Origin of the sequence: Salinigranum rubrum, from assembly GCF_002906575.1 — an archaeon.
GTDB lineage: Archaea > Halobacteriota > Halobacteria > Halobacteriales > Haloferacaceae > Salinigranum > Salinigranum rubrum.
The window spans coordinates 2,834,778-3,288,539 of sequence record NZ_CP026309.1 but is presented as its reverse complement, the minus strand read 5'-3'; the positions used below and the strand labels follow the sequence as shown (position 1 = coordinate 3,288,539).

Below are 453,762 nucleotides of genomic sequence, written 5' to 3'. Positions count from 1 at the left end.
CCCGTTCTCACACCCCCATCCCGAACGGACAGACCGTCGTGCTTTTGCCCGCCGGCCGGCAAGCGCCCACGAAGCGAATGGCTCGGTATCACATCGAGACGTACGGCTGTACGTCCAATCGAGGCGAGAGCCGACAGATCGAGTCGGCGCTCCGCGACGCGGGCCACTACCGCGTCGATGGGCCAGAAGAGGCCGACGTCGCCATCATGAACACCTGCACCGTGGTGGAGAAGACGGAACGGAACATGCTCCGCCGGGCCAAAGAACTCGAAACGGAGACCGCCGACCTCATCGTCACCGGCTGTATGGCGCTCGCCCAGGGCGACCTCTTCCGCGAGGAGAGCGTCGACGCCCAGATTCTCCACTGGGACGAGGTTCCCTCGGCCGTGACGAACGGCGAGTGTCCCACGCCCGGGCCGGGCGTCGAACCCGTCCTCGACGGCGTCGTCGGCATCCTCCCCATCGCCCGCGGTTGCATGAGCGACTGCTCGTACTGCATCACGAAGCACGCGACGGGCAAGATAGACTCCCCCTCGGTCGAGGAGAACGTCGAGAAGGCGCGCGCGCTCGTCCACGCCGGCGCGAAGGAACTCCGAATCACGGGCCAAGACACCGGCGTCTACGGCTGGGATCAGGGGGAACGAACGCTCCACGAACTCCTCGACCGCATCTGTGACATCGACGGCGACTTCCGCGTCAGGGTCGGGATGGCCAACCCGAAGGGCGTCCACGGCATCCGCGAGGACCTCGCCCGGGTGTTCGCCGAGAACGAGAAGCTCTACAACTTCCTCCACGCGCCGGTGCAGTCCGGTTCGAACTCCGTCCTGGGGCACATGCGCCGCCAGCACCAAGTGTCGGAGTACGTCGAGGTGTGCGAGACGTTCGACGCTCACCTCGACTACTGGACGCTCTCGACGGACTTCATCGTCGGCTACCCCACGGAGGAGGACGTCGACCACCAGCAGTCGATGGCGCTCCTCCGCGAGACCCGCCCCGAGAAGATCAACGTCACCCGCTTCTCGAAGCGCCCGGGCACCGACGCGGCGAAGCTGAAGGGGCTCGGCGGCACCGTCAAGAAGGAACGCTCGAAGGAGATGTCCGAGCTGAAGATGGCGGTCGTCGCCGAGGCGTACGAGGCGATGGTCGGTACCACCCACGAGGTGCTCGTCGTCGAGGAGGGAACCGGCGACTCGGTGAAGTGCCGCGACGAGGCCTACCGGCAGATCATCGTCCAGAACGCTTCCGACTATGGATTAGAACCCGGTGACTTCTGCGAGGTCGAGGTGACGGGCCACCAGACCGTGTACGCGTTCGCGAAGCCGGTCTGAGCGTCACGCGCCTCGGGCGTTCCGTCACCGTCTCGCGTGAGACCGTTGTCCTCTTGCCTTCGACGCGCGACCGGCCGGTGTGGTCCCTCCAACACGCGCCGAACGACTACGGAGCGTCGCCCCCGCGCTCGCCGTTTTGCTCGTCTTCAGCCTCGTGCTCGCGGCGTCCGGCGTCTGGCCCCCGTTCGTTGCCGTCGAGTCAGGGAGCATGGAGCCGCACCTCGAACGCGGCGACCTCGTGTACGTGACGGCGACGGAGCGGTTCGCGCCCCCCTCAGGCGCGCCTGTTGCCACCCACGCTGCCGCAGCGGAGTACCGACGGCTCGGTGCGCGCGGCGACGTCCTCGTCTTCGACTCGCCGTCGCACGAGGGGCTGGTCATCCACCGTGCGCACCTCCGCGTCGACCGCGGCGAGAACTGGTACGACGAGGCCGATTCCGAGTACCTCCCCGCGTCGGTCGACAGTTGCCGTGAACTCGCACACTGCCCGGCACCACACGACGGCTACGTGACCAAAGGCGACGCGAACGACTACTACGACCAGGCCGGCGGGATGGCCGTCGTTCGAGAGGCCTGGATTACTGGCAAGGGACAGGCCGCCGTCCCGTGGATCGGACACCTCCGGCTACTGCTCGCAGGGCGCTGACCTGCCGTCCTCACCGAACTGCGGCGAGGTACTCTCGGGTCAGCAGCACGGCTCGTCGCTCTCGAAGTACCTCTCAACCGGTCGAGTCACCTCCCGACGGTCGGTGGGGTCGTCACCGCCACGGTCAGTCGACTCGACCTGATACGCCGCGCTGAGCACCGCGTTGGCGACGAGACTCGCTGGGGCGCGTTCGGTGGTCCGTCCGTCGTACCGCCAGACCCGACAGGGAACCGACTCGTCGCTCGCACAGCCGCAGTCGGAGGTCTCGAACTCCGCCTGGACGTCCCGACCGTCGACCCTGACCGTCGGTGACACTTCGAGTCCGACCCTCTCGGCCGTTGCCGCCGAGTCGACGTGGACGCGGTCGAGAACGACGCCCGCGCCGGCGAGCGCGAGCGCGGGTCGAACGGCCGAAAGCGCGCTCTCGACGGCCGCCTCCGTTCCGCGGCACCGTTCGCAGGTTTCTCGGTCGAGGTACAGGAACTCCACTCTGACGTCGCGTGGTCGTGTCGTCATCGACTCCACTTCGTCGTCTCCCACGATTACCCCACACGCCGGCTCGCTTCGACGCGGCGAGGTTGCACCGGTGGGACCGTCCACACTCTGTTAAGTACCACGGCGACGAACTCACCGCCGTGACGCTCGACACCGACCAACAGGCCGCGTGGCACGACCTCGCGGACGTCCTCGGCGCGAAGTACGCGCCGCACGTGCTGTTCGCGCTCGACGCCGACGACCGACGGTTTTCGAACCTCCGTCGGGAACTGGACGTGACGTCGTCGACCCTCTCGCGTCGCCTCGATGCCCTGTCGTGCCGCGGTCTCGTCTCGCGCCGTGTCGCGGCGACGTCGCCGCCGACGACGTGGTACACGCTCACCGACGCTGGCCGCGACGTCGTCGCGGCGCTGTCGACCATCGACGACCGGGCACGGGTCGTCCCCTGCGGCGACGGGACCTGCGCGCACCTGTCGTCACCTGCCTCGTTGGACTGCTGCGACTGACCCTTCCGCGACCCCCTGCCGAACGCAGTCGAAAGCGTTACTGGCCGCGAGGGTCGCGTTCGGGCCTCGTCGACTGGGTTTGGGTCGTGCTCGCCGTTCCCACGGCATCCGTCCCCTCGTCGCGTCGGTCGTCGGGGAACTCCCGCGCGAAGAGGTCCGTCGTCTCGTCCTCTTTCCACTCGCCGAGTTCCTTCGGGTCGACGTGGACGAAGACGTCGTCGACCTGCGGGAGCGCCCGAATGGACTCGATGACCTCCGTCTCGATGTCGTGTGCGTCGAGGAGCGTCATGTCCCCCTCGACCTCGATGTGGAGGCTGACGTCGATTTCGGGGCCGACGTAGTGAGCGACGACGTCGTGAGCGCCTCTCACGTCGGGGTGGGCGAACGCCCGGCGGAGGATTTCGATGCGGAGGGACTCGGGTGGGGCGGCCCCCACGAGGTAGTTGACGTTGTCGCGGACGATCTCGTACCCCGTGTAGAGGATACCGAGCGAGACGACGCCCGCGGCGATCGGGTCGAGGATGGGCACGCCCATCGAGGCACCGACGACGCCGACGAGCGCCGCGCTCGCGGTGAGGATGTCGTTGCGGTTGTCGAGCGCCGTCGCCTCCAGCGCGGGGGAGTGGTACCGCTCGCCCATCCGGAGACAGTAGTGGTAGAGACCGTACTTCACGGCGGCGCTCGTCCCGAGGACGACGAGTCCGAGGGTGCCGGCGGCGCCGCCGTAGTCGCCCGACAGCACCGACGACGTGGCTTGCCAGATGACGGCGAAGCCCGCGGCGAAGACCCCGAGCGCGATGACGAGCGAGACGAACGGTTCGATGCGCTCGTGGCCGTGTGGGTGCTCGAAGTCGGGAGGCTGCGTCGTGAGGTAGAGCCCCGCGAGGATGACGACGCTGTAGACCACGTCCGCGAGGCTGTTGACCGCCTCAGAGCCGACCGCGAGGCTCCCCGTGAGGTACCAGGCGCCGCCCTTGGCGGCCACGAGCGCGACGTTCACCGCGAGGATGACCGCCCCGACCCGCCGTACCGCGTCAGACCGGTCCATCGGTCGTGATTGGACCGAGAGGGTCAAAGACGCTTCGTTCGGCGCTTCGACTCAGTCGAGACGGAGCCGAACCGCCCCGGTGTCGGCGACGGTCGCCCCCGACTGTGCGACGAACGCCTCGTGGACGCGCTCGTACGTGTCGTCGATGGCCTCGACGATGACCGACGTCTCGGATACAACGGGCATGAAGTTCGTGTCGCCGTTCCACCGCGGTACCACGTGGGTGTGGAGGTGGTCCTCGATAGAGCCTCCGGCGGGGCCGCCGAGGTTCAGTCCCGCGTTGAACGCGTCGGGGCCGAGCGCTGCCTCCAGTGCGTCGAACGTCCGCGCCTTCAGTCGGGCGTGGTCCAGCAGTTCGGCGTCCGAGAGCGCGCCGTACTCGCCGGTGTGGCGGTACGGGATGACCATGACGTGCCCCGGGTTGTACGGGTAGTTGTTGAGGAGGACGAACGCGTGTTCGGAGCGAGCGACGACCTTCGCGTCCCTGTCATCGCCGCGGTCGGGGAGCGCACAGAACGGGCACTCGTCTCCGCTCTCCTCGCGTTCGACCCACTCGATGCGCCACGGCGCGAAGATCTGATCCATACGCTCGGGAGCGGGGGAGGTCGTTTAGTCCTGTCCGTCCTCAGCGGGGGTCGCTCGACCCTATCACGCCGGTCGCAGAGGAACATGATTCACGACATGACGAGGAAGTAACTTAATGTCGGATGAATCCCTAGGGTGGTTCGATGGCTACGCGACCATCAGACACAGACGGCATGACCGAACCCTGCAGGGAGTGTGAGCGTGAGACACTCCATCGGGTGCAGGTCGAGCTTCGAACGGAGAGTTCGAAGCCGGAGAACGCGGAGTACTCGCGCGAGCCGTATCGCGTGTCCACCTGCTTCGAGTGTGGGACCACCTCCGCACAGCGGATGAACGACGCCTAACTGGGGCAGGCGTTTTACTTCTTTCGGACGCGTCACCGACCGTCAGTGTCGGGCTACTCGGTCGTGATCTCGCAGCCGTCCTCGGTGACGATGACCGTGTGTTCCGCCTGGCTCACCATGCAGCCGTCCTCCTCCTTGAGCACGGGATAGCCGTGGAGGACGCCCTGTCGCGACAGCCGCGAGATGGCCATCTCCGCACGCGGGACGTCTACCCACCGCGCGGCGAAGGGGAGCGTCCGGTAGTTCTCGGTGACGTGTTCGAGCACTTCGCGCGCCTGGCGGTTGCGGACGGAGCGCTCGCGTTCGAGGCTGTATATCTCCTCCTTCGAGCCCTCGCTCACCTTCCCGCGGCCGTCGGTAGCGAACGGTTCGACGGCGACGACGTCGCCGACTTCGAGTTCGACCCCCCGCTCCGTCCCTCGGTTGGGGATGTTGGGGCCGGTGTGAGCGTCGTACTGGGCGACGCCGTGACCCGAGAGGTTCAGGACGGGCGTGAAGCCGTAGCCCCGGATGACGTCCTCGATGGCCTGCCCCACGACGCCCGTCTCCACGCCGGGTCCGATCTCGTCGAGGGCGGCGTCGAGCGCCTGTTCTGCGGCCTCCGTCAACTCGTCCTCGCCCGCGAGGTCCACTGTGACCGCGGCGTCGGCGATGTAGCCGTCGACGTGGACGCCGATGTCGAGACAGACGAGGTCCTCGCCGAACTCGGTGTCGTCGTCGCGTCCGGGCGTCGAGTGCGACGCCTCCTCGTTGACCGAGATGTTCACCGGGAACGCACAGCCGTCGGCGAGGTCTGCGACGCGCGACTCGGCGTGTTCGGCCACTTCGAGATGGGTCGTCCCCGGTTCGACCAGTTCGCGCGTCTCGTCCATCACCGTCTTCAGCACCCGGCCTGCCTCGCGGTACTTTTCGACCGTTTCGTCGTCGAGGGGTCCGATACTCATGGCCTCCGGTTTGGGGGAGGGAAGGAAAGAGGTTGCGGGGTGCCCGGCGACGTCAGCGCGTCTCGACGCCTGCGGGAGCGGCCCGGTCACGGCTCGCGGCCGACGTGAACGAGGCCCGACTACGGTTCGCCGACGGCCGTGAACTACGGTTCGCCGTCGACGTCCGTGACCTCGACGCGCGTGCCGCCGTCGGCGGAGTCGGTGACCGCGATGGTCCACCCGTGGTCGTCGACGACCTGCTTGACGATACTCAGCCCGAACCCGGTCCCGTTCGGCACCGTCGAGTAGCCGGCATCGAACACCGCTTCGCGGGTGTCTGCCGGGATTCCCGGCCCGTTGTCAGCCACGTAGAACCCCGTCCCCGTGTCACCGACCGTCACGGTGATGTCGTCGCCGCCGTGTTCCACGCTGTTGCGGAAGAGGTTCTCGAACAGTTGCTGGAGCCGACTCTCGTCCCCTCGGACCGTCCGCTCGGTCTCCGTGACCAGCGTGGCGTCGGCCGTCGCGACGTGTCGCCAACTGCTCCGCGCGAGGGACGCGAGGTCGACCGTCTCCGCCTCACGTTCCCGGTCACCCTCGCGCGCGAGCGTCAGGAGGTCGTCGATCAACGCCCCCATCCGATCGAGCGCCTGAGCCGCCTGCGGGAGGTGGTCGCTCTCGCACTCGTCCATCGCCAGGGCCAGCCGTCCCTCGGCCACGTTCAGCGGACTGCGGAGGTCGTGCGAGACGATGCTCGTGAACTCCTTCAGGCGGTCGTTCTGGCGCGTCAGTTCCCGTTCGCGGGCCTGGACCTGCCCCGTCCGTTTGACCTGTTCGAGCGCCGCGGCGACGTTGCCGACCAGGATTCCCCCAGAACGACGTCCCGCTGGTCGAACGCCTCTGGTGTCGGCGCCCCCGCGAGCAGGAGTCCGTGTTCACCGATCGGGAGCAGCAGTTCGCTCCGGATGGACGTCTCGGGGTTGTACACGTCCGGGTCGTCGAGGACGTCGTCGATCGCGAGCGGTTCGCCCTCCTCGTAGACCCGCCACGCGATACTGCCGCCGTCGGTGAACGTCGGCACCTCGTCGATGAGGTCGTGGATGGTGTCGGAGACGGCGACGGGGACGAGCCCCGACCCCTCGTCGTGTAGATGGATCGAGTTCGCGTCGAACCCCAGGATCCGCTGGGTCGCCTCGACGCCGACCTCGGCCACCTCCTCGCGCGTCTCGGCGGCCATGAGTTCCTGCGTCGCCTCGTGCAGCGCCTCGAGTCGACGTTCGTGTTCCGTGCGCTCGGTGACGTCGTGGTAGACCCAGAGGTGTCCGGCGCCGTCGGAGAGGTCGATCGGCTGGTGGCTCCGGGCGAACGTCCGCCCGTCGCGGCGCACCAGTTCCTCGTCGCGGACCGGTTCGCGTTCGGCTATCAGTTCGTCGATTCGCCGGGTGAACCCCTCGGGGTCGACGAACTGGTCGCTGACCGCTCGTGCCAGTCGCCCGCAGTCCGCCCCGACGACGTCCTCGGAACTCCCGGGCATCTCGAACAGGTCGAACAGTTGCTGATTGACCGCCAACACCTGCCGGGAAGCGTCCTCGGCGAGGACGCCGACGGGGAGCGTGTCGAACAGCGTCGAGAGCAGGGTGTTCGCCTGTTCGAGTTCGCGCTCGTGTCGCCGCTGTTCGGTGACGTCCCGAGAGATGCCGATCGCCTGCCGAGGAGACCCGCCCGACTCCTGTCGGACGTAGACGGTGGCTCTCATCCAGCGAACGCCCCCGTTCTCGGGGTTCGTGCGGTAGACGATCTCGTCACGGTGGCGCTCGCCGTCGATCAGTCGTTCGTGGAACCGCCGAAACGCCTCCCTGTCCTCTGGGTGCACCGCGTGCTCGAGGTGGTCCTCCCACGTCGGCGTCTCGTCGGGTGAGACGCCGAAGGACCGCTCGTAGGTCCCGTGACGGACCACGGCGCCGGTGTCGAAGTCGATCTCGAAGACGACCGAGTCGGTGTGTTCGAGGGCGAGTCGCATCCGCTCGTACGTCCGTTCGAGGTCGCGGGAGCGCTCCTCGTGTTCGGTGACGTCGACGGTCAGTCCGAGCACCGCATCCTTGTCGGTCTCCGCGAGGTCGTACGGGAGGATGCGCGGTTCGAGGCGACGGACTTCCCCCGTCGAGTCGGGAATCTCGATGATCGGTACGTGCTTCGTGATCCCCGACTCGAGTACGTCTTCGAGGTCGGCCGTGAACTGGGCGACGTCGTCGTCGTCGAACACGTCCGTCACGTTCGATCCTTCGAGTTCCGAGACCGATGTGCCGTGAAAGTCCGCGAGGGCCTCGTTCGCGAGCAGGTAGGAACCGTCCTCGTCGACCACGTACAGGAACTGTGGGATGGCGTCGACGATCTCGCGCAGTCGGCGTTCACTCCGCTCGACCAGTCGCTGTGAGCGGTAGTGGGCGACGGCGTTCTCGATCCGGTTGGCGAGCACGGTGTACTGGTCGGTGCCCCGCTCTTTCTGGAGGTAGTCGGTGACCCCTGCCGAGATCGCGTCGCTGGCGACCTCCTCCGACCCCTTCCCCGTGAACAGGATGAACGGCAGGTCGGGGTCGACCGCCCGAATCGATTCGAGGAGAGCGATCCCGTCGCGTCCGGGCATGTCGTAGTCCGACACGACGCAGTCGAACTCGTCGGCGACGAACATCTCCAGCCCCTCGTTCGCGTCCGTGGCGGTTTCGACGACGAATCCGTCGTTGTCACGTTCGAGGTGCGTGGCGACCACGTCGGCGAAGTCCGGCGTGTCATCGATGTGGAGGACACGGACGACGTCCGTAGATGACTCGTCGGTCATGGTCTGTCAGGGTCGAGCCTGCGCATAACCGTTCGGGAGCGAATATCTCGGATGAAAAACACGGCCCGTCTCCGTTCCACACGCCGTTCTCTATAGGCGGGCCCGGGACCGCTCGACGAGGGAGACGGCGCTCGCAGTCTCTCTCTCGCCCTCACCGTGTGATCTCCTCCCGTGACACCGTTTAACTATATAGATAACTTAGCAATCCTTTAGATGCTTTCCGCCTAGGTGTCTCACAGGAACCTCCCCCCTATGACTACCCCTCAGTTCAACCACAGCGTCGAGGCGCAGCACCACCGAATCGACGCGGACGAGTGGGACGACATCTACGTCGTGGGCGACGTCCACGGCTGTCTCCGCGAACTGAAGACGCTCGTCGACCGCATCGGTCCCTCCGACGACGACCTGTTCGTCTTCGTCGGTGACCTCGTCCGCAAGGGGCCCGACAGCAAGGGAGTCGTCGACTTCGTTCGGGCGCACGACAACATGGTCACCATCCGCGGCAACAACGAGGAGAAACTCCTCCGCGGGACGAAGGAACTCCCCGAACTCACTACCGAAGACCTCGCGTGGATCCGCTCGCTTCCCGTCGCCATCTCCTTCGAGGACGCCCTCGTCGTCCACGGCGGCGTCGACCCGCGCAAGTCCTTGGAGGCGCACGACGTCGACGACCTCCTGGAGATGCGGTCGCTCTCCAGCGGATACGAGCGCCCCTTCTGGTGGGAGAAACACGACGGGCCGCAGACGGTGTTCTTCGGCCACACGCCCATCGCGGACCCCGTCATCCGCGAGCACGCGGTCGGCCTCGACACGGGCTGTGTCTACGGCGGGTCGCTGACGGCGTACAGTTGGTACGACGAGACCGTCCTCGAACTGGAGACCGACCGGACGGTCCAGCACCGCCCCGCGTCGAAGTTCGTCACGCCGCGGATGCCCGTCCTCCAGTGAACTCAAGTCGCGCGACGGCGTAGATCCGACGATGTCACAGGAAGAGGTCTCGGACGACGCCGCGGCGCAGTCGACCGACGGGGACGCTTCGGCGTCCGCCTCCAGGTCCGCTTCCGACGCCACCGTCGACAGCGATTCGGACGCCACCGTCGACGTCTTCCCCGACACGACGTTCGAGGTCGGTGACGCGGTCGACCTCGACGACCCTTCCCTGTATCTCAACCGCGAACTCTCCGAACTCGCCTTCCAGCGCCGCGTCCTCTACGAGGCGGTCGACGGGCGCAACCCCCTCCTGGAACGCGCGAAGTTCCTCGCCATCGTCACCCGCAACATGGACGAGTTCTTCATGAAGCGGGTCGGCGGCCTGAAACAGCAGATGGACGCCGGCGTCACGGAACTGACGCCCGACGGTCGGACGCCCGAGGAGCAGTGGGAGGCGATCTTAGAGGAGTCGCGCGCGCTCCTCACGCGACAGGCGGCCTGTTACGACGGAGTCCGGTCCGCCCTTGCCGACGAGGGCGTCCGCATCGTCGACTGGGCCGACCTCTCTCCCCAGGAACGGGCCGACCTCAGCGACTACTTCGAACAGAACGTCCTCCCCACGCTGACGCCGCTGACGTTCGACCCCGCCCATCCGTTCCCGTTCATCTCGAACCTCTCGCTCTCGCTCGCGGTGCTCACGAGCGACGGCTCCGACGTGAAGTTCTCGCGGGTGAAGCTTCCCCGTAACCGCCCGCGGCTCGTCGACGTCGGCGGCGTCGCCCGCGATGCCGACGCCGACACCGACGAGCGCCGGTACGTCCGGCTCGAACACGTCATCGAGGCGAATCTCGACCGCCTCTTCCCCAACGTGGACGTGCTCGACACCTCGCTCTTCCGGGTGACGCGCAACGCCGAAGTGCGGCGGAACGAGGAGATCGCCGAGGGACTCGTCGGGGTGATCGAGGACGTGCTCCGCCAGCGGCGGTTCGCCACCGTCGTCCGGCTGGAGATATCCTCCGACACCCCCGACCGGGTGCGGGATCTCCTCGTCGACCAACTCGGCGTCTCCGAGCGCGAGGTGGTCACGCTCGACGGCCTGCTCGACTACACCGCCCTCTTCTCGCTCGCGGGCCTCGACCGCCCCGACCTGAAGCTCGATCCGTGGTCGCCGCAGGCGCACCCCCGGTTCGCCGGCGTCGACCCCGACGCCCCCCAGGAGCTGTTCACGGAGATCAGAGAGAAGGACGTGCTCGTCCACCACCCGTACCACTCCTTTTCGACCACCGTCCAGTCGTTCCTCGACGCCGCCGCCTCGGACCCCGACGTCCTCGCCATCAAGGCGGCCATCTACCGGACCGCCTCCGATTCGAAGGTCATCGAGAGCCTCATCGAGGCGGCGAAGAACGGCAAGCAGGTCGCGGTGATGGTCGAACTCAAGGCCCGATTCGACGAGGAGAACAACCTCCGGTGGGTCAAACGCCTGGAGGAAGAGGGCATTCACGTCGCCTACGGCACCATCGGCCTCAAGACGCACTCGAAGACGGCGCTCGTCGTGCGCGAAGAGACCGACGGCGTACAGCTGTACTCGCACGTCGCCACCGGCAACTACCACTCCGAGACGGCCAAGACGTACACCGATCTGGGACTCCTGACGTCGGACCGCGACGTCGGCCAGGACCTCGTGAAGCTGTTCAACTTCTTCACCGGCCACTCGCTGCACGAATCCTACCGGAAGCTCCTGGTCGCCCCCGAGAACATGCGCCGGGAGTTCACCCGACTCGTCCGCCGCGAGGCCGACCACGCCCGCCAGGGGAGGGAGGCGAAGATCGTCGCGAAGATGAACTCCCTGGAGGATCCCGAGATGGTGAAGGAACTGTACCGCGCGTCGACGGCCGGCGTCGACATCGACCTCCTGGTGCGGGGGATCTGTCGGCTCCGCCCCGGCATCGAGGGCGTGAGCGAGACGGTCGACGTCTCCTCCGTCGTCGGTCGGTTCCTCGAACACTCGCGGATATTCTACTTCGAGAACGACGGCAGCCCCGAGTACTACATCGGGAGCGCGGACTGGATGACGCGCAACCTCGACCGTCGCGTCGAGGCCGTCACCCCCGTCGAGGATCCCGACCTCCGCGAGGAGTTGCAGTTCGTCCTCGACGCGGCCCGCGGGGACAACCGCAAGCGCTGGGTGATGGACGCCGACGGGAGGTACGAGCAGGTCCGCCCCGAGGACGGTGAACCGGTCCGCAGCAGCCACCAGCAGTTGATGGAGCGCGCCCGGGCGGCGACCCCCGACGACGAGCCGACGGGCGTGTTTCAGTCGAACGCCGACGCCGGCCGCGAGTCGCGCGTCGACTTCTCCGACGTGTTCACCGACGACCGCTGAATCGACGACTGTCGAGCGAGCGCTGGGGTGGGAGGTGTATCGGTGGCCCAGGTGTGAACGAACGAAGTGAGCGAACGGCGCGCGAGGGGCCGCGAGCCCCTCCGTGCGCGGAGACCCGGCTGGGGAGGTGTGAGGCCGTGGTCTCACCGCTCTGGCGACTTCGCGGTCATCCCGTTCTCCCTGTCTGTCCCACCGACGACTGAAGCACCAGCCGGTGATACGTCGTCAGCGGTCCACTTCGCCCATGATCGTGTTGAGGCTCCCTCGCTCCGCTTCGCGTCGCTCGTCAGCGGTCCACTTCGCCCATGATCGTGTCGAGGCTGCCGAGCGACGCGATCATATCGGCCACGTACTCGCCCGCCGCCATCTCGGGGAGCGCCTGGAGGTTCGAAAAGGAGGGGCCGCGAATCTTGAAGCGCGCGGGCTTGTCCGTTCCATCGGCCCGCATATAGATGCCGAGTTCGCCCTTCGCACCCTCGACCGCGCGGTAGATTTCGGTGTCGTCCTCGGGGCGCAGCGTCCGGGGAACGTTCGCTTGGATCTCTCGGTCCGACTCGGGCCAGTCCTCCAGGAGGTCGACGCACTGTTCGATGATCCTCGCCGACTCTTCGACCTCGCGGAGTCGGACCAGGAGGCGCGAGTAGTTGTCGCAGCCGTCCTCGGTGACGACGTTCCAGTCGAGTTCGTCGTAGTAGCCGTACGGGTCGTCACGGCGGAGGTCGTAGTCGATGCCCGACCCGCGCGCAACGGGGCCGGTCACGCCGTAGGACTTGGCGACGTCCGGGGGTAACACGCCGACGTCGACCGTCCGAAGCTGGATGATCTCGTTCGCCGTCAGGAGGTCGTGGTACTCTCCCAGTGCCTCGGCGAGGTGGTCGACGAGGTCTCGAACCTCCTCGAAGAACGCTCCACGGGGTTCGGGGAGGTCCCAGACCACCCCGCCCAGGCGAAAGTAGTTGAACATCAGCCGCTGGCCCGTCAGGTCTTCGAGGATCGACTGGACCTTCTCGCGGTCGCGAATCGCGTACATGAACGTGGCCGTGAACTCGCCGACGACGTCCAGCGCGTACGTCCCCACGGCGAGCAGGTGCGCGAGGATCCGAGAGAGTTCCGCACTCATCGTTCGCACGAGTTTCGCGTACTCGGGGACTTCGATGTCGGCCATGTCCTCGGCCACGCGCGCGTACGCCCACTCGTTCAACAGGCCGGCCCCGCTCCAGTCCCAGCGGTCGGGATACGGCATGATCTGGTAGCGGTAGGTTCCCTGCTGGCACATCTGCTCCTCACAGCGGTGGATGTAACCGAGGTCCGGGTCGAGGTCGACCACCTGCTCGCCGCTGAGGGTCGCCTCGACGTGGAGGACGCCGTGGGTCGCGGGGTGGTGCGGTCCGACGTTGATGAGCATCGTCTCGTCGTTCTCGCCCTTCGAATCGGCCTCGATGGGATTGCGGTTCTCGGTGTACGGTACGATCTGTGGGCGGTCCTGGTCGTAGTCGAGCGAGAGGGGGTGACCCTGCCACGTCTCGGGGAGCAGGATTCTTCGTAAATCGGGGTGGCCCTCGTACTCGATGCCCACCAGGTCGTACGCTTCCCGTTCGTGCCAGTCCGCCGTCCGAAACACCGGTTCGGCCGTCTGGCTCGTCGAGAGGTCCTTCGGGGTGGGGACCACGATACTCACCTCGCGGGTCCGGTCGTCGTACGAGGTGAGGTGGTAGATGGACTCGTAGCGGTCCTCGTACTCCTGGGCCGTGACGCACGAGAGGTGGTCGAAACCGGCCTCGGATTCGAGCGTCGAGAGCACGTCCTGGACGGCGTCGGGGCGAATCTCGAACCCCGGCGCGTTGAGGTGGTCGTCGCGCTTGAGGACGAACTCGCCGATGAGCGATTCGAGGGCTTCGTGACTCGTGTCGGCTGTCCGGCGGTCGAGAGCGGGGGATGCGTCGGCCATAATCGGTGCCTCAGCGAGGGCGTTCACCGGTTCGCCCGCCTCGACCGTGGGGGTTCTGCCGCACGAGTGAGGCCGTTTATTACCCGCCCGCCGCACGTCCGAACGATGAAATCCCTCCGGCTTCGCCTCACACTGGACGAGCCGACCCTCCACCCGATGCACGCCTTCGTCTGCCGGCACGAGGCGTTCACCCGGAGCCACCTGATCCACTGGAACACCGGCGGGGACGGGACCGTCTCGATGATATTCAACGTGGAGGGCGAACGACCCGAGGTGTACGCCGACGCGCTCGAATCGGTCGAGTCGGTCGTCGACTCCGAGGTGTCCGTTCGGGGAGGGGAGTCGTTCTACGTCTACGTCCGCGACGACCTGCGCGAGGCCGACCGTCGGCTACTGGCGACGTACCGGAGCGAGAGCCTCGTGGTCGTCCCGCCCGTGACCTACCGGGGCGACCGGTCGATGGCGTTCACGCTCGTCGGGACCGTCGAGGCGGTCCAGTCGGCCGTCTCCGACACGCCGGACGACGTCGCCGTCGACGTGCTCTCTGTCCGTCCCTACGACGCCGGAGCCGTCGACCCGCTGCTCCGACTCACGGCGCGACAGCGCGAGGCGGTCGACGCCGCTGTCGACATCGGCTACTACGGGGCCCGTCGGGAGGGGTCGGTCTCGGACGTCGCCGAGGCCCTCGGCTGTTCGCCGGCGACGGCGGCCGAACACCTCCGGAAGGCGGAGGCCGAAATCATGTCGCGGGCGGTCGAGCGTCGGCTGTGAGTGTGCGGCGGCCGGTGTTCACCGGCGCGCCGTACTCGTCTGCATCGCCTCGCTGTTGTACGCGCTCCCGACCCCGTCGCCCGAGAGCACGATGAGGCCCGCCCGCGATTCGGTCTCCTCGACGAACCGTGCCAGCGCCGCGTCGGCCGCTGACTGTGGGTCGTCCCCGGCGTCGAGGCGGTCGACGGCACGGCGCGCGAGCGTCGTCCGCGCGATGTCCTCGCCCGCCCCCGTCGCCGAGGCGCCGCCGGCGGGTGAGCAGTAGAACCCCGACCCGACCTGGGGGACGTCGCCGACGCGACCCGTGAGCGCGAACCACCGCCCACCGGTGGAGGTCGCCGCCGCGAACCGCTCGCCGTCGCCCGCGACGGCTCCGACGGTGTCGTGGTCTTTCTCCCCCTCGATGCTTGGGTCCGCCCCGCCCGCGTCGTCGCCGAAGTGCTCGCGGACCCACTCGACCTGCGCGTCCGCCCCGTCGGGAGGCTCGGCGGCCGCGAACCGCTCGCGGGTCGCGTCGGTCGTGAGGTCGACGCCGGTGTCGACGCCGACGTGCGCGGCGAACGCCTCTCCGCCCTCGCCGGCGAGGAGGACGTGCGGCGTTTCCTCGCAGACGGCGCGGGCGACCGAGACGGGGTGTTCGACGCCGGTGAGGGAGGCGACGGCGCCGACTTCTCTCTCGGCGGTCATCACGCCGGCGTCGACCCTCACGTGACCGTCGACCTGGACGGCGCTCCCGCGGCCGGCGTTGAACCGTTCGTCGTGTTCGAGGACGCGAACGGCGGCTTCGACCGCGGCGAGCGGCGTCTCCTCCCCGGCACCGGCGGCTGCGGCCTCGTCGAGGACGGCTCGGCGCTCCGTCGGCGCGACCGGCGCGTTGCCGGCCCCCCCGTGGACGATTACGTGCATGACGCTCCCTGTCGCGGTGACGACGTAAAGACTGGCTCTCTCGTCGACGCGTCTCGCCGACGGCGACCGGGTGGATACTGATCGTTCGGTGTCATCTCGCGGACGGAGAACGGCAGGCATTTTAGTGTGCTACGGAAATCCGTGACTGTTCATGAGCTACGACAAGGTCGAGGTCCCCGAAGCGGGCGAGCCCATCACGCTCGCCGACGAGGAGACCGGAGAACTCGACGTACCGGCGAACCCCATCATCCCGATCATCCACGGCGACGGCATCGGGACGGACGTCGGTCCGGCGGCACAGCAGGTGCTCGACGCCGCTGCCGAGGCGACCGGACGCTCCATCGCGTGGATGCGCGTCTACGCCGGCGCCTCCGCCCGCGAGAAGTACGACGAGAACCTCCCTGACGACACGGTTTCCGCGATTCGTGACCACCGTGTCGCCATCAAGGGCCCGCTCACGACGCCGGTCGGGGCCGGCTTCCGCTCGCTGAACGTCGCACTCCGTCAGAAACTGGACCTCTACGCCAACGTCCGACCCACCTACCACATCGACGGCGTCCCTTCGCCCGTGAAGAACCCGGGCCAGATGGACATGGTCACCTTCCGGGAGAACACCGAGGACGTCTACGCCGGCATCGAGTGGGAGGCCGGAACCGACGAGTCCGAGCAGGTCCGCGACTTCGTCGAGGAGGAGATGGGCTTCGACTCGACCATCCACGACGGGCCGGTCGGCATCGGCGTCAAGCCCATCTCGGAGTTCGGCTCCAAGCGCCTCATCCGCGAGGCCATCGACTACGCCATCGAGAACGACCGCGAGAAGGTCACCCTCGTCCACAAGGGGAACATCATGAAGTTCACCGAGGGCGCCTTCCGCGACTGGGGCTACGAGGTCGCAGAGGAGGAGTACGGCGACGACGTCATCACCGAGGACGAACTCTGGGAGGAGTACGACGGCGAGGCCCCCGAGGGGGCGCTCGTGGTCAACGACCGTATCGCCGACAACATGCTCCAGCAACTGCTCACCCGCACCGGTGATTACGAGGTCATCGCGACGATGAACCTCAACGGCGACTACATGTCCGACGCCGCCGGCGCACAGATCGGCGGCCTCGGCATCGCCCCCGGTGCCAACTTCGGCCAGGGTCGCTGTCTCGCCGAACCGGTCCACGGGAGCGCACCGAAGTACGCCGGCGAGGACAAGGTCAACCCGACCGCGATGATCCTTTCGGGCCGCATCATGCTCGAGTACCTCGGCTGGAAGGACGCCGCCGACCTCGTCAAAGAGGCCGTCGAGGAGACCATCTCCTCCGGCACCGTCACGTACGACCTCCACCGCCAGATCGAGGGCGGCACCAAGGTCGCCACCAGCGAGTTCGCCGACGCCGTCTGCGAGACGATCGAGGAACTCGCGTAAGCCCGCTCGACCCTCCCGACCCTCCACTCGCCTTTGTTATCGCGTCTCGTCGGTGGACAGCGGCGTATCCGCTACTCCTCTCGGGCCGTGTCGAGTCCGAGCGCGGCGTTCACGCCGCAGAAACACGTCGTCGCGTTGAATCCCGCTCCGACCGCGCCCAGCGCGGCGACGACGCCGAGCGAGCGGTTCCCCGACCGGAGCGCGCTGACCGCGACGACCGTGAGTGCGACCGCCAGCAGTGCGCGGACGAGTCGGTCGACGCCGCCGACGTTGCGTTCGAACATATCGGGAGGTTGGTGCGCGTGGACATAACGCCGACGGCCGTTCGAGGACGTGCTCGGTTCAGCGAGCGTGCGTATCCGATACTCGTGCGCGTGGCCCCCGGCGGGGTCGCCCGCAGACACCGCAGTCGGCTGGGGAGGTCTTCGTGAGCAGCGCGGGACGTGAAGCGTCCCGCTGGCCATGCGGGCGACTACGTGTCGCTCGCAGACGAGTGAACCGAGTGAACGAACGGCTCGAAGCGGCTCTGTCGCTTCGGTGGTGTGGCCTCACCGCGCCCGTGTCCCGCGCGGTAGTCGCGTTCTCGCTCGGTCTCCGACCCCGGACTCGACTCCGGTTATGGTTCTCCGACCGAGTACGCACCGCTCGGTCACGAACACCTCGACTGCTCCCCACCCGACCCATCCCCGGACGTTTTACGCGCTCGACGCGCTATCGCACGGTATGTACGGCGTCGTCCTCGCCGCGGGAGAGGGAACTCGCCTCCGTCCGCGCACGGCCGAGCGACCGAAGGGGCTCGTCGAGGTCGCCGGCCAGCCGCTCCTGACGCACTGTTTCGAGACGCTCCGGGCGCTCGGCGTCGACGAACTCGTCGTGGTGGTCGGCTATCAGGGCGAACAGATCGTCTCGTACTACGGCGACCGCTTCGGGGACCTCCCGCTCACCTACGCCCACCAGACCGAACGGAGGGGACTCGCCGACGCGCTGCTGACGGCCGAATCGCGGGCGGACCTCGACGCCGACTTCCTCGTGCTCAACGGCGACAACGTCTGCCGGGCGAACCTGGGAGACGTGCTCGACAGACACCGTAACTCGGCCGCCGATGCGACCCTGCTCGTCGACGAGGTGTCGCGGGCCGACGCCGCGGCCACGGGCGTCGTCTCGTTCGACGACGAGGGGAACGTCGCCGGTCTCGTCGAGAAGCCCGACGACCCGCCGTCGACGACGGTCCCGCGGGGCTTCTACGCCTTCTCGCCGCGGATATTCGAGGCGTGTCGCGCCATCGACCCCTCCCCGACCGGCGAGTACGAACTCACGGCCGCGGTCGACTGGCTTCTCGACGACGGCGGCCGGGTCGAGACCGTCGGTCTGGAGGGATGGTGCGTCAACGTGAACACCGAAGCGGACCGGACGCGGGCCGAAAAGCGACTGCAGCGTGGATGAGCGTGCCGCCGCCGCGGCGTCCGGTCGTCGATTCCGGGCGAGCCACCCCTACGCTTCCAGCACCTCGACGAGGTTCCCCTCCGGGTCCCTGAGAAAGAGAATATTCGTGCCGCTTTCGGTTCGCTGCGGGGCACTCTGCGTCTCGACGTCGTCGGGGAGCGACTCGTAGAACGCGTCGAGGTCTCCCGTCGAGAGTCCGACGTGGACCGCACCGGGCTGGTTCACTGCCGGCTCCCCCACCGGGTCGCCCTCGGGGTCGTACGAGACGAGTTCGATACGGGCGCCGTCGGCGTCGAGGTGTGCGAACTCGGCGCTGGCGCCGTCGACGCCGACACCCGTCGAGAACGCCTCGCCACCGACCGAGAAGCGGTCGAGGAGTTCGAGTCCGAGGACGTCCCGGTAGAAGTCGACTGCGCGTTCGAGGTCTTCGACGGTGATGCCGACGTGGTGGGCCGCGAGCTCCGACATGGTCCATGGCCGGTGGGCCGTCGGATACCGGTTTCGGTCCCGTTCGTCGACGCGGCCCGTCCGTCGGGAATCATGTGCTTTTTTGACACGTGCCGACAGCTACCTGGTATGGAAACAGACCGCACGGCGGGGGTGTTGCTCGGCCTCGCCTGCGGCGACGCGCTCGGCCGGCCGGTCGAGTTCGAGACGCCCGCGCGCATCCTCGCGCAGTACGGCGAGGTACGGGAGATGCTCGCGAACGGCACGTGGGGGAAGCCCGCGGGGACCGTCACGGACGACACGGACATGGCGGTGTGTCTCGCCCGGAGCCTGGTTTCCTGCGGCGGATTCGACCCCGACGACGTCGCCGAGCGGTTCGTCGCGTGGTACGACGCGGAACCGTTCGACGTCGGTAACATGACGGCGCGGGCGCTCTCGCGCATCCGCGACGGCGACTCGTGGGAGACGGCCGGACAGCGGGTGTGGGAGGAGTCCCCGGAAGGCTCGAACGCCGGGAACGGCAGCGTCATGCGCGCTCCGCCGCTCGCCGTCGCCTTCGCCGACGACGAGTCCCAGCTGGCAGACGCGAGCGAGACGAGTTCGCGAATCACCCACGCGGACCCGCGCTGCACCGCCGGCTGTGCGGTGTTGAACCTCACGCTCGCCGGGTTGCTCCTCGACCGCGAGGACCCGCTGGCGGGCGCACTGGACCGTGTCGGGCCGCCCTCGGCGCTCGATGACGCGCTCCGGCCCGTCGTCGCCGGCGACCTCGACCCCTCGACGCTCCGGTCGACGGGCTACGTCGTCGACACGCTCCAGACCGCGCTGTGGCACGGCCTGCACGCCGACTCGCCCGAGGCGGCGCTCGTCGAGGTTGTCAACATGGGCGGCGACGCCGACACCGTCGGTGCCGTCGCGGGCGCCGTCGTCGGCGCGCGGTTCGGCGCGGACGCCCTGCCCGAGCGGTGGCTCGCGGAACTCGACGACCGTGAGGAGCTTCGAGACATGGCGACCCGGCTCAGCACGCTCTGAAGGGGTCGTGAGGGGCGGGGACGAATCGACGAACTGTTCAGAGCCGCGCGCGGTCGCTCGGGTGGCCCCAGAGTCGGGCGCGCACCCAGAGGAGGAGCGAGAACACGACCGCTCCGGCGGTGTCCGCGACGAGGTCGATACCGGTGTCTTCGAGGTAGAACCCGCGCGCCCAGTTGACCCAGAAGTCGGTGAACAGTCGCTCGTACACCTCGAACCACGTGCCGATGGCAAGGACCAAGAGGGGAAGGACGACGAAGACGGCGAACGCGCCGCGGGCGAGTTGCGGCCGGTAGACGTACAGGACGGCGGCGACGCCGAGCCCCGAGAGCGCGTGGACCATCACGTCCCACCACCAGATCTTCGAGTAGAGGAACAGGCCCATGCTGGCGAAGTGGAGGCCGGTGACCGCGACGCCGAAGCCGCCCACGGCGTACACCTCCGTGGGGCGGAGCGCTCGGCGCTGGCTGAACGCTTCCACCCACCGGGCGGAGCGGGCGAGCGCGTCGGAACGTGAGAGCATACTCGTTCGAGGACGAGCGAACGAAAAAACGTTCCCCCCCGGTTATCAGCCCTGACGTTCGGTGACGAGTCACGACCGCCGGACGCGGCTGTACACCCGGAGAACGACGCCGAACACGACGGCACCGAGCGTGTCGACGACGAGGTCGACGGCGGTGTCTTCGAGGTAAAAGGCGTTGGACCAGCCGTACCAGAAATCCTTGAAGACCCGCTCGTACACCTCGAACCACGTGCCGATACAGAGGACGCAGACGGGGAGGACGACGAAGAGGCCGACCCGCGAGCGAAAACCCTCCGTCCAGGCGAGGTACAACAGCGCGGCGACGCCGAACCCCGACGTGAAGTGCGTGAGGAGATCCCACCACCAGAGTTCGGTGTAGATGCCGTACGCGAGGCCGGCGAAGTGGAGGGCGCTGACGACGCCGCCCCAGACGAGCGCGGCCGCCCACGCCCCGCGTCGGTGCCGCCGGTAGCGGACGTTCAGGTCGCTGACGCTCGGCGTGGCCTCCGTCAGTGCCATCGGTCGACCTCCCCGACAGACGGTGCTCGGCGGTCCGACGTGGTGGAGGGTCTGTCCGTGCCGACCCGCGTCGGCGGTCCGTACATACGCTTCCTCGTTCACCCGTACGTAAATACGTGTCCAGGCGCTCCGAAGCGGTCCCTAGCACTGACGGCACCGACTCGTCTACGCGAGGACGCGCCGCAAACGACGTTCGTGCACTCCCGGACCGTCCCTCCCGACCGACGGTTTATCGGCCGGACCGTCGACTGCTCCTGCGTAACGAGAGTCGAAGCCGGGGGTGCCGAGAGCGCTCACCGACCGATAGCGGGCAGTGTCACGACTCGTCCGCGCCGTCCCAGTCGGGGTTCACCCGGGGCGGGGCGAAGATGTCGACGCCCTCGACGGGTTCGTCGCCGCGGTTCTCGGCGCCGTGTGGTTCGTCGCCGGGGATGGCGTACGAGTCGCCCGCCGAGACGGTGACTTCCTCCCCGTCGACGAGGAAGGTGAGTTCGCCGGCCGTGACGTAGCCGGTCTGTTCGTGCGGGTGACTGTGCTCGGGGACGCGAGCGCCGGGGTCGATGCGGAAGTGCTGGACGCTCATCTCCGTCCCGGCGGCCAGTTGCGAGAGGTGAACACCGTCGACCGCTTCGGCGGGCTCTACTCCCGAGAGTGGAACGCGCTCCATGCCATGGTCCCGACGGCGAGCGATATAAGAGTGCGGGCCGCCCAGCCGCGAGTATGTACGCGGTCGTCGGCTGTACCGACTGTGCGGCGCTGTGGCTCCTCTCGGACCCCGCCTCGTCGAAGACGGCGCGGTGTCCACGCTGTGGTCGTCGCCATCAGACGCGGAAGCTGAAGCGCCTCTTCGAGTCCGACGACCGCGACACCGCGCGGCAGGCGCGGGCCGAGTTACTGGCGAAGAAACAGGGGGCGTCGGAGGCGTTTTCGGACCTCGAAACCGTCGCGGAGATGGAGGCCGAGACGGAGACGCCGGTCATCGACGACCGGGAGTACCTGGAGGAGTCGGGCCTCGACGCCGACGAGGTGGCCGCGGCCGGCCGCGAGGAGACGCGGTCGCGCACCCGCGACGAGGTGGTCAGGGACGCGATTCGGGAGGGCGACCGGCCCACCGAAGGGGAAATCGTCGCGTACGCCGACGAGCACGGCGTGCCCGCGGCGGCCGCCCGCGACCTCCTGGCGAAACTCACGCGTCGGGGCGACGTGTCGGAGAGTCGGGGACGATACCGACTGCTCTGACCCGCTCCCCGGCCTCAGATGACGCCCAGCAACCGAAGGACGGTGAGGGCGGAGACGAGCGCCCCCAGGGCGAGTTTCACCACCCGGAGCGTCAGGACCGCCTTCCGGTAGTCGTCGGTGTCGGTCCCGTCGCTCGTGGCGGCCGCGTCGGACACGCCGCGCGAACTGTCGGTTGTCATGGTGGCTACGCCCGCCGGTGCTCGCCGACGGACGCGTGACGAACAACGGGTGTGAGGTGAAAAAGCGCGAGCCAGACGCGCGGCGGAAGTGAAAGTGGGTGTGAGGCGTGGACGTAGCGGTTCGGTCGGCGTTTTTCTCGGAGGGGTTGGTTCGGTTTCGGCTCTCGGGACGGTGAGTACACCCAGCGGTGGGTGGGAGCTGGCTCGTCGTCGGCAGTGGCGGTGACAGCGGGGAGACCGCGGCGTCGCTAAGGCGGTGAAACCGCAGCCTCGGCCGCCGGAGCGACGCAGTCGCTTCGAGCCGTTCGTTCGGCTCCCTCACGAAGACCTCGCGCGAGTCGTTCACGTCGCTCACTCCCGCGCGCCGACTGCCCGTCCGATGTTCACGGCGACGCCCGGTCCACCGAACGGACGGCCCGTGAAATCAGCACACCACGAGAGTGCGGGAGGCCGGACCGACAAGCGTTAGACGCCCGAGGGAGACGTGCGCGTATGACCGACTCGGACACGGACCCGACCCCCGAGGCGCTCGCGGAGCGCGTCCGCGCGGGCGAAGTCCGGTTTCACGCGCTGGAAGAACACGCCGACCCCGACACGGCCACGGCGGCCCGACGCCTGCTCGTCGAGGAGCAGTCGGGTGCGTCGCTCGAAACGGTCGGCGAGTACGCGTTCGACGCCGCCGCCGCCGACCCGAACATCGAGAACATGATCGGTGCGGTCCAGATTCCCGCGGGCGTCGTCGGTCCCGTCACCGTCGACGGCGGCGCCGCCTCCGGCAACTACTACCTCCCGATGGCCACGACGGAGGGGGCGCTCCTCGCGTCGGTCAACCGCGGCTGTTCGGTCATCGACCGCGCGGGCGGCGCGACGGCGAGAGTGACCACCTCCGGGATGACCCGCGCGCCAGTGTTCCGCGTCGACTCGGTCGTCGAGGGCGAGGCGCTCGCGTCGTGGGTCCGGGACAACGGGTCGACGTTGAAAGATGCCGCCGAGGAGACGACGAGCCACGGGGAGTTAGAAGCGGTGAAGCCGTACGTCGTGGGCGACAACGTCTTCTTGCGCTTCAGATACGACACGAAGGACGCGATGGGGATGAACATGGCCACCATCGCCACGCAGGCGGCCTGCGACGTCGTCGAGGCGGAGACGACCGCCTCGCTCGTGGCGCTGTCGGGCAACCTCTGCACGGACAAGAAGCCCGCCGCCATCAACGCAGTCGAGGGGCGCGGGCGGTCGGTGACGGCCGACGTCCTGATTCCGCGAGACGTCGTCGAGGAGCGCCTCCACACCACGCCCGCGGCCATCGCGGAGGTCAACACCCGGAAGAACCTGGTCGGGAGCGCGAAGGCCGGTTCCCTGGGGTTCAACGCCCACGTCGCCAACGTCGTCGCCGCGATGTTCCTCGCGACGGGGCAGGACGCCGCACAGGTCGTCGAGGGGGCCAACGCCATCACCACCGCCGACGTGCGAGAGGAGGGCCTCTACGCCTCGGTGTCGCTCGCCTCCCTCGAAGTCGGAACCGTCGGCGGCGGGACGAAGCTCCCGACGCAGGCCGAAGGACTGGACGTCCTTGGAGTGCGCGGCGGCGGCGACCCAGCGGGGAACAACGCCGACGCGCTCGCGGAGTGCATCGCCGTCGGCGCGCTCGCGGGCGAACTCTCCCTCTTATCGGCGCTGGCGTCGCGTCATCTCTCCAGTGCGCACGAGTCGCTGGGACGGTGAGAGGTGGGAAACACGAGTGAGAGAGACGCGTCCGTACTCGGGTTGAAATCGAGTCTGCGGCGTCGGTGAGACCACAACGATGGCCGCGCGGTGTACGGGCGCGGTGAGACCGCAGCCACGTCCTCCCCAGCCGACTCGCTCCCAGTGGTCGCTCGCCCCTCGCACGTATCGCGCGGCCACAGGGGCCGCGCCGTCACGCGCCACCGCTCGCGTCACTCTGTGGCGGTCGGCGCGGGAGTGAGCGAGCGGAGCGAGTGAACGGCTCGAAGCAACCCCGTTGCTCCGGTGTCTGCACGAGTGAAAACGAGCACAGGCTCGGAGCGACGCAGTCGCTCCGGCGGCCGAGGCTGCGGTCCACCGCGCCCGTGCACCGCCTCTCGTCGCCGTCGCAATCGAACAGCCGTTCTCCCAGTCGAGCACTCACACAATCTCTCTCCCAGTCGAAACTCGGAAGCAAATCGACCGACTCCCGAACGTTCTTGCTCCTCCCCCACACGTGAGGGTGTATGACCGCGGCCGCCGACCTCATCCTCACCGACGCGGAGGTACACTCCCTCTCCGACCCCGACGAGACGTACGAGGCGCTCGCCGTGCGCGACGGCCGAATCGTCCGCCTCACGAACGCCTACGACGTCGACTTTCTCGCGGGCACCGACACCCGGGTGGTCGAACTCGACGGTCGCGTCGTCCTCCCGGGCTTCGTCGACGCCCACACCCACCTCCCGATGGTCGGCCGCCGACTCGTTCACGCGGACCTCTCGGTCGATTCTCGCACCGCTGCCCTCGACCACCTCCGCGAGCGCGCGGCCGAGGTAGAGGTCGAGGGTGAGGGTGAGCGCGGGAACGAGTGGGTCCAGGGCTTCGGCTACGACGAGTCGCGCTGGGACGACGACCGCTACCTCACCCGCACGGACCTCGACGGGGTCTCCGACTCTCGCCCCGTCGTCGCCTTCCGCGAGGACATGCACGTCGCGTCGCTCAACTCGGTCGCCCTCGACCGCCTCGGCCTCGCTGCGGGCGACCACGGGGGCGACGTTCAGGGTGAGGAAGAGGCGACGGGCGTCCTCGTCGAGACGGCGGTCGACGACGTCTGGGACGCCGTCTCGCCCACCCGAGACGAGACGCGCGCACTCATAGAGGCGGCCCAGCGCCACGCGAACGAACGCGGCGTCACCGGCGTCCACGACATGGTCCGGAACTCCCACGCACCCGAGGTGTACCGCGACCTCCAGGAGACGGACGACCTCTCACTCCGCGTTCGACTCAACTACTGGTCCGACCACCTCGACGCTCTGATCGACGTCGGTCTCCGGACGAACCACGGGTCGGGACTCGTCACCGTGGGTGCCATCAAGACCTACACGGACGGGAGCTTCGGCGGGCGGACGGCGAAGCTTTCGAGTCCGTACGCCGACGCCGACACGACGGGCCAGTGGGTCGTCCCGCCCGCGGAACTGAACGCCCTCGTGACCAGGGCCGACGACGCGGGCTTTCAGGTGACGGCCCACGCCATCGGCGACGAGGCGGTCGAGGCCGTCCTCGACGCGTTCGAGCGAGTTTCCGACGCGGATGCCGACAGCCGTCACCGCATCGAACACGTCGAACTCGCCGACGACGCGGCCATCGAACGGATGCGCGAGCTAGGCGTCGTCGCCTCGGTCCAACCGAACTTCCTGAAGTGGGCCGACGAGGGCGGCCTGTACGAGCGACGGCTCGGCCCTCGACGAACCGAGACGAACCGCTACCGCGCGATGGTCGACGCCGGTGTCCCGCTGGCGTTCGGGAGCGACTGCATGCCGCTCGACCCCTTGCTCGGAATCGCCTGCGCCGTCGACGCGCCCCACGAGAGCCAGCGCCTCTCGACCACCGAGGCGCTCCGCGCGTACACCGCCGGAGGTGCGTACGCCGGCTTCGACGAGGACCGACTCGGGACGCTCGCGCTCGGCACCCGGGCGGATCTGGTCGTCCTCGACGAGTCGCCGTGGGAGGCGGACGAGACTGCCGACGTCGACCCCGTGATGACCGTCGTGGACGGGGACGTCGTCTACGAGTCGGAGTCACTGGCGTAGCGTCCACGACGCGGACCCACCCCTCAGCCCCCGGTCAACACCCTCGCGACGAGACTGAGCACCGGAATCTGTGACGCGATTCCGAGTCTGAGCACCATCGAGGCGTTGTACGGCCACGTCCGGGCGGCCTTCACGCTCGCCTGCTGCCGTTCGAGGATGTCCATCCCGGTCGCCAGCCGCTCCGTCGACTCCGACTCGGCCTTCCACAGCTCGTAGAACTCCTCGTACTCGCGTCGGATCGCGCGTAGCTCCCTGCGCCGCGCGGCGGCGAGGCCGGTGTGTACCAGGAGGAGGGTCGCGACGAACGCGACGACGCCGACGACGGTGAACCCGAGGAGCAAGAGGAGTTCGGCCGTCGCCCCGCTTGGTCCGCCTCCGAGGAGAATCGTCAGGAAGCTCGCCCAGAGCCGGTCTCCCCCCGAGACTGCCCCGTACAGCGTCTCGAACACGTACGCGAAGAGCACCGTGACCGCGGGGAACCACTCCACGATGACGAGCAGGCCGAAGTCGATGACGGCCTCGAACCGGTCGGCCGCCGCGTCGACGTCGGTGACCGGCAGCGCGACCACGTCCCGGAGGAGGAGAAGGTGGCCGAAGAAGAGGTAGACGGCGAACGCGCCGAGGAGATTGACGACGACGAGGTTCCAGTGTCTGATGTGGTCGAACGCCCCGCCCTGGAACAGGACGAGCATGATGAACAGGTGATACAGCGCGAAGAGCGCGACCGGCCCGTCCAGCCGGTAGACGCGACGGAGGCCCCGGTCGACGACCTCCCGATACCTGTCTTCCGGAACGTCGAACAGCCGTTCACCCTCTCCGGTCCTCGCGTTGAGCGCCTGCCACAGCCTCGGGTACCGCGCCGACCAGTTGCAGAGCAACACCACCTCGAAGAACGCGCCGAGCGCGTACAGGTAGAAGTCGGTCTCTCGGAGATAGCCGGACTGTCCGGCGAGCACTGCGCCCACGAATCCACTGACGTACAGTCCGGCGGCGACCGCTCCCGCCGTGAGCAGCGTCCCCCGCGTGCTCTGTGGGAGCGCGCGCGTCAGCCAGTACGCGTTCGGCTCACGACCCGCCTCGTCCCCCCGTTCGACAGACTGTCGAATCGTCTCCATCGCCTCTCACCGTGTGTCATACGGATCACACGACGATAAAGCTCGGTCACGATGCGGGGTGGACGCTCACGACTCGGTCGCGCGTCGCTGACGACGCGCACTGGCGAACCCGAACGCTATTAGCGGCTCCGTGGGTGAGTACGCGCAAATGAACGAGGACTTCTTCGACCGCCTCCGCGACCGCATCGACCGGGTCGACAGCGTCGTCTCCGTCGGCCTCGACCCCGACCCCACCCGCATCCCCGAGCACCTCGACGAGTACGACCTGCCCCGCTGGGCGTTCAACCGCCGGATCATCGACGCGACGCACGAACACGCGGCCTGCTACAAGCCGAACGCCGCCTTCTACGAGGACGGCGACGGCTGGCGTGCGCTCCGCGAGACCATCGCGTACGCTCACGGGAAGGACGTCCCCGTCCTCCTGGACGCGAAGCGGGCCGACATCGGTAACACGTCCCGACAGTACGCGAAGCTTCTCGACCACGCCGACGCCATCACGCTCAATCCGTATCTGGGCAGAGACTCGCTCGAACCGTTTCTCTCCCGCGCCGACAAGGGCGTGTTCGTCCTCTGTCGGACCTCCAACCCCGGCGGAAGCGACGTACAGGACCTCGAACTCGCCTCGGGCGACCGCGTCTACGAGCGCGTCGCAGCGCTCGCGGACCTGTGGAACCGAAACGGGAACGTCGGTCTCGTCGTCGGGGCGACGACGCCCGAGGAACTCGAATCCGTCCGCGAACAGGTGCCGGACCTCCCCTTCCTCGTGCCCGGCGTCGGCGCGCAGGGCGGTGACGCCGAGGCCGCCGTCACCCACGGCCTCGCGGACGGCGTCGGCCTCGTGAACTCCTCTCGCGGTATCATCTTCGCCGGCGAAGACCGGGGAGCGGCGTTCGCCAAGGCGGCCGGTGAAGCGGCGAAGCGGCTGAAGAAGCGACTCAATCGGTACCGCTGAGTCTCTCTAGTACGTGGCGTCTCCGCCGCTCGCTGGCCCGCTCTCAGTCGACGAGTCCCACCGTGTGGACGTGCGCCCTGAGGGCGCGCTCCGTCTCGAACTCCTTTCCGCACGCCTCACACCGGTACGGTTCCTGCGCTGTTCCGTACATACCCGTGTCAACGGTCGGCACACGGACTCATGAGCGTTCCGCCCAGTCGCCCGTTGGCCACACAGCCGCCGGGTGCGAGACGCTTACAACCCCGCACACCCAACGACAGGTGTGGACCGAGACCGACTCGTCTTGGGGCTCGCAGCCGTCTTCGCCGGTCTGACCGTCCTTCTAGTGGTGCTGTCGTTCACTCAGCAGTTGTTCCTGCTCGTTATCGCGGTTCCGTTCGCCGCGACCACCTACTTCATGTGGTATCACGCTAGCGGCCGCCTCCAGGAACGGACCCGGACCCGACGCGTCCGTGCGGGTAGTCGGTTCCGCGGCCCCCGAGGTGGGCAGACCGGACCGGGTGGGTTCGGCGCCGGTGCCCAGCGGCAGGGTCAGTCCCGGTTCGGCGGACAGCGCGCGTCCTCCGGACCGTCACAGCGCGAGGCGTACCGGACGCTCGGACTGGACCCCGGCGCCGACGACGAGGCCGTCCGGAGCGCGTACCGCGAACGGGTGAAGGAGGTCCACCCGGACCGCCCGTCGGGGGACGAAGACGAGTTCAAACGCGTCAACCGGGCGTACGAGCGGTTGACCGACGAACCGACGTAGCGACGCCGACCCGAACCCATCGTTCGTGAGCGCTCCTGTGACACGAGGACCCGCACCACGGAAAGCCTTAACGTGGGGGGTTTCCTACGCGCGTGCATGAGCGCTGACCGGGCCGTTCTCGACGAGGCCCTCGAGCGCGGAGAAGAAGAGGGCGGCTACATCGAGTTCAAGGAACGGCTCTCTCGGAGCGTCCACCTCGCGGAGGGGCGCATGGAGAGTCTCGCGGCGCAACTGCGCCACCGCGTCCTCTCGGGCGACGGCACGGCGACCTACGTCATCGGCGTCACCGACGACGGCGGCATCGCCGCCATCTCGCGGGAGGAGTTCTCGGAGTCGATGGACGTCCTGTCGCTCCTGGCAGAGGAAGCCGGCGCACACATCCACGACGTCGAGACGTGGGGGTCGGTGACGACGGTCTCGTCGGCGTCGCCACCCTGCGGGAGGGGGCGATGCTCGAAGGCGACGACGACCACATCGTCGTCGGCACCGCGGGTCACGTCGACCACGGTAAGTCGACGCTCGTGGGGTCGCTCGTCACCGGGCGGGCCGACGACGGCGAGGGCGCGACCCGCTCGTTCCTCGACGTCCAGCCACACGAGGTCGAGCGCGGGCTCTCCGCTGATCTCTCCTACGGCGTGTACGGGTTCGACGCCGACGGGCCGGTCCACATGGACAACCCCCACCGGAAGGCGGACCGAGCGCGGGTCGTCCAGGAGGCCGACAGGCTCGTCTCGTTCGTCGACACGGTCGGCCACGAACCGTGGCTCCGAACGACGATTCGGGACTGGTCGGTCAGCGACTCGACTACGGTCTCATCGTCGTCGCCGCGGACGACGGCCCGACGCGGACGACGCGAGAGCACCTCGGCATCCTCCTGGCGATGGAACTGCCCACCGTCGTCGCGCTCACCAAGGTGGACATGGTCGACGCCGACCGGGTCAGCGAGGTCGAACGCGAGGTCGAACGGCTGCTCCGCGACGTCGGGAAGACGCCACTCCGGATCGAGCGCCACGGCGTCGAGACAGCCGTCGACGAGGTCAGCGACGCCGTCGTTCCTATCCTCAAGACCAGCGCCGTGACGGAGCAGGGACTCGACGAACTCAACTACCTGTTCGAGCACCTGCCGAAGACGGCCCACGAGGACGGCGAGTTCCGGATGTACATCGACCGCTCGTACTCAGTCACGGGCGTCGGGGCCGTCGCCTCCGGCACGGTGAACGCCGGGACCGTCGAGGCCGGCGACGAACTCCTCGTCGGCCCGATGGCGGACGGTGCCTTCCGCGAGGTCGAAGTCCGCTCCATCGAGATGCACTACCACCGCGTGGACCGCGCGAAGGCCGGCCGCATCGTCGGCATCGCGCTCAAGGGCGTCCGCGAGACCGACCTCGAACGCGGGATGGTGCTGCTCCCGGCCGACGCCGACCCCACGCCTGTCAGGCGGTTCGAAGCGGAGGTGATGGTGCTCAATCACCCCACCCGGATCGGCTCCGGCTACGAACCCGTCATCCACCTCGAAACCGTCAGCGAGGCGGCGGTGTTCCGCCCCGAGGGCGGCCAGTTGCTCCCCGGCGACAGCGGAACGACCGAAGTCGAGTTCAAGTTCCGCCCGTATCTGGTCGAGGAGGGCCAGCGGTTCGTCTTCCGCGAGGGACGGAGCAAGGGCGTCGGGACCGTCACGAACGTCTACGAGGAGTAAGTGGGCTGACGGACGGCACGCCGCATGCCCGTGAGACGGTGTGCCGCCACGTCGCGCGTCGCCCCACGGTCCGAGCTAGACCACGAGGCCGTTGGCTGCGGTATCGGATTTAAACCCTCTCGCTACTTCCACGGATGTTCCGTGAGTTCGTCCAGCGAGTCGAGCCGAAGGTGCGGCGTCACGTCGACCGACTCCTCGTACGCCGGGACCCAGACGCTCCGGAGGCCCGCCGCGTGGGCACCAGCCACGTCCGAGGCGAGTGAGTTACCGACGTGAGCGGCCCGGTCGGCGCTCGAATCGAGCGCCGCCAGCGCCCGACGGAACGGCTCCGGTTTCGGCTTCGGTTCCGTGTCGTAGCCGGCGAAGACGACCGTCTCGAAGGTCTCGTCGAGGCCCGCGCCCACGAGTTTCGGCCGCTGGACGTCCGGCGGGCCGTTCGTCACGATTCCCAGCCGATACTCGTCGGCGAAGGCGTCCAGCACGTCGCGGGCACCCGGCAGGAGCCTGACGTCGCCGTGGTCGCGACGGGCGTTGAACGCGCGGGCGACGTCGCGGCCGAGCGACGGGTCACGCCCGCTGTCGTCGGCGATGGCCGCGAAACACGCCTCCCGGAGCGCCTCCATGGAGTCGGTCGTCGGCAGGAACTCCTCGTACCGCGAGAAGTACGCCTCGGCGGAGAAGAACGGGTCGACACCGACGGCACCAAAGGACTCGTCGAGCAGTTCGGCCGTGCTCCGGTTGTAGGTGACGAGGGTGTCGTCGAGGTCGAACAGCACCGTGTCGACGGGCGTGGCGGTCATCGGTCGTCGTACGCGCGGCCCGGAGAAAAGTCGTGTGTCGCGTGCAGCGTCGCCGCTCACGCGCAGGCGTCTCAGGGTGGCTCGTCCGACCCGTCGCTGTCGACTCCCCGTCCCGCGACGTATCCGTCGTCGCGGTGTTCGGCGAGGTCAAGGAGGACGAGCCAGCCGAGGAGGTAGCCGACGCGCTCGCGCCACGTCTCGCGCCACCCCGACGGGTCCTTGTAGTGTTCCCACTCGGGGACGCGCTCTTCGAAGCGCTCGAAGACGGCGTCGGCGCCGCTCGGCTCGGCTCCGAGCGCATCGAGCACCTCCTGTGCGCCGTACACTCGGTCGAGGAGGCTACGCTGGAGGTGCTCCCGCGTGGGGTCTCGGGAGAGGCGGACAAACCCCGCGTCGCGCTCCTCGGCGAGTTCGAGCGCGCGGAGGAACGTGAGCCACGTCCGCGCCACGTCGCGGCTCGGGAACCCGAGCCGACGCACGAGCCGCGCACAGCAGTCGTCTTCGGTTCCCGGCACGAGCGGGACGGCCCGCTGTGCTTCGGCGACCCGCTCCACGGAGTCGGGCGGTTCCGGGACGAGTTTGAACCGGGTCATCTCTCGACCTGCTCACTGGAACCCGAACGACTCCGCGAGCAACTCCTCGTCCGTCTCCCCCAGCACCCGCGTCGGGCCGTCGACCACGTCGACCGTGACCTGCGCGGGCGCGAACACCGAGTCGGAAACCTCGTAGAAGTCCCAGTCGGCCTCCTCGAACACCGTCTCGAACGGCGTGCCGTACTCCTCGGCGGCCGTCGACGGGAGGGCGTCGAAGACGTCGCTGTCCTCGCGGACCTGCACGTACACCTGGCCGCCGTAGGCCAGGGCGTCGTTCGTCCGACCCATGGCGACGCCCTCGTCGTAGCTGACGGGCGCGACGGGCGCAGAGCCCGAGGCAGTGAGGACGTCCTTCGGGTCGTAGCCGAGTTCGAAGAGGCGGAAGACGGCGAGTTCGGCCGCCCGGGCGGCCATCGTCACGCTGCCGACGGTGGAACCGGTCGCGAACGTCGGCAGGAACACGCCCGACGGTTCGACGCCCGTGAGTTCCGAGACGTGCTCCGCGACGGCGTCGTCCGGCAGGTCGATGCTCTCGACCGTGAGGACGGTCAGGTCGAACTCGTCGTAGTAGCCGACGGCCTGGAACTCGCTCTCCTGACCGACCAGCGCGCGGGCCGGGCCGGCACCGAGGCCGTCGAACCCCGGCTCTTCCCCCTGACCCTCGAACGCGAGTTCCCAGCCGGCTTTCTGCGAACACAGCAGCGCGAGCGCCGGGTGATCGGTCGTGAGTTCGACGTGTGGAATCGGTGCCCCAGCGACCTCGTCCATCCGCGTCTGGACGGTCGCGAGTCCGGCCGTCTGCACCTCCGCGAGGAGGAGACCCGCCTCCAGGCCGGCCTCGGCGTCGACGCCGCAGTCGATGACTGTCGCCCCCGAATCGAGTTCGTAGACGACGACCCCGAGTTCGTCGGCGAAGTCCAACACCTCGTCGACGAGTTCGATGGCCATCCGGTTGAGACTCTCCATACGCCGTCTTCTGCGGCCTCGGATAAAGGGTGACGGGTTCTTACCGTTCCCGTCGGGCTTCCCGCCCGAGTTCCTCTTCGACGCGGTCGACCTTCGTTCCCGCCGTCTGTGTCCGCGTGCGCTTGTCGTCGATCTTCAAGAACGTGCTCACCCGGTCGCCGTCGACGGCTTTGTGCGCCGCGGCGACGGCTTCGAGGAGGGTATCGACGTCGTCGGCTTCGATCACCGTGCCCATCGGGTTCGTCTCGTAGGAGACGTCGAAGTCGTCGAGGGCGGCGACGGCCTTCGCCACCTCGGAGGCCATGCTTCCTTCGATCACCGGTGCCACGCTCAACATCGCGATGACGGTCATGGTTCGAAGAGGACGGGAGGGCAGGTAACTGTCGGTGGTCGGTGTGGTGGCCGGTACGTGACGTTCTCCTTCCGTGACACTCCTCATCACTGCCACGATTATCTCCCCCGCGCTCGTACCTCCCGCCATGTCTGTTCTCTCCCGGGTCGCCAACGCGGACCCGCGGTTCGAGCGAGCGTTCGTCCTGCTCCGCGCCATCGTCCACGAGATTCGCACCGAGCGACTCACGTTCATGGCGGCCAGCATCGCCTACCACGCGTTCGTCTCGTTGCTCCCGCTTCTCCTCTTGGTCCTCGCAGTCGTCGCTCGACTCGGCGACCAGAGCTTAGAGGAGGCGTTCCAGCAGTTCGTCGCCTCGGTCATCACGCCGGGCGCCGCACCAATCTTCGTGGGCGAACTCTCCGACGCCGGCGGCTCGGCGGGCGTGTCGCTCCTCGGCGGCGCCGTCCTCATCTGGGGTACTCTCCGCATCTTCCGCGGCCTCGATACCGCCTTCTCGGACATCTACGAGTCCGAGGCGGCCAACACCTTCGCCGACCAGGTGTCCGACGGGATACTCGTCCTCGTCGTCTTCGCGCTCACCATCCTCGCGGCCATCTTCGTCGAGTCGCAGCTCACGTTCGGGAACTCGGGGCTCGGATGGCTCCTCCACCGCCTCGTCCTCGTCGCCCTCATCGCCGTCGCGCTCTTCCCGATGTACTACGTCTTCCCCGACTCGGACGTCGGCGTCGCCGAGGTGCTTCCCGGCGTGCTGTTCGCCGCCGTCGGCCTGGCGTCGTTCGAGACGCTGTTTCAGCTGTACGCCTCCGTCAGCTCGAAGGCACAGGACCCGAGCATCGTCGCCGGCATCCTCGTGCTCCTCACGTGGCTGTACTTCTCGGGACTGGTCATCCTCCTCGGTGCGGCCATCAACGCGGTGCTGTCGAACCGCTCGCGCGACGTCAACGTCCGTCCGCTCCTCGGCGGCGTCGACTACGACAACTCGTCGGGGCCCTCCCGAGACGAGGTGACCCGGGCGCTCGAGGCGCTCGAACACGCGCTCGAAGCGGCCTCCGAGTCCGACGCCGAAATCACGGTGGCCGCCGGCGACCGGCAGGTGACGCTTCCACGCCCGGACTCCGTCGTCGCGGAGACCGACGTCGGGCTGTTCGGCGGCCCGGTCACGCTCGAACTCTCCTGGTCGCCGAGAGAGTCAGAGTAACCGGCGGGTACGGTCCGCACTTAATACCGGTGCGTGCGTCCCCTTCGCATGGCTACCCGAACACCGAGTCCGATGACCCCGGGGGTCGCCCGCCACGAGGAGTCCACGGAGACACGGACCCAGCGCCTCGTCGACATCGCGAGCGAGGAGCCCAGCGCGGTCACCGAGTCGCGCGCGGTCCGGCCGCCCGTCGCCGTCCGGAACAAACGCCTCGCCGAGGGGTTCGGCGAGGCGCTTCTCGTCTGGCGCTGTCTCGACTGTGGCGCGCTCGGCTCACTCGACGCGTTCCCCGCCCGATGTGGCTGTGGCGCTCGCCGCGAGGACCTCGCGTACGTCGTCGAGGATTGAACACGGACGCGCGCCTCTCGCCCCCACGTCCCGTGACGTACCGGTCCCGCAGATAGTTTCAAATACGGCTCCGTCGTATCTCGGTTATGGCGATCTCTCGCCGCTGTTCTGGGTGTAACGCGCTGTTGCAGACGAAGCGCGACCTGACGAAACTCGACGGCGTGACGAAACCCTCCTGGCGCTGCCGCCGGTGTCAGACGACCGTCCCGGGTATCGTCGCCGAACGACTGAAACACCAGAAGCAACACGAACTCTGACCTCGCCCATCGGCGGGTCGTCCGTCGGCCCCAAGACCGATGACTCGGGACCGCGAGGCTCCGGGCATGGTCCCGCGTCGACGCCTCCTCCTGAGTCTCGCGACGCTGTTCACCGCTGGCTGCACGGGGCAGCAGTCGACGGCGTCAGACCCGACTGCTGCTCCGAGGACCACGTTGGCCTCGACGGACACCCCCTCGTCCGCGCTCGACTGCGCGACGACGACGACTGTCGACCCTCCGCGGGCGGTCGACACCGGGGACGTGTCGCCGCCGTCGTACCCGCCGTTCCCCGATTCGCTCGACGCGACGTCGGCGGGTTCGTTCGTCTCCGGCTACGAGACGGCGTACGTGCTCAACAGCCTCGTGATCGACAGCCCCGACGCGACCTACGTCGACGTCGCCGTCAGCGACTCGCCGCCGGTGACCGAGACCGAGCGCGGCTACGTCGTCGACCTCGACTACTCGTACGCCGTGGAGGCCGAAACGGCGGCCGACTACCCCCCGCGACACGTCGCGTACCTCGTCCGCGAGGGCGTCGTCGCCCGCGCCGAACTCGACCCGAACGACCCGGCCGACCCGTTCCCGCTCGCCGCGGCGACGGTGTTTCGCTGTGAGTCGTGAGTCCGTCACGAGTAATCGTGTTCGTGGAGGGTCGTTCGTGGTAATTTTAATTCGTTCTGTAGTAAATCTTTAATCCGTGGAGCGCCTTCACTCACCTGTGAACCGCAGACTAACGCTCACCAGAGAGTACCGAGGCTTCGACGCCGACACCCAGTTCGACCGCATCGCGACGTACGGCAGTTGGCACCCGGCGAGCGCGAAGCTCGAAACCATCGACAGCGCACGCCGCATCGAAGTGACCGCCGAGGAACTCGCGCGGTTCTTCGCGGCGTAACCGCACCGACACGAGAGACTCGTTTTTCGACCCCTACTCACCGCTGTCGAACCGACAGCGACACCCACTGCCGTCGAGCACGGCGCGAGTCGGGGCCCGTCGACCTCACCGCGAGGCCTGAGGGTTGTGGCTCCGCCGGTACATCGCGACCATCTTCCACATGGTCTCCTCGAAGTCGCCGTCTTCGGCTGCCGTCTCCAACTGCGTGTAGAGTTCGTCCGAGATGGTGAGTTCGGGCATCGCACGTGTGCTAACACGGCGCGAAACAAGTATCTTGAGTTACACGTTATCGAGTGAACGTCTCGACGGTGTGTTCGGAGGTACGCAAGCCGCCCGCTTACCCGACACCGTCCCGACCGATAGGTCGATGAGACGACTCGACGAGCGGTACGACCGGCGGACGTTCCTTCGGAGCATCGGCGTGGTCCTGGTGGGGGCTGGCCTCGCAGGGTGTGCTAGTCCGGGGGACGGAGAAGGCGAAGAGGGCGGAGACGAAGAGGGTGGTGAAGGCGGAGAGAGTGGTGAAGGCGGAGAAGGAGGAGAAGACGGCGAAGGGGAGGACGGAGGCGACGAAGAGAGCGAGCGCCGACGCCGACCGGTCACAGAGTAACTCGGGAGCGGTAGCTGACTGGGCGTGTCGGGTGGAGGCGCACCGATTGCCACACTCGCCGGTCGGCGTCCGTCCTCACGAGTCGCCGCTCGCGTACTTGACCAGCACCTTCCCGACCGCGCCGACGAGCATGAGGAACGAACCGACGATGAACGTGTAGACCAGGCTCAGGCGTCTCCACTCGTACCGTCGAAGAACTCCGAAACGAACCCCTGTCGCGCTCCGTACCGAAGATACTGGTTGAAGACGACCGCGGTCGTACCTACGCTCATGGTGAACTTCGGGCCATTACAACGGATTCCGAGTTGGGCCGTCCTGATGGTTCTGCTGGCAGCGACGTTCTACGTGGTACGGGTCGAGCCGTTTCCCGCAGCGTACGTGCTGGTGGGCTACTCCATCCCCCTGCAGAGTCTCGTGGCGTTCGTCGTCGTGCTGCTCACCGTCGCGGCTGTCTACAACGAGACCTACCCGTTTCTCTTACAGTACTTCGAACGAGAGTAGATTTCGCCGGTTCGCGTGTGCGGTTTCGGTCCTCGGTTTCTCGTTGACTGTGTTGGCTGGGGTTGTGAGCCGGAGCCAGACGGTCGCCCTCGCTTCACTCGGGTGCTGCGACTGGCAGGGTTCGAATCCACCGTCTGGCTGGGATGTTGAACCGAGTAGAGACGGACCGTTCGCCGGACCCGTCGGTCTGACCGCTGCTTACGAGTCACCGCTCGCGTACTTGACCAGCGCCTTCCCGACCGCGCCGACGAGCATGAGGAACGAGCCGACGATGAACGTGTAGATATCCAGCACCTCGATGGTCTCGTACAGGAACAGGACGCTCCCGACGAAGAAGAGGACGTTGCCGACGATACCCAGACTCAGGTGTATCCACTCGTACTCGTCGAAGAACTCTCTCAGGATCGTTTTGTGCATCGCTCGTGATGCCCCGTACCTATCTGTCGAACGTCAGGATTGAACTGCGTTACGAAAACGGCCGGAGACACCGTCGGTCTCAGGAGGCGATCACGCACTGAATTCTGGAGTCGCGGCGCGACGCGCCGAGCGGTCACTCGCCGTTTTGCGCTCGGGAGAAGTGCGCTGGCTCGGGTCGTCTCGTCCAAACGGAACCCGGCGGTACGGTCGGGATTCTGACTCTCGCAAACGCCAGCGGTCACGTCCATGGCTGTGGATTCCCCCGTCTTCGCGTCGAAACAGCTGTTGAACTTCACCGGTGTCCCGGTAGAGAGTGGCTACCGCCGCAGATGTACCTCTGAAGAGAGCACCGACTACGGAGCGTATCAGTGCGAAAGAACGGAGTCGTCAACAGTCACCGTGAGGCGACAGCTGAAACGCTTAGTTGCGGACGAGGTTCGTCGCGCGGGGGCCTTTGGGGGCCTGTTCGATGCTAAATTCGACCTCGGTACCTTCCGTCAGGTCCTCGCCGCCGACATCCTCCATGTGGAAGAACACGTCGTCGTCAGCGTCGTCCGTCGAGATGAAACCGTATCCGCCAGTGTCGTTGAAGAAATCAACCTTACCGTTTGCCATTACAGACAAATGTAGACTGGGTTTATGAATAAGACTTGCGAGTGTCGCGGTACCATGACCCTGCCTCGGTGATGGGGACGTACTCAGATCTGTCTGCCCGCACAGACGGACACTCGTGGTGCGAGAGCGCGACGAGAGTGGGAAGTACACCGAACAGGTGACGCTCGACAGCGTGCTGGCCGTCTTCGAGGAAGCTGAGATTCCGGTTCTCACCGCTCCCGAGGTCACAGATCATCTTCGCGTGCGTGAGCGTGGAGGCCATCCGATAGGGTTCAAATCCAGGTGCTCACACACCCTCGCACGGAGGCGAGTGGTACGCACAGCGGCCGCTCGCCGTTTTGTGCTCGGGAGAAGTGCGCTGGCTGGGATTGTGAACCGAAGCCAGACGTGCTCGCTCACTCCGGAAGACTCGCTCTGCTCGTCTTCCGTGCTCCCACTCGCTCCGCTCGCGGGAACTCCGTTCGCTGCGCGCGACTGGCAGGGTTCAAATCCACCGTTTCGCATTCACTCGACTCGGGAGTCGCGGCGCGACGAGACGCGCCGCTTGGGAGTCAAGTTCGAGAGAAGTGCGCTGGCTGGGATTGTGAACCGAGTAGAGACGGACCGCTCGCTTCGCTCACGGTTGCGACTCTCCGGGTTCAAATCCATCGTCGCGCCTGCACCAGAATCCAGAGAGTGCGAGCGACATGGAAGTCGCTCGCGGACGGATTCTGTAGAAGTGCGCTGGCTGGGATTGTGAACCACGGTCGCTCCGCTCACATGGTTCGCTTCGCTCTCTGATTCAAATCCAGGTGCTCACACACCCTCGCACGGAGGCGAGCGGCACGCACGGCGGCCGCTCGCCGTTTTGTGCTCGGGAGAAGTGCGCTGGCTGGGATTTGAACCCAGGTTGTGACCATGGCAAGGTCACGTGATACCACTACACTACCAGCGCATCACGCGTCTGCGCAGTTTCAGCTAAAGCCACGGTGGTATAAAAATCCGTCCTTTCCCACCGTCAGTGTGAGACGACTGCAGGCACACTGGTGCGCCGTGGGTGGGTTCGAGCCCGCGGACCAAACGTTGATGATAGTTCGAACCGATAACACGTGCGGAGATACACAATGAGCACCACAGAGGACGTCTTGGACCACCACCTGGACGCGTTCACCACCCAGGACCTCGAAGAGGTCATGGTCGATTACGACGACGACTCGGTCGTCATCACGAACATGGGCACGTTCCGCGGTCTCGACGAGATCGAGGACCTGTTCAGCGGTCTCTTCGACGAGTACTCGCAGGAGGGGTCGCGGGTCGACCTCGAACAGAAGGAGATCGAAGGCGACACCGCCTACATCGTCTGGAACGGCGAAACGCCGGACAACGACTACGAGTTCTGTACGGACACGTTCCGCATCGAGGACGGTATCATCACCCTCCAGACGTTCGCGGGGAAGGTCGAGCCGAAGTAGTCTCATCGCGCGCTCGCGCGAGAGGCGCTGACGTTTCGCTCCGCTTCCTTCTGCCACGGGATACTCTGTGGTCGTACCGAGTGACTCTCACACACGAATTCGTGCGTCTGTGAGACTGTCAGCCCCTCACACCCACACACGCGATTCGCTACCCTTTTCAACGAGGCTCAGGTACGTTGGATACAGTCTAGACGCGACGATGGACGGCTCGGCATGACACTCAGCGTACTCGTGCCGTCTTCCCTCGTCCGGGAAGCCGAAGACCAACGCGAGGCGACTCGCAAACTCGGCTACGTCGCCCGTGCGGCGACGGTGTTCCGGGCGGACCGACTCGTCGTCTTCCCCGACCGGGAAGGCGAACGCGAGTGGGGAGGCGGGTTCGTCGAAACCGTGCTGCGGTACGCCGCCACACCACCCCACCTCCGAAAGGAGGTGTGGGACAGGCGGGACGAACTGGCGTACGTCGGTGTCCTGCCGCCCCTCCGAATCGCGTCTACGACCGGCTCCGATTCGAACGAATCGGGGTCGTTAACACAGGGAATCGTGACTGAGGTCGGACCTGAAGGCCGCGTTCGGGTCACTTGCGGACTGCAACACCCGATCTCCCTCCTCACTCCCCCTCACATGAGGGTCGAGGAGGGAGAGCGCGTCACCATCAGGATCTCTTCGAGAGAGCCGGTCCGTGCGCGGATCGTCGACGCCCCGCAGCCGGGGTACGACGTCTCCCGGATGGACCTCGCGGAAGCGCTTGGCCGCCCCGACGCCGGGATTCGCGTGGCGACATCCCGATTCGGGCGACCGCTGTCCGCCCACGACGTGGCGGACCTCTCCCGACAGGTCGCCGGAGGCGCGACAGTCGCCTTCGGCGCGCCGGGTCGGGGCCTTCCGGACATCCTCGGCATCGAGACCGAGGCCGTCGCCGCCGCCGGAGGCGGCGAAGTCGAACCCGACGATCCGGGGTTCGACCTCTGGCTGAATACGATTCCGAATCAGGGCAGCGAGGTCGTGCGGACGGAGGAAGCGATGTTCGCCTCCCTCGCGCCCCTGACACTCCCAAGCCAGACGGAGTAAACACACATGCCACAACCAAGCAGACCACGCAAAGGCTCGATGGGCTACAGCCCGCGAAAGCGCGCGACGTCGGAAGTCCCGCGGTTCCGCTCGTGGCCCGACGACGATGGCTCCCCTGCGCTGCAGGGCTTCGCCGGCTACAAGGCCGGGATGACCCACGTCGTCATGGTCAACGACCACGCGAACTCCGCCCGCGAGGGGATGGAGGAGTCCGTGCCGGTGACCGTCGTCGAGACGCCGCCGATGCGCGCCGTCGCCCTCAGAGCCTACGAACAGACGCCGTACGGTATGAAGCCGACCACCGAGGTGTGGGCGAGCGAGTTCCACGAGGACCTCTCGCGCACGATCTCGCTGCCGGCCGAAGACACGTTCGAAGACGACGCCGACGACCTTCGCGCCCTCCTCGACGAGGGCAGCGTGGACGACCTCCGGGTCATCACCCACACGGTCCCCGGCGCGCTCGCGAACGTCCCGAAGAAGAAGCCCGACGTGATGGAGACGCGCATCGGCGGCGGCTCCCTCTCGGAGCGCGCCGACTTCGCGCTCGACCTCCTCGAAGAGGGCGGCGAGCACGCCATGAACGACGTGTTCCGCCCCGGGCAGTACCTCGACGCGTCGGGGATCACGAAGGGGAAGGGCACCCAGGGCCCCGTCAAGCGCTGGGGCGTCCAGAAGCGCAAGGGCAAGCACGCCCGACAGGGGTGGCGGCGCCGCATCGGTAACCTCGGCCCGTGGAATCCGTCGCGCGTGCGCTCGACCGTCCCCCAGCAGGGACAGACGGGCTACCACCAGCGCACGGAGCTCAACAAGCGCCTCATCGACGTCGGCGACGGCTCCGAGGCCAGCGTCGACGGCGGGTTCGTCAACTACGGCGAGGTCGACGGCCCGTACGCCCTCGTCAAGGGCTCGCTGCCGGGGCCGAACAAGCGGCTCCTGCGGTTCCGCCCGGCCATCCGACCGAACGACCAGCCGCGCCTCGACCCCGAGGTGCGCTACGTCTCCACAGCCTCGAACCAAGGATAATGAAAGCAACAGTACGCGACCTGAACGGCGACGACGCGGGCGAGGTCGACCTCCCCGACGTGTTCGACACGCCCTACCGCCCGGACCTCATCCAGCGGGCGGTCGTCGCCGCGCAGGCCAACCGGAAGCAGGCGTACGGCGCCGACCCCTACGCCGGGATGCGAACCCCGGCGGAGTCCTTCGGGAGCGGCCGCGGCATGGCTCACGTCCCCCGCGAGAACGGGCAGGGCCGTCGCGTCCCCCAGACCGTGGGTGGCCGCAAGGCCCACCCGCCGAAGGCCGAGAAGGACCAGGGGAAGCGAATCAACGACAAGGAGCGGCAACTCGCCGTCCGATCGGCTATCGCGGCCACCGCGGACGTCGACCTCGTACGCGAGCGCGGACACCAGTTCGATTCCGAACTGGCGCTCCCGCTCGTCGTCTCGGACGACTTCGAGGACCTCGTGAAGACGAAAGAGGTCGTCGCGTTCCTCGAATCGATCGGCACCCACGCCGACATCGAGCGCGCGGACGAGCGGAAGGTCCGTGCCGGTCGCGGGAAGACCCGCGGTCGCAAGTACCGCCGGGCGAAATCGATCCTCTTCGTCACGAGCGAGGAGCCGTCGAAGGCGGCTCGCAACCTCGCCGGTGCCGACGTCGCCACCGCGGCGAACGTCTCGGCGGAGGACCTCGCACCGGGCACCCACGCCGGTCGACTGACCGTGTGGACCGAGAGCGCCCTCGCGGAGGTGGCCGACCGATGAGTGGAATCATCCACCACCCGCTCGTCACCGAGAAGGCGATGAACGAGATGGACTTCGACAACAAGCTCCAGTTCATCGTCCACCTCGACGCCACCAAGGCGGAGGTCCGCGATGAGATCGAGCGCCGCTACGAGGTCACCATCGACAAGGTGAACACGCAGGTGACGCCCAAGGGGAAGAAGAAGGCGACCGTCCGACTCAACGAGGAGGACGACGCACAGGAGATCGCCTCCAGAATCGGGGTGTTCTAGATGGGACGACGAATTCAGGGACAGAAACGCGGGCACGGCTCCTCGACGTACCGAGCGCCGTCGCACCGCTACAAGGCCGAACTGTCGCACAAGAAAAGCGAGGACAGAGACACCGTCTCGGGCACGGTCGTCGACATCGAGCACGACCCCGCCCGCAGCGCGCCCATCGCCGCCATCGAGTTCGAGGACGGCGACCAGCGCCTCGTCCTCGCGCCGGAGGGCATCACCGTCGGCGACACCATCCAGGTGGGCGTCTCCGCCGAGATCAAACCGGGTAACACGCTCCCGCTCGCGGAGATTCCCGAGGGGGTTCCGGTCTGTAACGTCGAGTCCCAGCCGGGCGACGGCGGCAAGTTCGCCCGCGCCTCCGGGACGTCGGCACAGCTCCTGAGCCACGACCGCCGTGTGGCGGTCGTGAAGCTCCCATCGGGCGAGGTCAAGCGCCTCAGCCCCGAGTGCCGCGCCACCATCGGCGTCGTCGCCGGTGGCGGTCGGACGGAGAAGCCGTTCGTCAAGGCCGGCAACAAGTACCACAAGATGCGCTCGCGCGGCTCGAAGTACCCGCGCGTCCGCGGTGTCGCGATGAACGCCGTCGACCACCCGTTCGGTGGCGGCGGTCGACAGCACCCCGGAAAGCCGAAGTCCGTCTCGCGAAACGCGCCGCCGGGCCGCAAGGTGGGCGACATCGCCTCGAAACGAACCGGACGCGGCGGCAAGGCAGGGAACAAGTAGATCATGAGTTCGGAATACCGTACCGGCCGCGAAGGTGAGTTCACCTACCGCGGTCACACGCTCGACGAGTTGCAGGACATGGAGCTCGACGAGGTCGCGGAACTGCTCCCCGCTCGCCAGCGGCGAACTATCACCCGAGGGCTGACCGCCCAGCACGAGAAGCTGCTCGAGACGGTCCGCGACGCGGACCCCGAGGGGACGGCTGACAACCCGATTCGGACGCACCTGCGCGACATGGTCGTCCTGCCGTCGTTCGTCGAGAAGACGTTCGCCGTCTACAACGGACAGGAGTTCGAGCGCGTCCGGGTACAGCCCGAGATGATCGGCCACTACCTGGGCGAGTTCCAGCTCACCCGAACCTCGGTCGAGCACGGCCAGGCCGGCATCGGTGCGACCCGGTCGTCGAAGTTCGTGCCACTCAAGTAAACCATGGGAATCAACTACAGCGTCGAGGCCGACCCGGAGACCACCGCCAGGGGGATGCTCCGCGACCGGCCCATCAGCCTCAAGCACAGCAAGGCCATCTCCCGTGCCATCAAGGGCAAGACGGTTGCCCAGGCCGAGGAGTACCTCGATGCCGTCATCGCCGAGGAGCGCTCCGTCCCGTTCAAGCAGCACAACTCCGGCGTCGGACACCGCTCCGACATCGACGGGTGGGACGCGGGCAGGTACCCCGAGAAGGCCTCGAAGGACTTCCTGAAGCTCATCGAGAACGTCCGCAACAACGCGGACGAGCAGGGCTTCGAGGGGTCGGAGATGACCATCAAGCACGTCGCCGCGCACAAGACGGGCGAGCGTCCCGGCCGGAAGCCGCGCGCGTTCGGCCGCGCCGACCCGTGGAACACGACGCTCTGCGACGTCGAACTCATCATCGAGCAGGAGGAGGCCGAATAATGGCTGACGAACACCAGTTCATCGAGAACGGACTCCAGCGCTCGCAGATCGACGAGTTCTTCGCGGACGAACTCGGTCGCGCCGGCTACGGCGGGATGGAGGTCGCGAAGACGCCGATGGGCACCCAGATCGTCCTCAAGGCCGAAAAGCCCGGGATGGTCATCGGTAAAGGCGGGAAGAACATCCGCAAGGTGACGCGCGAACTCGAAGAGCGCTTCGACCTGGACGACCCCCAGATCGACGTTCAGGAGGTCGACGAGCCCGACCTGAACGCGCGCATCGTCGCCGACCGCCTCGCGAACGCCCTCGAACGCGGCTGGTACTTCCGGAAGGCCGGCCACACGACCATCGACCGCATCATGGAGGCCGGCGCGCTCGGCGCCGAAATCGTCCTCTCGGGCAAGGTCACGGGCGCTCGCTCGCGCGTCGAGAAGTTCAACCGCGGCTACATCAAGCACAACGGTGAGCCCGCGGAGGAAATCGTCGACGAGGGCCAGGGCGTCGCCGTCATGAAGCTCGGCACCATCGGCGTCACGGTGAAGATCATCCCGCCGGGTGCGGAACTGCCCGACGACTTCCACATCGAGGAAGACGTCGAAGTCGAGGCCGTCGAACAGGTCGCAGCGACCGGCGGCGAGAGCGTCGAGGAACTCCTCGAAGAGGACCCCGAGGAGGTCCCCGACTTCTCCGACGAGGACGTCGAGGTCCCCACCGACGAGCCCGACGAGGTGCTCGACGAGGAGGACATCGAGGTCGTCGACGAGGAGGAGATCGACATCGACGAGGAAGTCGTCGAGGAGGACGTCGACGCGGAGACCGGTCCCGCCGAGACCGCTCCCGATCCCGAATCCGACGAGGCCGCCGCCGAGGCGGCTGCCGAGGAGGCGCTCGACGAGGAGGTCGAGGCGGAAGCCGCCGACCTCGTCGCCGAGATGGAAGCGGCCGACGACGACGAGGACGAAGATGCGGACGCGGACGACGAGGAGGAGGAGGACGCGTAGATGGCGATCCTCTACACCGCCGAGATCCGCGACATGACGCCCGCCGAGCGACAGGCAGAACTCGAGGAGCTCGAAACCGAGCTGCTCAACGCGAAGGCCGTCCAGGCGGCGGGTGGCGCGCCGGACAACCCCGGTCGCGTGAGCGAACTGAAGAAGACCATCGCCCGGATCAAGACGATCCAGACGGAAGAGGGCGACCTCGACGACGAAGACGAATAACGGACTCGAACCGATGCCACTCACACCCGAGACCCTCACACGACACGAACTCAACGGCCTCTACACGGAGGTCGTCGACGCCGCGAACCCCGACCTGGTCGGGATAGCGGGCCGTGTCGTCGTCGAGACGATGCACACGCTGCATATCGACTGCGGCGCGGCCGAGCCGCGCCGAGCGCGAGACGGCGATGCCGTCGAGCACAACGGCTCTCGGGTGCGGCAGGTCCCCAAACAGGGGACGACGTTCGAGTTCCGCCTCTCGACCGACGAGCCGAACACGAACGAGGGCCGACGCGACGCCCCTACCGTCGCCGCTGGCGCTCGACACACACGCACAGATGAAGCCGCCGAGGCTGCGAAGGCCTCGGGGACCGCGTCCGAACCGGTTTCGGGACCCGACCAACCCGCTATCGACGCCGACTCCAACGGCGAGTCGGTCGAGGCGGCACGGGTCGAAGCTGGCGAGGGCGTGGCCTACGTTACGGTGGATGGCACACAGCTGCTCTCACGACCCGCGCTCCGCACGGAGAACGCAGGTGAATCAACATGGCGTTAGGACTCAACGTACCACAGCCGGAGGAGACCTGCTCCGACCAGAACTGTCCGTTCCACGGATCGCTTTCCGTGCGCGGACAGACGCTGGAGGGCACCGTCGCCTCCACAGACATGGACAAGACCGTCGTCGTCGAGCGCGAGTACGACGTTCGCGTCCCCAAATACGACCGGTACATGAAGCGTCGGAGTCGGATTCCGGCCCATGCACCGCCGTGTCTGGGACTCGAAGCAGGCGACACGGTCCGTATCGCAGAGACACGACCGCTCTCGAAGACGAAATCGCACGTGGTCATCGAACGCGTCGGAGGTGACGACTGATGGAGGCGCTGAAGGCCGACGTCACTCGTGGCCTCAACCGCGGCGCGCTCGTCACGTGTGCGGACAACACCGGAGCCCGTGAGCTGAAGGTAATCAGCGTCCACGGCTACTCCGGCACGAAGAACCGCCAGCCCTCGGCGGGCATCGGTGACAAGGTGACCGTCTCGGTCACCAAAGGCACCCCCGAGATGCGCCGCCAGGTCCTCGAGGCCGTCATCGTCCGACAGCGAAAGACGATCCGACGACCCGACGGAACGCGCGTGAAGTTCGAAGACAACGCGGCCGTCATCATCGACGAGATGGAAGAACCGCGCGGGACCGAGATCAAGGGTCCCATCGCGCGCGAGGTTGCCGAGCGCTTCGGGAGCATCGCATCGACAGCGACGATGATCGTCTGAGGAGATAGAATGACGAAACAACCACGCAAACAGCGAACTCGGACGCGCGACGCGCCGCTCCACGAGCGGCACAAGCAGGTCCGTGCCACGCTTTCGGACGACCTCCGCGAGGAGTACGGTCGACGCAGCGCCCGCGTCAACGCGGGCGACACCGTCGAGGTACTCCGCGGCGACTACGCCGGCGAGTCCGGCGAAGTCATCAAGGTCGACCTCAAATCCGGCGCTGTCCACGTCGAGGACGTGACCGTCGAGAAGGCCGACGGCGAGGAAGTGCCGCGGCCGCTCGACGCGTCGAACGTCCGCATCACGGAACTCGAGTTCCACGACGACGACGACCGCCGCGAGGCACGGCTCCGCGCCGACGAGGAGGACGATAACGAATGACGCGACACCAGAAGCGACTCTCGGTCCCGAACACGTGGCCGATCGAACGCAAGGAATCGACCTGGACGGTCAAGGCCGACGCCGGTCCGCACGGTGAGGCGGGGGTTCCCCTGCTCATCCTGCTGCGGGACGTGCTCGGCTACGTCGACTCGAAGAAGGAAGCGCGCTACGCGCTCAACCAGGACAGCGTCCTGGTCAACGGCGTGGCGGTGTCGGACGAGTCCCGTCCCATCGGGATGTTCGACATCCTCACGTTCACCCAGCGCGAGGAGTACTACCGGGTGTTCCCCGACGAGGGCGGACGCCTGGCGCTGACGCCCATCTCGGCCGACGCGGCGGACAGCCGCCTCGGCAAGGTGGTCCGCAAACAGCAGGTCAAAGGCGGTGCCTTCCAGCTCACCCTCCACGACGGGACCAACGTCCGCGTCGAAGACGGGAGCGACTACTCGACGAACGACTCGATCGTCGTCGACAACGAGACGAAGGAGATCGTCGCCCACTTCGGCTACGAGGAGGGCGCGCTCGTCACGGCCGTCGACGGCCAGCACGCCGGCGAGATCGGCGAGGTCGCAGAGATCACGGTCACGCCCGGCAGCGGGAACAACACCGTCCGCGTCGTCCGCGACGACGACACCGAGTTCGAGACGGTCGAAGGCTACGTCGTCGTCATCGACGAGAACTTCACCGGCGGCGCCGGGGACGAGGGAGGTGACGCCTGATGTCGTCGGATTCCGAGTCGGGATTCCACGAGATGCGACAGCCCTCCGTCGAGAAGGTCGTCGTCCACATGGGCGTCGGCACCGGCGGCCGGGAACTCGCGAACGCCGAGGAGATCCTCGGCGAGGTCGCGGGTCAGGAGCCGGTTCGGACGCAGTCGAAGCGCGCGAGCCAGGACTTCGGCGTCCGTCGGGGCGAACCCGTCGGCGCGAAGGTCACGCTCAGAGGCGCGGCCGCCGAGGAGTTCCTCGAGACGGCGCTGCCGCTGACCGACCTCTCGTCCACGCAGTTCGACGAGTACGGGAACTTCAGCTTCGGCGTCGCCGAGCACACCGAGTTCCCGAGCCAGGAGTACGACCCGAACATCGGGATCTACGGGCTGGACGTGACGGTCAACCTCGTCCGCCCCGGCTACCGCGTGCGCAAGCGCGACAAGGCAGCCAGTTCCATCCCGTCGCGCCACAAGCTCACGCCCGAGGACGCCATCGCGTTCGTCGAGCGGGAGTTCGGCGTCGACGTGGAGGTGACCGAAGAATGAGCGAAAGCGAGACAGAGACGGGCGAGCACGCCTCCCGACGCACCGGCATCGAGCGCGAGTGCCGTCGGTGCGAACGGAAGCAGGGTCTGGTCGGGAAGTACGACATCTTCCTCTGCCGGCAGTGCTTCCGCGAGGTCGCCCGCAACATCGGATTCAAGAAGTATCGATAACCATGGCGGACAACGATCCACTCAGCAACGCGCTCTCCGGCGTGAACAACGCCGAGAGCGTCGGCCATCTGAGCCACACGGTACAGCCCGCCTCGAACGTCATCGGCTCCGTCCTCGAGGTCTTCTACGACCGCGGGTACATCGACGGCTTCGAGTTCGTCGACGACGGCAAGGCCGGTAACTTCGAGGTCGAACTGAAAGGCGCGATCAACAAGTGTGGCGCCGTGAAGCCCCGGTACGAGACCGGAGCCGACGAGTACGAGAAGTGGGAGAAGCGGTATCTCCCTGCCCGCGACTACGGGACGCTCATCGTCTCGACGAGCCACGGCGTCATGAGCCACTACGAGGCCCGCGAGGAGGGCCTCGGTGGCCAGGTGATCGCGTACGTCTACTGACAATGACACGAATAGAACTCGACATCCCCGACGACGTCTCCGCCGAGATGGACCACCTCACGCTCACCGTCGAGGGACCGGAAGGGAGCGTCTCGCGACGCCTCTGGTACCCCGACATCAGCGTCGAGGTCGAAGACGGCGCGGTCGTCATCGAATCGTCGGAGGAAGACGCGAAGACCACCGCGACCGCGGGCACGTTCGAGAGCCACGTGCGGAACATGTTCCACGGCGTCACCGCGGGGTGGGAGTACAAGATGGAAGTCTTCTACGCCCACTTCCCGATGCAGGTCTCCGTCGACGGTGACCACGTGGTCATCGAGAACTTCCTCGGCGAGAAGGCACCGCGCCGCGCGAAGATCCGCGGCGACACCGACGTACAGATCGACGGCGAGGAGGTCATCCTCACCGGTCCGAACAAGGAGGACGTCGGCCAGACGGCGGCCGACATCGAACAGCTCACCCGTGTGAAGGACAAGGACACGCGCGTGTTCCAAGACGGCGTCTACATCACGGAGAAGCCACAGAAGGCAGGAGGTGCCTAGATGTCCGCTGACGACACGGAAGAACCACAGGAACTCGAAGACATCAGCGGCGTCGGCCCGTCGAAGGCCGAGGCGCTCCGCGAGGCCGGCTACGAGTCGGTCGAGGACGTGAAGGCCGCGAGCCAGTCCGAACTCTCGGACGTCGACGGCATCGGCAACGCGCTCGCCGCGCGTATCAAGGCCGACGTCGGCGGTCTCGAAGTCTCCGAAGAGACCGACGCGGAAGTCGAAGACGAGACCGAAGAGGAGGTCGAAGCGGCCGAGGACGAGGACGTCCCGACGAAGACGGTCGCCCGCGGGCACGCCGACAAGACGCCCGAACTGGACGAGGAGACCGAGCAGGCCTTGGTCCAGAAACACCGCGAGGGCAAGCCGCAGTTCAAGCGGCAGGACCACCACATGAAGAAGCGGACGCCCGAGTCCTGGCGGCGTCCCCGCGGCAACCTCTCGAAGCAGCGTCGCGGCATCAAGGGCAAGGGCGACACGGTTCAGGCGGGCTTCCGCTCGCCGAAGGCCGCCCGTGGCCTGCACCCCTCCGGTTTCGAGGAGGTCCGCGTCCACAACACCGACGACCTGGAGGGTGTCGACGGCGACACCCAGGCCGTCCGCATCGCCTCCTCGGTGGGCGCCCGCAAGCGCGAGCGCATCGAAGACGAGTGCGAGGACCGCGAGATTCGCGTCCTCAACCCGACCTACATCGAGGTCGAAGCGGAGGGAGACGAATGACGGATCTGAAAGCCCAGCGACGCATGGCCGCCGACGTCCTCGACGTCGGCAAGGACCGCATCTGGATGGACCCCGAGGAGCAGGCCGACATCGCGGACGCCATCACGCGCGAGGACGTCCGTGACCTGGTCGACCAGGGAACCATCCGCGTCAAGGACGCGAAGGGCAACTCGAAGGGTCGCGCACGCGAGCGGAAAGCCAAGCGCGACTACGGCCACCGCAAGGGGGCCGGTTCCCGGAAAGGGAAGGCGGGTGCCCGTCAGAACAAGAAGAAGGCATGGATCAGCCGGATCCGCGCACAGCGGAAGCGACTCCGCGACCTGCGCGACGACGGCCCGCTGTCGGCAAGCGAGTACCGCACGCTGTACAACAAGGCGAGCGGTGGCGAGTTCGACAGCGTCGACCGGCTCGAAACGTACATCGAGACACACTACGGACACGAGGTGAAATAATGGCGACAGGACCACGGTACAGAGTGCCGATGCGGCGTCGCCGCGAGTCCCGGACCGACTACCATCAGAGGTTGCGCCTGCTGAAATCAGGCAAGCCACGGCTTGTCGCTCGCGTGAGCAACAAGCACGTCAGGGCGCAGCTGGTCACCCCGGGACCGCAGGGCGACGAGACACACGTGAGCGCTTCGAGCGAGGACCTCGCCGACTACGGCTGGGAGGCCCCCACGGGGAACCTCCCGAGCGCCTACCTCACGGGCTACCTCGTGGGCCTCCGGGCCCGCGATGCCGGCCTCGACGAGGCGGTGCTCGACATCGGCCTGAACACGGCGACCCCTGGCAACAAGGTGTTCGCGGTACAGGAAGGTGCAATCGACGCCGGGCTCGACATCCCGCACAACGAGAGCGTGCTGGCGGACTGGTCGCGTAACCGCGGCGAGCACATCGCCGAGTACGCCGAGGGGCTCGACGAGCCGCTCTACAGCGGGGCGTTCGACGCCACGGAACTGCCCGGGCACTTCGACGAGGTGCTCGAGCGACTTCAGGAGGACGCATGAGTAGAAGCAACAACGGATGGGAGCCGCGCACGCGGCTCGGCCGTATGGTACAGGACGGCGACGTCACATCGATGGACCAGGCTCTCGAGTCGGGCCTCCCGCTCAAGGAGCCCGAGATCGTCGACCAGCTCCTGCCCGGACTGGACGACGACGTGCTCGACATCAACATGGTCCAGCGCATGACCGACTCCGGCCGCCGGGTGAAGTTCCGGTGCGTCGTCGCCGTCGGGAACAGAGACGGCTACCTCGGCTACGCCGAGGGCCGTGACGACCAGGTCGGTGGCGCGATTCAGAAGGCCATCGAGGTGGCGAAGCTGAACATCATCAAGGTCGACCGCGGCTCGGGGTCGTGGGAGGACCGCGCCGGCGGCACCCACTCGCTGACCCGGAAGGCCGAAGGAAAGGCCGGCTCGGTGACCGTCGAGATCATCCCCGCCCCGCGCGGGCTGGGGCTCGCGGCGTCGGAGACGACCCGGAGCATACTCGAACTCGCCGGCGTGCAGGACGCGTGGACGAAGTCCCACGGCAACACTCGGACCACGGTGAACCTCGCGAAGGCGACGTACAACGCGCTGCGCAACGCGTCGCAGTCGCGCACGCCGCGCCGCGCTCGCCAGGTGCAGATCGAAGCCGACGGGGAGGTGTCCGAATGATGCAGGCCGTCGTCCAGGTTCGCGGCGAGGTCGACATGAGTTCGGGCGTCCGCGACACGATGAAGATGCTCAACCTCCACGGGGTCAACCACTGCACGTTCGTCCCCGAGAAGGACACCTACCGCGGGATGATCACGAAGGTGAACGACTGGGTGGCACACGGTGAGCCCTCGGTCGAAGTAGTCGAGACGCTCCTCCACAAGCGCGTCGAGCCCATCGAAGGCGACGACGACGTCGACGAGGCGTGGCTCGCGGACAACACCGACTACGACGACTTCGCCTCCCTCGCCGAGGCGCTCGTCGACGAGGAGACGACCCTGCGCGAGCAGGGCCTCTCGCCCGTCCTCCGCCTGCACCCCCCGCGCGGGGGCCACAAAGGCCTGAAGCACGCCGCCCCCGAGGGTGGACAGCTCGGCAAGCACTCGACGCAGCAGATCGACGACCTCCTGGAGGCGATGCGATGACGTCGAAGAAACGACGCCAGCGCGGCTCCCGGACGCACGGCGGCGGCACCCACAAGAACCGGCGCGGCGCCGGCCACCGTGGTGGTCGCGGTCGTGCGGGTCGAGCCAAACACGAGTTCCACAACTACGAACCGCTCGGCAAACACGGCTTCACGCGGCCCGAGGAGACGAAGGACACCGTCGTCGAGGTGCGCGTCCAGAAGCTCGACGAGGACGCGGCGCTCCTCGCTGCGGAGGGCGCCGCCGAAGCCGACGGCGACGCGTACCACCTCGACGCACGCGACATCGCCGAGGACGGTCACGATGTCGACGTCGTGAAGGTGCTCGGTGGCGGGCAGGTCCGCAACGAACTGCACGTCGTCGCCGACGCCTTCACGAGCGGGGCACGCGAGCTCATCGAGGAGGCCGGCGGGAGCGTCGAACTCACCGAGCGCGCACAGGAGGCAGCGGCCGACGCCGAAGACGAGACCGCGGACGAAACCGAAAACGCTTCGGACGACGAGGCGAACGGAGAGTAACCCATGGGATGGAAGGAGGCCGCCGAACCGGTGCTGACACGAATGCCCTCGGTCACCCGCCCGGAGGGGCACGTGCCCTTCCGCCGCAAGCTCGGGTGGACCGCGGGCATCCTCGTCCTGTATTTCTTCCTGACGAACGTCACCCTGTTCGGGCTCGCGACGGGCTCGGAGGACTTCTTCGGGCAGTTCCGCTCGATCCTGGCGGGGTCGCAGGGGTCGATCCTCCAGCTGGGGATCGGGCCCATCGTCACGGCGAGCATCGTGCTGCAACTGCTCGGCGGGGCCGACCTGCTCGGCCTCGACACGTCGGACCCGCGTGATCAGATCCTCTACCAGGGGCTGCAGAAGCTGCTGGTGGTCGTGATGATCTGTCTGACCGGCCTCCCGATGGTGTTCGCGGGGAACTTCCTCCCCGCCGACCCCGCAGTCGCGCAGTCGCTCGGCGTCGGTTCCAACGGCGTGAAGACGCTCATCTTCGCGCAGATCGCCGTCGGCGGCATCCTCATCCTGTTCATGGACGAGGTCGTCTCGAAGTGGGGTGTCGGCTCCGGTGTCGGGCTGTTCATCATCGCCGGCGTCAGCCAGCAGCTCGTCGCCGGCCTGTTCAGCTGGGAGGCGCTCGGCCGCACGTCGGGCTTCTTCCCCACCTGGTTCGGCATCATCACCGGCTCCGCCGAACTGCCGTCGCTTTTGACCGCCGAGGGCCTGCAGGCGCTGTTCCTCGGACAGGGACAGATCCTCGCGCTCATCACGACGCTGCTCATCTTCGGTATCGTCGTGTACGCCGAGTCCGTCCGCGTCGAAATCCCGCTCTCGCACGCCCGCGTGAAGGGTGCCCGCGGTCGGTTCCCGGTGAAGCTCATCTACGCGAGCGTCCTGCCGATGATCCTCGTTCGCGCGCTGCAGGCGAACATCCAGTTCCTCGGCCGGATCCTCAACACACAGCTCGGGAGCCTGCCGGCGTGGCTCGGGCAGTACAACTCCAACGGACAGGTCACCGGCGGCCTGTTCTACTTCCTCGCGCCCATCCAGAGCCGCGCGGACTGGATGTGGTTCCTCGGGCTCACGTCCAACGAACCCTGGGAGATCATGCTTCGGATCCTGGTGGACCTGACGTTCATGATCATCGGCGGCGCGATATTCGCCATCTTCTGGGTCGAGACGACGGGGATGGGCCCCGAGTCGACGGCCCGGCAGATCCAGAACTCCGGGATGCAGATCCCCGGCTTCCGCCGCAACCCACAGGTCATCGAGAAGGTCATGGAGCGGTACATCCCGCAGGTGACGGTCATCGGCGGGGCCCTGGTGGGTCTCCTGGCCGTGATGGCCAACATGCTCGGCACCATCGGACAGGTTTCGGGCACCGGCTTGCTGCTCACGGTCTCCATCACGTACAAGTTGTACGAGGAGATCGCGGAGGAGCAGTTGATGGAGATGCACCCGATGATGCGCCAGATGTTCGGCGGCGGTAACTGAATATCTGGACGCCTTTTTATATTTATCCGCCGCTGAGACGCATCACTCTCCCGGTGGCCTCACCAGGAGGTGGTCGGCGTGACGGACGTCGACGACTTCTTCGAGCAACTTGATTCGGCCACGGCCGTCACCACCAATAGTGACGATTCCGTCGAATCCACCGTTGAGCAGCCCGACGCGGATGCTGATAGACAGGACTCGGGTACAGACGGGCTCAACGTAGAGGCGAGTCCGAGGACGGTTACCGTATCGTCAGCGTCTCGCTACGCTGCACGGTGTCGGTTCTGTCGTCGTCGGTTCGAGACGACAAGGGACGCGCTGGCTCACGAGGGTATGTGTGAGTCCGAGCCAGTCGCCCACTGTTTGTACTGCAAGCACCCTCACGTCCGTCGTGCGGATCCGACACAGCACTTCAACGGATGCGAGGAGTACGAGGCCGCACAGAGGGCCGCAGGCGAGTGTGACGAGGACCCCGATCTCGAGGAGGAACCGATCACGAGGCAGTTCATTATTCCACAGCCTCACGAGTTCCACGCGTACCTGAAGTGGGATTGCTCACACCTCGCTAACCCGCTCCGGTCGTACTTCGGCCTCCGATCACTCCAGGGGGAACACGACTTCGAGGAGCACGGCCGTCTCCGTGCAGCCACAGAGATCGACGGGAAAGAGTGGGCCGTCGAGTTTGGGTTCAAAGGATCCGGGATCGCTCCTCGCGATGACCCTGGCTTCCGCCTTGACGAGGTCCGTGAGTACCTCGTCTATGTGTACCCGAAGTCGTACTCGTCGTGGTCGGATGCTGCGAGTGAGGGACGCAAACGGGCGTACTTTCGGATTTCCCCGAGGTGGCCCGACATCGAGACTGTCGAGGGATCGCGATCGATGTCGAACCCATGCAACATCGAGGGCTACGATGTCGAGATGGAGGGATCCAACTGGGAGTTCGAGCAGTATCCGCACGTGCTACAGGCGGCTCTCGCGTCTCTCGCTGAACGGCAGGGATTCCGCTTCAATAGTCCGACACCAATCCATCCCGAGGACTTCGCTCCTGGCGACACCCACCCGTCGTCAAATATCGTCGACGCCGAGCTGTACGTCCGCGTCGCGAAGGGAACGACTGGACGTGTAATCGCCTTCGACGGAGTCCTGCATCGGGTTTCGTTGCTCCTCTCCGGCGACCGCGAGGGGTACGCAAAGACGGTTCGTGACGACCGTGAATGCCCCGGCTATTACCACACGGCGACGATCGATTCGATGCGAGCGCACGAACTCATCGGCGGTCACAGCCTCGCGAAGGAGTTCAAACACTACCACGTGCGAAATCCGGATGCCGTAGCGGGTACGGCACTCGAGAACCCCAAGATCGGCGTCTCGTTCCAGAACTCAATTCACGACGACACGCTCTACTGGGACGACCGCGACCAGCTGGTCCGAGAGCTCGACGAGGCACTGCTGAACGTCCTGGAGTGGTCGGACATTCCCACGCGACCAGACTCCCAGTACTTCGTCGCTGACGACTATTTCGAGGTGACCGGATCAGGACGATGGCGGAAGATTCTCCGATACCGACTGCCACGCATCGAGCAGAAACAGGATGACCTTTTGTTCTGTGCCGCGAGTCGGATGAACTCGACGGACGCAGCACTCGTCGACTCCCTCCTTACTGACGGAGGGGCAACCTCTCCGAAGAAGCTCGCGCGAACCATCGGCGTTCACCTCGACACCGTATACGCCTCGATAAAGCGGCTCTCACCGCTGGTCGAGCACACGTATGGCGACGTGCAACTCGCCTCGAAATACATCGCACAGGAAGTAACCGGGTACATCGACTCGGTTAAAGAGAGTATCAACAAGGGCCTCGAAGGAGCGCTCGATGCCCTGTTCCGAGCTGAGACCCACGGCAAGCGGGAGGACCCGTGGACGCGCTGGCTCGACCAGTACGGGGGGAACGTCCGTCGGGTCGAGGGTGCAGACCCCGACCGACTGGAGGTGGGATTCACCCCGTCGACTCTCGACGAAGCCAAGCGCCTCCTTCGATCGGGGGCACAGCGGTGGGCAGAGGTTACCGGCGAACCGCTACGCCGGTTCGGATTCGAGTTTGCACCGGTCGTGAAACTCGTCGACGGGACGAGATACGCCCCCGAGCGCTTCGCTGACGCGCTCGGAAAGCCCGGATAGCGGGACGACTGGTGAGAGGCATCACTGTTCTGTGCCGTAATTAGCGGCTAAAGTTGCTTGTTTCGACCCTGAACTTTGTCGTAGTGATGACGGTTATCTCTGATTTCGAGGAGTCGCGACCACTACCCCTGTCCCAATTCCGGCAGGGGGCGCCCAATTCTCCGTTAGGGGTGTCCGTAAAGACGGACAGGAGGAAACTACGAGCCGCTCCTTCGGAGCGACACCAGATATACACCATACCGCCAGTCGGCGCGCTCACCCGCGCGCCTTAACAGTTGGACTGGATACGATTCTGCAGTTCGAGAAGGATCATGAACCACCTTGCAACTGACCAATCAGGTCCACGATGAGCGGCCAGTTTCACGTCGTTTTCGTGTCCGCGAGCCTTGTCAGCCGACCGAAACCGTACATGGTGATGGCGTACCGAGAAAATACGAGCGAGCTGGGGCCTGGAGGAGTGACGAAGGGGACCGAACTAAGGATGCTGAACGTACTGAGGCCGTTTCAATCCCGGTGTGGGTTCATTGGTTCCTGCGACCGAAGCACGGGGTTGACCGGTGGGTCCGGGAGGGACGTTTCAATCCCGGTGTGGGTTCATTGGTTCCTGCGACGGACCATGAAACGCGACTCCTGCCGCGTGTGGAAGTTTCAATCCCGGTGTGGGTTCATTGGTTCCTGCGACGCGTGTCGGAGTGCCTCGAGGACCCCGAACGCGTCGAGTTTCAATCCCGGTGTGGGTTCATTGGTTCCTGCGACACGGCGGGGAGCTCGTCGGAGCCGCCCATCTTCTGGAGTTTCAATCCCGGTGTGGGTTCATTGGTTCCTGCGACGCCGCGGCACCTCCCCTGCGACGATGGTGGTGATGAGTTTCAATCCCGGTGTGGGTTCATTGGTTCCTGCGACGCCGCGGCACCTCCCCTGCGACGATGGTGGTGATGAGTTTCAATCCCGGTGTGGGTTCATTGGTTCCTGCGACAATACGCTCGTCAACTGTCACGGGTGGGTCCGTTCTGTTTCAATCCCGGTGTGGGTTCATTGGTTCCTGCGACGCCTAACCGGAGGGTCCGGCAGAAGTGCGTCTATCTGTTTCAATCCCGGTGTGGGTTCATTGGTTCCTGCGACGACGCGGTCCTCTATCCCCGTCGTCGGAGCGAGTTTCAATCCCGGTGTGGGTTCATTGGTTCCTGCGACCCGACAATCGTCACCGCTCCGAGTGCAGGGGGTGTTTCAATCCCGGTGTGGGTTCATTGGTTCCTGCGACATCTTATGTCGAGTTGTGACAGCACCTCCGTTTGGTTTCAATCCCGGTGTGGGTTCATTGGTTCCTGCGACAGTTGCGCCTTGACCGCGAGGATGGCGCGGACATGGTTTCAATCCCGGTGTGGGTTCATTGGTTCCTGCGACACACCCACCGAACAGTGGGAACGGAAACTCGACAGGTTTCAATCCCGGTGTGGGTTCATTGGTTCCTGCGACAGGCTCGATGTCGACGTACGCTATATCGATACGTTTCAATCCCGGTGTGGGTTCATTGGTTCCTGCGACGCGTCTTCAGGACCGGACTCCACGGGCCCGTTTCGGGGTTTCAATCCCGGTGTGGGTTCATTGGTTCCTGCGACCCGGCTCGGACTCGAGGACCGGAGAGTCATACATGTTTCAATCCCGGTGTGGGTTCATTGGTTCCTGCGACACGTCGCTCCGTCCGGATCGAGATAGGCGAGTCGATCGGTTTCAATCCCGGTGTGGGTTCATTGGTTCCTGCGACGAGACGGTGGACCTGCGGAGCATGTTCGGGTCGGGTTTCAATCCCGGTGTGGGTTCATTGGTTCCTGCGACACACCTCAGCGGCCACAGACAGGATTTCTGACGAGTTTCAATCCCGGTGTGGGTTCATTGGTTCCTGCGACGTTCACGCAAGCACAGTCCGACATCGTCCAGTGCGGTTTCAATCCCGGTGTGGGTTCATTGGTTCCTGCGACACCGCCGACTTCCAGAGTCGGACCAACGAGACCGACGGTTTCAATCCCGGTGTGGGTTCATTGGTTCCTGCGACGGAGGCGGTGGAGGTACTGCCGGCGTCAGAAGAGTTTCAATCCCGGTGTGGGTTCATTGGTTCCTGCGACACGACTTCTCCTCGAGGCTCTTCCTGGACGTGAACAAGTTTCAATCCCGGTGTGGGTTCATTGGTTCCTGCGACAACAGGTCGTCGGCACGGCACTGAGCGCCGAGTGTTTCAATCCCGGTGTGGGTTCATTGGTTCCTGCGACGACTGGTACCTCAACCACCTCGTCGACGACATCCTGAGTTTCAATCCCGGTGTGGGTTCATTGGTTCCTGCGACCTGCCGCCGCCGACTCACCTCAAGTGTCGTGAAGTGTTTCAATCCCGGTGTGGGTTCATTGGTTCCTGCGACATTGTCTCGGCGTCGGTGGCGCTGTATGACCCAGAATGTTTCAATCCCGGTGTGGGTTCATTGGTTCCTGCGACACGGGCTGGTGTGGTTGCGGGCCGGTGATGGTATGTTTCAATCCCGGTGTGGGTTCATTGGTTCCTGCGACACCGGGGCGAGAAGGTCTGCCGACGCACTGACTTGTTTCAATCCCGGTGTGGGTTCATTGGTTCCTGCGACGCGGCACCCTCTCACAACTCCGAGCTATGGACCGGTTTCAATCCCGGTGTGGGTTCATTGGTTCCTGCGACCCTCTATCTGGGGTTCGAGGAGATGGATGAAGTTGTTTCAATCCCGGTGTGGGTTCATTGGTTCCTGCGACCAACCGCGTTTACCTTGATCGGCGTCGGGCTGATGTTTCAATCCCGGTGTGGGTTCATTGGTTCCTGCGACGCGTCGGCGATCGGCGCGGGCCCGTCCGACCACGGGTTTCAATCCCGGTGTGGGTTCATTGGTTCCTGCGACAGGAGCAGGTCATCGACGCCGTCGACGGCCTCTGGTTTCAATCCCGGTGTGGGTTCATTGGTTCCTGCGACTCGATGCCCTGACCCTCCAGCCAGAGTTCGAACGCGTTTCAATCCCGGTGTGGGTTCATTGGTTCCTGCGACCGTGTACGTTCTTTCAGGCATTTTACCGCTCACCGTTTCAATCCCGGTGTGGGTTCATTGGTTCCTGCGACACCACCCATGGTCACGAGGCCGCAGTCCCAGCAGGTTTCAATCCCGGTGTGGGTTCATTGGTTCCTGCGACGTCCTCGTGGCGCTCATCGGCATCGTTGCAGCGTTGTTTCAATCCCGGTGTGGGTTCATTGGTTCCTGCGACCCGTCGGTTAGTGCCGCCTGGACGGTCCCGGTGTTGTTTCAATCCCGGTGTGGGTTCATTGGTTCCTGCGACACAGCATACCCTCCGAGTTGGTTCGGCGTTGTGAAGTTTCAATCCCGGTGTGGGTTCATTGGTTCCTGCGACATTGCACTGCTTTTCGCCGCACTCGCTGTCACAGCGTTTCAATCCCGGTGTGGGTTCATTGGTTCCTGCGACAAGCACCTCCCGCAGCCACGCGCCGATAACGGACTGTTTCAATCCCGGTGTGGGTTCATTGGTTCCTGCGACGCTCGCGTCCGCGCTGTGGTTCACAGACATCGACAGTTTCAATCCCGGTGTGGGTTCATTGGTTCCTGCGACCTGCTCGACGCGCTGCTCGGAGAGTGACCATGTCGTTTCAATCCCGGTGTGGGTTCATTGGTTCCTGCGACCATTGAGTCGCGAGGAGGACGAGGAGCGCGAGATGTTTCAATCCCGGTGTGGGTTCATTGGTTCCTGCGACTGGACTTTGGGACGACTGCTGGCGGCAGCGAAATGTTTCAATCCCGGTGTGGGTTCATTGGTTCCTGCGACTGTACGCGCTGTCGCAGTTGGCTTCACGGGTGAAGTTTCAATCCCGGTGTGGGTTCATTGGTTCCTGCGACACCCCCGCCCTTTGCTTCCCTCTCTTTCGAGACGTGTTTCAATCCCGGTGTGGGTTCATTGGTTCCTGCGACCGACACGGTCGCTGTTGGAACACGGCAGGACTTCCTGTTTCAATCCCGGTGTGGGTTCATTGGTTCCTGCGACAGCACCCTGAAAACGCCCGAGAGTCCGTCTCGTCTGATTTCACCGGCTCGATTTTTGCCGGATTCGGGTGAAGGGGGGCTGTACACATCCTATTTAAACACCTGAATGCTATTATATAATGTTATTGGCGCCATCATCAGTCTCGGCTTCTTCTGGAATGGTGTGTATACTCCCCTCTGCCGCTGACAGTTTGTAGCATCTGATCCTCGTATCTCCCTCCGCTTGTGCGACGACTTGGTCGAGTCGGGCGAATAGTTCCGCTTGTTCTGTCTCGCTCAATAGACACTCAAACACGCTATACTGCTTCCAGCCGCCGAATGCACGGATGGCGCTCCGGACTTTTCGTCGAGCTGAATCCTCGTCCGAGTCATACACGATGACGAAGTGGTTCTGACTCATTTATATGGGAGATATGGGTGATAGTCGTCAAGTTCACCGACCAGTCGCTTTCGGAGGAGCGTTGCCTGAAGCCGAATCACTTGCCGTCGGCTGACACTATACTCAAACGCTGGATGGGTTTGGGCTTCGGACATGAACTGATCATACTTTTCGAGAAATTTTTCGAACCCGTCTTCTGATAAGCGATTGTTGGTATTGAACGAGTCGTGTGTCAGTATCCGTTGGTTTACCAGTCGAGAGACAAGCCGATCACCGAAGGGGTGGCGGAACTCCTCGATAAGGTCAAGAGCAAGTGACGGCCTCCCATGACGATCGGCGTGGAAGACACCGAGATGCGGGTCGAGATTTCTGGTGTGAAGCGCCGCTTCGACCTCGTTCGTGAGGAACACATAGGTGAGTGAGAGGAGTGAATTGAGATGGTCTTCTGGCGGCCTCGTCGACCGCCCCTCCATTTGCCACCCATCAATAAAGACGTCAGAGAGTGCATCGAAGTATGCTCTTGCAGCCATCCCTTCAGCGCCACGAAGGCTGTCTTGTGTTTGGGGACCTTCGGTCATCGCGAGGGCATCGTATATCGTTTGTGGCGCTGCAACTGATTTCGAGCGGAGAAATCCAATTGCGTTCTCTATCTTTGCCTGAATCAGCTCGCAGGCCAAATTGAGGGCGTCATCATCACCGAAGGCATACTGTGCCCGTCGGACGGCAGCGACAGTGTTGCGATGAGGCAGAAACCGGCCTCGGAACGTACCTGTCTTCGAAAAGTAATTAAGCGTGATTCGGTGGTCATGTGCAACGCTCGTGAATCCCGTCGTGAACGCAACTCCACCAAACACATTGATCGTCCTGACGTGTTCAACGGGGAATGAATCGAGTAACCCATCCTCTCCGTCAACATCTCTGACAGTGATGCGGTTGTCTGTCGTGCCGACCAACGTCCCTTGTCGTTTGATGTAGAGGGTGTCTGCCTCATGTAGCGGTTCTGGCTCCTTCATTGTTCCCACCCACTTCCGGCGACTTTCTCGGGTTCGAGTTCCCGTGTCTCCGCTGGCAGGCAGTAGTGTCTGACCGAGCAGCTCTCACACTTGTCTGGATGCTGTGTGTACGGTGGTAGTTTCCCAACCTCCATCGAGCGTATCTTCTCCACAATTCGTTCGACTCCATCTCGCATCTCGTCGGAAATCGTGATTGCATGACGGGTGTCGGTAGACCGCGTATACACGTAGCCGACGTTGACCGGCTCACCAACCCGTTCTTCCAACAGCATACAGTAGCCCGCTAGTTGGAGCCGGTCGCTCAGATAGACGCCCCCCGACTCAGCCCTCTTTCGCTCAATCGGGGTCATCGCGCCGTCACGACCGTCTTCGATTGCATCCACTTTCCCGTGAAGTCCGAGTTCGTCCGACCGGAGATAGAGTTCTCTCACCTGTCCACCTCGTCGGGTATGGCGTTGGTGTTGGTGTCTCCCTTCCGTGAGTTCGACAGAGTGGCGTGTTACATCGTAGAACCGAAGGTAGTAATACCGTCGTGGACAGTAGACGAACGAATTTATCGCGCTGACGTGGACGAGTTCATCGCGCTGCCCGGCAGTCGTCATCTACCAATCCAACACCTCGTCCAGGTTGTCTGCCGCGTCCTTCTCGGCTTGATCCTGAACACGACAGTGGAGATGTAGCGCGTCATGGCCGAACGCAACTGCGGCATCCCCGCCCGAATATCTCAGTGGATATATGAATCCAAACGGGCCGAGTGAGTAGAGGTTCTGAATTTTCGATGCGTTGCCTTCGAGGGCATAGCAGAGTACCTCGCGTTCACTGAGTGCGTCTTTGAGGTGACTCAACCCTTCGACGTGCCCGTCGACTTCAACCTCCAGCCCTGTCACGCGCTTCGGTTCGCGTGAGTTCCGCGGGTGGTCACTCAGCAGGGTGTACAGCTGTCCAGTCGCTTTGTACGCCACGTGCCGGCCAGCATATTCGGCTGCTTCACCGTCATTGTCAGCCGACCCTCGATAGATGCAGTATCCAGCACTGTATTCTTTTAGCCGACGCACATCGGCGTGTTCGCTCTCGGGAACTCGATTCAGAAACTCTTCTCGAGGGACAAACGAGACGCTGCCATGTCGAAGCAGGTAGGGGATATTGTACGCTTGCATACTCTGCTCCTGTTGGTCGAAGACAAGCGTTTGAATGCTCTCCCCGCGGTAGGTCTTCAGGCCGTCAAGCACCCCTCGGTTCGCGGCGTTGTGAAGACGCTGTACGTCGTCTTTCGTGAGCGTCTCCCCGGGGAAGAAGTGACGCGAGAGCCGCTGGTACCCATCGCGCCGAAGCTCCTTTTTTCGGTCTTCCATCGCATTGTCCTCGCGACTCCTGATGTGGTCGTACGCCTCAACAGCCGAGTAGCGACGGTCGAACGACTCGGGTGCGCGACCGGCATCCACATAGATTTCCTTCAATTCATCCTCGAACCGTCCACGTGGTAGCCACATATCGCCAGACGCCTTATCGAGATCCGTCAGCTTTGAGAACGTGTATTTAGGCACGTAGCCGCGTGCAACCGACTCGTCCTCCCGGTTCCGCAGGCGGCCGAGTCGCTGGAAAAAGCTCGACGCGTCGTGACCGGAGAACATGATCTGCTCAGTGTCGAAATTAACACCCACCTCTACTGCTGAGTTACTCACTAGCGTCGGAGCCTTCAGTTTCTCTTCGAGGTTCTTCCGATGAAAGCCATCGATTCGAGCGACGCCCGTAACACCAGCGTTGCGCAGCGCTCGGTAGACACGGTCGACTTCGTGGATGCCGTCCAGCATGATGACACACTCCCCGTCTCGAACCTGCGAGACGAACGAGTCGTCATCGAGCATCTCCGTCGCCGTCTGGAACGTTTGTGAGGGAAAAACCGTGAGTTCGACCGGGGGCAAGATATCCCGGTATCCTTCGGGGAGGCCATCAGGCTCAAAATCGACTTGTGAGGGTTCCCCATCGAGCACGTCCGGGACCGAGGGGTCATCGGCCCACGCAAACTCATCAGCCCGATAATACGGCGCCGATAGACTGTTCTCGAATTTGGCTTCGAGTTCGGCATCCGGTGTCGCGCTGAGGAAGACAAGCTGGTTCAGCCCACAGACTGATTCGTCGAGGTCATACATTTCGTCGAGCAGGAACAGCATCGTGTTCTGCTCCTTCCGGTTCGCGCGGTGGAACTCGTCCACGACAGCGACCTCGAACCGACGAACGTTCTCGACACGGCTGTTGTAGAGCCCTCGACGCATGAGGACAAACGTATCGGGGTTCGTCAGCAGAATTGTCGTGTTGTATGATGTGCGCCCGAGCTGTTGTCCCAGCAACTGCGACAACCGTTCACCATTACTCTTGGCTTCGGGGAACTGCTCGGCGTACTTCCCGTTCGGACCGATCGTCTCACTCGTGACATTGAGCAATGCGACGTCGTCGCCACCGTCAATGTCTTCGAGCAGCCTATCGATACCTCGTCGCTGATCCTCGATCAGTGCGTTCGTGGGATACACAGCGATGGTATCTAACCCCTTCTCGACGACCGGTGCGACCCACGATTCAGTCTTGCCACTCCCAGTTGGGGCTGCGTTCACGAAGGCGCCGGAGATGCCGCTCGTCAGCGCGTCGTACATCCCCCACTGGTGGCGATGCGGGTCGAGGTTCTGTGCCGGGTAGTCGCCGGGGTACATCCGCAACCCGAGACCGGCCAGCCGGAACGTGAGTGGCTCGAAGTCAGACATCGCTTCGTTTCTGCAAGAGGAACTTCGCATCGGCTGGGTAGCAGATGCGCGCTTCGTAATCTGAGCTCTCACTGAACGGAGAGTCGATGGCGTAGTGGTCGGTATCGAACTCTCCCTCGTAGACGAGAGGGGTGGGCTGCAGTTGCTTCATGATGACTCCACCGGTTGGTCGTGCCTCATGATCGTAGATGCTGAGTGGGTGACCGAGCGAGAACGTCCCTGACCGCCGCTCAGCACCGACGGTTCGGTATGCAACCCGTGCTTTCCCACGCTTCTTCCCAAGGCGGATATAGCGTGGGAGAACGTCCAGTGCCTCCTCGGCTGACCGCCCGTATGGGAAGACGTAGAAGCGAAATAGATTACCCGGTGCGAGCGCCCGCTCACGCTCGAACGAAGGCACGTTCAGGTTTGCCTTCTCGTTTCGCTCATCCTGGGCTGAGTAGTTCGGCGTCGCGTACTTGTCGCCTCGCGCGTTCCGAACAGTGGTGATGAACGACGCACGAACAGAGCCGCGCTTGTCTTCCTTGGCCGGAATCGCCGGTGTGACGTAGAGGTCGTTCACCACCTCAGCGGTGTCTTCGATATACGTCGGCTGGTGGCTGGCATCCACGTAGCGACCACTGGCCAGCCCAAGGGCGTAGTGTAAGGCCGTATTCAATACGCACGGCTCGGTGTCGGCCATTCGTCCAACCTCACGGGAGGCGAACCCGACCTTCCCGTGTGTCAGCATCGTCGCTTCGATGACCTGCATGAGCGGATGCCTCAGTCGAGTGCAGCGTCGATGAACGCCGCCGAGCGGTCACGCTGTGCCTCAAGGACACCCCGAAGTTCTTCATCCGCGGTCAGTTCGAGCAAATCGTCCACGATCGACTCATCGACCGCTGACTGGGAAATACCTGACTCACACGCTGCGTCGTAGGTTGCGCGGGTCGCCTCCTTGGCGACGGCGACATCGAGCGCAGCCGCCTGCACAACATCGGCCATCGTGCGGTCGTCTTCACTTGCGAAGGCATTGATGACACCTGCAGTCAGTTCGCGGTTCGATGGGCCTTCCTCAGAGCCGGTGTACACACCGAGGACGTGATTTTTCACCCGACCGAGACGCGTGGTCGCTGCCCCGTACCGCTTGTTCCGTTTCGTGATGGCGAGGACGAACGCGACCTCCGCAGGCGTCGCGTCTCGGAGCGTGATAGCACACGGGAAGAGAGTGCCCGGTTCGAAGAAGTCCGGCTCGCGGATAGTGGCCTTCGAACCCTTGGCGTAGCCCTCACCAGGTGCGTTCTGAAATTTCTCGTCGATACAGGCACTCGCGTCACGCACGCTGAACGCCGTATCGTACATGACTCGTGAGGTCACGCCGATGTCCACCTCATCGTCCCCGCTGGCTGCACTCCCGTAGAGTGCCGACTCGACCGAGCGGGGGTTCATCTCGTTGACCTCCATCGAATCGTCCTTCTCGTAGTCCAGTAGTTCACGCTGGATTGCCTTGCCCATACGCCGGTCGCTGCCGGTCTGTTTCCGCATGAACATCAACCCCGGCGAGTATTCGATGCTCCCCTCCTCTCCGACAACCGAGAGGGAGGCGATGTCAGCGTCCTGCCCGTTGGTGGTGAAGATGGCGTGGCTCTCTAATTCCCGCAGCACGAGTATTGTCGTGTAGTTTGTGCCTGGGGTGTTCGTCATCCCATCCATCGGGACGGTGCTGTTCTCGAGTGCCGTGGTAATGGAATCGTCTAACATTAGATGTCCTCCTTATTGTCTGCAGTCGCAGCCGTCTCTGTCTCGGCGTCATCGCCGTGTTGTTCTTGATACTGCTCGTTGCTCAGCCGTAGTGTCGCCCCGAAGAAGCCGTCTGCGAGGTTGTTCTCCAGTCGCTTGAGTTGCGACGGGCGCCCGTTCGCGATACCGAACAGAATTTCATCCACGAAGAACCCCGAATAGTCTTCAATCCGTTCTTGGAGCGAGGTGCCGGCCTCAGAGTCTTCGTGGCTGACTGGGTAGATCCCGTTGCCGGCCTGCCGGTCGAGCATCTTCTGTATTCGGCCCGAAACGAGCATCGTGTAATCCTCTCGGCTGAGCTGTCCGCCTGTTTTCGTGACCGCTTTCACACTCTCGCGGAAGACGCGTTCAACCCGGTGGGGCTTGTTGCCCCGAGTGTTCGGCCGGATTGCATCGAACGCGAGTTCTGCGAGTCGGGTGATGCGGCTGTGAGGTGTCTCACTCATGCTGTCATTGAATCGTGCGATGCCGCGCCCTTCGTCGAGCGCGACTGCATATCTCATCAGGGCAGGAATGTAGAGCCCCTCATCTGAGGATTGGATCGCCCGCTTGAGCAGGTGCGCCCCGGGGAGTAACTCGTTGCGGCTCACTCGGAGATACTTCGCAAACAGGGAGTCGTTCCGCGAACTCCCCTGCAGCGCGTGCCCGAGTTGAATCAGAGCTGCTGCTCGACGGAGTGTCGTCGGCAGTTCACTCAACGAGACAGACTCGCCGTAGAACTGGGTGACTTGGGTGAACCCGCCGCCTAGCTTGGCGAACTCGGGGAATTCACGAGCCCGCATCTCAGGCACCGGCGATTGGCTCATGTAGACGCGCATTCCCGTGTACGCGCTGATAGACAGCGCGAGGAATGCACCGAAGAACTGGAATTCAGTGTCGTTGTCGGGGACTTTGAAATATCCAATCGTCTGTGAGCCGAACTGGAGATTGTGGTCGAAATCCCGTCCGAGCGACTCGAACATCGTCCGGCCGCCGTTGCCCTCCGGCTGGGTCACTTCGTCCATGATGGCGCCGAAACCTTCCGGTGTCTGCATATCGTAGACCGCTTCAGCAAGGCGCCCCAATCGGACGCGGTTCTCGCCCGTGAATCGGTTTACTAACCGATCAGTGAGTTGCCACGAGAACGGTGTGAAGAAGTAGTCTGGGACGAGGTGGAAAAATAATCGTCCATCCTGACGGCGCTCAGCCGCCGTCTCACGGAGCGAGAATTCGATGCGACACGCGGCACAGAGGATCAGTTTGTCCTCCTTGTTTCGGCCGATCTGCTTGCGATTGGTGAAGCCAGCCTGGAGCGTCGAGAGTGACTTTTTCGACTTCATCGGAGTGAGATTCCCACCTGCTCTGACCCCGCGACTACACAGCGTGCAGGTTTTCGCTCGTGACTTCTTCACGTATTCATCGAACGTGTCTGTCGTAGCGCTCTCGTCGCTGAGCGCGCCTTTGCCGACCCGCAGGTTTTCTTCGATGAACGCTCGCACCTCGCCAGCGAGCGCCCCTGCGTGCGCCTGCTGGACGACCGTAGCCCAACCGACGTTCTGGTCGTCCGTCTCGACAAGGCCTTCGAGTCTTTCTTCGAGCGTCTCCATGATTTCGTCGGAGGACTCACGAAGCGCCTCACCCTCTCCGAACTGATCAAGGAGCCGCTGAGCGAGAGCGTACGAATAGTCCCATTTCCCTCCACTCACGAGGTTGCTGTGTACGCCTTCGGGGAGTTCTTCAAGCGAGTCCGCGAGTGCCTCATCGAAGCCGAACGCTTCGACAGTCGGTCGAATCAATTCAAAGCCACCTGCATCTGGCCGGAGTGGGCTCACGAAGTCGGATTTGATTGCGTTGACGAAGCGGGCTGCACCCTGTTGCTGCTTCGTCATCGAGAACTCAGTGTCCAGTCCCTCCTCCAACAACTCCATCGACGTACGGGCAGCGTCAGTCGGCTCATCGTCGGCGGCGCCATCTGTCATGCCTTTGCGAACCGTTGCCCGGAGCAATCGCGCTGACCCCGCGTAAAAGAAGTCAGGATCGTTGAGGCTGTACCGCGCCCCACTTCCGATGTTCGACTGGAGTTGGTCGATAGAGCGGTATGCAGGATGACTGTCGCTGATGTTCGCGCCAACCTTCCGCATTAGTGCGTCCGCCAACTCAGCGTCGTTGGCCGGCTCCGGGGCATCCCGTGGTGCGAGATAGACGCACCCATCCTGATAGATGGTCAGGCAGGTGTAGTCGAAGTTCTCGTTGAGATACTCCGAAACAGTCGCATTTAGCAGGTTCGTGAAGACACCGGTAACGTGATCAATCTGGTGGTTGACCAGTTTCACCGGCTCACCAGGGAACGCCTCATGGAACGTTGACTGCATCCGCTGATTCGTTGCTTCCTGTGGTGTCGTACAGGAGGCCATCCCGTCTGCGAGCCGAATGAGTGGTCGATAGTCTTCCCACCGAAGCGTTACCTCCGTCGAGCGGGCTGCATCGCTGTCGTGGTGGTCTACTGCACACGAGTGGAAGTCGCGAACGTTGAGATTAGGGGCGAACTCATCGAGTCCGAAGTCGGCGACAAACGCATCCATCTCCTGTTCGGTGATATTGAACCGAGTCGCTGGGTTCTCGTCCTCAGCACGGAGTTTGTGAAAGTCGTGAGCAACAGCGAGCGCGATGAGTTCACGAAGTTCATCTGGAGAGATTGGCTGTATTCGGCTCTCCTCTGCAACCGTCGCGAGGCGGTGGAGGAAAAAGACCAGATTCCGCGTGTGATTGAGCATCGACTGATCCACTTTTCCGTACTCAACGCTCTTGTTCTGGCTGAACAGCCACCCTGACTCGATGAGTTTGGGGTCGATCTCAGTCGCATACTCCTCGAAAACCTCTCTGTGAGGGTCGAACTCGGGGACTCCTCGTCTCGGCCTAAGTTCTGAAGCGGGTCTGCGTAGAGTTCAGCGGCGATCTGCCCTGTCTCGTTGCCCTCGGCTGGAGGTGACTCCAGAGCCTCGTCACCGCCGACATCAAACTCACCGAGGTGACGTTGCTCACCGTCTTCCTGCGGCATCAGTCCTGTACCTCCACAGAGACCGAGCCACACCCACGCGCGACGGCGTTGCCAATGCCGCTATATTCGGCATAGAGCATGAGTGCCGTCAGGGCAGTCTGCTGTGCATCGGATGCCTTATGGAACCACGCTTCCCAGTCACACGTAAACCCGTGAATGAACAAGAGCTGGCCGTCCTCACTGCGTCCCTTCATTACCTTGTGTTTGCGGTACGTCCGGGGGTTCGGCTGCGCGATGACGTTCTGTCGGATATCATCCCGCGTGATGTCTAACTGATACTGCTCCGGTGCCGTCTTGTTCCACTTGTTTCGCAGCGACTCGAAGACTGGAATCCGGTGGGGGACGCGGGTCTGGATATCCGTGCCGTCTTCGATGCACGTCGGCGTCTCGAACGCGACGCGGATGCGCGGCGACACATACGACGTCGCCTCTTCGAGGAGTGACTCGTGAGTGGCCTGTGTGGACTCGAACTGCTTCACCTCCAACACTCCATCGGTCAGTTCGATGGGGCGCTGGTCGTACATGAGCGCGTCAACCAGTGACCGAAACACCGACTGCTCCTCATCAGAGGTGACGCCAATGCTCATTCGGTAGGTCCGGTCTCCACGGACGAGTTGATGGTGATCCCGTTCGGAACTCCCGAATCCGCCGAGGAGCCCGCTATTCCGGAAGGTGCTGAGCGGTGAGTCGTGAACGGCCGCGCTCACCTCCGAGGATACGCCGTCTAATATGTCTAATAGAGCAGCATACGTCGGATATCCCGTCGAATACGGGACCGGGAAACTCGAACACGGCGAGAGTGCCATGTCGATTCGTTGCATACAGTTTCGTGACAACTTCTCTTACATAAGGTTTTGTGTGATGGAGAAGAGTCTGCAATTCAGTGCAATTCAAGATTAGGATTTCACTACGGTAGCGCGATAGAACTATACTGGCGCGTTTTCTTTGGCGTGTATGCGGCAGTATATCGCCAGTTTTGGGTTTGACACCCGTCGAATAACCCGGTCAGTGATTAAATCGGGAATTGACAGTGGCGACCAGATCGTTCTCTTGCAACCAGCTGCGAACTTCGACGACGACGGTGGGTTCGTGAATGAGAGAGCAGCCACCTCGACAGCGGAACTCGTTGAGTTCTTCGAGCGGATCGATGACGACATCCGAATCGTCAGCGCCCCAGTCATCTGCCCCCCGTTCGATGTTGCAATCCGAGAGGTTAGCGCTCTCGTGACTGACCCTGCGCGTGCAGCACAACGCGGGATTCCACAAAACGATGCCGAAGCCACGGCCCCATCTCTCGGAACGAAGGCTGTTGAGACAATTGTGTGCCCCGGCGGCGGAGTCCGAGAGCTGCTTTTCGTGTTGAGTGTGATCGCGGCCGCCCACCCATCTCATATCGAGGAGGTCGTGATGGTTGGTGATCTACACACGAAACCAGCCTCGATTGCTCTCCCGACGGTCAACCCGCACATCCCGAATCGAGCAGAAAAGACGTTCGAGGCGTTTATCAAGGCGACGCAAACTTTGAGCGACGACCGAATCACGGATGGAGATAGCGCTGTCAACACCACGCTTTCTGTCGCAGAATTAACCGAGTTGACAGGCCAATCGAAAAGCACGGTCGGCCGGCATCTTGATTCGTTAGAGGAAGCGGGTGTCGTCAAGTCGTCGCGCGAGGGCAAAGAGCGAGTGGGGCGGTTGACGCTCGGTGCAGAACTCTATCTCAGAGATATTAAACTGCAGAATAGTATGTGACATACAAAAATTCGAATATATTAGACATGTATGTCACTTGTGGTGCTTCGTATGCATTCTTTAATCTGTTCGAAACAATTAGAAATGAACTCTGTGCAAGCCGTCGACCGGTCACATATTCCGACAAGACCGCTAATTACAGCATACTTCCAGTATCGAGTCGACGATTTCGAAGATCGGATCGATTGCTTCGAAGAGCGCGATACACTGCCCGATGAAGACATGCGTGTCGCTATCGCGAAGGCACGAAGTGAACTCAAGCAACTGAAGAAGGAACGGGATGCGGAATTGGCGAGGCTGAAGGAGGAGGAACAGGTGATTCTCGATGAGCACAGCTCTGTTAATATGGCCGTAATAATTGATGCGCTCGAGAACTAAATATAGTCCGCACCTTTTGTCTGGAATCGCCCAATCTAACGGTCTGATATAGATTCAGTCATCTCTCACCCATCGCCTCACCAATTCGCGCTTCTGTCGGTTCAGCGAGATACGGCTCAATCGCGGAGTAGTCGGACCAGCCACCGATGCTCATCATCGTTCGAACGTCGACCTGACGCTCAACGAGGTGGTACGTCGCCCAGGAGCGTCTGAGGTCGTGTGAGGAAACAGAACGCCACCGTGGTTCGTCCAGATTGTCAGCAATCGTTTTAGCCGCCTCTTTCACCCATCGACGAACCGACGGCGTACTCACGTTGACCCACGACTCCGATGGATCGAGTTGCCGCTCACGGCTGTATTTGTGGACATCGTCAGCGACGTTATCGGGCATCCAGGCATCCCGCGTTTTGCGGTCGCCTCCTTTTGTGTTCTTCCCGCGGACCTCAAACAGCCACACACTGCCGTCTTCGGAGTAGCGAAGGTGGTGGTCACCGGGGTAACCCACTTCGGACGCTCGAAGACCACATTGTCCCATGAGTTGGACTGCGATCTCTCGCTCCCAACCGTCTTTCCCAGCGGACCGTTCGAGAGTCGTCAGCTCGTCTGGGGAGAGCCAGCACTTCGTGACGTCTCCCGAGTCGTCGACGCGAACCATAATCGGATATCACAGAATATACGTCTAGTTCTTTCGGCCGACAAGTCCAGATATCGGCTTCAGGTGGGGAGATCGGGCCATTCGTAATCGGGTTGTGGGACAAGTCGATTACTGGTCTGAGAACGAGTGTTGTCGCTCGCACCAGTCGATCATGGAATCACGCATTTCGTCGGGTACGTCTCCGAAAATTTTCCCGAGCCTCCATCCGAGGTTATTCCATGTTAGTACATCAAGCGTCTCGTCTCCATCATACTCCTTGCCCTCCACCGCTCGAGTCCATCCCTGTTTGAAATTCGCTCGACGACCAGACGTGAGTTCCTGACGGATGTCGTCCGTGTAGTCCAACAACTCCGATGACATGTAGGAGAATTACTACAGAAGATATCTTAAATTGGGGGGAGTTGGCTGATATGGACCAGACATAGAATCACTCGATCCGTAGAATCACACTGAACAACATAGACTGGCTTTACTAGAAGCTCTCTGAGAATGGGCAAGTTCTAGGGAAACTTGCTGAGAGCTAGGAAAATTCTAGGGGCGGTCTAGCCCCCGGCGGGTATAATGCGCTCTCGTGAAAAAGAACCACTCGAATCAAATCATGTGTGGTGAGAATGATACTCCCGACGAATTTGAGAGAATCAACAAAAAGTGGGGTGGGGAATTTAATCCGTTCGGGTCAACCAAACCTACGCTTTATAGTGTCCCACCGAATGCACTCAATCGAGCGGACCGAAGCGTTGCGTTCGCGGCTGCTAAACGGTTGCCAGAGTTACCTCCCCTCAAGCCACTCGAATATCGCTTCGCGGTGGTCTGTCAGTACGTAGCGTACGGCGAGGTGGAGTCGAAACGCCTTGAGGGGAAGCCGTTTCGAACCGAATCTGAACATCGACTAGATCGGGCGTTCACTGATGTTGCAGCGGCGTACGACCGATGTGAGTCAACGATCAGAGCTGCCTGCACAGAGGCGTACGAACAAGGTAGTGGCCCTCTTAGAGACGAAGCATACGACCCCGAGAACCCAACAGCGTCGTTCAGAGAGGACTGCTGGAAAATACTGGAATGCGTGAGAGCGCAGGCTGATACTTAAATGAATCGACGCTATTTCCTCCGCGTAGTCGGGTCCGGAGCTGTTGGATCCGCCTTATCGACGACAAGTACTGTGAGAAGACACGATTCTGTGCGCCAACGCACGGGACAACTTCCAAACAGAGAGGTGACCACGGAGGTCGTAACTCCCTACGGCGATTACTCTCTCGGCAACCCCCGGTTAGCGAGTCTTCATGGATTATCCACCGCTTCGGGTGGCGGACCGTGGCTGACGAAGGACCAGATGTACTGCGACAATTCCGCGACGCGGTCTCATACGAGTTCTTCATAGACGGTGAACCAATTGAGGACGCAACGACCCACTGGAACGGCATTAGAAGGTACGGAGACACTGGACACTGGCATCTCAGATGGGAGTACGCAACACCACCGCAGTCCATCGGTCTACATGAGTTCCGTGTCAGGAAGACATTTGACCAACCTCTATGCTATCCAGATTCAACAGGAGAGGACAAACTTTGGCAAGGCGTGGTGGAAGAGGAGAGTACGTATGATGTCATTACAAATGACCGCTCAAGTACACTAGTTCCATCACTCACGCATGAATTTGGAGCGGATCCACTAGATTTCATTCAATAGCGTACATGGAACTACCAATAATTCGTTTGTAGATGAGAATCAAGTAGAAATTCAAACCGGCTGTACAACAACTCGATTATCTCGACTCGTTGTTCCTCGGTAAGAGCCGGTACTAATCTTATCATAATGAATATCGCGGCAACAAGAATATGTCCTTCAACATCACATAAATATGCGACGTGTATCTATATTCGCCGGATAAGATAGATCAGGAACGTGCCCACCACCAAGCGGTCATTCAAGGTTCTGAAGATATCGACGTGAAGCGCATCGGGAACCTCGGCGAGCTGGCGTTTGAGCAGTTCTGTCGCGAATACCTCCCAGTCGAGATGTGGGAGTGGAAGAACGAGGAGGCAATCCGTCGTTGTAACCCTGAGAGTTTCTCTGGATACGACTTTGAGGTGTTCGGTTACGAGATAGACGTGAAGACATCGCGGGACGTCTCTGCGTTCCGACCAGCGAATATTCTAAAAAATGATCCAGATGACGATATTATAGTCATGGTCTGGCATCGAGACAAGGAAGACGCGCTTATTTTGCTGGGTTGGGAGCGAACCGAGACGCTGAAATCAAAAGTCAAGACACAAGAGGAATACTCTGGCGAAGAACCCGAGAAGCTCGCACATCTGTCTGCCAGACCGATGAACGAGCTCCACGACCTCGGGCCGAATACCGCCCATCTGAATCAGAAGCCGGAGAATCCGTTCGCACCCGGCGACAGGGTTGTTAAAACTGATGACAACAACACATCAGTTGCAGTCGTTGTAGAGGTTCTGCCGCCGGAGAAGAACAAGACAGCATTTGGACAGACGATGGATGGGGAAGCTGTCAACGTCGCCTTTCCCGAGATGCTTGACGACGGTCCAAGCGACTGGCGGAAGATCTCTCCAGCGAAGCTCGCCTCCTACTGCGACGACCAAGATATCAAACTCTACACGTACAAGCACACTAATCTTGAACAGGCAAAAGAACCCTTTGCCCTCGGCGACTACGTGATTAAGCCCGACTACGACGACCCAGACCTGGCAGTGGTAGTCAATATCGACAAAGACGAGGATCGTGATATCGCGGTCGCCTTCCTCCATCATCTCGAAGAAACCGTTAGCGACGATTTCTACCGGGTACCGAACGAATTACAGGCCTATTGTGATGACCACGACATCAGTGCGTACTCGTATGAATCTTCGGCGCTAGAACTCAAACCCCAATACTGAGCTAGGCCCGTACAATTTGTGTAAACGATTTTACTCATCCACCAGCTGTAATAATCCAGGCTCGTTGATACGAATCGCCAATCTCTCCCGCTCCTCGAGTTCGAACGGATCACGCGGGAACAACATCTGCGAGAGCTCACCGGCGCTCACACTATCATCCAACAGATTGAGAGTCGGCGTCGGTTCCCCATCGCGATGGCGAATGACATGCGAATGGTCCGCCCACGATAGCTCGATAGCGGTCTCCTCCGTACTCACGTTGAAGTCAAGCGTCGCCTGGCGGGACGCGTAGTAATCGATTTCCGGCCGGCCTCCCTGGAGTTCGAACTCGAACTCGTATCGGAGGGTTCTGTCTTGGTGTGCTCCAATTAGGGGCAGACATAGCAGCTCCCCGTCGTCCAATACCGGACAAATAACCCCTCTATAATCCGTCCCCGACTCGGACACGCTCACCTTAAGATGCTGGTCGGTGTCGCGAACGGCGGGTTTCAGCAGCTCTGAACGGTCGATAACCAGCCACGCGAGAAGCTTGTGCCGGGAGAGAGACCGAAGGTCGAGGTGTGTCGAAAGCAGGTCCTCCCGAACCGGAACTTCGGTCACGAACGGCTGTTCCTTGATGCCTACCGAGTTGCGCTGCGTTAGCATCGTAACTACAGTTCCATCCACGTCCAGCGACACGGCACCACGGAACCAGAGCCGCCGGTGTGGTTCTTGCGGTGCCAGCGTCTCGTCAAGCATAATTGTCTCCCCAAAGCGGTCGTAGCCCCGGACGCCCCAGTGAACCTCAACCCCCTCGTCCTGTGGCAACTCGGTCTCTTCTGCCTCGAAACTGACCGCCGTCTGGTCGTCGATTATCGTGGACTCCCCAACCGGCTTCGCAGTCAGCTGCAAGGATGCGAAGGTCTGCACGGCCTCAGCGGTTCTTGCGTCGGGCTGTGGAAGTGACACCTGGCGGTCGTCGAGCCGATAGTACCGATCAAGTGGCGGCGCGATTGTGATCTCGACCACGTCGCCTCCGTGACGCTCATCGAAATAGTAGCGGAGCATCCCCGTTTCAGGGGTCGCGTGCCCGAGGTACTCTATGGGGCCGCCGGTCGGCCGCCGCAACAGTAGCTGGTCGTGACGTGGCGTGATCGCACCATCGACGGTCACCTCGAGGAACGTTACCCCCCGACGCCGTCAGCTGTGACCGCCCCGGTCGAGACGCCCTGCACGAAGGTCTCGTCGAGATGGGGTTGCGACTGGGGCTCGTGTAGCACCGTGAGCGTCCGCGACTCCGTGTACTCGGCACGGAGCCAGATCTCTGACGCCCCCGTCGTGTCAATATCGAACTCATCAACCGGCACAGCCGAGCCATCACACACCACCACGTCGCCGGGATACTCCGACAGGGACAGCTCGCCGCTGCGGAGCCGCTCAAGTCCCGGACCGGTCAGCCGACGCTCCGGCGGTCGGAACGAGGTCTCGATATCCAGTTCGATGAAGTCGATGACGGCATTCGACTGCGGAGTGAGCGTGGGAATTTCCGCACGACGCCCCTCCTCGACGGGCTTGAGCGTGACTGTTTCCGGCGAGCGTGACCCATCCAAGAGATTGCGGTAGTACACGGTGGCCGTAACTGCACCGAGCGTCGGCAGCGATGCCGACCACGCGAGTTCGAGGGCATCCTCGCGGAGTTCCAGCCAATCTCTGACCAGATCCTCCAGCCAGACCTCCTTGAACGAGACGCTCTCAGAGCTCGAAGAGACAGCCTCGTCGAGTTCACCCTCTCGGGGACGTTCATAACAGTACGGCAGCTGTGACCCGAGGAAGTCGTGAAGCTGTTCGTTCTGCGTGTGGTCCCGCAATAGGAGCCCAATCTCGAAATTGCCGGAGTTGTGCTGCCACGCGTTCTTCGTCAGGTTCGCCGTCGTCAACAGCGAGATACGCTGTTCCTGTTCCTCGCGGTCGACGAACCGGAGCCCCACTATCTTTTGATGAGCGAAGCCCGACCGCAACTCGCGCCCGCCACGCAACTGGTCCCCCTGGTCGCCCGGCGCTCGGACCTGATACGCGAAGTCATCGAACCGCTGCTCGAAGTCGGCGACATGGCCCGAACTCAGCCCAGTGTCCTGATTGCTGATCTTGCTGAGCCGGCAGGTCCGAACTGTGAGGTCGATATCTTCGGGTCTGACATCGGGAGCGAGCGTTTCGGCGAAGAGTTCCACCCCTCGGGCGTTCACGAAGGGGGCGTAGTAAGTAATTGACACCGTGCCCGCGGCGTCGGCGAGCTCGTTTCGGAGCGCTCGCTTCAGCGTGTTCGAGCGGTGCGAATGCACAAGCACGTACGGATACTTGGTATTCTGCAGGAGGGAGTCGGCCCAGCCGGTGTCGTCGCCGGTGACCGTGGATCCGATGAGTTCGATTGCCTGGCGGACCTGCCAGCTCGGCGTGAGTCCGTCGCCCACGTCGCCGTCGAGCAGTTCCTCCGGCGTGGGATCGTACTCAAGTGTGTCGCTGAACCGTGCCGCCCACTCGACGTTTTCGTAGATGCCCGAGTAGGTGAAGTTGAATGACCCGAGCCAGCAGGTGATCCGGTCCTCGCCCCACATGAGATATAGTTTCGCGTGGGACGGTATCGTCCGCGTCTTCACGGTTGCGTCGACACCACCCGCGTTCTCATACACCTCCTCGGTCGTGTCGTCGGGACCGCAGACGACGACGGTATCGCTGGCGTCGAACCACGACAACAGCTCAAGGCTGATACCGTAGGTGAAGATGAGATAGCGGTCGTACTCACTGCTCTGGAGATCCTGCTCGAACTCCGGGCCGGCGTTTCCAAGGACGTCGTCTGCCCCCGTCATCGGATTGAGGTGGCGAGCGTTTCAGCCCACGAGATCAGCGGCCCGATGCCGTAGAAGCTCGCGGCGTTTGTGTTCTGCGGGCGGGTGCTGCTGAGGTACTGTCCTTCCGATTTCTCCGTGACGGTCCCCTGCGAGGCCAGCAGTTCGAGGAAGAGGGCCGCCGGGTCGAGGCCTTCGTCGAGGCCCGCTGTGAGCGTCTCGACGAACGTGACGGTCGTTCCGGCGTCGGTCTCACGGAGCTCCGTCAGGAGCGTCGAGAGATGGGGTTGGCACTCGTCCGTATACCGGAAGAACGAGCGATACCGGTCGGCGGTCGATGAATTCGAGTCGAAGTAGTCTCGCACGTCGCCCACATCGATCGGAGAGTCGATTTCGTCGAGGAGATCCCGAGCAATGGTCTCGCCATCGGCCATGAAGAAGTTCAACACCCAGTAGAACGCCGTGGCATTCAGCCCCTCCACAACGCGGTCATCGAATGCCGAGAGCGAATATTCCGTCTGGACCGTGGTAACGATTTCCTCCGGGTCTTCGGTGACGGTGTCATAGAGGTGCCGCATCTGCTGAGTGATTTCGTCTCTACGGTGAGCCGTCGGGTCGAGATAGAGCATGAACATGAGCGACCGGAGGAAATGCTCGCCATGGTCAATTCGTCCGACAGCCTCAAGCAGCGCCGTCGCCTCACCGGCGGTGAACTCCAGTCGCGTATTCCCGAGCGTTGAGCGCTGCTCCGGCGTCGCCGTGTCGTAGACGCGCCGGGCGAAACTGAACGTCGTCGAAATCACGAGCGTGTCCTTGCCGCTCCGTAGGGAGGAGTGACTTTTCACTACCCGGCCGACTGCCGTCGCAAACCCGCTGGCGAGTGCCTGCTCCTGATACTCTGGCTCCGTCTCGTCGAGCGCTGAGCCGACCGTATCCTCCAGTTCGGCCACGAGATCCACACCGAGTTCATCGCATCGTGTCCGGAACCAAGGCGCGAACGAGGCCTCGACGAACGTCTCGTAGTCCGGCACCGGCTGCTGTTCGGCGAGCCGGTGCAGATTCCTTGCCAACTGCGCGTAAATTCCTCCCGGCTGGTCGGGGTCCTTCCGGAAGAGCCAGTCCCGGGTGGCCCGCTGCCCGGCGTTGACCGTCATCTTACCGGCGGTTCCCATGTTCGAGTACACGCAGTAGTAGAGGAGACTCTCCGTATAGTCCGGTTCCTCGCCCGTCGCCCACAACAAGATCGCGTCTTGGTCCGTAAGAGGGTAGCCATACTCGGCTAGGGCGAACGTGTGCTTGACCCAGAACAGCGAGTGCATGATCATCCCCATCCCCGGGAAGACCACCTCGCGGAGCTCCTTCGGCCGGAAAAGGTTTGTCCGGCTCTGAGTCTCCTGCGTTCCTGAAATGAAGATTCGCTCGTCAGGTGTCGCCATGATGGGTACGTTTCGGCACACCCAGATATACTCCTCGCCCGTTCAAGTAGTCACATCGTGGGGAATTCTAGCAGCCCGGAGACGGGTACAGAAGCGGACAGTTTCAATACAGTAGCTGGGGGTGAGTCGCTGCTATTGTGCCCTCCTTCAGTGAAACTCGTTTGCTTCCGGCCAGTCGATCCGGTCCTATGCTCTTCAGCGTCGACGGGGACTCGGGGGATCTCGAAGATCTCCCCGAGCGAGACCTCTCCGAACGGGGCGTTCTGAAGCGCGAAGACCACCAGGAGTGGGTTATCGACGAGCCGCGTATCCTCGGTGAGTAACTGCTCGTCATCACATCGGAGTACGCGAACTTCGAGGACACCCATGATCGACTCGACATTCTCGCACTTGACCGGACCCGAAAGGTCGTGGTGGTTAAGTTGAAACGTGATCGGGCGGATCGCACCACCGACCTGCAGGCTATCAAGTATGCGAGGTATTGCCCGACTCTCACGGCCGAGGACTTGCAGAATGAATATCGGGAATTCTGGAACGACCGAGACGATGCGGATCTCTCATTTGAAGACGTCGGCGTACATCAGCACCGCAGGTCAATTATCGACCTCAAAGTGGATGAACTCACAATTCATTTGCGTCGATATCTCCCTCGAGATACTCTCTTCCCTGTTCTGTGATTGAATAAACACCATTTCCTAGATTCTGGACTAAGTCATACTCTTCTAGTTTTTTACAACGCATATTGATATGTTGGCGGCTGAAACGTACACGTCCATCTTCATGGATTTTAGAGGGGCTCCGCGGCCCTTCCTCGTGAAGAAATTCCAGAATACGGTCATCAGCGATAGACATCCAGTTCGCGGAGAGCCGCATGTACCAGAATTATTTATGTGTCGTATATTTTCATCGAATAGTCAAATGAAAATTATTTGAGTTAGATATTTAGTCTTTGAGTCAATTGTAATTGACTATCGTCCAAACTGTAGCACCAGCGGCTGCGGCCGCCAACTAACAGGAGGACATCAGGCCCGTTATGAACCAAAGAAGTGGACGGCTGGCCCTCGATATCGAGACAGTCAGCCCCAGTATTCCCAATGGACGACGCCCGGACTTCACCGACTCACGAGACTTTGAGGTGTTCGCGGTTTCAATAGGTTATGAACACGCCTCTACCGGAGATATCGAAAGCACCGTCCTATTCCGCAAGGGGTGGGGATCAAATACAGAACTTGAGGTTGTTGGAGCAGCTCTTGACCGATGTATTTCGCGAGAGCCGGAAACCATTCTGAGCTACAACGGTGACGCATTCGACTTCCACCACCTCGTGGGTCGCGCACGGCTTGCAGCGAAGAATCTCGGCGCGCAACAATCTCTGCAGGTAGAACTCACGATATTTTTAGATACAATCGAGAGCGACGATCTCATCCATGACGCGTGGTCCGCGTATGGGCAGTACACCAGTCTGGAAGAGGCATGCAACCGAGCTGGTTTTGAGGTCGCTGAAACCCGATGGACAGAATACAACCACGGAATAAACATAGACGAGCTCCGTGCTCCACGTGATCGAGGTACTCCGGAACTACTCAGCTCTGATGTAGCGCTATTGGGCGAGATCTATCTGGACCAATACGACGCTGACGAGACGGACACGCGGCAGTTCCACGAGCTAGAAGAGATGTTGAGGCAGTACGCGTTGTCTGACGTCGAACCACTGTTCACGCTTGCTGATCGGCGTCCATTCGACAACCCCTGCCGCTAATAGAACGACGATTGCAACGATGGAACTGGGTGACTCACAAAGATGGCTGACTGAACTTCGGAATAGACACGCTGCTCTGTTGAAACAGCGTCGAGAGGTTCGCTTTCGGCCCAGCTGTGGGTGTAATAATCAAAAGAGGCAAGATAATGATCACGGGTCAGCTCGTCACCGGAGGGATGGTGGTGAGACAGGCTATGACTTCGGAGGTGAGCGTGACTGGATAGAGAACGAGCTTGTAGGGGTATACACGGAGTATGTTGGTCGAGCCTGCGATCCGGATGAGACGTACCAAGCACAAATCAAGAAGCTCCTGTTAGTGTTTGAGTACAGCATTCCCTCTCGTATTCTCGCAGAGGTCGTCGGATGCAGTGCAGGCCATGCAAGGCGGTTCGAGTGGGATGCTGAGCAACAAATAGTCCGCGAAAAACAGTGGTCAAGAAAACAGCGAGAGCACCAAGCCCCGCCCGCGTTAGCAAAGCGAGTGCGTGAGCGAGATGACGACCGTTGCGTTCGCTGTGAATCAACGGAACAGACCGTTGTACATCACATTGACCCAGCGAGACAAGACGGACCTGCGGTAATGGAGAACCTCGCTGTCCTCTGTAATCGCTGTCACGTCATCGCTCACGGTGGTGCTGTTAACACTGGCGAGGTCATTCACGGCTCAACGAGGCAATTCTGGGCTTGGGCAGAACCCGATGCTCGGTGGAGCGCTCTTAATAACGAACAAACAACGTTTGATGTATTCCGATGATACACATTTTACAATACGACTGCAGTCATCTATTGGGGAATATAATCTGGTAAAAATTTGTATGATAAGTGACAGTGTTGTGTTGATTGAAAAAATGTTGATTAATTGTAGTATGTGGGTCCCCAATTCATCGATGCCGGCCCTCACTCAATTCTATCGGAGTACTCACCAATCGAAACAGGAGACCATGATCCTTCCAGCCTTTTTAGATCATCTGGGCTTAATTCACCCTTCCGAACAAGAACACCGATCTCTGCGGGTGTTAGTTCGTCATGACTTCCTCTATCCATCTTCTTTTTTATTTTCTCCACGTCGGGATTTCGCTTAATATCGATCGAGACCTGAACGTCAGTAACCTCTCCTGTCAAGTCGTCGCCGGATCCAGAGTTTGCACCTAAATAAATCCCCTTCTCGATAAGATCCTCTACCCGGTCGCTTTCACGACCTATACCTAAATAAAAGAACGCGATTGCAGACTCGATACTTATGTCGACTAACTCCGTTCCCATCTCGGTGAACAGTTGGTTACGGTCATCATCATTCAGTAGTAGCCACAAAAAAATGAAATCCTCTAAGCCATTTTTTATTCGATTTCTTATATCTTGACGACGATTGGCTTCTGATTGTTCGTGTTTGTACTCTTTCAATCCACACAGATACTCGCGGTCGGTTTGTGACAGAATACCACGAGGCCGCTCTTTCGGGGACAACGGAAGCCCCGACGAGATCTGAGTCGGGATCGGCCCCTCCTGGCTTCGGTCTTCGTTATTATCGCCTCTATCATCTCCCGATAGTGAGTCTTCACCGTTGAACATAGTTAATCGATTACTGCCTAAAAATACAATTCACCTCGTCCGAAATAGTTTTACCGGTACGGTACACGTGTGTAATGAGGTCAACGAACAAATGAGCGCGAACGAGACCCGTATTCCCTGCTCGTGCCAGACGCGCGATCTCGTTAAGGCACAGAAGCGAGCTGGAGAATCGTATGATACCCTGCTGCGGAAGATGGTAGAGCAGTACGAGCCTGATACGAGATGACATACGGCTGAGTATGCGAATTCAGAGACAGTCGACGTCTGCGACCTGGTTCTTGGTCGGAGTGGGTTGCAGACGCCGAAAGCAGCGGTACGGAGCGGTCGACCCTCGTAGGTCACAGAGAGCCCAAACTCCGCAATCAGATGTGACTCTTCCACGGTCAAAGGAGTTCCGGGTGATTCGTCGGAATTTGCCTACGGCGTCGATCGAACCAGTGGTTCGGCCGCATGCAACCCCCGACGTAAAAAATGACCCAAAATACGAACTTCGATGACAGTGGATCGGTTGACCCTGCGGATGTTGTTGAAGACAATTACGAGACGTTTAAACGGCTAGCGGAGTCGGACCTCCCAGTTGCCGAAGACGCTGAACGAGCACTAGAACTCGTTGATGAGGGAGGATGGTGATGTTGCTACACACTCAGTGTGACCTCACGGAGGACTGGATACTCCTCGAACAGTTCTCGAAGCTGGAGTACAGCAGTAGCGAGTTCATCATCCGCACCTACAGCCGATTCGAATATTCGATTGTCCTGCTCTTGGAGAGCCTCGATTGCTTTTTCGGTAGTGGACGTGCCACATCTGGGGCAGAACCGGGCCTCGGGTGCCAGCGTCTCCCTACAGTTTCCACAGGACTGGGGCACAGAAGGTCCGGTTTCAGCCTCAGTCTCGTCAAGAAATCCCGCCTTGAGGCCGATTTGCTCGTTACGCCGCCTGTCGTTGGTGTTGTCATACTTCTCCAGCATTCGATCGTCCGCCCAGCCAGCGATGTGTCGGATCTCTTGCGGCGAGTATCCCTCTTGAGACAGTCGAGTGATAGCCATGTGTCGAAAGTTGTGAGGGTTGACAGGCTTCTCAATATCCACACGGCCGGCTGCCCGCGAGAGAGCTCCTCGGAGGCTATCACTGCTCACGGCACAGTCCTGCGGATTTCCGACGTCATAACCTCTAAGAACCGGCCACAGTGGGGCAATGGGCCTCGGATCGGGATGATACTGGTTGATCCAAGCCCTAATATCCGCCCGGCTCCGGAGAATTGGGTATTGCTTGTCCGGGGCCCCTTTATGACCCTCACCATTCGGGTTCGGGGTGAAGTACGGACGTTTCGTGTCGAGGTCGTGAATATCCTTAACGCGAAGCTGAGTGGCGAGCGTGATGCGCGCACCGGAGTCAGCGAGAAATTCGATAATGGTGGCATCTCTAGGGTTCCGAGTTCCTTCCTTCAGCAGATTGATGTCCTCCTCACTGAGGAGTTGTTCCTCATCGATACGATTGATCGACTGACTCTTGGTTTCAATCTCCTCCCAAAAGGGGAAATCAGACTGGTTCGGCTGTTCGGTGAGCCAGCGAAAAAAGACTCGGAAGATGTCTTTGTATCCATTAAATGCGGTTCCATCGGGCGAAAGTCCCCTCCCCCCCTGACGTTTGCTAGTGAGAAGAAAATCCATCAAATCCTGAACGTCGGCATAGTTCATCTCAACGAGCGGACTCTCCGACCACGTCGAAGCGCATCGCAGCCGGCTAAGGTCTGCGATCAATGTGTTTTTCTCAAGTGCTTCGTTGCCCTTGCGTTGGACCCGCACGAACCTGGCAATGGTTTTGCGGTCAGTGTCGTTGATATCGGCTTCCTCAAGCAATTCCCACTGCCGTTCGAGCTTTCGAGCGGTGTTGTTGGTGTCGTCTACGTTCATCTTATATTGCCTAATTCACTCCAGGTATTAGTTGGTTACGGCCTAATAGGCGCCAGATGTTCGGCGGCGGCAACTGACGAACGGCTGGCTCCACTTTTATTTACGCTGACCGGCCAGCGGCAGCGCTCGAATCCCGCCCTCCCGTGTGAGAGAGCGACATCTCCCGGGTCGTTTTCCCCACCGAGCCCGAAAAAGAAATTAGAACTAAATACTCATTAGACTGTACTCGATACACGACGCGTGTCTGTGTACTCTCCTCGGCGCACTGTCGAGCGATTGCGACGAGATCCGAGAATTTTCGGATTAGAAGCCCTAAGACCACGACAAGAGAACGCGCTACCACGTGATTGATACGATCGGTCACGATCGATGGACCAGCTGTGATTTCTGATCAGAATGGAAAATTGCCCACGATATCGATAGAAGTACGCGTTTAAACCCTGGTTTATTTCGGATAACGAAACCAAACCGAGCAGAATCACTCGACACTGACAGACACGATCGTCTCGAAGATAATCGAGCAATTAATTTTAACAATTTTCCGAGGTCGACAGCCTTCGGTCCGATCACCCTCCACTCGCCCCGCTGGGGACGGTCGTCCAGTCGAGTAATCCCTGTCGACCCGCTCGAAAGCGGAAGGGGGTTCCGCAATACTCCGTCTTTATACCTCGGTTGCATCTACCTGTAGGGAGTGTTCGATGTCGGTGACGGAGCGACGTCCGTCTCGAAGCAGACGGCGGTGGTCGTCGGACTCATCAGCGGGTCGCAGTTCGTCAACCACGCGTTCCTCGTGCTCCTCCCACCGATTCTCCCGATCCTCTCGACGGACCTGAACGTCTCCATCTCGATGCTGGGGCTGGCGATGGGGGTACAGGCGCTGGTCAACACCGCCTTCCAACTCCCGTTCGGCTACCTGGCCGACAACTACGACCGGAGCATCGCCCTCGGGCTCTCGTCGGTGCTCGGTGCGGTCGGTGCGTTCATCGTCGCGCTCGCGCCCGGATTCCCGGAACTGGTCGTCGGACAGGTCGTTCTCGGCATCGGCGTCGCCGGCCACCACGCGGCACACTACCCGCTCCTCACGGACGCTACCACGTCGGACACCCGCGGTCGCGCGTTCGCCGTGTACAACTTCGGCGGAAGCCTCGGCTTCGCGACGCCGCCGGTGGTCTTCACCGTCGCCATCGCGGTCGTGGGACTCACCTGGCGTCACGCCATCGGCCTGCTGGCCGCCGTCGGACTCGTGTACGCGGTGGTCGTCACCGCCGTCGTCGCCTGGCGTGTCGACGACGACGTCTCGGCACCGAACGTCGACACCTCGCGGTCGTCGGCCGACGAATCGCTCACACACCGCGTCCGCGCCGAACTGGGGACGCTCCTCGGCGACCGCGGTATCCTCGCGGTCGCGCTTCTCACCCTGCTGGCCTCGACTGCCAACTGGGGGTTGACCTCCTACACCGTCGTGTTCCTGACCGACGGGTACGACCTGTCGCTGAGCGCCGCGAACCTGGTCCTGACCGGTCTCTTCGTCGTGGGCGCGGGCTCCATCCTCGTCGGCGGGTATCTCACCGACCACTTCGGCGGCGGTCGCGTCCTCGTCGTCAGCTACGTCGGCCTCACGGCGTTACTCGTCCTCATCGCCGCGCAGGTCGTCCCCGCCCTCGTCGTGATCGGCTTGTTCCTCGTGCTGGGTGGCGTCAGGAGTATCGCGATTCCCGCCCGGGACGAACTGACCGAGCGACTGGCCACCGGCGACACCATCGCGAAGAGTTTCGCCATCGTCACCATCGGAATCATGCTCGGGAACGCCATCGCGCCGCCGGTTTTCGGCTATCTCATCCAGTGGTTCGGCGTGCAGGCGACGTTCGGGGCAATCGCCGCGGTGGCGCTGGGAGCGACCGCGGTCACGGTTCTGGCCGTCACCAGGTTCGCCCCCGAGCGGCGGTCCGCAGCGAGTGAGGGGTGAGACACCGCCGCGGGTCGGTTCGCTGTCGACAGCGCCGCGCCACTTCTGAGTGGTAACAGTCTACTGTGACGTTTACAAACAACTATGACACGTGAGGACAACTATCATGCGCCATGATTGCCAGCCGTTGGAGTCGCATCTTCGGTCTCTGCGTCGTCGCCCTCGGAACCGCGCTGTTCTGGACGGGAGTGGGCGTGTCGTCGCTTCACCTCCGATTGCCGGTCGCGCATCTCGTGGAGGTCTCTCGGGTCGCGGCGGAGACGACCCAGCCGCTCGGCGGAGCGGTCGCGGGCCACTCGCTCTCTCATCGAGGTCCGACGACTCCGACCACGGTCGGTGCGGGGTGTGTGGTCGCGGGCTACACCAGACACGTCGCGGACGCCATCGAGACCGTCCGGACGGAGCGGTGTCGGACGCTGTGCGAACACGGCGCGTTCAAACGGTTCGCCGGTCGGGTCGCCGACCTCGAGACCCACCGATCGCAGCTGTCGACGGGGCTCTCGACGAACACGGGGATGTTGGCCCGGTCGCCGACGTGCGACTCGCAACTGGAGACGGTGCGACGTGCGTACCGCGAGACGGTGATGGCGGTCCCGCACTACGACGACGACTACGGCGACGACTTCGAAGAGAGCCTCAGAGTCGAGTTCGGCGAGGAGGTCGCGTGCGGCTTCGAGGCGACGGACACGCTCACGCCGCAGTTCAAGCGGTTGTTCGTTCGGGGTGCGCTGCTGGCGGCCGACATGCGCCGGTCGTACGTCAGGACGCTCGAGCGAGAACTCGACGCCCTCGACTCCGCGCGGGAGGCGTTCGAGGCCGCCGCGACGGCGCTGGCCGACCACGACGGGGAGTACCACCGGCACCCGTTCGGGCCCCTCGTGGCGAGATACGAGTTCCTCGACGCCCACGCGCGGACGTGTGAGCGGGTCCTGTACGACCGTCAGCGGCAGCGGACGAACGGCTGGTCGGGGTACGACCTCGACGAACTCCACGAATACCTGTATCTGGACGCGGCGACGAACTATCCGATCCTCGCCGACGGCACGAGCCTCCTCGCAGCCCTCGACGAGGAGAGACGAGCGGTCCACCGAGCACTCGTTCGGCGCTTCTGAACGTTCCGTCCAGGCCCCAACGTCTCCCGTCCGAGCGACCTCTCGCCCACCGTTCACGCGAGTTCGTCGCGGACCATCCGGGCGATGCGGTCGAACCCCGCTTCGAGTTCGTCCATCCCGCTCGCGAAGCTCACGCGGACGAACCCCTCGCCCCCCGCCCCGAAGCCCTCGCCGGGGACGGTCACGACGCCGTGCGACTTCAGGAGTCGGCTGGCCACCTCGAAGCTCGTCCCGTCCAGCGCTCGCACGTCGAGGAAGGCGTAGAAGCCTCCCTCGGGCGTGGGACACGAGAGCGCGGGGATCTCCTCGACGCGCTGGAGGACGTAGTCGCGGCGCTCTCTGAACGCGCGGGCCATCGCCTCCGCGTCGTCCTGTGGGCCGGTGAGTGCGGCCACCGCCCCGTGCTGTGAGAGGCTCGATGGACACGAGGACGTCCCCGGATGCAGTTTGATCGCCGCCGCCGCAAGGTGTACGGGGGCGACGAGCCAGCCGAGCCGCCAGCCGGTCATCGCGTACTGCTTGGAGCAGGCGTTGATGACGACGACGTTGTCGGCAGCGCGGTCGGCGGCGAGGCTCCGACCGTCGCCGGCGTAGTCGAGACTGGCGTACACCTCGTCCAGCACCACGACGGCGTCGTGTTCGGCCGCCGCGTCGACGATTCCGTCCACGACCTCCGGGTCGGAGACCCGACTCGTCGGGTTCGACGGCGAGTTCAGGACGACACACGCCGTCTCGTCTCCTATCGCGTCGATCACGCGGTCGGCGTCGAGGTCGAACCCCTCCGCCGCCGAGAGGGGGACCTCCACCGGCGTCGCGCCCACGAGTTGGACCTGTAGGCGGTACTGCGGCCACGCCGGAGTGGGAATAACGACCTCGTCACCAACGTCTGCGGTCGTCAAAAGTGTGAGGAAGAGCGCCTCGGTCGCTCCCGCGGCCGCGACGACCTCGCTCGGGTCGGTGACGAGACCGTGGTCCCGTTCCATCTTTTCGGCGATAGCCTCCCGAAGCTGTGGGACGCCCGCGTTGGGGGTGTAGTGCGTCGCGCCCGCTCTGGCCGCTCGCGCTGCCGCGTCGATGACGTGTGCCGGCGTGTCGAAGTCGGGTTCGCCGATCTCCAGCCTGACGAGGTCGCCCGACTGCTGCTCGGCGAGGTCGTACATCGTTCGGATCATCGTCTCGTCCGCCTCGGCCACGCGCCTGGCGAGCGGTATCGGTTGCTCTGTCATCGTTCGTCTCACTCGGTCATGACCGTCACGACGGGAGCGGTGGCGCCCAGGAGGACCTCCTGCGTCGTGCTCCCGAACAGCGCCTTGCCGACGGGCGACCGACGGCGACCGCCGATCACGACGAAACTCGCGTTGAGCGCGTCCGCCTCGGCGAGTATCTGCTCCGTCGGGTCGCCGACGCGACCCCGCGTCTCGACGCGCTCCTCGTCGACGACGCCGAGGCGCCTCTCGACGACCCGCCAGGCGTACCTGGCCGCGCTGTGTTCTTCCTGCTCGAACGACATGTCAGAGAAGTCGGGGACGCTCTCGATGGCTTCCTTGTGGGCTTCGAACTCCTCGTCGGGAACGACGTGCAAGACGACGAGCGGTTCGCCGTACGCGGTCGCCATGCTGTACGCGACCGAGACGACTTCGTCCGAGTGTTCCTCCTCACCGATGGCTGCGAGTATCGACATACGCTCACCTCCGTTCCGGAGTGTAAATACGTTTCCCACGTGCTGACCGTCGGCGAGCGCGACCGTCTCTTCGGTCGAGCGCGCGACGGTGTCCACAGTCGAACACGCGACGGCGTTTCGGTCGGGAAGAGGGAAACGTCGCGCCCGCAGGAACGGCTATTACGCTCGCGCGGGACGTGAGGTCATGGCACGGAACGCAGCCATCCCAGCACCGGGTTTCGGCACGTACCGGATAACGGACCACGACGAGTGCGTCTCGGCCGTCAGTACGGCGCTCGACGTGGGGTACAGACACGTCGACACCGCGGAGGCCTACGGCAACGAGGTGGCCGTCGGCGACGCGCTCGCGGCGTCGTCGGTCCCCCCGGACGAACGTTTCCTCGCGACGAAGGTGCTCCACCCGAAGTTCACCGAGGACTACTCCCAGGCGGCCATCGAATCGAGCATCCGGGACTGTCTCGACCGCCTCGGCGTCGACCGGGTCGACCTGCTCTACGGCGTGCACTGGCCCGGCGGCGCGTACGACCCCGAGTCGACGTTCGCCGCGTGTGCGACGCTCTTCGACGAAGGGGCCTTCGACCGTCTCGGCGTCTGTAATCTCACTGTCGACCTGCTCGACGAGGCCCGCGCGCACTCGCCCGTTCCCATCTCGGCGCTCCAGGTCGAGTTGCACCCGCTGCTCCCACAGGCGGACCTGCGGGCGTACTGTGCGGCTCACGACATCACGGTCGTCGCCTACGCCCCGCTCGGCAACGGACGCGTCTTCGAGGTGCCCGAACTCCAGGAAATCGCGGAGAAACACGGGGTGAGCGAGGCGACCGTCAGTCTCGCGTGGGCGCGCGAACAGGGGGTCGTCCCGATTCCGAAAGCCTCCACTCGCCCTCACATCGAGGAGAACTGGCGGGCCTGGGACTTCGAACTCCCGCCCGAGGACTGCGAGGCAATCGACGCCATCGACCGCGAGGAACGACAGTACTCCCCGACTACGCGCCCGACTGGTGACCGGCGAGGAGAGCGAGTGCGGGCGCGGCGACGCTCACTGGTCGGGCATGAAGTCGTGGGCCGTGTCGCCCGTGAACTCCTTCGCGACGAAGTCGTTGACGAGCGTCCCGACGCCTTCTATCTCCAGTTCGATGGTGTCGCCGTCGCTGATCGGTCCGATACCGGAGGGGGTTCCCGTCGCGATGACGTCGCCCGGTTCGAGCGTCATGAGCTTCGTGATCTCCTCGATGATCTCGGGGACGGAGAAGATCATGTCGTCGATGGTCGACGACTGCTTCACCTCCCCGTTCTGCCGGAGTTCGATGGCCGCGTCGTCGGCGAGCGCGTCCGGCGGTGCCAGCACCGGACCCATCGGGGCCGAGTTGTCGAAGGACTTGCCCCGCACCCAGTTCTGCTCGACGCGCTGGTCGTCCCGGTTCGACAGGTCGTTCACGCAGGTGTAGCCGGCGATGACGTCGTCGACCTCCGCTCGGGAGACGTTCCGACACTGCTCGCCGATGACGACGCCGAGTTCCCCCTCGTAGTCGATCCGCTCTTTGTCCTTCGGGAGCGCGATCGTATCGCCGTGGGCGGCGAGGGCGTTCGGCGTCTTCAAGAACAACAGCGGGCGGTCGGGCAGTTCCGAGTCCGTCTCCTCGGCGTGTGCCTGGTAGTTCAACCCCACGCAGACGACCTTCGAGGGGTCGGTGGGCGGGAGGACGGTGACGTCGTCGAGGTCGAATCGCTCCGTGGCGAACGCGACGCCGCCGTCGACCCATTCGCCGATCCGTGTGCTACCCGACGGGTCTCTGAATCTGACTCGTGCCATGGCGTGTGTGACTCGAACGCAGTCACGATAAAGCATGTGGTACCGGCGTCGGATCGCGCCGTGGAGACGGCTCTGACCGCGGGGGAACGGGTCGTGAGCCACCCTGTCGCGTTCACAGCCACGACCGTCTCAGAGGGGGTGTCGAACGCGCTTGCGCGAGGCCGGCGGCACGTGCGTTCGGTCGAGAGGGCCTTCAGCCCAGGCAGGGGAAGTCGTCGGTGCCCGGGGTGTCGCCCTGCGCCCACGCTTCGAGTTCGGCGTCGGGCGGGTAGTGGAGGTTGCCGTCGCTGTCCCAGCCCCAGCCGGCGTCTTCGAGCACCTGTCGCGCGCGTTCGGGGTTAGCCGTCTCGTCCGCGATCTGCGTGAGGACGTCGGCGTTGTGCCACGGGTGGTCGTTCGAGTTGAACGTCGAGTGCAGCACGATGTCGGACTCGCCGAACGCGTACGTCTCGTTGAGGTTCCGCCGGTCGATGAGGTTCGAGAGCGCGAGGCGGAACTCGCGGAACATCGCCGGGGCGAACGACATCTGCGGCATGACGCCGAACGGCAGGTGCGCCTTGCCGTTGATGATCTGCACGCTGTCGCCCATGCTGTCCCGGAGTTGCTGGGACGCCTCGGGATGCAGCGCGACCGCGAGGTTCAGTTCACCGCTCTCCATCGCTCTGACGACGGCGTCGACCGACTCGTATATCTGCGCGAACACGTCCGCGGTGGGGCTGTAGCGCGGGTGGCCGTCGTGGGGCTCCAGCGCGATGTTCTGCTGGTTGTTGTAGGCGGTGATCTGGTACGGTCCCGCACCGATCATCGGGTCGTCGAAGTCCGTCGGGTTCTCCTCGATGCCGGCGTTGACGTAGGCTTCTTGCGGAAGCACGCCGAATACCGCGAGGCTCGACGTCACGAGCGTCGGCGACGACGACTCCGTGACGAACGCGACCGTGCTGTCGTCGACGACCTCGACGGTGAGGTCCTCCGGGAGGTCCGTCCACGCGTACGTGCCCTCGTGGAACCTGTCTCTGAGGAACTCGTAGGTCCACTTGACGTCCTCCGGCGTCACCGGCTCGCCGTTGTGGAACGTCGCGTCCGCGAGGGTGAACTCCGTCCGGGTGCCCTCGGCGTTGGTCTCCCAGCTCTCCGCGAGGTTCGGCTGTAGCTCGTAGTTCGAGTCGTACATGACCAGCGGGGAGTGGGTCATGTTCGTGTACAGCACCAGCGCGTCGCTGTCCGCGACGGTCGGGTAGAAGCTGCTCGTCAACAGCTCCGACGGCAGGCTCGCGACGACCGCGTCGGTGCCGCTCTTGGTCTGTACGCCCGATTCGAGGAACGCCGCCCACTGGATGTCGGTGAGCCCGGCGGCTCCGAATTCGATCTCGGAGATCTGATCCGTGTTGGCGGCCGCGATGGTCGGCCGCTCGATCGTCGTGATGAACGCGATGTCCTCGGAGTACACCGACATCGCCTGGTCGACGACCCCCTGTCGCTCCTCTCGGTCCCCGATGTTGCGTTGCTGGTCGGCGAGGCCCGTGAACTCGCAGTTGGCGTAGTTCGACGGGTTGTACCGGCCGTTCGCACCGGCGCCGTACGCGCTGTAGTTGGTCAGCAGGTCGTTCGGGTCCAGTCGCGCGGGGTCGGGGCCGTGGCTGTTGACGGCGAAGTGGAACTGTCGCGTGTCGTTCGCCACCTCGTCGATTCCCTGGCCGGTCGTCATCGCCATCGTCTCGATGCCGACGCCGATTTCGCCGATGTTCGCTTGGACCTGCGAGATGGTCTCCTCGAAGAGCACCGTCGGCGGACCCTGGTCGGACCAGTACTGGAACGTCAGCGTCGGGACGCGTTCGCCCAGATTCCCGTTGCCACCACCGCCGCCGCCGCTGCCGCCACCGTCGCCTCCGCCGTCGCTGCCGCCACCGCCGCCTCCGCCGTCGCTGCCGCCACCACCGCCTCCGCCGCCGTCGCCGCCGCCGCCGCTCCCGCACCCTGCCAGTCCTGCCGCCGATGCAACGCCGATGGCCTGTAACAGACGCCGTCGATTGACTAACGTCTCCGGCCCATTCGTGCCACTTGATGGCATGAAGGAATCTTCACACAAGATAGCATAATCGTTTCGGTCGTTCATGTAGGATTATCGCCTGCACCGGTTTTGGGACACACCACCGCAGTTCGTGGCGGAACGTACAGAATCCGTCAGACCGCTCCTGCTGGTCCGGACGGATGACCGATTTTTCGGCGGAGTACTGCGGTTCGCCCCACCAGACAGGGACTGGCACTCGTCGTCCCGTGGGCCCGACGGACCACGCGTCGAACTGAACAGTCGAGCGTGGGGACGAGAAAAGACGAAGCGGTGGCGAACAGACCCTCAGTCCGTGTCGCCGTCGACGGAGACGCGCGGGTCGATGACGCCGTAGAGGAGGTCGATGACGAAGTTGCCGAGGATGACCCAGACCGCCGCGATGAGGAAGACGAACTGGATGACGGGGAAGTCCCTGGCGAGGACGGAGTCGACCAGCAGGCGGCCGATGCCCGGCCAGTTGAACACGACCTCGACCAAAACGAGGCCGCTGATGGCGTTCGCGAGCGAGATGGGGTAGAGCGTGACGACCGGGAGGCAGGCGTGTCGGTAGAGCTTCCGCAGGAGCGCCACCCGCGGTAACCCCTTCAGTCGGTGGTAGTGGAGGAAGTCCTGTCCGCTGATCTCGACGACGCTGTTGCGCATGATCAGCGCCGGGTACTGCATGAAGTAGAGCGTGATGGTCGCGAACGGGAGCGCGTAGTGCATCCAGAACTCCCGCAGGAAGAACATCTCCCAGAACGGCTGCTCCTGCATCATGATCGACGTTCGGACCGTCAGCATCCCGGAGGTGGGGAAGACGCCGAGCGCCTCGGAGAAGCCCGCGATGAGCAGGATGCCGAGGAAGAACTCCGGCACGGAGTGGAAGACGGAGACGGAGATGATGCTCGTCTTCTCGAAGAGCCCGCCGCGGTACCGGCCGATGAGCGCACCGACGACGGAGCCGATGACGTACGTCGCGGTGATGGCCGGGGCGACGAGGATGAACGAGTTGATGATGCGGGGACGGACGAGTTCCCAGACGTCGGTTCCGTGACGGAACGAGACGCCGGCGTCGGCGGTCAGCAGGTTGGTGACGTACGAGATGTACTGCTGGTGGAACGGCTGGTTGAGTCCCCACTTCGTCTGGAGGCGCTCGACCTGTTCCGCGCTCATCCCCTGCTGTATCAACAGCGCGGTGTAGTCGCCGGGCATCGCCCGGAAGAAAGCGAACAGCGCGGTTGCGACGAGGAAGATCAACACGGCGGTGACGAGCGTCCGCTTGACGAAGTACTGCAGGCGGCTCATCGGCGGTCACCTCCGCGGGGCGTCGCCTCGCAGCGGTCGTTGCTCGTCGGACCGGACGCGGTGTCTCCCGCTCTCGGTCTCGTGGCTGTCGGGGCCGTCGGTCGCCTCGTGCGTGTCGTCATCGTGCTTCCTCCACGGGCTGGTCCGTCATCGCCGGCTGGTGGTCCTGGACACGCCCGTCGGTCGCGTCGTGGTCGTAGTAGAGGTGACACGCGACGGTGCGCGTCTCCTCGCCCTCGACGGTGACGTCGAGCGGCTTCTGGTCGCAGATGTCCATCCGCTTCGGACACCGGTTCTTGAACCGACAGCCGGTCGGCATGTTGATCGGGTCGCCCGGTTCGCCGTGGATGTCCGGGCGTTCGCGGACGTAGTGGGGGTCGGGAATCGGGATGGACCTGATGAGCGCGTCGGTGTAGGGGTGTTTCGGATCGGTGAGCAGTTCCTTCGTCGGCGCCTCCTCGACGACGCGGCCGAGGTACATCACGTTGATCCGGTCGCAGATGTACGAGACGGTCGAGAGGTCGTGTGAGATGTACAGCATCGACACCCCGAACTCGTCGGTGAGGCGGTTCAGGAGGTTCAGGATCTCCGCCTGCGTCGAGACGTCCAGCATCGACGCCGGCTCGTCCGCTAAGATGACGTCCGGCTCCGTGATGAGCGCGCGGGCGATGGAGACCCGTTGTTTCTCCCCGCCGGAGAGCTGACTGGGGAACCGGGTCAGATACTTCTCGGCGGGCGTCAGTCCGACCGACTCCAGCATCTCGACGATGCGCTCTTTGTCGTAGTCGAGCCCGTGAATCTGAAGCGGCTCAGCCAGCGTCCGTCGAACGCTGAACTTCGGGTCGAGCGAGTTGAACGGGTCCTGAAAGACGAGCTGGACCTGCCGTCGGAAGTCCTTCCAGTCCGACTTGGAGAACTCCGAGACGGGTTCGCCGTGGAAGTACAGTTCGCCGCCGGACGGCTCGTACAGCCCCATCAGCGTCCGGAGCAGGGTCGTCTTCCCACAGCCGCTCTCGCCGATGACGCCCTGTACCTGGTTCCGCCGCAGTTCCATGTTCACGCCGTCGACCGCCCGGACGGAGCCGGGACTGCTGCCGGTCAGGCGGTGTCTCACCGCGTCGAAGATGCCGTTCGACGTGCTGAAGTGCTTCTCTAGCGAGCGGAGCTCTAACACGGGGTCGTCGGTGTTACTCATGGGTTTCCTCCAGGATGTTCGTCGCCTGCGTCGACGCCGTGAGGTGCTCCTCCGCGAGCGACTCCATCTCGTCCGCGCGGATACACCAGGCGCGGTGTGCGGGGTTGCCGTCGACCGTCTCGGGGCCGGGCGCGCCCTCGTAGCACTCCTGTGTCGCCCACGGACACCGGTCGGCGAACGTGCAGTAGTCGGGCCGCTCGGTCAGCTGTGGGGGGTAGCCGTCGATGACGGCCAGTTCGCGGTCCGGATACCGGATGTCCGGGAAGGCGTTCTGCAGGAGGATGGAGTAGGGGTGACGGGGGCGGTCGAACACGTCGATGACGCTCCCCGACTCGGCCATCTGCCCGCCGTGCATGACCGCCATCGTGTCGCAGTTCTCGAAGACGATGGAGATGTCGTGGGTGATCATCAGCATGCTCACGTCCCAGTCGTCTTTGAGCGCGTTGATGTAGTCGAGGATCTGGTCCTGCATGATGACGTCGAGCGCCGTCGTCGGCTCGTCGGCGATGATGAGGCTCGGCCGCAAGAACAGCGAGAACGCGATGATCGTCCGCTGTTGCATCCCGCCGGAGAACTGGTGGGGGTAGTCGTGGATGCGCGACTCGGGGATGCCGACCACCCCGAACAGCTCACGGAGGCGGTCGACCGCCTCGCGCTTCGAGAGGTCGGTGTGGTACTTGGCCATCTCGATGGCCTGGTCGCTCAGTTTCATCACCGGGTCGAGGCTGTTCATCGACGACTGGGGAATAACGGCGATTTCCTTCCACCGGATGTGCTTGTTGAACTGCTTCTCGCTGTAGTCTTGGATCTCCGTCCCCTTGAACCGGATCGCGCCGGACGTGACCTCGCCGTTCTCGTCGAGTCCGCCGACGACCGAGTCGGCGATGGTGCTCTTCCCACAGCCGCTCTCGCCGACGAGTCCGAAGTACTCGTGCTCGCCGATGGTGAACGAGGCCTCGTTGACCGCGTGGACGGCACCGCCGCCTCTCGTCCGGTACTTGATGCTGACGTCGTCGAATTCGAGTATCGGTTCGGACATTACACGACCACCTCGTCGTCGCCCGTCGCCTGCTCGTAGCCCCGGCCGAGGAGGTACAGCGAGAGGACGGTCACCGAGATCATGATTCCCGGCGGGAACGACCACCACCACGCCTCGACGACCCGCCCCGACTGGTGGGCGTTCCGGAGCATGATGCCCCAGGTCGGGATGAACGGGTCGGTGACGCCGATGAAGGAGAGGCCGGCCTGTTCGAGGATGGCGAGTCCGACGCCCATCGCGAAGAACAGCGCGGCCATGTTGGCGATGTTCGGGAGGATGTGCTTGCGGATGATCCACGGTGTGCTCGCGCCCGACGCCTTGGCCGCCATGATGTACTCGCGCTGTTTGATCTGGAGCACCTGCGACCGGATGACGCGCGCGATGAAACGCCACAGGACGAGCCCGATGATCGCGATGGTCGTGTAGAAGCCCGCCCCGAAGAAGGTGATGAGGACGATCGCGAACGGGATGAACGGGATGCCGTACATCAGGTCGACGAAGCGCATCAGCAGTCCCTCGGTTCGCCCCCCCACGTAGCCGGCGACCATCCCGATGAGTAGCCCGATAGAGAGCATGAGCGTCCCCGCGAGCATTCCGGTGATGACTGTCGCACGAGCGCCGAACAGCAGTCGGGAGGCGACGTCCTCGCCCCGGTCGTTCGTCCCCAGCGGGTATTCGAGCGACGGGGAGACGTACCGCAGTAACTCTCCCTCCTCCGTTCGCTGCTGAGCGTTGTACTCGTACGGCGCGATCGACGGCCCGACGAGGCCCAAGAGCAGGACGAACACGAGACAGAGGAAGGCGAGTCTGGTCATCCGCTCGCGAAGCAACTTCTTGAGCGTACTGGAGAAGACGACCGCGAAGTCGCTCTCACCGACCCCGCTGATCTTGTTCGCGATGCTCATGTGACCCATCCCGTCTGGGGGGTGAATCGATCCATGACGCCCGTCGCGAGGGTAAAGTGAATCATCGTTTGTAATGTTCCGGCGTGTTAGTTGGTTTCAATCCACCCGATTAGATAAGATTTTCGGCGCGCTAACGGGTGCTCGCCCGGTAATCGTGCTACGGGACCGCTGCGGCCCCGTTCACGAGAGGCGTTCGAGTTCCGTCCGGAGCACGCTCCCCTTCTGGTCACCGTAGAGGCGCGCGTCGATGGTTCCGTCGCGCATGAACAACAGCGCCGGCCCCGCAGTGACGCTGTACTCCTCGTCGAGAAACGCCCGGTCACGGGGGCCGTAAACGGCGAACAGTGACACGCCCCGGGGCGTCTCGAACGTCGATTCGAGGCGGGCGCTGAGCGACTCGCACGGCGGACAGTCGTCGAGCCAGACGTACACCAGCGCGGGTGAGTAGACCCGCGTGAGCGCGGGGAGACAGTCGGCGGCGACGGGAATCGCCTGTGCGGGGGCGCCGTGTCCCGGGACCGGATCGGGTCGGAAGAGCCGCAAGACGGGGAGCAGCGCGAGCCACGCGTCTTCGGCCGTCGTGTCGAGCCGATCCGAGAGCGCACAGAGCTCCGCGACCGATCGGGGGTCGACCGCCCCCAACTCGACGAACGCTTCGACGAGCGTCTCGCCGTCGATGCGCTCGCGCACCGCGCGTGTGCGGTCGTCCGAACAGTCGGTGAAGGCCTCCTCGTAGTCGTCGACCGCAGAGGCGAACGCGTCCGTCAGCGACACGTCCTCGCCCTCGGCGGTCAGCACGCCAGCCTCGAAGAGGAGTTCGGTGTCCGTCGCGCGTGTCATTGCCGTGAGAGAGCGCGGGGATGAATATAGTCCTGTTGCTCGGGACGACCCGCTCGGCGACAGCCGGTCGAGGGTCGGCCTCTCGGACGAAGCGCGGCCGTCGTACACGAACGGTGCCACGGTGAGCGTCTCCGGTACACACCGAACGTACGGCGAGCGTCGAATCGGCGCACCGGTGGTAGAAGCGAACCGTGCCCGGGCGTCGTCGCCGACACCGAGCGTCCGCAGTCGGGCTTACGCCTCGACGTAGTGTGTGAGCCGGCCGACGCCTTCGACCTCGATGTCGACGGTGTCGCCGTCGCTCAGCGGGCCGACGCCCACGGTGGTTCCCATGGCGACGATGTCGCCGGGTTCGAGCGTGAGGAAGCGACTCACCTCGCTGATCGCCTTCGAGACGGGGAAGACGAGTTCGTCGTTGTTCGAGTCCTGTCTCTGCTCGCCGTTCACCCAGAGCTGGACACGCGGTTCTTCGGGCACCTCGTCGGGCGTCGCCAGGACCGGGCCGATGGGTGCGGACCCGTCGAACGCCTTCCCCCGCACCCAGTTCCGTTCGAGGTCCTGGTCGTCACGGTTCGAGATGTCGTTGAGACAGGTGTAGCCGGCGACGACGTCGAGGTAGTCGTCCTCGGAGACGTTGCGGCACTGCTCGCCGATCACGACGCCGAACTCCCCTTCGTAGTCCATTCGTCCCTGACCGAGGACGATGTCACCCTTCTCTCTGCCGGCGAGTTCCTCCTCCGTGGCCGCCGGGGTCGGCAGCGTGACCGTATCGCCGTGGCCCGCGACGGCGTTCGGTCCCTTGAGGAAGAAGCCCGGTCGCGGCGGGAGGTCCTCGGGGATACTCCGGCCGGCCTCCTTGATGTGCTCGATGTAGTTCGCCGCGACACAGACGATTTTCGTCGGCTCGACCGGCGGGAGGATGTCGACCTCCGCCGGGTCGTACTCGGTTCCGCCGAACTGGATGCCGTCGTCGTCCCACTCCCCTTCGCGCGTCGCTCCCGCCTGATCTCTGAATCGTACCTTTCGCATTGTTGCCTCGACAGCCTGATTGACGATTCGGGTTAAATAGATTGTGCCTCCTCCGATGCGAGGACGCACGGGCCGTTCACTCCCGGTCTCGCGACCGGACGGGGACGACGTCCGCGATGATGGCACCGACCAACTGCTGGAGGATGTAGTAGGTGACGATGGCGGCGACCGTCATCGGCGAGCGATACGAGAGCGAGACGAACAGCGCGATACCGAGGTTCTTGAGCGTGCTCGTGAAGAACAGCGGGAGGACGGTACGCCGCCGCAGGCGCATCCCGTACCCGGCGAGCAGCGAGAGGGCGAGTCCGCCGCCCAAGAGGAGCAGCGTCACGAACAACACGGGAACGAGGTCGTCGAGGCGGACCGAGCCGAGGTCGAGACTCGCCACGCTCGAGTAGATGAGGAGCAGAATGGCGACGGCGGCACCGCGGCTCGCCGTCCGTTCCGAGACCATCCGGCGTGGGACGACGAGCGTCAGCAAGACGCCGCCACCGACGATGACGGCGAGGTCGACGAGCAGCGGCCAGACGGGCGTCGCGAGGTGTGCGCTCACGAGGTGCTGGAAGACGAGCGGCATGGCGAGCGGGGCGACGAGCAGCGAAGCGACCGAGATGACGATCGAAAGCTGGTCGTCACCGCCGGACAGCCGCGTCCAGATGATCGCGCTCCCCGCGGTCGTCGGAGCGGCGAGGATGATCGCCACGCCGATCAGGGCACCCTCAGAGAGGAACTGGGAGGCGAGTCGCATCCCCCCGAGCGGCAACAGCGCGTACGAGATGAGAAGCGACAGGGTGAGAAGTCCCCCGTAGGCGACCGGGTCGATCTCGTCGAACCGGAGGTCGCGCAGGGAACTGAAGACAAGTAACACGACGAGCGGTGTCACGAGCGGTTCGGTGTAGAGGGCAAAGCCCGGGAGCAGTATCCCTACACACACCGCACAGAGAACCACCAGTAGGTTCTTGAAGTGCGTGAGACGCCCCACGACCGTATCTGCTCTCATTCGGGTGCTCGCGGCATCACGTATCGCGTCCTCTCCACGCGGTCGGTTCACCGTCCTGTCGACGACGGCTGGATGGCCGGAACGGGTTCCGACTCCACGTGACTTCAACGAGAAATGTGAACGTACATATGGTTTTCGGTGGGAGGAGAACGTCGGAGGGGCGAACTCGCTGTCCGACCGGGGGTGTCGGCGAGCACGAGACGCGTCCCGCCGACCGGGCCGTCCCCCGCCCGCTCGTCCCGATTGTCGTGACGGGAGGCCGCCCCCGACCCGTCGCCGCCTCGACGGACCGGGACGTCGTTCAGCATTACTGGACGGCGCGCGGCACAGACGAGGGTGAGGATGCATATCATGGGGCGTCGTATATACGGATACGGTACCCTCGGCGTCGTCCGGGGGCATGTGTCCATTAATGCTGAACTTTATATACCGTCGCGTCGGAGAGGAGCCAATGAAAACCATCGACAAGACGGTGCGAGTCCTCGACGCGCTGACGGAGACGAACGGGGCGCGGGTCGCGGAGTTGGCGGATCGGCTGGAGATGCCGAACAGTACGGTTCACGCCCACCTGGCCGCGCTCAAGCGACACGGGTTCGTCCGATCCAGCGGCGACCACTACGCCCTCGGACTGAAGTTCCTCTTCTACGGCGGGGCCGTCCTGTACGGGAACTCCGAGTACAGTCTCCTCGATTCGAAGGTCACGATGCTGGCCGAGGAGACGGGAGAGCGGGCCCAGTTCATCACCGAGCAGAACGGCAGAGGGTTCTACCTGTACGCGGAGACCGAGAGCGACACGGCCGTCCAGACGGACGTCCGGATGGGGAAAATCGTCGACCTCCACCCGACCGCCGCGGGGAAGGCCATCCTGGCGCACCTGCCCCGAGAGCGCGTCGACGAGATCATCGACCAGTACGGGCTCGACGCGTACACCGAACACACGATCACGGACCGGGACGAACTGCTCGCGGAACTCGATCGGATCCGCGAGCGGGGATACTCGGTCAACGACGAGGAGCGGATCCCGAAACAGATGGCGATCGGTGTGCCCGTCCTCGACAAACTGGGGGAGGTCGTCGGCGCGTTCAGCGTCTCGGGCCCCGCCCACCGCATCCGGAACGAGGAACACCGAGCGCGGATAATCAGCCTCCTCCTGGGGACGGCGAACGAAGTCGAACTAAACCTCGTCTATCAGTGACCTGGATTAACGTTCTCCACCATCGTAATATTACATCCATACTTCTGTAATGAATCCGCGAACCGACGGGTTTGTGATAAGCGGCGGTTCGGTGTAATTATGTTCTCGTTCTTACAGGTCGTCCAGCATCGCTGAACTTTATATAGTCGCGCGGCGAGTCCGGAGCGGTACTCTCGTTCGTCATCGCTTTGCGGCCAGTCCACCAGCGGATGTCGAGCGTACTCGACGACTCCAGCGAGCGATGCGAAGGTCGATACGGTTCGAGTATATGAATAGAAATAATTGTACTCTATGTCGACTCGAAAAGGGACGGGTCTCCGACACGGTCGGTTCTCGCTCTCCCCGGTGGTACTCTCCCCCAGTTCTCGGGCCGACCACCGCTCAGTCGGGTGGTTGATGCTACTCAGTAGCGAGTAAACGTTGTGAGCCGCCGACGCGTCGGCGTCCGCAGACGATTCGCGTCGAACCCCGTCTCTTCGACGGATCGTCCGCCGATTCGACGTCGGAGACCCGACGACGGGAGGCGAGACCGACTCGGCTCAGCAGTCTCCCTCCGAGAGTACAATATTCAATGTGGGTTCGACATCGTTTCAAGTGGATATCAGGACGGTGACGGGGAACGGAGAGAGTGACCGTCGGACGCCCGAGACGGAGCGAGACTATTTATTCACGGCTCCGTACGCTCTCACGGATGGAGTTTCCCGACCACGACGTCGTCGCCTCACTCCTCGATGCACAGCCGCTCCCGGGGTTCGTCCGCGTCCGTCACACCCCCGCGACGTCGGCGCTCTCGGAGCCGACCACCCGAGTGAGGGAGGAACTCGCCCGACTCGACTTCGACTCGCTCTCACCCGGTGCCAGCGTCGCTGTCGGCGTCGGCAGTCGGGGCATCCACCGCATCGACGAGTACGTCACGGCCGTCGTCGCCGAACTCGACAGACGCGGCTTCGAACCGGTCGTCGTCCCGGCGATGGGGAGTCACGGCGGCGCCACGGCGGAGGGACAGCGCGAGACGCTGGCGTCGCTCGGCGTCACCGAGTCGCGTGTCGGCGCCCCTGTCGACGCCCGAATGGACGTCGAGCGAGTCGCCGAGGTCACCGTCGGCGACACCGCCTTCTCGGTGTTCCTCTCCTCGGCCGCGCTGGCGGCCGACGCGCTCCTCGTCGTCAACCGGGTGAAGCCCCACACGAACTTCTCGGGACGGGTCGAGAGCGGCCTGTGTAAGATGCTCGTCGCGGGCCTCGGCAAGCGGCGCGGCGCGAGTTCGTTTCACGCCACGGCGCTCTCGGAGGGGTACGTCCCGGCGCTGGAGGCCGCGTTCGGGGCCATCGCCGACGCGGCACCGCTGGTGGGAGGCATCGCTCTCGTCGAGAACGCCGACGAGGAGACGTCCCACGTCGAGGCCGTTCCCGGGTCCGAGATTCTCGACCGCGAACCGGCGCTCCTCGAACGCGCCTACGAGGAGATGGCGACGCTTCCCGTCGAGGACATCGACCTGCTCGTCGTCGACGAACTCGGCAAGGACGTCTCCGGCGCGGGGATGGACACGAACGTCATCGGCCGCTACCGCGTCCTGAACGCGCCCGACCCCGACTCCCCCCGGATCAAACTCATCTACGCCCGCGGACTCACCGACCGCACAGAGGGAAACGGCAACGGCATCGGCCTCGCCGACCTCACCCGGCGGGCGGCGGTCGACCAGCTCGACCTGAAGAAGACGTACGCGAACGCGCTGACGAGCGGGTCGCTCGCGAAGTCCAAGCTCCCCGTCGTCGCCCCGGACGACGAACTCGCGCTCCGGACCGCGCTGTCGGCGCTGGGGAGTCCCGACCCCGATTCAGTGAGAGTCGTCTGGATACGCAACACGCAGGAACTGGGCGAACTGTACGTCTCCAGCGGTGTCGTCAGCGACCTCCCCGACACGACGACTGTCGAGGGCGAGGTGACTCTCGCCTTCGACGACGGCACGGCGCGGTTCGAGCCGTCCTGACCGCCGCCTTCTGTTCCGGGTCGCTGCCGAGAAGGCGACGCGGCCCTGTCCCGCTCTCTTTCCGCTACGGCTAGTTTTTCCACCTCGACGGCGGTAGAGCGTGGCATGGACCTGGAAATTGAGGGCAACGCGGCGCTCGTGACGGCGTCGTCGAGTGGCCTCGGGAAAGCCTCCGCGAAGGCGCTCGCCCGCGAGGGTGTGAACGTCGTGGTCAACGGACGCGACGACGAACGCCTCTCGGCGGCCGCAGCGGAGATTCGAGACGTCGCGAGCGGCGAAGTCGTCGCCCAGTCGGGTGACATCACCGACCCCGAGGACGTCTCGGCGCTGGTCGAGACCACCGTCGAGGCGTTCGGCGGGCTGGACCACCTCGTGACGAGCGCGGGCGGGCCGCCGCCGGGGTCGTTCCTCGACACCGACGACGAGGACTGGTACGACGCCTACGAACTCCTGGTGATGAGCGTCGTGCGACTGGCCCGCGAGGCCGCGCCGCACCTGCGCGAGGACGGCGGGACCATCGTCACCATCACCTCCCGGAGCGTCAAGGAGGCGCTCGACGACCTCGTGCTCTCGAACTCCGTCCGCATGAGCGTCATCGGCTTAGAGAAGACGCTCTCGAAGGAGTTCGCGCCCGAGGTGCGAGCGAACGCGGTGCTGCCGGGCGCCCACGAGACGGCTCGCATCCGCGAACTCGTGGAAGCACGCGTCGAGCGCGGCGAGGCCGACTCCTACGAAGAGGGCGTCGCGGCGTGGGCGAACAACCCCCTCGAACGGGTGGGCGACCCGATGGAACTCGGCGACACCGTCGCCTTTCTCTCCTCGCCCCGGTCGGGCTTCATCACCGGTGCCGCCGTCCCCATCGACGGCGGGAGTTCGGGGTCGAACCTATGACGCCCGTCGAGTTCGACGCCGCCGAGTCGTACGAACCCGACGAAGGGTGGAAACGGGTCTCGCTCGCCGGGAGCGACCGGTTCTCGTTCGAGTGGTTCGAGAAGCCGCCGGGACACGCCTCGCCGATGCACGACCACGAGAACGAACAGGTGTGTGTCTGCCTCCGGGGGGAACTCACGGTCGAGACCGAATCCGAGTCGGTGACGCTCGGGGAGTACGACTCGGTCCACCTCGACGCCTGGGAGTCCCACCGGGTCGTGAACACGGGCGACGAACCCGCCGTCGGCCTCGACGTGTTCGCCCCCGGCCGGTCGTTCGACTTCTGGACCGACCGAGATTAGCTCTACTTCCGCTCCCGCCCGACGAGGAGGGCGTTGACGACGAGGACGACCCCGACCCCGACGCCGATCCGTACCCAGTCGGCGCTCGTCGGGGGACGACGCCGAACAGTCCCGACAGCGGCGTGTAGAGGACGAGCGCGTGGAGACAGAGCGACGCGGCGACGGCCGCCAGCAGCCAGGGGTTCGACAGGGGTGACTGGCCGAACCGCCGGCGGATCACCTGCACCAGCCCCATCTCCGAGAGGACGAAGAAGGTGAACAGCGCCGTCTGCGCACGGGCGAGCGATCCGAACGTCGAGAGCGACTCGAAGAAGAGGGCGACGCCCACGGCCGCGAGCGTCAGCCCGATGACGAGTATCGAGACGGCGACGCCGCGGTCGATGACGCCGTCGTCGTCCGCCCGGGGGTCGCGTTCGAGCACGTCGTCGGCGGTAGGGTCGACGCCGAGCGCCAGCGCCGGCGGCCCGTCGGTGACGAGGTTGATCCACAGCAACATGACGGGCGTGAGGATGAGCGCCTCCGACTGGGCGGCGAACAGTCGGGGGAAGAGCACGCTCCCCACCAGGACGCCGACGAAGACGGTGAACACCTCGCCCGCGTTCGCCGAGAGGAGGAAGGTGACGAACGAGCGGATGTTGTCGAAGATGCCCCGACCCTCGGCGACGGCGTCGCGGATGGTGGCGAAGTTGTCGTCGCGCAGCACCATGTCCGAGGCGTCCCGCGTGACGTCCGTTCCCCGCCGGCCCATGGCGACGCCGACGTCGGCCGTTCGAACCCCCGGAGCGTCGTTGACGCCGTCGCCCGTCATCGCCACCGTGCGACCGTTCGCCTGTAGCGCGCGGAGGACGCGGACCTTCTGCTCGGGCGTCGCGCGGGCGAACACCTCCACCTCCTCGACCCGCTCGCGCAACTGCTCGTCCGACAGTTCGGCTATCTCGCTGCCCGTCATCGCGCCCGTCGGGTCGAAGCCGACCTGCTCCCCCACCGCTTTCGCCGTCTCGACGTTGTCGCCGGTCACCATGACGACGCGGATGCCCGCCGACCGGCAGTCCGCGACGGCGGCCGGCACTTCCGAGCGGGGCGGGTCGATCATCCCCTGGAGGCCGAGGAAGGTGAGCCCCGTCTCCAACTCGTCGGCGTCCGCGTCGGGGTCGACGCCCGGTCGAGAGGCGAACCCGAGCACGCGCAGGGCGTCCCCGGCGAAGGCGTCGACCGAGTCGAGGAACGCCTCCCGACGCTCGTCGGTCAACTCCCTGACCTCGCCGTCGACGAGAATCGTCTCACAGCGGTCGAGAACGACCTCCGGCGCGCCCTTCGTGTAGGCCGTGTGCCCGTCTCCCTCCCGGACGACGACCGTCATCCGCTGGCGCTCCGAGGCGAACGGCACCTCCGCGACGCGCTCTCCGTCCCCGTCGACGCCCGCCTTCCGCGCCGACACGAGCAGTGCGACCTCGGTGGGGTCGCCGATGTACTCGCTCTCCCCGTCTCGTTCTCCCCCCTCACCGGCGCGCTCGGCGTCGTTACAGACCGCACCACAGCGGAGGACGGCTTCGAGGTCCGCAGCGGGTGCGGGGTCACCGTCAGTGGTCGACGCCGCTTCGCCGTCGCGCCGGAACTCGCCCTCGGGGTCGAGCCCCGACCCGGTCACCTCGTACGTCCCGCTCCCCGTCGCCACCCGGGTGACCGTCATCTGGTTCTCGGTCAGCGTCCCGGTCTTGTCGGTGAGGATGACGTCGACGGAGCCGAGGCTCTCGACGACCGGCAGCCGTCGAACGAGAGCGTTGCGGTCGACCATCCGGCGCGCTCCGAGCGCGAGCGTCAGCGTCACCACCGCGGGCAGTCCCTCGGGGACGGCCGCCACCGCCAGCGTGATGGCCGTCAGGAGGACGGCGACGACGTTCGCTTCCGTGAGGAGCAGTTGGACGACGACGACGAGCGCGATGAGCGCGCCGACGCCGAGGCCGATGCGGCGGCCGAGCGCGTCGACTTCACGCTGGAACGGCGTCTCGTTGTCGGGAGCGGCCTGCAGTTGCGTCGCGATGTCGCCGACCTGCGTCTCCATCCCCGTCCCGACGACGACGGCGACGCCGCGGCCGGCGACCACCGAGGTGTTCATGTAGACCATGTTCGCGCGCTCGGCCAGCGGGGCGTCGGCGTCGAGCGTCTCGGTGGTCTTCGAGACGCTCGCGCTCTCGCCCGTCAGCGCCGCCTCGCTCGCCGCGAGCGCCTGCGCCTCCACGAGTCGGGCGTCCGCGGGGACGGCGTCGCCGGCTTCGAGGACGACGACGTCGCCCGGCACGACGGTCGTCGCGTCGACGACTCTCCGCTTCCCGTCGCGAACGACGGTCGCGTCCGGGGTCGACATCGCACGCAGCCGTTCCAGTGACTTCTCGGCGCGGTAGTCCTGGACGAAGCCGAACACGCCGTTGCCGAGGAGGATAAGCAGGATGAGCCCCGCGTCGACGTAGCTCGGCTCCTCGCCCGGGAGCAGCCCCGTCGCGAGCGAGAGCCCCGCGGCGAGAATGAGGAGGTAGATGAGCGCGTCTTGGAACTGCGAGACGAACAGCGCGAGCGGCGACACCGACGAGTCGTCGTGCAGTTCGTTCGGGCCGTACTCGTCGAGTCGGCGCGCCGCCTCTTCGGCCGTGAGTCCCGACTCGCCCGTCCCGAGCGCGTCGAAGACGGCGTCGACCGACTGCGCGTGCCACCGCCGGTCTCGTTCGCTCTCGTCGGCGGCCCCGGGGTGGCTCTGCGCCTCGCTCATCCGTGTCGTGAGCGGCGGGGTTCGGCGGGCCGCGGCGGTTCGGGCGGGGCGTGCGATGTCGTGGGGGACATGGTGGCTGTCGGTACGTCTCGGGCGGGCGGTTTAGCTACTGCGCCGATCCGAGGAGGGGGTCCCCTGCATGTCGTGACTCGGGTCGACGCGGTCGTGGTCGGTCTCGTCGACGCCGGAGTCGTCGTCGTGGAAGTTCTCGAGCAGACCGTCGCCGAGCGCGACGACGACGAGCGCCCCGAGCAGGTCGAACACGAGGTCGAGGGCGGTGTCGACCCGGCCGTACGAGACGAGGACGGGGTCGAACCCGACCCGGCGGGAGAGCCCGTGGGTGACGTACTCGACGACCTCCCAGAGGGCGCCCCCGCCGACGACGCCGGCGACCACGTGCGGGCGGGGGTCGTACCCCGCGCGTCGCGCGACGGCGTGGGAGACGCCGCCGAGGAGCGTCGCCGTGTGGACGTGCGTCAGGTGGTCCCACCACCAGACGTCGTCGTAGGGGCCGAGCATGCCGACGGCGTGGGTGAGCATCGCCGTCTCCGTGTAGACGCGCTGCCACGGGTGGAACCGAACGGGATAGCGTCGCTCGATGGCGTTGGGGAGGTAGCTGCCGGCGAGCGCGAGCACGGCGTTGACGACCGCGCCGGGGTCGCGACGACGGACGCCGACGACGAGGACCGCGACGATGCCGGCGCGGATGACTCGTTCCGTCGCTCGCGCGGCCGCGCTCGGGAGGGACACGGTGGTTCACCGTCCGGTGTGAATCCGACGGACAAAAGCGTTCTGTCGGCTCACGCTCAGGAGGCGACAGGTACCTATACCAACGTGGGGACGGAAGGCACGACCGTGACGGACACTGACCGCACGGCGATCGTCGGCGGGACGTTCACACCGATCCACAACGGCCACCGTGCGCTCTTACACGCGGCGTTCCAGACGGCCAGCCACGACGGCCCCGGCGACGGACACGTCGTCGTCGGCCTCACGTCCTCGGACCTCGCCGCCCGGACGCGGAGCGACCCCGACCAGGGGAGCCTCCTCGGATCCGACGAGGAGCGGTGGGCGGCGCTCGACGAGGAACTCGCCCGCCTGAGCCGCGCGTACTCCGCCTCGTACGAGATCACGGAACTGACCGACACGCGGGGGCCGGCCGCGACCGACGAGGGGGTCGACGCGCTCATCGCCTCGCCCGAGTCGAAGGCGCAGCGACGCGCTCACGAGATCAACCGACAGCGTATCGAAGAAGGGCTGCGACCCCTCGAAATCCACACCGCGCCGTTCGTCGTCGCCGAGGACGGCACGCGGATCAGCAGCACCCGGATTCGAAACGGCGAAATCGACGTCCACGGTCGCGTCGTCGACGGGAGCGAGTGACCGAGCGGTCGTCGTCAGTCGTCTGCCGTGGCCGCCCCGGTGTCGACCATCTCGGTCTCGCGCTCGGGTGAGGTCACGTCGCTCACCGCTGTCGGCCCGCGGGTCAGCAGGGCGTGGTAGTTGCCGATGGCCTCGTCCCGCGCGAAGTGTGCGTCGAACGCGCGCCGGGCGTTTTCAGCCTGGCGGCGGTAGAACGCGGGGTCGGCGCGCCAGCGGTCGACGGCGACGACGAGCGCCTCGACGTCGCCCTGGGCGACCTGCTGGCCGGCGTCGAACCCCTCGACGATGCGCGCCTCGTCCGAATCCGGCTGGGCGATGCAGAGGACGGGCCGCCCCGTCGCCATCGCGGTGTAGAGCTTGCTCGACACGCACAGCCCCTCGAACCCCTCTCGGACCGTGACGACCATCGCGTCGCCCGCGGTGAGGCTGTAGGGGAGGTCATCCCACTCCTGGTACGGGAGGAACGTCACCCGGTCGGGACCGAGGCCGAGTTCGGCCGCGAGAGTGCGGACGTGTCGCTTGTTGTCGCCCTCGCCGACGACGAGGAAGTGGACGCCGGGGTCGTCGACGCGGGCGGCCGCCTCGACCAGCGTGTCGAGGTCGTGGAAGGTACCGATGTTGCCCGAGTAAACGAGGGTGAACCGGTCGACGAGGCCGTGTTCGGCGCTGAACCAGTTCTCCTCCTTCGCGCGAGGGACGACGAACGACCCGTCCTGCCAGTTGTGGACGATGGCGACCTTCTCGGCGTCGAACCCCGTGCCGGCGACGCGGGTGATGCGTTCGCGCATCACCGGGCCGAGCGCGACGACGGCCCGCGCGGCCCGGAACACCCGGCGGTGCAGCGACGACCAGACGCGGACGACGACACCGTCGCTCAGGTAGCCGAGTTCGACCATGTTGTCCGGGTAGAGGTCGTAGACGATGTACGTGTAGTCCCAGCCGCGGAGCCGCGCGACGAGCCACAGCGCCGGCGGGAGGAACGGCGGGTTCGAGACGAACAGGAGTTCGCGGTCGCGTCCCCTCGGCGGGGAGGAGAACAACAGCGTCAGCGCGGCGACGAGCGTGAAGAGGGTCCAGTTGAACAGTCGGCGCGGCAGCGACGACTGTCGGAGCTGTGGGGCGCGGATGCGGCGGACGGGAACCCCCTCGTGCACCGTGCGTCGAGGCTGACGTTCGTTCTCGCCGCTGTGGTAGTTCGGCTGGCTCGTCAGGACGGAGATGTCGAGGCCGCGCTGGCGGAGACCGACGGCGAGGTCGGTCATCAACACGCCGGTCGAGGCGGTGTCGGGCGCGAAGTACTCGGTGACGAGGACGTACTCGCGGTCGTCGCGCGTGCCGGCGGGTTCAGAAGCGGATGCGGTGTGAGTCATCGTTGGTGTGAGAAACGTAGGACGTGCCTGCGACTGGCTCGAACCTCAGCGCGAGGTCAGGAGCGTCTCGAGGTCGCGGCGGACGTCCTCCTTCTTCCGGTGGGTGACGTACCAGTCGAGGGTCCGCTCGATGCCCGCTTCGAGGGAGTACTCGGGCGTCCAGCCGAGCAGTTCCTCGGCGCGGGTCGTGTCCGCGGCGCGGTGTTTGACGCCGACGGGCTTGTCGGTCATGTAGTCTATCTCGTCGGGACGCCAGCCGAGTTTGTCGAAGATGACCTCGCACACTTCGTTGATGGAGATGTAGTCGGGGACGCCCGCGTTGACGGCGGAGCCGTCGGTGATGTGTTCGCTCGCGAGCATCAGCGCGCGGGTGATGTCGTTCACGTAGGTGAAGTTGCGCGTCTGCTCGCCGTCGCCCCAGATCTGGAAGGGCTCTTGCTCGGCGTACGCCTTCGCCATGAGCGCGATGACGGCGTGCGATTCGTTCTCTCGCGGGCCGTACGCGGTGAAGATGCGAACCGAGGAGGCGTCGACGCCGTACTGCTCGTGGAACGCCCTGAGCGAGAGTTCGCCCATGAGCTTCGCCCAGCCGTACGTCTCGTCGGCGAACGCGCCGCCGCGCACGTCGAAGGAGATCATGTCCTCTCGGAGGGGGGTCCGTTCCTGCTGGATGTCGGTCGGGTAGGCACAGGCGCTGGAGGCGAACGTGATCTTCGGCACGTCGTTCTTCGCGGCGGCCTCGAACACGGTGTTGTCGAGCGCCATGTTGGTCGCGCAGTTCGCGGGGTACTTCGAGATGTAGCCGCGGCCGCCGTGGTCGGCGGCGAGGTGGAACACCCGATCCATTCCCTCCGTGGCCTTGCGGGCGAAGAAGGGGTCCTTGAGGTCGCCCTCAACCACTTCGATGTCGTCCCAGACCGCCGTGAGGTTCTCGTTTCGCCCCGAGGAGAAGTCGTCGGCGACGCGGACGTCCGCGCCGGCGGCGACGAGGTCCTCGACGAGGTGCGAGCCGATGAACGACGCGCCGCCGGTGACGAGCACCCGCTCCCCGACGAAGCTCATCGGTCCCCTCCGTCGGCCAGCACGGGCCGTTTGGCGCCGAGTTCGTCGGCCGCCCAGTCGTACACGCGTTTCAACCCGTCGTCGAGAGAGACGGTCGGTTCCCAGTTCAGTTCCTTCTTCATAGTAGTCATATCTGCGCAGTAGCGGTTGGTTCCGGTCGGCCCGGAGAGGTCGTGTTCGATTTGTAGCTCTTTCCCGGAGATAGCGATGACGCGGGCGGCGAGGTCGGCGATGCTGACGACCTCGTGGGCGTTTCCGATGTTGACGACGCCGCCGTCGCCTTTCACCTCGGCCGCGCGGACGAGTCCGTCGACGAGGTCGGTCACGTAGATGAAGCCCCGTTCCTGGGTGCCGTCGCCGAAAATCTCGATGCTGCCGCCGTCGGGAGCCTCGATGACCTTCCGACAGAGCGACGGGATGACGTGGCTGGAGTCGGGGTCTAAGCTCTCGCGCGGGCCGTACGCGTTGAAGATACGGGCCGAGACGGTCTGCATCCCGTAGTCGTCGTGGTACGCCTTGCAGGCGACTTCGCCGAGGACCTTCGCCCAGCCGTACGTGGAGAAGGGGTGTGCGGGGTAGCCCTGGTCCTCGCTGAACTCGTTGAGGTCGTCGGTCCGCTGCCGGTAGATACAGGCGCTCGACGCGAAGACGAGACGGTCGATACCGCGGATGCGGCAGGCTTCGAGGACGTGCTGGTTCATCAGCACGCTCGGCGTCAATCCGCCGACGTTCTCACGCTCGATGTAGTGGACGCCGCCGACGCTAGCCGCGAGATGGAAGACGACCTCTACCCCCTCGGTCGCGCGGAGACAGCCCTCCATCGTCGTGAGGTCGACGGGGCGGAGTTCGACCTGGTCGACCACGGCGGCCAGCTTGTCGGCGCCTCCACGCGAGAGGTTGTCCGCGACGACGACGTCGGCACCGAGTGCGACGAGTCGTTCGACGAGGAACGAACCGATGAAGCCTGCTCCGCCGGTGACGAGGACCGGGGTCTGGTTCCAGGTTGTGTGCATGTTATGTTCGGTCAGAACCGAGGCGAGGAACGTGGATAGTTATAATACAGCTATCATGATTATCGCGAAGCTATACGCGTGGTTGTATTACCAGTATAAATCGACGGTCTCAGCGCCTGTCAGGTCGCTTTTGCCGGTCCACGGCGTAGCCTTCCGCCCGCGGTTTCGGGCGTTTCGACGGATAGATCGATCACAAATGGTCTCCTAACGTTCACATCTGATTGCCGAAAACCGACGAGCGGCAGACGAACAGGCTCGCAGTTCGGACTGGCCCCTGTTTCGGACTGGCGCCGCTCCGCTCGTCGACACGGTCGGTCAGTCGTCGTTTTCCGGTGTTGTACGCGTCGCGCGAATCACGCGAGTCGGCGTTTCGGTTTCAGTACCCGTGGCTCGGTCTCTGTACGTACGGTTCGGCCTCGGTATGCACGGCGAGCGGTCGCTCGTCGGTGTCGAGACGGCGACGTCGCGGGGTTATGTGCTGACAAACTAACGCTGGGGACCGCGTTAGATCCGTGTAATGGTACCGCAACGGCTCCGATTCGTCCGCCTGGTCACGCTGTGGATGGTCCTCGGTGCCGCCGTCCTCTCGGTTCTCGACTCGCTCTCCTTCGAGCGGCTGTACGTCGTCTCGTTTTTGGGGTATCTCGTCTTGAGCGAACTGACAGCGCCCGTCAACCGAACGGCGAACTGGCGCCGCCGCCTCCTGCCGATCACACTGGTCGGAGTCGTCGGCTTCGGTTACGTCGTCGTGACGGCGGTCATGGCCGCGTGGGCCGGGACGCTCTGATGTCCCTCGGCCGACTGCAGCGAAGCGAGTGGTCGCTGCTCGTCTTCACGCTCGTCGTCGTCGTCGCGCTCGTGGCTGCGACGGCGACTTCGACGGCCTCGTTCAGCCCGTACAACGGCCAGTGGCACGGTGGCTCCGAACTCCAGGCGCTCGCGACGGACGCCGAGGTCGAAAGCGACATCACGCTCGACGTCGCGGCGTACGGGACGACCCCTGCGCCGGGAACCGTCGCGGTCGTCCTCTCGCCGACCCGTCCGTACGCTCCCGAGGAAGCCGCTCAGGTCGAGCGGTTCGTCCGTCGGGGCGGGACGCTCGTCGTCGCCGAGGACTTCGGGCCCCACTCCAACACCCTTCTGACCGACATCGGGGCGACGAGTCGACTCGACGGGCGCCTGCTGGTCGACGAGGAGGCGTACTACAACTCCCCGACGATGCCCGTCGCGCGCCCCGACACGACGTCGAGTCTCCTCACCGGCGTCGACACGTTCACGCTGAACCACGGCACGTACGTCGTCCCCAACGATGCGCAGACCCTCGTCGAGTCCTCGGAGTTCGCCACCGTCGTCGACGCCGACGGGAGCGTCGTTCCCACGTCGTTCGGCCCCTACCCGTTCGTGACGGCAGAGCGAATCGGTGCGGGCACCGTCCTCGTCGTCGCCGATTCGAGCGCGCTCATCAACGTCATGCTCGACCGGCCGGGCAACGCCGCGTTCGTCCGAAACGTCTTCTCCAGACACGACCGCGTGTTGCTCGACTACTCACACGGCGGGCCCGTCCCGCCCGTCGGCCGAGCGGTCGAGGCCGTCCAGACGGTTCCGACACTCCAGGTCGCCGTCGGCGTGGCCTGCGTCCTCGTGGTCGGCCTCCTGACCACGCTCGTCGGGCGGTCGTCGGTTCGACGCCGGTTCCGACGCCGCGCTGCTCGTACACTCGCGGCGGTGACGTCACGCAACCGCACCCCTGGGTCGTTGGGTGCGCGCTTCCGGAAGAGACGGGAGACGACCCCGTCACAGGTCGACGAGGCGGCCCTCGTCGAACAGCTCCACGACCACCGACCGGAGTGGGACGACGACCGGGTCGAGCGAGTCGCACGGGCCATTCGAGAACTCGCCCGGGAGTCGTCGGTCGACGCGACAGAGCAGTAGCTTCGGGTCCGGGTCGTTGCCTCGTTCTCGTCCTCGGTCTCGTGTCCCACCGGAGACCGAGTCGCCCGTCGCGATAGCGACGCCCTCTCCCGCGCCGTCACGCGTTGGACGTTGATAGACGTGTGTCGATGATCTATGCGTGTTAGAAATGAAGCCACCGGACCGGTCGTCGACGCCAGCAGCGCCAGAACGGCGAGATTCGTCGAGGACGCGCTCCGCTATGCTATCGCTGTCCGTCGCCGTCGGCCTCGACGGCCGGTCCATCGCTCGCCTCGGTCTCGTCGTCGCCTCGCTCGCTGTCGATGTCGGTGCCGGCTCTCGCGTCGCCGTCCGCCCCGGGACCGACGTGTTCGTCCCCGCCGGCCTCGGTCTCGTTCTCGTTCGTCCCCTCGGCCGTCTCGGTGTCGTCCCACGAGCAGACGACGAGCGCGACGTCGTCGTCCCGGTGGTGGACCTCGGCGCGGATCGGACGGCCGAGTCCGTGGGCGAGACCCGTCGCCACGAAGGAGGCGACGGGGTGGTCGAACCGGTCGACGGGACCGAGCGCGCTGTCGCGAACCCGAACCGTAATCCGGTGGTTCGTCGGGTCGTACTCCGGTGTCGCCTCCGAAACCAGCTCGAACTCTTCGAGGAGGGCGACCGAGAGCTGTGTCGCCAACTCGTCGGGCGTCTCTGCCAGTGGGTCGCGGAGCGACTCGGCGAACGTCGCGAAGAGCGCAGAGCCGACGGGGTGAACCGCGACGCCTCGCCGGCGTCCGTCGTCGGTGACGACGAACACGGACTCCAGATCGTCGGGGAGTTCGTACTCCGCCTGTTGGGGCACGAACAGTCGGACGTTGCTGAGCCCTTCGCGTTCGCTCCCGCTGGCGGTGGGGACGTAGACCCCGACGTCCTGCAGACCGAGTTCACTGACCACCTCTGCGAGCGTCTCGGCGTGCGCGAGATACACCCGTTCGATGGTGCTGACGCTGATGAGACTGCTCCCCGTCAGATAGTACGTCAAGACGGCGCTGAACAGGCCGATTCCGGCCAGCGAGAACAGGAGCGTCCGCGACTCCGGGAGGGCGTACCCCGCGACCGCCGACAGCGCGCCCAGCGCGAGGAATCCGAGCGCACCCCGTCGGTGACGGCGCTCGGTCGTCCGGACACGTTCTTTCCGGAGCCGCGCGTTCTCGAACTCGAGGAGTTGGACCCGCGCTGCGAGACCCGTCTGCTCGCTCTCGTCCGAGACGCTCGGTTCGAGCGGGTCGTCGGGTCTCGACGCGGGGTCGCCTGACATGCCAGTACGCCCATCAGGGATGACACCAGTTGTATCTTCCTCCGCGTATTCGGATCGGACCCGCCTCCCGTTCCAGGGCTCGACGACGGACGAAGACGGCGACTGCGACGTCGCGGGCGGGTGCGTCCGACCGTTCGACCGCGTGCCGGTCGCCTCGGTTCGGTTCGCGTCACTGTCCGCAGCGTCGAGGGACTCGCTCATGCGGCCGACTCTCCCTCGACGTCGCTTCCTACCGGGTCGTCGACGATGGGTGAGACGACGATTCGACCCCACGCGTACAGAGTGGTCGCGGCGACGAGAAACGCGACGCCGACGACCACGACGACGAGCGTCTCGTCGGCGACCGGTGCCGAGCCGACGCCGACGCCGAGGGCGACGCTGCCGAGGAGAACGCCGACGACACCCGTTCGAAGGAGACGGCGGTATCCTCTGGCGGCCCCGTCGCGGTAGTCCCCGCCGACGAGGACCAGTATCAGCGCTGCCTCGACTGCGACCAGTTCCGGGGTGAGGCGGTCGAGTCCGATTCGCGCCGGCAGGACGGCGGCGAGCATGAACTGGCCCGCCGCGAAGCCGTAGACGCCGGAGAAGGTGTACCACAGGAGCGCAACGGCGAGTGCGACGACGACGCCGGCGGGGCCGCCGAGGAGTCCGAACCCGACGCCGACGCCGACGACACCGAGGAGTTCGAGCGCCGTCGGCCTCGTGTCTCGCCCGGCCCCGCGGACGAGTCGGCCGACGCTGTCACGCACGGCGCTGGTCGCGACGGGGTCGGTCGTCTCGCTCTCGCGGTCCGCGAGAGGGCGTTCGTTCTCGTTCATTCTCCGTCCTCCACCGCCGCCGCAGTCGTGGGAGTCGCGGCGAACCCGCCGCTCCCCCCGGCTGTCTGACGGGTGTGCCCGTTCGTTCGCTGTCGACGGCGTCCACCGGACTTCGAGAGCACCATCGCGAGTTCCTCGCCCGGGCCGACCTCGTAGACACTGACTCGCGGCAACGCCGCGATGCTTCGCCGGAACCGCTCGAACTCGACGAACCGGTCGTACGCGACCTTCGGATTCGAGAGGGTGTCCGGGTCGAACAACACGGACGGTGTGAGGAACACGACGGCCTCACCGTCGCCCCGTGTCGCCGCGCGGAGAGACTCGGGGAGCGTCTCTCGGTGGGTGTCGTCGGTGAACAGATACGTGATTGCCGGACCGGACTGCTGACCGCGGAACGACATGACCGCTTCGTAGAGGGGGTCGTCGGACACCAACCCGAGCCGTGAAGGGCGCTCGTTTCGCGCGAAGAACGGCCGCAGTCGCGTGGCGAAGGGTGAGCCGTCACCGTCGAGTGCCCGAGCGGTGCGCGACGCGGCAACGGGTGAGCGTCGCGTCCGAACACGACCGACGCCGTGACGGCCTGACGTGCCTCTGTGGCCCCGGTCGACGGGGTCGGCCTGGAGTTCGCGGATCCGTTTTCTGACGGCGTCGGACCGTAACCGTGCGGGAATCCGGTGGACGACGCCGGTCTCATCACAGACGAACACTCCGACCGGGAGGTGTTGGGCCCGCGCGGACTCTTGGAGCGAGAGCGCGAGGTGGCGGACGTGGTCGAGCTTCGTCCGCCCGACCGGCCCCTCGCTCATCGACTGCCGCGTGTCGATGACGAGACCCGCAGAGCGCCCCCGTTCCATGTTGAACTCTCTCACGTGGAGTTCGTTGCGACGGGCCGTCGCCTTCCAGTCGACGTAGCGTATCGAGTCTCCCAGGACGTGCGGTCTGACTCCCTCCGGCTCGATTCCGCTCCGGATGTTGAGCTTCGACTTCCGCTCTGCGTCTTCGACGAGTTCCCGGCCGGTCCTTCCGAGGGCGACGCGACCGACGTGTGGAGGGTCGACGCTCACGTCGAACGCGTCCCCGACGGCGAGGCGGGCGACGAACAGTCCTGCTCGGTCCCGGAGCGTCACTGTCGGAGCGTCGAGCCGGTAGTGACCGGCGACGTCCCACACGAGCGTGGTCTCCCCCGTCGCCTCACGGACGCCAGCGTCCATCGTGGCAGTCGGCCCCGTCGTCGTCTGCCGCGAGGCCATCGGCGTCTCGATTTCGACGGCCAGGTCCGCATCGACCGGCTCCGGAAGGCTCACCGACACCGCCAGCGGAACGAGTGCGTCGACGGTTGGGCGGCCCCGTGCCAGTCGCTGCCGGACTGTCGCCGACGCCTGAACGCGACGGGTGAGCCGAACGAACCGATACAGTCGGACGAGAAGCCATCCGAAGACCGCCGCCGCCCCGCCGAACAGCAGTGGCCGCCCGAGGACCGCCCCCGCCGCGAGGAGCAGTGCCCCCGTCGAGACACTCCCCAGAACCGGTGCGTGGCGGAGAGAAGACTGGTGTTCACACGAGTTCTGTACGTGGAGCGAGTAAAGTTATAGGTCGACTAGCTGATGTGTCTCTCCCGGCAGGATTAGTACAAAAACACCGACATGAACGTCACCCCCAAACGGTCGAGCGCTCGGGCTGCCGACCGGGTCAGTCTCCCCACTGGTGGCTCCTCGCGTGTGAGTCGAGGCGATACCGTGCGGGATACCGATAACACGAACCTAACCGACGGACACCGGACCGAACCCACGTCGTACGGGTGAGAGTCGACGACGGCGGCCGGGGCCGTGAACTACTCTCGCGGGCGCTCGCGACGGACCGGCCCGGTCGTCGCCCGGCGCTCACGGTATGCCCGCGGTAACTTTGCCCGTTGCTGTGCTCCTTCGTGTAATGACCACGACTGCACCCCGGACACCACCGCCGCCCCACGGGCCGCGTCGGTGGACGGCGGTGCTTCTCGTCGTTCTCCTCTGTGCGGTGTCTCTCGTCCCGCTCACTGCGGTGGCCTCGGGGGGAACTGCCGACGCTGAACCGGCGCTCTCTGCGCGCTCTGTCCCCGACGTGACGGTTCCCCCGGTACGGCAGATTGCGGCCCAGTCGAACGGCTCGACGACGAACGAGTCGGGGGCGACGCCGGTCCGCCACCGCGACCCGCGGGGACTCTCCGAGCAAGGAGACCTCTCCGAGTTGGAGCAGGCACTCGCGGACCTGCTCGTGTCGGACCTGAACGAGAGCTCCGTCGCCATCGACCGCGGCGAGTACGACCGCGCCCGGTCGATCATCGGCGACCGCTACGATGCCGTGCTCGAGCGGTACGTTCGGGTCACCCGCGAGACTCCCGAGCAACGCGACGACACCGAGCAGTTCAGGTCGACCCGCGACGAGCAGTCGGCGTTCGTCGACACCGTCCGCACGTACCGCGAGAGACGGACCGAGTACGACCGGGCGAAACAGGACGGCGACGAGGGACGAGCGCGTGAACTCGCGCGCGAACTGAACACGCTCGCAGCGGAGGCCGAGCAGCGGAGCGAGCGACTCTCACGCGAGTACGACGCGCTGGGCGCCGGCTCCGGACGGGACTTCTCGGTGGCGAAGCAGTCGGTTTCGGACGTCCAGCAGAACATCTCCGCCGAGCAGGCGGTCATCCGCGAGACGGAGTTCGTCGAGACGTCGATCAGCGTCACCGACGTCGGCGGAGGAGGTTCGTTCGTCGACCCCGTCGTCGTCTCCGGGACCGTGGTCGACGAGAACGGGACGCTGCTCGCGAACCGGACCGTTCGGATCGCGATCAACGGGACCAACGCCGAGACCGAGACGGACGGTAACGCCACCTTCTCCGTCCTGTACCGACCGGTCACGGACGGACTCGGCGAACAGAACCTGACCGTCGAGTACGCCCCACGAGTCGACTCGATCTATCTCGGCTCGCAGACGACCGCCTCGGCGGTCATCAGGCAGAACACGCCGACGCTCGCGATCGACGACGCGACCACGAGGGCGAGGTTCGGTGACCGTGTCGTCGTCTCGGGCACCGTCGCCGTCAACCGCCACCCCGCGGCCGGCGTCCCCCTCAACGTCAGCGTCGACGACGTCGTGGTGGGGCAGGTCACGTCGGACGACCTCGGCGCGTTCCGGTTCGAGGGGACGCTTCCCGCCGCTGTCGACAGCGGCGCCCAGCAGCTCTCGGTCGCGTACCCCTTCGAGAACCGAGCGCTCGCCCCGAACCGAACGACCACCCCGATCACCGTCGGGCCCACTCGGACCTCGATGACCGTCGACGGGAGGCAGGCCGCACTGGAGTCGCTCGCTATCTCCGGGCGACTCCTCACCGCCGACGGCCGCCCGGTCCCCGGGCAGCCGGTGTACGTGTTCATCGCGGGGAGGAGGAGGCCGTCGCCGTCGTCGAGACGTCTCGGAGCGGCACGTTCGACACCGACGTCTGGCTCCCGTCGTCCGCTGCCGGTCGCTCAGCCGCTCTCGTGGGCGTCCTGTTCGAGGGGAACGGCACCAACCTCGAACCGTCTCGCGCGGTCGTCCGTATCTCGCTCGTCGAAACCGGTCCGGGAGGCGGCGGTGGTGGAACTGGAGACGGGAGCGGCTCCGGCGACGGCGGTGGGTCCGGGGAGGGTGGTGGAGACGGTGCTGCCGGTGGCGGCGGTGGTGGTGGCGGCGGTAGCGGCGGTGGTGGGGGTGTCGGCGGCGCCATCAGGGGTGCGTCCGACTCCGTCAGTCGTACCGTCCTCGGAATCGCTGGACCCTTCGCCGCCGTCGAGTTCTACGGTGTCAGCGTGCGCGGCCTCATGTCGGCCCCCTGGTTCGGCGCGGCGCTCGTCCTCGTCGGCCTCCTCGTTCCCGTCGGCTTCGCCGTCGCCGTGCTTCGGTGGCGTCGGCGCGCTGCGCCGGAGGCCCGTCGCGGCACCGACCCGGCCGCTCCCTCGACGCCGTCTCCCGTTGCGGCTATCGGCACGGACGAACTCCCGGGACTCCTCTTCGACATCGCCCGGGGCCGTCTCGACGCGGATGACCCCCGTCTCGCCGTCGAGTACGCGTATCTCGGCGCCCGGGTCGGCGTGTCGGCGCGACACGCGATTCCCAACCAGGGGACCCACCGTCGGTTCGCCGCCGCCTGCGCGGCGAGGCTCGACGACGCTGACGGCGAGCGGTTCGGTACACTCACCGAGCGGTACGAACAGGCGGTGTTCGGGGCCCGCGAACTCTCGGTCGACCAGGCGTCCGCCGCGCTCACCGAGGCACGGAATCTCGTCGAACCCCTCGGAGGCGAGCCAGCGACGCTGTCTCACCCGAACGGGCGCGTCTCCACGGACCGCTATTCGGAGCTGATTCGACACGACGTGAGTCGTCTCGACGACTGAGACCCTTCTGCCGGTCCCGCCACGACTGAGCGCTACACCGGCGCTGGCTTCGGACCACCCGGCCAGGTCGGCTCTCGACGGCGTTCGTTCGGTCGGGAACTCTCCCGTGAGTGTAGGACATCTATAACAATGCGCGCGCTTGTCGACCAGCGATACAGTGAACAGCATGCCTCAACCGAACGTCGTCTGGATTACTGTCGATAGTATCCGTGCGGACCACACGAGCGTCTGCGGCTACGGCCGGGAGACGACGCCGAACCTCGAGACTATCGCAGCCGACGGTGTCTCCTTCTCTCACTGTCACAGCCAGGGTATCTGGTCGTGTGAGTCCGCGGCGTCGATTCTGACCGGTACCTTGCCGTCGTTCCACGGCGTCGGCGGTCCGAACGAGGTCCTCCCCGACAGTATCCGAACCGTTCCGGAGTTGCTCTCCGACGTCGGCTATCGGACGGTCGGTCTCTCCGCGAACCCGTGGTTCTCCCCTGCTCGGAAACTCGACAGGGGGTTCGACGAGTTCGTCTACCTCAACAAGTCGAACGTCCTCGCCGCTGGTGTCCCGACTGTCCTGCGCTTCCTCGCCGGTATCGGTTCGCACTCCGCCGGGCTGACACGCCGGATACCCGCCCATCGGTCGGAGTACCTCGTCTACGAACTCGCGAAACAGAAGCTCACGGGCTTCGAGAACGCGGAGGACCCGTTCTTTCTGTACGTCCACACCCAGGGCGCACACACGCCGTATTTCCCGCCGAAACCGTATCTGGACCGATTCACCGACGGTCTCGAAATGAGCCCGAAAGCGGCCCGCGAGTTCGTCTACGACGCACACCAGAACCTCTACCGCGAAATCGCCGCAGGTCTCGACTACACACCCGACCAGTGGCGCGCGTTCGGCGCGATGTACGACGCCCTCATCGCCTACCTCGACGACCAGCTTTGGAGTCTCTTCTCACATCTGCAGTCGCTCGACCTCGGCGAGACGATCTTCGTCGTCACTGCCGACCACGGCGATCTCCTCGGGGAGGTCGGCCTTCTCTCTCACAAGGTCGCACTCCACGACGGGCTCACGAACGTTCCGCTCGTCATCCACGGCTGGGACGACATCTCTCAGCAGGCCGAGAACCTCGTCCAGCACATCGACGTCATCCGGACGCTCGTCGCGGCTGCCGGCGGCGACACCACCGGACTTCACGGTGTCGACCTCCGGACCGAGACCCGTGACGTCGTCTTCTCCCAGCGGAGTGATGCGTACTACTGGAAGACGATGAACGAGGTGCTCGAGTACAACCCGGAGTTCGACGCGTCGGCGTACCACGCGGGGACGGCGACGAGCGTGCGGAGCCGCGAGTTCAAACTCGTCGCGGGCGACGACACGGAGTGCCTGTATCGCCTCCCGGACGAAGAACTCGACCGGAGTGCCGACTACCCGTCTGAACGCGACGAACTCCGTGGCCGGATCGCCGACGAACTCCGTCGCGTCGGCGACACCCAGTACACTGGCGAGCGGGCCGCCATCACCCGCGACGTCCAAGAGCACCTCGACAACCTCGGCTACCTCTGAACGGGGCGTACTCGCGTCCCGTCGTCACCATCTCTCCACCCGTCTCACGCCTCACGACGACTGATCTCTGGGAACTCTCCCGCGCTACTCGGTGACTAACCAAGTGTAACCGCCGCGTCCTCTCGGTCAGTTAATGACCATCTCCTGTCTCACTGGAAACCCGCGGGACACACGATGACGACGGTGAGCGTCGTCGTCCCGACGTACAACTGCGCGGACGTGCTCCCCCGAACCATCGAGAGCGTTCTCGCACAGACGCTCTCCGACCTCGAACTCATCGTCGTCGACGACGCCTCGACGGACGAGACGGAGTCCGTCGTCTCCGGGTACGACGATCCCCGTATCCGGTACGTCAGACACCCGACTAACCGTGGCGGGAGCGCGGCGCGGAACACGGGAATCGCGAACGCCCGTGGGACCTATGTCGCGTTTCTCGACGCGGACGACGAGTGGTATCCACGCAAACTCGAACGACAGGTGGACTGTCTGACGTCCCGTGGCGACGAGTGGGTCGCAGCGTACTGCGGGTTCGACCGGATTCGAAACGGGCGGCTCAGCGGCCTTCGAGGGCTCATCGCGACCCGCGTCGGTGGACGGGAGAACACTCGGAAGGAGGGTGGCGCCGAACTCGTCGCCGACTCGCTGTTACTCAGGGGCTTTTCGACCGGCGGGATGTCGACGCTTGTCGTCGAAAGAGTTGTCGTCGACGCGATGGACGGGTTCGACGAGTCGTTCCAGCGGCGACAGGACTGGGAGTTCCGTACCCGGCTGCTCAAGCGGGGGAAACTCGCGTACGTCGACGAGATACTCGTTCGGAAGCACGGCTCGGGAAAGCCCTCGGCGGAGACCGTCGAGCGGGCGTCGTTACACTTCCTCGACACGTTCGCCGCCGACGTCGCGACCCTCGAACAGCGCGGCCACGTCGTCGTCGGTCGTCACCTGTTCGAGGTCGCGGTCAGACACTACGCCGACGGGAACTTCCGCCGCGGGACGTCCTACCTCCGTCGGTCACACGTTACTTCCGTCCGCCAGTGTCTCAGTCTCGGGTTCGGCCTCACACTCGGCGTCCGCACGACCCTCCGGCGACTCGCCCGGCGTACGCTACGTGGTGCGTCGTCTATCCGTCCCGATCCCCGATAGTCGTCTCCATCGTGTGACGCGCACCGTCACCGCTCGGTACTCCTGTGGCTCTGTGACGGACGTGCGTAAAAAACGAGGGATCCGCGAAACGAGACAATCGCGAGTTGGCCGTCTTACTCGTGGATCTCCGGGTTGTTGATGGGGAGGTTGACGATCTCGGTCTCCGCCGACACCGAGATGGTCGAGAGGTCCGACTCTTCGAGCACGGAGAACCGCTGGTAGTTCTGCTTCTCTGGGTTCCCCTCGTAGTAGCCGCCGGTGATGGTGATGTTGCGGTTGGGGTTCCCGTTCGAGTCGGTGTTCTTGCAGTGGAGGATCTCGCCGGAGGCGCTGATCTTCCCCGTGTCGTTCTCGATGCGGATGTCGCTGGCACCGGTGCCGAAGAGGTAGACGACACCGTAGTCGTTCGGCTCCATCACGATGTCGTTGTCGTGGATGTACCAGCCCGTGGGGGCCTCGTTCGAGCGGAGCGCACCCGAGTCTACGCCACGAATGACGTTGTGGTGGACCTCGATGTCGTGCGCGTCCTCGGAGATGTAGACCCCTCGCTCGCCGCTCTTGCGCATCTCGTTGTGGTGGATGTTGACGTAGGTGGCGTTGTTCCCGCCGACGAACATGTCCTCGGCGTTCAGGAGGGTCGTGTCCTCGATTTCGATGTTGGTCGAGTATTTGACGTTGAGGATGCTCTGTGTACCGGGTTTCCCGTCGTCGACGTTGTTCGGTTGATCGTAGTCGTACGTTCCGCCCGTGATGAGGACGCCATCGCAGTTCCAGAACCCAAACATGCGGTTCTGCGGTGTGCCCTTGTCGTCGAGGTACACCTCGCCCTTGCTCTCCCAGGTGATGTCGGTGAGGCCGTTGGTCTGTTTGAGCGTGTTGATCTCGTAGGTCCCGGATTCGATGAGAACGTGATCACCGCTTCGGAGCCCGTTCATCACCGAGTCGAAGACCGAGTCGGCGTCGCCGGAGGCGAACTCCGAGCCGTCCCGGGCCGCAGAGGCCGTTCCGCTGCTGATCGAGACGACGACGTTCGCGGTGCTGTCGGTCGAACTGCCGTCGTCCGACGACGAGCCGCTGTCGTTGCTGGTCGTCCCGTCGGGGTACGGGAGTTCGCTCCAGTTCTCACCGTCACCGACGAACCGGCGGCCGGTGTCGGTGGCGAAGAACAGGGTGCCGGTGTGGGGGACGTACGTGTCCAGATTCGATTCGACGTCGACGACGGGAACGTCTCGTTCCAGTCGGTCGAAGTTGTCGTTCAGCGGGAGGTGCCAGTCGAGCGTTCCTTCAGTCGGCGTGTTGTAGCCGTGGTTTGGGGTCATGGTCGTAGTTCCTGGTTGGTGGTGGCTTCGGCTCGGCTCACTGTTCCGGCGCGGAACTGCCGCGTCGCCGTGAGTCGTGCCGGACTCTGTCCAGTTTGGATGGACAGCTCGGGCTGTCGACATACTGATGTGTCGTGCCCACCGCAGCGAGGCCGAACGAAGCCGTTCGAACCGGCAGTCGCTCGGGTCGGTGAGAGCCGACAGCCGTAGACCAGGAGTCTGAGACCTGTCTGCGACTTCTCTCGACTCGTTCGCTGCGTTCGCGTGCCATCGCATTCGACTAAACGGTGATATTTTACATAAACTTATTGTTCGGAAATTAGCCAATAATTGTTGATTTTATATGTTTCTATAATCAATGTGGTGGAATTTACACCGGCCGAGGCACCGAACGCAGACTCCCCGTCTCTCGAAACTCGCTTCGGTCCGCCGGTTCGCTACGGGCGGTTCACCACTGCCGTCTCGTGATGCAGGACGACTTCTCCGTTGTCGTAGACGCGGTCGGCGTCCGGCGCGAGTTCGACCTCCGAATCGGCCCACGCGTGATACTCCACGCCGACGAGCGTGAGCCGGTCGAGTTCGTCGGCGATGTCCTCGTCGGGCTGTTCGATGACGGACGAGTAGAACGGCGCTGTCGCTCTCGTCCAGTCGCCGTACGCGTACTGAACTGGTCCTGCGTGGTGGGAGAGGACGAACGTCCGTGCCGACGTCTCGTAGCCGTCGAACTGCAGGTAGGGGAGGTCGTCGATCGGTTGGTGGGTGCGGATCGGCTCGGTCTCGCCGACGATGAACGCGGGGAACTTCATCAACGTCGACGTGACCGCGATCAGGACGACGGCGACGACGATGACGCGAACCACCGTTCTGGCGGTCGGTCCGCTGAGGAGCCGGTCGGTCCGGTCGAGCAAGCGGTGAACTGCCTCGAACCGGCGTGGTGTCGTGGTCGTGGTGACGTCCTCCTCGCACCGACGTTCGTGGAACGCGTAACAGAGCCCTCCCGCGTAGGTGAGTGCGTACGGGAGGGCGAAGAACGTCAGCACCCGGCTCGGGTTGACGAACGTCGCCACGAAGCTCGTCGCGAGCACGCCGAATCCGAGTACACCGCTGGCGAGTATCACGAGCGTGCCGAACCGCTCGCGTCGACGTACCCACCCGAAGACGAACAGCCCGAACGAGAGGACGAACAGCCCGCGGAGGGTCCACTGGGCGAGGAACATGTTGTAGCCGTACGTGAGACCGATCAGCCCCTGCGTGCTGGTGCCGTAGCTGGCGGCCGGGGCGGTTCCGGTGAACCGTGCGACGATGCTCAACGCCTCGGCCCCGACGACGACCGTCGTGGCACGGAGCGAGCCGCCGACGTACGTCATGTATCCGAACAGCGCCGCCACGGAGACGAGGAGGTAGTTGAGGAGGTTTCGTCGCGGTTGCTGGAGGGCGAACGCCACGACGACGACGGTGAGCATGGCCAGGTAAAACGCGTACGTCGTCAGGTGGCTCGTCGCCAGTGCGGCGATCAAGAGCGTGTACACCACCATGTTCTCCTTCGCGAGGTGGGTGGTGAACCACTCTCTGATCAGGAGCGAAATCACCACGAGGAGGAACAACAGCGCGACGTTCAGCGTTCGGAACTCGACGCCGAAGCGGAACACGCCCCAGTTGGTCCCGAACACGAACGCCGCGAACAGTGCGGCTCGGGCGTCGAGGAACCGACGAGCGATGCCGTGGTAGAACACCAGCACGGACACGACGAACGCCGCCACGGGGAACAACCGGGCCGCTGCCGGTACCGACGTCCCTGTCAGGTCGGCCAGTGCGGTCGTCACCACGTACAGCGCGACGAAGTTTATCGAACTCTCCGGGCGGAAGTCGAGCCGCCCGTCCACGACCGTCTCGAGGGTCGCGGCGATGTGCACCTGAACGTCGGCGTACCCCACCGGATACGTCGAGCTGAACGCGAGGATTCCCCCGAGTCCGAGGAACAGCACCGCCAGATAGAGTCCGTCGAGGCTCGTGGGGGGCAGGTCCGCCGGAGGAGGCGGCTCAACGGATACGCGACGAGCGTCGGGACGAGATACAGTACGGGGACGGAGACGACTCCGGCGATGCGGAGCGAGAACGCGGCGACCCCCAGGAAGCTGACGAGGAGGAGCGCCCGCTGGAGGTCGGTGACCCCTCCGTAGGTGACCGCCAACGCGGACTCGTGGCCGTGTTGATGTTCGAGCCGGTGTCTCCGTGTGTGTTCGTCGCCCCTCGCCTGCGACCCGGGGGTCTCGGTCACGACCGCACCTCACGTCGGACGGTCCGCTCGCTCGAATCGACTCGGTTCTCCGCTGCCGGGTCGTCACCCTCGTAGAGCTCGATGCTCCGTTCGGCGATCCGTTCCCACGAGAGCCGCTCGCGGGCGTACTCGATCGCTCGCGCGGCGTGCGTCGCCCGGAGCGTCTCGTCGTCGAGATATCGTCGCAGTTCGGTGGCCAATTCCGCGACGTCGCCGCGTGCGAAGACGAGCCCGTTGTCGTACGCCGTCAGGAACGTCGTCGCCTCGCTGTCGCAGACGACGATCGGGAGCCCGGTTCCGATGGCCTCGATGATGGCGATGCCGAGCTTTCCCGGCCAGACGCCCACGTCCGCCGCGTTGTAGTACGCTGACAGCTCCTCGTGGGGCACCGATCCGTGGAACCGAACCTGTTCGCCGACGCCGAGTCGCTCCGCTAGCGCCCGGAGGGACGCGAGATACGCCTCGTCGCCACCACCTAGCACGAGCAGGACGGGAGCACCGGTGTCGCTGTCGGGTGTCTGTGCTACCTGAGCGAACGCCCCCAGGAGCGTCTCGACGTCCTTCGTCGGTTCGACGTTGCCGGCGAAGACGAGGAGCGGACGGTCGGGGTCGATACCGAGTTCCGCGCGAACGGCAGCCCCTGCCGCCGGGTCGGATGTGAAGCGTGTGGTGTCGACGCCGAGAGAGAGGTGCGAAATCCGCTCTTCGGGGACTCCGAGCCCCTCCCGGAGGAACGTCTCGCTCTGGGGGTTCACCGGGAGGAACCCGTCGGCCCGGCGGACGAGTAGCGGGAGGACGGTCCGCTTGAACGCCTCGAACGCGATTCGCTTCACCGGCGTGTCGAGGTGGAAGTTGTCGTTGTCGATGTGGACGTCGACGTAGAGCTTCACCGGGACCCTCGCGGCGTACGCCAGCGTCTGGAGCGTCCGCGGCGAGACGAGGTTGTGGAGGTGGACGACGTCGGGGTCGAGTTCGTCGAGCGCCGGCCAGAGGCCGGCGAGCAGGACGTCGCCGATGGGTGAGAGCTCCAGTCGCGTCCCGAGTCGGCGCACGGGAACCCCGTCGTGGGTCGTCGTCCCGACCGGGAACCGGTCACTGCCGACGTGGTCACGGAACTTCGCCGGGAAGCGGTCGCTCGTCAACACGGTCACGTCGTGGCCGAGCGCTCGCTGCTTGGCGGGGAGATAGTTCTCCTGGTACCCCAGTCCGGGGACGAACGGATGCAAGACGTGAACGATCTTCATGAGTGGGCTAGAGGGTCGAACGCCGCCGGTCGGTTCGCTCGTGGTGTTCGGTACGGGACGCTCAGAGGATCTCGCTCATGAAGTCGATCTGTGCCTGCTTCTCCTCCATCAGGTCCTCCAGGTCGGGTTCGATGAGCCCCTGGGTGATGTCGCCCATGCCGACCCGCTCGAACAGCAGTGCCCGCGGGGTGGAGTGAGAGAGGTGCGCCGGGTGGCCGTACGCGAGCGTCGCCACGCAGGCGTGGACGCGGTCGGAGTACGTCGCGGCGCTCCCCGCGTACACGTCGAGGTACTCCGTCGGAACGTCCGAGATGAGGACGTTGTCGCGGTTGTAGTACTCGTTGTGCATCTCGCGGTACTGCGTGAACGGGAAGTCGAACCAGAACGAGTGGTGCGTCCGGATCACCGTCTCGTCTGGGTGGATTCCGAGTTCGGCCAGGTCGGGTTCGGGGCGCTTGTCGAAGTTGACGACGACGTACTCGTCGAGGTCGAACGGCATGGGGTCGTGGCTGTGATTCGAGAAGAACCCGCAGTCGATGCCGTTGTAGCTGTGGTCGGCGACGTCGTCGAACGCCTCGTACGTCCGCTCGTCGCGCGAGACGAACGCGTAGGGTTCGAGGCGTTCGAGCCACTCGCGGGTCTTCTCGATTTCTGCTTCGTTGTACGTGTCGTCGGTCATCCCGACCCCGTACAGGAGGAGCTCCGCACCACGGTCTTTCGCCTCGAGCAGGACGTCGCCGTGGAGCTGCATCCAGTGGTCCGAGAGGCAGGTACCCGACTGGACGATGTAGTCCGCGTCGGCCGAACCGACCTGATTGAACGCGTTGTCGATGTGTCCGAGGCTTCCGAACACCACGCCGCGGAGCCCGCGGTTCATCTGCGTCGAGATCCAGCGACCGAAGCTGCTCGTCAGGTGGACGTCGGCCTCGGGCGCGGCCTGACCGAGCGAGTACATCGAGCCGTAGTCGATGAAGGCGTTGCCGATGTTCGAGATCCATCCGCCACCGTGCTGTACGATCGTGATGCTGTCTTCCATCGTCGTTGCCACTACCAACTGCGGTTTCGGATAAAGTTCGTCACAGAATACCGGGCGTTAGTGGTCTCATACCGCGGTCATCGCCAGACGCGCTCGGAGAGAGACCCCGCGAGACGACGCACCTCAGGCGCTGCGCTTCGAGCGTACACACGAACGGAGAGGCCAACGACGCCACCCCTCGGGAGACGACTATCGCACCAGTGAGAGAACGGCTTCGACGCTAGGTGGGGACGCTACGCCGCGATGAACGCCGAGGAGACGCTACGAGTCGAGGAGACAGTCGCGGTAGAGCGCGTCGAGTCGAGCGACGACGGCGTCCCAGGTGAATCGGTCGTCGACGAGGCGTCGTCCCGCCTCGCCGTACGCGGTTCGCATCGGCTCGTCGTCGAGGAGTCGCCCGACCGCGTCGGCGAACGCCGCCTCGTCGTACGCCGTCACGAGGCCGACCTGCTCGTGGAGCCAGTCGAGTTCCTCCTCGACGAACGTCGTCACGACGGGGAGGCCGGCCGCCCCGGCTTCGAGAAACGTCATCGGGAAGCCGGTGAACCGTGGCGTGACGAACACGTCGGCGGTCGCCAGCGCGGCGAGTTTCTCCTCCCAGGGGACGTATCCCGCGAAGACGACCGCCTCGTCGAGTCCGGCGCCCGCGACGGCCCGTCGCAGACTAGCCTCCGCGCCGTCGTCCGGCCCGACGATGACGAGCGTCGTGTCGGGGCGCGTCGCCCGCACGCGCTCGAACGCCTCGACGAGCAGGTCCAGCCCCTTGCTGTCGTGCAGTCGGCCGACGTAGAGGACCACCCGATGGTCGAGCGGGATTCCGTGTCGCTCGCGGAAGCCCGTGTCCGTCGCCGGCGGGACCGAGTACTCGGAGAGGTCGAGCCCGTTCGGGACGATTTCGATCCGGTCGGGCTCGACCCCGTACGACTCGTAGTGTTGCGCCTCGGTCCGGTTCAGCGCGATCACCTTCTCCGCACCCGCGAGGATGCGCCGCCCGAACAGTCGGTCGAACAGCCGCTTCGACCTGAGCTTGCTGTACTTCGGGACGAGCGTCCCGTGGGCCTCGATGACGTACGGCACGTCGTGCTTGCGGGCGTAGTGACAGACAGCGACGGCGAGGGCCGTTCGCAGCGTGTGGACGTGGATGACGTCGTAGTTCTCGACGTCCCTCCGCGCACGGAACGGCAGCGTGTACGGCAACGAGGCGTTGTGACTGGCCAGCCTCGTCGAGAGGTTCCTGAAGTAGTGAATCGTCATCCCTTCGTCCTCGACCGGGCGGTCGGTGGGAACGTCGAGCCGTCTCTGGCAGCCGTCTGTCGTGTACGTCGTGACGTCGTGGTGGACGGCGAGTCGCTTCGCTACCTCGTAGCACACGCGGGCGATTCCGCCCGCCTCCCAGGACGGTTTGAAGAACGTGCTCACCTGGAGCAGATTCAGCGGTCGTGGCGTCGCGTCGTCGGCCGTCTCGGAGACGGGTTGTTCCTGTGTCGGGTGTGTGATCTGTGTCATTGCTTGGAACGGCCACGCTCTCCGGCGACCCTGCACAGCCCGGCGAGACGGATACGGCCCGTTCCCGCCACCGGCGGTCGTCCGGGCCGCGGACGGCCGATACGTGAACTCGTCTACCCGTCTCGGGCGGCGCTAATAGGTACACGTCGACTAACCGCCCGGGGCAGACGGCTCGAAGCGCCGAAACCGACCGCAGGCGGCGTGGTTCGTCGCTCACTCGTCCGGTCGGCCACGGCGACGTTCACGGTTCGGTGACTCACCGAGACGACGGCCCGAACCGGTGTTATGCGGTATGGACTTTTGGTGTCTGAAGGCGAGATGACTGGCGAATGAACGCGATGTCGCTCCTCGCTCCGCTTCACCGTCGGGGGTACGTGGTTCCGGTCGACCTGGCGGCGACGGCTGGGCTGGTCGTCCTCGCCTGGTCGACGGCGTTCCTCCCGGTCGTCCGTGAGACGCCGCTTCGGGTCCCGTTCGGCGCCCTCCTCGTGTTGTTCCTGCCCGGCTACGCCCTCCTCGCCGCGCTCTTCCCCCGGGCCAAGAGTCCGCTCGCGACGTCCGAGACGCCGAAACCGGACCGGCTCGACGGCGTGGACCGGGTACTCCTCGCCATCGCACTGAGCATCGCGCTCACCGCCCTCGCCGGTCTGTCCCTCTCCGTCACGCCGTGGGGGTTCACCGTGGTGCCGACGGCGCTCACGCTCGGCGTTCTCACGCTGGTGTGTTGCCTCGTCGGAGGGGTCCGACGCGCTCGCCTCCCGCCGGCCGACCGCTTCTCTCCCTCGCTGTCGAGCGTCTCAGACGTCACCCAGGCCGCGTTCGTGAACGCCCCGCGACGAACTCGGTTCCTGAACGTCCTCCTCGTCTGTGGTGTCGTCGTCGCCGCGGGGAGCATCGCGTACGCCGCCGCCGCTCCGAACCCGACCGAGCCGTTCAGCGAGTTCTACCTCCTCTCGGAGACGGGCAGTACGGAGCCGACGACGCAGGGGTACGCCCTCGTCCCCGGTAGCAGTGCGACGTTCCGCGTCGGCGTCGTCAACCACGAAGGGGCGCCCGTCGACTACACCGTCGTCGCCGTCGCCCAGCAGGTGACTGTCGTCGACGGACGCGAGCGTGTGGTCGCCCAGACGGAACTCGAACGGCTCACCCTCCGGGCCGCGCCGGGCGAAACCCGTGAGATCAGTCACACGATACCGGCGGAGACGAATCTCGGTGCGAACCAGCGCGTCGCGTACCTCCTCTACAAGCGCGTCCCGCCCGCCTTCCCGACGGCGGACACCGCGTACCGGCACCTGTTCGTGACCGTCGATTCCTGAGCGCTTCGCCGAGCCCTCGGCCCTGTCGTCGCGTCGCTCGGACTCGACTGCTGGAACCGTTGTGGGGGTTCAGGTAGGTAGACGATAACTATGCGATTTCTCCGCCTCACAGGGGCAATGACGCATGCGGAGACACTGTACGAGGCGCTCTGTGCGGAGATGAGCAAGGTCCTCATCGGCAACGAACCGGTCGTCGAGGGGCTGACTGTCGCGCTCCTCACCCGTGGACACGTCCTCGTCGAGGGGATTCCCGGGGTGGCGAAAACCACCATCGCCAACCTCTTCGCAATCGCGATGGGGCTCGAATACCATCGCATTCAGATGACACCGGACATGCTCCCCGCGGACGTCACCGGGTCGGAGGTGTACGACCAGCGGACGAGCGAGTTCACCATCCGACCGGGACCGGTCTTTGCGAACATCGTCCTCGCGGACGAGATCAACCGGGCGACGCCGAAGACACAGTCGGCGCTCCTGGAGGCGATGCAGGAGCGGCAGGTCACCATCGGCGGCGAGACCAGACGCCTCCCGGACCCGTTCATGCTCATCGCGACGCAGAACCCGATCGAGATGGAGGGGACGTTCCGACTGCCGAAGGCACAGAACGACCGGTTCCAGCAGAAGCTCATCGTCGAGGTGCTCAAAGGCCAGGACGAACTGGACCTCATCAACCGGTTCGACGACACGCCACAGCTGGGGCCCGAGGCCGTCTCGGCCGTGGTGACGATGGCCGACGTCCGTCGGGCCCAGCGGGAGGTCGAAGCCATCCACGTCAGCGACCGCCTCAAGGAGTACATCCTCGCGCTCGTCGACGCGACGCGCGAACACCCCGACATCGAGTACGGCACCTCCTCCCGTACGACGCTCGCGTTCCTCAGCACCAGCAAGGCGTACGCCGCCATCGACGGGCGCGATTACGTCGTCCCCGACGACGTGATTCGACTGGCGCCCTCCATCCTCCGACACCGCCTCACGCTCTCGTCGGAGGCAGAACTCGACGGCGTCACGCCGGAGGAGATCATCGACGAGATCGTCAGCACTGTCCCCGTCCCCGGCGACGCCGAAGACGTCCCTCACGACTCGTTGACGAGTCCCTCCGAGTCGTAGCACCGTAATCGCGGCGTCGCTGTCCTCGCTCGCAACGGTTCCCCTTCTGTCGTGTGCTCCTGCCGCTCTCGCCGTCCGGCGTCGTCCCGCATCGGTTCGGGCGAGTCCCGCGCTGTCGTTCGGACGGACGACGGAATCGAGACCGTCCCGATTCGACCGCCGTGACGCCCGCCTAACCGTTGGTGACGTGTCTCTAATCTCTGAGTGTCAGGATCGCTTGCATTTGTGGTCCATCTCTAACTTCCGGCCCCCTCCCGCGTACCAAACCTATAACAAAGCGCCACCGAGGGTTTCTGGTCTTCAGACGTGTCACCAGATGTCACCGAGTCGGCCGCGTCCATCTCGACGGCCGAACCATCCACTCTCTCCGGTTCCTCTCCGAATCGAACCCCTCCGAACCGAACCGCCTCGACCAGTCGACCCCGCTACGGGGGCGCGTCCGACGACACCCCGGACGACGTCGGCGTCGTCGTCGCGATGCCGGCGTACAACGAGGAGGGAACGGTCGGGGCAGTCGTCGACGCGGTCCGACCGCACGCCGACCTCGTCCTCGTCGTCGACGACGGCAGCGACGACGACACCGCAGCAGAGGCGGCGCGTACCGGCGCGCTCGTCATCCGACACCCGACGAACCGCGGCTACGGCGGCGCCCTGAAGACCATCTTCGTCGAGGCCGCCGCCCGCGAAGCGAACCACCTCGTCGTCATCGACGCCGACGGACAGCACACCGTCTCGGACATCCCCCGCCTCGTCGCCACGCAGGTCGAGACGGGTGCGAACGTCGTCATCGGGAGTCGGTTCGTCGAGGGGGCGGCGACCGACGCGCCGCTGTATCGCCGGTTCGGACTCTGGGTGATCAACACGCTGACGAACCTCAGCCTCGGCACGTACCGTTCGAGCCAGCGCCTCTCCGACGCACAGAGCGGCTTCCGCGCGTACGACGCTCTGGTCACCAGGTCGCTCGCCGCGGACGAGACCATCGGCGACTGCATGGCGGCGAGCCTGGACATCCTCTATCACGTCCACCGGAACGGCTACACGACCGCCGAGGTCGGGACGACCATCACCTACGACGTCGATCACGCCAGCAGCCAGAACCCCATCACGCAGGGGTTCGATCTGCTGTCGGCGATCGCCACGACGACGGTCCGCGACCGGCCGCTTCTGGCGCTCGGCTTCCCCGGCGTCGCCGTGGCACTCCTCGGACTGTTCGTCTCTTTCTTCCTCTTGGCACCGGCCGCGTCGCTCGGACTCGTCGCCGCCCTCTCGCTCGTCACGCTGAGCGGGGTCGGGCTGTGTGGACTCGGGTTTCACCGCCACCGCTCGACTCGGCCGAGTCGGGCTGGTGGGTCGGTGTCGCCATCCGGTTCGGGGTCTCCACACACCCTCCCCGAGGACTGAGAGTGGGACCCAGACAGCCACACGACGACGTAGTCCGGCCGCGTTTCACCGGGGCTGCCGGTGGCGACCCGACCGAGTCGACACATACTTTCGTTCCCTCTTCGTCGCTGCCGGATGACGTGAAGGTCCTCTTCGCTCCGTACTACGCGTCCAATCCGTACCAGGAAGCCCTCCGAGAGTCCCTCGATGAGCGTGGAGCGACCGTCGAACCCACCGTCGGTGGACTCTTTTTCACGCTCTTTCGGTCGTACCTCCGGAACTCGGACGTGGACGTCCTCCACGTCCACTGGCTCCACGCGTACTTCCACGCCCCGTGGCGTCCGCTGTTCTACGTGCGCGCGACCATGCTCTTCGTCGAACTCTTCGTCCTGCGACTGCTCGGCGTCCGCGTCGTCTGGACGCTCCACAACCTCACCTCGCACGACTTCCCCTATCCCGAGACCGAGAAGCGGCTCAAGCGACTGTTCGTCACGCACTTCTGCGACGCGGTGATCGCCCACTGCAACGCCGCTATCGACCAGGCGATCGAGGAGTACGGTCTCGACCCCACGGAGCGAGCGAAGATGCACGTCGTTCCGCACGGACACTATCTCGACCGGTACGACACCGAGGGCGCTCGGGCCGACGCGCGCGCGGAACTCGACCTCCCCCTCGATGCGACCGTGCTGCTGTACTTCGGCATCATCCGCCCGTACAAGAACGTCCCGACGCTGATCGAGACGTTCTCCCGGGTGGCCGGCGACGACGACTACCTCCTCGTCGCGGGGAACCCCCACACGGACGACGTGCGCGGGGCGGTCTCTCGTGCTGCCCGCGGGGACGAGCGCGTCCGCACGCGCCTCGAGTACATCCCCGCGGAGGACGTGCCGACGTACATGCTGGCCGCCGACGCCGTCGTCCTGCCCTTCCGCGACACGCTCACCTCCGGGAGCGCGGTCCTCGCGATGAGCTTCGGGAGGGCGTTCGTCTCGCCACGCATCGGCTGTCTACCCGAACTGTTCGGCGACGACAGCGAGGAGTGTGGCGCGGTCCTGTACGACCCCGACGACCCGAACGGCCTGGGGACGGCGCTTCGCTCGCTCGACTCGCTCGACCTCGAAGCGATGGGGGCGTGGAACCGCGAGCGCGCCGCCGAGTTCGACTGGGCGGACATCGCTGACCGCACCACAGCCGTCTACCGCGACGTCGTCCGCGACCGTCGCGGGGAGTCGGCGTAATCGACCGTCTCTCCCCGAACTCGAACGATGAGCCACCCCTCCCGCTCGCTCGATACGCCTCCTGCTCACTGTCGACGGGGACGTTCACGAAAACGAGCGGCCAAACGGATTTGTCAGCGACGCCGACGCACCCGGTACATCACGCCCCCCGCTAGCAGGAGCGCGAGGAGGAGTACGACTCCCGTCTCGGGGAACCGCGTCGTCGTCACTCCGACCCCGTCGGTCGTGGAGAGCGACTCCGCGTCTTCGGTCGCAACGTCGGTCACCGTCCCGGTCGTCACGGACTGTCCCTCCTGGCTCGCCTCGCCCTCGACGGTGACCGCGACAGCGTCGCTCATCCCGACGTACGGACCCGGTCGCCCGACGAGGCGCGCGTAGACGGCGTGTTCACCCGGCGGGAGGGACGTTCGGTCGACCGTCGCCTCGTAGAGCCCGAGCCGAACCTCGGTCGCGCTCACGACCACCTCGTCGGTGCCGTCCGTTGCGACGACCTCGACGTCGCGGTAGGGGATGTCGCCACCGGGGATGATGCCGATGCGGAACCGGAGTTCGTCGGCGGTCGACGCGGACTCGATAGCGGAGAACGTCACGTCGTGCCGCGAGACGACCGCCCGTTCGGCGGCCCGAATCTGGCCCTCGGCTCGAACGGCGATGTAGTACGTTCCCGACGACAGGGCGTCGGTCGGAATCGAGACGGTTCCGTCCGCGCTGGGCGTGAGGGCCGTCCGCCGGTCCCCGTTCGCGTCGAACAGTTCGACGCGGACCGCCTCGTCCGCGGGGGCGACGACGGTGACGTTGAGGGGTTCGTACCCGTCGTGGGGGGACGTCGCGGAGACGTCGACACTGGTCTCGCCGAGTCGGACGGTCTCGACCGGCGTGTGGACGCTGTTCTCGGTGACGACGGCGTACGCCCCAGTAGTCTGCAGTTCCAGCGGAACACCTCCGACGGCTGTCCCCGAGAGAACGACGAGGAGGGCCGCGAGGACCGACACGGCGTGGACGCTCATACACCTGTTAACGGTGTCCTGAGCGCTTAGTTACGACCCTCGTTACCGGCGGCTCGACGCGAGACGACTACCACCGTTCGGGCGGCCGACAGCCGACCGCTCGAACGGTCGACGGAGGTTCGTCAGCGCCCGATTCGGACACCACCGCCACGGTTCGTCGACAGGGAGACGGTCGGTTAACGGGCGCCAAACCGGCAGCCCTGTTCGATTAGCCAACGTATGTTAACGACCCTCGCACGCGTGAGAGCTTCGATGAAGGTTCTCACCGTCATGTTCGGCGGGGTCGATTTGCACTACCTCGAACGGTTCGACTGTCGACATCTCAAACAAGCGCAGTACGGCGGTGTCGAGGTCGACAATCTCTGGCAGACGCGCGACGTCTCCACGCAGATCACCTCGCAGCTCATTACCGGCCACGACTGGCGCACGAGCGGTGTCACCGGGCGAAAACACTACACTGACCCGGAAATCGAGTGGCTCGAAAAGCGCGTCATCCGACCGCGGACCTACCAGAAGCCGTTCTTCCACGGGCTCGAAGCCCGGACGCGTCCCCTGAGAGAGGGGTTCTACCAGACGCTCCGTCCCAGGCTGGAGAAACGCAACTACCTCCGCGACGACCTGCTGGTTCCGACGCTGTTCGAGAAGATTCCCGACAGCGAGGCGCTGTACGTCCCCGCGTACAACCCCGAGCCCTCGTGGGCACTGGGGCGAAACATCCTCGACCCACGACGGCTACCGGAGTTCGGTGAGGCCGGCGCCGTCGACCTCGCGGAGAAGAACTTCGCGTGGCGCAGCCGTCGGTTCCGCGAGGCGCTCGCGGGCGACCCGCGGCAGTTCTTCATGACGCAGTTCCAGATCCTCGACTCCTACCAGCACCTCTATCTCGTCTACGCCGACGAGCCGAACCTGGAGAAGGTCGAAGAGATCTACCGCCGAATCGACGCGTTCGCGGGCGAGATTTGCGAACTCGCCGAGGGGAAGTACGACCTCGTCGTGTTCTGCTCGGAGAACGGCGCGGCCAACAGTTTACGAGGGAGAACCCACTACAACCGGCCGTTCTACTCGCTCTCCCGACCGATGGACCTCGACGGCCGGACGAACATGCGGGACTTCCACGACCACCTGCTCTCGTGGGTGCAGATGGAGCCGAACCCCGTCACGCTCACCGGGGACCCGACCGCTCCGCGCGAACACGCCGTCGCACCGCTGAAGTAGACCGAACGGACGCTCCCGCGTCATCGATGTGGTTCGCGAGACGGAGATCGAATCGACAGCCCCGTCTCACCGCTACATCTGGTAGCCGAGTTGTTTGAGCCGGTCCTCGACGTCCGAGTCGTACTCGACGCGGAGTTTGGGACGGTCAGCGTTCGTCGTTTCGAGGTCGTCCGCGAGCCGCGAGAGGGCCTCCGGCGCCACCCCTCCCGGGAGCGGGTGCCGTTCGGTCCGGTCGGAGTCGACTCTGAACGCCGTCCCCTCCTCGGTCCAGTCCCACGTCGTCGGGTTCTCCTCGTCGAGGTCGATGTACACCCACTCCTTTCTCGCGTCGCAGACCCGCCAGTACTTCCACGCACCGTTCCGCGTCACGATGCTGTGGCCGAGGTCGTCGAGCGCGTCCGACACCACGACGGCGTCCTCGTCACCTTCGTCGGTGACGTGGGAGGTCCGACCGCTCTCGGCGGGGAACTGCCCACGGGGAACGCCCGCGACGTCGGAGACGAGTTCGTGGAGCCAGCCGAGCGAGAACGGCCCGTCGAGGCGCCTCCCGATACCCATCGGCGCCCGGACCAGCAGGGGCACGTGGAGGAGTTCGTCGTACATGTAGTGGGCCGGGTGGCCGTAGAACCCGCGGTCACCGAGCGCCTCGCCGTGGTCGCCCGTCACCACGAGGACGGTGTTCTCCCACACGCCCCGCTCTTTCAGGTGGGCGACCAGCGCGGCGATCTGGCCGTCGATGTACCGGACGACGCTGTCGTACATCGCGTTGTATCCCGGGCTGTACACGTTACAGAGCCGTTCGACGTCACAGCGGAACGCCTCGAAGCGAGCGGTCGAGACCAGCCCTCCCTCGTTGACCTGCGCGGGGTGGATCGGCGCGTGGAGGTCCATCAGGTGCGTCCAGCCGAACACGGGTGTGCCCGACTCGAAGGCGTCGTCCAGCTGTTGGGTGAAGGCGTCGATCACCGACGCGGCCGGCGGGCTCGGCCAGTTCTGGAGTTGGTTGAACCGGTAGGCGACGAAGGGCAGGGCGTACGGGTTCCGGAGGAGCGACGCGGACCCCTGCTCCCAGCGGAGGCGGCGGCGGAGTTCCTGGAAGACGTCGCCCATGGTCGGCCCGCGCGACCCGCTGTCCGTCTCTCCTTCGCGCTCGCGGTCGTCGCCGACCGACGACTCGTCACCGCCCTCGTCGTCTCGGTCGCCCACCTCGACGTTGTCGAACTCGTCGAACCCGGCGTCGAAATTCAGACTCGGCAGGAGATGTGCATTGGTGACCGTCGCGACGGTCCGGTAGCCGTTCGTCCGAAAGTGGCTCGCGAGGGTTTCGCTACCGGGCGGTATCCCCTGAACCTCGGACCGGGGATGTCGGCTGTTGACCGATCCGTCGTACGAGTGGTGCCCGGCGAGGATACCGGGGAACGACCCCGCGGTGACACTCCCCGTCGCGAACGCGCGGTCGAACACGAACGACTCGCCCGCCAGTTCGTCGAGCGCCGGCGTCGTCGGTCTCGAATATCCGTTGAACCCACATCTGTCGTACCGCCAGCAGTCGATAGTGAGGAGAACAACGTGTGGAGCTGAGTTCATCTCTGGGCCTCAAAACCCCACTGAGCGGTTTATTTATGAACCCTCTTCCACCCGCACCGAGCGTCTCTGCGAGAGATAATGCCGTCCTTCCGCGGCCTTAGACGAGCCAGAGAGCCGTTCGGTGGGTCTGAATCGGGCGTCGCGACTCAGTCGTGGGTGGCCGACACCGCGCTGTGCGCACGTCACGTGAACGAGCGTCTCGAACACGTAGTTCACGAGAACGCCGGTCCCGACGCCCTCGATCCCAGCCGGAAGGCTCGTGTCGTGCACCAGTCGACTTGGTCCGTCTCCCGAGCATCTCAGAGATACCCCAGATCGCGGAGTCGGGCCTCGGCGAACGAGTCGACCGTCTCTCGTCCCTCGGAAGCGCCGTCCCGGGCCCGTTCCTTCGCCGTCGTGATGTCTCCGGGGAAGAACGCCGAAGCCCACTCGGGTGGCCGGACGTCCTCCTCGGTCAGTTCCTGCCAGGACGGCCGCTCGCAGTCGAGTCGGTACGCGAGCGCGTTCCCCTGTGAATCCCAGACGTACTTCCGGTCCCCCTCGTAGACTGCCCGGAGCATACGGTCGAAGTACGCCTCCTCGTCGGCGGTGAGGTCGACCGTGCCGGGCGAGAGGCCGACCACCTCGGCGGCGATGCGGTCCCGAGAGATGTCCGGGAGTTCTCCGCGCGCGAGGCCGACGAGCAACTCCCGCAACTGGAGGTGTGAGACAGTCTCGGTGACGACGCGCTCGTCATCGGTCGGCGCGTCGACGACGACGCAGGGGACGTGCAACAGCCCCTCCGAGAGGCTCGACGTGTGCTCGAACAGGTAGCCGTCGGCCGCCCCTCCCAGGTTTTCACCGTGGTCCGCAGTGACGACGAACGTCGTGTTGCCGTCCGTCTCCGCACGGACTTGGTCGATGAAGTCGACGACGAGCCGGTCGAGGTACTCGACGGAGGCACCGTACAGTTGCTCGAACCGGTCGAGGAACTCGCGGTTCTCTTCGACCCGTCCCTCGCGGTTGATATCCCACTTGACGCGGTAGAAGTCGTCGGCGGAGGTCCACCCGCGGGGAACGGCGTGAAGCGAGTCGTCGATGCCCCGGAACGGGTGGTGCGGCTGGTGGGCGTCCATGAAGTTGACGAACTGGACGAAGGGGCCCTCGGTCTCGCGAATCTGTCCGAGCGCCTCACGGGAGACCGCGGCGCCTCCTTTGTCCTGGAAGGAGACCGGGAGGCGCTTCAGGATCTGGTTGACCCGGTGTGCCGCCACGTTCGCGGTGTACTTGCCGAGTTGGTTCCGGTCGCGAGCCGCACGAACGTAGTTGAGCCCGCGCCTGACGCCCGTTCCTTCCACGTCGAGCGGTTCCCACGCGTCCTGGAAGACGACGTCGGGTGTGACAGGCGTGAACCGGTCGAACAGCGTGTCGAAGCCGTATCGGGGGCCGACGAAGAGGTTCGCGCTCACCCCGAGCGCAGCGTACCCCTCGCGCGTCAGGTCGCCGATGACGGTGTCCTCGCGTGCGAGCGTCGAGAAGTCCCTGTTGTGGGTGTGGACGCCGTGCTCGTGCGGGAGCGTCCCGGTCAGCATCGATGCGTGGCTGGGTGTACTCCACGCGGATGCGGTCCGACACTGCTCGTAGGAGACGTTCGCCGCCGCCGAGAGCCGTGGGGCGAACCGGTCGAAGTAGTCCTTCCTGACCGTGTCGAGACAGATCAGGACGACGTTCCGTTTCATGTGTGCTGGATGATGTGTGTGGAGGGCATAGACATACTCCGGCTAACGCCGCCTCGCCGGGTGTTATGTATCTGCTATCTGTCCGGTTCGAACGTCGTTCACGCGAGGTTCCGCCGGATGAGCGAGAGCATCGAGCCGACGTCGTAGTCTGTCGTCGACTCCACGACCAGGACCGCCCCGGCGTACGCGGCCATTCCGACGACGACGAGGACGACGAACTCGACGGCGGGTGCCAGCGTGACGCTCTCGCGAACCGCGTAGACGACGCCGCCCATCGCGAGGCTCGTCGCCGTCGGGTACGCCAGCGTCCGCGCGAACTGTCTGACCGTCCCGTCGATGAGCTTCAGCCCCCAGTAGTTGGCCAGCGGCTCGGAGGTGAGGAGCGAGGCGACGATGACCGCACCTGCGGTTCCGACGACGCCGTACGCGTCCGTCGCAGGGTAGATCAAGAGCGCGACCACGAGGAGCTTCCAGACCTTCACCTTCGTCTCGAGGTCCGGACGCCCGAGCGCACGGAACAGCGGGCCGACGTTCGCGCCGACCGAGAGCAGCAGCCCCCACAGCGTGAGTACCTGCAGCACCGGCACCATGGGCAACCACTCCTCGCCGAGGAAACCGGTGACGAACAGCGGTGCGGTCACCAGGATTCCGACGCTCATCGGGAAGGTGAGGAAGCTCGTGAACTGCAGGACGCGGAAGTACGCCGCCCGAACCGCGGACCGGTCGTCCTGTAGCTTCGAGTACGTCGGGAACATCGTCGAGGAGATTACTTTCGTGATTTCGGTCGCGGGGGCGTTCGCCAGGCGGTACGCGAGCTGGTAGAGCCCGAGCGCCGTCGCACCGAGGAACCAACCGACGAAGACGTCGTCACCCTGGCCGAGCAGGAACGCCGTGATGGACGCGCCCATGATCCACTTGCCGTAGCCGAACAGCTCGCGCCCCTTACTCAGGTCCGCACGGACCGACGGCCGGTAGTCGTGGATGAGATACGACACGAGCGTCCGGGTCACGTCGCCCGCGAGCTTCCCGAGGACGAGTGCCCAGACGCTCCCCGTCGTAATCGCCAGCACGAGCGCGACGCTCACGTCGACGACCGTTCCCGACAGCTGGTAGCCGAACTGGCGGTGGAACTCCAGGTTCTTCTGGAAGTACATCACGGCCGGATTCCGCAGTCCCAAGAGGAGCGGCGAGAACCCGATCGCGCGTATCAGGTCGACGCTCCGTGGCTCGCCGAAGAACACGGCCGCGTGCGGGGCAATCGTCCACGCGACGACGGCCAGCACGACCCCACGGACGACCTGCATCACCCACGCGGTGTCGAGATACGCGTCGACGTTCGCCTCCCGACGCTGGATGAGTGCCGCGTCCATCCCGAGGTTCGAGAACACTTCGAGCACGGCGAGGGTGAGCAGCGCGATGCCGAGGAGTCCGAGCGCCGTCGGACCGAGCAGCCCGGCGATGACGACGAGGGTGACGATCTGGAGACCGCGGTTCCCGGCGGTGATCGCCGACGCCCACAGCCCGCTCTTGACAGCTCGTTCCGTGAGATCACCGTCCGGAACCATCCGGGCGACGAGTCCTCGCACTCCTCTTCGTGACACTTGTCTGGCTCCTCTTTGCCGGTGAGAGGGTATGAGTATAGACCGACCAACCACGCGGGTCCGACACTAATCCGCGTTCCGGCCCCGAACCGCAGCCGTCCCCGCCCCGGTTTCACTCCTCCGGACGACAGGTCCCACCGAGACGTCGCCGTGTCGTTCGTCGTGGTCCTCGACCGGTCGATGTCGTCTCTCTCGTGACCGTCTCGGGGACGGTGACGCCTCTCTCGCTGTGCGCGTCGGGAATTCACGCCTCGATGAGAGGTCGCCGATCGTATCAGAAACACGGATGTTATGGTGTGTCCGTCTCGATAACGCGATCCTAACCGGCCGTTTCACCGGACTGCACCCCTCTGCCGCCGCCGTCCCTGTCGGTGGGGATTTCCCCTGTCTGCGGCGGCATGTATCTGATTCCGTGATAATTAATCCGCGGTACGTTATTCCCATCACGCCGCCCCGTGCAGATTGCAGTGTCTAACTTATTCACCAGAGTGTGTATGACTGGTAAAATCCGTCTCTCTCGCTTCCATCATGCTCCTACATCCCCGTCACACCACCCACGCTCGATCGTTCGTCACCGTGCTGTTCGTGTTCTTCGTCGTGACTGGGTCGCTCGTCTCTTTCGTTCACGTCGCATCCGAACCGGTCGCCGCACACGACGGCGCCCACGACACCCCGCTCGGCACTGGTAGCCTGGGGTCGACAGACCCGTCGGATTTCACGACCGAAACCGTCGTCGACGGCCTCGTCCAGCCCATCTCGCTCACGTTCCTCCCCGACGGTCGGATGCTCGTCCTCGAGAAGGGCGGTCGGATCGTCATCACCGACCCCAGCGATACGTCGCTCGACTCGCAGACGTACATGACGCTCACGAACATCGACACCACCGGCGAGCGCGGACTCATCAGCATCGTCGTCGACCCGCAGTTCCTGCAGAACGGGTACTTCTACCTCTACTACCAGCCCGCCACCCCTGCACAGTCTCGCGTCGCCCGTTTCCAGCACGTCGAGAACAGCGGCGGGCTCTCCTCGCGGGGCGACCGCTCCTCCGAGACGGTTATCTGGGAGAACCCCGACACCTACGTCGGCGAGTATCACTTCGGCGGTGGGCTCGAGTTCGGTCCGGACGGGCTGTTGTACCTCACCACCGGCGAGGAGTTCGACCCCGCCCTCTCTCAGGACCTCTCGAACGCCGGCGGGAAGATACACCGGTTCTCCCCGAACGGGACCGTTCCCGCGGACAACCCGTTCCTCGACAACGCGAGTGCCATCGACAGTGTCTGGGCGTACGGGCTCCGAAACCCCTATCGCGCGAAGTGGGACCTCTCGACGCACCGGTTCTTCGTCGGTGACGTCGGCGGCAACGTCGTCGACTCCCGTGAAGAGGTCAACCTCGGCGAGGCGGGAGCCAACTACGCGTGGCCGATCTGTGAGGGCGACTGCGCCGGCTCCGAGTACACCGACCCCCTGTACAGCTACCCTCACCGCGACGTCGGCGGGTCGATCATCAGCGGCCCGGTCTACCGTGGGAACCAGTATCCGTCCGCGTACACGGGCGCGTACTTCTTCGCGGACTACGCGTACAACGAGCTCCGCTACCTGACGTTCGACGACACGGGTGCCGTGACCGGCGACTACCTCTTCCGGACCTTCGCGGGTCGGCCCGTCGACCTCGTCGAGGGACCCGACGGCGCGCTGTACTCCCCGCTTATCGCCTACGGGAACGTCAAGCGCGTCGAGTACAAGTTCGCGACCGACTCTCCCTACATCACCGGCGCGGGCGCGGACGTCACCCAGGGCGACGCGCCGCTGACGGTGGAGTTCACCGGCTTCGCGGAGGACCCGAACGACGAGGCGCTGACGTACACGTGGGAGTTCGGAGACGGAACGACGGCGACCGGATCGACGGTGACGCACACGTACTCCTCGACGGGAGTGTACCAGGCGCGACTGCGGGTGACGGACGCGTCGGGGAACGAGGACATCTCGGACCCCATCGAGATCACCGTCGGGTCGGGGCCCGTCGTCCAAATCGGCTCGCCGACCGACGGCTCGACGTTCGTCGCCGGCGACACCATCACCTTCTCCGGAAGTGCGACGACCGCCGCCGGCGACCCCGTCCCGCCGGAGGACCTCTCCTGGACGGTGCTGTTCACGCACAACGACCACACCCACCCGGTACTGGGACCCGTTTCGGGGAGTAGCGGCTCGTTCGACATCGCACGGACGGGACACGACTACCACGGCGACACAGGCTACCGCATCTCGTTGACGGCGACCGACACGTCGACGGGCGTGAGCAGCACGCAGAGCGTCGACATCGACCCGGAGAAGGTGGATCTGACCATCGACACGTCGCCGGACGGTATCGACGTCTCCATCGACGGCATCCCCGACACGACCCCGTACGTGTACGACACGCTCATCGGGTTCGACCACACGCTCACCGCACCCGCCGCCCAGTGCGTCGCCGGGACGACCTACGAGTTCGACTCGTGGTCCGACGGCGGCGCGCGGAGCCACGTGGTCCGCGTTCCGACGACGGACACGACCTACACCGCGACGTACGTCGCCAGCGGCCCGTGCACCTCCTCGGGCGTTCCGACCGACGGACTGGTCGCCCAGTACGAGTCGACGCAGGGACTCTCGACCTCCGGCGGCACGGTGACCGGCTGGTCGGACGTCTCCGGCAACGGGAACGACCTCACCGCCGTCGGTGACCCCCAGGTCGCCTCGGACGCCCCCAACGGCGAGCAGGTCGTCGCGTTCGACGGCACCGGCGACGCGCTCGTCCGGACCGGTCTGACCGGGTTCCCGTCCGGCGACGCCGACCGCACGGTGGTCGCGCTCGTCCGCTATGACTCGCCCGGATACGGCGGCGTCGGCTACGGGTCGCCCGCGCTGAACCAGTTGTTCGGCCTCTCGGTCAACCCCGACGGCGAGATGATGGTTCAGGGATGGGGCCGCCGCAACGACTTCCACACCACGACAGTGGGCACGGGTGCGGGCTGGCTGACCCAGGCCGCGGTCCACTCGAACGGGGCGCTCACCCACTACAAGGACGGGACCGTCATCGACAGCGCGTCCCACGCGTTCGCGACGACGACTGATCGAATCGTGATGGGTGCGGAAATCGACGAGGACCCCTACGTCGACATGGACGTCGCCGCCGTGTTCGTTTACGACCGCGCGCTCAGCGACACCGAACGCCAGCAGGTCGAGGAGTACCTCCAGCAGCAGTACGTGACGACACCGACGACGAGTGACACCGCCCCGGTCGCGGCCGACGACAGCGCGAGCGTCGCGCAGGGCGGGAGCGTCACGGTCGACGTTCTCGCGAACGACGCGGACGCGGACGGCGACATCGACCCGTCTTCGGTCCGCATCACGGAGTACCCCGTGTCGGGGGACGTCAGCGTCGACTCCGCGACCGGAGCGGTCACGTACGACCACGACGGCTCGTCGTCGACGAGCGACTCGTTCCGGTACACGGTCGCGGACTCGACGGCCAACGTCTCGAACGAGGCCGTCGTCTCCGTCTCGATATCGGGCTCACCACCGCCGAGCGACCTCCCGGTGACGAGCGGACTGGCGCTCCACCTCGACTCGACGACCGGTGTGGCCACCAGTGGCGGAGCGGTGACGACGTGGGCGGACCAGTCGGGCAACGGGAACGACCTGACGGCGAGCGGCGGGCCGACCCTCGCCACGAGTCCGACCGGCGCACAGGTCGTCCGGTTCGACGGCGTCGACGACGTTGCCTCTCGAACTGGTGGACTGGCAGCCGTGCCGACGGGTGATGGGGACCGCACGATGTTCGTGGTCGCGGAGTACCGCGAGGTCGGCTACGGCGGTGTCGCGTACGGGCTTCCGAAAAGAAACCAGGTGTTCGGGCTCGCAGTCGACCCGAACGGCGACCTGATGGTGCAGGGCTGGGGCGGGCCGAACGACTACGTCTCGACCACGGCAGGTACCGGAACTGGGTGGTTCACGCAGTCGGTCGTTCACTCGAACGGGGCGTTCACCCACTACAAGGACGGAACGGCCATCGACAGTGCGACGCACACGTTCGCGACGGATAACGACAGGCTCGTGGTCGGCGCGGAGATGACGCCCGCGCCGTACCTCGACATGGACGTCGCTGCCGTGATCATCTACGACCGCGCGCTCAGCGACACCGAACGCCAGCAGGTCGAAGACTACCTCCAGCAGCAGTACGTCGGTACCGGCACGTCGACGGCCTCCGTCTCGATCACCGACCCGACGGAGGGAGCGACCGTCACCGGTTCGGACCTGTCGGTGTCGTGGGACGCGACCGCCGCACAGAGCGGCGACCACGTCCACCTCTCGCTCGACGGAGGTCCGGTCGTCGACGACCGTCCGCTCTCGGGGACGTACACGTTCACGGGCGTCGCGGCGGGAAGCCACACGGTGACGGCGACTGTCGCCGATTCGGGCCACGCCGCGTACACGAACCCGGGAGCGACCGACTCGGTGACGGTCACGCTCGAAGCCGCGACCACTAACAGTCCGCCGGTGGCGACCGACGACAGCGCAAGCGTCTCTCAGGGCGGGAGCACCACTGTGGACGTTCTCGCCAACGACGACGACCCCGACGGGAGCCTCGACCCGACGACGGTGCAGGTGACGTCGTACCCGGCATCCGGAACGCTCGTCGTGGACGCGGCCACGGGTGCCATCGAGTACACCCACGACGGGTCGGCGACGACGAGCGACTCGTTCGCCTACACCGTCGACGACGACGCGGGTGCGACCTCGAACGAGGCGACGGTGTCGGTGTCGGTCTCCAGTTCGCCGCCGCCGAGCGACCTCCCAGTCACCAGTGGATTAGCGCTCCACCTCGATTCGACGACGGGCGTCACGACTTCTGGAGGTTCTGTGACGACGTGGGCGGACCAGTCGGGCAACGGCAACGACCTGACGGCGAGCGGCGGTCCATCCCTCGCCACGAGTCCGACCGGCGCACAGGTCGTCCGGTTCGACGGCGTCGACGACGTGGCATCGCGGACCGGTGGTCTGGCAGCCGTGCCGACAGGTGACGCCGACCGCACGATGTTCGTCGTCGCGGAGTACCGCGAGGTCGGCTACGGTGGTGTCGCGTACGGCTCTCCCTCGACGAACGACGCCTTCGGCCTCTCGGTGGGCCCGGACGGGAACCTGATGGTGCAGGGCTGGGGCGGGTCGAACGACTACATCTCTACGACCGCGGGCACGGGTGCCGGCTGGCTCACCCAGTCGGTCGTCCACTCGAACGGGGCGTTCACCCACTACAGGGACGGGACGTCCATCGACTCGGCCACACACAGCTTCACCACGACGGCGAATCGGATCGTCGTGGGCGCGGAGATGACGCCCGCGCCGTACCTCGACATGGACGTCGCCGCCGTAGTCATCTACGACCGCGCGCTCACCGACACCGAGCGCCAGCAGGTCGAAGACTACCTCCAGCAGACGTACGTCGGCAGTGGAGGCTCGACGTCGACGGCCTCCGTCTCGATCACCGACCCGACGGAGGGAGCGACCGTCACCGGTTCGGACCTGTCGGTGTCGTGGGACGCGACCGCCGCACAGAGCGGCGACCACGTCCACCTCTCGCTCGACGGCGGGGCGGTCGTCGACGACCGCCCGCTCTCGGGGACGTACACCTTCACCGGCGTCGCGGCGGGAAGCCACACGGTGACGGCGACGGTCGCCGATTCGGGCCACGCCGCGTACACGAATTCGGAGGCGACCGACTCGGTGACGGTGACGCTCGAAGCGGCGTCGACCGACACGGCCCCGGTGGCGACCGACGACAGTGCGTCGGTCGCGCAGGGCGGGAGTGTCACGGTCGACGTCCTCGCGAACGACGCCGACGCGGACGGCGACATCGACCCGACCACGGTACAGGTGACGTCGTACCCCGCGTCCGGAACGCTCGTCGTGGACGCCGCCACGGGTGCTATCGAGTACACCCACGACGGGTCGGTGACGACGAGCGACTCGTTCGCCTACACGGTCGCGGATTCGACCGGGAACGTCTCGAACGAGGCCGTCGTCTCCGTCTCGATATCGACCAGTTCGAGCGACCTCCCGGTGACGAGCGGACTGGCGCTGCATCTCGACTCGACGACGGGCGTCACGACTTCTGGAGGTTCTGTGACGACGTGGGCGGACCAGTCGGGCAACGGGAACGACCTGACGGCCAGCGGTGGACCGACGCTGGCGACGAGTCCGACCGGCGCACAGGTCGTCCGGTTCGACGGCGTCGACGACGTGGCGTCTCGAACCGGTGGGCTCACCGGCGTCCCCACCGGTAATGCGGACCGTACCGTGTTCGTGGTCGCGGAGTACCGCGAGGTCGGCTACGGCGGTGTCGCATACGGCCTCCCGAAGGAGAACCAGGTGTTCGGGCTGTCGGTCGACCCGAACGGCGACCTGATGGTGCAGGGCTGGGGCGGGCCGAACGACTACGTCTCGACGACCGCGGGCACCGGAACTGGGTGGTTCACCCAGTCGGCCGTCCACTCGAACGGGGCGTTCACCCACTATAAGGACGGAACGGCCATCGACTCGGCGACGCACACGTTCGCGACGGATAACGACAGGCTCGTCGTGGGTGCGGAGATGACGCCCGCGCCGTATCTCGACATGGACGTCGCCGCCGTAGTCATCTACGACCGCGCGCTCACCGACACCGAGCGCCAGCAGGTCGAAGCGTACCTCCAGCAAACGTACGTCGGCTGACGCTGCGGGTCACTCGCGGTCGGCTATGGGAACCTCGTTTTCGTTTCTTCCGCGCCAATCGCACCGATCCGACGTCTCGCGCCGAATACGGGCGGAATCTGAGGATCCAGAAGAAACTGTTTCTAGGTTTACTCCTGTTCCACGCTGCTTAAGTCTTCCACGACGATTGACTAATCGAACGCTCGTTCAACTCAACACACCTATATGAAATCGAATACAACCGCCCTTCTCGGTCTCGTTCTCGCGGTCATCGTCGCCTCCGCGGGAGCACCGCTGGTCAGCGCACAGGAACAGGTGATCGGCCGTCCGAACGTGGACGTGTACGTACCGAACAACCAGGTCACGCCGGGAGAGGAGACGACCCTCCAGGTCTACCTCTCGAACGACGGCCAACTCGTTCAGGACGGCGCCACGGAGTACGTCAACCGCGTCACCACCGCACGCGGGACGGTCGTCGAACTCAACGCACAGGACAGCCCGGTGGAGTTCGACACGGGTGCGATTCCCGTCGGGAGCGTCCCGACCGGAACCGCCGGCCCCCTCGACGTGTCGCTGACGGTCCCCGAGGGGACGCCGCCGGGGACCTACGAGGTCCCGGTCGAGGTCCGCTACAGCTACACGCGCATCGTCACGTACGGCGACGGGGAACCCGAGTTCTCCGAGTCGACGTTCCGCGGTACCCAGACGATCACGATCCGCGTCGTCGACGCCCCGCGCTTCGAAATCGTCGACACGCAGTCGACGACACAGATCGGTGACCGCGGCGAAGTGACAGTGACGCTGGAGAACGTCGGCAGCGAACCCGCACGCGACGCGCGCGTCTCGGTCGCCTCGTCGAGCGACGAACTCTCCTTCGGGACCGACTCGAACAGCGCCGACTCGTTCGTCGGGGCGTGGCGTCCCGGCGAGACGAAGCAGGTGACGTACGCGCTCAACGCGGCCGACGACGCCATCCAGCGCGAGTACTCGCTGACGACGACCGTCGACTACACCGACGTCGACGGCATCCGTCAAAACTCCTCGGAACTCGTGACGGGGGTCACCCCGAACGCCGAGCAGTCCTTCTCGGTGTCTGAACTCGACTCGACGCTCCGCGTCGGCCAGGAGGGCACCGTCTCGGGGACCATCACGAACGAGGGCCCCTCGACGGTGAACGAACCGGTGCTCGTCGTCTCCGGCGGGTCGCGGAACCTCGACTTCACCGAGACGGAGTACGCGCTTTCGGACCTCGAAGCCGGCGACAGCGAGTCGTTCTCGTTCGAGGCGGACGTGAGCGAGGCGGCGACGGCCGGGCGTCAGCAGTTCAGTTTCGAGGTCAGATACGAGAACGGCGTCGGTGACGAGCGGACCAGCGACACGCTCCGCCGGGCCGTCGACGTGGCCGAACAGCGGGACCGCTTCACCGTCGAACCGGTCCAGGCGTCGCTCGAACGGGGCGGCTCGGGGACGGTCACGCTCCGCGTCACCAACAACGGGGACGAGCCACTGACCGACGTCAGCGTGAAGACGTACTTCAGCGACCCGCTTTCGAGCAGTGACGACGAGGCGTTCGTCCCCACGCTCGACCCCGGCGAGTCCGCCGAAGTCCAGGTGGCCGCCAGCGCCGGCGGCGACGCGCTCACGAAGCAGTACCCGGTGTCGGCCGACCTCCAGTACACGACGCCCGACGGTGACACGCAGCTCTCACAGACCCACACGGTCGCCGTCGACGTCGTCACGCCCGAGCGCGGTGGCGGCGGTCTCCCGCTGTCCCTCCTCGGCATCGTCGGCATCGTCGCCGTGGCCGCCGTGGGCATCGTCGTCTGGCGTCGCCGGGGGTAAGCGCTCTCGATGAGGCACCAACAGATCATCGACCGCGTCGACGACTGGATCGTCAACCGCCCGAAGGCGGTCATCCTGACGTTCCTCGTCGTCACGCTCGTCATGTCGTCGGGGCTCGCGATGACGGCGACCGAGTCGGGAACCGACCAGTTCACGGAGGACATCCCGGCGCAGGAAGCCGCCGACGAGATCAACGAGCAGTTCGAGACGGAGAGTTTCACCGCCGAAACCGCGTCGACACAGCTCATCCAGTCGAACAGCAACGTCCTCTCGAAGTCGTCGATGTTGCGGATGCTGGAGGCCCAGCACCGCTTGGAGGAGACGCCCGACCAGCGCGTCGTCGCCACCGCGAGCGTCGCGCGCGTCGTCGCACAGGACATCGACCCCGAGGCGACCACGCTCGACGAACAGATCGACGCGCTCGAACGCACGCCGGCGTCGACGGTCCGCGAACACACGCGGTCGGTCCTCCGCGAGCGGCCCGGCCTGGTCGGCCTGCTCAGCGAGGACTACAACCGCGAGTCGGTGACCGCCTCGGCGACCATCGCCACCGTGACGCACTCGCTGCCGGGTGCCAGCGACAGTAGCGGGGGCGGCGGAGGCGGTGACAGCCCCGCGACGGACATCCAGCTACAGGCCGAGGACATCGTCGGGACGGTCGGCGGCGACATCCGCGTCTTCGGGAGCGGCCTCATCTCCGCGGAGTTCGGTAACGTCATCGGCGACTCGCTGCTCATCGTCGTTCCGGCGGCCGTGACGCTCATCTTCGTCTTCCTCGTCTACGCGTACCGCGACCCGCTGGACCTCCTCGTGGGAGTCGTCTCGCTCGCGATGGCCATCCTCTGGACGTTCGGGTTCATGGGCCTCGCGGGTATCGCGTTCACCCAGATGCTCATCGCCGTGCCGCCGCTCCTTCTGGCGGTCGGCATCGACTTCGGCATCCACGCGGTCAACCGCTACCGCGAGGAGCGCGTCCAGGGCATCGGCATCGTCCCATCGATGCGGACCGCAACCGACCAGCTCCTCGTGGCTTTCTTCATCGTCACCGGCACCACCGTCATCGGCTTCAGCGCGAACCTGACGAGCGCGCTCCCGCCGATTCAGGACTTCGGGCTCGTCGCCGGCATCGGCATCATCTTCACGTTCCTCATCTTCGGCATCTTCCTCCCCGCGGCGAAGGTGTACGCCGACCAGTGGCGCGCTCGCACCCGGTTCCCCCAGTTCGGCAGCCAGCCGCTCGGCAGCGAGGATTCGGTCCTCGGGCGAATCCTTCCCGTCGGCGTCTCCATCAGCCGGGTCGCCCCGCGGCTGTTCCTCCTCGTCCTCGTCGTGAGCACGAGCGGCCTCGCGTACTACGGAACCGGCGTCGACTCGCGGTTCACCCAGGAGTCGTTCCTCCCGCCCGAGGACAACCCCGACTGGCTCGAATCCCTCCCCGAACCGTTCGCGCCGAGCGAGTACGACACACCGGAGACGATCAACTACCTCGAAGACACGTTCGAGAGCGGCGAGGACGACCAGGTGACGGTGTACGTCGAGGGACCGTTGCGCCAGGACGACGCCCTCGAACAGCTCTATCGGATGGGTGACGACCCGCCGGAGAGCTTCGTCAGCCGCGACGGGAGAGCGGATTCGACGAGCATCGTCACGGTCATCCGCGAGCAAGCGGCGCGCGACGAGGAGTTCGCCGCCCTCGTCCGTCGGAACGACGCGAACCGCAACGGCATCCCCGACGACAACCTCGAGACGGTGTACGACGCGCTCCTCTCGTCGCCCGCCCGCGACCGGGCGCTCAACTACATCACCGAGGACTACCGGAGTGCGCGGGTCCAGTACGCGGTGCAGGCCGACGCCGAACAGGCGGACGTCACGCGCGACGCCCGCGAGGTCGCCTCCGGGATCCGGTTCGAGGCGACGGCGACGGGCACCATCATCGTGTTCAAGGCCGTCTCGGACGTCATCACCGAGTCGGCGCTCACGAGCCTCGCTATCGCGCTTGCTGCGACGCTGGTGTTCCTCGTCGGGATCTACTGGCTCATCGAGGGGCGACCGCTGCTCGGCGTCGCCAACACCGTCCCCATCGCCGTCACTGTCGCGGCTATCGCCGCTTCGATGCGCTACGGGGACATCCCGCTCAACGCCCTCACGGGGACGATTCTCTCGATCGCCATCGGTCTCGGCATCGACTACTCCGCCCACGTCGTCCACCGCTTCTCCGAGGAGTTCGACGACGACGGCGACGTCTACGAGGCGCTCGAAGCGACCGTCCGTGGCACCGGCGGCGCGCTCACCGGCAGCATGCTGACGACCGTGACTGGAATCGGCGTGCTCGTCCTGGCAATCACGCCCATCCTGGGGCAGTTCGGTCTCCTCACGGGACTGAGCATCCTCTACTCGTTCCTGGCCTCCATCATCGTCCTCCCCTCGACGCTCGTCGTGTGGGCGCGACTCACCGGCCGCGGCGGAACCCCCTCCGACGCATCGTCCCCCGCTGACGCGACTCCCTCCACCGACGGAACTCCCTCCAACGCATGACCCGACCCTCGACACCTCCCACGGCTTCGGCGCTGTTCGGACCGTCCCCGACTCGATCCCTCCGACGTACCCCGCTGTCGCATCCGGTCCTCCCCTCTGGTCCCGCTGACGCTCGCGCCCTCCCTCCACTCGCCACATCACACACGGTTCGGTTCATGCACCCTGAACGCGAACGAACGCTATCCCGTGTGCCTCCGTTCCCGGCCCTCACGTCCCTCCAACCGGACTCTCTCGAACTATGACCCACTTGAGCCACACTGAGACACGACGCAGGAACCCGCTCCACAGGAGGACCGACACCGATGGTTTCGACTGAAGAGCGCATCATGGAGGCGACGTATCGCGTTCTCGTCGACGACAGCTATTCGGAGCTGTCTATCCGACGCATCGCCGACGAGTTCGACGGGAGCCAGTCACTCATCTACTACCACTACGACGACAAAGAGGACCTCCTCGCGGGCTTTCTCACCTACCTGCTCGACGGGTTCGAGCAGGAACTCGAGACGGCCGACACCGACGACCCTCTCGAACGACTGCTCGCGCTCGTCGACCTGGTCGTCCCCCAGCGCGAGACTCCCGACCTCCTCTCCTTCCACCAGGCGCTCGGGGAGATACGGATGCAGACGCCGTACCACGACCGCTACCAGGACCAGTTCGCGGCGTTCGACGCCAGGCTCCGGTCCGAACTCGAGACGACCATCCAGCGCGGCCTCGACGACGGAATCTTCGTCGATGTCGACGCTTCGGACGCCGCCGAACGGCTGCAACTGCTGCTGTCCGGTGTTCTCTGTCACTACGTCCCGATGTGCGACTGGGACGGCATCGAACGCGGTCAGACAATCATCGAGGCCGAGATCGAGTCGTGGCGCCCCGACTGAATCGAGCCGCGCGCCCCGTGCCGTCGTCTCGACCGGCGTGACGGGCTCGGTCTCCGTCGCGTCTCTCGCACCGGAGTCGGCGTCGTGGGTCGTGCTGTAACGCGGCACGAGCCGACACGCCCGCGTTTTTTACCCCCGCCGACGCTCTCTGAGTCGATGGGTACGCTCGCACTCGACATCGAGACGGCCAGCCCCTTCGAGTCTCCCGACCCGAGCGACTTCGACGACACGCGCTACTTCGAACTCGTGGCGGTCGCGCTCGGCTATCGCCCCGCCCCGAACGCCGACCCCGAACTCGCCGTCTTCCTCCGCCGCGGCGGCTGGGCGGTCGAACACACGGCCGACCTGCTCGTGCGAGCGATGGAGTGGTGCGACGACCGGGAGTCCGACCGTCTGCTGACGTACAACGGCGAGGGGTTCGACCTCGTCCACCTCCGGAACTGGGTCGACGAGGCCGCGGAGACCGGACACTCCGACCTCGGTGAGCGGTTCGACCGACTCACCGCTCGGCATCTGGATCTCAAACGCCCCGCGACGGAACGGTACCGCGACCGCCTCCCCGGGCGCGCGTCGTTCCACAAGCTCGAACGGGTCTGCCGGTGGGAAGGGATCGACGTCGAGGAGACGCGTTACGCCGACTACGACCTCAACCCCGACTTCCTGCGGGGTGTGGGCGTCCCCGAACGCGACGCGGCCGTCGAGGGGAAACACGTCGGGCAGGGACTCGGTGCGGCGTACGTCGAGGGCGTCGCCGCCGGCCTCGACGACCGCCTCACCTACCGCGAACTCGACCGACTCCTCCGCGACTACGCTCGCTCGGACGTGGCGGCGCTGTTCGAGTTGGCCGACGCGCTGGCTGTCTGAACCGATGGCTGGGGACGAATCAGGGTCCATGGTGGAGGTGAGAACACGGACGAGACGAGTGCAGTGAGAACACGGCCGTGACCGTCACGCGCCACCGCACCGCCCCGTCTCGTGCCGTGGGGGTCGGCGCGTGAGAGTGAGCGACTAAGGAACGAACGAACGCGCGAGGGTCGACTCGCGCCTCTGTGCGCGAGCCACCGGCGGACGAGTCCGCCGAGCCATCCACTTGCTCCCTCTGGTCGCTCGTGGTGCCACCGGCTGGGGAGGTCTTCGTGAACGAGTGAAACGAGTGCAGGCTCGGAGCAACGGAGTTGCTCCGGTGGGTGAGGCTGCGGTCTCACCGCGCCCGTGCGTCGTGAGGTCTCCCCGCCCGCACCAGTCGATTCGGAGATACCCCGCGACACGCTCTCCAGTCGGTACTGCACCTGTACTCGGTGCTCCCAACACTCCTCTCGTGAGGGTAGCCGTTCACACGAAAGTGCGAGAACTCAGGGACGTCAGGAGACGCGCTTCTTCAGGTCCGAGAGAACCCCGCCGGACTTCCTCTCGTTCTCCCGGCGTTCCGGTGTGCGTAGCCAGTGGTCAGTCCGGGGTTCGCTTTCGCTACTCGCTCTCGGGCGTCGAGAGCACGGCTTCGAGCGCGTCGAGCGCCTCTTCGGCGTCCGCGCCGTCGGCGACGAGTCGGACCTCCTCGCCCGACTTCACGCCCAGACCGGTGACGACGAGCATGCTCCCCGCGGGCGCGAGGTCGCCGTCGGGCGTTCCGATCTGGATCTCAGAGTCGTACTCGTTGACGGTCTCGACGAACTTCGAGGCGGGGCGGGCGTGCAGACCCGCCTCCGGGACGACGGTGACGACCCGTTCGAGGCTCATCCGGAGACCGCCTCCTTGAGGGTGTCGCGGACGGCCCCGACGGTTTCGGCCTCACGGAGCGACTCGCGGACCTCTTCGTGCATGAGTGCGCGCGAGAGCGAACTGAGGATTTCGAGGTGCTCCTCGCCGCCTTCTTCGGGGACGATGAGCATGAACAGCAGGTGCGCGGGCTTGTCGTCCATCGCGTCGAAGTCGATTCCCTCCTCGGACCGGGCGAACACCACCGACGGTCGGGTCACCGCCGACGTTTTCGCGTGGGGGATGCCGATGCCGAAGCCCACGCCGGTCGTCGCCTCCTCCTCGCGCTGGAGCAGGTCCGAGAGCGCCTGCTCGCGGTCGTCGACGCGGCCCGCTTCGACCGCCACGTCGAGCAGGAACTCGATGCACTCTTCTTTCGACGCGGGTGGCTGTTCGAGCGTTACCAGTTCGGGCGGTGTCAGTCGGTCGATGTCGGTGGGGTCGATTGTCATGGTGCGGTGTGGTGGGGTGGGTGTGGGCTGTTCGAGCGCTCGGTGCTGTACTCGTTGGTGAGACGACAAACGGTCGGTCCTCGACAGGGGCGCTTGCGGTACTCAGTCACCCGCCTGTGCGCTGGGACTGGTGGTGCCGGCCTCTTCCTCGAAGTCGCCCTTCAGCAGGGTGGCGATGGCGGCGGTGACGAGCGAACCGAGGACGATGCAGCCGAGGAACATCAGCGGTTGGTTCGAGAGGGGGATGACGAAGATGCCGCCGTGGGGGGCGCGCATGCCGACGCCCAGCGCCATCGAGAGCGCGCCGCCGACTGCCGACCCGGCGACGATCGAGGGAATCACGCGCAGGGGGTCGGCGGCGGCGTACGGAATCGCGCCCTCGGTGATGAACGAGAAGCCGAGGATGATGCCGTTTTTGGCGTTCTGGTACATCTCCTCGGCGTACTTGTGCGGGGCGATGAAGTTCGACAGCGCGAGGCCGATTGGGGGGATCATCCCCGCGATCATTACCGCGGCCATGGGCTCGTAGATGCCCTCGCTGACTAACCCGACCGAGAAGACGTACGCGACTTTGTTGACGGGCCCGCCCATGTCGAAGGCCATCATGGCGCCCAAAATCGCACCGACGAAGAGCGCCTGGCTGCCGCGCATGCCCTCTAAGAAGGCGGTGAGCGCCTGGTTGGCGAGCGCGACGGGCGCGCCGATGACGAACAGGACGATGGGCGCTAAGACGGCGACGGTGGCGACGGGAATCAACAGGACGGGCATCATGGGCTGGATGGCGCTGGGGACGTCGCGGTTTTTGAACCAGCGGGCGACGTAGCCGGCGACGAGGCCAACGACGAGAGCGCCGAGGTAGCCCGCGGTGGCGCCGTCGGCGTTGAATCCTAACACCTTGCCAGCCTCGGTGACGATGGTGCCCTGTTGGATGATCCAGGTGAGGACGAACCCGGGTGCGAGGCCGGGTCGGTCCGCAATGGCATAGGCGATGTACGCACCGAGAACGGGAACCATGAGGGTGAGGCCGGCGACGCCGATCTGGGCGAGGTACCAGCCGACGCTGCCGGTGTTGTTGAACACTTCGACGGTGTCGCCGGCGGCGAAGCCGAGTGCGAGGAAGATCCCGCCGATAGTGACGAACGGGATCATGAACGAGACGCCGGTCATGAGGTCCTCCTTGACGGAGGTGACGTGCGAACGCAGCGCGCTCTCCGCTTTGTCAGTGGTGCTCATTGCGTGTCTGTCACCATCGTTCACCAGTGAGTGACTAAATACTATCGAATATGATTGTTTCTATTCAAAAACATAGAAATAAAAAAGAAGTGTGCAGACTTTTCCATCTGTCGGGCTGAATACCACGTCGAGGCGGGTGACAGTCCGTGCACAGTCGGAGAACGGGGATGGGATATCGAGACGAGAAGCGAGTCGTTCGAGGAGGGAACGAGCGACCGTCAGTGTGCCTGCACGCCGTAGTCGTCGGTCCCGACGAGGTCCGCGACGGCGTCCGCGGCGGTGCCGGCGGTGCCGACGACGCACGTGGCGACGTCGACGCCGAGTTCGAGCGCGTCCTCGTCGTCGTAGCCGCGGACCCACCCGGCGAGGACGCCGGAGAGGAGCGCGTCGCCCGCACCGACCGTGTCGACGACGTCCACGTCCGCCGCGGGGACGTGCGTGGTTTCGGTCTCGGAGACGAGGAGCGCGCCGTCGGGACCCAGCGAGGCGACGACGCGGTCGTAGCCCCGCTCGCGGAGCGCTTCCGCCGCGGCGACGCACTCGTCGACCGTGTCGACGGGGAGGCCGGTGGCCTCGTGGAGTTCCTCGCGGTTGGGCTTGCACGCGGCGTAGGTGGCGTCGAGGCGCGAGAGCGCGGCGCCGTCCACGTCGACGACGGTCTCCCATCCGCCCGCGTCGGCGATGGCGTCGACCGCCCCGACGTCGAGCCCCGGGGGGAGGCTCCCGCCGACGACGACCGTCCCGGGGTCGTGCGCCTCGATTCGCTCGACGATGCGCGCGACGGCGTCGGCGTCGACCGTCGGGCCGCAGTGGTTGATCTTGTACTCGGCGTCGGGCGTCGACAGCGTCACGTTCAGCCGAGTGTTGCCGGGAACGGAGACGAAGTCGTGGGCGATGTCGCTCTCGTCGAGGCGGGTGCGGATGAACGACCCGGTGAAACCGCCGAGGAGACCTGTCGCCACCGACGGGACGTCGAGCGCGTTCAGGTAGCCGGCGACGTTGATGCCCTTGCCGCCGGCGTCGAATCGGGCGTCGTCGGTCCGGGCCACCGTCCCGTCGGCCAGCGGTCCGGTCCGGACGGTGTAGTCGATGGCCGGGTTGAACGTCACCGTGACCACGGGCGGGGTATCGGTGTCGCGTGCCATCGTCATCGCCTCCTCGCGTGGCTGCTCTCGTGCGCGTGGCGCGAGGGGTATGCGAGAACGGACGCACCCTGCTGTGTGGGTTGGTACGGTGAAGCTGGTGGGCTCATCTCGCGCAAACGTTCACCCTATACTGCAAAAGTAGTTTTGAATGTGATTGTTTTTGATTACACGGCCGGAACGTATCGGTCCACCGTTCAGCGGAACGACAACAGACGGACAGGACCCTTCCGATCTCGGTCGGTGTCGTCGACGGACGCGAGCCATCGGAGAACTGTCCGTCTCCCGGCGGTGTCCGTACGGGTCACTCCCCGTCCCAGCCGTTGATGATCGGTTCGCGGAAGTCGGTACCGAACGCGCGGCCCGAAACGGCGACGACGGGCGGCGTCTGGACGCGCTTGAACGTGTTCCGCTTCATCCGGCGGTAGGTGTCGTAGACGACTTCGGCGAACCCCCCGGCGTCGAGTTTGTCGTACACAGTGTGTCCCTCGTCGTCGGGACGGTACCGGTCTTCGTCCAACTCCCGACGCTCGAACCGCGCGACGATTTCGGCGGGACTCATCCGCCCCTCCAGTAAATCGCTGACGACGGGTGCGACGACGTCGTAGTCGAACGGGTCGACCTGGTCCGCGCTGAGTTCGGCGCTCGGGGGGATCTCGAACACCTCCCTGGGGACGACCTCCCGACCCGCCCGCTCGTTGACGTACGCGGCCACGTCGTAGACGTCGCGCTTCGAGAGGTCTCCGAGGATGGAGAGCCCACCGCAGGCGTCGCCGTACAGCGTCACGTAGCCGAGCGCCATCTCCGTCTCGTTGCCGTTCGTCACGAGCAGTCCCCCGAATCGTTCGAGGCGAGCATCATCAGGAGGCCCCGAACGCGCGCGTAGAGGTTCTCCTTCGCGACGTCTCGACTGACAGAACCGACGTGGGACTCGTAGGTGTCGAGCAGTTCTTCGAACGACGACTGCACCGGGACGACGCGGTAGTCGACGCCGAGGTTCTCGGCGAGTCGAGCGGCGATTCCCTTCGTCGTCTCCGTGTTGACGGCGGAGGGCAGGTTGTAGGCGACGACGTGCTCTGGACCGAGAGCCTCGACGCAGATGGCGAGGCCGAGCGACGAGTCGATGCCGCCCGATACCGACTCGATGACCGTCTCGAACCCCGTTCGTTCCGCGTAGCCGCGGAGGCCGAACGCGAGCGCCTCGAACAGTTCCTGCTCGCGGCGCTCGGGAGCGACCTCGTCCCCCGGCGCGACGAGCGGGCCGTCCTCCCGGGAGACGCCTCCCGCGACGTGGTGGCCGACGCCGTCGTCGCCGAGTTCGACCGTGACGAGGTCGGTGTCGAACTGCGCGCCGCGGGCGAGGAGCGCGCCCGTCGCGTCGATAGCGAGCGAGTCGCCGTCGAAGACGATGACGTTCCGGCCGACGTCGGCGACGCTGGCGGTGTTGACGTACAGGAGGGGGACGCCGGTCGCGGCGACGTGCTCGCGGATGACCGCCGCGCGGTCGGCGCGTTTTCCGACCTCGAACGGCGAGGCGTTGAGGTTCACCACCACGTCCGCCCCGCCGTCGACTAACTCCCGGACGGGCCGGCGGTCGTACGCGTCGTCCCACATGTCCTCGCAGACCGAGACGCCCAGCGCGACCTCCTCTCCGTCGACGTCGACCGGAACCGGCGAGACTTCCTCGCCCGGTTCGAAGTACCGCTCGTCGTCGAAGTACCGGTAGTTCGGCAGGAGGACTTTTCGAGCGACGCCGACGACCTCGCCGTGCTGGCAGACGGCGGCGGCGTTGTATCTGGCCTCGCCCTCGCGGTCGACGAAGCCGACGACGGCGGCCGTCTCACCGGTGTGGGCGGCGACCCGTTCGAGGCCCTCGCGGTTGCGGTCGACGAACGTGTCGTCCTCGACGAGGTCGAGGATGCAGTAGCCGGTGACGGCCATCTCGGGGAAGACGACGACGTCCGCACCCTCTTGGGTCGCGCGGTCGTACGTCTCTCTGAGCTGTTCGACGTTGCGGTCGATGTCGGCGGTGGTCGGGCCGAGTTGGGCGAGTGAGAGCGTGAGCGTCATGCGGAAACGGTCGTGGACGGGAGTGCCCCGACGGTCGTTGTGGTTTCTCGGGAGTCGAGCGGCTTATACTGTCGGTCGTCCCACTCGGTGAACGCTGCCGCTTCGGCCACGATACTCGATGCCAGCACGGGCGTGCGAACAGATACCACGCGCGTATCGTGTGATTCTCTCTTCTGATGGCGACATTCTTGAAAAAAGACGTATCTGTACCCCGAGTCACTGCCGTATTCTCACCCACGATAACTGGTGGCACATGTTTATATATCGAAAGGCCGCAGATGAATTTGTGCCCGGCACGGGGGCACCCACCACCGAAAACCACCACCACATGCAACCTCCCGCCCCCGTCCGGGACACCCACAAACCCACCACCCCACCATGAGCGCCATCGAACCGTCGAACCAGAGCCAGCACACCCACCTCGAGGAACTCCCGCAGTTCGACCTCGAATACCTCTTCGACGACGACGACTGCCCGACAGAGGTAACCATCTTCGCGGACGACCCGGAGAGCCTCTCGACGCGATGGATCACCATCGACCGTGATTTCGCGGTGCCGCTCGAAGAGGTCCGCTGACCTCGACGGTTCCGGCGCGACGGTCCTTCGTTCGGACGACGACTGCGACCGTCACTCGGCCACGCCGTGTCGGACCACGGCCACCGGCTTTTTATACGACCCCACGACGCGCGAGCGACCGCGCTCGATTTTCCGCCTCGGTCGCGGCAAGGATTTAGCCGTCCCCTGACATAGGACGAGGTATGTCCGATGTCGTCGACGGCCTCGAAGGTGACTTGCGAAGCAACGGGATCAGCGTCGAGGAACTGAGCGTCGAAGAGGGGGTCGATCTCACGTATCTCACGGCGTTCCCCGGAAGCCGTATCAACCACCAGGAGATGGGCCGAGCGTGCAACACGTTCCTCGACCGCGCGGAGGCGGGCGAGTGGTCGCCCCGTCGGGTCGACGCGACGGTCCTCCGTTCGGAGGACGACGTCCTCGGGACGTGGCACATCGAACCCGAGTGGATCACGGCGTACACCGAGTACCGGTTCAGCGACGAGGACTTCTCCGAGCGCGTTCTCGACACATTGAACCACCGGCGAGAGGAGGTCCAGTCGTGAACTCCCGCGCCCGACTCGTCGACCGTCCCTCGAAGTTCGACTACTCGCGCGTCACCGTCACGTTCGACAGCGGCGGCGACGCCTGTACGGGGTGGCTGTACCGACCCGACCGTCCGACGGACGCACCCGTCGTCGTGATGGCCGGCGGCCTCGCGCTCCCCCGCGAGGTGCTCCGACCGCTGGCCGAGCGGTTCGCCGAGGCCGGCTACGCGACGTTCTGCTTCGACTACCGCGGCGTCGGCGACAGCGAGGGCGAACCGCGCGGACTGCTCTCGCCGTCGCGCGCCGTCGCCGACTGGGAGGAAGCGGTCGCGCGCGTCCGCGAACTCGACGGCGTCGACGCTCGCTCGCTCGTCCTCTGGGGGCACTCGCTCGGCGGCGCCCACGCGCTCTCCGTCGCGGCCGACGACCCCCGAATCCGTGCCGTCGTCGCCGTCGCGCCCGTCCTCTCGGGGAAGTCGCTGGTCCGCGCGCGGCCGCTCCCGGACGTGGTGAAGTCGCTCGCCGCGGGCGTCCGCGACACCGTCCAGAGCAAGCTTCCCCGCTTGGGACCGTACACGGTCCCCCTCGCCGGCGACGACACCGACGGGGCGCTCGTGCCGGACACCTCGTTCAGGGGGGCGTACCGACGGCTCACCTCGATTCCGGACGTCCCCGCCCGGTCGTTCCTGGTGCTCTCCGGATACCAGGTCTCGCTCGACGACGTCGCCTGTCCCACCCTGCTGGTCGCCGGCAGCTACGACGACCTCGCGCCCGCGGACGGCCTCGCCGACGAGGCCGCGGACCACCCCGACGCGACGGTGCTCCGGGTGCCGGCGACGCACCTCGACCTCCTCGACGACGAGGGAACGCTCGACCACACGCTCGTCTTCCTCGACGGCCTCTTCGGCTGACGCGCCGCCCGGTCGTCGAGGTCACATTCGACATTGAGAACCGGGCGCGAACGCTTATACGCTCGGCCAGCTGTACCAGATGCGTGACTCTCACTGTACCGAGAACGATAGCGGTTCTTCTCGCGGCGCTCATGGTGGCGAGCCTCGCCACTCCGGTCGCGGCGCAGGAGCAACCGTGGGACGACGAACTCTACGAGCGAATGGTCGAGATGCGCGAGCCGTACAACGAACAGGCGGCGTCGCTCGACCTCGGCGTCGCGGACGGGATGATCGCGAACGAGCGAATCACGTTCGAGGTGACGAGAGGAGGCGAGACGGCGCACTTCTGGCTCGAAACCGACGGCGAGAAGCGGATCACCGACATGGGCCGCGGCGAACACGAGAACCCGACGCTCGTCGCGAAGACCGACGCCGCGACCATCCGAAGCGTCGCGACGTCCGAGACGCCCTCGGCCGCGATGGCCTCAGCCGTCGAATCGGGCGACATCACGTTCACCGGCCAGAGCGCGGGGAAGTGGACCGCGACCACCGTGTTCAACATCGCGCTCAGCGTCAAGAGCTTCCTCGGGCTCTGACTTCCGCTCCCGATTCGACTCGCGGCCTGGCCGTCGCCCACCTTCTTTCTTTCGACGTACACACATTCGATTATTTTAAACTCGAACGTCCAATTCTAGTTCGATATGTGGCTCAGATGTCGATAGATTCTTGTGTTCTTTCGTTGTATCGTGATTCACGACGGTCGGCCGTCGGCGCGTACCGGCCGACCCGACGAGGCGCGTACCGGAACAGGGACAACCGTGTCAGCATACGATTCGAGACCGATACGGCGGAGCATCGAGGTGGAGTACTGGGTCATCGACGACGAGGGACGGCTCGTCGAACCGGGCGACCTCGTCGAAGTCGCCGCGGGGACCGAGCGGGAGTTCGTCGAGCCACTCTTGGAGATCAAGACCACACCCTGTGAGACGACGGCGGAGCTCGAGGCGGAGCTGTTCGACCGCCTTAGGCGGGTCCTGCAGCGGGCCGACGAACTCGACAAGGGGCTCGTTCCCCTGGCGACGCCGCTGACTCACGAGGAGATCGACGAGCGACCGAGCGAGCGAACCCGCATCCAGAACGAGGTCGTCGGCGAGAACTTCGAGTACGTGCGTCACTGCGCGGGGACACACGTCCACGTCGAGCAACAGCCCGGGCGCGCCGTCGACCAGTTCAACACGTTCGTCGCGCTCGATCCCGCGCTGGCGCTGGTCAACTCCTCGCCGTACTTCCGCGGCGAGCGACTGTGTGCCGGCGCGCGCTCGAAGCTCTACCGCCGAATGGGCTACGACGACGTCCCCCACCAGGGGTGGCTGTGGCGCTACCTCGACGACGCCGACGAGTGGGACCGTCGTCTCGAACGACGCTACGACGAGTTCGTCGCCCGGGCGGTCGAGGCGGGCGTCGACCGACGGACCGTCGAGTCCAGCTTCGACCCCGAGAGCGCGGTCTGGACGCCCGTCCAGTTCCGCGAGGCGTTCGGGACGGTCGAGTGGCGCTCGCCCGACACCGCGCTCCCGAGCCAGGTCGTCCGGCTGGCCGACACGCTCGCGTCGACCGTCGACCACCTCCGCACGACCGAGACCGAGGTCCGCATCGAGGGCGACACCGGACGCATCGACGAGGAGGGCGTCGTCCTCCCGACGTTCGATTCGGTCCTCGACTACGTCGAGGCCGCCATCGACGAGGGGCTCGACTCCGACCCCCTCCGTGCGTACCTCGACCGGATGGGGTTCGACGTCGACGCGTTCGAGCCGCTGTCGGGCGAGTTCGACGACCGCGGTCGGCTCTCCACTGCGGAGGCGCGTAACATCCGGCTACGGTACGCGGACCGCCTCGCACACGACGTCCAGCGGTCGCGGGTGGTCCGCGGCGACTGACTTTCCTCGCCCGCGGACCCACAACTCTCATACCCCCGACGCACGTCCCTCCGTCGATGACAGCCTCCCGCACGGTCGAACTCGAGGGTCACATCATCGACTCGGGGATGATGCAGCAGGCCTTCGGCATCGTCATGGACATGGGCGGCAACTTCGACGTCGAGGAGTTCGAGGTCGGGACCCACAAGGAGGCGGAGTCGTACTGCCGGATGGCGGTGTTCGCCGACTCCGACTCGGACCTCCAGGAGATACTCCACGAACTCCACCAGATCGGGGCGAACCTCACCGACCCCGTCGACGCCCACCTCGAAGCCGCACCCGCCGACCGCGTCGTTCCGACCGGCTTCTACTCGACGACGAACCATCCGACGCAGGTCCGCTACCGGGGTGAGTGGCTCGACGTCGAAAACATCGAGATGGACTGTGCCATCGTCATCGAGTCCGGCGACGGAGAGCACGAGGCGCAGGGCGCCTCGGACGGATCGAGCGGGGACGACGAGTCCCCGCGAGGCGACCCCCGCGCGTACACGAAGGTGCTCAACGCCATCCGCGAGGGCGACCTGGTCGTCACCGACGAGGCCGGCATCAGGGTCGACCCGCCCGAGCGTCCCCGCGACTCCTCGGGTCCGTTCGGCTTCATGCAGGGTGGGGTCTCCTCGGAGCGACCCTCGGAGTCGCTCATCCGACAGGTCGCCGACGCGATGAAGCGGACGAAAGAGGAGGGCGGGAAGATACTCGTCGTCACCGGGCCGGCGCTCATCCACGCCGGCGCGGGCGACGAACTCGCCCGTCTGGTGAGAGAGGGGTACATCGACATGCTCTCGGCGGGGAACGGCTTCGCCGTCCACGACATCGAGCGCGGCCTCTACGGGACGTCGCTCGGGATGGATATGGAGACGCTCGAACACCCCCGGAAAGGGCACAAGCACCACATCTACACCATCAGCGAGGTCATCCGCGCGGGCGGTATCGCCGAGGCGGTCGACGACGGCCTGATCGAGGAGGGCGTGATGTACGAGTGCGTCCGGAACGACGTCCCGTACGTGCTGGCTGGCTCGATTCGCGACGACGGCCCCCTGCCGGACACCATCACCGACTCCGTCGAGGCGCAGAACGCCATCCGCGAGCAGGCCCACGAGGCCGACATGGTGCTCATGCTCTCGACGCTTCTGCACTCGGTCGCGGTCGGCAACTGCCTCTCGTCGACGACTCGCGTCGTCTGCGTCGACATCAACCCCGCGACGGTGACGCAGCTACTGGACAGGGGGAGTTCGCAGGCCATCGGGATGGTGACCGACATCGGGACGTTCATCCCGACGCTGGCGGGGACGATTCTCGGCGAGGCCGACGAGGAGTCGGAGACGGTCGAGGACGCCGAGGAAGTCGACGCGGACGACGACTGAAACCGGGTCTCGGATAGGCTCGTCGTTCGGGATGAGCGAGTCGGTGGAATCGCACCGAGGAGTACGGGGATGGCTGCAGCGGTGGGTGGATGCGGATTCGTCGACAGGGACAGTGGTATCGACAGCGCGTCGGGCGGCACACGGACGCGGTGAGACTCCGACCTACTCGACCTGTTCGAGCGGAACCACGGCCATCGGCACCGGCGAGTTCAACAGAATCTGCTGCGCCGTCGACCCGAAGACGACCTTCGAGGTGGGGTTGCGCTTGCGGATGCCGATGACGAGTTCGTCGGCGTCGAACTCCGCCGCCGCTTCGAGGAGGTCCGCTTCGGGCTTGTTGTTCCGGACGTACTGGTGTGTCTCGACGGTACACTGCGCGCCGAGGCGGGACGAGACGGCGTTGAGGGCGTCCTCGCCGTCGCGGACGTCCTCGGCGGAGGTGTCGTCACCCCCCTTGAGGGAGTTGACGGCGACGACGGTGTCGCCCTCCCCCACGCGGGTCTGCAGGTAGTCACAGAGCGTCGCGGCGGTGTGGACCGATTGCGTTCCGACGACGTAGGTCGTCATACTGTCCCGCGCGTGGTAGACGCACAAAAAACTGCCCGCTGGTTCCTCAGGGCCGGTCGCGGCGTCCGTCGAGCGACTCCCGGACTCCGACGGCGGGAGTCCGACCGGTTGCTTCCGAGGCCGAACGCGACAGCCGCGAGCGGTCTCCACGGCAGAAAACATATACCGCGCTCCTATCATCTCCTGTCCATGCCCCGCGACAGAACACTGGCGGCGGGGGCGGTCGGTCTCGTCGCCGTAGCCCTCCTCGTCGCTGCGGCGGTCCCCGGCGTCCTCGCCGACCCCACGGACGACGGGCCGACCCGCCCCGGTCCTGTTCGGATCGCAGAGACGAGCATCGCACCCGGGACGGTCTCGGGTCAGACGACCGTCCTCCACGTCCAGACCCGACTCGACCACCGCGGTAACCCGACGCCGAACGTCAGCGTGCGCTTCCGCGCGACCGACGCCGAGTCGGGCTTCGTTGCGGCGACGGAGACGGTCGACGTCGGCACCCTCGACGAGGACGGCGAGACGCTCGTCCAGACGAACCTCACCGTCGAACGCGAGGGCGGCTACCGCATCGAGGCGACGGTGTTCCGCGACGGCGAACGCGTCGGGTCCGGCGGCAAGACCGTGTCGGGGCTCGAAGCGCTCACGCCCGAGTACGCCCGGACGAGCGTCGGTTTCACCGACTCGGCGGCGCTTCCGGCCGTGTCCTTCTCGGTCGCCTCTGTGAGTCAAAACCGGACGACGCTCGACCTCGCGGCGACGCTGACCAACCGCGGTGACAGCGGGTCCGAGAACCTCCGCGTGACGGTCGTGCTCCGGCAGGCCGACTCGAACATCGTCGCCGCGCGCTCGGAAGCGCAGGTGGGGACCATCCGCCCCGGTCGGACCGAGACGGTCGAGACGCAGGTCACGGTCCCGAGCGAGTACAACTACTACATCGACGCCGTGCTCTGGAAGGACGGCGTCGTCGTCGACACCGCCCGCTCGGCGGCGAACCTCGACCCGACCGAGCGAATCAGCGTCAACGAGACCGAACGCGAGGTGGAACTCCGCGTCGAGGACTTCTCGGGCAGCGACGACGAACGACCCCGCGCCGAAGGGACCGAGGCTCAGACCGTCTCGACCAGCGCGCCCGGATTCGGCGTCGGCGCCGCCGTCGCCGCCCTGCTGTCGCTCGCTCTCGTCGCCCGGAGGTGGGGCCGATGACGGACGCTGGGTCGTCCGAGAACGGAGGCGACACGAAGACCGCCGCTCGCGTCCGGCGGGGCCTCGACTACGCGCTCTTGGGTGGACTGGCCCTCCTCGGCCTCATCGCCGCCATCCAGTTCTACCTCGCCGCGGACCAGACCATCAACGTCTGGGTGACGCGGGAGTTCCGCCCGCCGTTCAAGATGGTGTTCAACCTCGTCGTCCTCCTCGTCGTCGGCATCGGCCTCTCGCGGCAGGTACGGCGTCTCAGTGGTGCGGACGGTCGCAGTGACGGTGAGGACGCCGAGAGCGGGGAATCGACGACCGACGCGACGACGGACGGTGGGGCCGCTTCGACCGACCCCGGTGGGCGACTCGGGTCGGCGAGCGAGGCTGGTGACGGTGACAGTGACGGCCGGCCGGGTCGAGACGCGTTCGACGGCGACTCCGACTCCGACCGGCGCTGACCGCCTCGCTTCCGTCGCTTCGTTTCTGTCTGTTTCGACTGTCGTCGGCGACGGCGCGTGTGTGGACGTACTGGTGAGCGACCGACGGGAGCGAACGGCGTGGTAGGCCTTCACGAGGGGGACTGAGCGACGGCCCGGGGCGACGGAGTCGACTCCCTCGTCCCCGTGCGCGCTCGCGCTCGAACCGCTACTTTCCGCTCTCCATCGTGTTCACCGGCGTCGCGTTCTTCATCGTCGGGGCGAGCCGAAGCCTCCTCACGGTGCGTCGATGGTACGTAACGGAGGCGGGATGTTCGTCGTCGGGATGGCCGCCGCGACGGTGGCGTTCGTCGTCGGGACGCTCCTGAAGGGACTGTGTGAGCGGAGCGGTCAGGCCATCGGGCGCTGTTGAACTCCTCGAAAGACGACAGCGTGCCGAATACAGAGAGTGTATGCAGCACGCGCTTCCTGTTCGGTTCAGGCCTTTGGGTGTGAAACAACCGTTCAGTAGATATGTGGGCGTGTATTCACGTTCCCGGGTCACACCGAAATTGAAGTCTGTGGGGTCCAAAATTGAGGGATTCAGTATTCACTCGGAACTAATACAACCTTACCTCGGACCCGCCCTGAATCCAACAACTCCAGTGCATCAGCGGCCTTTTCTAATGGGAACCGACACGCAACCTGTCCGTCTATTCTCTCCTCACCGAGGAGCGTTAGGACCTGTGTAAGATCTTCACTGAACCGACTTGGCCAACGTTGGACGTAATAGAACGTCGCTCGTTGTTTCCCACCCTTCAGTAGCTCGCTGGCGTTCCACAGTATCAACCGAGCGAGAATCGGAACGAACGGACGTAACCGGTGTCCGTCATCGTCAAGCGCGGACGCCACTCCGTACGAGACGAGTCTGCCGCCCGGACCGAGCATCCGCCACGAGTCGACTAACCCTGGTCCACCGACGTGGTCGAATACGGCATCCACACCATCTGGAGCGATTTCACGGACCCGGACCGGCAGATTGTCGATACGATAGTCGATTGGAACCGCACCAAGCTCCCGCACGAGATCATGCTTCGACGCCGACGCAGTCCCGATCACGTTCACGTCTGCTTCCCGAGCGAGTTGAGTGAGCACCGTTCCTACCCCACCTGAAGCGCCGTGAACAACAACTGTATCTCCTGCGTGGATTTGTGCGATGCGGTGAAGCATCTGGTATGCAGTCACACCGTTCGTAACAAGCGAGACCACTTCCACAGGGTCCAATCCGTCGGGAACCGGAACGAGTTTCTCAGCGGGTAATACGACGTGCGTAGCCCAACTGCCAGTTTCGGTGAGCGCGGCGACTTGCTGGCCGACCGAGAGGTGTGAGATGCCCGATCCGATCGTAACGACCTCACCGACGAGATCGTACCCGGGAACGAACGGGAACGCGGGCTGGTTGAAGTAGCGCCCACGCAGCATCTGGACTTCGGCAAACGAGACTCCGGCTGCTTTGACTCGAACTATCACTTCATCTGCTGCTGGAGAGGGTAGCCGTCGGCGGCGCAGACGGAGACCGTCCGCTGCGCCCTTCTGTGACATCACGACCTCAGTTACCTCGATGGATCCCATCGTTTGCGTGGGCCTAGAGGCAGGCTTCGAGAGGCCGAGAGAACGCTTGATTGACGTGAGACGAGTCAGGCTGAGCGATTCTGCAAGCATCAGTATCCCCGTAGGATAGCCTCGGACCTCGACCGTTGTCCTAGCATGTTAACGAGTATATGTACTTGTGAAGCGAATCGTCGAACCGGATTGCTCCTATGGTCAACGCTCGATTAGAAATCACGCCACCGGAAACCGAATGGTACGTTCAACTGTCGACAGAGCTCCCGGATGACACGTTTACTCTGCTAACGATTTACGACGAAGGGTCGCATTTTTTCGGTATCTTCGAGGTGGAAACCGCCGATCTCTCTGCGCTCTTGACCACACTGAACGAGATCAAGGCCATCATAGAGTTCGAAGTCCTGCACACCGACGATGGATTCGCTGTGGTCGAATACAGAGTAACCGAATCGGTGGTCTATTCTACGACGGTTCGCTCGGGAACGCTCCCGCCTGCTTCGGTTACAGTCCAAAACGGAGTGATGCTCGTCGAAATCAAAATTCCACACGGCCGTCTCTCGGGAGTAATTGCGGCGATCAGAGCCATTGGCGGCTCGTGTGAACTACTGTCGCTTTCGCGAACGGGTAGGATTGAGGGCTTGCTGACTACCGCCCAACAGCGGTTCGTGACCACGGCACTGAGGCACGGCTACTACGATACGCCCCGACGATGCACGCTGACCGAGTTGGCTTCCGTACTCGAGGTGACCCCCGCGGCGGCGAGTACGATGGCTCACCGCACCGAAGAGCGGATCATCAAGGAGTTCGTACAAGGAACCGAGAGTATCCGTTTTAGGTCGTGAGTTCGACCGTTCAGTTATAAAGCTGCTAGCGTGTCAACGAGGTCAGCAACGGATCTGGTGCGCGTCCAGTGGGTGTATGGGCCGAAACACGACTCCCAGAAACGGAACGGGGAAACACCGCAGCGAATACGCCGCTCCTCAGGTTCGACGCTCGGATTCGCCAGAACCCCTGATGAAGCGTCGGTCAGTGCTTCAAGCAATCGGAGGCGGACACGGACTCATCGTTGCGGCCGGACTTGCAGGCTGTACCGGTCGCGTCGCTTCGACCGAGCAATCGACGAACACTACGGGAACGTCCATCGAGATGACAATCGATGACGTGTTCGAACCGGCGGCAGTGACGATATCCACTGGCGACCGAGTCGTTTGGCGAAACGTCGGCATTGCTGGCCAAGACGTACTGACGTCTACCCACACAGTGACGGCTGACGAAACCCGACTTCCGGAGGGGGCCACGTACTTCGCTAGCGGCGACTTCACGAGCGAACAGGCTGCTCGTGAGGGATATGTGGCCGAAGAACGAGGCGGTATAGAGGGCGGTCAAGAGTACTCACACACCTTCGACGTCCCCGGAAGATACGAATACTACTGTATTCCCCACGAATCGACGATGAGGGGGAGTATCACTGTGGAGTAGCGCTCCACTCTAAGAGAGTCGTCTGGTGGCTTCTCGCTGGCAGCCGACTCGAACTCATTTTTCCTCCTGCACCGAGTGAGTTGTTTCCATCACTGTGGGTGTTGAGACCGTGACCGACTCGCGCTCTGTATTCAGCACAACCGCGGCAACCTATCGTCGTCTGAGGATTCCAACAAGACCGAGCAACGTGACTTAGGCCAGCGCGACCCACGCGAGGAAGACGACGAGTCCGCCCAGCACCGTACTGGCGACAGCGTGGAGGCGAAGTCGGTCCAAGAGCGCGTGTGCGTCGCCGTCGACGGCGAGGGCGTCGTGAATCTCGCTGCCCAGTTCACAGCGCGGGAGGAAGTCCATGGCGACGTGGAGGAAGATGCCGGTGGCGAAGCCGAAGACGATGCCGCGCACGGCGGGCGCCGCCGGCAACTGGAGCGAGGCAGCCGTGATGGCCGTCAGCCCCACGCCGACGGCGGGGAGGAGGATACCGGTGGCGTCCTTCCCGTTCCGGACGAGTCGGGACGCCGCCGCGTACCCCGCGGGGCCCTTGTGCGAGACGATGGCCAGACCGAGCAGGAGGCCGAGGTCGGGCATGTTCCCGTAGACGACGCCGATGATGACGCCCGCCGCGAGGGCGTGTGCGGCCAGTTCCGCGACGGTGCGGTCGAGCGGCATGTCGAGGTGAGCGAGACGGTGGCCGATGGAGTGAGAAGCGAAGCCCACGAGCACGCCGAGCGCGACGCCGAACCCGCCGAACTGCGCGTGGTGGCCGATAGCGGTGGGGAGTAAGAACACCGCCGCGGAGGTGATCATCGCGCCCGAGGCGAGGCCGTATCCCCACACCAGCACGGTCGGGTTCTCGTCGTGAGTCCGCGCTCCCACGACGGCCGCGGTCCCCATCGCCGCGAACGCGACCCAGGAGATGCCGAGGAGCTTCCACAGCCCCGCGGAGACGGCGTACGCCGAGAGGGCGACGAAGAGCGCAACGGCACCGAGTTCGAGCCGCGAGACGTGCGGCACCAATATTAACCTCCCTCCCTCGGTTGTTAATTCCATAGTTAACAATCACATCCCCATCGTTAATAAGGACACTGGTCGGCGGCCGTTCGACTGGGCGTCTCGGCCCCTGAACCACGTCGAGCCTACCGCGTCGCCTTCTTCCACGCCCGCAGGTCGACGACCTGCCCGTCGAGGTCCTCGGTCGGGCAGTCGGTCGCCGCCCAGAGGAACATCGGCGCGACGTCCTCGGGGTCTCGACCCTGCCCGCCCGTCACCTCGGTCGCGACGAGACCGGGGTCGACGACGCCGACCGTCTGGTCGATGTCGGTCGCGAATCCTCGCACGAGCGCCTCCGTTCCCGCCTTGGAGATGGCGTACGCGCCCATTCCCGGCTTCGCCTCCCGGGCGATAGAGCCGGAGGGAACGAGGATCCGCGCCCCGTCCGAGAGGTGTGGGACGGCCTCCTTGACTGTCGTAAACACGCCGCGGACGTTCGTCCGGAGCGTGTCGTCGAACCGGGAGTACGGCTCCGCTGCGAGGTTCATCTCCCCCGGAGTGCCGTGGTTGACGCCCGCGTTGGCGACGACGATGTCGATTCCCTCGCCGAGTCGCGCCGCGGTTTCCATCAGTCGTTCGACGTCGTACTCGTCGCGGACGTCGGCCCGGACGGCTTCGACCGTCTCGAAGCGCGCCGCCATCGTCTCGATGGGGTCGACCTCGCGTGCGCATGCGACCACCGTCGCGCCTTCGCTGGCGAAGGCACGGACGCAGGCCGCGCCGATGCCCTGACTCCCGCCGGTAACGACGACTGTCGTCTCGTCCATGACGGGGCGTAGGACGGACGTGACTTGAGGGTTCCTCCTCCACCGATTCCGGTTTCGGTCAGTCGATTTATGCCCCCGACGCCCCTAGCCGGGGTATGCATTCGGTCCCGGACCTGTCGGTGCTCGACGGCGCCTCGGTGGTCGTCGTCGGGGGTGGCTTCGGCGGGCTCTCTACTGCCTGTTATCTCGCGGACGCCGGCGCCGAGGTGACGCTCCTCGAGAAGAACGAGCAACTCGGCGGCCGCGCCTCCCGACTGGAACGCGACGGGTTTCGGTTCGACATGGGCCCCTCCTGGTATCTCATGCCCGACGTGTTCGAGCGCTTTTTCTCTCACTTCGACCGGACGCCGAGCGACTACTACGGGCTCACCCGACTCGACCCCCACTACCGCATCTTCTTCAAAGACGGTGACCGCGTCGACATGGTTCCCGACATAGAGGAGAACAAGGAGACGTTCGAGGCGTACGAACCCGGCGCCGGCGAGAAGTTCGACGAGTACCTCCGCAAGTCGGAGCGCAACTACGAAATCGGGATGGAACACTTCGTCTACGAGGACCGCTCTCGTGTCAGAGACTTCCTCGACCTCGACGTGGCGAAGAACGCGTGGGGCCTTTCCCTGATAGGGTCGATGCAGGACCACGTCGAGCGGTACTTCTCGCACCCGAAGCTCCAGCAGATCATGCAGTACACGCTGGTGTTCCTGGGTGGCTCTCCGAAGAACACGCCGGCGCTGTACAACCTCATGAGCCACGTCGACTTCAACCTCGGCGTCTACTACCCCGACGGGGGGTTGGGAGGCGTCGTCGACGGCATCGTCGCGATGGCCGAGGAACTCGGCGTCGACTTCCACACCGGAACGCCGGTGGAGGAGATTCGCGGACGGACGGGGGCGTTCGTCGTTCGAACCCCAGACGAGGAGTTCCTCGCGGACTACGTCGTGAGCGACGCCGACTACGCCCACACCGAGCAGGAACTCCTCCCCTCCGAGAAGCGGCAGTACTCGGAGCGGTACTGGGAGTCTCGGACCTACGCCCCCTCCGCGTTCTTGCTCTACCTCGGCGTCGAGGGCGACGTCGACCCGCTCGCACACCACACGCTCGTCCTCCCGACCGACTGGGACCGCCACTTCGAACAGATATTCGACGACCCCGCGTGGCCCGACGACCCGGCGTACTACCTCTGTGTCCCCTCCGAGACCGACGACGCCGTCGCGCCCGAGGGCCACTCGAACCTCTTCGTGCTGGTCCCGGTCGCCGCCGGACTGGAGGACACTCCTAGCCTTAGACGGGCGTACCGCGACCTCGTCCTCGACGACATCGCCTCCCACACCGGGGTGGACCTCAGAGACAGAATCGTCGTCGAGGAGTCGTTCTGCGTGTCGGACTTCGCCGCCCGGTACAACGCGACGAAGGGGACCGCGCTCGGCCTCGCGCACACGCTCAGACAGACCGCCATCTTCCGTCCGCCGAACGCCTCACAGGCGATGGACGGCCTCTTCTTCACGGGGTCGTTCACCCAACCGGGCATCGGCGTCCCGATGTGCCTCATCAGCGGACAGTTGACGGCGGAACGAATGGCTAACACGGTCGGTGAGTGACGGGATGGACACGACCACCGAGGACGGCCGCGCGAACCACACGGTGAACGGGGGCGGCCACGAGAACGAACCCGGCGAGGTTCGGAGTGGACGCCTCCGGTACCTCCTGACGCTCTCGCGGCCGCGCTTCTGGCTCTACCTCGCGGGACCGGTCATCGTCGGCGTCGCCGCCGCCGCCCGCACCCCGGGAGAGTTATTCGACCCGCTCGCCGTCGCGTTCTTCGCGTACTTCCTCCTCCCGGCGAACCTCTTCCTCTACGGGGTCAACGACGTCTTCGACGCCGACGTCGACGCGGAGAACCCCAAGAAGGAGGGGAAGGAAGCGCGCTGGCAGGGGGGGAGCGTGGTCGTCTCCACCGTCCTCGTCTCGGGCCTTCTGGGACTGCTCCTCGCGGCGGCGACGCCCGCCGTCGCCTGGCCCTACCTCGCCGGCTTCTTCTTCCTCGCCGTCGAGTACAGCGCGCCGCCCCTGCGCTTCAAGACGACGCCGTTTCTCGACTCGCTGTCGAACGGGCTGTACATCCTCCCCGGCGCGGCCGCGTTCGCCGCGCTCACGGGGACGCATCCGCCGCTTGCGGCGCTCGTCGGCGCGTGGCTCTGGACCATGGGGATGCACACCTTCTCGGCTATCCCCGACATCAAACCCGACCGCGAGGCGGGCATCAGAACGACGGCGACCGTCCTCGGCGAGGAGCGGACCTACGCGTACTGCGGGGCGGCGTGGCTCGCCGCCGCCGTCACGTTCGCCCTCGTCGACACCCGCATCTCGCTCCTGCTCCTCGCGTATCCGGTCGTCGTCTTCGCGCTCTACTGGTCGGACGTGCCGACCGACCGCGCGTACTGGTGGTACCCCGCGCTGAACACGCTCGTCGGAATGGCCCTCACCCTCGGCCTGCTCTGGAGGCTCGTCTATGGATAGGCGCGCGGTCGAATCCCGGTTAGAACGGCTCGTCAGGGAGAACCGTTTCACCATCTCCGTGTTCTTCCCGCTCAACGGGGCGGTCCTCCTCGTCGCCAGCGCCGAGGGGCTCCTCCCCGCTTTCGTCTCTTTCAACCCGCTTCTCATCCTGCTCGGGACGCTCGTCATGCGGTCGCCGCTCGTCGTCGGCGTCCTCCCGCTCGTCGACCGGAAGGCGGCGCTCGCGCTGTCCGCGCTCGTCGCGTACTCCTACGGCATCGAGTTTCTCGGCGTCCACACGGGTGTTCCGTACGGCGAGTTCTACTACGGCGTCGACCTCGGTCCGACCGCGTTCGGCGTCCCGCTGGGCCTCCCCGTGTTCTTCATCCCGCTGGTGATGAACGCGTACCTCCTCGTCTCGCTCCTCCTGGGCGAGCGGGCGGCGTCCCGGCCGCTCCGACTCGGCAGCGTCGTCGCCGCCGTGCTGGCGATGGACCTCGTCCTCGACCCCGGCGCCGTGGCGCTCGGGTTCTGGGTCTATCCCGACGGCGGCGTCTACTACGGCGTCCCGCTGTCGAACTACGCGGGGTGGGTCCTCTCGGCAACCGTCGTGGTCGTCGCGCTCGACATCGCGTTCTCCCGGACGGCGCTCCTCGACCGCCTCACGAACACGGCGTTCATGCTCGACGATCTGGTGAGTTTCGTCCTCCTCTGGGGGGCCATCAACGCCTGGTTCGGCAACTGGGTCGCCGTCGTCGTCGCCGCCGCCTTCGGCGTCGGTCTCGTCAAAACCGATCGCTTCGACTCCCGACTCCTCCGGGTTCCCCGGCCGCGACTCGACCGGTTCTGGTGACGACCGTCGTTCGAGTCCGGTGAGAAGCGTTGTTTCGTCGAGAGCGCCACGTATTTGATGTGTCGAATAAAACGAACGGTTGAATGACTGACGGAGAGGGGGGCTAGAGTCATGTGCAGCGTATCGGTCGGTTCTCGACGCGGTTTCGGACCTCGTCGTTCTCGTCGACTCGTCCGGGGAGGTCACCTACGTCAACGCGGCCGCGGAACGGGTCCTCGGCGTCGACGCCGAGCGACTGCTCGGCGAGTCGCTCGCGGGTCGCGTTCACGACGCCGACGCCGACGCGGTCGAGTCGCTGTTGTCGACGGCGGAAGGGGACGACGACCGTCTCAGAACCGAGGCACGAGTCCGCACCGCCGACGGCGGGTGGCGCTGGCTGGAGTTCGCCCGCGCCGCTCGCCCGCCGGCGTCGCTCGACGGAGTGGTCGTCACCGCCCGGGACGTCACGGAACTCAAACGGGTGACCGAGCGGTTCAGACACCTCGTCGAGACGGCGTCGGACCTGCTCGTGGTGCTCGACGGGAACGGCGTCCTCCGGTACGCGACGCCTGCGGCGGGGCGCGTCCTCGGCTACGACCACGGCGAACTCGTCGATGAGAACGTCCTCGAGTACGTCCACCCGGACGACCACGAGACCGTCGTCGAGGAACTCCACCGCGGACTCGCCGAACCCGGCTACACCGCCACGGTCGAACACCGGTTTCGGTCGAAGTCGGGCGAGTGGCGGTGGCTGGAGTCACGCGGGCGAAGCCTGCCCGACGACCTCGCGCTGGAAGGTAACATCGTCGTCGTCACGCGCGACGTCACCGAGCGACGCCGGCGTGAGGGACAGATCGCCGCCCAGAACGAGCGGCTAGAGCGGTTCGCCGCGATGGTCTCACACGACATTCAGACCCCGCTCAGCGTCGCCAGCGGGAGCCTCGAACTCTACCGGCAGACGGGCGACGAGACGGCGCTAGAGCGCGTCGACCGGGCGCTCCTGCGGATGTCGGAGCTGACGTCTGATCTGCTCACGCTCGCCCGTGAGGGGGGACGCGTGGACGACCCGGTTCCCGTCGACCTGTTCGCGGTGGCCACCGCCGCACTGGAGACGAGCCCGTTTCCGGCCGACCGCGTCACCGTGGACCCGGACCTCCCGACGGTCCTCGGAAGCGAGGCCCGGGTCCGGTCGCTGTTCGAGAACCTCTTCCGCAACGTCGCCGACCACGCCGGTCCCGACGCACGGGTGTGGGTCGAACCGTTCTCCGACGACGGCGGCAGCGAGGACGACGGCGACGGTGAGGACGGGGGCGACGATGCGGGCGAGGGGTTCGTCGTCGAGGACAACGGTCCCGGTATCGCCACCGCGGACGCCGACTCCGTCTTCGAACTGGGAAACACGTCGGGTAGCGACGGGACGGGTATCGGACTCCACGTCGTCGACACCATCGCGTCGGCGCACGGCTGGGAGGTTTCGGTCACGGCTGGACGACACGGCGGTGCCCGATTCGAGTTCCGCGGTGTCGACGTCGTGCCTGGAGAGAACGGAGCGGAGGTGAGTGAGCGCGGGCGGCAGAGGTGACTCCGTGATGCGAGCCCCGCTCAGATGAGGTTTCGGACCCACGCCGCGAACCGGTGGCCGCGTCCGCTCCCGGGGCGTCTGTCCGGGTCGTGGGTGGCGTGAGCGCCCGGATAGGGGACGACGCTGACCCGACGGAACACCGTCTCGGGGTCGCGGCTCCGAGCCCACGCGAGGCGCGTCCGCGCGAGGAGCCAGAGCTTGCGCGGCGTCGACAGCGAGGGAGTCGCCGAGAGCACGTCGTAGTCCACCCGACGGATGGCGCGGTGGTGGTCCGCGTACAGCACCGCCGCCAGCAGCACGGCGAACTGGCAGTCCTCGGGGAGGTACTTGATGCCGGTGACGCCCTCCCGGTAGAGTTCCTCGGTCCGGGCGAGTTCGTCCTCCATGACGGCGCGGAACCGTTCGGAGAACTCGAAGTTCTTCACCTCTTCTTCCGAGACGCCGCGACGACGGAGCGTCTCCTGCGGGAGGTAGACCCGGTCGCGCTCGACGACGTCCTCGCGGACGTCGCGGAGGAAGTTCGACATCTGGAACGCCTCGCCGAGCGCCGTCGCGTGCGGGAGCGCGCGGTCACCTTCGGGCGCGTCCATGACGGCGGTCATCATCCGCCCGACGGCGGCGGCGGAGCCGTTCATGTACGCTTCGAGTTCCTCGTACGTCTCGTACCGGCTCTTGTCGATGTCCGCGAGCATCGCGTCGACGAACACCTCGACGTCCTCGTCGGCGATGCCGTTTCGCTCTCGAACCTCACAGAACGCGGCGAGCACTGGGTCGGTCGGCTCCCGTTCCCCGAGCGCCTCCGCTCGGAGTCGTTCGAGTTCCGCTCGTTGTTGGTCGGGTGGTGCGGGGTCGGCCGTGTCGACGACTTCGTCCGCGACGCGGAAGAACGCGTACAGCACGTAGGTGGGGTGTCTGACCCGTTCGGGGAGCAGTCGCGTCGCGAGGTGAAACGTCTTCCCTGTCCGCTGTTGGATTCGTTTGCTCTGTTCGACCTGTCGTGTGTTTACCATGGTGTGCGAGCAGACGGGGTAGTTAGTCGGTGACTCCGCGGGCGGCAGGGCATCGTAATACATCCCGCCTAGGGACTCTCCTAATATAACGCTTGAGGCCGTTCGCTCTCGGGAGTGTCACGCGATTTCGGCGCCGTTCGGGAGGTTCCGAGCCTCACCAGAAAGTGTCGCTGCAGTCGTAGACGACTCCGTGTTCGGGACAGACGTACTTGCAGTGGCGGTGGTCCATCGAGGCACCGCAGAGCGGACAGGGGCGGCCTCTGATCGGTGCGTCCATACGCGAAGAGGCGACCCCACCGCCCAAGACGCTTTCCCCTCTCCGCCGCTCGCGTCCCCCGAAGTTGGTACCGATTTGGAAGAGAGTGTGAGGTGAGTTCGGCCAACGAATATCCCCGTGTGCTCCCACCAACGGGTATGGAGATCAACTCGACGCCTTCGAAGCTCGGGAGTCGGGCGCTCGAAGCCGCCGTCGCGCTCGCGGTGGGGATCGGTGCCGTCGCCGGTTCGTACGCCTCGGTCGGGGCGCGCCCGTCGTTCCTCGCCGCGCCGGTCGCCGCGTGGGTGACGGCACTGACGCCCGACGCCGTCGTCACGTGGGCCATCCTGACGCTCGGGAGCCTCGGTCAGTCGCTCGGGTTCGTCCTCGCGCTCGCCCTCAGCGTCGTCGGCGTCGCCGCCGTCGCCGCCGGGAGTCGGGCGCTCGCCCGCTCGACCGGTGCCGACCCGCTGGTGACGCACGCGCTCGCCGCGCTGGCGGTGGGTGCGGTGACCCTCGCGCTCACCGGCGGCCCGCTCTCGGCGGTCGGCGCGGCGCTCGGTGCCGGCGTCGTCTCGCTGTCGACCCACCACGTCGGGACGGCCCCGGCCGACACGGCCCCCGACCGCCGCGGTTTCCTCCGGGCCGTCGCGGCGGCCGCCGCGGTCACGGGCGCCAGCGCTTTCCTCGGCACCCGGCCGTCGCTCGCCGACTCGTCGGGGGGGACCGCTGCCGGCGCGTCCGGCACCGACACGACCGGTGAGGGTGACGCGGGAGGGGCCGACGCCGTCGTCGACGGCCTCTTGGCGGCGGCGGCCGCCCGAACGCTGGACCTTCCTGACCTCGACCCGCTGGTCTCGCGGGACTTCTACCGGGTCGACATCAACAGCGTCGACCCCGACCTCTCGGCCGACGGGTGGTCGCTCCGTCTCACCGGCGCCGTCGACGAAGAACGGGAGTTCAGCTACGACCGGATCACGAGCCTCCCCGCCCAGCACCGCTTCGTCACGCTGCAGTGTGTCGGCGACGGACTCAACGGCAAGAAGATCGACACCGCGTTGTGGACGGGCGTGCCCATCGCCGAACTCCTCCCGGACCTGCCCGACGAGTGCTGCGTGATGCTCCGGGCCGCCGACGACTACTACGAGGAGTTCCCGATGTCGGCGCTGCGAAACGGCTTCATCGCCTACCGGATGAACGGTCAGCCGCTCCCGCGGGCGCACGGCCATCCGGTCCGGGCGCTCATCCCCGGGCACTGGGGGAGATCAACGTGAAGTGGCTCACCGAAATCGAGGTCTTAGAGGAAGAGATGGACGGCTACTGGGAGAAGCGCGGCTGGCACGGCACCGGTCCCGTCAACACCGTGGCGAAGCTCCACTCGGTGTCGCGAGACGGCGACCGCGTGCGGGTCGGCGGCCACGCCTACGCGGGAACCCGCGGCATCGAGCGCGTGGAGGTGTCGACCGACGGCGGCGACTCGTGGACCGAGGCGACCCTCTCGGAGCCGCTCCCGGGTGCGGTCGACGCACAGACCGGCGAGTCCCTCCGGGAGGAAGCCGAGGACGCCTGGCGCATGTGGGAGTACACCTACGACGCGACCGAACCGCACGAGGTTGTCGTCCTCGCCGTCGACGGGACCGGCACGCTTCAGGAGGAGACGGAGCAGCGGGCGTTCCCGCGCGGCCCGACGGGCTGGGTCTCCCAGCGGGTCGACCCTGGGAGATTATAAGTCGACTGTGAGAAAACCCACCAGCCTCAGATGGAGAAGGCGCTCTGGTATCTACTCACGGCGACGCGGGGCGGTGAGAACCGCGTCCGCCTCATCCGAGCGCTGTCGGAGCGCCCACGCAACGCGAACAAACTCGCGGAGGAGCTCGACGTGAGCTACAAGACCGTCCGCCACCACCTCGACATGCTCGAAGACCACGCAATCGTCGAGAGCGGCGGCAACGAGTACGGCAAGCTCTACTTCCTCACGGACCGGTTCGAACAGAACCGCGAGACGTTCGAGCGCATCACCGAACACATGGAGTAACTAATGGCGATGGAAACCACGATACAGGCGGCGAGCGTTCTCGCGGCAGTGAACATCATCTTCCTCACCGCCCTGTCGGTGGTGTGGCTCCGCAACTACCGGACGTTCCGGACGCCGCTCGTGCTCGGGCTGGTCGCGTTCAGCGGCGTGATGCTCGTCGAGAACGCCCTGGCGCTGTACTTCTTCTTCACGATGCAGAGCTTCTACTCGGGCGACCCCCACGTCCAGGAGGCCGTGCTGGTGCTCAGGGGCCTCCAACTGGTCGCGCTCGGCTTCCTGACGTACGTCACGATGCGGTGAACCGGGCGCTCTCGGAAGACGTTCTTTCCCCGCTTTTGGGCGGGCGCGGAGTACAGTGGATGTCCGTCTCGGCGGTCGACCGTGCGTCGGTCATCGTGTCGCGCGGTTATCGCGTTCGCAGACGCCTCGACGCAACCGGGTAACCCATCCACCGTACCCCGCACGCGGCTCCACTCACGTCTTTCGAGACTTCACCGAGACCACGACTCAGTAGTTCGAGAGGCATCCGAAACGACGGAGACACCCTCTTGTCCTTCCTCTCCCTCTCACCGACCGTGTTCCGTCGCCTCCGCAAGAACGGCTCCGTCTTCTTGGTCCCGCTCGCGTGGACGTTCGTCACCGCCGCCCACCTCGACCTCGTCGCGCGCGAGACGGTCCTCGTCGCCCACGTGGTGATGACGACGGTGTTCGTCCTCTTCACCGCCGCCTCGTGGTCGGAGATGCGCTCGGGCGTCCTCTACGCGTGGAAGCTCGTCCTCGTGACCGGCACCGGCTTCACGCTCGTCGGACTGGCCGCGCTCGTCGCCGCTCCGGCGTACACCGAACCCGTCGCCGCGATGCTGTCGGCGTGGATGCTCGTCCCCGCCGCGGCGTACGTCTACACCGCCCGGAACGTCGCCCCGGACGAGGGGCCTCCGGTGTACCGTCTGGCGGCCGCACTCAGCGTGCTCGGCTGGGTCGTCTACTTTCTGGGTCCGCTCCTGTCGGGCAGCGGACTCCCCTTCATCGCCGGCCTCACGCTCGTCAACGTCGGCCAGACGGTCGGCATCGCGTACGCCGGCTACCGGTACTAACGCCCCCGTGCCGCGTCACCACTCCTCAGTCTGGCTTTATTATCTGAACCGTCGACGTGACAGCTGACTATGCAGTTCGCCCTCCCTCCGCTGACCGACCTCGCCGCGTTCGGCTTCCTCACGCTCGTCGTCCTCGCCGTCACCGGCTTCGTCGGCGCACTCTTGTACCTCGACCACCGCCAGACGATGGCGCTCATCGCGTCCGGGCAGTACGCCGACGCGAAACGCGACGGCCGCGCCTGGGTGCTGGCCGCCGGACTCGTCCTCGTCGCCATCGGCGTCGGCCAGGCGGCGGAGTCGGTCGCCGCCGGCATGCCTCCCGAGGGTCTGACCCTCGCGCTCGTCGGAGTCGCCGCGCTCGTCTACTACGTGGTGCGACGCCGCGAGCGTCCCTCGGACGTCATCGACGCCTGAGGGTCGCGGATCGGCGGATCGACCCGACCGGTGTGTGTACGCGTGCGCCTCCCGACGCTTCGACCGGTCTCGTTCCTCGTTTTCTCGGTGTCCTCTCATCCTCCTCACTCGGTCGACGTGGTTTCCCCGGCAATCTCCTGTGCGTCCCGTGCTTTCGTCGCGGCCATCTCGGCGAGTTGTGTCGTGAGGGGCCGTAGAGAGGCCGCGTCGTCGCCGAATTCGTCGAGGAGGCTCCGGAGCGCCGTCTCGACGCTCTCGAGTTCGTCGGCGGCGTCGCTGGCCGTCTCCGCCGCGCTGTCGGAGTTGTTGGCCTCCTGTTGCCGCGCCGTCTGCAGGCGGTCGACGGCCCGACTCAGCGTCTCCGCTCGCGAGCGGATCCGTCCCATCACCGCGATTTCGGCGGCGAACTGCGCCACCTTCGCCTCGTAGGTCGCGGTGTCGATCCGGTCGATGACGCTGACGCTCGCCGCGTCGGTCTCGGTGCGCAGTCGCTCGAGAATCGGCACGGCGACAGCCCGCTCGTTCGCCATCCGCTGGAGGTTGTCACGGGCCGCACTCCCGTCCTCGCGGCTTAGCTCGGCCCGGGCACGGTCCAGCGCGAAGTACGCGTTGTTGAGCGCGATCTGGATCCGCGTCGCCAGGTCGAGGAAACGGATGGTGACGGCGAGCCGTTCGACGGTCCGCTCCTGTTCTCGGGTCACCGCCCGTTCGCGGGCGACCTCCAGTTCGCCCTCGGCCTCGTCGAGCGCGTCGTCGATCCGCCGGCTCGGAAAGTCCGTCGAGGACGCGTCCGCCCCCAGGAGACTGTCGCTGTCGGCCCCGCCGTACGTCGCGACGACGGCGTTGAGCGTCTTCTCCACCTCCGCAATCGCGGCGTTCCCCTCCCGCTCCGGCCCGCCCGGCGTCGCCGTCTCCGTCGCGGTCGGGGTTTCGGTCTCGGTCGGGGTCGACGTCTCCGTCGCGGTCGGAGTTTCGGTCCCGGTCGCGGTCGATGTCGCGGTTGCGGTCGGCGTCTCGGACCCATCGCCCGAACTACACCCGGCCACGAGGCCGGTGGCCGGCGCGGTCAGGAGAGCGAGGACCTGTCTTCGCTGCATACCATACGTTCATCGCCGGAGGAATATCAGTGTATCTGGCACTCGTCGGTCAGCGCTCGGTGAACTCGAACCGGACGCCGCCGTCCTCGCTGTCCGTCACCGTCAGCTCCCAGCCGTGAGCCTCGGAGATACTCGCGACGATCGGGAGTCCGAGACCGGTTCCGCCGGTGCTGGAGTACCCCCGCTCGAACACCGCCTCGTGGTCCGCTGCCGGGATACCGACGCCGTCGTCCTCGACGTAAAACCCCGTCGGGCTGTCGACGACGCCGACGGGTCAGGTGGCTGTTCCGCCCCGGCCGGACAGTCACGTCGGTGGGCTGAAATTTGGAAGAGAGTGGGGGTGAAGTCGACCCAAATCTTGAAAAATCGATATGTCTCTCTCCCGCTCCTCTCCGGTCGCACACCATGCCAACAGACTCTCGACTCCCGACGTCGCGCAGAGCGTTCCTCGCGGCCACCGGCGCCGCGGTCGGCGGCCTCGCCCTCGGCGGCACGGCGCTCGCACAGCAGCAGGAGGGCGGTCAGGCCCAGGGTAACCCGTGGCGCTACCGCGTCACCGTCGCCAACCTCACCCCGTACCAGCCCTTTACGCCGCCCGCCGTCGCGCTCCACCGCCCGACCGTCGAGGTGTTCTCCGTCGGTGATCCCGCGAACGTCGCGGTCCAGGAAATCGCCGAGAACGGCAACCTCGGGCCGCTCTCGGACCTCATCGCGTCGACCGACGACATCCGCGGCGCGGCCGTCGGCGACGCCCCGCTCGTCCCAGCGAGCGACCCCGGCGACACCGGCTTCTCACACTACGCCGAACTCCACCTCGAGGCGGACCCCAGCGCCCGGTACCTGTCGTTCATCTCGATGCTCGTCGCGACGAACGACGGGTTCGTCGGCCTCGACACCGTGCCGCTCCCCATTCAGCGGAACTCCTCGGTCACGTACTACCCGCAGGGGTACGACGCCGGCACGGAGATGAACACCGAGATGTTCGCCGACCTGGTCCCGCCCGCGCAGGCGCTCACCGGCGAGAACAGGGGCGTCGACGGCACCGGGATGAGCGACCCGGACCTCGCCGAAGACGGCGTCATCACGCCCCACCCCGGTATCTCCGGCGTCGGCGACGTTCCCGAGGCGTTCGACTGGCCCGAACCCGCCGCGTCGCTGGTGGTCGAACGGATCGCCTGACGTCGCGACGAACGCCATAAAAAACGCGAAACCGGACGCCAGACGCGCAACGCGCGTCCTCTTACCGGTTCAGTTCAGCACTCCGACCAGCCACAGGACTCACAGGTCTTGCAGCCCTCGGAGAAGTACAGCGTCATGTTGCCACACTCGGGACACTCGGGGCTCTCGCCCGCGTCGAGGAGGTCCTGGGTGGCGTCCTGCGTCGCATCGGCACCCGCTAGGTCCTCACCCGGCGGTGCGACCGCTGCACCCCCGTCCGTCTCGCCCGGGGTGGCGCGCGCGTTCGTGTCCTCACGCTCACCCTCGCCCTCGCGGGAGCGCGCCTCCGCTTCGAGTTCGGAGAGGTTCTTCTGCTGGGGATACTGCTTGTCGATCTCGCCGTCGAGGTAGCGGCGCATCGCGGTGCCGATGGCGTCCGGGATGGAGTTGATCTGCTCGCCCTTGTCCCAGGCCACCTTCGGCGACCGAATCCCCTGGAGTTCGCTCGCGATCTCCTCGGGATCGACGCCCGAGCGGAGCGCCGTGGAGATGGTCTTCGCGAGCGCCTCCGTGAACGAGGCGGTGAACCCGCCCGAGTTGCCGATGTTGGCGAACAGTTCGAAGGGGTTGCCGAGTTCGTCCTCGTTGATGTTGACGTAGAGCTTCCCGTAGCCGGTGTCGATGCGCTGGGTCACTCCGTACAAGACATCGGGGCGCGGCCGCTTCTTGCCGAGTTCCTGTTTGCCGCCGAGCAGCGACGCGACGTCGGCTTCGAGTTGAGCGCGGACCTCCTCGCTGTCGAGGAAGCCCTCGATGCCGCCGAAGACCTCCTCGATCTGACCGACGATGGCCTCCGCGGCCTCCTCGTCGTCGGCGAACTCGGCGTTTTTGGCCCTCGTGGTGAGGACCTGCTTCGAGCGCGTCCCGTCGCGGTAGACGGTGACGCCCTTCCCGCCGTTGTCGTAGATGTACCGGTACACCTCGTCCATGTCCTCTCTGGAGGCCGAGTTCGGGAAGTTGCAGGTCTTCGAGATGGCCGAGTCGACCCCTTCCTGGCAAGCGCACTGCACCGCGGCGTGTGCCTTCCCGCTCAGGTCGGCGGTGACGACGAACAGTTCGCCGATGGCGTCGGGCACCGTCGTGAGGCTCTCGACGCCGTCGAACGCGTTGTTCTGCATCTGATCGACGGCCTCGGACTTGACCGTCTCCACGTCGATGTCGTTCGCCTCTAAGACTCGAAGGAAGTAGTCGTCGAACTCGACGAGCATCTCGTCGCCCTGGACGTCGTCGGAGACGTTCTTGAAGTACGCGACGGAGAAGATGGGCTCACACCCGCCGGAGGTGTTGCCGATCATCGACGTCGTCCCCGTGGGCGCGATGGTCGTCGTGTTGTGGTTGCGGATGGGGAAGCCGTCGGCCCACTCCTCTGCGGAGAGACCGGTGTGGTGCTCGAACCACTCGCGGTACTCGGTCGGGGAAGCGTACTTCGAGTCGGCCCAGTCGTCGAAGCTCCCTCGACTCTCGGCGAGTTCGTGCGAGGCCCACTTCGACTCGTGGTTGATGTGGGTCATGAGTTGGCGGGCGACCTCGTTGCCCTCGTCGGAGCCGTACCGGACCCCGAGCTGGAGGTACAGCTGCGCCAGCCCCATCACGCCGAGACCGATCTTCCGCATCTCGCGGACCTTCTTCTCGATCTTGTCGACCGGGAAGTCCGACATCGTCACCACGTTCTCGAGGAAGCGCGTGCCGAGTTCGATGCGGTGGTCGAACTCCTCGGTGTCGATGGCCTCGTCGAGGAAGGCGTCGACGGCCTCCGAGAGCGAGTCGTACTCGTCGGCGTGCTCCTCGGACCAGACGCGCCAGTCGGGGGCGTCGAGGTCCGCGATGGTCGAGAGGTTGATGTGGCCGAGGTTGCAGGCCTCGTACTCTTCGAGCGGCTGCTCGCCGCAGGGGTTCGTCGCGAGGATGCGGTGGTCGGGGTGTTTCTCGACGTCGAACGAGTGCTCTTTGTTCACCCGTTCGAGGTAGATGACGCCCGGTTCGCCGTTCTCGTACGCGCCGTCGACGATGTGGTCCCAGAGCTTCGCGGCCGGAATCGAGAGCACCTCGCCGACCTCGACGTGCTCGCCGAGGTCGAACATGTCGTACAGCTCTTTGGTCTGCGGCGTGGCGACGTGCGGTTCCTCCGTGCGGGGGTTGGTGAAGACGAACTCCTCGTCGTTGTACAGCGCCTCCATGAAGTCGTCGGTCACCCCCACCGAAATGTTGAAGTTCGAGAGGTGACCCTCGACCGCATTACGAAGGTGTTTGGGGACGCGCCCCTCCTCGTCGATGAGTTCGCGCGCCTCCTCCAGGGCGTCGGCGAAGGAGTTGTGAGTGAAGTCGTCGGGGTCGTTCAGTCGCAGAGAGTGAGCCAGCGAAACGTCCTTGTTCTTCGCGTGGATGAACTGGATGACGTCGGGGTGTGAGACGCGCATGACGCCCATCTGTGCACCGCGGCGGGCGCCGCCCTGCGCGATGGTCTCGCACATCTGGTCGTACGTCCGCATGAACGTGATCGGACCGGACGCGATTCCGCCGGTGGAACCGACCGCGTCCCCGTAGGGGCGGAGTCGCCAGAAGGCGTAGCCCATGCCGCCGCCGGACTGGAACACTTCTGCGGCCTCCTTCGCGGTCTGGTGGATGTCGGTGATGTCGTCGTCGGGCGAGTCGACGAAACACGCCGAGAGCTGCTGCAGTTCGTCGCCGGCGTTCATCAGCGTCGGCGAGTTCGGCATGAACGACAGCGACTCCATCAGCTCCTGGAACTCCTCGCGGTAGCCCACGACCGCCTCTCTGATCTCGTCGGGGAGTTCGGGCACGATGGTGTCGTACGCGAACTTGTTGACGTTGTACACCGAGAGCGTCGTGGTGACGTCGTCGTCTGCGGTGACACCCGTTCCGAAGACCTCCGCGGCGAGTTCGTCCCGGCGCGGGTGTCCGGGCTTCAACTGGGCGGGGGTGACTTCGATGGTCTCGCCGCGCTCCTCGGACTCGTAGACGGCCTCGGCGAGCGCGATGTTCTTCGCGACGCGCGCGAACAGTTCCTCTTGACTCTCCTTTACCTTCCCGTCGGCGTCCTTGCGGAGATAGCGCGCGGGGAGGATGTTGTTGTACGCGTTCGCCGTCAGGCGCTCTTCGAGCGTGTCGCCGTCGGTCCGCTTGATGGGTCGGACGAGGTCGTCCGCCGCGATGTCTGCGTTGCTCATCTCACTGTGCCTCCTGCCCGAGTACCCCGTCTCGGGCCGTTCCGTGTAGCTCTGATCCGCTCATTCGTGACGATGTTCTTGTGGGTGACTGCGTATGTTAACTCTTGGGACTCCGGCCTGTGAGTCCCAATATATCGATTCGATTATGGTTCTGCCGCGGCCGAATCACGCACGGACAGTCGCAACCACTTGCTAGAAGGGAACGCGAGTGTCTTAACGGATACTAATCCGGAGTGAAAGTGAAACTTTGACGGCGAGAATCGAGAGATAGAGCGGTGATGTCCAGTAGAACGAAAGGGGGGTTCAGTCGCCACCGTTGCGCGGAGTTTCGGGGCCGATTCGTCGTCGGTTTTCGGCGCGCGCGCACAGCCGACCACCGCATCCGAACGGGAACACTCCGGAATCAAACATATTTCTTGCAAGGGCACGGTCCAGTTAGGCCAGTTCGAGGAACGAGCAGGTCTTAGAGTTTCTGTGGAACAACGCTCACAGACCTGCTCAGCGAGTGTCTCGCGGCGGATTTCAAAGAGTCTCGGGAGCGTGAGCGGACGGCGACACCCGTCAGGACGTTCGCTGTCCGTCTCCACGCGATGGTTGTTCAATCAGAGGTACAGGAGTGATACGTAGACGTGTTGGCGCTGAACGGTCTCATTAGGCGATCTAGACGTAAATACATAGAAATACTATCATTATTCCAGATCCTCCGTCGGCGTCGCCGACGCGGGTCGCGGTCGACGAGACCGCTGTCCGAATCAACGGCGAGGAATCTTGATTATATAATACAAAATATCGGTTCAAAGTTACTGCCTAGTATCGGCCCTCTCCGAACGGCGAGGCACCGATCCAGCAACTGAATCTCTCCGGCAGTCTCCGAGAAACATGACCTCTCAGACACCGAGTTTCATGTCGATAGCTACGGCTATACCTGACTGCAGTCTTTCGATTAGACTTGAGCGACCATCCGGACTACGTCGGCCAAGCCTCATCGACAAGTGACTTCACACGCTCAAAATGAGAGTGGACCGCTTCCATCACTCCTGGATCAGTAGTCGGGCTCCCCGTCGCTCAGTTTATTGCACAATTTGTGTACTACTATGACTTCCAACGACCGCATCAAGCGCTAGATAATCGAACACCAGTTGAGATTGCTAAATTGGTAGTAACATCTAACATATATAAATATAGAATGTAAGAAGATAGATTGATATTTTGACGTCGAGCAGAATCGCACAGCGATTCACGATTGGATACGAGAGGCCGATTTACAGCCCAACAGTGACGGTGATCCGAATCGGACCGCGGTTGACGAAGCGGTGATTCGCGTCGATGGTCGGCGTCATTGGCTGTGCGCTGCGGTCGATCCTGAGACGAATCTCGGTCACGTTCGGCTGTTTCAGACACGTACGACGCAATTAGCCGTGCTGTTTTTCGCGAACTCCGCGATACACAACGAATGCCGAACCTGAAGTCTATCACAGGTACTGCTCACCATCTCACAAACGTGCTTGACGAATTCTGCCTCCGATTTCGAGTGTGCTGCCACGGAAATCGGAGACGTCATCAAATATATTCGATCTGGTAATAATGCAAAAATAGTTTTTATCGAACATATTTTCAACGCGACAGTGCTGACTATCAATTCATCACTGAAAGGCTTCGCAATCCGGTGGGACGGATGAGGACCCGGTGAAGTCGACGAGGTCAGACCGAGCTGGTCCTTACACTTGTATTGATGTAATATACGGGGCGCCGAAGTGATTACAATAGTAACGATGTAATTGACTCCGAGTGTCTCTTATTACTTCTCAGTTTCTATTAATTTATTTGAATGGCACGCAAAAGATTCTATTCTGGTTGATTGTTCATGTTGTTTTGAATCAGGTGGTACGGTGTCTCACGGCCGAGTCACTTGTTCGGATACTTCTTATCCGGTGTTAATTTTAGCGTATTGAATTATAAATTTACCTCATTTGGGAAATAATAACCACTCTCGGTGCGGAGAGGCGGTAACACGTCGCGTGCGGGTCCGTTCCCCCAAATCTTTATTCCACGCCCCGCTCGAACTTGTGGCGATGCCTGACTACAGCGACGACTTCGACGGAGACACCGTCGTAGTCACAGGTGCCAGCTCTGGAATCGGGCGAGAAATCGCACTCCGGTTCGGCGAGGCGGGGGCGACCGTCCTGAACGCGGACATCGAGTCCCAGCCCAAAGTCGGAGACACGCCGACACACGAGGCCATCCAGGACCAGGGCGGGACGGCTGAATTCGTGCAGACGGACGTCTCGAACGCCGACGAGATTCGTGCGGCGGTCGAACGCGCGCGAGAGTACGGCGGCGTCGACGTGATGGTGAACAACGCCGGGTTGTTCATCGGTGGAAGCCTCCTCGAAGTCAGCGAGGACGAGTTCGAGAGGATCCACGAGGTCAACGCGAAGGGCGTGTTCTTCGGCTGCCAAGCAGCGGCGGAAGACATGATCGACCGAGGGGTCGAGGGAGCGATCGTCAACACGGCTTCGATCAGTTCGTTCGTCGCCCAGCGTGACCAGATCCAGTACGACTCCACGAAAGCCGCCGTCAAGATGATCACGCGGGGTGCAGCGCTCGAACTGGCCGACCACGACATCAGAGTGAACGCAGTCGGACCCGGTCAGATCGCCACGGAGTTCATCGACGGGTGGTCGGAGGAGGCGCCGGAAGCAGCCGCGAAGGACGAACTCATCAAACCGGTCCCCGCGGGGCGCGCGGGCACGCCGGAGGACGTTGCGGGTGCGGCCCTCTACCTCGCCAGCGACGATGCCGACTACGTGACCGGCGAGATACTGATGGTCGACGGCGGCTGGCGGGTGATCTGAGCCGCACGACCGCGAGGAGAATAATTAAATAGGTGGCTCCGTTCAGCACAATCGAAGTCGATGACAGAACCTCAGCTCCTAGATACCCCATCGGGGAACGCAGTCGTTGTAGCGCTCGATCACGGCCTCAGCCTCGGGTCTCCCGAGGGATTCGAGACTCCTGAGGACACGCTCGACGAGGTACTGCGCGGCGAGCCCGACGCGGTACTCGTCGGCCCGCATTTCGCTCGCCACTACCAAGAACGGCTTTCGGAGGCCGACGTCGACGTCGTCCTCACCGCGGACGTCGTGACGTGGTCGACCAGTCCCGGCCGGGACCACGGCCAGGACCTCTGGACGCCGGCGTTCGACGCCGAATTCCTCCAGGAACTCGACCCCGTCGGCGTCAAGACGGTCTTGGTGTTCGGCCGTGACAACAACGAAACCTTCCGTCGCAACGTCGAGTACATCGGGGAACTCGCCGAGGACCTGCGCGACACCGGAATCCCACTGGTGGTCGAGCCCGTCATGTGGGGCGAGCGCATTCCGGACCAGTTGGAGACGGACCCCGACTTCGTGGCCGATGCGATGCGCATGGGATGGGAGTTCGGGGCGGACATCCTCAAGGCACCGTACACCGGCAGCGTCGAGTCGTTCGAGCCACTCGTCGAGAACGCGCCGGTTCCGGTGATGATTCTCGGGGGGCCCGCGACGGGCACCACGCGCGGGATGCTCGAATCCGTCGAGGGGGCGATGGACTCCGGCGCCCGCGGGCTGATGATCGGTCGAACCATCTGGAAGTCCGAGGACCCGTCCCGGACGGTCGAAGCGCTCATGAAAATCGTCCACGAGGGCGCCTCCGTCGAAGAGGTGTGGGACGAACCGGAGCAGGCGGCTATCGTCGACGGGCAGGAAAGCTAAATACCGGTCGGAGCAACATCCATCCATGCCAATCGCATGGATTCGGCGAACGGACGGGCCCGGGGGTGTGGTCCCGTGAGCACCCCCGAACAGCGGCGTCGGTCCATCACGGAGTTGGTCACGAAGCAGGGGGCCTCTCGGTCGAGGAGTTGGCCACCCGCCTCGAAGTCTCGCCGTCGACAATCAGACGCGACCTCAGCGACCTCGCCGACCGGAACCTCATCGAGCGGACCCACGGCGGTGCCGCCCCCGTGACGAACGTCGGGGTCGAACGGGCGTTCGACCGACGCCTCGTCCAGAACCTGGACCGGAAACAGGCCATCGCCGAGCGAGCCGTCCAGGAGATTCACGAGGGGCAGGTCGTCTACTTCGACGCCGGCACGACCACGATGCAGGTCGCAAAGGAGGTCCCGGACGACAGCTCGACCATCATCGTCACGAACGCCCCCCTCTTACTGCCGGAGCTCTCGAAGGCGGACGGCACGGTCAAACTGACGGGTGGGGAGTACCGAAACGAGACCAAAGCACTGGTCGGTCCGACGACCGAAGACTACATCCGAAACTCGTCGTTCGACCTCGCGTTCATCGGTGTGAACGGTATCGAGCCCGACGGCGCGTTGTCCGCACCCAACGAGTCCGAGGCGAAGATCAAACAGCTCGCCGTCGAACACGCGACGCGAACCATCGTCGTCACCATCACCGAGAAGTTCGGCGAACAGAGCTTCCGTCGGTTCGGAACGGTCGACGACATCGACCTCCTCATCACCGACGGCCGCGTGCCCGACGACTACCGTGACCTGTTCGAGGAGACGGAGCTCGTCGAAAACGTGTTCCGGTGAGCGCAATACTTATTTTTCCGTGGCCTGTCGGACCTGACATGCTCGATTCGAAGGAGGTCATAGAGCTGTCCAACCCGATCGACGACGACATCCCCGTGTGGCCGAGTTTCCCACCGGTCGACGTCGAACGGACGTCGCTGGCCGCACGTGACGGCTTCACGATGGAACGCCTGGAGATGCGGAGTCACACGGCGACTCACATCGACGCCCCGGCGCACTTCATCCCCGAGGGAAAAACGCTGGACGACTTCTCCATCGGGGCGTTCATGGGCGAGGGTGTCGTCATCGACCTGACGCCGAAAGAGCCCGAGGAGCCGATCACCCGGGCCGACATCGAGGCGTACGAGTCGGAGATCCAGCCCGGTGACGTCGTCATGCTCCACACCGGCTGGGACGAGTACTACGGTCAGACACCGGAGTACCTCTTCGAGTTCCCCTATCTGACCGGCGAAGCCGCGGAGTACGTCGTCTCGCTCGACCCGAAGGCGGTGGGGACGGAGGGAGCGAGCGTCGGCGGCTGGTACGACGAGGTGCCAGCGCACGGCCCGTCGACCGACGTCCATCCGGCCGACTCGCATCTCCCACTGCTGGAGAACGACGTGATTCCCATCGAGGAGTTGCGGAACCTCGATCAGGTGCTCGACGGGGCGGACAGTCGGCGCGCGGACTTCTTCTTCCCACCACTCAACGTCCAGGGGACGGGCGGGTGTTCGGTTCGCGCCTTCGCGCTGGTGTAGTCTCGGCCTCTCGGTTACGAGGCTGTGTGTGACTGAGACGAGGGGACTGAACCGAGGGGGGAACCGTACTTATCGGGCGAGTTCGACGGCCGTCGCCACCGCGTCGATCATGCTCTGTTCGGAGGCGACCCCCTCTCCGGCGATGTCGAACGCCGTGCCGTGGTCGACGCTCGTCCGAATAATCGGGAGTCCGATGGTGACGTTGACGCCGCTCACCGCGTCGTCGCTCCCGGTGAAGCCGAGCATCTTGATGGGGATGTGACCCTGGTCGTGATACATCGAGACGACGCAGTCGAACTCCCCCGCCGCGGCTCGAACGTAGACCGTGTCCGGCGAGTGGGGGCCGGTCACGTCGACACCCCTCTCGGCGACTTGCGCTACCGCCGGTTCGATGATGTCGGCCTCCTCGTCGCCGAGGAGTCCACCGTCGCTCGCGTGTGGATTCAGCCCCGCGACGGCGATGGATGGCTCGTCGATGTCGAGGTCGCGCAACGCTTCGTCAGTGACGGTGATCGTCGACGCGACGTCGTCGACGGTGAGTCGCGAGCAGGCCTCTCGTAGCGGGACGTGCGTACTGACGTGTGTCACCGTCAGGTCGTCCTCGATCAGCATCATCGAGTAGTCGTCGGTATCGGTGTAGTCCGCGAGCATCCCCGTGTGACCCGCGTACTCGCTGCCGGCCATCCGGGTCGCCTGCTTGTTGATGGGTGCGGTGGTTATCGCGTCGATCTCTCCGGCCTGTGCGAGTTCGATCGCCCGCTGGACGTATTCGAGGCTCGCCGCGCCGTTCGCTTCGGAGAGTTCGCCGTACCGATGGGTGGACACGTTGTCGAGGTCGACGACCGGAAGCCCCTCGGGGTCGGCGTCCGCCTCGGTCGGTGAGTCGACAGGGCGAACCGTCAACCCCGGGGCGAACCGGTCTGCTGCATCTGCCAGCACGGACGCGTCGCCGACGACGACGACGGCCGCGGACTCGACCAGCGTCGGATACGATTTGACGATGACTTCGCTCCCGATTCCAGCCGGATCACCCATGGTAACGCCGACAGTAGGCAGTCTATCGCTCATCGGGAAGACCGAGACGAGCGAGGGACTTAATTATTGCTTGCTCGGCTCCGAACCCGCCCGCTTTCGTGACGGCCGTCACCCCGTCCGCGACGCCCCCCTCGACCGTCGAGAGCGGTATCCCCGGTGCGACCGCTTCGCCGGCCATACGGAGCGCCGTCGCGTCGAGTTCGTCGAGGACCGCCCGAGCCGTCGACCCACCGGCGAGAACGAGGTTCGATACCCGACCACTTCGGACTACCTCGGCGGCTCCGGCGGCGAGCGCGTTCGTCACGCGACGCCGAACCGTCGGTCCGTCGACGCCCGCCCGCTCGCCGGCAGTCATCGCCCGGTCGACGTCGCTGCGTGCGTCGGCACCGTGGAGGTGCACGCCCCCGCGTCTGTCGACGACCCCACTTCCCCGGGACGACAGGTCGCCCCCTGCAGCGGTCGGGTCGGTGACGGCCGTTTCGAGGCAGAGGTGTTGCCGCAGTTCCTCCGACACCGCTCCGACCTGTTCGAGCGTCTCCGGTGCGACGCTCCCCGACACGCCCACCACCGTCCGGCTCTCGTCGGCGGTGAACCTCGTTCCGGAGGACGTGCCGGGGACGGCGATGTGACGTGCGAGGCCGCCGCTCCCGACGGACAGACAGCGCCCGGAGAAGTCGTCCGCTGCCGCGGCGAGTGTCGTGAGGTGGCGATCCGTCACGGCGTCGCAGGTGACGACGACCGGACCGTCCGTCGAGCACGACGACTCGAAGGACTCGCGGACAGCAGCCTCGCCGCGCGCGACGGTCTGGACGCCGATTCGCTCGACGGGGTGGTCGCTCGCTGCGAAGAGCGCGGGGAGCGAGTCGTGCGTCGGCGGTCGTTCCTCGTCCGCTCCGGGCGGCGATTCGGTCACCAACTGCCCGTCGACGAGGTGGTGCCCACACGCGGTCACTCGGCCGTTGTCCGGAAACGCCGGCGCGACGACGACCGCGGGACGTCGTAACGAAACGTTCGCATACTCCCCGCCTCGACCCGTGAGGGACAAAACATAAACGGCTCATCCGCATTGGGTCGCGTATCCATGGAGTTCGAGTTTCCCGGTCGGGACCGGCTGGAATCGACCAACGACGCCGAACTGTCCGACCTGCCCCGCGCGTACCGTGTCAGTCGCGTCCGCGACCACCCCACCGTCTCGGACGTCACGGCGGCCACGACCGCTGCGGTAGACGACATCCCGCAACTCGACGAACTCGAACCGGGGAGCACAGTCGGCATCACGGCGGGGAGCAGAGGAATCGAGGACCTCCCGGCGGTCCTCGAAGACATCGTCTCGGAACTCCAGTCGCGCGGGCTCGAACCGTTCGTCTTCCCCGCGATGGGCAGCCACGGGGGAGCGACCCCCGAGGGACAACGAGAGACGCTCGCGACGCTCGGAATCACGCCGGACCGACTCGGCTGTGAGATCAGGTCGTCGCTCGCCGTCGAGCAGGTGGGCAGCGACTCGGTCGGTCGCCCCGTGTACGCGGCCGAAGACGCGCTCGCTGCCGACGCCGTCCTGCTCGTCAACCGGATCAAACTCCACACGGACTTCGAGGGCGACGTCGAGAGCGGTCTCTGCAAGATGGCCGTCGTCGGACTGGGCAAACAACGCGGCGCCGATAACATGCACAACGCCGCACTCGACCGGGGGTTCGCCGACGTCATCCCGGAGTGGGCCGGCATCCTCGTCGAGGAGACGCCCATCGTCGGCGGCGTGGGTATCATCGAGAACGCCGAGGAGCGGGCGGCCGACGTCCAGGGTGTCCCCGCCGCGGACCTCCTCGACGTGGAGCCGGAGCTGCTGGAGCGTTCCAGGGAGTTGTTCCCCGAACTCCCGGTCGACGACCTTGACCTGCTCGTCGTCGACGAGATGGGTAAGGAGATCAGCGGGACCGGACTCGACACCAACGTCATCGGCCGCGTCCGGTTTCACGGACAGGTCGAACTCGACGCGCCGTCGCTGACTCGGGTCTACGTCCGGTCGCTGACGCCGGCGTCCCACGGGAACGCCCTCGGCATGGGCCTCGCCGACCTCGTCCACCGGGACCTCGCCGCTGTCGTCGACTTCGAGGACACGTACGTCAACATCGTGACGAGCGGCGAACCGAGCCGGGCGAAGCTCCCGTTCGTCGTCCCGAGCGACGCGACGGCGTTCGTCCTCTCGGCGTCGATGACGGGTGTCGCGGACGCGGGTGAACTCCGAATCGCCCGCATCGAGAACACGCTGACACCCGAAGAGCTGTGGGTGTCGGAACCGGTCGCCGAGGAACTCGCCGACCGGGACGACATCCGCGTCCACGAGGACCAACCGTGGGTGTTCGACGAGGACGGCGAACTCGCGATGCCCCTCGAGTGACGCGTCGCGCTCTATCGGAGCCGCGAAGCGAGTCGAATCGACCAGATCCCAGGCGCACCGGAATCCTACACGATCGTTATTTATTTACGTCGATAGCAGAGACGGTGTCACATCGACCCACACAGTATCCACCGCCCATGACCACCGAACCTTCCAATCCCCGAATCGAGGTAGAACACGTCAAGAAGCGCTTTGGCACCGTGGAAGCCCTCTCGGACGTCTCGCTCACGCTCGAAGACAACGAAGTCCTCGGGCTCGTCGGCGACAACGGTGCCGGTAAGTCGACGTTCATCAAGACGCTCGTCGGTATCCACCAGCCCGACGAAGGGGAGATTCGGTTCAACGGTGAGCCGGTCACCATCGACGGCCCGAAACACGCCCGGACGCTCGGAATCGGGACCGTGTACCAGGACCTCGCGCTCGTCGACGAACTCTCCGTCGCGGAGAACCTGTTCCTCGGCCGGATGCCGGTCAAGAAACTGGGAGGGGTCGTCTCGGTCGTCGACAAGGAGTACATGAAGCAAGAGGCCGAGCGCATCCTGAGCGAGCACCTCAACATCCACGTCGACCCCGACACGCCGGTCGAATACCTCTCGGGCGGGGAGCGACAGGCCGTCGCCATCGGACGTGCCCTCGTCACCGACCCCGACATCGTCCTCCTCGACGAACCGACGTCCGCGCTCTCGAAGGCGGCCGTCGAACACGTCGAAGAACTCGTCAAGCAGTTGCGCGCCAGCGGTCACTCGGTCATCCTGATCGATCACAACCTCGAAGAGGTGCTGTCGATGACCGACCGCGTCGCCGTGCTGTTTCAGGGACGGGTCGTCGACGTTGTCGACGCCGAGAGCGTCACGCGCGACGATGTCGTCAGCATGATGGTCTCCGGGCGGTCCGCACACGAGGACGGAGACGACGAACCGCTCGGTCGCCAGTCAGACGCCACCTCGTCGAGTTCGTCCACGGCCTGAGGCCCACCCGAGGGGTCACGTCTGTCGAGAGACGGGGCGAACCGCGTGTTCTGACCGGTGTCACGCTCGCCGCCGGCCCCTCGTTCCCCGGCATCACATCTCGACTCACCTCACCGGACGATTCACTCTGACGGCTATCGGGAACTCACCGGTCGGACGGGGAACTCGATTCAGTCCTCCGCCGTGTGGAAAATTTTAAGTACGAGCAGCAGGCAGGTGTGCCTGGAACGTAATCAAAGACCATGACGAGTCGACGCAACCTCCTCAAAGGGATCGGAGCAGCGGGTATCGCCGGCCTCGCCGGCTGTACGGGTGGACAGAGCGGCAACCAGTCGAGTGGTGGCGGCAGCAGTGGTGGTGGCGGCGGTAGCAGCGGCGGCGACGGCGGGTCGAGCGAGGGGACCACGGTCGGCGACAGTGGTAGCTCGGACAGCGGGACACAGCGGTTCGCCGTCTCGATGAAGTCGATGGGGCAGGCCGGTCTGTTCGTGCAGGGACAGGCCGCGAAGTGGTACACCAGAGACCGCGACGACGTCGAAATCGTCATCTTGGACGCCGAGTTCGACGCCTCGAAACAGACACAGGACGCGATCAACGCGATCAATCAGGGTCTCGACGGCATCCTGCTGAACCCCTTCGACGCCAAGGCGTCGAGACAGATCGTCGAGAAGGCGACCGAGGAGGACATTCCGGTGATGAACTTCGACACGGCGACGCTGTCGGAGGACGTCGTCATGGGCGCCCTCTTCGGTCAGTACGCCGGTGGGCAGGTCGCCGGCGAGCGATTCACCCAGATGATCGAGGAACAGGGCATCGAGGACCCGAAGGTCATCACCAGCGTCTTCAACTTCGAATCGACGACGAGTCAGGCGCGCCTGTACGGCTTCACCGAGAACATCCCGGACAGCGTCGAGGTCGTCAACCGCATCGAGAGCGACGGGACGCCCGAGGACTCCGCCCCACAGACCCAGAGCGCACTCCAGGCCAACCCTGACGTCGACGCGATATACTCCAACAACGTCGGCAGCGGCATGGGCGCCCTGACCGCGCTCCAGCAGATGGACATGTACCACAAGAAGGACAGCGAGGACCACGTCATGGCCTTCGGAATCGACGGTGGTCCCGAACTCAACCAGCGGATCGGGAGCGGCTACTACGACTTCGCGGTCGACCAGCCCCTCCACATGTACGCACCGCTGACGCTCGAACTGATGTGGGACTACCTCGAGAACGGGGAGAGCGCGCTCCCGCAGGTCGGCGACACGGTCACGCCCGGCGAGAACCTCTCGATCGAGAACAAGACGGTCGAGGGAATCGAACCGTGGTCCGAGCAGTTCTGGGGCCCCGCCGAGATGACCGAGTACGAGGCCGAAGACACCGCCTGGTGGCCGTGGCTGAAGTGTCAACACGCAATGATTACCCAGGAGAACGCCGACGCCTCCTACCTCTACGGTAACGTCTACCGTGAGATCGAGGGGTCGAACTGAACCACCGCACGCCACGGGACGATGAGCACACTATCCAACGTGAGTTCGACGATTTCCGACCTGCAGGGTGACCGAACGCGGATGATGTTGTTCGCGCTGGACAACCTCATCTGGCCCATCCTGTTAGTGGCGTTTGTCTTCTTCTCTCTTCTCCTCCCCGAGATCTTCACCCAGTACCGAAACATCGAGTTCCTGCTGTACACGAGTGCCGGACTCGGAGCGATCACGCTCGCGGAGGCCATCTGTCTCATCAGTGGGAACTTCGACCTCTCGGTCGGGTCGATTGCGGGGTTCTCGTCGATGTTCACCGCGCTGTTCCTCACGAGTTGGTTCAGTGGGGTACCGGGAATCGTCGGAATACTGGTCGTCCTCCTGGTCGGGGGATCGATCGGGTTCCTGAACGGCTTCTTCATCGCCAAGTTCGACGTGAACCCGTTCCTCCAGACGCTGTCGGCCCTCATCGTCTTCGAGGGGGGATACTGGTCCTGTCGACACGGTCGGTCTACGAACTGCCGGAGAGCTACCTGTGGCTCGGCGGTGGAGAGGTCTCGCTCGGAGGGCTCCTCCCGCAGTCGGTCCCCATCGCCGTCGTCTTCATGCTCGGCCTCTTCGTCGCGGTGTGGTTCGTCCTGATGAAGACCCGGTTCGGTCGAGCGGTGTACGCGGTCGGTGGCGACGAGGAGTCGGCCGCCGAGGCCGGCATCGATACGGATCGCGTGGTCATCGCCGTCTTCGTGATTTCGGGGATGCTGGCGGCCACGGGCGGCCTGCTCCTGACGGGGTTCAACGGCGGGGCGACGCCGACGCTCGGAACCTCCCAACTGTTCCCCGCCTTCACCGCTGCTGTGATCGGCGGGGTGAGCCTGTTCGGCGGGCGGGGGAACGTCTTCAACGCGCTCGGTGGGGTCCTTCTTCTCAGTACGATCGCCGCCGGACTCGTCATGCTGAACATCGACCCGCAGATCGTTCAGACGATCAACGGACTCGTCCTGTTCGGGGCCATCCTCCTGTACACCTTCGTCCAGCGGTTCCGAGGCCGACTTCTCTCGGACCTCTGAACCGTCGGCGGTTCTCTCGTCGAGACCGGTGCAGTGCTGGAGCGATCAGCGGGGGTCTGGACGGACGCGGTTCGTCACGTTCTCCGTCGTCTCGAAACGGACGGTCCGTCGGGTCGGTATCAGGCGCTGGATTTCACTGAGATCGGACCCGCCGAGACGCGTGGGGACCGCGTGCTTGCGGACCATCTCGCCATCTCGCGGGTGGCAGACACCGGCTTCGCGCGCACGGCGTCGCCGGTGTGGTTGATCGACGAGGAGGCGGTCTCGAACGTCGGACCCGAGTACCTCCATCGACGCTCGCCGACGCTCTCGTACGCACGCGGAGCACGGTCGCTGTCGCTCTCGTGGTTGGCTCGGGAACTGACGGAGAGAACGAGAGGCCGGTACCGTTACTGGTCGCCCGGGACGACGACTTTCTTCAGTCCTTCGTTGTTCTCCATCCGTTCGAACGCGGTCGGGATGTCCCCGAGGCCGATCTCCTCCGTCACGACCGACTCGGCGTCGATACGGCCCCGCCGGAGCAGCGACACCGCCCGCTCGAACGACTCCTGCGTGAGGGCGAACGTTCCCCTGATGTCGAGGTCGTTGTAGAAGAGCTCGAAGGGGGTGATCTCCATCGTCTCTCCCTGTGCCGGGACACCCACGATGAGGGTGTTCCCCCCTTGGCGGTCACGTCGTACGCCTGTTGGATCGTCGGGATCAGTCCGACGACTTCGACGCCGACGTCGACCTCGCCGACCTCCTCCCGGATGGTTTCGACGGGGTCCCCCTCGGCGGGGTCGACGACCACGTCGGCACCCATCTCGGCGGCGAGTTCCCGACGCTCGCGGTTGAGTTCCGACACCACGATGGGACTCGCGCCGCGGTTCCGGAGCGTCTGCAACATCAAGAGACCGATCGGCCCGGCCCCGATCAGCGCGACGCTGTCGCCCTGCTCGACGCCACTCCGGTCGGCAGCGTGGACACAGCAGCCGAGCGGTTCGGCGAGCGCCGCGTGACGGAACGGCAAGTCGCCGACCGTCTCGATGCTGGCCGCGGGCACCCGGACGTACTCGGCGAACGAGCCGTCGAGGATGCGGTCACCAGCGCCGCCGATGGACGTCGCGTCCTCACAGAGGTTGGTCTCGCCGCGCTTGCAGTACGAACAGGCGCCACACGGCACCGTGGGGTTCACCGCAACGCGGTCGCCGGATTCCACTCCGGTGACGTCGGCACCGACTTCGGCGACGGTTCCGGCGCTCTCGTGCCCGAGCACGACCGGGAAGTCGACGGCGAACGAGCCGTGGTACATGTGGAGGTCGGTCGAGCAGACGCCGCACGCGCCGACCCGCACCACGACCTCGTCCGGTCCCGGCTCTGGTTGTTCTCGCTCCTCTACTCGCATCTCACCGACGTCCGTTAGTGACGCTACCTGCATTGTTGCCTCCGCGGACGGGTACGTGCCGGTTCCTCGGTCCGACTGTCGAGTTCGTGTGTTCGTGTCATCGCTCTAGGTCCGTCGTGAGGCTCGGGGACTCTCGACGTCGGCGGACGTGTACGTCGTTCCGCCCACCGTCGAGGCCGAGTCGCTCATACGGTGTCGCTCCACGTAGACACAGTCTGACATCGTATATAAATATTGGTGTCACTCACTGACCGGTGACCGCCAGTGCCTATCGACTGTCCAGTCGCCAGCTGTCGATGGGGACCTGTCCGCCGTCGACGCGGAGTTCGTGACCGTTGACGTAGTCGCTCGCCGGGGCGGCCAGGAACGCGACCACGTCGGCGACCTCCTCGGGCTCGGCGAACCGCCCCAGCGGGTTGTTGTCGAGGATCTGTTCGGTCACCGCGTCGCTGAACCCCTCGGTCAGCCTCGTGTTGGCCCACCCGGGGGCGACCGCGTTGACGCGGATTCCCTCTCGTCCGAGTTCGAGTGCGAGGCTCTTCGTCAGTCCCAGGAGGCTGTACTTCGCGACGTCGTACGCGGGCGACATCCCGACGCCGTTCTTCGTGTGGATCGAGGTGAAGTTGATGACCTTTCCGTACCCCTGCTCGACCATCCCGTCGACCACTTCGCGGGTGCAGTTCAGCGCCCCGTACAGGTGGACGTCCAGGTTCAGCTCGAAGGTGCCGTCATACTCCTCGTCGAGGAACGGCCCCGCGTCGCCCACGCCCGCGTTGTTGACGAGCACGTCGACCGAACCGAGTTCGTCCGTCGCCGTTTCGACCATCGCGGCCACTTCGGCCTCGTCACTGACGTCTGCGGGCACGCCAATCGCGTCGACGCCGAGGTCACGAATATCCGCAGCGGTCTCTTCGGCCACCGCCTCGTCGATGTCGTTGATGACGACGTCCGCACCGTTTCGCGCCAGTTCCTCGGCGGACGCCCGTCCCATTCCCCGTCCCGATCCGCTGACCAGTGCAGTCTTCCCTGTCAGGTCGCAGTCCATTGCACTCGTCAGTTTCCCCGTGGGACAATTAAACACACGGGCTCGGTCCCGACCGACTACCGAGGTCGTCCCGTGTCTTGGAAAGTATTATATATCATTATTCTCAATTTGTGCATGCGAGAGATACACTATGACCAGCGGTCAGAATAGACGGCAGTTTTTGAAAACGGCAGGAGCAACGAGTGTAGGTATTCTGGGCAGCCTCGCGGGATGCACGCGTGGTGGTGGTGGGGGCGCAGAAGGCACCTCGACCAGTAGCGGCAGTAGTGGCAGCGGTGGCAGTGGTGGCGGCTCGTCCTCCAGTAGTGGCGGCGGGTCCTCGTCGGACGACCTCGCCATCCCGCTCAGCGAATACGACAGCGCGGACATCGACTGGCAACAGTTCGAGGGCGACCAGATCAACATCGGTGCGGTACAGCACCCGTGGGTGTCGGCGATCAAGCCCGCGATTCCCGTCTTCGAGGAACTCACCGGCATCGACGTTCAGTGGAACATCCTCCCGGAGAACCAGTTCCGGACCAAGCGCCAGACCGACGCTAGCACCGGTGCCGGGCAGTTCGACGTGTTCTTCATGGACCAGGTCGTCAACCAGTTCCGCGAGGAGGGCTGGCTTCAGCCGCTCGACACGTACTTCAACGACGAGAGCCTCTACGACGAGAGCTTCTACAAGCCCAACGACCTCTTCGAGTCGTCACGGTGGCAGGCACACGGTGGCGGGTACAGCGACAACTGGACCGGCCTCCCCATCACCGTCGAGGTTCAGACCCAGTTCTACCGACAGGACCTCTACGACAAGCACGAACTGGAGGTCGCCGAGACGTGGGAGCAGCACCGCCAGAACGCGAAGGTCATCCACGAGGAGGAGTCCGACATCGTCGGTACGGCCGGCCGAGGCCAGAAAGGCTACGGGATGAACATCTACATCCTGAACACGTTACTCCGCCAGAAAGGGACCCAGCTCTGGACCGAGTTCCCGAACGACTCGGGGCTCGACACCGAGGGCGTCATCGAGGCAGCAGAGTACTACACGAGCCTGCTGCAGGACTACGGGCCGGACGGCGCGTCGACCCAGACCTGGTCAGACGTCCAAGCGGCGATGGCGGAAGGGCAGACTGGCCACATCGTCGCCGACGCCAACATGTTCTGGGGCGGCCTGACCGACGACGAGTCCAGCGTCGCCGATACCGTCCAAATCGCGAAGGTTCCCAAGCCGGAAGGCGGCGAACTGAACCCGAACGCGTTCAACTGGCAGATTTCGACGTCCACGAACGCGGAGAACTCCGAGCAGGGCTTCCTGTTCATGCTGTGGGCGACGTCCCCACCGACCGACCTCTGGATAAACACGGAGAGCAGCGGCGTGTTCTCCGTTCGCCAGTCCACCTGGGAGAACGACGACTACATCTCGAAGGTCGGCGAGGACTACGCCCAGGTCTCGCTCGAATCGCTCAAGGCCTCGGCGCCTGACCCGTTCGACCGCAAGTACCCCCAGTGGGGTCAGCGCTACTCCGAGGAACTGCAGCGGGCCATCGCCGGCCAGAAGCCCGCCGAGAAGGCGATGAAAGACGCAGCGAAGGCCGCCGAAGACATCTACAGCTGAGGAACAAACTACATAACGCACCGGGGAACGTTTTTTACGCACATTCATGAGCACACCAACACAGACGGAAACGACCAACACCCGAGGCCTCGGCAGACTCCGGGACCTGTGGAACGACTACCTCCCGTACTGGATGATAGCACCGATGGTGCTGGTGATGGTGTCGATCACCTTCTTCCCGGGTGCTTACGACCTGTATCTCAGCCTGATCGAAGAGCCCACGATAAACGTCTTCGCGGCCGAGTTCGTCGGACTGGAGCACTACGAGACGGCGTTCACTCGTGGTGGCGCGGTCCACTCGTTCGTCATCACGGTCACCGTGGTCGTCAGTGCGCTGTTGCTCGAGAGCGTCCTCGGGTTTCTCCTGGCAGCACTCGTCGCTGGCGTCGACTCCGGTCGGATGAAGTCGTTCTACCGGATTCTGTTCATCCTCCCGATGGCAGTCGCGCCCGTCTCGCTCGCCACCATCGGTCGACTGATGTTGAACACCGAGGTCGGGATTATCCCGTACGTCATCAACACCCTGACGCCCTTCGCCGCGCCCGCGTTCCTCTCGGACCTTCCACTGTTGACGGTGATCCTCCTCGACACGTGGAACTGGACGCCGTTCATGTTCATCATCTTCTACGCCGGCCTCTCGTCGGTGCCTGACACGCTCGTCGAGGCCTCCCGGGTCGACGGCGCACCCCTGTGGCGGCGCTACGTCCACGTCATCATCCCCTACATGAAGCCCGTCGTGTTCGTCGCCACCCTCATCCGCATGATCGACCTCTTCCGCACCTTCGGCGTGGTGTACGGCCTCACGAGCGGCGGCCCGGGGACGGCCACCCAACTCGTGAGCATCAACATCTACGAGCAGATGTTCATCAACAACTCCCCGGGGGTCGCCGCCGCCATCGCGGTCGTCTACCTCGTCTTCGTCATCGCCATCGCCAACATCGTCATCGCCACAGTCGGCTTCGAGGGGGTGTGGGACTGATGGCGACGTCGGATATCGAGCCGGGGTCGTCCCAGCGCCTCGACAAGGACACGCGTGAGACGCTCGTCCGAGTCGTCCGACACGCCCTGCTCCTGACGTGGGCGTTCGTCGTCTTCTTCCCGCTGTACTGGCTGGCGTCGATGTCGCTGAAACCCCCGGGGGAGGCGAATCAGCTCCCGCCGGACTGGATCTTCCTGCCGACGGTGTACAACTACCTGCAACTGATCCAAGACGGTGAGTTCGTCGCGGCGTTCGCCAACAGCCTCCTCATGGTGGGGACGTCGGTGGTGCTCGTGCTCCTGATCGGCGTGCCGGCCGCGTACGTGCTCTCGCGGTGGGATATCCCGATGGAACGGGACATTCTCGTGTGGATCCTCTCCTCACGGATGCTCCCGCCCATCGCCGTCGTCCTGCCGTTTTTCATCATCTTCCGCGCGTTCAACCTGTTCGACACGCGCATCGGGATGGTCATCATGTACATCAGCATCAACCTCTCGCTGGTGGTGTGGGTGATGAAGGCGTTCTTCGACGGCATTCCCGAGACGCTGGAGGAGGCCGCACGCGTCGACGGTGCGACCCAGTTCCAGGGCTTCCTGAAGGTCGTCCTTCCCGCCGCGAAACCCGGCATCTTCTCGGTCGCGATCATCAGTTTCATCTTCGCGTGGATCGAGCTCCTCTTTGGACTCGTGCTGACGAGCTTCGAGGCCGTGCCGGTGACGCTGTTCGTCTACTCCTTTATCGGCTCGCGCTCGATAGAGTGGTCGATGCTCGCGGCCGCCTCGACCGCGATGATCCTCCCCGTGGCGATCTTCCTCATCGCGGTGAACAAGTACCTCGCGGCCGGTCTCAGCTTCGGTGTGGTGATCAAAGAATGAGAACGAGTACCCAATACGCACACGTCAACGACACGCACTGCTCGCAGAACACGCCCGCGCGGCGGGGACCAGACAGACACGCTATGGAGGGAACGTAATGGCTGGTATCACGTTAGACGACGTCACGAAACGATTCGGGGAGGGCGGCGACGCGGTCACCGCCGTCGACGACGTCTCCCTCGACATTCAAGACGGCGAGTTCGTCGTCTTCGTCGGCCCCTCGGGGTCGGGGAAGTCGACGCTCATGCGCATCGTCGCGGGGCTCGAAACCCAGTCCGAGGGCGACGTGTACATCGGCGACGCGCTCGTCAACCAACTCGGCCCGCGCGCGCGGGACATCGCGATGGTGTTCCAGAACTACGCGCTGTACCCGAACATGACCGTCGAGGAGAACATGTCGTTCGGGCTGAAGATGTCGACGGACCTCTCGAAGAGCGAAATCAACGAGCAGGTGACCGAGGCGGCCGAGATGATGGGCATCGGGAACCTGCTGGACAACACGCCCGGCGAACTCTCGGGCGGACAACAACAGCGCGTCGCGCTCGGGCGGGCCATCGTCCGCGACCCGAACGTGTTCCTGATGGACGAACCGCTGTCGAACCTCGATGCCAAACTGCGGACGACGATGCGGACGGAGATCAACCGCCTGCAGAACGACCTGGGCGTGACGACGCTGTACGTGACGCACGACCAGACCGAAGCGATGACGATGGGCGACCGCCTGGTGGTGTTGAACTACGGCGAACTCCAGCAGGTGGGGACACCCTTGGAGTGCTTCTACCGGCCGTCGAACCGGTTCGTGGCGGGGTTCATCGGGTCGCCGTCGATGAACTTCTTCGAGGGGCAACTCGAAGCGGGGACACTGGTCTGCGACGGGTTCGACTACGAGCTTTCCGAGCGGATGCGGTCGAACGTGGGCGACCGAACGGAGGTGACGCTGGGAGCGCGGCCCGAGGACATCGCCCTCGAGGACGACCCGGTGGACACGAACGGGTTCGAGGTGAAAGTGGACGTGGTCGAGCCGATGGGGAGCATCTCGTACGTGTACATCGAACCGGTCGACCAGAGCCACGACCGGACGTACGTGGTGGAGGTCGACGGGCAGCGTCCCATCACCGAGGGCGAGCGGCTGTACGCGCAGTTCCCGCCCGAGGACGTCCACCTGTTCGATACGGGCTCTGGCGAGACCATCCACCAGCGGAAGCTGAACGAGGAGGCGAAAGTCACACTGAGCAAGCAAGCGTAGCTCATCGGCGGTCTCCCGTGCGCGTCGGTCGTTCTCTTTTCGCCGGTCGGTGTCGCCCCCTGCCGCGCTCGACACGGCTCTCACACCGATACGAGGAGGAAGTCCACGGCTTCAGCCGTGGGAGGAATCAGCCACTGGATTCGTGAGTCTGCAGGCGGAGTCACGGATGGTCTCGCGTGGCTCGACGACGACACTGTTCGATGGAGTCGAAGATATCCGCGTCGAGATGTGGATTCGGTGTTCTACTCGAACTGCGCGCCGTAGGTCGTGACGGCCGAGACGATGTCGTCGTACGACGGTGTCTCTCCCGTCCGGACGAACTCCCGCGCGAGTGCGTTGCCGAGGACGACTGCGGCGTCCTCGGGCAGTCCCTCGACGAGACCGAGGGAAAGCCCCGCGTTGAAGTGATCACCGGCGCTGGTGGTCAACTCCGGGGACTCCACCGGAGCGACGCGTACGCTCGTCGTTCCGTCGTCGCTTACGACCACGGACTCGGTCACGCTGTGCCCGACGAACCGATCGACGCCCAGCGAGTCGAACGCGACGCGGGCGTCCGCTCCGAGTTCGTCGCCCGCGTGGCCTCCGAGTTCAGTCGCGAGTTCCTTGGTCTCGTAGCGGTTCGCCGAGACGGTCACGTCGACGACGTCGGCGAGTCGGCGCGTCGCCGCGACGATGGAGTCCAGCATCTCGCGGTCGATTTCGCGGATGTTCGCGGGGTCGAGCAGGACGTGCTCTGGTGGGTCTGTTAGCTGCGGGAAGACCGACTCTCGAAGTCGGTCCAAGATCGACGCGAGTTCGGGGATCATCGCCCAGTAGCCGATCCCGAGCAGTTTCGACCCATCGAGTTCGTCGACCAGCGTGTCGACACCGACGCGTGACTGGAGGGTCTCCCAGTCCAGCGTTGCCGCACCGCCGCTTTCCATCAACATCAGCTTCCCGTCGTCGAACTCGATGGCGTCGGTGATTCCCGGGTCCCCCAGCGAGTGGATGGTGCACTCCCCGAACTCCCGTTCGAAGAGGTCGAGAACCGGGTCGCCGCACATCCCGACGAGCGTCGGCTCGAACCCGAGCGTCTGGTACACACGAGACAGGTGGCTGACGTGTCCGCCGGTTCGCTGGCCGCGGCACTCCCACGAGATGGACAGAGAACTGTCGGCGGCCGCCGACGTCACGATCTCCTCGCCGAACTCGCCCAGTGTTCCGATACGCTCGTTGTCCGACGCGCCGGCGTTCGTCCCAGCCTCACGGACGTTGTCGACGTACCCGTCGAAGCCGAACAGCACGCTTCCCCCGCTCGGTTCGGCCGGGAGGTGCTTCCGGCACGAATCCACCGCATCGCGTGTCTGTGAGTCCGGATAGCTGTCTGTCGGTGCCATCTGTCTCTCACCCATAGACCCTCTCTGTCTGTCGCTGGGACACCCCAGTGACGGCGTCGCCGACACGACGCCTAACTGCTGGTGCCGAACGATACGTACGGATGGGGCGGAGGGTAGCGGTCTCCATCGGACACCACGGTGCACGTCGCCGGGTGCCGAACCCATCTGAGTCGATAACCGTGGGTATCCGGAACTGTGCTGGCTGACCCATGTCCAACAGTATATCAGGGTCGTATAAATAATTGGGTCACAACGTCGCGTCATATCTCGTCGAGACCGGAGGGTGAATCGGGTACGGTCGCTGCCGCTCCGTGTCGCCGCGGCACCGAGGCGGTTCAGCGAACGTCGCCGCTAGCGTTTCTCGGAGTTCGTGGGGTGAGCGGGGCCACCACGCAGTTCGTTACGCTCGACGTTCTATCTATTCAGGATTATTATAATTCTTTACAAATATATCTATGTATTTCTATAGACGATGTCATCGAGTGGTCCGGATGACCGGGTTCACAGCGCGGCCTCCAACCGGTGGCCGGCCCGAACCCGAACCACTCGAACTCGACGGTTCGCGTGACCGTCGAGCGCGCGTGGCTGCCCGCTTCGGTCGGTCCTAAACGATGTTCCGCGTATCTGAGTCTTCCGGGAGGACATGGGCTTTCAGAGAGCATCCTCGAAGCAGTATACACGGCAGCCCGACACGACCGGTTGCTCCCGGGGCCACACCCTTCCGACGGTGTTCGGTGGCGTCAGACCCCGCCTCGATCTGAGCGTTACGGACGCCTAAATCGAACAGAACTCGTCGTAAAATACACCTCTCACAAAAATAACTGTGTTCGTATATTTCGACGCCCGTTCCGAACGCCGTCGAAACGTGGGTCGGTTCGTCGACAGTTGGTCCCGTTCGCGTCCCTCCACCCGACAGCCTCCGACCACACGGAACGACGCGCACTCTGTCGGTCCGGCGGAGACGGTGCCAGGGGTGATGAGAGGGCTGCGGTACTGTTTTATTTCGATGGTTCGCCGAACACGTATGTCCGATTCGGTAGCACGGCGACCCCGGTGGCTTCGCCAGTACGCCCGAAACGTCCTCTCGTACTACTACCCTACGTGTATCGACACGCGCTTCGGCGGCTACATCGCCCAGCTAGACGAGCGGGACGGTCACGTCTACGACGCCCGGACGAAACACCTGGTCGCGACCGCTCGCGCGGTCCACAACTTCAGCGTCGGCTGTCTCCTCGATGGACCGGTGTGGTGTCGTGCCGCGGCCGAACACGGCCTTAGCTTCCTCCAGTCGGGCCACTGGGACGAGGAACGCGAGGGCTACGACTGGCTGTTGGAGGGTCGGAACACGGCGGACGCGACGCGACACTGCTACGGACACGCGTTCGTGCTGCTCGCCGGCGCCCGCGCGCACCAGGCGGGCATCGACCGGGGGAAAGAGACGCTCGAACGAGCGTTCGACGTCATCGACGAGCGCTTCTGGGAGCCCGAGCACGGGCTCTGTGCGGACGAAGCGTCAGCCGACTGGACCGACGTCTCCGAGTACCGCGGCCTGAACGCGAACATGCACACCTGTGAGGCACTGCTGGCAGCCTTCGAAGCCACCGACGAGAGGCGGTACCTCGACCGCGCGGCGACCATCGCCGAGACGGTGACCCGCGATCTCGCACAGGACGGCGACGGACGGCTCTGGGAGCATTACACCGCCGACTGGGACGCGGATTTCGAGTACAACCGTGACGACCCGACGCACCAGTTCCGACCGTGGGGCTACCAGCCGGGCCATCACGCCGAGTGGGCGAAACTCCTGTTGCTCCTCCACCGACACGCCCCGGAGTCGTGGCACGTCACCCGGGCGAAAGACCTGTTCGACACGGCCGTCGATATCGGCTGGGACGACACCTCCGGCGGCTTCTTCTACACGGTCGACCGCGAGGGCGAACCGGTCGTCGCCGACAAGTACGGCTGGGAGGTCACAGAGGCAATCGGTGCTGCCGCCCTCCTCTCACGACACGAGAGTGAGTACCTGGAGTGGTACGACCGCCTCTGGGAGTACGCCCACGAGTACTTCATCGATCCCCGCCACGGCAACTGGTACGAACGGTTGACGCGCGACCACCAGCGCGACGGTCCCAACCACGGGGTAGGAGTCGAACCGGGCTATCACCCTCTCAACAACGCCTGGGTCGCACTGCAGACGTTCGAAGCGGACCGATAGGGCGCTCGGATTGCCGACGGCTCCCCGAACGCCGAGTCCACGGATATTTCAACACGAATCCGATAAGGGTACCAGTGCCAGACGACCACGGAGGCTTCGAACACGTCCGCGAGAACGTCGACGGCCACCCGATGGTGAATCTCCTCGGGTACGCGAGCACGTACTGGGTCCGCCTCTCGCTCGGCGTGCTCGCGGCGTTTCTCACCCGCTTCGCCCGCCTCGTGCCGCCCATCGTCGTCGCGGCCGCCATCGACCGCGCCATCCGACAGTCGGGCGAGACGGGCCTCCTCACGGACGTGGGCCTCCTCCCCGCGACACAGGTCACTGGGCAGGCCGCCCGCCTCGCCCTGCTGGAGCGCCTCGTCGCCATCGCGGTCCTCGCGTATCTCCTCCGCTCGGTCGCTCGATTCGCCTCCCGGTACCTCCTCCAGTCGACGGCGCAGAAGGTTCAGCGCGACCTCCGCAACGACACGTACGACCACATCCAGCACCTCTCGATGGACTTCTTCGTCGACCACCAGACCGGGGGGATGATGTCCATCCTCAACAGCGACATCAACCGCCTCGAACAGTTCCTCAACACCGAGTTCAGACAGCTCATCCGCGTGATCGCCACCGTCGGCGGCATCGCGGTCATCCTCTGGACGTACTCCCCGAAACTCGCGCTCGTCGCCCTCGCCCCCGTACCGCTCATCGGCGTCGCCAGTGGGCAGTTCCTGACGTGGATCGAACCGCGCTACAAGTCCATCCGCGAGACCGTCGCCCGACTCAACACGCGACTGGAGAACAACCTCGGCGGGGCGGCCGTCATCAAGACGTTCGACCGCTACGACTTCGAGCGGGACCGCGTCGCCGCCCAGAGCGAGGCCTACCACGACGAGAAGGTCCGTGCGCTCCGCATCCGCCGTGGCTTCTTCGCCACCCTTCGGCTCCTCACGGGCGTCGTGTTCGTCGTCGTCCTCTACATCGGCGGGACGGACATCATCACGGGCACGCCGGGGACGAACGGGGCGCTCACCCTCGGCGGCTTCGCGCTCTTCTTCCTCCTCCTGAGACGCCTCTACTCGCCGATGCGTCGCGTCGGCAAGTCGGCCAACAAGTACCAGCTCGCGAAGTCCAGCGCCGAGCGCGTCTTCGGCCTCCTGGGTCGAGAGCCGACCATCACGAGTCCGGACCCGGCACACCGTCCCGACCACGTCGACGGCCACGTCGAGTTCGACTCGGTGACGTTCTCGTACGGCGACCGCGACCCCGTGCTCCACGACGTCTCGCTCGACGTGCCCGCGGGGACGACCGTGGGGCTTGCGGGCGCCACTGGTGCAGGGAAGTCGACCCTCGTGAAACTCGTCGCCCGCTTTCACGATGTCGACGCGGGCGCCGTCCGGGTCGACGGCGTCGACGTCCGCGAGTACGAACTCCAAGAACTCCGCGACGAGATAGCCATCGTCGAACAGAACCCCTACCTCTTCTCGGGGACGGTCGCCGAGAACATCGCCTACGGCGACGAGGCGACGCTCAAAGCGGAGTGGACGGACGACGGCGATAGCGACGACGACGGCACCCAGACGGCCCGCGACCGCGTGGTCGAGGCTGCGACCGCCGCGGCGGCAGACGAGTTCATCCGCGACCTGCCCGAGGGCTACGACACGCAGGTGGGCGAACGCGGCGTGAAGCTCTCGGGCGGCCAGCGCCAGCGACTCGCCATCGCCCGTGCGCTGGTGAACGACCCCGCGATCATCATCTTCGACGAGGCGACCTCCGACGTCGACACCGAGACGGAGGACCTCATCCAGGAGAGCCTCGAGCGACTGGTCGAGGACCGCACGGCGTTCGTCATCGCCCATCGGCTCTCGACGATCCAGCACGCCGACGAAATCGTGGTCCTCGACGACGGGCGCATCGTCGAACGGGGTGAGCACGCGGAGCTAGTGGCTCAGGACGGCACGTACGCCGACCTCTGGAACGGCCAGGCCGACGCCGAGCCGCGACCGGCCGACGACTGACGTGGATGGCCTTCTCCCTCCCGACCCGCCGCGCTATCCACTCTCCGACTGAACACGCCGTGCCCGAGGAACGAGGGTCACCCTAGTCTCGACGGAGCGCCGCGAGAACTGCGAGGGTGAACGCGACGAGGGTCACGCCGACGCCGAGGCCGGGGAACTGTGTCGACGTCGTCGAGGCGGCGGTGGGCGTGGCAGAGTCGGCCGATTCGACGACGGTGATCGTCGCGGTCTGATCGTCGACGCGTGCCGTGTACGTCCCGGGCTGAACGACGTCGTAGACGAACTCGACTACCGTCTCACCGCCGGCCGGAACGGTAACCTCCCGGGAGTTGACCACCTCACCGGACAGTTCGAGTTCGACCGTGTCCGTGTCGGCGTTCGACTGGGGGTTCGCCACGGTTACCCGGATGGTCACTTGTTCGTCCGTGGAGATTCGAGACGGCCGAGCCGTAACGTCGGTCACCTGTGTGTCGTTGCCGGTGACCGAGGTGTTCGTCACCGTCGCCACGACGGTACTGGAGTTCTGGACCGGCGTCGGTGTCGACGCCGCGGTCGGAGTGGGTGCCGACGTGGGTGTCTCGGTCCCGTCCTCGTCGAAGAGGTCGAACACCCCTCCACCGCCTCCGCCACCACTACTCCCGCCGCTCCCACCGTCACCATCCGAGGGGTTCGCGTCCGGGGACGCGGTCGGCGTGGGTGATGCCGTCTGCGTCGCAGCCGTGCCGGCCGTCGGCGTCTCGGTCGGCGTTTCTCCCGGAGTCGATGTCGACGTGGACGTCTCGGTCGGTACCTCGGTCGATGCCTCGGCCGAAGACGGCGTCTCTGTCGGTGTTTCAGTCGATGCTTCGGTCGAGGACGGAGTCTCCGTCGGTATCACGGTTGGCGTCTCCGTCGGCGTCTCGGCCGAAGACGGTGTCTCGGTCGGTGTCTCGGCTGGCGTTTGCGTCGGTGTCCCCGTCGACGTTTCGGTCGGTGTCTCAGTTGGCGTTGGCGTCTGTGTCTCCGTCGACGTTTCGGCCGGCGTCGGCGTCTCGGTTGGTGCCGGCGTTGGCGTCGGTGTCTCCGTCGACGTTTCGGCCGGCATCGGCGTCTCGGTCTGTGTCGGCGGTGGCGTCGCTGTCGGGGTCTGTTCGACGGTATCGACCTGAGCGAAGGTACTCGTCGACCCGGCCGACGCGACGCTCGGAAGGCTGACCGCCGAGAGCACGACGAGAGTGACGACGAATCCAACGGCGATGAGGGTTCGACTACGAGTCATGGGGGAAGAGCGCTCACTGCTGCGGTGGAGCGGTTGTTTCGTCACCCCCCGTTTCTCTCCACCTATTAAATCACTCTCGTTATCGTCGCAATTCATTACCTCTGAATCGAACGTAGCTTTCGCATGAACGTTGCCGAGGTGTCCAGAAGTCCATATTCCACCTCATCTGATACCCTGTCTTCGAGAACGTGAGGTGACCATCGAACGCACCCCTCGACGGTCACCGATCGAAGAGACAGACGAGCAAAACGCGAGCCTCGATTCGAGACGGCCGAAGACCAGAACGAACGTACTACAGTGTCGGTGTGCGACTACTCTCACATGGGCCGTACATCGATTCCGGATATCCTCGAGAAGTACGAACACGGCGACCCCCTCACGATGTTGACCGCGTACGACGCCCCCATCGCCCGCCAGGTCGACAGAGGCGGCGTCGACATGATTCTCGTCGGGGACAGCGCCGGCGACAACCACCTGGGATACGACGATACGCTCCCGGTCACGCTCGACGAGGCGGTGTCGAACACGGCGGCCGTCGACCGGGCGGTCGAGGACGCGATGGTCGTCGCCGATCTGCCGTTTCTGTCGTACGGGGCGTCGCTCGAAACGTCCGTCGAGAACGCCGGTCGATTCATGAAAGAGGCGGGCGCGGACGCGGTGAAACTGGAGACGGCACCGCAGGGAGAGACGACCATCGAAATCGTCTCTCGCCTCACTGAACTCGGGGTGCCCGTCGTGGGGCACATCGGACTGACCCCCCAGCGGATGAGGCAGATCGGCGGCGGGTACGTCCAGGGACGGGGAGACGGGAGTTCAGCCACCGTCGAGGCGCTGGTAGCGACCGCAGAACAGCTAGAACATGCCGGTGCGTTCTCGATCATTCTCGAAGCGGTCACCGAAGAGACGGGCAGGCAGGTCACCGAAGCGGTCGACGTTCCGACGATCGGAATCGGGGCGGGGCGATACGTCGACGGACAGGTGCTCGTCGTCACCGACGTCCTCGGGTTGAGCGAGGAGTCGTACCGACTCTCGAAACAGTACGCCGACCTGAACGCGGTCGTGCAGGACGCGGTGGAGTCCTACGTCGACGACGTTCGAGGTGGGACGTTCCCGGCGTCGGAGAACGTCTTCGACCCGATCGACGACGAAGAGTAGCTACCCCGCGAGCCACGACTCAGTCGTGGGTCGACGACAGAGCCGACGACCGTCGTCGCTCGAACGGAGCCACCGATAGCCAGAGACGCTTTGCCGCTCGCGTCCCTGAACTCGACAATGGAGCGAACTCCCTTCGACGACCACCTGGCCCGTCTCTCCGGACGGGAACGGGCGACGTTCGTCGGCGCGCTCCTGACCGCGCGCGGGTGGGACGTCGAGGTCGACCCGCCAGTGGTTCGCGCGGCCCGGGGAGACGAGCGTCGAGTCGTCGCCATCGCACGCGAAGGGCTCCTCCCCCTCCCTGGTCGTGGCCTCCCACGTGACTCGGTCGACGCGGTGGTCGGCGTCGACGCCGAGCGGACCCGACGACTGGCCGAAAAACGCGATGCGCGTGCCTGGGACGCCAACACCGTGTATGAAATGATCCGGTACGGGCTCGACCCGGTGACGACTGACCGTCTGTTCCACGAACACCTCGGCGTCGGGAGTGAGACCGTCGGCCGGCCGCAGTCGGCCAGGACATCCGAGACCGACACACGAGACCCGAAGACCGGGTCGCCCGCCGACGCCGGACCGCTCGACACGACTCGGCCTGCGACAGCCAGCACGGTCGCCGCAGCGGTCCACGCCTACCAGTGGGTGGTCCCCGCCGTTCTCCTCCTCGGCGTGGTTCTCGTCGGCGGTGGACTCGTCGCCCAGGCGTGGGCCGACGCGCCCCCAGCCGACTCGAACGCCACAGCGACGGTCGACGCCGCCGAGGACACCACCGCGCTGCCAGCCACGTCGGCGGCGACTCCGGAACCTCGGACGGTCCTCCCCGGGCTGACCGCGGCAGGAATCGACGACACGGCGGTCCTCGCCCGGGGCCACGCGGCGGCTCTCGAGAACCGCTCGTTCACCATGCACGTCACCTACACCGAGCGAATCGGCAACGAGACGGTCGGGACGGCCCGGGAGGTCGTCCGCGTCGAGAACGAGACGGTGTATCGCTCGCGCGGCACCCAGTCGGGGACCTTCGAGTCCGACCTGGTTCCCGTCATCGACCGGGACCTCTACGCCGACGGGGAGGGCAGATACCTCCAGCAGGGCGACGGTGCCCTCCGGGTCGGCGACGCCGACGACCCCGGGACGGGCCAGGTCGTCGAACGGTCCCAGGCGCTCGTCACCTGGTATCTCTCGGGGGACCGCTCCACGCTGGTCGACCGGGTCCAGCGAAGCAACCGGGTCTCCTACCGGATCACCGTCGTGGGAACCACCGACCGCCGGTTCGAGGACTACCGGGCCACCGGACTCGTCTCCGACGAGGGACTGGTGGTCCGGGTCGACGCGACGTACCGACTCCCGGACAGCGACCGGGTCGCGACGGTGTCGCTGCGACACGAACGCGTCGGCGAGACCACCGTCGAGCGGCCGGACTGGATGCCGCCGCGGAACGAGACAGCGAGTTGACTCGTCTCCCGTCACTCCACCGACCAGCCGACGAACCCGTCGCCGTCGACCGGGACCGACAGGGCGTCGAGGATGCGCGCGGTCATGAGGTAGTGTCCGGCCAGCATCGTCAGGCCGACCGTCGTGTCGATGTCGGTGACGTCGACGACGGCCTCGAACAGCGGGTCGGTCACCGTCCCCGTCGCCACCGCGCTCGCGTACCGAACGACGCCCTGTTCGCGCTCGGTGAGTTCACAGTCGGCCCCGCGGGCGAGCGCCCCCAGTTCCTCGTCCGTGACGCCCGCCTCCCGCCCCAACTCGACGTGCTGGTGCCACTCGTACTCCGACCGGAGCGTCCGCGCGACCGCCAGAATCGCCAGTTCGCGCTCGCGCGTCGACAGCGTGCCGGCGTTCCACAGCGCCGTCCCGAACCGCATGTACGCCTGCATCGCCCGGGGGACGTGCGCCATCGACCGGAAGAGGTTGAGGTCGCCGAGCGCCTCGTTGTCGAAGAGGTACCGGTACTCCTCGGGGAGGTCGGACTGTGTCAACAGCGGGACGCGCGCATCGTCGCTCGACATGCACGGTCTGGGTCGTGCCGCGACAAAAACTCTCGTGAGGGGAGTCGGTTCCGCGTGGCTTCGTGACCCGAGTCTCCGTTCGAGAAGAGCAAACGTTCAGTCAGCCGTTGGAACTCGCGCACTCGCGACTGCCTCGCAGAGGGCCATCGACCGCAAGCGACTCCCGACGCGCTGAGAGACGCCAGGGCACCTGACCGTCGCAGTTGGGTCCTAGTCTCATCCGAGCGGTGCCAGCAGACTCGTCACGACGAGTCCGGCACCCACGAGACCGGCGACGAGTCCGGTGGCCGTCGCCAGTCGGTCGCCCCACGACACCGCCCGTTCGAGCGAGACGACCACGGTGACACCGGCCATCCACAGCAGGTTCATCGAGCCGACGACGACCACGAGACCCATCAACGCCCAGCAGCACCCGAGACAGAAGCCGCTGAACCGGCCGCTCAACCGTATCGCCCCACGAACCCCGGGGCGATAGTGGTCGGCGAGGAAACCCAGTGGCGACCGACAGTAATCGAGACAGTGGCGCTTGTACGAGGAGAGCTGATACGCCGACAGTACCAGCAACGACCCGCCCAGCAGGACCGAGCCGTTTTCGTTGGCGAGGGCGGCGAGCGGAACGACACGGTTCACCGCGAGCGGCACGATTCCCGTGAGCGCCCAGACGACGGTGTACGTGCCCACGAACGCACCGAGCCGCGTCACCCGTTCGCGCTTCGTCGCTCGCTTGAGCGTCCCGTCGTACAGCCGAAACAGGGGGACTGTCGCGGGGTACATCATCGCGACCATCATCACCCCCCACATGAGCAGATACAGTCCCATCCCCGACAGCCCGTTCGCCAGCGCCATCGCCTCGGGGGCGCCCGGGTCGACCATTCGCATGTCGGCACCCGCTCCTGTCCCTGGCATCGGGAGCCACCGCTCGACGAGCGCGACCCACGCGAGCAGCGCGACCAGGTACGTCGCGAGCGCGACGAGCGGGATTCGCCTGCGTTCGATGCGACCTCGTAACCCGTCTAGTGCGTGCATCGAGAACGGTCCTCCCGAGGGCTATCCCTCGTACTCGAACTCGCCGAAGTAGGAGTTGTTTCCGGACACGTCCCAGGAGAACTCGTCGTTGAACGACACGGTCGCCGTCGTAGATTTGCCGGTGGATGCGGTCATCGATGGCGGGGTGAGCGGATGGGGTGAAACCTCTCCGGGTACCTCCTCGAACCCCTCGATGGCGTCCGCCTCGATCGCCACGACGTCGCCCGCCGCGACCGAGAGGTGGCCGTTCTGTTTCGAGTAGCTGATGGGCACGACCACCGTGTCTTTCACCTCGTCGACGAGTTCGGCGACGGCACCCATGACGCCGCCCGCTCGACCCATGAAGATGTCTCCGAGCGCCGCCGCCTGTGCGTCGGTCGCTTGTTCGTCGACGAGAACGACCAGGTCCCAATCACCCTCGAAGAGGATACCCTGGTCGTAGACGAGGGCGCCCGCCGTCAGACCACTCAGGTCGACTCCCTCGTACTCGCCCTCATCGATGTGCCAGAAGAGGGCTGCGGTACACTCGTCGTCGTCGGGGGCCTCGTTCCACAGACACTGACACGGCGCCGAGCAGTTGCAGGCCTCGACGAACTCTCCCTTGATGCTCCATCGCTCTTGGTTTTCTACTGACATGGTCGTTCATCCACAACGGGAACCGGTTCGGGCGGTACTATCATGTAGGTATCTAGTGATATTCACCCACCCCGCTCCCACTGTGCAGACGATGCACCCAACCCATCACGTGCAAGCGCCCCGGTCGTCGACTTCGTCTGCCAGAAGAGTCGTCACCGACGACAGTCCTGTATAGCGGTGCGAGAGTCGGCCCCTCCCGAGGCGGCGCCGTCCGACGAAACGGCACCTACGGTCCACAGACTCGTTCCGCCTCGTCGCGCCAGGCTTCGAACGTCTCGACCGCCCATCTGTGGACGCTCTCGTCGTCGCTGCGGACCAGTCCTCGGGGATTCGCCGAGTCGTCGACGAGACCGATCCCCACGCCGTCGTCGATGATCTGCAAGACGAGCGGAACGCCTTCCGTGACGAAGAAGACCACGTCGCCCGAATCACACAGGTCACCGTACACGGCTGCCAGGGCAGCGTCGTCCACGAGCGTCTCGTGGACATCGGGCGTCACCACCCCCTCCACTTCCAATCCCTCGTGAACGACACCTTCTCGCACGATTTCGAGATACGGCACGGTGACCTGCGTCGTGAGAAAGCGGAGTCGTGTCCCGGTACGCAACTGCCGGCCTGCGCTCCTGATCGGTGCCAGCGGGTCGCTCTCGGATGGGAACACGATTTCGGCGTCGTTCAGACACCGGATGGCCTCGAAGTCCACGTCGTCGGTCGGGAACCACCGCATCGCCTCGCGCAGTTTTCCCTCCGTTTCCATTCGCTCGAGCAGGGTCGTCATCCCCTCGATGACGAACGCGCCCAGCGGCGTGGCCTCGAACCAGTGTCCCTCCCTCCTGATCCAGTTTCGCGTCTCGAACTCGCCGAGCATGCGGCCGACCGTGGACGACGACGCTCCGGTCAGCGACTTAAGATCGGACCGACTGTGCGGACCGTCGGCCAGCGCTTCGAGTGCCCTCACCCGGTGCTCCGAGCGAGCGAGAAATTCGACGTCTTCGAGCGACGAGTTCATGATGTATCGCGCTTTTCATGTTATGTGTTCTCAGTACACAAGTGAGTTTCTGCGTCGGTTTCGGTTCGGAAGTCCTGTGCTCAGTGGTACCAACCGAGCGCGAATACGGGTTTTCGACGTGTGTGCTGGGTCCAGGACGCGTACGCTGCGGGTTCGACTCCTTCGAGCGCGCGCCGCCGCCGGAACTCATCGATACGGGAACTCGTCAGTCACCCACCAGTCGTTCTGAGAGACGCCGTTTCCGTGCACGTTCGGCGAGCAACACGAACACTCGACGTCGTCGACCACGTCCAACACGAGTGCCCCTCGCAACAGGCGGGACAGGAGACCTTTCTCCGTCGCCCCGATGATCACCGTGGAACTGTCCGTGGCGGCCTGTTCGATTGCCTCCTCGACGTCGCCCGTTTCGACACGCAGGGTCGCGTTCGCGAGGCCGGTCATCGTTGGGGCGACGGAGCGGGGACTGGTGTCCCGAATCGTCGGCGGATCGCTGACGCTGTCCGTCCTCGACGACCTCGAGACGACCGTGTTACTGGCTGAGCGCCCACATATCCGTTCGATTCGACAGCGGCTCTTCGGTTGAGTCCCCGAGTCGGGGGGCCGTCGTGACACTCCCCCCGCGTTCGGTCGAACGCCCCGAACCCACCCGCCGAGGCAAGGGCTCATATCGGGTGATCGTGCGATACACGTTTGTCCACTGACAGCTCGACGCGTACCGAACCGTTCTTGTTCGTTTGCGATATACGTCGACACATCCCATGGGATGGACCAGTACGCACGACAGCACATCGTCACCCGGGTGGACGTAGCCGGATGCCACCCGGGACCGTTGAGGGCGGCGCGCTCGTCCCGAGCGAACTGCTCGGAGCGGCGATTCAGCGTCGGGAAGACCCTCACCTCATCACCGGCGATGCGGAGTACACGGACGACCTCTCGTACCCGGGCGAAGTCCACCTCGCCCTGCTCGGGAGCCAGTACGGACACGCGACGGTCGACTCCGTCGACGTGAGCGAGGCGGCGGCGATGGAGGGCGTGCTCGATACCGTCACGTGGGCGGACGTCGAGTCCTCGGACGCCCCCGGCTACATGCGGACGGAGAACCCGACCGGCGGGTCCGCGGAGTCCGATAGCGAGACGGACGCCGCCGTCCCCCCACATCCGCTGCTGGCCGACGGGAAGGTCACGTATCAGGGCCAACCCGTCGCGGCCGTCGTCGCGGAGGACCGCTACACCGCCCGTGACGCGGTCGACGCCATCGACGTCGACTACGGCCGTCTCGACGCCCTCGTCGACCCGAAGGCGGCGATGACCGACGACGCCCCGACAATCCACGACGGTGCGCCACGGAACCTCGCGTTCACCTGGGACACCGGCGACCAGGCGGCGGCGGAGGCGGCGCTCGATGCCGCGGACACCGTCGTCGAACTCGACTTAGAAATAAACCGAGTGAGTCCGACGGCGATGGAGCCACGGGCCGCAGTGGCGCAGTACCGCGCCTCTGACGGCGAACTCTTCGTCGAGATGTCCACGCAGAACCCCCATCAGGTCCAGGCGGACCTCTCGGAGACGCTGGGGCTTCCGGACCACCGCATCCGGGTACGACCGCCGGACGTCGGCGGTGGCTTCGGCGCGAAACTGTTCCCCTACACCGGTCACCTGCTGGCGGCATGGTGTGCGATGCGGCTCGAACGACCCGTGAAGTGGGTCGCCACCCGAACCGAGGACTTCCTGTCGATGATCCACGCCCGCCACCACATCGTCCACGCCACGGCGGGTGTAGACGACGACGGCACTCTCCGGGGCTTCCACGTCGAAACCACGGCCCCCGTGGGAGCGTACCTGGTCCCCGGCGGGTCCGGCGTGCCGACCAACCTCGGGGTGATGGCCAACGGCCAGTACGTCGTTCCGGGGGCGTACGTCCACACGACCGGGGTGTTCACCAACACCGCGCCGTTGTCGGCGTACCGTGGCGCGGGCCGTCCGGAGGCCACCTACTTCACCGAGCGTCTGATGGACACGGTGGCGCACGAACTCGACATGGACCCCGCGGAGTTCCGTCGCCGGAACTTCGTTCCACCGGATGCGTTCCCCTACGAGACGGGGCTCGGGCGGACGTACGACTCGGGGGACTACGAGAAGACGCTCGACCGGGCACTCGACGCGGTGGACTACGACGCGTTCCGCGAGCGCCAGTCACGGGCCCGCGAGGAGGGTCGGTATCTGGGCCTCGGCCTCTCGTGTTACGTCGAAGCCTGCGGCGCCGCCCCCGGGCGGACCGAGACTGGTATCGTCCACGTCAAGCCGTCGGGCCGGGTCGTCGTCAGGGTCGGCACGGCCGAAATCGGGACCGGCCACCGCACCGCGTACACACAGATCGTCGCCGGAGCACTCGGTGTCCCGTTCGAAGACGTCGAGATTCACGAGGGCGACACCGCGGCAGTCTCCGAGGGACACGGGACCTCGGGGAGTCGAGCGATGCCCGTCGGCGGGAGTGCGCTCGCAGAGAGCGCGGAGAAGGTGCTCGAAAAAGCTCGACGGATCGCCGGCCACCGGCTCGAAGTCGCCGAGGCGGACCTCGAATTCGAAGACGGGACGTTCTCGGTCAGGGGCGCTCCGAACCGCTCGATATCTCTCGCGGAGGTCGCCGAAATCGCCTACGGTGGCACGGCGGAGCTTCCCCAGGGGATGGAGCCGGGACTGGACGCGACGACCTACTTCGACCCGCCCAACTACACGTTCCCGTTCGGCACCCACGTCGCCGTCGTGGCGGTCGACCCCGACGCGGGCGAAGTCGAACTCGAACGGTACGTCGCCATCGACGACGTCGGCACCCAGATCAACCCGAAACTCGTCGAGGGTCAGATCCACGGCGGCGTCGCACAGGGGCTCGGACAGGCGCTCCAGGAGGAAGCCGTCTACGACGACCAGGGGAACCTCGTGACGGGGTCGCTCCAGTCGTACGCGATGCCGAAGGCCGGACAGCTCATCGACATCGAGTGGGACTCCACGGTCACGCCCTGTCCGCACAACCCGCTGGGCGTCAAGGGCGTCGGTGAGGCCGGAGCGATTGCGGCCCCGCCCGCGGTGGTGAACGCCGTCGTCGACGCACTGCAACCGTTCGGCGTCGACACCGTCGACATGCCGCTGACGTCCGAGCGCATCTGGCGAGCAGTCACGGACGCGGAGGAGTGACCACGCCCCACTGCTGACGCGGTGACTCGAGAGAGACTCCGCCCACGGGAAGGTAGTACCCCGCCGCGTACTGTCCGATTTATGACGTTTCGACGCGTCTCTCAGAACGAACTCGGCGGTCGCCTGACTGCCCGCGCCGTCGGGTTCACCCCCACCATGACACTTCTCGTCGTCCACCCCATCGGAGCCACGGCGCCGCCGAGTCTCGGCCCCCTCTCGTCGTCCCCGGTCGCCGACGAACGGATACTCGTCCTGTCGGTCATGTCCGAGCGCGCGTTCAGGAAGCGACAGGCAGTGTACGCCTCGCTTCCCGACCTCGGGATGGAGTACTCGCGGTCACAGGGCGAGGAGTCCGCCGAGCGACACGCACAGGCGTACACCGACGAGGTCCTGCGTTCTCTCGGTCCAGACGTGACGGTCCTGGGCCGCGTCGGCGACGAACTCCGGACTGTCGCTGCGGTCGCCAGGGCGTACGAGGCCGACCGAATCGTCTTCACGACGCCGGAGTCACGACTCCGCCGGTGGTACCGACGGTGGCGTCTGGGCCGTCTCGACTTCGATGGCCGCGTCTCTCACCCACCACCGCGGGACGCGCCGGGACTCGCTACCACCCCTCGCTGACTCGTCCGGCCCACGACGAACCGCCGAGACACCTCGCCTCGAACGGCGTCCCGGCCCTTCGCACACATACCGATACCTCCTCCCTCCGCTCTTCCACCGCGGAGGTCGTACCGCGAACGGTACTCCCTCTCGCCCCCGGTACTGTTTGATATATGTCATTTACGCGCCTACGGAAGAGTGTGTCAAACGCTTCAGCACCCGAGACCGCAGCGCCCGGAGTGAAGGCCATCGGCGGGAGCGACGAGTGCGCCCACCCCCGAGACTCCCTGGAGTTGGCCTCGACGAACGGCCTGACGTACTACTACCAGTGCACGCAGTGCGACGGTATCGTCGTCGTGTGGCGACGGTAACACCTCGTGTGGGGCCGGTACCCCCGTTGCACACGCCCCCGCACGGCGTCTCTCGTCCGGATGCGAACACCCGCCCGCCGTCGAGTGTGTGAATCCTGTCCGTCGACCCCTCGCTCGTGAGAGGGGGAGGTACCATCTGCGGTACTACCTCCGAGACAGGGTAGTACTCATTTCATAGTGGGGCGTACTCCATAGACAGTCTGTGCGCCGCACGGTCGGGCCCGCCGACATCCCCCTGTCGACGCGGCGCGGAGTGCGCGTGATCGCACGCGCTCGACACCAGACCCGACGGAGAGAGGTCGACGCACCGCTCGAACCGCCTCGTTCGGTCACGACGTCGGTCTCTCTCGAGAGTAGACACGGGCCCGGATGGAGAACCCACCCACGAATGTGTGAATACGAAGAACTCGACTGGAAGCGCGAGTGGCACGGGCTGTGGTCGATCCTGAGCTGCAAGTGGACGTTCCACGTCCTCCGCTTGCTCCTCATCGACGACTACGGCTTCAACGAGATCAAGCGCGAACTCGACGGCATCACGGCGACGATGCTCTCGCGGCGACTCACGCAACTCGAAGACGAGGGCGTGATCCAGCGGGAGGTCCTCGACACGAAGCCGCCGTCGACGCGGTACTCGCTCACCGAGACCGGCGAGGAGTTGGCGCAGATCCTCAAACAGATCGAACAGCTCCGGCCCTTCTCCAATGGCGACTGAACACCCCGCTCTCAACGCACGCGTATGAACCACGACCACAGCACACCGCTACGTGCGCCCGACGACTGCGAGACGGGTGTCATCGTCTTCTCCGGGGCGACGGGAACCGGAGACCGAAGACGAGACGAGACGATACGGCAGCTTCGCTCCGCGGGCGTACGGAACGGATGGCACTTCGTCGCGGTCACGCCCGATGCCCACGAGGCGGGCGTCGACGGCGGACAGGTGTCGTCCCACCGAGCGGGGGACACACGGCCCCTCGCGTCCCGCCCGCCCGACGGCCACCGCTTCGACGCGCTCCGTGACGACCACGTCCGACGAGAACTCGAGTCGCGCAGGATTCGACGGCTCGTCCTCTGTGGCGGGCACACGAACCACGAGGTGGCATCGACGGCGCGCACCGCGCTCGACCAGGGGTACGAGGTGGTCGTCGTGGCCGAGACGACCCGTCCGGGGACGACACGGACGCGCGACGGGACCTGCTCGCCCCCGCAGGACGTCCAGGCCATCACGCTGGCGACGCTCGAACGACTGGGAGCGACGGTCACCTCAGCAGCGGCCCTCCTCTCGGGCTCGAACGAATCGGTGGTCCCACAGCACGTCGCCGCCCTCTACACGGACTCCGTCGGCGAGGCCGACTTCGTCCACTGCGACCCGCTTCCGTCGCCGTGTCTGTGTCGACGCGCCGCCCTCGTCGTCGTCAACGTCCGCGAGGAGTACCCCGCCCCGGAGTTCGGCGACCGGAGCCACAACAACGCCGAGGAGTTGATCGAACGGCTCGTCGCCGCCTGGCGTGCGGCGGACCGGACGGTCGTCCACACCCGACACCCCTCGGCACTGCTCGACCGCGACGGCTCGATCCGTCAGGGGTCGGCCGTCGTCCCCCGGCGAGGCGAGTTCGTCGTCGAGGCGGCCACCCAGAACGCGTTCTTCGACACCGACCTCGGCGACCGACTCGACGCCGCTGGCGTCACCCAACTCGTCGTCGTGGGACTGCCCGCACAGGGGGCTGTCGCCGCGACGGCCCGAGCGGCCCTCGAACGCGAGTACGACGTCGTCCTCGTCGAGGACGCGATTGCGGGGTTCGACACCACCGACGCCGAGGGGAACACCGTCGCCGGAACGGAAGCACACTGGGTGGAGTGCACCAGTCTCGCCGCGATGGGGGCCTCGTTGACCGAACTGAGAGAGGTCGAGCGGCTGGTACGACGACCGAACCCACCGCGCTGAGCGCCCCTGCACCCCGTTCGTGTAACGAAGCCAGGACCGGACACGAAATCCCGCGTGACTGCTCGGCCGCCGGCGGTCGTCGGGTCGTGTGACCGACGCCACGTATGACTGACGCCGTTCGTGACGTGCTTCGAATGGTTCATCTCCCTCACGACACTTCTCCTCACCAATGAGCGCGCCCCCGCTCGACGTGCCCTCCTCGTCGCCGTCCTCCTCGTCGGCCTCTTCGGACTCTGCCTCTGGTACGGCACCTACGGCATCGCCCCCGACCTCGGCGCGTATCCGACCGAACAGGCCGTCGGTCCCTTCCCCGAGGAGTACGTCGGCGACCCGGTCGTCCTCGCGGGCACCGTCGTCGGCACCGACCCCGTCGAGATACGCATCGACGGCGGGGGCGGTCATCACCGCACGATCACCGTCACCGACTTCTCCGCACCGGTCCAGCGCGGCGACCAACTCCGCGTCTTCGGGACGCTCGTCGACAGGGACACCGTCAGGACGACGAACGGCTTCACCGTCCCCCCGGAGAACTACCTCTACACGTACACCGTCTCGTTCGTCGCCGGGCTCTGGGTACTGGTACGCCTCGTCGGACAGTGGCGACTCGACCCGACGGGTCTCGTCCGCCGCCGCGCTCCCCGCGGACTCGACGACGTCAGGAGGCGACTCACGGGAGACGACGATGCCTGACCTGCTCGCCCACGCGCTCATCGCCTACAGCCTCGCCACGCTCCTGTCGTGGCGCTACGAGTGGCTCTCATCCCCGTACGTCACCGTCGTGATGGCCGGCGCGTTCGTCCCCGACCTGGCGAAGGTCGCCATCGTCGTCCCGCGGTCGACGGTGGAGTCGCTCCTCGGCGTTCCGTTCTCGTGGTTCGCGCTCCACACCCTCGGGGGAGCGCCGCCTCGGTCGCCATCGGCGTCGTCCTCGCCGGACGCACGGAACGACCGCGCGTCGCTGCGCTTCTCGGTCTCGGTGCGGCGTCGCACCTCCTCGCCGACGCCCTCCTGCGCAACCCGTCGGGACGCTCGTACCCCCTCCTGTGGCCGCTGTCGTACTACCACCCGCCGACGCCCGGACTGTACCTCAGCACCGACCCCGAGCCGATGCTGGTCGCCGCTGTCGTGGCGGCGACGGTGTTCGGCCTCACCCGTCTGCGGACTCGACGGGCCGAATAGCTCCTTCAGCGGCGGTCACCGACCCGGCCGACGTCGACCACCACGGTACGGAGACGGTAGCTGACCGCACGACTCGCTCTCGGCCCGGGAACGTTCGATCCGTCCACTACACCGGTATGTCGGGGGCGAATAGGCGGAAGAACCGTGTCACGGTGGACGCGCCGTACTTTCCCACGGATGATAATTTGAGGTGAGACGATATATACGAACGTCGAGTGCTGTCGGACATATGATTTCACATACGTACCAATATGACATACAACTGATAACGGGGCGCCTCCCGGAGGTAACACCGTGAGACCCGCCTCCCGTCCGTGGGTTGCGGTCCTCCTCGTGTGCATCGTCGTGTTCGCCAGCACCGTCGGCATCACGAGCGTGGCGGGCGCCCCGAGCGACACGGAGTCGCCCACCGCGAGCGCGGCAGTCGCGGACGCGACGCTCTTTCTCGGCAGCTTCGCCGAGTTCGACGCGGGCGACTCCACGGACAACGTCGGCGTCGACAGCTACTCGTGGGAGTTCGGCGACGGCACGACCGGGTCGGGCGCGGCGCCGAAGCACACGTACACCGAACCGGGCGAGTACACCGCGACGGTGACCGTCAGCGACGCCGCCGGAAACGCGGACACCGCGAGCGTCACCGTGACCGTTCTGGAGTCTCACCCCGGCTACCACGGCGGACCGGCGAACCTCGGGAACTACCCGAACCAGCAGGGGCCGACCACGAAACCCGAGGAGGTGTGGAACCTCTCCGGCGGCACTCCGTTGGTCATGCAGCCGACCATCGTGAACGGGACGCTCTACGTCGCGTTCCACAACGGCGGGAAGTTCTACGCGCTCGACCCCGAGACCGGTGCCGAGACGTGGAACGTCACCCCGGGCGGCCTCGACGGGTCGACGTGGACCGCACCCGCGTACGCGAACGGCGTGCTCTTCATCGGTTCGAACGCCCACAAACTCCACGCCATCGACGCCGAGACGGGCGCCGAGTTGTGGAACTACTCGACGCAAACGAACGTCCGCTCCGCGCCGGCCGTCGTCGACGGCATGGTCTACTTCGGGAGCAACGACGGCAACATGACGGCGCTCAACGCCACCACGGGCGAGTTCGTGTGGCGCTACACCGAGTACCAGCCGGTCCTCGTCGAGTCGAACCCGGCCGTCGTCGACGGCGTCGTCTACTTCGGGAGCGACGCGGACAACGTGACCGCGCTCGACGCGTCCACGGGAGCGAAGCTGTGGAACTTCTCGACCGTCGACGAGGTCCAGTCCGACCCGACGGTCGCAGCGGGCACCGTCTACATCGGGTCCGACAGCACGGCAGGCGAGACGTCCGGCGAGGGCCAGGTGTACGCGCTGAACGCCACCGACGGCACCAAGCGGTGGAACCACTCGATGGCCGGCGACGTCGACGGCGGCATGGTCTACGCCGACGGGGTGGTCTACGCCGGGAGCCGCGGCGGCGACCTGGTGGCGCTCAACGCCACCGACGGCACCCGGAAGTGGAACGTCACCGGGTTGAGCTTCCGCGGCGCGCCGGTCCTCGCGGGCGACGTCCTCTACATCTCCGACTTCGGCAACGACAGCGTCCACGCGTTCGACGCCCAGACCGGCGCGGAACTGTGGGCGTACGACTCACCGGTAAACACGCTGTACCCGACGCCGCTTGCGTGGAACGGCTACCTCTACTACGGGTCGGGATCGCAGTTCCACGCGCTCACGAACCCGCTCGTCACCGGGTTCTCCGTCTCGAACGAGGGACAGGACCTCACCATCTCGGTCGACACCGCGGAACAACTGAGCACGCTCTCGGTCTCGCTCTCGGGTGCGGAGTCGGGTTCGCTCACGCTCGGTGACTTCACCGAGACGGCCGACGACGGCACGTACACGTACGAGACGACCTACGCGGGAAGCACGGACGGGACGTACACGGTGACGCTCGACAGCGCCACCGGAACGAACGGAGGCTCGGGCGGCGGCGCAGTCGCCAGTCTCACCGTCGACACGACGCCGCCGGCGCTCTCGTCGTTCGCCGTGACGAACCCCTCAGGCCGCGACGTCGGCGTCTCGTTCGACTCGGACGAGCAACTGGGAGGGCTGTCGGTCTCGCTCTCGGGTGCGGAGTCGGCGACGCTCACCCTCGGTGACTTCACGGAGACCGACAACGGCGGCAGCTACACCTACGACGCGACCTACGCGGGAAGCGTCGACGGCGACTACACGGTGACGCTGTCGAGCGCGACGGACGCGGCCGGCAACGACGGCGCGACCGAGCAGTCCGACACGGTGACTGCCGACGCCGGCCCGCCCCTTCTCTCGAACTACACCGTCACCAACCCGACCGGCGGCTTCGTCAACGTCAGCTTCGACGCGAACGAGTCGCTGTCGCTCGTCAACGTCTCGATTTCGGGTGCCGAGACGGGACTCCTGACCGAGAGCGACTTCACCGAGACGGTCGACGGGTCGCGGTACAACTACTCGGCGCTCTACACCGCGAGCACGAGCGGGTCGTACACGGCGACGCTCGACCGCGCGGAGGACGGCGTCGGCAACGACGGCGCGTCGAGCCAGTCCGGCAGCGTCACCGTCGACGCGAGTTCGCCGACCATCACCGGGTTCGGCGTGTCGAACCCCGACGGACAGGACGTCAACGTCTCGTTCGTCTCCGACGAGCGACTCGACTCCATCTCCGTGCTCATCAGCGGCGCGGAGACCGGGTCGCTCGCGACCGGCGCGTTCACCGAAACCGACAACGGCGACGGCACCTACACGTACAACGCGACGTACGCGGGGAAGAGCGACGGACAGTACGTCGCGGAACTCGACTGGGCGACGGACGCGTCGGGGAACGACGGGGCGGACGGCCAGCAGGCGAGCATCGGCATCGGACAGGCCGTGACCGCCTCGTCGCTCGAATACGTCTCGGGGAGCCAGCCCGCGATGGGGAACCTCGCTCTCGACGCCACGTTCAGCGGCGGCCTGCTGCAGGTACAGGTGAAGAACGACACGGCCAGCGTGTTCGACTTCTCCACCGAGGAGGACTACGAACTCGCCGGTCACGGCGCCGACGACACGACCGTCCTCCGCATCAACCTCACCGTCTCGGGGTTCGTCCCGCGGGCGCTCATCGGCAGCGGTCACGACGTGACGTGGACCCGGACGAACAACGGCGACGGAACCTGGAACGTCTCCATCGAGGGGTCGCCCGCCGCGGTCGACTCCTTCTTCGAGTCGGACGGCTCGACGCCGTCGACGTGGGACGGCACCGTCCGGGCGAACGAGTCCCAGGACGCGGCCATGACGTTCGCCGTCGACGACCTCGCCGTGATGAGCCCCACGAACCGCGAGCGACTCAACGGCTCCGTGATGACGACCGACGCCCAGGAGTTCGGTGCGCCCGTCTACAACACGTCGGGCTCGGCCGACCAGGTCGAGCTGCTCGTGAGTGCGCCGCACTTCGCCGGCGACGGCTCGGTCAACCAGGGCTTCTTCGAGGCGTACCTGCCCCCGGCGCTCGTCTCCGACTGGGGCGTGAGCGCGAGCGAACTGACCGGCAACTTCGACGGTGCCGACCGCGAGACGTCGGTGGTCGCGACTGCCGACGGCGGCGTGCGACTCGACTTCGCGCTCCACTACTCACAGGGGAACGCGGCCGTTCGGGTCGACTCCACCCCGCCCACGGTGTCCGGCGTCAGCGTCACCGCACCCGCCGATGACGAACTCTCGGTGACGGTGACGACCGACAGCAGGCTCTCGACCGTTCAGGCCAGCGTCACCGGTCCAGAGACGGTCACACTCACCACCTCCGACTTCACCGAGGCCGGCAGCGGCCCCTACACGTACACGGCGAACTACACCGCGGGCGCGAGTGGCACGTACACGGCCACGCTCGACGCCGCGGCCGACGCCGCCGGCAACGACGGCGCGAACGGCGAGTCCGGCAGCGTCGACCTGACCGTCGCGACGGAACCGTCGGGTGCCGGCGGGAGCGGTGACAGCACCAGCGGCGGCGACGGCGACGGCGGTCCGGGCGGCGGGTCGCTCGACAGTTTCGCTCCCGCCTCCACGTCTCCCGACGGTAGCGACGGACCCGTCGTCTCGGTCGACGTCGACACCGAGCGACCGACCATGGACGTCACGGGTGGTGAGACGGGTACCACGGCTGACGACGAGTCCACCGACCGCGAGCGCAGACGCATCATCGTAACCGACGCACGGGCGAACGAACCGATCGTCATCGAACTCCACCCGGAACCGGCCGAGCGAACGACGAGCGTGGCGGACGAACGGTCGACGGACGAGGAGACGACGCTACCGCAGATGACGAACGTCCGTGTGAACGGCCTCGACCTGACGCTCACCCGCGACCGTGACGCGTCGCTGACGGTCGAGTCGCGCGACGTCGCCGCGACGACGCGCTCGGCCGATGGCGGCACCGCCGCCAGCACGACCGACGGGTTCGACGAGACCGACCGGCGATTCGCGGTCGAGACCGGGTCACGACCCGTCGGCTACATCGAGGTCGGCCACGACGTGCCCGACTCGGAGATATCGGGTGTGACGCACCGCTTCCGCGTCCGAAAGTCGTATCTCGAACGGAGCGGCGTCACCGCCGAGTCCGTGGCGCTGTACCGCGACGAGACCGTCCGCTGGCGGGCGCTCGACACGAGGGTCGTCGGCGAGACGGACTCTCACTACCACTTCGCGGCCGAGTCTCCGGGTCTCTCGCTGTTCGCCATCGGCGTCCGGACGGCGACGTTCGAAGTCGAGGACGCGACACTCGTCGGCGAGCGAGTCCGCGAACCGAGCGACGAACTGCTCGTCGAGACGACGGTCCGGAACGTCGGCGGTGAGGCCGGCACGTACACCGCGACGCTGACTTTCGACGGACGGCCGCTCGAATCCGTCGAGGTCGACCTCGCTCCGGGCGAACGGCGGACGCTCGAACTCGACGCGCGGCTTCCCGCCGACGCCGACGGCGGTGTCGTCGCGCTCGGGCCGCGGGAGGTCGCACAGGTGAGCGTCGCTCCGGCCGACGGGTCCGACGAACGCACCGCCGTCCCTGCCCGTTCGGCCGACGACGCGGGCGACACCGACCCGAGCACGCTCCCCGCTCCGGTCTCGCTGCTCATCGCCGTGCTCGGACTCGTCGCCGCGCTCCTCGGCGTGGCCTGGTGGCGACGCCAGCGGGTCGAGTAGGGGTCACTCGTCCGGCACTCTCTGCCTCGAAATATCACTCGAACAACATTTTTACCTCTCGTTCCACTCGACCGACCGACGCGCCGACGCTCGGCTTCGAGACGCGTCCGGAGCCATCCTCGGAGCGCATCACCACCGCCGTGCGGCGTAGTGGCGCTGAGCGCTCCGAGACGTCTTCGAGACCCACCCGCCGGGACGCCGGGAGCAACCGGCGGGCGGCGGGTGCAGTTCCGGCGGACGTAACAAAATATTCACATATCACCATCGCGTGAGTTTATATTCTCTCGAAAGCTACACAGTGAGCGATGGAGGACGGCTCGATTCACGTGCTAGTTGTCGACGACGACCCGGCACTCGCAAACCTCGTCGCCGAGTACGTTCCGCACGAGGACGACCGCCTCGTCGTGGAGACGGCGACGAGCGCACGTGAGGGGCTCGACCGGTTGGCGGCGGCCGACATCGACTGTATCGTCAGCGACTACGACATGCCGAGGATCGACGGCCTGGAACTTCTCGAGGCCGTTCGCGAGTCGTGTCCGGACCTCCCGTTCATCCTGTTCACGGGGAAGGGGAGCGAGGGTGTCGCCAGCGAGGCGATTTACGCGGGGGTCACCGACTACCTTCAGAAGGGAACCGGCACCGACCAGTACGCGCTGCTCGCGAATCGGATCACCAACGCGGTCGAGCACGCTCGCGCCGAACAGGCTCGCGACCGCCACCTCGCGGTGATCGAGAGCGCACACGAGGGGGTCAGTATTCTCGACAGCGACGGTCGGTTCGTCTACGTCAACGCGACGTACGCCGATCTCTACGGCTACGACTCCGACGAGATGCTCGGCGAGCACTGGGAACTGGTCTCGCCCGACGACGAGGCCGAAGCGGTGCACGAGGAGATCACCGCGGCGCTCGAACGCGAGCGGCACTGGCACGGCACGACGACCGGTCTCCGCGCCGACGGCAGTACGTTCGTCGAGGACCACTCCCTCGTGGCGACCGACCACGGCGAACTCATCTGTATCGTCAGCGACGTCAGCGACCACGTGGCCCGGGCGAGCGAACTCCACCGGCTTCGCGAGCGGTTCGAGCGGTTCGCCGACGCGGTCCCGAACGGGCTCTTCCTCGTCGGGACGGGCGACGAGGACACGGGCTTCGTCAACGACGGACTCGAAGCGATATTCGGCGTCTCGCTCGCCGACGCGACCCCGGACCTGGGGGCGCTGACACGCCACGTCCACCCGGACGACCGCGAGGAACTCCGACGGGCGCTGCGTCGCCACCGCGACGGCTCGACCGACCAGACGCTGGAGCGCACGTTCCGTCTCCAGCACCCCGACCGCGGGCTCCGCTGGATACACCTCAGAGCCTATCCGGTCAGGAACAGAGCCGGCGAAGTCGTCGAACTCGCGGGGGTGGCGACCGACGTCACCGAGCGTCACACGTACGCGGCCGACACGGAACTGCGGACCGCCGCGATGGAAGCGGCGATGGACGGCATCGCCATCCTCGACGCCGACGGCGAGTACGTCTACATGAACGAGTCACACGCCGACGTGTTCGGCTACCGACCCGAAGAACTCATCGGCAGAAGCTGGCGGCGACTGTACGACGCCGACGAGACGGCCCGGTTCGACGAGCAGGTGTTTCCGGAACTCGAACGGACCGGAGAGTGGCGCGGCGAGACGGTCGGGCGGACGCGAACCGGCGAGTCGGTCCCCGTCGAGGTCACCCTCTCGCTCCTCGACGACGGGACGCTCATCTGCACGAACCGTGACGTCACCGAGCAGAAGCGGCGCGAATCGGAACTGGACGCGACCAGGGAGCGGTACGAGTCGCTCTTCGAGAACAACCCGCTCACCGTCTGGGAGGAGGACTTCACCGAGACCAAGGCGGCGCTGGACGAACTCCGTGAGGAGGTCGACGACGTCGAACAGTACCTGCTCGACCATCCGACGGAGCTCCGCCGACTGTTGGAGACGATAGAGGTCGTCGACGTGAACTGGAACGCCATCGAGTACTACGGCGCGGAGTCGAAAGCGGACCTCGTCGACAACCTCGACCGGCTCTTCACCGACGAGGCCTACGAGGTGGCGGCCGCGGAGTTGGCCGCGGTCGCAAACGGTGACACGCGGTTCAGGGCCGACACCGTCTACCGGTCGTTCGACGGCGAGCGACACGACGAGATGCTCGACCTCTACATCCCTCGGTCCGCGGCCGGCGACTACTCCCGGGTCTTTCTCACCGGAACGGACATCACCGACCGAAAGGAGAAAGAGCGGGAACTCCGTCGGGAGCGCGACCGACTCGAGGAGTTCGCGAGCGTCGTCTCACACGACCTCCGCAACCCACTGAGCGTCGCCTCCGGGAACCTGGCGCTCGTCCGCGAGGAGTGTGAGAGCGACCGACTCGCGCCCATTGGACGCGCGCTCGACCGGATGGGCCAGCTCATCACGGACCTGCTGACGCTGGCGCGGGAGGGCGAGGCCGTCGGCGAGGTGCATCCGGTCTCGCTCGGTCACCTCGTCCCCGACTGCTGGCGGAACGTCGAGACGGGTGACGCCAGGCTCGCGGTCGACGACGCACCGACGGTCCTGGCCGACCGAAGCCGGATGTCGACGCTGCTCGAGAACCTCCTCCGCAACAGCGTGGAGCACGGTGGCCCGGACGTCCGAGTTACCGTCGGTGGGCTGGCCGACGGGGCGGGATTCTACGTCGCCGACGACGGCCCCGGCATCGAACCGGACGAGCGTGCCCGCGTCTTCGAGAGCGGCTACTCCACGAACAGCGACGGGACGGGAATCGGGCTGACCATCGTCCAACAGATCGTCGAGGCGCACGGCTGGGAGATCTCGGTCGCGGAGAGCGCAGACGGCGGTGCTCGGTTCGAGATCCGAGGCGTCGAAACCGAGGCCGCTCCCGCAGACGGCAGAGCGGAGGGACACACCGGGTGAGTGGGTCGCGACAGAGTGCGACGTCTCCTTCGTCAGGTGCGAGCGAAGCGGGCAGCAGGGGTGAGCCGAAGAGACGAACGCCGGTTCACTCGACGTGTCTCAGGGCCCGATCCTCCCACTCACGCCGTTCGACGAGTGCCTGCCGCCCCGCATCCGATAACACGTAGTAGTTCGTCCGCCGGTCGAGATTCCCCCTCTCGACGAAGCCCTCCTCCACCAGCGTGTCGAGGTTGGGGTAGAGGCGGCCGTGGTTCGTTTCGATTCCGAGTTCCTCTTCGAGCCGCTCCTTGATCGCTTGGCCGGATGGCTGGTCGAGATCGGCGATAACGAACATGAGGTCGCGTTGAAAACCCGTCAGCTGAAAGAGGGACATGTGCGTACTCGGAGTAAGACGTTCAGAGGGGTTAACTAATCGCGTATTAGAGACAGTTAGGATGGACAAAACATCTCTTCGAGCCGTCACCTCCGGACGCGACCGGGTCGATCACCCGGCGTTCTCAGCCGCGTGTGAGAACAGCGAGTCGAACACCTTCCGTTCGGCTTTCCGCAGGTGCTGGTGGAACGTCGGCGGGGAGACGCTCATCGTCTCGGCCATCTCCTTGCCGGAGACGTGCCGAGGCCACTCGAAGAAGCCGGCGTAGTACGCCATCTCGAGCGTCGTTCGCTGTCGGTCGGTGAGCGCCTCGGCCAGTTCTCTCCGCATACGTGCGGACGATTCGTCCGTCCGCGTGACCTGGGTTCGTTTGAGCAGGCTGACCGCCGGATACTCCGCTCGGACGAGGTCGATGATTCGCTTCGCGTCCGCGGTCGGCGACAGGTGGACTGTCATCTCGTAGTCGCCGTCCTCGATGCGCGCGGATTCGACGGAGCCGCCGGCAGCCGCGACCGCCGACAGCACCGGCGGTTCGGAGAGTCTCAGTTCGAACGGGATACGGTCTGCCCCCTCGTCCTCGTCACGGAACGTCACGGCTATCCAGTGGGGAATCGTGTCGACGATGCTCCGGACACCCTCGACGGCGTCGGGCGTCGCGTGACCGTAGACGACGTACTCGCTCTCGGAGAGCGGCACTGTCTGGTCGAACGTGATCGTCCCGGTGACCGCGTCGCCGATGTCCAGCGCCTCGAATATCTCCGGGATACGGAACTGGAGCTGGACGAGTTCGTCGCTCATCAGCGCGTGCTTACGCTCCATGGCGGCGATGGCGTGGCCCACCACCCGACCGAGTTGCCTGAGGACCGACCGCTCCTCCCCCTCGAACGCGTACGGCCGCTCGGCGTAGACGTTGAGGACCCCGTACAGCGTCCCGTCGTGACTGATCGGGACTGCGGCCGACGACCGGTAGCCGTACCGCTCGGCGTGGTCACGCCACTGCTCGTACTCGGGGTCGGTCGCCACGTCCTGGACGGTCTGTATCTCGCCGGTCTGAAACGCCCGTGCGGTCGGACCTGTCCCCCCCGGCCCGTCGGGGTCGATAGACAGGTCGATCTCCGCCAGGTAGTTCTCGACGCCGGCCTCCGTCCGCATGCACACGTCCTCCGAGGCGACGTCGACCTCGCCGACCCACGCGAAGCAGTACGACTCCGTCCCCGCGAGTCGTTCGCAGACCGTCTCTTCGATCTCCGCGCGGGTGGACTGCTCGATGACCGCGACGGTGATGTCGTTGACGACCCGGTTGACGTCGTTGAGCGCCCTGAGCTGTTCGCGCTGGCGGACCAGCCTCGTCTCGTGCGCGTGACGGTCGATCGCGGAGGCGAGGACGTTCGCGACCGACTGGACGAAGTCGACGTCCGTGCGGGCGAAGGACCGCTCGACGCTGTCGTGGGTGCTGAGAACCCCCCACGGGTCGTCCCACGGGCCGATGACGACGCTGATGCCGCTTCGCACCCCGTGCTCGGTCAACAGGCCCGATCCGTCGAATCGGGTCTCCGTCTCGAGGTTTTCGACGACGACGGGGTCGCGCGACTGGAGCGTGTACGAAGCCTGCGACTCGCCTCCGACCGCCGAGACGGTCGCCGCGCCGACGACACCGCTCTGCCAGCCGACGCCCTGTCGCACCGACAACGCTTCGGCGTCAACGTCGAGTTCCAGTACCGCACAGGAGTCGTTCTCGAGCGTGCTCGACACGAGAGCCGTGGCTTCGCGCATGAGCGCGTCGAGGTCTCGGTCCTCGAGGGCCTTCTGACCGAGGCCCGTGACGACTTCCTGCTGTCGGACGCGCGTTTCGAGTTCCCGCTCCTGTTCGAGACGGGCCGAGACGTCGCGAACCACCCCGCACCGACCGTACTCGCCGTTCAGCTCGAACGGCGCGAGCCGGCTCTCACACGGGACCGAGCCCCCGTCCTTCCGGTGGATGTCGAGTTCGATCGTCGCGACGCTTCGCCTCTCGTCGAGTATCTCGTCGACCATGGCCTCCGCACGGCCTGTGACGTCGCCGTCGTGAATCGCCGTCGCGTGCCGACCCAGGAGTTCGTCGCGGTCGTAGCCGGTGAGTTCGCAGAACCCGTCGTTGACCATGACGAACTCGGCGTCGCTGTCGACGGCGTAGATTCCGTCGTCGACCGTCTCGACGACGGTCTCGTACAGTTCCAACTCCTGTTCGCGCTGTTTGCGGTCGGTGACGTCCCGGAAGTACACCGACAGCCCGCTCTCGGAGGGGTACGCCGACACCTCGAACCACGTGTTCAGCGGTTCGAAGTACTCCTCGAAACTGGTCGTCTCCTGGGTCTCCATCGCCTCCTCGTACTCCTCTTGGAAGGTGGTTCCGCGCGCTTCCGGGAACACGTCCCACACGCTCCGACCGACGAGTTCGGCGCTCGACCGGCTCAGCAGGTCCGCTGCGCGGCCGTTGACGTGGGTGAACTGCCAGCTCCCGTCGAGCGCGAAGAACGCGTCGTCGATCCGGTCGAACACGACGCGGAGTTCGCTCTCGATGTCGTCGCGCTGTCGTTCGAGCCGCTCCGCCTGTTCCTTCAGCCGTGTCACGTCCGCGATCGTCACGACGACCCTGCCGGGTTCGTCCCCGAACGGGGTCGCGTTGACCGACAGCCATCTCGTCCGGTCGTCGTTCCCGTCGACCCGTACGCGACGGTCGATGACCGACTCTCCGGTCGCCAGCGCTCGGGCGGCCGGTCGGTCGTCGAACGGGATCACGTCGCCGTCCGCACCCAGGAGCGGCTGTTGGCCCAGCCGGTACGGCTCGGGGTCGCTCGCTTCTCTCCCGAGCAGTTCCGTGAATCGGTCGTTTATCCGGACCGCTTCGCCCCGCTCGTCGAAGACGCCGATTCCGACGGGAGCCGTGTCGAGAATCTGCTGTAGCAGGTCCCGCTCTCGCCGGTACTGTCGTTCGCGCTCCCGCCGATCGGTCATGTCACGAGTCACCTTCACGAACCCCTTGACGTCGCCGCTGTCGTCGTACACGGCGGAGATGGTCACGCTGGCCCAAAAGCGCGAGCCGTCCTCGCGGACGCGCCACCCCTCCGACTCGAACGAGCCGTGGTCGGCGGCCGCGCGGAGGTTTCGGTCGGGGATGTCGGCCGCGCGGTCGTCTCGGGTGTAGAACGTCGAGAAGTGTTCCCCGACGATTTCGGTGGCCTGGTACCCCTTGATCCGCTCGGCACCGTGGTTCCAGCTCTCGACGTGTCCGTTCTCGTCGAGTCTGAAGATGGCGTACTCCTCGACGGCGTCGACCAGTCGCTCGAACTGGTCGTCCCGCTCGGCGGTCGATTCCGACTCCCGCCCGTCCGCGATGCCGTAGTAGAGTTCCACGTGGCCGCCGGCGAGGGGGCCGTCTTCGATGGGTTCGCTCCGGTGTTCGAGCCACCGGCCCTCCCGGTTCGGTCCGTGCCGTAGCTGAAACGCGAGTCGAGTGGAGCCCGCGTCGCCGTCGTCGAGCATCTCACGCGTGACGCGCTCACCGTCTCGGACGGCCGGGGCGATGACCTCGGTGACGAGCGCGCGCCTGTCGTGGCCGACCAACCGGTCGCGGGGGTCCCGAAGTGCTGTCCGGCCGCCTCGTTCGCCCACACCACCTCCGAGTGCCCGTCGAAGAGGAGGACGCCGACGTCGCCCTCGTGACCGGCGCCGACACGGGGCCGCCACCACACGCGGGCGCTCGCGCCGACCCGCTTCGTCTCCAACTCTCCCTGGCCGACGAGCCTGTCGAGTCGCTCGTACGTGCTCCGTCTCCCGAGACCGAGTCGGTCGGCGACGTCCGTCGTCGCGAGCGGTTCGTCGACGCCGAAGAACACCTCCAGCGTCTCTCGTAAACTCTCCGTCAGCGCGTGTGAGGCCATTGCTACCTCGTGGCCGTTCCGCTACAAAAAGACTCCGCCGACGGAGTCTCCCGCGCGTCAGCGACACGCGCCGTCTCCGTGGAGTCCGGCGAGAAGTGACTCACGCCCCGATTCGCTTCGCTCCCACGACGAGCGCGCTCGATGGCTAATTCTTTTGGGATAAGGAGTATGTGTGTATCTCTAATACGTTCAATCGCCCTCCGAACGAGGGAGAGGACGCGCCGGACTGGGGGAGTGACGAGAGTCCCGCTGCTCTCGACCGTCCCGGCGCAGTTCCTGTGAACACGGACCCGTGCCGGACGCAGGCACGACACCCGTGTGTCCCACGACGCCTCCGACGACCCCCGTTTCAACCGATTCGTCGAGCCACCCGTCCCCTCCTCACACTCGTCACGTCCCCGCAGCCTCGCGGCCGACGCGGGACTCCCCGAACCTAATCGTATTGGCGGTACGCACTTGCCGCGAACTCCCGTTTATCGAGACGGCTATGACCGTCCGGTCGCGCACCGACGAGCAAACTGGGCCTTTCGGCACCAGCGCGTACTCAGCAGAGACGATCAGGGCGCTCTCGGACGCGCGCAGGCGACGAATCGTCGCCACTCTCTTGGAACGAACCGATCCGGTGCCGGTCGACGACCTCGCGTCCGCCGTCGTCGAAGCCGACGGAGCGGGTTCGCCCTCGACCGGCCGCGACGCGATCGTCACGCTCCATCACGTGGACCTCCCCGTCCTCAGCGCCGCCGAACTGGTCACCGTCGACGAGGACGACGACCTCGTCGAACTCGGACCCCATCCGGACCTCCGACGAGGGCTTCTCTCCGCGCTCCTCCTCCGGGAGACGGGGGCGGAGCTGTGGTCGGTGCTCGAGATGCTCCAGGACCCCGTCCGTTCGTCCGTCGTGGAAGCGGTCGACGCTCACGGGTCGGCGGTGGCAGTCGACGAACTCGTCCGGGAACTCTCCGAGTTCGTCACCGCCGATGCCGCGACGCCACAGGACCTCGAAGAGTTCGGACTGACGCTCCGTCACGTTCACCTCCCGAAACTGGACGCCGCCGGGCTGGTCCGATACGACGACGACGCCGATACCGTCTCCTGCGAGCCGAGGCAACGGATCTAACGTCGACGGTCACCCCTCTCGAAGCGGTTCGGGGCGGCGCGCGGAGGTATGCTCGGTTCGTGGAGGACGACGGTACGCACGACTCCTCGACACCGGCTTCGAGGGCGGGCGGCTACCTCCCGCCCGACTCGACGTCGTCCCCGAGCGAGCCCTCGTACTTGTCCCGTTCCTCGTCAGGGAGGTACGCTCGCTCCCAGTCGACGACTTCGGGGAAGCCGGAAAAGTCGTGGAGGCTGCCGACGGGCTGGCGGTTGAACTTGTCGTCGATGCGTCGCATCCCCGCGACGGGGTCGTCGGCGAAGGCGCTGAGGTCCTCGTGGACGCTCGCGATGGTCGACAGCGTCGCCGTGATGGGGAACAACACGACGTCGAAGCCCCACCCGTCGAGCGCGTCGAGTTCGACGTACGGCGAGGAGCCGAGGTCGCCCACGAAGTTGTACACGAGCGGGCCGTCGACCTCGCGGCCGATGCGCTCTAGCTCGCTCTCGTCGGTCGGCCCCTCGACGAACGCCACGTCCGCGCCGGCATCGAGGAAGTCGTTCGCCCGGCCGATCGCTTCGTCGAGCGATCCGTCGCCCGTCCCGCGGGCGTCGGTCCGGGCGATGAGGACGAAATCCTCCCCGCGCTCGTCGCGGACGTCGGCCGCGGCCCTGATCTTCCCGACCGCCTCCTCTCGCGGAATGACCTGTCGCCCCGTGGTGTGCCCGCACCGCTTCGGGAACGTCTGGTCCTCGATGTGGATGCCGGCGACGCCCGCCTTGATGTACTCTCGAACCGTTCGAACGACGTTCGTCGCGTTGCCGTAGCCGTTGTCCGCGTCGGCGAGGAGCGGCACGTCGATGCGTTCCTGGATGTTCGCGGCGTTGTCGATCATCTCCGGCATCGTGATGAAGCCCGCGTCGGGGTAGCCGACCTTCGAGAGCGACGTGCCGTAGCCGGTCATGTAGATGGTGTCGAAGCCGACGAAGTCGGCGACCGCCGCCGTCAGCGGGTCGTGGACGCCCGGACAGACGAGCAGGTCGTCACGCGCGAGGAGCGTGCGGAACCGCGCACCGGCGTCGGTCACGCCGACACCCCCCGGGAGAGCCCTCACGCATCGTCCATCCCGTCGAGGTGGTCGAGGACCGCGTCGGTCGTCACGACGTCGCCGTACTTCGCGTCGATGTCGAAGAGGTTCGCGTGGTGTGGCCCCTCCGCTCGGTCGCCGACCGCGTCCGCGGGCACGATGGTCCGGTAGCCGTGCTGGAGGCTGTCCACCGCAGTCGCGCGGATACAGCCGCTCGTCGTGACGCCCGCGAGGACGAGCGTGTCCACGCGGTGTGTCGTCAGTTCAGTTTGCAGGTCGGTCCCGAAGAAGGCGCTCGCGTACTTCTTCAGGACGACTCGTTCGTCGCCCTTCGGCGCGAGTCGGTCGTCGACCTCGACCGCGTCGGTGCCGAGTCGGAGTTCCCTGAGCGCGGGCACCTTCTCGATGAACTGCCCGGCGTCGCCGTACGACTCCTCGTAGGCGACGGTCGTAAAGTACCGCGGCAGGTCGTGGTCGCGGAACGCCGCGAGCAGTCGGGCCGCCTGGTCGATAACCCCCGAGACGTCCGAGCCGAGGTCGGTCTCGGGGTCGGTGAAGGCATTGATGAGGTCGATGACGACGAGCGCGGGCTGGTCGCCGAGCCCGACGCTCGCGCCGAACGCCTCGTCGTCGTACTCCGCGTCGAATCCGTCTGGCCAATCCATGGTGTGTGGTGTGAGAGAGGGAGGGTGGGGTGGTGGTCGTGTGGGTCCGGTTCAGCGCTGCCGGTTCTCGAACGTCTCGCGCTCCTCGCGGATCCGCTCTCGAAGGGTCTCCTCGTCGGGGAGGGGACCGTAGTCGAACTGCTCCGGTTCGTCGCGCTCCTCGCGGAGCTCCGCGCGGCGCTCGTCGGTCGCGGCTCCGTCGACCGCGCCGTCGTCGGTGAGGACGACGCCGTACGCCGAGTGTGCCGCCGATTCGGAGACGAGCCCGCGTTCGACCTCGCTGGCGACGACGTCGGGGTCGCGGTCGAGCGGGTCGCCGAGTCCGCCCCCGCCGGCCGTGCTGAAGACGAGTTTGTCGCCCGCCCCGACGGGGACGTTCTCCACCTTCGAGGGGAGTTCCTCCTCGGTCCCGTCGGCGCGGATCAGCAGTTTCTCGCTCGTCTGCGCGTAGGTCCCGCCGTCGACGCCCCACGGGTACGTGTGCGCGCGGTCGTCCTGGAACGTGATCGCGCCCTCCTCCTCGAACGTGTACACCTTGGTGATGCCGTGGCCGCCGCGGAACTCGCCGGGGCCGCCGGTGTCCGCGCGGGTGCTGTACTCGTCGATAGAGAGGGGGTAGTACGCCTCCTGGTACTCCGCGGGGACGGTCCGGAAGAGCGGCCACCACGAGTGGCCGTCGAGGCCGTCGCCGCCGGGTCGGGCCGGAATCCCCCCGTAGAGGATTTCGAGCATCTGGAAGTCGTTGCCGTCCGAGTCGGTCCCCGCGTACACCAGGTTCGGCGACGTGCCGTAGCTGCCGGCGACCGAGAAGCCGTCGATGAGCTTCGAGAACGTCGCCTGAAGCACGTCGAACTGGCGGGCCATCAGCGGCAACCGGTTGCCGAGCGCGGCGGGAACTCCGGTTGCAGGACCGACCCCTCCGGGAGCGTCACCTCGAAGAGGTCGTAGTAACCGTCGTTGAACGTGAGGAGGGGGTCGAACGCCATGATGAGGAACACCCCGGTGAACATCTTGAACATCTTCTCGTTCAAGAGGAAGTTCACCGTGCCCGGGACCTGTTCGTCGGTGCCGGTCCAGTCGAGGTAGACCGTGTCGCCCTCCCGGTAGATTTCGAGGTGGAGTTTGATGGGGCCGTTGCCCAGGCCGTCGTCGTCGGCGTAGTCCTCGAACGTGTAGCGCTCGCCCTCGGGGACGAACTCGTGGATGAGGTCGATCATCCCGTCGCGGGTGCGGTCGAGGATGGCGTCACACGCCTCCAGGTACGTCTCCTTCCCGAACCTATCGCAGAGCTCTTGGACCCGCGTCTCGGCGGCTTTCGTCCCCGCGGCCAGCGCCTTGATGTCGGCTTCGGCGTGTTCGGGCAGGCGCGTGTTGTGCGCGAACGACTCCAGCAGTTCGGTGTCTATCTCCCCGCGTTTGTACAGTTTGACCGGCGGGAGGCGCATCCCCTCCTCGAAGATGGTTCGGGCCTGGACGGGCATGCTCCCGGGCGTCTTCCCGCCGACGTCCATCAGGTTGCCCCACTGGCTGGAGAAACCCACCAGGTCGTCGTCGTAGAAGATGGGTCGCAACAGCAGCATGTCCGGCGTGTGCGACACCGCGCCGGCGCACATGTACGGGTCGTTCGTGGCGACGACGTCGCCGTCTTCGAGGTCGGCGCGGTCGAACGACGCGTTGTCGAGGATGGTGTCGATGGCCGACCCGAACTGTCCCATGACCATCCGTCCCTCGGCGTCGGCGATGAGCGGGAACTGGTCGGACTGCTCGCGGATGACCGGGCTGATGGCCGTCGTCTCGACCACCCGGTCCATCTCGTAGCGGGTGTTCGAGAGGGTGCTCTCGATGATGTCGAGGGTGGTCTGGTCGATGTCGTGCTCGCCGACGAACTCCGGAGTGTCGCTCATTGTCCCTCACCTCTGGTGATTTCGATGTTGCCGTAGCGGTCGATTCGCGCGGCGTGACCGGGCTGGACGACGACCGTCGAGTCGTCCTCCGTGACGATGGCGGGACCGGCAATCTCGTTGCCGGCGCGGAGGGCGTCGCGGTCGTACACGGGCGTCTCGTGGTACGAGTCGTCGAAGTACACCTCGCTGGTGTCGACTTCGGCGGCACCGGGATCAGAACCCCCCGGTTCGTGTTCCTCGATGGTGACGCCCTGGAGCGTCCCCTTCCCGATGACGCGGAGGTTCGCGATTTCGAGGGGTGCGTCGAGCGAGAAGCCGAACTGTCGGTCGTGGCGCGCCTCGAAGTCGTCCTTGATCTCCGCGATTCCGGCCTCCCCACGGAGGTTCTCGACGGAGACCGGAATCGACATCTGGATGTCCTGCCGGAAGTACCGGCAGTCGGCGACGTACTCGAACGAGTGGTCGGCCTCGTCGACGCCTTCGGAGACGAGCCACTCCGTCGCCTCGTCCCGGAGCGCCCGAAACTCCTCGTAGACCGCCGCGCCGTCGACGTCCGCCTCGGTTTCGAGATACGTCTCGGCGAACTCGTTCTGGATGTCGGAGGTGAGAAAGCCGAACGCCGACATGACGCCCGGTCCGGGCGGGACGATGAGGGGATACGCGCCCATCACGTCGGCGAGCGCGTTCGCGTGCATCGGGCCGGCACCGCCGAACGCGACGAGGCCGAACTCGCGGGGTCGTAGCCGCGCTCGACCGAGACCACGCGCAGCGCCCCGTGCATGTTCTCGTTGACGATGTCGAGGATGGCCTGTGCGGCCTCTTCGACGCTCGTCCCCCGGTCGTCGGCGACGGTCTGGACGGCGTCGCGGGCGGCCTCGCGGTCGAGTTCCATCCGACCGCCGAGTTGAACCGACGAGGGAATCCGGCCGAGGACGACGTTCGCGTCCGTGACGGTCGGTTCCTCGCCGCCCTGTCCGTAACACGCCGGGCCGGGGTCGGCGCCGGCGCTCTCGGGGCCGACCTGGAGCGAGCCGTTCAACTGGACGCGGGCGATGGAGCCCCCGCCGGCGCCGACCGTGTTGACGTCGATGGAGCGGGAGGTGAACTCCCGGTAGCCGACCTTCGTCTTCCGGGTCGTCCCCGGCGACCCCTCCTCGACGAGCGAGACGTCGGTCGACGTGCCGCCCATGTCGAGGGTGAGAACGTCGGGGACGCCCTTCTTCGAGGCGATGGTGGCCGCGCCGACGACCCCGCCGCTCGGACCGGACAGTGCGAGTTCGACCGGGCGCTCCTTCGCGGCCGAAGAACTCATGAGGCCGCCGTCGGAGCGGACGACGTTCATCGTCGCCGTCGACCCGGCGTCGGCGAGGGAGTCGTCGAGGTCGTCGAGGTACGCGATGACGGTCGGCCGCGCGTAGTCGTTGATGACGGTCGTCAGCGTCCGTTCGTACTCGCCGTACTCGGGGACGATTTCCGACGAGATAGACACCGGCAGCGCGGGGGCCTCGTCGGCGACGATTTCGCGGACGCGCTCCTCGTGGGTCGGGTTGAGATACGAGTTCAACAGCGCGACGGTGAGCGATTCGACGCCGGCGTCCGCGAGGTCGCGGACGGCCGCCCGCACCGCCTCCTCGTCGAGCGGTTCCTGCTCCTCGCCCGACGGGGACGCGATGCGTCCGCCGACTCCCCGTGTGTCCACGAGGTCCGCGAGCGGGTTCGGCTTCTCCATTCCCATCCACCCGTACAGCGGCCCGGGCGTCCACGCGCGGGCCAGGTGGAGGATGTCCTCGTGGCCGGCCGTCGTGAGAAGGCCGACGCGCGACCCCGTCTCCTCCAAGAGCATGTTCGTCACGACGGTCGTACCGTGAAAGAGGAGGTCGAGTTCCGAGACGGACGTGTCCGCCTTCGCCGTCGCCTCCTCGATCCCGTGTAACACCCCCTCGGAGGGGTTCGCGGGCGTCGAGAGGACCTTGTCGATCGTGAGTTCGTGCGTCGACTCGTCGAAGACGATGACGTCGGTGAACGTCCCGCCGACGTCGACGCCGAGATTGTATGTCATCTGGTATCGTTCGACGTAGATTTGCGGGGATTGATGAGTAAGGATTTCCCCAACAGCTGTTGGCTCATTATATACGCTGGACGGCGAACGGGGCGGTGCGGGCGTGACTGGCCGTACGGTTTTTTCGTCGTGGGCCGTGTCGACGTGCGTAGCCAGCATGTTTCTCGCGACCGTTCACTTCACCCAACAGCGGGAGTGTATCCTCCGTCAGCTGACCGCGGACATCGACACCCCGGTCCCCATCGAAATCGAGGAGATACAGGACGGCTTCGTGACGTTCGTGCTCCGGGCCGGCCCCCACGCAGACCGGTTCGAGGCGGAACTCGACGCCGCCGACCACGTCAGACACGTCCAGCGGCTCGACAGCGACAACCTGCTCGTGACCAAACCGTCGTGCGGGGCGTACTCCGCCATCTACCGGAACCACGGCACGCTTCGGAGGGAAAACACCGTCTCCGGTCGCCAGCGCGAGTACAACGTCCTGGTCTTCCGTCGGGAGGACCTCAGAGCCATCATCGACGACTTAGAGGAGTTCGGGACCGTCACGCTCGGCAAGCTCAAGCGGTTCAGGGCCGACAGCGATTCACCTCTGACCGACCGACAGCGTGAGGTCGCGACCGAAGCGCTCGCGCGCGGCTACTACGACTGGCCGCGGAAGATCACGAACGAGCGACTCGCCGAGGAACTGGGAATCAGCCGCGCGACGCTGCACGAACACCTGCGGAAGGCCGAGCGCACGCTCCTGTCGGCGGCGCTCACCGATAGCGCCGGGCGGTCGACGAGCGACCAGTTCGCGCCGACCGAGCCCTGAGACGCCCTCGGACGCCCTCGGACGCTCTTCGGGCATCCCCCTCGTCAGCGTTCGTTCGCCGGTTTCCACGACCTGTCACGGTCACCGACGTACACCGACACCGGCCGAATCAGTTTGTTGTCCGCTCGCTGTTCGAGACAGTGCGCCGTCCAGCCGCCGACCCGCGACACGGCGAAGGTGGCCGTGAACAACTCCCGCGGGATGCCGACCCCGTGCAGGAGCGCGGCCGTGTAGAACTCGACGTTCGTTTCGAGCGCGCGGTCGGGCTTGTGCTCGGACAGCAGCGCCACGGCGACTTCCTCGAACGCCTCGACTGTCTCGAAGAACGCGCGCTCGTCGGAGTCGGCGTAGAACCGCTCGGCGGCACGCGAGAGCACCGCGGCACGCGGGTCGCGCGTCCGATACACCCGATGGCCGAAGCCCATCAGCCGCTCGCCGGACGCGAGCGTCTCCCGGACGTACCCCTCCGCGTCGCCAGTCTCGTGCACCGCCAGGAGCATCTCCAGGACCGGTCCCGGCGCCCCGCCGTGCAGCGGGCCCTTCAGCGACCCCACCGCGCCCGTCACCGCCGAGACGAGGTCCGACTCCGTCGAGACGACCGACCGGGCGACGAACGTCGACGCGTTCAGCCCGTGGTCGACGACCGTGTTGAGGTAGGTTTCGAGCCCTCGCACGGCCGCCGGGTCGGGTTCGTCGCCGGTCAGCATCCAGAGGTAGTTCGCCGCGTGACCGAGGTCCGCGCGCGGACGAACCGGCTCCCTCCCGGAGCGGCACCGCCAGTACGTCGCGACGATGGTCGGGAGGACGCTCACCAGTCGCGTCGCGACCTCTGTCGGATCGGTCGCGTCGAGGCCGAGGTCCGCCGCGGCCACGCCCATCCGGAGGGCGTCCATCGCGTCCCTGTCCTCGCGCGCCGCCCGCCGAAGCACCTGCTCGACCTCCTCGGGTATTTCGCGATACCCGGCGAGTTCCGCGCGGAACGATTCGAGTTCCGGTTCGGTCGGAAGCCGGTCGTCGAACAGCAGGAAGACGCTCTCCTCGTAGGAGGCGTTTCCGGCGAGTTCCTCGACGGGGAACCCCCCGATGACGAGTTCGCCGGCCGCGCCGTCGATGCCACTGAGTCGCGTCTCCGCGACGGCGATACCGTCCAATCCCCGGTGAAGCTCCTTGTCTGCCATTTCGTCTGAAGCAGCACACGGCCGGACCGAGGATAGGGCTTTGGAGAAGGCGGTTTCCCCCCGTCGACGCTACTCGCTCGTCAGCACGGGTCCATCTCTCCCCCGGAGACGAGCGCCACCCCTTCCCATCCCGCCGTGAAACGGCTCAGTGACGGGACTCTCGGCCGCGCTCGGGGCCCCCTCGACTACGCGCTCGTGTCATCACGCGAGGGGAAATCCGCTTCTCCACAGCGCTATCCTCGCCGTTCCCCGGACACGTCTGCGAGCAGTCCTTCGTCGTCGAGCAGCATCTCGACGACCGTTCGTCCGGGCTCGGTCAGCACGTAGCCCGACTCCGTCTTCGCGACGAAGACGCCGCGGAGTTTGCGGAGGTGGTAGTTGAACCGCCCCTTGTCGTCGATCGAACTCCGCGCTCGAAGCGTCGAGTACGAGAGCGGTTCGCCGGACTCGTACAGGACCACGAGCAGTTCCAGCCGAGCGGGTTCCGAGAGCGCTCCGAGAACGGAGGAGAGTCCCGCCAGCGCGTCCGGCGACGGCGCGTTCGAGTCGCCCGCGACGTACCGGTCCGACCGTGGCACCCACGACCGCTCTTCGGGGCCGCTGTATCGGGTTCGAGGGCGAAGCAGCGTCTCGCTCTCGAACTGTTCGCGGTAATGTGCCATCCAGCCGGCGGCGCGGCCGACCGCGAAGGTCGCGGTGAATAGCTCCGGGGGAATATCGAGGCCCGAGAGCAGAACCGCCGCGTAGTAGTCGACGGTCACGTGCATCTGCTGTTCCGGATAGTGGTCGGCCAGGTACTCCTCGGCGGCGTCGTCGAGTCGCCGCGCGTCCCGCAGGAACGCCATCGACTCCCGCCCCTCGAAGACGCGCTCTGCGACCCGGTCGAGGAGGTCCGCTCGCGGGTCCCGCGTATCGTAGACGCTGTGGCCGAAGCCGGCTACCGATCCCTCGGCCTCGAATCGCTCCTCGACGGACGCCGAGCGGTCGCTCTCCTCGTCGATTGCCGCGAGCGTCTCGAAGACCCGTTCGAGCGCCCCACCGTGTCGCGGGCCCTTGAGCGTCCCCACGGCTCCGGTGGCCGCCGAGAACGGGTCCGAGCCGGTCGACCCGACGATGCGGGCGGCGAACGACGAGGGGTTGAGCCCGTGTTCGATGATCGCCGTCAGATACGTCTCCAGCCCCTCGACGGTCGATTCGTCCGGCTCTTCCCCGGAGAGCATGTAGAGGAAGTTCGCCGTGTGCGTGAGGTCTTCTCGCGGCCGGACGGGCGTTTCCCCCTGTCGCTGCCGCCAGTAGGCCGCGACGATTGTCGGGCAAGTCGCGACGACGCGCCGGGTCGCCAGCGGGAGGTCCTCGCCGTCCGAATCGAGGCTCCCGGCGGCGAGACCCATCCGCAGCACGTCCATCGCCGACGCCCCCGCCTCCGCACCCGCTCGAATCAGCCGGTGAACCTCCCTGGTGAGGCCGCGCGCGGCCGCGAGTTCGTCCGTGAACTCGGTCAGTTCCTCGTCGGTCGGGAGGCGCCCGTAGAACAGCAGCCACGCCGCCTCCTCGTAGGAGGCGTTCTCGGCGAGGTCCTCGACCGGGTACCCCTGAATCCGCAGTTCGCCGGTCTCGCTGTCGATGTCGCTGAGGCCGGTTTCGGCGACCGCGGTCGAGGAGAGGTCGGGGTCGAAGACGGAGGGAGTCACGGCTCGTGTGATGTCGTTGCCGCGTCACCAAAGCGTTGCGGGCGTCTCGTGGACGTCCCGCGGGGCGCCGGTCCGATGGTCGGTCAGTCGTCCACGGGTGCGGGGTCAACGTCGTCCGGTTCGAGGCGGTCTATCGTGCTCTCACGCACGTCGCCACGCCGCCAGGTGCCGCGGCGGAACCACAGCCACGCGACGACCGCCCCGACCACGTTCGAGACGAAAAAGGCGAGCCAGATTCCGCGCGGGTCGGGCCGGCCGAGGAACCACAGGCTGGTTGGCAGCACGCCCTGTGAGGCGACGTAGGCGATAGGCAGTCGAATCCCCGCCAGCGTCAGGACCGAGATGGCGGCGGCGACCAGCGTCTCGCCCGCGCCGCGGAACCCGCCCGTGAACGCCCGCATGACCCCGATGAAGCCGAAGGACAGCGAGACGTACCGGAGGAACTGCGTGCCGACCGCCAGCACCGCCGGGTCGTCGGTGAACGCGCTCACGATGGGTCCGGGGACGAGGAAGACCCCGACTCCGACGAGCGCGAGCACGACGAACAGCCCCTTCGCGGCGGCGTAGTTCGCCGCCTCCGCGCGGTCGTACTTGCCGGCGCCGATGTTCTGGCCGGCCATCGTCTCGACGCCGCGTGCCACCGCGATGGCGGGGAGGAAGACGACCGAGAACACGCGGGTGCCGATGCCGAACCCGGCGACGACCGGCGTCGAGAACAGGCCGACCACGACGAGGAGCGCGTTGATCGACAGCGCGCGCCCCGTCCCCTCGACGGACGCCGGCACGCCGATGGCGAGAATCCGTCGGAGGTACTCGACGTCGGGCACCATGTCCGAGATGCGGATCCGGATGCCGCGCGTCCCCGACAGCATGATGTAGACGCCGACGAGCATCGCGAGGCTCCGAGAGAACACCGTCGCGATGGCCGCGCCCTGAATGCCGAGTTCGGGGAACGCGACGGTCCCCACGAGCGGGGCGTTCGCCACCAGCGTCCACCCGTTGATGAGAAACGGGTCCAGCACCACGTTCAGCACGACGGTCCCGAACATGACGAGCATCGGCGTGACGGTATCGCCGGCGCCGCGCATCAGCGAGACGAACACGAAGAAGCCGAACATGAACGGGAGCCCGAGCGCCACGACCTGCATGTACGCCGTCGCGCCGGGGAGGACGCTCGGCGAGGCTCCCAGAGCGGCGAGGAACGGCCTGACGAACGGGTAGCCGACGAGTCCCAGGAGGAGCGACCCGAGGAACGCGAACGTGACCGTCTGGGAGGCGGCGTACTCGGCTTTCCGTGTCTCGTCCGCCCCGGTGTGCTGGGCGACGAGGACGCTACCGGCCACGGAGAGCCCCATCCCGAGCGAGATGAGCAGGAACACCATCGGAAACGCGAAGGAGATGGCCGCGAGCGCCTCCGTCGAGTACTGGCCGAGCCAGAAGGTGTCCGCCAGGTTGTAGGCGGTCTGCATCAGGTTCGTGACGACGATGGGGAGCGAGAGATACAGGAGCGGCTTGACGATGCCGCCGTCGGTGAGGTCGAGTTCTTCCTGTCCTTTGAACAGGCTCACGCCGTCACCTCCGAGTTCGGCGTCCACCCCAGTTGCAGTTCGAGGTACCGTTCGACGGTCGCGCGCGTCTCCGCGCCGTCCTCTCCGAGAGCCACCCGCCGGACGTGCGCCCCGTTGATGGCCGTGGTGACCAGACGGGCGACCGCTTCGGGGTCGGCCTCCTCGAAGTGGCCCGCGTCGATGCCGTCACGAACCGCCGTTGCGACCACCCGCCGCATCACGTCGTCGAGGTCGCAGAACCGCTCTCGGAACCCGTCGTGGTAGGGCGCCTGGGCTTTCAGTTCCATCAACGCGACCGGGAAGTCGTCGTCGCTCGCCGACGGCGTGAAGACGGCGTCGACGAACGTCGTCAGTCGTTCGCGCGGGTCCTCCGCTTCGCAGGCCAACCGGGCCTGAAACCGCTCGATGAGGTCGTCGAGAAACGCGTTCAGCAACTCTGATTTCGTGTCGAAGTGGTAGTGAATCGCGGCCGTCGTCAGCGACGACTCCTTCGCTATCCGCTGCATCGTGAGGTCCGCGTACCCGCACTCACAGAGGGCACGGCCCGTCGCGGCGATGATCTCGTCGGTCGTCTCCGTGTTCATCAGTTGTCTGACTTACTAACTGGTTAGTTAAGAACCTTCTGACTGACTGGTCAGTCAGCCGGGAGAGGCCGATCCGCCGCACTTCGGGCGCGTCGGGACGTCGAGGGTGTGCTCCGCCCGGCCCAGGGCTTTCCCCGACGGCGTGCGGTCTCTGTCTCTCGGTTTCGGGCGACTTCGACGACGCTCTCTCCGCTCCCTCTCCGAGCCTCGCCGGAGTGCCTCCCGACCGAAGTCGCCAGCAGTTATTTCGCTCCGCCGATACGTGGGGACGTCATGGAACCCTCTCTCGGGACGTACTTCGACGACTTCACCCGCCGCGACTGGCAGACGCGAGACCCCGACAGCGTCTCCGAACCGGTCCGACTCGCCCTGGTCGGCCTCGGCTGGTTCACGCGCGAGTGGGCACTGCCCGGCATCCAGCGGTCGGAGTTCACCGAGGCGACGGTCGTGACCGACGTCGACACCGACGCCGTCGACGCCTTCACGAGCGAACACGACCTCACCGGCGTCTCACCGGAGGAGTTCAAAGCGGGCACTGTCGCCGACGAGTACGACGCGGTGTACGTCGCGACGCCGAACGCGACCCACCTGGAGTACGTCGAGGCCGCGGCCGACCAGGGGAAGGCGGTCCTCTGTGAGAAGCCGATGGCGGCGTCGCTCGACCGCGCCGAACGGCTGGTCGCGGTCTGTGCGGAACACGACGTCCCGCTCATGGTCGGCTACCGGATGCAGACGGACCCCGCGGTCCGTCGCGTGAAGGACCTGCTCGAGGAGGGGTTCGTCGGCGACGTCGTCCACGTTCACGCCGCCATGTCGCAGGTGATGCTCGGCGAGTTGAGCGAGTCGACCGACCAGTGGCGGCTCGATTCGGAACTCAGCGGCGGGTGTGCGCTCATGGACCTCGGCGTCTACCCGCTCAACACGACGCGGTTCGTCCTCGGCGCCGACCCCGAGCGGGTGAGCGGACACACCCGCTCGGTCCACGAGGCGTTCAGCGAGGTGGACGAGCACGCCTCCTTCGACCTGGGGTTCCCCGACGGCGTGCAGGCGCACTGCACCGTGAGTCAGAACGCACAGCACGCCAGCCGGCTGGAACTCACGGGGACGGACGGCCAGTTGATCCTCGACCCGGCCTTCTACGAGCGGGAGGCCCGGGAAGTCACGGTCGTCCGCGGGGAGATGGAAGCCGATATCGAGTTCGACCCGGTCCACCAACTCGAAGAGGAGTTCGCGTACTTCGGTCACCACCTCCTGACGGGGACGCCCTTTTCCCCCGACGGCGAGCACGCGCTCGTCGACATGCGCGTGCTCGACGCGGTCTACGAGTCCGCCGACACGGGGATGCCGGTCACCCTCTCGGAGTGACCGTCACTGGTGGATGCCGTACGTGTCGCCCGACCAGTCGCGCGCAGGCGTGTCGTACACCGGGTAGTCCCGGTCGCGCCCGTCGAGACGCTCGCGGTCCGCCGCGTCCAGTTCCCAGTCGACGTCCAGGTTCTGCCGGACGTGCTCCGGCGAGGAGGACTTCGGCAGGACGACGATGTCGTGGTCGAGCGCCCACCGGAGGACGACCTGCGCCGGGGACTTCTCGTACTCGTCCGCGAGTTCCTGTACGACCTCGTCCTCGAAGATTTCGGTCCGCGCCAGCGGTGCGGCCGCCTCGATGACCGTCTCGGACTCGCGACAGTAGTCGACGAGGTTCGGTCGCTGCAGCCACGGGTGGTACTCGATCTGGTTCACCGCGATGGGGACGTCGCTGACGTGGTGGGCGCAGCTGAGTTGGTAGGCGCTGAAGTTCGACACGCCCACGTTGCGGACGAGCCCGCGGTCGTGTAGCGTCGCCATCGCGTCCAGCGACTCCCGGAGCGAGATGGCGGGATTGGGCCAGTGGATGAGGTACAGGTCGAGGTAATCCGTCCCGAGCCGAGAGAGCGACGCCTCGCACGACTCGACGAGCGAGTCGTAGTTGAGGTTCTTCGCGAGCACCTTCGAGGTGAGAAAGAGGTCGTCGCGGTCGTACTCGCCGAGCACCTCGCCGATTTCGGACTCGTTCCGGTAGCCCTCCGCCGTGTCGATGTGGGTGTAGCCGGCGTCGAGCGCGGCGCGGACGCTCTCTTTGACCGTGTCGCCGTCGAGTTTCCAGGTTCCGAGACCCAGTTCGGGGACGTCGTCGCCGCTCGGGAGCGTGTGTGTGCCTACTGTCATGTGGGTGTTCGTTACCAGCGACCCCGGGTTGAAGCTGTGGGTAGGAGCAGTCTCCGTTGTCCGTGTGCGTCACTCGGTTCTGGGCCGAGGCGTCGCGGTCGACGCAGGTCGGCGCTCCGAGTCCATCGCATCGCATCGCGTTCGCGGTCGAACGTGTCGCCGCGGGAGAGCGGGCGAGCGTTCCCGACACGGTCGAACCGTAACCGACGAAAGAACGCAGCGAACGACGGGAACCGGGGGACTGACGCGCGTTAGTCGGCGTCGGCGCCCTGCGGTAGTTCGTCGACCCTCTCCGGGTGCTCCGTCTCGACGTGGCGGTACACCTGGTGCACCTCCATCTCGGGAGCGGTCTTGACGTCCTCCTTCGAGACGTCCGGTTCGAAGTCACAGAACGGACATTCGCGAGGTGGGTCGTCAGTCATGGCTGGGCCTCGGCTAGGGGTTTGAGACGGAAAAACGCCGCCCTCCTCCCTCGCCGCGGCGTGCGGTTACGGCACTGAGGTGGCCTCTCGACGGAGCCGACACCTCTGTGGCTGTGCGTGATATTTTCACCGGTTTTAGCTCCTCTGTCGACAGCTTTCGGTGAAAACCGTCGCGGAAAGTGCTCGGGGCGGTACCGGAGTGGACGGCCAGCGAGCCGGTCTCTCGCGGCCGTCGTGAACCGGCCCGTTGTGGGTCCTCAGCCGGTCTCTCGCGGCCGTCGTGAACCGGCCCGTTGTGGGTCCTCAGCCGGTCACTCGACCCAGATGGTCTTCTTGTTCACGAACTCGGTGATACCGACCTCCGAGAGTTCCCGGCCGTAGCCGGAGTCGCCGATGCCGCCGAAGGGGACCCGCGGGTCGGACTTCGTCAGCTGGTTGACGTAGGTACAGCCGGCTTCGATCCGGTGAGCGACCCGTTCGCCGCGCTCGCGGTCCTCGGTCCAGACGCTCGCGCCGAGACCGAACTCGGTGTCGTTGGCCGTCTCGATGGCCGCCTCCTCGTCCTCGGCGCGGAACACCGCGGCGACCGGCCCGAACAGTTCCTCGTCGTCGGCCGGGCAGCCCTCGGGGATATCGGTCAGTACCGTCGGCGGGTAGAACGCGCCCTCCCGGTTCAGCGGCTCCCCGCCCGTGACGAGCGTCGCGCCCGCCTCGACGCTCGCGGTCACCTGCCCGTGGAGCTCTTCCATCAGTTCTTCTCGGGCCTGTGGCCCCATGTCCGTCTCCTCGTCGGTCGGGTCGCCGACGACGAACGACTCCATCTCGTCGACGAACCGGTCGAGAAAGTCGTCGTACACGTCGTCGTGGACGATGAACCGCTTGGCCGCGATGCAGGACTGCCCGCCGTTCTGGTTTCGCGCCTGCGCGCCCACCTCGACGGCCGCGTCGAGGTCCGCGTCGTCGAGGACGACGAAGGGGTCCGACCCGCCGAGTTCGAGGACGGTCTTCTTCAGTTCCTCTCCTGCCGTCGAGGCGACGGCGCGGCCGGCGGGCCCGCTCCCGGTGAGCGTCGCCGCCTTCACGCGGTCGTCCCGGAGGATGTCGTCGATCAGGTCCGACGGCGCGAGCAGCGACTGGAAGACGCCGTCGGGGTAGCCGGCCTCGCGGAACACCTCCTCGATGGCCTCCGCACAGCCCGGGACGTTCGAGGCGTGCTTGAGGACCCCGACGTTGCCGGCGGTGAGATACGGCGCCGCGAACCGGAACACCTGCCAGAAGGGAAAGTTCCACGGCATCACCGCCAGCACCGTCCCCAGGGGCTCGTAGCTGGTCTTGACGGTCGTCCCCGGCGGGCTGGGATGGTGGTCGTCACCCAGATACGCCGAGGCGTGTTCGGCGTAGTGGTCACAGACCCACGCGCACTTCTGTACCTCCGAGCGCGCCTGCGAGATGGGCTTGCCCATCTCCTCGGTCATCAGGCGGGCGTACCGCTCCTCGTTCTCGCGCAGGACGTCCGCGGCGTCGGCGAGGAGCGTCTCGCGCTCGCGTAGCGGCCGGTGTCGCCACGACTCGTACGCGGTCTCAGCGCGGTCGAGGGCGTCTCGAACGTCGGATTCCGTCGCGTCTTCGTACGACTCGATTCGTCGACCAGTAGCGGGGTTGATTGCGTCCATGGTGTCGCTGTCTTCGGGGTGTATCGTCTCCGGCGGTCGGTCACGTTCGCTCGCGTCCCGGAGCTGAATTCGGCCTCCGGCGGCGCACTCGCACGCGACCGAACCCAGTACGAGCGTCGAGTGGGTAACTGATAACCCTTACCTCGGGGGTCGGGATGGTTCGCGGTTATACGCCGGTCCGAATCGACTTACACTACTCGGTTGCATGGGAAAGTACGGCCCGTCGGACCGTTTGCCTGTGGAAAGCGAATTTCATTACTTATTGATAGTCGACCGACACACCAGGTCCGTCCGCGACGACCGACCGGAACAGTCCGCCCGCCCGACGCCACGCTTCACATCCGAGCGGGCGTGACGACGTTCGGAGGCCCGCGGTGTAACGGGTCTCAGGCTCCTCGAAACCTCGGCGATGTAGGCGATGGCGGCGAGGCCGAGTCACGGACGAGTGGTAGCGGAAGTGGCGTCCGGAGACGGCGCGGGCGACGTGGGCCTCACCTCAAGGGTTTTGTGGACCCGATGCCGCTCTCTACCGGATGAGCGCGTACGAACTGCAACGAGGATACGTTCCCGGGGTGATCGGTCGGCTGACCGACCTCCACGCGCGGTACTACGGCGACCTCTGGGAACTCGGCCCGCAGTTCGAGGCGGACATTGCCGACGGCATCGCCGAGTTCGTCGCCCGGTACGACCCAGCGCGCGACGGACTGTGGACGGTCGTCGACGGCGACGACCGCGTGCTGGGCGGCATCGTCGTCGACGGCCGGGCCGTCGGCGCGGAGGGCGCGCAGGTGCGGTACTTCATCCTCGCCCCGTCGCTTCACGGTCGCGGACTCGGCCGTGACCTCCTCGACGCCGCGATGGCCTTCTGTCGACGACAGGGGTACGACCGGGTGTTCCTCTGGACGGTCGACGAACTCGAAGCCGCCGTCCACCTGTATCGCGAGTTCGGGTTCGCGGCGACCGACGAACGGGACCCTCACACCGACTGGGAGACGACGGTCCCCTACCGACTGTACGAGCGGCACCTCTGAGTTCGAGTCCGACGTTCGTCGCTCGACACGCCGTGCTTCAGGCGCGACGTTCGTCGCTCACCGCTCGGCGACCGGAGTCAGTTCGACGTCGGCGAAGTCGTCGTCGCAGTCGACGTCGTGTTCGTCCCGTCTCCCCCGCCAGTCGCGGCCTCCGTCTGCTGTCCCTGCTGGGACTGCTGTGCTTGCTGTCTCGCCTGCTCGAACGTCGCCGCGGAGAGGAGGGCGTTCACGGCGTCGAACGACAGGGTGTCGAGAATCGTCGCCGCGGGTCCCTCGACGAGGAAGACGCCGAACTGCTCGACGCTGTCGACGATACTGAGCGACTCCGTCGACTCCGCACGTTCTCTGAACGACGTCACGGCGTCCGAGAGGAGTTCCTGCTGTGCCGTCTGGTACTGCTGTTGGGCCTCGGACCGGGAGATGTTCCCCGAACGGAGTTCCGAGGAAATCTCCTGCTGGCGCTGCTGGAGCGCCTGCTGGTCGGCCCGGAGCGCGACGGTCGCTTGCCGACTCGCTCCCGACGAGGGGGCGTCCCCGGTTTCAGACTCCGTCGTCTGTGCCTGCGGCGCGGCGTCGTCCTGGAGGGCGCTACAGCCTGCGAGCGAGAACGCGGTGCCGGTCCCGGCGAGTTCGAGGAACCGACGGCGGCCTGTGTCGAAGTCCATCCCCTAGACCCTGCGGACGACGGCGGAAAACGACACCGAAACACCGAGCACCGCTCAGTCGGTACCGTGACAGCGCGCTGTGACACCGGCGACCAGGCGAAGCAGTTTTGTTACATTGTTGTGACGTCTTCGGTGCGTATGCCCGACAGAGGTCCCCTCCACCCGAGCGAACAGTTCCGGCGACACCAGGGGGTGTCGCCGTGACGCTCTACGCCCTCGACGACATCGAGGACGCCATCGACGCGACGAGAGCGTTCCTCTGGCCGTTCCAGCGGGGTCGGTGGCTCCGACTCGCCGTCGTCGTCTTCTTCGCCGGCGGTGCCGGCGGCTTCAATCCGTTCCAGTTCACGGGGAGCGGCACCCCCAGCACGTCCGACGGCCCGACGTCTCCGCCGTCGACCGCTCCCGACCTCCCCTCGCTGGGCGGCCCCGAGATAGCCATCATCGCGACTATCGCCGTCGTCCTCCTCTTGCTCTTCCTGGGCTTTCTCTTCGTGGGGTCGGTCATGGAGTTCGTCTTCGTCCGGTCGCTCCGCGAAGAGGAGGTCACTCTCAGGGGGTACTGGCGCGACCACTGGCGACAGGGCGCTCGCCTGTTCGGCTTCCGACTCGTCCTCACGCTCCTCACCCTCGGTCTCGTCGTCGGCGTCCTCGCCGCCGTCTTCGCTCCGCTCGTCCTGGGCGGGAACGTCGCCGCGCTCGGCCTGCTCGTCGTCGCCATCCCCGTTCTGATCCTCGTCGCGCTCGTCGGCGGTCTCCTGAACGGCTTCACCACGATGTTCGTCGTCCCGGTGATGCTCCTCGAAGAGCGCGGCGTCATCGCCTCGTGGCGGCGCTTCTGGTCCACGCTGAGAGGGCAGTGGAAGCAGTATCTGGCGTACCTGTTCATGTCCATCGTGTTGAACCTCGCGGGCGGCATCCTCACCGGCTTAGTGTTGCTGGTCGCCGCCCTGGTCGTCGGCATTCCCCTCGCCCTCCTCGGCCTCGGCGGCGGCGCACTCCTGTCGGTGTCTCACCTCGCGGGGTGGACCGTCATCGGCGTCGCCGTCGCCGCGTTCGTCGTCGCGATGTTCGTCCTCGCGCTGCTCGTCGCCGTGCCCGTCCAGACGTTCCTCCGCTACTACGCCCTCCTCGTCCTCGGCGACACGAACGAGACGTTCGACGCGATTCCCGAGCGGCGGCGCGCGCTCCGAGAACCGGAGCCAGAGGGCTGACTCCACGACCAGCTTTTCCGGTCGCTCGCGGCGCTCGCTCCCGCAAAACCTGAACCCAAACGACCCTACTCGCCCTGCGCGTCGACCACCGCAACCCCGGCGAGGTTGACGATGTCCTTCACCTCGTCGCCGCGCTGCATGACGTGGACGGGTTTGTCCATCCCGACGAGCATCGGGCCGATGGCCTCCGCGCCGCCGAGGCGCTGGAGCAGTTTGTAGCCGATGTTCCCCGCCTCCAGGTTCGGAAAGACGAGGACGTTGGCGGGGCCGTCGAGTTCGGCGAACTCGTAGGTGCCGGTGAGCATCTCCTCGACGAGTGCGGTGTCGGCCTGCATCTCGCCGTCCACCGGGAACCCCACCGACGGGTCGTCGTGGAGCATCCGCACCGCCTCGCGCGGCTTGCGGACGCCCTGGTTGTCGACGCTGCCGAAATCCGAGTACGACAGGAGGGCCGCGCGGGGTTCGACGTTGAAGCTCCGGGCCAACTCGGCGGTGTGTCTCGTCACCTCGGCGAGCACCTCCTCGTTCGGGTCGAGGTTCACCGTCGCGTCCGCGCAGAAGACGACCCGGTTCTTGAACGTCAGCGCGTAGACACCGGCGGCGTAGTCGGCGTCCTCGGCGGTCCCGATGACCTGCAGCGGGGGCCGAAGCGCCGACGGGTAGTGGTTGGTGCGCCCGGTGAGCATCGCGTCGGCGTCGTCCAGCGCGACCATCACGCTCGCGAAGTAGTTCGAGTCCCCGTGGACGAGTTCGCTCGCTTCGGTCCGGGTGAGCCCCTTGCGCTGGCGGAGTTCGTACAGGTGGTCGGCGTAGCGCTCCCACTCGCTCTCCTCGGGGTCGGTGACCGTCGGCTCGAACTCCAGTCCGAGTTCGGCGACCGTCCGACGGATGACCTCCTCGCGCCCGACGAGCACCGGTTCGGCGATGCCCTCCTCGACCATCCGGTTCGCCGCCCGGATCATCTTCTCGTCCTCGCCCTCGGCGAGCGCGACGCGCTTCGGGTCGGACTTCGCCTTGTTGAGGACGACCCGCATCATCTCCCGTGACGTGCCGAGTCGGGCTTCGAGTTCCTCCCGGTACGCGTCGAGGTCGAGTTCTCTCCTGGCCGCGCCGCTGTCCATCGCCGCCCGCGCGACGGCGGGCGTCACCTCGTAGAGGACCCGCTGGTCCAGCGGCTTCGGGATGAGGTAGTCGGGACCGAACCGCAGGGGCTGGTCGCCGTACGCCTTCACGACGGCGTCGGGGACGTCCTGCCGCGCGAGTTCGGCCAGCGCCTCCGCGGCGGCGCGTTTCATCTCCTCGTTTATCTCGGTCGCCCGGGCGTCGAGCGCGCCGCGGAAGATAAAGGGGAAGCCCAGCACGTTGTTCACCTGGTTCGGGTCGTCCGAGCGACCGGTGGCCACGACGACGGTGTCGTCGCGCGCGTCTTTGGCGTCCTCGTACGCGATTTCGGGCTCCGGGTTGGCCATCGCGAAGACGACGGGGTCGTCGGCCATCGAGCGGACCATCTCCTGGGAGACGATACCGCCCACCGAGAGGCCGACGAACACGTCCGCGCCCTCGATGGCGTCGGCGAGGTCACCGTCGTCGACGCCGCGGGCGAACGGCTCGGCGTACTCGCTCAGTTCCCCGGCGTCGGCGCGGGACGCCGAGAGAATCCCGTCGACGTCGCACATCGTGATGTTCTCGCGGGGGATACCGAGCGAGACGTAGAACCGTGCGGTCGCCGTCGCGGCGGCGCCCGCCCCCGCGAACGTGACCGTGAGTTCCGAGAGGTCCTTGCCGACGATGTCGACGGCGTTCAGCAGGGCGGCCCCGGAGATGATGGCCGTGCCGTGCTGGTCGTCGTGGAACACCGGAATCGAGAGTTCGTCGCGGAGCGCCGATTCGACCTCGAAACAGTCCGGGGCCGCGATGTCTTCGAGATTGATGCCGCCGAACGTCGGTTCCATCGCCGCGACGGTGCGGACGAACGCCTCCGGGTCGTCGATGTCGAGTTCGACGTCGAACACGTCGATGTCGGCGAAGCGTTTGAACAGTACGCCCTTCCCCTCCATCACCGGTTTCGACGCCTGCGCGCCGATGTCGCCCAGCCCCAGCACGGCCGAACCGTTCGAGACGACGCCGACGAGGTTCCCCTTCGCGGTGTAGTCGTACGCGAGCGCCTCGGACTCGGCGATGTCACGACACGGCGCGGCCACGCCGGGCGAGTACGCCAGCGAGAGGTCGCGCTGGGTGTTCGTCGGCTTGGTCGTCGCTATCTCCACCTTGCCCGGCGGGTCGCGACGGTGATACTCCCGTGCGTCGTCTTCGAGCGTCATCGGTCGGGGCCTCGTCGTGCGGGCAGGTAGCCCCTTCGTTCCCCGCAGAACGGACCAACACTGATTGGGCGTCGCCCTCTCCGTTGAGGAGCGCGTCGCCATGTACCATCGCATCCTCCTCCCCACCGACGGTAGCGAGGCATCGCTCGCCGCGCTCGACCACGCGCTCGACCTCACAGGGCGGTTCGATGCCGCCCTCGACGTCCTGTACGTGGTCGACACCGGCGCGCTCCCGCTCGACGCACACAGCCGAGCGCTCTTCGACGCTGCCGACCAGGCGGCGAGAGGCACCGTCGCCGACATGGTCGACCGGGCGGAACGACGCGGGGTCGAACGCGTGACCGGCGAGGTCCGCGAAGGGTCACCGTCCGAAGTCGTCCTCGACTACGCCGCCGACCACGACGTGGACCTCGTCGTCATGGGGACACACGCCCGGACGGGCGTCGAGCGCTACCTCCTCGGGAGCGTGACCGAACGGGTCCTCAGAGCCTCGCCGGTACCCGTTCTCACCGTTCGGGGACCGAGCGAGTCGGACTGACGCGCCGGTACCACACCGACGCGGCGACCACCGCTCCGACGAACCCCGCGACGACGTCGCCGGTTTCACCCATCCGGCCGGGGACGTACGTCTGGAGCCGTGCCGTGAGGAGGCTGTGCGCCGTCGAGACGCACACCGCGAGCACCGCGCTTTCGCCGCGAGAGCGTCGACTTCCGTCGAACGCGTCGGCGAGGACCACCACGTAGCCCGCGTGCCCGAGCAGGTGGAGGAGTTTGTCCGGTCCCACCCACTCCCAGCCGGGATGACGTTCGAGCGGCGAGGGGACGAGCGACGCGACGAGGAGGACGAGGGTGACCCCGACGGCACGCAACCGGTCGTCGTCGGGGCGGCGACGGGTCATACGCTCGCTACCCGCTCTGGGCTCTTTGCTGTCGTGGTCGGGTCAGCCAGCCCGAGCGCGCACCCTTTTGAGCCGCGCCCCCGTCGACTCTCGTATGACCGACGTCGACATGGCGTACACCCGGCTCGGACGAACCGGTCTCGAAGTCTCGCGGCTCTGTCTCGGCTGTATGAACTTCGGCTCCGCCCGGGAGTGGATGCTCGACGACCGTGACCGGTCGATCGACCTCGTCCGTGAAGCGCTCGATTCGGGCGTGAATTTCCTCGATACGGCCAACGCCTACTCCCGCGGGGAGTCGGAAGAGATAGTGGGCGAGGCCATCGAGAGCTACGACCGCGAGGAACTCGTCCTCGCGACGAAGGTGTACTTCCCGATGGGGGAGGGACCGAACAAGTCCGGGCTCTCACGGAAACACATCCTCGACCAGGTGGAGAACTCCCTCGACCGCCTCGGGACCGACTACATCGACCTCTACCAGATCCACCGGTGGGACCCGGACGTCGAAATCGAGGAGACGCTCTCCGCGCTCGACTCTCTCGTCGAGTCCGGGAAGGTCCGCTACCTCGGCGCGTCGACCATGTCGGCGTACCAGTTCACGAGGGCGCTGTACACCGCGGACGTCGAGGGGTACGAGCGCTTCGCCTGCATGCAACCCGAGTACAACGCGGTCGACCGACACGAGGAGGCGAACCTCCTGCCGGTGTGTGCGGGCGAGGGCGTCGGCGTCATTCCGTGGTCGCCGCTCGCCGGTGGGTTCCTCGCGGGGAAGTACGACCGCGACGCCGAGGTCCCGGAAGGAAGCCGAGCCGAGACCGACGACTACACCGAGAACCGCTTCACCGACGAGAACTGGGACGTCCTCGACGCCGTCCGCGAGGTAGCCGCGGAGGTCGACGCCACGCCCGCGCAGGTGTCGCTCGCGTGGCTCCTCCACAAGGAAGTCGTCGACGCTCCCATCGTCGGACCCCGCACCGAACGGCACCTCCGGGAAAACCTCCAGGCCGTGGAATTGGACCTCACCGACGAGCAACTCGACCGAATCGAGGCCCCGAAGACGCCGCGGTGGCCCGCGCCGGGGAAGGACTGAACGAGGCTCGCCTCCCGGGGCGAGTCGAGAGGAGAAGTGAGTCGGCAGGGTGATGCCGAGCGAGGACGGCGCGTGGTGCCGAACGATGCATGGTCGTCGTCGAAACGGAGCCGTTTCGCGCGCACCCGGTGACCGTCCTCGTCCGAGACGTCGAGGACGGGAGTGGTAAACGTTCGCCCTCGGCTATCAGGTCTGGTGATGGGCGCGAGCGACGGACTCGGTCGGTCTCGCCCGTCCGTCGCCGCTGCGTGAACCTACTCCGCCTCTTCCTCGCGCGCCTCTTTCAGCCGCTTTTCGGCCTCGTCGCGGTCCTCGGGGTAGCCGATGTCCATCCGCCACCCCTCCAGTTTGATGGCGTCGATGGTCCGGCCCGACCGAATCAGCAGGTCGATGGCCTCGCTGATCTCGTACTCGCCGCGGTTCGACGGCTGGACGAGGTGACAGGCGTGGAAGATGGCGGGCGTGAACGTGTAGAAGCCGGTCATCACCAGGTTCGACGGCGGGTCCTCGGGCTTCTCGATGACCTCGACTATCTCGCCGTACTTGTTGGTGTCACAGACGCCGTATCGGGACGCTTCCTCCCACGGCACCTCCTCGACGAGGAACGCCGCGTCGGCGCGGTCTTCCTGCTGGCGCCGGACGACGTCCTTGAGGTTCGCGCTGAAGACGTTGTCGCCGAGGATGAGCATGAAGTCGTCGTCGATGTACTCCTCGACGGTCAACAGCGCGTGGGCCAACCCCTTCTGCTCGCGCTGGTGGGCGTACGTGATCGGGATCCCCTCGTACTCGTCACCGTAGTACTGGATGATCTTCTCTTTCATGTAGCCGACCACGATGACGAACTCCTCCGCACCGAGGTCGATGAGCTTGTTCAGACAGTGGGTGAGGATCGGCTCCCCGTCGACTTCGACCATCCCCTTCGGCTTGTCGTCGGTGAGTGGTCGCAGACGAGTCCCCTTTCCCGCAGCGAGTACGACGGCTTTCATCGGCTATCGTATCCCGCCCACACCCTATCAATCTCATGATTGATTGACGACACCGCGCGGGCGGCCTCCCACTCACCTCACGACGGGTCCGGAGTGCTCAAGAGCGCTCTATTCGTGTTCCCGCGCACGCGTGGAGCGCACCGCAGAGAACCCGCTCGTCTCGACTGCGGACCCGACGACAGGATGTCAGTACCTCTCCAGTCGAACCGGACTACACACGCTCAATACTCGCCGAACGGGCCACCTCCCGACGGTGCGTGGACAAGGGTTTTGCGTGGCCACCCGAAGACGACGGTGACGATGCCGACCGACGAGGGGCCCGACCACGTCGACCCGCCCATCCGTGACGACCTGTTCGCCAGCGAGGACGCGGACCTCGCGAGCGCCCTCTCCGACGTCGACGACGTCGACCTCGCCGCGGAACTGGTGAGCCTGGCGGACGGTCTCACGCTCGACGACGCGCTGGACCGGGTCGGGGAGGAACCGGACCGGGTTCGTGCCGACATCGTCCGGGCTCGGACGGGCGTCCAGTAACCCCGAACCCGTTCGGGGGCGGACTGACCACCGGCCGGGCACAACGTTCGAGTGAGGCTCGTGCGTTCGAACGACGCACGCCCCGCGCGTCCGAGCGACGGACGGGGGTGTTGACGACATGGCTCCCGAAACCATCTCCCGATGGGCACGACGGTACGCGCTCGTCAGCGTCTCGTTCCTCCTCCTCTGGCAACTCGCCTCCGTGCTCGGCGTCCCTCGCCGTACCGAGGTGACGCTGGCCGTCTACGGCTTCGTCTTCCCGATGGTGTTCGGCAAGGCGTACTCGCTGGTGCCGACGTACTTCGACCGCACGCTGGCGTTCCCGCGCGCGCCAGCGGTCGGACTCCCGTTCGTCGTCGTCGGCGCGGGCGGTCTCGCCGCGGGGACGCTTTCGGGAACCCCCTCGTGGCTCGCATCGACCGGCGCGCTCGCGTGGGCGGTCGGTGTCGCGGTCTTCCTCGGGACGCTCGGCTGGACCGTCCGGCACGACCCGACCGGTCGCGCCACCGCGACCGGCGAGCACAACGCCGACCGTCGCCCGGTCGACCGCGTGGCGAACGCCTTCGTCCCCGTCGCGTTCGCGTACCTCCTCGTCGGGACGTCCGCGACGCTCGGACTCCACACCGGCTTGCCACCCCTCCTCGACGGCTACCCGCCGCGCGTGACACATCTCCTGGCCGCGGGTGCGGCGGGCCTGCTCGTGTTCGCCCTCGGTTTTCGCCTCCTGCCGCGCTTCTTCGGCGCGCCCCTCCCGCGCTCGCTCGCCGTCGCGACGCTTCTCCCCGGTGCGCTCGCGCCGGGACTCCTCGCCACGCGACTCCTCGATGCCGGTCGCTGGTTCCGAGCCGGTGCCCTCCTCGAAGCCGGTGCAGTCTGTGGGTTCGCGCTCGCCGTCGCGCTGCTCGCTCGCCGCTCGTCCCGCCGGCGCGTCGGACTCTCGACCGTCCTCGTCGCCGCGGGGTTCGGCGTTCTCGGCGTCGCGTTCGGGCTGTGGTTCGCCTTCGAGGCGCCCTCGGCCGCGCTCGTCCGCGCACACCTCCGGGTGAACCTCCTCGGCTTTCTGGGACTGACCGTCGTCGGCCTCGCGTACCAGTTCTATCCGCCCGCCGTGGGCGACCTGCCCGGCTCCTCCGACTCCACTGCCCGCGTCTCGGTGCTCGCGCTCTCGGGCGGCCTCCTCGCGCAGGTCGGTGGACTCACGCTCCGGGTGCCGACCGCGACGACGCTCGGTGAGTGGCTGGCGCTCTGTGGCGCGCTCTGTTACGCGTACCTGCTCGCCGCGGCGTTCCTCGCGCGGTAGGGCACGGTGGCCGGACCCGCGTCGTGGTACCCCGTCCTCCCGAACAGCTATGTCGGTCCGGCGAGGACCCCCAGATATGTCTTCGCCCTCCAGCGAGTCGCCAAGCCGGGAGCGTGGCCCCGACGAACGGTTCTGTCGAGACTGTGGCGCGGTCATCGCTGAGGCCGCCGAAATCTGCCCACACTGCGGTGTGCGCCAGCGCGACCCCCGAAGTCGTCGGTCGAATCGGCGCTCGACGACCTCTTCGAGGGCGGCAATCCGTTCGTCGCGGCGCTCCTCTCGGCGCTGTTCCCGGGCCTCGGCCAACTGTACAACCGCGAACTCGAACGCGGCCTCGCGTTCATCGTCGGGAGCATGCTCGCGCTGCTGTCGGCGCTCGCGCTCGTCGGCTTCGTCCTCTACCCGGCCGTCTGGGTCTACTCCATCTACGACGCGTACACGCGCGCCGAACGAGTCGTCTCCGACGACGATTCGGAGATGGAGTCGGAATCGGCGTAGCTCCCCGTCGCGACGACTGCGTCCCCCGCCTCGTCGACAGGGCGTTGGGCTGACGTTCGGGTCCGTACTGTGTCTCCCAGCGGCCGATCCGACGGCCGACTCACGGATGACAACCGGTTTAGTTCCCCTCGCTAACAGCCTGTCGTGAGTGCCCTCCACCGATTCGCGGCCCTCGTCGCCGGCGTTCTCGCCCGCCTCGGCGTCATCGAGGAGTCGCGGCTCCGCGAGACGACCGACCTCGCGTGGCCGCGCATCCTCACGGGCTTCGCCATCATGTCGAAACGGACGGTCGACCTGGCGGTCGTCGGCCTCGCCCTCGGTCCGACCGCCGTCGCGGGACTCACGGTCGCGAACGCCTACTGGACCGCCGGCAAGTTCGCCTTCATCGGGCTGGCCGGCGGCACCATCGCGCTCGTCTCACAGAACTACGGCGGCGGCGACTCCCCCCGGGCCGCCCGGGCCGTCGAGGCCAGCCTCCTCGTCGCCGGTGCCGCCTCGGTGCCGCTCGTCGCGCTCTACGTGTTCGGCGCGCGCCCGCTCGTCGAACTGCTCGGGAACGACGCGCGGACGCTCACCTACGGCGCGACGTACCTCGCGATCATCGCGCCCGGCCTCCTGTTCGAGGCGGTCAACCTCGTCGCGTCGCGGACGTACGCTGGCGTCGGCGACACCCTGACGCCGATGGTGCTGCGGGCGACGGGCGCCGTGCTCAACATCGTCCTCAGCGCGGGGCTCGTCCTCGGCCTCGGCTACGGCGTCGCGGGGGCCGCCATCGGAACGACGCTCTCGACCGTCGTCGTCGCCGTCGCCTTCTCGTGGGGGATGACCGGCCGCACGTACTGGCGGCGTGGCGAGTCGGGCGGTGCCAGCCCGATTCCGGTGCGGTTCGACGCGCTCCCCGACCGCGATCTCCTCGCACAGCTCGTCTCCATCTCGACACCGCTCGTCGCGCGCCGCATCGCGCAGGCCGCCGTCGTCTTCCCACTCTTGGCGCTCGCGGCCGCATTCGGCCCGCTCGTCGTCGCCGCCATCGGCGTCTCCCGACAGGTCCGCGCGCTCTTGGACAGCTTCGGGTGGGGCTTCTCCATCGCGAGTTCGACCCTCGTCGGCCAGTCGCTCGGTCGCGGCGACGAGGCCACCGCGGCGGCGTACGGCTGGGAGATCACGAAGCTCTCCGCGCTCGTCTACGTCTCGGTCGCCCTCTGCGTGCTCGTCTTCGCCGAACCCATCGCCCGGGTGTTCGTCGACGGCGAGGGGTTGGCGACGACAGCGCGGTTCGTCCGCGTCGCCGCCGTGAGCGTCGTCGCGCTCGGCATCGACGGCTCCGTCACCGGCACGCTGCGGGGTGCCGGCGACACGCGCGTCCCGTTCGTCGCGACGCTCGTCGGACTCTATCTCGTCGCGCTTCCCCTCGCGTGGCTCGGCACTGTGACCGCGTGGGGCGTGTTCGGCCTCATGGCCGCGCTCGTCGCCGAGACGCTCGTTCCGATGGTCGTGAACTACGGCCGGTTCCACGCGGGCACGTGGAAGGCGGTGAGCCGCGAGTACCGGCCCGACCGGGGCGAATCGATCGGACAGGACTGAGTCGCTTTCTGACGGCTTATCCGTCTCCGCCGCCAATCCGTCGCCGTGTCCCTGTGGGGTGTCCACGTCGGCGTCGCGGGTATCGTGACGGTACTGGTCCTGTTCGCCCTCGCACCCGGCCACAGGTATCGTGGGGTCGTCGTCGCGGCGAGCAGCCTCTGGGCGGTCCTCCCCGACTTCCACCACGCGCTCGTGTGGTTCCCGGCGCTCCAGACGGACTGGCGGGCGCTCCACGACTCCGCGCTCGCGAACCTGTTCTGGCTGCACCGCGTCATCGACCGCGCGGACCCCGGCGACAGGGTCGTCTACTCGCTGGCCATGTGGGGGCTGTTCCTCGCCGTCGTCGCCAGCACCGAACTCGCGATTCGTCGCCGCCGCTGACGAGGCGTGTTCGGAGGGGGAGAGGCCCGAAAAGAAATCGGGGCAGTGCCGTGAGAAACGGATGCCCGACCGCCGTTTCGTCGGTCGCCGCGGCGGTCGGCTGCTCACTCGCCGGCCGACGTCAATCGAGGAATTCGACCATGCGGTTCTCCCACGCGCGTCGCTCGCGCAGTAGCTCTAGCCCTTCCTCTGTGATCTCGTAGTAGTTCGTCCGTCTGTCGAGTTGCCCCTTCGAGACGAGCGAACGGTTTACGAGTGTGTCGAGGTTCGGATAGAGTCGGCCGTGGTTGACCTCGCCGACGTCCTCCTCGAAGAGCTCTTTGACGGCTTGGCCGGACGGTCGGTCGAGTGAGGCGATGACGTACAGCAGGTCGCGTTGGAATCCAGTAAGCTCGAACATCCGCTGGCTTACCTAACAGGGGGACCCTCTTTGTTAACTTCCGAACTACGAAGATAATTGATATTTAGTACCGGAAATCGTGGGCGTGTTTTGCTCCGTATCCGAGCCGTGGTCGGGTGTGGTCGAGTCCACTACAGAACGACTGTGTGGCGCAACAGCCGCCGCTCGCCGTCCCGCGTTCCCACCTCCGAAAAGGTCAGTTAACCTTGATTGTGTGTCGAAAATGTATATATAACCCGGACGAACCGGGCTAATACATCCGTAACAAAGTGGACCGGACGTGTGGACACGGGTATCGCATCCACGAGAGACCGATGATGTCGGACACACGCTATCTCGATATCGAGGCGCTGTGTAACGGGAGTGTGCGTGACGAGGTGTTCACGCTCCTGAGCAACAGCCGGCGCCGCTCCGTTCTCTACGTCCTGTATCGGTCCGACGGCGACTTCGACTTCTCCGACCTCGTCTCGGAAGTCGCCTCCTGCGAGACGGGGCGCCCGCCCGACGAACTCGACGACGAGGTGACCCAGAGCATGTACATCTCGCTGTACCAGACACACCTCCCGAAGCTCACCGAGTTCGGCCTCGTCGAGTACGACGACGACGAGCGAATCATCTCGCTGACGTCGCGTGCGCGCGAGGCTGTCGTCTCCTCGGAACAGCTCCGGTCCCCGAGGTGGAACCGGTACTACGCAGTCCTCCTCGTCGGAGGGGTCCTCGCGGGAGGGTCGGCCTGGCTGTTGAACGGTGCCGCCACGTGGCGGCTGGTCTCGATATTCGTCCTCACCGGCCTCTTCGGCGTCGTGTTCGCTCACACCCAGTCGGTGAGGAGCTTCGAGGACGACGGTTCGTACCTCTCGCTCGACGACCTCACCTGACTCCTCGCTTCGTGCGTAGTTTCCGTCGCTCGCCGGCCACGAAACCACGTGACGGCTGTCGATCTCTCGAACCGGTCACAGAAAACACCTTTCGAAGAAAGTATGTAAAAACATAATATATTTAATTTTGAACTTATTTTACACGCAAGTTAAAACACGAGCGTACTTATTTTCATCCCAGACAAATAAAGAGGAATTATTTGATAGTGTCTCTCTTTCCGGTAGACGGAGAGGAGTAATGATGTGCCGCATCTGGATCAGTTGCCCGCAACGAGTCCTCAACCAATGAGTGAGACAAATCAATCCGCGTTGTCGTCCGTGGAGGACACAACGAACGACGAAGGCGATACGACAGACACCTCCACCGGAGAGCCCATCTCGAAAGACACCCAGTTCGGGATGTTGAAGAACCGACGTCGCCGCGATATCCTGTGTTACCTGCGCGAGAACGACGACGAGTCGACCCTGAGCGATCTCGCCGAGTTCATCGCGGCGAAGGAGAACGGTGTCGAACGCCGACTGCTCTCGTCGGACGAGCGAAAACGCGTCTACATCGGCCTCTATCAGTGCCACCTCCCGAAGATGGACGACGCGCGAGTGATAGACTTCGATAAACGAAGCGGTGGGGTGACGCTCCGACCGGAAGCCGATCAGTTGTTCGCCTACATCGACGGAGTCGACGCTTCCGCCGGGGGAGGCGAAGACGACGGGGCCACGGAGAGCGACTCCGCGTCCCCGCCGGAGCTGACAGTCGACCGGAAGCTCAGACTCGGCCTCTGCTGGTCGCTCTGTCTGCTCGCGCTCCTGTCGACCGCCGGGTTCTCGCTGCTGCCACCGGTCGGCCTCCTCGGGGGCTCATCGCCGCGACGTTCGCGACCGTCGAGACCGTCGACGCGCTGCCGTCGCTGTGGCACCACGGGCTGTCGCGCATCCACGGCTGAGGCCGTCACGCGCTCGGCCGCCCATCGGAGTCACGCGGTAGCAATCTCGATTGTTCGTGTGGAATTCCATCACCCATCGGAGCCTTTTTTATCGCACGACGAGTGGCTGTGAACCGTATGTCCTCCAAGAATGGAGAGGTGCGGGAAACCGCAGACATGGAGGAGTCAAGCGAGGTCTTCGATACGCTTGGAGACGAACTCTCCCGGCGTATCCTCGTGGAGGCGGTCTCGGAGACGGTCACCGCGAGTTCGCTCGCCAAGCAGTTCGACGTCGCGCCGGCGACCGTCTACCGCCGGCTCAACGGACTCTGTGACCTCGGGTTCATCAGCGAGGTCACCGACATCCGGCAGGTCTCGTCGTCCGAGGCCGGCTACCGAACCGACGTTCGGACGCTCGTTCTCGCGCTCTCGTCCGACGGGTTCGACGTGGTGCAGGCGGAGTCCGGGCTCCGGGCCGCGATCTCGCTCGTCCTCGAACGGATCGACGTGACCGAGGCGACGTTCAAATTCGACGACGGGACCGCGACGGTGACGATGTCGATGGACGACGCGGCCCTCCACGAACTCCACGACAGCTATCACGCCGTCGCCCAGGGAGACGGGGACGGAAACGGGAACGGGGACGTCGAAAGCGACACCGACCAGTAACGATTGGTGGGTCCGTTGGCTCCGACTCGGCGGTTAACTGACGGACAACAATGTGGGGGCCCACAGTAGAGCAATCCGTGAAGTCCGACACCGCCCGGCCGACCGCGACGCGCGGCGAACAGCCGCCCGGTGGACCGTCCGTTCGTCGAGGTGACGGACCGTGACGAGCGCCGGACAGCGTAGCGGTGCGCGGGCGGTTGAGCACGCCGAAGACGAACGTTCGGTCCACTTTCTTCCCGATTACACCGATGCCAACCCCTACCAGGCCCGACTGGCGGAGGCACTGACCGACCAGGGGCTACACGTCAAGACCAGCGGGGGCGGCGGCGGCCCCCTCCCGGTACTCGCAGCCGTCCTCGGGGACGACGTCCCCGACGTCGTCCACGTCCACTTCCTCCACCAGTTCGTCGTCTCGCCGGGGACCGACTGACGCGGACGCTTTCTGTCCTGCTGGGCATCAGGACACTGTTCCAGTTCCTCGTCCTGCGGGCGCTGGGCGTGTCGCTCGTCTGGACCGCCCACGACATCGTCGAACACGAACGCCGAGCGCCACGCGTCGAGCGGGCGTTCAAACACGTCTTCCTTCGATTCCTCTTCTCACGCATCATCGTCCACTGCTCGCGCGCGAGAGACGTTATTCGGGAGGCGTACCGCCTGCCTCGGGCCACGCTCGAGAAGACGGTCGTCGTCCCACACGGCAACTTCCTCGGTGACTACCCCGACGAGGTCACGCGGGCCGACGCCCGCGAGCGACTCGACCTCCCCGCGGACGCGTTCGTCTTCGGCTTCTTCGGGACGATCCGCGCGTACAAGGACGTGCCACGGCTCGTCGAAACGTTCGGCCGCGTGGCCGACGACGACCACCGACTCCTCGTCGCCGGGAACCCGCGAACGCGAGCACTCGAACGGGCGGTCGAAGACGCCGCCGCCGCCGACGACCGCATCCGAACCGTCTTCGAGTACGTCCCCGACGACGAGGTGCAACTGTACCTCCGAGCCGCCGACGTGGTCGTCCTCCCGTTCCGAACCGAGGAGCGGAGCATGCTCACGTCCGGGAGTGCGGTTCTCGCGATGGGGTTCGGTCGGCCCGTCATCGCCCCCGACGTCGGGTGCGTCGGGGCCGTCGTCGACGAGGGTGAGGGGTTCACCTACCCGCCCGACGCCGACGCGGGGCTCGATCTTGCCATGCGACGGGCGGCCAACGCCGACGATATCGTCGCCCGTGGTCGACAGAGCCGTGCCGTCGTCGGTCGTCGTACCTGGGACCGAGCGGCCACGCTGACGGCCGACGTCTACGCCGAGCGGGTCTGACGCCGCCGTTTGCCCTTCCCTTCGGGGCCGTCTTCGATGTGGGTTTAGCTGGCGATTACCCAAGTGGGAGGACTGCCAGGCTGTGCTATGGACCGGGCGAGTGCCGACGGACTGGTGAGCGTCGTCGTTCCGACGTACGGTCGACGCCCGGATTTCCTTCGTGCCGCGGTCGAGAGCGTCGCCGCACAGACGTACGACCCGGTCGAACTGATCGTCGTCGACGACTCGCCCGAGGCGAGCGCGACGGCCGTCTGTGAGCCGTTCGCCTCCGAGATGGCGACGCTGCGCGTCATCGACGACCGGGACCACGACGGCGCCGGCGCGGCGCGGAACACCGGTATCCGCGCGGCCGACGGGTCGCTCGTCGCGTTCCTCGACGACGACGACGAGTGGCACGACACGAAGCTCAGTCGTCAGTGCACCAGGCTCGAAGCCGCGCCGGAGGCGTCGCTGGTCGTCACCGGACAGCAGTACGTCCGAAACGGAACGCCCACCGGTAGTCGGCTTCCCGACGTCTCGGGGGACGTAACGGAGGCGCTGCTCACCGGGTCGCGCCTCTGTCCGTTCTCCTCGGCGATGGTGCGCGCGGAGGCCGTCGACGCCGCCGGCCCCATCGACGAGCGGTTCCCCGTCTGGGAGGACCTCGAATGGTACGTTCGGCTGTCGCGCGCCGGAGCGGTGGCGACGGTCGACCGGCCGCTCGTCAGGCGTCGCATGGGCGACCACGAACAACTGACGGACACGTTCGACTCCCTCCGTGACGTCGCGTACCCCCTGTTCGTCCGGAAGCACCGACCGCTGGCGGCGTCGCTCGGCGAGCGGGTCGAGCGCGAGTTCGTCGCCTCGCTCGCACGCGAGGTTGCGACCGCCGGGCTGGGAGCCGAGCGATTCGACGACGCGGTGGCGTTCGCGCGGCGTTCAATCCGGGCGAATCCTCGGGCTCCCGCGGGCTATCTGCTCTACGGCGTCGCCCGGAGCGGGCCGTTCGGCCTGCGCCTCGCGCGGGCGCTCCGTCGGCGGTTCGCGTCGTTGAACGTCGCCTGAGTGAAGCGACACCAACCGCCGGTCGACACGGAGTGAACGTCGCCCGGTGACCGCCGCCCCGCACGACCGTCACGACGCGGAACCGCCTCACCGCTCACGTCGAGCGTAGCCCGTCGAGATGCCCGTTAGCCGGACTATTACGTTTAGTTTCTCCGTGGTGTATCCGGTATGCTCAGTTCGGTCGCCGACGCCAAGCGGACGATCAAACCGTACCTCCGCGACGCGAACCGGCGCTACTTCACGTGGTTCGACACACACGACACCTATCAAGAGGGCATCGACGTTTTCGACCGTGACTGGGACAACCTCGTCATCCTCGACGGCTGCCGGTACGACCTGTTCGAAGAGCACAACACCGTCTCGGGCGACCTCGAGAAGGTCACGTCGAAGGGGTCGACGACGACGGAGTTCATCCGCGGGAACTTCCACTCCCGGCGTATCCACGACACCGTCTACGTCACGGCGAACGGCCAACTCGCCAACCACCGCGACGAGTTCGACGTCGAGTTCCACCGGACGTGGGACATCTGGACCGAAGACGAGGCGTGGGACGACGAGAACCACACGGTCCTCCCGGAGACGACGACGGCGTACGCCACCGCGGCCGCCGAGCAACACCCGAACAAGCGGCTCGTCGTCCACTACATCCAGCCGCACTACCCGTTCATCGACTCGCCGATCAGCATCGACGACGCGTTCGACCCGGACACGCCGGACTTCTGGAACCGGATCTTCCGCGACGAACTGTCGATTCCCCGCGAGACGCTGTGGGAAGCCTACCGTGACAACCTCCTTCGGGCGTTGCCGCACGTCCAGGAACTCGTCGACGAACTCGACGGACGGACGGTCGTGACGTCCGACCACGGCAACCTGCTCGGCGAACGCGTGTATCCGATCCCCATCACCGAGTGGGGGCACCCGTACTCGACGTGGGTGCCGAATCTCGTCGAGGTCCCGTGGCTCGTCGTCGAGGGCGACTCGCGCAAGCGAGTGACCGCGGAGCGTCCCGAGACGAGCACGGACGAGTCACCCGACGACGACGCCGTCAGCGAGCACCTGCGACAACTCGGCTACGTCGAGTGAGGCGCTCGACCGTCCCCGCCGACGGCCGAGGCGGCTGACGGCGTCTCTCCTGTGAGCGCTCGCATCCCGCGAGTCGTCACTCCTCGTTGTACCACACGTCGACGTGGTGGGTCGGGGTGAACGACTTGCCGACGACGTCGGGCCGGCCGTTCCCGGTCATGTCGACGACCTTCGCCTCGTGGCTCGGCGTCCCTCGCGCGATGACGTGCTGTTCGAGCGTCCCGTCGCCCGTGTTGGCGTAGAGCAGGTGCATCGGGTCGTCGTTCTCGCCGAGCCCCATCTCACTGACGTAGACGTCGGGGCGTCCGTTCCCCGTGATATCGGCGATCTGGAGGCTGTGCGGACAGAAGAGCTCCTCGTGGAGGAACGTCGGCTCCCAGTCGGTCGTGTCGAACACCGCGAGCCGTCCGGGGTGGGTCCCGTGGGCCGGGGAGTCGCCCTCCGCGAAGACGACCTCGCGGCGACCGTCGCCGTCGAGGTCGGCCGTGGCGACGCGGACATCGTCCCATCCTTCGGCGAGGGACTCGCGCTCCCAGGTGCCGTCGTCCCGTCGGCTGAACAGGTTCGTCCCGGCGATGAGCTCCGTCCGGCCGTCGCCGTCGATGTCGACGACCTCGGCTCCCTCCACCGAGAGGTCGTCCGCGAGGACGTGACAGCACGCGTCCGGCCACGGCTCCTGCGTCGGGTCGTCGGGGACGTCGTAGTAGAACACCGTCTCGGCCGCCTGCGAGAGGCCGACGACCTCCGGTTCGCCGTCGTCGTCGATGTCCGCGATTCGGACGTCGTGGTACATCTCGAAGCGGTCGGTGAGGAGCCGTTCGTGCCACCGGTCGCGCGGGTCGTCGGGCTGTTGGTACCAGTAGACCTCGGGGTGGTGAATCGTCCGCCCGGCGACCAGTTCGTCCCGTCCGTCGCCGGTGATGTCACCGACGGCGGCACCGACCTCGAACCGGCCGGTGTCGGTGATGGCGTGGCGCTCCCACCCGGGGTTCTCGTACCAGAAGACGTTCGCCGCGCGGATGCCGGTCTTCTCGCGGAGCAGTCGTCGCGGGTTCGGATACGACGTTCTGCTCCCGAGGAGCCAGAGGTTGCTCTCGACCCCCTTCCCGCCGACGATGACGTCCGGCCGTCCGTTGCCGGTCAGATCCGTCGTCTCACAGAAGGTGAGTCGTTGTGTCGGCGGTGATGCGTCGATTCGCTCGTGTCGAAACCGCATATCCGGTGATGGACGCCTTCGGGGGTTTGTAATAGGTCGCTTAAACGGGTCAGTTCAACACGGTGTCGACCATCGTCCGCAGTTGCCGTTCGATCCCCCAGTCGAACTGGAACTCGAGGGCCGAGACGACGACGGTGTACACGACGACGCCGACGAGGATGAGGACGCCGAACTCCAGTGCGAGGGGGTCCAGCGTCAGCATCCGGTCGGTGTAGACGACGGCTCCGGCCATGATTGCGGCCGCGACGAACGGGTAGATCAGTTCACGCAGGACCCGAGTCCACGTGGTGTCGAGACACTTCAAGAGCAGATAGGTGTCCAGTTGGAACATGGGGAAGGCGAACAGGCCGACGACGAGCGCCGCCGTCCCCTCGATGCCGAACCGCATCGTCACCGGGACGATGAGTATCGCCATCAGGACGACGCGGGTCGCCCCGAGTTTCGTCCCGTAGTCGGGCCGCCCCACGGCTCTGAACACGGAGCCGTACGACGACGTGACGGAGAGGAGGAGGCCGTAACCGGCGAGTATCTGCATCGTCGTGATCATCGGGACCCACTTCGTCCCGAGGAACGCGCGGACGAACACGGGCGTGACGGCCGCGATGCCGAACGCCATCGGGAACGAGACGAGCGTCGTGAGCCGCAACGACTGGAAGAAGCCCCGTCTGAGCGCCTCGATGTCGTCTTGGACCTGTGAGAACGCGGGGAACGTGACGTCACGGATGACTTCGGACACCTCCGTTCCGGGCGCGTTCGATAGCTGGTACGCGAGACGGTAAAAGCCGAGCGCCGTCGAACTGAGCAACACGGCGACGATGATGTCGTCGCCCTCGCTGTAGAGGAAGTACACGAGCGAGGAGCCCGTGATCCACTTGCCGTAGCCGATCATCTCCTTCGCGCGGCCGCGGTTGAACCGGGGCCACGGTCGGTAGTCGTGGGCGGCGTACGAGACGATTAAACGGGCGACGTCGGCAGCCAGGAAGCCGAACACCAGCGCCCAGACGTTCTGGAAGACGAGCGCCCAGCCAAGTCCGACGGCGAAACGTGCGAGCGACCCGCTGACGTTGTAGAGGAACTGGAAGTTGAAGTCCAGGTTCTTCTTGAAGTAGACGACGGCGGGGTTGTGGAGACTGATGAGCAGCGGGGAGACCCCCACGACTCGAACGACGTCGGTGGCACGCGGTTCGTTGAGAAAGCCCGCGATGAACGGCGCTGCGACGTAGAGGAAGACCACGATGAGGAGGCCCCGAATCGTCTTCAGCGTCAGGGCGGTGTCGAGGTACCTGTCGACGTTCTCCTCGTGCTGGTGGATGAGCGACTCGTCCAGTCCGAGTTTCGAGACGCGACGCAGCGAACTGAGTCCGAGGAGGGCGATTCCCATCAACCCGAAGTCGGCGGGCGTCAAGAGCGACGCCAGGATGACCGTCAGGAGGAGCTGGAGGAGCCTGTCGGAGACGTTCATCGACATGACCCACATCCCGCTCTTGATCGCCTGCTCTGCGACTCCGCCGGACGGGGAGGCGTCCGCGAACAGCTGTTTCAGACGGTCCAACACGGCTTGTCACCTCGGGACTCGCGCTCGGTTGGTGGTTCCACGGGGGGTGGACTGGTCCCGCGGACGGAGTCGACACCGGCCGCGGGTGACGTCCTCGACACGTCCGGATGGTACGGCGAACCCATTGCTCACGGATGCTGGCTAAACGCCCATTGTTATACCCGGATTAGAGCCGTGGTCGACGCGACGCGTGGTCGCCGGTTCGTCCGACTGTCAGTTCCCCGTCGTCCCGAAGACGTTCCCGTCCCTGATCCCGGTGATGCGGACGGTCGACGAGCCGGTTCCCTCCAGCAACTCCCGTGTCACCGCACAGGTGTCCCCCGACTCGACCGGACCGAGTTGGTGGACGCTCCCCGACTCCGATTCCGACCCCTTCGGGGTGAGTTGCGGTGGGTTCCGTATCTGGAGCGAACAGCCGCCCTCGGGCAGCGATTCGATGACGAACGGGTACCCGCCGGTGACGTAGTTTCCCTTGTCCACGGCGACGTTCTCACACCCGCTGAGGGAGACACCGTTCCGAGCCCCCGCGGGCTGTTTCACCTGGCAGGCGACGAGTTCCGAGCCGTCAGCCCCGTTGAGTTCGATCGCCGAGCCCTTGCTCGCCGTCCCGGTGACGGTGACGTTTTCGAGCCGGGTCCAGTGGGGCTTGGGAGGGACGTCGCGGCGCGGCCGCCACGCGATCGGACCGGACCCCGGCCGCGCACGTCTGACCGCCGGCGTCCGCTCGAGATCGATCTCGATCAGCGTGTCACGGACGCGCAGGCTCCGCGCCGCCGGGTTCTGTTCGATGGCCGACTGGACGACCGACCCCTGTGGGATGTGTTTGAGCCTGATCGCGCAGTTTCGGATCTCCGCGCCCGGTTTCTGGCGAGGGACGCCCTCGGTCGCGTTCGCGCCGTCGATCATGATCGCCCGCGGGTTGAACCCCTGCTCCGTGTCGGTCAGCGCGGGACCGTTGTAGCGGCGGAAGTCGATGGTGACCGTACACCCCTGGGCGTAGCTCCCCTTCCCGCTGAGACGGATGCTGCTGACGTTGTTGTTCTCGAAGTGCGAGTCGAGGACCTGGACCTTGCCGAGGTTCCGGCTGGTGTACATGCCGTTGTTGCCGAACTCGCTGAACTCGCACTGTTCGACCCGGAGCGTGCCCTCGTGTTCGAGGCCGGCCCAGACGCCGATCCGACCGTTTCCCGGCGTCCCGTTCGGGCTGTCGTAGCGGTCGGGATGCCCGCCGTGTGGGACTCTCACGTTCACGAGACGTCCCGTCCCCCGCGGCTGGGTGACGCCGAGATTGAACGCCTGCCCCGTGAGTCCCCCGCGGCCGACGTACTCCACGTCCTCGATGTGGAACTTCGTCGGACACCGGACCTGCATTCCGCCCCGGCAGTCGCCACGCATGTCGACGTCGATACCGCGGAACAGGAAGGCGTCGACGTCGTTCACGCGGAGGAACTTCCCGGTGAAGCCCTCCGGAAGCCGAAAAACGGCATCACCGTCGCCGACGAACCCGACCCGTCTGTTCGACACGTCGATGGGTCCGTCCAGCGCGTACGTCCCACCCGGAACGACGATTCGCGTACCCCGTTCGAGCGCGTCGCTTAATACGCTGTTAATCGGTTCCGACCCGTCGGTGCTCGCGCCGAGGTCGTCGACGAGGTTCACGGTCCGGTCGAACGGGATGTCAGCCGGTCCACCGCTGGTCGCCGCCGACGGGGCGGCGGTCGGAGTCGGCGCGGGTGACGAGTCGCTAGGTGGTTCCGACTCTGTAAAGAGACCGCAGCCTGCGAGGCTCGCGATGCCGCCGACACTGAGCGCCTGGAGGAGGCGTCGGCGGGAAAGCGGGGAGTCGCCGGGGGCTGTCATTACGACCACTAGCTTCGTGGTCAGGCTTCGTTATTCCGTCGTTTCCGCAGGCGATTTACGTCTCGCCGGAGACGGGCCGCTCCTCCTGATGTCTCGTGTTATCCGTCGAGGTCCTCGAACGTGAGCGATCCCGACCCCGTCACGTTCATCGTGACGATGTCACCGGAGAAGGCGTACGCGTCGACGTCGTCGCCGTCGACCGACCCGCTGATGTAGCCACCGCTGGTCAGGTCGGCCGTCTCGACCGTCGCGCTCCGGTACCGCTTCTCCGCGTTGCCGCTCACCTCGAACTCGTACGAGGAGGTGCCGCCGGCGCTCTCGATGACGAGGCGGTTCGGAAGCGAGGGGTCGGTGCCGGCGTCGAGCGCGTCGGGGTCGACCTGCTCCCCGTCGAGGTAGACGCCCGCGTCTCCCTCCACCCTGAAGTCGGTGATCGAGCCGTTGAAGAGGTACGCGTCGGGGTCCTCGCCGACGGAACCCTCGGCGCTCGACCCGGAGACGTTCTCCTCGGCGCCCGACGCGGAGAGGTCCGCGAACAGTTCGCCGTCGACCGTGAACTCGTACGTCGCCGGCCAGTCGGGGACGCCGACGATTTCGAGACGGTGGTCCGGGCCGACCTCGGCGAGCGAGACGTCGGACCCGTCCACGGCGAGGGAGCCGGGGCCGCCGAGGTCAGCGAAGACGACCGTCCCGTCGAACCGGAAGCTGTCGCCGCCGCCGAGGCCGACGGTGCCGGTGATGGTCGTCGAGCCGTCGGCGTGCACCGTCAGCTCCTCGTTGTCGTTGGCGCGGTAGGTGCCGTCGAGCACGGGTTCGGCGGCGCCGCTCACGCGAACGGTGTAACTGAACACGTCGGCACCGGTGTCGGCGCGGACGAGCAGTTCGTGGTCGTACGCCGGTTCGTCCGAGCCACCCGAGCCCCCGCCGGTCGAGCCGTCGGTGTTCTCGTCTTCTTCCTTCCCGTCGAGGGTCGAGAGGTCGAGTTCGGTGTCGTCGACGAAGACGGCACCGGGCCCGCTGAGTTCCGCGGAGCTGACGTCGCCGAAGAACCGGAAGGTGTCGCCGCCGCCGAGGCCGACGGTACCGGTGATGGTCGTCGAGCCGTCGTCGTTCGTGACCAGTTCCTCGTTGCCGTTGGCGCGGTAGGTGCCGTCGAGCACGGGTTCGGCGGAGCCGCTCACGTTGACGGTGTAGCTGAACACGTCGGCGCCGGCGTCGGCGCGGACGAGCAGTTCGTGTTCGGTGTTCGCGTCCGAGCCACCCGAGTCGCCGCCGGTCGAGCCGTCGGTGTTCTCGTCCTTTCCGTCGAGGGTCGAGAGGTCGAGTTCGGTGTCGTCGACGAAGACGGCACCGGGCCCGCTGAGCTCCGCGGAGACGACCGTCCCGTCGAACCGGAAGGTGTCGCCGCCGCCGAGGCCGACAGTGCCGGTGATGGTCGTCGAGCCGTCGTCGTTCGTGACCAGTTCCTCGTTGCCGTTGGCGCGGTAGGTGCCGTCGAGTACGGGTTCGGCGGCGCCGCTCACGCGAACGGTGTAGCTGAACACGTCGGCGCCGGCGTCGGCGCGGACGAGCAGTTCGTGTTCCGTACCGGTCTCCGATCCGTCTCCGGGCGAACCAGTGCCGTCCGAGGGCGACCCGCTGGAGCCGCGGCCGACGTCCGGAATCGGACACGCGTCGCTCGACGTGAGGTTCTGCGTCGAGACGTCCGACGACCGGCTGACGACGGCCTCGCCGCTGACGCGGATGTTGCTGTCTTCGACGCGCGCGTTGGCCGTGTCGTTCATGACGATTCCGTTGCGGTTCGACCCGGTCTGGTGGATACAGCAGTTCGTGATGACCGTGTCGTCGCCCGACTCGACACGGACCGCCGCCCCGTTGTCGGTCGAGCCGTTGATCGTGACGTTCTCGAGCCGGACCCAGTGTGGCTTCGGCGGGGTGTCCTGGTCGTCGCGGAAGTTCCAGCCGGGCTTGACGCGGTACACCGCGGGTGCCTGCCCCGCGTCCATCTGGATGTACGTGTCGCGGATCGTCGCGCTCTGTGAGGCCGCGTTCATGCAGATCGCGCCCCGGATGTTCCGGTCGTACAGCGTGTTCAGCACCCGGATGTCACACCGCTCGATGAGCGCGCCACGCTCCTCCGCCGGCCGAGAGGGGTCCGTCGGCTCCGTCTTCGGCGGATACGAGCCGATGGTCTCCCCGTTCTTCGCCTGGTCGATGCGGATCGCGCGGGTGTTGAACGCCTTGTCGGTCGCGATCCACTTCCCGTCGTACCGCGCGTGGTCGATGACGAACGTCGAGTCCTTCACCCAGCTCCCCGCCCCGAGATACGGACCGAGGAGACGTTGTTGTTCTCGAAGTAGCAGCCTTCCACCTGGATGTTTCCGGGGGTTCGGCCGGTGTAGAGGCCGTTGTTCCCGAACTCGCGGAAGTCGCAGTCGAGCACGCGGAGCGTGCCCTTGTTCGCCCAGCCGGACCAGATACCGATCCGACCGTCACCGCCGTCGTACAGGTCCATGTAACCGCCGTTTTTCACCCGTGCGTTCCGGAGCACACCGACGCCGCGCTCGTCGTGGAGGCCGAGGTTGAACGCCTGTCCCGACCGACCGCCCCGACCGAGGTACTCGACGTTCTCGACGTGGAACTTCGTCCGACAGTAGACTTTCAGCCCCGTGTTCCGGTTGTTCCTGACGTCGACGTCGATTCCCTCGAAGAGGAACTCGTCCGACTGCCAGAGGTCGATGAACTTCCCGCGGAAGCCCGTCGGCACGAGCGTCACGTCGCCGTCTCCGACGATACCGAACCGCTCCGCGCTCGTGGTAAACGTGCTCGTCAGCTTGTAGGTGCCCTCCGGCAGCACGACGAGCGTCCCGGTCTGCACCGCCTTCCGAAGCGCGCTGTCGATCGAGACGCCTCCGGTCGGGTCAGCACCGAAGTCCGCTACCAGGTCGACCGTCCGGTCGAAACTGATACCGTGCCGTTCGATCGCGGCCCCGGCGACCGCCGCCGAGCCGAGTGTCAGTGAGACCGCTGCCGCACCTGCTTTGAGGTACGTCCGTCGGCCGATCAGTCCGTCATCGTGGAGCCGCCGCTCCGCAGAGCGGTTGCCCGCTGGGTCGCGTGCCATTGCACCTTTCTTGACCCGGATGTCGGATTTAAGGGTGACCCCCAAAACATTTCGTCTGATAACCTGGGTATGAAAACAGAGAAAGTTGGCGACACAGGTATGTTTAGTTCAGGGATATAAATAAACAATTAACGAGATCTCAGCAGAACGCTGACGGTGTAAAACACCGTCATTTCCCGGAACCGGCCTCCGAAGCACGTGTGAAACACACCGCCGCGCTGGTTTCTCCCGATCGGAGTCCACAGTCCACGAGTTCGGGGACGGCCGATGTGTTCGGGCCTACCGGAATCTCAGAATTGGTTTCCGAGGCGCTCCCGAGAGTCGAGGTGCTCACTCCATGTAGCCGAGTCCACGGAGCCGCCCTTCGACCTCGGAGAAGTCCTCGTGGTCGCGAGCGCGTTCGCCCGCGTCGCCACCCTCCCGGTCGTAGGTCGTCTGCTCGACGGCTCTCTCCGCCGGGTCCGACCCCGCCTCGAACAGTTCCGAGAGGACCCGCCCGTCAGCACCGGCGGGTACCGCCTCGCCCATCAGGTGCAACACGGTCGGGGCGACGTCGGCGACTGTGGCGTCCTCGGGGCGGCTTCCAGGCTCGATTCCGGGTCCTTTCGCAAGGAACACCCCGTCCGGACGGTGGTCGGCGACCTTCACCGTCGGTTCTTTGAACGTCTCCTCTGCGAGGTCCGGCGTGACGCGGTACCGTTCGCGCCCGTCGATCACGACGTCGGGCGCGAACTCGTCGCCCGAGTAGAGGTCGACGCCGTCGTGGACGTCGAGCACGGGTCGACCCGTCGTGGGGTCTTCGAGTCCGCGGAGCGCCTCGACGAGTCGGGTCTTCACCGCGGGGACGTCCGCCGGGTCGACGGTTCCCGACGCGAACCGCTCGGTGTCGTTGACGTACACGCTTCCCAGCCCGTGGAGGAACGCCTGGGTCCCGGTCGGGTCCATGTCGTAGAGCGAGTGATCACCCGGAACCCTCGTCGCCGCCGCCTGGAGGACCGACTGCGGGAGGACGTCGACCAACAGGTCCTCGGTCACTCCGATCCGTTCGAGCGCGTCCGTCACCCGATCCTTCGAGACGCCAGCACGGGAGAACAGCCCGCGGACGCCCGCGTCTCCCTCCTCGGCGAAAAAGCCCCGTTCGAGGAGATACCGATTGACGTTGACGTGGTAGTCGATCTCGCCGAACCCGTGGTCGGAGACGACGAACAGTGCGTAATCGTTCGCCTCGCAGTAGTCTATCGCGTCGCCGACGATACCGTCGAAGTACTGGTACTGCTCCTTGAGGACGGCCTCGTCCCAGACGAGGTGCTGGAGTCGGTCCGGGCCGGTGAAGACGAAGAACACCAGTTCCGGGTCGTCCCGCTCCAGCATGAGGTCGAGGAGGTCGCGCCGCGACTCGACGAGCGACCGGAGTGCCGACACGAACTCCTCCTCGCGGCCGTGGTACTCCTTCCAGTCGAGGCCGACCTGGTACTCCGGCAGTCGCCGCTCGATGGCCGTCGCAAGGGCTGACGGGCGGGCGAAGCGTTGCCCGCTAGCCGACTCGGGCGTCATCATCCCCGTGACCATCTGTCCGTCGATCTCGGAGGCCGGGTAGGTCATCGGGACGTTTCCGACCGCCGCCGGCGTGACGATATCCCACAGGGGCGGTTGCCGTCGGTCGTCGCTGGTGTAGGGCTGCTGGCCGTACTCCTCGTCGAGCCGCATGAACTCGTAGATGCCGTGTGTGTCCGGCCGGGCGCCCGTCGCGATGGAGGGCCACGCGATGGGTGTGTTCGCCGGCACCGTGCTCTCGAGCGGGCCGGCGGCCCCGTCGGTGAACAGCCGCTCGACGTTCGGGAGCAGCCCCGCGTCTACCCACCGGGTGAGCGGCTCCCACGGAACGCCGTCGAGGCCGAGAACGAACGCGCCCTCGGCTGTGGTTCCGGTCATATCAGGTACTCGTCTCACAGCAGGTGGACGAACGGCTTTGTTACCGACGTGTTACTCCCCGAGTCGGGTCCGGGAGGCTCCCGAGTGGCTCGTTCTGCGCGCTAATTCCCGTATAACAAACCCTCGGTCACGACTACTCCCGTCCGTGCAGGGCAGCGATTCGAGGTCGACGCTCGTGGACGGCGACTCGGCCCCGGCGGACGCGGGTGCGTCACCGGTCGGCGAGGCGTCCGACGAGCGTTCGCACTCGCCCGAGCCGACGGAGAAAGCGGTCCTCGTCGTGGGTCCGAGCGGCGTCGGTGGTATCGCACAGTACATCGACGACCAGGTAACCCGGCTCCCCGACGACTACCGAACCCGGACACACACGACGGTTCCCGAACGGCGGTCGACCGGAGCGCTCCTCTACGTGGAGACGCTGCTCTGGACGCTCCTGTCGGCGCTCCGGTTCACCCTTCGCCGTCGACCGGACGTCGTTCACGTCCACACCTCCTACCGCTTCGCCTTCTACCGTGGGAGTTTCTACGTCCTCTTCGGGACGTACGTCTGGCGACGGCCCGTCTTCGTCCACGTCCACGGGTCGAGTTTCGACGAGTTCGTCGCCGACGCGTCACCGCTCGTCGGACGGGTTCAGTCGGCGGTGTTCGACGCGGCGACCGAGGTCATCGTCCTCTCGACCTACTGGAAGCGCGTCGTGTCCAGACGCGCCGACCCGACGAAGATCCGCGTGGTTCCGAACGCGGTCGACCCGGCCGAGTACGACCCCAGTACCCCTCGACGCCGCGGGTGGTGTTCGTCTCGAACCTCATCGAACGGAAGGGCGTCCGCGAACTCGTCACCGCGCTCGGTTCCGTCCTCGCCGACGACCGGGGTTCGCTCCGGGTCGACATCGCCGGCGACGGGCCGCTCTCCGACCTGGTCGAGTCGCTGGCTGAGGAACATCAGCGCGTGACCTACCACGGATACGTCTCCGAGGAGCGAAAGCGGGCGCTTCTCGAACGCGGCTCCGTCTACGTTCTCCCGTCGTACGCCGAGGGCCTCCCGATTGCGCTCTTGGAGGGGATGGCCGGCGGCAACGCGGCGGTGGCGACGACCGTCGGTTCGATCCCCGAGGTCGTCGACGACCGGTCGGGCCGGTTGGTCGAACCCGGTGACGACGACGCGCTCGCGGCGGCCCTCGAATCGCTCGTCGCCTCGCCGACGACGGTACAGGAGATGGCCCGTCGAAACCGCTCGCTCATCGAGACGCGCTACTCTTGGGAACGGGTCGTCACGCAACTCGTCGAGGCGTACGAATCCGCCTGAAGCGGCCAGACGCCGCACGTCACGTTCGCTGCGGCCGTCTCTCTCCCGACCCATACGAGATGTGACATCTGAGCACGCGGCGTCTGCCCTCCGTGACGCACACGCCAGTGGCGGGACTGGCTTCCAGCCCCGGGCGTGGGACGTCGCCGACTCTCACGACGCGTGAGCGACGCCCGAGTCCGGTTCGATACGATAAAATACAGTTAACTTGTCGTTTTATAGAACATTAACTAAGGACGGTGCGCCGCCCGTGTGAGACAAGAGTGATTTGTAGATGACTGATGCGATGGAACTGGCAGTCGTCGGTGCCGGCCACATCGGGACGGTTCACCTTCAGTCCGCCCACGCGATGGACGGTGTCACAGTCACCGGGGTCGCGGACCCGAAAGACGCGAACCGAGACCGGGCCGAGCGACTGACCGGCTGTCGCACTTACGAGGAGTACGAGCGCCTCTTCGCGGTCGAAAACGTCGATATCGCCGTGATAGCCGTCCCCCCGTTCCTCCACCTCGACGCCGCGACGGCCGCGGTCGAGGCCGGGTGCCACCTGTTCGTCGAGAAGCCGCTCGGGAGAACGACCGCCGAGGCGGAGGCCATCGTCGAGCGCGCCGACCGCGCGGGCGTCTCCCTCGGCGTCGACCACACGGTTCGGTATCACCCCGAGATACGGGAGCTGAAGACGAAGTACGACGCCGGGGAACTCGGACACGTCCCGCTGGCGACCATCAGGCGTATCAACGACGGACCGTTCGACTCGCCGCCTGCCGGCGACGCCGAGATCGCCTCGGGGTGGCACGTCAACCCGACCGCGACCGGCGGCGGCGCGCTGATGGACCTCGGCGTCCACCTCTTCGACACCCTTCGGTGGTTCTTCGGCGACCTGACCGTCGAACACGCGGAACTCGACCGCCAACTGGACCTGCCGTACGAGGACACCGCGACGGTCGTCGCCACGAACGGCGACGGAACGACGGCGGTGCTGAACTGCGGCTTCTTCCAGTGGGAGCGACCGCCCGACGTGAACATGGACTTCCGACTCGACGGCATCACCGACACGCTTCACAGCGATTCGTTCGTCCCCGACCGCTTCATGACGTACGCCGCCCGCACTGCCGCGGAGAACGTCGTCAAGCGCTCTGTCGGTGCCGACCCCGAGTACTTCGGCCCGTCGTACTACTACCGCGCGCACCACGACGCGCTGACGGCGTTCTGTCAGGCTGTGAGACGCGGCGAGGACCCCCCGGTCGACGGGACGGACGGCCTCCGGGCGGTCGAACTCGTCCGGAGCGCGTACGAGATGGCCGACGACGCCGACTGGTTCGACGACGTGGACGACGCGACTCGACCCCTCAGGAGTGGTCCCCGGTGACGGACGTCCGCGGCCGGGTCCTCCCAGAACTGGACCGCGAGACGATTCGTCCCACCGTTTCGACGCTCTTCGACCGACAACTCGACACCGGGTGGTCCCCCGACGGAGTGCTCGTCGTCCCCGACGTCCACTACCCGTTCCACCCGAGCACTGGACTCGTGACGAACCCCGACGTCGTCGACGCTGTCGTCGCCGAACTCCGCGACCGGACCGACGCCCCGGTCGCGCTCGGCGTCACGAGTACGGACGACACCGGTCGGCAGACCGCGGAGTGGATCGGATACTCCAGCGTCGTCGAGCGACACGACGTCGACGTGGTCGACCTCCACGACGAGAGCGCGACCACACAGGTCGCTCCCGCGGCGCACGAACCGGTCAGAGTCGACCTCCCGGCGCCCCTCGCCGACCGGGCCGTCGTCAACGTGCCGACGGTCCGCTCCGACCCGGAGCTGTCGCTCGTCGCCGCGAGCGCGAACCTCGCGCTCGCGGGGAACGAGACGAACCCCCGCTCGGGGATGCGGGCCGTCCCTGCCGCTGTCGACCCGGTGGTTACGCTGGTCGACGGGACGTACACGCACGTCGGCGGCACGCGCGCGTCGCAGTTCCTGCTCGCGGGCGACCACCGCGCGGTCGACCTGGTGCTCCGCGAGGCGGTCGACAGCGTGGAGGACCTCCCGTACCTCGATTCGGAGGGAGTCGACACCGCCGACCGACTGACGCTCGGAGGGATCGCTCTCGACGAAATCACCGAGTCGCTCGGTGGCGCACCGAGCCGTCGCGATGGCGACTCGGAGCCGGGGGACGTGATGCAGGCGGGCTACCGACTGTACGCTCGACTCAGCGGCGACCTCCTCCCGCCGCAGATGTTGGAGGACGACGCGTGAGCGAGACGGCGTTCGTGACCGGCGCGACCGGGTTCCTCGGGACGCATCTGTGCCGTCGACTGGTCGCGGACGGCTGGCGGGTCGGTGGGCTCCGCCGCGAGTCGTCCGACGTCGCGCCGCTGGCCGGTCTCGACGTCGACTGGCATACCGGCGACGTCCGCGACCGGTCGACGCTCCGCGAGGCGTTCGGGTCGTACGACACCGTGTTTCACCTCGCCGGCGTCGGCCTCCAGAGCGCCGCCCCCGAGACCGTCCGCTCGGTGAACGTCGAGGGGACCGAGGCCACCCTGAAAGCCGCCCGGGACGCCGGCGTCGACCGCGTGGTGTTCACGAGCACCGCCGGCACGAGGGGTCGACCCGGTTCCGAACTGGCGACCGAGTCCGACGTCTCGACCCCGGTCGGGGCGTACCAGCAGTCGAAGGCCGAGGCCGAAGCGCGCGTCGCCTCGTACGTCGAGGACGGTGGCGACGCGGTCGTCGTCCACCCCACGTCGGTGTTCGGCCCCGGGGACTGGACGTTCACGGCGAAACTCGTCGCGCTCGCCCGCGACCCCAAGCTCTTCGTCTGCCTTCCCGGGGGCGTCAGCGTGGTCGACGTCAGGGACGTCGTCGGAGGCATCATCGCGGCCCGACGGAGGGGACGCGCCGGTGAGCATTACATCCTCGGCGGGGAGAACCTCACGTTCGAGGAGGCGGTCGGCGTCGTCGCGAACGTCGCCGACGGCCACGAACCGGCCGTTCGCATCCCGCCTCAGGTCGTCCGCGCCGCCGGTCCGGTCGTCGAGCGGATCAACGACGCGCTCGGCACCCGGATGTTCCCGGTCAACGCCGACATGGCACGGCTCGCGACCCAACACATGTTCTACAGCTCCGAGAAGGCCCGGCGCGAACTCGACTACTCGTTCGCGCCGCTCTCGGAACACGCCGCGCGCGCGGTGCGGTGGCACGAGTCCCAGTAATCGCCTTTCCGTCTCGGCCCCGTCTCCGTTCCACCGCCGTCTGACGACGCTGCTCGCGCTCGCCCGTAGACGCGCGAGTGCCAGCGAATACGGCACGGGCTCTCTCCGGACCTCCGCACCCAGTCACGACCCGATAACGGGCTCGCTCTCGGTCGGCTCGGAGTCGGGGAGGTCGACGTAGTAGACGGTGAACCCGCCGTTCGACTGGATGCGGTGGACGCGGGGCTGGTGGTGGAGCGACTCGAAACTCGCCTCGCTGTACCGCAACTCCCGGTACGATATCACCGCACGTTCGCGGGTCATGGTGGAGACGGGGAAGTAGTGATCACGACGGACCACCTGTTCGTCGGCCGTCTGGTAGTGTTGAACCAAATCGTCCATCTCCTCGGACTCGACCGTCCCCGTGGGAATCGGGAACGGTCGGACCACCCCCGGATACCAGCTCGTCCCGGGTTTCGACTGATCCGCCTGCTTGTACCTGATCGTCGCTGTCCGGGTCGAGCCGTACCACACCTCACCGCTCAGGCCCCCGTCCGGACCGTCCGGCACCTGTTTCTCGAACGAAGTCGTCCACCCCTCCATCTGCTGTTGGTCCCCGTGCATGGTGTACTTGTAGATGAACGGCGAGCCGAACAGGGTGACGACGGACAGGCCGAGCACGAGCACCGCGGCGACGACTGCTACCGGACGGACGTATCTGCCGATGCCGTTCTCCTGGGCGACGGAGATGAGCGAGTAGAGCGCGAGCGCGCCGAACAGCGTGATGAGCACCATTCCGAAGCCGATGTGTCTGAAGAAGTACGCCGAGACCGCGCCGAGGAACTGCAGGACGAAGAACGGGATCAGGGTGATTCCGCCGACAGTGAGCGTCGTAATCGCGAGTTCCGTGGTCGGGAGCTCCGTCTCGGAACCACTGCGGTACCGCAGGAGGTATCGGAGAACGAGCAGGCTCGCCAGCCCGATGAACATCGCCTCGACGGAGAACATCTTCAGGAATATCTCGGCGGGACTGACTCCGATGTCGCCCAGCGAAGCCGTCTGATTGGCGACGACCTCTCCGGTCTGTGCCTCGCCCTGTTGCGTGTTGACGATAGCTTCGACGGTGTTGTTCGCGGCGACGAACAGCCGCCAGTGGTTGAGGTTCCACGCGAGGAATCCGGCGTTCAGGAGGATCACCTCGCTGTAGACCGTTCGAGCCTCGGTCAGCGGGTGGTTCCAGTCCCGGAGACGGGCCCAGAACTGTAGTCCGGCCATCACCGTGAAGAGGATGAGTGCGTTCAGCGCCGCCTGCGGGTGGAGAGAAATGAGACAGAGTCCGGTGAGAACCAGTGTGAGACTCGTCATCGAGAGGAACCGGCCGACTCCCGTCTGGGGCTCGGTCTTCATGTGCGCGAAGACCGCGTAGAGCACGACCGGGAAGTAGAGGGTCGCCATCGTGAACGGATGAAACGAGAGGTACGTACTGACCAGGTTGACCGGCATGAGCAAGAACGCCGCGAACGCCGCCAGCGCGACGGCACGCCGGTCGTTCACCAGCTTCCTGATGAGCAACGGGATGCCGAGGAAGTAGATGACGACGAACAGCAGTTCGGTCCGCATCATCGAATGCGGGACCCCTGCCGCGCCGAGTTTACTCGCGAAGACGGCGACGAGGTGACTCGCCGGGTAGACGAGCGCGTCCGGGGAGAACTCACCGGCGGCGATAGACCGCGTGTACCCGAGATGGACGAGCGCGTCGGCGAGGCCGTAGAACTCGTAGCCGCGGAGCAACGGGAGCGCCGGAATCGTGAAAGCGGTCACCCCTGCCAGGAGCAGTGCGTAACTCCAGAGCGTGCTCTCGGTGGGGACGTACAGCAACAGCGTGAACGACAGCGCCATCACGCCGAACCAGAGAATCCAGAAGACGAGCGGCGTCGAACCGTATATCGACACCTCGAATCCGTTCGCCGGTGCCGCCCGCAGCGTGAGAACGAGTCCGAGGAGCGACACGAAGCCGAGCGTCAGCGCGAGTTTGACCCGTCGCTCTGCACCGGCCGTGAGCGTGGTCGTCTCGTCCACTCGCTCGGACCGCATCCCCGGGAGGTCGATAGAGTGCCTAGTCGGCCACACAACTGTCTCTCACCACTCGCTCGTGGCCCATTATTATTCGCGGATTAACGGGTTCTTACCCCATCGAGCGACCGAAATACGACCACACGGGAACGACAGCCGAGACGACCTCGCGGTGTCGACCGAGCGGTGCTCCACCGCCGTCGTCCACGGTCGCCACACGCGTTCGTGTCTCGTCGTCGATGTCCGGAGCGACGCGCCGTCCCGTCGTGTGCTCCGCTCGTCTCGTCCGTCGTCGTCGCTGTGGTACTGACGAAGCCGTGGGGGACGCTCGGTCCGGTCCACTTCAGCGGAAGACGAGACGTCCACCGCTCGCCCTGCACGTGACCGAATATCGAACCTCGAATGCGGTTTGTTCCTCGCTCCTTCGAGCGCTCTCGCCGCTACGCCGACACGTCGACCCAGAGGGTCAGATGTCGGTAGGCGTTCTCGACGGTCGGGTTCTCCGGCGGCGAGCCTCTGTACACGAGATACGTCAGCCGGAGGTTCGAACCCACCATGTTCGGTTCGATGCTGTGTCGGATGCGGACGGTCTCACCCGCTTCGACCGTTCGGTTCAGACGCGTCACCTCGCTCTTCACGTTCACCGTCTCTTGGTCCTCGTCGAACTGTTGAAGTTCGACGACGACGCTGTAGTCGGCCGTGACCTCCTCTCGGTTTTCGAGTTCGAGGACGTACTGGGCTGACTCGCCCTGAGCGAACTGTGTCTTGTAGCCGCCGGCCTGGAGTTCGCCGTTGTCCGCCTCGGTCAACAGTCGAGCCCCGGTGTACGTCGTTCCGTCGACCGGAGCAGCGATAGCGTATCCGACGCTTCCCACGCCGAGGATGACCGCCACAGCCAACCCGACGTTCAACACCGTTTCGGTCGACGACGACCCGGCGAGCCGGCCGGGGTTCAGTTTCCCCACCGGGAGTGTGTACCGCGTACTCGGCGGGGCACGCCACCGTCTGAGGGCACCGGCCGCGAACAGGAGAACGACGACGGCGTTGACGGCTCCGAGGAGCGGCCGAACCTCGTACGGCAGTTCGAGCGCGGACATCACGAGTCCCGCGAGCGCAACCAGCGCGACGCTCAGCGCGAGCGAGAGGACCACGCGTCCACTCCCGGAGAGTCGCGCGCCGACGGACGAGCGGTCGCTCTCGGTGCCCGGTGTCCGGTCGGTCGGGACCTGCTCGCGCGTGGCGTACAGCAGTGTCGTGAGCGCGTATCCCGGTGCGACGAACACTAAAAGCATCGCCGCGACGATGCGCGCCGGTCCCCCGTCGGTGAAGAGCACGACGGCGTCGAGCACCCCGAGGGTGAGGAGCGAGACGACGACGTCTCCAGCGAGGGACGTGTCCGACTCGCTCTCTCTGGACGTCCCGGTCATCCATCCCCGCCCAACACGGCCTGTGGTCCGTTGACGACAGTCTCGCGTCTCCGAGCGCTCATGCGTTGTTCGACCAGTTGAGAACCGTTCCGCTTCATTATAGACCGGATAACAGTGTCGACCACCTCAGGAGTCGAGATAGCCGAGCGATTCGAGCCGTGATCTGACCTCCGACTCGTCGACCGTCTCCCCGTCGTCGGTGGGCTCGACGCGAGCGAGCACCTCACGGAGGACGAACGCGACGTACTCGTCTCGCGTCTCGAACTCCGAGTGCGGGAGTCGCCCGTCGACCTGTTCGAGGAGGTGTCGGGGAATTCGAACGACGTCCGTCTCGGACGGTGCTGTCGCGTCCGTTCGTGTCACGTCCGCGTCGTTCCGTCCGGAGCGGTTTCGTTATGCCCCGTGTAAGCCCGGGCGTGACCCGCGACGGGGCGGCAACGCGCTGCACGCCCCGCTCGCGCTGTGGGGTCCGCCCGATGCACGTGGGGCGTCCGAACACTCCGACTCCGTCGCACGGATTCGAGGCGGTTCCTCACGAGGCGACAGCAGCGGATGACGTCGGCACAGTCGAACGACGACGTCGGTCTAACTGCCGACTAACCAAATCCCGTAGTCCCCTCGGTTCGAGACGAATGGACGACCGACGAAACATCGTCCTCGTGACCGCCGACAGCCTGCGGGCAGACCACTGCGGGCACCTCGACGGCGAGAACCTGACACCGAACCTCGACCGTCTCGCAGCCGACGGTGTCGCCTTCGAGACCGCGATGGCGAACGCCGGGGCGACCCGCGCGTCGATGTCCTCGTTTCTCACGGGGCGGTACCCCCACGCACGCCCCACCGCGTCCTCGGTACGGGACCTCGTCGGTCAGCACTTCGCCGCCGAGGACACCCTTCCCGAACGGCTGTCCCGCCGAGGGTACGAGACGGCGGTGTTCACCGCGAACCCGTGGACGTCGCGGTACTTCCTCGACGAGGACCTCTTCGACCACTTCGTCGACTTCATCGACGGGGACGGCGACACCCCCAGTGAGACGTCGGGGGACGTCGGAACGACGGTCGAGCGCGGCGGCACGCTGAATCGGATGGTGAACTGGTGGCAGGGCCAGGACATGTTCATGACCTGGGAGGCGATGAGCGACCGCATCGAGACGTGGCTCGCGGACGCGTCGGAGCCGTACTTCTGCTGGGTGTTCGTCGTCGACCCGCACATGCCGTACCTCCCCCCGCGGCCCACCGCACGCAGTCGCAACTGCTTGTCTACGCCGCGAACGCCTGGCTGTACGCCGACCGTCCCGGCCCCTTCGACTCGTTCTTCAGCGACGTGCTCGCCGAAGCGTATCGCAGCACCGTTCGCTACACCGACGAGTTCGTCGGTCACCTCTCGGACCGACTCACCGAGGACACCGTGTTCGGGTTCCACGCCGACCACGGGGAGGTGTTCGGCGAGGGCGGCATGTACGGTCACGGGAACGCCCACGAGAAGACGCTCCGCGTCCCGCTGGTCCTCGCAAACGCCGGGCGCGACAGGGTCTCCGAGCCCTTCTCGCTCTGTTCGCTGCCGGACCTGCTGGTCGACGCGGCGACTTCGGCGGAGTTCGACCCGCGCGACCACACCGAACCGTACGTCACGGCGCGACTCGCCGGCCCCGAGCGGGTCGTTCGCGGCCCCGACTGGAAGTACGTTCGCCGGGCCGACGGCGAGCAGACGTACCGCGTTCGGGGGGAACGCAGGTCGAGGCGGACCTCGCCGACCTGCGGGCGACCTGCTCGGCGCTCGCCGACGCGTGGGACCGCTCGACCGAACACCGTCGAGAGGTCATGGCGGCCGCGGCCGACCTCGTCGAGAGCGAGCGGTTGTAGCGGTTCGCGGCGACTCGTTCGGGCGTTCGCTGTTCCCGCCTCCGCCGACGGACCGCGTCCGTCTCTCAGGACCGACCCGCGTCCGTCTCTCAGGACCGACCCGCGTCCGTCTCTCAGGACCGACCCGCGTCGACTCGAATCGAGTGTCCGGTACTCCTCGCTCACCCACGCGGTGCGGTCTGGCTCCGAACCCCGTCGGACCGCTCCGAGACCGCCTCACCCGCGACGACGTGCCGTAGATACGCCCCGAGCCCGTAGCACATCCACGCCTGGTTCCACCGCATGTACGGCGTCGTGTCGTCCCAGAACCGACCGCGACGGCGGTAGAAGTAGCCCTCGTCGTCGAGCATGTTCTCGAGCGTCCACGAGAGGACGCGGCGGCCGAGCCGCGTGCTCTTCGGGTCGCCGTCCAGCGCGAGCGTTCGAATCGCCTGGGCCGCGCCGTGGATGTCCCGCGGGAGCGCGGTGTCGTGTTCGAAGCGGGGCGCACCGTCGGCGTCGAAGAGGTTGTCCCGGAAAAAATCCAGCCCGCGCTGATACGCTCGCTCCGCGGGGTCGCTGTCGCGGACGGTCAGATACTCCGAGAGCGATTCGAGGACGAACCCGGTGTGGAAGTTGTCGTGCGAGAGCGGCGAGTCGTCGCCCGGGACCGAGTAGTACCACGCGCCCTTCTCGTCTTGGACGTCGACGACGAGGTCGACGAGTTCGTCCGCCCGCGTGACGAACGCGTCGTCGCCCGTCTCCGCCCCGACGGCGGCGAGGAGTCCCGCGGCGAGCGCGTTGGCGTTCACCACCACGTAGTCGTCGTACGGCGTGTACGCGTACGCCGTGTGTCCGTCGACGGGGACCTCGTTGATCTCCGACGTGATGAACGAGCAGACGTCGCGTGCGGTCGCCAGCGACTCCTCGTCGCCGGTGAGTCGGTAATGCTTGAGGAACGACTCCCCGACGAACACCGTGACGACGATGGAGGGCTTGTACGCGGGTAAGAAGAACTTCTCGGCGTTCTGCCAGTCGAAGTTGTACCCCCAGCAGGGAGCGTCGAACGCCGACGACTGATTGCGCTCGAGCCACTCCAGCAGACGCTCGGCGTTCTCGCGGTCGGATTCGTCGCCGTCGACGGCGTACCGGTCGAGATACGCCGCGGCGAACAGTGCGACGCCCTTCGGGTTGCGCTGCTTCGGAACGCCGAGAAGCGGGCGGAGGTTGACCGGGAACTTGTTGACCCCGTGCATGCAGACGAGTCTGAGGAACCAGTTCCGCGCGACCGGGGAGAACAGCGGGCTGTTGAGTCCGTCGTACGGATCCCAGCCGGCGTAGTCGCGTTCTCTGGCCCACGAAAGCGCGTCGTCGAGGGTCCGCCGGACCTGCCCGTCCTGGAGAGCGATGTCGCTCGGTGGCACGTTCGTGTCGACCGGCCCGAGCGTTTTCGTTAACGCCCGTATAAGCCGCTCGTCGAGACCGTCTCGGCCTCCGATTCGAATCAACCGTAGCCGAGCGCTCGCAGCCGGGAGTCGGCGTCGGAGGAGACGGTCCCGTCTGTGGCTGTAGTCCTCCCCGTCGTGACCTTCTTTCGCCCGTTCCCGTCGACGACAAGCCACGGGACGCGGACCAGAGCGTCCGCGTACACGCCCCCGGGGTGGCCGTACAGTCGCACCGGGAGCGGGCACGGACTCGGTCGCTCGCCGAGGAGGTTCCCGTGGTCCGACGTCACGACCGTCCGACCGACGAGGTCGTCGAGCAGTCTCTCGACGTGTGGGAGCGTGACCGCCAGGTTGTCCCAGTACGCCTCGCGCACCGCGTCGAGGGTCACCTCCCCCTTCTTGAGTCGGTCCCACACGTGGTCGTGGTCCGCGATGGCGGTCTCGTCGTTCGCCATTCGGCGCGAGAGCTGCATCCCCGCCTGCGCCCCGATCCGGTTCTCGCTCGCCGCCTCGATGAACGGGTAGTGGGGCTGGACGAAGTGAACGACGAGTCGCTTGTTCGGGTAGCGCTCCTGGGTGCCCCTGGCCGCGTCGACGACGGCCTCCGGTCGAACCGTGTCGAGGTCCTCGTCCCAGGCCGTCTCCCAGACCGAGACGGTCGCGTGGAACGGGTCGTCGAGCCTGATGTCGACCTGCGGGTTGGCAGTCACGTACACGATGTCCCCGAACGTCTCCCCCGCGAAGTTCCGGCGGAGGAACTCCGCGGTGTTCGAGCCCCGCGACCGCCGTTCCTCCAGCCGCCCGGACACGGTGTTGAGCTCCGAGAACATGTCGTACCGACACGCGTCGAGGATGAGGAGGTTATCCCAGTCCTCGGCCGCGATATCGACCCCCTCGCCGTCGTCGTACACGTACCGAAAGTACGGGCGAACGAGGAGCTGTCTGAGGACGAACGGTACGGTCACCCGTCGCCACCACGTCGGGTCGTTCCACTCTCGCCTTATGACGTTGAGTATGACATTGAGGTCCGGCATACTCCCCCCGGCTAGAGGGAGTATACTCAACCCAATTAATTATTTGCCACTGAAATTTCCGCGGACGTCGAAAGATGCTCGGCGAGGGCGTACGCCATCCAGGCCTGACACCAGCGCATCAGCGTGAACCGCTTCGTGTAGAACCGACGTCGCTGGTAGTAGAACCGTCCGTCGCCCGCGTACAGCGCGCCGAGGACCCAGTCGATGATCTCCCGGGCGAACTCGCGGTCGCCCGCCTTCGTAAACACGAGTATCCCCTGGGTCGCCGCGTGGATGTCCTTCGGATAGCTGCTCTCCTCGTCCCAGTTCGGTGCCCCGTTGGGGTCGAACAGTCGCTCGCGGTAGAACGCGAGCGCGTCGTCGAGCGTCTCCTCGTACCGGTCCGAGCCGGTGACCTCCCGGTAGTGGAGGAACGACTCGACGATGAACCCGTTGTGGTGGTTGTCCATCGAGAGATGCGACGCCGACGGCGGGTCTCGATACGTCCACCCGCCGATGGCGTGTTGCTTCGTCGTCAGGTGGTCGAACAGCGCCGTCGCCTGCTCGTGGAGCCGTTCCTCGCCCGTCCGGTCGTAGAGGTCGAGGAGCATCCGCGCCCCGATTGCGCCCCCGTTGAGCGTGTAGAACTCGCCGCTGTACTGGGGCTGGTACTTGATTCGGGCCCCCGTCTCCAGTTCGGTGTAGTCGAGGTCCTCTTCGAGGAAGGCCGCCGCGGTCCGAGCGGCGTCGACGTACCGGTCCGCGCCGAGTCTGAGAAGCGCCTTCACGGCGTACGACGTCGGGATGACGTTCGGCGTGTTCGCGGGACGGCGCTCGTCGAGGAGTTGCATCTCGTGTGTGTGTCCCCCGCAGAAGCCGGCGTAGTCGTCGTTGCTGTGTTCGAGCAACCAGTCCGCCAGGGCCGTCGCCTCCTCCCGGTAGCGCGGGTTCCCCGTCAGGTCGTGTGCGGTCGCGTTCGCCATCGCGAACAGCGCGCTCCCTTTGAAGTTCTGCCGCTGCTCGACGAGAAACAGCGGCCGGACGTTGACGGGCGCCCGCTTGATGCTCTCTTGGACGGCGATGTTCACCCACTTGTTGTCCACCGGGGCCCAGCGGAGGAGCCGACTGCTCATCCCGTCGAAGTAGTCGTACCCCGTGTAGTCGCGCTCCCGCGCGTACGCGAGCGTCGATTCGAGCAGTCCGAGCAGGAACTCGTCGGTCGGGCCATCGCTCGACGTCCCGTGTCCTCGTGTCCGCGGTGGTCGGTCTCGGTTCGTCATCGTGTGTCGTCGTGGTCGGTCGGCGGACGGTTCGCCTCCGGGTCCCCCCCGCTCTCGGCTCGCCCCCTCCGCGGTCGACGGGTCGTGGTCACGGCCCCTCGTCCGGGATGAGTCCCTCGACGACGCCGACGACTTCGTCTCTGACGTCCATCGCCGACCCGAGTCCGGGTTCGACCGCGTCGCCGTCGAGACCGGTCACGTAGTCGAAAATCTCGTCGGGGTCGCGCGAGTGGAAGACGCGACCCGCCTCGACCAGTTCCTGATCGACCGAGAGCATCGTGTGGGGGAAGAACGAGACGGCGGGTTTCCGCATGGCCGCCGCCTCCCGGGCCATCGTTCCGGAACCGGTCATGACACACCGGGCGTGCCACGCGAGTTGGAGCCCGTCGAGCGGTTCGTCGGGCACGTACACCTCCGCCGAGTCGTACGGGTTCGCGAACGACGCGTCGTTCGCCCGGTTGCGCGGGAGGTAGACGACGCCGATGTCGTGTTTCCGGGCGCGTTCGAGCAGCGCCGGCACGAGCGACTGCTCGATGTCGACGTAGGCGGCCGTCATCGCCTCCGGTCGAACGACGAGATACTCGTCGGCGTCGAACGGGAGTTGGTCGACGAACGTCGGGTCGGGCGTGAACTCCGCGACGTACACGTCCTCCATGTACCCGTCGTACGTGTGTATCGTCTCCGGAGTCGCGCCCCAGTCGGTCAGTTCGCTCGTCTCGAACGCGGCGGGAACGACGTGGTGGTCCGAGCGCGCCCGCAGCCAGTTGAACACGTCCTCGGTGACCGGCGTGTCCCGGTGGGTCGTGATGTCGTTGTCGGTGAAGTGGATCGAGCGAATACCGTGCAGTTTCGAGGCGACCGTACACATCCCGTTCCGCGCCGAGAGCGAGACGGCGCAGTCGGGTGCCTGCGTCGCCAGTTTGACCGTCCGCAGCGGCAGCCCCAGCGGACGCAACGCCGCCGTATCGAAGTCCTTGCCGACGACCGTGTAGTCCAGCCCGACCTCTTCGGTCAGCGACACCGTCTCGGTCTTGTCACGGACCGTGGTGGTGACCGGATGCCCGTCGAGTCCGTCGACGATGCTCGCGAAGAAGAACGGGTGCGAGGGGCTCGCCAGATCGACCCACACGCCCGGTGAGGCACCTGTCATTCGTATTCGTGCCTCCGCCTCGGTCCCGGGTCGACCCCGGACCGCGGACTCGTTCCGCTCGGGCGTCCGTCGTCGGCCCACGCTCGTCCGCCGTCGGTCGCGGGCGCATCCGCGTGCGGTGCCACCGTGGACCTGCTCGGCAGCGGTCTCCCCGGTGGCTGCGCACGTAACAGGCGTTCCATCGTGTCGGATACTTTCGGTGTGGCGGTTTCGTTATACGGAAGTTATCGACCGGTGCCGGTCGGACGCGTCCACATCGTCGGTCGGCCGCGACTGACGCGCCGCTGTCGAGCGGACGCGGCGCGCGGTGGGGCGGGAGAACGGCGAGTCGAGCGGCGGCCGACCCCGACTAGCGGCGTGACAGCGGCGTGACTCAGTACGGTCGGGTTCGGACCCCCGCTGCGACGAGCGACCGGCGGGTGAGCGGGTCGGCGAGGGAGAACGAACGGAGAGTGGAGCGAGGGGCGTCCCCTCGGTGCGGAGAGCAGAGGAGAACACACGCGGCCGCGACCGTCCGCGGCTGACGTCGTGGGGCGCGTCAGACTCGGTAGACCTCGAAGCCGGCCCGTCTGAACCGCTCCCGGTCGAGGACGCCCTTGGTGTCGACGACGACCGGGGTGGCGAGCGAGTCGAGGTCCGAGGGGGTCAGTTCGACGTACTCGTCGTGGTCGGTCACGATGACCGCCGCGTCCGCGCCGGCCACCGCCTCCTCGAACGGTTCGAGCCGGAGGTGTTCGTCGTCCACGTGCGCGTCGGTCAGCGTGACGTCGACGCCGTTCGACGTCAGATGGTCGGCGAGCGCGAGGCCGGGACTCTCGCGGATATCCCCGACGTTGCCCTTGTACGCGACGCCGAGGACGGCGACGGACCGCCCGTCGACGTCGCCGAGCGCGTCTTCGAGCAGGTCGGTGACGTGCGTCCGCATCGAGTCGTTCACCTCACGCGCTAAGAGGACGAGACTGTCCGTGTCGACCTCGGAGCTGTCGGCGAGGAAGTACGGGTCGATGGGCAGGCAGTGGCCGCCCACTCCCGGACCGGGCTGGAGGACGTCGACCCGCGGGTGGGTGTTGGCGAGTTCGATCGTCTCCCGGGAGTCGATGCCGACCTCGTAACACCGCCGGGCGACCTCGTTCGCGAACGCGATGTTCACGTCCCGGAACGTGTTCTGCATCAGTTTGACGAACTCCGCCGTCGTCGCGTCCGTCGTGTGTATCTCCCCCTCGACGAACGACTCGTACAGCCGCACCGCCGACGTGGGTTCGCCGCCGTTCGCGCTGCCGATGACGCGGTCGTTCGTCTTCAGTTCCTGCACGATGTTCCCCGGGAGGACGGTCTCCGGGCAGTGCGCGAGCGAAAACCCTTCGCCGACGGTCAGCCCGCTCTCCTCCAGAACCGGCCTGAGGACGTCGACCGTCGTCCCCGGGGGACGGTCGATTCGAGGATGACCGTGTCGCCCCGTCGGAGCTCTTCGGCCACGTTCCGGCCCGCGGCGCGGACGTACTCCAGGTCGGCGGACCGCTCGTCGGTCAACGGCGTGGGAACGCAGATGATGTGGTAGTCCGCGGGGACCGCCTCGGCGCTCACCGTCAGGTCACCGGACGCGAGCGACCGCTCGACGAACGCCCGGAGCTCCGGCTCCTCGAAGTCGACCTGTCCCTGGTCCAGTCGTTCGACGACCTCCGAAGAGGCGTCGTATCCGATCACGTCGAAGTCGTAGTTCGACAACATCGCTGCCGTCGGGAGGCCGATGTAGCCGAGGCCGTGGACGCACACGCTACTCATTGGTTCTGGCTCACGGCTACAGGGACTTATCTAGCACGTAAATAACCCGCTGAAGACGACGCATACGGGAACATTAACTAAGAGCGTTACCCATCATTGAAGCGGTGATGGGAGCTACGTCCTCCACAGCGTCGTCGCTGGTGACAGTCGTAATCGGCACGAGACCGGAGCTGATCAAGATGGCACCGGTCATCAAGGCGATTCGCGAGACGGACTCGATGGAACTGCGGTTCGTCCACACCGGCCAGCACTACGACACCGAGTTGAGCGGGAGCTTCATCCGGACGCTGGGCCTGCCGGAGCCCGACGTCCGGCTCGGCGTCGGAAGCGGGAGCCAGGCCGAACAGACCGGTGAGGCCCTCGTCGCGCTCGAAGCCGACGTCGAAGCGACGTCGCCGGACGTCGTGCTCGCCCAGGGGGACACGAACGCGGTCCTCTCCGCCGCGCTCGCCGTGTCCAAGCTCGACGCCGACTTCGGCCACGTCGAGGCGGGCATCCGGAGCTTCGACGACGAGATGCCCGAGGAAGTGAACCGGGTCGTCGCCGACCGGGTCGCCGACTTCCTGTTCGCACCGACGATGGAAGCCGCACAGAACCTCACCGAGGAGGGAATCACCGAGAACGTCCACGTGACGGGGAACACCGTCGTCGACGCGTGCCGCGAACACAGCAAGGTCGCCCACGAGCAGTCGGACGTCCTCGACCGCCTCGACCTCACCCCCGGCGAGTACGTCGCCGCGACGGTCCACCGCGCTCGTAACACCGACGACGACGACCGACTCCGGACGGTTCTCACCGCACTCGACGACGTGTCGTTCCCGGTCGTCCTGCCGGCGCACCCGCGGACCCAGGCCGCAGTCGACCGTATCGGGTTCGACGCTTCCGGGTCGCTCGCACTGATCGACCCGCTCGACTACCTCGACTTCCTCGAACTCCTCTCGAGCGCCCGCGTCGTCGTGACGGACTCGGGCGGGGTTCAAGAGGAGGCGTCGATTCTGGAGGTCCCGTGTCTCACGGTCCGACCGAACACGGAGCGCCCCGAAACCGTCGACGCCGGGGTGAACGAACTCGTCACGCCCGAAACCGTCGGTGACCGGCTCCGGGCCGTCTACCGCGACGAACGCGACGAGATGGTCGGCGCGACCGACCTGTTCGGCGACGGACGAGCGGGCGAGCGCATCGTCGAACTCCTTCGCACCGCCGGGGAGGACGACCGGGACGCGGCCCGTCGCTCGGTCGAACAGCCGCCGAACTGAGCGTCCGCCGAACCGAGCGACTCGCGGACGGGTTTTCTCGGACTCTACGTCCTGACTCGTGCGACAGCGGCGGCGTTGCGAACCGGTCACTGCCGTCGACGGCCCGATTCATATCGGATAAGTTGAACTTATTCCGTGACAGTTCCGGGTCCTCCCGCTCCCCGACGGCCTGGCTCCCTCCGCGACGCGAGCGAGCGTTCGTCGGCCGGAGCCGACCGTTCTCGGCGGCTTCGTCGCTGTCGTCACACGTGAAACCACACCATAGTGAGCCGGCGCGCGCGTTAATCACTTTCATAACGAAGCCTGCGTGGTTCGTGTATTCTCTCGCCGCCATGGACGGCGGCGAACACAAACACAGATGCTATCAGCCCTGTACACCTCCGCTTTCCCTCGACTGTCAGCGAGACAGTCCGCGGGTGATCGGTTCGATATGATCACCGACCCCGGTCGCGTTCGTAGCGGGGCGGCGCCGTCGGTTCCCGGACCTGACACGGAAGCCGCCGCCGTGCGTCGAAGTACTTCACCCCGAACCGGACGTGGGCCGAGACAATGACTTACCGCGACCACACGGTCGGCGTGGTCATCCCCGCGTACAACGAGGAAGAGTTCATCGGCGAGGTCGTCGAAAGCATCCCGACGTACGTCGATCGTATCTACCCGGTCGACGACTGCTCGACCGACGACACCTGGGACGAGATAACAGCCGTCGCCGAGCGGGAGAACGAGCGCCGAACGCCGACCGTCCACTCTGGGGAGGTGGTCGTCCCGGTCCAGCACGACCGGAACCGGGGTGCCGGCGCCGCGACGCTGACGGGGTACCGACGTGCGCTCGACGACGACGTCGACCTCGTCGCACGGATGGACGGCGACGGTCAGATGGACCCCGCGATGCTCTCACACCTGCTCGACCCGTTGGTCGACGGGGAGGTGTCCTACGCGAAGGGCGACCGACTCGCCGGACTCGACTACGTCTCGCAGATGTCTTGGTGGCGGCTGTTCGGCAACGTGCTTCTCACCGCGCTCACCCGTGTTTCGAGCGGCTACTGGCGGCTCAGAGACCCCCAGAACGGATACACGGCCATCACTCACGAAGCGCTGGACTCGCTCTCGTTCGACGACCTGTTCGACCACTACGGGTTCTGTAACGACGTGCTCATCCATCTGAACGCCGACGGGTACGACGTCGCCGACGTCGCCCACCCCGCCGTCTACGGGGACGAGGAGAGCACCATCCAGTACTCGTCGTTCATCCCACGGCTCTCGGGCCTCCTCTTCTCACGGTGGCGGTGGCGACTCCGACACCAGACGAATCGCACCGTCGGTGCCATCGCGCTCGGCTCGTTCCTCGGCAGTCTCCTTGCGGTCTCCGTCGGTGTCGGCTATCTGCTCCAGTGCGTGACGAACGGGACGTCTGACAGTCTCGAAACCGACGGTGGGACGCGTACCCGACAGGAGAGCCCCGGAGTGTCTCAGTCCGTCCGCCTCCTTCTGGTCGGGTGCCTGTCGCTGATCGTTGGCGTGCTCGCCGATTCCAGTGCCGACCACGGCTGCGTAGTTCGGAAGGGGCCGACGGACGCCGACGAGTCCGACCCCAGTCCGACCGGCGCGTTCTGACCCCGAACCGACGAACGACCGGGCTTCGAGACGCTCGTCTCTCCATCCGTCGGTCGACGAGTCGCCGGGCCGCCAGCGTCACTCGTCCAGATACACCGCACGCGTCCGCGCCGCGATTGCGTCCCACCGGAGCGCCTCGGCGTAGCTGCGGTTCCGCGCACCCATCGAGCCGAGATCGGCGTCCAGTGCCGTCCGGAGCGCCTCACCCAGTTCGGACGTTCTCTCGTAGACCACACCGCCAGCGACGCGCCTGACGCCGGTCGCGCCGCCGTCGGTGAGCACCCGATCGGTCGTCCGGGCTTCGAACGCGTCGCGATGAGGTTCGAGCGGCGGCCGTTCGGCGGCGAGCAGTTCGCCGACACAGCCGAGTCGCGGCGCGACGACCGCGCGTTCGAACCCCATCGCGAGGAGGACGCTCCCCGAGGTGAGCAGGCTCTGCTCTTCGGTCTCGAACGGGAGCGTCACCACGTCGGCCGCGCGCATGTACGTCTGGACCTCGTCGTCGGGAACGAACTCGAGCGTGAGATCGACCCGGTCGTCGTCGGCTGCGGCGTCGCGGACCTGCCTCGCGATATCGTCGGTCCGCGGGTTCCCCGCGACGACGAGCCGAGCGTCCTCGTGGTCGAGTTCGGCGAACGTCTCGATGAGTTCGGGGACGTTCTTGTACGCTCGGATCCACCCGAAGAAGAGAAGTACCGTGGCGTCGGCCGGCAGGTCGAGCGCCTCGCGGGCGGCCGAACGCGTCGTCTCGTCCGGATAGTCGTCGAGGAAGGAGCCGTGAGGGACCGTCCACATCTTCCGCTTCGTCCCTGCGGGGAGCGAAAACGTCTCGACGAGCACGTCCTTCGCCCGGTCGCAGTGGACGACGACGGCGTCACAGAGCAGGCGGACGAAGAGGTGTTTGAGCGCGCGCTCCGTCCCGAGCGCCCGGCCCTTGTGGTTCCGAAGGTCGTGGGCCGTCCAGACGAGGCGCTCGGTGAGAACCGACGCCACCGCGAGGTCGACGAGGAGTCGGACGCCTAAGAGGACCGACAGGAGTTCGGCGAGACCGAGCGATTCGGCTCGTTCGTTCTCGACGACCATGTACGGCGCGAGGAAGTGGATGTGGAGGACGGACGGGCGGCCGGCAGCGAGGACGGCCCGGGTGACCGGCGCGACGAGGCCGCGGCCGTCGACCGTCCGGATGTCGACGCCCTCGCCTTCCAGTGCCGTTGCTAACGCCGCTTGATACGGGTTCGACTCGCGGTAGTCCGGCATCGCCAGCACCGTCGGCTCCTCCGACGACGTGGCTTCGCCTGCGAACATAGTCGTACGACGGCGGAGCCCTCGGTTAGTTAACGTGGTTGTAACGAGCGTCGACGTCGGAACGCCCGTCCGTCTCGGCGTTCACTCCGTCCGAACGATTCGGGGTCGCTCCACGGACCACTCCGGCGGAGGGACGCACCGACGGCGACCGACAGTCCCCCTAACCGGTGGTTAGCAATTACCCTGCGAGCACAACGACCGCAGAGATGACAGACCGAATCGCGCTCGTGGGGACCGGTGCGGACCCCGATGACCCCGACAGCGACGGCTTCGCGATGGCGTACCGTCACGCGGCGGGGTATCAGCGTATCGATGGCTGCGAACTCGTCGCGTGTGCCGACATCGTCAGGGAGAACGCCGAGGCGTTCGCCGACGCCCACGACATCTCCGCGAAAGGCGTGTACGAGGACTACGAGACCATGCTGTCCGAAGTCGAACCGGATGTCGTGAGCGTCACCGTCCCGCCGGCCATTCACGCCGACATCGTCGTCGGCTGTGCGGAGACGGAAATCCCCGACGCCATCCACTGCGAGAAGCCGATGGCGACGTCGTGGGCGGACTGCCGGCGGATGGCCGACGCCTGTGACGACGCCGGGATTCGGCTCACGATCAACCACCAGCGACGGACCGGCCCCATCTTCCGCGAGGCGAAGTCGCTCCTCGACGAGGGCGCCATCGGCGACCTTCGACGCATCGAGTGGTCGACGAAGAACCTCTTCGACGCCGGGACACACCTCTTCGACCTCTCGATGTTCTACACCGACGAGACGGCCGTCGAGTGGGTCCTCGCCGGTCTCGACTACCGCGAGGAGAACCGCTGGTTCGGGACGCACAACGAGAACCAGGCCATCGCCCAGTGGAAGTACGAGAACGGCGTCTACGGGCTGGCTGCCACGGGTCGAGGGAGCGACCTGATCGACCCGTACCTCGCGCTGTCGGGCACGGACGGTCGCATCGAACTGGGGGCGAGCGACGGCGCGCCGCTCCGCTATCGGTCGTCCGACACGTCGGGCTGGAAGGCGGTCGACACCGACGAGAACGTCTGGGGCGACCCACTGCCCTCGAAGTTCCGCGCGGGGCTCGACCTCGCCGCACAGCGCGTCCCGGGGGTGCCGGACGACCTCTTCGGCGTCGACTACCCCTCACACATCGACCGGGCCATCGCGGAGGTGATCCGCGCGCACCGGACGGAGAGCGACTCGGTGCTGGACGCGTCGGTCGCGCTCAAGGGCACCGAACTCATCTTCGCCGCGTACGAGTCGGTTCGGCGTCGCGGCCGCGTCGACCTCCCGCTCACGGTCGACGACAACCCGCTGGAGTCCATGGTCGAAGAGGGACTCGTCGCCGTCGGCGCGGAGTAGCGACGCGCACTTTCCGTTCGTCGACGCCCGCACGCAGAATCACCTCGAACCGCTTCTCCCTGTTCGCGCTCGCCCCGTTCGCCGACCGGACGCCGCCTCAGACGACCGATTCGAGCCCTTCGTCCAGCCCGATTGTCGGCTCGTACCCCAGTCGCTCCCGCGCCTTCGAGATGTCGGCCAGGCTCTCGTCGATGTCGCCGGGGCGGGGGTCGACGTGTTCGATGGACGTGTCGCCGCCCGTCAGGTCCCGTATCTTCCGCGCGAGCGCCGAGATGGTGATTTCGGTCCCGCAACCGACGTTGTACGCCTCGCCGACGGCGTCGGTGGTCGCCGCCCGGAGGTTCGCCTGCACGACGTCGTCGACGTGGACGAAATCGCGCGTCTGCTCGCCGTCCCCCTCGACGGTGATGGGGCCTCCCGCCCGCCCCTGCCGCAGGAACACCGAGACGACGTCGCCGTACTCGCCGGCCTCCGCGCGCGGTCCGTAGACGTTGAAGTACCGGAGCACCACGGTGTCGAGGTCGTACAGGTCGTGGTAGAGGCGGGTGTAGTGGTCGAGCGTCAGCTTCTGAATCCCGTAGGGGGAGGTCGGTTCCAGCGGGGCCGTCTCGGTGATCGGGACGCCGTCCGGATTGCCGTAGATGGCGGCGCTCGACGCGCAGACGACGCGTGCGGACTCCTCGCGTGCCCGCTCCAAGATCCGAACGGTCGCCGTGACGTTCACGTCGTTCGAGGTGAACGGGTCGTCGACCGTCTTCGGGACGCTCACGACCGCGGCCTCGTGGAAGACGACGTCGACGCCCTCCATCGCCCGGTCGAGCACCGCCGGGTCGCGGACGTCGCCCTCGACGACCGTCGCCTCGTCGGGCACCTGGTCGCGGAAGCCGCCCGAGAAGTCGTCGAGGACGCGCACGTCGTTGTCCGCGACGAGCGCGTCGGCGAGGTGGCTCCCGATGAAGCCCGCCCCGCCCGTGATGAGTATGCGGTCCCCCCGCGGGCCGAGGTCGTCCTGCATACGCGTACTGTGTCCCGCAGCGGGGTTTATGGGTTGTCATTACGACACTGCGCGCCGACCCGCACCGCGCACCGACGGCGCCTGCAGCCGCGACCGCGCCCGTGGGCTTTTGACTCCGTACCCCCTCGCTTCTCGCATGCGCGTCGTCTCGCTGCTCCCCTCTGCGACCGAGATATGCTGTGCGCTGGGCGTCGACCCCGTCGGCGTCACCCACGAGTGCGACTATCCGCCTCGCGTCCGCGAGGCTCCGACGGTCGTTCGCTCGCGCATCGACACGGACGGGTCGAGCCACGCCATCGACGACGAGGTCCAGGCCTCCCTCTCCGAGGGCGGCGTCTACGACCTCGACGCCGACCGACTCCGGGACCTCGCCCCCGACGTAGTCGTCACGCAGGGGCTGTGTGACGTCTGCGCCGTCGACGAGAGCGTCGTCCGGGGGACGCTCGCGGACCTCGCTCTCGACGCCGACCTCGTCGCGACGCACCCCCACTCGCTCGCCGACGTCTTCGACGACATCGAGAGGCTCGGCGGCGTCCTCGGTCGGGCGGACGCGGCGTCGGACCTCCTCGCTGACCTCCGCGAACGGGTCGACGCCGTCCGTGCGCGCGTCCCCTCCGACGACGACCGGCCGACCGCGACGGTGCTCGACTGGCTCGACCCCGTGATGGTGAGCGGCCACTGGGTGCCCGAACTCGTCGAATGCGCCGGCGGGCGGTTCGAACTCGGGACCGCGGGCGCGGAGTCGGGTCCCGTCGAGTGGGAACGCGTTCGGGAGACGGACCCCGAAGTGCTCGTCGTCGCGCCGTGTGGGTTCGGCGTCGACCGCACGCGGGAGACGCTCTCTGACCTCACGGCGCGTCCGGGGTGGGACGACCTGCGGGCCGTCCGCGAGGGGAGGGTGTACGTCGTCGACGGGAATCACTACGTCAACCGCCCCGGTCCGCGCCTCGTCGACACGCTCGAAGCGTTCGCCTGGACCCTCCACCCCGACCGGTTCGACCGCCCGCCCGCGGGGATGGTCGAACGCCTCTCACCGGCGCGTGAGTCGGTGTAACGCCCGTACAGGCCCCATGCGGAGCTACGCGGTCCGCCACGGCGCATCAGAAGAGTTTCATCGGACCGGATGCGAACCCTTGCGCGATGAGACTCTCCCGTGGCGTCGCCCTCGCCCTCGTCGGCCTCGTCGTCCTCTCCTCGACGCTCGCCGTCAGTGCCGCGACGGCACCCACACGCAGCGTGACCGCGGCCGAATCGGGCGTGACCGGCACCTCCACACAGCAGTCGTCGGCCGACGCGGCGACGGCCGCACCCAGCGGCGGCCCGCACGTCCTCGTCGGCTCGCAGGGCGGCGGAACGAACTGGCAGAAGCAAGGCAGCGTCTACCGTCTCAACGACCAGGAGGTGGTCTGGAAGATCAACGACCGCGACAGCTACTTCGACGCGACCATGATGGAGAACGGCAACGTCGTCGCGGGCTTCATGCACAACGGCTACCGGACGGGCTGTGAGCCGTACGAGCCGCCCTGCACGAAGACGGGCTACCGCGTTCTGGACCCCTCCGCGGGCTCGACGCCGGAGGTCGTCTCCGAGTACATGTTCCCCATCCGCGGCCCGACCCACAGCGAGATGCACGACGTCGAGCCGATGGGTGACGGACGGTTCGTCTTCGCCGACATGGAGTACGAACGCATCGCCATCGTCTCCGATGGCACCATCGAGTGGCAGTGGAACGCCTCCGACTCGGGATTCTACGACGCCCCTCCCGACGTGACCCGACGCGACTGGCTCCACATCAACGACGTCGACTACATCGGCGACGAGCGCTTCCTCGTCTCGGTCCGCAACGCGAACCAGTTGCTCGTCATCGAGCGCGGCGAGGGCGTCGTCGAGGTGATCAACGAGGACCCCGGCGGGAGTGACAGTTCCTGTACCAAAGGCGGGCAACTCGCCGACTTCGACGACGACGGCGACGTCCGCTGCGGGGACCCCAGCGTGATGAACCACCAGCACAACCCGCAGTGGCTCGGCGACGGACGCGTGTTAGTCGCCGACAGCGAGAACGACCGCATCGTCGAACTCCACCGGTCGGAGTCGGGCGAGTGGGAGGAGGCGTGGACGCTCGAAGAGGCCGGCGGGCTCGTCCTCCAGTGGCCGCGTGACGCCGACCGCCTCCCCAACGGGAACACGCTCGTCACCGACTCGCTGAACCGCCGCGTGTTCGAGGTGACGCCCGCGGGCGATGTCGTGTGGAGCTACGCCACGCCCCTCATCCCGTACGAGGCCGACCCGATTCCAGAGGGTGAAGTCGCCGGTGGCTTCGCGGCCGAAGCGCCGGCAGACGAGACGCCGCAGAGCGAGAACGGCACGGACACGACTACCGCCACGGCGAGCGATACCACCCCCACCTCGCCGGCACCGTCGACACAGCCGCCCGCATCGAGCAGCGGACTCAGCGCCGCGGACATCCCCGGCCTCTCGCTGTTGCTCGTGGGCATCAAGGCCGTCGTCCCCCGTCTCCCCATCTGGTTCGGCGAGTTCCAACTGCTCGTCACCATCCTCTCGCTCGGCCTCGTGGGTGTCGGCGTCGTCGACCACCGACGCGACTGAAGGAGCAAACCGCTCGAAGCGGGTATCGGACCGGTCAGGGGTCGAGCGCTTCTCGGTCGGTCACGGTGTCGATTCGAGGCTCAGTTGTCCATCCGCGCGGCCTCCCGCGCCTTCTCGGACGCGAGGGAACGGAGCGACTTGAGCGCCGGTTTGAGGCTGGTGTCGTCGCCCAGGCCGTTGAGCATCGAAGTGAGCGTGTTCGAGACGTCGGCGAGGACGACTCGCGCCTCGTTGGCCTTGCTCTCGGCGTCCTGGACGTTCCGGTCGTCCTTCTCGAACTCGATTTTGGCGAGTCTGAACCACTTGATGCCCTCGGCGAACTCGTCGAGGGTGTCGTCCAGGTCCTCGTAAACGCCGATGTCCGCCTCGAACTGTGCGAGCTTGTTCTGGTACTCCGACTCGGAGATGCTGTCGATGACCGAGGCGTCCTCGACGGACGATTCCGCCCGGAGCGTCTGGAGCCGGTTCGTCGCCTGCCGTCTCCTCGTCTGCATCTGCTCGGCGGCCGTCCGCCCGGTGCTCGGGTCGTTGTCCTCGAACGCGGCGCGCGCGCTCTCCAGTTCGGTGTACGCCTCGACGACCTTCATCTGGGTGTCTCGCGCGTCGCCGAGGAAGTGCCAGCAGCCCTGAAGCCGGTTCGCGGTGCGGGTCTGTTCGGCCGTCGCGGCCGCGTTCCCGGCTTCGACGTACGCTCCCTGTGCGTCGGCGAGTTCGGCCCGGAGTTCGTACGAGCGGTCGAGGAAGTCGGGACTCGCGGCGGTCACGGCCGTGAGTTCCGACCCGTACTCGACGGTGAACGTCTCGACGACGTCCGTCAGCTGCGTCTTCGCCTGTTCGATCCGTCGTGCGGCCCGCCGCTCCGCTCCCGTCGGCTCGGACGTTTCGGTTTCGGTCGGTGACGGCTGTTCCGTCTCCGTCGGTGCTTCCGTGGACGTCGGCGCCTCCGTCGACGCGGGCGTTCCCGTCTCGGTGGCTTGCGGTGTGCTCGCGGCCGTCCGCGTGCGCGTCGGTGCCGCCGTCGGTGTCTCGCTCGACGGGTCGGGCGAGGCGACCGAGTTACAGCCCGCGACCGCACCGAGAAGGACGACGAACGTTCGCCGGTTCATTGGGGAGCGCTTGTCGAGTGATACAAAAAGTAAATTGCGACTTTCCGGCCCACGAGGGGGCCCCTCGCGCCGTTATCTGTCGGTTATATCACTGCACGCGACCGTCGGTGGCGAGTGACCGTCGTCGGTGAGAGCGGCGCTCGCTGGCGGGCTCACCGTCGCGCGGCCCGGCGCACACGGTCCTCGCGTCGGGCGTGTTAACACGAGGTTATGGCCGAAGGCGGCGTGGACACCACCGACGAGCGACCCAGGGGAGTCGTCGTCGCTTCTGACTTCCGACCGACGACCGAAACCACTGTATGGGCTCGTGTGAGTGGTGCGCACGACGAGTGTCGACAGGCGGGGGCTGCGGACGCACATCGACGCCGAACGCGACCGGATGATCGACTTCCTCCGGACGCTGGTCAGCACGCCATCGGTGACCGGAGAGGAGGCCGCGGTGCAAGAACACGTCGTCGAGAAGTTCGGTTCGCTGGGGCTCGCCCCCGACGTGTGGGAGCCAGACCCCGACGCGCTCCGTGACCATCCGGGCTACTTCGAGACGACGTCGTACACGCGGGTGGGGTACGAGGGCCGCCCGAACGTCGCCGCCGTCCGTGCGGGCGCCGGTGAGGGACGGTCGCTCGGCTTCAGCGGTCACGTCGACGTCGTCCCGGTCGACGACGACGAGTGGACGTACGACCCGTGGGGTGGGGAGGTCGACGACGGACGGCTGTACGGCCGGGGGAGCGCCGACATGAAGGGCGGAATCGCGGCGTTCGTCCACGCCGTCGAGATGCTCGACGAACTCGGCGTCGAACTCGCGGGCGACCTGATCCTCCAGACCACCATCGAGGAGGAGGACGGCGGTGTCGGGGGCGTCCTCTCGGCGCTCGAACGCGGCTACCAGCCCGACGCGGCCGTCGTCTCCGAGCCGTGGGAGGTTCCCAACGTCGGTATCGCCTCCGCGGGCGCGATGTAATTTCGGATCACCGTCCTCGCGCTCACCGCCGTCGACTGGTGTGGGGCCGTGGACTGAGACGGCGTCTCGCGCCCTCCCGTTCAGTCCCGGCGGACGGCGACGGCCACCGCGCAGCCGATGGCGACGACGCCGGCGAGCGTCGCGAACACGAACGCGAGGCGGTAGCCCGCGAGGCTGTAAATGCGGCTTCCGGCGACCGTCTCTCCGGTCCAGTAGGCGTCGAGCGTCACGCCCATCGCGGCGGGGACGACCGCCGCACCCGCGTAGCCGAGGCTGTTGAGCGTCCCCGTGGCGACGCCGCTGGCCGATGCGGGGTGGCGCTCCTTGATGAGCGTGTACGAGAGCGCCGTCGCGCCGGTGACGAGATTCGCGACGAAGAAGACGCCCGCGACGACGACGAGCGGCGGCTTCGCGACGACGGCGATGACCGCGTACCCCAGCGCGAACGCGACCGTTCCGGCGAGAACGAACCCGAGTCGGTTCTCCACTCGGTCAGAGAGCCAGCCGAACAGCGGCGACCCGACGACGAGGCCGAGCGTCCCGACCAGGACGACCGTCGACGCCCGCTGGACGCTGAGGTCGTAGACGTGGACGAGATAGGGGACCCCCCACAGCCCGAGGATGGTGAGGTTGGTGCCGAGCACGAGAAACAGCAGTGTCCCGAGGAGCCACGCGTCGAGGCTCGACAGCACCCGGCGCGTGTTCGCGAGGACGTTCTCCCCTGCTGCCGTCTCGCCCCCGTCCGCGACGCCTGCCGGCGCGTCGACTCCGGCCCGAGCCGGGGTGTCGCGGACGACGAGGTAGATACCCGCGCCGAGGGCGAGTCCCACCACGCCCGCGAGGAGCGTCGCGGCCCGCCACCCCAGCACGGAGACGAGGACCGCGAGCGGCGTGGTCGCCGCGAGGCCGCCGATCCCGGAGACGGCGATGCTGATTCCGACGACCGTGGCGAACTCGTTCGCCCGGAACCAGTTCGCCCCGAAGCGGAAGATGGCGAGGTAGACGACGCTCCCGCCCAGGCCGACGAGCGTCCGCGTGAGAAAGCCCGTGACGAGCGACCCGCTGAGCGCGAAGCCGCAAACGCCGACGCTCATCACGACGATACCGGTCGAACCGACGCGTCGCGGCCCGTACCGGTCGACGAGAAGCCCCGCCGGGAGCTGTAGCGACGCGTAGACGTAGAAGAACGACGAGTGCAGCACGGAGAGTTCGGTCGCGGTCAGTCCGAACGCGCGGGTCAGGTCCTCCGCGAGGACGCCCGTCGTGACGCGGTTGAAGCTCATGAGGAAGAAGCCCGCGGCGAGGGCACCCCACATGACCCACCGGCGCGTCCGTGCCGCACGCCACTTGATGTCCATACGCCCGTCACTCGGGAGGGGGGCAAAACGGATGCGGGTCCGGACGGGACTGCCGGGAGTTACCCCACCCAGTGGCTTTCGGGGTACGACTGCGCCCCGCCGTGTGAGTTCCGCGCGACGATGGTCGCCGTCGCCGAGACGCGACCCCCGTCGCGCTCCGCGTCGACGTCCGTTCCCGCTCCCGCTCCCTCGCCCGCCTCGGGGTACTCGGTGGACGCCTCGTAGTACAGGACCGTGAGGTCGAGACAGGCGTTGAGCAGTTCGTTCGCGCGGAACCGGTATCTGTCACCGCTCGGTCCGACCGTCGCCTCGGGCGAGCGGAGGTGGTGCTGGTAGAACAGCACCCCGCCGGGCGTCAGCGCCTCCTTGATGTCGTTCAGGCGGTCCAGCGTCCGGAAGAAACTGATGGTCACGACGTCGTACGTCGACTCGGGGTAGTCGTACTCCTTCGCGTCGCCCTGCGTGAGCGAGAGGCGGTCGTCGACGCCTCGCTCGGCGGCCCGTTCGCGCGTGATTTCGAGCCCCTCGCGGGACTGGTCGATTCCGTCTACCTCGTAGCCTCGCTCGGCGAGGAAGACGGCGTTCCTCCCTGTCCCGGTCGCGATGTCGAGCGCCCGTCCCGCGGGGAAGCGGTCGAGCACCGCCCGGAGCACCGGCGACGGCTCGGGGTCGCGCGGGTACTCTCCCTCGCGGAACCGTTCGTCCCAGGTGGTCATACCGTGTCGAAGCGGAGGAGCGGTTTCAATGCTCCTCTGCTCCGTTTCGTTCCGCGGTTGCCGCGTCGCGCGGCCGACCTGCTCAGTCGCCGTCGCCGTCCAGCAGGTCGGCGACCTCCCCGCTGAACCGCTCGACCGCGTCCCACTCGGTGTACTCGTGGTCCCGCGAGGTGTCCGTTTCCCCGCCGTACTTCCGGGCGATTCGCTTCATCAGGAACCGCGTGAGGAGGCCGTACTCGCTGTACTTCAGCGCGCCCGCGAAGACGGCCGTCGCGTCGGGCGTCCACCCGGTGTCTGCGAGGAACGCCTCGAGCAGGCCACGGGCGGTTGCGTCCGCCTCCGGCGTCCCCGTCGCGGCGGTCATCGAAACCGAAAAGAACGCCGACGGAACCTCGTTCAGCGTCGTGAGGTGGTCGCGGACGAACCGGGCGACGTATCGCTGGTGTCTCCTGTAGTGGACGGACGCCCCGACGACGCAGCCGTCGTACTCGTCCAGCGAAAAGTCCGGCGGGAGGTGCTTCGCGTGCACGAGGACCGGGTCGTGGCCCCTGTCGGTCAGCGCCGCCGCGACCCGCTCGGCGACGGTTGCCGTCTGTCCCTCCGTCGTTCCGTACACGAGTGCGACCCGTGCCATTAGCGGACGCCCTCGCTCCGCCTCCACGTGTTCGACGTCATCACTCCCGGAGACGCGTCCCGCGGAGATAATCTCCGTGGAACGGTCGTGCCGTCCCGCCCGCTGTAAGCGGTGCCGTCCCCGGGGCGTCGTCCCCGAAGGCTACCGCAGCCACGAGAAGAACCCGCCGTCGTCGCGCTCCAACTCGGCGTCGATGTCCTCCTGGGTGAAGTCGAAGAAGCGGTTCTCGGGCAGTTCGACGTCGACCACGTCGAGATGCGTCGGCTCGCCCGCGTTGTCGAACGCCTTCCAGTTGCCCCACCCGTAGGGCGCACCGACGATGAGGTGGACCTCGCCCTGGCCGAACGTGTCGAGGTCGGCGTCGCTGGGTCGTAAGACGCCGTTCGGGTGCGAGTGGACCGACCCCACGGACTTGAGGTCGTTCGGCTTCATGTTGGTCTTCACCGTCGCGCTCACCGGGCTCGACTCCGTCCCCGGCACCACGAGGATGTCGGTGATGACCTGCCCGCTCCGGTCGAGCCCGAGGGTTCGGGCGTCCTCCGCGCGGAGGAAACCCATGTACTCGTTCGGGTGGGTGTCCTCGCACGCCTCCAGGATGAACTCCATCGTCTCCCGGGCGATGCCCAGGAGTTCGCTCGACCGGAACAGGCGCATACCTCCCCCTGTGGGCTCCCCGGACTAATACTATCGGCTCCTCTCCTCGCTCCAAGCTTTAACACTACCCCCGCCTAAGACCGGCTACTCATGGACGCCCGTACGGTCCCCGAGCGGGTCCGACTGTCGCGGCCCGAACTGGCTGTGCTCGTCTCCGGCGTCGCCAGTATGGGGCTGGAAATCCTCGCCGGGCGGATGATCGCCCCGCAGTTCGGCAGCAGCATCTACACCTGGGGCGGCATCATCGGGGTGTTCCTCGCGGCGCTCAGCTACGGCTACCACCGCGGCGGCAAGCGCGCGAAGGAGGACGCCTCGAACGACCGGATGGCGCGCCTGTTTCTCCTCACCGCGGTGTACGTCGCGGTGCTCGTCTTCGCGGGCGACATCCTCCTGCGGATGACCTCCGGGTTCCCGCTGCCGAGCCGCTTCGCGTCCCTGCCCGCCATCACGCTCCTGTTCGGCCCGCCGACGTACTTCCTCGGGTTCATCAGCCCCTACGCCGCTCAGCTCTCGGAGAAGGAGGGCCTCGGCGAGGCGTCGGGACACGTCTACGCGCTCGGGACCGTCGGGAGCATCGTCGGCGCCTTTGCCACCACCTACCTCCTCATCCCCTCGTTCAGCATCGAGCACATCGGTCTCGTCTTCGGCCTGCTCTCGGTGGGAACGGCGCTCGTCCTCTTCCGGCCGCGCCTCGACCGTGACCGTGCGTTCTCGCTTCTCGCAGTGACCGCGATGCTCGTCGCCGCCGTCGGGAGCGGTGCCGTCGGCGTCGCCGTCGAGGGCCGTGTCGTCTACCAGACCCAGACTCCCTACCAGCAACTCGAAGTCATCGACGTCGACGACCGACGGACGCTCTACCTCGACGGCCAACCGCACAGCGCGATGGACCTCGACGACCCTACTCGGCACGTGTTCGACTACACCTCCTACTTCCACCTCCCCTTCCTGTTCGCCGACAGCGCGGACGACATCGACCGCGTCCTCTTCATCGGCGGCGGCGGGTTCACGGGGCCGAAACGCTTCGCCGAGGAGTACGACGTCACCGTCGACGTCGTCGAAATCGACCCCGTCGTCATCGACGTGGCGAAGGAGTACTTCGCGGTCTCCGAATCCGAACGGCTTCGGATCCACAACACGGGCGGGCGACAGTTCCTCCGGGAGACCGACCGCACCTACGACCTCATCGTCCTCGACGCCTACCGGAAGGACAAGGTCCCCTTCGAACTCACGACGGTCGAGTTCATGCGCCTCGCGCGCGACCGCCTGAGCGACGACGGGATGCTCTTCGCCAACGTCATCTCCGCGCCGAGCGGGCCGGCCTCGCAGTTCTACCGGGCGCAGTACAAGACGATGGCGCAGGTGTACCCCCACGTGTACAGTTTTCCGACCGACGCGGGCGTCGGCATCCAGAACATCGAACTCGTCGCCGCCAAGTCGGAGACGGTCGTCACGGCGTCGCAACTCCGTGCGCGCAACGCGGAGCGCGACATCGGCATCGACCTCTCGGGTGAACTCCGCACCTACCGGCGGTCCGAAGAGACCGCCGACGTGCCCGTCCTCCGTGACGACAGGGCGCCCGTCGACGACCTTCTCGACCCGATGGTCGGCCAGCGCTACGTCGTCGACGACGCGGAGGAGGCCGAGGAGAACGCGACTGCCGCGCCGAGTTCGTCGGTGGCGGTCGCCGCACGCGCGACGACCGCCGGCTGACGTTTCGCGTCTCGTCGCCCGGTGTCCTCCCGTCTGACCGGAACCACGAGGCACAAATCCACGCGGACACAGAGTGGGGTATGGCGAGCGTGACAACGAGAGCCCGGGTCGCAATCGGCCGCCTCCGCGCCGACGGACGGCTGTCCATCCTCGCCGCGGTTGCGCTCGGCTGGCTGTTCGTCGTCGGCGGACGCTTTCTCCTCCCCGCAGTGTTGCCGCAGGTGAAGACGACGTTCGCCGTCGGTAACGCGGGCGCGGGCCTCGCCGTCTCCGTCGTCTGGGGCGGGTACGCGCTCATGCAAGCACCCGGGGGCGTTCTCATCGACCGGGTCGGCGAGCGTCTGTTGCTCGCGGGGAGCCTCGCGATAACCGGTATCGCCGTGCTCGTCGTCGCCGCCGCGCCAACCTACCCCGTGTTCCTCGTCGGCTGTGGCCTGTTCGGCCTCACGACCGGGCTGTACGGTCCCGCGCGGGGCACGACCATCTCCCGGTCCTTTCCGAAAAACGACGGCGCGGCTATCGGCGCGACCCTCGCCGCGGGCAGCGTCGGCTCTGCGGTCCTCCCGTTCCTCGCCGGGTCGCTCGTCGGCAGCGTCGGGTGGCGACTGCTCCTCGGGGTGCTCGTCGTCCCGTTCGTCGCCGTCGCTGTGTTCGCGTGGCGCGCGGTGCCCGTTCGGGAGGTGTTCGAGGAGTCGACGGCGACCGGCTCCCAACTCCTCGCGAACGTCGTCGCCGCGGTCAGGACGCCCGCCGTGGCTCGCGCCGTCGCCGCGGTGACGCTGCTGCTCTTCGCCTTCCAGGGCCTGACCGCGTTCCTCCCGACCTACCTCGTCGAGGTGAAGGGGTTCGACCAGGCGACGGCGACCGGGCTGTTCGCGCTGTTGTTCCTCGCCGGCGCGGGGTCACAGCTCCTCGCGGGCACCGTCGCGGACAGAATCGGCGAGCGGTGGGTCCTCACCGTGACGGCCGCGGTGGCGGTCGTCTCCGCCGCCGCGGTTCCGTTCATCGATGGCGTCCTCGTCGCCGTGGTGGTCGTGAGCGCCGTCGGCACGCGGCTGGCGATGGCGCCGGTCTCGAACGCGTACGTCATCGACATCCTCCCGCCCGGCGTCCAGGGGAGCGCGTGGGGCGTCCTCCGCACCGCGTTCTTCCTCGTGAGCGCCGGCGGGTCGACGTTCGTCGGGGCGTTCGCCGACCGCGGCCTCTTCGACGAGGCGTTCTTCGTCCTCGCGGGGCTGGCCGGCGTCGCCGCGCTGTTGTACGTCCGACTGCCGTCGCGGGCGGCCGCGAAACGGACCCGAGGCGACGTCACTCGCTGAGTTCGGCCCCGACGGGCGAGCATCGGCCGTCGAAAGACCTGACCGTCCGGCGACCGTAGCCGTGGACGATGAGTCGTCCTCACCGAGCCGACGGGTTCGTCGCGTTCTTCCGGCGCTACGTGCAGACGTGGGTCCACGCGCTCGCGACGGCCGCGCTCACGCTGTTCGGAACGCTGACGTTCGTCCACCGACTGTTCGCCGTCGTCGCCATCGCGGCCTACGTCCTCCCGCCGGTCGCGCTGTATCTCACGCGCTCTGGCGACCTGCCGGAACAGTCCGCGGCCGACCGCCCGTCGGACCGCGAGGGCGAAACACCGACTTCGGCCACCTCCACCACAGCCGCAGGCTCCGGCAGCACGCCTTCCGGTCGGTCGAGGGCCGACGAGGACCGAACCCGAACCGGTGACCGGGGACGGTCCACGGGGGGTGATGGACGGGCGCAGGCACAGTCGCGGTCGGACTCGGGTTCGTCCGATGCGACCGGGTCAGATTCGTCCGACGCGACCGGGTCAGGTTCGTCCGACGCGACCGAGCCTCACTGGACGACTGCGGCGACGCCGGTCGACGACCCCCTCCACGACGTCGTCGTCGGGGCGGGGTCGTACGCGGTCGGCGACGGCGGGACGGTGCTCGCCGACGAAGGCGACGGCTGGCGCGTCGCGCTCGCAGACGGTCCCGGTGCGGCGTCGAACGCGCTCCGCGGCGTCGACGCCGTCGCCGACGGCGGCGTCTGGTTCGCGGGCGACGGCGGTGCCGTCGGTCGACTGGACCCCACGACCGGCCGGCACGTCGACCACTCCGCGCCCGCCGGCGACACGACGAACCTGACGGGGCTGGCCGTCGCCGGCACCGACGGCGCCGAGACGGTCCTGCTGGCCGACGGCTCCGGACGCGTCCGGCGCGGTCGATGGCGGGACGGGGAGACGGCGTGGACGGAGCCGGTGACGCCGGGAAGCGGGTCGAGCCTCGTCGGCGTCGTCCTCGTCGACGAGTCGGTCGGCTACGTCTGCGACACGAACGACGCCGTGTTCAAAACGACCGACGGTGGCGAGCGGTTCGCCCGGGTCGGCCCCGTCGGTGCGTCGGGCACGCTCACCGACGTGGCAGCGACGACGTCGACCGACCCGGTCGTCGCCGCGGACGACGGCGTGCTCCACCGCTTCGACGGAACGCGGTGGACGCCGACGCGACTCGACGACGACGCCGTCCACGCGGTCGCTCTCGACGCGCGCGACGGCGACGAGCGCGACGGCGCCGGCGGCGGAGGCGATGTCGACGGGGTGGCGTGTGGGGCCGGCGGACGAATCTACGAACGGTCGGCGGGGACCTCCGACTGGACGCCTCTCGCGACGCCAGCGACGTCGCCGCTCTCGGGGGTCGCGCTCGACGGAGTGGACGCCGTCGCCGTCGGCGCCGACGGGACGGTCGTCGAGCGCGTCACGGACTCCGGCTGACGTCCCACCGGCCGCGTACTCCTCCCGTGATGACGACCGACCGACAGATACAATTTCCGTGCTTTCGTACGGAGCGTATTCCCTCCGACTCGACCGACACACTCCCGGAAGGCGAAGCGATACTCGACACACAGCTCCGCGAGGGGCTGAGCGAACTGTACCGCCCGGCGGACGGACTGTTCCTCTCGGCGCTGTCCGCCGGGCTCGACATCGGGTTCGGCCCGCTGTTGATGGCCGTCCTGCTCACGACGGTCGGCATCTCCAACGCCGACGAGGTGTCGACCCGACTCCTCGTCTCGCTCGCGTACGGCGTCGGTTTCATCCTCGTCGTGCTCGGCCGCTCCGAACTGTTCACCGAACACACCACGCTGGCGGTCCTCCCCGTGATCGACGGGCGCGCGTCGGTCGCGCGACTCGGACGGCTCTGGGCGCTCGTCTACGTCGGCAACGTCGTCGGTGCGGTCGTCTTCACGCTGGTGGCGGTGCCGGTGACTACGGGGCTCGGCGTCACCGAGCCGGCCGCGTTCGTCGAACTCGCGACGACGTTCACCGAACACGACTGGTCGGTGCTTCTCGGCGGAGCCGTCCTCGCCGGGTGGCTGATGGGCCTGCTCTCGTGGCTCGTGGCGGCCGTCGACAGTTCGATGGCCCGGCTGGCTGTCGTCTGGCTCATCGCCACTGCCATCGGCCTCGCGCACCTGCCACACAGCATCGCCGGAACCGTCGAGGTGTTCGCGGGGACCGTCGCGGGGTCGGTGACGCTCGTCGACTTCGGGCGTTTCCTCGCCTTCACCACGCTCGGCAACGCCGTCGGTGGGACGGTGTTCGTCGCCCTCCTCAAGTACGGACACGTCGTCCGCGGTGGTCCGTCGACCGAAGACGTGAAAGAGTGACTCCTCACCGAGAGGATTAGGTCCTCGCGCCGCTCACGTTCGGATGTGTCCAGCGACCTCCGGTGTCGGCTCTGCGGGGCCGAACTGCGGACCGGACTCGTCGCCAGCGGCCGTCGAGCCTGCTGTCTCAACGACACGCCCATCGTCGGTGCCTGTCCGAACCACGGCCCGCTGGGACCACACCACGCGAGCGACGCCGATTCCACGCGAGCCGAACGCCCGAACGACGGCGACCCGTCCGACGACTGAGTTACCGGCACGCGTCGCCTCGGAACCGTCGCGCTCTCGTCGTCACCGTCCACTCCGCGACGTCGGCTTCCCGCACGTTTCAAAATCTGATAACCCTAACCGCAGATTCATATCCGCCCAGCCGAACGGCCGAACGTCTCGCGATTCACTCGCCCGCTCACAGTTCCCATGTCAGAACAACGCGCCACAGCCAGCAACGATCGGTCCTCCCGACAGGCAGTCTACGAGGCGTTCGCCGACCGGAGCCGGTCCGTCGAGGAGGCGGTCGAACGTGCACTCACCGTGGGGACCGACCGACTCGGCGTCGGTCTCGGGTTTCTCACAGAGATCACGGAGGAGCGACAGGTCATCAGAACCGTCCAGGCCAGCGGAACGGACGGGACGATCGAAGCCGGCGATTCGTGCCCGCTCGACCGAGCGTACTGCCGACGGACGATCCAGCAGGACGGGGCGCTCTGCGTACAGGACGCCACCTCCTCCACGGCGGTTTCTCCGGCCGCATACGACGCGTTCGGCCTGGACACGTACGTCGGTGTGAAAGTGACCGTCAACGAGGAAGTGTACGGAACCGTCTGCTTCGCCGATACGGAGCCGCGCGCGGAGCCGTTCCCCGAGTCCGACCAGTTGTTCGTCGAAGTCCTCGCCCAGTTGATCGGTCAGGCGCTCGAACGACGTCGGCACGAGCAGTCCCTCCGCGAGCAGAACGAGCGACTTCGCGCCGAAAAGCGGCGCATCCAGCGCATCGCTGACACGACGTACGACCTGCTGTTCGAGATCGACCCCGACACCCGTCTGACCTACGTCTCGACGGCCGTCGGGACGGTGCTGGGATACACCCCGGAGGAGGCGATGGGCAACTCGTTCGCGGAGTACATCGCCCCGTCGTCCCTCCCGGCGGCCACCGCCGCGTTCGAGCGCGTGTTCGACGGCGAACCGGTTCGAGACCTCGAACTGACGGCGGTGACGGCTGACGGTGACGAGGCCGTCATCGAGATCAACGGCAAGCCGATCGTCGAAGACGAGGACGTCGCCGCGGTGCAGGGCGTCGCGCGCGACATCACGGCCCGACGCGAGCGCGAGGCGGAACTCCGACTGAAGACGAGAGCGGTCGACGACGCCACCGTCGGCGTCACTATCGCCGACGCGACGCGACCGAACAACCCGCTCGTCTACGTGAACGAAGCGTTCGAAGAGCTGACGGGCTACTCGACCGATGAGATGCTCGGCCGGAACTGTCGGCTCCTGCAGGGCCCGGCGACCGACGAGGCGACCGTCGCGACGCTCCGCGAGGCTATCGACGCCGGTGACTCGGTCTCTGTCGACCTCGTCAACTACCGGAAGGGGGGCGCGCCGTTCTGGAACAACGTGCGCGTGGTGCCGGTCGAAGACAGCGCCGGCGACGCCTCGCACTTCGTCGGCTTCCAGGAGGACGCCACCGACCGGGTCCGGACCAACAGCCTCATCGAACTGCTCAACCGCGTGCTCCGGCACAACCTCAGGAACGAACTGAACGTGCTCCAGGGCTACGGCCAACTCCTGAGTGACCCGGCGCAACTCGACGGAGCCGACGTCGACGCCGGGCGCATCATCCACGAAACGGTGGAGGATTTGATGTCGCTGAGTGACCAGGTCCGCGAACTCGAACACATCGCTCGGCAGGACCGCGACCCGACGCACGTCGACGTCTCGCAACTCCTCGCCGACGTGACCGCCCACGCACACGAGCTATCGCCCGACGCGACGGTCGAGTCCCGCGTCGACCTCCCCGACGGCCGCGGCATCTGTGCGGGTGCCGAACTGACGCGCGCGTTCGAGGAACTGGTCGAGAACGCAATCCGACACGCCGACGACCCGCCGACGACCGTGACGGTGACCGCCCGGGAGGCCGGCGACGACGTCAAACTCGTGGTCGCGGACGACGGCCCCGGCATCCCCCCGGTCGAGGCGTCGGTCATCGAGGCCGGCCGCGAGACGGCGGTCGAACACGGCACCGGGCTCGGACTGTGGCTCGTCAACTGGATCGTCACCCGGTACGGCGGGAGCTTCCAGATCCGTCCCGCGGGATCGGACGGCGCCTCCGGCACTGTCGCCGTCGTCTCCCTGCCCGGCCTCAATCCCGACGACGACCCCGACGACGTGGTCCGGCCGCACACGACGCTGTTCCAGTGACTACTGTTCCCCGGTGACCGCCGCGAGTTCGAGCAGGCGGTCCCCGAGCGTCTCGGCGTCGGCGGCGAGCACCCGCGTCATCGGCTCCTTCCCCACGTCGCCCTCGTCGACCACGGCGACCGGCGGTTCGTCGCCGTCGCCGTCGTCTCCCGTCTCGAACGCCCGTGCCGCCCCCCATCCCATCGTCGAGGCCTCCTCCTCGGGAGTCGGCTCGTTCCCCCGGTCGAACGACGCGACCCGCCAGCCCAGGTCGTCGAGCGCCGCCCTCACCCTCGCGTCGTACCGACAGTTCGCGGCGAACCGATAGGTGGGAACGAACTCCCGGACCGAGAGGAGGAAGCGCGCGACGTGGCTCGACGCGCCGAACCGCACGCCGCGGTTCGGTCGGACCCCTCCCACCGTTCGGGTGATGCGCCCCTCGACGGCGGCGACGTCCTCCGTTTCCTCGGCGTACGGCGTCGCCCCGACGACGTTCAGTCCCACCTCGGGGACGATGACTCGTGACTTCTCCTCCCCGACCAGTCGGTCGACCACGCCCTCGACGGCCTCGCTCGTCGCGTGCCGGGCGGCCCGGTCGCGGAGCGCGACGAGGTGGTGGACCGACCCGGGTCCCTCTCCCACGTCGAGCGGATAGCGCACGGCGCGACGCATGAACGTGACGCCGGCCTCGACCGCTTCGACGAGCGACGCGCCCCCCGCCAGGTTGGCGGCGATGGCGCTCGACAGCGTACAGCCGGAACCGTGTGTCGCGGCCGTGTCGACGCGGGGACTCTCGAATCGATGGCTTGCCCCCTCGGTGACGAGCAAGTCGATCACACCTTCGGTGTCGACGTGCCCGCCCTTCACGAGCGCGGCGTCCGCGCCCATCTCGACGAGCGCCTCGCCCGCCTCCCGCATCGCCGTCTCGTCCTCGACGGCGACGCCGGTCAGCACCTCGGCCTCGTCGGCGTTTGGCGTCACGAGCGTCGCCTCTCGAACCAACGCCTCGTAGGCGGCTTCGGCCTCCGGTTCGAGCAACCGGTCGCCGCTCGTGGCGACCATCACCGGGTCGACGACGCTCGGGACCTCCCACTCGCCGAGCCTGGTCGTCACCCGCTCGACGACGGGCGTCGTCGCGAGCATCCCCGTCTTCACGGCCGCGACGTCGAAGTCGCCCCGGACGGCCGTGAGCTGTGCGTCGACCTCCTCGACGGGCAGGACGTGCGTCGACTCGACGCCTCGGGTGTGCTGGGCCGTGACGCTCGTGATGGCGCTCGTCCCGAAGACGCCGTGGGCCTCCATCGTCTTCAGGTCCGCTTGGATGCCCGCGCCCCCGCCGGAGTCGCTGCCCGCGACGGTGAGTGCGACGGGCCGCCGGTCGGGAACCGCGCGTCGGCTCACGGCCGGTCACCCCACTGTCCCGCGCTGTGTTCTCCCGTTGCTCGCATATCATTGGGTTATAACAGCTCGTGATAACACTTTTGTGGTCGCTCGGAAACCCACGCGTATGTCGTTCACCGAGGCGCTCGAACCGACCGCCGAATCGCTCTGGGACGCCATCGTCGACCACCCGATGGTCGCCCAACTGGGTGAGGGAACGCTCGACGAGGACCCGTTTCGCTACTGGGTCCGACAGGACTACGTCTACCTCGTCGAGTACAGCCGCGTGTTCGCGCTCGGCGCGGCGAAAGCGCCCGATCTGAGGAGGTTGGGAACGTTCGCCGAACTCCTCGAATCGACGGTGAACACCGAGATGGACCTCCACCGGAAGTACGCCGCCGAGTTCGGGGTTTCGGAGCAGGAGTTAGAGGCGACCGAGCCGTCGCCGACCACGCGGGCGTACACCGACTTCCTGGTTCGGACCGCTTCGATCGGAACGTTCGGCGACCTCGTCGCCGCGCTCCTGCCCTGCATGTGGGGGTTCAACGCCACAGCCAGACGACTCGACGCCCGCGGCCGACCGAACCACGAGGGGTACGCCGCCTGGATCGACATGTACGCCGGGGAGGAGTTCACCGAACTCACCGAGTGGTGTCTCGACCTGATGGACGACGTCGCCGCCGACGCCTCCGACGGGACCAGAGAACGCTACCGCGACCTGTTCGTTCTCTCCGGTCGGTACGAGTACCGCTTCTGGGACGCCGCCTGGCGCGAGGAGGAGTGGGAGGTGGCGGTGTGACCGTTCCCTCGACCTACGCCGACTACGCGGACGCCCGCGACGACCCGCGCTTCACCGACTGGCTCCGCGCCCGGTCGGAACCGGCGTGGACCGAGGCGACGGAACACCGCTTCGTCGCGGAACTGGCCGACGGAACCGTCGCGGACGACGTATTCCGCCGCTATCTCGTCCAGGACTACGCGTTCGTCACGACGCTGGCGGCCCTCGTCGGGCACGCGGCGGGCGAGGCTCCGACCGTGGCGGGAAAACGCGAACTCGCGGGCTTTCTCCGCACGCTCACCGACGAGGAGGACGACTACTTCGAGCGGTCGTTCGACGCGCTTTCGGTCCCCGAGGCGGACCGAACGTCCCCACGCAAGACGGCCACGACCGAGGCGTTCGAGGACCTCCTCACCCGTGCGGCCCACGAGGGCGGCTACGCCGAGTCGCTCGCTACGCTCCTGGCCGTCGAGTGGGTGTACTGCACCTGGGGGGTCGCCAACGCCGACGCCTCACCCGACCCATTCTACCTCGTCGAGTGGATCGACCTGCACTCGGTTCCGGCGTTCGAGTCGTTCGTCGCGTGGCTCCGGACCGAACTCGACCGGGAGGGGCCGACGCTCTCGCCCCGTCGCGAAGAGCGCGTCGCCCGGCACTTCCGCCGGGCGGTCGACATCGAAGTCGCGTTCTTCGACGCGGCGTACGGGAGATAGGGCGAGACGCCCGTCACGCCTCGACCGTCCACCGTCTCATCCCTCCCCGTCGACCAGCGAAACCACACGCTCGGCGGCGTCGACCGCGCTCTCGCCGAAGACGTAGGCGACGGGTTCGATGCCGAACGCCCCGCGGTGGTACGCGACGGTCGGCACGCCCCCGAACTCCCGGAACCGCTCGCGGAGGTGCTCGCCGCGCTCCTCGTAGTCGGCGTCGAACTCCAGCGTCGAGAGGCCGCGGTCGCGGGCGCGTTCGAGGAACGCGTCGTCGGTCGCGACGTTCACCGCCGCCCGCACCGAAGCATCGACCGACGCGGCGGCGAGGACGGCCGTCGCCACGTGTTTCGACGCGCCGAACTCGGGGTCCGACGGGACTTCGACGCGCCCGTTCACGGTGTAGACGCGGCCGGGGATGGCCGCGACGTCGGTCACAGCCTCGGCACCGGGGAGCGCCTCGCCGACGTTCGTCCCGACGTTGGGAACGAGCGCGGCGACGCCCGGGGCAGTCGACAGCAGACGCACCGCCTGCCGGACGCTCGCGAGGACGGCCCGCTCGCGTTCGGCCTCCTGGTCGAGGCCGCGGACGCAGAGGTCACAGCCGAGCCCGCGCAGTTCGGGCATCGCCCGCTCGTGGAGTTCGCAGACGGGGCCGCGGTCCTCCAAGACGGCGACGAGGGCGACGAGGTCCGCGAGGACGTCGTAGCCGTCGTACTCGCCCTCGTCGAGACCCGTCGCGATTCGGTCGACCGTCGCCTGCGCGTCGGCGTCCTCCGCGACGAGCGGTTCCAACGGGACGTCACCCCCGAGGTAGTTGCTCACCGCGGCCTGCGAGACGCCGAGGTGGTCGGCGATGGACTGCTGGGTCGCGCCGCGCTCGTCCAGACGGCGGGCGAGCATCGCCCGGAGCGTCGGAAGCACCCGGTCAGCGACGAGTTCGCTCGGATGGACCAGTGACATACTCCCTCGACTCGCCCCGGTTCGAGGTAAAGGCTCGCCCGGGAATAAGCGACTTATACAACCAAGTTTTAACACGGTCGTCGTCGTAGCCCGGCGTGATGGACGCGAACGGACGGGAAGGACGGGGGCATCGACGATGGTGACCGCAGGGACCACGCTCGCGGTGACGGTGGTTACCCTCCTGTGTTTCACCGGTCTCGGCCTCTGGTACGTCCGGCGGCGGGGTGGCGTCCGGAGCGCAGAGGAGTTCGTCAGCGCGCGCAACTCCACCGGGCCGGGCGCGACGACGGCGACGCTCGTCGCGAGCGTGATGGGCGTGTGGATCCTGCTCGCGCCGGTCGAGGCGGGCGCGGCGTTCGGCGGGGTGTCGGCCGTCCTCGGCTACGCGGTCGGCGAGGCGATTCCGATGCTCGCGTACGCGCGACTCGGCCCGCGCATCCGCGAACTCATCCCCGAGGGCCACTCGCTCACCGAGTACGCCCTCGCCCGCTACGGTCGAGGAATGTACGTGTTCGTCCTCCTCGTGAGTGTCTTCTACATGTTCGTGTTCTTGGCTGCGGAACTCACGGGCATCGCGAGCGCCTTCGAACTCGTCGCGGGCATCCCGCGCTGGCAGACCGGCCTCCTGGTGGGCGGGTTCGTCCTCCTGTACACGAGTTACGGCGGCCTCCCGGCGAGCATCTTCACCGACGCCGTCCAGACCGTGCTGGTCGTCCCCCTCCTCGTCCTCAGTGCCGTCGGTGCGCTCGTCGTCCTCGGCGGTCCCGGGGCGGTCTACGGGCAGGTCGTGGCGGCCGACCCGAGCCTCGTCGACCCGACGTTCTTTACCGGACTCCGCTTCGGCGTCTGGGTCGCCGTCGCCATCCTCGGCGCGGAACTCATCAACCAGACGTGGTGGCAGCGCATCTACGCCGCCCGCGATTCGGAAACCCTGAAGAAGGGGTTCCGCCGGGCCGCCGTCACCAACTTCTGCGTCGTCCTCGTCGCCGGACTGTTCGGGGTGGCCGCCCGCGGCGTCGCCGACATCGTCGTCACCGGCGAGGGGTACAACGCGAGCATCGCCTTCTTCGTCCTCCTGGGCGAGGCGTTCCCCGAACCGCTCGTCCTCGGCGTCGTCCTCCTCGCGCTCTTGCTCGTGATGAGCACCGCCGACACGCTGTTCAACGCGCTGGCGAGCGTCGTCACGGCGGACCTCCCGCGCGTGCTCGACGACCCGACCGACCGGACGCTGACGTGGGGAGCGCGACTGCTCACCGTCGTCGTCGCCGTCGCCGCCATCCTGGTCAGCCTCCGCGCACAGAGCGTCCTTCGATTGTTCCTGCTGGCGGACCTCTTCGGCGCGGCGGTGATGGTGCCGCTCCTCTACGGACTGTACTCCCGGCGAGCGACAGGAACAGGGATGCTCGTCGCCAGCCTCGCCGGCCTCGCCGTCGGCCTGGCGTTCTTCCCCTCCCCCATCGTCCGGTCGGTCACGACGGCCGTGCCCGTCGTCGGACCGCTGCTCCCCGCCGCGGACTTCCTCCCGGCGTTCCTCGGGGCGGCCGGCGTCTCCGCGCTCGTGGCCGTCCTCTCCGCGCGTCTCAGCGGCGCGACGTACGAACTGGAGCGACTCGCCAGCGCCGTCCGGCGGTTCGACGCGGGTGCCGTCGACGCGACGGACGAGCCAAGCGACTGAGCCTGTCGGTTTCTCGCTGTTGGGGCCGTCCGCGCCCGGGAATTACCCGGTGATACAACGTGGTAAACACTTTGTACGGTGGCGAAAAAGAGTCGGTATGGCAGGGACACTCACGGGGGCGGTCCGGTCGCGGCTCGACGAGATGGGGCCGGCCTGGGTCGCGGGTGCCATCGCCGCGGGGCCGGCGACGATGGCGTCGGTCATCACGGCGGGCGCGTCGTTCGGCTACGCGCTCCTCTGGGTGGTCGTCGCGAGCGCCGTCTTCGGCGCGACGGCGCAGTACTTCGCGATGCGACTGGGTCTTCTCACCGAACGAGGCATCGTCGGCGTCGTCGAGGACTACCTGGGAGCGCGTTGGGCGTGGCTCCTCGTCGCCGACGTCGTCCTCGCGGCCGGCCTGGCCCAACTGGTCATCATGAAGGGGCTCGCCGACATCTCCGCGACGGTCACGGGCGTCGACGCGCGCGTCTGGGGGGTCGCCTGGGCGCTCGTCCTCGCCGTCGGACTCGCGGGGCGGGCTACCGCTTCATCGAACTCGCCGCCAAACTGCTCGTCTCGGGCGTCGTGCTCGCGTTCGTCGCCTCGCTGTTCGTGGTCCCCATCGACCCGGTTACGGCCGTCACGGGGCTCGTCCCTCGGATTCCGGCCGGCGTCGACGGGGCGCTCGTCGCCGCCGGCGTCCTGGGCGGGGCGGTCCACATCACCCTCGTCACGATGCACTCGTACACCATGCGCGCGCGTGGCTGGACCCGCGACGACTACGGCCTCGCCACGTTCGACGTCGGCAGTTCGATGCTCGGAGCGTTCGGACTCTACAGCCTCGCCATCTTCCTCGTCGCCGCGAGCGTCCTCCACAGTCCGGGCATCGAGGCGAGCGAACTCACGGCGGTGTCGGCCGCACAGACGCTCGGCCCGCTCGTCGGCCCCGCCGCGCAGTGGCTCTTCCTCGTCGGTCTCTGGGGCGCGGCCGTCTCGACGCTGGGCGGGAACACCATCGTCCCCCCGTTCCTCGTCGCGGACAAACTCGGCTGGGGAACCGACGTCTCCGATTCGAGGTACCGGGCGCTCCTGGCGGGCTTCGCGCTCGCCTCGGCGGCCGGCCCGTTCGTCGGCGGCGCGTTCTTCCCGCTCCTCGTGCTCGTCCTCGCGTTCGGCCTCGTCGGCACGCCCTTTGCGCTGGTGGTCGTCCTCGTCCTCCTGAACTCCGACGCGGTGCCCGAGCCGAACTCGCGGCTCGCGAACCTCGCGGGCGTCGTCCTCGTCGCCGTCACCGCCACCACGGCGGGGTCGTTCGTCCAGAGCCGCCTCGCGGGAGGAGCGGGCGACCCGCTGACGCTCTTCGTCGTCGCCTTCGCCGCCGTCCTCACCGTGGCGACGGTCCTCCTCGTGGTGCAGTTCGTCCGCGCACGTCCCACGCGGCGCACACCCGCGAGCGGATAGATGAGCGACGACGAGAACGGCGCGACCGATGCGGTCGCCGACGAGTCGGACTCGGTTCCGCTCGTCGGGACGACGCTCGTCCTCGGGCCGTCGAACGTCGGCAAGACGACGCTGACCGCGCAGGCGCTGGAGCGGTGGGTCGACGCCCACGGGACCGAGGGCGTCGTCGTGTTCGACTTCGCGCCGGAACTCCTCCGGGAGGGGACGCTCCTCGGCGGCCGACTCGACCGGGTCACCGACCTGCTCGGCGACGCCGACTCTCCGGTGGAAGCGGTCGGGGGGAACGACCGGGACGACCGGACGACGGTCGGTCGACCGAACGGCCTCTGGTACGGCGTCCTCGACGCGCACGCCCCGCGTGCTGCGGGTCCGACCGAGGACGCCGCCGTCGCCCTCGCCGCCGAGAACGCGGCGGGTGCCGCCCGACTGCTCGAACGCGCGCCGACCGACCCGCGAGCGGTGTTCGTGAACGACGTCACCATCGCGTGTCAGCATCCGGCGGGCGACGCCGACCGCCTCCTCGCGTACTGTGGCCGCGCTCGCGCCGCCGTCCTCAACGCGTTCGAGAGCGACGAACTCGGTGTCGACGACCCCGTCTCCCGGCAGGAGCGTGTCGCGCTGGCGACGCTCGTCGCCGGTGCCGACCGCGTCGTCCGACTCTCGTAGCGACGCGCACGCGTCGGGCCGACGGAGAACTCGGGAGTCGTGAGGGGAGCGTGGTCAGGTGTACTGTTCGCAGATGCTTCGGAGCCCCTCGCGGAACGATATCTGCGGCTCCCAGCCGGTCGCCTCGTTCATCTTCGAGATGTCCGCCATCGTGTCGTGGACGTAGACGTACTCCGGGATGGGGTTCTCGACGTAGGTCGGTTCGACGTCGGTTCCCAACTCCTCGTTCAGCAGTTCCACGACCGTGTTGAAGTCGTAGCTCTCGCCCGTCCCGAGGTTGTAGACGCCGTCGAGTTCGTGCTCCGCGGCGGCGACGAGGCCCCGGACGATGTCGTCGACGTGGGTGAAGTCGCGGGTCTGGGTGCCGTCGCCGTATATCTTCGGGGAGCGACCGCTGGCGATGTCGTCGGCGAACTGCGCGAGGATGTTCGCGTACTCGCCCTTGTGCTCCTCGTTGCCGCCGTAGCCCTGGTACACCGAGAAGAAGCGCATGCCCGCCATCGTCATGTCGTAGTGGTGTGAGAAGTACTCGCCGTACCGCTCGCGTCCCATCTTCGACGCCTCGTAACCCGTCCGCGTCTCCACCGCCATGTCCTCCGGGGAGGGCTCGGTCCGGTTGCCGTAGATGGAGGAGGTCGACGCGTACACCACGGTGTCGCAGCCGTCGTCGCGCGCCTGGACGACCGTGTTGACGAACCCCTCGATGTTCACCCGGACGCCTTTCTGGGGGTTCTCCTCGTGCATCGCGTAGGAGGACAGCGCCGCGAGGTGGAACACCGCGTCGACGCCCTCGGTCGGGAGGTCCTCGTCGAGGACGCTCTTGCCGACGTACTCGACCTCGTCGGACAGGTTCTCCGGGGTGCCGAGGTACTCGTCGTCGACCGCGATGACCTCGTTCTCCGCCGCGAGGCTGTTCGCGAGGTTCGACCCGATGAACCCGGCGCCCCCCGTGACCAGAACCGTCTTGCCGTTCATACCCAGGTGTGTCAGACGAAGTGTAAAAAATGGGCTGGTTCGACCGACATCCGCCACGCACCGCCTCCGTCCCCCGCTGATCGGATATAATGACCCTCCAGGTGACGAGTACACTTATCACACCTCTCATGAGATTAGTTCACATATGACTGAGCGACGACTACAGCGGCGACGGTTCATCAAGGCGGCGGGAGCGACAGGCATCGCGGGACTGGCAGGGTGTGCCGGCGGGTCCGGGGGCAGTGGCGGCGGGAGCGGGAGTACGGAGTCGGGTGGTGACGGCGGTGGTGACAGCGGCGGCGACTCCGAGTCCAGCGGCGGCGCGTCGACGGGAGGCTCCGGGTCGGGTGGGACCATCCGCTACCTCTCCGACAGGGGAGATTCGAAGCCGATTCTCGACGAGATCATCGCGGAGTTCGAGTCGAACTCGGAGTACACCGTCGAGGTCACGTTCACCTCGAAGGGGACGTCGACGGACCAGGAGATGCAGAAGATGGTCGCGGCGGGCAACCCCCCGGACCTCTTCTTCGACACCTCGACCGACGCCTTCCGCTTCCAGCAGGAGGGCGTGCTCGCCCCGGTGTCGGAGGCGGTGTCGGCGAACAGCCTCCCCGACCCGGTCAACGTCGGCGGCGAGTCGTACTTCGCGCCGGCCATCGTCGAACCGCTGATGGGCTGGTACCGCAACGACATCTACGAGGAGAACCCGACCACGTGGTCGGCGTGGCTCGAAGAGGCCCAGCGGGTCTCCGAGAACACCGACATGGAGGGGTACATCGTCCAGTCGGGCCAGACGAACAACGCCGACACCCAGATGACGCAGTACCTCTGGCAGAACGACGTCGACATCTACGCGGGGCCGACCGACGACATCCAGGTCACGGTCGACCAGGGCTCGAATCGAGAACTCGCCGTCGAGACGTTCCAGTGGGTCCAGGACATGGCGCAGTACTCCCCGAACGGCAGCGGCTGGGAGTGGGGCGACGCCATCGGCGCGCTCCAGCAGGAGAACGCCGCCGCCGGCGTCAGCGTCGGCGGGCTTCCCATCCTCACCATGCAGAGCAACCGTCCGGACCTCGTCCAGAACTTCAGCCCGATGCCGTTCCCCGTCCCCCAGGGGAAGGCACAGGACAAGTGGTGGGCGTACATGGAGGGTCACCTCGTCCGCAGCGACGGGGACAACACCGAAGGCGCCCGCGAGTTCGTCACGTTCTTCTCCGAATCCGACAAGTTCTTCGACTTCATCCTCTCTGCCCCGCTGTTCCAGTTCCCGCCGTCGAGAGAGCAACTCGACGCGACACCCATGCAGGAGAACGAGACGCTGAACGAGTTCCCCGATGTGCTCGAACTCGTCCGGAACAACTGGGACGTCTTCACCTCCGTCCTGGCGACGGGCGACGACGGCGCGCCGAACCTCACGGCCGCCAAGGCGTACGGCAATCAGGCGTTCGGACAGGCCGCCGACCAACTCCTCGTCGGCGGCCTCTCGCCGGAGGAGACGGTCGACTTCCTCGCCGAGACGCTCCGTGGCCTGTAGATGAGTACGACTCGTGAGCGGACGGGGGGAGCGCGGTCACTCACCGAGCGGGTCGACAGCACCACGCTCCTCCTCGCCGTCTGCTTGGTTCCGCTCGCCGCCTTCTTCCTCGTCGTCTGGGTCGTCCCCATCCTGTACGCGCTGGGGATGAGCCTCTTCGAGGCGCCCGTCCGGAACCCGCAGTTCGTCGGCTTCGGTAACTACGTCGCCGTCGTCACGGACGACGGCTTCGTCAACGCCTTCACCAACAGCATCGTCTACGCCGTCTCGACGACGGTCCTGAGCCTCCTCCTCGGGCTCGGCCTCGCGCTCGCCATCAACCAGCGCATCAGAGGCGGCGTGGCGCTCCGCACGCTGATGATCTTTCCCTATCTGCTGCCGACGCTCGTGGTCATCTTCCTCTGGAAGTTCGTCCTCGACCCGAACATCGGCATCCTCAACCAGTACCTCGTCGACTGGGGGCTCTTCGAGGAGCCCATCGCCTTCTTCTCGACGCTGACGTGGGCGATGCCCGCGGTGGTGATAACGAGCGTCTGGAAGTTCGCCTCCTTCGCCTTCTTCATCCTCCTCGCGCGCCTGCAGTCCATCGACCCGGACCTCTACGAGCGCGCTCGCGTCGAAGGGGCGTCGTCGTGGCAGGCGTTCCGCGACATCACCTTCCCGCACCTTCGGGGAGCGATTCTCATCATCCTCCTCGTCCGCGGCATCTGGATGTTCAACAAGTTCGATATCATCTACCTCTCCACGCGAGGCGGGCCGCTCGACGCGACGACGACCCTCCCGATTCGCGTCTTCGAAATCGCGTTCGAACAGGTCGCGTTCGGGCAGGCCACCGCGCTGGCCGGCGTGATGTTCTTCTTCCTCGCTGCCGTGGCCGTGGTCTACTTCACCGTCTTCACGCCCGCCGAGGAGGTGACCGGCTGATGGCCTCCGACACCGAACGTGCCGCGACTGCCGACGTCGCACGAGGCGACGTCGGCGGCGACCACCTGCTCTCGCACCGCACCCAGCGTCGGCTCAGACGGGTCTTCCTCTACGTCGTCGCGCTCGTGGTCGCGACGTTCGTTACCATCCCCGTCTACGTCATGGTCGTCATCGCCTTCCAGTCGCCCGCGACGACGTTCGCCGGCGGCAACGTCAACCTCCTCCCCAGCGAGGTGACGCTCCGGAACTTCCGGGTGCTCTTCGACACGACGCTGACGGCCACGTACTTCCGGAACAGCCTGCTCGTCACGGGCGGGTCGACGCTCCTGTCGACGGCCATCGCGGTCACCGCCGGCTACGGTCTCACCCGGTTCGACTTCCGCGGGAAGGGCATCGCCGCCCGCGCGGTGCTCTTCACCTACATGTTCAGCCCCATCGTCCTCGCCATCCCCCTCTACGTGGTGTTCTTCTCGCTCGGCCTGCTCAACAACCTCTTCGCGCTGACGCTCGCGCTGTCGGCCGTCTCCGCGCCCTTCACCATCTGGCTGATGTGGCAGTACTTCCAGACGGTCCCCATCGCGCTGGAGGAGTCGGCGTGGGTCCGCGGCGCGAGTCGCTGGCGGACGGTGTGGGACGTCGTCCTCCCCGTCGCCCGGCCCGGCTACATCTCCGCCGCCATCTTCGCGTTCGCCGTCGCCTGGAACGACTTCACCATGGCCCGCGTCGTCCTCTCCCAGGACGAGAAGTACACCATCACGGTCGGTGCCAGCCTCTTTCTCGACCGGGTGAGCATCGGCTGGGCCGAGACGATGGCCGTCTCACTCCTCATCTCTATCCCGCCGTTTCTCATCGCGCTGTTCCTCCAGAACTACCTGCTCCAGGGGTTCAGCGTCGGAGGCCTCGAATAACACATGGCACGCGCTATCCACCTCGACAACGTCACCAAGGAGTTTCGCACCGGTTCGACCACCCACGTCGCCGTCGACGACGTCTCGCTGGAGATACCCGAAGGCTCCTTCGCGACGTTCGTCGGCCCCTCCGGCTGTGGGAAGACGACCACGCTTCGAATGATCGCGGGGCTCGAAACGCCGACGAGCGGGACGATTCGGTTCGGCGACACCGACGTCACCGACCTCCCGCCCCAGCGGCGCAACGTGGCGATGGTGTTCCAGAGCATCGCCCTGTACCCCCACATGAGCGTCCGCGAGAACATCGGCTACGGCCTGAAGATACACGGCGTCGACAGGGCCGACCGAAACGAACGAATCGAGGAGGCCGCGGAGACGCTCCGCATCACGGACCAACTCGACAAGATGCCCGCCGAACTGTCGGGAGGGCAGCAACAGCGCGTCGCCCTCGGCGGCGCGTTCGTTCAGGACCCCGACGTCCTCCTCTTGGACGAACCGATGTCGGACCTCGACGCGAAGCTGAAGGCCGAACTCCGAGTGGAAGTCCAGCGACTCCACCAGGAGATGGACGCCACCGTCGTCTACGTCACGCACGACCAGACGGAGGCGATGACGATGAGCGACTACGTCGTCCTCCTCGAAGACGGCCACCTCGCGCAGTTCGACCCGCCGATGACGCTGTTCGACCGTCCCTCCTCCTCGTACGTCGCGAGCTTCATCGGCACCCCCGCGACCAACACGCTCGCCTGCACCGTCGAACGCACCTCCGACGCCCCCGACGCCGCCGGTACGTCGGGCACCGACGGCGAGTGCGTCGTCGTCGGCCACGGCTTCCGTCTCCCGGTCGGTGACGCGCTCTCCGCGCACGTCGGCGAGCGGGTCACGCTCGGCATCCGACCCCAGTACATCCATCCCGACGGGGGCGCGTACAGCCTCGACGTCGAAGTCGAGGTCGTCGAACCCCTCGGCACCGAGGCCGTCATCCACGGGCGGACCGCCGAGGGTGACCGCCTCGACGTGGTGACCGACTCACACGCCGTCGAACGGTTCGCGCCCGGCGAGACCTTCCGGGCCGGCTTCGACCGGACCGACGTGTTCGTGTTCGGCCCCGACGGCGAGACGCTCCTGTTCGGTGCCGACCTCGTGACCGACGGCCAGCCCTCCTCGCCCGAGCAATGACCGACGCGACACGAGACACCGACGCGTCACGGGACGGACGCGACCCGCTCGGCGACGACGGGAGCGACCGCCCGCTCGCGGACACGGTCGTCGTCGAACTCGGCCACATCGTCGCCGGTCCGTTCTGTTCGCTCCTCCTCGCGGACCTCGGCGCGACGGTCGTGAAGGTCGAACACCCGGACGGCGGCGACGTCACCCGCGATTCGAGCCCGCTCGGCAACGCCTCGTTCAACTACGTCAACCGCGACAAGGTGAGCGTCACGCTCGACCTCAAAGCCGAGGGGGGACGAGAGGTGTTCCTCGACCTCGTTCGTGAGGCCGACGTCCTCGTCGAGAACTACGGACCGGGGACGACAGAGCGTCTCGGCGTCGGCTACGACGACCTCCGCGAGGTCAATCCACGACTCGTCTACTGCGCGGTCAAGGGGTTCAACGACGGTCCCTACTCGGACTACCCGGCGCTCGACCCGGTCGCGGAGGCGCTGTCGGGGCTGATGAGCGTCACGGGCTACCCCGACCACCCGCCCGCGCGGTGTGGGACCAGCATCGCCGACATGGCCGCGGCGCTGTACGGCGCGCTCTCCGTCGTCGCCGCGCTCCGCCAGCGCGAGCGCACGGGCGAGGGACAGAAGGTGTCGGCCCCGCTGTTCGAGTCCACCGTGGCCCTGATGGGCTACTGGCTCGCGTACGTCCAGGCGTACGACGCCGACCCCGAACCCCTCGGCGCGGGCCACTCGAACTGGGCGCCCTACGACGTCTTCCGGACGGCGAGGGACGAGAACCCGACCGCTACTGAATCCGGGAAATCGAGGGACGAGCGGACGAGTCGAGACGAGAACTGGGTGTTCATCGGACCGTCCTCACAGCGACAGTGGGAGGCGCTCTGTGACGCGCTCGACCTCACGCTCGACGACCGCGAGGAGTACGCCACCCGCGAGAGGCGACTCGAACACAAGCACGCGCTCAACGCCGAGTTGGAAGAGGCGCTCCGGTCGTTCTCGCGGTCGGAGGTTCTCGAACGCCTCCGCGAGGCCGGCGTCCCGGTGGCCCCCGTCAACGACGTCCGGGCCGTGGCCGCCGACCCACACCTCGTCGCCACCGACGCCCTGACGAAGGTCGAATCCGTCGAAGGCGCTCGGGCCCGGGTCGACGTCCCGCGCTATCCGGTTCGGTCGACGGCGTTCGACCGACGCGAGAGCGCGTCGCCCCCGGAACTCGGCGGCGACACCGAGACCGTACTCCGGTCGCTGGGGTACTCCGACGAGCGCATCGCCGAGCTGGCCGCGGACGGCGTCGTGTGACCCGTTCGCCGAGCGGTCGGGAGAACGAAGATTCATCGGCTCGCTCGGCGTGACTGTCGCTATGGACAGACGAACCCTGCTCTGTTCGACGGTCGCCGTCGGCCTCTCGGGCTGTCTCTCGTCGCTCACGGGCGAGGACACGCGGGAGTTCAGACCCGCCGCCGAGACGTTCAACCGCGGTGTCGACGCCTTCGGACGCGCCGACTCGACGCGGTCGACCGCGCGCGACCGCTACGGGGCCGAGCGCTGGGACGTCGCGGCGGAGCGGTACGCCGCGGCGCGTGACGGCTTCGACGCGGCCGCCCGCGAGTTCGACGCCGCCCGGGAGGCGACCTCGGGGTCGTGTCCAGCCCTCCACGACCGGAGTCAGCGACAGTACCGGCGATGTCTCGCGCTCGTCGAGGCCTGCGACTACTGGGCGGACGCGTCGACGGCGCGGCTGGCGAGCGAGGACGCGTCGACGGCCGAGTCGCGCGCGACAGTCTGGGACGGCCGCGCGGCGGAGTACCCCACTTCGTCCCGACTGGACCCGGACGACTTCTCGTGCCGGGCGTGAGCGACCCACCCGTCCTCGTCACCGGGTCGTCGTCGAGTGCCACCGGTTCTCGCGCTCTGTCGGAGTCGCTCGCGCCCCTCACTCCTCGGGGCCGTGCTCGTCCGCTCCGGTCGTCGGAGCGCGGACCGGGAACCGGGTGTGGAGCGTCCCGTCGGCCGTCCGGGTCAACTCGCCCCCGTTCGTCGTCGTCACCCACCGGAGGATCCAGAGGCCGAGGCGGTCGGTGTGTCGCAGCGGCGTCTCCGCACCGGTCTCGACGACGCGCCAGTCCGACTCGGCGAGGCCCCCACAGTCGTCGGTCAGAGCGATGTCGACGACGCCGTCCTCGACCCGTACGACGATGGACACCCGCTGGCGGGGCGTCTCGCAGTCGTTCGTGTCGAGGAGCATCGACAGGTAGTCGACGCACCCGAGCACGAGCGACCTGGCGCTGACCGACGCCGGGTCGCCGGGCGTTTCGGCGTGGACCGTCGCGTCCGCGTGACGGGTTCGCATCGTCTCGACGACCTCGTCGACGACCGTCGTGATCGGCCTGCGGTCGGCTTCGCCGGGACGACCGCTGAAGATTCGATCGACGTGGCTCGCCTCCTGGCTCAGGTCGACGAGGCGGTCGATGGAGTCGCCGATCCGACCGAGAGCGGTCTCGTGGTCGACGCCGACGTCGCGCAGTAGCGCCTTCCGGTAGCCGTCGATGATGTTCAGCTCGTTTCGGAGGTTGTGCCGCATGAATCGGTTGAGGACGCCGACGCGCTGTTCGTGGAGCTTCCGGGTCGTGATATCCGTCTGGAAGCCGACGAAGTGGGTCACCTCGCCGTCGTCGTCGCGGACGGGTGCGACGTCGACCTTGTTCCAGAACTGCTCGCCGTCGCGCGTGTAGTTCACGAGGTCGACGCTCACCGGTTCGGCGGCGTCGAGCGCTTCACCCAACCTCTCGACGGTCGACTCGTCGGTTCGCGGCCCCTGGAGGAACCGACAGTTCCGGCCGAGAATCTCCGCGCGGTCGTACCCCGTCAGCTCGCAGAACGCGTCGTTGGCGTACACGAGCGGGGTGTCGTCCTCGCGGAGGCCGGCGATGGTGACACCGATCGGCGCCTCGGCCACCGCGCGGTCCCGGACCCGGAGGTCGGTCAGCGCGACCGCGAGTTCGGCCTCCCGGTCCGCGAGCCGACGGCTCGCCCGTCGTCGAGCGAGGAGGTTTCGGAGCCGCGCGCGCAGGAGGGGCTTCGAGGCGGGCGTCGGGACCACCTCGTCGACGACCGTCCAGAGGTCCTCATCGTCGAGCGCGTCACTCTCGGCCGTGACGAGGACGACCGGGAGCACCACCGGATCGACCGCCTCGCGCTGGGCGGCAATCGCGACCCGATGCGCCGCGAGGTGCTGACGGTCGACGAGACAGAGGTCGATGTCGCCCGTGAGCGCGCCGGCGTCGGTCGTCGCCGTGACGGTCGCCTCGCCCGCGAGGAACTCCGCGAGGAGCTGTCGGTTCCGGTTCGCTCCGAGGAGGAGTAACACGTGCGGTTCGTCCTCGCCTGCGGAGCCGTCGGCTAGGTCGACTCCCTGTGTGGGGCTGGTCGGTTCGTCGTCCGTGTCGGCTGCGCCCCCCTCCCAGTCGTCGGCCTCGGCGCCGCCGCTCCCAGCGTCGGCCCCGGTCTCGACATCGCTCGACGGGCGGTCGTCCGCTGGGGCGTCCGTCATCGCGGTCGGCGGTCGCACCGACGGCGACTCGCGGTCATTGGTGCTCATCCCACGCGTCTCCGTCCCCGACGACCTCCGGCGTGCCTTCGAGGATACCCCGTAACGACCGCAGCGGCGCGCCGACGCTGAGCCCGTACTCGGTGATGCGGAACTCCCGGAGCGCCCGTTCGTAGTCGCTCGTCCGCTTCTTCAGGACGCCGATGGCCTTCCGGAGTTCCCCGTGAACTTCGAGATACCGGAGGAAGAGGATGTTGTCGGCGATGTAGCTGACGCCGCCGTGGGTCGCCCGGAACTCGCCCGTGACGGTCTCCGCGGAGTCGACGAGCAACGTCGTGACGCCGCGCGACCGGAGGTACCGACAGAGGGCACCGATCTCGCGGTGGAGCGAGTCGTCGTCCTCGCCCCGGATCGACAGCCGGTAGCCGTCGATGCCGTCGATGAGGACGACCTCCGCGTTCCGTTCTTCGACGTCCGTTCGCACCATCGATGCGAACTCCGCCGGCGACTGGGTGAGCGGCTGGACCTCCTCGATCCGGAGCGTCCCCCGCTCGACCATCGTGTCGACCGGGATGTCGACGGCCGTACACCGCGTGACGAACGTCCGGGTGGTCTCCTCGAACATGTAGATGACGGAGCGCTCGCCGCGCCCCGCGGCCTCCTTCATCACCTGTGCGCCGAGCGTCGTCTTCCCCACCCCGCTCGGTCCGTTGATGATGGTGACGGTCCCGCGACTGAGTCCCCCGCCGAGAAGCTGATTCAGTTCGGGAATCCCCGCCGAAATCGTCTCGTCGGGGAAGTCGACCACGTGACCGTCGGGTATCAACACGGGGTAGACGACGATGCCGTCGTCGGTGATGCGGACGGTGTGAGCGCCTCCCCGCGTCTGGGACCCACGGAACTTCGTCACGCGGAGGTGCCGTCCTTCGTCGTCCTGGGTGAGTTCGAACGTCCCGTCGCTGAGGTACTGGAGGTCGTCGTCGGGCACATCGGACGTCGACTGCGTGGTGAAAAGCAGCGTCACGTCCTGCTCGCGGAGGAACCGGAGGAGCGAGGAGACCTGCTGGCGGAGCTGATAGGTGTCGGGAGCGAGGTGCTGTAGTTCCGACATCGGGTCGATGAACATCCGCGCCGGTTCGATGTCGTACACCGCCTCGACGATGGCCGACCGCAGCGACGACCCCTCCACGTCGTCGGGGGTGAACACGTCGTACTCCCGTTCTTCGACGAACACATCGGCGGCCGGGCTCAGGTCGAGAAACGTGACGTCGTCGGTGTCGATACCGACCGCCGCCGCGTTGCGGGTGATCTCCTCTGCGGGCTCTTCGAGATTGACGTAGAGCGACTCCCCCTCGCCGGCCGTCAGAAAATGAAGACCGAGAATCGTCTTGCCCGTCCCCGGGTCGCCGCTCACCATGTAGCTTCGACTGGGAATGAGTCCGCCGCACAGCACGTCGTCGAGGTCGGAGATTCCCGTCGAGATCCGACCGTCGGGGAGAGATACCATACCCCGGTGACGAAATCGACCGATATAGGTGTTTATCCGCGATAACACGTGTCTGAGCGCTCCCCGCTCGCTCACCGTGACCGTTCTCCCGCTCGTCGCTGTCGGACGACTGCGCCCCGACGCTCTCGACCGGTCGCTTCGAGGCCGTACGCAGAGTTAACACCGAACACGACAATATAGAACATGGATTCGTGGGAGGGTCTACCCCGCCTCGTCGTCGTCGCGTTCCTCGTCAGCGTGGCGCTCGGCGGTGGCGCGGTCGCGCAGGTGGACGAACCGGTGTGGGCACCCGAGACAGCGGCGGCGCTCGAACGCATCGTCGACGGACACAACGCGGCGGTCGACGGCGTCGACCTCGGCCCCGCAGGGAACCTCGCCCGTGACCAGCGCGTCACGCTCACGGTGACGGATACCGACGGCTCCGTCGCCCGTTTCTCGTTCCGGACGGACGCCGCAGCACACGTCGTCGACTTCCGGGCGGGTCCGCGCGACGACGCCACCGTCCGGATGTTCACCGACCCCGCGACGGTCGACCGTATCGCCGACGCCCCCGACCGCACCGCGGCGTTCGAGGCTGCGGTCAGGGCTGGCGACGTCCGAATCGAGGGTGTCGGCCTCCTCAATCGCACCGCCTGGGCGCTGGTCGGCCTCGTGCTCTGGGCGCTCGCGTCGCCGCTGCAGGCTGCCGCGGTCGGAGCCGTCGTTCTCCTCGGTGCTGGCGCACTGGCCGTCGCCGGCACGAAAGTGGTCGGCGGGGGCGCCGTCGTCGCTGGAAGCGTCGGAGCGACGGGCACGTCCGGCACAGGCGTTGGAGCGACGGGTGTGAGCGGCGCAGGAGCGAGTGGCTCGACTGGTGCGACCACGGGGTCGTCGTCGACAGGGGTGTCGGCGTCGGGAACGTCTTCAGGGGCGTCGGCGACCGGACCGAGCGGGGGCGGTGTCACGGAATCCGCCTCCGATGCCCTCGCGGCGACCGGCGCCAACACGATGACCGCCGGCTCCTCGGTCAATCCCGTCGGCGTCGCCGACCGCGTGCTCTCCGTGTTCGAGCGGGCGCTGTTCATCGTCGCCATCGTCAAGAAACTCGGGCGGCGTGTGCGACGGGGCCTCGGGTCGACTGTGGCGCGCGTGCTCGGTCGCTTCGGGTTCGTTCGGGCGGTCGACGAGGACGAGAAACCGACGGGCGACGCAGTCGTCGAACCACCGGAGCGCCCGCCTATCCGGCGGCGGGGCGTCGCCCGACGCCGACGTCGATGAGTCCGGTACTTCGGCGTGAGACGGACACGCGGTTCGCCAGCACACTGTCCCGCGACGAGCACCGCGAGTTGCGGGCCGACGACCGAACGGAGCGAAGTGACGGAGGAGTGCTTTTTCCCACGTTATTGCGAGGGTGCGAAGCGACTGAGCAAAAAGTGGAACGGGACCGCTGAGAGACCCTTACGAGCATCTCGTGCCCCCAGTTTTCTCCGAAAACATGGGACCGCTGAGAATCGAACTCAAGTCCTGCGGACCCCATCCGCAGAGGATACCACTACCCCACGGTCCCTCGTGGTGCATATCGACGAAAGCCCGTCCCGTGGTTAAACGCTTCGTTTCCCCGGCGGCGTGCGAGGCGAGCGCACCCACTCACTCAGACGAGCACGCGTTCGAGCGACACCACCTCGCCCCGCTCGGCGTCGGGGTCGCCGACCAGCCGTCCGAGACAGACGGCGCTTCCCTCGGGGGTGTAACAGGCGACGAGCGCGCCCTCCTCGACCGAGCCAGTCCCCACCTCCGCGACGGGCTCGCGGGCCGGTTCGACGCCGATGACGCCCGGGGCGTAGACGGGCGCGCCGGTCGCAACCTGCTCGGCGGCGGAGGGGGCGATGGTGACGCGCGGGAGGTGGACGAGCGCGCGCTCGGCGGGCGACACTACGTCGCGGAGGACCGTCTCGTCGCCCTCGTCGGCGAAGGCGAGGGCGTCGGCGAAGTCGTGCATCGTCACGAGCGAGGAGTCGTCGAACGGCGACGTTTCGGTCCGCCGGAGGTGACCCATGTGCGCGCCCGTCCCGAGCGCGAGGCCGAGGTCGTGACACAGCTTTCGAACGTACGTCCCCGACTCACACCGGATTCGGAGCAGTACCTGCCGCTCACTCGTATCGAGCACCGCTAGTTCGTAGATCTCTCTGACCCGGAGCCGCCGGGTGACCGCGCTCTTCCTGGGGGGTTTCTGGTAGAGCGGTCCCTCGAACTCCCCGATCACTCGGTCGAGGTCCGTCGGGGCGGGGCCGTGCAGTTCGAGCACCGCGACGTACTCTTTGACCCCTTCGAGGAACACCTGCGCCATGCGCGTCGCATCTCCTAGGAGAACGGGGAGACAGCCGGTCACCTTGGGGTCGAGCGTCCCCGCGTGGGCGGCCCGGTCGACGTGGGCGAGGTCACGGACCCACGCCGTGACCTGGTGTGCGGAGGGCCCCGGAGGTTTGTCGAGGTTGACGACGCCGAACGACAGGAGGGAGTCGAGCGAGCGGTCTTCGGGCGGGGCGCGGATGTCGGACATCGGTTCAGAAGTCGTAGATGACGCCGTCGACCGGGGCCTTCCCCTCGTCGGAGTTCGGGTCGTACGAGTCGACGGCGGTGGTGAGCATCCCCAGCACCCCTTCGGGGCTCCACCGGGCGGTGTTGTAGACGAGGTCGTAGATGGAGCGGTCGTCGATGTCGATGTTGTAGTACTCGTTGTACCGTTTGGCCTCGCTTCGCTCCCGTCTGTGGGTCTCCTCGTAGGCCGTCTCGAACGCCTTCTCCTCGCGCTCGGCGATGCGTTCGGCCCGAATGTTCAGCGGGGCGTCGAGCCAGACCTTGATGTCGGCGTCGTCGCCCGCGAGCCATCCCGCGAGGCGCGATTCGAGGAGGACGTCGTCGCGCTCTCTCGCGATCTCGTGGAGGCGTCGGTCGAGGTCGCGGTCGATCTGATCGTCCTTCTCCGCGAGTTCGTTGAACTCGACGGGGGTGAGCCCGCGCTCGGCGGCGAGCGACCGGAAGATGTCGCCACCCGAGATGTGTTCGAGGTCGAACGCCTCCGCGAGCGCCGCCGCAGTGGTGCTCTTCCCACTCCCTGGAGGCCCCGACACGGTGAGTAACATATCGATACTCCGCCCGGCGGGCTAAAAGAGACTGTCGGTCCCGTGGGCGCGTGAGACGGCGAGGAGATGGTCAGAACGGCGAGCGTCAGGACGCGGTGGGCGACATGTCGATGTTGAGCCCCTTGCGGATGATCTGGGTGAAGCCCATCGAGCAGAGGAAGTACCAGACGATCCACGCCTGGATCGGACCCAGGATCTGGTCGGTCCAGGCGACCTCACCCACCAGCGGGAGGACGAGGTTCTGCAGGGGGACGTGCGACTCCGCGTTCGGGCCGATGCCGATGCCCCAGTACATCCAGAGGAACACCGGGATGGTGAAGAACATGATCCACACCATCGGGCGGAACTGCTCTTTGAACATGCCCATCTGGTCGCCCATCGCTTCCATCTGCTCCTCCTGGATGCGGTCGAGTTCGGCGTCGTTGCCGTCCTCTTTGGCCTGCTTGCGCCGCTCCTGGATGTCTTTCATCTTCGACTGGTACTCGGACATCTTGTCCATGTCCATGAGGTTCGCCTGCAGGAGCGTCGAGTACAGCCCCGTCGCCAGCGCGAGGATCATCACGACGGCGTAGAAGGGCATCAACGTCGCCAGCGGCCCCAACGCGACGTCCATCACGCTGCCGATGACGTTTCGGAGCGGGGCCCACGAGTAGCCCGCGAACAGGGCGACGGTCACGACCGCAGCCCCCTTGTCGTACTTCGACCACGAGGACGAGTCGTCGTCGTCGGACGTCGATTTCGACTTCGATTTCGATTTGGACGTCGACGAAGTCGTAGACGCCTCGCCGTTGAGACCGTTCCGCACCGCCTCGGTGTCGGCGAGGCGGAAGCCGGCGTCACCCTCGACGAGGATGCCGCGCTCGATGAGCCGACCCCACTGACCGCTCGTGAGTTCACCCTTCACGTCGACCCACGTGACCTCCCCGTCCTCGTCGTCGTCAACGTGCGCGAGAACGGTCCCGACCGCGTCGCGCATCTCGCCGTCACCGTCGACGAGGTCACGCACCTTCTGCTCTGTCCGTGCCATTACGCCGTGATAAGCCGTCGGCCGTTATGAAGCTTTTACTCTCGGACGCGAACGGTGTCGTGTTCGCAGAGGGCGAGAGGGGAGGACGTGGATGGACGTCAGCGGGTGCAGGGGTGGGCGGAGGAGGGGCGTCAGCGGATGCCGAGTTGGGCGGGGGAGGGGGAAGTCCGGCGGAGCGAGCGAAGCGAGCGTCAGCCGCGCAGTCGTCGTTCGAGCGCCGGCCGCTTCCAGAGCAGGAGCCCGGAGACGACCAGCAACGGGAAGACGACGACCCGTGTGACGAGAAGCGCCCGCGCGCTCTCGCCGACCGGCGAGTAGAACACGACGCCGAGCCAGGTCGCGAGGGCGAGATGGGCGTAGCGCTGGTAGCGGCGTCGCCACACGACGCTCGCGTCAACCACTGTGGTCGCCCTCCTCACTGGCCGAATCGGACGGTGGGCGCGTCCGGTTCGTCGCGTCGGCGACGGTCTCTGTCTCCAGCAGGCGTTCGAGGCGCGCCTCGAACGCCTCGTCGGTCAGTTCGCCTCGGGCGTACCGGGTTCTGAGTGTCCGCAACGCCTCGTCGGTGGAGCCGTCGGCGTCCGTCGTCTCGGCGGGGGCGTCCGATAGCGACCGTCCCGGGCCGTCCGAACCGTCCGAGTCGCGCTCGGTTCGGAGGCTGTGAGCGACGACGAGCGGGAGGACCCCGCCGAAGCCGACCGGAAAGACGACCCAGAAGTACGGGACGCCGAGCGCCATCGCGCCGAAGGCGACGGCGAGGATCACCAGCGTGGTCAGCCCGCTCGCGGTGGCCGTCCGACCGCCGTTCGCGTGGTATCCGTTCCAGCCGTCGGTCGAGGATAGCGACGTTCGCATGTCTGAGTGTATACTCAGTGCGCGGCGATATAACTCTTTTGAGTAAACACTCAGTCGAGATAAGCGTCGATTGTCGGGGAGGGGCGGCCGGAGTGAATACCCCTATATGACCGGAGACCCCAGGTTCGATGAATGAGTGACAGCCCGCCTCCGACGGCCCGCGCGGAGGTCGTCAACGCGGTGAAGAACGCGCTGGCGACCCACGGCTACGCCGGGCTGACGACGAAGAAGGTCGCCGCCGAGTCGGAGAAGAGCGAGGCGTTCTTCTTCTACCACTACGACACGAAGGACGACCTCGTCGTCGCCTTCCTCGACTGGGCCATCGAGCACAACCGCGATCAGCTCTCCGCACTCGACGACGACCCCGTCACCCGTCTCTACGACGCGCTGGACTTCCTCGTGGGCGACCCGGCGGACGACGTCGACCGCGGCATCAACGTGGCGATGATGGAACTGCTCTCGCACGCCCCGCACAACGAGCGCTTCCACGAGCGGCTCACGGCCTACGAGGCGTCGGTCATCGAACTGTTCGTCGACATCGTCGAGGAGGGCATCGCCCGGGGACAGTTCGAGGAGGTCGACGCCCACGACGTCGCGAGCTACCTCGTCGTGACCGCGAACGGGACCGCCGGCGCGGCGATGGCGCTCGGGATGCACGACGTCGACGCCGGCGTCCGCCGCGAACTCGACCGCTATCTCAGAACGAACGTTCTCGCTCCGGGCGTCACGCCGCCCGAGGGCGTGCTCGTTCCCTGACCGGCCACGAGTGCAGGCGGGCCGCCCGCTCCCTTACCGTGCGCGTGCGTGCTGGAGGGCGTACCTCGCCACTCTAAGTGGCGAGGTACGCGAACGAAGAGAAAAGAGCCTCCGGGCGGGGACGGCGCTACTCGTCGTCGACGGCGTCGACGATTTCGTCGAAGACCTCGTCGGGCGTCCCCTCGCCGTCGATTTCGACGAGTTCGCCGCGCTCGCGGTAGTGTTCGACGACCGGTTCGGTGTTCTCGTAGTAGACGCGGAGGCGCTCGCGGACGGTGTCCTCCGAGTCGTCGTCGCGCTGGACGAGTTCGCCGCCGCACGCGTCGCAGACGCCCTCCTCGGCGGGCGGGCTGAACTCGACGTGGAAGCTGGTGCCGCACTCCGAACACACCCGACGTCCGGTGAGGCGGTCGACGAGTTCCTCCTCGTTCACGTCGAGGAACAGCGCCGCGTCGAGGTCCGTGATCTCCGAGAGGTACTCCGCTTGGTCGAGGTTGCGCGGATAGCCGTCGAGGACGTAGCCGTCGGCTTGCGAGAGAGCGGTCTTGACGATCTCGTTGACGACCGCGTCGGGAACGAGTTCGCCAGCCTCCATGTACGCCCGCGGCGTGTCGAACTCGGTGTCCATGTACGAGATGTCCATGTCCTTGTTGGCGCGGAGCGCGTCTCCCGTCGTGACGTGTTCGAGGTCGAACTCGGCGGCGAGTCGCTTCGACTGCGTCCCCTTGCCGGCACCGGGCGCGCCCAGGAGAAGGATGTGCTTGCTCATATCTCCCCCGACCGACTCCGGGGTTAAAGAACTAAAGAATCCGTTCGGACGTGCCACGACAGGCCGTCGCGGCGGGTGGGACGGGCGACTCTCGAACCGCCGGTCGAGCGACACGTTTGGAGGCAATCACTGCCCGTTCATCTCGGCTTCCCGACCGGAACCCCCCCTCGACGAGCGTTTTATCGGCAACGAAATCCGCTATCAGCGACGCCAACCGATACGTTCAGAACCCCCCGCAAGCGTGGTAGCGATGAATGCGGTCGCTCCTCGCATCGCTCCGTGTCGTCGCCCCCGGCGTCGTGTTCCTCGTGGCGCTCGCGCTCGTCGCTCACGGCGTCGCGGGCGTCGTCGGCACCAGCCCGCTGCTCGTCGCCGTCGCCCTGGGTGCGCTCGTCGGCAACGCCGTCGGCCTCCCCGCGCGTGTCGAAAAGGGCACCGCGTTGCACTCGCGATTCCTCGACGCCGGCATCGTCCTCTTGGGCGCGAACGTCGTGGTGAGCGAACTCCTCGACGCGGGTGCGGTCGTCGTCGGTCTCGTCGCCGGCGTCGTCCTCCTCGGACTCCCGCTCGGCGAGGTGCTCGGTCGCCGACTCGGCCTCGACGCGACGCCCGCCTCGCTGCTCGCCGCGGGCGCGAGCGTCTGCGGCGTCTCCGCGGCGACCACCATCGCCGGCGTCCTCGACGCCCGCGCGGAGGACCTCACGCCCATCGTCGCGGCCATCCTCGTCTTCGACGCCGTGACGCTCGCGGCGTTTCCCGTTCTCGGCGGCCTGCTGGACCTCTCCGCACAGCAGTTCGGCGTCTGGGCGGGGCTGAGCATGTTCAGCACCGGCCCCGTCACGGCCGCCGGGTTCGCCTACGACCCCGTCGCCGGACGGTGGGCGACCGTCACGAAACTGGCCCGGAATGCCTTCCTCGGCGTCGTCGCGCTCGTCTACGTCGTCCGGGTCACACGGAGGACCGAGGCAGGGACGGAACGGTCGCGACTCGCTCACCTCCGGGCGGGCATCCCGCCGTTCATCCTCGGTTTCCTCGTCCTCGCGACGGCCGCCAGCGCGGGCGTCCTCGGGCCGGACCTCGTCGCGCTGGCCGACCGCGGCTCGACGGCGCTCTTCACGCTCGCGTTCGTCGGCCTCGGCCTGGACATCCGCCTCGCGGCGATGCGACGGGTCGGTCTCTCGCCGCTCGTCGCGCTCTTCGGCCACCTGCTCGTCGTCAGCGCGGTGACGCTCGCGGCCGTGCTCGCGTTCCTCCCGTAGGCACCCCCGGAAGAACCGGCGAAGTCGACAGCCCTTTGAGTCGCTTGCCTGTTGGTCGGGGTAATGGGTCGACTCCCCCGTCGCTGGCTGGTCGTCCTCGTCGCCGCCCTCCTCATGGGGCTGGCGGGCACGTACCAGTTCGTCTGGTCGTCGCTCAGCGGCGCGGTCGCCAGTCAGTTCCCCGCGGCCTCCGACCCCGCGCTCGGGACCGTCTTCACCCTGTTCGTCGTCGCACAGACGCTCGCGCAGTTCCCCGCCGGCCGCATCCGCGACCGGTACGGCCCGCGCAACGTTCTTCTGGTGGCCGCGGGCTGTCTGTTCGCAGGGTACGCCGGCGTCGGACTCGCGCCCTCGTTCCCCGTCCTCGCGTTCGCGTACGCCCTCGGCGGCGTGGGCGCCGGCGTCGCCTACACGGTCGCCGTCAACACCCCCGTGAAGTGGATTCCCGCCGAGGGCCGTCGAGGCCTCGCGACCGGCCTCGTCACGATGGCGTACAGCGGGACGAGCGTGTTCTTCATCCCGATCCTCCGGGGGTCGCTCGACGACGCCTTCACGACCACGCTCCTCGCGCTGGGGGGCGTGGTCGGCGTCGGTGGCTTACTCGGCGCGTGGGTCATCCGCGACCCCGACCGGTTCGGCGCGGACGAGGACCACGACGCCGATCGAGACGCGGACGCGTCCGACTCCGGGGCGGCGACGAACCCGACCCACGCCGTCGGCTGGCGCACCGCCGTGCGCACGTGGCAGTTCTGGGTGCTCTACGTCGTGATGATTATCATCAACGGCGTCGGCCTCATGCTCGTCGGGCAGTCGGTGGGCTTCGCGGCGGGACTCGGGCTGTCGGCCCCGGTCGCGACCACGGTCGCCTCGGCTATCGCGCTCGGCGACGGGGCCGGCGTGCTCCTCATCAGCGGACTCTCGGACCGCTTCGGCGGCGAGCGGACCGTCGGCGTCTCGCTCGTGCTCTGTGGCTGTGCGCTCGCCGCTGGCGTCTTCGTCGGCGCGCGCGGACTGGCGATACCGTTTATCCTCCTCGTCGCTGCCGCGGCGTTCTTCCGCAGCCCCGTCTTCGGTATCTTCCCGACGCTCGTCGCCGAGTACTACGGCGCGGCGCGCTCTTCGGAGAACTACGCCGCGGTCTACTCGGCGAAGATTCCCGGCGGCGTCGTCGGCGGCACGGTCGCCGGCGCGCTCGTCGTGACGCTGGGCTGGTCGCGCTCCTTTTACCTGGGCGCGGCGCTGCTCGTGTTCGCCGGCGTCGCGGCGCTCGCGCTCCGTCCGGTCTCGCTCGACACCGTCGGCAGCGCGGTCGACGTGGCCGAAAACGACTGATCGGGGGTCTGACACCCCGTCGATGGCGACGCTCTCGAACCGGTCCGCCTGTCGCGTGTGAGCGGCCGCCATCAGTGTGTGACGGGGCGCTATCAGTGTATGAGCGGCACGCCATCGATGTGTGAGCGGCACGCCACCGGAGTGTGACCGGAACGCCACCGGTTTGTGCTCCGGCGACGAACCCCCGCTCATGACTCGCTTCGACGCCGACACGCCCGCGGAACGCCGAAAGCTGTTCGCGGAGGCCGTCACGGCCCACCGCACGAGGGGAAGCGCCTTCCTCACCGTCGAGGTCGACGCCGACCCCGGCCTCGACGGCACCGACGACGACGGCGACCCCCTGCCCGGACCGTGGGTCCAGTTCGCCGAGAAGACGTTCAACCTCGACGTGGACGACGACGAGCGCGCCCGCCTGGAGACGCTCCTCGACGAGTTCCGCGAGTTCCGCATCGAGGAGTTGTCGTCGCCCGACGAGAGCGAGGGGACGAACGTCCGCATCACCGCCCGGTCGGACGCCAACCGCCTCGCCGCGTTCGTCGACCACGTGTTCCAGCACGTCTACGGCCGCGACGAGGCGTACCGGGCGTGGGTCACGCAGATCTAGATATAGGGTCGCTCCACCGTCTGAAGCGAGTAGGCCCGCCCCGTCTCTCGCGTGTCGGGCGAGCCTTCGACGACAGCGGACGGTGAAGCCGTCTCTCGCACGCCGACACCGGTGTCGGTCGGTCACCGCTCGTAGCGGGCGGCCCAGGCGTAGAGGAACTGGAATGCGGGGTCGAGGTCCTCGGCCATGGGCGTCGGTTCGTACTCGACGTGAGGCGGGTTCTCATCGTACGACCGCCGACTGACGAGTCCCGCCTCGACGAACTCTTTCAGCCGCTGTGAGAGGACCTTCGGCGACGCGCCCGTCGCCTCTTCGAGTTCCGTGAACCGGAGCGGTCGCTGTTCGCAAAAGAGCGAGTAGAGGATCGACATCGCGTGTGCGTTGGTGAGCAAATCGAGGAGGGTACTGACCGTCTCGTGGAGGCCCCTCGGCGTCTCGTCGATCGGCGGCACGCCGTCGAGCAGGTAGAAGTACTCCTCGATGACTGCCCGAGGGTCCGTCCGCCCCGCCGACACCGGGTGCTCCGCCCCTGACTGGTGAACCCACCGCTCGTCCGTCGGTTCCATGGAGGATGGTACAGCCGACGACGAGATATAGCTGCAGTGCGGCTTGGACGGCTCTGCCGACACGGGGTGGCTCGCTTTCCTTCGGGATAGTCGCTTTCTTATAAGAAACTGGACACCTTTTACCGTCGGCGCGCGTCGCTCGACCGAGGACGAATGAACTCCACACTTCCCTCGAAAGTACTCGTCGCCGGCGCGAGCGGCAGAACTGGCCGCGAAATCCTCCGTGAACTGGCCGGTCGGTCCGTCGAGGTTCGCGCGATGACTCGGTCGGCGGACACCGCCGATTCGCTCGTGGCCGACGGCGCCGACGAAGTCGTCGTGGGTGACCTGTTGAACCCCGCGGACGCTCGGCGAGCGCTCGACGGCTGTGATGCGGTCCTGTTCGCCGCGGGGTCGAGTCTGACCACGGGTCTCACCCGCCCCGGTCGCGTGGTCGACGGGGACGGCGTGTTGAACCTCGTCGATGCGGCCGCCGCCGCGGACGTCCGGACCTTCGTCTTTCAGAGCTCTATCGGCGTCGGCGCCTCCCGCCGGGGAATGCCGCTCTGGGCCCGACTGGTCGCCCTCCGCTGGACGGTCCGGGAGAAGACGCGCGCGGAGCGAGCGCTTCGCGAGTCGGGTCTCGACTACGTCGTGTTCCGTCCCGGGTGGATGAACGAGGAACCGGCGACTGACGACGTTCTCGTCGCCGAGGGCGCGACGGAGATGACCGGATCGATTCCGAGAGCGGACGTCGCCCGTCTCATGGTCGCAGCCCTGTACACGCCCGAAGCGACCGGCCGGACGTTCGAGGTCGTCGCCCGCGACGCCGCGAAATCCGTCGACTCGGACTCCCTCGTCGACGTCGCGTGGGACGGTCGTGCCGACCCGATAGCGGCGTAACACGCGCTGTACTCCACGGCTGTCGTCTCGGCCCTCCCGTGAGAACGCGGCTCTCTTTCGTGCGACGCTGGCGAGCAGTTCGTCGACAACCCACCCGACCGTCTCGACGGACGGGACACGGCTGGTCGGCCGCCTCTCGCACTGTGTGGGACCGAGACACGGCTGACCGGATGGGAACGACCTAAGACACCTGACCACATACCGCCCGACAATGACTCCGAAACCGACTCACAGACAGTGGCAACTCGTACGACCCGTCGACCCAGGGGGGCCCGGCCGTGGTTGACGAGACGCCCCCCTCGAATCTGCTCTCCACCGCGTTCGTTCCCGTCGCGAGCGTCGACGACGCCGAGGTGACGCTCGACGCCGTCCTCGACCGCGTCGTAGCCGCCGGCGGCCGGATGATCGTCGCCCACGTCGTCGAGAAAGCCGGCGGCGCACCCGACGCCGCCTCGGTGGAACAGCGAGAGGACCTGGCAGGGGAGGCGTTCGAACTCGTCCGCGAGCGCGCTGCGGACGCGGGTGTCGACGTTGAGACGGAACTCCTCTACGGGACCGACGTCGCCGAGACGCTCGTCGACGCCGCCCACGAGTCCGGCGCGTCTGCCATCGTCTTCACCCCCCGCGGCCACAAGTGGTGGTGGAACCTGTTCAGCGACGACGTCGCCGACGCGCTCGTCCACGAGAGCGACCTCCCCGTGGTGGTGCTGCCGGGTCCCGCCGCCGCAGACGAGGAGAACGCGGATGGGTGAGGCCGCATTTTCGACACTCGGGGCGACTCACACGGAGGTGAGCCTGCGTGGGTGACTCAGTCTCTCCGCCACCCACGGTGGCTCACACGGAGGTGACCCTGCATGGGTGACGAAGAGCTCGCCAAAGACCTCGGACCCCTCGCCGCGCTGACCATCGGCGTCGGGACCATGATCGGGGCCGGCATCTTCGTCCTGCCCGGCACGGCCATCCAGCAGGCCGGTTCGTTCGCCATCATCTCGTTCGTCGTCGGCGGGGCCATCGCCCTGCTGACGGCGCTGTCGGCGTCCGAACTCGGGACGGCGATGCCGCGCTCGGGCGGGGCCTACTTCTACGTGAACCGGGCGCTCGGTCCGCTGTTCGGCTCCGTCGCGGGGTGGGCAAACTGGATGGGGCTGGCGTTCGCCTCCGCGTTCTACATGGTCGGCTTCGGCCAGTACATCCAGAACATCCTCGGCCTCGGCGTCATCAATCTCGGTATCGTCGCTCTCGACCCGGTCAAACTCGTCGCGCTCGCGGGCGCGGCGCTGTTCGTCTTCGTCAACTACGTCGGCGCGAAGGAGACCGGGAAGCTCCAGAACGTCATCGTCGTCATCCTCGTCGCCATCCTCGCCGTGTTCACGTTCGTCGGCGCGCTCCGTGCGGAGCCCGCGAACCTCCCCCGAGCAACGGCTTCGGCCCGATGATCACGACCACGGGGCTCATCTTCGTCTCGTATCTCGGCTTCGTCCAGATCACGTCCGTCGCCGAGGAGATCAAAGACCCCGACCGGAACCTCCCCAGAGCGGTCATCGGGAGCGTCGTCATCGTGACGGTCATCTACGCGCTCGTGCTCGTCGTGATGAGCGCCGCCGTCGAACAGGGGTACATCGCCCAGCAGGAGGCCGCGGGCAACATCGCCGTCGTCGAGGTCGCCCGTCTCATCCTCGGCCCACTCGGCGCCATCGCCATGCTGTTCGGCGGGCTCTTGGCGACGGCGTCGAGCGCCAACGCGAGCATCCTCGCCTCCTCGCGCATCAACTTCGCGATGGGTCGGGACGCCATCGTCACGCCATCGCTCAACGAGATTCACCCCCGGTTCGGCACGCCCTACCGCTCCATCGCCATCACGGGCGCGTTCATCCTCGTGTTCATCGTCCTCGCGCCGATCAACGCGCTGGCGACGATGGGGAGCGTCCTCCACCTGGTCATCTACGGCCTGCTCAACATCGCGCTCATCGTGATGCGCGAGGCCGACGCCGCCGAGTACGAACCGTCGTACACCGTTCCCCTCTATCCGATCACGCCCATCGTCGGCTCCATCCTCTCCTTCGCGCTCATCGCGTTCATCGAGCCGCGAATCACCCTCGCGTTCAGCGCGGCGTTCGTCCTCTTCGCGGCCGTCTGGTACCTCGGCTACGCCCGGTCGCGGACCACGGAGCAGGGCGTCCTCTCGGAGTACATCCTGAGCCGCTCCGAGGAGATGCCCGACGCGGCCGTCAACGCCGCCACGAGCGTCCAGCCCGACGGCGGCCAGTACCGCGTGATGGTCCCGCTCGCGAACCCCGGCCACGAGAAGGACCTCATCACGCTCGCCTCCGCCATCGCCAAACAGCGGGGCGGGACGGTCGTCGCCACCCACATCGTGCAGGTGCCCGACCAGACCGCGCTCGAATCCGCGCGCCAGCAGGACGACTTCGACGCCGCCCGCGGCCTGCTCGACCAGGCCCGCGAGGACGCCGAGACCTTCGGCGTCGACGTCGAGACCCACACCGTCCTCTCGCACCGCTCGTTCGAGGAGATATTCGACGCCGCCCGGACGTACGACGCCGACCTCACGGTCATGGGGTGGGGGCCGGACGCACACGGCTCGCCCGGCCGCGCCGAGTCGGCCATCGACGAACTCGCCCACTCGCTCCCGTGTGACTTCCTCGTCATGAAGGACCGCGGCTTCGACGCCTCGCGCATCCTCCTGCCGACGGCGGGCGGCCCCGACTCCGACCTCTCCGCGGAGGTCGCGGCGATGCTCCGCGAGGAGTACGGCTCGGAGATCGACCTCCTGCACGTCGCCGACGACGTCGACGCGGGCGAGGCGTTCCTCGCCGAGTGGGCCGACGAACACGACCTCTCGGATGCGAACCTCGTCGTCGAGAGCGGCGACGTCGAGACGGCCATCGCCCGACACGCCGAGGACGCGTCGTTGCTCATCATCGGCGCCACGGAGCGTGGGCTTCTCAGCAGGCTCGTCCGCGGCTCGCTCGTCCTCGACGTGCTCTACGAGGTCGAGTGCTCCGTCCTCCTCGCCGAGCGGATGAACCGGCGGAGCCTGCGCGAACGGCTGTTCGGCTGAATCGCGGGCTCCCCTTCTTTCCGTCCGATCACTCCTCGCTCGTCAGCATCGACGTGACGCCGAAGTACTCGAACGTCCGGCGGCCGACCGACGCGCTACACCCGGCAGTACGAACTGGGGCTCCCCGTCAGCGAACTCCCCGACCTGACGCGAGCGCCGACCGAACGCATCGAGTTCCACTGCGTCCTCGTGACCCGCGCCTGTCTCGACGCCATCGGCGTCCGTCGCGCGAGCGCGGTGCGCGACGTGAGGAACCGGTACGGGCTCGGTTTCGTCGAGCCGTACTCCCTGCGGCTCCGTCCACACGTCCCCACGAGGCTCCGTCCGTTCGAGGCGTGAGAATCGCCGGACGGGACGCCTCGTCACCGTTCCGTTCCGGCGGAGACAACAGTGTTTTTACTCGGTGCCACCGACGGACGGACGTCGATGACGGACGAGTCCAGGTCGCTCCCCCGCGGCGTCGCCGGCCTCTCCGTGGCCGCCCTCGTGCTCCTCGGCGGGCTTCTCGTCTGGTCGCTCCCGCGACGCGGGACGGTGTCGGTTCAGATCTACCTCGAACTCGCCATCGCCCTCTTGCCGCTCTTCGGTATCTTCTTCGTCGCGCGCCTCCGCCTCGACGACCGGGTCGGCTGGCCGCTCTTTCTCGGTCTCGTGCTCCTCGGCGCCCACTCCGTCGCCGACGTGGCGGACGAAGTCGTCTTCATGCCCACCCTGGTCGACGTCGTCATCGAAGACGTCACCATCCTCGTCGGGACGCTCGTCATCCTGGTGGCGGTGTATCGCTGGAACCAGGCACGGAGCCGCCGCGAGCGCCTCCTCGAAGAGCGCGAGAACCGCGTCTCGGCCGTGAACGACCAGCTCGAAGTGCTCACGCGCCTCATGCGACACGACATCTCGAACGACATCGCGGTCGCCCGCGGCTGGGCCACGGTCCTCGACGACCACGTCGACGACGAGGAGGGAAGAGCGGCGCTCGAACGCGTCACCAGGGCGTGTGAGAACGTCGCCGAACTCACCGACACCGCGTACGACCTGGTCACCGTGCTCGCGGAGGACGCCGACGAGGAGAACGGGCTGCAGACGGAGGCCGTCGACGTTCTCGGCGTCCTCGACGAGGAGGTCCGGAAGCTCCAGGACCGCTACGACGAGGTAGCGGTGAACGTCGAGTACGACGCCGACCTCGCGGGGACGACCGTCGTCGCGAACGAACTGCTCCACTCGGTGTTCGGGAACCTCCTCTCGAACGCCGTCTCCCACAACGACAGCGACCCGCCGCGAGTGTCCGTGAGCGCGGAACGGGAGGGGCTCCGATTCCGCGTCAGAATCGCGGACAACGGCCCGGGCCTCCCGGACGACCAGAAGCGGGCGGTGTTCGAGAAGGACGTCCGCGGCCTCGACAGCGACGGCACGGGCATCGGCCTCTTCCTCGTCCGGGAACTCGTGACCCGCTTCGGCGGGTCGGTCCACGCCGTCGACAACGAGCCCCGGGGGACGGTGTTCGTCGTCGACCTCCCCGTGGCTATTTGACCGTGACTTCCTACCCTCCGGTATGGCCCGCTCCTCACGGTCCGCTCCGCCGGGACTCACCGCGGCGAACGTCGGACTCGGCGTCGACGCCGAGAGCCGCTACGTCGACGTCGGCGACGTCACCCTCCACACCGTCGTCGCCGGTCCCGACGACGGCACGCCCGTCGTCTTGCTCCACGGCTTCCCCGAGTGCTGGTACGGCTGGCGCGCACAGATCGCACCGCTCGCCGAGGCCGGCTTTCGAGTGCTCGTCCCGGACCAGCGCGGCTACAATCTCAGCTCCAAACCGGGAGCCGTCGACGCGTACGGTATCGACTACCTCGCGGGCGACGTCGTCGGCCTCCTCTCGGAGTTCGACTACGAGGAGGCGCGCGTGGTCGGTCACGACTGGGGGGCCGCCGTCGCGTGGTGGACGGCGCTGCACCACCCCGACCGGCTCTCCCGACTCGTCGCCGTGAACGTCCCCCATCCGACGGTGTTCCGCCGCACCCTCGCGCGAAACCCGCGCCAGCAGTTGAAGTCGTGGTACGTCCTCTTCTTCCAGCTTCCCTCCCTCCCCGAACGCGTCGCCCGCCTGAACGACTGGGCGCTCCCGACCCGGGCGCTCCGGGATTCGGCCCGTCCGGGGACGTTCTCGTCGCGGGACCTCGAACGCTACCGGACCGCGTGGTCTCAGCCCGGCGCGTACGCGGCGATGGTGAACTGGTACCGCGCCATCGCCCGCGAGCGGCCGGAGCCGCGGACGACGCAGGTGCGCGTCCCGACCCGAATCCTGTGGGGTGCGGGCGACCAGTTCCTCGAACGCGCCATGGCCGAGGAGAGCCTCACGTTCTGTGACGACGGGTCGCTCCGGTACTTCGAGGAGGCCACCCACTGGGTCCAGCACGAGGAGAGCGAGGCCGTCGCCGAGGAACTCGTCGGGTTCTGTGCGGGCGACGAATGAGAACGCTCAACTCTCCCCCGCGGGAACCTCGGCCGTGTTCGAGCGTCTCGCTGGTGACGACGCCTCCGTCCTGGGTGACCGAGGGTTTCAGGTGGTTCTGCTCGCGAGCGTCGCCTCCCCGCTCGGGGCGAGCGTCGTCTCGCCGATTCTCGACTCGCTGACCGGCCCCCTCGGCGTCAGCGAGGCACAGGTCGGCCTGCTCATGGCCGTCTTCACCGCGCCGGGTGTCGTGTTGATTCCCGTCGCGGGCGTCGTCTCCGACCGCTACGGTCGCAAACCCGTCCTCGCGACGGGGCTCGCGCTGTTCGGACTCGCCGGCGTCGCCATCTCGCTGACCACCGACTTCACGACCACGCTCGCGCTCCGACTGCTCCAGGGCGTCGGCTACGCCGGTATCGCACCGGTGCTCATCGCCAGCGTCGGCGACCTGTATCGGGGTGCCCGCGAGGCGACCGCACAGGGGCTTCGGTTTACGACCGTCGGCGCCTCGCTGACCGTCTTCCCCCTCCTCTCGGGGCTCCTCGTCGGCGTGGCCTGGCAGGCCCCCTTCCTCCTCTACGCCGTCGCGCTCGTCGCAAGCCTCGTCGTCGTGGTCGCGTTCGACGAACCGACCCGCGAGCCCCGAACCGACGGCGGTGCCGTCGGCTGGAACCTGGGTGCGCTCGCCGGCCTCGCCCGCCAACCGCACATCGCGGCGACGCTCGTGGGGCGAGCGGTGCCCTCCTTCCTCTGGTTCGTCTTCCTCACGCACAACTCGCTGCTCGTCGTCCGCGTGCTCGGCGGGACGGCCGCACAGGCCGGTGGCGTCGTCGCGCTCGCCAGCGTCGCCTCCTCGCTCGGGGGACACAGGTCGGACGGCTCACCGCTCGCTTCGATTCGCGACGACTGCCGCTGCTCGGCTCGTTGGCGGCACTCGCTGGCGGCGTCACCGTCGTCGGCGTCGCGCCGTCGGTTGTCGCCGTGGGCGCGGCGAGCGTCGTCGCCGGCGCGGGGTTCGGCGTCGTCCTCTCGCTGTATCGGAGCACCCTCAGTTCCGTCGCGACCGACGACGTCCGCGGTGGTCTCGTCAGCGCTGGCGAGTCGGTCGGACGACTCGGGAGCACGGCCGCACCGCTCGCGCTGGGTGTCGCGGTCGCAACGACGCGGGCCGACCTCGGGTTCGCGGGCGCCGTCCGGCTGTCGACGGTCGGCACGGTCCTCGCCGTGACCGCGGTCGGCGTCGTGGCGGTCGCCGTCTCGACGCGTGCCGGGCCTCACGACTCCGGCGGGGAACTATGATTCCCTATATTCCTCTCACCCCGAGTACCGAGTAGACTTAGTGAGATTCATATCCCCCGAGTGACGAATTCGAGTCGGCGTAGGAGACGGACACCCGCTGTTTGGTCCACGGGGATACCAGGAGACCTGCGCCCTTCATGAGCGAAGTCGGTCGGGGGCGGGACACTCCGCCTCCGACCATCTCCGTACGAACGACGCCCAGTCGTGGTTGGGGGAGTGCCCCGGGTTCTGAGACGGACACCTGGAAAACTGGCTTCCCGCCGAGGGTTGCCTGTCGTGGTTGGGGGAGTGCCCCGGGTTCTGAGACGGACTGCCGTGACCGCGTCGTGTACCGCTCGTCGCTGCCTCGGGGGGAGCGACGGCCAGAACCGGCCCACGACAGTCCTTATGAGGCCCGCCCCGCCAGTGAAGCCATGGACGCGGACCTCGGCAAAGTCGACGCGGCGTTCTTCTCCGAGTACCTGTACCCGAACCTCGGCGCCGACCGCGACGACGTGACGCTCGGGCCGACCCACGGCGTCGATTTCGGCGTCGTCGACGTCGGCGGGAAGGCGCTCGTCGTCGCTACCGACCCCGTCTCGGTCCTCCCCCGACTGGGGTTCGACCGCGCCGCCCGCTTCGCGCTCGACATTATCCTCGCCGACGTCGCCGTCTCCGGCCTCGCGCCCACGCACCTCACCGTCTCGCTGTCGCTGCCGCCCGACTTCGACGACGACGAGTTCGCCACCTTCTGGCGGGCGTGGAGCGACGAGGCGGAGGAGTTGGGCGTCGCCATCGCCGCCGGCCACACCGCCCGCTACGCGGACAGTGCGTTCCCGTGGGTCGGGGCCGCCACCGCCCTCGCGGTCGGCGACTTCGAGGACCTCGTCCGTCCCGACGGCGCCCGCCCCGGCGACGATCTCCTCGTCACGAAAGGGCCGGCCGTGGAGACGACGGGACTGCTCACGTCGCTGTTCCCCGACGAGGTGCCGCTCTCCGGGAGCGACCTCGAAACCGCGCAGGCCCGCCTCGACGAGGCCGGTGCCGTCCGCGACGCCCGGGCGATCAGCGACGCCGCACGGGGCGACGTCCACGCGATGCACGACGCCACCGAGGGAGGCCTGCTGGGTGCGTTCTTCGAGATGGCCGACGCCGCCGGCGTACGGTTCGACGTCGACACCTCGGCGGTGCCGTGGCGGCCGGGCGTGCGCGAGACAAGCGACGCGCTCGGCTTCGACCCGTGGACGGCGACGACCGCCGGCACCCTCGTGGTCGCGGTCGATCCGGCACGAACCGACGACGTCGTCGACGCGCTCGAACGGCGAGGCACGCCCGTCGGCGTCGTCGGTTCCGTCGTCGCGGGCGAGGGCGTCACGCTCGACGGGAATCCGGCGTCGAAGCCGCGGGGTGACTCCTCGTGGCCGGTGTACGCCGCGCTGGCGGACCGTGCGACCGACGACGCGTCGGGCTAGCGCTCGAACCCCGCTCGCAGCGTCTCTGCGACCCGGTCGAGCGCCTCGTCAGCGGCGTCGACGTCGGCAGCGAGGCTGAGGAAGCCGTGCGGCATCGCCGGTTCGTGGTCGTGTCGGGTGGGAACGCCGGCGTCCGAGAGCGCCGCCGCGTAGGCCGCCCCCTCGTCCCGCAACGGGTCGAAGCCGGCCGTCACGACGAGTGCGGGCGGGAGGCCGGCGAGGGAGTCCGCGCGAACGGGCGAGACGAACGGGTTGTGGCGGTCGACCGGCGACCGGAGGTAGGTCTCGTACGCCCAGGCAACGTCGCGACGGGTCAAGAGCGGCCCGTCGGCCCGTTCGTCGAGCGACGGGGCGTCGAGGGCGCTGTCGAGCATCGGGTAGAGGAGCAGTTGTCCCTCGATTTCCGGGCCGTCGAACTCGCGGACGAAGAGGCAGGTCGCCGCGGCGAGGTTACCGCCGGCGCTCGTGCCGCCGACCGCGAGGCGGGTCGGGTCTGCACCGAGCGCCGCGCCGTGTGCTGCGACCCACTCCACGGCGGCGACGCAGTCCTCTACGCCGGCGGGGAACGGGTGTTCGGGCGCGAGTCGGTAGTCGACGCTCACGACGACGCGACGGGCGCGGCGGGCGAGGCGGCGACAGACCTCGTCGATGGAGTCGAGCGTCCCCAGCGCCCAGAGGCCGCCGTGGAAGAAACAGAGCGCGGGGAGTTCTTCGCCGGGGTCGGGGTGGTAGACGCGGAGGGGAAGGTCGTCGCCCGGTCCGTCGACGGCGATGTCGGAGACGCGCTCGACGTCCACTCCCGCCGTCGGCCCGAACAGTTCGTCTTCGAGGCGGCGGGCGCTCCCGACGGAGAGGGCGGACCACTCGGGGAGACCCAGTCGGGCGGCCTCGTCGACGATAGCCCGTGCCTGCGGGTCGAGTTCGTCCGCGGCGTGAGCGCTGGTGTTGGCGTCGATGTCGGGAGGCACGTCTGCGTCCGGGTCGCGGTCGGTCATACGTCGTAGGCGTGGTGGACGGACAAAACAGCCACGGGGTCGGTGGTGCGCGGCGTGTGGCGGTAGCAGTCGCAGTCGAGGTAAACGCGAGAGTCGTGATGGGGGGAGCCGACAGCACGAACACCGCGCTGTACACGGGGACGGTGAGGCCACGCGCCACCGAACCCTCCTATGACAGGGACCGTCGACGCGTGAGAGCGAGCGAACGCGCGAGGTCTTCGTGAGGGTACCGAACGAACGGCTCGAAGCGGCTCCGCCGCTTCGGTGGTCAGCCCGCGCCTCCGTGCGCGGGCCACCGGATGGGGAGGTCTTCGTGAGCGAGTGAAGCGAGTGACCGAACGGCTCGGAGTGACGTCGTCGCTCCGGTGAACGAGGCTGCGGTCCACCGCTCTAGCGACTCCACGGTCTCTTTGTCTCCGTGGCACCCCTCACAGCGGACCGTCTTCCATCGTTCGGAATACGCTCTCTGACTCACCGGCCCACACCGAAGCGGGCCGACGTTCAAATACGAAGCCGTGGCCACTCCGGGTAGAGCGTGACGTAACGCACACCGCACGGTGCGTCGCGATTGCCCGGCACGACACCGTGCGCCGCGGAGCGTGCCGGCTGTTCGCCACTTCACCGGGGGACGCCACCGACCACCTCCCCGATGCGACGCCAAGCTACTTCCACCCCCGTACCTCACACCACCCATGGACGACCCCTCCCTCGCCGACGCCCGCGAGCGCGACGCGGCGGACCCGCTCTCGGAGGTCAGGGACCGCTTCTTCCTCCCCGACGACCTGTACATGGACGGCAACTCGCTCGGCCTCCTCTCGGCGGACGCAGAGGCGGCGCTCGACCGCGTCGTCGAGGAGTGGCGCGCCCTCGCCATCCGCGGATGGACCGACGCCGACCCGGAGTGGTTCTCCTACGGCGAGCGACTCGGCGCGCGCGTGGCACCGCTCGTCGGCGCGAGGGAGGAGGAAGTCGTCGTCGCCAACTCCACCACGGTGAACATCCACACGCTCGTCGGGACGTTCTACGATCCGAGTCGAGGCTCGAAAATCGTCGTCGACGCGCTCGATTTCCCCACTGACCACTACGCCATCCGCGCCCAACTTCGCTCCCGTGGCGTCGACCCCGAGGACGCGCTTCGTGTCGTCGAGAGCCGCGACGGGCGCACCGTCGCCCGCGAGGACGTCCTCGACGCCATCGACGACGACGTCGGCATGGTGTTTCTCCCCTCCGTGCTCTACCGTTCGGGTCAGTTGTTCGACATCGAGGCCATCACCGAGGCCGCCCACGACGCGGGCGCGCTCGCGGGGTTCGACCTCGCCCACTCCGTCGGCGTCGTCCCGCACTCGCTGTCGGAAGTCGGCGTCGACTTCGCCGTCTGGTGTCACTACAAGTACCTCAACGCCGGTCCCGGCGCTCTCGCGGGTCTGTACGTCAACGAGCGGCACTTCGGCGTGACGCCTCACCTCGCGGGGTGGTGGGGTAACGACAAGGAGACGCAGTTCGACATGGCGATGACGTACGACCCTGCTCCACACGCCGGCGCGTTCCAGGTCGGGACGGTTCCCGTCCTGGCAGCGGCACCGCTCGACGGCGCGCTCGACGTGCTCGACGACGCCGGCGGGGTCGAGGTCGCCCGCGAGAAGTCGCTGGCGCTCACCGACTACCTCGTCGACCTCGTCGACGCACGCCTCCCCGAGTGCGAGATCGGGACCCCGCGCGCACACGAGGAACGCGGCGGCCACGTCGCGGTCGAACACCCCGAGGCCGACCGGGTGTCGGAGGCGCTCCGCGACCGCGGCGTCGTCGTCGACTACCGGCCGCCGAACGTCGTCCGGGTCTGCCCCGCGCCGCTGTACACCCGTTTCGAGGACGTCTGGCGCGTCATCGACAGACTGGAGACCGTTCTCGACGAGCGGCTCTACGAGGACTACTCGGTCGGCGGCGGCGTGACCTGATTTCTCTCCCGCTACCAGTCGATGACGCGCTCGTTCCGCCAGAACCGACCCGAGGGAGAACCGGGCCGGAACCGACAGAGCCACACTGGCGTCTCGGCGCCCGCCTCGACGGATTTCGACGCGCCCTCGCCGCCCATGTCGGTCCGGACCCAGCCGGGACAGACCGCGTTGGCGAGGAGGCCGTCGCCGCCGTACTCGCCGTCGAGGTAGACCGTGAGCCCGTTCAGCCCGGTTTTCGAGATGCGGTAACCGGGTGAGCCGCCGCTCTGGCCTTCTCCGAGCGCGCCCATCCCCGACGAGAGGTTGACGACGCGGCCGCCGTCGTTCTGGAGGAGTAGGGGGACCGCGTGTTTACACAAGAGCATCGGCCCGCGGAGGTTGACCGCGAGGGACCGGTCGAGTTCCGCTGTCGGAGTTGCGACGACGTCACCCTCGGAGTCCATGACACCCGCGTTGTTCACGAGGACGTCGAGGCGACCCACCTCCTGAAAGATACCGTCGACGGCTCCCTCGACGTCACCCTCCTGCGTGACGTCGAGGAGGACGCGCTCCGTCCCCTCGGGAACCTCGTTGGTCATGCTCCGACTCCCCGCGTAGACGGTCGCACCGAGGTCACGCAGTCGGCGGGCGATTTCGGCGCCGATACCCCGGTTGGCGCCCGTCACGAGCGCGACCTGCCCGTCGAGCGAGTCGTACAGTTCGGGGGCTCTCCCGTTTCCGACGTCTCCGTCACTCATACGCGAGGGGTCGGCGGGCGGCGGACAAAGGCGTTTCACTCCCCACCGGGGGCCGTCACGCCGGGTGCTGTGGACGGCTACGCCGACTCGACCACGACGTCCACCGCCTCGAACCGATCGCCGGTCCACCGCCACGCGTCGATGCGCGACTCGGGGAGGGAGACGATGCAGTAGACGAAGCCAGTCCAGGTCGCCTCGGCCTCGTCGGTCGCACTCGGCCGGGGGGGTCCCCGCGGATGCGAGTGGTAGAAGCCGAGGTGCTCGCTCTCCCTCTCGACGCGCTCGATGGCTTCGACGGTCGCGGCAGGGTCGAGTTCGTACCGCGTCTCCGGACTGGATGCGACGTTCGGGACGGCCTCGGAGCGTGTCACGCGCTCCCCGTCGCCACCGAGGACGCCACACACCTCCTCGGGTGCGCCCGCTCGCGCGTGCCCGAGCAGTCGGGCGGCGACCGCCGACGCGAAGGTCAGGTCAGGCGAAGTCACGCCGCATCGCGATTTCGAACCACGGGCACAGCCGGAGTTGCCGGTACCACGCGGGGTGGTCGTGGAGGTGGTCGTAGTCGGCCCAGAGCATGCCCGCGATCTCCTCCTCGTCGGGGTCGAGCGTGGTGTCGTCGAGCGTCACCTTCAGCACCGCACACACCTCCCACTCGAGGCCGGCGTTCTCGTAGTAGCGCTTGTACTCGAACTTGTCCGTGACGCGCAGGTCGCCGTACTGGTCGGGGGTCACGCCGAGTTCCTCTTCGAGCCGCTGTCGCGTCGCCTCCTTCTGGCTCTGCCCTTCGACTGGGTGGGAGGCGACCGTCCCGTCCCAGTGGGTGTCCCAGAGGCGCTTCGTCGGCGCGCGCTGTGCCAGGAGGATTCGCCCCTCGCCGTCGAAGACGAGGCAGGTGAACGCGCGGTGGCGGACGCCGTCGCCCGTGTGGGCGTCCAGACGGTTCACGAGCCCCTGTGACTCGTCGTTCTCGTCGACCGCGATGACCTCCTGTCGTGCGTTCTTGTGGGGTGTCTCTGCCCCTGCACCGGCGGCGGACTCGGCGGATTCGGTCTCGGGGTCCGACTCCGTAGAGGCGGACCAACCCTCGTCGGCACTCATACACGTGTTGTGCGAAGAGGGGGGTCAAGGCCTCTTCGGTGCGTGACGGGGTCGACCACCCCGATGCGCCGCGTTCGGTCGACCGTGAATCGCCGTCCCGTGGAGCGCTTCTGGACGCCGCCTCAGAGAATCAGGACTGATATTCGAGGGCGAACGGTTATGTCGGATGCCAGTGTGTACCAGGATATGGTGCTCCGACACCGCGCTATCCACCGACTCACCGGTCTCATGGCCCGCTGGGGTCTGGTCGAACATCCGTACGGACAGGAGTACGCCAAGGAACGCTACACGCTGACTGGTCGACGTCGCCCCGACTCGGCGTTCGAGTCGAACCGCAGCCTCCATCGACGCCGGACGGGCCTCGTCGTCGGCGCGCTCGTTCTCGCGAGCCTCCTCGCAACCGGCCTCCTGTTTTCCCTCTAACCGAGGCGCTCGTCGAGGATAAGGCGCGTCTTGGTACTCTTCACCTCGTCTAACTCCCGCGCACGCGTGATGAGGTCGTTCACGGCGGCCGTGTCCGCCGTGTCGACGATGAGGACGACGTCCTGTTCTCCCGACACCTGCCAGACGAAGTCGACGTCGTCCCACTCGGCCATCCGTTTCGAGACTTCGCTCGTGTTCACGTCGACCGCCACGGAGACTTCGACCATCGCCTTGATGTTGCCCGTGCGGGTGGCGACGGTGAACCGCTCGATGACGCCGTCTTTCGTCATTCTGTCGACGCGGTTTCTCACTGTGCCCTCCGACGTCCCGACGCGGTCGGCGATCTCCGTGTACGGCGTCCGTGCGTCCCGTCGGAGGATCGAGAGGATCTCGTGGTCGAGGTCGTCCATACGGGGAGTAAGTGTGTTCACCTCTTACAAATTACGAATTTCGTAACTCGGCTTCGAAAGTAAGGCTTATTACCTCTCCTACATGTGATTCTCGTAATGTCGGACGCCTACCTGGCACTGGAGGACGGCCGCGTCTTCGAGGCGCGTGGCCGTGTTCCGGGGCGCACACGTGGCGAGCTAGTGTTCACGACCGCATACACCGGTTACGAGGAGAGCCTGACAGACCCCTCGTACGAGGAACAGGTCCTCACGTTCTCGTACCCGCTCATCGGCAACTACGGCGTCCGAACCGAGCGGTTCGAGTCCGAACGGGTCCACCCCCGCGCCGCCATCGCACGCGAGTTCACCGAGGAGGTCGTCGAGTGGCTCGACTCCGAGTCGGTGCCGGCCATCGACCATCTCGACACGCGAGAGGTCGTCACCAGCGTCCGCGACCAGGGCGCGATGAAGTGCGGCATCGCCGTCGGCGACGACGTCACGCCCGAGGACGCGAAAGCAGAGCTGAAGAAATGCAAGGGGATGTCCGAGCACGTCGACATCGGCAAGCAGGTCAGCACGGCCGAACCGAAGTTCTTCGCGGGTGACGACGGCGGCTCGGACGCGACGGTCGCCCTCGTCGACTGCGGCGCGAAGGGCTCTATCACGTCGTCGCTCACCGCCCGCGGGGCGGACGTCCACCTGCTCCCGTACGACGCCTCCGTGGACATGGTCGAAGAGACCGGCGCGGACGTCCTGTTCATCTCGAACGGCCCGGGCGACCCGGAGAACTTCGAGCAGGCTCAGGCACTCGTCGAGGCGTTCACGGGTGAACTCCCCATCGCCGGCATCTGTCTCGGCCAGCAGGTGGTCGCCAACGCCTTCGGCGGCTCTACCGAAAAGATGATGTTCGGACACCGCGGCGTCAACCAACCCGTGTTCGACCTCGACACCGAACAGGTCGTCATGACCACGCAGAACCACGGCTACACCGTCGCCGATCCGGGAGAGCTAGAGGTGACGCAGGTGAACGTCAACGACGACACCGCCGAGGGTCTCGAACACGGGAAGATGAACGTCCTCACCCGGCAGTACCACCCCGAGGCCAACCCCGGCCCGCACGACTCGCTCGGCTTCTTCGACGACGTGCTCACGCTGGCCAGCGGAACGGAAGTCCCGCTCGCGGACTGAGCCCCCTCTCTTCGGCTTCGTCCCCTCGCCGGGCAATGGGGCCGCGGTCGGCGCGTCCCGTGAGGACAGAGACCCACATTCCTGTGCAGACCCGTCCATCAGCGGCACCTCCCGCGCTGTGGCACCACCCCGCACATTGATGTGAAAACGGCGCGTCTTCGGCCACGCTCGCCATGCACGTCGAATTCGAACACCTGACCGTCGAGAAGGAGGGGAACGTCGCTCACGTCACCCTCGACCGCACCGAACGGTTGAACGCCTTCCACTACGACGGCGTCAGAGACCTCGACGCCGTCTCGCAGTTGCTCGCCGACGACGAGGACCTCCGTCTGGTGACAATCCAGGGCGCCGGTCGGGCGTTCTGTACCGGCATCGACCTGAAGGACCTCTCGGCCGACGAGATCGATATGAGCTACCACCCGCCGTGGGAGCGCGCGCTCCGCCGGTTCGAGACGATGGAACCGCTCGTCCTCTGTCTCATCCACGGCTACGCGCTCGGTGGCGGTCTCCAGTTGGCGCTCGCCAGCGATATCCGCGTCAGCACTCACTCGGCCGAGATGGGCCTCCCGGCCATCAACGAGAGCATCATCCCGGGGCTCGGCACGTTCCGACTCCCCCGCTACATCGGTCTCGGGCGGGCGAAGAAGATGGTCATCCTCGGCAACAACGTCGACGGCGACGAAGCGGAGCGAATCGGCCTGGTCGACCACCTCGTCGACGAGGAGACGATGCACGAGGAGTTCGAAGCGCTCACGGAGCGGTACATGCGAGTCAACTCCCAGGGCGCGCGGCTCTCGAAGCAGGCGATGCTGACGTGTTTCGACCAGGACTTCGACGCGTTCCTCGACCGCTACCTCGAACTCCAGACGGAGGCGATGACCGGCGAGGACTTCGTCGAGGCGACGACCGCCTACCGCGAGGACCGAGAGCCCGAGTGGCAGTAGGATGCGAGGAACGACCCGCCCCGACTCCGAGCGAGCGCCGACGGTCGAGGGGCTCTCGCAGTCGGACCTCACGGTCGAGACGTACCAGGTGGTCGCGCCCGACGGCACCGTCAGAGAGGGGGAGGTCCCCGCGTTCACGGACGACCAGTTCCGCGAACTCTACCGGTGGCTGCTCCTCCAGCGGACGTTCGACGACCGCATGACGAAGCTCCAGCGCCGCGGTCAACTCGGGACCTACGCGTCGGGTCGCGGGCAGGAGGCCAGCATCGTGGGGAGCGGCTTCGCCCTCGACGACGGCGACTGGCTCTTCCCGTACGGTCGGGAGGCGGGCGCGCTCCTCTTACACGGGCTGTCGATGCGGGACCTCGTCATGTACTGGCGGGGTATCGAGGACGCGTCGCGGATGGAGGGGGCCAACGTCTTCGGCGTCGCCATCGCCATCGGCTCGCACGTCCCCCTCGCGACGGGCAAGGCCTGGGGCATGCAGTTGGACGGCGACGACACGGTCGCGTTCGCCAACCTCGGCGACGGGGCCACCTCCACGGGCGCGTTCCACGAGGGGCTCAACCTCGCCGGTGTGCTGTCGGTCCCCGCGGTGTTCTTCTGTCAGAACAACCAGTACGCCATCTCCCTGCCGTTCGAGAAACAGACCGGGGCCGACACCGTCGCGCAGAAGGCGCTCGCCTACGGCGTCGACGGCATCCGAGTCGACGGGAACGACGTCCTCGCCGTCTACAACGCGGTGGCGACGGCGCGCCGACGGGCGCTCGACGGCCGCCCGACGCTCGTCGAGGCGGTGACGTACCGCCGGGCGGCCCACACCACGAGCGACGACCCGTCCCGGTATCGGGAGCAAGCGGAGGTCGACGAGTGGGCCGAGCGCGACCCGCTCGACCGCTACCGGGGCTTTCTCGCCGGCCGAGGGTTGCTCGACGACGTCGACGAGGAGCGGGTGCAAGCGGAGGTCGACGAACTGTTCGACGAGGCCGTCGCGGCCGCCGACGACTACCCCCACCGGGACCTCGCCGAGATGTTCGTCCACCTCTACGAGGAGCCCACACCCGAACTCGAATCCCAGTTGGCGTGGTACCGCGACTTCCTCGACACGCACCCCGAGATGGCCGAGTACATCCACCAGCGGGAGCGTGGATGATGAAGGCGACCATCGTCGAGGCGGTCAACGACGCGCTCCACACGGAGATGGCCCGCGACGACCGGACGCTCGTCTTCGGCGAGGACGTCGCGCGGTCGGGCGGCGTCTTCCGCGCCACGGACGGTCTCCTCGACGCTTTCGGCGAGAAACGCGTCCGGGACATGCCGCTCTCCGAAATCGCCATCGTCGGGGCCGCCGTCGGCCTCGCGACCCACGGCTACCGCCCCGTCGCCGAGATACAGTTCTCCGGCTTCCTCCCCCCTGCGTTCGACCAACTGGTCTCGAACGCCAGCCGAATCCGTTGGCGGACTCGCGGGCGACTCTCGGCTCCGATGGTCGTCCGGACGCCGTACGGCGCGGGCGTCCGGGCGCTCGAACACCACTCCGAGAGCCTCGAAGCCGCCTACGCGCACGTCCCGGGGCTGAAAGTGGCCGTCCCGTCGACGCCGGGTGACGCGAAGGGCCTGCTCGCCGCCGCCATCCGCGACCCCGACCCGGTCCTGTTCATGGAGCCGAAACGGGTCTACCGCTCGTTCCGCGAGGAGGTATCGGAGGGGTCCTACACCGTCCCTCTGGGCGAGGCCGCGGTCCGACGGGAGGGCTCGGACGTGACCGTCGTCTCGTGGGGAGCGATGATGCACCCGACGCTCCGGGCCGTCGACGAACTCGACGCGAGCGCCGAGGTCATCGACCTCCGCTCGATTTCGCCGTTCGACCGCGAGACGGTCGTCGAGTCGGTGAAGAAGACCGGCCGCTGCGTCGTCGTCCACGAGGCGGCGAAGTCGGGCGGGTTCGGCGCCGAGGTTGCCGCGACGGTCGCGGAGGGGGCGCTCATCTACCTCGAAGCCCCCCTCCGAAGGGTGACCGGCTTCGACACGCCGGTCCCGCTCTTGGCGATGGAGGACTACTACCTCCCGCACCCGCCGCGCATCGCGGCCGCCATCGAGGAGACGGTCGAGTTCTGACGCGCGGCGAGTGCGAGTCGAAGATCAGCCGAACCGCGTCCCGTCGGTCAGGTCCGCCGCCAGCACGAAGTCGGGGTCGTCCGCGACGGCGACCCGCGCCGCGGCGACGTCACTGACGTGGCGGGCCGTCTCGGGAATCAGAACGCGGGTGCGGTCGGCACCGCGCTCCCCGGCGTCTCGCGCGATTGCGCGCATGAGCGCTTCACAAGCGTTCGGAGTGTCCCACGCGGCGACGCCGTACTCGGCCAGTCGTTCTTCGCGTTCGCCTTCGCCCGCGATATCGATCTCCCGTGTCCGGAACGCCACACCCCGCGTTCCCTCTCGAGAGACGACGAACAGGCCGTCCTCGGCTGCCGACTCCCGGAGCGTCTCGCGGGTGAGTTCACAGAGCGCCCACGACTCGGTCGTCGAGAGCGCGAGGCCCGCCAGATGCGTCCGCGCGTCGCTGTCGGTCCAGAAGCGCCACGCCGCCGCGGGGTCGGCGCCCTCCTCGAATCCAGGCGCGAACTCGGAGTCGAGGGCGGGGTCGGCCCCCTCGTCGGGCGTCGGATGCGCCCACCGGAACTCCGTGACGGCATCGAACCCGTTCGTGCGAGCGTGCCCGAGACCCATCACGTTCCACGAGAACACCATCCCGCGGGTGACGGTCGCGCCGCGCTCGCGCGCCCACGCTTGCGCCGCGCGACTGAGCTTCGACCCGACCGCCCTCCCTCGAACGTCGGCCGCGACGCGCAGACCCTGGCTCCACGCCTCGTCCTCGGAGAGCAACACCGACTGCGCCAGGCCGACGACGCGGCCGTCAATCTCGGCGACGAACGTCCGCTGGTCGGGGCCGTCGGTCCGCACCCACTCGTCGAACACCCGCGGGATGTAGTCGTCCACCTCTCGGTCGATCCAGGTGTCGCGCGTGAACGACCGGACGTCGGCGGCGTCGTCCGCCCGCGCCTGCCTGACGGTCACTGACGTCATCGGTCCGTGTCCTCCGCCCGTAGCTCACCCGCTCGATTGCGGTCGCATGCAGCGCGGTCGTCCCGTCGAGAGCCACGGGACCCGGAACCAGTCATGTCCGTGGGTGAGCCGCGAGCGAACTTATACGATTTCCCACCGGCGAGCGGTCCAGCGCGACGCGGTCACGACCCGCCCACGTCCTCGCGCTCGGTCGCCTCGCTCAGCAGCCGCCGACAGCTCGACCGCGAGTACGTCACGCCGAACCGTTCTTCGGTGTACTGACGGACGAGGTCGGCGGTCCACGCCGTCTCGTCGAGACCGACCTCCGTCGGCGGTTCGCGGAGCGTGGCGTACAGCGCTTCCTGCTGGTCGGGCGTGAGCTTCCGCGGCCGCCCGGGGCGCTCGTCGTCGGAGACGGCCGCCTCGATGGGTCGGTCGTCGAACCGGGTGAGCCAGTTGTAGATGGTCCGCCGCTGGACGCCGTACCACGCCGCGAGTTCGGTCTGCGTCACGCCGTGTTTGTAGGCGATGGCGGTGATGAGTCGCTGGGTGGGCTTCTTCCCCTCGACGCGGTCGAGCGCCCGCTGGAGGTCGGTGACGGAGACGTTCTCGAGGTGCCCCATGCACCCTCTGGTCGGTGCGGGCAAAAAGTTCTGCCGCCCTCGTCCCTCACTCCCAGGGGACGGACCGCTCTTGGAGTTCGCCAGCGAGGTCCTCACCCATGGCGCGCGCCGGGTCGGCGTGGTTTTCGAGCGCCCACATGAGCTTCACCTTCGCCGTACCGGGGAGGGTGTCGCCGCACTCGACGACGCCGGCGTCGAGGAGGTCGCGCCCGGTGTCGTAGACGCGGTCGCAGACGCGTCCTTCGAGACACTGACTCGTCATCGCCACGACGGTGCCGTCGTCGACTAACTCCCCCAGCGTGGGGATGAGGTCGGTGTGGACGTGACCGAGGCCCGTCCCCTCGACGACGAGGCCGTCGAGGTCCGAGTCGCGGAGGAAGTCGGCGTACCGGTCGAGGTCCATCCCCGGCGTGAACTTCAGCAGGTCGACGCGTTCGCTCAACTCCGCTGCGAGCGAGAGGTCACGCTCGCCACGGGAGGTGTACGACCGGCGCCACTCGATTTCGATCTCCTCGCTCTCGTAGTCGGCTTCGCCGAGGGGTCTCGCGCCGACGGTCTGGAAGGCGTCACGCCGCGAGGTGTGGTTCTTTCGCACCCTGGTGCCGAGATGCAGCGCACACGCCGTGTCGGACTGGGTGGCGTGCATGCAGACGAGCACCTCCGCGCAGTCGCTCTTGGCCGCCTCTACCGCACAGACCGCGTTCATCACGTTGTCCGACGAGGGACGGTCGGCGGAGCGCTGGCTTCCGGTGAAAACGATCGGCACAGGAGTATCGAGCATCAGCGCCATCGCCGCCGCCGAGAACTGCATCGTGTCCGTGCCGTGCATCACGACGACGCCGTCCGCACCGGCTTCTATCTCGTCGCGGATGGCCCGCGCCAACTGCTGCCAGATGCTCGGCTCCATGTTCTCCGAGAGGATGTTCGCCACGACGCGCCCGCGGTAGTTCGCCCGACCCGCGAGGTCGGGCACGGCCCGGAGGACGTCCTCGGCGTCGAACTGCGCCGTCACGGCCCCGGTTCGGTAGTCGACCGTGGACGCGATGGTCCCTCCCGTGGAGATGAGCGAGACGGTGGGGAGGTCCTCGTCGAACTCGATTTCGGAGGTTGAATCGCCGTCCTGTGCGCTCTCGATGTCGTGAACGTCGCGTTCGAGGATTTCGACGTCCGCCTCCTCGCGGTCGATGCCGACGTTGTACCCGCCGTCGAGTTTGACGACGAGGTGTTCAGGGGTGGAGGAGGGGAGGAGGACGCCCTCGTTCGTGGTGTCCGCGCGCGTGACGCGGACGCGGTCTCCCGGGTTCATACGCCGAGGTTTCGCGGCGGCGGACTTGAATCCCGGCGTTTGCGTTTACGAGTCTTGTGTGGGTGGACAGCCGTTCGGACCGGCCCGGAGCGACGTTCAGTACGCGGGCAGGAACGAGAAGACCACGCGTTTCACCGAGTGGTCCCGATGAGAAGACCGCGCGGCCGCTAGGGCGCTGAAGCCACGAGCCTCCCCAGCCGATTCGGCCACTCGCTCACCGGGTTCGCTCGCGGCCTCATCCCTCGCGCGCGGGTCGCGCTCACAGAGAGCGCGACGCCACGCGCCACCGTACTGTCTCGTGGCGCTCGGCGCGTGAGAACGAGCGACTGCAAGGAGCGAGTGAACGCGCGAGGGGACACTCGCGCCTCCGTGCGCGAGTACCCGATTGGGGAGGTGCGAGGCTGCGGCTCACCGCGCCCGTGTGTCGTGCGGTCGTCGTCTCACAGTCGGTGCGGTCGTCGACGAACGCGCCCGCTTCGTCGCCACCAACATCTCCTCCTCGACACAAGAGCCATACCCCGAGCGCTCCCACACACAGTCATGCAACGGAGCGACGAGTCCGAACGGTCCGTCGACGACCTGCTCGCCGACGTCGACCGACTCACCGGCGGTGACGACACCGAACCCGAGTCCACACCCGCGGACCAGTCGGTCGCGTCGTCCGACGCCGCGTCACGCTCGAAGTCGAAGTCGGGATCGGTCCGCGCGCGACTCGGCGGCCTCTTCTCCCCCCGCGCGTTCCTCCTCGCGCTCGCGTTCTCGATCGTCGCCGTCGTCGCCGGCGGCTTCGTCCCCCTCGTCGGCTTCGTCGGCCGTCTCGTCGGCCTGTTCGTCGTCGCCTTCGCCATCGGCGTCGTGGGGAAGAAGCGCCACTACGCCGAGGTCGGCCTCGCCGCAGCGCTCGCCTCCGGGCTGGGGTTCGTCCTCGGCACGCTCACCTCGGCGTTCTTCCCCTTCGCCGTCCGCCTGCTCTCGGAGTACGGCGTCGCCATCGCGGGCGTCGGTGCCGGCGTCGGCGCGCTCGCGGCGCTTGTCGGTCACTACTTCGGGCGGGACCTCCGTGACGGCTTCACGCGCGACCTCTGACGCCGATCACTCGGCGAGGCACCACTCGTCGCCACGCGCTTCGAGGAGGCCCTGTTCGGTGAGCGCGTCGAGCGCGCGCTCGACCGCCGCCGGCGGCGCGTCCACCTCGCGCGCGACGGCCTCTGGGGTCCGCTCGCCCGTGGCGACGGCCGCGACCACTTCGGCGTAAAAGCGCGAGTCCGAGTCCGCCCCGATGCGCTCGTTGAGTCGGTCGAGTACGTCGGTGAGGCGGCCGTGGACGTACCGCTGGGCGAGCGAGAGTTCGTTTTCGAGGTCCTCGAGCGTCGCGAGTTCGCGCGCGAGGGTGCCGAGCGAGTCGTCCGACTCGCTCGGAACGTCGATGGAGATGTGCGGGCAGCGCCCGGACATATCGAGGCTCGGACTCGCCGGATAGGCGCTCTTGGCGCCGAAGCCGTACCGCGAGACGTTCACCTCCAGACGGATGTCACGGGAGATGTGGAAGTACTTCCGCCGCTGGTCGTCCGTCCGCGACTCGACGAGTCCGGCCTCTTCGAGTTTGCGGAGGTGGTCGATGACCGCCTTCGGCGAGACGCCGAGGTACTCGCTTATCTCGGTCACGTAACAGGGCTTGTGCGCGAGAAGCTGGAGGATACGCCGACGGTTCTCGTTCCCGAGGAGATCTAGAAGAACCGCGGAATCCATTACACGTCCGTAGGCGACTGAAGCTGAAAAGGTTGACTCCCTCGGCGCGCGCACCGTTCCACCGCCGGACGGCGGACGGATCGGACTCAGACCGGGTCGAGACGGTCGAAGACGCGCGCCGCGAGCGCGACCGACCCGACCGACAGCGCGACCGTGAGCGCCGGGAGGACGAGGCCGGGTTCGTACCGCAGGGGCGGGTGGTAGCCGAAGCCGTAGTCGAACACGTCGTTCACGAGGAGTGCGACGAGCGCGAACGCGAGCGCGCCGCGCGTCGTCTTCCCGTAGTGGGGGATGAGAAACGCCTCGATGACGAAGCCAAGATGAGTAAACAGAATGCCCCAGTAGTCCCACAGCGCCGCTGCCGAGAAGCCGACGTACAGCTCGGGCCGGAGGTTCAACGCGAGGGCGGTCCACAGCCCGTACTTGACGAGCCAGACGAACGCGAGGGTGTGAAGGTACGCCAGCGGGCGGTTGACGGCCGCCTCCCGAACCGGGCGACCGAGGTTCGACAGGAGGGTCGCGATCGAGAGCGTCGCCAGCGCGAGCGCCGTCGGGGAGTCCCCGAAGAGCGGGTAGAGGAACGTGGGGAGGTCCGCGAGCGAGGGCTCGGAGTGGACGTAGAAGCTCACGCCGACGAGGAAGGCGCTGGCGTTGAGCGCGATGAACGTCACGAGGCTGGGGCCGTTCCCCAGGTACTCCTGGACGTAGCGTTCGGGGACGATGTCCGTCGCCATCGGTTGGTCCCTCGGGACGCCACGAAAAAACCGTGCCGTTCTCCCCGTCCTACGTCAGGGTGTCGAGTGCCCGCACCGCTCGGCGGTCGGCCGTCTCCGCCCGGCGGGCCGCGATGCGCGCGGCTGGCTGTGGGGCGTCGCCTCGCTCCGCGAACGACGACAGGCGCGCGAGCACCTCCCGGAGGGCCCGGAGCGCCTCGACTGTCGCCGCGTCGTCGCCAGCGAGCGCCGCCTGGTTCGCCCGCTGTGCGCGCGAGACGGCCGCTTCGAGCGCCGCTCGGAGCTCTTCGAGAGGCCCAGTCGGACGCTGACCGGCGTCCGCTGTCGTCGGTTCGAGCGTCGGCACCGACTCCAGCGGCGTCGTCGCCTCCGGCGTTCCCGTCGCCTCGGGCGTCGCTGTCGCCGTCGAAGCCGAGGTGAGCGTCGTCGCGTCGTCCCCGTCCGTCTCGCGGTCCTCGTCCTCGCTCGGCTGGACGTCCAGTTCGATGGTCGCGTCGGCGTCGGCCGTCTCTGTCTCGGTGGTGTCCGGTTCGGGGGTCGGCGTGGCCCCATCGTCCCCGTCCGTGTCGTCGTCCTCGCCGCGCTCGCTCTCGCGTCCACGCTCGTCTCCGCCTCCCGGTTCGAGCAGTCGCTCGACCGTCTCGCGCGTCTCCGTCAGGAACTCCACGAGGTATCGGGTGACACCGGAGACACCCGTCCGGGCCTTCGCCACCTCGGCGGCGTTCTGGTTCGGACCCGGGGTGACCCGTTCGACGCTCGTCCGTCCGCGCTCGTCGGTCACCTCTACGGTGTATCCGCCCGCGCGGTGGACGTAGACGCCCGCTCGTCCCTCGCTCTGGACCGGTGGGGCGTCGAAGACGCGGCCGGCAACGTCGTCCTCGACGCGGACCCGGCGGGCACCGCCACGCTCCGCCGCGTCGACTTCGAGCTTCACCGCGTCCGCCCGCGGCACGAGTCCGATCCGCCCCCCGGCACCGATCCGGACGGTTCCGTCCGTCTCTGTCTCGGCCCCTGTTTCCGTCCCCGTCGACACCGGCGTCTCCGTGCTCGTCCCCGTCGACACCGGCGTCTCCGTCGCGCTCGCCGCCTCAGTCGCCGTCGACGGTGTAGTCACAGTCTCGCTAGCTGTCTCGGCTGCTTCGGTCGTCTCTGCTGACCCCGACCCGTCGCCGACCGGCACCCGCTGGGCGTACGGCGCGTACCCCGGTCCGTTGACCGTGAGCGTGTGGTCGCCGGGTGCGACGTCGACGAAAGCGGCGACGCCGCCGAACGTCGGTGCCGCCGTCGGATCGGACGCCAGCCGAGCCACCGCCTCGACGGGCGGCGTGGCGAGCGTCACTCCCACGTCGACGTCGTCGCTCGGGCGGAGTTCCGCGATGCGGCCGATGATCGTCGCTCCACGGTCCCCGGCGTCGACGTCGTACCGCTCGCGGATGGCCCGGCGGTGAGAGCGGTCGGTCACGTCCGCGAGCGGGTCGCGGTACCGCGGCTGGGTCCACGGCGTCGACGTCGTCGTGATGTGAGAGGAGACGGCGTCTTCGACGAAGCGCGGGACGGAGAACTGGAAACTCAACTGCGGTCCCGTGAAGGCGGTGATGTCCTCGATGTCGACCGTCGGGACGAGCGCGTAGTGTTCGTTCACACCCTCGCTCTCGTTCTCGTCTCCGGCCCGCGATTCAGGTTCGAACACCGCGCCGCGTTCCCGTTCGGGCAGGTCGGTCGGCGGCGTCGAGCGGTCGGCGAACGACTCCACCGTCAGGTCCGCCGGGACGAGGTCCTCGGCGGAGACGTTCGGGAGGTCCGGGTGGTCGGTGAGCGGCGCCCCGTCGAGTTCCGGGACGACGTACGGGAGGCGAAACCCTTCGTCGCGCGGGAGGCCGTACGCGAGCGGAACGCCTTCCTCACCCGAGACGACGGCGACGACGCCGTTCGTCACGTCGGGCGCGAGGCCGTCGACCGGGAGGCGCTGGAACGTGTCGCGGCGCTCGTTCATCCCCAGCGCCGAGGAGTGCGAGCCGACCTCGCTGATGATCGCGGGGGTCGACTCGGGGTCGAGGTACTCGTTGTTCGGCACCGTCCGCGAGTGCGCGCTCGCGGCGTACAGCACCGGGTCACCGGAGTCGCGGTCGACGAACGCCTGGAGGAGTTCCCAGTCGTGCCAGTGGAAGTTGACCGAGAACTGGTCGAACGCGGAGTAGAGCCAGTACTGCACGACCGCGAGGCGCTCGGAGTACTCGCGGACGTGGTAGAAGACGGTCGGGTCGGGCGCCATCGTCTCGCCCTTCGCGGCCGTGTACCCGTCGAGCGCGTCGAACCCGTCGACCACTCGTTCCCCGTCCCGCTCCGAGACGAACGGCCGCGGGTCGGTCGGGAACCACCGCTCGCGCCGCCCGAAGTACAGCGTCGGCGCGAACCGCTCGGCCAGTCGGCGCGCTTCGTCGTCCGCGACGGGTGTCGTCCGTCGTGTCGCCGTCGACTCCGCCGCCGACCCGTCCCCGGTCGCTCCGTCGGCGTCGTCATCGCCGCCTCCGTCACCTCCGCCGCCGAGGGCGACCGCACCGGCCCCGACGACGCCGGTGACGGCGGCACCGGCGAGAAGGGCTCGACGGCTCACGGGCAGGCGCGACTCCGTCTCGGCGTCGGTGGTCGCGTCGGATTCGACGGCACCACTGTCGGTCTCGGCACCCGACTCGGGGGTGGCCGAACCGCCGTCTGCTCCGTCGGTCGCTGGCGGGTCGTCCGGGCGGGAGGGCATCGGTTGCACGCGGGTTGGCGTCCGGCCACAAGGTTCTGTTGGCTTCGGTCGTGTGCGCACGACCGTCGCTCGTCTCCGACAAACGACACGTAATTAGGCGTCGGTGGTGACCAGTCGGATATGCAGGCAGCGCTCGTTATCCTCGACGGCTGGGGGCTCGGCGACCACGACCGACGCGACGCGGTGAAGGCGGCGTCGACGCCGAACTTCGACCGCTTCGCCGACGCCGGCGCGTACACGACGCTCGACGTCTCCGGGCGGCGGGTCGGCCTCCCCGTGGGACAGATGGGCAACAGCGAGGTCGGCCATCTCAACATCGGGGCCGGTCGCGTCGTCAAGCAGGCGTACACCCGCATCGAGGACTCCATCGCCGAGGGCACCTTCGCCGAGAACGACGCGCTCGCGACGGCGTTCGACCACGCCGACGAGACCGGGGGACGGGTGCACTTCATGGGCCTCGTCTCCGACGGCGGCGTCCACTCCGAGCAGGGCCACCTCCACGCGCTCGTCGACATCGCCGCCGAGCGGGGAATCGAGGCCGTCACCCACGCGTTCATGGACGGCCGCGACACCGACCCACACGGCGGGAGACACTACCTCGCGGACCTCGAAGCCCACGTCGCCGACCGCGGGACCGGCGACGTCGCCACGGTCTCCGGGCGATACTACGCGATGGACCGCGACCAGAACTGGGAGCGGACGAGACGCGCGTACGACGCCATCGTCGAGCGCGAGGCCGAACACACCGCTCTCACGGCGGTCGAGGCGGTCGAGGCGTCGTACGACCGCGGCGACACCGACGAGTTCGTCGAGCCCACGCTCGTCGAGGGCGGACCCGCGCTGGAAGACGGCGACGCGGTGATCTTCTTCAACTTCCGCCCGGACCGCGCGCGCCAGTTAGTGCGCATGCTCGCCGACGTCGACCCCGTCTGGGCGTTCGAGACCTCGCCCCCCGACATCGAACTCGTCACGATGACCGAGTACGACCAGACGTTCGACTTCCCCGTCGCCTTCCCGCCGAACGAGCCCACAGACACACTCGGTGAGGTGCTCTCGAAGTCGGGGAAGACCCAGCTCCGACTCGCCGAATCCGAGAAGTACGCCCACGTCACCTACTTCCTCAACGGGGGGCGCGAGGTGGAGTTCGAGGGCGAGATTCGAGAGATCATCGAGTCGCCGGACGTCCCGACCTACGACCTCCAGCCCGCGATGAGCGCCGAGGCGGTCACCGACGCGGCCATCGAGACCATCGAGTCCGAGGACCCCGACGTGCTCGTGTTGAACTACGCGAACCCCGACATGGTCGGCCACACCGGTGACTTCGACGCGGCTGTCGCCGCCGTCGAGGCGGTCGACTCCCAGCTCGGACGGCTCGTCGACGCGGTTCAGAAGGCGGGCGGGCACGTCCTCGTCACGGCCGACCACGGCAACGCCGACGACATGGGTACCCCCGAAGAACCGCACACGGCGCACACGACCAACCCGGTTCCCTTGGTGTATCTGGCCCCCGACGGCACCGCGGGTGGACGCTCGTTGAAGCCGGACGGGTCGCTCTGTGACCTCGCGCCGACCCTCCTCGAACTCGTCGGCGTCGACCAGCCGGCGACGATGACGGGTCAGTCGCTGCTGGACTAACCCACCCGCTCCGTTGGGACTCTCCCGGGCGTGACGGACGCGATTCTCGGAGCGTGACGGACGTGCTGAAGCGAGCGGTCGTCTCGTTCAGCGGTCCAGATTCAAGTTGACTCGTCTCGAACCGGTGTCCGTGACTCGACTCTTTCAGTTCGCCGGAGTCGCCTTCGTGCTCCTCGGTCTCGCGTACCTCGCTCTCCCACGGCGGATCTATCACTTCAGCCCCGTCTCGTTGTCCGAGACACAGTCCGGGTCGTCCGAACCGTCCACTCTGATACTGTGGACGTACCGTTTCATCGGGGGATGTCTCGTGGTCGTGGGCGTCTCCTACCTGTTCTGAGTGGCTCGGCGGCTCGGCGGTTCAGTCACTGCACGTCGCATGCTTCGCAATGAGTCTCGTCGGCTCAGACCGAGTCGCGCGCTCCCCAGAACGACACTCGAACATCAGCGACCGGGGCGGTCGACGGTGCCGATCACTCGGCGTCGACGCCGACAACCGGGTCCTCGCGCCCGACGGCCACGCGATACAGCGGGCCGGCGAGGAGCAGCACGCTTGCGAGCGCACACGCCGCGACGAGTCGCCAGTCGACCGCGGCGAGCGACGCTTCGGTCAGCGTGTCGAGCGACGACCCCGCGAGGACGCCGACGAGCGCCCACGGGAGTTCGCCGATGGCCGTGCCGAGAGCGAACGTCGAGAGGGAGACGCCCGAGACGCCCGCGGCGACCGAGACGACGTCCGACGGCGCGGGCAGGAGCCGGGAGGCGACGACGCTCCGGAGGTCACCCGCCTCGCGGACGACGCGCTCGCCCGCGCTCGCCGCCCGCGACTCCCGGCCGAACCGCCGGGCGACGAGGAACGGCGGGACGCTCGTGAGGACGATGAGCGCGAGCGCGTAGGGGACTCCGACGAACCCATACCCGTAGCCGGCACCGACGGCGAGCAGCGTCGTCGGCCAGGCGACAAGCGGTCGAGCGAGCGCGACGACGAAGAGCGCGAGGCCGAAGCGAATCGGGTCGGCCGCGAGCCACGTCAGCCACCGGAGAGCGGGGCCGGGCGCGACGAGGACGGCCGCGGCGAGGACGCCGAGAACGAGGAGTCCGAAGAGGAACCGTGACCGTCGCATACGCGCTCTGTCTCCGCGGCCGGGTATACGTCTTGTGTTCAGCCTCGTTAGCGTCGCAGCGGTCTCGCTCCCCCACGTCGCGTCCCGACGCTCGCATCCGACGTCGACCCGGGACACACAAGCCGGTCGCTTATCCTCCCGTGGCCGAAAATGTCTCTCGTATGACATCGACTCTGCGGCGACCGGGGCCGGCGGTGATTCGGCGATGAGCCGGATCGGCTACACGCTTTCGAGCGAGGAGTTCGGCCCGAACGAACTGGTGGAGTTGGCTTCGTGCGCCGAGGCGACCGGGTTCGACTTCCTCAGCGTCTCCGACCACTTCCACCCGTGGCTCGAAGCCCAGGGCGAGTCGCCGTTCGTCTGGAGCACCCTCGGCGGCGTCGCACAGGCCACGGACGACATCGACGTCGGCGTCGGCGTCACCTGTCCGACGTTCCGCATCCATCCGGTGAACGTCGCGCACGCGGTGGCGACCGTCGCGTCGATGTTCGAAGACCGCCGCGTTTACTTCGGCGTCGGCACCGGCGAACTGCTGAACGAACACGTCACCGGCGAGCACTGGCCGACCCACCGCGTCAGACTGGAGATGCTCCGCGAGGCGGTCGAGATCATCCGACAGCTGTGGGAACCCGGGCAGACGAGTTTCCATGGTACTCACTACACGGTCGAGAACGCTCGGATATTCACCCGCCCCGACGAGTTTCCCCCCATCTGCGTGTCGGCGTTCGGCGAGCGGACCGCACGGGCGGCCGCCGAGTTCGGCGACGGGTTCTGGTCGGTCGGGCCGCAGGGGGACCTCCTCGACGCCTATCGAGAGAACGACGGCGACGGGGAGTCCATCACGCAGATTCACGTCTGCTACGCCGAGACGGAGGACGAGGCCGTCCGGACCGCCCACGAGTACTGGGCGAACTCGGCGCTCCCGGGCGAACTCGCACAGGTCTTACCGACGACGGCGCACTTCGAGCAGGCGACCGAGACGGTCACGGAAGCGGACGTCCGCGAGGGGTCGATACTCACCGACCCCGACCCGGAGTCCCACATCGAGAACATCCGGTCGTGTTTCGACGCCGGCTACGACACGGTGTACGTCCACCAGATCGGCGAGGACCAGGCGTCGTTCTTCGAGTTCTACGAGGAGGAGGTCCTCCCGGCGTTCGACTGAGCGCGCGGAACGTTTATCGACGACCCCACGGAAGACGGAACGTGACCGAGCGCACAGACCGGGTCGAACTCGCGCTCGACCTCCTCGCGCACCTCGAAACCGACGAACTCACCCTCGCGGACGTGGTCGACCGCATCGAGACGGTGACGACCGACCCCTCGCTCACGCGCGAGATACTCGACGCAGCCGAGATGCGCGGCGTCATCGACCGCGACGGCGCGCGAGTCCGGACCCGCCGCGGGGGAACGTTCGTCCGGTTCGAGAGTCAGGTCGTGGTCCGCGAAGGAGAGTTCGAGTGCCGCCGCTGTGGGGCGGGGCTCTCGACGGGGCACTTCGTCCGGTTCGACTCGGGCGAACTCGGACCGTTCGGCTCCTCGTGTGTTCGAAAAGTGCTCGGACGGGAGTGAGAGTCGGGTGAAGACCCACGAAAGGCCGTCTCAGAGCCGCTGACGGAGTTCGGCGATGAGTCGCTTGAGGAGCTCTTCTTGCTCGGCGATGCGTTCGTTCTGTGCCTCGACGGCCTCTCGAAGCGCCTCCACTTCGGCGACGAGCGCCGTGAGCTGCTCGTCCGCTTCGTCTGCGTCGCTCTCGGACGTCACCGACTCCGGCTCGGGCGGGGCGGTGTCGACCGGTCCGAGGAGGTCGCCCGTCCCGATGGTGTCGGCCTCGTCCGACTCGGCCGAGGCCTCCGACGGCTCCGTCGACCCCTCGGCCGCCGCAGCGTCCATCGCGTCCAGCGGCTCGATGGTTCGGCTTGCGTCCTCCGTCTCGGTCGCTGCGGTGTCGTCCACCGCGCTCGCCACGGACGCGTTGTCGACGTCGCCGGTCTCTCCGCCGTCGTCGTGTCGGGTCGCGTTTTTCGCCGACTCGGCGAGTTCGCTCGGGTTCGCCGACAGCGGCGTCGGCCCCTCCCCGAACGACATCGTGGCCGAGGGCGACTCCTCCTCGTCGACGGCGAACCGCTCGCGAAGGGTTTCGAGGCTGTCGACGTCGTGGTACGCGAGGAGCACGTCGGTGAGTCGTTCGCTGACCTCGCGAGAGCGCTCGGCCGGCGCCTTGAACCGTTCCTGTCGGCCGTCGTGGGTGAGCACGAGCGTCGTCGCGACGCTCCCCTCCTCGACGGCGAAGTCGGTGACGTCCGAGAAGTGGTACTCCTCGAAGTCCTCGTCCCACACCGCGCCGCCGACGTGTTTCACGAGGCGGTCGCTCGTGATGACGAGCGTCAACTCGGAGAAGCGGAACGTCTCCTTCACCGTCTCGCCGGGGTCGGTGACGCCGGATGCGTTGAGCGTGCCGGCGAGCACTGGATGTAAGGCGCGGTCGAGCGCCTTCGCCGGGACGGTGAAGGAGCGCTCGCCGTCGAGTCCGTAGTCGAGTGTAATCGTCGCCTTGCGGCGCCCGGCGGAGACGTCGATGCGCTCGGCGCCGTGGGGGAACTCCTCGATCGATTCGTCCGAGAGGAGCGAGTCGGCGCGGTAGACGAGCGTCCGCGTCGGCGTGACGAACAGGAAATCGTCGCCGAGGGAGACGCGCGCGGCGACCGACTCGTCGCCGAGCGCCGACTCGACGATGTCCGGGTGTGACATGGCTCTCACGTCCCGTGCGTCCAGCATAAATCCGCGGATGTGTATATCACATCTGACACTACCGCGGCGCTCCGAGAGCGTTCCGGCCGACACGGCCCCCGACGTGTGATGGCACACGTCTCACCGGTGGCGGATAGGAAGGTTGAAGGGCGGGACCGCAATACAGCAGTGTGAGGCCGGGTGGCTTAGCTGGACATAGCGCCGCACTCATAGGGTTCTGAGATTCGGTGCGGTACCGCCTTGGAAGCCTCCGTCAGCCTACGGGGCCTGCCGAGCCTCGAACCTGGGCCATGCGGAGATCGCGGGTTCGGAGCCCGCCCCGGCCATTTCTCGAACGAGTCCTCGCGCCAGCGAGTGACGGGTCCACACGAACTGGACGGCGCGGGCGGAGAAGCCGGAACGGTCGCCGCGAGTCGCGTGGACCCGACGGTTCCGCTGGAAGCCGTGCTGTGTGCCAGCGATGCCAACGAGCGGCGAGTCGACGGAGCGTGCCTCTGTCGGGAGTTCGAAGCCGGCTCCGGCCGCGGTTCGAGAGTTCAGGCGCGAATCTCACCGACCCGTCGGCGTCGCAAAACTGATTACGTTCTGAAATGAAGAAGAGGGGGTATGAAAGTAGAGCTGGATTGGTCCTCCACTCGTACCGCCCTCCGGACGATCACACGGTATGTCGTCGCTGTGTTCGCAGCGGTGTACTCGTCGTGCCGACGGCTCCTGGCCCGAACGATGTCGGCGACGCAGAGCGGCGGACGCTGGCTCGTCTCGACAGTCGACAGCGCCCGCGCTCACGCGGTCGAACTCCTCCGGACGAGGACGACCCGGCGGCTGGTTCGACGCCTGAGCCGTGGATTCGTCGGCGTTCGCCACGACGTCTCCGCGCTCACACTCGTCGCTGCACCGCTGTTGGCGGTCGTCACCGAGTGGTGGGTCGTCCGTTCGCACGGATACCGCCGAATTCACTCGTGGGCCGTCGGGACGTGGACGGGAACGGACCCACACGTACTCGTGTTCGTCGGTGTCGCCGTCTTGCTCGCGATTTCGGTCGTGTTCACCGTCGTCAACTCGGGCGTGGTGCCGGCGACCTTTCTGGTCATGGGACCGCTCTTCGGGATCGGATTTGCGCGGTACGGCCTCGCCACCCGGTACGGGACAGTGGGTATTCCGGAGGCGACGGCTTCGGGCGGCGTCCTGGCAATCGCGTTCGGCGTTCCGATCGGTGTCATCGGATTCCTCGTCGGAACGGCGCTTCGCAAGGGGGTCGTCCACTTCGGTGGCCGCCGCGGACCTGACGGCGGCCTGTGGAAGGCCTGAGGGGCCGCCCGTCTCGGCTCCGTGCCGCGTGCGAAACGGTCAGTTCCCCCGCAGCGCCCGCACGGGGTCAAGCGTCGCGGCCTTCCACGCGGGGTACGCGCCCGAGACGAGGCTCGACCCGACACCGAAGGCGAACGCGACCGTGAGGTAGAAGACGCTGAGCGTGTCGAACGCCAGCGGGTCTCCTAAAAAGAGGCTGTTGACGCCCATTCCGACGAGGAAGCTCACGACGGCGCCGACGGTGCCGCCGATGAGGCCGAGGATGCCCGCCTCGGTCAGGAGGATGCGCAGGACCGAGCGCTTCTCGAAGCCCACCGCCCGGAGGACGCCGATCTCCTCGCGTCGCTCGACCGTCGACATGAGCATCACGTTGAGGATGCTCGTCCCGGCGACGACGAGCGACACCGCGCCGATGCCGACGAGAAAGAGGTTCAACTGGAGGAAGAGCTGGTCGATCTGCTCGGCGATCTGACCGAACTCGAACACCTGGACGCGCTCTTGGCGGTCGTTCATCGTCTCCCGGATGCGCATCGCCGTCTCGTTCGCCTCGGCTGTCGATGCCGAGAGCACGACGACCTGCGCGTAGGTGTTCTCGTCGAACCGGTCCGGCGGCAAGAGTACGGCGTTGTCGGGGTTGACGATCGAGGCCTGCCCCGCCCCGTCGAGCACCGCCACGACACGGAACGTCTGCCCGTCGACCGTCAGCGCCTCTCCCGCGCGGATGCCCTCGTCGGCCGCGAGTTCGTCCCCGACGACCGCTCCATCGCGCCACTGGTCGGGGATGAACCCCTCCCGGATGTCGTACAGCGAGCCCGGATCGGCCAGGCCGTACACCGTTCGGTTCTGGGTCTCCCCACGGTAGGTCACCTCCCGGCTGTCGCGTTTGACGGCGACGAGTTCGGCGCCGCCGGCCGCCCGCCGTATCTCGCGCAACTGCGTCTCGGTGAAGTTCTGTCTCCCGAGGTCCTCGCCGGGGGCGACCACCACGTCGTTGCCGATCTGTCCGATGTTCTCCATCTGCGCCCGCTGGAACGCGGAGCCGAACATGCCGAGCGAGGCGATGGCGATGACGCCGATGGCGATGCCGAGCGCCGCGAGCAGCGAGCGGGTCTTCGTCCGCGTGAGGTTGCGCGCCGCCAGCGAGAGGACGGGGAAGCGGTCGGCGAACGTCCCCGTTCCCGCCGACGCGTCGGCGTCCCCCTCGGGAGATATGCGCTGTCCCTCACGAGACATGCTGTGTCTCCCGTGAGGACGCGCCGAGCCGTCCGTCGACGAGTTCGACGACGCGGTCGGCGTGGTCGGTCACGAGCCGGTCGTGCGTGACGGCGACGACGCTGACGCCCTCCTCGGTGATGTCCTGGAACTCCCGGAGGATCTGTCGACCGGTCGCCTGGTCGAGGTTCCCCGTCGGCTCGTCGGCGAGCAGGACGCCCGGTTCGTTGATGAGCGACCGCGCGATGGCGACGCGCTGTTGCTGTCCGCCGCTCAGCTGCGGCGGCCGGTGTTCGGTCCGGTCGCCGAGGCCGAACCGCGTCAGGAGGTCGACCGCCCGGCGGTTGCGCTCGGCGGCGGAGCCGACGAACAGCCGCGGGAGCGCGACGTTCTCGCGGGCCGTCAGCGTCGGGATGAGGTAGAAGCTCTGGAAGATGAACCCGATGGTCTCGCGTCTGAGCGCGGTTCGCTCGGCGTCCGAGAGCGTCCCGGTGTCGACGTCGTCGACGAGGACCGACCCCTCGGTGGGTGTATCGAGGAGACCGAGGACGTTCAGGAGCGTCGACTTCCCCGACCCCGACGGGCCGACGCACGCGACGAACTCGCCGGGTTCGACACGGAAGTCGACGTGCGAGAGCGCGGTCACGATCTCCGCGCCCACGTCGTACCGCCGGGTGACGTCGCGCGCCTCAAGCAGCACGGCGACGCCTCCAGAGGAACGCGCCGGCGACGACGAGCGCGAGGACGACGCCGACGCCCACCAGCGGGAACCCGGAGCCGCGTCGTTCGGGCGTCTCCGGTGGGTCGTACGTCGCCTCGACCGTCCGCGTGCGCTCGTCGCCGTCGACGAGGTAGCGCACTTCGAGCGGGATGGTCGTCTCGTTGCCGGCGTCGACCTGCGCGTTCAGCGTGAAGGAGGCGAAGTCGCTCGCGTCGACGGCCCCGACGAAGTACTCCGCACCTGGGTCGACCGGACCGACCGCGTCGCCGGCGCGGACGCTGACGGTGACGGCCTGCACGTCGGTCGTGCCGACGTTGCTCGCCGTGCCGGTGACCCGGACCGACCCCGCCTCAGTCTGTGTGACCTCGATGCCGGTGAGTTCGATCCGTCCCGGGACGAACACCCCGCGCACCGTTCGCGTGGCCTCGTGACGCTCGCCGGCGACCTCGTACGCCGCGCGGACGGTGAGTTCGGGACCGACCGCGGCGAGGTCGGTCACGTTCAACCGGACGGTCTCGGTGTCTCGCGGTTCGACCCGGTCGACGAGAGCCGTCGAGAGCGTCGCGTCCCCGCTCGCGCCGGTGATCGCGACGTCCTCCACGTCCGCGTTACCGAGGTTGACGACGGTCACCTCGACGGCGGGGTCACCGCCTCTCACCGTCGCCACGTCGAGTCGGACGTCCCGCTCTAAGGGTTCGACGGCGTAGCGGAACGTCTCCTCCGTGGTCCGCCGTTCGCCGCTGGCGTCGGTGTACGTGAGCCGCGCGGTGAGCCGTTGGTCGCCCGCTCGCGTCGGCGTCACGTCGAACGTGTAGTTCGCCTCCGCCTCGCTTCCGAGCGCCGACCCGACGCGTCGTGGGCGGTCGATACGGACGTTCTCCCCCATCAGCTCCACCTGGACGTTCCGGATGCCGGTCGAGAGCCCGTTCGCGACCGTGAGGTCCACCGGCGACTCGGCTCCGACGACGCCGTCGTCGAACTCGGCGTCGATCTGTGGCCGCTGGGGTTCGACGACCTGAACGGTGACCGGATACGCCACCCGGACGGCCCGACCCGTCGTCGTCTGTCCGTAGACCAGCACGTTGAGCTGGTGCCAGCCGGGTTCGTCGACGGTCGCGGACAGACCGACCTCCATCGACGTGCCGGGGGACAGCACCCCGAGGTCGCTCGCGCTCGTCCGTCCCCCGGGTCCGCCGCCGGGGACCTCGACGGCGACCTCGTTGACGGTGAACGGCCCGGCGGCACCCGCCTGGTTTCGGATGGTCGCGCGGACCTCAAAGGTGTCGCCGGCGGCGGGTGTGGTCGGCGTGTGTGTCGCGTTCGTCACGACGACTGAGGAGGACTGCGCGGCGGTCGGTGGCGTGACCGTGGCGACCCCACAGAGGAGGAGGACGATAGCGAAGGCAGCGGCTCCGGCGGCGGAACGGCGTCTCGGGGACATCGTGGGTTAGTCCGATGCACTCGGGCTGATGGTTTATCTGTTTCTTCCGGTCCACGGCAGTGAGAACGGTGAGTGTCCGGGCGTCTCGACAGTTCGCCGGCGCTGGCGTCAGCCAACGCCGGTGGCTCACCAACTGTTCGGGAGAATTGCCGGGACGCGCTGACTACAGGCCGCTCACGCAGTCGTCGACGAGCGACGGCCGTGCGGGGGGTCAGCGTCGAGTTCGCCACGTGGCTCACCGGTGGCCGCCTCGTGCGACCGACCGGCGGTTCCCGTGACCTCCCGGGATATACGCGACCCATCGAGACACAGTTCGTCGGAGGGAGGCAGTCCGAAGTGGACGAGTGACGAATAAAAACGTGTCGAAGGTTGTGGGTCGTTGCTGCACGTCCCGTCGTCGAGTCCTGCGACCGGGGGATACGGCTCGTGAGGTGTGACATCGCTTCTCGCGGAACGTTTATGATAGTTCGTGAACGTCCTGTGAGTAGAACGACGATGCCCGAAGTACGCGTACGCGACTGATTTTCCTCCCGAGCGCATCGTCACCAGACCGTCCCGTTCCGACCCCCTCGAATGAGCACGACACCCAACCCGACCGACTCGACACCGACCACAGATCACACCGACATCGCCAGCACGACCGCCGACCGTTCGTCGCGCGAGCGGACCAGCGCCGGCGCACCGATGCAGTTCTCGACGACGAACCGCGCCCCGCTCCCGCCGGCGTTCGGCGACGAGTCGTGGGCGACGGGCGAGCCCTGATCTACGCTACAAGAGCCCGACTCCCCGAGGTTTATGTCACCACGGGTCACTCCCCGAGTATGGAAGACTTCGACGAGATGCTCTCGTCGCTGACGGTCCAGGAGACTGCCGGCGGCATCCGACGCTACCGGAACACGGTCAGTATCGTCTGCCCCGCCTGTGGAGAGCCGTTCGACGACCTCGTCGTCTGTGAGGACGAGTTCAACAGCCTCGAACTCAGCATGCCGCTCGACCTCTGTACGACGACGCACGACGGACAGGTCGTCCTGTTTACGCACAAGCCGTAAGCCGGCTCAGTCGAACACGCCGACGACGACGGCGAAACTCGCGGTCAGCATCACGAAAAGCGGGAGGAAGCTCGCGAGCCACAGCGGCGAACACCCCGTGGTACAGGCTTGCAGCCGTGCCGTCACCTCCGCGGCACCGGCCCACACCGCCATGAGCGAGAGGACGGTCCCCCCGACGACGAGCCCTGCCCGGACGGCGAGCGGGTGGTCCGCCGGGGGCCGGAGTTCGAACGTCGAGGGCTGAGTAGCGCCACCGTCGGCGACGGCGCCCCCCGCGACGGCGTCGCGTGCCTCCGGACCACCGCCTGGAGGCCGCTCTTGGTGACGAGCGTCACCAGTTGCTCGTCGGCGAGACACTCGATGTCGTGCTTCTCGGCGGCGGCGTAGACCGCGCTGTCGTAGTCGCGTCCGGTCGTCACCGTCGCCTCGGTGTCGCCGAACGAGGCGGCCATCCGGTCGAGGCGCTCGATGTGTTTCGGCGTCGCCCGCGCGTCCGGGTCGAGCCACACGATGTGGGCCGGGTCGCCCGCGGGGTCTCGGACCAGGAGGAACCGCTGGCTCCCCCGTTTGGTGCGCGTGGTGCGGTAGCCTCGGTCCTCCCAGAAGCGCTCGACGACCGCCGCGAGGAGCGAGACGTCCGCCGCCGCCAGCACCCGGCGGAGCGGTGCGTCCGCTGTGTGGGGCCGTTCCCCGCCCGCGTCGCCATCGGCCGTGGGTGCCTTGCTCATCTCTGACTGGCTCGACTCTCTTCTCTCTCGGGGACCACCGCGGCCCCCGAACGGTTCTGTGTGGGTCCACGAGTGCGTCGGGTATAGCTGTTAGTACGTGAGTATCAGAATCGATAGAACTGAGCGAAACGTTTAGCACGCCGCTGGCCGTTGCCGGCGTATGGTCCAACTGCGGTCGTGTTACTTCTGCGGGACGACGGGAGCGCTCTCGGAGTACGAGGCACTGCCTCGAACCGGGGTCCCCGACGAGCGGATGCCACGTGTCGTCCTCTGTGATCGGTGTCACACCAAGCTCACGAACGTGCTCGCGCCGCTCGTTGACGGTGTCGGACGCACGGGCCTCGGCGACGCCGTCGAGACCGATCACTCCCCGATGACAGGGACGCCTACCGGCGACGACACGCCCGACTCGTCGGGCGGCGTGTCCGAACGAACCGACTCGTCGACGCAGGAGGTCACGTTCTCCGCGTCCACATCGGCATCGATGTCGGCATCGGCGTCGGCGGACGCGGGGGAAAACGTCGACGACACCCTCGACGCTGCTGGCGGGGCGGACGACTCTCCGGAGTCCGCCTCCGCTTCGGTCGGGAGCGACGAGCACACGGCCACCGCCACGGACGAGCGAGAACTCGGTGACGGGACGGAGACGGCGGACGCTCCGAAGCCGGATGAGGAGGCGACGGATGAGGGGGCGACGGACGACGCGGACAGCGAAGAGCACGTGGAGCAGGGCGGGGCGGAGGCGAACGAACCGTCGGCCGACCTCGACAGAGTGTACCACAAACTCCTCCGGTTCCTCCGGAACCGCGAGTTTCCCATCCCTCGCGCGGAGGCCGAGGCGGTCGCACAGAGCGCGTACGACCTCTCGGCGACGGAGGCGTCGCAGGTCGTCCAGCGCGCCGTCGACCGGGGCGTTCTGGAAGAGCGCGACGGCGAACTTCACCGCCGCTGACTGACGACGTGTGGGACGCCGCGGACTGTCTCTCGAGTGAGGTTATCGATATCGAGACGGGAGGGGATGTATTTATTACCCAGGTCCCGATTCCAACTAACAGGCACGCAACCCAGTCCACGGGGCCCACTCACGCCCCGACACACCGACCCACTCTTCGGTCGGTGTGATTCTCGTTCCGGCCGAGTGTGACGCAGTCCGTTCTCCGAGTTCGACGGACGACGCGACAGTGATCGCAGGGAGAGACGCGGCCGCACCGCTCACAGCGTGATCAGCGAGAGAACGGTCCGACCGTGGTCGTCGGTGCGTCGCTCAGACCGGGCGACCCGAACCGTCGGTGCCGACGAGGTAGGTGCCGTAGGTCAGGAGGAGCGCCGCCGGGAGCAGTGCGATGGTCGCGACCTGTCCGGAGGTGGGTAACAGGCCGGGCAGGAACGCGAGCGCACCGACGAGCATGAGGACCGCGCCGACGACTCCTTTCTTGCTGAGGTTCAGTCCCATACACGCTCTCGGGAATGGGCCGTACTGAAAGTTCCGCTTTCGGTCGGCGTGTGCTATCGTTTGTCCCGTGCCGCTACTGTCCGTGCCCGTGGCCGACCACGAGCGCGAGCGCGTTCGCGGCCAGCAGGAGGCCGAACGCGAGGGTCTCTGACCCCTGGAGACCGCCGAAGAGCAGCGGGACGTAGAGGAACGGGAGGGCGACGGCGGCCCAGAAGCCGACGAATCGAAGGGGGGCGGCGACCAGTCGGGCGCCGTGTTGGAGGGGCTGTGACTGTACCACCTCCCGGAGGCGGGAGGCGCGTTCGCGGGAAACCGTGGACCACATGTTGGACATAGGGGGCGACCTCGTTTACCCCCTGGCACGAAAGCGACATATAACCGCCCGAGCCTTCAGTTCGTTTCAGTGCGATATTCTCGTGATAACGAATCTTTCACGAGTGACTCTCTTCTCGCGTAACGTTTTATCGAACCTTCTAACTCTTTTATTCGTCATATTGAATGCGATTTTATCACTGAGCAGGTAGCAGCAACCGGTGCCGATACCGGAGCGACAGGGGACTCGCGGCGCTTTTGTGAACCCCCGCCGTCAACGGGGAGCATGGCCGAACTCAACAGGGTCGCAAAGCGGATGTACAACGTCACCCCGGACCCGCTCCGACTCACCTTCGACGACGACACGACGGGCGTGTTCGAACTCTCCAGCGCCGAGTTCTTCCAGCAGGAGTTCCAGGCCGAGGGGCGCCGAGTCGACGGGAACGGGACGTATCGCTTCACCACGAACGAGGACAACACGGCGGTGCTCGTCGGTCGGGAGACCGCCGACGGCTGGGCACTGGTCGGAGAGGTCGTCGAGGCCGAGGCGGCCGACGGTGTCGAAGACGCCGGCCAGGACCGGGGCTGAAGCGTCGGTGACGGGAGAACCGGAACGCGGGACGCGACTCAGTCGTCGCCCGCGAAGAACGCGCGGCCACGCCGTCGGAGCCGGGGGAGTTCGTCGCGGACGGTGCGGTGTTTGACGAGGACGAACCCGGCGAAGATGAGCGCGAAGCCGACGACGGTGTAGGCGGTCGGCACCTCGGCGAGGAACAGCCACCCCGAGAGCGCCGCGAACACCGGGGCCACGTACGAGACGAGGTTGATCTCGATGGGGCCGAGGCGGTCGAGCAGGTCGAAGTACACGAGGAAGCCGACGGCCGACGCCGCGACGGACAGATACAACAGCGCCGTCACCGACTCGACGGTCCAGACGACCGCGGCGGGGGACTCTCCGAGGCCCAGACTCACGAGGTGCAAGGCGAGCGCGCCGCCGACCATCGACCACGCCTCCATCGTCTCGATGGGGATGTCGCTGTCCAGTTTACGGGTGAGGACCGACCCGAGCGCGAAGGCGGTCGCCGCCGCGAACACGAGCAGTTTCGCCACCGCGCCGCCGCCGAGGAGGTCGTTCGGGTCCGGTCGGGTGAGGACGACGACCCCCACGAGGCCCAGGAGGAGACCGACGGTGCCGACGGTCGTGAGTCGCTCGCCCGGGAGGAAGAGGCGGGCGAACCCCGTCGTCAGGACGGGACTCAGCGAGACGATGACGGCCGCGGCCGCCGAGGTGACGGCCGGATCGGTCTCGCCGACGAACAACAGGGCGTGGTAGCCCGCGATGAGCAACAGCGAGCCGACGGCGACGACCGCCCACTGGGTCCGGCCGCGGGGGACCGGATCGTCGACCACGTAGACCGCGTACGCCAGCATCACGACCCCCGCGATGTCGTACCGGACCGCCGCGAACAGGACGGGGGGAAAGTACGCGAGGCCGGCCTTGATAGCCATGAACGCCGAGCCCCACACTGCCGCGAGAAACAGAAACAGGGCGAGGTTCCGGTAGCGGGTCACACCGGCTCCAGTCGTCGGGAAGAGAAGTGTCTTTCAGTTCGTCCTCGTGGTGTCGTCCGTCCGGGACGTCGGCGTCTCCTCCCCGCCGACGAGGTGACACGCGGCGGTGTGTTCGTCGGCCCCAAGCGTCGGTTGGTCCGTCTCACAGACGCTCGCGAACCGCTCCGCGAGGAGGTCGGTCGCCGTCGCGTGCTCTTCTCGCGCCAGCGCCGCCACGGCCTCTCCGACGACGCGCTCGTTCTCCCCCGAGAGGGTCTGTCCGTCGAGATACGTCTCGCGGACGGATTCGACGAACGCCTCCTCGTCGCCGCGCTCGGCGTCGAGTCGGCCCCACACCGACTCGGCGTCGAGGTCGCCGCGTTCGAGCGCGTCGCGGAGGTCCATCACGGCGCGGTAAGCCCCTTGGTCGATGTCCACGTCCGCAGGCGGAATCACCACGGGACACCGCGTCCGGAACCGACAGCCGGAGGGAGGGTTCCGCGGGGAGGGCACGTCGCCGGTCAGCGTCTCGACGTACCGTCCCTGTTCTTCGACACTGGCGCGCGGGACACTCTCCAAGAGCGCCTGCGTGTACGGGTGGTCCGGCGACTCGAAGATGGCGTCGACGGGGCCGAGTTCGACGACGCTTCCGAGATACATCACGGCGACGCGGTCGCACAGATGCCGCACCACGCTCAGGTCGTGTGCGATGAACAGGTACGTGAGGCCGAACTCGTCCTGCAGGTCCGAGAGGAGGTTCAGCACCTGCGCCTGGACGCTCACGTCGAGCGCCGACACCGGCTCGTCGAGGACGATGAAGTCGGGGTCGAGCGCCAGCGCCCGGGCGATGCCGACGCGCTGGCGCTGGCCGCCCGAGAACTCGTGGGGGTACCGGTCGAGCTGTGAGGCCGAGAGACCGACGCGTTCGAGCAGGTCGGCGGCGCGCTCGCGGCGCCACTCCCGTGCGCTCCCCTCGACGGGTTCGTCGGGGAGGTCGTGGACGACGAGCGGTTCGGCGATTATCTCGCCGACGGTCATTCGCGGGTCCAGGCTCGAAAAGGGGTCCTGAAAGACGATCTGTGCCCGACGGCGAAAGCGCGCGAGGTCGCTTCCGCTCAACTCCGACACCGACTCGCCGTCGAACCGGACGTCGCCGCCGGTGGCCTCGCGGAGTCTGAGCACCGTCTCGCCGGTCGTGGACTTCCCACAGCCCGACTCGCCGACCAGTCCCAGGGTCTCCCCCTCGTGGATGTCGAAGCTCACGCCGTCGACGGCCTTCACGCTCCGCGTCTCGTTCCCCAGTAGCCGGTCGACGAGCGTGTCCTGCTCGAAGTAGTACTTCTGGAGGTCGCGGACCTCGACGAGCGGGCGCTCCTCGCCGCTAGTCATCCGCGCGCACCTCCGTTTCCTCCCCCGCTCCGTCGCGTTCGTCGAAGAAGCCGTCGTCGAGCGCGTCCGCCCGGTCGAACTCCCGGTCGGCGAGGACACACCGGACCGCGTGCTCGTCGTCGACCGTCCGCTCGTCGATGCGGTGGAGACACGCGTCCATCGCCTTCGGACAGCGGTCCGCGAAGTAACAGCGGTCGCCCATCTCCGAATCGAGGAGGGAGGGAACGTTCCCCTCGATGGGCTGGAGCCGCGGGGCCGGGTTCTGGAGGTCCGGAATCGACCCCAGGAGCCCCTGCGTGTACGGGTGGACGGGGGTCTCGAACACGTCTTCGAGGGTCCCGCGCTCGACGATTTCGCCGGCGTACATCACGCCGACCCGGTCGCACATCCGCGCGATGACGCCCAGGTCGTGGGTGATCATCACGACGCTCATCCCTCTTTCGTCCTGGAGGTCGCGCAGGAGGTTCAGTATCTGCGCCTGAATCGTGACGTCGAGCGCCGTCGTGGGCTCGTCCGCGACGAGGACGTCCGGTTCGCCCGCGAGCGCCTGTGCGACCATCGCCCGCTGGAGCATCCCCCCGAGAACTGGTGGGGGTACTCCTCCGCGCGCTCTTCGGGGTCCGGGATGCCGACCTGTTCGAGCAGTTCGACCGCCCGCTCCTGGCTCGCCTCGGAGACGTAGTCCCGCGAGGGGAGCAGGGTGTCGCGGATGTAGCTGGCGAGGCCGTACCCCTGGGTGCGCGAGCGCGTCCGCCGGGGGTTCGCGCGCGCGCGACGCTGCACCTCGACCGCCTCGGCGATCTGTGTCCCCACCGTGATCGAGGGGTTGAACGACGACATCGGGTCCTGGAACACCATCGAGAACGCCGGCCCGCGGAGCGACCGCCGCACGCCTTCGGGAACCTCCCGGAGGTCGACGAAGTCGCCGTCGACGGCGTCGGGCGTGGAGTCGCGGAACTCCTCGGCGAGGTCCGGGTTCCGGTACCACACCTCGCCGCTCGTGATCCGGCCGGGCGACTCGATGAGGTCGAGGAGCGAGAGCGCCGTCACCGACTTTCCCGACCCCGACTCGCCGACGATGCCGAACACCTCGCCGTCGCGGACGTCGAAGCTCACGCCCTCGACGGCGTTGATCTGTCCCTCCTCGGTGAAAAAGCGCGTTCGAAGGTCGCGGACGCGGAGGAGCGTCTCCCCGGTCGACCTCGAATTCGAATCCGACCCTGAACGCGAAGGCGAACTCATACGCCACCCTCCCCTTCGATACCGGGGTCTAACGCGTCACGCAGCCAGTCCCCGACGAGGTTGAGGCCGATGACGGTGATCACGATAGCGAGGCCGGGCATCGTCGATATCCACCACGCGGTCGACTGGTACTGCCGGCCGAGCGCGATGTCGAACCCCCACGAGACGTTCGCCCCGAGAAACCGAGGAACGAGAGCGCACTCTCTAAGAGGATGATGGCGGCCACCTGGATGGTCGCCAGGACGAGGATGGGCGTGATGGCGTTCGGCAGGACGTGCTTGAACACGATTCTGGTGTCGGACGCGCCCACCGCCCGGGCGGCCTTGACGTACTCCTCCTCTCTCAACGCCAGGGCCTCCCCCGCGACACGCGGGCGAACCAGACCCAGTTGACGAGCGCGACGACGACCACGACCGTCCCCGGGAGGACGACCGTCGTCGGCATCGACCCGGCGGACGAGAGACCGACGGCGCTCCGCCACGCCTCCTCGACGCCCGTGACCACCAGCGGGTCGGGAAAGCGCACCTGCGCCTGCCCCCAGACGCCGACGAGGGCGATGGCGAGCACGAGCGAGGGGAACGCGAGCATCACGTCCGCCGCGCGCATGAGGGCGTCGTCGACGCGGCCGCGGGCGTAGCCGGCGGTGAGGCCGACGGTGACGCCGACGAGCGCGGCGAGCGTGGTTCCGAAGACGCCGACGAGCATCGACGTTCGCGCGCCGTAGATGAGCCGCGAGAGGATGTCGCGGCCGTTCCCGTCGGTACCGAGCGGGTGTGCGAGCGTCGCGTTGTTCGAGACGACTCTCGTCTCGGTGACGACGCTCCCGTCCTCGATGACGACGCTCCCGTTCTCGGTCTTCGTCACCTCCTGTGTCTCCGTGGTCGAAAAGCCCAGCGGCGGTTCGCGCGCCTCTTCGAGGTTCTGTGAGCCGGGGTTGTACGGGGCGATGAGCGGCGCCAGCGTCGCCACCGCGAGCACGAGCGCGACGACGACGATGCCGACCTTCGCCAGCGAGTTCCGCCGGAGTTCGCGCCTGAGGCTCCTGACGGTACGGGGCGACACCGCGGAGCGAAGCGACCGAACGACGGCGGCGAGGACGTCCGAGCGCATCAGTCGAACGCCACCTGCGGGTTGACGTACGCGTACAGCGTGTCGACGAGGATGTTCACGAGGACGAAGCCGACGGCGACGATGATGAGAGAGCCCTGCAACACCGGCCAGTCGCGTGCGTTGATGGAGTTGATGATCAGGGTTCCGAGGCCGGGCCAGGCGAAGACGGCCTCGGTGATGACCGCCCCGCCGATGAGCGTCCCCAGTTGGAGGCCGACGACGGTGATGACGGGAATGAGCGTGTTCCGGAGCGCGTGCCGGTAGCGCGTGAGCGTCTCGGGCAACCCTTTGGCGCGGGCGGCTCTGACGTAGGTCTTCCCCAGTTCGTCGAGCATCCCGCTTCTGGTCAGCCGGGTGATGAGCGCCGTGAAGTACGTTCCCAGCGTGACGGCGGGGAGCGTGATGTGCCACGCCCACGCCAGCAGGCCGTCGACCGCGTTCCCGACCTGCCCCGCGACGAGGAGGCCGAACACGCCGTCCAGTCCGATCGGTCGCTGGCTCGTCGGGAAGAGGTCCAGTTGGACGGCGAGGACGATGATGAGCATCACGCCGAGCCAGAAGTTCGGCGTCGAAATCCCCAAGAGCGAGAACAGCGTCGCGCCGTAGTCGGCGGGTTCGTGCCGGCGGGTCGCGCTCACCACGCCCAGCGGAATGGCGATGACGACGGCGACGACCGTCGCGGCGATGGCGAGTTCGAGCGTCGCGGGCACCTTCGAGAGCACCCTGCCGGTGACGGGCGTCCGGGTCACGAGCGAGAGGCCGAGGTCACCGACGGGGATGCCGGCGACGAACTCGAAGTACTGGACGTGCAGCGGTTTGTTGAGGCCGAGTTCGGCGATCACCTGCTGTCGTACCTGGGGGTCGACGTCCGGCGGGAGGAGGACGTTCGCGGGGTCGCCCGGGGAGATGAACCGGAGGCCGAACACCACCGTGACGACCCCCCAGACGACGAGGACGCCCTGGAGCGCGCGCTTGACGAGGAACCTGGCCAGCGACATCGACAGCCTACTGGGGGGTCATCGCCGACGCGTCGATGCGCTCGTCGCTGCGTGGCTCCCACGCGACGCGCTCGGAGACGCCGTAGACGCTGTACTGGCGGTTCAGGAAGACCCACGGCGCCTGGTCGTGCGCGAGGGCGTTCGCCTCCTGCAGCGTCGCCTCGCGGGTGTCGCCTGACTGGTCGCCCGCGTCGGCGAGCAAGGAGTCGAACTCCTCGTTGCTCCACGAGGAGAGCGCGCCGTCGCTGGTCAACAGCGCGGTCATGACGAGGCCGCCGTCGAAGGTGGCCTCGCCCCAGCCGATGAGGTACCACGGCGGCTTGTCCTCGATGTTTCCGGTCAGGAGTTCGTCGACGAGCGACCCGAAGTCGCGCTGGCGCACGGTGGCGGAGACGTTCGGGAGTTCGTCGATGAAGCCCGCGACCGCCTGGGCGATTTCGAGGTCCTTCAGGTACCGGCCGACGGGCGTGTTGAGTTCGATTTCGACGCCGGCGTGACCGCTCTCCTCGACGAGACGCTCGGCCTCGTCGGGGTCGTACGGGTACGGCTCGACGTCGGGGTTGTGCCCGACGAAGCTTTCGAGGGTGGGTTGGCCGGTGGGCGACCCGAACCCGCCGAGGACGTTCTCGACGATGCTGTTCAGGTCGACGGCGTAGTTCATCGCCTGGCGGAACTGCTGGGACGAGAACGGCTCGACGTCGTAGCGCATCGCGTTGTAGATGATGCGCGTACTCGGCGCGGCGGCGATGCGCGTGCCGGAGTTGTCGTTGACCCGCTGGACCTCCTGTGGCGGGACGTTCACGATGACGTCGGCCTCGCCCTGGAGCAGTTGATTGACCCGGGTGCCGGCCTCGCTGGCGGCGCGGAAGGTGAGTTCCGTCACCTCCACCGCGTCGCCCCAGTAGTTCTCGAACGGGGTGAAGACGACTTCCTCGTCCTCGGTGTACGATTCGAGCTGGAAGGGTCCGGTGCCGTTCATCTGCTGGCCGACCTCGGCCTTCGAGCGCTCCTCTACCCAACTCTGCTGCATCACGTCGCAGTAGGTGGCGAACTCGGAGAAGACGATAGGGTTGAGGCCGTCGTTCTGGACCGTCACGGTCGTCTCGTCGGTGGCTTCCGCGCCCGTGACGCCGGCGAGTTGGTCGCGCTGCGGGCTGGCGAAGCCGACGTCCTCCTGCACGATGCGGTTGATGGAGTACGCGACGTCGTCGGGCGTGAGGGTGTCGCCGTTGTGGAACGGCACGTCCTCGCGGATGGTGAACGTGACCGTGTTCTCGCCGTCGACCCGTTCGTACCCCGTCGCGAGCGCCTCGGTGATGGTCCCGTCCGCGGTGCGGGTGAGGACGCCCTCGTACGCGTGGAGCATCACGACGTCCGTCGGCGTCTCGCGGTGGTCGTGGGGGTCGAGCCCCGAGGGCATGTTCCCCTGGACGATGGTGACGGGGAAGTCACCGGTCGACTCGCTCCCGCCCGATTCGGACGTCTCGGTCGACATCTCGGTGGATTCGCCACCCGAGTCGGTCGACGCTTCGGTCGAACCACCCCCCTCGCCCTCGGAACCTCCCGTTCCGCTACAGCCAGCGAGCGCGGCCGTCGTCGCCGCGCCGCCAGTCAGTTTGAGGAACGCTCGCCTGTCGAGTCGGTCGTCAGCGGTCATAGGCATCCTTTGCGCAGGTCCGGTATTATATGCTATGGGTACACGTGGTGTCCGCATCGTCCGCGCCTCCCCCCGACCGCGCTTCCGTCGACCGGTGACGGGGCCCCCCGGCTGGCGTATGTTTAAGTAGTCCGGTTTCCAAATCGGAGTATGGCCGTTCACGGCCGTCAAACGCTTCGGAACCTGTTCGACGACTCCCCGACGCCCCACATCGCGCACCCGCCGCGCACACACCATCGCCACTTCTACGTCGCCACCGACGGCTCCTACCGACCGGACGGTGGCGGCCTCGGCGCCGTCATCGAGGCCCGCGACGGGACACGCGTCGCTCGGATCGCACTCCCCGACACCCCGCCCGACAACAACGTCGCGGAGTACCGCGCGCTCCACCTGGGGCTGGACGTCCTCGCCGCCCGCGCGCCGCCGGACGCGCTCGTCGGCGTCCTCGTCGACCACGACGACCTGGCGGGCAACGTCAACAGCGCCGTGCTCGAGACGCGCCAGCCCGGCTGGCAGCCCGGCCGCAAGCCCTCGATTCCCGCCGGGAGCGAACACCACTGGCGGGGTATCCAGGCGCGCATCGCCGGCTTCGGCGAACTCCGCGCCGCCCGCATCGACTCCCGCGACAACCCCGCTCACCCGCTCGCGAACGCGCCCGCCGAGTACGCGCACGTCAACCGACAGCCGGACCGGTGCGTGCTTCCGGACGCCCCGACTGGGACGGCAGAGACGGCCGAACCCCAGTACCCGCCCCCGTCGCGCTTCGACCGCGCCGGCGGCGTCGGGAGCGACTGAACGCCCCGCCGACGCGGTCACAGCCCGAGTCCCGTCGTGACCAACCGCGCGCCGACGAACGCAAGGAGGGCGAACATCCCCGCCCGTCGGACCCGCCGAGCGAGTCGCGGGCGGACGCGCCGGCCGACCGAGACGCCGACGAGCCCTGGCACCGCGGCGACGGCCGAGAGCGCCAACAGGCCGCCGTCCTCGTACAGGCCCAGCGCGCCGGCGACGACCACCCTGACGCCCGAGATGCCGAGAAAGACCATCGCGACCACGCCGACGAACGTCCGGTGGTCGAGTTCGAGACTCTGCAGGTAGGCGACGACCTGTACGCCGACGTTCGAGGCACCGAACACCAGCCCCGAGACCGCACCCAGGAGGAGTTTCACCCGGGTCGTCTCGGAGACGCGGCCCCGAATCCACGACTCGCCGGGGAGCGGATACCGCTCCTGTGCGTACGCGAGGAACCCGAAGACGAACAGCCCGAGCGCGAGCGTGAGCGGCCGCCTCGGGACCCGGGGGAGGAGACTCATACCGACGACGGTTCCGACGAGTGCCGTCGCGACGAACGGCCAGAAGCGCTTCGCACACCGCTTCACCCCCGCCCCGTCGAGTTCCCGGACGAGCGAGACGTTCGCCCCCAGAATGGGAAGGATCATCAACACGACGGCCGCCTGCGGTTCCACGACCATCGCGAGTAGCCCCGTCCCGACGACGGAGTAGCCGAAGCCGTTCACCCCGGTCACGACTCCACCGAGCGCGACGATGCCGAAGACGAGTACCGTGGTTGGCGACGGAGGGAGCATCGAGTCGGTCGACGCGGGTGAGAGAGATGAACACGTTGCCGGAGTGCGGCGGCCGTGCCCGACGGGCCGGGAGAAAGTTGACAACCGACCACGCGCCACCCACGCCCGATGCACTCGGACGTCGTTCCCGCTCGCCCCCCGCTCGGGCGGCGGCGCTCGCCGCTCGGCACCGCCCTCCGCAGTCGCCCCCGTCGACTCGTCGCCGTCTTCGTTCTCGGCCTCCTCCTCACGACGGGGTGCGTAGCACTGGTCGCCGCGACGGTCGACCTCTCGCCGTGGCTCGGTTCGGTCAGCGAGGCCGACCCGACCGGGTCGCTCTCGACGCTCCGACTCGCGCTCGAAGCCGGCCTCCTCGGCGGCCTCGCCGCGACTGCACTCGCCGTCACCGCCCGTCTCGTCCGTGACCGCCGCGTCCGACCGGCACGCGCCGTCGGTCCGCTGGCCGCCGCCGGATGTGGGTTCGTCTCCGGTGTGCTGGTCGCCGTGGCCGTCCTGCCTGCGCTCCTCACGCTCCGGACGGGAGCGACCGGCGTGCCGCTCGGGTCGGCCGTCGACCCCACGGGCGTCGCAGAACTCGTCTGCTTCTTCCCGCTCGGCGTCGGCGTCGGCACCGCTCTCCCCGGCCTCCTCGTCGCCGCCGTCCGCGCCGGTGCGGTCCCTCGGTACACCTCGACGCGCCAGCGCGGGTTCGTCGCGCTCGCCGTCGTGACGCTCGCGGCGACCCACTCGCCGGCCGACCTCCCGACGTTCGCGCTCCTCGCCGCCCCGCCGCTCGGGGGGTTCGGTCTCGGCGTGGCGTGGCTCGAATTCGCCTGAGCCGCGGCGCACCGGCCAGTCAAGTGGCCTATCCGCCGTGAGAGTGGCCTATCCGCCGTGAGACATTTCACGTGTCCCCGCGTGTCTCTCTGGTGATGGCGCCGGAGGACAGGGAGACGCCCTCGCCCGACGAGGCGTTCGCCACGCTCGGGAGCGAAACGCGACTGAGTATCCTCCAGGCGCTCGGCGCGGCCGACCGTCCGCTCGCGTTCTCGACGCTGTTCGACCGCGTCGACGTCGACGACTCCGGGCGGTTCAACTACCACCTCGGTCGGTTGGTGAGCCACTTCGTCGGCAAGACCGACGCGGGCTACGAACTCACGCAGGCGGGGCGGCGGGTGGTCGAGGCCGTCCTCTCCGGGGCCGTGACCGACGCGCCGGTGGTCGAGCGGACCCGCCTCGACCAGCCGTGTCACTACTGCGGCGCGCCAATCGAGGTGAGCTACCGCCAGGACCGGGTGTTGAAGTACTGCACCGACTGCCCCGGACGGAACCGGACCCCGAGGGGCGTCCCCGACGCCCCCGCCGAGGGCTACCTCGGGAGCCTCCCGCTGCCCCCGCAGGCGTCCAGGGACGGACGGCGAGCGAGGCGTACGAGGCCGCGTGGACCTGGGCCAACCTCGAATTTCTCGCGGAGGCGGCCGGAGTCTGCTCGCGCTGTTCGGCCGCGCTCTCCGAGTCGGTGACCGTCTGTGAGAGCCATACCGCCGAGGAAGACGTCTGCGCGGCGTGTGGGAACCGCCACGCCGTCCAGTTTTCGGCCGACTGTCCGAACTGTATCAACGACCTCCGGGGACCGTTCGTCCTGAAACTCGTCTCTCACACCGAACTGCTGGCCTTCCTCACCGCTCACGGCCTCAATCCGGTCGCGCCCTCCCGCGACTCCGTCGCGGCCGTCGACGCGGTCCACATGGACTACGAGGAGGAGGTGTGCTCCCGAGAGCCGTTCGAGGCGCGATTCACGTTCTCGGCCGACGGCGACACGCTCTCGCTCACGGTCGACGACGACCTGCAGGTGGTCGACGTGGAGCGGTGAAGAGACGAAAGGGAGAACCGAAGCGGGTCGAGCGCGGTTACTCGTTCTGCGCGTCGACGACCGCCACGCCCGCCAAGTTAACGATGTCTTTCACCTCGTCACCGCGCTGGAGGACGTGGACGGGTTTCGCCATCCCGACGAGCATCGGGCCGATGGCCTCCGCGCCGCCGAGGCGCTGGAGCAGTTTGTAGCCGATGTTCCCCGCCTCCAGGTTCGGGAACACGAGCACGTTCGCGGGGTCGTCGAGTTCGGAGAAGTCGTACGTCCCCTCCAGGATGTCCTCGACGACGGCGGTGTCGGCCTGCATCTCGCCGTCGACGGGGAAGTCGACCGCGGGGTCGTCGTGGAGCATCCGCACCGCCTCGCGCGGCTTGCGGGTGCCCTCGTTGTCGACCGACCCGAAGTTCGAGTACGAGAGGAGCGCCGCGGTGGGTTCGACGTTGAAGCTCCGGGCCAACTCGGCGGTGTGTTTCGTAATCTCCGCGAGCACCTCCGACGTCGGGTCGAGGTTCACCGTCGTGTCGGCGGCGAAGATGACCCGGTTACGGAAGGTGAGCAGATACACCCCGGCGGCGTAGTCGGCGTCCTCGGCGGTCCCGATGACCTGCAGCGGCGGGCGGAGCGCCGAGGGGTAGTGGTGGGTCAGCCCGGTCAGCATCGCGTCGGCGTCGCCCTCCTCGACCATCACGCTGGCGAAGTAGTTGCTGTCGCGGCGGATGAGTTCGCCCGCCTCCGACCGCGTGAGGCCCTTCCGCTGGCGGAGTTCGTACAGTCGGTCGGCGTAGTGCTCCCAGTCGCCGTTTCGTGGATCGGCGATCGACGGCTCGAACTCCAGCCCGAGACGCTGTGCCGTCCGCTGGATGCGCTCCTCGCGGCCGATGAGGACGGGGCGGGCGATGCCCTGCTCTTCCAACTGGTACGCGGCCCGGATCATCTTCTCGTCCGTGCCCTCCGCGAGCGCGACGACCTTCGGGTCGGACTTCGCCTTGTTGAGGACGACCCGCATCATCTCGCGGGACTTCCCGAGGCGGGCTTCGAGCCGTTCGACGTACTCCTGGGTGTCCAGTTCGGTCCGGGCCGAACCGGATTCGACGGCCGCCTCCGCGACCGCCGGGGCGACCTCGAACAGCACCCGCGGGTCCAGCGGCTTGGGGATGACGTAGTCGGGGCCGAACTGCAACGGCTGGTCGCCGTAGGCCTTCACGACCGCGTCGGGGACGTCCTGCCGGGCCAACTCGGCGAGGGCGCGGGCGGCCGCGAGCTTCATCTCCTCGTTTATCTCGGTGGCGCGCACGTCGAGCGCGCCGCGGAAGATGAAGGGGAACCCGAGGACGTTGTTCACCTGGTTCGGGTAGTCCGACCGTCCCGTCGCCATGATGACCGTGTCGTCTCGGGCCGCTTTGGCGTCCTCGTAGGTGATCTCCGGGTCGGGGTTCGCCATCGCGAAGACGACGGGGTTGTCGGCCATCGACTGGACCATCTCCTGGGAGACGATGCCGCCCACCGAGAGGCCGACGAACACGTCCGCGTCCTCCATGGCGTCCGCGAGGTCGCCGTCGGGGACGTCCTGGGCGTACTCGCGCTTGAACTCGTTGACGTCGTCGGCTCTGTTGGCCGTGATTATTCCCGTGGAGTCGCACATCACGATGTTCTCGTGGGTCGCCCCGAGCGACTCGTAGAAACGGGCGGTCGCGATGGCAGACGCCCCGGCGCCGGAGAAGACGACTTTCAGCTCCGAGAGCTCCTTGTCGACGAGTTCCGCGGCGTTCACCAGCGCGGCCCCGGAGATGATGGCCGTCCCGTGCTGGTCGTCGTGGAACACGGGGATGGACATCTCCTCGCGGAGGCGACGCTCGATTTCGAAACACTCCGGCGCCTTGATGTCCTCCAGGTTGATGCCGCCGAACGTCGGCTCCATCGCCGATATCGACTCGATCATGTCGTCGGGCGATTCGAGGTCGAGTTCGATGTCGAACACGTCGATGTCGGCGAAGCGCTTGAACAGCACGCCCTTCCCCTCCATCACCGGCTTCGACGCCTGCGCGCCGATGTTGCCCAGCCCCAGGACGGCCGAACCGTTCGAGATGACGCCGACGAGGTTCCCCTTCGCCGTGTACTCGTACGCCCTGTTCGCGTCGGCGTCGATGTCGAGACACGGGGCCGCGACTCCCGGCGAGTACGCCAGCGAGAGGTCGCGCTGGGTGTTCGTCGGCTTGGTCGTCGCGATCTCGATCTTCCCGGGTGGATCCTGACGGTGATACTCTCGCGCGTCGTCGTCTAATCCCATGACGCGGTGGTTAACCTGAATGCGTAAATAGATACTCCTGTCTGTCGATTTTACATTCGACGAACGTCGAAATCCCGCTCACTCCCAGTGGATGTCGTGTCGCTCCAGACTCGTGGTCCCCCAGACGGAGTCGACTTCCAGCGTCGGCCACTCGCCCGTCTCGGTCAGCGTCTCGAACCCCTCGCTCGTGACCAGGACCGTGTCCTCGCTCTTCGCGCCCTGCACCGTCGGGTTCCACGCGTACGCCATCGGCTCGTACACCCGCGCCTCGTGGTCGGGGGTGGCGATCCACTCTCGGCCCGCGAACCCGGCGGCCCCGCCCTGGTGGTGGTTGCGCCACTCGCCGTCCCAGCCCACCTCGGCGTAGGCGTCTTGGAGGTCGGCGAAGACGTTGCCCGCGCGGCCGGCGTTCCCGGCAGCCACCTGTGTCGCTTCGAGCGCGGACGCCTCCACGCGGGCCGCCGCAGTGTGGCGCTCTGTCAGCCACTCGGGCGGGTCGAACGCGACGGTCCGCGTGAGGCTCGCGTGGAGGCCGTCGCGTTCGGCGGTGACCGACACCAGCGCGTAGTCGCCCAGCCGTTCTTCCGTCGGGGTGTAGTGGCGGTACTGCGTCGCGCGCTCCGCTCCGCCGACGAGGGCGACGGGTGATTCGATGTCCCTCGCCCCGAGCGCGACGCGGAGCGCCGTCGCCACCTCCCGCTCGGTGTCGTCGGGTTCGAGTTCGCGACAGACCCGCTCGACGGCCGTGGCCGCCTCGTGGCCCAGCGCGCGGTAGCGGTCGACGTCGGCGTCGGTCAGCGGCTGGCGGAGGTCGGTCGGGTCGACCGTCTCGAATCCCGGTATCTCGACGTCGGCGGCCGCGGGCGTCGGCGAGTGCTCCCCGAGCGCGTCGGCGAGCGACCCCGAGAACCATTCGTAGGTCTCCACCTCGACCGCCTCGGGGAGTTCCTCGTCGGCGAGTCGGAGGGCCTCGATGTTGTCCGTCACGACTCGAACGTCGCTGCCGTCGTATCCGGCGGCCGCGACGCCGTGTGGGGACGTCCGGTCGACGACGTTGTCGCCGCCTCCGGTGAGCCAGGCGAACGAGGGCGGCTGTGCGAACCAGACGGCTTCGAGGTCGTTCGCGCGGAGGTACTCGTCGAGTCGCGCGACCCGCTCGTCGTGATCGGCCCCGGTCGGCGTCGTCATGCCCACGGGTCGTCACCCGTACCTCTTGAATCGGTCGCCGACCGCCCGATTCCCCGCACGCGGGACACAGAGTCAGGCATAAGTACGAACGGGCCCGACCTCGGGTAATGAGCCAGTATCGCCCCTCGTGGCTGTCGTTCCGGCGGTTCGCGGCGTTCACCACGGGCCTCGTGTTGACGCTCATGATGCTCGGCGTCTACACCGCCGCGACCGGTTCGGGACTGGCCTGCTCGGCGCAGTGGCCGCTGTGTGACAACGGCCTCCTCCCCCAGACCATCCCCTCGTTCATCGAGTGGTTCCACCGCCTCGTCGCGATGGTCGCGGGCTTTTTCATCCTCGGGACCGCCCTCTGGGCCTTCGCGGGCGACGACAGGCGGACGAAGACCGCGGCCGCTATCGCCGTCGTCCTCCTCCCGTTACAGGTGTCTATCGGCGCCGTCACCGTGACGCTGAACGGCCTCCTCCCGGGGGGGTACGCCCCCTCGACGCAGGGTGCGCATCTCGTCGTCGCGCTCACTATCTTCACCGCGCTCGTGGTGACGACGCTCCGGACCTACTCGGACGTGTGGACGCGGCCGGCGCTCGACCGGGCCCGCCTCGCGTGTCTCGTCGCCCTCGGCCTCGTCCCGGTTTCGGTCGCGCTCTCCCGGGTGTTCACGCTCGTCCCGTACTCGCCGGCCGCCCAGGCCGCCTTCTACGGCGTGTCGCTCGCGCTGTTCGCGGCGCTCGTCGCGGCGGCAGCCTGGGTCGGACCCACGCCCGCGTCCCGGCTTCGACTCCCGCTCGGCGCCGCGCTCGCGGCGACGTTCGGCGTGTTGCTCCTCGGGCGTGACCTCGTCTTCTACACGGTCACCTGGCGGGCGACAAACACCGCGCTGTTCGTTCTCGTCAGCCTCCTCGTCGGCGTCGTCGTCTGGGCACTGCGTCGTCAGGACGCCCCCGTCCGACGCGAGTCCCGGGGCGTCTCCGGCGACTGACTCCCCAGACCCGAGACGCACGACGGCTCGGCCCGCGGACGCTCCGGGCAGGCCCTGCGACTTCGGACCGGCCGAAACCCCTTGAACTTCTATTCACAATTGATATCCGAGCAAGAAGGCTTATACCGGCGGGTCCGCTCAACCCGGGTGATGACACTCGCATCGGCGCCCGAACGCCCCGACGGAAGCCAGCACCGCGGTTCGCCCTCCATCGCCGCCGAACGACCGAAGACGCTCCTGTTCTGTCCGTGCGGCCGCGAGGCCGCCCCCGACGAGTGGCGCGTCGACCGAGACGGCACTCACCGACGCCTCGTCTGCCCCGACTGCGGGGAGACGCTCACCGTCCGCTGACGCTCGTTCTCCCCGGCGGTACGTCTACGTGCTCCCCCGGCGAGTATCCCGTATGGAGCGCGACGAACTCACCGCGACGCTCGAAGAGGCGGGGCTCTCGCCGTATCAGGCCGAGGCGTACGTCACGCTGCTCTCGGCCGGGTCGGTGTCGGCGGGCGACCTCGCCGAGATGAGCGGCGTCCCCCGTCCGCGCATCTACGACGTCCTGCGTGACCTCGAATCGGCGGGGTATGTCACGACGTACGAGCAGGACCGCCTCTACGCGCAGGCGGTCGCCCCAGAAGAACTCAGGCCGCTCCGTGAGCGACTCGCCCGACTGGAGTCGGCGCTCGACGAGATCGAAGACCGGTACCGGACGCCCGCGACCCGCGAGGGGAGCGTCACGCTCGTCACGCAGTTCGACACCGTCTTCGGGCAGGCGACGCGTGACATCGGGGTCGCCGAGCGACACGTCCAGGCCGTGCTGTCGCTCGACCAGTACGAGCGCTTAGCGGAAGTGCTCGCGGACGCGTACGACCGCGGCGTGTACGTCCAGGTGTCGCTGTACGCGGCCGACGACGAACCCCTGCCCGGCCCCGGTGAGTTCGCGGGCGTCTGCACCGAGGTTCGGCGACTCGGCTTTCCCAAGCCGTTTCTCGTGCTGACCGACCGCCAGCGCGTGAGTTTCTCGCCGAAGGGGCGCTCGATGGACGAGTACGGCGTCCTCGTCGACGACCGCGCGACGGCGTTCGTCTTCCACTGGTTCTTCCTCACCTCCTGCTGGGAGGTGTACGAACCGATCCACGCCGACGTGCGGGACACGCCGCCCTTCACGTTCGTGGAGATAACCGACGCGGTCCGCTATCTCGAAGACCTCGTCCACGACGGGGCCACCGTTCACGTCCGGGTCGAGGGCTACAGCGTCAGAACCGGCCGCCATCGGCGCGTTTCCGGCACCGTCGTCGACGTCGACTACGTCGGCCACGAGGGCGACGGCGTCGAGGCGCCCTCGCTCGTCCAACTCGCCGCGCAGGCGACGCTCATCGTCGAGACGGACGACGGAACGCTCACGGTCGGCGGGGAAGGGGCGCTCGCCGAGGACGTCAGCGCGGACAGAATCGTCGTCGAACGTATCGACCACGCGTGACCTGTTTTCCCGCCGAGACGTCTGTTACAACGGCTATTGTTAAGAAAATTGATAAGTTTTATCTCCTCGCTCCCCGTCTCTCGGGACGAGGATGAAGATGAACCAGATCAAGTCCCAGACCCAGACCCGCACCGACTCGACGACCACCCGCCGCCGCGGCTTCATGAACTGGTGGGTCGCCGCCGGCCTCGCTCATGGCGCCGGCGCCGGATAGGACAGACGGACCGCGTTCCGATTCGCTTTTTCGACGTTCGGTGATCTGATACGTGACGGAGGAACGGTTGGACAGGCGTCGAGAACATCGACGAGACCGAGAGGACCACTGAGACCGCGAACGAGACTGCGATCGCGCAGTACACGGGCGCGATGAGGCCACAATCCTCCCCAACCGATTCCTTCGTGACCTCCTTTCAGTCGGTCACTCAGTCATCCCTCGCGCGGTGCCGGCGCGACAGACAGTCGCGCCAGCACGCGCCACCGCACTACAAGAGGGCGGTGGCGCGTGAGAGCGAGCGATACGCGAGCGAACGCGCGAGGGCCCGCGAGCGCCTCTGTGCGCGAGCGACCGGGTGGGGAGTGAGGCTTCGGTCACCGCGCCCGTGTCCCGCCGGTTTCAGTACTCCTGAGACCTCACGCAACTGCACGACCTTACCGAGTTACACCCACTCTCGGCCGCGTTCGCTCAGAACTCCGTGACCACTTCGACGCCGACCGTCTCGTAGTCGGTCATCGCCGCCAATCTGTCGGAGACGTCGTCCAGCGACACCTCGCGCGTGACGAGCGTCTCGGGCGAGACGGCACCGCTCTCGACGAGGCCGAACAGTTCGTCGTACCGCGTCGGCGGCATCCCCCGGGAGCCGACGAACGACACCTCCCAGCGGGTCATCCAATCGGTGGGGAGCGACACCTCGCCGCGTTCGGCGTCGGTGGTGAGGCCGACCTGGACGTGCGTCCCGCCGGGGCGGACACAGCGGACGGAGTTGCGACAGGTCTCCGCGCGGCCCAGCGCGTCGAGCGAGACGTCCGCCCCGTCGCCCGTTACCTCCTCGATTTCGCCCACGACGTCCGTCTCGGTGGCGTCGACAGTGACCGTGGCGCCCACCTCGCCGGCGAGCGCGAGCGCCTCCTCGCGGATGTCGACCGCGACGGTCCGGTGGCCGGCCGCCCGCGCGACGGACAGCGCCGAGAGGCCGACGCCGCCGCACCCGTGGACGGCGACCCACGACCCCGGCGGCGGCGACACCCGATGTGCCAACGCGTGGTAGGCCGTCATGAACCGACAGCCGAGCGCCGCGACGTCCACCGGCGCCACCGCGTCGGGGAGCGCGAGCAGGTTGTAGTCCGCGTGGGGGACGTGCACCCGTTCGGCGAACGCGCCGGGAGCGTCGCTCGAAAAGCCGAGCGCGCTCCCGTCGACGCAGCGGTTCCCGTGGCCGGCCAGACACCGTGGACAGGAGCCGTCACCGAGGTTGAACGGGACGGCGACCCGGTCGCCGACCGCGTACTCGGATACGCGGTCGCCGGCGTCGACGACGGTTCCGGCGGGTTCGTGCCCGAGTACCTGCCCCCGCGGCACCTGGTCGTCGGCCCACTCGCCGTGGCCCTGCCAGGCGTGCCAGTCGCTCCGGCAGATGCCACAGGCTTCCACCTCCACCACGACCCCGTCCGGCGTCGGCTTCGGGTCGTCGAGCGAGCGGATCGACAGCGGCTCTCCGTACTCGGTGAGGACAGCAGCGCGCATGCCGGCCGTTCGTGGCCGGGGGTAAAATCACCGGGGGTGACGGGAGAGGGTCACGCGTTGTCGCTCGTGTCGTCACACGCTCCGTCACCGCCGTCGGCGACAGCGCCGGTGTCTGTCTCCACGTCGGTGTCGGTCCTCACGTCGTCGTCCGCGTCAGTGTCGGTGTCTGTGTCGGCTCTCGCGTCGTCGTCCGCGTCGGTGTCGTCGTCGGCCTTCACATCAGCGGCGGTTTCCGTGCCGACCGGAGCTTCGTTCTCGGTCACGACGCCCGTCTCTTCGGGCTCTGCTCGTCCGTCCGCGGCGGCAGCGCCGTCGACGACGTTGACGCCGCGGAACTCGAACCGGGCGCCACCGTCACGGCCGTCGCGGACCGAGACGGTCCAGCCGTGAGCGGTCGTGATTCGCTTGACGATGGCGAGGCCGAACCCGGTCCCCGAGCGGTTCGTGGTGAAGCCCGACTCGAACACCTTGACGTGTCGGTTCTCCGGGATGCCGGGGCCGTCGTCCTCGACGAAGAAGCCGCAGACGCCGTAGTCGTCGGTGAGCGGGCCGACCCGGACGGTGGGGTTCGGTCCGGCGTGTTCGAGAGCGTTGCCGAAGAGGTTCTCGAACAGCGCGCTCAGCCGCTCCTCGTCCGCGTACACCGACGGGAGGCCCTCTTCGACGACGCACGACCCCTCGCTCTTGAGGCCGACGGTGAGCGCCGCCGTTTCGACGACGTCCGTGAGCGGGACCGCTTCGGCGTTGTCGACCAGCCGTCCCTCGCGAGCGAGACGGAGCATGTCATCGATGAGCCGGCGCATCCGGTCGTGGGCGGTCTTGATACGCTCCACGTCGTCCTGCAGTTCTTCGTCGACGGACTCCTCGACGACGGTGAGGTAGCCTTCGGCGACGTTCAGCGGGTTGCGCAGGTCGTGTGAGACGAGCCGAGCGAACTCCCGGAGGCGTTCGTTCTGCTCGCGGAGCGCGTCCTCGGCGTCACGCTGTTCGGTCACGTCCCTAACGGCACAGACGAACCCGCCGGAGTCGAGTTTCGTCAGCGACTTCGACTTCACGAACGTCGACCCGTCCTTGCGGAGGCCGACCGACTCGCCGCGCCAGATTCCCTGTTCGTCGAGCGTGGGGAGGATCTGCAGGTGCATCCGCTCGTTCTCCTGGGGCGGGTTGATCACCTCCCACGACTCGCCGACGAGTTCGTCCCGGTCGTACCCGTACGTCTCCGCGTACGCGCCGTTCACCTCGACGAACCTCCCCTCGCTGTCGACGACCGCGATTCCCTCCTCGACGGTCGACATCGCCAGCGCCTGGAGTTCGCGCTCGGCCTCCGCACGGCGTCGGGCGACGGCCGACTCGATACGGTTGGCGAGTATCCGATGGCCGCCGGTGACCGACTTGCGGACGTAGTCGGTGACGCCCGCGGAGATGGCGTCGCTCGCGACGTCCTCGTTCCCGTGGCCGGTGTAGATGACGAACGGCACGTCGGGGTCCGTCTCGCGGACCGCTTCGAGGAGTTCCAGTCCGCTCATCTCGGGCATCTCGTAGTCCGAGACGATACAGTCGACGGATGCGTCGTCGGCCAGCGCGTCGAGCACGCCCCGGGCGGAGGGGAATCCGGTGACGGTGGCGTTGTCGAGCGTGGCTTCGAGCAGTTTGACCGTCGTCTCACGCATCGCGTCGTCGTCGTCGGCGACGAGCACGTGCATCGGCGGCTCCGCTCCCTCCGTAGCGGTCCCCCAGAAGAATCCCCCCTCACTCATGTATTAACATCTGTATACGACCGATGCAGATAAATGGTACGTCCGACTCGATGGGCGCTGTTTCGGGGCGAACGCGCCGGATATCGACGCAATCGTTCTCACGCCTCGTGGGGCGTGCTGGCTCACGTGAAATCGAACAGCCCCGACTGACCGTCGTCGCGTCCGCCGCCATCCCCCGTGTCGCCGTCGGTGTCGTCCTCATCGCCGGCCTCGTCGTCGGCGGAGGCAGCGAGGTCGTCGAGGGTCGTCGTCCCGTCGGTCCCGCCGCTCGTGTCCGCGTTCTCGCCCGCGTCGTCCGCTCCCTCGTTCGTGTCGGCAGTACTCTCGGCGTGGGCGGCGAGTCCTTCACGCGCGAACGCGTCGCCCGCGTGCGCTTCGAGCAGTTCCTCGCGGCGCTCTCTCGCCTCTTCGACGATGGACTGGACCTTGTTCGTCGACTCGCCGCTACCGGTCACGTACGCGACGTGGTCGGTGTCGAAGTCGTACCACGCCGTCATCGCCACCGTGAGGTCGCGCGGCTTGCAGTGGTGGGTCATCGCCTGTAAGAAGGGGAGGACCTCGCGGCGGGCGGTGGCGATGCTCACACCCGCGGATTCTGCGATGCGCGACGTGACCGCGTCGCGCGTCGCGTTCTTCGTCGAGCGCCACGGCGCGCCGCCGTAGCGGGTCCAGCCGCCGCGGGTCCGGTCGCGCGAGGCGGCGACCCCCGCCGAGACGTTGTCGGTCGCGTACCGCCAGTAGCGGTAGTTCTGGGTCGCGTACACCCGGCCGAGCCAGCGGTCGGCGTTCGCGAGGTGGTCGTACGCGCGGGCGAGTTCCTCGCCCTCGTACACCATCGACACCTTGTCCTCGACCCACGACGTGAGGTCGTCGGGCGTCTCGTCGGTGTCGTACGCCGTTCGCAGCGCCTCCTCGGCGGAGTCGGACTCCTTGAGGACGCTGTCGAGGAAGCCGAAGATGTTCACCGTCCGGTCCCTCCCGCCGGAGGTCACGTCGTCGAGGGAAAGCGACGCTCTCCCGCCGACCGAACTCTGGAGGTCTCTCACTGCGGAGCGGAGGTCGCCGTCGTTCGACTCCGCGATACGTTCGAGCGCCCGTGCCTCGAACTCGACGCCCTCGCGCCGGCAGATGTCGCGGAGGACCGGCACGATCGAGCGCGCGGAGACGTCGCGGAACTCGATCTCCCGGCAGGCGCTGCGCATCCCCCGCGACATCTCGTAGAAGTCGTTCGCGATGAGCACGACCGGCTGGTTCGCCTCCTTCAGGAGCTTCGTGACGGCCTGTTTTCCCCCGTAGTCCTTCTGGTAGTGGATGTTGTCCGCCTCGTCGAGGATGACGAGTTGGCGGCCTCTGTCACGCTCCCCACGGGAGTCGGCGTTCGAAGCCCCAGAGAGCGTCGTGTTCATCGCCGCCCGCCCCGCAAAGCGCTCGATGACGTCCGCCGTTCGCTGGTCCGAGGCGTTCAACTCCACCGTCTCCCACCCCTTGTCGGCGGCCAGCGCGTGCGCTGCGCTCGTCTTGCCGACGCCGGGGCTCCCGTGGAGGACGGCCGGTTCTCGGTGTTCGTCCCACGTGTCGGCCCACTCCGCGAACTCGTCGCGGGCCGTGTCGTTGCCGCGCACCTCCGACAGCGTCGTCGGCCGGTACTTCTCCGTCCAATCGGCCATTACGGGAGGAAGGAGTGAGGCGGGTTTAGTGGTTGCGGAGGGCTACTCCTCGTCCACGCTCTGGAGACCGAGACGGGGGACGAAGCCTTCGTACGCCCCATCGCTGGAGACGACGGTGTCTCCATCAGATTCGACGAGGTGGAGCGCGTCGAAGGGAGTGAGTCCGTGGTCTTCGACGTACGTGGCTGCCGCGACGACCGTGTCCACGTCGCCGCGAACCTCCACGAGCTTTGCGGCGTTCGTGACGACTCGTTCCGTGTCTCGGTCCTCGCGGTACGCGACCAAGAGCAGTTCGATGAGCGTGAACTGCGATGTCCACAGCTCGTTTCGGTGTGCGCGATACACCGCCTCGGCGGCATCTCCGAGCCAGTCTTCGTCTTTGATGAGTGCGAGAAGGAAATCGGTCTCGGCGTACATTCAGCGTCCGGCCTCGTCCAACGCCGCTTCGCGGGCTTCCTCGCGAAGTTCGCTAGCCGTCTTCTCGACGTCCGCAAACTCCTCTCGGAGCGCGTCGAGCGGGTCGTCCGCGACCGGAATCAACTTGATTCCGTCGTGAAGTTGGACGATGTGGTAGTGTTCACCGTATCGTTCTCGCATCTCCTTCGGGAGCGTCAGACGCCCCCGGTCGTCGAGTCTCGCGTCCGACATACACCGACGTATGATGGGTAGAGACAAGAATATTCCCCATATATACAGACACACCCACCGAAAGCGTCGCCGGGTGCAGTAGGTCCATCACCTCGGCGGTGACCAGTCGTTGAACGGCGAACCAACGTGTTTACACACTGCACACACGATTTCGCCGACTTCTCCGTCCAGTCTACATCGTCTCGACGTGTGTGTCTCAGTCTCTCTCGTGTGTCGAGTGAACCGTCTGGACCTTACGCTCGCGGACGTCCACAGGGCACTCGCGTACTACTACGATCACATCGATGACTTCCGAACGAGTTCCTCTGAGCCTGCCTCGGCATGACGAGGCCGGTGTACTGCGACGAGGGTATCCGGATTCCGGTCGCAATGGATTACGCCGACGCGAGAACAGCACCGACATGTGCAAGCACGAAGCTGAATCCGGTTCCCCACCGACGTAGTAACGCAATGTCCCTTGCAGAGACCGTCTCGAAGATCGACGGACTGAGCGACGAGGAACGCGAGTGTATCGAGATCTGCAACGAGGCCGCCGAGGTCTGTGAGTGGTGTGCCGACGAGTGTCTCGGCGACGAGGAGATGGAAGAGTGCGCCCGGCTCTGCCGCGACGTCGCGGACATCGCCTCCCTGCACGCCCGCTTCGTGGCCCGGGGCTCGAACTACAGCGACCAACTAGCCGAAGCCTGCGCCGGCGTCTGCGAGGAGTGCGCCGAGGAGTGCTCCAGCCACGACCACGACCACTGTCAGGTCTGCGCCGACGTCCTCGAAGCGTGCGCCGAGCACTGCCGCGGCATGATGCGGGCCTGATAGCAGGCGCACGCGGTTACATCGTAGCGTAGTCCGCGCCGGGAGCTTCTTTCGTCGCGAACGCCCCGACTCGACGTGTTCAGCCGGGCGACCCGGAGAAACGCGGACGGACGAGAACAGCCCGCGAGCAGGGCGACCCCGGAAGTCAGCGAGACGGGGCGGACGAGCGCAGAACGGCGGTGCTCCCGTCCCCGTCGGTCGACTGTTCAGTTCGACCGTCGTCGTCGCCGTCGACTCTGTTGGCTCGGAGACGCTCACGTACGCCGGACGTGTGAGGTGGCCGCTTCTGACCACCTCGCCGTCGGCGTCGTACTGTTTCCCGCGAACGTGGACTGTGAGCCGCGTGTCCCCCAGCGGTGGCGAAACGCGCGAGTGGTACCTCGGCCGTGTCGCCCGCGCCGAGGACGCCGACGCCGTTCGCCTCCGTGTGCTGGGTCCCGGACGGGTCGACCACCGCCACCTCCGTCACCTCGAAGCCGCCGCTGCCCGTGCTGGCGTGTTGAATCGTGGGCGCTCCGCCGCCTCGTGTCCCTCTCGGCATGCGATTTAGCCCATCCAGACACGCGAAACCGTTCCGAATTTTGGGCACATCTAAACGCGGTGGACGGCCGCCGTTGTCGGTGGCATAAACCGCAGAGCGCGATACGAAACGAGGCTCGGACCGGTTCATCGCGTCCGTTCGAGTCCCTCGTCGGCCCACGCTCGGGTCCACCGTCCGTCCCGCGTGGCCGAGCGCCGAACCGTCAGGAGGTGTGAACTTATACCACTTGGTGTCGTTCTAGTGGTGTGTCTCGCGCGGAACTCATGGACGACAGAGAGGTGAACGCGTTTCTCGGCAACGAGGGGACGGGGGTACTCGCGCTCGCGAGGGACGACGAGTCGTACGCGATTCCGGTCTCGTACGGGTACGACCGCGAGGAGGGGACGTTCTACCTCCGTCTGGCCTTCCACGCCGACAGCCGGAAACGGGAGTACATCGGACCGAGCCGTCCCGCCACGCTCGTCGTGAATCGGGAGACCGAAGAGGGGTGGCGGAGCGTCGTCGCGCGTGGTCGCTTGCGCGAGACCGGCGAGGCGGCGATCGATTCCAGCGTCGTCGAGGCCATCCGCCGCGTCAACATCCCCTTCTTCACCGTCTTCGACCGGCCCGCGCGCGAACTCGACTTCGAGCTGTTCCGGCTCGCGCCCGACGAACTCACGGGCCACAAACAGGTGTAGGTCGAGGCGAGAGTCGTTTCTCGCTCCCCGGGTCCCGTCGCATCGTTTTTGCTTGCTGACATCCTACCTCGGGGTATGAACGACACGCGCTCGGTACGGATGGACGACGACGAACGGGCCGCGTTCCTCGGCACCGGCGGGACCGGTGTCGTCTCGTTCGCCACCGAGGAGGGTGAACCCCCGTACTCGCTGCCGGTCTCGTACGGGTACGATGCCGACTCTGACGGACTCTACCTTCGACTCGCGTTCGACACCGAGAGCGGAAAGGAGGCGGTCGTCACCGCGAACCGGCCGCTGTCGCTCGTGGTCCACCGACAGGAGGATGCGGGGTGGCGGAGCGTCGTCGTCACCGGTCGTCTGGAGGAGGCGACCGAGGCGGCCATCGACTCCGACGTGGTACAGGCGATGCGCCGGGTCCACATTCCCCTCGTCGACGTGTTCGACCGTCACCCGCGCGAGCTGACGTTCCGGTTCTTCCGGGTCGACGTCGACGAGGTTTCGGGGCGGAAGGAGGCCAAGAGCGCCTGAGCGACCTCGGCGTGAGCTAGCCCGGACCCGCTCGGTTCACTCCTCCGTCGGGAGGTACCCCGACGCGAGTTCCCCACCGAAGAGCACGGCTTCGGGCGCGTTGAGCCGCGTCGAATCCTCCAGCGGATCGCCCTGGATCACGAGGAGGTCCGCGTGTGCGCCCTCGTCGAGGGTCCCGCAGTCGTCGAGGCCGACCGTCCGTGCCGCCGTCTCGGTCATCGCCTCGATGGCCGCGCGCGGCGAGAGCCCGTGTTCGATCATAAACGTCACCTCCGCCGCGTTCGCGCCGTGGTCGTTGAACGGGGTGCCCGCGTCGGTGCCGCCGGCGATGGTGACGCCCGCCTCCACCGCTCGTGCGAACGAGTCGATGTGGCGTTCGTAGATGTGTTCGGTCTTCCGTGCCGTGTCGGGCGTCGCCCACTCGACGTTGCGGACGATGTAGTACGGCGCCGAGAGCGTCGGGACCAGCGTCACCTCTTCGGACAGCATGAGTTCGATGGCCTCCTCGTCGAGGAACGTCCCGTGTTCGATGGTGTCGACGCCGGCCAGCGCGGCCGCCTTCGCCCCCTCCGCGCCGTGGACGTGCGTCGCCGCGTGGAGGCCGTGGCGGTGCGTCTCGTCGACCAGGGCGTCGAGTTCGTCGTCGGTGAGCGCGACCGTATCGGGGTCGGTGCCGGGCGTCGTCACCCCGCCGGTCGTCATGAACTTGATGAAGTCCGCGCCGCGTTTGACCTGCTCGCGGACCGCCTTCCGGGCGTCCACCGGCCCGTCGATTTCCCTCCCGAGGTGGTGACCGTGTCCGCCCGTGACGGTGATCGACCGGCCGTTCGCGACCATCCGCGGCCCGGGGACGTCGCCGCGCTCGACCGCTCGCTTGAGGTGGAGGTCGACGCCGGCCGCGCCCATCGCCCGAACCCCGGTGACGCCCGCTTCGAGCGTCTTCCGCGCGTTCCGCGACTCCGCGAGCGCCAGTTCCGCGTCGGACATGTTCACGACGGACTCGATCGTCGTCTCGGCGGAGAGCGAGAAGTGGACGTGCGCGTCGACCAGGCCGGGCATGAGCGTTCGCCCGTCGAGGCCGAGACAGCGCTCGTCCGACCGGGGAGTGAGGTCACCGACAGCGCCGATGCGACCGTCGACGACGCGGAGGTCACCGACGCGGTCGACGTCGCTCGACAGGAGTCGGGCGTCTCGCAGCAGCATCGTCAGCCTCTGGGGGATGTGGTCGCTTGAAGCTGTCCACTCGCCCCGGTTCGTGTCAGTCGACGAGACTCCCGTGGGGTCACAGTTCGCGGGCCACCATCTCGCCCCAGTGTTCGAAACCCCAGCGGTCGTAGAAGGCTCGCGCGCGGTCGTTCTCGCGGTCCACGTCGAGCACCAGTCGCTCCAAAGGGAGGTCCTGTTTCTCGGCGCACGCGAGCGCCGCCTCCATCAGGTCGTCCGCGACACCCGTGCCGCGTGCGGGCGGGTCGAGGTACAGTTCGTTCAGCACGGCGGCGTCCCAGACGAACGCCAGCGAGGCCGGGAGGACGAAGACGTAGCCGATGGGCCCCTCCTCGTGGACCGCCAGTTGCACGCAGTCGGGGTCCTCGTCGACGCAGCGCTCGACCCACGCGAGCCACTTCCGCCGATAGCTCTCGGTGAGTTTCGCCGCGTACGTCGCACCCTTGTCGTCGCCACCGGTCCCGTGTCCGAGTCCGAGTTCGAAGCCGCGCTTCAGCGACCAGAGTTCGTCGGCGTCCCCGTCGTCGTAGGGCCGCACGGTGACCTCCGTCATACCCGATATACCGCGCCGGGGTACGTCAACGCTGCCATCGTCCCGGCCGCATGAATTAGACGACTCTAAACTATTATTGCGACAGACAAAATTATATGGGTGTAGACTGTCTAAGTCACGCATGAAGAGTACACAGGATTCGACCGAGAGCCGGCTCTGGTCACGCAGGGCCGCCCTCGCAGCGGGCGGAAGCCTCGTTTCCGCGGGGCTCGCCGGCTGTCTGGGCGGGAGCGCGACCGCCGGTGCCGGCTCCGGATCCGGCTCTAGCTCTGGCTCCGGCTCCAGCACCGGTAGCGGTGGCTCCGAGGAGGGACCCGTCGTCGTCGCCTCCTTCTTCAGTTTCTACGACTTCGCGCGGCAAGTCGCCCGCGGCACGCCGCTCACGATCAAGAACTTGATCCCGACGGGGCTGCACGGCCACGGCTGGGAGCCGAACGCGAGCGTCACGCGGGACATCATCGAGGCGGACGCGTTCGTTCACGTCGGCGAGAACTTCCAGCCGTGGGCCGACCGCGCCATCCAGACCCTGAAGGACGACGGCGTCGACACCCAACTCATCAACGTCCGCGAGGGCGTCGAACTGGTCGACCTCGCCGCCAGCCTCGACCCCGACGAGGAAGGGGTCGGCGCGGGGCGAGGGAAGGACCCCCACTTCTGGCTCGACCCCCAGCGGGCGAAGCAGGCGGTCGACAACATCACCGCGGGGTTCGTCGAACTCGCGCCCGAGCACGAGGACGCCTTCCGCGAGAACGCCGCGGCGTACAAGAGCGACGTCCTCGACAGGATCGACCGCGACTATCAGGACGTCTTCGACCGCGCCGAGCGGAAGGTGGTTCAGTTGGCGGCGCACAACGCCTTCCAGTACATCGGCGTCCGCTACGGCGTCGAGATGCGCCCGCTCGTGGTGAACCTCGCGGCCAGCGGCGACGTCAAACCCTCCGACATCACCCAGGCCAAGCGCGTCATCGACGAGAACGGGATCAGATACATCGGGGCGGGCGTCTTCGAGACGCGGAAGCCGGCGCAGCAACTCGTGGCCGAGACCGCGGTGGAAGCGTACTTCCCGGTGACGCCCTACGCGGGCGTCCGCGAGGACTGGGTCGAGGAGGGCTGGGGGTACGAGGAGATAGCGTACAACATCAACATGCCGACGTTCGAGGTGGTCCTCGGGAACCGCGCACCCGAAGAGGTCGGCGGCGACGGCTGGGCCGCCGAGTGGAGGAACTTCGAGTGACGTCCTCCCCAGTCATCGAACTCGCCGACGTCTCCTTCGGCTACACCGCGAGCCCCGTCGTCCGGGACGTCTCACTCCGTATCGACTCTGGCGAGTACGTGGCCATCGTCGGGCCGAACGGGTCGGGGAAATCGACGCTCATGAAACTCATGCTCGGCCTGCTGCGACCCGACGACGGGACCGTCCGGCTGTTCGGCGAACCCGCACACGGGTTCGACGACGGCGCGCGCATCGGCTACGTCGCCCAGCACGCCAGCGCCGCCAAGGAGATGCCCATCACCGTCCGCGAGGTCGTGCGGATGGGTCGGTTCCCCCACGTCGGCTTCGGCCGCCTCTCGCGGGCGGACCACGTTATCGTCGACCGCGCCCTCGAAACGGTGGGTATGAGCACCTTCGCCGACCGCCGAGTGACCCAGCTCTCGGGCGGCCAGCGACAGCGGGCGTTCATCGCCCGCGCGCTCGCGAGCGAGGCCGACCTGCTCGTTCTCGACGAACCCACCGTCGGGGTGGACGCCGAGTCGGTCGAGGCGTTCTACCGACTGCTCGAATCGCTCAACGCGGAGGGGATCACGGTGCTCCTCATCGAACACGACCTCGGGGCGGTGACCGACCACGCCGCCCGGGTCGTCTGTCTCAACCGCGAGGTGTACTTCGACGGCCCCACCGCGGAGTTCGTCGAGAGCGACGCGCTCGCCCGGGCGTTCGGGACCGCCGCCGCGTTCGCGGGGATCGAACGATGACCGCGACGCTCGCACTCCCGCTGCAGGCGGGGGGCAGCGCCCTCGACCCCGTCCTCGCCCCGATTTACTGGCTCTTGCGCTACTGGTCCGAACTCCTCCTCTGGGTGGCGGGGGCGACCGGCATCGAACTGCTCCAGTACGGCTTCATGCACCGGGCCATCCTCGTCGGCCTCTGCATCGGCGTGATGGCTCCGCTCATCGGCACCTTCCTGGTGCACCGCCAACTCGCGCTCATCGGCGACGCGCTGGCGCACACCGCCTTCGCGGGGGTCGCCGTCGGCCTCTTTCTCAACGGCGTGCTCGACCTCGGCGTCTCCCCGTACCTCTCGGCCGTCGTCGTCGCGATGATCGCCGCGCTGCTCATCGAGGTCATCTCCGAAGTGACCGACGCCTACAACGACGTCTCGATGGCCATCGTCCTCTCGACGGGGTTCGCCCTCGGGACGGTCCTCATCAGTCTCAACGCGGGCGGCCTCGCCGTGGGCATCAACCAGTACCTCTTTGGGAATCTCTCGACCGTGTCGGCGGAGAACGCCGCCATCCTGCTGGTGCTGTTCGCCGTCATCGTCGCCACCGTCGGCCTCACCCGGAATCAACTGCTGTACGTCACGTTCGACGAGACGGCCGCGGCGGTGTCGGGTATCTCCGTGACGTGGTACAACCGAATCATGGTGATGCTGACCGCGCTGGTGGTCGTCGGCGCGATGCAGATCATGGGCGTCATCCTCGTCGCCGCCATGCTCGTCGTCCCCGTCGCGGGCGCGGCGCAGGTGTCGCGGAGTTTCTCCGAGTCGCTCGTGGTCTCGGTCGTGCTCGCCGAACTCGCGGTTCTCCTCGGCATCGGCGTCGCCTACTACGCGGAGGCCACCGCGGGCGGCGTCATCGTCCTCATCGCCGTCGGCATCTACGTGGTCACCGTCGCCGCCGGGAAACTCAAAACCGCGACGGCCGAGGAGTCGGCGCCCGAAGTCGGCAGTATCGACGCCGGCGAGGGCGCGAGTTCGGACTGAACCACTCTCACCCTCGGTGCGGTTATCGGCCTCGTCCGCGTCGGACACGCATGGACAAGGTGAATCTCGACGCAGCCTTTTCGACCTTCGACGACCGCTGGAACCCGCGCGTCGCGGCCGAACTGAACGGACAGGCGGTGAAACTCGTGAAGGTCGACGGCGAGTTCGTCTGGCACCACCACGAGGACGCGGACGAACTGTTTCTGATTCGACGCGGTGAACTCCGCATCGAATTCCGCGACCGCGACGACGTCACCCTCGGGGAAGGGGAGTTCCTCGTCGTCCCCCGCGGCGTCGAGCACCGACCGGTCGCCGAGAGAGAGGCTCACGTCGTCCTGTTCGAGCCACGCGAGACCTCCAATACGGGGAACGTCAGGGAGCAACGCACCCGGACGGAACCGGAACGGCTCGACTGAGTCCACGGGACGTGCGGTCGGCCCCCCGCGGAGGTGCGCATCTCTTCCGACAGAGGGCGACGCGTCGCTCTGACTTCGGTCGTCCGGCGCAGCGCGGCCGTCGTCCCCTGACGCCGGCCATCTCACGCCGCGCTACAGCGTTTCCTATCGCCGTATTCGGTTTATGGCGGCTTCACTCGTACTCCTGGCTCGTGCGCTCGTTCACCCCCACACGGAGGGGATTCCCCCGAAAACGACCGTTCAGCGCCGCTCCGCGTCCCAGAGGCGGAACGCGACCACCACGCTGCTCACGACGACGAGCATCAGCTCCCAGCCGGCCTGGAACACCGGCGCGACCCGCTCGACGTTTCTCTCTTCGTTTCCGGGCTGGGGGTCAACGGGCGTGCTGTAGTGGAGCGTCTGCGTCGTGGGCCGCGGTTCCGTCCGTTCGGGCTGAAGCTCGACGAACGTCTGGACGAGGCCCCGCTGGTCCGAGAGAAGGAGTTTCCCGTCGACGGTGTAGAAGGCGTCGACAGCCGGATAAAAAGCGTTCACGCCGTTGGTGAAGAGGTCGGGGAGGATGCCGCCGAACACCATCGCTGCGACGGACACCCAGGCGAGTCTGACGCCGCGTTCCCCGTACCGCGTGCGGAGGAGCGACTCCTCCCGGAGCGTGTCGACGAGGAGGAGGCCACAGACGAGCGCGGGGAACAGGAAGCTGTGAAAGAGCGAGCGGTGGGCGCCCGGGAGCACCAGCCCGGCGAGCGAGTCGAGGTCGGGGACCGCCGTGACTGCGACGACGAGGGCGACGGCCCGCGCGTCGAACTCGCTGGTGAGCAAGGCGGCGCCGACGAGTCCGCCGAGCGCCATGTGCACGAGTGTCGAGGGCATACCGGGAGTGGGAGAGGCGACGGCTTGAGCCTTAGCCTCGCCGCGGCACTCGACGACCGTCGAAGGTGGGTTTCGGTACGGTTTTGTCCGCGCTGGGCCGACGAGTGGATATGTCCACAGTCGCTTACGAGGCGGGGGGTACGGGTCGGTGACCGACGGTCCGCGCGCGGACCTCGCGCGACGTATCGCCGGCGAGGTCACGCTCAGCGACGACCCCGGTGCGACGCTCCGCAAGTGGCGCACCGATTTCGACGTCTCCCAGACGGCGCTCGCGGACCACCTCGACGTCTCCTCGTCGGTCGTCTCCGACTACGAGTCCGGTCGTCGAGAGAGCCCCGGCATCGGCGTCGTCAGCCGGATGGTGAACGCCCTCCTCGACATCGACGAGGCGCGGGGGGGCTCGCGCATCAGACAGTACGCCCGGGTCGTCGGCGCGGGCTTCGAGAGCGACATCGTTCAGGACCTCCGCGAGTACCCCACGGCCATCCGCCTCTCCCGGGTGTACGACGCGCTCGGGGCGCGCGAGATCGTCCGGGGCGAGACCGACCGGGTGAGCGGCCACACCGTCATCGACAGCATCGAAGCCATCACCCGGCTCTCGTCGGAGGAGTTCTACCGGCTGTACGGCGAGTCCACGAACCGGGTGCTCGTGTTCACGAACGTCACCCGGGGCGAGTCGCCGCTGGTCGCCCTCCGCGTGGTGAACCCGACGCCGAACGCCGTGGTGTTGCACGGACTGAGCGAGGACGAACTGTGGGAACACGCCGCGACGCTGGCGACTATCGACGGCTTCTCGCTCGCGGTTTCGACGCGGGACATCGACGAGATGCTGTCGGATCTGCGGACGCTGGGGTGAGAAAAAAGTGGTGGGTCGCTTCAGTCCGTGAAGACCCTTCTCGGAGAGGCTGTCGTCGTTTCTGTGACGCCGAGAGACGCGGGGTCGTAAGCGAGTTACGCGTTTCGTGAGTGCAGTCGCGTGTTCCGTGAATAGAGTCGAGTAGACAACCGCGCGACACACGGGCGTGGTGATCCGCAGCCTCACCTTCCCCAACCGGTTTCTCCGCTCACGTGGACCTGTCTCTCAACTGGATCGGTCGCCGTCTCTCCCCGAGTCTATCCACACGACCCACCACCACCACCCGCCCGAGGCCACTGACACGCCCGAGACGCACCGACGCGACGCTTATGTACACGGATAATCACTATCGACCGTGAGCAGAGCCTGGGAAGCCGAGACGGTGTTCGACCTGCTCGGGAACGAACTCGTCCGCGAACTCCTGGCGCTGACGAGCGTCGAGCGCCTCTCGGCGGACGAACTCGCCGAACGGTGTTCGGCCTCTCAGCCGACGGTGTACCGGCGGCTCGACTCCCTCGAAGAGTACGACCTCGTGGGCGTCCACACCGAGTTCGACGAGGAGGGGAACCACTACCAGAGCTACGAGTGTCGGCTCGAAGAGGCGCACATCAGCGTCGAGGAGGGCGGGTTCACCGTCGACATCACGCTCCGGCGAGACCCTGTCGGCGACGTGGACCTCCCGGACGGGTGAGATGGGGGGCGTGCCGGCTGTACGGGGTGTGGGGGGTCAGAAGGGGGAAGGTACCCGACACACCCCCGGTCATCCCCGGAGCCCGCGACTCGACGCCGCGGACCCGGCGCGACGTCCGTCCTTAGCTGGACGCGAACTGGATCTGACTCTCCTCGTCGAGGTAGACGTACCCGACGGCGAGCGCTGCGAACCCGACGAAGATGGGGATGTACCCTTTCGGCGAGGCCTCGGGCTGGAGGAACGCCGCCCAGCCGACGACGAGGAGCGAGAACAGGGCGACACCCCACGCTTGCCAGTGGCGAGCCCAGTCGAGGACCCTCTCGACCACCGAGTCGGACGAACGGTCGTGGCCGGTCGAGTGGAGGTCGGAGCCACCACCGTCCGTCGAATCGGACTCTTCTGTGGCGGCGTCGGCGGGTGCCTGGATTGCCGATGCGTCTGCGTCGGTCGACGCGTCCGAACCATCGGGCACGGACATCGTCTACCTGCACATGGGGGCCGACCCCGACTAAAACCACTGCGGCGCTTCGAGGTCTGAAGACGCGCGCCCCGCGCGGGCTGACGCCTCGTCTCAGGAACCACAGAGGTGGCGTTCCTCGTACCCGCCGAGTTCGAAGCCGTCGTCGAGGTCGGCGGCCGTCGCCGCCGAGAGGCGGGCGTCCGCGTCCGTCCCGTCGTAGCGCGGCGACAACCACCCGGACGTGGTGTGTGTCCGCCCCTCGACGTGGCCGGCGGTGTTGTGGAGGAGTTCGTGGGTGAGGAACGCCACGCGGTTCGACCGGCCCTCGCCCCCGGCGGTGTCGGTTCCGTCGACGATGGAGACGTAGCCGCCGAGCGCGCCGCGCCCGCCGAGTTTCGGGTGGGTGAGGTCGGCGAACGTCGTCTGGTAGTAGACGCACGTCGCCCCGTCGAGGTGTGCGTCGTCGTACCGGCTCCGGATCAACTCCTCGTCCGGTTCGTACGTCCGGACCTCCTGGTCGAGCCGCCGTTCGTCGACGAGGTGCAGAGCGATGCCCGTCGAACCGTCGGGGTTCGAGACGGGCATCCGCGCCCAGATGGTGCGCAGCCGAGCGCGTTCGGACTCGGTGAGGGTGGCGATGCCGTCGCCGTACAGCACCTGCAGGTAGAGGTCCTTCCGGTCGGGGTCCGCCCCCGGGAGGGGGACGCCGTCGGGGGTCCGGCCGGCCTCCTCCCACCCGTCGAGGAGGCGGTCCCCGTCCCTGTCGGGAGAGGGTCTGGCGAGACCGGCCGCGTCCACGAACTCGATGGCGTCGCCGTCCATCTCGGCGATGGTACCGGTGCCGCCGGCGACGTTACCGATGGCCCCTTTCGCGTCGACCAGCGTCACGAGCGTCGGGGCGGCCGCGACGAGGAACAACAGCGTGAAGATGGAGAGGACCTTTCCAGCCGTCGTCTTGGGGGTGACGCGCGCCCAGGTACGCCGGACGGCGCGGACGACCCGAACCCCACTGGGGACGACGACGCGGACGATGACGACCGCGACGACGGCGGCGAGAACGAGCGTCCCGACGATGACCGCCGCCGTCACCTCCACCGGCGGCATCGCCTCGGGCCACCACGGGGGCTCCGCGACGGCGGCCTGGTTCTCACTCGTGAGTTCCAGAGTGGCCAACGCGAGGCGTCGGATCGGAGACAGCACTGATCGTCACTCTCCCACACTGGGTGAAAAACCCACCTCTCAAATTATCCTGATTGAGAACTAGTATATAAACCCGATATAAAGCCTACTTGAACAGGGGGTGGTTGCCCCCTCCGAGCGTTCCGCCGCCCTCGGGGGACGCCGGTCAGTCGACGTACTCGTACTTCCGCTCGTTCATGCGGCCCCAGCCGGCGAAGACGAACTCGCCGACGGGCTGGGTGAACTCCTCGACGTCGATCTCCTTGTCGTGGTTGTGGACGTCGTGGACCTGCTCGTACTCGTCGAACGAGAGGTCGTACCGACGGGCCATCTGTTCGTCGATGGTGAGCGCTTCGATCTCCTCCTTCCAGCCCTCCTGGACCGTCTCGGCGTGAATCTCCGCCTGCGCGCCGGAGCCGTACGAGCCGACGAGGAGCTTCTCGCCGGTGAGTCCCTTCCCGGTCTCGGCCGCGGTTTTCAGCGCCGAGGTCCGCGCGAGATGGACCGACCCGGTGTACCAGTTGCCGAGTTGGCCCGAGAGCGTGAGCGTCGGCTCGATGGTCCGAGCGTACCAGTCGCGGTAGCGGTCGGTGTCCTTGAGGCCGTCCATGTAGCCGCGGATGGCCTCCTCGTAGGCGTCCCAGGAGTCGAAGTCCTCCTCGCGGGGCTGTCGACCGAGTTCTGCGGCGAGTTCCTCCTCGATCTCGGTGTCGCGCGTCATGTGCCGATAGCCGAGCAGCGCGGCCTTCCGGACCATCCCCGGGAACGGCGTGTGGAAGGGGATGTACGTGATGTCGTCGGGGTGGGTCCGCCCCGCGACCGACTCGTAGTCTTCGAGCGCCTCGCGCATGCGCGCGAGATACACCTTCATCGAGCGCTTCCCGTCGACGGAGGGGAACTGCTGGTTCGGCTTCAGGAAGTCCGTTTCGTCCGCGCTGCCGTATCCCTGCTCCGTGGAGAGTTCGACCACGCTGGGGTCCTCGGAGATGAGCATCGCCACCGCGCCGGCACCCTGTGTCGCCTCGCCGGGGTCTCCTCTCGCGTAGAGCGCCGTGTCGGTGGCGATCACGAGGGCGGCCCGACCGCGGTTTCGCCCCGCCTTGATCCAGTTGTACGCGTCGTCGATGCTCTGGGTCCCAGCCACGCAAGCGAACTTCCGTTCGCCCTTGTTCGCGTGGTGGAAGTCGCCCTCGAACACCTGTTCGAGACAGCCCGCGATGTACGTCGACACCGGCTTGGAGTTGTCGAACGCCGACTCGGTGGCGACGTCGATACGGCCGATGTCCTGGGGAGAGAGCCCCTTCCGCTCCATCAGCCGTTTCGCGGCGTTGGCGCCCATCGTCACGATGTCCTCGTAGACGTCCGGCATCGAGGAGTTGTGTAGCCCGAGCCCCTTCGTGTACTTCTCCGGGTCGTCGCCCTTCACCGGGGCGAACGTGTTCGGCAGGTCGAGCCGAAGCTTACCGGTCCAGATCTCGATGGCGTCTATCCCTACACTCGTCATGGCTGCGTGTTACTCCGGAGGGGCATATGGGTTTGTCGATGGGTCTTTCGTCGTATGTCGAAATACGGCTCGCTCGACCTCCCGAGACGACTCACTCCACCCGGTTCCCGTACCCGTCCTGTGGCTCGTAGGCGTCGTCCGGGCGGACGTCGAGCCGTTTGTCCCCTTCGAGCGTGAACCCGTCGAGGAGGACGGTTCCCCCGCCGGTGACGTCGGCGACCGCGTCCTGCCACCGAGAGGCCGTGACGAGTTCGGCGTCCCGGATGTCGATGTCGCCGCCGGTCGCCGTGAGCGTGAGTCCCCGGTTCGTGCTCTCGAGCGTCGCCCCGCTCAGGTCGACGGACGCCCCGGTCACCGAGAGCGCGGTCGACGACCGAAACACCGTGCTCCCGGCGGCTTCGACGGCACCGTTCGCCTCGACCGTCACGTCCCTGTTGCCCGAGGTCACCGTCGCCCCGGCTAACCTCACGGCCTCCCCGGCGACGTACACCGCGCTGGTCCCCGACTCGATGGTCGCGCCGTCGGCGTTCAGGTCCCCGCTCGCATCGACCGTTATCGCGTTGTTGTTCGCCGTCACGGTCGCGGCCGAGAGGTCGACGGTGCCGCCGGTGATGGTGACGGTCCCGGTGCCGGAGAAGACCTCCGCGTCGCTCGCGTCGACGTCCCCCTCCGCGTCGATAGTGACGGGACCGTTCGGCGCGTCGAACGTCGCGGCGTCGAGCGACACGGCGTCGCCCGCGAGCGAAATGTCGCTCGTGTCCGACCGGAACGTCGCGCCGTCCGCGAGGACGTCGTCGGCGGAGTCGACCGACACCCGGCCGTTCCTCCCGTAGAGCGTGTCGTCCGAGCCGACGTAGATCGCTCGCTCCCGGGAGACGACCTCGACCGTGCCCGTCGTCGACGTCAGGCTCACGTCGAGGTCGACGCTGTCGGCCTCCACCCGTACCTTCCCGTTTCGGGCTCGGAGTTCACCCCCGCTGACGCTGTCGGGAACGACGAGCGTGGGCTTCAGCGGGTCCGCCGGCGCGGTGTAGGTGACGTCGCCGTTGTCGTTGTCGGCGAGGTCGACTCTCGTGTCCAGCGTCCCGCTGTCGTAGAGGCGGTTGTCGTTGTAGTCGAGGTAGGCGAAGCCGGGGTCGCGGACCCCACCACCTCCACCATCTCCGCCGTCGCCTCCGTCTCCGCCGTCGCCTCCGTCTCCGCCGTCTCCGCCGTCGCCACCGTCTCCGCCGTCACCACCGTCTCCGCCATCGCCTGTCGGCGGAACGTAGTCCGGCGCCGCCGTGGCCGTCGTCGCGTCTCGGACGGTCACGCGACTGTCGAACACCACGGAGTTGGTGTCGTTCTCGACGACGAGGACGTGCAGTCGACTCCCGACGGGCGCGCCCGCGAACGACGTGCTCCACGCCACCCCTTCCTCGAAGGGGTCGGGCAAGGCGTACGACGCGTCACGTCTCTGGAGGAAGACCTTGCCGTCGTCGATCGGTTCGCCGCCGGCGTGTGTCACCGTCAGCGTCGTCTCGGCGGCCGCGTCGGTGGTGTCGTTGACCGCCACCACGTGGATGTCCGCGTTCGCTCCGTCACCCGGGTCGAGGGTGCCGAGGTAGAACGCGCCGAACATGCCGACGCCGAGGACGACGATGGCGGTCAGGAGCACCACGCCGACCTCTTCGGCCTGGCCTCGGTTCCCTCGCGCGTCGTTCATTACCCTCCGTATCCGGCGGTCGTACTTATCTTTCGGCCTCCTGCTATCACGACTGGTATGGAGCGTTCGCTCGCCACGAGCAGTCGGCTCTCGAACGAACCGATGCAGTTCGAATCACTACCTCTGCCGACATCTGCAGATTTCGCCTTTCGTCTCTCGTGATTGATACCGGCGGCGTCACACATATATGGCATCTCGGTCTTGTTCGACCGATGATCGGCGACGACCGCGGCCAGTCGATACAGGTCGGTGCAGTTCTACTGTTCGGAATTCTCATCATCGGCCTCGCGTTCGCCCAGACGGTCGTCGTCCCCGCCGAGAACGAGGGCGTGGAGTTCAACGGCTACGTCGAGACCACGGAGGACCTCGTCACCCTTCGGAACGACGTGCTCGCGGCCGGCGTCCAGGGCGGTCCGCGGGCGCAGTCCGTTCAGACCGGGGTCCGGTACCCCTCACGGGCGGTACTGATCAACCCCGGTCCGTCGGTCGGCTCCCTGCGGACGACGTCGCCCGAGAACGTCACCGTCTCGGGCGTCGAGGCCGTCTCCGGCGAACCGGCGAACGTCCGTGGGGTCTGGGACACCTCCCCGTCCGCCCGCGGCCCGCAGAACTTCAGCACGCGGTCGGTGCGGTTCACGCCCGCGTACAACAACATCGACGTCCCTCCCGTCGAACTGTCGGCCGAGGGGGCGTACCGACTCACCGACAACGGCCCGCTCTCTCTCACCAGCCGGACGTTCGTCACCGGCAACCGAATCACCCTCGTGACCGTCGAGGGGGACTTTCGGAGTTCGGCGCTGACGACGTCGGTGGCGGCGACGCCCGCGAGCGTGGCGACGCGCTCGGTGACGCTCACCGGCACGGGGAGCGAGTTCAGCGTCACCGTTCCGGTCCCCGGGAACGGGACGACCGAGGCCGCGGAGATGTGGAACGACTCGACCGCCGCGCAGTCGCTTCGGGACAACCCGAACGTCCTCGGGACCGAGGTCAACGGCTCGCGCGTCGACGTCACGTTCGACGGCTCTCGGACGTACGAACTTCGACTTGCACGCGTGATCGTCCACGACCGCGGCGACTCCGGCGTCGACGCCGACACCGAACCGCAGTACCTCGTTCCGCTGGACGCCAACGGGACCGAGGTGCCGACCACCGGCTCGAAGCGGCTCTCGGTCGAGGTCCGCGACCGCTACAACAACCCCGTCGAGGGGGTCGACGTCGCGTTCAGCGCCTCCAGCGGCACCGTCACGAGCGGGTCCACCGTGACGACCGACTCCGCCGGCCACGCGAGCGTCGCGTTCGACATCGACGACACGGCCAACACCGCCGAGGTAACCGCCGCCATCGACGGCCGGGGCGTCTCCCCGTACAACTCGACGACGATCGAAGTCGTCCGTCAGGGCACCGGCGGCGAGGGCGGCAGTATCAACCCGGCGGGCGGGAACGACCTCGCGCTGCGGTCGGCAGACCTGGCTGATGCGGGCGGCAGCCCGACGGACAAACAGAGCGAGGTCGAATCCGTCCGGGTCGCGTTCGAGAACTTCGATACGAGCAACCCGAAGAACATCACCAAGGTCAAACTCAGCTTCTACAGCGTCGACGCACAGAGCGGGAGCCGAGACCCGAGCCCGAACAGCGCGACGTTCGACCCGGTCGGGTCGGGCCCCACGCTGACGCTCGACACCGGCGGTGACTTCGAGAGTTCCAGTCTGGTCTTTTCCCCGGGACAGACCCGGGATGTGGTCATGCGGTTCTACGAGAACCAGAACGGTGGCGGCTCGACGTTCGAGCCACAGCGAGGTGACTTCTACGTTCTCAACGTCTTCATCGACGTCGACGGGGACGGAGTGGGCGACACGTCGGCGACGTACTTCATCGCCCCGCGGTAGAGAGAGACTACTCCTCGCCGTCCTCTTCGATGACTTCCGGGTCGGCGAGCGCCGACTGCAGCGAATCCAGTCCGGAGACCCAGTCCGACACGAGTCCGTACTCGATGTCCTCCAGCACGGTCACGTCGAGTTCGCCGTTGTCCTCGATGACGAGCGTGCCCGCCTGAACGACGTGCGCGAAGGCGGTGTCGAGGTCCTCTTCGTCTTCGGCGGCGACGGCCGCCTCGACGTGTTCGGGGATGGTGCCCTCGGGGGCGGGACCGCCGGCGACGTACTCCTCGCCCGCGGCGAAGACGCAGCGGAGGCTCATCTGGACGCCGTCGACGAGCATGAGCTTCTCCTCGCTCTCGAACTGAACCTCCGAGAGAACGATCTCGCCGATCTCGCGGAGCTCTTCGAGCGCCGTCTCCTGGTCGAGGGTCCCGTCCTTGTACGCGGAGAGGACCTTCGCGACGGCGATTGCCGCGTCGTCCTGCATGTTGAACAGGAGTCGCGCGGACTCCTCGCTCTCGGGGTCCAGATCCTCCTCGTCGACCCGCGATAGCCAGTTCTGCCACCGTTCGTCGGTGTAGTAGGTCTCCTCAACCTCGGTCATACCAAACAGTCTCTTCCTGTCGTCAAAGGCCTTTCCTCTCCCCGGTTGGGTGCGGGACGCTCCCACCCGTCGTGCGTTCACATGACTCACTTCGAGAGCGTCGCGCGGGTGTCGATTCCGTACACCGAGCGCGGCGTCTCCACGTGCGCGCGGCGGACCGCCTCGTCGTAGCCCTCGTCGAGGAGCGTCCGAACCCGCCGCGGGACGGTCTTCGGTCCCAGGACCGCGCCCGGCCGGTCGGGGTCGTCGACGAAGTCCGTCTCCATGAGGAACGGCTTCCCCTCCTCTGCGGCCTCCCGCAGCCAGTCGGGTTCGCTCATCACGCTCGGCGTGACGCCGTCGAGTCGCGGCCCGGCGTAGTGTTTGACTACCTTCTTTGGAGGGAGCCCGCGCTCGTCGGCCCACCCGGCCACGTCGGTCAGGTCCTCGGTCGACTCGGTGTGGAGCTGGACCGCACAGTCGGCGTCGGCGCCGAGCGAGAGCGCGTGCCGGAGCACGTCGTTCGAGGCCTCCCACACCGCGTCGGAGACGTCGTAGTGGGGACGGCCGGACTTCAGCGCGAGCGCCCGGTCCTCCCGAACGTACTCGACGGCGACGTCGAGGCCGTCGCACATGAGGTCACGGGCTTCGGCCGGTTCGAACCCCCGCTCGTCGACCAGCCGCGAGACGAGGCCCGGGTGGACGCCGAGGACGGGCCAGGCCCGCCCGTCGAGCACCTCGCTCGCTTGCGCTACGACGCCGAGAGTCGTCTCGAACACGGTCCGGAAGTCCTCGCCGGTCTCCGCCTCGCATCCGAGATGCCACGAGGGCTTGTTGACGACGAGTAAGTGCGTCCCGCCGAGGCGAGCGAAGTCCTCGACGGCATCGATTCCCCGTCCGTGCTCCGGGTCGAGATGGAGGTGGTTGTCCAGCACCGGCGTCCCGAGGTCCATGTCGAGGTGTTCGACGGCCGGAACAAAAGCCGACCGGATGCGTCACTCGCGTTCTCACCTCAGACGCCCGGGACGCCGAACGCCGACAGCGACCCGACGCCGAGCAGTGAGAGGACGGCGAGCGTGACGAGCGACGCGACCCACGCGACCAAGGCGATGCCCGCGGCCTCGACCCACCCGCCCGGGTAGCGCCAGTTCACCACGGCGATGTACGCCAGGAGCGTGAGGAGCACGCCCAGGAGCGGAATCCACCCGAGGAACAGCCCGACGACCGCCCAGACGACCGCGCCGATGAGTGCGGTGACGACGGCATGGCTGTAGTCGCGCTCGTCGACGACGAACCGCGCGCCGACGTAGATGCCGAACCCACCGACGAGAAGGCTCACGACGAACCCGACGACCGAATCGACGATTCCCATGCGCGACGTATCGACGCCCGTCGGGAGAACAGTTGCGCTTTCGCAGGGGGTGACCCGCTCGTCGGGTCACTCGCCGAGGGTGACGCTCTCCGTCGCGGCGTTGGGGAGCGCGTCGGAGCGTCCGTGGGTTCCCGGCGCGATGGCGACCGTCCGGAGGCCGTACTCGTTCGCCACTTCGAGCGCCGGCTTGAAGTCCGTGTCGCGGGAGACGATGGCGACGACGTCCGCCCGCGACTCGACGACCTGTCGCGTGAGGTCGACGGCGAGTTTGACGTCGACGTCCCCACTGGTGACGACGACGTTGAACCCCCGTGCCTCGGCCGCCTGGATGAGTCCCGGGGTCGCGTGTTCGTCCACGTAGAGCCGCGTCGTCGCGAGACGTCCGTACGCGCGGGCGGCCGCGCGAACGTCGTCGAGGTCGACGTCGAACTCGTCGCGGAGGACGTTCGGACCGTCGACGAACAGCGCGACCCGCGGCTCCGCGGTGTGCTCGGCGGCGAACAGCCGCTGGAGGAGGTCCATGCGGTCGATACCCCGGAGGCGAACAAAGGCGTGCTGATTCGTGAGCGTCGCGTCCGCCGCGACGAACCGACCGTCGCCCCTCTCCGTGGTGTGTGGGGAATCGACACTAGAATTCCTAATACACTTAGAACAGGTTCCGAGTCGTATATGTTTAGATTTATGTGTTCGGACGCTCATTTGGTTGATATGAACAGAGCAGGTGGGGAAGAAAGTCCCCAATCGTTTATTGTGATAGATTCGATGAACAGCCACGGTGCGCTCACCGTTCAATCGGCCGACACTCGTGCGACGTACCACGTCGTCGACTACGCCGACACCGAAGCCCGTGAACGGCTCGCCTCGCTCACCGAAGGCGCACAGGTCCGGATGTCCGTCTCGCGGGCCGGCGTCAGAGCGAACGTCTGGACGGCGAAGAAAGTCGTCACCGGTTCCGCGGAGCCGACGACCGCCCGCGCCTGAGCGGGCCGAGTTTCCACCTCACGAGCACCTCACGACCGCCTCTCCCTCGCCTCCTCTGCCTTCCGTTCGTTCTCTTCCTTCGCAGTTGCGCCGTCGCGCCGCGTCGACGCTGATCGTCGGGACAGCGACAGCCCACGCCAGTCCGATCCGGAACCCGAGAAGACAGTCGTCTCAGACGCGGCGCATGGCGCTCGCCATCTCGGCGAACGTCGCGGTTCGCCGGCTCTCCGCCCACAGCTCTCCCCTCGACGCGCCCTCAGAAATAGTTACTATCTTCATAGTAATGTTTTACTCCACGGGGTGTGATAAATCTACCTCTCCGGAAGGGTTCGGTCACGACCGTCCGTCCCGCTCCGACGTTTCGCGGCCGTCAACGCCACGGGTTCCGTCCCGACTCGCGGAGCCACCGTCGTTCGTCCGCGATACAGTCACTCCACTGGCGGTTCGTGACAATTCGCGGACTCGCTCGTTTGCCTACGACACCGTAACGTCAGTGTCGTTACGAGTCGCCGACTCACCACCCTCGGCCGCGATACCAAAGCATTACTTGACTCCCGCCAATGCGCGACTATGGCCCTTCGGAAGCCGCCACTGCGGGACGTTCACGCCGGGCGGGACGCGAAGTTCACCGAGTTCGGCGGGTGGGACATGCCCGTGGAGTTCGACTCCATTCGAGCGGAGCACACCGCCGTTCGCGAACGGGCCGGCATCTTCGACGTCTCGCACATGAGCGAGATCGAGGTCACCGGACCGGACGCGACCGCGTTGATGCAGCGGCTCACGTCGAACGACGTGACCGTCCTCGACGAGGGCGACTCCCAGTACTCGACGATCACGACCGCCGAAGGGACCATCATCGACGACACCGTCGTCTACCGACTCCCGTCGGACGAGGGCGGTGACGCCGCCTACCTCTTCGTCCCGAACGCGGGCCACGACCAGCAGATGTACGACCGCTGGACCGACCACCGCGACGAGTGGGGACTCGACGCCGACGTGACGAACGTCACCGAGGAGTGGGCGATGTTCGCCGTTCAGGGCCCCGATTCGCCCGCCCTCGTCACCGAGGTGCTCGGCTCGACACCCGGACTGGCCCCGTTCGAGGCCCGGGAAGCCGACCTCGCCGGGGCGTCGTGTCTGCTCGCGCGGACGGGCTACACCGGCGAGGCCGGATTCGAGGTGCTCTGTCCGTGGGCGGAGGCCGAGACGGTGTGGGACGCGTTCGTCGACGACGACGCCTGTCCGCCGTGCGGACTCGGCGCGCGCGACACGCTCCGCATCGAGATGGGCTTTCTGCTCTCGGGGCAGGACTTCCACCCCGAAGAAGAGCCACACAACCCCTACGAGGCCGGCATCGGCTTCACGGTCAAACTCGACACCGAGTTCGTCGGCCGCGACGCGCTCGAACGCGTCCACGCCGAGGGTGTCGACGAGAAGTTCGTCGGCATCGAACTCGTCGACCGCGGCATCGCCCGCCACGGGTACGAACTCACCGACGAAGCCGGCGAGTCGCTCGGCCACGTCACCAGCGGCACCATGAGCCCGACGCTCTCGAAGGCCATCGCCCTCGGCTACCTCCCCGCCGACCACGCCGCCCCCGGCACGCGGGTCGACGTCGTCGTCCGCGGGGACCGAAAGCGGGCGAAGGTCGTCTCGCTGCCCTTCATCGACCGCTAACACAACTATGTTCGAAGTTCCCGACGACAGACGGTATCTGGAATCGCACGAGTGGATCACGACCGCCGACCCGATCAGAGTCGGCATCACGGAGTTCGCACAGGACGAACTCGGCGACGTGGTGTTCGTCGAACTCCCCGAGACGGGTGACACGGTGACCGCCGACGACTCGTTCGGCGTCGTCGAGTCGATCAAGGCCGTCTCCGACCTCTACGCCCCCGTCTCGGGCGAGGTCACGGCCGTGAACGAGGAACTGTTCGACCGCCCCGAACTCGTCAACGAGAGTCCGTACGACGAGGGCTGGATGCTCGAACTGAGCGTCGAGGGCGACGAAGCGTTCGACGACCTCCTCTCCCCGAGGAGTACCGCGAGCAGATCGAATGAGCGGGAGTCCGTACGCACCGCACGCGCCCGAAGAGACCGAGTCGATGCTCGATGCGGTCGGTGTCGACGCGGAGGACGAACTGTTCGACATCCCCGACGACGTCGCGTTCGACGGCGAGTTCGGAATCAGTTCGAAATCCGAAGCTCAGGTGCGAACCGAGGTCGAGGCGACGCTCTCGCGCAACCACGACCTCGTCGAGTTTCTGGGTCGGGGTCACTACGACCACTACGTCCCGTCCCTGGTTTCGGACCTCTCTCGCCGGTCGGAGTTTCTCACCTCCTACACGCAGTACCAGCCCGAGATCACCCAGGGCTTCCTGCAGGTCCTGTTCGAGTACCAGTCGTTCGTCGTCGAGTTGACCGGACTGCCGGTCGCGAACTGTTCGATGTACGACGCCGCGACTGCCCTGGCAGAGGCCGCGCGCCTCGCCGGTCGCGTCCGGCAAGCGAGCGGGTCGACCGTCATCGTCCCCGACCACCTCCACGAGGGGAAGGCGGGCGTCCTCGACAACTACGTCGAGGGGGCCGGCCTCTCGGTCGAGACGTACCCGATGGACGACGGTGCTGTCGACGTCGACGCACTCTCCGAACTCGTCGACGACGACACCGTCATGGTGTACGCGGAGTCGCCGACGGTCCACGGGGTCGTCGAGCCCTCGCTCGGTTCGATTGGGAGCCTCGCCGCCGACAACGACGCGCTGTTCTGTCTCGGCTCCGACCTGCTCGCGCTGGCACTCCTCGAAGAGCCTGCGAGCGTGGGAGCCGACGTCGTCGTCGGCGCGGCCGACGTTCTCGGACTCTCGACGAGCTACGGCATGGGACTCGGCCTCTTCGCCACCCGCGAGGAGTTCCTCCGGCAGGTCCCGGGGAGGCTGGTCGGGGCCAGTGAGGACGCCGCCGGGAAGAGAGCGTTCACCCTCACGCTCCAGACGCGCGAGCAGCACATCCGCAAGGAGCGCGCCACGTCGAACATCTGCACGAACCAGGCGTGGGTCGCCCTCCGGACCGCGATGCACGTCGCCTCGCTGGGTGCGGACGGGATGGTCGACCTCGCCGAACAGTGCGTGACGAACGCCCGGGACCTCGCCGCGAAACTCGACGAAGTCGTCGGCGTTCGGGCGCCCGTCTACGACCGTCACCACTTCCGCGAGTTCGTCGCTCACACCGATCAGCCCGCGGAGGCCGTGGCTTCGGAACTCGAATCAGAGGGATTCGCCGTCCACGTCGTCGGCGAACACCGGATTCAGGTGTGTATCACGGAGACGAACGCGGGACACGCCGAGGCCCTGGTCACGGCGTTCGAGGAGGCAGCGTGATGGACCACGTCAGCACACCTCCGGCCTCGTTCACGCTCATCCCGGGGGGATTCGCGTGAACTACGATCAAGCGCGATTCAGCCGAGACGACGTGTACGAACCGCTGCTCTCCGAGAAGGACGGACGCGAGGTCGACGTCGACTCGTCGCTGCCGGACGACCTCACCCGCGACTCGGTGTCGCTTCCCTCCCTCTCGGAACCCGAGTTGGCCCGCCACTACACCCGGCTGTCGCAGATGAACTACAGCGTCGAGACCGGTCCCTACCCGCTGGGGTCGTGCACCATGAAGTACAACCCCTCGTTCATCGAGGACGTCGCGGCGCTTCCGTCGGGAGCGGTCCACCCCGACCGCTCGGGAGAAACCGTTCAGGGGACGCTCGCCGTTCTCCACGGGTTGCAGGAGTACCTGGCCGACATCGGCGGGATGGACGCCGTGACGCTCCAGCCACCCGCGGGCGCCGCGGGCGAGTTCACCGGCATCCTCGTCGCGCAGGCGTACCACGAGGCGAACGACGACGACCGCTCCGAAGTGATCATCCCCGCCTCGGCGCACGGCACGAACTTCGCGTCGGCCGCGATGGCCGGGTACGAGGTGGTCGAACTCCCCTCGGGGGCGGACGGCCGCGTCGACCTCGACGCGCTGGAGGCGGCGGTGTCGGAGGAGACGGCGGCGCTCATGCTGACCAATCCGAACACCCTGGGGCTGTTCGAGCGCGAGATACGCGACATCGCGGAGACGGTCCACGACGCCGGCGGTCTGCTCTACTACGACGGCGCCAACCTCAACGCGCTGCTCGGTCGGGCCCGCCCCGGCGACATGGGCTTCGACATCATGCACTACAACGTCCACAAGACGTTCGCCACGCCCCACGGCGGGGGTGGCCCCGGTGCCGGGCCGGTGGGTGTGGCTTCGGACCTCGCGGAGTTCCTCCCGAAGCCGCAGGTCCGGAAGTCGGACGGCGGCTACGAACTGTTCGACCCCGAGCGCTCCATCGGCAAGGTCCACGGCACGATGGGCAACTGGCTCGTCCTCGTGAAGGCGTACGCGTACATCTCGCGGCTGGGCGACGCGGGCCTCAGAGACGCCTCGGCGAAGGCGGTGCTGAACGCCAACTACCTCGCCTCCCAGTTGGAGTACGACATCCCGTACGACCCGTTCCACCACGAGTTCGCGGCGACGGCGGGGGACAGAGACGCCGCGGACGTGGCGAAACGGATGCTCGACTACGGGGTCCATCCGCCGACGACGAAGTGGCCCGAACTCGTTTCGGAGGCGATGCTCACCGAACCGACCGAGGTGGAGAACCGCTCGTCGTTGGACGACCTCGCCGCGGCGTTCAACCGCGCGCTCGCGGACGACGACGAGACGCTCGCGAACGCGCCGTCGCGGACCACCGCCCGGCGCATCGACCAGGTGAGCGCCGCGCGGAACCCGCGGCTGTCGTGGCACGCGCTCGAAGACGACGGCGGGGACTGACGCCGTCCGCGCGGCTATTCGTTCAGTTCGGCCCGGTACCGCGGTCGCTGGTGTTCTGCCGAGAACGAGGTTTCCAGAGGAAGAGGCTCAGGCTTCGACCGACGTGTCGATGTCGCCGATGCGGACGAAGCTGTAGTTACACTCCGCACAGCGCCACTTGACCTTCTCGCCGAGGTGTACCAGCGTGCTGGCCGACCGCCAGAACGTGCGCTCCTCGCCGCAGGCCGGACAGTGGTGTTCCATCTCCAGGCTCATACGTCGAGATATCGGTGCCCGCAGTTTAAGATGTTGGTTCCGATTACCGGTCGTGAGAGCAGCGAGTCGTCGTCGGTGTGGGGCTGTACGTCTCCGCACCCTTCTACAGATAAGCAAGGCGAGTGCCTCGGGGCTCGACCCCGAGGCGGTTCACTGAGACGTTCACACCGCACGAACCACCCGCTCCGCGAGGAGGCCAACTTACTTGCCCACCGCGGCGATACACCCATCCATGGCTCTCACCCTGTATGCGCTCGACGGCTGCCCGTACTGCGAGAAAGTCCACGACGCGCTCACCGAAGCCGACGTCGACTACGAGACCGTGTGGGTCGAAGCGATGCACTCCGACCGCGACGAGGTAAAGCGCGTGAGCGGACAGCGCGGGGTTCCCGTCCTCGTCGACGACGACCACGGCGTCACGATGAGCGAGAGCGAGAACATCCTCCAGTACGTCGAACGGACGCTCGCCTGATCCTCCCTCCCGCTCAGGCGGAGGCGGGCGCCGGGCGCGACGCCCAGTGGGCGTCGACGTACTCGGCGAACGTCGCGTAGTCGATTTCGGTCCACTCCGAGAGGGCCGCGACGTCGACGTCGTACCCCTGCTCGTTGAACCACTGGTACATGTCGGCCATCTCGTCGCCGGCCTCCGCGCGGTAGGTGTCGACGTCGACGTGTACGGCCTCGACCGCACGACCGAGCGCGTCGGCGAAGACGGCGGCGAACGCTTCGAGCGTCAGTTCGTCGCCCGCGAGTTCGACCCGCTCGCCGGTCCAGGTGTCGGGGTCGGCGAAGGCTGTCGCCGCCATTCGGCCGATGTCCGCGACGTCGACGACGGCGAGGGCGACGCCCTCCGCGAGCGGCATGGCGAGCGTCCCGTCTCTGATGTCCCCCTCTTGCCACGCGAAGTTCTGCATGAAGTACACGGGGCGGACGAACGTCCATTCGAGCCCCGAGTCGACGATGTACTCCTCGACCCGGTGCTTGGACTCGAAGTGTTCGAGCGGCGCGCGGTCCGCCCCGGCGACCGACGAGTACACGACGTAGTCGACGCCGGCGTCGACACAGGCGTCGACCATCCGCGTTCCGTGTTCGGTTTCGACCGCCGGACCCTCCTCGAAGAACGTCGTGACGAGGAAGACGGCGTCCATCCCCTCGACGGCCGCGTCGAGCGAGGCGCGGTCGTTCAGATCGGCCTCGACGACGTGTACCCCCCGCTCTGTGAGCGCCGCGGCGGCGTCGCTCCCCGCGTCGCGGGTCATCCCGTACACCTCGTACTCGCCGTACGCGCCCGAACGGAGCGCCTCGACGACTGCACCACCCTGCTGGCCCGTCGCACCGGCGACGAGCACCTTCGTCAGTGCCACGGGTGAGAGGAGGCTCTCTCTGGGGATAAATCGGCCGTGAGGCGTGATATCAGCGGATTGCTCCGGGATGTAGTCACACTCCGTGAACGCCCCACAATACTCATATCTGTTGCCTACGTAAGGGCAGATATGAACAAGCACTTCGAGGACGCGTGGTACTACCTGGGTCGAGCCGTCGACCACCTCCGCATCGGGCTGGAAGAGGAACTGGCACCGCTCGAAGCGGCCGCACGGGAGCGGTTCGGGTGGGAAGAAGACGAGGACGAACCTCGGACGCGACTGGACCGCGTGAAGACCGAGTTCGAGAGGGTCGATACCGAACCGGTGCGGAAGGCCCGCGAGCGCATCGACCAGTACCGCGGCCGGCCCCCGGCGGAGTAAGTAACCCTTAAGTCTCGCGCCCGGATACCGATGGGTGCGCGGGTTGGTGGTCTAGCCCGGTTATGACGGCTCCTTCACACGGAGCAGGCCGGCGGTTCGAATCCGCCCCAACCCATAATTTTTCCACTCATTCTCAAGTAGGTCACCTCCTCGCAGTCACGCGATTCTGCACCGATTCGCAAAGGTTGCTGATTCTTAATCAGCAGGTGACGTGTGCCGGGTCTCCACTGTCTTACGAGAAACGGAGATTTCTTCGGGGCTGGTTGCCTCTACCGAGGCCACATTACAGCCGCCGCTTGTTGTTCTCGTCGTATGCTCGAAGGTCTTGCGCCGCAAGGCCAACCGTTCGTTCGATGCGCTTTTGCTTTGTCTCGTCCGTCTTTGCCTCCTCGACGGCCGCGATGAACGCGTGCTGGTCAGTGTTCGAGAAGTTCTGGAAGTTCTCCCAGGCAGTCTCGTTCTCACGTAGCGCCGCCTCGAGTTCGGCCGGGATCTCGTGGTCGTCGGCGAGTCGATAGGCATCCGCCCACTCTCCCGACTCCTTCGCCGCTTCGACGAGTTCCATCCCGGCCCGGGTCATCTTCCCCACCTCGATCATCGCTTCGACCCGCTCCTTGTTCGCCTTGGACCACTTGCTGTCGGGTCTCCTGGGCGTGAAGCGACGCGTGTACGTCTCGTCGTCGATGCCCTTGATCAGGCCGTCGACCCACCCGAAGCAGAGCGCTTCCTCGACCGACTCGCCGTAGCCGATACCGGATCGCTCGGCGTCGACTTTGTAGTAACCGACCCATAGCTCCTCGGCCGTGTCGTGGTGCTCTTCCAACCAGGTGCGGAACTCGTTGCGAGATTCGAAGAATATCGGGTTCATGATTCAAGAAAGACATCGCGTGTCGATAACCATATTCCGAATGTGGGCGCGTGGGCATTCACAGAGGATTGGAGATGGAATCACGTCTTCGGTAATGCCTTCGCTTTTCCCGACCGCTCCGAACACGTCCTGGAATAACGACCTCTCGTGCTGCATTCGCGCCGTGTATGCAGCAACGTCCTCACCAAAATACTCGCCCTCTGTCAGGAGTGCTGTGACCGATACAGAGAGTAAGTACACCACGCGAACGCTGTTCGTTTCATGTTTTTGGTTATGAAACAACTGACCGGTGGGGTTGCGAGTACATCAGTCAGATGACTGATGAAGCTGCCAGCCTAATACGAGAATCACAATCGGCTCTCCAATAGCGCCGATTACTCCTAAGGCACCTCCCTCGCTGGTTGGTACCCTATTAATCTGTAACGACCCCGCTATACACGCACTAAACCTGCATTGGCAACTGACGTCAACGCCAGCGAATCAAAGTGTGCTGGGAACTGCTGTGAAACGGAAGGACCGGAGGCTCGGAAACATTCGTCGAGTCAACCGTTGGGTGGCGCTGCACCCTGCGAGTGAAGCGACCGTCACAGTGTCGAACAACACATTCGGCGAGTGATCGTGGAGCGTTAGTTTCGGTGCCTCCTCAATTAGCTCAGGAACGCTTCGAACGCCTCGTGTTCGGCCTTCGAGCCGACGACGACGAGGACGTCCCCGGCCTCGATCCTGAACGAGGAATCGGGGTTGGAGTGCGTGCGGTCACTCCGTTGAACCGCGATCACCGACACGCCCGTCCGGGTCCGGATCCCGCTCTCACGGAGTGTCTGGCCGACCACCGGCGCCTCGTCGTCGACTTCGACCCACTCGATATCCGCGTCCTCAAGTGCGTTCTCGAGGTCGGTGTCGACGGACTCGAAATAACTGCCGTCGAATATCTCCGCCAACCGCCTGGCTTCCCGCTCACTCAGTTCGAAGAGCAACTCGCTGTTCGCATCGGCCTCCGACCGCCATCTCACCTGTCGCTCCCCCTCGTTGCGGATGATGATCGTCAGCTGGCGGTCGTCATCGAAGGTGACAACGAACCGATCTCCCGCGCCCGGTATCTGCGTCTCTCTTACGTGGTACACCGGAGCACGAGCGGGTGGACTCCGTGCGCTCGATATCGACTGTCGAAAGCTCCCCAAGCTTATGCCGCCGATGGGTGAGAGGTGCGTATGGACCTCGCTTCGACCGTGCTCCAGTTCGGCCTCGCGTCCGGCAATCCGCTCGTCCAACTCCTGGTGTTGGTCGTCGCCATCGGCCTCGTCGTCCTCGTCGGTCGTATCGTCCTCAAAGTCGCGTGGCGACTGGTCACCATCGCCGCCGTCATCATCGGTCTCGTCATCTTGGTGTCGATGTTCCTCCCCGGCCTGCTCTGAGCCCTGAGAACGTCCCGTCGCGGCCGCAGCGACCCCTTCGCAGTCACTTCTCGACGCCGACGCTGGCGAGGAAGTTCCGGACGACGTCGTGTCCGACTGCTGTGAGGACGGACTCGGGGTGGAACTGCACGCATTCGATGGGGTACTCGCGGTGTCTGATACCCATGACGAGTTCTTCCCCGTCGTGGTCGGTCGTCGCCGACACGACGAAGCAGTCGGGAACCTCGCTCGCGATGAGCGAGTGGTAGCGACCGGCGCGGAAGCCCTGCTCCAGCCCCGCGAACACCCCTTCCCCGTCGTGGTCGACGGGGAACGCCTTGCCGTGGATGGGTTCGGGGGCGTGTCCGACGGTCCCTCCGTAGGCGTGAACGGCGGCTTCGAGACCGAGACAGACGCCCAGGGTCGGCACCGTCGGCGAGAGTTCGCGGAGGACCTCGTTCGTCACGCCGACGTCGCGGTCGTTCTTCGGGTGGCCCGGACCGGGGCTGATGACGAGCGCGTCGGGGTCGGCCAGTTCGATGTCGGAAAGCGACGCCGTGTTCTTGAAGACGACGAGTTCGGGTCTCGGCTCCTGCTCGGAGAAGTACTCCACGAGGTTGTACGTGAACGAGTCGAAGTTGTCGACGACGACGAGCGTCTCCCCCCCTGCGCCGGGTTCGACGTGTGCGCCCGCCTCGCGCAGGCGGTCGAGGCGCGTCTCGGCCGGGTGGGCGGAACTCATCGCGACACCTCCTGTTCCTGCCCGTGCTCGTGCTCCGTGGACGACTCGTCGGTGTCGACCCCGGCGTCGCCGTTGGAATCAGAGCCGGGGTCGACTTCGATGGCTTCGAGCGCCGCGAGCACGCCACCCATCTTCTGTTCGGTCTCCTCGTACTCGCTCTCGGGGACCGAATCGGCGACGATGCCGGCGCCGGCCTGCACGGTGACGACGTCCTCCGTCCCGTCGGTCCCGTCGGTCCCGTCGACCGGGACGCCGTGTTCGATGGTCGCCGTTCGGATGACGATGGCGAAGTCGGCGTCGCCGGCCCACGAGTAGTAGCCGACGCCGCCGCCGTACACCCCGCGCGGTTCGCGTTCGAGGGCGTCGATGATCTCCATCGCGCGGACCTTCGGCGCGCCCGTGAGCGTCCCCGCGGGGAACGCCGCCCGGGTGGCGTCGAACGCGTCTCTCTCGCTCGCGAGCGTCCCGGTCACGGTCGACTCGATGTGCTGGACGTGCGAGTACTTGAGGACGCTCATGAACTCCTCGACTCTCACCGACCCCGGCTCGGACACCCTGCGGACGTCGTTGCGCGCGAGGTCGACCAGCATCGTGTGCTCGGCGCGCTCCTTGCCGTCGGCGAGCATCTCGCCCGCCAGACGGCGGTCCTCGACGGGCGAACTGCCCCGTGAACAGGTGCCCGCGATGGGGTTCGAGACGATTTTCTGCCCCTGCACGGAGACGAGCGTCTCGGGCGAGGCGCCGACGATGGAGCGGTCCCCGTGTCGGAGCAGGTACATGTACGGCGAGGGGTTCACCTCGCGGAGCGCCCGGTAGAAGCCGCGCGGGTCGACCTCGCCGTGGAGTTCGCGCTTGCGGGAGATGACACCCTGGTAGATGTCGCCGTCGAGGACGTGCTCCTTCGCGCGGCGCACGGCGTCCTCGTACGCCTCGCGCGGGCCGGTGCGCTCGGAGTGACGGACGAACCCGCCCGGTTCCGACACTCGGCCCGAGGCGAGCGCCTCGGCGACCGACTCGGCCTCGGCGACGAGGTCAGCGTAGACGCTCTCACTCTCTTCGGCGCTCACGACGGGCGTGAACACGAGCGAGACGGTGTCGGCGGCGTGGTCGAAGACGAGCGTCCGCGTCGTCAGGACGAACTGCGCGTCCGGGACGATGGGGTCGGGTCGCTCGATTCCCACCTCGTCGAGCCAGAGGTCGTAGACGGCGTCGTAGGCGAGAAAACCCACGAGACCGCCGTCGAGTTGCTGGCGCTCGCGCGGGGGGAAGCCGACGCGGGGGAGGTCCGGGAGTGCCTCCCGGAGGGAGTCGAGCGTGTCGCCGCCGTTCGGCGTCACGTACCTCGCGGCGGCCCCGCCGAGGTCTTCGACTTCTGTTCCGTCGGGCCAGACGGAGACGACCGCGTCGGGGTCGTAGCCCACGAACGAGTAGCGGGCGTGGCGGTCGCCCGCGCCGTCGGGTTCGAACGCGCCGTCGGGGTCCGACGACGGCGTCTTCTCGGCGGATTCGAGGAGGAAGCCGTAGTCGCTCTCCCCCGAGAGCGCCGTGTACGCGGCGAGGGGCTCGACGCTGACGTCGAGCGTCGCCTCCAGACGGGCGACGACCGGTCCCTCACCGGACTCGTCGTGGCCGTCGAGGAGCGCCGCGAACTCGTCGGCCGAGCGGTCGAACGAGACGCCGCTCATGCGGTCACCTCGCTCTCGTCCTCGGCGTCGACGCGCCGCACCGCGCGGACGAACCGGCGGACCGCGGCCGGGTCCTTCGTCCCGCCCTCGGACTCGACACCGCTGGCGACGTCGACGCCGTACGGCGCTGCCGTTCGGACGGCCTCGGTGACGTTCTCCGGGGTGAGTCCGCCGGCGAGGACGACCGGCGAGTCGAGGTCGGCGGCGAGGGCGCGGGTGGCCTCCCAGTCGTGGGTCTCGCCCGTCCCGCCCGCGCCCTCGTCGGTCGTGGAGTCGACGAGCAGCGCGTCGACGACGTCGTCGAGGCCGCGCGCTCTGTCGCCCTCGCTCGCGTCGACGGTGACGACGACCTTCGTCGACGACTCCGCACGGACGAACTGCAGTTCCTCGCGGTCGAAATCACAGTGTAACTGGAGGACGTCCGGCTGGATGGTCCGCGCGAGCGTGACCGCGTGGCTCGGCGACTCGGGCATGAGGACCAGTGTCGTCGTCACGAACGGAGGGGCCGCGGCGACGAGGTCGGCGGCCGTCCCGGAGTCGACCTCCCGCGGCGTCTCCACCGGCACGTCGGCGATGAATCCGACCGCGTCCGCGCCGGCGCCGACCACCGTTTCGAGGTCGTCTTCGGAGGTCACCCCGCAGACTTTCACGCGCGTCATCGGGCGCTACGCCTCCGAGGCCGGTTCGGCCTCGTCGGTCCGCACACAGAGGTCGTCGAGTTTCGCCGCCGCGTGGCCGTCCTCGATGGACGCGCGGGCCTCCTCGACACCCTCCTCGATGGATTCTGCGAGGCCGGCGACGTACACCGCCGCGCCCGCGTTCGCGAGGATGATATCGCGCTTGGCCCCGTCGACCTTGCCGGCGACGATGCCGCGGAGGTCCGCGGCGTTTGCTTCTGGGCTTCCTCCCGACACGGCGTCGACGGGCGCCGACTCCAGCCCGATGTCCTCGGGGACCAGGGTGTACTCCTCGATCTCCGAGCCACTCACCTCGGCGACGCATGTCTCGCCGTGGAGACCGATCTCGTCCATGCCCGCGCCGTGGACGACGAGCGCCCGCTCGACCGGCATGTGCGCGAGCGCGCGGGCGATGACGGGCACTAACGCCTCGTCGTAGACGCCGAGCACCTGCGCCTCCGCGCCCGCGGGGTTCGTGAGCGGGCCGAGGACGTTGAACAGCGTCCGCATGCCCAGTTCCTTCCGCGGGCCGATGACGGCCTTCATCGCGGGGTGGAACACCGGCGCGAGCATGAAGCCGATGCCGTCGCGTTCGATGGCCTCCTCCACCAGCGGCGGTTCGGCGTCGACGTCGACGCCGGCGACCTCCAAGACGTCGGCGCTCCCCGACGACGAGGAGACCGAGTAGTTGCCGTGCTTGGCGACGGCCACGCCCGCGCCCGCGGCGACGATGGCGCTCGTCGTCGAGACGTTGATGGTGCTGTAGTCGTCACCGCCCGTCCCGCAGGTGTCGACGAGGGGACGCCGGTCGGGGTCGATAGTGCGCGCGGCGTCGCGCATCCCCTGTGCGAACCCGGCGATCTCGGTTTCGGTCTCGCCCTTCGCTCGGAGCGCCGCCAGCAGCGCGCCGATCTGTGCCTCCGTCGCCTCCTCGAAGACGAGGCGCGCGGCCTCCCGTGCCTCCTCGACCCCGAGGTCCTCTCCGTCCGTCACGCGTCTGATGTACTCCTGCATTGGTAGTCACCGATGTATGTATTCGGGTTATGATGGACAAATCAGTACATCTGCTTAAGACTGTCGGGTCGCCGGCCGCTCGCGGATGGACGACCACCCGCCGCTCGATACCGAAGAGTATCGGCATTAGAGTTATTCGGCTCAGTAGCGTCTCTTCGGATGGCCCTCCGGAAGGTGACTGTCGACGGCGATTCGACCCGGGTCTCACCGTCTCGAGGGACCAAAGGGGGGAGGGGGGAGAACACACCGGTTGGCCCGGACAGGGCGGATTCGGTCCTCGTGTCCCGGCCTTCCAGAGCGATCCACGACCGGCGACCGTCGTTACCGCTCGCCGGCGTCCCACGCGGTTCGGCCGGTGCACCCGGCCAACGTCACTCCAGCCACGTAGTGAAAATGGAATCAGTTCTGATAGCGGGGGCAGAGCGTTGATGACGACGCTCCGTGACCGCCACGCATGTGTCGGAGGTCACCGTCGCTCTCACGAACGTTTCCGTACCCGCTCTCCGGTGGGGGGTGTAACGCGTGTCCGTAGCGCGGCCGGCCGACCGGGCCCAGGCGGACGTCCTGGGGTTCGTCCTCCTCGTCGGACTCGTCGTGGTGAGCGTGACGGGCGTCGTCGTGATGGGGGCGCAGGGGCTCGGCGCGCTCCAGGACGAGGCGTCCGGGAAGCAGGTCCAGCACGCGTTCACCCAGCTGGACTCGGTCGGCGCGGAGGTGGCTCTCGGCCGGTCGGACGCACGCACGGTTCGGCTCGGCGTCCGTGACGGCGCTGTCCGCACGGTGCCGACCGGGGAGTTGCGACTCGCCTACGAGGACGGCCCGACCATCCACACGCAGACACTCGGTGCGGTCGTCTACCGCCACGGCGACACCGTCGTCGCCTACCAGGGGGGTGGCGTCTGGCGCGGCACAGAGAGCGAGAGCCGGATGGTCTCGCCGCCGGAGATACACTACCGCGACGGGACGTTGACCATGCCGCTGGTCGTCGTCAGGCCCGACGGGACCGATGCCGGAAACGAACTCGTCGTCCGGCGGCTCTCCCAGCAGCCGAACCTCGGCCCCGGAACCGTCCGGAACGACGTAATCGTCCTCTCCATCACGAGCGAGTACTACGTGGGCTGGGCGCAGTACTTCGAGACCCGCGTCGACGACGCCCACGTCTCGGTCGACCACGGGACGGAGACGGTCACCGTCGAACTCGGTCGCCTCGAGTTCGACACGACGTTCCCGGACGCGATTCAGGCGCACGGCGGGGCCGTCGAGGTGTCCACCGGGAACGCCGAGATCAACGGCCCCGTCACGGCGGAGGGGTCGATCTCGGTGGCGCAGGCGGGGAGCATCACCGGCGAGACGGCCGCCCACCAGTCGCTGTCGACGCCGGCCATCGACGAGGCAATCCAGCAGCGGGTCACTGACGCCCCCGGCGACCCCGACGTGACGGCACAGGACATCTCCGCGGGGCAGACGCTCACGAGCGGGCGCTACTACGACAGCGACGGCTTCTCGTTGAGCGGGCCGACGACGGTCGACCTCTCCGGGGGGAACGTCACCTTCCTCGTCGACGGCGACGTGGACGTCGACGGCGGCGAACTGCGCGTCGTGAACGCCGGCGCGAACCGCCGCCTGCGGGTCTTCACGACGGGCGACCTCACCGTCCGGGGCGGGAACGTCTACGTCGCGCCGCGAGACCCCGGCGACCCCGACGACATCGACGCCGACCGACTGATCGTCTACGGCGAGTCGGACATGCAGGTGGCGATGGTCAACGGCGGGTCGTACTTCGAGGGCGTCATTTACGCGCCGCGCGCCGCGGACGCTCCCGGCGTCAACGACGCGATGCCCACCGCCCAGACGCAGTGTCAACTCGACGATGGGAGTTACGCCGACACCTGTCTCGGCACGGGTAACTTCGTCGTCGACGGCGCCATCGTCGGCGGGCCGGCCGCGGTGCGGCAGTCGACGACGGTGAACTACGACGCCGACCTCGCCGACCTGACCATCACCGTCACCGCCGACGAGGTGCTCGCACCCGACCTGACGCACCTGCACCTCTCGGTCAACGAAATCGCCATCGAGGGCGGCGGCACCGCGGGTGCGACGCCGACGGTTGTTCCGACCGCCACCTCGACACCAGCCCCGACCGCGACACCCGGACCGACCGCCACACCGGCGCCGACGGCGACGCCGACACCAGTCCCCGGTGACGAGTCACCCGAGGTCGACATCGACGCCGTCGACGTCGCTCGCTACGACACCCAGCCGGGTCCGAACACGAAGTACAAAGACGACGTGACGGTCGACTGGGGCGTCTCGGACGGGGA

General features: G+C 66.7%; 408 protein-coding genes, 4 tRNA genes, 26 pseudogenes and 1 CRISPR repeat array (1 of these 439 cut by a window edge). Of the genes and pseudogenes, 239 read left to right on the top strand and 199 right to left on the bottom strand.

Going from position 1 to position 453,762, the window contains the following annotated elements:
• Positions 1–77 precede the first annotated feature (77 nt).
• Both C2R22_RS16075 and C2R22_RS16070 read left to right on the top strand, forming a co-directional pair.
• Positions 78–1,328, top strand: coding sequence for a tRNA (N(6)-L-threonylcarbamoyladenosine(37)-C(2))-methylthiotransferase (locus tag C2R22_RS16075; RefSeq protein ID WP_103426660.1), 1,251 nt, complete (start codon positions 78–80; stop codon positions 1,326–1,328).
• Between the two features lie 79 nt (positions 1,329–1,407).
• Positions 1,408–1,974: a S26 family signal peptidase gene (locus tag C2R22_RS16070; RefSeq protein ID WP_103426659.1), complete on the top strand. Its 567-nt coding sequence runs from the start codon at positions 1,408–1,410 to the stop codon at positions 1,972–1,974.
• Between the two features lie 39 nt (positions 1,975–2,013).
• Here the strand turns inward: C2R22_RS16070 and C2R22_RS16065 are convergent, their stop codons facing one another.
• The gene (locus tag C2R22_RS16065; protein ID WP_162562540.1) at positions 2,014–2,490 is read right to left on the bottom strand and encodes a DUF2703 domain-containing protein; all 477 of its coding nucleotides are present in this window, start codon (positions 2,488–2,490) and stop codon (positions 2,014–2,016) included.
• A gap of 119 nt (positions 2,491–2,609) precedes the next feature.
• Between C2R22_RS16065 and C2R22_RS16060 the strand changes: the two genes are divergently transcribed.
• Positions 2,610–2,975, top strand: a complete 366-nt coding sequence (locus C2R22_RS16060; RefSeq protein WP_162562539.1) for a winged helix-turn-helix transcriptional regulator — start codon at positions 2,610–2,612, stop codon at positions 2,973–2,975.
• 37 nt (positions 2,976–3,012) lie between these two features.
• Here C2R22_RS16060 and C2R22_RS16055 read toward each other — a convergent pair whose 3' ends face one another.
• Positions 3,013–4,023: a cation diffusion facilitator family transporter gene (locus C2R22_RS16055; RefSeq protein ID WP_103426656.1), complete on the bottom strand. Its 1,011-nt coding sequence runs from the start codon at positions 4,021–4,023 to the stop codon at positions 3,013–3,015.
• Between the two features lie 51 nt (positions 4,024–4,074).
• Positions 4,075–4,608: an HIT family protein gene (locus tag C2R22_RS16050; protein WP_103426655.1), complete on the bottom strand. Its 534-nt coding sequence runs from the start codon at positions 4,606–4,608 to the stop codon at positions 4,075–4,077.
• Positions 4,609–4,751: 143 nt separating this feature from the next.
• Between C2R22_RS16050 and C2R22_RS16045 the strand changes: the two genes are divergently transcribed.
• Entirely contained in the window at positions 4,752–4,952 is a 201-nt protein-coding gene (locus C2R22_RS16045; protein ID WP_103426654.1) for a DUF7835 family putative zinc beta-ribbon protein, read from the top strand.
• 53 nt (positions 4,953–5,005) lie between these two features.
• Here the strand turns inward: C2R22_RS16045 and map are convergent, their stop codons facing one another.
• The 3 genes from map to C2R22_RS16030 form a co-directional block, all read right to left on the bottom strand.
• Complete coding sequence (gene map / locus C2R22_RS16040) at positions 5,006–5,896, bottom strand: type II methionyl aminopeptidase (protein WP_103426653.1); 891 nt, start codon at positions 5,894–5,896, stop codon at positions 5,006–5,008.
• A gap of 143 nt (positions 5,897–6,039) precedes the next feature.
• Complete coding sequence (locus C2R22_RS16035) at positions 6,040–6,645, bottom strand: sensor histidine kinase (RefSeq protein WP_281259292.1); 606 nt, start codon at positions 6,643–6,645, stop codon at positions 6,040–6,042.
• 17 nt (positions 6,646–6,662) lie between these two features.
• Positions 6,663–8,711 carry a PAS domain S-box protein gene (locus C2R22_RS16030; RefSeq protein WP_103426651.1) on the bottom strand — a complete coding sequence of 683 codons (2,049 nt, stop codon included), beginning with the start codon at positions 8,709–8,711 and terminating at the stop codon, positions 6,663–6,665.
• A gap of 252 nt (positions 8,712–8,963) precedes the next feature.
• Between C2R22_RS16030 and C2R22_RS16025 the strand changes: the two genes are divergently transcribed.
• Complete coding sequence (locus tag C2R22_RS16025; protein ID WP_103426650.1) at positions 8,964–9,659, top strand: metallophosphoesterase family protein; 696 nt, start codon at positions 8,964–8,966, stop codon at positions 9,657–9,659.
• A gap of 31 nt (positions 9,660–9,690) precedes the next feature.
• On the top strand, positions 9,691–12,024 hold the full coding sequence (ppk1, locus tag C2R22_RS16020) for a polyphosphate kinase 1 (protein ID WP_103426649.1): 2,334 nt from the start codon (positions 9,691–9,693) through the stop codon (positions 12,022–12,024).
• A 286-nt stretch (positions 12,025–12,310) separates the two neighbouring features.
• Here ppk1 and C2R22_RS16015 read toward each other — a convergent pair whose 3' ends face one another.
• Positions 12,311–13,972 carry an NADH-quinone oxidoreductase subunit D gene (locus tag C2R22_RS16015; protein ID WP_103426648.1) on the bottom strand — a complete coding sequence of 554 codons (1,662 nt, stop codon included), beginning with the start codon at positions 13,970–13,972 and terminating at the stop codon, positions 12,311–12,313.
• 105 nt (positions 13,973–14,077) lie between these two features.
• On the opposite strand from C2R22_RS16015, the gene C2R22_RS16010 reads away from it, so the two are divergent.
• Positions 14,078–14,743: a helix-turn-helix domain-containing protein gene (locus tag C2R22_RS16010; protein ID WP_103426647.1), complete on the top strand. Its 666-nt coding sequence runs from the start codon at positions 14,078–14,080 to the stop codon at positions 14,741–14,743.
• 18 nt (positions 14,744–14,761) lie between these two features.
• Here the strand turns inward: C2R22_RS16010 and C2R22_RS16005 are convergent, their stop codons facing one another.
• Positions 14,762–15,649: an isoaspartyl peptidase/L-asparaginase gene (locus C2R22_RS16005; RefSeq protein ID WP_103426646.1), complete on the bottom strand. Its 888-nt coding sequence runs from the start codon at positions 15,647–15,649 to the stop codon at positions 14,762–14,764.
• 151 nt (positions 15,650–15,800) lie between these two features.
• Here C2R22_RS16005 and icd point away from each other — a divergent pair, with 151 nt between their 5' ends.
• Complete coding sequence (gene icd, locus C2R22_RS16000; RefSeq protein ID WP_103426645.1) at positions 15,801–17,063, top strand: isocitrate dehydrogenase (NADP(+)); 1,263 nt, start codon at positions 15,801–15,803, stop codon at positions 17,061–17,063.
• A 71-nt stretch (positions 17,064–17,134) separates the two neighbouring features.
• On the opposite strand, the gene C2R22_RS15995 is transcribed toward icd, so the two are convergent.
• Positions 17,135–17,347: a YgaP family membrane protein gene (locus tag C2R22_RS15995; RefSeq protein ID WP_103426644.1), complete on the bottom strand. Its 213-nt coding sequence runs from the start codon at positions 17,345–17,347 to the stop codon at positions 17,135–17,137.
• 439 nt (positions 17,348–17,786) lie between these two features.
• Here C2R22_RS15995 and C2R22_RS15990 point away from each other — a divergent pair, with 439 nt between their 5' ends.
• Complete coding sequence (locus C2R22_RS15990; RefSeq protein WP_103426643.1) at positions 17,787–18,506, top strand: sugar nucleotidyltransferase; 720 nt, start codon at positions 17,787–17,789, stop codon at positions 18,504–18,506.
• A gap of 48 nt (positions 18,507–18,554) precedes the next feature.
• Here the strand turns inward: C2R22_RS15990 and C2R22_RS15985 are convergent, their stop codons facing one another.
• A complete protein-coding gene (locus C2R22_RS15985) occupies positions 18,555–18,974 on the bottom strand; it encodes a VOC family protein (protein WP_103426642.1) in 420 nt (139 codons plus the stop codon).
• A gap of 108 nt (positions 18,975–19,082) precedes the next feature.
• Here C2R22_RS15985 and C2R22_RS15980 point away from each other — a divergent pair, with 108 nt between their 5' ends.
• The gene (locus C2R22_RS15980; protein WP_103426641.1) at positions 19,083–19,985 is read left to right on the top strand and encodes an ADP-ribosylglycohydrolase family protein; all 903 of its coding nucleotides are present in this window, start codon (positions 19,083–19,085) and stop codon (positions 19,983–19,985) included.
• Positions 19,986–20,022: 37 nt separating this feature from the next.
• On the opposite strand, the gene C2R22_RS15975 is transcribed toward C2R22_RS15980, so the two are convergent.
• The 3 genes from C2R22_RS15975 to C2R22_RS15965 form a co-directional block, all read right to left on the bottom strand.
• On the bottom strand, positions 20,023–20,505 hold the full coding sequence (locus C2R22_RS15975; RefSeq protein ID WP_394342369.1) for a hypothetical protein: 483 nt from the start codon (positions 20,503–20,505) through the stop codon (positions 20,023–20,025).
• Between the two features lie 69 nt (positions 20,506–20,574).
• Complete coding sequence (locus C2R22_RS15970; RefSeq protein ID WP_245902790.1) at positions 20,575–21,024, bottom strand: VanZ family protein; 450 nt, start codon at positions 21,022–21,024, stop codon at positions 20,575–20,577.
• Positions 21,025–21,340: 316 nt separating this feature from the next.
• A complete protein-coding gene (locus C2R22_RS15965) occupies positions 21,341–21,691 on the bottom strand; it encodes a cupin domain-containing protein (RefSeq protein ID WP_103426640.1) in 351 nt (116 codons plus the stop codon).
• Between the two features lie 53 nt (positions 21,692–21,744).
• Here C2R22_RS15965 and C2R22_RS15960 point away from each other — a divergent pair, with 53 nt between their 5' ends.
• A complete protein-coding gene (locus C2R22_RS15960; protein ID WP_103426639.1) occupies positions 21,745–22,263 on the top strand; it encodes a DUF5817 domain-containing protein in 519 nt (172 codons plus the stop codon).
• Positions 22,264–22,277: 14 nt separating this feature from the next.
• On the opposite strand, the gene C2R22_RS25240 is transcribed toward C2R22_RS15960, so the two are convergent.
• Positions 22,278–22,442, bottom strand: coding sequence for a hypothetical protein (locus tag C2R22_RS25240; RefSeq protein ID WP_162562538.1), 165 nt, complete (start codon positions 22,440–22,442; stop codon positions 22,278–22,280).
• Positions 22,443–22,934: 492 nt separating this feature from the next.
• On the opposite strand from C2R22_RS25240, the gene hmgA reads away from it, so the two are divergent.
• Together hmgA and C2R22_RS15950 are read left to right on the top strand one after the other, a co-directional pair.
• Complete coding sequence (gene hmgA, locus C2R22_RS15955; RefSeq protein WP_103426638.1) at positions 22,935–24,164, top strand: hydroxymethylglutaryl-CoA reductase (NADPH); 1,230 nt, start codon at positions 22,935–22,937, stop codon at positions 24,162–24,164.
• A 506-nt stretch (positions 24,165–24,670) separates the two neighbouring features.
• The gene (locus tag C2R22_RS15950; protein WP_103426637.1) at positions 24,671–26,233 is read left to right on the top strand and encodes an amidohydrolase; all 1,563 of its coding nucleotides are present in this window, start codon (positions 24,671–24,673) and stop codon (positions 26,231–26,233) included.
• 23 nt (positions 26,234–26,256) lie between these two features.
• Here C2R22_RS15950 and C2R22_RS15945 read toward each other — a convergent pair whose 3' ends face one another.
• On the bottom strand, positions 26,257–27,348 hold the full coding sequence (locus C2R22_RS15945; protein ID WP_103426636.1) for a hypothetical protein: 1,092 nt from the start codon (positions 27,346–27,348) through the stop codon (positions 26,257–26,259).
• A gap of 148 nt (positions 27,349–27,496) precedes the next feature.
• On the opposite strand from C2R22_RS15945, the gene pyrF reads away from it, so the two are divergent.
• The gene (gene pyrF, locus C2R22_RS15940; RefSeq protein WP_103426635.1) at positions 27,497–28,300 is read left to right on the top strand and encodes an orotidine-5'-phosphate decarboxylase; all 804 of its coding nucleotides are present in this window, start codon (positions 27,497–27,499) and stop codon (positions 28,298–28,300) included.
• A gap of 43 nt (positions 28,301–28,343) precedes the next feature.
• Here pyrF and C2R22_RS24685 read toward each other — a convergent pair whose 3' ends face one another.
• Entirely contained in the window at positions 28,344–28,451 is a 108-nt protein-coding gene (locus tag C2R22_RS24685) for a C2H2-type zinc finger protein (protein ID WP_109745700.1), read from the bottom strand.
• Positions 28,452–28,562: 111 nt separating this feature from the next.
• Here C2R22_RS24685 and C2R22_RS15935 point away from each other — a divergent pair, with 111 nt between their 5' ends.
• Together C2R22_RS15935 and C2R22_RS15930 are read left to right on the top strand one after the other, a co-directional pair.
• Positions 28,563–29,048, top strand: coding sequence for a J domain-containing protein (locus C2R22_RS15935; RefSeq protein ID WP_103426634.1), 486 nt, complete (start codon positions 28,563–28,565; stop codon positions 29,046–29,048).
• Positions 29,049–29,144: 96 nt separating this feature from the next.
• Positions 29,145–30,744: pseudogene (locus C2R22_RS15930) on the top strand (GTPBP1 family GTP-binding protein).
• A 122-nt stretch (positions 30,745–30,866) separates the two neighbouring features.
• Here the strand turns inward: C2R22_RS15930 and C2R22_RS15925 are convergent.
• The 4 genes from C2R22_RS15925 to C2R22_RS15910 form a co-directional block, all read right to left on the bottom strand.
• A complete protein-coding gene (locus tag C2R22_RS15925; protein ID WP_103426633.1) occupies positions 30,867–31,544 on the bottom strand; it encodes an HAD family hydrolase in 678 nt (225 codons plus the stop codon).
• 71 nt (positions 31,545–31,615) lie between these two features.
• Positions 31,616–32,137: a hypothetical protein gene (locus C2R22_RS15920; RefSeq protein ID WP_103426632.1), complete on the bottom strand. Its 522-nt coding sequence runs from the start codon at positions 32,135–32,137 to the stop codon at positions 31,616–31,618.
• A 12-nt stretch (positions 32,138–32,149) separates the two neighbouring features.
• A complete protein-coding gene (mch, locus tag C2R22_RS15915) occupies positions 32,150–33,103 on the bottom strand; it encodes a methenyltetrahydromethanopterin cyclohydrolase (protein WP_103426631.1) in 954 nt (317 codons plus the stop codon).
• 40 nt (positions 33,104–33,143) lie between these two features.
• A complete protein-coding gene (locus C2R22_RS15910) occupies positions 33,144–33,455 on the bottom strand; it encodes an MTH1187 family thiamine-binding protein (protein WP_103426630.1) in 312 nt (103 codons plus the stop codon).
• A 127-nt stretch (positions 33,456–33,582) separates the two neighbouring features.
• Here C2R22_RS15910 and C2R22_RS15905 point away from each other — a divergent pair, with 127 nt between their 5' ends.
• From C2R22_RS15905 to C2R22_RS25230, 5 genes are all read left to right on the top strand, one after another.
• The gene (locus C2R22_RS15905; RefSeq protein ID WP_103426629.1) at positions 33,583–34,656 is read left to right on the top strand and encodes a YhjD/YihY/BrkB family envelope integrity protein; all 1,074 of its coding nucleotides are present in this window, start codon (positions 33,583–33,585) and stop codon (positions 34,654–34,656) included.
• A 48-nt stretch (positions 34,657–34,704) separates the two neighbouring features.
• Complete coding sequence (locus C2R22_RS15900) at positions 34,705–35,004, top strand: DUF7130 family rubredoxin-like protein (protein ID WP_245902789.1); 300 nt, start codon at positions 34,705–34,707, stop codon at positions 35,002–35,004.
• Positions 35,005–35,090: 86 nt separating this feature from the next.
• On the top strand, positions 35,091–35,261 hold the full coding sequence (locus C2R22_RS25235) for a hypothetical protein (protein WP_162562537.1): 171 nt from the start codon (positions 35,091–35,093) through the stop codon (positions 35,259–35,261).
• A gap of 66 nt (positions 35,262–35,327) precedes the next feature.
• Positions 35,328–35,882: a hypothetical protein gene (locus C2R22_RS15895; RefSeq protein WP_103426628.1), complete on the top strand. Its 555-nt coding sequence runs from the start codon at positions 35,328–35,330 to the stop codon at positions 35,880–35,882.
• 97 nt (positions 35,883–35,979) lie between these two features.
• Positions 35,980–36,156 carry a hypothetical protein gene (locus tag C2R22_RS25230; RefSeq protein ID WP_162562536.1) on the top strand — a complete coding sequence of 59 codons (177 nt, stop codon included), beginning with the start codon at positions 35,980–35,982 and terminating at the stop codon, positions 36,154–36,156.
• Between the two features lie 105 nt (positions 36,157–36,261).
• Here C2R22_RS25230 and C2R22_RS27025 read toward each other — a convergent pair whose 3' ends face one another.
• The gene (locus C2R22_RS27025; RefSeq protein ID WP_281259243.1) at positions 36,262–36,396 is read right to left on the bottom strand and encodes a hypothetical protein; all 135 of its coding nucleotides are present in this window, start codon (positions 36,394–36,396) and stop codon (positions 36,262–36,264) included.
• A 212-nt stretch (positions 36,397–36,608) separates the two neighbouring features.
• On the opposite strand from C2R22_RS27025, the gene C2R22_RS25225 reads away from it, so the two are divergent.
• On the top strand, positions 36,609–36,926 hold the full coding sequence (locus tag C2R22_RS25225) for a hypothetical protein (RefSeq protein WP_162562535.1): 318 nt from the start codon (positions 36,609–36,611) through the stop codon (positions 36,924–36,926).
• A 158-nt stretch (positions 36,927–37,084) separates the two neighbouring features.
• Positions 37,085–37,267 (top strand): hypothetical protein, encoded by a 183-nt coding sequence (locus C2R22_RS15885; protein ID WP_103426626.1) that lies wholly within the window; start codon positions 37,085–37,087, stop codon positions 37,265–37,267.
• A gap of 198 nt (positions 37,268–37,465) precedes the next feature.
• Here the strand turns inward: C2R22_RS15885 and C2R22_RS15880 are convergent, their stop codons facing one another.
• The 4 genes from C2R22_RS15880 to C2R22_RS15865 form a co-directional block, all read right to left on the bottom strand.
• Entirely contained in the window at positions 37,466–37,684 is a 219-nt protein-coding gene (locus C2R22_RS15880) for a YrhK family protein (RefSeq protein ID WP_103426625.1), read from the bottom strand.
• Between the two features lie 420 nt (positions 37,685–38,104).
• The gene (locus C2R22_RS15875) at positions 38,105–38,299 is read right to left on the bottom strand and encodes a cold-shock protein (protein WP_103426624.1); all 195 of its coding nucleotides are present in this window, start codon (positions 38,297–38,299) and stop codon (positions 38,105–38,107) included.
• 22 nt (positions 38,300–38,321) lie between these two features.
• Positions 38,322–38,561 carry a hypothetical protein gene (locus C2R22_RS25220; protein WP_162562534.1) on the bottom strand — a complete coding sequence of 80 codons (240 nt, stop codon included), beginning with the start codon at positions 38,559–38,561 and terminating at the stop codon, positions 38,322–38,324.
• A gap of 601 nt (positions 38,562–39,162) precedes the next feature.
• Positions 39,163–39,233 (bottom strand) — tRNA-Gly (locus C2R22_RS15865).
• A gap of 169 nt (positions 39,234–39,402) precedes the next feature.
• Between C2R22_RS15865 and C2R22_RS15860 the strand changes: the two genes are divergently transcribed.
• The 27 genes from C2R22_RS15860 (at position 39,403) to C2R22_RS15730 (ending at position 56,719) form a co-directional block, all read left to right on the top strand.
• Entirely contained in the window at positions 39,403–39,750 is a 348-nt protein-coding gene (locus tag C2R22_RS15860) for a nuclear transport factor 2 family protein (RefSeq protein ID WP_103426623.1), read from the top strand.
• A gap of 213 nt (positions 39,751–39,963) precedes the next feature.
• Complete coding sequence (locus tag C2R22_RS15855; RefSeq protein WP_103426622.1) at positions 39,964–40,821, top strand: putative RNA uridine N3 methyltransferase; 858 nt, start codon at positions 39,964–39,966, stop codon at positions 40,819–40,821.
• Positions 40,822–40,827: 6 nt separating this feature from the next.
• Positions 40,828–41,844 carry a 50S ribosomal protein L3 gene (locus C2R22_RS15850; RefSeq protein WP_103426621.1) on the top strand — a complete coding sequence of 339 codons (1,017 nt, stop codon included), beginning with the start codon at positions 40,828–40,830 and terminating at the stop codon, positions 41,842–41,844.
• Positions 41,844–42,587 carry a 50S ribosomal protein L4 gene (gene rpl4p / locus C2R22_RS15845; protein WP_103426620.1) on the top strand — a complete coding sequence of 248 codons (744 nt, stop codon included), beginning with the start codon at positions 41,844–41,846 and terminating at the stop codon, positions 42,585–42,587. Before C2R22_RS15850 ends, rpl4p begins: the two co-directional genes overlap by 1 nt.
• Positions 42,584–42,838, top strand: coding sequence for a 50S ribosomal protein L23 (locus C2R22_RS15840; protein WP_103426619.1), 255 nt, complete (start codon positions 42,584–42,586; stop codon positions 42,836–42,838). The genes rpl4p and C2R22_RS15840 overlap by 4 nt, the downstream gene beginning before the upstream one ends.
• Positions 42,839–43,570, top strand: a complete 732-nt coding sequence (locus C2R22_RS15835) for a 50S ribosomal protein L2 (protein WP_103426618.1) — start codon at positions 42,839–42,841, stop codon at positions 43,568–43,570.
• Positions 43,571–43,573: 3 nt separating this feature from the next.
• Entirely contained in the window at positions 43,574–43,996 is a 423-nt protein-coding gene (locus tag C2R22_RS15830; protein ID WP_103426617.1) for a 30S ribosomal protein S19, read from the top strand.
• Between the two features lie 3 nt (positions 43,997–43,999).
• Positions 44,000–44,464 carry a 50S ribosomal protein L22 gene (locus tag C2R22_RS15825; protein WP_103426616.1) on the top strand — a complete coding sequence of 155 codons (465 nt, stop codon included), beginning with the start codon at positions 44,000–44,002 and terminating at the stop codon, positions 44,462–44,464.
• A complete protein-coding gene (locus tag C2R22_RS15820; RefSeq protein ID WP_103426615.1) occupies positions 44,464–45,465 on the top strand; it encodes a 30S ribosomal protein S3 in 1,002 nt (333 codons plus the stop codon). The genes C2R22_RS15825 and C2R22_RS15820 overlap by 1 nt, the downstream gene beginning before the upstream one ends.
• The gene (gene rpmC / locus C2R22_RS15815; protein ID WP_103426614.1) at positions 45,466–45,684 is read left to right on the top strand and encodes a 50S ribosomal protein L29; all 219 of its coding nucleotides are present in this window, start codon (positions 45,466–45,468) and stop codon (positions 45,682–45,684) included.
• Positions 45,685–45,697: 13 nt separating this feature from the next.
• Positions 45,698–46,240, top strand: a complete 543-nt coding sequence (locus tag C2R22_RS15810; protein ID WP_103426613.1) for a ribonuclease P protein component 1 — start codon at positions 45,698–45,700, stop codon at positions 46,238–46,240.
• A complete protein-coding gene (locus C2R22_RS15805) occupies positions 46,231–46,557 on the top strand; it encodes a 30S ribosomal protein S17 (protein WP_103426612.1) in 327 nt (108 codons plus the stop codon). Before C2R22_RS15810 ends, C2R22_RS15805 begins: the two co-directional genes overlap by 10 nt.
• Complete coding sequence (locus C2R22_RS15800) at positions 46,557–46,955, top strand: 50S ribosomal protein L14 (RefSeq protein ID WP_103426611.1); 399 nt, start codon at positions 46,557–46,559, stop codon at positions 46,953–46,955. Before C2R22_RS15805 ends, C2R22_RS15800 begins: the two co-directional genes overlap by 1 nt.
• 9 nt (positions 46,956–46,964) lie before the next feature.
• A complete protein-coding gene (gene rplX / locus C2R22_RS15795) occupies positions 46,965–47,339 on the top strand; it encodes a 50S ribosomal protein L24 (protein ID WP_103426610.1) in 375 nt (124 codons plus the stop codon).
• Positions 47,336–48,058, top strand: a complete 723-nt coding sequence (locus tag C2R22_RS15790; protein ID WP_103426609.1) for a 30S ribosomal protein S4e — start codon at positions 47,336–47,338, stop codon at positions 48,056–48,058. Before rplX ends, C2R22_RS15790 begins: the two co-directional genes overlap by 4 nt.
• Positions 48,058–48,594, top strand: coding sequence for a 50S ribosomal protein L5 (locus tag C2R22_RS15785; RefSeq protein ID WP_103426608.1), 537 nt, complete (start codon positions 48,058–48,060; stop codon positions 48,592–48,594). Before C2R22_RS15790 ends, C2R22_RS15785 begins: the two co-directional genes overlap by 1 nt.
• Positions 48,591–48,764, top strand: a complete 174-nt coding sequence (locus C2R22_RS15780) for a 30S ribosomal protein S14 (protein ID WP_103426607.1) — start codon at positions 48,591–48,593, stop codon at positions 48,762–48,764. The genes C2R22_RS15785 and C2R22_RS15780 overlap by 4 nt, the downstream gene beginning before the upstream one ends.
• 2 nt (positions 48,765–48,766) lie before the next feature.
• On the top strand, positions 48,767–49,159 hold the full coding sequence (locus tag C2R22_RS15775; RefSeq protein ID WP_103426606.1) for a 30S ribosomal protein S8: 393 nt from the start codon (positions 48,767–48,769) through the stop codon (positions 49,157–49,159).
• Positions 49,160–49,161: 2 nt separating this feature from the next.
• Positions 49,162–49,701: a 50S ribosomal protein L6 gene (locus tag C2R22_RS15770; protein ID WP_103426605.1), complete on the top strand. Its 540-nt coding sequence runs from the start codon at positions 49,162–49,164 to the stop codon at positions 49,699–49,701.
• Positions 49,702–50,427, top strand: coding sequence for a 50S ribosomal protein L32e (locus C2R22_RS15765; RefSeq protein ID WP_103426604.1), 726 nt, complete (start codon positions 49,702–49,704; stop codon positions 50,425–50,427). It abuts the gene before it with no gap.
• Complete coding sequence (locus tag C2R22_RS15760; protein WP_103426603.1) at positions 50,424–50,879, top strand: 50S ribosomal protein L19e; 456 nt, start codon at positions 50,424–50,426, stop codon at positions 50,877–50,879. Before C2R22_RS15765 ends, C2R22_RS15760 begins: the two co-directional genes overlap by 4 nt.
• Positions 50,879–51,433, top strand: a complete 555-nt coding sequence (locus C2R22_RS15755) for a 50S ribosomal protein L18 (RefSeq protein ID WP_103426602.1) — start codon at positions 50,879–50,881, stop codon at positions 51,431–51,433. Before C2R22_RS15760 ends, C2R22_RS15755 begins: the two co-directional genes overlap by 1 nt.
• Complete coding sequence (locus tag C2R22_RS15750) at positions 51,430–52,086, top strand: 30S ribosomal protein S5 (RefSeq protein WP_103426601.1); 657 nt, start codon at positions 51,430–51,432, stop codon at positions 52,084–52,086. Before C2R22_RS15755 ends, C2R22_RS15750 begins: the two co-directional genes overlap by 4 nt.
• Positions 52,086–52,550, top strand: coding sequence for a 50S ribosomal protein L30 (locus tag C2R22_RS15745; protein ID WP_103426600.1), 465 nt, complete (start codon positions 52,086–52,088; stop codon positions 52,548–52,550). The genes C2R22_RS15750 and C2R22_RS15745 overlap by 1 nt, the downstream gene beginning before the upstream one ends.
• Positions 52,547–53,068, top strand: a complete 522-nt coding sequence (locus C2R22_RS15740; RefSeq protein ID WP_103426599.1) for an uL15m family ribosomal protein — start codon at positions 52,547–52,549, stop codon at positions 53,066–53,068. Before C2R22_RS15745 ends, C2R22_RS15740 begins: the two co-directional genes overlap by 4 nt.
• 3 nt (positions 53,069–53,071) lie before the next feature.
• Entirely contained in the window at positions 53,072–54,544 is a 1,473-nt protein-coding gene (gene secY, locus C2R22_RS15735; protein ID WP_103426598.1) for a preprotein translocase subunit SecY, read from the top strand.
• 78 nt (positions 54,545–54,622) lie between these two features.
• Positions 54,623–56,719 (top strand): DUF7845 domain-containing protein, encoded by a 2,097-nt coding sequence (locus C2R22_RS15730; protein ID WP_162562533.1) that lies wholly within the window; start codon positions 54,623–54,625, stop codon positions 56,717–56,719.
• A gap of 501 nt (positions 56,720–57,220) precedes the next feature.
• A CRISPR array of direct repeats spans positions 57,221–60,779; the repeat unit is 37 nt; unit sequence GTTTCAATCCCGGTGTGGGTTCATTGGTTCCTGCGAC.
• Between the two features lie 111 nt (positions 60,780–60,890).
• Here the strand turns inward: C2R22_RS15730 and cas2 are convergent.
• From cas2 to cas6, 8 genes are all read right to left on the bottom strand, one after another.
• A complete protein-coding gene (gene cas2 / locus C2R22_RS27530; protein ID WP_103426596.1) occupies positions 60,891–61,178 on the bottom strand; it encodes a CRISPR-associated endonuclease Cas2 in 288 nt (95 codons plus the stop codon).
• Positions 61,175–62,170: a CRISPR-associated endonuclease Cas1 gene (gene cas1 / locus C2R22_RS15720; protein ID WP_103426595.1), complete on the bottom strand. Its 996-nt coding sequence runs from the start codon at positions 62,168–62,170 to the stop codon at positions 61,175–61,177. The genes cas2 and cas1 overlap by 4 nt, the downstream gene beginning before the upstream one ends.
• Positions 62,167–62,772 carry a CRISPR-associated protein Cas4 gene (cas4, locus tag C2R22_RS15715; protein ID WP_103426594.1) on the bottom strand — a complete coding sequence of 202 codons (606 nt, stop codon included), beginning with the start codon at positions 62,770–62,772 and terminating at the stop codon, positions 62,167–62,169. The genes cas1 and cas4 overlap by 4 nt, the downstream gene beginning before the upstream one ends.
• A complete protein-coding gene (cas3, locus tag C2R22_RS15710; RefSeq protein ID WP_103426593.1) occupies positions 62,773–64,926 on the bottom strand; it encodes a type I-D CRISPR-associated helicase Cas3' in 2,154 nt (717 codons plus the stop codon). It lies immediately after the preceding gene.
• Positions 64,919–65,677, bottom strand: coding sequence for a type I-D CRISPR-associated protein Cas5/Csc1 (cas5d, locus tag C2R22_RS15705; RefSeq protein WP_103426592.1), 759 nt, complete (start codon positions 65,675–65,677; stop codon positions 64,919–64,921). The genes cas3 and cas5d overlap by 8 nt, the downstream gene beginning before the upstream one ends.
• An 11-nt stretch (positions 65,678–65,688) precedes the next feature.
• A complete protein-coding gene (cas7d, locus tag C2R22_RS15700) occupies positions 65,689–66,666 on the bottom strand; it encodes a type I-D CRISPR-associated protein Cas7/Csc2 (RefSeq protein ID WP_103426591.1) in 978 nt (325 codons plus the stop codon).
• On the bottom strand, positions 66,666–69,458 hold the full coding sequence (gene cas10d, locus C2R22_RS15695; RefSeq protein WP_245902788.1) for a type I-D CRISPR-associated protein Cas10d/Csc3: 2,793 nt from the start codon (positions 69,456–69,458) through the stop codon (positions 66,666–66,668). The genes cas7d and cas10d overlap by 1 nt, the downstream gene beginning before the upstream one ends.
• Before the next feature lie 283 nt (positions 69,459–69,741).
• Positions 69,742–70,563 carry a CRISPR system precrRNA processing endoribonuclease RAMP protein Cas6 gene (cas6, locus tag C2R22_RS15690; RefSeq protein ID WP_103426589.1) on the bottom strand — a complete coding sequence of 274 codons (822 nt, stop codon included), beginning with the start codon at positions 70,561–70,563 and terminating at the stop codon, positions 69,742–69,744.
• A gap of 133 nt (positions 70,564–70,696) precedes the next feature.
• Here cas6 and C2R22_RS15685 point away from each other — a divergent pair, with 133 nt between their 5' ends.
• Both C2R22_RS15685 and C2R22_RS15680 read left to right on the top strand, forming a co-directional pair.
• Positions 70,697–71,494, top strand: a complete 798-nt coding sequence (locus C2R22_RS15685) for an ArsR family transcriptional regulator (RefSeq protein ID WP_103426588.1) — start codon at positions 70,697–70,699, stop codon at positions 71,492–71,494.
• Between the two features lie 93 nt (positions 71,495–71,587).
• Positions 71,588–71,872 (top strand): magnesium transporter CorA family protein, encoded by a 285-nt coding sequence (locus C2R22_RS15680; protein WP_162562532.1) that lies wholly within the window; start codon positions 71,588–71,590, stop codon positions 71,870–71,872.
• A gap of 58 nt (positions 71,873–71,930) precedes the next feature.
• Here C2R22_RS15680 and C2R22_RS15675 read toward each other — a convergent pair whose 3' ends face one another.
• Positions 71,931–72,527 (bottom strand): site-specific integrase, encoded by a 597-nt coding sequence (locus C2R22_RS15675; protein WP_103426586.1) that lies wholly within the window; start codon positions 72,525–72,527, stop codon positions 71,931–71,933.
• Positions 72,528–73,838: 1,311 nt separating this feature from the next.
• Here C2R22_RS15675 and C2R22_RS25215 point away from each other — a divergent pair.
• Positions 73,839–74,213: a hypothetical protein gene (locus C2R22_RS25215; RefSeq protein ID WP_162562531.1), complete on the top strand. Its 375-nt coding sequence runs from the start codon at positions 73,839–73,841 to the stop codon at positions 74,211–74,213.
• A 179-nt stretch (positions 74,214–74,392) separates the two neighbouring features.
• Positions 74,393–75,427: a hypothetical protein gene (locus tag C2R22_RS15665; protein WP_103426584.1), complete on the top strand. Its 1,035-nt coding sequence runs from the start codon at positions 74,393–74,395 to the stop codon at positions 75,425–75,427.
• A 30-nt stretch (positions 75,428–75,457) separates the two neighbouring features.
• Here C2R22_RS15665 and C2R22_RS15660 read toward each other — a convergent pair whose 3' ends face one another.
• Genes C2R22_RS15660 through C2R22_RS15650 form a run of 3 tightly spaced genes read right to left on the bottom strand, consistent with a single transcriptional unit; the run spans position 75,458 to position 79,685 of the window.
• A complete protein-coding gene (locus C2R22_RS15660) occupies positions 75,458–76,579 on the bottom strand; it encodes a hypothetical protein (protein WP_103426583.1) in 1,122 nt (373 codons plus the stop codon).
• Positions 76,580–76,590: 11 nt separating this feature from the next.
• On the bottom strand, positions 76,591–78,270 hold the full coding sequence (locus tag C2R22_RS15655) for a phospholipase D-like domain-containing protein (RefSeq protein ID WP_103426582.1): 1,680 nt from the start codon (positions 78,268–78,270) through the stop codon (positions 76,591–76,593).
• Complete coding sequence (locus C2R22_RS15650; RefSeq protein ID WP_103426581.1) at positions 78,267–79,685, bottom strand: hypothetical protein; 1,419 nt, start codon at positions 79,683–79,685, stop codon at positions 78,267–78,269. The genes C2R22_RS15655 and C2R22_RS15650 overlap by 4 nt, the downstream gene beginning before the upstream one ends.
• A 188-nt stretch (positions 79,686–79,873) precedes the next feature.
• On the opposite strand from C2R22_RS15650, the gene C2R22_RS27020 reads away from it, so the two are divergent.
• Positions 79,874–80,008: a hypothetical protein gene (locus C2R22_RS27020; protein ID WP_281259242.1), complete on the top strand. Its 135-nt coding sequence runs from the start codon at positions 79,874–79,876 to the stop codon at positions 80,006–80,008.
• A gap of 298 nt (positions 80,009–80,306) precedes the next feature.
• Here the strand turns inward: C2R22_RS27020 and C2R22_RS27525 are convergent, their stop codons facing one another.
• Positions 80,307–80,558, bottom strand: coding sequence for a winged helix-turn-helix domain-containing protein (locus C2R22_RS27525; protein WP_103426580.1), 252 nt, complete (start codon positions 80,556–80,558; stop codon positions 80,307–80,309).
• A gap of 160 nt (positions 80,559–80,718) precedes the next feature.
• Here C2R22_RS27525 and C2R22_RS25210 point away from each other — a divergent pair, with 160 nt between their 5' ends.
• Positions 80,719–81,444: a hypothetical protein gene (locus C2R22_RS25210; protein ID WP_162562530.1), complete on the top strand. Its 726-nt coding sequence runs from the start codon at positions 80,719–80,721 to the stop codon at positions 81,442–81,444.
• Positions 81,445–81,463: 19 nt separating this feature from the next.
• Positions 81,464–82,198 carry an HNH endonuclease gene (locus C2R22_RS27520; RefSeq protein ID WP_103426578.1) on the top strand — a complete coding sequence of 245 codons (735 nt, stop codon included), beginning with the start codon at positions 81,464–81,466 and terminating at the stop codon, positions 82,196–82,198.
• 143 nt (positions 82,199–82,341) lie between these two features.
• Here C2R22_RS27520 and C2R22_RS25205 read toward each other — a convergent pair whose 3' ends face one another.
• On the bottom strand, positions 82,342–82,707 hold the full coding sequence (locus C2R22_RS25205) for a hypothetical protein (RefSeq protein WP_162562529.1): 366 nt from the start codon (positions 82,705–82,707) through the stop codon (positions 82,342–82,344).
• A gap of 941 nt (positions 82,708–83,648) precedes the next feature.
• On the bottom strand, positions 83,649–84,926 hold the full coding sequence (locus C2R22_RS15630; protein WP_103426577.1) for a tyrosine-type recombinase/integrase: 1,278 nt from the start codon (positions 84,924–84,926) through the stop codon (positions 83,649–83,651).
• A 691-nt stretch (positions 84,927–85,617) separates the two neighbouring features.
• On the opposite strand from C2R22_RS15630, the gene C2R22_RS15625 reads away from it, so the two are divergent.
• Together C2R22_RS15625 and C2R22_RS15620 are read left to right on the top strand one after the other, a co-directional pair.
• Positions 85,618–86,892 (top strand): MFS transporter, encoded by a 1,275-nt coding sequence (locus C2R22_RS15625; protein WP_103426576.1) that lies wholly within the window; start codon positions 85,618–85,620, stop codon positions 86,890–86,892.
• A gap of 113 nt (positions 86,893–87,005) precedes the next feature.
• Positions 87,006–88,004 carry a DUF7260 family protein gene (locus C2R22_RS15620; RefSeq protein ID WP_103426575.1) on the top strand — a complete coding sequence of 333 codons (999 nt, stop codon included), beginning with the start codon at positions 87,006–87,008 and terminating at the stop codon, positions 88,002–88,004.
• Between the two features lie 53 nt (positions 88,005–88,057).
• On the opposite strand, the gene C2R22_RS15615 is transcribed toward C2R22_RS15620, so the two are convergent.
• Together C2R22_RS15615 and C2R22_RS15610 are read right to left on the bottom strand one after the other, a co-directional pair.
• A complete protein-coding gene (locus C2R22_RS15615; RefSeq protein WP_103426574.1) occupies positions 88,058–89,230 on the bottom strand; it encodes a pyridoxal phosphate-dependent aminotransferase in 1,173 nt (390 codons plus the stop codon).
• 8 nt (positions 89,231–89,238) lie between these two features.
• Positions 89,239–89,685 carry a universal stress protein gene (locus C2R22_RS15610; protein WP_103427706.1) on the bottom strand — a complete coding sequence of 149 codons (447 nt, stop codon included), beginning with the start codon at positions 89,683–89,685 and terminating at the stop codon, positions 89,239–89,241.
• Positions 89,686–89,869: 184 nt separating this feature from the next.
• On the opposite strand from C2R22_RS15610, the pseudogene C2R22_RS15605 reads away from it, so the two are divergent.
• Positions 89,870–90,583, top strand: a pseudogene (locus C2R22_RS15605) (aldo/keto reductase); the annotation flags it as partial.
• 138 nt (positions 90,584–90,721) lie between these two features.
• Here C2R22_RS15605 and C2R22_RS15600 read toward each other — a convergent pair.
• From C2R22_RS15600 to C2R22_RS15555, 9 genes are all read right to left on the bottom strand, one after another.
• Entirely contained in the window at positions 90,722–91,495 is a 774-nt protein-coding gene (locus C2R22_RS15600; protein WP_103426573.1) for a fumarylacetoacetate hydrolase family protein, read from the bottom strand.
• Positions 91,496–91,688: 193 nt separating this feature from the next.
• Entirely contained in the window at positions 91,689–93,563 is a 1,875-nt protein-coding gene (locus C2R22_RS15595; RefSeq protein ID WP_216824748.1) for an ABC transporter substrate-binding protein, read from the bottom strand.
• A 285-nt stretch (positions 93,564–93,848) separates the two neighbouring features.
• Positions 93,849–94,847: an ABC transporter permease gene (locus C2R22_RS15585; RefSeq protein ID WP_103426570.1), complete on the bottom strand. Its 999-nt coding sequence runs from the start codon at positions 94,845–94,847 to the stop codon at positions 93,849–93,851.
• 118 nt (positions 94,848–94,965) lie between these two features.
• Entirely contained in the window at positions 94,966–96,042 is a 1,077-nt protein-coding gene (locus C2R22_RS15580; protein ID WP_103426569.1) for an ABC transporter ATP-binding protein, read from the bottom strand.
• The gene (locus C2R22_RS15575; protein ID WP_103426568.1) at positions 96,035–97,081 is read right to left on the bottom strand and encodes an ABC transporter ATP-binding protein; all 1,047 of its coding nucleotides are present in this window, start codon (positions 97,079–97,081) and stop codon (positions 96,035–96,037) included. The genes C2R22_RS15580 and C2R22_RS15575 overlap by 8 nt, the downstream gene beginning before the upstream one ends.
• Entirely contained in the window at positions 97,081–97,986 is a 906-nt protein-coding gene (locus C2R22_RS15570; protein WP_162562528.1) for an ABC transporter permease, read from the bottom strand. The genes C2R22_RS15575 and C2R22_RS15570 overlap by 1 nt, the downstream gene beginning before the upstream one ends.
• 180 nt (positions 97,987–98,166) lie before the next feature.
• Entirely contained in the window at positions 98,167–98,826 is a 660-nt protein-coding gene (locus tag C2R22_RS15565) for a thioredoxin family protein (RefSeq protein WP_103426566.1), read from the bottom strand.
• A 234-nt stretch (positions 98,827–99,060) separates the two neighbouring features.
• Positions 99,061–99,855 carry a fumarylacetoacetate hydrolase family protein gene (locus C2R22_RS15560; RefSeq protein ID WP_103426565.1) on the bottom strand — a complete coding sequence of 265 codons (795 nt, stop codon included), beginning with the start codon at positions 99,853–99,855 and terminating at the stop codon, positions 99,061–99,063.
• A 76-nt stretch (positions 99,856–99,931) separates the two neighbouring features.
• On the bottom strand, positions 99,932–100,855 hold the full coding sequence (locus C2R22_RS15555; RefSeq protein WP_162562527.1) for a bile acid:sodium symporter: 924 nt from the start codon (positions 100,853–100,855) through the stop codon (positions 99,932–99,934).
• A gap of 451 nt (positions 100,856–101,306) precedes the next feature.
• Between C2R22_RS15555 and C2R22_RS15550 the strand changes: the two genes are divergently transcribed.
• The 4 genes from C2R22_RS15550 to C2R22_RS15535 all read left to right on the top strand — a co-directional run bounded on the left by C2R22_RS15550 (position 101,307) and on the right by C2R22_RS15535 (position 105,272).
• Positions 101,307–102,050, top strand: coding sequence for an IclR family transcriptional regulator (locus tag C2R22_RS15550; RefSeq protein ID WP_162562526.1), 744 nt, complete (start codon positions 101,307–101,309; stop codon positions 102,048–102,050).
• Positions 102,051–102,741: 691 nt separating this feature from the next.
• Positions 102,742–104,040: a DUF362 domain-containing protein gene (locus C2R22_RS15545; RefSeq protein WP_103426563.1), complete on the top strand. Its 1,299-nt coding sequence runs from the start codon at positions 102,742–102,744 to the stop codon at positions 104,038–104,040.
• A gap of 105 nt (positions 104,041–104,145) precedes the next feature.
• Positions 104,146–104,931, top strand: coding sequence for an SDR family oxidoreductase (locus C2R22_RS15540; protein ID WP_103426562.1), 786 nt, complete (start codon positions 104,146–104,148; stop codon positions 104,929–104,931).
• Entirely contained in the window at positions 104,928–105,272 is a 345-nt protein-coding gene (locus C2R22_RS15535; RefSeq protein WP_103426561.1) for a cupin domain-containing protein, read from the top strand. Before C2R22_RS15540 ends, C2R22_RS15535 begins: the two co-directional genes overlap by 4 nt.
• A gap of 151 nt (positions 105,273–105,423) precedes the next feature.
• Here the strand turns inward: C2R22_RS15535 and C2R22_RS15530 are convergent.
• Together C2R22_RS15530 and C2R22_RS15525 are read right to left on the bottom strand one after the other, a co-directional pair.
• A pseudogene (locus C2R22_RS15530) lies at positions 105,424–108,036 on the bottom strand (cation-translocating P-type ATPase); the annotation flags it as partial.
• 102 nt (positions 108,037–108,138) lie between these two features.
• On the bottom strand, positions 108,139–108,786 hold the full coding sequence (locus C2R22_RS15525; protein WP_245902787.1) for a hypothetical protein: 648 nt from the start codon (positions 108,784–108,786) through the stop codon (positions 108,139–108,141).
• A gap of 105 nt (positions 108,787–108,891) precedes the next feature.
• Here C2R22_RS15525 and C2R22_RS15520 point away from each other — a divergent pair, with 105 nt between their 5' ends.
• Complete coding sequence (locus tag C2R22_RS15520) at positions 108,892–109,419, top strand: phosphopantetheine adenylyltransferase (protein WP_103427704.1); 528 nt, start codon at positions 108,892–108,894, stop codon at positions 109,417–109,419.
• Positions 109,420–109,433: 14 nt separating this feature from the next.
• Here the strand turns inward: C2R22_RS15520 and C2R22_RS15515 are convergent, their stop codons facing one another.
• Genes C2R22_RS15515 through C2R22_RS15505 form a run of 3 tightly spaced genes read right to left on the bottom strand, consistent with a single transcriptional unit; the run spans position 109,434 to position 112,864 of the window.
• Positions 109,434–110,789 (bottom strand): glycosyltransferase family 4 protein, encoded by a 1,356-nt coding sequence (locus C2R22_RS15515; protein WP_103426560.1) that lies wholly within the window; start codon positions 110,787–110,789, stop codon positions 109,434–109,436.
• A 45-nt stretch (positions 110,790–110,834) separates the two neighbouring features.
• A complete protein-coding gene (locus C2R22_RS15510) occupies positions 110,835–111,851 on the bottom strand; it encodes an NAD-dependent epimerase/dehydratase family protein (protein WP_103426559.1) in 1,017 nt (338 codons plus the stop codon).
• A complete protein-coding gene (locus C2R22_RS15505; RefSeq protein WP_103426558.1) occupies positions 111,848–112,864 on the bottom strand; it encodes an NAD-dependent epimerase/dehydratase family protein in 1,017 nt (338 codons plus the stop codon). Before C2R22_RS15505 ends, C2R22_RS15510 begins: the two co-directional genes overlap by 4 nt.
• A gap of 517 nt (positions 112,865–113,381) precedes the next feature.
• On the opposite strand from C2R22_RS15505, the gene C2R22_RS15500 reads away from it, so the two are divergent.
• Together C2R22_RS15500 and C2R22_RS15495 are read left to right on the top strand one after the other, a co-directional pair.
• Positions 113,382–113,651 carry a hypothetical protein gene (locus C2R22_RS15500; RefSeq protein WP_103426557.1) on the top strand — a complete coding sequence of 90 codons (270 nt, stop codon included), beginning with the start codon at positions 113,382–113,384 and terminating at the stop codon, positions 113,649–113,651.
• Positions 113,651–114,796 carry a DUF4350 domain-containing protein gene (locus C2R22_RS15495; RefSeq protein ID WP_103426556.1) on the top strand — a complete coding sequence of 382 codons (1,146 nt, stop codon included), beginning with the start codon at positions 113,651–113,653 and terminating at the stop codon, positions 114,794–114,796. The genes C2R22_RS15500 and C2R22_RS15495 overlap by 1 nt, the downstream gene beginning before the upstream one ends.
• Before the next feature lie 223 nt (positions 114,797–115,019).
• On the opposite strand, the gene C2R22_RS15490 is transcribed toward C2R22_RS15495, so the two are convergent.
• The 3 genes from C2R22_RS15490 to C2R22_RS15480 form a co-directional block, all read right to left on the bottom strand.
• On the bottom strand, positions 115,020–116,075 hold the full coding sequence (locus C2R22_RS15490; protein WP_216824747.1) for a hypothetical protein: 1,056 nt from the start codon (positions 116,073–116,075) through the stop codon (positions 115,020–115,022).
• Between the two features lie 197 nt (positions 116,076–116,272).
• Positions 116,273–116,893, bottom strand: a complete 621-nt coding sequence (locus C2R22_RS15485; protein ID WP_103426555.1) for a hypothetical protein — start codon at positions 116,891–116,893, stop codon at positions 116,273–116,275.
• On the bottom strand, positions 116,890–118,197 hold the full coding sequence (locus C2R22_RS15480) for a DUF58 domain-containing protein (RefSeq protein ID WP_103426554.1): 1,308 nt from the start codon (positions 118,195–118,197) through the stop codon (positions 116,890–116,892). The genes C2R22_RS15485 and C2R22_RS15480 overlap by 4 nt, the downstream gene beginning before the upstream one ends.
• A gap of 625 nt (positions 118,198–118,822) precedes the next feature.
• Between C2R22_RS15480 and C2R22_RS25920 the strand changes: the two genes are divergently transcribed.
• From C2R22_RS25920 to C2R22_RS15455, 3 genes are all read left to right on the top strand, one after another.
• Complete coding sequence (locus tag C2R22_RS25920; RefSeq protein WP_216824746.1) at positions 118,823–121,273, top strand: hypothetical protein; 2,451 nt, start codon at positions 118,823–118,825, stop codon at positions 121,271–121,273.
• 198 nt (positions 121,274–121,471) lie between these two features.
• The gene (locus C2R22_RS15460) at positions 121,472–122,863 is read left to right on the top strand and encodes a sulfatase (protein WP_103426550.1); all 1,392 of its coding nucleotides are present in this window, start codon (positions 121,472–121,474) and stop codon (positions 122,861–122,863) included.
• 174 nt (positions 122,864–123,037) lie between these two features.
• Positions 123,038–124,003, top strand: a complete 966-nt coding sequence (locus C2R22_RS15455) for a glycosyltransferase family 2 protein (protein WP_103426549.1) — start codon at positions 123,038–123,040, stop codon at positions 124,001–124,003.
• A 113-nt stretch (positions 124,004–124,116) separates the two neighbouring features.
• Here the strand turns inward: C2R22_RS15455 and C2R22_RS15450 are convergent, their stop codons facing one another.
• The 5 genes from C2R22_RS15450 to C2R22_RS15430 form a co-directional block, all read right to left on the bottom strand.
• Complete coding sequence (locus C2R22_RS15450) at positions 124,117–125,322, bottom strand: hypothetical protein (protein WP_103426548.1); 1,206 nt, start codon at positions 125,320–125,322, stop codon at positions 124,117–124,119.
• Positions 125,323–125,759: 437 nt separating this feature from the next.
• Positions 125,760–127,307 (bottom strand): hypothetical protein, encoded by a 1,548-nt coding sequence (locus C2R22_RS15445; protein ID WP_103426547.1) that lies wholly within the window; start codon positions 127,305–127,307, stop codon positions 125,760–125,762.
• A 289-nt stretch (positions 127,308–127,596) separates the two neighbouring features.
• Positions 127,597–128,844: a glycosyltransferase family 4 protein gene (locus C2R22_RS15440; RefSeq protein ID WP_103426546.1), complete on the bottom strand. Its 1,248-nt coding sequence runs from the start codon at positions 128,842–128,844 to the stop codon at positions 127,597–127,599.
• A 61-nt stretch (positions 128,845–128,905) separates the two neighbouring features.
• Positions 128,906–129,880 carry a polysaccharide pyruvyl transferase family protein gene (locus C2R22_RS15435; protein WP_103426545.1) on the bottom strand — a complete coding sequence of 325 codons (975 nt, stop codon included), beginning with the start codon at positions 129,878–129,880 and terminating at the stop codon, positions 128,906–128,908.
• Positions 129,881–130,141: 261 nt separating this feature from the next.
• On the bottom strand, positions 130,142–131,386 hold the full coding sequence (locus C2R22_RS15430) for a glycosyltransferase (protein ID WP_103426544.1): 1,245 nt from the start codon (positions 131,384–131,386) through the stop codon (positions 130,142–130,144).
• Positions 131,387–131,715: 329 nt separating this feature from the next.
• On the opposite strand from C2R22_RS15430, the gene C2R22_RS15425 reads away from it, so the two are divergent.
• The 4 genes from C2R22_RS15425 (at position 131,716) to C2R22_RS15410 (ending at position 136,427) form a co-directional block, all read left to right on the top strand.
• A complete protein-coding gene (locus C2R22_RS15425; RefSeq protein ID WP_103426543.1) occupies positions 131,716–132,702 on the top strand; it encodes a DUF1616 domain-containing protein in 987 nt (328 codons plus the stop codon).
• 117 nt (positions 132,703–132,819) lie between these two features.
• The gene (locus tag C2R22_RS15420) at positions 132,820–133,809 is read left to right on the top strand and encodes an AAA family ATPase (RefSeq protein WP_103426542.1); all 990 of its coding nucleotides are present in this window, start codon (positions 132,820–132,822) and stop codon (positions 133,807–133,809) included.
• A gap of 306 nt (positions 133,810–134,115) precedes the next feature.
• On the top strand, positions 134,116–135,210 hold the full coding sequence (locus C2R22_RS15415; protein ID WP_103426541.1) for a glycosyltransferase family 2 protein: 1,095 nt from the start codon (positions 134,116–134,118) through the stop codon (positions 135,208–135,210).
• 119 nt (positions 135,211–135,329) lie between these two features.
• Positions 135,330–136,427, top strand: coding sequence for a glycosyltransferase (locus C2R22_RS15410; RefSeq protein WP_103426540.1), 1,098 nt, complete (start codon positions 135,330–135,332; stop codon positions 136,425–136,427).
• Between the two features lie 113 nt (positions 136,428–136,540).
• On the opposite strand, the gene C2R22_RS15405 is transcribed toward C2R22_RS15410, so the two are convergent.
• Positions 136,541–137,434 carry a T9SS type A sorting domain-containing protein gene (locus tag C2R22_RS15405; protein WP_103426539.1) on the bottom strand — a complete coding sequence of 298 codons (894 nt, stop codon included), beginning with the start codon at positions 137,432–137,434 and terminating at the stop codon, positions 136,541–136,543.
• Positions 137,435–137,686: 252 nt separating this feature from the next.
• On the opposite strand from C2R22_RS15405, the gene C2R22_RS15400 reads away from it, so the two are divergent.
• The gene (locus C2R22_RS15400) at positions 137,687–138,649 is read left to right on the top strand and encodes a hypothetical protein (protein WP_103426538.1); all 963 of its coding nucleotides are present in this window, start codon (positions 137,687–137,689) and stop codon (positions 138,647–138,649) included.
• A 72-nt stretch (positions 138,650–138,721) separates the two neighbouring features.
• Here C2R22_RS15400 and C2R22_RS15395 read toward each other — a convergent pair whose 3' ends face one another.
• The 3 genes from C2R22_RS15395 to C2R22_RS15380 form a co-directional block, all read right to left on the bottom strand.
• A complete protein-coding gene (locus C2R22_RS15395; protein WP_103426537.1) occupies positions 138,722–140,236 on the bottom strand; it encodes a sulfatase-like hydrolase/transferase in 1,515 nt (504 codons plus the stop codon).
• Between the two features lie 299 nt (positions 140,237–140,535).
• A complete protein-coding gene (locus C2R22_RS15385) occupies positions 140,536–141,954 on the bottom strand; it encodes a sulfatase-like hydrolase/transferase (protein ID WP_103426535.1) in 1,419 nt (472 codons plus the stop codon).
• A 98-nt stretch (positions 141,955–142,052) separates the two neighbouring features.
• Complete coding sequence (locus C2R22_RS15380) at positions 142,053–143,519, bottom strand: lipopolysaccharide biosynthesis protein (RefSeq protein WP_216824745.1); 1,467 nt, start codon at positions 143,517–143,519, stop codon at positions 142,053–142,055.
• 564 nt (positions 143,520–144,083) lie between these two features.
• Here C2R22_RS15380 and C2R22_RS15375 point away from each other — a divergent pair.
• The 5 genes from C2R22_RS15375 to C2R22_RS15355 all read left to right on the top strand — a co-directional run bounded on the left by C2R22_RS15375 (position 144,084) and on the right by C2R22_RS15355 (position 156,397).
• Positions 144,084–150,299 carry a PQQ-dependent sugar dehydrogenase gene (locus C2R22_RS15375; RefSeq protein ID WP_103426533.1) on the top strand — a complete coding sequence of 2,072 codons (6,216 nt, stop codon included), beginning with the start codon at positions 144,084–144,086 and terminating at the stop codon, positions 150,297–150,299.
• Between the two features lie 204 nt (positions 150,300–150,503).
• On the top strand, positions 150,504–152,120 hold the full coding sequence (locus C2R22_RS15370; RefSeq protein WP_103426532.1) for a COG1361 S-layer family protein: 1,617 nt from the start codon (positions 150,504–150,506) through the stop codon (positions 152,118–152,120).
• A 9-nt stretch (positions 152,121–152,129) separates the two neighbouring features.
• Positions 152,130–154,655: an efflux RND transporter permease subunit gene (locus tag C2R22_RS15365; protein ID WP_103426531.1), complete on the top strand. Its 2,526-nt coding sequence runs from the start codon at positions 152,130–152,132 to the stop codon at positions 154,653–154,655.
• Between the two features lie 302 nt (positions 154,656–154,957).
• The gene (locus C2R22_RS15360; protein ID WP_103426530.1) at positions 154,958–155,533 is read left to right on the top strand and encodes a TetR/AcrR family transcriptional regulator; all 576 of its coding nucleotides are present in this window, start codon (positions 154,958–154,960) and stop codon (positions 155,531–155,533) included.
• A 156-nt stretch (positions 155,534–155,689) separates the two neighbouring features.
• Positions 155,690–156,397, top strand: coding sequence for a hypothetical protein (locus C2R22_RS15355; protein WP_103426529.1), 708 nt, complete (start codon positions 155,690–155,692; stop codon positions 156,395–156,397).
• 603 nt (positions 156,398–157,000) lie between these two features.
• Here C2R22_RS15355 and ptsH1 read toward each other — a convergent pair.
• The 5 genes and pseudogenes from ptsH1 to nadE all read right to left on the bottom strand — a co-directional run bounded on the left by ptsH1 (position 157,001) and on the right by nadE (position 162,185).
• Positions 157,001–157,270, bottom strand: a complete 270-nt coding sequence (gene ptsH1, locus C2R22_RS15350; protein ID WP_103426528.1) for a phosphocarrier protein HPr — start codon at positions 157,268–157,270, stop codon at positions 157,001–157,003.
• Positions 157,267–157,740 carry a PTS sugar transporter subunit IIA gene (locus C2R22_RS15345; RefSeq protein ID WP_394342368.1) on the bottom strand — a complete coding sequence of 158 codons (474 nt, stop codon included), beginning with the start codon at positions 157,738–157,740 and terminating at the stop codon, positions 157,267–157,269. Before C2R22_RS15345 ends, ptsH1 begins: the two co-directional genes overlap by 4 nt.
• 102 nt (positions 157,741–157,842) lie before the next feature.
• The gene (locus C2R22_RS15340) at positions 157,843–158,973 is read right to left on the bottom strand and encodes a PTS fructose transporter subunit IIC (protein WP_103426527.1); all 1,131 of its coding nucleotides are present in this window, start codon (positions 158,971–158,973) and stop codon (positions 157,843–157,845) included.
• Positions 158,974–159,191: 218 nt separating this feature from the next.
• Complete coding sequence (gene pfkB / locus C2R22_RS15335; RefSeq protein ID WP_103426526.1) at positions 159,192–160,118, bottom strand: 1-phosphofructokinase; 927 nt, start codon at positions 160,116–160,118, stop codon at positions 159,192–159,194.
• A gap of 301 nt (positions 160,119–160,419) precedes the next feature.
• Positions 160,420–162,185: pseudogene (gene nadE / locus C2R22_RS15330) on the bottom strand (NAD(+) synthase).
• Between the two features lie 378 nt (positions 162,186–162,563).
• On the opposite strand from nadE, the gene C2R22_RS15325 reads away from it, so the two are divergent.
• From C2R22_RS15325 to C2R22_RS15300, 6 genes are all read left to right on the top strand, one after another.
• On the top strand, positions 162,564–162,761 hold the full coding sequence (locus C2R22_RS15325) for a DUF7511 domain-containing protein (RefSeq protein WP_103426525.1): 198 nt from the start codon (positions 162,564–162,566) through the stop codon (positions 162,759–162,761).
• A 182-nt stretch (positions 162,762–162,943) separates the two neighbouring features.
• Positions 162,944–163,303, top strand: a complete 360-nt coding sequence (locus tag C2R22_RS15320) for a hypothetical protein (RefSeq protein ID WP_103426524.1) — start codon at positions 162,944–162,946, stop codon at positions 163,301–163,303.
• Complete coding sequence (locus tag C2R22_RS15315; protein ID WP_245902786.1) at positions 163,300–164,196, top strand: alpha/beta hydrolase; 897 nt, start codon at positions 163,300–163,302, stop codon at positions 164,194–164,196. Before C2R22_RS15320 ends, C2R22_RS15315 begins: the two co-directional genes overlap by 4 nt.
• 83 nt (positions 164,197–164,279) lie before the next feature.
• A complete protein-coding gene (locus C2R22_RS15310; protein ID WP_162562524.1) occupies positions 164,280–164,771 on the top strand; it encodes a hypothetical protein in 492 nt (163 codons plus the stop codon).
• A 222-nt stretch (positions 164,772–164,993) separates the two neighbouring features.
• Entirely contained in the window at positions 164,994–166,112 is a 1,119-nt protein-coding gene (locus C2R22_RS15305; RefSeq protein WP_103427701.1) for a glutamate-cysteine ligase family protein, read from the top strand.
• A gap of 56 nt (positions 166,113–166,168) precedes the next feature.
• Positions 166,169–167,515 (top strand): ornithine cyclodeaminase family domain, encoded by a 1,347-nt coding sequence (locus C2R22_RS15300; protein WP_103426522.1) that lies wholly within the window; start codon positions 166,169–166,171, stop codon positions 167,513–167,515.
• A gap of 162 nt (positions 167,516–167,677) precedes the next feature.
• On the opposite strand, the gene C2R22_RS15295 is transcribed toward C2R22_RS15300, so the two are convergent.
• Entirely contained in the window at positions 167,678–168,082 is a 405-nt protein-coding gene (locus tag C2R22_RS15295; RefSeq protein WP_103426521.1) for a universal stress protein, read from the bottom strand.
• A 189-nt stretch (positions 168,083–168,271) separates the two neighbouring features.
• Here C2R22_RS15295 and C2R22_RS15290 point away from each other — a divergent pair, with 189 nt between their 5' ends.
• From C2R22_RS15290 to C2R22_RS27015, 3 genes are all read left to right on the top strand, one after another.
• Positions 168,272–169,279, top strand: coding sequence for a DUF7490 domain-containing protein (locus C2R22_RS15290; RefSeq protein ID WP_103426520.1), 1,008 nt, complete (start codon positions 168,272–168,274; stop codon positions 169,277–169,279).
• Complete coding sequence (locus C2R22_RS15285) at positions 169,276–169,728, top strand: hypothetical protein (RefSeq protein WP_103426519.1); 453 nt, start codon at positions 169,276–169,278, stop codon at positions 169,726–169,728. Before C2R22_RS15290 ends, C2R22_RS15285 begins: the two co-directional genes overlap by 4 nt.
• Positions 169,729–169,996: 268 nt before the next feature.
• Positions 169,997–170,119 (top strand): hypothetical protein, encoded by a 123-nt coding sequence (locus tag C2R22_RS27015; protein WP_281259241.1) that lies wholly within the window; start codon positions 169,997–169,999, stop codon positions 170,117–170,119.
• A 170-nt stretch (positions 170,120–170,289) separates the two neighbouring features.
• Here the strand turns inward: C2R22_RS27015 and C2R22_RS15280 are convergent, their stop codons facing one another.
• The gene (locus C2R22_RS15280) at positions 170,290–171,318 is read right to left on the bottom strand and encodes a medium chain dehydrogenase/reductase family protein (RefSeq protein WP_103426518.1); all 1,029 of its coding nucleotides are present in this window, start codon (positions 171,316–171,318) and stop codon (positions 170,290–170,292) included.
• Positions 171,319–171,506: 188 nt separating this feature from the next.
• Here C2R22_RS15280 and C2R22_RS15275 point away from each other — a divergent pair, with 188 nt between their 5' ends.
• Together C2R22_RS15275 and C2R22_RS15270 are read left to right on the top strand one after the other, a co-directional pair.
• Complete coding sequence (locus tag C2R22_RS15275) at positions 171,507–172,154, top strand: helix-turn-helix domain-containing protein (protein WP_103426517.1); 648 nt, start codon at positions 171,507–171,509, stop codon at positions 172,152–172,154.
• 304 nt (positions 172,155–172,458) lie between these two features.
• Complete coding sequence (locus tag C2R22_RS15270; protein WP_245902784.1) at positions 172,459–172,791, top strand: cupredoxin domain-containing protein; 333 nt, start codon at positions 172,459–172,461, stop codon at positions 172,789–172,791.
• 192 nt (positions 172,792–172,983) lie between these two features.
• On the opposite strand, the gene C2R22_RS15265 is transcribed toward C2R22_RS15270, so the two are convergent.
• Both C2R22_RS15265 and C2R22_RS15260 read right to left on the bottom strand, forming a co-directional pair.
• Positions 172,984–173,805, bottom strand: a complete 822-nt coding sequence (locus tag C2R22_RS15265; protein ID WP_103426515.1) for a ZIP family metal transporter — start codon at positions 173,803–173,805, stop codon at positions 172,984–172,986.
• Between the two features lie 122 nt (positions 173,806–173,927).
• On the bottom strand, positions 173,928–174,608 hold the full coding sequence (locus C2R22_RS15260; RefSeq protein WP_103426514.1) for an SDR family oxidoreductase: 681 nt from the start codon (positions 174,606–174,608) through the stop codon (positions 173,928–173,930).
• 95 nt (positions 174,609–174,703) lie between these two features.
• Here C2R22_RS15260 and C2R22_RS15255 point away from each other — a divergent pair, with 95 nt between their 5' ends.
• The 5 genes and pseudogenes from C2R22_RS15255 to C2R22_RS27005 all read left to right on the top strand — a co-directional run bounded on the left by C2R22_RS15255 (position 174,704) and on the right by C2R22_RS27005 (position 179,518).
• Positions 174,704–176,206 carry a phytoene desaturase family protein gene (locus C2R22_RS15255; RefSeq protein ID WP_103426513.1) on the top strand — a complete coding sequence of 501 codons (1,503 nt, stop codon included), beginning with the start codon at positions 174,704–174,706 and terminating at the stop codon, positions 176,204–176,206.
• Between the two features lie 4 nt (positions 176,207–176,210).
• Positions 176,211–177,125, top strand: a complete 915-nt coding sequence (locus C2R22_RS15250; protein WP_103427700.1) for a prenyltransferase — start codon at positions 176,211–176,213, stop codon at positions 177,123–177,125.
• Positions 177,118–177,957 (top strand): bisanhydrobacterioruberin hydratase, encoded by an 840-nt coding sequence (gene cruF, locus C2R22_RS15245; RefSeq protein WP_103426512.1) that lies wholly within the window; start codon positions 177,118–177,120, stop codon positions 177,955–177,957. The genes C2R22_RS15250 and cruF overlap by 8 nt, the downstream gene beginning before the upstream one ends.
• 166 nt (positions 177,958–178,123) lie before the next feature.
• Positions 178,124–178,366 (top strand): annotated as a pseudogene (locus C2R22_RS27010) (PAS domain-containing protein); the annotation flags it as partial.
• Between the two features lie 12 nt (positions 178,367–178,378).
• Positions 178,379–179,518 (top strand): PAS domain-containing sensor histidine kinase, encoded by a 1,140-nt coding sequence (locus C2R22_RS27005; RefSeq protein ID WP_321169916.1) that lies wholly within the window; start codon positions 178,379–178,381, stop codon positions 179,516–179,518.
• 20 nt (positions 179,519–179,538) lie between these two features.
• Here C2R22_RS27005 and C2R22_RS15235 read toward each other — a convergent pair whose 3' ends face one another.
• Positions 179,539–180,528 carry a phytoene/squalene synthase family protein gene (locus tag C2R22_RS15235; protein ID WP_103426510.1) on the bottom strand — a complete coding sequence of 330 codons (990 nt, stop codon included), beginning with the start codon at positions 180,526–180,528 and terminating at the stop codon, positions 179,539–179,541.
• Between the two features lie 154 nt (positions 180,529–180,682).
• Positions 180,683–180,805 carry an HVO_2523 family zinc finger protein gene (locus C2R22_RS27000; RefSeq protein ID WP_281259240.1) on the bottom strand — a complete coding sequence of 41 codons (123 nt, stop codon included), beginning with the start codon at positions 180,803–180,805 and terminating at the stop codon, positions 180,683–180,685.
• Between the two features lie 137 nt (positions 180,806–180,942).
• Between C2R22_RS27000 and C2R22_RS15230 the strand changes: the two are divergent.
• The 5 genes and pseudogenes from C2R22_RS15230 to C2R22_RS15210 all read left to right on the top strand — a co-directional run bounded on the left by C2R22_RS15230 (position 180,943) and on the right by C2R22_RS15210 (position 184,327).
• Positions 180,943–182,513 (top strand): annotated as a pseudogene (locus tag C2R22_RS15230) (molybdopterin-dependent oxidoreductase).
• 30 nt (positions 182,514–182,543) lie between these two features.
• Positions 182,544–182,819 carry an ArsR/SmtB family transcription factor gene (locus C2R22_RS15225; RefSeq protein ID WP_103426509.1) on the top strand — a complete coding sequence of 92 codons (276 nt, stop codon included), beginning with the start codon at positions 182,544–182,546 and terminating at the stop codon, positions 182,817–182,819.
• A gap of 3 nt (positions 182,820–182,822) precedes the next feature.
• Positions 182,823–183,119 (top strand): hypothetical protein, encoded by a 297-nt coding sequence (locus tag C2R22_RS15220; RefSeq protein WP_103426508.1) that lies wholly within the window; start codon positions 182,823–182,825, stop codon positions 183,117–183,119.
• Between the two features lie 275 nt (positions 183,120–183,394).
• The gene (locus C2R22_RS15215; protein ID WP_103426507.1) at positions 183,395–183,913 is read left to right on the top strand and encodes a hypothetical protein; all 519 of its coding nucleotides are present in this window, start codon (positions 183,395–183,397) and stop codon (positions 183,911–183,913) included.
• Between the two features lie 69 nt (positions 183,914–183,982).
• A complete protein-coding gene (locus tag C2R22_RS15210; RefSeq protein WP_103426506.1) occupies positions 183,983–184,327 on the top strand; it encodes a hypothetical protein in 345 nt (114 codons plus the stop codon).
• A gap of 104 nt (positions 184,328–184,431) precedes the next feature.
• Here C2R22_RS15210 and C2R22_RS25185 read toward each other — a convergent pair whose 3' ends face one another.
• Together C2R22_RS25185 and C2R22_RS15200 are read right to left on the bottom strand one after the other, a co-directional pair.
• Complete coding sequence (locus C2R22_RS25185; protein WP_162562310.1) at positions 184,432–185,424, bottom strand: coiled-coil domain-containing protein; 993 nt, start codon at positions 185,422–185,424, stop codon at positions 184,432–184,434.
• A gap of 49 nt (positions 185,425–185,473) precedes the next feature.
• Positions 185,474–185,656: pseudogene (locus C2R22_RS15200) on the bottom strand (sensor histidine kinase); the annotation flags it as partial.
• Positions 185,657–185,829: 173 nt separating this feature from the next.
• On the opposite strand from C2R22_RS15200, the gene C2R22_RS15195 reads away from it, so the two are divergent.
• Positions 185,830–186,603, top strand: coding sequence for a spondin domain-containing protein (locus tag C2R22_RS15195; RefSeq protein WP_103426504.1), 774 nt, complete (start codon positions 185,830–185,832; stop codon positions 186,601–186,603).
• Between the two features lie 74 nt (positions 186,604–186,677).
• Here the strand turns inward: C2R22_RS15195 and C2R22_RS15190 are convergent, their stop codons facing one another.
• Positions 186,678–189,830, bottom strand: coding sequence for an adenosylcobalamin-dependent ribonucleoside-diphosphate reductase (locus C2R22_RS15190; RefSeq protein WP_103426503.1), 3,153 nt, complete (start codon positions 189,828–189,830; stop codon positions 186,678–186,680).
• Positions 189,831–190,324: 494 nt separating this feature from the next.
• Here C2R22_RS15190 and C2R22_RS15185 point away from each other — a divergent pair.
• The 5 genes and pseudogenes from C2R22_RS15185 (at position 190,325) to C2R22_RS15165 (ending at position 195,161) form a co-directional block, all read left to right on the top strand.
• Positions 190,325–191,022 (top strand): annotated as a pseudogene (locus C2R22_RS15185) (IS6 family transposase).
• An 880-nt stretch (positions 191,023–191,902) separates the two neighbouring features.
• Positions 191,903–192,685, top strand: coding sequence for an SDR family NAD(P)-dependent oxidoreductase (locus C2R22_RS15180; protein ID WP_103426502.1), 783 nt, complete (start codon positions 191,903–191,905; stop codon positions 192,683–192,685).
• 60 nt (positions 192,686–192,745) lie between these two features.
• Positions 192,746–193,585, top strand: a complete 840-nt coding sequence (locus tag C2R22_RS15175; protein WP_103426501.1) for a class I fructose-bisphosphate aldolase — start codon at positions 192,746–192,748, stop codon at positions 193,583–193,585.
• A gap of 149 nt (positions 193,586–193,734) precedes the next feature.
• Entirely contained in the window at positions 193,735–194,424 is a 690-nt protein-coding gene (gene glpR / locus C2R22_RS15170; protein WP_245902781.1) for an HTH-type transcriptional regulator GlpR, read from the top strand.
• 38 nt (positions 194,425–194,462) lie between these two features.
• On the top strand, positions 194,463–195,161 hold the full coding sequence (locus C2R22_RS15165; protein WP_103426500.1) for a cyclase family protein: 699 nt from the start codon (positions 194,463–194,465) through the stop codon (positions 195,159–195,161).
• Positions 195,162–195,230: 69 nt separating this feature from the next.
• On the opposite strand, the gene pdxA is transcribed toward C2R22_RS15165, so the two are convergent.
• Together pdxA and C2R22_RS15155 are read right to left on the bottom strand one after the other, a co-directional pair.
• Entirely contained in the window at positions 195,231–196,229 is a 999-nt protein-coding gene (gene pdxA, locus C2R22_RS15160; protein ID WP_103426499.1) for a 4-hydroxythreonine-4-phosphate dehydrogenase PdxA, read from the bottom strand.
• Entirely contained in the window at positions 196,219–197,241 is a 1,023-nt protein-coding gene (locus tag C2R22_RS15155; protein ID WP_103426498.1) for a four-carbon acid sugar kinase family protein, read from the bottom strand. Before C2R22_RS15155 ends, pdxA begins: the two co-directional genes overlap by 11 nt.
• Before the next feature lie 36 nt (positions 197,242–197,277).
• Here C2R22_RS15155 and C2R22_RS15150 point away from each other — a divergent pair, with 36 nt between their 5' ends.
• From C2R22_RS15150 to C2R22_RS26990, 5 genes are all read left to right on the top strand, one after another.
• A complete protein-coding gene (locus C2R22_RS15150) occupies positions 197,278–198,591 on the top strand; it encodes a DUF362 domain-containing protein (RefSeq protein ID WP_103426497.1) in 1,314 nt (437 codons plus the stop codon).
• A 137-nt stretch (positions 198,592–198,728) separates the two neighbouring features.
• A complete protein-coding gene (locus C2R22_RS15145) occupies positions 198,729–199,559 on the top strand; it encodes an ATP-binding cassette domain-containing protein (protein WP_103426496.1) in 831 nt (276 codons plus the stop codon).
• A gap of 242 nt (positions 199,560–199,801) precedes the next feature.
• Positions 199,802–201,046, top strand: coding sequence for a sugar ABC transporter substrate-binding protein (locus C2R22_RS15140; protein ID WP_103426495.1), 1,245 nt, complete (start codon positions 199,802–199,804; stop codon positions 201,044–201,046).
• Positions 201,047–201,067: 21 nt separating this feature from the next.
• Positions 201,068–201,679, top strand: coding sequence for an ABC transporter permease (locus C2R22_RS26995; RefSeq protein WP_216824744.1), 612 nt, complete (start codon positions 201,068–201,070; stop codon positions 201,677–201,679).
• A complete protein-coding gene (locus C2R22_RS26990; protein ID WP_343125785.1) occupies positions 201,571–202,104 on the top strand; it encodes an ABC transporter permease in 534 nt (177 codons plus the stop codon). The genes C2R22_RS26995 and C2R22_RS26990 overlap by 109 nt, the downstream gene beginning before the upstream one ends.
• Before the next feature lie 389 nt (positions 202,105–202,493).
• On the opposite strand, the pseudogene C2R22_RS15125 reads toward C2R22_RS26990, so the two are convergent.
• Together C2R22_RS15125 and C2R22_RS15120 are read right to left on the bottom strand one after the other, a co-directional pair.
• Positions 202,494–203,521: pseudogene (locus C2R22_RS15125) on the bottom strand (alcohol dehydrogenase catalytic domain-containing protein).
• 235 nt (positions 203,522–203,756) lie between these two features.
• Complete coding sequence (locus C2R22_RS15120) at positions 203,757–204,533, bottom strand: SDR family NAD(P)-dependent oxidoreductase (protein ID WP_103426492.1); 777 nt, start codon at positions 204,531–204,533, stop codon at positions 203,757–203,759.
• Between the two features lie 130 nt (positions 204,534–204,663).
• Here C2R22_RS15120 and C2R22_RS15115 point away from each other — a divergent pair, with 130 nt between their 5' ends.
• The 4 genes from C2R22_RS15115 (at position 204,664) to C2R22_RS15100 (ending at position 209,230) form a co-directional block, all read left to right on the top strand.
• The gene (locus C2R22_RS15115; protein WP_103426491.1) at positions 204,664–206,130 is read left to right on the top strand and encodes a substrate-binding domain-containing protein; all 1,467 of its coding nucleotides are present in this window, start codon (positions 204,664–204,666) and stop codon (positions 206,128–206,130) included.
• A gap of 46 nt (positions 206,131–206,176) precedes the next feature.
• Positions 206,177–207,109 (top strand): carbohydrate ABC transporter permease, encoded by a 933-nt coding sequence (locus C2R22_RS15110; RefSeq protein ID WP_103426490.1) that lies wholly within the window; start codon positions 206,177–206,179, stop codon positions 207,107–207,109.
• A complete protein-coding gene (locus C2R22_RS15105; RefSeq protein ID WP_103427699.1) occupies positions 207,109–207,984 on the top strand; it encodes a carbohydrate ABC transporter permease in 876 nt (291 codons plus the stop codon). Before C2R22_RS15110 ends, C2R22_RS15105 begins: the two co-directional genes overlap by 1 nt.
• 97 nt (positions 207,985–208,081) lie before the next feature.
• On the top strand, positions 208,082–209,230 hold the full coding sequence (locus C2R22_RS15100; protein ID WP_103426489.1) for an ABC transporter ATP-binding protein: 1,149 nt from the start codon (positions 208,082–208,084) through the stop codon (positions 209,228–209,230).
• A 242-nt stretch (positions 209,231–209,472) separates the two neighbouring features.
• Here the strand turns inward: C2R22_RS15100 and C2R22_RS15095 are convergent, their stop codons facing one another.
• Positions 209,473–210,606, bottom strand: coding sequence for a PfkB family carbohydrate kinase (locus tag C2R22_RS15095; RefSeq protein ID WP_103426488.1), 1,134 nt, complete (start codon positions 210,604–210,606; stop codon positions 209,473–209,475).
• Between the two features lie 1,024 nt (positions 210,607–211,630).
• Here C2R22_RS15095 and C2R22_RS15090 point away from each other — a divergent pair.
• Both C2R22_RS15090 and C2R22_RS15085 read left to right on the top strand, forming a co-directional pair.
• The gene (locus C2R22_RS15090) at positions 211,631–212,821 is read left to right on the top strand and encodes an AGE family epimerase/isomerase (protein WP_103426487.1); all 1,191 of its coding nucleotides are present in this window, start codon (positions 211,631–211,633) and stop codon (positions 212,819–212,821) included.
• A 74-nt stretch (positions 212,822–212,895) separates the two neighbouring features.
• Positions 212,896–214,824: an ABC transporter ATP-binding protein gene (locus C2R22_RS15085; protein WP_103426486.1), complete on the top strand. Its 1,929-nt coding sequence runs from the start codon at positions 212,896–212,898 to the stop codon at positions 214,822–214,824.
• Positions 214,825–214,906: 82 nt separating this feature from the next.
• Here C2R22_RS15085 and C2R22_RS25175 read toward each other — a convergent pair whose 3' ends face one another.
• A complete protein-coding gene (locus C2R22_RS25175) occupies positions 214,907–215,221 on the bottom strand; it encodes a hypothetical protein (RefSeq protein ID WP_162562518.1) in 315 nt (104 codons plus the stop codon).
• On the opposite strand from C2R22_RS25175, the gene C2R22_RS25170 reads away from it, so the two are divergent.
• The 3 genes from C2R22_RS25170 (at position 215,193) to C2R22_RS15065 (ending at position 218,686) form a co-directional block, all read left to right on the top strand.
• Positions 215,193–215,972, top strand: coding sequence for a hypothetical protein (locus C2R22_RS25170; RefSeq protein WP_162562517.1), 780 nt, complete (start codon positions 215,193–215,195; stop codon positions 215,970–215,972). The two genes, C2R22_RS25175 and C2R22_RS25170, sit on opposite strands and share 29 nt — an antisense overlap.
• 431 nt (positions 215,973–216,403) lie before the next feature.
• The gene (panB, locus tag C2R22_RS15070) at positions 216,404–217,237 is read left to right on the top strand and encodes a 3-methyl-2-oxobutanoate hydroxymethyltransferase (protein WP_103426483.1); all 834 of its coding nucleotides are present in this window, start codon (positions 216,404–216,406) and stop codon (positions 217,235–217,237) included.
• A gap of 117 nt (positions 217,238–217,354) precedes the next feature.
• Positions 217,355–218,686 carry a hypothetical protein gene (locus tag C2R22_RS15065; RefSeq protein WP_103426482.1) on the top strand — a complete coding sequence of 444 codons (1,332 nt, stop codon included), beginning with the start codon at positions 217,355–217,357 and terminating at the stop codon, positions 218,684–218,686.
• Between the two features lie 11 nt (positions 218,687–218,697).
• Here C2R22_RS15065 and C2R22_RS15060 read toward each other — a convergent pair whose 3' ends face one another.
• The 5 genes and pseudogenes from C2R22_RS15060 to C2R22_RS25165 all read right to left on the bottom strand — a co-directional run.
• Positions 218,698–219,246: a carboxymuconolactone decarboxylase family protein gene (locus C2R22_RS15060; protein ID WP_103426481.1), complete on the bottom strand. Its 549-nt coding sequence runs from the start codon at positions 219,244–219,246 to the stop codon at positions 218,698–218,700.
• 216 nt (positions 219,247–219,462) lie between these two features.
• Positions 219,463–220,272 (bottom strand): DUF2182 domain-containing protein, encoded by an 810-nt coding sequence (locus C2R22_RS15055; protein ID WP_103426480.1) that lies wholly within the window; start codon positions 220,270–220,272, stop codon positions 219,463–219,465.
• A gap of 21 nt (positions 220,273–220,293) precedes the next feature.
• Positions 220,294–220,908 carry a DUF1326 domain-containing protein gene (locus C2R22_RS15050; RefSeq protein WP_103426479.1) on the bottom strand — a complete coding sequence of 205 codons (615 nt, stop codon included), beginning with the start codon at positions 220,906–220,908 and terminating at the stop codon, positions 220,294–220,296.
• Between the two features lie 226 nt (positions 220,909–221,134).
• Entirely contained in the window at positions 221,135–221,917 is a 783-nt protein-coding gene (locus tag C2R22_RS15045) for a helix-turn-helix transcriptional regulator (RefSeq protein ID WP_103426478.1), read from the bottom strand.
• A gap of 205 nt (positions 221,918–222,122) precedes the next feature.
• Positions 222,123–222,349: pseudogene (locus C2R22_RS25165) on the bottom strand (amino acid permease); the annotation flags it as partial.
• Positions 222,350–222,353: 4 nt separating this feature from the next.
• Here C2R22_RS25165 and C2R22_RS26445 point away from each other — a divergent pair.
• From C2R22_RS26445 to C2R22_RS25665, 10 genes and pseudogenes are all read left to right on the top strand, one after another.
• Positions 222,354–222,500: pseudogene (locus C2R22_RS26445) on the top strand (universal stress protein); the annotation flags it as partial.
• A gap of 230 nt (positions 222,501–222,730) precedes the next feature.
• Positions 222,731–225,109, top strand: coding sequence for a xanthine dehydrogenase family protein molybdopterin-binding subunit (locus C2R22_RS15035; RefSeq protein WP_103426477.1), 2,379 nt, complete (start codon positions 222,731–222,733; stop codon positions 225,107–225,109).
• Positions 225,110–225,190: 81 nt separating this feature from the next.
• Positions 225,191–225,730 (top strand): hypothetical protein, encoded by a 540-nt coding sequence (locus C2R22_RS15030; protein WP_103426476.1) that lies wholly within the window; start codon positions 225,191–225,193, stop codon positions 225,728–225,730.
• 179 nt (positions 225,731–225,909) lie between these two features.
• Complete coding sequence (locus tag C2R22_RS25160; RefSeq protein ID WP_162562516.1) at positions 225,910–226,080, top strand: hypothetical protein; 171 nt, start codon at positions 225,910–225,912, stop codon at positions 226,078–226,080.
• A 388-nt stretch (positions 226,081–226,468) separates the two neighbouring features.
• A complete protein-coding gene (locus tag C2R22_RS15025; protein WP_103427698.1) occupies positions 226,469–226,792 on the top strand; it encodes a winged helix-turn-helix transcriptional regulator in 324 nt (107 codons plus the stop codon).
• Between the two features lie 24 nt (positions 226,793–226,816).
• Positions 226,817–228,022: an isochorismatase family protein gene (locus C2R22_RS15020; protein ID WP_103426475.1), complete on the top strand. Its 1,206-nt coding sequence runs from the start codon at positions 226,817–226,819 to the stop codon at positions 228,020–228,022.
• Between the two features lie 120 nt (positions 228,023–228,142).
• Positions 228,143–228,712, top strand: a complete 570-nt coding sequence (locus C2R22_RS15015; protein WP_103426474.1) for a hypothetical protein — start codon at positions 228,143–228,145, stop codon at positions 228,710–228,712.
• A pseudogene (locus tag C2R22_RS27515) lies at positions 228,705–229,201 on the top strand (metal-dependent hydrolase). Before C2R22_RS15015 ends, C2R22_RS27515 begins: the two are co-directional and overlap by 8 nt.
• 294 nt (positions 229,202–229,495) lie before the next feature.
• Positions 229,496–234,397, top strand: a complete 4,902-nt coding sequence (locus C2R22_RS15005) for an outer membrane protein assembly factor BamB family protein (protein WP_103426473.1) — start codon at positions 229,496–229,498, stop codon at positions 234,395–234,397.
• A 305-nt stretch (positions 234,398–234,702) separates the two neighbouring features.
• Positions 234,703–237,345, top strand: a complete 2,643-nt coding sequence (locus tag C2R22_RS25665; RefSeq protein ID WP_173862807.1) for a PAS domain S-box protein — start codon at positions 234,703–234,705, stop codon at positions 237,343–237,345.
• 85 nt (positions 237,346–237,430) lie between these two features.
• Here C2R22_RS25665 and C2R22_RS14980 read toward each other — a convergent pair whose 3' ends face one another.
• On the bottom strand, positions 237,431–237,718 hold the full coding sequence (locus tag C2R22_RS14980; protein WP_103426472.1) for a helix-turn-helix transcriptional regulator: 288 nt from the start codon (positions 237,716–237,718) through the stop codon (positions 237,431–237,433).
• Positions 237,719–237,829: 111 nt separating this feature from the next.
• Positions 237,830–241,369, bottom strand: a complete 3,540-nt coding sequence (locus C2R22_RS14975; protein WP_103426471.1) for a PAS domain S-box protein — start codon at positions 241,367–241,369, stop codon at positions 237,830–237,832.
• Positions 241,370–241,380: 11 nt separating this feature from the next.
• On the opposite strand from C2R22_RS14975, the gene C2R22_RS14970 reads away from it, so the two are divergent.
• Together C2R22_RS14970 and C2R22_RS14965 are read left to right on the top strand one after the other, a co-directional pair.
• Positions 241,381–241,611: a hypothetical protein gene (locus tag C2R22_RS14970; RefSeq protein ID WP_103426470.1), complete on the top strand. Its 231-nt coding sequence runs from the start codon at positions 241,381–241,383 to the stop codon at positions 241,609–241,611.
• A gap of 514 nt (positions 241,612–242,125) precedes the next feature.
• Positions 242,126–242,755 (top strand): DUF7344 domain-containing protein, encoded by a 630-nt coding sequence (locus C2R22_RS14965; RefSeq protein ID WP_103426469.1) that lies wholly within the window; start codon positions 242,126–242,128, stop codon positions 242,753–242,755.
• Between the two features lie 112 nt (positions 242,756–242,867).
• On the opposite strand, the gene C2R22_RS14960 is transcribed toward C2R22_RS14965, so the two are convergent.
• From C2R22_RS14960 to C2R22_RS14945, 4 genes and pseudogenes are all read right to left on the bottom strand, one after another.
• Positions 242,868–243,821, bottom strand: coding sequence for an isocitrate lyase/PEP mutase family protein (locus tag C2R22_RS14960; RefSeq protein WP_103427696.1), 954 nt, complete (start codon positions 243,819–243,821; stop codon positions 242,868–242,870).
• Between the two features lie 23 nt (positions 243,822–243,844).
• Complete coding sequence (locus C2R22_RS14955) at positions 243,845–244,486, bottom strand: isochorismatase family protein (protein ID WP_103426468.1); 642 nt, start codon at positions 244,484–244,486, stop codon at positions 243,845–243,847.
• Positions 244,487–244,537: 51 nt separating this feature from the next.
• A pseudogene (locus C2R22_RS14950) lies at positions 244,538–246,297 on the bottom strand (hydantoinase B/oxoprolinase family protein).
• Positions 246,298–246,386: 89 nt separating this feature from the next.
• A pseudogene (locus C2R22_RS14945) lies at positions 246,387–248,449 on the bottom strand (hydantoinase/oxoprolinase family protein).
• Between the two features lie 157 nt (positions 248,450–248,606).
• Here C2R22_RS14945 and C2R22_RS14940 point away from each other — a divergent pair.
• Positions 248,607–249,260, top strand: coding sequence for a helix-turn-helix domain-containing protein (locus C2R22_RS14940; protein WP_103426467.1), 654 nt, complete (start codon positions 248,607–248,609; stop codon positions 249,258–249,260).
• A gap of 44 nt (positions 249,261–249,304) precedes the next feature.
• Here the strand turns inward: C2R22_RS14940 and C2R22_RS14935 are convergent, their stop codons facing one another.
• From C2R22_RS14935 to C2R22_RS14920, 4 genes are all read right to left on the bottom strand, one after another.
• On the bottom strand, positions 249,305–250,438 hold the full coding sequence (locus tag C2R22_RS14935; protein ID WP_103426466.1) for a citrate synthase/methylcitrate synthase: 1,134 nt from the start codon (positions 250,436–250,438) through the stop codon (positions 249,305–249,307).
• A 233-nt stretch (positions 250,439–250,671) separates the two neighbouring features.
• Entirely contained in the window at positions 250,672–252,129 is a 1,458-nt protein-coding gene (locus C2R22_RS14930) for a citrate/2-methylcitrate synthase (RefSeq protein ID WP_103426465.1), read from the bottom strand.
• An 83-nt stretch (positions 252,130–252,212) separates the two neighbouring features.
• On the bottom strand, positions 252,213–253,697 hold the full coding sequence (locus tag C2R22_RS14925) for an MATE family efflux transporter (protein ID WP_103426464.1): 1,485 nt from the start codon (positions 253,695–253,697) through the stop codon (positions 252,213–252,215).
• A complete protein-coding gene (locus C2R22_RS14920) occupies positions 253,694–254,281 on the bottom strand; it encodes a TetR/AcrR family transcriptional regulator (protein WP_103426463.1) in 588 nt (195 codons plus the stop codon). Before C2R22_RS14920 ends, C2R22_RS14925 begins: the two co-directional genes overlap by 4 nt.
• Before the next feature lie 273 nt (positions 254,282–254,554).
• Between C2R22_RS14920 and gfo6 the strand changes: the two genes are divergently transcribed.
• The gene (gfo6, locus tag C2R22_RS14915) at positions 254,555–255,646 is read left to right on the top strand and encodes a D-xylose 1-dehydrogenase Gfo6 (protein ID WP_103426462.1); all 1,092 of its coding nucleotides are present in this window, start codon (positions 254,555–254,557) and stop codon (positions 255,644–255,646) included.
• Positions 255,647–255,649: 3 nt separating this feature from the next.
• Here gfo6 and C2R22_RS14910 read toward each other — a convergent pair whose 3' ends face one another.
• The 3 genes from C2R22_RS14910 to C2R22_RS14905 form a co-directional block, all read right to left on the bottom strand.
• A complete protein-coding gene (locus C2R22_RS14910; RefSeq protein WP_103426461.1) occupies positions 255,650–256,486 on the bottom strand; it encodes an aldo/keto reductase in 837 nt (278 codons plus the stop codon).
• A 251-nt stretch (positions 256,487–256,737) separates the two neighbouring features.
• Positions 256,738–256,908: a hypothetical protein gene (locus C2R22_RS25155; protein ID WP_162562515.1), complete on the bottom strand. Its 171-nt coding sequence runs from the start codon at positions 256,906–256,908 to the stop codon at positions 256,738–256,740.
• Between the two features lie 311 nt (positions 256,909–257,219).
• A complete protein-coding gene (locus tag C2R22_RS14905) occupies positions 257,220–258,605 on the bottom strand; it encodes an NAD-dependent succinate-semialdehyde dehydrogenase (RefSeq protein ID WP_281259290.1) in 1,386 nt (461 codons plus the stop codon).
• 509 nt (positions 258,606–259,114) lie between these two features.
• On the opposite strand from C2R22_RS14905, the gene C2R22_RS14900 reads away from it, so the two are divergent.
• A complete protein-coding gene (locus C2R22_RS14900) occupies positions 259,115–259,612 on the top strand; it encodes a GNAT family N-acetyltransferase (RefSeq protein WP_103426459.1) in 498 nt (165 codons plus the stop codon).
• 77 nt (positions 259,613–259,689) lie between these two features.
• Here C2R22_RS14900 and C2R22_RS14895 read toward each other — a convergent pair whose 3' ends face one another.
• The gene (locus C2R22_RS14895; RefSeq protein WP_216824741.1) at positions 259,690–260,277 is read right to left on the bottom strand and encodes a hypothetical protein; all 588 of its coding nucleotides are present in this window, start codon (positions 260,275–260,277) and stop codon (positions 259,690–259,692) included.
• Positions 260,278–260,477: 200 nt separating this feature from the next.
• Here C2R22_RS14895 and C2R22_RS14890 point away from each other — a divergent pair, with 200 nt between their 5' ends.
• Positions 260,478–261,491 carry a DUF7544 domain-containing protein gene (locus tag C2R22_RS14890; RefSeq protein WP_103426458.1) on the top strand — a complete coding sequence of 338 codons (1,014 nt, stop codon included), beginning with the start codon at positions 260,478–260,480 and terminating at the stop codon, positions 261,489–261,491.
• Positions 261,492–261,556: 65 nt separating this feature from the next.
• Here C2R22_RS14890 and C2R22_RS14885 read toward each other — a convergent pair whose 3' ends face one another.
• A complete protein-coding gene (locus C2R22_RS14885; RefSeq protein ID WP_103426457.1) occupies positions 261,557–263,812 on the bottom strand; it encodes an NADP-dependent malic enzyme in 2,256 nt (751 codons plus the stop codon).
• Positions 263,813–263,912: 100 nt separating this feature from the next.
• On the opposite strand from C2R22_RS14885, the gene C2R22_RS14880 reads away from it, so the two are divergent.
• Positions 263,913–264,350, top strand: coding sequence for a universal stress protein (locus C2R22_RS14880; protein ID WP_103427695.1), 438 nt, complete (start codon positions 263,913–263,915; stop codon positions 264,348–264,350).
• Here C2R22_RS14880 and C2R22_RS14875 read toward each other — a convergent pair.
• Positions 264,319–264,711 (bottom strand): VanZ family protein, encoded by a 393-nt coding sequence (locus C2R22_RS14875; RefSeq protein ID WP_103426456.1) that lies wholly within the window; start codon positions 264,709–264,711, stop codon positions 264,319–264,321. The two genes, C2R22_RS14880 and C2R22_RS14875, sit on opposite strands and share 32 nt — an antisense overlap.
• Before the next feature lie 109 nt (positions 264,712–264,820).
• Here C2R22_RS14875 and C2R22_RS14870 point away from each other — a divergent pair, with 109 nt between their 5' ends.
• Entirely contained in the window at positions 264,821–265,798 is a 978-nt protein-coding gene (locus tag C2R22_RS14870) for an aldo/keto reductase (protein ID WP_216824851.1), read from the top strand.
• Between the two features lie 254 nt (positions 265,799–266,052).
• On the opposite strand, the gene aglF is transcribed toward C2R22_RS14870, so the two are convergent.
• Positions 266,053–266,784 (bottom strand): UTP--glucose-1-phosphate uridylyltransferase AglF, encoded by a 732-nt coding sequence (gene aglF, locus C2R22_RS14865; RefSeq protein WP_103426454.1) that lies wholly within the window; start codon positions 266,782–266,784, stop codon positions 266,053–266,055.
• Between the two features lie 300 nt (positions 266,785–267,084).
• Between aglF and C2R22_RS14860 the strand changes: the two genes are divergently transcribed.
• The 5 genes and pseudogenes from C2R22_RS14860 (at position 267,085) to C2R22_RS14840 (ending at position 271,081) form a co-directional block, all read left to right on the top strand.
• Positions 267,085–267,318, top strand: a complete 234-nt coding sequence (locus C2R22_RS14860; RefSeq protein WP_103426453.1) for a hypothetical protein — start codon at positions 267,085–267,087, stop codon at positions 267,316–267,318.
• Between the two features lie 118 nt (positions 267,319–267,436).
• Positions 267,437–268,618, top strand: a complete 1,182-nt coding sequence (locus C2R22_RS14855) for a hypothetical protein (protein WP_103426452.1) — start codon at positions 267,437–267,439, stop codon at positions 268,616–268,618.
• Between the two features lie 76 nt (positions 268,619–268,694).
• Positions 268,695–269,116 (top strand): annotated as a pseudogene (locus C2R22_RS14850) (zinc ribbon domain-containing protein).
• A gap of 144 nt (positions 269,117–269,260) precedes the next feature.
• The gene (locus C2R22_RS14845) at positions 269,261–270,700 is read left to right on the top strand and encodes an MATE family efflux transporter (protein WP_103426451.1); all 1,440 of its coding nucleotides are present in this window, start codon (positions 269,261–269,263) and stop codon (positions 270,698–270,700) included.
• A 45-nt stretch (positions 270,701–270,745) separates the two neighbouring features.
• Positions 270,746–271,081 carry a hypothetical protein gene (locus C2R22_RS14840; protein WP_103426450.1) on the top strand — a complete coding sequence of 112 codons (336 nt, stop codon included), beginning with the start codon at positions 270,746–270,748 and terminating at the stop codon, positions 271,079–271,081.
• Between the two features lie 121 nt (positions 271,082–271,202).
• Here C2R22_RS14840 and C2R22_RS14835 read toward each other — a convergent pair whose 3' ends face one another.
• Positions 271,203–271,481, bottom strand: a complete 279-nt coding sequence (locus tag C2R22_RS14835; RefSeq protein ID WP_103426449.1) for a PadR family transcriptional regulator — start codon at positions 271,479–271,481, stop codon at positions 271,203–271,205.
• Between the two features lie 314 nt (positions 271,482–271,795).
• Here C2R22_RS14835 and C2R22_RS14830 point away from each other — a divergent pair, with 314 nt between their 5' ends.
• The 7 genes from C2R22_RS14830 to C2R22_RS14800 all read left to right on the top strand — a co-directional run bounded on the left by C2R22_RS14830 (position 271,796) and on the right by C2R22_RS14800 (position 277,386).
• Entirely contained in the window at positions 271,796–272,359 is a 564-nt protein-coding gene (locus C2R22_RS14830) for a DUF7344 domain-containing protein (protein ID WP_162562514.1), read from the top strand.
• A gap of 318 nt (positions 272,360–272,677) precedes the next feature.
• Complete coding sequence (locus C2R22_RS14825) at positions 272,678–273,412, top strand: DUF7344 domain-containing protein (protein WP_103426447.1); 735 nt, start codon at positions 272,678–272,680, stop codon at positions 273,410–273,412.
• Positions 273,413–273,417: 5 nt separating this feature from the next.
• Positions 273,418–273,948 (top strand): winged helix-turn-helix domain-containing protein, encoded by a 531-nt coding sequence (locus C2R22_RS14820; RefSeq protein WP_103426446.1) that lies wholly within the window; start codon positions 273,418–273,420, stop codon positions 273,946–273,948.
• A gap of 160 nt (positions 273,949–274,108) precedes the next feature.
• Positions 274,109–274,378, top strand: coding sequence for a hypothetical protein (locus C2R22_RS14815; protein WP_103426445.1), 270 nt, complete (start codon positions 274,109–274,111; stop codon positions 274,376–274,378).
• Between the two features lie 68 nt (positions 274,379–274,446).
• Positions 274,447–275,259, top strand: coding sequence for a glycosyltransferase (locus tag C2R22_RS14810; protein ID WP_162562513.1), 813 nt, complete (start codon positions 274,447–274,449; stop codon positions 275,257–275,259).
• A gap of 87 nt (positions 275,260–275,346) precedes the next feature.
• Positions 275,347–276,303 carry a glycosyltransferase family 2 protein gene (locus tag C2R22_RS14805; RefSeq protein ID WP_103426443.1) on the top strand — a complete coding sequence of 319 codons (957 nt, stop codon included), beginning with the start codon at positions 275,347–275,349 and terminating at the stop codon, positions 276,301–276,303.
• 168 nt (positions 276,304–276,471) lie between these two features.
• Positions 276,472–277,386, top strand: coding sequence for a hypothetical protein (locus C2R22_RS14800; protein ID WP_103426442.1), 915 nt, complete (start codon positions 276,472–276,474; stop codon positions 277,384–277,386).
• Positions 277,387–277,462: 76 nt separating this feature from the next.
• Here C2R22_RS14800 and C2R22_RS14795 read toward each other — a convergent pair whose 3' ends face one another.
• The 6 genes from C2R22_RS14795 to C2R22_RS14770 all read right to left on the bottom strand — a co-directional run bounded on the left by C2R22_RS14795 (position 277,463) and on the right by C2R22_RS14770 (position 287,073).
• The gene (locus C2R22_RS14795) at positions 277,463–278,602 is read right to left on the bottom strand and encodes an FG-GAP repeat domain-containing protein (RefSeq protein WP_103426441.1); all 1,140 of its coding nucleotides are present in this window, start codon (positions 278,600–278,602) and stop codon (positions 277,463–277,465) included.
• Positions 278,603–278,651: 49 nt separating this feature from the next.
• Positions 278,652–280,157, bottom strand: a complete 1,506-nt coding sequence (locus tag C2R22_RS14790; RefSeq protein ID WP_103426440.1) for a lipopolysaccharide biosynthesis protein — start codon at positions 280,155–280,157, stop codon at positions 278,652–278,654.
• Positions 280,158–280,370: 213 nt separating this feature from the next.
• Complete coding sequence (locus C2R22_RS14785; RefSeq protein ID WP_103426439.1) at positions 280,371–282,017, bottom strand: pectate lyase family protein; 1,647 nt, start codon at positions 282,015–282,017, stop codon at positions 280,371–280,373.
• Between the two features lie 98 nt (positions 282,018–282,115).
• Positions 282,116–284,323: a hypothetical protein gene (locus C2R22_RS14780; protein ID WP_103426438.1), complete on the bottom strand. Its 2,208-nt coding sequence runs from the start codon at positions 284,321–284,323 to the stop codon at positions 282,116–282,118.
• Complete coding sequence (locus tag C2R22_RS14775) at positions 284,320–285,141, bottom strand: glycosyl hydrolase family 28-related protein (RefSeq protein WP_103426437.1); 822 nt, start codon at positions 285,139–285,141, stop codon at positions 284,320–284,322. Before C2R22_RS14775 ends, C2R22_RS14780 begins: the two co-directional genes overlap by 4 nt.
• Positions 285,142–285,471: 330 nt before the next feature.
• Positions 285,472–287,073, bottom strand: coding sequence for an alkaline phosphatase family protein (locus C2R22_RS14770; protein ID WP_103426436.1), 1,602 nt, complete (start codon positions 287,071–287,073; stop codon positions 285,472–285,474).
• On the opposite strand from C2R22_RS14770, the pseudogene C2R22_RS26435 reads away from it, so the two are divergent.
• The 5 genes and pseudogenes from C2R22_RS26435 to C2R22_RS14750 form a co-directional block, all read left to right on the top strand.
• A pseudogene (locus C2R22_RS26435) lies at positions 286,958–287,767 on the top strand (glycosyltransferase); the annotation flags it as partial. The gene C2R22_RS14770 and the pseudogene C2R22_RS26435 sit on opposite strands and share 116 nt — an antisense overlap.
• Before the next feature lie 92 nt (positions 287,768–287,859).
• Positions 287,860–288,378: a glycosyltransferase family 4 protein gene (locus tag C2R22_RS26430; RefSeq protein WP_321169864.1), complete on the top strand. Its 519-nt coding sequence runs from the start codon at positions 287,860–287,862 to the stop codon at positions 288,376–288,378.
• 274 nt (positions 288,379–288,652) lie between these two features.
• Positions 288,653–289,747: a Gfo/Idh/MocA family protein gene (locus C2R22_RS14760; RefSeq protein ID WP_103426435.1), complete on the top strand. Its 1,095-nt coding sequence runs from the start codon at positions 288,653–288,655 to the stop codon at positions 289,745–289,747.
• Positions 289,744–290,631, top strand: a complete 888-nt coding sequence (locus C2R22_RS14755; protein ID WP_103426434.1) for a DUF362 domain-containing protein — start codon at positions 289,744–289,746, stop codon at positions 290,629–290,631. The genes C2R22_RS14760 and C2R22_RS14755 overlap by 4 nt, the downstream gene beginning before the upstream one ends.
• Positions 290,628–291,590 carry an NAD-dependent epimerase/dehydratase family protein gene (locus C2R22_RS14750; protein WP_103426433.1) on the top strand — a complete coding sequence of 321 codons (963 nt, stop codon included), beginning with the start codon at positions 290,628–290,630 and terminating at the stop codon, positions 291,588–291,590. The genes C2R22_RS14755 and C2R22_RS14750 overlap by 4 nt, the downstream gene beginning before the upstream one ends.
• Before the next feature lie 123 nt (positions 291,591–291,713).
• Here the strand turns inward: C2R22_RS14750 and C2R22_RS14745 are convergent, their stop codons facing one another.
• The 3 genes from C2R22_RS14745 to C2R22_RS14730 all read right to left on the bottom strand — a co-directional run bounded on the left by C2R22_RS14745 (position 291,714) and on the right by C2R22_RS14730 (position 295,432).
• Complete coding sequence (locus tag C2R22_RS14745) at positions 291,714–293,648, bottom strand: hypothetical protein (protein ID WP_162562512.1); 1,935 nt, start codon at positions 293,646–293,648, stop codon at positions 291,714–291,716.
• 434 nt (positions 293,649–294,082) lie between these two features.
• Positions 294,083–295,069, bottom strand: coding sequence for a DUF1616 domain-containing protein (locus tag C2R22_RS14735; RefSeq protein ID WP_103426430.1), 987 nt, complete (start codon positions 295,067–295,069; stop codon positions 294,083–294,085).
• A gap of 126 nt (positions 295,070–295,195) precedes the next feature.
• Positions 295,196–295,432, bottom strand: coding sequence for a hypothetical protein (locus tag C2R22_RS14730; protein WP_103426429.1), 237 nt, complete (start codon positions 295,430–295,432; stop codon positions 295,196–295,198).
• Positions 295,433–295,464: 32 nt separating this feature from the next.
• On the opposite strand from C2R22_RS14730, the pseudogene C2R22_RS27510 reads away from it, so the two are divergent.
• Both C2R22_RS27510 and C2R22_RS27505 read left to right on the top strand, forming a co-directional pair.
• Positions 295,465–296,259: pseudogene (locus C2R22_RS27510) on the top strand (sulfatase-like hydrolase/transferase); the annotation flags it as partial.
• A pseudogene (locus C2R22_RS27505) lies at positions 296,166–296,531 on the top strand (hypothetical protein); the annotation flags it as partial. The pseudogenes C2R22_RS27510 and C2R22_RS27505, both read left to right, overlap by 94 nt.
• Positions 296,532–296,533: 2 nt before the next feature.
• On the opposite strand, the gene C2R22_RS26420 reads toward C2R22_RS27505, so the two are convergent.
• The 6 genes and pseudogenes from C2R22_RS26420 to C2R22_RS14700 all read right to left on the bottom strand — a co-directional run bounded on the left by C2R22_RS26420 (position 296,534) and on the right by C2R22_RS14700 (position 303,581).
• The gene (locus tag C2R22_RS26420) at positions 296,534–297,097 is read right to left on the bottom strand and encodes a hypothetical protein (protein ID WP_162562308.1); all 564 of its coding nucleotides are present in this window, start codon (positions 297,095–297,097) and stop codon (positions 296,534–296,536) included.
• Positions 297,094–298,335: a prenyltransferase/squalene oxidase repeat-containing protein gene (locus C2R22_RS14720; protein ID WP_216824739.1), complete on the bottom strand. Its 1,242-nt coding sequence runs from the start codon at positions 298,333–298,335 to the stop codon at positions 297,094–297,096. Before C2R22_RS14720 ends, C2R22_RS26420 begins: the two co-directional genes overlap by 4 nt.
• An 80-nt stretch (positions 298,336–298,415) precedes the next feature.
• Entirely contained in the window at positions 298,416–299,390 is a 975-nt protein-coding gene (locus C2R22_RS14715) for an alkaline phosphatase family protein (protein WP_103426427.1), read from the bottom strand.
• 35 nt (positions 299,391–299,425) lie between these two features.
• Entirely contained in the window at positions 299,426–300,649 is a 1,224-nt protein-coding gene (locus tag C2R22_RS14710) for a glycoside hydrolase family protein (RefSeq protein WP_245902777.1), read from the bottom strand.
• An 88-nt stretch (positions 300,650–300,737) separates the two neighbouring features.
• The gene (locus C2R22_RS14705) at positions 300,738–301,799 is read right to left on the bottom strand and encodes a DUF354 domain-containing protein (protein WP_103427693.1); all 1,062 of its coding nucleotides are present in this window, start codon (positions 301,797–301,799) and stop codon (positions 300,738–300,740) included.
• Positions 301,800–302,337: 538 nt separating this feature from the next.
• Positions 302,338–303,581 (bottom strand): annotated as a pseudogene (locus tag C2R22_RS14700) (nucleotide sugar dehydrogenase).
• A 140-nt stretch (positions 303,582–303,721) separates the two neighbouring features.
• Here C2R22_RS14700 and wecB point away from each other — a divergent pair.
• Together wecB and C2R22_RS14690 are read left to right on the top strand one after the other, a co-directional pair.
• On the top strand, positions 303,722–304,837 hold the full coding sequence (gene wecB / locus C2R22_RS14695) for a non-hydrolyzing UDP-N-acetylglucosamine 2-epimerase (protein WP_245902776.1): 1,116 nt from the start codon (positions 303,722–303,724) through the stop codon (positions 304,835–304,837).
• A 549-nt stretch (positions 304,838–305,386) separates the two neighbouring features.
• The gene (locus C2R22_RS14690; protein ID WP_103426425.1) at positions 305,387–306,451 is read left to right on the top strand and encodes a glycosyltransferase family 2 protein; all 1,065 of its coding nucleotides are present in this window, start codon (positions 305,387–305,389) and stop codon (positions 306,449–306,451) included.
• Between the two features lie 78 nt (positions 306,452–306,529).
• Here the strand turns inward: C2R22_RS14690 and C2R22_RS14685 are convergent, their stop codons facing one another.
• Positions 306,530–307,756, bottom strand: coding sequence for a glycosyltransferase (locus C2R22_RS14685; RefSeq protein ID WP_103426424.1), 1,227 nt, complete (start codon positions 307,754–307,756; stop codon positions 306,530–306,532).
• A gap of 206 nt (positions 307,757–307,962) precedes the next feature.
• Between C2R22_RS14685 and C2R22_RS14680 the strand changes: the two genes are divergently transcribed.
• A complete protein-coding gene (locus tag C2R22_RS14680; protein WP_103426423.1) occupies positions 307,963–309,117 on the top strand; it encodes a Gfo/Idh/MocA family oxidoreductase in 1,155 nt (384 codons plus the stop codon).
• 97 nt (positions 309,118–309,214) lie between these two features.
• On the opposite strand, the gene C2R22_RS14675 is transcribed toward C2R22_RS14680, so the two are convergent.
• A complete protein-coding gene (locus C2R22_RS14675; RefSeq protein ID WP_103426422.1) occupies positions 309,215–310,132 on the bottom strand; it encodes an NAD-dependent epimerase/dehydratase family protein in 918 nt (305 codons plus the stop codon).
• A gap of 136 nt (positions 310,133–310,268) precedes the next feature.
• Between C2R22_RS14675 and C2R22_RS14670 the strand changes: the two genes are divergently transcribed.
• Positions 310,269–311,186 carry a cobalamin-binding protein gene (locus C2R22_RS14670; protein ID WP_103426421.1) on the top strand — a complete coding sequence of 306 codons (918 nt, stop codon included), beginning with the start codon at positions 310,269–310,271 and terminating at the stop codon, positions 311,184–311,186.
• 86 nt (positions 311,187–311,272) lie between these two features.
• Positions 311,273–312,739, top strand: coding sequence for an aryl-sulfate sulfotransferase (locus C2R22_RS14665; protein ID WP_103426420.1), 1,467 nt, complete (start codon positions 311,273–311,275; stop codon positions 312,737–312,739).
• Positions 312,740–312,819: 80 nt separating this feature from the next.
• Here C2R22_RS14665 and C2R22_RS14660 read toward each other — a convergent pair whose 3' ends face one another.
• Entirely contained in the window at positions 312,820–313,845 is a 1,026-nt protein-coding gene (locus C2R22_RS14660) for a hypothetical protein (RefSeq protein ID WP_103426419.1), read from the bottom strand.
• A gap of 316 nt (positions 313,846–314,161) precedes the next feature.
• On the opposite strand from C2R22_RS14660, the gene C2R22_RS14655 reads away from it, so the two are divergent.
• Positions 314,162–314,806, top strand: coding sequence for a M20/M25/M40 family metallo-hydrolase (locus C2R22_RS14655; RefSeq protein WP_216824738.1), 645 nt, complete (start codon positions 314,162–314,164; stop codon positions 314,804–314,806).
• 80 nt (positions 314,807–314,886) lie between these two features.
• On the opposite strand, the gene C2R22_RS14650 is transcribed toward C2R22_RS14655, so the two are convergent.
• The 4 genes from C2R22_RS14650 to C2R22_RS14635 form a co-directional block, all read right to left on the bottom strand.
• A complete protein-coding gene (locus C2R22_RS14650; protein ID WP_103426418.1) occupies positions 314,887–316,164 on the bottom strand; it encodes an MFS transporter in 1,278 nt (425 codons plus the stop codon).
• Between the two features lie 59 nt (positions 316,165–316,223).
• Positions 316,224–316,880 carry a class I SAM-dependent methyltransferase gene (locus C2R22_RS14645; protein WP_103426417.1) on the bottom strand — a complete coding sequence of 219 codons (657 nt, stop codon included), beginning with the start codon at positions 316,878–316,880 and terminating at the stop codon, positions 316,224–316,226.
• Between the two features lie 82 nt (positions 316,881–316,962).
• Positions 316,963–317,514 (bottom strand): flavodoxin domain-containing protein, encoded by a 552-nt coding sequence (locus C2R22_RS14640; protein ID WP_103426416.1) that lies wholly within the window; start codon positions 317,512–317,514, stop codon positions 316,963–316,965.
• Positions 317,515–317,655: 141 nt separating this feature from the next.
• Positions 317,656–318,168 carry a Mov34/MPN/PAD-1 family protein gene (locus C2R22_RS14635; RefSeq protein WP_103426415.1) on the bottom strand — a complete coding sequence of 171 codons (513 nt, stop codon included), beginning with the start codon at positions 318,166–318,168 and terminating at the stop codon, positions 317,656–317,658.
• 90 nt (positions 318,169–318,258) lie between these two features.
• Here C2R22_RS14635 and C2R22_RS14630 point away from each other — a divergent pair, with 90 nt between their 5' ends.
• From C2R22_RS14630 to C2R22_RS14605, 6 genes are all read left to right on the top strand, one after another.
• On the top strand, positions 318,259–319,878 hold the full coding sequence (locus C2R22_RS14630) for a spermidine synthase (protein ID WP_103426414.1): 1,620 nt from the start codon (positions 318,259–318,261) through the stop codon (positions 319,876–319,878).
• Positions 319,879–319,958: 80 nt separating this feature from the next.
• Positions 319,959–321,197, top strand: a complete 1,239-nt coding sequence (locus C2R22_RS14625; RefSeq protein WP_103426413.1) for an MFS transporter — start codon at positions 319,959–319,961, stop codon at positions 321,195–321,197.
• Positions 321,198–321,265: 68 nt separating this feature from the next.
• On the top strand, positions 321,266–322,651 hold the full coding sequence (locus C2R22_RS14620; protein WP_103426412.1) for a beta propeller repeat protein: 1,386 nt from the start codon (positions 321,266–321,268) through the stop codon (positions 322,649–322,651).
• A gap of 29 nt (positions 322,652–322,680) precedes the next feature.
• The gene (locus C2R22_RS14615; RefSeq protein WP_103426411.1) at positions 322,681–323,544 is read left to right on the top strand and encodes a formate/nitrite transporter family protein; all 864 of its coding nucleotides are present in this window, start codon (positions 322,681–322,683) and stop codon (positions 323,542–323,544) included.
• Between the two features lie 45 nt (positions 323,545–323,589).
• The gene (locus C2R22_RS14610) at positions 323,590–323,793 is read left to right on the top strand and encodes a hypothetical protein (protein ID WP_103426410.1); all 204 of its coding nucleotides are present in this window, start codon (positions 323,590–323,592) and stop codon (positions 323,791–323,793) included.
• A gap of 168 nt (positions 323,794–323,961) precedes the next feature.
• Complete coding sequence (locus C2R22_RS14605) at positions 323,962–325,962, top strand: PAS domain S-box protein (protein WP_103426409.1); 2,001 nt, start codon at positions 323,962–323,964, stop codon at positions 325,960–325,962.
• Here C2R22_RS14605 and thiD read toward each other — a convergent pair whose 3' ends face one another.
• Positions 325,963–327,342: a bifunctional hydroxymethylpyrimidine kinase/phosphomethylpyrimidine kinase gene (gene thiD / locus C2R22_RS14600; protein ID WP_103426408.1), complete on the bottom strand. Its 1,380-nt coding sequence runs from the start codon at positions 327,340–327,342 to the stop codon at positions 325,963–325,965.
• 106 nt (positions 327,343–327,448) lie between these two features.
• Between thiD and tenA the strand changes: the two genes are divergently transcribed.
• Both tenA and C2R22_RS14590 read left to right on the top strand, forming a co-directional pair.
• Positions 327,449–328,120, top strand: coding sequence for a thiaminase II (gene tenA, locus C2R22_RS14595; protein WP_103426407.1), 672 nt, complete (start codon positions 327,449–327,451; stop codon positions 328,118–328,120).
• A complete protein-coding gene (locus C2R22_RS14590) occupies positions 328,117–328,812 on the top strand; it encodes a TenA family protein (RefSeq protein WP_245902775.1) in 696 nt (231 codons plus the stop codon). The genes tenA and C2R22_RS14590 overlap by 4 nt, the downstream gene beginning before the upstream one ends.
• A gap of 36 nt (positions 328,813–328,848) precedes the next feature.
• Here C2R22_RS14590 and C2R22_RS14585 read toward each other — a convergent pair whose 3' ends face one another.
• Positions 328,849–329,769: a thiamine-phosphate synthase family protein gene (locus C2R22_RS14585; RefSeq protein WP_103426406.1), complete on the bottom strand. Its 921-nt coding sequence runs from the start codon at positions 329,767–329,769 to the stop codon at positions 328,849–328,851.
• 136 nt (positions 329,770–329,905) lie between these two features.
• Between C2R22_RS14585 and C2R22_RS14580 the strand changes: the two genes are divergently transcribed.
• The 3 genes and pseudogenes from C2R22_RS14580 (at position 329,906) to C2R22_RS14570 (ending at position 333,550) form a co-directional block, all read left to right on the top strand.
• Positions 329,906–331,444, top strand: a complete 1,539-nt coding sequence (locus C2R22_RS14580) for a sodium:solute symporter family transporter (protein WP_103426405.1) — start codon at positions 329,906–329,908, stop codon at positions 331,442–331,444.
• 142 nt (positions 331,445–331,586) lie between these two features.
• Positions 331,587–332,884: pseudogene (locus C2R22_RS14575) on the top strand (NRAMP family divalent metal transporter).
• Positions 332,885–333,550, top strand: coding sequence for a hypothetical protein (locus C2R22_RS14570; RefSeq protein WP_103426404.1), 666 nt, complete (start codon positions 332,885–332,887; stop codon positions 333,548–333,550).
• Between the two features lie 54 nt (positions 333,551–333,604).
• Here the strand turns inward: C2R22_RS14570 and C2R22_RS14565 are convergent, their stop codons facing one another.
• A complete protein-coding gene (locus C2R22_RS14565) occupies positions 333,605–334,525 on the bottom strand; it encodes an NAD-dependent epimerase/dehydratase family protein (RefSeq protein ID WP_103426403.1) in 921 nt (306 codons plus the stop codon).
• 145 nt (positions 334,526–334,670) lie between these two features.
• On the opposite strand from C2R22_RS14565, the gene C2R22_RS14560 reads away from it, so the two are divergent.
• The 6 genes from C2R22_RS14560 to C2R22_RS14535 all read left to right on the top strand — a co-directional run bounded on the left by C2R22_RS14560 (position 334,671) and on the right by C2R22_RS14535 (position 340,930).
• Positions 334,671–336,062, top strand: a complete 1,392-nt coding sequence (locus C2R22_RS14560; RefSeq protein WP_103426402.1) for an ABC transporter substrate-binding protein — start codon at positions 334,671–334,673, stop codon at positions 336,060–336,062.
• Positions 336,063–336,986: a carbohydrate ABC transporter permease gene (locus C2R22_RS14555; protein WP_103426401.1), complete on the top strand. Its 924-nt coding sequence runs from the start codon at positions 336,063–336,065 to the stop codon at positions 336,984–336,986. It abuts the gene before it with no gap.
• A complete protein-coding gene (locus C2R22_RS14550) occupies positions 336,986–337,894 on the top strand; it encodes a carbohydrate ABC transporter permease (RefSeq protein ID WP_103426400.1) in 909 nt (302 codons plus the stop codon). The genes C2R22_RS14555 and C2R22_RS14550 overlap by 1 nt, the downstream gene beginning before the upstream one ends.
• Before the next feature lie 3 nt (positions 337,895–337,897).
• The gene (locus C2R22_RS14545) at positions 337,898–339,073 is read left to right on the top strand and encodes an ABC transporter ATP-binding protein (RefSeq protein ID WP_103426399.1); all 1,176 of its coding nucleotides are present in this window, start codon (positions 337,898–337,900) and stop codon (positions 339,071–339,073) included.
• The gene (locus C2R22_RS14540; protein WP_103426398.1) at positions 339,070–340,374 is read left to right on the top strand and encodes a CaiB/BaiF CoA transferase family protein; all 1,305 of its coding nucleotides are present in this window, start codon (positions 339,070–339,072) and stop codon (positions 340,372–340,374) included. Before C2R22_RS14545 ends, C2R22_RS14540 begins: the two co-directional genes overlap by 4 nt.
• 61 nt (positions 340,375–340,435) lie before the next feature.
• Positions 340,436–340,930: a hypothetical protein gene (locus tag C2R22_RS14535; protein WP_103426397.1), complete on the top strand. Its 495-nt coding sequence runs from the start codon at positions 340,436–340,438 to the stop codon at positions 340,928–340,930.
• Between the two features lie 78 nt (positions 340,931–341,008).
• On the opposite strand, the gene C2R22_RS14530 is transcribed toward C2R22_RS14535, so the two are convergent.
• The gene (locus C2R22_RS14530) at positions 341,009–342,673 is read right to left on the bottom strand and encodes a PAS domain-containing protein (protein ID WP_103426396.1); all 1,665 of its coding nucleotides are present in this window, start codon (positions 342,671–342,673) and stop codon (positions 341,009–341,011) included.
• Entirely contained in the window at positions 342,660–344,129 is a 1,470-nt protein-coding gene (locus tag C2R22_RS14525) for an ATPase domain-containing protein (RefSeq protein WP_103426395.1), read from the bottom strand. Before C2R22_RS14525 ends, C2R22_RS14530 begins: the two co-directional genes overlap by 14 nt.
• Before the next feature lie 183 nt (positions 344,130–344,312).
• On the opposite strand from C2R22_RS14525, the gene C2R22_RS14520 reads away from it, so the two are divergent.
• Positions 344,313–345,386, top strand: coding sequence for a hypothetical protein (locus C2R22_RS14520; RefSeq protein ID WP_103426394.1), 1,074 nt, complete (start codon positions 344,313–344,315; stop codon positions 345,384–345,386).
• A gap of 218 nt (positions 345,387–345,604) precedes the next feature.
• On the opposite strand, the gene C2R22_RS14515 is transcribed toward C2R22_RS14520, so the two are convergent.
• From C2R22_RS14515 to C2R22_RS14490, 6 genes are all read right to left on the bottom strand, one after another.
• A tRNA-Pro gene (locus C2R22_RS14515) sits at positions 345,605–345,675 on the bottom strand.
• 84 nt (positions 345,676–345,759) lie between these two features.
• The gene (locus C2R22_RS14510; RefSeq protein ID WP_103426393.1) at positions 345,760–346,668 is read right to left on the bottom strand and encodes an RNA-guided pseudouridylation complex pseudouridine synthase subunit Cbf5; all 909 of its coding nucleotides are present in this window, start codon (positions 346,666–346,668) and stop codon (positions 345,760–345,762) included.
• A 4-nt stretch (positions 346,669–346,672) separates the two neighbouring features.
• Positions 346,673–347,251, bottom strand: a complete 579-nt coding sequence (gene cmk, locus C2R22_RS14505) for a (d)CMP kinase (RefSeq protein ID WP_103426392.1) — start codon at positions 347,249–347,251, stop codon at positions 346,673–346,675.
• 85 nt (positions 347,252–347,336) lie between these two features.
• Positions 347,337–348,278: a DUF106 domain-containing protein gene (locus tag C2R22_RS14500; protein ID WP_103426391.1), complete on the bottom strand. Its 942-nt coding sequence runs from the start codon at positions 348,276–348,278 to the stop codon at positions 347,337–347,339.
• A 191-nt stretch (positions 348,279–348,469) separates the two neighbouring features.
• Positions 348,470–348,679: a hypothetical protein gene (locus C2R22_RS14495; protein ID WP_103426390.1), complete on the bottom strand. Its 210-nt coding sequence runs from the start codon at positions 348,677–348,679 to the stop codon at positions 348,470–348,472.
• Positions 348,672–349,133 (bottom strand): SHOCT domain-containing protein, encoded by a 462-nt coding sequence (locus tag C2R22_RS14490; RefSeq protein ID WP_103426389.1) that lies wholly within the window; start codon positions 349,131–349,133, stop codon positions 348,672–348,674. The genes C2R22_RS14495 and C2R22_RS14490 overlap by 8 nt, the downstream gene beginning before the upstream one ends.
• A 132-nt stretch (positions 349,134–349,265) precedes the next feature.
• On the opposite strand from C2R22_RS14490, the gene C2R22_RS14485 reads away from it, so the two are divergent.
• Entirely contained in the window at positions 349,266–349,889 is a 624-nt protein-coding gene (locus tag C2R22_RS14485) for a TetR/AcrR family transcriptional regulator (RefSeq protein WP_103426388.1), read from the top strand.
• A 127-nt stretch (positions 349,890–350,016) separates the two neighbouring features.
• Here the strand turns inward: C2R22_RS14485 and C2R22_RS14480 are convergent, their stop codons facing one another.
• Complete coding sequence (locus C2R22_RS14480) at positions 350,017–350,658, bottom strand: adenylate kinase (protein ID WP_103426387.1); 642 nt, start codon at positions 350,656–350,658, stop codon at positions 350,017–350,019.
• A 254-nt stretch (positions 350,659–350,912) separates the two neighbouring features.
• Between C2R22_RS14480 and C2R22_RS14475 the strand changes: the two genes are divergently transcribed.
• The 3 genes from C2R22_RS14475 (at position 350,913) to C2R22_RS14465 (ending at position 353,853) form a co-directional block, all read left to right on the top strand.
• The gene (locus tag C2R22_RS14475) at positions 350,913–351,917 is read left to right on the top strand and encodes a YeiH family protein (RefSeq protein ID WP_103426386.1); all 1,005 of its coding nucleotides are present in this window, start codon (positions 350,913–350,915) and stop codon (positions 351,915–351,917) included.
• 63 nt (positions 351,918–351,980) lie between these two features.
• A complete protein-coding gene (locus C2R22_RS14470; RefSeq protein WP_103426385.1) occupies positions 351,981–353,249 on the top strand; it encodes an MFS transporter in 1,269 nt (422 codons plus the stop codon).
• 190 nt (positions 353,250–353,439) lie between these two features.
• Positions 353,440–353,853: a hypothetical protein gene (locus C2R22_RS14465; RefSeq protein WP_103426384.1), complete on the top strand. Its 414-nt coding sequence runs from the start codon at positions 353,440–353,442 to the stop codon at positions 353,851–353,853.
• A 122-nt stretch (positions 353,854–353,975) separates the two neighbouring features.
• On the opposite strand, the gene C2R22_RS26415 is transcribed toward C2R22_RS14465, so the two are convergent.
• The gene (locus C2R22_RS26415) at positions 353,976–354,419 is read right to left on the bottom strand and encodes a winged helix-turn-helix transcriptional regulator (RefSeq protein ID WP_245902774.1); all 444 of its coding nucleotides are present in this window, start codon (positions 354,417–354,419) and stop codon (positions 353,976–353,978) included.
• Positions 354,420–354,572: 153 nt separating this feature from the next.
• Between C2R22_RS26415 and C2R22_RS14455 the strand changes: the two genes are divergently transcribed.
• The 8 genes and pseudogenes from C2R22_RS14455 (at position 354,573) to C2R22_RS14425 (ending at position 363,579) form a co-directional block, all read left to right on the top strand.
• The gene (locus C2R22_RS14455) at positions 354,573–355,301 is read left to right on the top strand and encodes an SDR family oxidoreductase (RefSeq protein ID WP_103426383.1); all 729 of its coding nucleotides are present in this window, start codon (positions 354,573–354,575) and stop codon (positions 355,299–355,301) included.
• A 278-nt stretch (positions 355,302–355,579) separates the two neighbouring features.
• Positions 355,580–356,053 (top strand): universal stress protein, encoded by a 474-nt coding sequence (locus C2R22_RS14450; protein WP_245902773.1) that lies wholly within the window; start codon positions 355,580–355,582, stop codon positions 356,051–356,053.
• 102 nt (positions 356,054–356,155) lie between these two features.
• A pseudogene (locus C2R22_RS14445) lies at positions 356,156–358,380 on the top strand (amino acid permease).
• Positions 358,381–358,569: 189 nt separating this feature from the next.
• Positions 358,570–358,719: a hypothetical protein gene (locus C2R22_RS25140; protein WP_162562511.1), complete on the top strand. Its 150-nt coding sequence runs from the start codon at positions 358,570–358,572 to the stop codon at positions 358,717–358,719.
• Between the two features lie 87 nt (positions 358,720–358,806).
• Positions 358,807–359,907, top strand: coding sequence for a sensor histidine kinase (locus tag C2R22_RS14440; RefSeq protein ID WP_103426382.1), 1,101 nt, complete (start codon positions 358,807–358,809; stop codon positions 359,905–359,907).
• 22 nt (positions 359,908–359,929) lie between these two features.
• Positions 359,930–360,850: an alpha/beta fold hydrolase gene (locus tag C2R22_RS14435; RefSeq protein ID WP_103426381.1), complete on the top strand. Its 921-nt coding sequence runs from the start codon at positions 359,930–359,932 to the stop codon at positions 360,848–360,850.
• 34 nt (positions 360,851–360,884) lie between these two features.
• Positions 360,885–362,057 carry an MFS transporter gene (locus C2R22_RS14430; protein WP_162562510.1) on the top strand — a complete coding sequence of 391 codons (1,173 nt, stop codon included), beginning with the start codon at positions 360,885–360,887 and terminating at the stop codon, positions 362,055–362,057.
• 484 nt (positions 362,058–362,541) lie between these two features.
• Positions 362,542–363,579 (top strand): AIR synthase family protein, encoded by a 1,038-nt coding sequence (locus C2R22_RS14425; protein ID WP_103426379.1) that lies wholly within the window; start codon positions 362,542–362,544, stop codon positions 363,577–363,579.
• Here the strand turns inward: C2R22_RS14425 and C2R22_RS14420 are convergent.
• Entirely contained in the window at positions 363,576–364,574 is a 999-nt protein-coding gene (locus tag C2R22_RS14420; protein WP_103426378.1) for an alpha/beta hydrolase, read from the bottom strand. The two genes, C2R22_RS14425 and C2R22_RS14420, sit on opposite strands and share 4 nt — an antisense overlap.
• Before the next feature lie 692 nt (positions 364,575–365,266).
• On the opposite strand from C2R22_RS14420, the gene kynU reads away from it, so the two are divergent.
• Positions 365,267–366,529 (top strand): kynureninase, encoded by a 1,263-nt coding sequence (gene kynU / locus C2R22_RS14410; RefSeq protein WP_103426376.1) that lies wholly within the window; start codon positions 365,267–365,269, stop codon positions 366,527–366,529.
• A gap of 11 nt (positions 366,530–366,540) precedes the next feature.
• Here the strand turns inward: kynU and C2R22_RS14405 are convergent, their stop codons facing one another.
• The 3 genes from C2R22_RS14405 to C2R22_RS14395 form a co-directional block, all read right to left on the bottom strand.
• Positions 366,541–367,266 (bottom strand): SDR family NAD(P)-dependent oxidoreductase, encoded by a 726-nt coding sequence (locus C2R22_RS14405; RefSeq protein WP_103426375.1) that lies wholly within the window; start codon positions 367,264–367,266, stop codon positions 366,541–366,543.
• 77 nt (positions 367,267–367,343) lie between these two features.
• Positions 367,344–367,751, bottom strand: coding sequence for a desampylase (locus C2R22_RS14400; protein ID WP_103426374.1), 408 nt, complete (start codon positions 367,749–367,751; stop codon positions 367,344–367,346).
• Positions 367,738–368,364 (bottom strand): NUDIX hydrolase, encoded by a 627-nt coding sequence (locus tag C2R22_RS14395; RefSeq protein ID WP_103426373.1) that lies wholly within the window; start codon positions 368,362–368,364, stop codon positions 367,738–367,740. The genes C2R22_RS14400 and C2R22_RS14395 overlap by 14 nt, the downstream gene beginning before the upstream one ends.
• Before the next feature lie 186 nt (positions 368,365–368,550).
• On the opposite strand from C2R22_RS14395, the gene C2R22_RS14390 reads away from it, so the two are divergent.
• Positions 368,551–368,787: a hypothetical protein gene (locus C2R22_RS14390; protein ID WP_103426372.1), complete on the top strand. Its 237-nt coding sequence runs from the start codon at positions 368,551–368,553 to the stop codon at positions 368,785–368,787.
• Here the strand turns inward: C2R22_RS14390 and C2R22_RS14385 are convergent.
• On the bottom strand, positions 368,784–369,197 hold the full coding sequence (locus tag C2R22_RS14385; protein ID WP_103426371.1) for an Lrp/AsnC family transcriptional regulator: 414 nt from the start codon (positions 369,195–369,197) through the stop codon (positions 368,784–368,786). The two genes, C2R22_RS14390 and C2R22_RS14385, sit on opposite strands and share 4 nt — an antisense overlap.
• Positions 369,198–369,293: 96 nt before the next feature.
• On the opposite strand from C2R22_RS14385, the gene carA reads away from it, so the two are divergent.
• The 4 genes from carA to C2R22_RS14365 all read left to right on the top strand — a co-directional run bounded on the left by carA (position 369,294) and on the right by C2R22_RS14365 (position 373,426).
• Positions 369,294–370,364 (top strand): glutamine-hydrolyzing carbamoyl-phosphate synthase small subunit, encoded by a 1,071-nt coding sequence (gene carA, locus C2R22_RS14380; protein ID WP_103426370.1) that lies wholly within the window; start codon positions 369,294–369,296, stop codon positions 370,362–370,364.
• Between the two features lie 173 nt (positions 370,365–370,537).
• The gene (locus C2R22_RS14375) at positions 370,538–371,308 is read left to right on the top strand and encodes an enoyl-CoA hydratase/isomerase family protein (protein ID WP_103426369.1); all 771 of its coding nucleotides are present in this window, start codon (positions 370,538–370,540) and stop codon (positions 371,306–371,308) included.
• A 1-nt stretch (position 371,309) separates the two neighbouring features.
• Positions 371,310–372,461 (top strand): thiamine pyrophosphate-dependent dehydrogenase E1 component subunit alpha, encoded by a 1,152-nt coding sequence (locus C2R22_RS14370; protein WP_103426368.1) that lies wholly within the window; start codon positions 371,310–371,312, stop codon positions 372,459–372,461.
• On the top strand, positions 372,461–373,426 hold the full coding sequence (locus tag C2R22_RS14365) for an alpha-ketoacid dehydrogenase subunit beta (RefSeq protein ID WP_103426367.1): 966 nt from the start codon (positions 372,461–372,463) through the stop codon (positions 373,424–373,426). Before C2R22_RS14370 ends, C2R22_RS14365 begins: the two co-directional genes overlap by 1 nt.
• Positions 373,427–373,450: 24 nt before the next feature.
• Here the strand turns inward: C2R22_RS14365 and C2R22_RS14360 are convergent, their stop codons facing one another.
• The 3 genes and pseudogenes from C2R22_RS14360 to gatD form a co-directional block, all read right to left on the bottom strand.
• Complete coding sequence (locus C2R22_RS14360) at positions 373,451–374,395, bottom strand: GNAT family N-acetyltransferase (RefSeq protein WP_103426366.1); 945 nt, start codon at positions 374,393–374,395, stop codon at positions 373,451–373,453.
• 191 nt (positions 374,396–374,586) lie between these two features.
• Positions 374,587–374,997 (bottom strand): annotated as a pseudogene (locus C2R22_RS14355) (helix-turn-helix domain-containing protein); the annotation flags it as partial.
• Between the two features lie 46 nt (positions 374,998–375,043).
• Positions 375,044–376,303: a Glu-tRNA(Gln) amidotransferase subunit GatD gene (gene gatD / locus C2R22_RS14350; RefSeq protein ID WP_103426364.1), complete on the bottom strand. Its 1,260-nt coding sequence runs from the start codon at positions 376,301–376,303 to the stop codon at positions 375,044–375,046.
• A gap of 540 nt (positions 376,304–376,843) precedes the next feature.
• Between gatD and C2R22_RS14345 the strand changes: the two genes are divergently transcribed.
• Positions 376,844–377,389, top strand: coding sequence for a hypothetical protein (locus C2R22_RS14345; RefSeq protein ID WP_103426363.1), 546 nt, complete (start codon positions 376,844–376,846; stop codon positions 377,387–377,389).
• A gap of 6 nt (positions 377,390–377,395) precedes the next feature.
• On the opposite strand, the gene C2R22_RS14340 is transcribed toward C2R22_RS14345, so the two are convergent.
• From C2R22_RS14340 to C2R22_RS14330, 3 genes are all read right to left on the bottom strand, one after another.
• Positions 377,396–378,052 (bottom strand): metalloregulator ArsR/SmtB family transcription factor, encoded by a 657-nt coding sequence (locus tag C2R22_RS14340; protein ID WP_103426362.1) that lies wholly within the window; start codon positions 378,050–378,052, stop codon positions 377,396–377,398.
• Positions 378,053–378,138: 86 nt separating this feature from the next.
• Positions 378,139–378,786, bottom strand: a complete 648-nt coding sequence (locus C2R22_RS14335) for a DUF1405 domain-containing protein (RefSeq protein ID WP_103426361.1) — start codon at positions 378,784–378,786, stop codon at positions 378,139–378,141.
• 49 nt (positions 378,787–378,835) lie between these two features.
• Entirely contained in the window at positions 378,836–381,541 is a 2,706-nt protein-coding gene (locus C2R22_RS14330) for a hypothetical protein (protein ID WP_103426360.1), read from the bottom strand.
• 120 nt (positions 381,542–381,661) lie between these two features.
• On the opposite strand from C2R22_RS14330, the gene gpmI reads away from it, so the two are divergent.
• The gene (gpmI, locus tag C2R22_RS14325; RefSeq protein ID WP_103426359.1) at positions 381,662–383,176 is read left to right on the top strand and encodes a 2,3-bisphosphoglycerate-independent phosphoglycerate mutase; all 1,515 of its coding nucleotides are present in this window, start codon (positions 381,662–381,664) and stop codon (positions 383,174–383,176) included.
• Positions 383,177–383,646: 470 nt separating this feature from the next.
• On the opposite strand, the gene C2R22_RS14315 is transcribed toward gpmI, so the two are convergent.
• A complete protein-coding gene (locus C2R22_RS14315; protein WP_103426357.1) occupies positions 383,647–384,297 on the bottom strand; it encodes a TVP38/TMEM64 family protein in 651 nt (216 codons plus the stop codon).
• 205 nt (positions 384,298–384,502) lie between these two features.
• Here C2R22_RS14315 and C2R22_RS14310 point away from each other — a divergent pair, with 205 nt between their 5' ends.
• A complete protein-coding gene (locus tag C2R22_RS14310) occupies positions 384,503–385,462 on the top strand; it encodes a TIGR03557 family F420-dependent LLM class oxidoreductase (protein ID WP_103426356.1) in 960 nt (319 codons plus the stop codon).
• A 41-nt stretch (positions 385,463–385,503) separates the two neighbouring features.
• Complete coding sequence (locus C2R22_RS14305; RefSeq protein WP_103426355.1) at positions 385,504–385,869, top strand: DUF5830 family protein; 366 nt, start codon at positions 385,504–385,506, stop codon at positions 385,867–385,869.
• A 30-nt stretch (positions 385,870–385,899) separates the two neighbouring features.
• Here C2R22_RS14305 and C2R22_RS14300 read toward each other — a convergent pair whose 3' ends face one another.
• Positions 385,900–387,048 carry a DUF7115 domain-containing protein gene (locus C2R22_RS14300; RefSeq protein ID WP_103426354.1) on the bottom strand — a complete coding sequence of 383 codons (1,149 nt, stop codon included), beginning with the start codon at positions 387,046–387,048 and terminating at the stop codon, positions 385,900–385,902.
• 174 nt (positions 387,049–387,222) lie between these two features.
• On the opposite strand from C2R22_RS14300, the gene C2R22_RS25135 reads away from it, so the two are divergent.
• A tRNA-Met gene (locus C2R22_RS25135) sits at positions 387,223–387,374 on the top strand.
• A gap of 397 nt (positions 387,375–387,771) precedes the next feature.
• Positions 387,772–388,356 carry a hypothetical protein gene (locus tag C2R22_RS14290; protein WP_103426352.1) on the top strand — a complete coding sequence of 195 codons (585 nt, stop codon included), beginning with the start codon at positions 387,772–387,774 and terminating at the stop codon, positions 388,354–388,356.
• 39 nt (positions 388,357–388,395) lie between these two features.
• Here the strand turns inward: C2R22_RS14290 and C2R22_RS14285 are convergent, their stop codons facing one another.
• The 3 genes from C2R22_RS14285 to C2R22_RS14275 are packed head-to-tail and all read right to left on the bottom strand — an operon-like array spanning position 388,396 to position 391,730.
• Positions 388,396–389,589, bottom strand: a complete 1,194-nt coding sequence (locus C2R22_RS14285; protein ID WP_103426351.1) for an ABC transporter permease — start codon at positions 389,587–389,589, stop codon at positions 388,396–388,398.
• Positions 389,579–390,268 (bottom strand): ABC transporter ATP-binding protein, encoded by a 690-nt coding sequence (locus tag C2R22_RS14280; RefSeq protein ID WP_103426350.1) that lies wholly within the window; start codon positions 390,266–390,268, stop codon positions 389,579–389,581. The genes C2R22_RS14285 and C2R22_RS14280 overlap by 11 nt, the downstream gene beginning before the upstream one ends.
• The gene (locus tag C2R22_RS14275; RefSeq protein ID WP_103426349.1) at positions 390,258–391,730 is read right to left on the bottom strand and encodes a COG1361 family protein; all 1,473 of its coding nucleotides are present in this window, start codon (positions 391,728–391,730) and stop codon (positions 390,258–390,260) included. The genes C2R22_RS14280 and C2R22_RS14275 overlap by 11 nt, the downstream gene beginning before the upstream one ends.
• Before the next feature lie 573 nt (positions 391,731–392,303).
• Between C2R22_RS14275 and C2R22_RS14270 the strand changes: the two genes are divergently transcribed.
• Entirely contained in the window at positions 392,304–392,492 is a 189-nt protein-coding gene (locus tag C2R22_RS14270) for a hypothetical protein (protein ID WP_103426348.1), read from the top strand.
• A 59-nt stretch (positions 392,493–392,551) separates the two neighbouring features.
• Entirely contained in the window at positions 392,552–392,779 is a 228-nt protein-coding gene (locus tag C2R22_RS14265) for a DUF7385 family protein (protein ID WP_103426347.1), read from the top strand.
• Between the two features lie 6 nt (positions 392,780–392,785).
• On the opposite strand, the gene C2R22_RS25130 is transcribed toward C2R22_RS14265, so the two are convergent.
• Both C2R22_RS25130 and C2R22_RS14260 read right to left on the bottom strand, forming a co-directional pair.
• Complete coding sequence (locus tag C2R22_RS25130) at positions 392,786–392,932, bottom strand: hypothetical protein (protein ID WP_162562509.1); 147 nt, start codon at positions 392,930–392,932, stop codon at positions 392,786–392,788.
• Positions 392,902–393,507 carry a hypothetical protein gene (locus C2R22_RS14260; protein WP_103426346.1) on the bottom strand — a complete coding sequence of 202 codons (606 nt, stop codon included), beginning with the start codon at positions 393,505–393,507 and terminating at the stop codon, positions 392,902–392,904. The genes C2R22_RS25130 and C2R22_RS14260 overlap by 31 nt, the downstream gene beginning before the upstream one ends.
• Positions 393,508–393,667: 160 nt before the next feature.
• Here C2R22_RS14260 and C2R22_RS14255 point away from each other — a divergent pair, with 160 nt between their 5' ends.
• Positions 393,668–394,459 (top strand): hypothetical protein, encoded by a 792-nt coding sequence (locus tag C2R22_RS14255; RefSeq protein ID WP_103426345.1) that lies wholly within the window; start codon positions 393,668–393,670, stop codon positions 394,457–394,459.
• Positions 394,460–394,771: 312 nt separating this feature from the next.
• Here the strand turns inward: C2R22_RS14255 and C2R22_RS14250 are convergent, their stop codons facing one another.
• Together C2R22_RS14250 and C2R22_RS14245 are read right to left on the bottom strand one after the other, a co-directional pair.
• Entirely contained in the window at positions 394,772–394,960 is a 189-nt protein-coding gene (locus C2R22_RS14250) for a hypothetical protein (protein ID WP_103426344.1), read from the bottom strand.
• Positions 394,961–395,033: 73 nt separating this feature from the next.
• Positions 395,034–395,294 (bottom strand): hypothetical protein, encoded by a 261-nt coding sequence (locus tag C2R22_RS14245; protein ID WP_103426343.1) that lies wholly within the window; start codon positions 395,292–395,294, stop codon positions 395,034–395,036.
• Positions 395,295–395,558: 264 nt separating this feature from the next.
• Between C2R22_RS14245 and C2R22_RS14240 the strand changes: the two genes are divergently transcribed.
• On the top strand, positions 395,559–395,861 hold the full coding sequence (locus C2R22_RS14240; protein ID WP_103426342.1) for a transcriptional regulator: 303 nt from the start codon (positions 395,559–395,561) through the stop codon (positions 395,859–395,861).
• A gap of 38 nt (positions 395,862–395,899) precedes the next feature.
• Here the strand turns inward: C2R22_RS14240 and C2R22_RS14235 are convergent, their stop codons facing one another.
• The 6 genes and pseudogenes from C2R22_RS14235 to C2R22_RS14210 all read right to left on the bottom strand — a co-directional run bounded on the left by C2R22_RS14235 (position 395,900) and on the right by C2R22_RS14210 (position 403,219).
• A complete protein-coding gene (locus C2R22_RS14235; RefSeq protein WP_103426341.1) occupies positions 395,900–396,844 on the bottom strand; it encodes a DMT family transporter in 945 nt (314 codons plus the stop codon).
• Positions 396,845–396,877: 33 nt separating this feature from the next.
• Complete coding sequence (locus tag C2R22_RS14230) at positions 396,878–398,212, bottom strand: ABC transporter ATP-binding protein (RefSeq protein ID WP_103426340.1); 1,335 nt, start codon at positions 398,210–398,212, stop codon at positions 396,878–396,880.
• A pseudogene (locus C2R22_RS14225) lies at positions 398,205–399,454 on the bottom strand (ABC transporter ATP-binding protein). Before C2R22_RS14225 ends, C2R22_RS14230 begins: the two are co-directional and overlap by 8 nt.
• Positions 399,451–400,564 (bottom strand): annotated as a pseudogene (locus C2R22_RS14220) (ABC transporter permease). The pseudogenes C2R22_RS14225 and C2R22_RS14220 overlap by 4 nt, the downstream one beginning before the upstream one ends.
• Entirely contained in the window at positions 400,564–401,562 is a 999-nt protein-coding gene (locus C2R22_RS14215; RefSeq protein ID WP_103426339.1) for an ABC transporter permease, read from the bottom strand. Before C2R22_RS14215 ends, C2R22_RS14220 begins: the two are co-directional and overlap by 1 nt.
• A gap of 7 nt (positions 401,563–401,569) precedes the next feature.
• The gene (locus C2R22_RS14210; protein ID WP_103426338.1) at positions 401,570–403,219 is read right to left on the bottom strand and encodes an ABC transporter substrate-binding protein; all 1,650 of its coding nucleotides are present in this window, start codon (positions 403,217–403,219) and stop codon (positions 401,570–401,572) included.
• A gap of 150 nt (positions 403,220–403,369) precedes the next feature.
• Between C2R22_RS14210 and C2R22_RS14205 the strand changes: the two genes are divergently transcribed.
• Positions 403,370–404,014 carry a ribonuclease H family protein gene (locus C2R22_RS14205; protein ID WP_103426337.1) on the top strand — a complete coding sequence of 215 codons (645 nt, stop codon included), beginning with the start codon at positions 403,370–403,372 and terminating at the stop codon, positions 404,012–404,014.
• Between the two features lie 17 nt (positions 404,015–404,031).
• On the opposite strand, the gene C2R22_RS14200 is transcribed toward C2R22_RS14205, so the two are convergent.
• The gene (locus tag C2R22_RS14200; protein ID WP_103426336.1) at positions 404,032–404,805 is read right to left on the bottom strand and encodes a sulfite exporter TauE/SafE family protein; all 774 of its coding nucleotides are present in this window, start codon (positions 404,803–404,805) and stop codon (positions 404,032–404,034) included.
• Positions 404,806–404,913: 108 nt separating this feature from the next.
• On the opposite strand from C2R22_RS14200, the gene C2R22_RS14195 reads away from it, so the two are divergent.
• The 3 genes and pseudogenes from C2R22_RS14195 to C2R22_RS27675 all read left to right on the top strand — a co-directional run bounded on the left by C2R22_RS14195 (position 404,914) and on the right by C2R22_RS27675 (position 406,657).
• A complete protein-coding gene (locus C2R22_RS14195) occupies positions 404,914–405,621 on the top strand; it encodes a twin-arginine translocase subunit TatC (protein WP_103426335.1) in 708 nt (235 codons plus the stop codon).
• 95 nt (positions 405,622–405,716) lie between these two features.
• Positions 405,717–405,962, top strand: a pseudogene (locus tag C2R22_RS27680) (winged helix-turn-helix domain-containing protein); the annotation flags it as partial.
• A gap of 68 nt (positions 405,963–406,030) precedes the next feature.
• Positions 406,031–406,657 (top strand): DUF7351 domain-containing protein, encoded by a 627-nt coding sequence (locus C2R22_RS27675; protein ID WP_449329038.1) that lies wholly within the window; start codon positions 406,031–406,033, stop codon positions 406,655–406,657.
• Positions 406,658–406,694: 37 nt separating this feature from the next.
• Here C2R22_RS27675 and C2R22_RS14180 read toward each other — a convergent pair whose 3' ends face one another.
• The gene (locus C2R22_RS14180) at positions 406,695–408,944 is read right to left on the bottom strand and encodes an NADP-dependent malic enzyme (RefSeq protein WP_103426332.1); all 2,250 of its coding nucleotides are present in this window, start codon (positions 408,942–408,944) and stop codon (positions 406,695–406,697) included.
• Positions 408,945–409,022: 78 nt separating this feature from the next.
• Entirely contained in the window at positions 409,023–410,132 is a 1,110-nt protein-coding gene (locus C2R22_RS14175; RefSeq protein WP_103426331.1) for a M24 family metallopeptidase, read from the bottom strand.
• A 107-nt stretch (positions 410,133–410,239) separates the two neighbouring features.
• On the opposite strand from C2R22_RS14175, the gene C2R22_RS14170 reads away from it, so the two are divergent.
• The 4 genes from C2R22_RS14170 (at position 410,240) to C2R22_RS26985 (ending at position 412,800) form a co-directional block, all read left to right on the top strand.
• Positions 410,240–411,109: a COX15/CtaA family protein gene (locus C2R22_RS14170; RefSeq protein ID WP_103426330.1), complete on the top strand. Its 870-nt coding sequence runs from the start codon at positions 410,240–410,242 to the stop codon at positions 411,107–411,109.
• Positions 411,110–411,259: 150 nt separating this feature from the next.
• Complete coding sequence (locus tag C2R22_RS14165) at positions 411,260–411,460, top strand: hypothetical protein (RefSeq protein WP_103426329.1); 201 nt, start codon at positions 411,260–411,262, stop codon at positions 411,458–411,460.
• Positions 411,461–411,512: 52 nt separating this feature from the next.
• A complete protein-coding gene (locus C2R22_RS14160; protein ID WP_103426328.1) occupies positions 411,513–412,586 on the top strand; it encodes a TrmB family transcriptional regulator in 1,074 nt (357 codons plus the stop codon).
• A gap of 91 nt (positions 412,587–412,677) precedes the next feature.
• Complete coding sequence (locus tag C2R22_RS26985) at positions 412,678–412,800, top strand: hypothetical protein (RefSeq protein ID WP_281259239.1); 123 nt, start codon at positions 412,678–412,680, stop codon at positions 412,798–412,800.
• 468 nt (positions 412,801–413,268) lie between these two features.
• Here C2R22_RS26985 and C2R22_RS14155 read toward each other — a convergent pair whose 3' ends face one another.
• The 5 genes from C2R22_RS14155 to C2R22_RS14135 form a co-directional block, all read right to left on the bottom strand.
• Entirely contained in the window at positions 413,269–414,327 is a 1,059-nt protein-coding gene (locus tag C2R22_RS14155; RefSeq protein ID WP_103426327.1) for a zinc-dependent alcohol dehydrogenase family protein, read from the bottom strand.
• A gap of 50 nt (positions 414,328–414,377) precedes the next feature.
• Entirely contained in the window at positions 414,378–416,084 is a 1,707-nt protein-coding gene (locus C2R22_RS14150) for a sensor histidine kinase (RefSeq protein ID WP_103426326.1), read from the bottom strand.
• A gap of 122 nt (positions 416,085–416,206) precedes the next feature.
• A complete protein-coding gene (locus C2R22_RS14145) occupies positions 416,207–417,751 on the bottom strand; it encodes a replication factor C large subunit (RefSeq protein ID WP_103426325.1) in 1,545 nt (514 codons plus the stop codon).
• 42 nt (positions 417,752–417,793) lie between these two features.
• Positions 417,794–418,168, bottom strand: a complete 375-nt coding sequence (locus C2R22_RS14140; protein WP_103426324.1) for a PIN domain-containing protein — start codon at positions 418,166–418,168, stop codon at positions 417,794–417,796.
• On the bottom strand, positions 418,169–418,399 hold the full coding sequence (locus C2R22_RS14135; protein WP_103426323.1) for an AbrB/MazE/SpoVT family DNA-binding domain-containing protein: 231 nt from the start codon (positions 418,397–418,399) through the stop codon (positions 418,169–418,171).
• Positions 418,400–418,849: 450 nt separating this feature from the next.
• On the opposite strand from C2R22_RS14135, the gene C2R22_RS14125 reads away from it, so the two are divergent.
• From C2R22_RS14125 to C2R22_RS14110, 4 genes are all read left to right on the top strand, one after another.
• Positions 418,850–419,206: a four-helix bundle copper-binding protein gene (locus tag C2R22_RS14125; RefSeq protein WP_103426322.1), complete on the top strand. Its 357-nt coding sequence runs from the start codon at positions 418,850–418,852 to the stop codon at positions 419,204–419,206.
• A gap of 343 nt (positions 419,207–419,549) precedes the next feature.
• Positions 419,550–419,756: a hypothetical protein gene (locus tag C2R22_RS25125; protein ID WP_162562508.1), complete on the top strand. Its 207-nt coding sequence runs from the start codon at positions 419,550–419,552 to the stop codon at positions 419,754–419,756.
• A 236-nt stretch (positions 419,757–419,992) separates the two neighbouring features.
• A complete protein-coding gene (locus C2R22_RS14115; RefSeq protein ID WP_245902772.1) occupies positions 419,993–420,424 on the top strand; it encodes a pyridoxamine 5'-phosphate oxidase family protein in 432 nt (143 codons plus the stop codon).
• A gap of 75 nt (positions 420,425–420,499) precedes the next feature.
• Positions 420,500–420,952: a pyridoxamine 5'-phosphate oxidase family protein gene (locus tag C2R22_RS14110; protein ID WP_103426320.1), complete on the top strand. Its 453-nt coding sequence runs from the start codon at positions 420,500–420,502 to the stop codon at positions 420,950–420,952.
• A gap of 36 nt (positions 420,953–420,988) precedes the next feature.
• Here C2R22_RS14110 and C2R22_RS14105 read toward each other — a convergent pair whose 3' ends face one another.
• The gene (locus C2R22_RS14105) at positions 420,989–422,155 is read right to left on the bottom strand and encodes a metal-dependent hydrolase family protein (RefSeq protein WP_103426319.1); all 1,167 of its coding nucleotides are present in this window, start codon (positions 422,153–422,155) and stop codon (positions 420,989–420,991) included.
• 79 nt (positions 422,156–422,234) lie between these two features.
• On the bottom strand, positions 422,235–422,729 hold the full coding sequence (locus C2R22_RS14100) for a GNAT family N-acetyltransferase (protein WP_103426318.1): 495 nt from the start codon (positions 422,727–422,729) through the stop codon (positions 422,235–422,237).
• A gap of 121 nt (positions 422,730–422,850) precedes the next feature.
• Between C2R22_RS14100 and C2R22_RS14095 the strand changes: the two genes are divergently transcribed.
• Genes C2R22_RS14095 through C2R22_RS14080 form a run of 4 tightly spaced genes read left to right on the top strand, consistent with a single transcriptional unit; the run spans position 422,851 to position 426,129 of the window.
• Positions 422,851–423,963: a metal ABC transporter substrate-binding protein gene (locus C2R22_RS14095; RefSeq protein WP_103426317.1), complete on the top strand. Its 1,113-nt coding sequence runs from the start codon at positions 422,851–422,853 to the stop codon at positions 423,961–423,963.
• Positions 423,960–424,703: a metal ABC transporter ATP-binding protein gene (locus tag C2R22_RS14090; protein ID WP_394342365.1), complete on the top strand. Its 744-nt coding sequence runs from the start codon at positions 423,960–423,962 to the stop codon at positions 424,701–424,703. Before C2R22_RS14095 ends, C2R22_RS14090 begins: the two co-directional genes overlap by 4 nt.
• On the top strand, positions 424,700–425,713 hold the full coding sequence (locus C2R22_RS14085; RefSeq protein WP_103426316.1) for a metal ABC transporter permease: 1,014 nt from the start codon (positions 424,700–424,702) through the stop codon (positions 425,711–425,713). Before C2R22_RS14090 ends, C2R22_RS14085 begins: the two co-directional genes overlap by 4 nt.
• Positions 425,714–425,763: 50 nt before the next feature.
• Positions 425,764–426,129, top strand: coding sequence for a cupin domain-containing protein (locus tag C2R22_RS14080; RefSeq protein WP_103426315.1), 366 nt, complete (start codon positions 425,764–425,766; stop codon positions 426,127–426,129).
• Positions 426,130–426,369: 240 nt separating this feature from the next.
• Here C2R22_RS14080 and C2R22_RS14075 read toward each other — a convergent pair whose 3' ends face one another.
• Entirely contained in the window at positions 426,370–426,999 is a 630-nt protein-coding gene (locus C2R22_RS14075) for a metal-dependent hydrolase (protein WP_103426314.1), read from the bottom strand.
• Between the two features lie 148 nt (positions 427,000–427,147).
• Here C2R22_RS14075 and C2R22_RS14070 point away from each other — a divergent pair, with 148 nt between their 5' ends.
• Both C2R22_RS14070 and C2R22_RS14065 read left to right on the top strand, forming a co-directional pair.
• Positions 427,148–427,855, top strand: coding sequence for a helix-turn-helix domain-containing protein (locus C2R22_RS14070; protein ID WP_103426313.1), 708 nt, complete (start codon positions 427,148–427,150; stop codon positions 427,853–427,855).
• A gap of 355 nt (positions 427,856–428,210) precedes the next feature.
• The gene (locus C2R22_RS14065; RefSeq protein WP_103426312.1) at positions 428,211–428,546 is read left to right on the top strand and encodes an ArsR/SmtB family transcription factor; all 336 of its coding nucleotides are present in this window, start codon (positions 428,211–428,213) and stop codon (positions 428,544–428,546) included.
• A 121-nt stretch (positions 428,547–428,667) separates the two neighbouring features.
• Here C2R22_RS14065 and C2R22_RS14060 read toward each other — a convergent pair whose 3' ends face one another.
• From C2R22_RS14060 to C2R22_RS14045, 4 genes are all read right to left on the bottom strand, one after another.
• Positions 428,668–429,024, bottom strand: coding sequence for a hypothetical protein (locus C2R22_RS14060; RefSeq protein WP_103426311.1), 357 nt, complete (start codon positions 429,022–429,024; stop codon positions 428,668–428,670).
• A 93-nt stretch (positions 429,025–429,117) separates the two neighbouring features.
• The gene (locus C2R22_RS14055) at positions 429,118–430,179 is read right to left on the bottom strand and encodes a hypothetical protein (RefSeq protein WP_162562507.1); all 1,062 of its coding nucleotides are present in this window, start codon (positions 430,177–430,179) and stop codon (positions 429,118–429,120) included.
• A 172-nt stretch (positions 430,180–430,351) separates the two neighbouring features.
• On the bottom strand, positions 430,352–431,689 hold the full coding sequence (gene hmgB / locus C2R22_RS14050) for a hydroxymethylglutaryl-CoA synthase (RefSeq protein WP_103426309.1): 1,338 nt from the start codon (positions 431,687–431,689) through the stop codon (positions 430,352–430,354).
• Positions 431,690–431,780: 91 nt separating this feature from the next.
• Positions 431,781–433,394 carry a type IV pilin N-terminal domain-containing protein gene (locus C2R22_RS14045; protein ID WP_103426308.1) on the bottom strand — a complete coding sequence of 538 codons (1,614 nt, stop codon included), beginning with the start codon at positions 433,392–433,394 and terminating at the stop codon, positions 431,781–431,783.
• A gap of 212 nt (positions 433,395–433,606) precedes the next feature.
• On the opposite strand from C2R22_RS14045, the gene C2R22_RS14040 reads away from it, so the two are divergent.
• Complete coding sequence (locus C2R22_RS14040) at positions 433,607–435,280, top strand: Ig-like domain-containing protein (protein WP_103426307.1); 1,674 nt, start codon at positions 433,607–433,609, stop codon at positions 435,278–435,280.
• A 7-nt stretch (positions 435,281–435,287) separates the two neighbouring features.
• On the opposite strand, the gene C2R22_RS14035 is transcribed toward C2R22_RS14040, so the two are convergent.
• The 4 genes from C2R22_RS14035 to C2R22_RS14020 all read right to left on the bottom strand — a co-directional run bounded on the left by C2R22_RS14035 (position 435,288) and on the right by C2R22_RS14020 (position 437,748).
• Positions 435,288–435,875 carry a DUF2150 family protein gene (locus C2R22_RS14035; RefSeq protein ID WP_103426306.1) on the bottom strand — a complete coding sequence of 196 codons (588 nt, stop codon included), beginning with the start codon at positions 435,873–435,875 and terminating at the stop codon, positions 435,288–435,290.
• An 86-nt stretch (positions 435,876–435,961) separates the two neighbouring features.
• Positions 435,962–436,807, bottom strand: coding sequence for a TatD family hydrolase (locus C2R22_RS14030; protein WP_103426305.1), 846 nt, complete (start codon positions 436,805–436,807; stop codon positions 435,962–435,964).
• A gap of 59 nt (positions 436,808–436,866) precedes the next feature.
• A complete protein-coding gene (locus C2R22_RS14025) occupies positions 436,867–437,226 on the bottom strand; it encodes a hypothetical protein (RefSeq protein WP_216824736.1) in 360 nt (119 codons plus the stop codon).
• 66 nt (positions 437,227–437,292) lie between these two features.
• The gene (locus tag C2R22_RS14020) at positions 437,293–437,748 is read right to left on the bottom strand and encodes an NYN domain-containing protein (protein WP_103426304.1); all 456 of its coding nucleotides are present in this window, start codon (positions 437,746–437,748) and stop codon (positions 437,293–437,295) included.
• A 240-nt stretch (positions 437,749–437,988) separates the two neighbouring features.
• Between C2R22_RS14020 and C2R22_RS14015 the strand changes: the two genes are divergently transcribed.
• The 5 genes and pseudogenes from C2R22_RS14015 to gcvPB all read left to right on the top strand — a co-directional run bounded on the left by C2R22_RS14015 (position 437,989) and on the right by gcvPB (position 443,061).
• Entirely contained in the window at positions 437,989–438,207 is a 219-nt protein-coding gene (locus tag C2R22_RS14015; RefSeq protein ID WP_245902771.1) for a hypothetical protein, read from the top strand.
• A 570-nt stretch (positions 438,208–438,777) separates the two neighbouring features.
• A complete protein-coding gene (gene gcvT, locus C2R22_RS14010; protein WP_103426302.1) occupies positions 438,778–439,884 on the top strand; it encodes a glycine cleavage system aminomethyltransferase GcvT in 1,107 nt (368 codons plus the stop codon).
• Positions 439,885–439,891: 7 nt separating this feature from the next.
• Positions 439,892–440,268, top strand: a pseudogene (gene gcvH / locus C2R22_RS26410) (glycine cleavage system protein GcvH).
• 44 nt (positions 440,269–440,312) lie between these two features.
• A complete protein-coding gene (gene gcvPA / locus C2R22_RS26405; RefSeq protein ID WP_245903026.1) occupies positions 440,313–441,584 on the top strand; it encodes an aminomethyl-transferring glycine dehydrogenase subunit GcvPA in 1,272 nt (423 codons plus the stop codon).
• 55 nt (positions 441,585–441,639) lie between these two features.
• Positions 441,640–443,061: an aminomethyl-transferring glycine dehydrogenase subunit GcvPB gene (gene gcvPB / locus C2R22_RS14000; protein WP_103426301.1), complete on the top strand. Its 1,422-nt coding sequence runs from the start codon at positions 441,640–441,642 to the stop codon at positions 443,059–443,061.
• An 87-nt stretch (positions 443,062–443,148) separates the two neighbouring features.
• Here the strand turns inward: gcvPB and C2R22_RS25660 are convergent, their stop codons facing one another.
• A complete protein-coding gene (locus C2R22_RS25660) occupies positions 443,149–443,316 on the bottom strand; it encodes a DUF7838 family putative zinc beta-ribbon protein (protein WP_173862806.1) in 168 nt (55 codons plus the stop codon).
• 232 nt (positions 443,317–443,548) lie between these two features.
• Between C2R22_RS25660 and C2R22_RS13995 the strand changes: the two genes are divergently transcribed.
• A complete protein-coding gene (locus C2R22_RS13995; RefSeq protein ID WP_103426300.1) occupies positions 443,549–443,788 on the top strand; it encodes a glutaredoxin family protein in 240 nt (79 codons plus the stop codon).
• A gap of 13 nt (positions 443,789–443,801) precedes the next feature.
• Here the strand turns inward: C2R22_RS13995 and C2R22_RS13990 are convergent, their stop codons facing one another.
• Positions 443,802–444,680 (bottom strand): NmrA/HSCARG family protein, encoded by an 879-nt coding sequence (locus C2R22_RS13990; RefSeq protein ID WP_162562506.1) that lies wholly within the window; start codon positions 444,678–444,680, stop codon positions 443,802–443,804.
• A gap of 129 nt (positions 444,681–444,809) precedes the next feature.
• Between C2R22_RS13990 and C2R22_RS13985 the strand changes: the two genes are divergently transcribed.
• Positions 444,810–445,061, top strand: coding sequence for a DUF7553 family protein (locus tag C2R22_RS13985; protein ID WP_103427684.1), 252 nt, complete (start codon positions 444,810–444,812; stop codon positions 445,059–445,061).
• A gap of 40 nt (positions 445,062–445,101) precedes the next feature.
• Positions 445,102–445,176: transfer RNA gene (locus C2R22_RS13980), tRNA-Val, on the top strand.
• Positions 445,177–445,344: 168 nt separating this feature from the next.
• Here C2R22_RS13980 and C2R22_RS13975 read toward each other — a convergent pair.
• Positions 445,345–445,929: a YdeI/OmpD-associated family protein gene (locus C2R22_RS13975; RefSeq protein WP_173862805.1), complete on the bottom strand. Its 585-nt coding sequence runs from the start codon at positions 445,927–445,929 to the stop codon at positions 445,345–445,347.
• Between the two features lie 647 nt (positions 445,930–446,576).
• Positions 446,577–447,053, bottom strand: coding sequence for a cation:proton antiporter regulatory subunit (locus tag C2R22_RS13970; RefSeq protein WP_162562505.1), 477 nt, complete (start codon positions 447,051–447,053; stop codon positions 446,577–446,579).
• An 87-nt stretch (positions 447,054–447,140) separates the two neighbouring features.
• On the opposite strand from C2R22_RS13970, the gene C2R22_RS13965 reads away from it, so the two are divergent.
• Positions 447,141–447,344: a hypothetical protein gene (locus C2R22_RS13965; RefSeq protein ID WP_103426297.1), complete on the top strand. Its 204-nt coding sequence runs from the start codon at positions 447,141–447,143 to the stop codon at positions 447,342–447,344.
• Between the two features lie 43 nt (positions 447,345–447,387).
• On the opposite strand, the gene trpG is transcribed toward C2R22_RS13965, so the two are convergent.
• From trpG to trpD, 4 genes are read right to left on the bottom strand one after another with little or no spacing between them, the layout of a single operon-like run.
• The gene (gene trpG / locus C2R22_RS13960; protein WP_103426296.1) at positions 447,388–448,065 is read right to left on the bottom strand and encodes an anthranilate synthase component II; all 678 of its coding nucleotides are present in this window, start codon (positions 448,063–448,065) and stop codon (positions 447,388–447,390) included.
• Entirely contained in the window at positions 448,062–449,750 is a 1,689-nt protein-coding gene (gene trpE, locus C2R22_RS13955; protein ID WP_103426295.1) for an anthranilate synthase component I, read from the bottom strand. The genes trpG and trpE overlap by 4 nt, the downstream gene beginning before the upstream one ends.
• Positions 449,747–450,409 carry a phosphoribosylanthranilate isomerase gene (locus C2R22_RS13950; RefSeq protein WP_103426294.1) on the bottom strand — a complete coding sequence of 221 codons (663 nt, stop codon included), beginning with the start codon at positions 450,407–450,409 and terminating at the stop codon, positions 449,747–449,749. Before C2R22_RS13950 ends, trpE begins: the two co-directional genes overlap by 4 nt.
• A 6-nt stretch (positions 450,410–450,415) precedes the next feature.
• Positions 450,416–451,441, bottom strand: coding sequence for an anthranilate phosphoribosyltransferase (trpD, locus tag C2R22_RS13945; protein WP_103426293.1), 1,026 nt, complete (start codon positions 451,439–451,441; stop codon positions 450,416–450,418).
• Between the two features lie 522 nt (positions 451,442–451,963).
• Between trpD and C2R22_RS25120 the strand changes: the two genes are divergently transcribed.
• On the top strand, positions 451,964–453,762 hold the 5' portion of the coding sequence (locus tag C2R22_RS25120; RefSeq protein WP_162562504.1) for a DUF7289 family protein. It continues 232 nt past the right edge of the window; 1,799 of the gene's 2,031 nt are visible here — the first part of the coding sequence; it begins with the start codon at positions 451,964–451,966; its stop codon lies beyond the right edge, outside the window.

What these genes read in the sequence shown, in the direction of transcription:
- C2R22_RS14620 (WP_103426412.1), top strand. Translation starts at nt 321,266, where the DNA reads ATGAGTCGTCCTCACCGAGCCGACGGGTTCGTCGCGTTCTTCCGGCGC.
- C2R22_RS14555 (WP_103426401.1), top strand. Translation starts at nt 336,063, where the DNA reads ATGAGTACGACTCGTGAGCGGACGGGGGGAGCGCGGTCACTCACCGAG.
- C2R22_RS15490 (WP_216824747.1), bottom strand. Translation starts at nt 116,075, where the DNA reads ATGTCAGGCGACCCCGCGTCGAGACCCGACGACCCGCTCGAACCGAGC.
- C2R22_RS14170 (WP_103426330.1), top strand. Translation starts at nt 410,240, where the DNA reads ATGAGCCAGTATCGCCCCTCGTGGCTGTCGTTCCGGCGGTTCGCGGCG.
- C2R22_RS14475 (WP_103426386.1), top strand. Translation starts at nt 350,913, where the DNA reads ATGCGGTCGCTCCTCGCATCGCTCCGTGTCGTCGCCCCCGGCGTCGTG.
- C2R22_RS14470 (WP_103426385.1), top strand. Translation starts at nt 351,981, where the DNA reads ATGGGTCGACTCCCCCGTCGCTGGCTGGTCGTCCTCGTCGCCGCCCTC.
- C2R22_RS15600 (WP_103426573.1), bottom strand. Translation starts at nt 91,495, where the DNA reads ATGGCACGAGTCAGATTCAGAGACCCGTCGGGTAGCACACGGATCGGC.
- C2R22_RS14640 (WP_103426416.1), bottom strand. Translation starts at nt 317,514, where the DNA reads ATGGCACGGGTCGCACTCGTGTACGGAACGACGGAGGGACAGACGGCA.
- C2R22_RS16010 (WP_103426647.1), top strand. Translation starts at nt 14,078, where the DNA reads ATGAAATCCCTCCGGCTTCGCCTCACACTGGACGAGCCGACCCTCCAC.
- C2R22_RS14805 (WP_103426443.1), top strand. Translation starts at nt 275,347, where the DNA reads ATGGACCGGGCGAGTGCCGACGGACTGGTGAGCGTCGTCGTTCCGACG.
- C2R22_RS15180 (WP_103426502.1), top strand. Translation starts at nt 191,903, where the DNA reads ATGCCTGACTACAGCGACGACTTCGACGGAGACACCGTCGTAGTCACA.
- C2R22_RS15300 (WP_103426522.1), top strand. Translation starts at nt 166,169, where the DNA reads ATGACAGCCTCCCGCACGGTCGAACTCGAGGGTCACATCATCGACTCG.
- C2R22_RS26415 (WP_245902774.1), bottom strand. Translation starts at nt 354,419, where the DNA reads ATGGAACCGACGGACGAGCGGTGGGTTCACCAGTCAGGGGCGGAGCAC.
- C2R22_RS15175 (WP_103426501.1), top strand. Translation starts at nt 192,746, where the DNA reads ATGACAGAACCTCAGCTCCTAGATACCCCATCGGGGAACGCAGTCGTT.
- C2R22_RS15615 (WP_103426574.1), bottom strand. Translation starts at nt 89,230, where the DNA reads ATGACAGAGCAACCGATACCGCTCGCCAGGCGCGTGGCCGAGGCGGAC.
- C2R22_RS14705 (WP_103427693.1), bottom strand. Translation starts at nt 301,799, where the DNA reads ATGACAGGTGCCTCACCGGGCGTGTGGGTCGATCTGGCGAGCCCCTCG.
- ppk1 (WP_103426649.1), top strand. Translation starts at nt 9,691, where the DNA reads ATGTCACAGGAAGAGGTCTCGGACGACGCCGCGGCGCAGTCGACCGAC.
- C2R22_RS15850 (WP_103426621.1), top strand. Translation starts at nt 40,828, where the DNA reads ATGCCACAACCAAGCAGACCACGCAAAGGCTCGATGGGCTACAGCCCG.
- C2R22_RS14550 (WP_103426400.1), top strand. Translation starts at nt 336,986, where the DNA reads ATGGCCTCCGACACCGAACGTGCCGCGACTGCCGACGTCGCACGAGGC.
- C2R22_RS14440 (WP_103426382.1), top strand. Translation starts at nt 358,807, where the DNA reads ATGACGGACGAGTCCAGGTCGCTCCCCCGCGGCGTCGCCGGCCTCTCC.
- C2R22_RS15320 (WP_103426524.1), top strand. Translation starts at nt 162,944, where the DNA reads ATGTCCGATGTCGTCGACGGCCTCGAAGGTGACTTGCGAAGCAACGGG.
- C2R22_RS15825 (WP_103426616.1), top strand. Translation starts at nt 44,000, where the DNA reads ATGGGAATCAACTACAGCGTCGAGGCCGACCCGGAGACCACCGCCAGG.
- C2R22_RS15920 (WP_103426632.1), bottom strand. Translation starts at nt 32,137, where the DNA reads ATGACCCGGTTCAAACTCGTCCCGGAACCGCCCGACTCCGTGGAGCGG.
- C2R22_RS15960 (WP_103426639.1), top strand. Translation starts at nt 21,745, where the DNA reads ATGTACGCGGTCGTCGGCTGTACCGACTGTGCGGCGCTGTGGCTCCTC.
- C2R22_RS15785 (WP_103426608.1), top strand. Translation starts at nt 48,058, where the DNA reads ATGTCGTCGGATTCCGAGTCGGGATTCCACGAGATGCGACAGCCCTCC.
- C2R22_RS15545 (WP_103426563.1), top strand. Translation starts at nt 102,742, where the DNA reads ATGGAGTTTCCCGACCACGACGTCGTCGCCTCACTCCTCGATGCACAG.
- C2R22_RS15385 (WP_103426535.1), bottom strand. Translation starts at nt 141,954, where the DNA reads ATGAAACGGAACGTCGTCCTGATCTGTCTCGACACGGTCAGGAAGGAC.
- C2R22_RS15905 (WP_103426629.1), top strand. Translation starts at nt 33,583, where the DNA reads ATGTCTGTTCTCTCCCGGGTCGCCAACGCGGACCCGCGGTTCGAGCGA.
- C2R22_RS15430 (WP_103426544.1), bottom strand. Translation starts at nt 131,386, where the DNA reads ATGACACAGATCACACACCCGACACAGGAACAACCCGTCTCCGAGACG.
- C2R22_RS15405 (WP_103426539.1), bottom strand. Translation starts at nt 137,434, where the DNA reads ATGAGCGTCCACGCCGTGTCGGTCCTCGCGGCCCTCCTCGTCGTTCTC.
- C2R22_RS16005 (WP_103426646.1), bottom strand. Translation starts at nt 15,649, where the DNA reads ATGCACGTAATCGTCCACGGGGGGGCCGGCAACGCGCCGGTCGCGCCG.
- C2R22_RS14650 (WP_103426418.1), bottom strand. Translation starts at nt 316,164, where the DNA reads ATGGACATCAAGTGGCGTGCGGCACGGACGCGCCGGTGGGTCATGTGG.
- pdxA (WP_103426499.1), bottom strand. Translation starts at nt 196,229, where the DNA reads ATGAGCGATAGACTGCCTACTGTCGGCGTTACCATGGGTGATCCGGCT.
- C2R22_RS15210 (WP_103426506.1), top strand. Translation starts at nt 183,983, where the DNA reads ATGCAGTTCGCCCTCCCTCCGCTGACCGACCTCGCCGCGTTCGGCTTC.
- cas3 (WP_103426593.1), bottom strand. Translation starts at nt 64,926, where the DNA reads ATGTCTGACTTCGAGCCACTCACGTTCCGGCTGGCCGGTCTCGGGTTG.
- C2R22_RS14240 (WP_103426342.1), top strand. Translation starts at nt 395,559, where the DNA reads ATGGCCGAACTCAACAGGGTCGCAAAGCGGATGTACAACGTCACCCCG.
- C2R22_RS14860 (WP_103426453.1), top strand. Translation starts at nt 267,085, where the DNA reads ATGCCGACCGACGAGGGGCCCGACCACGTCGACCCGCCCATCCGTGAC.
- C2R22_RS25220 (WP_162562534.1), bottom strand. Translation starts at nt 38,561, where the DNA reads ATGGCCTCCACGCTCACGCACGCGAAGATGATCTGTGACCTCGGGAGC.
- C2R22_RS15435 (WP_103426545.1), bottom strand. Translation starts at nt 129,880, where the DNA reads ATGGAAGACAGCATCACGATCGTACAGCACGGTGGCGGATGGATCTCG.
- C2R22_RS14140 (WP_103426324.1), bottom strand. Translation starts at nt 418,168, where the DNA reads ATGTACGCCGAGACCGATTTCCTTCTCGCACTCATCAAAGACGAAGAC.
- C2R22_RS14870 (WP_216824851.1), top strand. Translation starts at nt 264,821, where the DNA reads ATGGCGTACACCCGGCTCGGACGAACCGGTCTCGAAGTCTCGCGGCTC.
- gcvPA (WP_245903026.1), top strand. Translation starts at nt 440,313, where the DNA reads ATGCTCGATGCGGTCGGTGTCGACGCGGAGGACGAACTGTTCGACATC.
- C2R22_RS14980 (WP_103426472.1), bottom strand. Translation starts at nt 237,718, where the DNA reads ATGTCCCTCTTTCAGCTGACGGGTTTTCAACGCGACCTCATGTTCGTT.
- C2R22_RS15650 (WP_103426581.1), bottom strand. Translation starts at nt 79,685, where the DNA reads ATGGCGACACCTGACGAGCGAATCTTCATTTCAGGAACGCAGGAGACT.
- C2R22_RS14340 (WP_103426362.1), bottom strand. Translation starts at nt 378,052, where the DNA reads ATGGATTCCGCGGTTCTTCTAGATCTCCTCGGGAACGAGAACCGTCGG.
- C2R22_RS15580 (WP_103426569.1), bottom strand. Translation starts at nt 96,042, where the DNA reads ATGAGTAACACCGACGACCCCGTGTTAGAGCTCCGCTCGCTAGAGAAG.
- C2R22_RS16075 (WP_103426660.1), top strand. Translation starts at nt 78, where the DNA reads ATGGCTCGGTATCACATCGAGACGTACGGCTGTACGTCCAATCGAGGC.
- cas7d (WP_103426591.1), bottom strand. Translation starts at nt 66,666, where the DNA reads ATGTTAGACGATTCCATTACCACGGCACTCGAGAACAGCACCGTCCCG.
- C2R22_RS13975 (WP_173862805.1), bottom strand. Translation starts at nt 445,929, where the DNA reads ATGAACCCGATATTCTTCGAATCTCGCAACGAGTTCCGCACCTGGTTG.
- C2R22_RS16030 (WP_103426651.1), bottom strand. Translation starts at nt 8,711, where the DNA reads ATGACCGACGAGTCATCTACGGACGTCGTCCGTGTCCTCCACATCGAT.
- cas2 (WP_103426596.1), bottom strand. Translation starts at nt 61,178, where the DNA reads ATGAGTCAGAACCACTTCGTCATCGTGTATGACTCGGACGAGGATTCA.
- C2R22_RS15280 (WP_103426518.1), bottom strand. Translation starts at nt 171,318, where the DNA reads ATGGGATCCATCGAGGTAACTGAGGTCGTGATGTCACAGAAGGGCGCA.
- C2R22_RS15540 (WP_103426562.1), top strand. Translation starts at nt 104,146, where the DNA reads ATGGACCTGGAAATTGAGGGCAACGCGGCGCTCGTGACGGCGTCGTCG.
- C2R22_RS14300 (WP_103426354.1), bottom strand. Translation starts at nt 387,048, where the DNA reads ATGTCACACCCGGACATCGTCGAGTCGGCGCTCGGCGACGAGTCGGTC.
- C2R22_RS15595 (WP_216824748.1), bottom strand. Translation starts at nt 93,563, where the DNA reads ATGCCATCAAGTGGCACGAATGGGCCGGAGACGTTAGTCAATCGACGG.
- C2R22_RS14395 (WP_103426373.1), bottom strand. Translation starts at nt 368,364, where the DNA reads ATGAGTGCCGACGAGGGTTGGTCCGCCTCTACGGAGTCGGACCCCGAG.
- C2R22_RS15360 (WP_103426530.1), top strand. Translation starts at nt 154,958, where the DNA reads ATGGTTTCGACTGAAGAGCGCATCATGGAGGCGACGTATCGCGTTCTC.
- C2R22_RS14270 (WP_103426348.1), top strand. Translation starts at nt 392,304, where the DNA reads ATGAGCACGACACCCAACCCGACCGACTCGACACCGACCACAGATCAC.
- C2R22_RS15285 (WP_103426519.1), top strand. Translation starts at nt 169,276, where the DNA reads ATGACGGACGCTGGGTCGTCCGAGAACGGAGGCGACACGAAGACCGCC.
- C2R22_RS15835 (WP_103426618.1), top strand. Translation starts at nt 42,839, where the DNA reads ATGGGACGACGAATTCAGGGACAGAAACGCGGGCACGGCTCCTCGACG.
- C2R22_RS15895 (WP_103426628.1), top strand. Translation starts at nt 35,328, where the DNA reads ATGGTCCCGCGTCGACGCCTCCTCCTGAGTCTCGCGACGCTGTTCACC.
- C2R22_RS15750 (WP_103426601.1), top strand. Translation starts at nt 51,430, where the DNA reads ATGAGTAGAAGCAACAACGGATGGGAGCCGCGCACGCGGCTCGGCCGT.
- C2R22_RS15975 (WP_394342369.1), bottom strand. Translation starts at nt 20,505, where the DNA reads ATGCTCTCACGTTCCGACGCGCTCGCCCGCTCCGCCCGGTGGGTGGAA.
- C2R22_RS14680 (WP_103426423.1), top strand. Translation starts at nt 307,963, where the DNA reads ATGACAGACCGAATCGCGCTCGTGGGGACCGGTGCGGACCCCGATGAC.
- C2R22_RS15110 (WP_103426490.1), top strand. Translation starts at nt 206,177, where the DNA reads ATGAGCACACCAACACAGACGGAAACGACCAACACCCGAGGCCTCGGC.
- C2R22_RS15800 (WP_103426611.1), top strand. Translation starts at nt 46,557, where the DNA reads ATGGAGGCGCTGAAGGCCGACGTCACTCGTGGCCTCAACCGCGGCGCG.
- C2R22_RS14895 (WP_216824741.1), bottom strand. Translation starts at nt 260,277, where the DNA reads ATGGACTTCGACACAGGCCGCCGTCGGTTCCTCGAACTCGCCGGGACC.
- C2R22_RS14580 (WP_103426405.1), top strand. Translation starts at nt 329,906, where the DNA reads ATGGTGACCGCAGGGACCACGCTCGCGGTGACGGTGGTTACCCTCCTG.
- C2R22_RS15195 (WP_103426504.1), top strand. Translation starts at nt 185,830, where the DNA reads ATGCCAACAGACTCTCGACTCCCGACGTCGCGCAGAGCGTTCCTCGCG.
- C2R22_RS15025 (WP_103427698.1), top strand. Translation starts at nt 226,469, where the DNA reads ATGTGTGAATACGAAGAACTCGACTGGAAGCGCGAGTGGCACGGGCTG.
- C2R22_RS14365 (WP_103426367.1), top strand. Translation starts at nt 372,461, where the DNA reads ATGAAGGCGACCATCGTCGAGGCGGTCAACGACGCGCTCCACACGGAG.
- C2R22_RS15030 (WP_103426476.1), top strand. Translation starts at nt 225,191, where the DNA reads ATGACGTTTCGACGCGTCTCTCAGAACGAACTCGGCGGTCGCCTGACT.
- C2R22_RS14490 (WP_103426389.1), bottom strand. Translation starts at nt 349,133, where the DNA reads ATGCGAACGTCGCTATCCTCGACCGACGGCTGGAACGGATACCACGCG.
- C2R22_RS14145 (WP_103426325.1), bottom strand. Translation starts at nt 417,751, where the DNA reads ATGGCCGATTGGACGGAGAAGTACCGGCCGACGACGCTGTCGGAGGTG.
- C2R22_RS15780 (WP_103426607.1), top strand. Translation starts at nt 48,591, where the DNA reads ATGAGCGAAAGCGAGACAGAGACGGGCGAGCACGCCTCCCGACGCACC.
- cmk (WP_103426392.1), bottom strand. Translation starts at nt 347,251, where the DNA reads ATGTTACTCACCGTGTCGGGGCCTCCAGGGAGTGGGAAGAGCACCACT.
- C2R22_RS15425 (WP_103426543.1), top strand. Translation starts at nt 131,716, where the DNA reads ATGAACGCGATGTCGCTCCTCGCTCCGCTTCACCGTCGGGGGTACGTG.
- C2R22_RS14245 (WP_103426343.1), bottom strand. Translation starts at nt 395,294, where the DNA reads ATGTCCAACATGTGGTCCACGGTTTCCCGCGAACGCGCCTCCCGCCTC.
- C2R22_RS15150 (WP_103426497.1), top strand. Translation starts at nt 197,278, where the DNA reads ATGGAGTTCGAGTTTCCCGGTCGGGACCGGCTGGAATCGACCAACGAC.
- C2R22_RS14405 (WP_103426375.1), bottom strand. Translation starts at nt 367,266, where the DNA reads ATGAGTGACGGAGACGTCGGAAACGGGAGAGCCCCCGAACTGTACGAC.
- C2R22_RS14520 (WP_103426394.1), top strand. Translation starts at nt 344,313, where the DNA reads ATGGATTCGTGGGAGGGTCTACCCCGCCTCGTCGTCGTCGCGTTCCTC.
- C2R22_RS15880 (WP_103426625.1), bottom strand. Translation starts at nt 37,684, where the DNA reads ATGCACAAAACGATCCTGAGAGAGTTCTTCGACGAGTACGAGTGGATA.
- C2R22_RS15765 (WP_103426604.1), top strand. Translation starts at nt 49,702, where the DNA reads ATGTCCGCTGACGACACGGAAGAACCACAGGAACTCGAAGACATCAGC.
- C2R22_RS15395 (WP_103426537.1), bottom strand. Translation starts at nt 140,236, where the DNA reads ATGAACTCAGCTCCACACGTTGTTCTCCTCACTATCGACTGCTGGCGG.
- C2R22_RS14435 (WP_103426381.1), top strand. Translation starts at nt 359,930, where the DNA reads ATGGCCCGCTCCTCACGGTCCGCTCCGCCGGGACTCACCGCGGCGAAC.
- C2R22_RS14770 (WP_103426436.1), bottom strand. Translation starts at nt 287,073, where the DNA reads ATGACCGGAACCACAGCCGAGGGCGCGTTCGTTCTCGGCCTCGACGGC.
- C2R22_RS15460 (WP_103426550.1), top strand. Translation starts at nt 121,472, where the DNA reads ATGCCTCAACCGAACGTCGTCTGGATTACTGTCGATAGTATCCGTGCG.
- C2R22_RS14330 (WP_103426360.1), bottom strand. Translation starts at nt 381,541, where the DNA reads ATGCCCTCCCGCCCGGACGACCCGCCAGCGACCGACGGAGCAGACGGC.
- C2R22_RS15370 (WP_103426532.1), top strand. Translation starts at nt 150,504, where the DNA reads ATGAAATCGAATACAACCGCCCTTCTCGGTCTCGTTCTCGCGGTCATC.
- C2R22_RS15500 (WP_103426557.1), top strand. Translation starts at nt 113,382, where the DNA reads ATGGTACCGCAACGGCTCCGATTCGTCCGCCTGGTCACGCTGTGGATG.
- C2R22_RS14420 (WP_103426378.1), bottom strand. Translation starts at nt 364,574, where the DNA reads ATGACCGACCGCGACCCGGACGCAGACGTGCCTCCCGACATCGACGCC.
- C2R22_RS15255 (WP_103426513.1), top strand. Translation starts at nt 174,704, where the DNA reads ATGCATTCGGTCCCGGACCTGTCGGTGCTCGACGGCGCCTCGGTGGTC.
- C2R22_RS14165 (WP_103426329.1), top strand. Translation starts at nt 411,260, where the DNA reads ATGACACTCGCATCGGCGCCCGAACGCCCCGACGGAAGCCAGCACCGC.
- C2R22_RS14105 (WP_103426319.1), bottom strand. Translation starts at nt 422,155, where the DNA reads ATGCTGCTGCGAGACGCCCGACTCCTGTCGAGCGACGTCGACCGCGTC.
- cas5d (WP_103426592.1), bottom strand. Translation starts at nt 65,677, where the DNA reads ATGCAGGTCATCGAAGCGACGATGCTGACACACGGGAAGGTCGGGTTC.
- C2R22_RS14560 (WP_103426402.1), top strand. Translation starts at nt 334,671, where the DNA reads ATGACTGAGCGACGACTACAGCGGCGACGGTTCATCAAGGCGGCGGGA.
- hmgB (WP_103426309.1), bottom strand. Translation starts at nt 431,689, where the DNA reads ATGACGAGTGTAGGGATAGACGCCATCGAGATCTGGACCGGTAAGCTT.
- C2R22_RS15555 (WP_162562527.1), bottom strand. Translation starts at nt 100,855, where the DNA reads ATGAGAGCAGATACGGTCGTGGGGCGTCTCACGCACTTCAAGAACCTA.
- C2R22_RS15565 (WP_103426566.1), bottom strand. Translation starts at nt 98,826, where the DNA reads ATGACACGCGCGACGGACACCGAACTCCTCTTCGAGGCTGGCGTGCTG.
- C2R22_RS14565 (WP_103426403.1), bottom strand. Translation starts at nt 334,525, where the DNA reads ATGAACGGCAAGACGGTTCTGGTCACGGGGGGCGCCGGGTTCATCGGG.
- C2R22_RS14195 (WP_103426335.1), top strand. Translation starts at nt 404,914, where the DNA reads ATGCACTCGGACGTCGTTCCCGCTCGCCCCCCGCTCGGGCGGCGGCGC.
- C2R22_RS14535 (WP_103426397.1), top strand. Translation starts at nt 340,436, where the DNA reads ATGGACAGACGAACCCTGCTCTGTTCGACGGTCGCCGTCGGCCTCTCG.
- C2R22_RS16065 (WP_162562540.1), bottom strand. Translation starts at nt 2,490, where the DNA reads ATGACGACACGACCACGCGACGTCAGAGTGGAGTTCCTGTACCTCGAC.
- C2R22_RS15950 (WP_103426637.1), top strand. Translation starts at nt 24,671, where the DNA reads ATGACCGCGGCCGCCGACCTCATCCTCACCGACGCGGAGGTACACTCC.
- C2R22_RS14215 (WP_103426339.1), bottom strand. Translation starts at nt 401,562, where the DNA reads ATGTCGCTGGCCAGGTTCCTCGTCAAGCGCGCGCTCCAGGGCGTCCTC.
- C2R22_RS14935 (WP_103426466.1), bottom strand. Translation starts at nt 250,438, where the DNA reads ATGGCAGACAAGGAGCTTCACCGGGGATTGGACGGTATCGCCGTCGCG.
- tenA (WP_103426407.1), top strand. Translation starts at nt 327,449, where the DNA reads ATGTCGTTCACCGAGGCGCTCGAACCGACCGCCGAATCGCTCTGGGAC.
- C2R22_RS15345 (WP_394342368.1), bottom strand. Translation starts at nt 157,740, where the DNA reads ATGACAATCGACCCCACCGACATCGACCGACTGACACCGCCCGAACTG.
- gpmI (WP_103426359.1), top strand. Translation starts at nt 381,662, where the DNA reads ATGCAGGCAGCGCTCGTTATCCTCGACGGCTGGGGGCTCGGCGACCAC.
- C2R22_RS14425 (WP_103426379.1), top strand. Translation starts at nt 362,542, where the DNA reads ATGGACGCGGACCTCGGCAAAGTCGACGCGGCGTTCTTCTCCGAGTAC.
- C2R22_RS15050 (WP_103426479.1), bottom strand. Translation starts at nt 220,908, where the DNA reads ATGTCAGTAGAAAACCAAGAGCGATGGAGCATCAAGGGAGAGTTCGTC.
- C2R22_RS14100 (WP_103426318.1), bottom strand. Translation starts at nt 422,729, where the DNA reads ATGACGGAGGTCACCGTGCGGCCCTACGACGACGGGGACGCCGACGAA.
- C2R22_RS15295 (WP_103426521.1), bottom strand. Translation starts at nt 168,082, where the DNA reads ATGACGACCTACGTCGTCGGAACGCAATCGGTCCACACCGCCGCGACG.
- C2R22_RS14315 (WP_103426357.1), bottom strand. Translation starts at nt 384,297, where the DNA reads ATGCGACGGTCACGGTTCCTCTTCGGACTCCTCGTTCTCGGCGTCCTC.
- C2R22_RS15325 (WP_103426525.1), top strand. Translation starts at nt 162,564, where the DNA reads ATGAGCGCCATCGAACCGTCGAACCAGAGCCAGCACACCCACCTCGAG.
- C2R22_RS14265 (WP_103426347.1), top strand. Translation starts at nt 392,552, where the DNA reads ATGGAAGACTTCGACGAGATGCTCTCGTCGCTGACGGTCCAGGAGACT.
- C2R22_RS15060 (WP_103426481.1), bottom strand. Translation starts at nt 219,246, where the DNA reads ATGTCGAGCGACGATGCGCGCGTCCCGCTGTTGACACAGTCCGACCTC.
- C2R22_RS14015 (WP_245902771.1), top strand. Translation starts at nt 437,989, where the DNA reads ATGAACAGCCACGGTGCGCTCACCGTTCAATCGGCCGACACTCGTGCG.
- C2R22_RS15875 (WP_103426624.1), bottom strand. Translation starts at nt 38,299, where the DNA reads ATGGCAAACGGTAAGGTTGATTTCTTCAACGACACTGGCGGATACGGT.
- C2R22_RS15440 (WP_103426546.1), bottom strand. Translation starts at nt 128,844, where the DNA reads ATGAAGATCGTTCACGTCTTGCATCCGTTCGTCCCCGGACTGGGGTAC.
- C2R22_RS15260 (WP_103426514.1), bottom strand. Translation starts at nt 174,608, where the DNA reads ATGGACGAGACGACAGTCGTCGTTACCGGCGGGAGTCAGGGCATCGGC.
- C2R22_RS14230 (WP_103426340.1), bottom strand. Translation starts at nt 398,212, where the DNA reads ATGACTAGCGGCGAGGAGCGCCCGCTCGTCGAGGTCCGCGACCTCCAG.
- trpG (WP_103426296.1), bottom strand. Translation starts at nt 448,065, where the DNA reads ATGAGTTCCGCCCACCCGGCCGAGACGCGCCTCGACCGCCTGCGCGAG.
- C2R22_RS14040 (WP_103426307.1), top strand. Translation starts at nt 433,607, where the DNA reads ATGATCGGCGACGACCGCGGCCAGTCGATACAGGTCGGTGCAGTTCTA.
- C2R22_RS15105 (WP_103427699.1), top strand. Translation starts at nt 207,109, where the DNA reads ATGGCGACGTCGGATATCGAGCCGGGGTCGTCCCAGCGCCTCGACAAG.
- C2R22_RS14635 (WP_103426415.1), bottom strand. Translation starts at nt 318,168, where the DNA reads ATGCGCCTGTTCCGGTCGAGCGAACTCCTGGGCATCGCCCGGGAGACG.
- C2R22_RS16045 (WP_103426654.1), top strand. Translation starts at nt 4,752, where the DNA reads ATGGCTACGCGACCATCAGACACAGACGGCATGACCGAACCCTGCAGG.
- C2R22_RS14645 (WP_103426417.1), bottom strand. Translation starts at nt 316,880, where the DNA reads ATGACCACCTGGGACGAACGGTTCCGCGAGGGAGAGTACCCGCGCGAC.
- map (WP_103426653.1), bottom strand. Translation starts at nt 5,896, where the DNA reads ATGAGTATCGGACCCCTCGACGACGAAACGGTCGAAAAGTACCGCGAG.
- C2R22_RS15235 (WP_103426510.1), bottom strand. Translation starts at nt 180,528, where the DNA reads ATGGTAAACACACGACAGGTCGAACAGAGCAAACGAATCCAACAGCGG.
- C2R22_RS14685 (WP_103426424.1), bottom strand. Translation starts at nt 307,756, where the DNA reads ATGTTCGCAGGCGAAGCCACGTCGTCGGAGGAGCCGACGGTGCTGGCG.
- pfkB (WP_103426526.1), bottom strand. Translation starts at nt 160,118, where the DNA reads ATGGCACGCGACACCGATACCCCGCCCGTGGTCACGGTGACGTTCAAC.
- C2R22_RS15550 (WP_162562526.1), top strand. Translation starts at nt 101,307, where the DNA reads ATGAAAACCATCGACAAGACGGTGCGAGTCCTCGACGCGCTGACGGAG.
- gfo6 (WP_103426462.1), top strand. Translation starts at nt 254,555, where the DNA reads ATGGAACCCTCTCTCGGGACGTACTTCGACGACTTCACCCGCCGCGAC.
- C2R22_RS16055 (WP_103426656.1), bottom strand. Translation starts at nt 4,023, where the DNA reads ATGGACCGGTCTGACGCGGTACGGCGGGTCGGGGCGGTCATCCTCGCG.
- C2R22_RS15450 (WP_103426548.1), bottom strand. Translation starts at nt 125,322, where the DNA reads ATGACCCCAAACCACGGCTACAACACGCCGACTGAAGGAACGCTCGAC.
- secY (WP_103426598.1), top strand. Translation starts at nt 53,072, where the DNA reads ATGGGATGGAAGGAGGCCGCCGAACCGGTGCTGACACGAATGCCCTCG.
- C2R22_RS26985 (WP_281259239.1), top strand. Translation starts at nt 412,678, where the DNA reads ATGAAGATGAACCAGATCAAGTCCCAGACCCAGACCCGCACCGACTCG.
- C2R22_RS25660 (WP_173862806.1), bottom strand. Translation starts at nt 443,316, where the DNA reads ATGAGCCTGGAGATGGAACACCACTGTCCGGCCTGCGGCGAGGAGCGC.
- C2R22_RS15860 (WP_103426623.1), top strand. Translation starts at nt 39,403, where the DNA reads ATGAGCACCACAGAGGACGTCTTGGACCACCACCTGGACGCGTTCACC.
- C2R22_RS15830 (WP_103426617.1), top strand. Translation starts at nt 43,574, where the DNA reads ATGAGTTCGGAATACCGTACCGGCCGCGAAGGTGAGTTCACCTACCGC.
- C2R22_RS14180 (WP_103426332.1), bottom strand. Translation starts at nt 408,944, where the DNA reads ATGGGATTAGACGACGACGCGCGAGAGTATCACCGTCAGGATCCACCC.
- aglF (WP_103426454.1), bottom strand. Translation starts at nt 266,784, where the DNA reads ATGAAAGCCGTCGTACTCGCTGCGGGAAAGGGGACTCGTCTGCGACCA.
- C2R22_RS15065 (WP_103426482.1), top strand. Translation starts at nt 217,355, where the DNA reads ATGGAGCGAACTCCCTTCGACGACCACCTGGCCCGTCTCTCCGGACGG.
- C2R22_RS14510 (WP_103426393.1), bottom strand. Translation starts at nt 346,668, where the DNA reads ATGTCCGACATCCGCGCCCCGCCCGAAGACCGCTCGCTCGACTCCCTC.
- C2R22_RS25155 (WP_162562515.1), bottom strand. Translation starts at nt 256,908, where the DNA reads ATGACTGACGACCCACCTCGCGAATGTCCGTTCTGTGACTTCGAACCG.
- C2R22_RS14205 (WP_103426337.1), top strand. Translation starts at nt 403,370, where the DNA reads ATGGCCGTTCACGGCCGTCAAACGCTTCGGAACCTGTTCGACGACTCC.
- C2R22_RS15560 (WP_103426565.1), bottom strand. Translation starts at nt 99,855, where the DNA reads ATGCGAAAGGTACGATTCAGAGATCAGGCGGGAGCGACGCGCGAAGGG.
- C2R22_RS15770 (WP_103426605.1), top strand. Translation starts at nt 49,162, where the DNA reads ATGACACGAATAGAACTCGACATCCCCGACGACGTCTCCGCCGAGATG.
- C2R22_RS14735 (WP_103426430.1), bottom strand. Translation starts at nt 295,069, where the DNA reads ATGACCGGGACGTCCAGAGAGAGCGAGTCGGACACGTCCCTCGCTGGA.
- C2R22_RS14715 (WP_103426427.1), bottom strand. Translation starts at nt 299,390, where the DNA reads ATGCCGGACCTCAATGTCATACTCAACGTCATAAGGCGAGAGTGGAAC.
- C2R22_RS14800 (WP_103426442.1), top strand. Translation starts at nt 276,472, where the DNA reads ATGCTCAGTTCGGTCGCCGACGCCAAGCGGACGATCAAACCGTACCTC.
- C2R22_RS15760 (WP_103426603.1), top strand. Translation starts at nt 50,424, where the DNA reads ATGACGGATCTGAAAGCCCAGCGACGCATGGCCGCCGACGTCCTCGAC.
- C2R22_RS15925 (WP_103426633.1), bottom strand. Translation starts at nt 31,544, where the DNA reads ATGACCGCCACGCCCGTCGACACGGTGCTGTTCGACCTCGACGACACC.
- C2R22_RS14160 (WP_103426328.1), top strand. Translation starts at nt 411,513, where the DNA reads ATGGAGCGCGACGAACTCACCGCGACGCTCGAAGAGGCGGGGCTCTCG.
- C2R22_RS13995 (WP_103426300.1), top strand. Translation starts at nt 443,549, where the DNA reads ATGGCTCTCACCCTGTATGCGCTCGACGGCTGCCCGTACTGCGAGAAA.
- C2R22_RS15910 (WP_103426630.1), bottom strand. Translation starts at nt 33,455, where the DNA reads ATGACCGTCATCGCGATGTTGAGCGTGGCACCGGTGATCGAAGGAAGC.
- cas4 (WP_103426594.1), bottom strand. Translation starts at nt 62,772, where the DNA reads ATGACGACTGCCGGGCAGCGCGATGAACTCGTCCACGTCAGCGCGATA.
- C2R22_RS14135 (WP_103426323.1), bottom strand. Translation starts at nt 418,399, where the DNA reads ATGTCGGACGCGAGACTCGACGACCGGGGGCGTCTGACGCTCCCGAAG.
- C2R22_RS14585 (WP_103426406.1), bottom strand. Translation starts at nt 329,769, where the DNA reads ATGTCACTGGTCCATCCGAGCGAACTCGTCGCTGACCGGGTGCTTCCG.
- icd (WP_103426645.1), top strand. Translation starts at nt 15,801, where the DNA reads ATGAGCTACGACAAGGTCGAGGTCCCCGAAGCGGGCGAGCCCATCACG.
- rplX (WP_103426610.1), top strand. Translation starts at nt 46,965, where the DNA reads ATGACGAAACAACCACGCAAACAGCGAACTCGGACGCGCGACGCGCCG.
- C2R22_RS15485 (WP_103426555.1), bottom strand. Translation starts at nt 116,893, where the DNA reads ATGAACGAGAACGAACGCCCTCTCGCGGACCGCGAGAGCGAGACGACC.
- C2R22_RS15885 (WP_103426626.1), top strand. Translation starts at nt 37,085, where the DNA reads ATGGTTCTGCTGGCAGCGACGTTCTACGTGGTACGGGTCGAGCCGTTT.
- C2R22_RS15990 (WP_103426643.1), top strand. Translation starts at nt 17,787, where the DNA reads ATGTACGGCGTCGTCCTCGCCGCGGGAGAGGGAACTCGCCTCCGTCCG.
- C2R22_RS15510 (WP_103426559.1), bottom strand. Translation starts at nt 111,851, where the DNA reads ATGAGCTTCGTCGGGGAGCGGGTGCTCGTCACCGGCGGCGCGTCGTTC.
- C2R22_RS14875 (WP_103426456.1), bottom strand. Translation starts at nt 264,711, where the DNA reads ATGACCCGTCGCCGCCCCGACGACGACCGGTTGCGTGCCGTCGGGGTC.
- C2R22_RS15375 (WP_103426533.1), top strand. Translation starts at nt 144,084, where the DNA reads ATGCTCCTACATCCCCGTCACACCACCCACGCTCGATCGTTCGTCACC.
- C2R22_RS15840 (WP_103426619.1), top strand. Translation starts at nt 42,584, where the DNA reads ATGAGTGGAATCATCCACCACCCGCTCGTCACCGAGAAGGCGATGAAC.
- C2R22_RS14710 (WP_245902777.1), bottom strand. Translation starts at nt 300,649, where the DNA reads ATGACGAACCGAGACCGACCACCGCGGACACGAGGACACGGGACGTCG.
- C2R22_RS14540 (WP_103426398.1), top strand. Translation starts at nt 339,070, where the DNA reads ATGACCGACGCGACACGAGACACCGACGCGTCACGGGACGGACGCGAC.
- gatD (WP_103426364.1), bottom strand. Translation starts at nt 376,303, where the DNA reads ATGAACCCGGGAGACCGCGTCCGCGTCACGCGCGCGGACACCACGAAC.
- C2R22_RS15095 (WP_103426488.1), bottom strand. Translation starts at nt 210,606, where the DNA reads ATGGCACCGACAGACAGCTATCCGGACTCACAGACACGCGATGCGGTG.
- C2R22_RS14545 (WP_103426399.1), top strand. Translation starts at nt 337,898, where the DNA reads ATGGCACGCGCTATCCACCTCGACAACGTCACCAAGGAGTTTCGCACC.
- C2R22_RS15420 (WP_103426542.1), top strand. Translation starts at nt 132,820, where the DNA reads ATGACGCATGCGGAGACACTGTACGAGGCGCTCTGTGCGGAGATGAGC.
- C2R22_RS15220 (WP_103426508.1), top strand. Translation starts at nt 182,823, where the DNA reads ATGGCGATGGAAACCACGATACAGGCGGCGAGCGTTCTCGCGGCAGTG.
- C2R22_RS15820 (WP_103426615.1), top strand. Translation starts at nt 44,464, where the DNA reads ATGGCTGACGAACACCAGTTCATCGAGAACGGACTCCAGCGCTCGCAG.
- C2R22_RS14285 (WP_103426351.1), bottom strand. Translation starts at nt 389,589, where the DNA reads ATGTCTCGTGAGGGACAGCGCATATCTCCCGAGGGGGACGCCGACGCG.
- C2R22_RS15755 (WP_103426602.1), top strand. Translation starts at nt 50,879, where the DNA reads ATGGCGACAGGACCACGGTACAGAGTGCCGATGCGGCGTCGCCGCGAG.
- C2R22_RS14855 (WP_103426452.1), top strand. Translation starts at nt 267,437, where the DNA reads ATGGCTCCCGAAACCATCTCCCGATGGGCACGACGGTACGCGCTCGTC.
- C2R22_RS14260 (WP_103426346.1), bottom strand. Translation starts at nt 393,507, where the DNA reads ATGAGCAAGGCACCCACGGCCGATGGCGACGCGGGCGGGGAACGGCCC.
- cas6 (WP_103426589.1), bottom strand. Translation starts at nt 70,563, where the DNA reads ATGCAACGAATCGACATGGCACTCTCGCCGTGTTCGAGTTTCCCGGTC.
- C2R22_RS25920 (WP_216824746.1), top strand. Translation starts at nt 118,823, where the DNA reads ATGACCACGACTGCACCCCGGACACCACCGCCGCCCCACGGGCCGCGT.
- C2R22_RS14835 (WP_103426449.1), bottom strand. Translation starts at nt 271,481, where the DNA reads ATGTTCGAGCTTACTGGATTCCAACGCGACCTGCTGTACGTCATCGCC.
- C2R22_RS15945 (WP_103426636.1), bottom strand. Translation starts at nt 27,348, where the DNA reads ATGGAGACGATTCGACAGTCTGTCGAACGGGGGGACGAGGCGGGTCGT.
- C2R22_RS15290 (WP_103426520.1), top strand. Translation starts at nt 168,272, where the DNA reads ATGCCCCGCGACAGAACACTGGCGGCGGGGGCGGTCGGTCTCGTCGCC.
- C2R22_RS14965 (WP_103426469.1), top strand. Translation starts at nt 242,126, where the DNA reads ATGACCGTCCGGTCGCGCACCGACGAGCAAACTGGGCCTTTCGGCACC.
- C2R22_RS15630 (WP_103426577.1), bottom strand. Translation starts at nt 84,926, where the DNA reads ATGAACGTAGACGACACCAACAACACCGCTCGAAAGCTCGAACGGCAG.
- C2R22_RS26995 (WP_216824744.1), top strand. Translation starts at nt 201,068, where the DNA reads ATGAGCACACTATCCAACGTGAGTTCGACGATTTCCGACCTGCAGGGT.
- C2R22_RS14290 (WP_103426352.1), top strand. Translation starts at nt 387,772, where the DNA reads ATGTCGGCGACGCAGAGCGGCGGACGCTGGCTCGTCTCGACAGTCGAC.
- C2R22_RS24685 (WP_109745700.1), bottom strand. Translation starts at nt 28,451, where the DNA reads ATGTACGGAACAGCGCAGGAACCGTACCGGTGTGAGGCGTGCGGAAAG.
- hmgA (WP_103426638.1), top strand. Translation starts at nt 22,935, where the DNA reads ATGACCGACTCGGACACGGACCCGACCCCCGAGGCGCTCGCGGAGCGC.
- C2R22_RS15805 (WP_103426612.1), top strand. Translation starts at nt 46,231, where the DNA reads ATGGCGTTAGGACTCAACGTACCACAGCCGGAGGAGACCTGCTCCGAC.
- C2R22_RS14795 (WP_103426441.1), bottom strand. Translation starts at nt 278,602, where the DNA reads ATGCGGTTTCGACACGAGCGAATCGACGCATCACCGCCGACACAACGA.
- C2R22_RS14830 (WP_162562514.1), top strand. Translation starts at nt 271,796, where the DNA reads ATGATGTCGGACACACGCTATCTCGATATCGAGGCGCTGTGTAACGGG.
- C2R22_RS15140 (WP_103426495.1), top strand. Translation starts at nt 199,802, where the DNA reads ATGACGAGTCGACGCAACCTCCTCAAAGGGATCGGAGCAGCGGGTATC.
- C2R22_RS15965 (WP_103426640.1), bottom strand. Translation starts at nt 21,691, where the DNA reads ATGGAGCGCGTTCCACTCTCGGGAGTAGAGCCCGCCGAAGCGGTCGAC.
- C2R22_RS16015 (WP_103426648.1), bottom strand. Translation starts at nt 13,972, where the DNA reads ATGGCCGACGCATCCCCCGCTCTCGACCGCCGGACAGCCGACACGAGT.
- C2R22_RS14275 (WP_103426349.1), bottom strand. Translation starts at nt 391,730, where the DNA reads ATGTCCCCGAGACGCCGTTCCGCCGCCGGAGCCGCTGCCTTCGCTATC.
- C2R22_RS14250 (WP_103426344.1), bottom strand. Translation starts at nt 394,960, where the DNA reads ATGGGACTGAACCTCAGCAAGAAAGGAGTCGTCGGCGCGGTCCTCATG.
- C2R22_RS14625 (WP_103426413.1), top strand. Translation starts at nt 319,959, where the DNA reads ATGGCGAGCGTGACAACGAGAGCCCGGGTCGCAATCGGCCGCCTCCGC.
- C2R22_RS15505 (WP_103426558.1), bottom strand. Translation starts at nt 112,864, where the DNA reads ATGCACACAACCTGGAACCAGACCCCGGTCCTCGTCACCGGCGGAGCA.
- C2R22_RS14255 (WP_103426345.1), top strand. Translation starts at nt 393,668, where the DNA reads ATGGTCCAACTGCGGTCGTGTTACTTCTGCGGGACGACGGGAGCGCTC.
- C2R22_RS14690 (WP_103426425.1), top strand. Translation starts at nt 305,387, where the DNA reads ATGACTTACCGCGACCACACGGTCGGCGTGGTCATCCCCGCGTACAAC.
- C2R22_RS15145 (WP_103426496.1), top strand. Translation starts at nt 198,729, where the DNA reads ATGACCACCGAACCTTCCAATCCCCGAATCGAGGTAGAACACGTCAAG.
- C2R22_RS15790 (WP_103426609.1), top strand. Translation starts at nt 47,336, where the DNA reads ATGACGCGACACCAGAAGCGACTCTCGGTCCCGAACACGTGGCCGATC.
- C2R22_RS14360 (WP_103426366.1), bottom strand. Translation starts at nt 374,395, where the DNA reads ATGACGTCAGTGACCGTCAGGCAGGCGCGGGCGGACGACGCCGCCGAC.
- trpD (WP_103426293.1), bottom strand. Translation starts at nt 451,441, where the DNA reads ATGCAGGAGTACATCAGACGCGTGACGGACGGAGAGGACCTCGGGGTC.
- C2R22_RS15970 (WP_245902790.1), bottom strand. Translation starts at nt 21,024, where the DNA reads ATGGCACTGACGGAGGCCACGCCGAGCGTCAGCGACCTGAACGTCCGC.
- C2R22_RS15985 (WP_103426642.1), bottom strand. Translation starts at nt 18,974, where the DNA reads ATGTCGGAGCTCGCGGCCCACCACGTCGGCATCACCGTCGAAGACCTC.
- C2R22_RS25240 (WP_162562538.1), bottom strand. Translation starts at nt 22,442, where the DNA reads ATGACAACCGACAGTTCGCGCGGCGTGTCCGACGCGGCCGCCACGAGC.
- C2R22_RS15340 (WP_103426527.1), bottom strand. Translation starts at nt 158,973, where the DNA reads ATGAGCACCACTGACAAAGCGGAGAGCGCGCTGCGTTCGCACGTCACC.
- C2R22_RS14880 (WP_103427695.1), top strand. Translation starts at nt 263,913, where the DNA reads ATGTACCATCGCATCCTCCTCCCCACCGACGGTAGCGAGGCATCGCTC.
- C2R22_RS15995 (WP_103426644.1), bottom strand. Translation starts at nt 17,347, where the DNA reads ATGTTCGAACGCAACGTCGGCGGCGTCGACCGACTCGTCCGCGCACTG.
- mch (WP_103426631.1), bottom strand. Translation starts at nt 33,103, where the DNA reads ATGGAGAGTCTCAACCGGATGGCCATCGAACTCGTCGACGAGGTGTTG.
- C2R22_RS15055 (WP_103426480.1), bottom strand. Translation starts at nt 220,272, where the DNA reads ATGCACGCACTAGACGGGTTACGAGGTCGCATCGAACGCAGGCGAATC.
- C2R22_RS15535 (WP_103426561.1), top strand. Translation starts at nt 104,928, where the DNA reads ATGACGCCCGTCGAGTTCGACGCCGCCGAGTCGTACGAACCCGACGAA.
- C2R22_RS15610 (WP_103427706.1), bottom strand. Translation starts at nt 89,685, where the DNA reads ATGTCGATACTCGCAGCCATCGGTGAGGAGGAACACTCGGACGAAGTC.
- C2R22_RS27020 (WP_281259242.1), top strand. Translation starts at nt 79,874, where the DNA reads ATGCTCTTCAGCGTCGACGGGGACTCGGGGGATCTCGAAGATCTCCCC.
- C2R22_RS14675 (WP_103426422.1), bottom strand. Translation starts at nt 310,132, where the DNA reads ATGCAGGACGACCTCGGCCCGCGGGGGGACCGCATACTCATCACGGGC.
- C2R22_RS14500 (WP_103426391.1), bottom strand. Translation starts at nt 348,278, where the DNA reads ATGGCACGGACAGAGCAGAAGGTGCGTGACCTCGTCGACGGTGACGGC.
- C2R22_RS14080 (WP_103426315.1), top strand. Translation starts at nt 425,764, where the DNA reads ATGGACAAGGTGAATCTCGACGCAGCCTTTTCGACCTTCGACGACCGC.
- pyrF (WP_103426635.1), top strand. Translation starts at nt 27,497, where the DNA reads ATGAACGAGGACTTCTTCGACCGCCTCCGCGACCGCATCGACCGGGTC.
- C2R22_RS14525 (WP_103426395.1), bottom strand. Translation starts at nt 344,129, where the DNA reads ATGGTATCTCTCCCCGACGGTCGGATCTCGACGGGAATCTCCGACCTC.
- C2R22_RS13965 (WP_103426297.1), top strand. Translation starts at nt 447,141, where the DNA reads ATGGACCTCGCTTCGACCGTGCTCCAGTTCGGCCTCGCGTCCGGCAAT.
- C2R22_RS14020 (WP_103426304.1), bottom strand. Translation starts at nt 437,748, where the DNA reads ATGGACCTCCTCCAGCGGCTGTTCGCCGCCGAGCACACCGCGGAGCCG.
- C2R22_RS14375 (WP_103426369.1), top strand. Translation starts at nt 370,538, where the DNA reads ATGCACGTCGAATTCGAACACCTGACCGTCGAGAAGGAGGGGAACGTC.
- trpE (WP_103426295.1), bottom strand. Translation starts at nt 449,750, where the DNA reads ATGAGCGGCGTCTCGTTCGACCGCTCGGCCGACGAGTTCGCGGCGCTC.
- C2R22_RS15380 (WP_216824745.1), bottom strand. Translation starts at nt 143,519, where the DNA reads ATGGTTCCGGACGGTGATCTCACGGAACGAGCTGTCAAGAGCGGGCTG.
- C2R22_RS25130 (WP_162562509.1), bottom strand. Translation starts at nt 392,932, where the DNA reads ATGGCGGTGTGGGCCGGTGCCGCGGAGGTGACGGCACGGCTGCAAGCC.
- C2R22_RS14370 (WP_103426368.1), top strand. Translation starts at nt 371,310, where the DNA reads ATGCGAGGAACGACCCGCCCCGACTCCGAGCGAGCGCCGACGGTCGAG.
- C2R22_RS14035 (WP_103426306.1), bottom strand. Translation starts at nt 435,875, where the DNA reads ATGACCGAGGTTGAGGAGACCTACTACACCGACGAACGGTGGCAGAAC.
- C2R22_RS14480 (WP_103426387.1), bottom strand. Translation starts at nt 350,658, where the DNA reads ATGAGCAAGCACATCCTTCTCCTGGGCGCGCCCGGTGCCGGCAAGGGG.
- C2R22_RS25210 (WP_162562530.1), top strand. Translation starts at nt 80,719, where the DNA reads ATGAACCAAAGAAGTGGACGGCTGGCCCTCGATATCGAGACAGTCAGC.
- C2R22_RS14785 (WP_103426439.1), bottom strand. Translation starts at nt 282,017, where the DNA reads ATGACAGCCCCCGGCGACTCCCCGCTTTCCCGCCGACGCCTCCTCCAG.
- cas10d (WP_245902788.1), bottom strand. Translation starts at nt 69,458, where the DNA reads ATGCTCAATCACACGCGGAATCTGGTCTTTTTCCTCCACCGCCTCGCG.
- C2R22_RS14760 (WP_103426435.1), top strand. Translation starts at nt 288,653, where the DNA reads ATGACTGATGCGATGGAACTGGCAGTCGTCGGTGCCGGCCACATCGGG.
- C2R22_RS15165 (WP_103426500.1), top strand. Translation starts at nt 194,463, where the DNA reads ATGCTCGATTCGAAGGAGGTCATAGAGCTGTCCAACCCGATCGACGAC.
- rpl4p (WP_103426620.1), top strand. Translation starts at nt 41,844, where the DNA reads ATGAAAGCAACAGTACGCGACCTGAACGGCGACGACGCGGGCGAGGTC.
- C2R22_RS13950 (WP_103426294.1), bottom strand. Translation starts at nt 450,409, where the DNA reads ATGACGCGCGTGAAAGTCTGCGGGGTGACCTCCGAAGACGACCTCGAA.
- C2R22_RS14820 (WP_103426446.1), top strand. Translation starts at nt 273,418, where the DNA reads ATGTCCTCCAAGAATGGAGAGGTGCGGGAAACCGCAGACATGGAGGAG.
- C2R22_RS14570 (WP_103426404.1), top strand. Translation starts at nt 332,885, where the DNA reads ATGAGCGACGACGAGAACGGCGCGACCGATGCGGTCGCCGACGAGTCG.
- C2R22_RS15190 (WP_103426503.1), bottom strand. Translation starts at nt 189,830, where the DNA reads ATGAGCAACGCAGACATCGCGGCGGACGACCTCGTCCGACCCATCAAG.
- C2R22_RS14155 (WP_103426327.1), bottom strand. Translation starts at nt 414,327, where the DNA reads ATGCGCGCTGCTGTCCTCACCGAGTACGGAGAGCCGCTGTCGATCCGC.
- C2R22_RS14025 (WP_216824736.1), bottom strand. Translation starts at nt 437,226, where the DNA reads ATGGGAATCGTCGATTCGGTCGTCGGGTTCGTCGTGAGCCTTCTCGTC.
- C2R22_RS14660 (WP_103426419.1), bottom strand. Translation starts at nt 313,845, where the DNA reads ATGAACCGGCGAACGTTCGTCGTCCTTCTCGGTGCGGTCGCGGGCTGT.
- C2R22_RS15225 (WP_103426509.1), top strand. Translation starts at nt 182,544, where the DNA reads ATGGAGAAGGCGCTCTGGTATCTACTCACGGCGACGCGGGGCGGTGAG.
- C2R22_RS15400 (WP_103426538.1), top strand. Translation starts at nt 137,687, where the DNA reads ATGAAGGTTCTCACCGTCATGTTCGGCGGGGTCGATTTGCACTACCTC.
- C2R22_RS14345 (WP_103426363.1), top strand. Translation starts at nt 376,844, where the DNA reads ATGCAACGGAGCGACGAGTCCGAACGGTCCGTCGACGACCTGCTCGCC.
- carA (WP_103426370.1), top strand. Translation starts at nt 369,294, where the DNA reads ATGTCGGACGCCTACCTGGCACTGGAGGACGGCCGCGTCTTCGAGGCG.
- gcvT (WP_103426302.1), top strand. Translation starts at nt 438,778, where the DNA reads ATGGCCCTTCGGAAGCCGCCACTGCGGGACGTTCACGCCGGGCGGGAC.
- C2R22_RS16025 (WP_103426650.1), top strand. Translation starts at nt 8,964, where the DNA reads ATGACTACCCCTCAGTTCAACCACAGCGTCGAGGCGCAGCACCACCGA.
- cas1 (WP_103426595.1), bottom strand. Translation starts at nt 62,170, where the DNA reads ATGAAGGAGCCAGAACCGCTACATGAGGCAGACACCCTCTACATCAAA.
- C2R22_RS15120 (WP_103426492.1), bottom strand. Translation starts at nt 204,533, where the DNA reads ATGGACTGCGACCTGACAGGGAAGACTGCACTGGTCAGCGGATCGGGA.
- C2R22_RS15020 (WP_103426475.1), top strand. Translation starts at nt 226,817, where the DNA reads ATGAACCACGACCACAGCACACCGCTACGTGCGCCCGACGACTGCGAG.
- C2R22_RS14390 (WP_103426372.1), top strand. Translation starts at nt 368,551, where the DNA reads ATGGTGCTCCGACACCGCGCTATCCACCGACTCACCGGTCTCATGGCC.
- C2R22_RS27025 (WP_281259243.1), bottom strand. Translation starts at nt 36,396, where the DNA reads ATGCCCGAACTCACCATCTCGGACGAACTCTACACGCAGTTGGAGACG.
- C2R22_RS14085 (WP_103426316.1), top strand. Translation starts at nt 424,700, where the DNA reads ATGACCGCGACGCTCGCACTCCCGCTGCAGGCGGGGGGCAGCGCCCTC.
- C2R22_RS14150 (WP_103426326.1), bottom strand. Translation starts at nt 416,084, where the DNA reads ATGAGTGAGGGGGGATTCTTCTGGGGGACCGCTACGGAGGGAGCGGAG.
- C2R22_RS14075 (WP_103426314.1), bottom strand. Translation starts at nt 426,999, where the DNA reads ATGCCCTCGACACTCGTGCACATGGCGCTCGGCGGACTCGTCGGCGCC.
- C2R22_RS14210 (WP_103426338.1), bottom strand. Translation starts at nt 403,219, where the DNA reads ATGACCGCTGACGACCGACTCGACAGGCGAGCGTTCCTCAAACTGACT.
- C2R22_RS13985 (WP_103427684.1), top strand. Translation starts at nt 444,810, where the DNA reads ATGAACAAGCACTTCGAGGACGCGTGGTACTACCTGGGTCGAGCCGTC.
- C2R22_RS15655 (WP_103426582.1), bottom strand. Translation starts at nt 78,270, where the DNA reads ATGACGGGGGCAGACGACGTCCTTGGAAACGCCGGCCCGGAGTTCGAG.
- C2R22_RS14940 (WP_103426467.1), top strand. Translation starts at nt 248,607, where the DNA reads ATGTTTCTCGCGACCGTTCACTTCACCCAACAGCGGGAGTGTATCCTC.
- C2R22_RS14310 (WP_103426356.1), top strand. Translation starts at nt 384,503, where the DNA reads ATGAGCCGGATCGGCTACACGCTTTCGAGCGAGGAGTTCGGCCCGAAC.
- C2R22_RS15115 (WP_103426491.1), top strand. Translation starts at nt 204,664, where the DNA reads ATGACCAGCGGTCAGAATAGACGGCAGTTTTTGAAAACGGCAGGAGCA.
- C2R22_RS15035 (WP_103426477.1), top strand. Translation starts at nt 222,731, where the DNA reads ATGCCACCCGGGACCGTTGAGGGCGGCGCGCTCGTCCCGAGCGAACTG.
- C2R22_RS14900 (WP_103426459.1), top strand. Translation starts at nt 259,115, where the DNA reads ATGAGCGCGTACGAACTGCAACGAGGATACGTTCCCGGGGTGATCGGT.
- C2R22_RS15675 (WP_103426586.1), bottom strand. Translation starts at nt 72,527, where the DNA reads ATGGTTCGCGTCGACGACTCGGGAGACGTCACGAAGTGCTGGCTCTCC.
- C2R22_RS15455 (WP_103426549.1), top strand. Translation starts at nt 123,038, where the DNA reads ATGACGACGGTGAGCGTCGTCGTCCCGACGTACAACTGCGCGGACGTG.
- C2R22_RS15620 (WP_103426575.1), top strand. Translation starts at nt 87,006, where the DNA reads ATGATTGCCAGCCGTTGGAGTCGCATCTTCGGTCTCTGCGTCGTCGCC.
- C2R22_RS15745 (WP_103426600.1), top strand. Translation starts at nt 52,086, where the DNA reads ATGCAGGCCGTCGTCCAGGTTCGCGGCGAGGTCGACATGAGTTCGGGC.
- cruF (WP_103426512.1), top strand. Translation starts at nt 177,118, where the DNA reads ATGGATAGGCGCGCGGTCGAATCCCGGTTAGAACGGCTCGTCAGGGAG.
- ptsH1 (WP_103426528.1), bottom strand. Translation starts at nt 157,270, where the DNA reads ATGAGCCTCGAACGGGTCGTCACCGTCGTCCCGGAGGCGGGTCTGCAC.
- C2R22_RS14110 (WP_103426320.1), top strand. Translation starts at nt 420,500, where the DNA reads ATGAACGACACGCGCTCGGTACGGATGGACGACGACGAACGGGCCGCG.
- C2R22_RS25665 (WP_173862807.1), top strand. Translation starts at nt 234,703, where the DNA reads ATGGAGGACGGCTCGATTCACGTGCTAGTTGTCGACGACGACCCGGCA.
- C2R22_RS14030 (WP_103426305.1), bottom strand. Translation starts at nt 436,807, where the DNA reads ATGGACCTCGGGACGCCGGTGCTGGACAACCACCTCCATCTCGACCCG.
- C2R22_RS14465 (WP_103426384.1), top strand. Translation starts at nt 353,440, where the DNA reads ATGACTCGCTTCGACGCCGACACGCCCGCGGAACGCCGAAAGCTGTTC.
- C2R22_RS27000 (WP_281259240.1), bottom strand. Translation starts at nt 180,805, where the DNA reads ATGGACGCACCGATCAGAGGCCGCCCCTGTCCGCTCTGCGGTGCCTCG.
- C2R22_RS27525 (WP_103426580.1), bottom strand. Translation starts at nt 80,558, where the DNA reads ATGCGGCTCTCCGCGAACTGGATGTCTATCGCTGATGACCGTATTCTG.
- C2R22_RS25205 (WP_162562529.1), bottom strand. Translation starts at nt 82,707, where the DNA reads ATGGGAACGGAGTTAGTCGACATAAGTATCGAGTCTGCAATCGCGTTC.
- C2R22_RS14200 (WP_103426336.1), bottom strand. Translation starts at nt 404,805, where the DNA reads ATGCTCCCTCCGTCGCCAACCACGGTACTCGTCTTCGGCATCGTCGCG.
- C2R22_RS14175 (WP_103426331.1), bottom strand. Translation starts at nt 410,132, where the DNA reads ATGACGACGCCGACCGGGGCCGATCACGACGAGCGGGTCGCGCGACTC.
- C2R22_RS15250 (WP_103427700.1), top strand. Translation starts at nt 176,211, where the DNA reads ATGGACACGACCACCGAGGACGGCCGCGCGAACCACACGGTGAACGGG.
- C2R22_RS14955 (WP_103426468.1), bottom strand. Translation starts at nt 244,486, where the DNA reads ATGGATTGGCCAGACGGATTCGACGCGGAGTACGACGACGAGGCGTTC.
- C2R22_RS14455 (WP_103426383.1), top strand. Translation starts at nt 354,573, where the DNA reads ATGAACTCCACACTTCCCTCGAAAGTACTCGTCGCCGGCGCGAGCGGC.
- C2R22_RS15100 (WP_103426489.1), top strand. Translation starts at nt 208,082, where the DNA reads ATGGCTGGTATCACGTTAGACGACGTCACGAAACGATTCGGGGAGGGC.
- C2R22_RS15575 (WP_103426568.1), bottom strand. Translation starts at nt 97,081, where the DNA reads ATGTCCGAACCGATACTCGAATTCGACGACGTCAGCATCAAGTACCGG.
- C2R22_RS15495 (WP_103426556.1), top strand. Translation starts at nt 113,651, where the DNA reads ATGTCCCTCGGCCGACTGCAGCGAAGCGAGTGGTCGCTGCTCGTCTTC.
- C2R22_RS14385 (WP_103426371.1), bottom strand. Translation starts at nt 369,197, where the DNA reads ATGGACGACCTCGACCACGAGATCCTCTCGATCCTCCGACGGGACGCA.
- C2R22_RS14615 (WP_103426411.1), top strand. Translation starts at nt 322,681, where the DNA reads ATGACGACCGACCGACAGATACAATTTCCGTGCTTTCGTACGGAGCGT.
- C2R22_RS14125 (WP_103426322.1), top strand. Translation starts at nt 418,850, where the DNA reads ATGTCCCTTGCAGAGACCGTCTCGAAGATCGACGGACTGAGCGACGAG.
- C2R22_RS14665 (WP_103426420.1), top strand. Translation starts at nt 311,273, where the DNA reads ATGAGACTCTCCCGTGGCGTCGCCCTCGCCCTCGTCGGCCTCGTCGTC.
- C2R22_RS15270 (WP_245902784.1), top strand. Translation starts at nt 172,459, where the DNA reads ATGACAATCGATGACGTGTTCGAACCGGCGGCAGTGACGATATCCACT.
- C2R22_RS14095 (WP_103426317.1), top strand. Translation starts at nt 422,851, where the DNA reads ATGAAGAGTACACAGGATTCGACCGAGAGCCGGCTCTGGTCACGCAGG.
- C2R22_RS15810 (WP_103426613.1), top strand. Translation starts at nt 45,698, where the DNA reads ATGCCACTCACACCCGAGACCCTCACACGACACGAACTCAACGGCCTC.
- C2R22_RS14045 (WP_103426308.1), bottom strand. Translation starts at nt 433,394, where the DNA reads ATGAACGACGCGCGAGGGAACCGAGGCCAGGCCGAAGAGGTCGGCGTG.
- C2R22_RS14530 (WP_103426396.1), bottom strand. Translation starts at nt 342,673, where the DNA reads ATGAGCACCAATGACCGCGAGTCGCCGTCGGTGCGACCGCCGACCGCG.
- C2R22_RS15740 (WP_103426599.1), top strand. Translation starts at nt 52,547, where the DNA reads ATGACGTCGAAGAAACGACGCCAGCGCGGCTCCCGGACGCACGGCGGC.
- C2R22_RS14605 (WP_103426409.1), top strand. Translation starts at nt 323,962, where the DNA reads ATGTCAGAACAACGCGCCACAGCCAGCAACGATCGGTCCTCCCGACAG.
- C2R22_RS15090 (WP_103426487.1), top strand. Translation starts at nt 211,631, where the DNA reads ATGTCCGATTCGGTAGCACGGCGACCCCGGTGGCTTCGCCAGTACGCC.
- rpmC (WP_103426614.1), top strand. Translation starts at nt 45,466, where the DNA reads ATGGCGATCCTCTACACCGCCGAGATCCGCGACATGACGCCCGCCGAG.
- panB (WP_103426483.1), top strand. Translation starts at nt 216,404, where the DNA reads ATGGGCCGTACATCGATTCCGGATATCCTCGAGAAGTACGAACACGGC.
- C2R22_RS14335 (WP_103426361.1), bottom strand. Translation starts at nt 378,786, where the DNA reads ATGGCGACGGACATCGTCCCCGAACGCTACGTCCAGGAGTACCTGGGG.
- C2R22_RS14920 (WP_103426463.1), bottom strand. Translation starts at nt 254,281, where the DNA reads ATGAACACGGAGACGACCGACGAGATCATCGCCGCGACGGGCCGTGCC.
- C2R22_RS14485 (WP_103426388.1), top strand. Translation starts at nt 349,266, where the DNA reads ATGAGTGACAGCCCGCCTCCGACGGCCCGCGCGGAGGTCGTCAACGCG.
- C2R22_RS15980 (WP_103426641.1), top strand. Translation starts at nt 19,083, where the DNA reads ATGGAAACAGACCGCACGGCGGGGGTGTTGCTCGGCCTCGCCTGCGGC.
- kynU (WP_103426376.1), top strand. Translation starts at nt 365,267, where the DNA reads ATGGACGACCCCTCCCTCGCCGACGCCCGCGAGCGCGACGCGGCGGAC.
- C2R22_RS14910 (WP_103426461.1), bottom strand. Translation starts at nt 256,486, where the DNA reads ATGACAGTAGGCACACACACGCTCCCGAGCGGCGACGACGTCCCCGAA.
- C2R22_RS16050 (WP_103426655.1), bottom strand. Translation starts at nt 4,608, where the DNA reads ATGGATCAGATCTTCGCGCCGTGGCGCATCGAGTGGGTCGAACGCGAG.
- C2R22_RS14060 (WP_103426311.1), bottom strand. Translation starts at nt 429,024, where the DNA reads ATGTCCGTGCCCGATGGTTCGGACGCGTCGACCGACGCAGACGCATCG.
- C2R22_RS14885 (WP_103426457.1), bottom strand. Translation starts at nt 263,812, where the DNA reads ATGACGCTCGAAGACGACGCACGGGAGTATCACCGTCGCGACCCGCCG.
- C2R22_RS27520 (WP_103426578.1), top strand. Translation starts at nt 81,464, where the DNA reads ATGGAACTGGGTGACTCACAAAGATGGCTGACTGAACTTCGGAATAGA.
- C2R22_RS15045 (WP_103426478.1), bottom strand. Translation starts at nt 221,917, where the DNA reads ATGAACTCGTCGCTCGAAGACGTCGAATTTCTCGCTCGCTCGGAGCAC.
- C2R22_RS15515 (WP_103426560.1), bottom strand. Translation starts at nt 110,789, where the DNA reads ATGACTCACACCGCATCCGCTTCTGAACCCGCCGGCACGCGCGACGAC.
- C2R22_RS14670 (WP_103426421.1), top strand. Translation starts at nt 310,269, where the DNA reads ATGCGCGTCGTCTCGCTGCTCCCCTCTGCGACCGAGATATGCTGTGCG.
- C2R22_RS15900 (WP_245902789.1), top strand. Translation starts at nt 34,705, where the DNA reads ATGGCTACCCGAACACCGAGTCCGATGACCCCGGGGGTCGCCCGCCAC.
- C2R22_RS14630 (WP_103426414.1), top strand. Translation starts at nt 318,259, where the DNA reads ATGGACGCCCGTACGGTCCCCGAGCGGGTCCGACTGTCGCGGCCCGAA.
- C2R22_RS15855 (WP_103426622.1), top strand. Translation starts at nt 39,964, where the DNA reads ATGACACTCAGCGTACTCGTGCCGTCTTCCCTCGTCCGGGAAGCCGAA.
- C2R22_RS14775 (WP_103426437.1), bottom strand. Translation starts at nt 285,141, where the DNA reads ATGGCACGCGACCCAGCGGGCAACCGCTCTGCGGAGCGGCGGCTCCAC.
- C2R22_RS15585 (WP_103426570.1), bottom strand. Translation starts at nt 94,847, where the DNA reads ATGAGCCGCCTGCAGTACTTCGTCAAGCGGACGCTCGTCACCGCCGTG.
- C2R22_RS15355 (WP_103426529.1), top strand. Translation starts at nt 155,690, where the DNA reads ATGGGTACGCTCGCACTCGACATCGAGACGGCCAGCCCCTTCGAGTCT.
- C2R22_RS27015 (WP_281259241.1), top strand. Translation starts at nt 169,997, where the DNA reads ATGGTACGTAACGGAGGCGGGATGTTCGTCGTCGGGATGGCCGCCGCG.
- C2R22_RS15685 (WP_103426588.1), top strand. Translation starts at nt 70,697, where the DNA reads ATGCGGCAGTATATCGCCAGTTTTGGGTTTGACACCCGTCGAATAACC.
- C2R22_RS15570 (WP_162562528.1), bottom strand. Translation starts at nt 97,986, where the DNA reads ATGAGCATCGCGAACAAGATCAGCGGGGTCGGTGAGAGCGACTTCGCG.
- C2R22_RS25235 (WP_162562537.1), top strand. Translation starts at nt 35,091, where the DNA reads ATGGCGATCTCTCGCCGCTGTTCTGGGTGTAACGCGCTGTTGCAGACG.
- C2R22_RS15275 (WP_103426517.1), top strand. Translation starts at nt 171,507, where the DNA reads ATGGTCAACGCTCGATTAGAAATCACGCCACCGGAAACCGAATGGTAC.
- C2R22_RS15365 (WP_103426531.1), top strand. Translation starts at nt 152,130, where the DNA reads ATGAGGCACCAACAGATCATCGACCGCGTCGACGACTGGATCGTCAAC.
- C2R22_RS15775 (WP_103426606.1), top strand. Translation starts at nt 48,767, where the DNA reads ATGGCGGACAACGATCCACTCAGCAACGCGCTCTCCGGCGTGAACAAC.
- C2R22_RS25185 (WP_162562310.1), bottom strand. Translation starts at nt 185,424, where the DNA reads ATGCAGCGAAGACAGGTCCTCGCTCTCCTGACCGCGCCGGCCACCGGC.